This window comes from Levilactobacillus namurensis, assembly GCF_032197885.1.
Lineage (GTDB): Bacteria > Bacillota > Bacilli > Lactobacillales > Lactobacillaceae > Levilactobacillus > Levilactobacillus namurensis_A.
The window spans coordinates 2,015,509-2,476,881 of sequence record NZ_CP134159.1 but is presented as its reverse complement, the minus strand read 5'-3'; the positions used below and the strand labels follow the sequence as shown (position 1 = coordinate 2,476,881).

The window sequence follows — 461,373 nt, the reverse complement described above, 5'->3', positions numbered from 1 at the left end:
TGACACCATTGCAGCGGCGTCCCGGCGCGAATTAAACGAGACGTTTCCCAGCTTCACCCAGCAATACTTACCTAAGTACGGTCAGCCACACGTGGGCGATATCGAACATCTGCCCGTGGCCATCGTGATCGCCCAGCAACGGCTGGGAAAGAACGTCCGGTCTACTTTGGCGACCTATACGGGGATCTATTCGCTGTTGCGTCTTTTGTTCTCCCGTATCGGGAAACCGTTTATTGGTTACTCCGACACCTTTTCCTTCAACCTGCCACAGGGGATGTGCCCGACCTGTCAGGGCTTGGGGTACGTGGACGACATCGATGAGCACCAGCTGATCGACCCCGAAAAGTCGTTGAACCAAGGCGCCATCACCTTCGTCAGTTTTGCGCCGAACACCTGGCGTTGGCGGCGTTACGGGACCAGCGGACTCTTCGACAACGATAAGCCCATCAAGGACTATACGCCCGAAGAGTACGACCTCTTGATGCATGCGCCCCAACAGAAGCTGGCTCATCCAGGGAAGGATTTTCCCCGTACGGCGCTGTACGAAGGCGTCGTTCCGCGGATTCGGCGGTCGATCATCGGGAAAAAGGAAGCGGAACACCACAAGGCCGCCATCGCTGCTATCGTGACCCGCAAGCCTTGCCCGACCTGTCACGGAACTCGATTACGGGCCGAGGTCCTGACCAACCACATTAATGGGAAGAACATCGCAGAAGTCTCCGCCATGGACCTCCGGCACGTGTTGACCTTCTTACAGGGCATCACGGAACCCCTGGCGACCGACGTGGTCCGGGAATTGACCACCAAGATTCAATCCCTGGTGGACATCGGCTTAGGGTACCTGACGTTGGACCGGGGGACTAGTTCCCTGTCCGGCGGGGAAGCCCAACGCATTCGCATCGCCAAGTACCTGACCAGTGCGTTGGTCGACATGGTCTATATCCTGGATGAACCCAGTGTGGGCCTGCACCCGCACGATATTCAGTTGATCAAGGCGGCGTTGACCAAGTTGAAGGATAAGGGCAACACGATTCTGGTGGTGGAACACAACCCGGCGATGATCGCCTTTGCGGATTACGTAGTCGAGATGGGGCCCCATGCCGGGTCCGCCGGGGGTCAAGTAACCTTCACGGGGACCTACCCTGAACTGTTGGCCTCCCAGACGTTGACTGGAAAATGGCTACGCCAGCCGCACACCTGGGGCTTAGAACGCCCCGCAACGGACCACCTCTCACTGCGACAGGTGACCCAAAACAACTTGCACGCGGTAGACGTGGATGTGCCGCTGGGAATCATGACGGTGATTTCCGGGGTCGCCGGGTCCGGGAAAAGTTCGTTGGTGAGTGTGATTAAGCAACACTTGCAGACCGACTACATCGACCTGGCCCAGGCACCGGTCGGCATCAATATCCGCTCGACCCCGGCGACTTACCTGGGCGTCTTGGACGAGATCCGTAAGCTCTTTGGCCGGGAGAACGGGGTGGCCCTGGGGTGGTTCAGCTATAACGGCAAGGGCGCTTGTCCCCGGTGCAAGGGGAAGGGCGTCACCATCACCAATATGGCCTTCATGGACCCCGTGGTGCAGACCTGTGAACTCTGCCAGGGAAAACGCTACAGTGACCAGGCCTTACAGTACCAGTACCATCACCGCAATATTGCGGAGGTACTGAGTCTGTCGGTCACGGCCGCGGCAGAATTCTTCCGCGACACGCCAGCAGTGGCCAAGCAACTGGCAAACTTAGACCGGGTCGGTTTAGGCTACCTCACGTTAGACCAACCCCTGACCACCTTGTCGGGTGGGGAATTGCAACGCTTGAAGCTGGCGGTCGAGTTGGGGAAGCAGGGCACGATTTACCTGCTGGACGAACCCACGGCCGGGCTGCATTTACAGGATACGGACCGGTTATTGAAGCTCTTCAACCAGCTGGTCACGGCGGGAAACTCGTTGATTATTATCGAACACAACCTGGCGGTCATCAGCCAGGCTGATTGGTTGATCGACGTGGGTCCGGACGCCGGCCAGTATGGGGGCCGGATCCAGTACGCGGGCGTGCCGCGCAAGTCCGTTACGGTTCCCACGTCCCGCACCGGCGTGGCCTTGAAAGCTTGGATGCAAGACTAACCTCATCATATTGTTGAATTGGCGCTCGGAGGGATGACCCTGGGGGCCAATTTTTTTACGCCTGTGGTGAGTCCGCCTTACCGGACGGCCAGCCAGGGCTGCGTTTAAATCCAAGTGCTGATTCAGAGGGGAGAGTAAATTTGGAGTGCCCTAGACCTGAACTTAAGATTTAGAAATTCGTGGTGCTCAAAGTTGAGTTTGGGAGCAGACTCTGCGAAAGACCAAGACGTTATGGGGCAGGTCACAGGACGGGAGAATTGGACGAAACCTGGTGTAAGCCGTGAGGGTGGTCAGACAGGGCTCAGCCGTGAAATTTGACTTGGGGAGCGTTCCTCAGCTGCCCTAGTCAAAGGCCAATCTTCGAGACCGTTCTTTGGGCTTGAAGTTGTGCCCACGGCGTTCCAGCCCTGTCTGACCACCCGGTAAGGCGCTGATCTAGACTATCTGTCCAACGCTTAATGAAACGTACGTTCTCTCTGGGGTGGATTTGTGGTAAACTTATTCCTATTCTATTGGTGAAAGGAACGACTGCTTGTGATGGCAACCACGATTTTGACCCCGGCGGAGAACCGCTTCTTACAACTGACCTACCCCGCATTGGCGGACCCCGCGTTGACCCGGTTGATGCCGGTTTTACGCGACCACCCCACGGTTAAGACCACCAGTGATTGGTTGACTGCACGGGCGAAACAAGCGGTGGCGGCAAGTCGCATCGACTGGTTAGTACAGGGGAGTCTGGCCTGGAAACTGTTGGCGGATTCCCCTTACGCCATCAACCCCAGCGACCAGCGTGGTCAGTGGCATCACTGTGCGCTCTGCCATTTGCCAGTGCGGTACGAGTATCACGTGGTCTTACGTTCGGACGGTCGGGAAATCGTGGTGGGGTCCGAGTGCGTGAAGAAGTTCATGAGTGATGAAATGCAGTACCTGATGACCATCACCACCGAGGATAACTTCCACGCGGTGGCCCAGTACGATGTCTTGTCAGCGCAGTATCCGCAGGTGCCGGAAATCTTGTGGACGCCGGACGCCCTCCCGCACCTGCCCAGCAACCAACACGCACAGCACCGGTGGGTTCGCCGGGGAACCAAGTCCACGGTGACGGGTTACCTCAAACACCGCACCACCGCGCTTCCGGGCCGCCAACTTTCGCCGTACCTGCAGGGGTACGCGGACCTGCAAGCTAAAAACGCGGCGGCCCAAGCAGCATTGGACCAGCAACGCCAACGCCGCGTTCTACAGGAACAGCAAGCAGCCGAACGCGCACAACAGCGGGCCTGGCAAGCGGCGGCGGACGCCCAGACCACGGCCGAACAGCGGTTACGGCAATCACGCGAGTACCAGACCTGGTTAACGGCGGTAGCCCGGTTAGTGGTTGAACGGGAACCATTGGGAGTCTTTAAACAGCGGTTGGCAGCGGTCCCGGTGCCGAAGCCCGTGGCCCGGCTAGTCAACAGCTACCAGCTGGGGGTCATGGCAACGGAATTCGCCCATCAAAGCCGAATCCAGGCCGAACGGCTACAGATTGTGCCCCGTTACCTGGTTGCCGATTTGAACCAGCGCAGTCGTCAATTGGCTGCTCAACGGCAACGTGATTGGTACGATGATCTGTTCAACGCTGCGGTGGGCTTTGACCTAACCCCCAGCGACCGGCAACGGCGTTTAGCCGAGTTGCAGGCCAGCTGGGAGGGGCACCAGTTATCCGCCCACGTTTACGCGGACCTGGCGACCTTACGGGATCGGCTGAACCAATCGCAGCCGTTACCTAACGGGTGGCCGGATACCTTGCGTCAAGCCATCCAACGCCGGCTAGACCAACAACCCGCCCAAGGCTGGGTTCCCGCACGCAAGAATCACGTGACGCCGGCTCAGCTACGCGCCCTAGTTCCGGACGCGACGACCTTCGCGACAGTTGAACAGCGGTATCACCGGCTCTACGACTTACCGGCTGACCAGGCGGCCGTCACGTTGTCGGCCCTGGCCCAGTATTATTTAGTGGCCCAGGATCGGCAGGCCCACCGGCAAGCGGCGACCCAGGCCCTGGTCCGGCAGCTTCGGTTGCGGGGCCTTTTTTTAAAATTCAAGGCAAACGCTTGTTCCCCTATAAAAAATTCAGTATAATGAAGGTCCTAGGTGAAATCAGGAAGGGGGACCACCAGATGGCGGCTACGCGAACTTACATTGCCATTGATTTGAAATCGTTTTACGCGTCGGCGGAGTGTGCCGCCTTAGGCCTCGATCCGTTGAACGTCAATCTGGTGGTCGCCGACCAGTCCCGGACCGATAAGACCATCTGTCTGGCGGTCTCACCGGCCTTGAAAAAGTTCGGCTTGCCGGGACGGCCCCGGTTGTTTCAGGTCGAACACGCGGTGGCGGAACTGAACCGTGACCGAACCCTCCAGGCCCATCACCGGCTACGGCGAGAATCGGTCTACCGCGACCAGCTGTTGCGCGACCCGACACTTGCGGTCAGCTACCGGGTGGTGGTGCCTCGGATGGCCTACTACCTGCAGGTCAGCAACCAAATCTATCAGATCTACCTGAAATACGTTGCGGCCGACCAGATTCACGTTTACTCGATCGATGAAGTCTTCATGGACGTGACAGCCTATCTGAAGCTCTACCAGACCACCGCCCATGACCTGGCCAAGCGCATCATCCAAGAGGTTCAGCGCCAGACCGGAATTACCGCAACGGCGGGGATTGGCAGTAACCTGTACCTGGCTAAGGTCGCGATGGATATCGTGGCCAAGAAGATTCCCGCCGACCAGGACGGGGTCCGAATCGCCAAGCTCACGGAACTGAGTTACCGTAAGTACCTCTGGGCCCACACGCCGCTGACCGACTTCTGGCGCATCGGCAAGGGGTACGCCCAGCGACTAGAGAAGATGGGGCTGCACACCATGGGCGACATTGCCCGCCAATCGTTGGGGACCTTGTCGGACGCCCACAACGAAGAACAGCTCTACCAAGAGTTCGGGCGGGTCGCCGAGTTGATCATTGACCATGCCTGGGGCTATGAGCCTACCACGATTCACGACATCAAGGCCTACCGCCCTAGTGACCATAGCTTGGGCTCGGGGCAGGTCCTGGCCACGCCGTACCCGTTTGCCAAGGCAAAAATCGTCACGCGCGAAATGATCGACGCGTTAGCCTTGGACCTAGTCAAGCAGCATCAGGTCTGTGACCAGGTCGTTTTGCACGTGGCTTATGACGTCACCAGCTTGACCACGGCCGACGCTAGTGGCGCGGTCACCACCGACTTTTACGGGCGGCGGGTGCTTAAGGCGGCCCACGGGAGTGCCAGCTTACCGGTGCCCACGGCGTCGACGCAACAGTTGCGCCAGGCGGTCTTGCGGCTCTTTGAGGCTAAGGTCAACCGGCATTACCAGGTGCGCAAGCTCACGGTGACGGTCAACCACGTGGTCACCGAACGGCAGGCTGCTGCCCGGGACCACGGCGAACAGCTGGACTTGTTTCAGAGCCCGCAAGTCGAGCAACGAGTGGCCCAGGAGACGGCGACCCAGCGGCGAGAACGCCAGGCCCAAGAGGCCATCTTGAAGATTCAAGAGAAGTTCGGCAAGAACGCCCTATTTTGGGCGGCGGACCTTCAGCCGGGGGCGACATTATTGAAACGGAACCAGGAGATTGGAGGTCACCGCTCATGACGCACGACCAACAGGAAAAACGGGCCATTGCCGAAACGCTGTTCAACAATACCGATGCCTATCGCGACATCATGCGACTCCCGCACCACCGGTCTACCGCCCACCCGGCGATGACCAACGCCGAACGGGCGGCCCAGTTTGCGCCGTTCGCGGCCCTGACCGGCTACAACGACTTGATTGCGGAGAGTGGCGAACAGCTGGTGCAGCAATCGCGGTTGCCCTTTGAAGAAGCGCACCTGTTGCAGCACCGATTGCGCCAGGTGCGGGCCCAACTGGCCACTCGCCCCCGGGTCAAGCTGACCTACTTTGAGGGGGAGACGGGAGAATCCCATACGGTACTGGGCCGCGTCACGGCGCTCGATACCGCTGCCCATACGGTGACCCTAGACGCCGCGGGTCTTTCCAATCGCGAACCTCCAAGCAGTGACGCTCTTACCCACGACTTAACCGTTATCCGAAGACCGTTGCCCTTATGTCAAAAGTGATTTTGAGATAAGGCTTTTACGTAAGGATCGTTTGGATGTCAAGAATGAAATGGCTGGTAGTACAGCTATTTGTTGTTTTAAATTTAACTCTTCTAAATAAATATCATACTGACATGTAAAAGCAGGATTTTAATTTTAAGCACAAAATGACCCTCCAAGATTGAAGATTCCAATTTTGGAGGGTCATTTTAAAATAGTTTGGTATTTTTATTGATTTTTAGCTGATTTCGTTAATGCGAACTAACCGCGTTGGAAAGGACCTTTAGGTTCGATCAATTCCAAATGGGCGCCGTCAGGATCTTGGAAATAGACAACTCCCGTGCCTAACCCGTTCTTTAACCCATCATCTTCGGTGAAGTACATTGGTTCGCCTTCAGGCTCGACGCCAAGTTTCTTTAACCGTTCAACGGCAGCTTGAATATCGTCGACTTCAAAGCACATGTGCATTGCGCTGACTTGTTCATTGGAATATGAAGCCGTGCTTGATTTAGGCTCAACGTATTCCAGAATATCAATATTAATGTTATCCAAATGAACGTTAGCATACTTAATCAAAGTATCATCTAGACCTTGGACAGCCGCCATACGCTTGCCACCAATTTGATCGACATTAGCAACCTTCACACCAAATAAAGCTTCATAAAATGGGATGGCCTTGTCCAAATTTTTAACGGTGATTCCTACATGGTTAACTACTGAAAATCCATTTGACATATCAAGAACCTCACTTAATATTTTATTTTAAGGTAGATTGTAAAATTAATCCGAACGCTGTTCGGACAAAAAAGATCAGCTTCCTTTAAAATGGTGTTTACCACAAACCCATCTTTTAGGAGCTGATCTTTTGTCTAGTATAACCTATTCCGAACGAATTAAAATCGAAACCTTTTGTGAACTAGGGCTGTCCAATATCCAAATGGGCGTTCGGCTGAACCAATCACCGTCAACAATTTCTTATGAATTATCTCGATGTCAACCTTATCAGGCTGAATTAGCACAAACAGATGCCGAATACAAGCGATCACGATGTGGTCGGAAAACTAAGCTGAGCGATGAGTTAAAGCAAAAAATTCTCAACCATTTACGTCTAAGCTGGTCACCAGGAATGATTGCTCACGAATTTAAACTAGCTACTAAATCTATTTATAATTGGCTAAATCAGGGGAGAATTGATTTCTCCTTGAATGATCTACCTGAACATGGCGTACGCCAACGGCGTAACGTTGACCAACGATCCAAATATAATCAATCTTTGGGGCGATCAATTGAACAGCGTCCCATGATGATTAATCAACGTAATCGCATCGGCGATTTTGAACTAGATACAGTCGTTGGTCCTCGTGGGCATAGTAAGGCAGTTTTATTAACTTTAATCGATCGAAAATCACGGTTCCTTTGGGCATATCGGTTAAAGGACCGAACGACAGCGAGTGTTAATGAAGCACTGACTAAGTTCCTAACCACTTTTAATGGACCGGTGCACAGTTTTACTGTGGACCGTGGTACTGAGTTTAGTGGGCTAGTATCATTTGAATCACAATATGGTATTAAGACCTATTACTGTCATGCTTATACGCCAGCTGAACGTGGTAGTAATGAACGCTTTAATCGGAATTTACGTTATTTTTATCCTAAGGGGACTCGTTTTGAGCACATTAGTGCTCAAGATTTAACGACGACGTTACTCCAAATTAACCAGCGACCGCTTAAAATACTTGACTGGAAAACACCGTATCAGGTTATGCTGACCAATTTGTCCAAAAATTCGGATTAAATTTGCAATCTACCTTAATTACATGTTTACTATACTAATTAACTTTCTTAAAACCAACGATATACACTTGAAAGAATCTGTTTAAATTCCAGAAACTTAAAAATCAAAATCATCAGGTTCGGGACCCACTCGGAAATCCTGGTTCATCGCATTAATCTGCGCCATGTCAGTCTTGTCCAAAGTAAAATCGAACACATCAGCATTGCTTGCCATTCTCTCAGGGCGAACTGATTTAACAGCTAGTAAAACATCGCGTTGAATGTCCCAACGTAAAATAACTTGTGCAACTGACTTTTGATATTTGTCTGCAATCTTTTTCAAGGAGTCATCTTTCAAAATTTGACCTTGCATTAGTGGTGACCAGGCCTGAATTTTAATTCCTTTGGTTGCGGCGTATGCGCGCAATTTATCTTGATTTAGCCGTGGATGTGATTCAACTTGATCAATCACTGGAACGACATCTGCAAACTTTTCTAATTCTTCTAAGTGATGAATTTCAAAGTTGCTAACACCAATTGCCTTGATCTTTCCAGCCTTATAGAGGCTCTCTAGGGCTCGGTACGATTCTTTGAACGCGTTGTCACCAGGCCAATGGATTAAGTAAAGATCCAAATAGTCTAAGCCTAACTTTTGCAAACTGTCGTAAAAAGCATCAATGGTTTGATCATAGGTTAAATGATCGTTCCAAACTTTGGAAGTCACGAATAAATCATCGCGCTCGAGTCCGGTTTCCTTTAAACCTAAACGAATTCCTTCACCAGTGCCAGCTTCATTACCATAAATCTGCGCAGTATCGATTAACCGATACCCCGCTTTGATTCCGTCTGCAACGACTTTAGACGTTGCTTCGTCGGGAATTTGGAAAACACCTAATCCTAAACCCGGAATTTGAGTACCGTTGTTTAAAATTACCCGATCATTTAATGAATTTATCAATTTAATTTCCTCCTACGTTGCATGCTGATTTCCATGCCAGCATTATTTATCTGAATATCTAGTGTGCCAAAGTTTGAAACGGCAACATCAATTGACCTTTGTCTGTCTTCTTAAGCGCCAATGATCGCTGGGGCTGTAATTCTTTGACTACCAGCTTGTTTAATTTAATCAATGGCGGCGTTTGTAGCCACTGCATCAGAGTTGTAATTAACAACAGCGTTCATCCTTTTCTATCCGAAACGCTTGGAGATTGCAGTTCCAATTCCTTTTGCGCCACCAGTGATAACAGCCACTTTGTTGTTTAGATTTCTACACATCATTGAAAATCTCCTTGTTATTTTTAACTTCTTCTTTGGTTCATTGAGCATGCTGTTAATATAAACGCTTCTAGTTAAAAAAAATAGTACCCACTTTTTTGTGCCATAGGAACCTAGAGGTTAGAATTGGGGCGTACCAATGAACTTGATGATTAAATATTTATATTTTTAAAAAAGGTGCCTGATAAAAAACATCATAAAAAGCACTACCAAGTTATCTCCGAGATGACTTGATAGTGCCCGATAGTTGCTAAAATCTAATTTTTACTGCCACAGGTTTTTAGAAGCAATAGTTGTGGTCCGTTTTCGTATTTTTAACCTTTAGTAACCAGCTGTTCTTCTTCCATCAGAACGATGTCTTTGCCCTCGTCTTTAAGAGTGTGGGCGTGCATGGTGCCCCAAGCACATAGCTCGTGCAAGATGGTTCCTAATGATTGCCCATAATCGCTTAAAGAGTAGACAACTTTAGGGGGAACTTGATTGTAAACCGTACGATCGACAATGTTATCGTGAACGAGTTCTTTTAATTCTTGCGTCAGCATTTTTTGGCTGATATTTGGAATTAGATGCTGTAATTCACTCGGGCGCTTATCCCCATGCCGTAAATTGCATAGAATAATCGTTTTCCATTTGCCACCAATCGTGTCCATTGTGACTTCAACGCCAATGTTATAAACTTTTTGAGCCATTTTAATTCTCCTGACTGTTGAATTACTGCAAAGCATACTTTTAGTAACCTACTTACTAAAAGGTGGGTACTAATTATCGTTTTTTATAGTATATATTTTATTTGTATTAATTCAAGTGAACGGTTTTTAATCACTCGATACTTCAGACAAAGCATTTCGTTTCCATTGCGCGAGTAATAATAGATTTTCAGGAGTTAGTTATGGTGAAATTACGGTTAAAAATTGGTGTCGACTCCGAAGGTGAAGCAATGATCTTTACCAATACCCTTATGTCAAAAGTGATTTTGATATAAGGTTTTTTGTATGGTTGTAAAGATTTGATAAGGGACCTGTACAGACTCCGTAAAGGCGTCCAATTGCGCCCCTAAATGGCTTACACTAGTTGCAGGTTAGCGCGATAACCAAACGGAGTAGGGAGGAATTTCGAATGATGCGAATGAAGCAACGGTTAGGGGTCACGTTGGCAACAGCGTTGGTCTTGCTACCACTGATGACGCCAGTAGCACAGGCCAAGACGACTTCGGCAGCGGCGATGATCAAGCCGCACGAAGCCGGCTATGGGTATTACGTGGATACGTATCGGAACAACGTTAAGGGGAATACGACGGTGACCACCAACCCGTCGTTTGGCTTGCTCTATACGTTCGACAAGATCTGGTCACCCACAGCGGGTCAAAAGGATCCGGGGTTGATTCGTCAGTCTTTAGACATCTCGGCTAAGATTACCCAGACGCGGAGTCAAGCGGAAGTTAAGCGGTCGTTCTTAACGGACCGTCGGCGCCTGGAATACAACAACATCTCCGGCTTAGGTCCGTATGCGGCGGCCTTCATTAAGAACGCGGACGCGAAGACGGACTACTATGATGTCCCAGCAGCGCCACAGCCGGCGAATACGCCTTATTCTAAAGTCACTTGGGCGAATCCAGATTCTAAGTTAGGGGCCATGGTCCAATTGATTGCTGCGACCCGGGTCTTCGGGGGAACGGGCGTGCCTAAGCACTTCTTCAAGTTCATCCGGCCTTACCGGCAGGATCCGCAACACGTCCTACCTAACCCGTACTTGGTCAACGTGATGCACGCGGCTAAAGCCGATGATTACGACTTCCCGAGCGGACATACGTCAGCCGGCTTCGAAATTGGTGAAGTCATGGCGTACGCCTTCCCCGAACGGTTCCAAGAATCCGTCACTCGGTCCTCCGAGATTGGCTACGACCGGGTACTGGCTGGGCGGCACTCACCGCTGGCTGTGATGGGCGGTCGGATGTTTGGGACGGCCGTTGCTGCCGCCACGTTGAACGACCCGCAATATCAAGGCTTAATGAAGCGGGCCTATCAAGAAGCCCACTCGGATGCATTATTGCACAGTCCGTTGGTGACGAAGAACGATGACTTCGGCGACTACCGGACCAACCAGAAGAACTACCGCTTTCGGATGACTTACGGTTTACCACAAAATGGTGACCGGACGATTGCGCCACGGGTCCCTAAGGGTGCAGAAGTTCTTTTGGCTACGCGGTTGCCTTACCTCAGCAAGACCCAACGGCGGATGGCGTTAGCCACGACGGAATTGCCATCGGGGTACCCAGTCTTGGACGATACCGAGGGCTGGGGACGGTTAGACCTCTTCTCCGCCGCGAACGGTTACGGGGCCTTACCAACGACCACCAAGGTCAAGATGGATGCGGCCAAGGGCGGTTTCAACGCGCACGACACCTGGCGTAACGACATTACCGGGAACGGTAAACTTATCAAGCAAGGAACCGGGACGTTAACGTTAAAGGGTCACAACCAGTTTAAGGGTGGCCTGCAAGTTGACGGTGGGGACCTCAATCTCGCCACTGCCACGGCGGCGGGTAACGGCCAGTTGACCTTGAACCAGGGGACGTTAACTGCCAATACCGCCATCAAACTGCAACGGGGTTACCAACAGACCAAGCGCGGGACGCTGGCCTTAACGGTAACTAAGGCTACGGCCATGAAGATTCGGGGAAAGGCCAAGTTGGCCGGCACCCTGCGGTTAACTAACCTGAAGGGCTTGAAGTCCCACCAGACGGTGATCACCTTCGACCAACACCAAGGGAAGTTCAGCCACATCGTGGGCTTGCCTAAGGGCTGGCACGCGGTCTACACGGCCCACAAGTTAGCGTTAGTTCGGAATTAAGCATTCAGCAGAATAGGCAGTATCTTAAAACGGACCACCAGGACGGTTACCTGGTGATCCGTTTTGGGGTATTCGTGATAATTTTGAAAACAGTCGCTGGTCGCTCATCTCAACTGAGCGTGCTGGGGGGCTCATAGGCGTCTTGCCATCGTCGCTAATCGTGATTTGCGGGGTGTTTCCGCTAGACATATTAATTCGCTTCCGAATCGCGGCTGGAATGATGATCCATCTCTTTGTCTAGAGCTTAACGCTGAATACCATCTCTTAATCCCCAGTCTCCCAACTAATCGTGTGACCACCAAAAACCGCCGTGATAACTTCGCTGAAAGTTATCACGGCGGTTCATTCAAGGTTCAAGTAGTCGGTTAGTTTTGTTCAGAGTGGTCTAACCGGCGCTGTTGCCGCAGGTTCGTCAGGGCTAAGCCCAGTGAGCACAGGGCCAGGGGCCAGTTGACCGCCCAGGTGTAGAGGAACCAGTGACTGGTCGACGTGGGCTTGAAGAAGCTGAGCAGGGACAGGTTGTTGATTCCGCTGATGGTGACCAGCAAGCCGAAGAAGACCAGCTGACACAGAAGACCGCCAGCTGTCGAGAAGCGGTACTTACTGATGATGGCGGTGTCGTTATCGACCACGTCGGATTCGTACAGCTCTTGGTTGACCGTGGGGTTATCGTCCCCGATATACAGGGCAATCAGGAGTAGCCCCAGCAAGTAGGTCCACTTCCAAGGAATCAGGACCAGTAGGTGACCGGCAATCACGACTTGGTGGCGCAACCGGTCCTGTTGCTGAGGGTCGTGGTGGGCCAGGGCCTTGATGATCCCCGCGCCCCCTTCGAACCCAATCAGGTAGACGGCGAAGACCAGGTACATCCCCAGCTTGCCCCAGTAATAGTATGCCATGAAGCTACTGAAGAGGAGCACGTAACTCAACATGAATCCCCGGTTCAAGAGGCGGGCCTTAAAGTTGTGCAGGGTCCGTCGGTCGGCATAGAGTTCGATCAAGGCAATCACCAAGGCAATTAAGATGATGGCCAGGGTGTCCCAGGCCGGTAGCGGGACGTCGGCCTTACGCAGGGTGGTCAGGACCGCTAAGGCGGCGAAGAAGATCACGGACAGCCACCACCGCCAGAACTGCTTCAGCCCGTGACGCTGGTTGGGCTGACCGCGATAGAAGTCGTGGGTGAACTCGTTAAGCAGGAGCCCTCCGGGTAAGGCAACTAAGTTCATCACGGCCAGTAGGGCGAACGAGAACGAGAAGCTGAGCTTGAGTCCCAGGTCGATACCTAAGAGGATCGCCAGGAGCAGGAAAATCACCCAGTAGACGCTCTTCATCTTGAATGGCGTAGTTTGGGCCAAGTTGAGCTTGACCGTGAGGAAGTACGGCCAAATCGTGGCGGCGCTGTAGCCCCACAGGACACTTCCGACCAGGAGCCACCACAGCGAACCGGTGAGGGCGAAGGGCAGGCTACCCAGGGCCCCGAAGACCAGCGTGATGATCAGGTAAGTGCTGGAGCGCAGGTTGAAGCGCTTAGTGTAGAAGATACTGGCAGCCCGGGCGATGTAGACGGTGACCAGCGCGACCAGGTAAGTGGGACTTTGGGTCTTTTGGTATTGAAATAAAATTAAAATATAGGGCAGCATGATCCCGGTGTTCGCTAAGAAGTTCAGGGTTCCCACCGAAAGATCAATGCCGGCTTGGCGCAGGCGTTTCACGGATGCGGCCTCCTTTTTTTCAGTCTAATAAGCCGTGTCTAGTATAGCAAGTTGGGCCCCCTAACACCTAGTCAGACCCCTTACGAATTTTTTAATGAGTAGACGATTGGGACCCAAAAAGACGCCCAGAAGCTGGGGACTTCTGGGCGTCGGTGAGGTTAAGCTTCCGAAGAGGTCTTCGGCGTTAACCGTTTTTCAATGAAGGACAACACTAAGTCGGTGATGATGGCCATTAACGCGGTCGGTAAGGCCCCGGCCAGGATGATGGCCCCACCGTCCGTGGCGTTGGTGCCCCGGACGATGATGTCTCCCAGGCCACCGGACCCGATGAAGGACCCAATAACGGTGATCCCGATTCCGATGACTAAGGCGTTCCGAATCCCGGCAATGATGACCGACAGCGACAACGGAATCCGAATCGTGGTCATGATTTGGAGCCGCGTCATCCCCATACCTTTCCCGGCATCCAAGACGTCGCGGTCGACGCTCAGCATCCCGGTGTAGGTGTTCTTGATGATGGGGAGCAAAGAGTACAGGAAGACGGTCGCGATGACCGTGGTCTGACCTAGCCCTAAGCCCAGCATCAGGATGGACAGCATGGCTAGTGAGGGCACCGTCTGAATCACGTTAGCCGCCCCCACGATCAGCGGTGAGAGCCGCCGGTGTTGTGAGGTCCAGATCCCGATTGGAATCCCGACGATGGCGCCGAAGAGGACGCCGTAGATGGAGACTAAGAACGTTTGGTTAAATTGGCTCAGCACGTACATTCCATTGTGCGTGAAGTAGTAGATGAGCTGTTGCCACAACCCTAAGTCTTTCATACTTAATGGCCCCCTTCGAAGTAATGGTGTTGTTGCAAGAAGTCTTTAGCGACCGTCTGAGGTTCTTCCAGTTGGTCGTCGACTTGGTAGTTCAGGTGTTGCATGGTCTTTAGATCGATCTTGCCGACTAGCCGGTTGATCACGGGCTTGAGCTCAGGATGTTGCTTCAAGACCTTATCCGTGGCCACCGGACTCCCATCGTATGGTGGGAAGAAGTTCTTGTCGTCCTTTAAGAGCTTCAGGTGGTAGCTGGAGACCCGGCCGTCGGTGGAGTACCCTAAGATGGCGTCCATCTTATCGGCGGCTAAGGCGTCGTAGAGCAGCCCCAGTTGCATGGGCTTAACGGTGCCGAAACTGTAGCCGTAGGTCTTCTGGAAGGCGGGGTACCCGTCACCGGGACGGTTCTGCCAGATCTGGTCGATACCGACCGTCATCTTCGGGGCCAGTTTTTGTAAGTCGCTGACCGTCTTCAGATGGTGCTTCTTCGCGTACGCGGGCTTGACCATCCAAGCGTAGGTGTCGGCGAAGCCGTAAGTGTCGAAGTAGGTCATGTGATACTTGTTTTGGAAATCGTTGGTGACGATGTCCTTGACCTTGCTAGGGTCCCGTTCGAACTTCCGGTTCAAAACGGTGGTCAAGTCAGTCCCGTAGAACCGAATGGAGGAGATGTCGGCGTCGCCGTTCTTCAAGGCGTTGAAGCTGACGTTCCCGGACCCTAAGTTATTGATAATGGATGTGTTTAACTTGGTATAGTGTTGAATCATGCCTTGGATCATGTAAGCCATGATTTGTTGTTCGGTGGTGTTTTGCGCCGCGATACGGACGGTGTCCTTACCCGACCCGCCGCTTAATCCGGGCAACGCACACCCACCTAAGGGTAACAGTAAGATGACGACCAGAAGTCCGGTCAGCCATTGATAGATTCGTTTTCGCATGGTGACCTCCTATCTGAGCTGCCTAGGCGTAACGGCCGTTTCGACCTTGCCCAGCAGGTAATCGACGAATAACGCGAGGATGATAACGGGAATCGAGCCTCCGAGAATCAAGTCGGAACGGTAGAGGTTCAATCCGTTAAAGATGAAGTCCCCTAAGCCACCGGCACCGATGTAGGACGCCAGCGTAGCCCAGGCAATCACGTAAGTCGCGGACAGCCGGATGCCGGCCATGATGACGGGCGCGGCTAGGGGCAGTTCGGCTTGAATCATGGACTGCCACCAGGTCATCCCCATCCCTTTGGCGGCGTCCCGCACAGTTGGCGAGACCCCCTGCATGCCCAGATAGGTGTTCCGGAGAATCGGTAAGAGTGAGTAGATGAACAGGGCCACGATAGCGGGCGTGGAGCCGATCCCAAAGATCGGAATCATGATGGCTAACAACGCCATGGCGGGGATGGTCTGTAAGACCCCGGCGAGTGTAATGACCGCATTGGCCCCGTGCTTCATGCGAGTCAAAAGAATTCCCAGCGGCACGGCGACGATAATCCCTAGGAGCAACGCCGCTGCAGAGATGTAGAGGTGTTGACCAGTCTTAGAGATCATTTGCGTGCCGTAAGTAGCTAGAAAATGTAGCATTAGGCATCGGCACTCCCTTCATGGTTGGCCGCGGCGTGGATGTCCACGTTGATTGGTGAGGCGGGTTGTTCGTTATTGTCGGGTACCCCACGGAGGGCGTCGTAGACGATGTCTACCAGCGACGTCCGGGTGACGATACCGACCAGCCGGTGTTGGTCATCCACGACAGGGACGTTCTTAACCCCCATCTTCAGGATTCGTTGAACGGTGTCCCCAATCAAGGCTTTAGATTGCACATAGAAGACTTCGTGATTCATCAGGGCACTGACCGGCGTTTGCGGGTCGGTATTCCGGCTCACGTCATCCAGATCGATGTAGCCAATCAATTTATCTTGGTCATCGGTGACTAACAGGGTATCAACTCGCTTTTCGTGCATCAAGTCGATGGTGTCGGTCAGGGTCTTGGTTGGCGAAATGGCCACGGGGTGCTTCCGCATGATTTGGCTGACAGTCAAGATATTGGGTTGAGCCCGAATCAGACGTTCTTCCCCAATCAAGTTGGTGACGAATTCGTCGGCTGGGTGCCGCAGGATGTTTTCCGGCGTGTCGACTTGGACCTGCTTCCCGTGGCTCATGATGACGACCCGAGTGGCTAAGTTCAAGGCTTCGTCCATGTCGTGGGTCACGAAGATGAAGGTCTTGCCTAGGTCTTCTTGTAAGTGCTTGACCAGATCTTGTAGGGATTCTCGGGTGATGGGATCCAGGGCCCCAAAGGGTTCGTCCATTAAGATCAGTTCCTAAGGCCCGCACGACCCCAATCCGTTGTTGTTGCCCACCGGAGAGCTCACCCGGGTAGCGTTTGAGCATCTCGTCGGGGAGTTGGGCCAGGTCGATCATCTTGTGGGCTTGTTTGGCGCGCTTTTCTTTGGACCAGCCCAGGAGCTTGGGCACTAATTCGATGTTTTCTTGAATCGTCATGTGCGGCATCAGCCCCGTGTTTTGGATCACGTAACCGATGGACCGCCGGAGCTTAACCGGGTCCATTTTCGAGATGTCTTTACCGTTGATCTTGATGGAACCGGAAGTCTGGTGTAGCATCCAGTTAATCATCCGCATGGTGGTGGTCTTCCCGGAACCAGACGTCCCGATGAAGGCGATAAACTCACCCTTGTCGACTTCTAGGTTGAAGTCGTCGACGGCTACTTTGCCGTTGGGGTATTCCTTACGAAGGTGTTCCATTGAAAGTAACATTAAGCGTTCGTCCTCCTAGTTTCCAGTTGGTGCCCCGAAGTTAGCCGGGACTTGAACAAAAAAATAAACGATCGGTGACTCTGGATCCCTGCAGGTGGGAATGCCTAGAGACCGGTCGTATTCGATTACTGAGGTTGGTTTGTTAAACTAACGCTATTGTACATGAAAACTAGATATTTACCAAGAAAAGACTATTACCAGTGTTGACCAATGCCGGATATAAACGCTTCTGAACGCCGGTAAATCAATGGTTAAATTATTTCTAATTAAATTACAGTTTTGGGCGAATGGATAGAAGTTCATAATTTAAAGTCTTAATTAATAAGTGAATGCTTATATTTGATTTGGGAAGACGGCTAATTATGGTTAAAAAAAGTGCGTCCCCAGCTCAGGTTGCAGTTGTCATTCGCCGTCCTCTCGGCTTACAGTTGTGTAACCATATCGGGACACGATGAGCTAACAGGCCGTGGCGCCTAAGCATATTGGTGACGACGATAATCAGTTGAAAGCCCTCATCTCAAACACGGTGGTCATTTGTGTGAATAAGGTTGTCAAACATCAGAAAATACTGTCTTTGGGGACGCTCAATTTAGCCGTGAGGTTGGGCCTGAAGGGGCTCAGTGGTGTCGTTTGGGTTAGTCAGCGTTTTTCAGCTGGCTTACCCAAAGGCCGAGCTTGAAGACCTGGCACTTTCAGGGCTTCAAGTCGTGCCCACCACGTTCCAGCCCCTTCAGGACCAACCGGTAAGGCGAATACTTCCACAATCTGCCCTTGACTAAACGTAGAAAAAAGCCTGGGCACTAGTCCCAGACTCGATGATGTGGCTTATGAATGGGTGGTGGCGGGAGCTTGCCGTTTGCGAATCTCGGGAACTAACCACCAGACTAGGGTCAGGTTGATGACCATCAGGGCCGCCGTTGAAATGAACACGGCGTTGTAGTTGAACATTCCGGCAATCCAGCCGCCCAGGAGGGAACCTAACATGTTCCCAACGGATTGGAAGGACTGGTTCCAGCTGAAGACGGTCGAGGTCAATTCGACCGGGGTGTTCTTGGTCAGCAGGGTCTGAATCTCGGGGAACAGGGCCCCGTCGGAGATACCGATCATGAACCGTAGAATTCCCAGCATCCAAACGCTAGTGACGAACCCTTGCGGCAGGTACATCAGCGTAGCGAAGATGTAGCCGAAGATCAGGACCCGGCCGGACCCGTGTTGATCCCCGTACCGTCCTAGCCGCGGCGAGGCGATGATGTTGGAGATTCCGGGCAAGGCTGCGATGATTCCGGCGACCACGGTGATGGGTCCCACGTTATGCATCAGTTCCTTGACATAGAGACTGATGATCGGGGAGATGGAGATGTTCCCGAATTGGACGATCAACGTGGAGGACAGGAGCACTAAAATCAGTTTAGGGTTCGGGAAGGCCGCTAGGGGGTTGTGAGAAGTTGCTTGTTCCGACTGGTGAACCACCGGCTTGAACTTCTCTTCGACCAGGCCCCAGCTCATGAAGAACGTGACCAATAAGAGGAACCCCGTGATGAAGAAAGTGATGCGGATCGAGAAGACCTGGGCTAAGATTCCCCCGAAGACGGGTCCCAGCAACATCCCGCTGGTAGGACCCGTCATTAAGGTACTGAGTGAGGCCCCACTGTGTTTCCGGGGCGTCTGGGAGGCGACCAGCGCTTGGGCGTTCGAGATGAACCCCGCGAAGACGCCTTGGAGTGCCCGCAAAGCGACCAACTGCCAGACGCTGGTGGCGAAGCCCATTAAGGCCATGGCCACGCCCATCCCTAGAGATGACCGCAGGAGCATGATCTTCCGGCCCTTTCGGTCGGCCACGATGCCCCACAGAGGTGAGGCGATGGCGCTGACGAAGAAGTCGGCGGCGTAGACCAGGCCACTGTACATGGTGACCTGGGCTTTGGTGTAGTCGCCAAGACTACTAATATATAACGATAAAAATGGCATGATTTCGCTGAAGGCCATGCCGGCGACGAACGTACAGAACCACAGGACGTAGAGGTTACGTTGCCAAGGGCTGCTTTCGCGTTCAGCTTCATCCAAACTGCGTCAACTCCTTCTATAGTAGATTTAATAATTTTCCGTGCGGCGGACCGGGTCGGCCTAAGCGACCTTGCCGCCTACTCAGCGGAAGCTAAGTGACCGGGTGTTACCGCTGTAACGACCCGGAAACGAACCTTTTTCGTTGAAGACAACGCTATTTAAGATACGCGCATAGCGCCGAAAGGTCAACGATTAAGCAATCATTGTATGCGCTCGCAATTGATAATATTATAGCATGGTCATCGGTGGATGGGGGACAAAAAGGCCCAGTGGAACCGGTCTGAACGGTAACCGACCATTCACAGTCACAAAATATTACAATGTGGTTAAGTTTGAACGGGGTGGGGGGACAGGTTCCCCCGTCGGTGCATCCTTAGTGTGGAAGGAATAAGAGTGAATAAAATCACATAAAATATTAGCCAAACTGAAAAACCCGTGTAAACCGGAAACGGCTTACGCGGGTTTTAAGATTTTTGTATATACAAAAATGTCCCAAATATATACATTTTCTGAAATTAAGCGGATTTAGCTGGAAATTTCTGTAGATGCGAAGAAACCTGGTTTTCAAGCGCTGATTAGAAGGTGACTTCGGGGTGGTCGCGGGTGACCAGATGGTCGTCGAGGTCCACGTTCAGGTATTCCTTGAAGCTGTCCTTGAGCATCTGAACGGCTTTTTCGTGGTCTTCCTTGCGTTCTGGTTGGATGTTTTCCATATAGAAGAGAATGTTTTGGGTGTCTTCCGTAGATTCGACCCGTGCGCTGTCCCGCCAAGCCCAGCAACGGGAGATTACCCCTTGGTCGTCGCGGTAGATGACCTCACCAGGGAGCGCTTCTTCGGGTTCTTCGTCGGCTTCACCGATTGGGTAGAAGGGTTCGCCCCCCTTAGCGACGCCCAGGTGGACGTCACCGACGATCTTATCCATGTCTTCGGCCGCTAACGGGAAGGCGTAGGTCAGAGAGACCGTGTTGTAGAGGTCCACGACAGGGTTGATTGCGCCCACGCCGTTGCCCTTGCTGGCCCGCTTGAGCAGGGCCTCGACGGCACACCGCGCGCCCTTCTTGGTCTTGAACTTCCGGAAGGCTTCCCGCCAAGCCGCGATGATTGGGTTCTTACTGATTGGGGAGTATGGGACCCAGTCCTCAGCTTTTTCGTTAGCTTCCATTAACCGGGACTTTTTGAGGTGGCCGTAGCTGTGGTTATCCACACCGTGGGCGGTCAAAAAGGCAATTTGAACGTCGGGGAAGATTTCCCAGAACTCAGGATCGACAATGAATTTCTGTGACATATAAAACGCCTCCATCAACAATTTACCCTAAGTATACCAAATTATTGAGGGGGCCACAACCGTTGACCTGTGGGGAATTCAGGACGACTCGGTTTGGCTGGTCGACAAATTATCATCAAATTTTAATGAACAAATTTTATGCAGTTAAAAGTAAGTGTTTTCATTGGAAATATGCAAATATACAGTTTAGATGCATAAACGACAATTGATATTCATTGGCCAACTTAAAGTGTACAATCCTTCACATTTTGAATGCCAAACACTACTAGAAAGCGGTTACATTCCGGGTTATGATGGTCTCGTAATCAAGTGATGGGAGGAAACAAACATGACCAGTCCAATTCACGTAATGTCCGAAATCGGCAAATTGAAGGTTGTTATGCTCAAGCGGCCAGATGTTGAAGTTGAAAACTTCACGCCTGACATGATGCCTCGGTTGTTATTCGATGACATTCCATACTTACCAATTGCTCAAAAGGAACACGATAACTTCGCTGATGTTCTTCGTCAAAACGGTACTGAAGTGCTCTACTTGGAAAAGCTGTCTGCTGAAGCTTTGGATGACGGTGGTGAAGAAGTTAAGCAAAACTTCTTACAACAAATGTTAGCTGAAAGTGGCTACATTGCCGGCGTTACCCACGATGCTTTAAAGGAATACTTACTGTCAATGTCCACCCAAGACATGGTCAACAAGATCATGGGTGGGGTTCGGAAGAACGAACTCGACTTCGTCCCAGCTGACTTAGTCAGTGCGGCCGAAGAAGACGACTACCCATTCTTCATGGACCCAATGCCTAACTTGTACTTCACGCGGGACCCTGCGGCCTCCATCGGTGATGGGTTAAGCATTAACCACATGACCTTCGCTGCTCGTCAACGCGAATCGCTCTTTATGGAAACCATCATTAAGTACCACCACCGGTTTGCCAACAAGGGCTTGAACGTTTGGCGCGACCGGAACCACGATACTCGGATCGAAGGCGGGGACGAATTAGTTCTCTCCGACCACGTCTTAGCTATCGGGGTTTCCCAACGGACGTCTGCCGATGCCATTGAAGACATCGCCAAGAACCTGTTCGCGAAGAGCCACTTCGACAAAGTCATCGCAATCAAGATTCCACACAACCACGCCATGATGCACTTGGATACGGTGTTCACCATGATCAACAAGGATCAATTCACGGTGCACCCAGGAATCTTAGGCGAAGGCGGCCACATCGATACTTGGACGATCACGCCAGGTAAAGATGGTGAACTGAACTTAGACCACCGGACGGACTTGAAGCAAGTTCTGAAGGACGCTTTAGGTTTGGATGACCTGGACTTGATTCCAACTGGTAACGGTGACCCAATCATCGCCGGCCGTGAACAATGGAACGACGGCTCCAACACCTTAGCAATTGCCCCAGGTGTTGTGGTGACCTACAACCGGAACTACGTTTCTAACGAACTGTTACGTAAGCATGGCTTGAAGGTTATCGACGTCTTATCAAGTGAATTATCTCGGGGCCGTGGCGGTCCTCGTTGCATGAGCATGCCACTGGTTCGGGAAGACCTCTAATAAGCATTAATCCTTAAAATTCGAAACATTTAAAGAGAATAGGAGCGAGAAAGATTATGGCAAAAGATTTTCGTGAAAATGTATTCCAAGGACGGAGTGTTCTTGCAGAAAAGGACTTCAGTGCTGCTGAACTCGAATACTTGATCGACTTTGGACTGCATTTGAAGACGTTGAAGAAGATGGGTATCCAACACCACTACCTGGAAGGTAAGAACATTGCCTTGCTGTTCGAAAAGTCCTCAACGCGGACCCGTTCAGCGTTCACCACGGCGGCGATCGACTTGGGTGCTCACCCAGAATACTTGGGTCAAAACGACATTCAATTAGGTAAGAAGGAAACCACTTCCGATACGGCTAAAGTCTTGGGTAGCATGTTCGATGGAATCGAATTCCGGGGCTTCAAGCAATCCGATGCTGAAATCTTAGCTCGCGACTCAGGTGTTCCCGTTTGGAACGGCTTGACCGACGAATGGCACCCAACGCAAATGCTGGCGGACTTCATGACGGTTAAGGAAAACTTTGGTCACCTTAAGGGCTTGACCTTGACCTTCATGGGGGATGGCCGGAACAACGTTGCCAACTCCTTGCTGGTAACCGGTGCCATCTTAGGGGTCAACATCCACATCGTTGCCCCTAAGGAACTCTTCCCAACTCAAGAAACGCAAGACTTAGCTAAGAAGTTTGCGACTGAATCCGGCGCTAAGCTGTTAATCACGGACGACCTCGACGAAGGGATGAAAGGTTCCAACGTTGTCTACACCGATGTCTGGGTATCCATGGGTGAATCCAACTGGGAACAACGGGTTAACTTGTTGAAGCCATACCAAGTTAACATGGAAGCCTTGAAGAAGACTGGCACGCCAGATGATCAATTGCTCTTCATGCACTGCCTCCCAGCCTTCCACAACACCGACACCAAGTATGGTGAAGATGTGAAGGAAAAGTACGGAATCACTGAAATGGAAGTTACGGATGAAGTCTTCAACAGTAAGTACGCTCGTCAATTTGAAGAAGCTGAAAACCGGATGCACTCCATTAAGGCTATGATGGCTGCAACGTTAGGTAACTTATTCATCCCACGTGTTTAAAGCTTAACGGGATTGAAAAAGGGGAGTTAATCCGTGTTGATTAACTCCCCTTTTTGCTTGAAAACCGCGATGCTGTGCTGGCTTAGGATAATTACTAAAAAGTGAGCTAGTTAAGTCAACTGATGTTAGTTCTTCTAACGTCATTACTACAGCCAAACGGGTCAAAATTGTACGCATTAATCTGATTAAATTGCACACTAGAAGGAGAATTCGACTATGACAAAACGTCGCATTGTAGTGGCCCTTGGGGGTAACGCTATTTTATCAAAGGATGCTTCCGCTGAAGCACAACAACAAGCCCTGCGGGACACGGCAAAGTACCTGGTTCAATTCATCAAGCAAGGAGACGACCTGATTGTCTCCCACGGGAACGGTCCGCAAGTCGGGAACCTGTTGTTGCAACAGGCCGCCGGCAGCACGGCTAAGAACCCGGCGATGCCGCTGGATACGGCCGTGGCCATGACCCAAGGAAGCATTGGGTACTGGATGCAAAACGCGTTGGGTGAAGAGATCACCAAGGCAGGTCTGGACAAGGATGTCACCACGGTGGTCACCCAAGTCGAGGTCGACCCTAACGACCAAGCCTTCACCAACCCAACCAAGCCCATCGGCCCGTTCTACACCAAAGATGAAATTGGCGCGATTAAGGACGCCCACCCGGACCAGACCTTCGTCGAAGATGCGGGTCGGGGTTACCGGCGGGTAGTGCCTTCTCCACGGCCAACCGGGGTCAAGGAATACAAAGCTGTGAATGCCATGGTCGAAGCCGGCATCGTGCCCATTTCCGTTGGGGGCGGTGGGGTACCCGTTGTGCAAGAGGGTAACCGCTTAGTCGGCCGCGAAGCCGTGATTGACAAGGACTTCGCTTCTGAAAAACTGGCAGAACTGGTCAACGCCGACCTGCTGATCATCTTGACGGCGGTGGACAACATCTACATCAACTTTAACCAGCCGGATCAAAAGAAGCTGGAAACGGTCAACGTTGCTGAGTTGAAGCAATACATCGACCAAGACCAATTCGCCAAGGGGAGTATGTTGCCTAAGGTTCAAGCTGCGATCGACTTTGTCGAAAACAGTGCCAATGGTAAGGCGGTCGTCACGTCACTCGAAAACGTCGGGAACTTCCTGAAGAACGGTGACGGGACCATCATTACCAAGTAGTGTCACACAGTTAGAGCCACGGAAGATTCAGTGAACATTGGGTTTGCCGGCATCGGTCGGCAGATCCTAGCTATTATATTTTTCCATATTCAATCATCTTGCTGAATCCCGTCCGTGGTAAAGGAGATGTCACCATGGAGGAATCCAAAGGGAAACTTAATTTACTTGAACTAATCGCGTTGGTCGTGGGATCAATCGTCGGTGGTGGGGTATTCAACTTAATGCACGATATGTCCGCCAACGCCGGTGCCGGGGCCATCATCATTGGGTGGATCATCACCGCTTTTGGGATGATCATGTTAGCCTTGACCTTCCAGAACTTGACCATGAAACGGCCAGACCTGGATGCCGGGGTCTACTCGTACGCTGAAGCCGGCTTCGGGAAGTACATGGGGTTCAACTCCGCTTGGGGTTACTGGGCCTCCGCTTGGTTGGGGAACGTGGGGTACGCGACACTGCTAATGAGTGCCGTGGCCTACTTCTTCCCAATCTTCGGCGATGGTCAGAACATCTGGTCCATCGTTGCGGCCTCCTTCATTCTCTGGGGCTGCCACTTCATGATTTTACGCGGGGTCGAATCCGCGTCCTTCGTTAACACCATTATCACCATTGCCAAGTTGATTCCAATCTTTATCTTCTTGGTTACCATGATTATCGCCTTCAAGCTGGGCGTCTTCACGCACGGCTTCTGGTTCACACCTTCCGGGAGTTTCCAGTTCGCCGATGTCATGAAGCAAGTTCAAAGTACCATGTTAGTGACGGTCTGGGTCTTCATCGGGATCGAAGGTGCGGTGGTCTTCTCTGGCCGGGCCAAGAAGCGTGAAGATGTTGGTCGGGCAACCGTCTTAGGAATCATCACGGTTATCCTGATTTACATGTTGATTACCCTGCTCTCCTTAGGGGTTATGCGTCGGGGTGGCTTAGCCAACTTAGGTCAACCAGCCATGGCTTACCTGTTACAGAGTGTCGTGGGTAAGTGGGGTGCTGTCCTGGTTAACGCCGGACTAATCATCTCCGTTGTCGGGGCTTGGTTGTCCTGGACCATGTTCGCCGGGCAACTGCCTTACGAAGCCGCTAAGGAAGGTTCCTTCCCGAAGTTCTTCGCGAAGGAAAACAAGAACGGGGCGCCCGTCAATTCCCTGCTCTTCACCAACATCTGTGTTGAAATCTTCATGTTCTCTTACCTGATTACGGCCAGTGCTTACAACTTCTTCTACTCCGTTGCGTCGGCTGCGATTCTGATTCCATACATGTTCTCAGCCTTCTATCAACTGAAGTTCTCGAAGAACGAAAGTCTGGACACACCAGGTCGGAGCTGGAACATCACCGTCGGGGTCATCTCCAGTATCTACGCCTTGTGGCTGTTATACGCCGCTAACTTAGGCTTTATCATGCTGATGTCCTTGCTCTTCGCTTTGGGGATTCCGGTCTTCATGCAATTGCAGAAGAAGGACAACCACGCCGAAAAGGTCTTCACGTCAGGTGAACGGATCGTGGCTATCGTGATTGGGGTCTTAGCCATCATCACGATTATCGAACTGTTCCGTCTGGGCATGAACGACTTCTTAGGCTTAACTTGGGGCGACTTCGGGAAGCTGTTCTAGTTAACCTTTAAAATGCAAAATCATTAACATTTAAGGTCCCCTTCATTTAGGCTATACTAATGGTATTAGCCTAAATGAGGGGGACCTTTTCATGATTCGAAAAAGCGAATATCCACGTTATTTGCAATTATTGAAACGGCGACCAGAATTCAGTGCGTTTACGGCAGAGCAGTTCGCCGAGCTAGCACACGTGATGCGGGTCAAGCAGTTACCCAAAGGTCAACTCCTGTTTGACCAAGCCGATCCCCGGGACCGGTTCTTCTTCGTCTTTTCTGGTCTACTACGTACGGAACGCATCGATGAATCGGGGGACTTTACGTTTTATTCGTTTATTCCTAAGGACAAGGGCTTTCCGTACCGGGGCTTGTTCCACGACCAGGAGTACGCCTATTCCGTGAACACGTTGACGCCGGTGGAAATCGTGTCGTTTCCCATGACGGTCTTCGAGGGACTCTTGACGGAGAATTCCGAGGTCATGCGGCGAGTGATCGTTGAGATGGGTCAGATCATTAACGAGAACGAAAATCAGCTGCAGACCATGGTCACGTCCAGCGCCAGTGACCGGGTGCATAACGCCTTGAAGATCCTAAGTCAACAGATGGGGCAGCCGTTGGATGATGGCCGCATTCTGATTCCCTATCCCATCACGTTGATCGAGCTCAGCCGGATGGCGGGAACCACCCGTGAGACGGCGGGGCAGGTGGTCCAGCGGTTGGAAACGGCGGGCCGGGTGGTCTACGAACATAAGCGCTTCACGTTTAATCCTTACATCGAGTAGTCTTAGTGAGCGTCTTAAACAGCCTAAGATTAGCTTTGTAAAACCGAGACTGTTTTACTAGGAGATTATCGATGCTGAAAGTCAGAGCACTGATTGGGCTGATAGGGAAGATGAGAGAAGTGCACTTTTAGAATATGATAAACATGATTATTCTATAGAATTGTGGTACTATATAGGCATATAAAAAGCGATGGGGTGCAACCCATCGCTTCCCAGACTGCTTCAAGAGCAGCGGCTTATTAACAATTGGTAGAACCACCCGTCAACTTGCCAAAGTTATCAGGGGTGGTTTTTATTTACGGTCGTTATTACGGTCGATCAGAACCATCAACGTTGCGAAAGCAATCATCAATGATAGTGCCTGAAAAACAGACATGGCTTGATCCTTTAGTCATATCGTCGTGCATAAGGCATCATCAACTTTCATGAGTGATGCCACCGCCCTTGAAACTCTCTGTACTAAATATTCTAGCATACAATGTGGGCGGATTATCATGTGAACTACTCGGCACTAAAGTAACGAGCTATTAAGTAGTATTTAGGATTTTACGTTGGTATTCGAAGTACCTAACTCACAGAATTCGATTAGTTTACCAAGGTTAGTTGCTAGCCCGGAAGTTTCTATTAGATACTTTTCAGGCCCCTATTGAGAATATTAACTGTCCATAGAGAAATCATAACAGCCCTGGAACTTTTCCTACGGTTAGCCAAAGGGCAGATGGTGTTCATCACCTACCTTACTGGATGATCCGCACAACGGTTTTGTTTAAAGTCTAATCCTAATAAAACTTTACCGAGCCCAAGGACCTATGTTCAATCTACGGTGTCAGATATGCCACTGTCATTCAGAAAGCTCTGTAAAACTGTTTTAGTTTTACAGAGCTTTCTTAGTATGTTTTTTCGTCTAAATCGCAGTTAAGTTTGGTTCTGGCGAGAATTCTCCGTCAATCCTCAGATTTCGTGGGTCAGTCCGTCGAAGAAGTGTTGTAGGGAGACCTTGCCGCCAGATTCGCGCTTGCCTTGGTGGTAGGCCATCTCGGCCCGCACGTTTTTATATTCATAGAGGGCGTTGGCGTATTCGACCAGGATCTCGTCGCCCATGTTATCGATGTACAGACTCGCCAGGTTGGTCAGCCCAGCTTTGACGGCGCGTCGAATCCGCTGGAAGAGGATCTTCTTTTCGTGGTCGTCGATGGCGTATTCCTGGTTGAAATCGATGGCTTTAAAACTCAGGTTCTTGTCGATCATCAACTGGCAGACGGAGAGAATGTCGGACGACCCGGACTCAGAGGTGATTCCCAGGTAGCGGAGGATGGCGAGGATCTTTTCCTTTTGCTCGGCATGCTGGTTGACGGCGGGTTCACTGTTGACAATGCCCCCATCGACTAAGGTTTGGATGTTACTCAGCTTGGCGGTCATCTGGATGTTTTGGACCACCTTTTGAATCACGGTCTTGACCTCGACGATGTTGATGGGCTTGTCGATGAAGAACTCGATGCCGGCCTGGTAGGCTTCCGCCCGTAAGTCGCTGTCGCGGACCTGGGAGATCATGATGAAGCGCAGGTTGGGCTTGGCCGTCTTCAGCTTCTTGACCAGCTCGGTTCCCGAAATCACGGGCATCAACAGGTCAATCAGGACAATATCGACGTTGGTCAGCATCAGGTCGGCCAGCGCCATTTTGGCATCGGTAGCGGTGCCCACCACGTCATTTTGCGGGTCCTGTTCGAGAATCTGTTGCAGAATCATGGGAATGGATGGGTCGTCATCAACGATGTAGAATTTCATGATTATTCCTCCTGAAGAAGATGGGCTTTGTTCAGACGAACTTGAAAGTCGGTGCCGCGACCCAGCTGCGAGTCAACGGTGATGTTGCCATCGAACTGTTCTTGGGCGATGATTTTGACGTGGGATAACCCGATGCCACGGTAAATATTGCCGGTCGTCGCGTTGAATTTAGTCGAGAACCCCGGCTGAAAGATCATGGACTGGGTTCGATCATCCATCCCCTGGCCATTGTCACTCACGGTCAGCAGGATGTCGGCACCGGCACTGGTGACCGTGACCTGAATACAGCCGTTGAGTTTATCCTTGGGCAACGCGTCAACGCTATTGAAGATCAGGTTAGACAGAATCGTGACCACGTAATAGTGCTTGGGAATCAAGAGGTCGACCTGGTTATGGACTTCGATCACCACGTTGGGGTGGTGGTGCTTGATGGCCGCTTGGATGTAGGTGGTGGTGACCTTCAAGATGTCTGAGAGTTGCATGGGTGCGTCCTGGTTGCTCCCGAAGTATTCGCCTAGTTCTAGTGTAACATTGCGGTAGTCTTTTTTGATTTCGTGAACATCGCGGGCCACCGCCAGCGCCATGTCGCGGTATTCCTGGGGGACGTCTAGGTCCTCAAGCTTCTGGTTCAGGAGGTAGGCATTCTTCATGACCCGTTCGATCTCCCCGAGACTCTTCTGCATAAAGTACACGTCGCTCTTCACGGAAGACGCGACCCAGATGAAGTGGTAGTAGCGTTGTTCGTGGCTTTCCTTGCGCATCAACAGGGTGAAGTAATGGTAGGCGAAGGCCAATAGGCAACTGAACAGGCTGCGGACCAATGCGGCCACGAAGAGGAGTTGGAACAGGTGGTAGCTGTAGTTGTGGAAGTCGGTCAGCAAGCTGACTTCTAAAAGATTGGATAAATAATCACAAAGAACGATGGTCAGGAAAAAGGAGCTGTTGTTGCGCTGGGTCCGCCGCCAGTAGAGCAGGTAGTACAGCCCGCCGTAGCAGAGGTAGAAGGCCATATCGGTCACCACGAAATGGAGGATGGTCTCGGTCTGAGAGGCGTGGCCGATGAATAGCAGGATCCCCCGAAAAATGGGGGAGGCGATGGCAATCATGCCGGACAGCAGCAGGGGATTCAGGTCGGCGTTGAAGTAGAGGAAGATGGGCAACAGGAGCGCCGAGAGGGCGATGATGAAGCCGGGGGTGTAGACCTGAAAGCTGACCTGGGAGGCCAGGGCGATACAGACCGCGGCAATCAGGATGCGTTGCCGGCGACTGCGATGGATAATTGAGGCTTGTTTGAACAAAATAACCCACTCCTAGAGAATTTTTTAACAAAGGGTTGAAGCTTCTTGAAGCTTTATGAAACCGCTTACTAAACTAATACTTGTAAATATCAATTAGGAGGAACACAACATGTTTAATTTACGTAACCGGAATTTCTTAACCTTAGCTGATTTTACCACGCGCGAAATGCGTCACATGCTCGATTTAGCCGAAGACTTAAAAAAGGCCAAGTACGCGGGCACGGAACAAAAGAAATTATTAGATAAAAACATTGCGTTGATTTTTGAAAAGGCTTCCACTCGGACGCGTTGTGCGTTTGAAGTTGCCGCTAAAGATGAAGGGGCTCACGTCACTTACTTAGGCCCTTCCGGTTCCCACATGGGTAAGAAGGAAACCGCTAAGGATACCGCTCGGGTCTTAGGCGGCATGTTCGACGGGATCGAATACCGGGGCTTCTCCCAACGGACGGCCGAAACCTTAGCCGACTACTCCGGTGTGCCAGTCTGGAACGGCTTGACCGATGAAGACCACCCAACCCAAGTCTTAGCCGACTTCTTGACGGCCCACGAAGTCCTGAAGAAGGACTACAAGGACATCAAGTTCACCTTCGTGGGCGATGGTCAAGACAACGTGTCGAACGCCTTGATGTTAGGGGCCGCTGTGATGGGCATGACCTACCACGTGGTATGCCCTAAGGAATTAGCGCCTAAGGCCGACCTGTTGAAGCGGGCGAACGACATCGCTGCCAAGACCGGTGCTCAGATCGAAGTCTTCAACGACATCGCTGAAGGGGTCAAGGGCTCTGACGTAATCTACGCCGACGTATGGGTCTCCATGGGTGAACCTGACAGTGTCTGGGCTGACCGGATCAAGTTACTGAAGCCTTACCAAGTGACCCAAGAAGTTATGGACCAGACGCAGAACCCGAACGCCATCTTCGAACACTGCTTACCAGCCTTCCACAACACGGATACTAAGGTCGGGAAAGAAATCGAAGAGAAATTCGGAATCTCCGAAATGGAAGTTACGGAGGACGTCTTCGAAAGTGACGCTTCCGTAGTCTTCCAAGAAGCCGAAAACCGGATGCACACCATCAAGTCCGTGATGGTCGCAACCTTAGGCGAATAACGGGAGGCAGAACATGGCTAAAATTGTTGTGGCCTTGGGCGGGAACGCCTTAGGCAAATCACCAGAAGAACAGTTGCAGTTAGTCAAGCACACGGCGGCTTCCCTAGTGGGATTAGTGGCTGCGGGACACAAGGTCGTCATCAGTCACGGGAATGGTCCCCAAGTCGGGGCCATCAACCTGGGGATGAACTTTGCCGCGGAAAACGGCAAGACGGCAGCCTTCCCGTTCCCTGAATGTGGGGCCATGAGCCAAGGCTACATTGGTTATCACCTGCAACAAAGCTTGCAAAACGAGTTGCACCGGCAAAACATCCAAAAGGATGTGGCGACGGTGGTCACCCAGATTGAAGTGGATCCTAGCGATGCGGCCTTTGAAGACCCTACCAAACCAGTCGGTGACTTCTACTCTAAAGAAGACGCGGCCAAGATTCAAGCCGAAAAGGGCTACACTTTCAAGGAAGACGCTGGTCGGGGCTACCGGCAGGTCGTGCCATCACCGCTTCCCAAGCGGATCATTGAACTCAACAGTATCAACAACTTGATTGAATCCGGCAGTTTAGTGATTGCCGGCGGTGGTGGCGGAGTGCCCGTCGTTCAGACCACCCAGGGCTTAGAGGGTGTCCCAGCCGTGATCGATAAGGACCGTTCCAGTGCGCTGTTAGCGGCCAACCTCGATGCGGACCAACTGATCATCTTGACGGCGGTCGACGACGTGTACGTCAACTACGGTCAACCCGACCAGAAGGCTCTCCGGGAACTGTCCGTTCAAGACGCCCAGAAGTACATTGACCAAGGTCAATTCGCACCAGGCAGCATGTTACCTAAGATTGAAGCTTGCTTGGACTTTGCCAAGTCCGGCGCGCAACGGACGGCTTTGATTACGTCCTTAGACCATCTCGACGACGCACTCGCCGGAAAAGTCGGGACCCTGATCAAGTAATCCGGGTCAATCAACCATAGAACGCGGTCTAAAGGATGTGGTGGGGAATCAGTAACGTCTTAGTCATCCAATTGCTCAGAGAAGTAAAGCGGATAGTGAGACGGACTCCCCAGTACCTCCTGGTGACCGCGTTTTCTGGTGCGTATTGTTAGCGAAACTGCCATCATATTTTAGAGGTAAAAACTTATGAGTGATAATCCAACAGTAAAAAAGCGACATTTTAAATTAAAAATGCCCGGGGCGTTCTTCATTCTGTTCATTCTGACCGTGGTCGCGGTGATTGCGACCTGGACCATTCCGGCCGGAAGTTACTCGAAGCTGTCGTATAATAATGCCAACTCCGAGCTGCGGTTACAGAATCCCCACGGACACGTGACCAGCTTACCTGCGACCCAACAAGAGCTAGATAAGCTGGGGGTTAAGATCAAGATCGGTCAGTTTAAGTCGGGCGGGATCACCCAAGCCGTTTCGGTGCCCCACACCTACGAACGACTGGCGCAACACCCGGCGAAGTTAAGTGACATCACGGGAAGCATGGTCAACGGGACTATCGAATCCGTCGATATCATGATCTTCATCTTCGTCCTAGGGGGCCTGATTGGCGTGGTTAAAGCCAGTGGGGCCTTCGAGACGGGGCTGATGGCGCTGACCAAGAAAACCAAAGGCCACGAGTTCTTACTGATCTTCTTAGTCTCGGTTCTTCTGGTCCTCGGGGGGACCTTGTGTGGGATCGAAGAAGAGGCCGTGGCCTTCTACCCGATTCTGGTGCCCGTCTTCATTGCGATGGGCTACGATTCAATCGTGAGTGTCGGGGCCATCTTCCTGGCCAGTTCGGTCGGGACCTCGTTCTCTACGATTAACCCGTTCTCCGTGGTGATTGCCTCCAACGCGGCCGGCATCAACTTCACGGAAGGGATCATGTGGCGGGCCGGCGGTCTGTTCATTGCCACCATCTTCCTGTTGTTCTACCTGCATTGGTACAGTAAGAAGGTTAAGGCGGACCCTGAGTTCTCCTACACCTGGGATGACCATGAAGAGTTCGATAAGATGTGGTCAGTGGAATCCACCAGCGGCGGTCAAGAGACCGGCTTTACGTTCCGGAAGAAACTGATTCTGATTCTCTTTGTCGTGACGTTCCCGATCATGGTTTGGGGGGTTATGGCCAAGGGTTGGTGGTTCCCAACCATGGCCTCATCCTTCCTGACCTTCGCCATCATCATTATGTTCCTCGCCGGAACCGGGAAATACGGTTTGGGTGAAACGGGCGTGGTGGACGCCTTCGTTGCCGGGTCCTCCGGTCTGGTCGGGGTTTCCCTGATCATCGGGCTGGCACGGGGGATCAACCTGGTCTTGAACAACGGGTTGATTTCGGACACAATCTTACAATTCGCGTCCTCGCTGGTTACCCACATGAGTGGCCCAATCTTCATCATTGTGATGTTGCTGATCTTCTTCGTGTTAGGGTTTATCGTGCCATCCTCATCTGGTTTGGCGGTACTGTCGATGCCAATCCTGGCACCCCTGGCAGATACGGTCAACATTCCCCGGTTCGTGGTCGTTACGGCCTACCAATTCGGGCAATACGCGATGCTCTTCTTAGCCCCAACCGGGTTAGTCATGGCAACGCTGCAGATGTTGCATATGCGCTACTCCCACTGGTTCCGGTTTGTCTGGCCCGTTGTGGTCTTCTTACTGGTCTTCGGTGGTGGGATCCTAGTGACCGAAGTGTTAGTTTACAAGTAATCAGATAGATGTAAAATGCCGTCCTTTCGTTAGAAAGGGCGGTTTTTTGTGTAATGGTTGTCATCCGCCTACCGGGCGTCCAGGCAGGGATGAGCTGGGCGTTCGTTAGGTCAGCGATATTTTAAATTAAAATATGGTTAAAGATAGCGGGGTGTTTTATAATTAAATCTTAATGGAGATTGAGAAGGGATTGATTGGATGGTTTACAAATATTACCCCCATTGGAAGTTCTTTTTAATGAACTTGACGGGATGGATTTCGAGTTGTGAGAATCTGGTGATTGCGACCGTTGTGGCAACGCTGACGACCTTTGCGACCCGCCGAGAGTTTGACCGGTTACCAGAATTCTTAGGAGTGGCGTTCGGGAGCCTGTTAGTGACCTATCTGGCACAGGTCTGCTTTAACTGGTTCACCACTGACGCCGTGCGCCACTTGAACCGGACCTTGCGTGCGCAGGTCTTTCGGGGGATGGTCACTCAGCCGACGGAGACGGACGACGCGGCGTTGGGATTTCTGACCAACGACTTTAAGTTACTGGAGACCAACCGCTTCCAAGCCGAAATCAACATGCTGATTTCCGCGTATACGCTGGTGATGGCGTTCGGCTACGCCCTGTACCTGAACTGGCTGATCACCCTGATCTTTTTCGTGGGCAGTTGTGCGCCCATGTTAGTCTCTAACCTATTTCAAAAGCCGTTAGAGCGAGCCTCGGAGAACTGGTCGCAGCAAAATGACCAGTACGTGAACCAGACCAAGAATTTCTTGGCGGGAGCCGGAACGATTGCCCGGTACCACGCCCAGGACGCCGCCGTGGCGAAGAACCAAGCCATGGTCGATCTCCTGGAAGCCGCACTGGCGAAGATGAATCTGCGGAACCTAGTCGGTAACGCCTGCATCAACGTTACGGCCAATCTGTGTACGTTCCTGTTGCCTTTCTTGGTGGGGGTCTACTTGATCGTTCGCGGTCAGACCACGTTAGGCGTCTTGTTCGCTATCGTTCAGTTGTCGAATTCCTTCGTCAACCCCATCTTGACGATCCTCGCACAACGCAATAACCTGGCCACCACGCGCCAAATCGTTGAACGCCTGAACGGGTACGTTGCCGCTGGTCACCAGGCGTTACCCGCGCCCGCACCGGCCTTAGGGGAGCTGGCCTTTCGCCAGGTAACGCTCCAACGCCAGCAACGCACCTTGTTACATAATTTAGACCTGACGATCCACGCGGGGGAGAAGATTGCCGTGATCGGTCGTTCGGGGAGCGGTAAATCCACGCTTTTAACGTACTTATGGTCTGGTCAATTTGGGCATGCCCAGACAGTTCAGCTGAACCATCAGCCCGTCCAAGCCAGTCAGTTAGCGGGCGTCTTTGCCTACGCCAGCCAAAGCCCGGTCATTTTCGCCGGGACCTTGCGCTTTAACCTGACACTGGGGGCTTCGGTAAGCGACGACCGGTTGACCGCGCTATGCCAGGAGCTGGACTTGGGGGACTTGGTCGCAAAGGAAGGCCTGGATTACTCACTGGGCAGCAACGCCGACCAGCTATCTGGGGGGCAGTTGGCCCGGATCGAGTTAGGTCGGGCCCTGTTGTCCCAGCGGCCGATTTTGTTGCTGGATGAAATGACGGCGGCCCTGGATAAGCAAACGGCGTTGGATATCCACCAACGACTCTGGCACTCGAAACTGACCATCATCGAGGCGATTCACCATTACACGTCCGCGGACCTGGTGCACTATGACCAAGTGGTGAGCGTGGATACGTTAGCCACCGCTTCGGCTGGTCGTTAGGCGCATGAAAAACAGCCCCCGGAAGATCACCGTCTTCCAGGGGCTGTTTGGGAGTCATTAAGCCTGTTTTTCGAATTGGTGGACGCCATCGGCCAGGCGGTTCAGCCCGTCTTGCAGCCGTTCTGCGGGGCAGGCCACGTTGATGCGGATAAAGTCGTGACCGTCACCGCCATAAACGGCCCCGGCAGTGATGAAGAGTCCGGTCTTTGCCCGGATAAAGTCCGCCAGCGCGGTGGTGTCGGAAGTGACGTGGCGGCAGTCGATCCAGACCAGGTAAGTGGCGTGGCCTTCAATGACCTGGAGTTCGGGCAACTGGGTGGCGATGAACTGGGTCAGGGTCTGCTTGTTGGCCGTGACCTGTGCGTTCATGGCGTGGACCCAGTCGGAACCGGTGGTGTACGCGGCAATCACGCCGGGGATGGCGAACGAGTTGGGTTCAGCTAATTCGTCGGTGTTAATGCCCCGGTCGACCACGTGACGCAAGGCCTCGTTAGGGACAATGACCGTCGCCGCGTGCAGGGCGGCCACGTTAAAGGTCTTACTGGTCGAGACACAGGTGATGCTGTTTTGGGCGTTGACGTCGTTGACGGAAGCGAACGGCGTGTAGGGGTGACCGGCGTCGGTGATGTCACCGTGGATCTCGTCGGACAGAACGGTCACGTGGTGCTTAGCGGCTAATGCGCCGATCTGCGCCAGCTCGTCGGCGGTCCAGACCTTACCCACGGGATTGTGGGGGTTGCAGAGAATCATCATGGTGGTCAGGGGTTCCGCCAGCTTGGCGTCTAAGTCGTCCCAGTCGATGGCGTATTGACCGTCATGGTCGACCAGGTCGCTGGAAAGCACGTGCCGGCCGTTATTGACGATGGAGTTGTAGAAGATGTTGTAGACAGGGGCTTGGACTAAGACGTTGTCGCCCACGTTGCTGACGCGCCGAACCGCTGACGAGATGGTCGGGACGACCCCGGTCACGAAGCGCATCCACGCCGTGTTGGGCGCCCAGTTGTGTTCCGTGGCGTACCAGTGTTGAACGGCTTCGAAGTAGGCTTCGGGAACTTCCTCGTAGCCGAAGATGCCGCTAGCGGCTTTGTCCTGGAACGCTTTGATGATTCCGGGAGCCGTGCGGAAGTCCATGTCGGCGACCCACATGGGCAGTTCGTTATCCTTCACGTCCCACTTAACGGAATTGGTGTGCCGACGGTCAATCATTTCTGAAAAGTCATTTGCCATGCGTTTCATCCTCCTGAATCGTAATCGTGGTCTGCTTAGGGTCAATGGCGGGGTCATCAAAGATGATCTGGCCAATCTTAGGGGCGGTGATCTGGCCGTTGACCGGGTTCTTTACACTATCAATGCTGGTTTTAATTGTAGCATCAATGTCGGTGCAGTACTCGAACGACAGGTCGGTGTTGATCAATGAGCAGTTGCGCATGGTCAGGTGATCGACGTAGCACAACCCCTGGTCGCTTTCGAGCCAACAGTCGACAAAGGTGATGTTCTTGGCGTTCCAGGCTAGGTACTCCCCGATAATGGTCGAGTTGTAGATGGTGACGTTCTCGCAGTTCCAGAACGCGTCGTGGGTGATGAACGTGGAGTCGTGGACTTCGATGTTCTTTCCACCGTCGAAGACGTAATTTCCGGTGACCTTGAGGTTGTGGGCCACCACGTTATTGGTGTTCATCCCGAAGTAGTCGCCGTTGACCGTCACGTGGTCGAGTTGAACGTCGTCGCACCACCAGAGGGTCTCCCCGGCATCCGAGAAGTCCACGTTCTTTAGCCGGAGCTGTTGGGCGTGCCGGAAGGTCTTGGTGGCCCGCACCGTGGTGTTGGTCATGGTCATGTCTTGGGTGTACCAGATCCCGGCGTGGGCGTCGGGTTGCCAAGTTGTGTGATTCAATTTGGCGTGGTGGGTGTACCACAGGGGGTACTTCCATTTAAAAATCGTGTGGTCGATGGCGACGTTTTGACTGTGCTTGAGCGGGGATTCCCCGTCGACAAACGTACTATTGGTGATGTGGAGGTCGTGCCCCTGAAAGAGGGCCCGTTCTCCAGTTAGAACTTGTTGATTAATTTCCTTCAAATTTCTCGACTCCCTTTGTCTGGTAAAAACGTCTAAAACGTCAACGGTGGTAAGCATTCGCCTTACCGGGCGCCCAGCTGGTTAAGGCCATCCGGTCCCGCCAGCCGATTGGCAGGGCCGTGACGCCAGTGGGCACGACTTTAAGCCGCGCAAAGCCCGCCCGTCTTAAAGCTCGGCCTTAGCCTAAGGCCAGAAAACCGCTGGCCTAACGCTAATTTCACCGGCTGGGCCCTATCGGCTGGCGGGACCTCACGTGGAGGCGCGACAATGACTAACACAGCAGACCATTCTAGCGCTAACGTAAGCCGTGAGGGTGGTCAGCTAGGGCTCAGCAGTGAAATTTGACTTGGGCGACGTTTCTTAGTCGGCCTAGTCAAAGGCCCAGCTTCGAGACCGCTCTTTGGCTCGAAGTGGTGCCCACTGCGTTCCAGCCCTAGCTGGCCGCCCGGTAAGGCGGATGATTTCTACTATCCTAATTAAGTTCTATTCTAGACCCTTCGAGTGGTCCTAAGGCAATCAATTTGTGACTTTTTTCCACCAGCGGACGTACCAGGCGCCTAGACTGGCGGTTAATAGGACCCAGAGACCGGCGAAGAGGGCGTACCGCTTCGGCGTCAGGAGGGGCGCTAAAGCCGCGTGCCGGGCCACGAAACGCAGGTATTGGTGCGGGTGTTGCTGCAGCGCGTGAGGTAACAACGGATAGTTCGCCGGTGCCGTGACCACAGCTAGCGGTTGGTTGCCCGAATTGGTCACCCGGAGTTGGTAAGTCCCGGCGGGTTGGTCGGGGAGCTTCACGTTGGCCAGGGAGACCCGCTTCGCTGAACGCCAGATGGGCTTGCCTTGGCGGGTCTCGAGGGTCAGTTGTCCCCGGGTCCCCCGGTTAGGGTCCACTACCAAGCGGTTTAACGTGACCGGAGCGGTGAATGGTTGCGTCAGGTGCTGGCCCGCGTGTAGCCGAATCAGGTGGTCTTGGTAGTAACGGCCCTCGTTTTGACTGACCGCATCGACCAATTGCGTGACGGGGCGCGTGTGAACCACACCGCCCCAGGCCAGTGCGCCAACCATTAGGACGCTAAAGCTAGCAACCAGGGTTCGTGACCAGACTCGGGGATGGCGGACTGGGCACCGTTCCGGGAGGCGAAAACTGCTGGCGGCCCCCGCTAATAGGAGGGGCAAGAGCGGCAAGGCGTAGCGTTCCTCGGTCTCCCAGAAGATCACGTGAAAGGCGGTCAGTCCCAGAGCGAAGAGCCCCCCGACCCAGAAACCGGCGGAGAAGTGGCGCCGGCGCCATTGGACCCAGCCCCAGCAAAGGTTAATCAGAAGCAAGCCACAGTAGGCCGCTTGGGTCAGGTTGGCCAATAGCCATTCGCAGACGGGTTGGTGCCGGCGGTAGGCTGTGGGTAAGCGGTCGAAGGCTGAGTTGACCTGAAAGCTATCGAAGGTTCCGGTGGCCAAAAAGAGCTGGGCCTTACGGAAGAGATGGACGGCCACGCCGCTGGGACCTAGCTGGTCGAAGGCTTGAGCGAGGTGTTCCTGGGCCAGCGTGGTCTTGGCTTGTGCCGTCGGGGCCGCAATTACCGTGTCGGCATCTTGCTTATTGTAATCACCGTGGTAGGCGGGATTCCAGCTCATGGCGATCCAGCTGAGGGCTGGCAGGGCCTGGTTAGGGTCGGCTTGGTAGCCGGCGGCCGTTTGGGCCCACCGGTTGACGCCCATCCCACCCGCAAAGCACAGCGCAATCAGGAGGGTCACCCCGAACTTCCCCCAGCCGACCCGGGGTAAGTGATTGGGGAGTAGCCACAGGCCCAGTAATACGGCGATGGTGAGCACGATAAAGTTCGCCTTGAAGAGGTAGCTGACGGCCAGAAGCAGGCCTAAGACCAATCCTCGCCCCAGTCCCTGACGCCAGGTGACGGCCCGGCGGAACCGGAAGAGGGCGACTAGGACCAGATATACGGCGGGCAGGACCACGGTGTCGCTATAGGTGTTGAGCGCGTACGCGTAGAGCGGTACGCTGGTCGTGACCAGGATCAAGAATAGGTTAGCCCGTAGTGGGGCGACTTGGCGGCGAAGGTGGTGGGCCATCACCGCTATACCCGTGTCGAGCCAAGCAAACTGGACCAGGTTGAGCCAGACCCCCGAATCGCCACCGGTAACCCAACGTCCCAGCTTGAGGACCCCCGCTAATAAGAGGGTGAGGGGGACGTTATTGGGGTAGGTGTAAAAGTAGGCGTTCCACTGGTGGTCCCCGTTGAGTAACGCAACGGCTTGCTGGTGCACGAAGTACAGGTCGGCCCGGGGCGCGGCGATCCAGTCATAGGCGATAATCAGTTGTCCCGTTAACAGGACAGCCCATAGCCCCCAGCCGACCCACTGGTGGGTGCGGGGGGGAAGGTGGTGCAGGTACCAGTAGGTGATGCCCAAGAGTCCCAGATAGACTAAACTAGTCAGCCCCACCAGTAATGGGGACCACCAATGGCGGTCAGCGCGATAGGCCACGGGGCACAGCAGGGCTAATAGCCCGGTAATGGCCAGGAGGCCGGTGATCAACAGACCGCCACTGATGCGTAATTTTTGACGAAACGACATAGAACGACTCCTCTATGAGGGTTGGTGCTGGAACCGCGTCCCCTCAATGTTTTTTTGGACGAACTCGTTGGAGTAGGTATCGGTCTCGATGATGAAGGCGGGACGGTGCTTACTCTGGGCGAAGGTTCGGCCAACGTATTCCCCAATGATGCCTAATGCCATCAGTTGGAGACCGCCAAGTAGCCACAAGGAAGCCATGATGGGGCCGACACCAGCGGTCGTGATCCCGCGTAACGCATCGATTCCTAACCAGCCGAACGCCACTAAGGCGGCCAGGCAGACCAGACTGCCTACTCCCATAATCGCGCGAATTGGGACTAATGAGAAGGAAAAGATTCCGTTTAAGGCTAATTTGAGCATTTTACTTAACGGATACTTGGAGACGCCAGCCGTTCGAGGACGCCGCTTATAGTACAGCTTAGTGGACGGGAAGCCCAGTTGCGGCACGATGCCACGGATGAACGGGTCCGTTTCGTGGTAGCGCAGTAGGGCGGTCAACGCACAGCGGGTCATCATCCGGTAATCCGCGTGGTTGGGAATCAGGTGCACGCCAATCTTATTCATCAACCAGTAGAAGCGTTGGGCCGTGGTGCGCTTGAACCAGGTGTCGCTGGAGCGGTCGTTGCGGACACCGTAGACGATGTCGAACCCGTCGGCGGCTTGTTGGACCATGGTTGGAATCAAGTACGGGTTGTCCTGCAGGTCAGCGTCAATCGTAATCGTGAGGTCCGAGTAAGGCGCGGCGGTTCGGAGACCAGCCATCAAAGCGACCTCTTGGCCGTAGTTCCGGCTGAACTTTAAGCCGGTGAACAGTGCGTTTTGGGCCTGGAGGGTTTGAATGGTCTCCCAGGTCTGGTCGTGACTGCCATCGTCGACGAACAGAATCTTACTGTCGGTCGTGACTTGTTGACCGGCAATCAGTTTGGTTAAAATGCCACCCAGGGTTTTCGCGCTGGATGGTAGAACAGCTTCTTCGTTATAGCAAGGTACCACGATAGTTAACCGTGGCAGTTTTTTGGTCATCATAGATACTTCCTCCCCAAAGTAAACCCTGTACGCTGGCTAGTTCCCCCGCTAGCCAAACGTCTTTCCTTAGGATAGTGCCAAACGGGTGGTAGGAGATTAAAAAACACTCGCAAGCGGGGGCATGATACGGGGAACTAACTTTGCGACTGAATCACTGAGGCGGGGCTGGGGTGACTTAGCCTCCAAGCGCGGTCTTCAGGATTGACCTGAGGGTAAGCTAACCCCAAGGGACGCCACTGAGCCGCTTCAGGTCCCACCTCACGGCTAAATTGAGCGTCCCCACCCGACGCTTGAACTTAGAAATAGCAACAAGTAGTTCGCAAAATAGCTTTGTGGCAAAGGGATTGGGGGCGGGGATGATTGGCTAACTTAGTAGTTTAACGAATAACTAATATCATAAAAACTTTTAACTAATGGTAACCGAATTGAAACCTTCCTGTCACCTAAGCGGGGTGTTTTGGACCTACAGTAGGACCTGAGGTGTTATCGCGAGAAACGTGATGCCCTTATCGGCAGGGAGAGGGGAGTTTTAACCATGTTTAAAAATCATCATCGCTTTGGTAACCGGGTGTTCCAAACGGCGGCCATGGTTGGTGCACTAGCGGGTTTGGCTTGGGGAAGTCAGACCGTAGCCCATGCCAGTACATTAGCCGTTCCAGATATTTCCGAATGGCAGGGCCGACTGTCGGCCGGCGAAGTTGCCGGTCTTAAGAATCAAGTTTCCTTTGTGATCAACCGGCGGCAGTATGGTGCCGGCTACCAAGACCTGTATGCCACCAATAACACGAACCTATACGTCCGTTACGGCGTTCCGTTTGGCGAGTACGACTACGCCCGGTTTCACGACGCCGCGAGCGCCCGGCAGGAAGCCCAGGACTTCTATGCGCGATCGAATAAGCACGCCAACTTTTACGTCTTGGACTTCGAGGAAAACGACGTGACGTCCGGGTCCACTAACGCCGCCGTTCGGGCTTGGGCGGATGAGATGCGGTCGTTAACGACCAAGCACCTGGTCTTTTATTCCTATCAATCGTTCGCCACGACCTACGCCAACAGCGCACGCCAAGCGTTCGACGCGCAATGGATCGCCAATTACTCGTCAACGCCGACGATTCCGTTCGCCCTCTGGCAGTACACGGACCATCACTACCTATCCGCGCTGGGGCAGTATACGGATAATAGTCGGGTCGCGACCAGCGTTCACCCGGTTTCGTGGTGGGCGGATAGCGCAGCGCTGGCTTTAACGCACGCACCAGCCACCTCCAGTGCGACCACGTCGTCGGCTAACGCGAACGTGAATCCCACGGTCGCGGCCCCGAGCACCAGTGGTACCGGCTCAACCTTTACTGGCTACCCAGTTGGGGCGTACGCGGAGCTGCATAAGCATGCGACCCGCTACACGGATGGCAAGGCCATTCCTGTGTCGCGGCGCCAACGGCTCTACAAGATTACTAAGGTTTCCGGCCAGAAGCTCTACCTCAAGACTCTGCATCACTGGGTCTGGGCGCGGGACGTGACCGGCTACTGGGGTGGCAGTCACCGGAGCTTCAAGCTGACCCATAAGCTGAACCTGTACCGTAACGCTAGCCTGACCCGCCGGACGGGCGGCTATTACGTGGCCGGTGATACGGTGCACGGAAGCCTGGTTAAATCACCGAACGGGCGTGCTTACCGGATCAAGACTAAGTTGGGTTACTTGACAGCGAACGTCCGGTATTCGAATTTGGCATAACGGTCATGATGTGAATCGAGGGAAAAGATCATGAAGAAGACGAAAAAGATGTTCGTGACCAGTGTCGCCGGTCTGGCGTTGTTGGCCACGTTAGGCTCGGGGACGCTGATGACCATGCACGCCGCTAACGACGTCAGTTCGGTCAGTCAAACGGCTGCGCCCACCACGGCAACGACGGCCGGGACTAGACTGGCGGCGACTAGCGCGAGTGGCACGCGCCAGAATTACACCGTGCAGTATCACGGCAGTGGTCAGCACGCGACCTTCCAGAAGCGGACCTTAGGCAGTGCCGCCACGGCGGCCGACCAGGTCGACTATGTCGGTCGGGGCACCCAGGGTGCAACGGTTGCCCTGAATGACCAGACGCATGCGGTGATGCAAGGCGTCATGGGGCACACCTACGTTCACTGGAACACGGGGAATTGGTCGGTGACCGCAATCACGAGCAATGCGGATCAGAGTGGGACGCCCACGCAGTTCGCCAAGCAGGTCAATGCGCAGTTGAAGCAGGCCAAGTTACCGGATGACGCAACGACGGGGGCGGTGACGGTCTACAGCCAGACCACTGCGGCCGACACGCCGACCAGTACGGTCAAGTGGCAACAGGGCCATCAGCTCTATACCGTGAGTGGTCAGACGGCGAACAGTACCGTCAAGTTGGCCCAAAACAGCGCGAAGTAGCGTGACATTGGCCCACTTGTGACCGTTTTAGATAATTAATGACCGCCTAATCGAATGGACTAAGGACGTCTCTGTATTCGGCAGAGACGCCCTTTTTACTTAAGAAGAAAATAGCGGTAACGGTTGATAGGCCGGTATTTCATTCGAGTAAATTATCCGTCAACTACGCAGTTGAGCGCCTAACTGGTGGTCAATCAAACTGTAACTTGGGGTAACGGAATTGCAAACGGCTTGTTACGGGATGCACACTTAAGTTCGTTACAGTAGAAACCGTGATACCACGGAGGTGAAATGGCATACGGGTCACGAGACGTCGTGAATGGGCGTCTCCAGAATTCTAAATTAACCTTAGTAAGGAAGTGCCAAGATATGTTTATCACGCAACATCCATGGGCGCGACGCCTGGCGCAGACGGTCGCGATGGTCGGGGCCATGGCGGGACTGGCCTGGGGCAGCCAAACACCGGTTCAAGCTAGCACACTAGCGATTCCCGACATTTCAGAGTGGCAGGGGAAGTTAACCGCCAGCCAGGTCGCCAACTTGAAGAATCAAGTGTCGTTCGTGATCAACCGCCGGCAGTACGGGTCCTCGTACGTGGACCTTTATGCGGCCAACAATACGGCGTTGTATGCCAAGTACGGCATCCCGTTTGGCGAATACGACTATGCCCGGTTCACCAGTGCGGCCAGTGCCAAGCAGGAAGCAAAGGACTTTTATAATCGGTCGAATAAAAACGCCCAGTTTTACGCGTTGGACTTTGAAGAAAACGACGTGACGTCCGGGACCACGAACGCGGCGGTCAAGGCTTGGTACGATGAGATGCGGTCGTTGACGGATAAGAAGCTGATCTTCTACTCCTACCAAAGCTTTGCGACCAGCTACGCCAATACGGCCCGGCAATCCTTTGATGCTCAGTGGATCGCCAACTACTCGTACACGCCCACGATTGCCCACGCCTTGTGGCAGTACACGGACCACAATTACCTGTCGGCGTTAGGCGAATATACGGATAACAGTAAGGCCATTACGTCCGTGCATCCCGTCTCATGGTGGACGGATAGTGTCACCACGGCGTTGAGCCATACTACCTCGTACGCTTACAGTAGCTATAAGAAGGGGCAACACATTTATTTACATAAAAATGCCTCGAGCTACCAAGACGGGACCAAAATCCCAACCAGTGCCCGCCAGAAGTTCTATAAGATCAGTAAGGTCAAGTCCGTCGCCCAGTCGAAGTCACTTCAGGCCCTGTACATCTCCTCGCTAGGGAAGTGGGTCCTCGCGCAAGACGCGAGTGGGTACTGGGTTGGCCAACACGGGTCATTTACTTTGAAGCATAAGCTGAACCTCTATTCCGATTCTAGTTTATCGAAGAAGACGGGGAGCTACTACGTCAAGGGAGACCAGGTTGCCGGTAAGGTGGTCTTGGCACCTAGCGGGAAGTCCTACCGCATCAAGACCAAGCTGGGCTATATCTCGGCGAACAATCAGTACTCTAACCACGCGTACTATGAGTCGTTGAATAGTAGCCGGCAGATCAAGACCAAGAAGAAGGTTTACCAGTACACGGGGTCCAGCTTTAAGAAGAGCCAACGTGCTGTTGCGGTACCTAAGGGCAAGACCTTAATGGTGACGGCGGTCAAGAAGCGTTCGACGGGCTCGCGTTACTTCGTCTTGAGTAACGGCCGATACGTCACGGCACTTCACAGTTACGTCAAAGAATAGGAAGGTGGAAAAGAGCATGCGACGAACCAAAAAATTGCTGTTGGGGACTGCCACGGGCCTAGCCGTCCTGGCGACCCTGGGTTCCGGGACACTGTTGACCATGCACGCGGCCAACAACGTTAGTTCGGTCACTCAGACGGCCGCGCCCACCACGGCCACGGCCGATGGGACTAAGGTGACGGCCACTAAGGCCAGTGGGACCAAGCAAAATTACCGCGTCACCTACCACGACCAGACCGGCGATAGCCAGGCTACGTTCAAGCAACAGACCCTAGGCAACGCACAGACGGCCAAGGATGAGGTGGATTACGTGGGGAAGCAGACGACCGGTGCGCCGGTCAAACTGACCAAGCAGACCAAGGCCGTGGCCCAGGGGGTCATGGGCCACACCTACGTCCACTGGAACACGGGCAAGTGGTCGGTCACGGCGGTCACGGATAATGCGGACCAGGCGGGCACCCCTGCGCAGTTTGCCAAACAAGTCAATCGGCAGCTGAAGCGGGCCAGCTTACCTAGCCAGGCCAAGCGTGGAGCGGTCACCGTCTACAGTGGGGATGAAGCTGACCAGGCCAACACGGTTCAGTGGCAGAGCGGCAAGCACCTCTACACAGTCAGTGGCCAGTCCGCGGCCACGACGGTCAAGTTAGCACAGAATAGCCAAAAATAGGGGACATATGTGATTTCGTGACGTTCTTTAAAGGATGAAGCAGCCACTAATCTTCCGATGATTACCTGTCATTGGAGGACTAGCGGCTTTTTCGTATTGTCAAAGTTAGGATGAGAGTTGGCCGCCCTCCGGCGCTCAGGGGCTGGAACGCCTGCGGGCACGATTTTGGACCTCGCAAGACCCGCGAGTTCCAAAACTCGGCCTGATGGTAAGTCAGCACAAAACGCTAACTAACCATCATTTCGCTGGCTGAGCCCCTGCTCGCCTCCGGGCTGAATATTGGTGGGTTAAATTAATCTTGATTTGACGAGTATTCCTAGATTGTGTTTTTAAGCGAGTAAAATTTGGACTTTGGTGATACCCACTAAGCGATAGTTGGAGATCATTGTAGAACGGTTTTGCGTGATGGTAAGCCGTGAGGGGGGCCAGACAGGGCTCAGCCGTGAAATTTTCCTTGGTGAGCGTTCCTCAGCTCGCCTAGGAAAAGGCCCAACTTCGAGACCGCTCTGTGGCTCGAAGTGGTGCCCACGGCGTTCCAGCCCTGTCTGGCCGCCCGGTAAGGCGATGTGCTGTGTCTAGAACTATGGGAAAATCAAAACATTTGTATCGGAAACGCTCGGAAGACTGGTCAGGGCGGGGCGGACGCCGTACACTAGGGGTACTGAAACCTTACAGGGGGAATTGTCGTGAATAAGTTGCACCAGTCCCAATCCGGGTTATCCTGGTTTTACCAACGCTTCTTAAATAATCACATTACGATTTTGCTATTAAACGTGTTCTTATTTCTACTAGTGGTCAACGAGGTGGTCCAAAATGCCGGTCTGCTGGACCCAGTGTGGAAGTTCATCGGAATCGCCGCACCCGCCATCATCGTCGCTGGTATCCTTTACTACGTCTTGGATCCACTGGTCCACTTGCTCGAACGGCGCTTGCACCTGAAAGAGGGGTTCGCCATTGCCATCGCGATGGTGCTAACGGTCGCCATTTTAGTTCTGGTCTTCTTGAACCTGATCCCGTTTCTGACCAAGCAGACGGCGGGGGTAATCGGGTCGCTACCTCAGTTCTCCAACGACGTGATTCAAAAGCTGAACCACGCGAACCAGCAACACCATTGGGTAACCAATGATAACTTGGCCGAGATCAACCGGCGGGTCAGCACCTACTTCTCTAAGCGGGGCTGGAACCTGTTGACCGGGACCCTGAGTTCGATTGGCAACGTGGTCACGACCGTCAGTGACTGGGTTATCACGTTGATCACCGCGCCGCTGGTCCTGTTCTTCATGTTAAAGGATGGCAGCCGGTTTCCGCACTACTTGAGCAAGGTGGTGCCCACGGCCTACCGGGGCCGCTTCGTGACCATGCTGGACCAGATGAACGTTAAGGTCAGTTCCTATATCCGGGGACAACTGACCGTGGCCCTGTGCGTCTTGATCATCTTCACCACCGGGTATTCGATCATCGGCTTGAAGTACGCACTGCTCTTAGGGGTGATTGCCGGGCCGTTGAACTTGATCCCGTATTTCGGGTCCGCCATCGCATTGATTCCTGCCTTGATTATCGGCGCAATCACCAGTCCCTCGATGCTGCTGGGAGTGGTGATCGTGTACCTGATTGAGTGGGTCTTAGAGACGCAGGTCCTGTCGCCGTTGATTATGGGAAACAGTTTGGAAATGCACCCCATCACGATTGTGTTTGTCCTGTTGGCGGCCGGCAAGATGTTCGGTCTGACCGGGGTGATTCTGGGGGTTCCCGGCTTTGCGGTGTTGAAGGTCTTCGTGACCACCATTTTCCACTGGTACCAAGAATATTCGGCACTCTATCCCGACGTTTTGCCGGATGAGGAAGCCCTTACTCAGGTTCCCCACTTGCCTACGCCGAAAACGAAAGACTCATCAGATTAGTATGAAGAGTCTGGGACATGCCCAGGCTCTTTCCTATGTTTAGTCAAGGGCAGATTGTGGAAATATTCGCCTTACCGGTTGGTCCTGAAGGGGCTGGAACGTGGTGGGCACGACTTGGAGCCCTGAAAGCCCCAGGTCTTCAAGCTCGGCCTTTGGGTAAGCCAGCCCAAAACGCTGACTAACCCAAACGACACCACTGAGCCCCTTCAGGCCCAACTTTACGGCTAAATTGAGCGTACCCAAAACAGTACTTTCTGAAGTTTGAACAACATGCGTGACTGATGATCAGACCAGCCTTATTGGGCTTCGAATCAATGGTACACGTCATCATACGCTTGATGTTGCAAACGGTTGACGATCTGATTCACGCAAACGACCACTGTGACCTTATCCTGTTTAGGATGAGGTTTTTTTAGTTGATCATAGTCGTCAATAATATGCTTGAGTACCGTGGCCTAATGGCGAACACTATGGCCGTCCGGTAAGGCGGGTGACAATCACCACGTTTTTGTTTTAAGGCCGGTTCTAATAAAGCTATAGCAATGTCACTCAAGGAAGCGCTGTAAAACCACAATAGTTTTACAGCGCTAATCTTAAGCTGTTTTGACTGGCATCATCCCGTGGTTTGCCGGGAACCTTAACGGGAGGTTAACCGACGCGTCTTCGTTTTAGGTTGCGATAAGCCAGGTTTGCTATAACCGAAACATGGCTTTTGACGAACCTGTCAAGCACACGAAATGGAGGCGACCACCACATGAATTTTATCAAACGTGCCGGACTGAACGTCTGGGCGAAGAAGGGCCGGTCACTGTTGTTGATTCTGGTATCCGCAGCGATCCTGATGTTTGTCCTAGCGGGACTGCTGATTCGCAGCGCTGCCGTGAAGGCGACCAATCAGGCCAAGGCGGATGTCGGCGCGACCCTGACGCTCTCGGCGAACCGGCAAGCGGCGTTTAAGAAGATGAGTCAGAGTAGCAGTTCCACCACCAAGCACAGTCGGCCCAAGCTGACGTTGACGCCGGTCAAACTCAGCGACGCGACCCAGATTGCCAAGCTGAGTCACGTGGGCATTTATAACGTGACCAGTAGTACCTCGGTCAACGCCAAGTCCTACGATACGGTCTCGACCAGTACGGGGATGGGTAGTGGCGGCGGTCCTGGTGGGATGAAGTCGGCCACCAGTTCGGGCGACACGCAGATCAACGGGGTCAGTGCCACTAGCCTAACCAGTGACTTTAGCGATCAGAAAAGCAAAATTGTGAAGGGTCGCGGCATTACCAGTACCGACCGGAATACCAACCACGTGGTGATTGAAAAGGAACTCGCCAGTCAAAACGACTTGAGCGTGGGCGACACCCTGACGGTCAAGGAGACCAGTGGGAGCAAGGACACGGTCAAGCTGAAGGTGGTCGGGATCTACCGGGCCAGCTCCAGTAGCTCGAGTTCGGCTGGGCCCATGAGCACGGACCCGTCGAACACCATGTACACCTCTTACACCTTAGCCAACACCTTTAAGGGCAGTAAGTACGCCAACACGGCGGATTCGGTGACCTTTAACGTCACGGCACCTAGCCAGGTCAGCAGCGTGAAGAAGTCTGGAAAAGCGCTGATCAATACCAGCAAGTACACACTGAGTACCAACGATGCCAGCTACCAGACGGTCAAATCTTCCATGGCGAGCGTTGAGAGCTTCGCCAACAAGATTGTCTGGTTAGTGGCGATTGCGGGGACCATTATCTTAGCGTTGATCGTAATTTTGATGATTCGCGAACGGCGGTTTGAAATCGGGGTACTCCTCTCCCTAGGGGAAGCTCGGTGGAAGATCGTGGCCCAGTTCTTAACGGAAATGATCATGGTCTTGGTCGTGGCCCTAGTGATTGCGGGAGCCGGTGGCAAGTTGGTCGGGAACCAATTGGGCGCCCAACTGACCAAGCAAACGGCGCAGACCACCCAGGTCACGCAAATGCAGTCCGGGGGGCAAAATGGTGGCCAACCGGGCGGTCAATCCGCTGGTGGCCACGGTGGCCCGAACAGTCGCACTCAAAGTACGCAACAAGCTAAATTGGCGATTACGGTCAGTGCCGTTGACTTAGCGGAATTGGGCGGCTTCGGTCTGGCCATCATGTTCCTGTCGATTATGTTGGCCTCGGGCGGAATCTTACGCCTGCAGCCGAAGAAAGTCTTGATTGAGTAAGGAGGCGTCGCGATGTTAAAAACCAAAGATTTAGGATACTGGTACCAGACGGCCAATGAGCCGCTCTTTAAAAACGTGAACCTGGAATTTGAGACCGGCCAATCTTACGCTATCTTGGGGCACAGTGGGACGGGAAAGACCACGTTTTTGTCCCTGATAGCGGGCTTGGACCAGCCCAAAGCGGGGGAAATCACCTTGGATGACCGTTCCCTCAAACAGATTGGGCTGACCGCTTATCGTCGGCACCATGTGGCCATCGTCTTCCAGGCCTATAACCTGTTCACCTACATGTCGCCGCTGAATAACCTGATGACGGCCATGGCCATCACCAACGCCAGTCACGCGGGCGATACCGACTACGCCCGGCAGATTCTCCGGGACCTGGGGATTGGCGATGATCAGATGACGCGCAACGTCCAGCGCCTCTCCGGGGGGCAACAACAGCGGGTGGCCATTGCGCGGACCATGGCTTGTGACGCCCAGCTGGTGGTGGCCGACGAACCCACGGGGAACCTGGATGAGGACAATACCCGAGCAGTGATTGCGCAGTTCCAAAAGATCGCGCATGACCAGAACAAGTGCGTGATTATCGTGACCCACGAACCTGACGTGGCCGCCCAGTGTGACCACCAGTTCCGGCTCGAGAATAAACAGTTTAAGGCGTTAGATCCGGCTTAAACGCGATTTAGACACAAAAGCGTCTGGGACAATATGCCCAGACGCTTTTGTTTTTGACGATAATGATCCGGTGCTGAAACGTGCGACCCAAGGCAGCCAGCTCTGGCTAACCCACTCTCTTCTAAGACTGAGGCTGGTGTTGCTTGGCGGTCAGGTGGGTCACGTCGATGCGAATGGCGCCTAAATGGTCCAGGCTTTTCCCACTGAGGTCCAGGTGAGCCTGGTCGCCGGCTTCGTGTTGGATTAGGCGCTGCAGGGTCAGTTCTTTGGCTGAGCGGTCGGTCAAGAGTGTGGCCACTCCAGTCCCTAAGACACTCTTGAACCAGTAGGTGCAGTTGTTAGCCGAGTGCTCGAAAGCCTGGTCCGCGACGATGCTAAAGGCAACGTGGGGGTCGTGGGCAATCAGGTCGCGCTTCTGGCCCACGGGCGCGCCGTGAACGTAGAGGTGTAAGGTCTGATCCGAATCGAAGATGTAGCCGTAATTCACGGGGACAACGTACGGGTAAGTTCCGTCGTTGAGCGCTAAGTTCAGGACGTGCCCGTCTTGGATGAAGTGGCGAATCTGAGTAAAATCGGTGACTGCTGATTGTGGCTGATGCATAGTACCGCCTCCCTATCCTTTTAGTATAGCCGCTTATTCTGTAAGCGGTTTAGCTAAATGGTTAAAAATCATTGACGATGGGGAAACACTGGTTCTATAATAATTAACAATGTCATTAATGACATGGTTATCAAAGAAGAAGGTCTTAGGAATGACGGTATTTAGTGCATTTTCAGACGAAGAGATTTTGACGTTTCTCAAGCAACAGGTCACGGACGGCACGGTAACGACCGACCCGCAAACCTTGCGGCAACAGTCGTTCAACGGCAACGCGACCGGGGGCGAGGGTGGCTTAGCCCGGGCGTTCGTTGAAGTCGACAGTGTAGCTGATATTCAGGGGGTCTTGAAGACGGCCCGCAAGTTCCATTTAGCGGTGGTCCCGCAAACTACGGCAACCAGTACCGTGGTGGGCTCCGATGGCATCACGGGTGCCATCATCCTGTCCACCCGGAAGATGAATCGCATCTTAGAGATCAGTAAGGACGATTCGTTGGCTGTGGTCCAACCGGGCGTGGTCAACGGTGACTTGGACCAGGCTGCGCGGAAGCAGGGCCTGTTCTACGCACCGGATCCGGGGTCGAAGCCGTTCTCATCCATTGGCGGTAACGTCTCCACGAACGCCGGTGGGATGAGCACGGTCCGTTACGGGGCCACCAAGGATAACGTCTTGGGCCTGAAGGCGGTCTTGGCCGATGGTCGGACCGTTTCCCTAGGCGGTCGGACCCTGAAGCAAGCCTTCGGGTATGACCTGACGCAGCTCTTCGTAGGGTCGGAAGGCACGCTGGGCATCATCTACGAAGTCACGGTCAAGCTCTTACCGATTCCGCTGGGGCAGTCCATCATGGGGATGGCCTTCTTCGAGAATATGGGTAAGTTAGCGAAAGGCGTGGCCGCGATTCGGATGTCCGGGGTGAACCCGACCATGCTGGAAGCCCTCGATGGGAACACGGTGGTCGCGCTAGACCGGTACGAAAAGACCCACTACGCGGAAAATAGTGGCGCCATGCTGATTTTCCGGCTCGATGGTAGCAGTGACCAGAACGTGCAAGTCTTACAAGACTTATTGACTAAGTATGATGGGCAACACGTTCAGGTCACGGCGGATGCCCAACAACAAGCTGACTTAGAGCAGCTCCGGCGTGACATGCTACCAGCCGTCTTCGCGGGGCGGAACCATTTAATGGAAGACATGGCCTTACCGTTGTCCCAGTTGGCCCCGATGATGGACTACTTACAAGACCTAAGTCAGCGTCTGGGCGTCATGATCTATACGGCGGGCCATGCCGGTGACGGGAACGTCCACCCCACGTTCGTCTGGGATAAGGCGGAAGACCAGGTGCCCGCGGCGGTCCTGGAAGCCTTGCGGCAAGCGTTCCGTAAGACGCTGGAACTGGGCGGCACCATCTCCGGGGAGCATGCCGTGGGGATGATGAAGAATCAGTGGAACAATCCCGAGTTGGGCGACAATGTCGATTATCTGCAACACCAGATCAAGACCTTATTCGATCCCATGAACATCTTGAACCCTAAACGCAAAATCGACTAGATGCCACGGAAAAATTGCGGAAACCAGCCGGTCCCGCCAGCCGATTGGTAGGGCCGTGACGCCAGTGGGCACGACTTTGAGCTTCGCCAAGGGCGCGAATCTCAAAGCTCGGCCTTAGCCTAAGGCCAGAAGACCGCTGGCCTAACGCTAATGTCACCGGCTGGGCCCTATCGGCTGACGGGACCTCACGTGGTGGCGCGACAATGATTAATGTAGTAGACCATTCTAGCGCTAACGTGAGCCGTGAGGGTGGTCAGCTAGGGCTCAGCAGTGAAATTTGACTTGGGTGACGTTTCTCAGTCGCCCTAGTCAAAGGTCCAGCTTCGAGACCGTTCTTTGGCTCGAAATGGTGCCCACTGCGTTCCAGCCCTAGCTGACCGCCCGGTAAGGCGGAGGACTATCACCTCAGCAAGTTCACATTAATTTAAGCGGGGGACTCCTGGTGGGGGTGCCCCGTCTTTGTGAATTTTAGACGGCGGCGTGACAGGGAATGGTCTGATGGCTTGTAAGGGGAATGCAGGGGGTTATCGGCGGCTTTACCAGAATTGGTAAGGGTTGCCCCTAGCGTTTTGACAGAACCAACCAGGGAGAAATTTGCTAAATTGGCGGACAAATGCGTAAATGTTCGTTACAATTGGAAGCGAATGCAAACCGGAATTACCGCGAAGACAACCGGTTGTTGACCAGGGCACGAAAGGAAGAGCAGGATGACCGATACGCAATGGTGGCGCCAAGCCGTAGGGTACCAGATTTACCCCCAAAGTTTCTTTGATAGCAACCAAGATGGCATCGGGGACCTCCCCGGCATCCAGGCTAAAGTCGCGTATCTCCAGTCGCTAGGCGTCGATTTTGTCTGGATCTCTTCCTTCTACGCCTCGGGACACGTGGATAGTGGGTACGATGTGACCAATTACCGGGACGTGGACCCGCAATTCGGCACGTTGGCGGACTTTGACGCCCTGATTCAGGCCCTACACGCCGCGGGGTTGAAGGTGGTCTTGGACTTAGCACTGAACCATACGTCAGACCAACACCCTTGGTTCCAGGCGGCTCGGCGCGCAAAAGACGACCCGCACCACGACTACTACATCTGGCAGCCTAGCGATGGGCAGACGCCACCGAACAACTGGGAGTCGGTCTTTGGCGACTCCGCGTGGACCGCTAATCCGGCGACGGGTGAAGCCTACCTCCATTCGTTTGCGGTCGCTCAACCCGACTTGAATTGGGAGAACCCGGCGGTCCAGCGGGAAATGCAGGCCATCATTCAGTGGTGGGCCGATCGGGGCGTCGACGGGTTCCGCTTAGACGGCGTGACCCACCTGAAGAAGAACGCGGACTTCGCCGACGTGGCGGACCCGCGGACGGACTACGCCCGGGACTTTGCCGGGACAGCACCGTACCTGGCAGCGCTAAAGCCCGTTTTGACGCGGAATCACTTATTGGTGATTGGTGAAGCCGGGGGCGTGGACATGGCAACGGCTAAGCAGTGGTTGGATCCAGAACAGGGAATCTTTGACCTCTTATTGGAGTTCGACCACGTGCACTTCTGGGAGGCCAACGAGTCGAAGTTGCCTATGACCGCGTTGCGGGAGAACCTCAGCAATTGGCAATTGGCCTTAGAGAACCACGCGTGGAATGCGCTCTTCATCGAGAACCACGACCTGCCGCGGGCCGTATCCTATTACGGTGACGGGACCGCGTATCCTCGTCGCTCTGCGCAAGCACTGGGTATGTGGTATATGTTGATGAAGGGGACCCCTTTCATCTATCAAGGACAGGAACTGGGCTTGCCGAACGCCCACTTCCACCATATTCAGGATTATCGCGACCTGGACAGTCTGAACTATTACCGGCGTCAGCTGGCAGCTGGGATTCCGGAGACGGCGGTGCTGGGACAACTCGCCACCAAGAGTCGGGATAACGCCCGGACGCCGATGCCGTGGACGCCGGATCAGTATGGGGGCTTCTCGACCCACCAACCCTGGATTGGGTTGACTCCGGGCCTGGCAACCCGTAACGTTCAAGTGGAACGGTCAGACCCGCATTCTGTGCTGACCTTTTATCAACAGTTGATTCAGTTGAAAAAATCAGTGCCAGCATTGCAGTTGGGACGATACGAATTAATTGATACTCACGATAACCAACTTTATGTATATCGGCGAAGTTATAATGGTGACAATTGGCAAGTTGTGGTCAATATGAGTAGTCACCCGGCCACCACTCAGGAGTTCGACCTGACCGCGAGCGAATTGATCTTGACCAATCTACGGGTCGATGCTGATTCGGATGATCAGGAGATTCAACCCTGGGAAGCCCGGCTCTACCACTTGCGAAAGTTGGAACAATAGGGTTATCACGTGATTACCCCAGAAGTTAAAAATTGGTTCATAGGGTAGAATCGTTAAAGTCATTGCTTTTTCTTAAAATTCATTGTTGACCTTGCATTTCAGCTGAATATTTTTTATTATCAATTGTATAGATAATTCTATGGGGTAGTGAATTATTCTAAAGATAATTGGTCGAAACTATGTGCAGTTCGACTAGTTTACGGAGATTGGATCTGATACGATGGTAGAGAGTAAAGCAGTGCATGCAGAAAGCTTCTTCGAATCCTACATGCAACTTAAACGATAATTGGAAAAGTCAGCGACGCGTTTTCAGCGGAAGACGGGGATTTCGGTGGACCAATACGCAATCCTGCATCAAATCCTAGAACAACCCGGGAAACTAACGTCGGCGGCAGTTGCCGACAGCCGGGGGATCTCTCGAGCCGCAGTCTCACGAGGAATCTCGCAACTGATTCGGCGGGGCTACGTTCAACAGAGTTATGAGACCACGGATCGGCGAGTCCGCCCCCTATCGTTGACCGCGAGCGGTGAACAGTTGGAGATTGAGTGCGCCAAGTTAGTGCAAGCTTCCACGAAGCTGATGAATCAGGTTGATTTAGCGGATAGTGGGAGTTCACTGACGATGGGCCAACTGACCCAAATGTTAGCGGCTTTGACCACCCGAGAAGGCGCCAATGCCAGCGAGAACTAACCTTAAACGATGTGAGTAAAACGATTTACAGAAAACTTATTTTAAAATAAGCTACCTATTGTAAACGGGGCCGGAATTTTTCCGGCTCCGTTTTGATTTAACCGCAATCGGGAAAAAATTAAAGCACCGGTGGTCTCTGTTTCACAGCGCCACCTCCTGGATGGAATCGTTTTCGATGACCCTTTTGGCCATGAAACAAATTATGGATTAGTGATTGGCAGGGGACATTTTTATGCTATACTCGTAAACGTTGCTTAAACGACACTACTAGATGTGGTAGTGATTTAGCGAAGCTTTCCGGAAAGCATACTAAATGTGGCAAACTAATAGGTGAGGGAGCATTTTTGGTATGCAAAATTATTTTAAATTTTTAGGTCACCAACTTAAGGGTTGGCCACAACAGAACTATTACTTATTCTTCTTTAGTCTCGGGTGTCAGGTCATGACTTTGGTGGGTCAGACCATTACACCACTGACGATTCTGACCTTCATCGGGACTACGCTGGGTGTGCTGTGTGTCCTGGCTATCAACGCGGCGAAGTCCGTAAACGGGGTCTTAGGGGTTCTGTCTGCCCTCTGCTTCATCATCACGGGTTACGCTGCCAAGAATTACCTGACGATCTTCGAACAGATCGCCTACGTGATTACGCTGGACATTCCAGTCTTGATCAGTTCTAACTGGAACGTGAACATGGCGTCCAAAATTCGGAAGTTTACGGGCCGGAGCTGGGCCGTGGCCTTGCTCTCAACGGTCGTGATTTACTTGCTTTCCGGTTGGGCGATTGGGGCCTTTACCGATGACCCACGGCCCTGGGTCGATGCCGTCAGTTTTGCGATTAGCTTTACGGCGGGCATCATCTGCTTCCTGCGGTTCAACAACCAGTACATCTGGTGGTTGGCTTCCGGGTTGGCACAGATGGTTCTGTGGTTCATCTCCTTCCGGCAGGGTTCCGCGACGCTGGCGATGTTCATCAACAGTTCCGTCTACCTGATCAACGACGTGTTGGCCTTCACGGTCTCCCCGTGGTACAACGAGAAGGAACGGCAACGGGTCGCTGCGGCCGAATCGGCCTACGCTGAACAGATGACCACACAATCGACTGCTCAGTTGGCTCACGAAAATAACTAAAAGTGCTTCGAAGCGGCGGTTACCGGATGGGTGACGCCGCTTTTTTTGCGCATCCCGCCAGAGAAGATAGGGAAAGTGGTACACTAAGATTATCGCCTGGTAGAGGAGGAAACGGACATGATTGTGGAACATGATCTTGGCGGCGATGCGCATGCGTTAACTTGGGTCACAGCGATGGTCGAAGACGATGCGGATCGGCAAAAACTACAGACAGTTTATGGATTAACCGATGAAATCTTGACTTACGTGACCGACGTGAACGAACGCTCCCACTATGACCGTGACGAGTACCTCAACACCCAGTTGTTTGTCCTCCACGTCCCGGTCGTGGTCGATGAGGTCGCACAACGCTACATTACGCGGCCCGTGACGTTCCTCTTGAAGGGTAACCGGGTCATGTCGTTCACCACTAAGCGTACGCAGTGGGTCAACCAGCTCCTGATGGACCGCTTGAAGTTAGACCAGATTACCGATACCAACGAGTTGGTCATGATCAGTTTCTTCATTTTATTTGACCAGTTCATTGCGCCGATTCGCAAGATTAACGCCGAACAGAACCGTCTGGATAAGCAGTTGAACCAGTCGCCCGATAACAAGGATTTGATTGCGTTGTCGAACCTCCAGCAGAGCCTGGCGTACTTCGTCAGTGCGACTCGCAATAACGCGATGATGGTGGTCAACCTGAACAGTACGCCGTTTGGTAAACAGTTGTCCGACAAGAACCGGGAACACTTAGCTGATGCTGTGATTGAAGCCCGGCAGACGTCCGAAATGACGGCAATTGAAGCGGACGTGGTGGACCGTATCTCAAGCACCTTTAATAACGTGTTGAACAATAACCTGAACGATACGATGAAATTCTTGACCATCTGGTCGTTGGTCTTCACGGTCGGCATCATGCTAGGCATCATGGCCTTAGTCGCGTACGTCCTCCGGCACCAACATTTCTGGTAAATTCCCTAAAGAGTGCGACCAAAGGCGGTTAGTCAGCGAGCATTAACGTCGTAAGCCGGCTAATCCCGGGGGTGGATTAGCTGGCTTACGGGGTTAAGCGGAGTTGACTGCCTTTGGTCGCACGTTTCAGCACTGTGTCGTTACCGTTAAGAACAGAAGAATTCTGGGGGCATCGTTCAGTCGCCTTACCGGGCGGCTAGCTAGGGCTGGAACGCAGTGGGCACCACTTCGAGCCAAAGAGCGGTCTCGAAGCTGGGCCTTTGACTAGGCCGACTGAGAAACGTCGCCCAAGTCAAATGTCACTGCTGAGCCCTAGCTAGCCCCCCTCACGGCTTACCGTAGTGGTACCTGGTGGTCATGACGCTTCACATAAACTTTCGTTAGCCGACAGAAGCCCATGACGCTAGATTAGCAAGATTGTCTCCTAGGTGATGCTAGACAATGTGTGGTTACGTTCTATTGATACAACAGTCCCTAAGTACTAGTGGGTAAACTACAACCTCCGCCTATCTCAAGAGTGATAAAAATTCAGTTCTGGTAGTTGCATGTGTCTTACCAGAACGCAGTTACTGAAAATTCAAGTGTGATGGTAAGCCGTGAGGGCGGTCAGACAGGGCTCAGCCGTGAGATTTTCCTTGGCGAGCGGGTTTCAGCTCGCCTAGGAAAAGGCCAAGCTTGAAGACCTGGGCTTGGGGCTTCAAGTTGTGCCCACGGCGTTCCAGCCCTGTCTGGCCGCCCGGTAAGGCGATGACTCCCACCCACTCTTGAATTTCAGCCCAATTGCGTTATAATTGTTAGCTGACTAACAAAAAGGAGTGTGGATGAGATGACACCACGATTAGGTGGACTTTTGCGGGATGCAACCAATCAGATGAACTTAGAATTGAACGCCTTTGCGCGGCCGTATGGGATGACTGGCATGCAGATGTCGGTGATTGACTACCTGCAACGGCAGGGGACGGCGGTGAGCTTTCAAGTCGACATTGAACGTGAGTTTCACATTCGCCGGTCGACGGCGTCACTGTTGATTAGCCGGATGGTCGAACGGGGGCTTTTGACCCGGGAGGTCGCGGCCAGTGACAGCCGGAAGCGCCAGTTGCAGTTGACCGCAAAGGGACGAGAACTAGTCCCCATCATTACACAACACCTGACCGCGCAAGACGCCAAGATGGTTGCGGGACTGTCGCCGGAAGCGGCGGCCGGTTTTCGGCAAGCTCTGCGGCAAATTGCGCGGTGGTAGTCAGAAAGGAAGTTTGACATGGCAACTGAAAAAATTAGTCCCCGGGTGGTCGGGGCCGTCTTGGCGACCGGCCTGATGTCCCTTAGTGGGGTGGTTGTGGAAACGGCGATGAACATTACGTTTCCCACGTTGATGCGGCAGTTTGGCATCACCACCGGCACGGTCCAGTGGATGACCACGTTGTACCTTTTGATTGTGGCTTGCATTGTGCCGATTTCTTCATATCTAAAACGTCGGTTTCGGATGCGGTCGCTCTTTATCACGGCCAACCTCCTGTTCATCGCGGGAATCTTGATCGACGCCTGCGCGACCAGCTTTCCCTGGTTGTTGATGGGTCGAGCGATTCAAGGGTTCGGTACGGGGATTGCCCTTCCCTTGATGTTCAACATCATCTTGGAACAGGTGCCCCTGAGTCGCATCGGGATGATGACCGGAATCGGGACCTTAGTAACGGCAATCGGCCCCGCGATTGGGCCCACGTACGGGGGAATCCTAGTCACGAACCTGAACTGGCGGTATATCTTCTGGATTCTGGTCCCGTTTCTAGTGGTGTCGTTCTTCGTCGGCATCAAGACCATCCAGCAGGTAACGCCCACGGAACCAGTGCACTTCGACATCTTGAGCATGGTGGGCATCGTGGTGATGTTCGGCGGCTTCATCTACGGCTTTAGCGCCGTCAGTACCCACGCGTGGGTGAGCTGGCCAGTCGCCGGAGCATTAGGCTTGGGCGTCGTGGGACTGGTGGGCTTTAGCTACCGTTCCCTTAAGCTTTCGACACCACTGATTCACCTCCAGGCCTTGAAAAATCGGGCCTTTAGCGGGACCTTGGCGGCGTTCTTCTTGATTCAGATCGCCAGCCTGGGCCTGTCGTTTATTCTCCCGAACTTCCTTCAATTGGTGACCCACCAGACCGCATTCATGGCGGGGCTGATCGTCCTACCAGGAGCGGCCATCGGGGCCATGTTTGCGCCGTTGGGTGGTCAGATTTTAGACCGCTGGGGAGCTAAACGTCCGATTTTGCTGGGACTAGGCTTAGCGGTACTTGCCCTGATTGGGATGGCCGCAACGGCGGCCCACCGGCTATCCGCCGGGGGCGTTTTGGGCCTGTACGTGCTTTACATGATTGGGATTGGACTGGGCTTTGGTAACATGATGACCAGTGGTCTTAAGAACCTTTCCGCTGACCTTAAGGCCGACGGTAACGCGCTGATGAACGCTCTGCAACAGTTTGCGGGCGCCATGGGAACTGCGCTGGTCTCGGCAATCATCGCAGCCAGTCAGGCGGTTCCGGGGTCCACGACGGCCATCAAGACGGCCACGGGGTCGCAAACGGCGTTGATCGTTCTAGTCGTGACCAGCGGCGTTGCCTGGGCACTGATGGTCTGGGCATTGCGGCAATCCACTGATACTGATTAAGGCGCGGTGTTCTGGAAAAGGTTACGCGTGCGAGCCGTCCGCTCAGAGGCTGACCAACTCTGAACCAGTCCCGAGTTAGTAGGGCCGGTAGCTTTACTGTTGGTTGCTAATCTTGCGGCATTCTTTGACCAGGGTGCTACACTCACCACAAGCATAGGTGAGGTGAGCAGCATGCAATTTGATTGGCGTTACGCGTTTCATTCGTTTTGGTTCTTAATGACGTATTTGATTCTATCCAGTATGGCTGTGTTCTTAAATGCGGCCCACCCCCTCCGAATGGCTATCGGGACCGTGGTGGCCCTCCTGATTGTGGACCTCCTGTTCACGCACAACTACCCGTACTTTAATCGGGTTGATCGGCAGGGCCCCCAAGTGTTGGTCAGCATCGCGATGTTTGCCTTGATCGTGATTCTGTCTAAGGCGCTCGATCCGTCCTGGGCCAGTATTATCTGGGATTTTTTAGACTTTTGCCTGGCCGCTTTGGGCGGGACCATCGATGGATACCTGGTGCGACCGACGGAGTTAAAGCCGAACCAGACGCTGCGGAGTTTACGTAAACGGAAAGCGTTACTGAAGAAGATCACGCATGATAAATAGGAGAGACGGTCGTTGTGCGAACACGAACCGTCTCTTTTTTTGAAAAAAAACGCGAAAAGTTTGTGAATTTTCGTAACGGTTTTCATGGCTTATCTTGACCCGATGAAAACATTTTCACCCTTGCGGTTAGTAGTGCTATTGGCTTAACCATGCGGGTTTTAGCTGTTTCATTTGCTTGTGAAACATGCTAAACTGCAACTACTAATTTAAACGAGGTGAGGACAATGGTATTCGATTGGCGTTACGCTTTTCATTCTTTCTGGTTTCTCTTAACGTACATGATTTTATTGAGCACATCGGTCTTTTTGGATCTAGGCCAAGGGATGGCGTTAGGAACGATTGGCGCGTTGATGGTCGTGGACGGGTTGTTCACTCACAATTACCCTTACTTTAACCGGGTCGATCGCGAGGGAATTGCCATTGTCGCCAGCATTTGTGCGTTTGCCGTTTTGACGTTAGCCGCGGGTGGGGTCAGCACCGCTTGGAGCAGTCTGGTCTGGGACCTGTTGGCCTTTGCGTTAGCGGCCTTAGGTGGCACCATCGACGGTTGCTTAGCGCGGCCGACCCAGCTTGACCCGGGCGATACACGCCGGGCATTGATTGCTGAAGGTCGTTTGGTGAAGAATTCCTAATTTGAGATCAAAAGAGCCTGTGCGGCTGCTGAATGGCGACCGTACAGGCTTTTTCCTACGTTTAGTCAAAGAGCAGATTGTGACAATCCCCCGCCTTACCGGTTGGCCCTGAAGAGGCTGGAACGCGGTGGGCACAACTTGAAGCCAAAGAGCGGTCTTCAAGTTTGGCCGTTGGGGTAAGCCAGCTCAAAACGCTGACTAACCCCAACGACACCACTGAGCCTCTTCAGGGCCAACCTCACGGCTAAATTGAGCGTATCAAAAACAGTGTTTCCTGACGTCCGAAATTGGAAATATCACCGAGTGGGACTCTTAAACTAGAACGCTAAGGCGTAAATCTTACCAGACCTCGAGTCCGTGGTAGTAGGCATCAGCATACTTGCGTCATGGCTACAAACGGATGGCAGTCTTATTCATGCCAACCACTACGGCCCGTTGGCAACTCATGTTTCGCCATGGTTGCAGAACTGTAAGCCGAGAGGACGGCCAGACAAGGCTCAGCCGTGAAATTTTCCTTGGTGAGCGTTTTTCAGCTCGCCTAGGAAAAGGCCCAGCTTCGAGACCGTTCTGTGGCTCGAAGTGGTGCCCACGGCGTTCCAGCCTTGTCTGGCCGTCCGGTAAGGCGAATGACCGTCACAACAGTAATTGGTTTATATGGCAGACTTGAAGCCCAACAGTCCCTGTTCGATTTTTAGTATCCAATATGCCATGATAATTCGAAAAAGCTCTGTAAAATTGTTTTACAGAGCTAATCTTAGTGTGTTTGTGTTTTTAAGGCTGGCGGCTAACTGGTCACCAACATCCAGTCGTAGGACAGAAGCTGGTGGAACCGTTCGCCGATGGGGACCCATAACTGGGCCTTAGCAATGTTAGTGATGGCTTCCCAGAACAGGGGGTCTTGGCGTTCTTGGTCGCTTAGGTTTAGGTTGACGTACTTCCCGGCCTCCGTTTTCGCAATCACGTAGGGGTAGAAGACCTTAGTGATTTGGGCGGGCGTAATGGTATGGATATTGGGGTTTTGATCAATCAGCATCGCGAACGCTTCCTTTCAAAAGATTATGGGATCAGTATACCCAAGAAAGGTTGCAATCGTCTTGGCAGTTGGTTAAGGATCCTCTGAGATTTTCTTAGGATCGGGCGCGGGGGTCAACCTGACGGTAAAAATCGACCCCTGGGGCTGGTTGTCTTGAACGGTAATCTGGCCCTGATTCAACTGGACCAGTTGGGAGACGATGGCTAATCCTAGCCCACTCCCTTCGACCTTCTGGGAGCGCGAGGCATCGACCCGGTAGAAGCGTTCGAAGATGTGGGTGCGGTCCTCCGCGGGAATTCCGGAGCCCTGGTCGGCCACGCTTAACGTGACGGCTTGGTCGTCCTGCGCTACGCGGACACTAATGGGACTGGTGGCCGGCGAGTACTTGTGGGCGTTGTCCAATAGGGCGGTCAGAATCTGGTGGAGCATGTCGGTGTCCCCGTTGACCATGATCGGCGTGGCGGGCGCCTCGAGGCTAAGGGGTTGTTGGACCAGGGGCTGGTAATGGGCCACGACGTTGCGGGCCAGGGTCGCCAAGTCTAAGGGCTGCAGGGTGACCGCTGCTCGGTCCGCTCGCGACAGGTGGAGGAGGTTCTCAATCAGGTGTTGCATCCGCAGGGACTCCTGGTCGATGAATCCTAGTGATTCGGGGATGACTTCGGGGTGTTGCTCGCCCCGGCGTTCAATTAATTTGAGATTGCCCCGAATCGTGGCGATGGGCGTCCGGAGCTCATGGGAAGCGTCCGAGATGAACTGCCGCTCGCGTTGCAGGCGATTATTCTGTGCCGCGAGCAACTGGTTGAAGTCCTGTGCCAGTTGATTGATTTCGACGGGTTCTAGGGGCTGGGGCAGCTTGGGTTGGGTCACGGACGGTGTGGCTGCGGCTGCTTGGGCAGCCTGGGCCAGCTCGATGGTGGGGCGGCTGATACGGTTCGCCAGTCGCCGGACGAAGAACAGCCCCAACAGCAGACTGAGCCCGATGGCGATGATCAGCATAGCGATTAGGACGTGCAGGTTGCCCAGCAAGACGTGCATCCCGATATAGAGTAGGTAGGTCTGGCCGCCCACCTTAAGCGTTTCGGAGAAGAACAGACCCTGGCCCTTCATATAGATCAGGTGGGTCAGGGGGACCGACCAGGCGTTGTCAGCATCGATCTTGCGGGCCCCCGGGAGGAAGGACGTGGTGGTGCCGTCGCTATTCTTGATCAGGATAAAGGTGTTGTGGGAGTTCAACCCGCTCCCCCGGTTGACGGTCAGCCAGTCCTGAAAATTACTGACTTGGGTGGTCTGTAAAGTGGCGCTGAGACGCGCGGCCTGGTCTTGGGCACGGACCAGTTGGTCGATGGTCAGCGTGATTGAGACGGTCAAAATGATGATCAGGCCAATCATCAGGAGCAGGCTGGTGAAGGAGCGGCGAATGATATCGGCGTAAGAACGGGGTGTTGTGGAAGCTTTCATGGTTCATCACCAACTTTCAGACTGTACCCGACGCCGCGAACCGTGTGAAAGAGTTGCGGCAGGTCGGCTAAGTCGACTTTATTACGCAGGTAACCGATGTAGACGTCGACCACGTTCTGCTGGCCCAGAAAGTCGACGCCCCAGACGTTGTCGAGTAACTCGTCACGGGTGAAGACCTGACCGGGATGGCGCATCAAGAATAGGAGCAGGTCGTATTCTCGCTGGGTCAGTTGGATGTGGGTGGTGCCGCGGGTGACCTGACGGGTCTTGGTGACCAGGGACAGGTCGCCCACGTGGTAGGTCTGATCCAGGCCGCTTTGGTGGGCCGCTCGGCGTTGAATCACCCGGATGCGGGCTAGGAGTTCTTCGATCTCGAAGGGCTTAGTGATGTAGTCGTCAGCCCCGTTGTCGAGGCCGGTGACTTTGTCGCCCAGGTAGTCACGGGCGGTCATCATGATCACGGGCAGGTCGTCGTGCTTGCGAATTCGGCGGAGGACTGCCATTCCGTCGACTTTGGGCAACATCCAGTCCAGGAGGATCAAGAGTAGCTCGTCGCGGTGTTCTTGGTACAGGTTCCAGGCTTTCTCGCCGTCGTCGGCGGTGATCACGGTAAAGTCTTCAAAGGTCAATTCTTTGGCCACGTAGCTTGCGAGGCCTTCTTCATCTTCAACTAAAAGAATGGTATTTTGCATGATTGGAAACTCCTTTATTGGGCATCAGAGAATGGAAACGATTCGGGAGACGCAGGTCCCCTAATAATGAGGAATCTGATTAATTACTGGTATGGTAGCATATTCAGCTAAACGAAAAGTAAGAAATTCATATTTTAAGCTTAAGAACCCCTCAAGATTTCGGCGACACGCACATGGTATAACTAATACATCGAAAGCGAACAGCTAAACGTTATCCATTGAGGAGTGGTTAAAAATGACAAAATTCAGTAAACGTGTTAAAACACTTGTTTTAGGTCTCATGACGGTTTCAACGGTGATGGCGACTTCCGCCGGGGCTTCGGCGGCTACTAAGACTACGGCGCACATCGAACCCGTCCAAGCCACGGTCACGTTGGATCAACGGCCCGTTGCCCAGGTCGAATTCAACCGGATCCACTTGCGGCGCACCAGCACCAAGCAGATCGCCCAGCAGGTTCAGACCACGGTCGATGCCAGTGCCCTGAACTTGGACCAACAACACCGACAACAATTCTCGAAATAGCGACGTTCCTCCAAACGTCTCGGCTGGCCGTTGCAGCGGCCGGCAAACCATGATTAGCAGAATAGAAGCCCACCCCCTGGGTCAATAAAACCCCGTCAACGGTCACACCGTCGGCGGGGTTTTGTGGGTGATGCTTCAGGGATTACTGTAAAGTGGCGACCTGACTTAGGGCTTGGTCGATAGGGGTGTCACCGTTGACCAGGGTGATGATCTGGTGCGGCAAGGGCTGAGCCACGACCGCAGCCACGGTTGCGGCCACGTCGGCACGGGTGATGGACCGGTTGTCGCTCTTAGTTGGGTTCAATGCCAGCTTACCCGTCGGGGCGTCGTTAGTCAGAATACCGGGCCGAACGATGGTGTAGGCCAGGTCCGTCCGGTGTTGGAGCCATTGGTCGGCGTAGTACTTGGCCACGTAGTAGGGGCGAATGCTGGATTTTGCCCAGGATTCGCGGTTGCCGGTCCCCATGGCGCTGACCATGATGAAGCGTTTGATACCGGCTTTTTCGGTCGCAATCATAGACTTGACGGCACCATCTAAGTCGATGTTGAGGGTCATATCGTCGCCGGTGCTGCCACCGGAACCGGCGGAAAAGACCACCGTGTCAATGCCCTGCATGGCGGGGACCATGGCATCGGCCGTGCCCATCAGGTCGAACATCCGGGCTTGGCCGCCCTGTTTATCGATACTAGCGGCTTGTTCGGCGTTCCGAATCCCACCAAAGACCGTTTCTCCGTTGGCTGCGAGGTCGTGGACAATGTGCTGGCCCACTTGACCATGGGCACCAATAACCAGTGTTGTCATGAAAAAGTACCTCCTTGAATTGTTGACTTAACTAATGCTTACCTTAAATGATTTTCCATTAGTTGTCAGCTGAAACGACTTCGGGGCGACGGGAAATCAGGAAGATTCTTTGTGAAGGAGATTGCGAACCCTTTTGAATGGTTTTTCAAGTGATAAGCCGTATAATAAGGTTAACGACCTCAGGTAATAGTGCTATCCAGCGTTCCGATTGGGGGGACGGTGAACATACGCCGGATTGTAACCGGTTTAATCACAGTGGCAAATGGATAAACTATTAATGGGGAGAACTTTAATAGTAAAGGGAGTCGTGATTATGGCAACGATTTTAGTATTAGGCGGCGGTTATGCGGGGATGCGGGCCGTAAAGTTTTTGCAACGGGAAGTTCCCAGTGAGCATGAGATTATCTTAGTGGATAAGTCGGGGACCCATACCGAAAAGACCAACCTCCACGAAGTGGCAGCGGGGACCATCGCACCAGAAAAAATCACCTATGAAATCAACGACATTATTGGCAGCCGGGTCAACTTCATTCGTGATACCGTCACGAATGTGGACGTTGATCAGAAGCAGGTCACCCTGGCGGACCATGAACCCATCACCTACGACTACTTGGTTCTGGCGTTAGGCTTTCAGTCGGAGACGTTTGGACTGAAGGGAGCTGAGGAGAACGCCCTGCCGATGGATGACCTGGCGACCTCCGAAGCTGTATACCAACATATTGAAAAGACCATCAAGGGCTACAGCCAGACGCAGGACCCCAACGACTTGACCATCGCGGTCTGCGGGGCTGGGTTCACCGGAATCGAATTGCTGGGTGAGTTGACCCAATCCCTGCCGAAGTTACAGACCAAGTACAATACGCCAGCGATTAAGCTGGTCTGCTTGGAACGGATGACCAGTATTCTCCCCATGTTTGACAAGTCCTTAGGCGACTACGCGATGCAGTTCTTAGCAAAGCATAACGTTGAGATGAAGCTGGGATCCAGTATCACGGAGATCACGCCGAATTCCGTGATGTACACGGACGGTAACGACCAGGAACACGAAGTGAAGGCCAACACCATTGTCTGGACCGTGGGGGTCAGCGGGTCGCACGTGATTGCGGACTCCGGCTTCGAACAACGGCGGAACCGGGTCGTGGTCAACGATGACCTGACTTTGAAGGACCACCCCGAGGTCTACATTATCGGGGATGTGTCCGCGGTGATGGATCCAGAGAGCAACCGGCCGTATCCAACGACGGCGCAGATTGCGTTGGCAGCGGGGACTCAAGCAGCGAAGAACATTGGGTTACAACTCCGTGGCCGGGCCACGCAGAAGTTCGTCTACAAGTCTAGCGGGACCGTAGCCTCACTGAGTGACCGCGACGGAATCGGTGAGATTGGGAGCGGTAACCGGAAAGTGAAGGGGTACGTGGCTTCAGCCCTGAAGAAGATCATTACGGACCGGTCGCTGTTTGAAAGCGCCCACTTGAGCACTGTCTTTGCCAAGGGGCGGTTCGATCTGTATCATTAAAAAAATTTCATAAAAGTGGGTGGGCTTAGTAGCCTACCCGCTTTTGTCATGCTAGAATGGAAAAAACGAGGAAAATTTATCTCAAGCTTGATTAGTGGTCGTTGAGGAGCGACTATTTGATAAATTTCGAGCAAATGGGTGAATAGACCCGCACGACTCGGGAAGTTTGGATAAATTTCTTCCGAAAAATCCGGACTCAATGGGGAATTGTGCCCAAAAGTGGCGTACAATTAAATGATAGGTATGCTATAATTAGGCCTGTTTAATGGCGGTAGTGGACGCTATTTACAGACATCACCACTTGAATTTTGGTGGATGATTCGACCTAGGAATCATTTAAAAAACTAATAAGCACGAGGGTTTAGATTAGTCAATGTGAGTCGTTTAAGCCGTAAACTGTAAGGACGGGACGTCACATTGCCCTAAATGGGTGTGGATGATTGGAGGTAGCACGATGGCAGCATCAGAGACTAAGGAACGAATTGCGGAATCCTTGGCATCGTTGTTGGACCACAATACGTTTGATAAGGTCACGGTTCGCGAGATTGCGGATGAAGCAGAAGTCCACCGGAAGACGTTCTATTACTATTTTGCGGATAAGTATGAGCTTTTAGCGTTTGTTTATCAGAAGTTCATCGTAGAGGCACCGCGACGGGAGAAACCGGTGACGATTACCCTAGAGAATTGGCGTCCGGAAACCATCCAGTTATTAGAACGGATTGCGGATCATTCGAAAATCTTTTTAAACGCTTATCCTTATGATGATGGCGTTTGGCGACAATCGACCAACGAGTTTGTGGCGGCGCGCTTATCCATTCTTTTACATGCCATGCCCGAGTATCGATACTTAAAGGAAGATGTGATTGATACGTCAGCGGAATTTGTCGCTGCCGGGGCCATGGGCATCATTAATAAATGGGCTAATGATGGCTTTAAAGCCACGCCCCGGACGGTCTTGGACCAGATTACGACGGCTAACCGGTTGTTTAATGGGATTTTGGATCGTTGGAAGTTAAGTTAGAGTTTGAGGAAGACACCTGTTGTTGAGCAGGTGTCTTTTTGCGTCCTGTCAGAAAAATTTTAAGCAGGGAACGCGTAATCGCAACCGGTTGCACGTAATTTGACCTATACCAATCTATCCTTGATATCATTGCCTTTCGCGGAGATAATATGTAAAATCGCTTTCATTTTGGAGATTTCACTAATCCTGTTTGAGAAGTTGGTCACAAGAAAACTGCTGGTATTATGGGGTTTTAAAGTGTATGATTTAAAAATGTAAAGGGATACATTGTGAAATTTAAAAGTGCATGAGGAGGATTTGTGTTATGGCCTATCAAACCATTAATCCATATACCAATGAGGTCGTGAAGACCTATGATGAAGCAACACCGGAATACATCGAAAGCAGCTTAGCCCAAGCGCAAAAACTTTATAAACAGTGGCGTAATGATCCAATAGCCACCCGGATTCCGGTACTCCGGAAACTGGCTCAAATCTTTCGGGACGAAACGGATTCGTTAGCTAAGGTCCTAACGGTCGACATGGGAAAACTGTACAGTGAAGCGCAAGGAGAAGTTCAACTGTGTGCGATGATCGCCGATTACTACGCGGACAACGCTGAGGAGTTCTTGGCACCACGCAAGATCGATTCCATTGCCGGTGATGCCCAGTTGGAGAATCATCCCCTGGGGGTTTTGATGGCGGTAGAACCTTGGAACTTCCCGTACTACCAGATGATGCGGATCTTCGCACCCAACTTCGCGGCAGGGGACCCCATCGTTTACAAGCACGCGGCCAATACGCCAGCGTCCGCGTTGGCCTTTGAAGATGCCGTCAAGCGTGCTGGTGCTCCAGCCGGCTCACTGACGAACCTCTTCTTATCTTACGACCAAGTTGAACAAGTTATCGCCGACCCCCGGGTTCAGGGAGTCGCCCTGACCGGTTCTAAACGTGGGGGAACGGCAGTCGCTGCGGCCGCTGGTAAGTACCTCAAGAAGAGTACCATGGAACTAGGTGGTGTCGATGCCTTTATCGTGGCACATGACGCTGACATGGCCCAAGTCAATGAGATTGCACCCCGGGCGCGGCTCTATAACGTGGGTCAGGTCTGCACGTCATCCAAGCGGTTTATCGTTACGGAGAACCACTACGATGAGTTCTTAGCCAACCTGAAGAAGTCCTTCGCGGCCGCTAAGTTAGGTGATCCGATGGACCCCAACACCACGTTGGCCCCTATGAACTCGAAGAAGGCGAAGGAAAAGCTCCAAGAACAAGTAGATGAGGCCGTGCAGAACGGGGCCACTTTGGCCTTTGTCCACGACCCGGTCGATAGTGACGGCCAGTTCTTCCTGCCAACCATCTTGACCGACATTGCGAAGGACAACCCGGCTTACGGGCAAGAAATGTTTGGTCCGGTCGCCCAGGTCTACAAGGTCAAGGACGACGATGAAGCCATTGCGTTGGCGAATGATACCGACTTAGGATTAGGTGGTATCGTCTTCGCCGGGAGTGCCGAGTACGGTGCGGAATTAGCGTCGCGGATGGAGACGGGGCAGGTTTACGTCAACACCTTCTTCAGCTCCTTGCCAGAACTAGAATTTGGCGGTGTGAAGCAGTCCGGTTATGGCCGTGAACTGGGTCAAAACGGGATCATGAGCTTCGTCAATCAGGAGTTAGTGGTTAAGCGTGATGCCCCGGCTGACAACCTAGCAGGTGGATTGGTCACAGCAGCGCATTTCAATTAGTGTGATTCCCCCGATGGTGCGGTGAGACGGACGATTGGGGTCGGCTCGGAGATTTTCGGTTATCTCCGGGCCTTTTTGGTATCTGAAAAACGGGATGACTAGGGTCCGTCTTAAACTGACTGGTGATGGTCATTCATCTTACCGGACGGCTCACAGACGTACTAACCTGATAGTTGGCCGTTCCGGAGGCTCTTTCGGTTTTGAATCAGGATTAATCGACCAATTAATTTCCAGACAGTCTCTATTTTTTCGATAAAATAATATTCAAAATGGATTTAATGTGATAACCTGAACAAGTAATCATTGAGAAAGGGTGAATCGTATGTCAGATCGTTTAGCAGGAAAAGTTGCGATTATTACGGGAGGCGTCGCCGGGATTGGTTTAGGTATCGCGGAGTGCTATGTGCGCGAAGGGGCCAAGGTGGTCTTGACGGCCAACCATAACGTGGACGGCGGGAAGGCCGCGGTTGCCAAGTTTGGGGACGACGTGAGTCTGTTCGTCCAACAAGATGTCTCGCAAGAGGCCGATTGGCAGAAAGTCATCGACGCGACGATTGCGAAGTTCGGTAAGCTGGACATCTTAGTCAACAACGCCGGCATCGGCCCCATGATGCCCGTGATTGAAGACGTCTCCTTAGCCGACTGGCAAAAGGTCATCGACGTGAACCTGACGGCCAACTTCTTAGGTGAGAAGGCAGCCATCAACGCCATGAAACAGACCAACGATGCGCAGGGGTCAATCATCAACGTCTCCTCAGTAGCCGGGTTAGTGGGCTTACCCACGGCGCCCGCTTACTCCGCCAGCAAGGGGGGCACGCGCCTGTTGACGCACGCCACGGCCCTAAACCTGGCTCAACGGAAGATTAATATTCGGGTCAACTCCGTCCACCCCGGCTGGATCGACACGTCAATCGTGCCAGCCGCTGCTAAGGAACAACTGATCAAGACCATCCCCGTAGGCCACATGGGCCAACCTAAGGACATCGGCGAAGTCTGCGTCTACTTAGGCAGCGATGAATCCAGCTTTGCCAACGGTGCTGAGTTCACGGTCGATGGTGGGCAACGCGCCTAATTTTCCCGTAGTCCGTCCAGCGTAGTCGCTGGTTCCGCTTAGTTGTGCAATAAAACTAATTATAAATTCTATTAAACTCAGCAATTCGTTAATAGTGTGGTTGCAACCGATTGCGCCACATGGTAAGATGGCCCTCGTATTCACATGCTCAGTCCTGCAACGATAAGATCGTTGTACGCGCGAACGGGGTCTAACCAACCCATAAACGATGTTCGCCATCAATTGCCTAACCTTTCGGCTCCCACTAAATTACATCACGACGAGTTTGCAGTCACTGAGTTTCATTGAGATTAGCAAAAGCCCCCACCGGATTTTCGGCGGGGGCTTTTAAATTTAGCGGTTAGGCCAAGCCTAACGTGTTTAGAATCAGATAAACGTTCAAGATAATCAAAATCACCGCAATGATCCAAGACAGGACCTTGATCCAAGTCTTGTTCACGAACTCACCCATCAGCTTAGAATTACTGGTGAAGATGACTAGGGGAATCATCGCGAACGGTAACGCGACACTCAAGAAGACTTGCGAGAACGTCAGGAGCGATTCAATCTTAGCTTCGTTGTCGTGGTAGTACAACGCGAAGATGACCACTGGCGTTACGGAGATCAACCGGGTCAGTAACCGTTGTGCCCACAGAGGCATCTTCAGGTTAATGAACCCTTCCATGATGATCTGACCAGCCAAGGTCCCCGTAATGGTCGAGCTTTGTCCGGAAGCCAACAGGGCTAACGCGAACAACATACTCAAGATGGGACTGGCGATGGCGCCGACAATCTGGCTGTTGCTTAAGGCGTTGTACAGATCGACGAACCGGCCTAAGTCACTGTCTGTACCGAAGAAGAGGGCAGCCCCTAAGATCAAGAGGAGACTGTTGACGATAAAGGCGATGGTCAGCTGAATGTTGGAATCAATCGTGGTGAACTTGATGGCTTGCGCCACACTCTTCCGGTTCTTCCGGTCGAAGTTCCGCGTCTGGGAGATGGAAGACCCCAGGTACAGGTCATGGGGCATCACGGTCGCCCCCACGATTCCTAAGGACAGGTACAGCATCCCTTGGTTCGTGACCACGAGGCTAGATGGTAAGTAACCCTTGACCACTTCGCTCATCTGAGGCTGGGAGAGAATCACTTCGTAGAGGAAGACGAAGAGGATCACGGCGACTAACGTGGCCACGATGGCTTCGATCTTCCGGAAGCCTAATTTCATCAGTACCAGCAGTAACAGCACATCGGCAGCGGTGATTAAGATCCCGACCAGTAGGGGGAATCCGAATAAGAGCTTTAACGCGATCCCGGAACCGATGATTTCGGCGACGTCGGTGGCCACGATGGCTAGTTCGGTGATGATCCAGAGGACGAACCCGGTGAATTTACCCGTTCGCTCTCGAGTTAACTGGGCCAAGTCCTTGCCCGTCACGATTCCTAGTCGGGCGGACATGGCTTGGAGGAGCATCGCAATCAAACTAGACATCAGGACCACCGTCAGTAACGTGTACTTGTATTGGGCCCCACCGGCAATGGAGGTAATCCAGTTCCCGGGGTCCATATACCCGACGGCAATCAGGGCGCCAGGGCCGGTGTAAGCGGCGAGGGTGCGCCAGAATCCCGCGTTTTGGGGGACATCGACACTGCCGTTGACCTCGTCTAGACTCTTCTGGCCCGCGTCTGTCGATTTGAGCATGTGGTGCTTGGTCGTTGCATCGGTTTCATGTTTCTTCATATAAAACCCCTCTTTTCTATCTGTCTAGAAATTCAGGTAGTCGCATGACTTCTGCCTTTCCAAATCCTATCCCACCGCGCACCAGTCGGGGGCAACGCGATAATGGTGCCCCTTAACTGTGCCTGATGGCATAATATTTCAACCGTAAGTATAGGCTAAATCCCTACAAAGTCAACCGTTTACGGGATTAGCGAATCCCCGAATCCCAGGGGACTATCTGGATGGTGGCCACTGGGCAACCCATTGGTGACGATTTCACGCAAGGGCTGGACGGTCCAAGAAAAAATTTTGCCGCTCAATTGTTTTCACTATCATTAGTAAAGGCGAGCATAGTGATTCAATCAACTAGTATCAAAAACTAGATGATTGCGGTATAATGGCAAGTACCAGCGAGAAGTGGAAACTCCTAGAAATGAGGAACCAATATGCAAACTGAAAAAATTGCGATTTTAGTCGATTCTTGTTCGGACGTCCCAGCTTCTGTCCTCCAAGCGGCTGACATGGCACTCTTACCCGTCAACGTGATCTTTCGTGACCGGGTCTATGAAGACCGCGTGACCATTACACCGGCGGAATTCTACCGGCGGCAGGCGACCGAACAGGCCACTACGGCCAGTCCAACCGGGAAAACGGTGCTCGAGGCCTTCGAGCGCATCCAGGAGTCCGGCTACACCCACGTGTTGGGGGTCTGCATCTCGGATAAACTCTCGGGAACCTTTCAAGAAGTTAAGTTATTAAGTGAAGACTCACCCTTAAAAGTTCATATGGTGAATACTAAGAATATCGGGATTGGGAGCGGCTTTTCGGCCATCTACGCGGCCCAGTTGCGGGACCAAGGATTAGCGTTCGATGACCTGGTTGCGGAAGTCGAGCGGGTCGTGCGCCAGACCAAAGTCTTCTTCTATATTCCTAACCTGAAATACCTGGTGGCGGGCGGTCGAGTCGGCCGGGTCGCGGGGATGGCGGGAACGCTACTGAACGTTAAGCCGATCATCTCGTGTGATCCCGATGGCGTCTTTGCGCCAGTCGCTAAGGCGCGGGGTGAGAAACGGGCCTTGGCCAAGCTGATCAGCCTGGTGGGGGAAACGATTGGTGACCACCAGCAGGTCAGCGTCTCCGTAGTCGACGGGGCCAACCCCGAGTTACGCGAGACCATCTTGGCCCAGTTACAGGCGGCTTACCCGCAGGTCAGTGACTGGGGCAGTGGCGACATCTCACCGGCCTTGGGGGTCCACACGGGTCCCGGATTAGTGGGCGTGGGGATTCAGGTGCGCGATTAGGCTTGTGAAATTGCAGGCGGACCCCCATAACTTTCAGACCACACCAAAAGGCCACGATGGCAACGAGGCTATCATGGCTTGAGGGGGGTACGAGCAGAAGTTTAAGACTTTGGGGGAGTGCTAAGTTCTGCTCGCGTGAAGAATCATAAGAATTTGTTTCGGGTCAACAAGCGCTCCTTGTTGACCTGACTGTAGTTTAACCCAGGTGGGGTTGCGGCGCAATCAATTGGTTTAATAAATATATTAATAATAAACCAAAACCATTTGACAGCTGGTTGCTGAAACGTTTATCCTTGAATGGACTAGCCATTAGGCCGGGATGACTCACAAATTGTGGCAATCATCGCGGATTTGGCCCCACTGACTTTGTGAAAAGTCGGTGGCTCACGACCTAAATGCGGGGGGTCACAGAAGGGATTTCTGCGACGCTCCGAGGATAAAACGGCTTCAGGAGGATCGGAAGTTCATGGACTTAAGTTTAGTAGAATTAGCAATGATTTCGGGAGCGACCAGTGTGGTTGGTCGGCTACGGACCCGCCGTAAGCTGGCTAAGTGGCAACGTCAACGGCCACGGGTGACCCCGCAGATTCCTACGCTCTTTGTCCACGGACTACGTGGCAGTTCTAAGACCATGGCGGCCATGCTGAAAGCTGCCGTCCACGTGGGCCATTGTCGGCCGTTGACCATTCATGTGACCCACGCGGGCAAGCTGAAAATCAGCGGCAAGTGGGATGACCAAGCCGAACACCCGTTGATTCAGGTGACGTTTGGCAATAACCAAGCCCGGTTAGCGTTTCAGGTACGGTGGCTCCACGAAGTCATGATCTACTTACGCGGCCAGCACGGGGTTCAAGCCTACAATGCGGTGGGCCACTCGGCGGGAAGCGTGGCCTTAGTGGCCTACGCGGAAGCCTTTGGCCAAGACTCCTGGTTACCCCGTTTGAAAAAGCTGGTGACCATTGCCGGTCCCTTTAACGGGGTGATTGGGATGAACGAGAGCCATAACACCAATTTCCTAACGGAGACCGGTCGGCCGAAGATCGTGTATCCCCAAAGCTTCTGGCTTCCCAGTTACGCGGACCTCTACCAACGCCGGGAGGCTTTCCCGAACGACGCGGCGGTCTTGAACATTTACGGCGATCTCGAAGACGGGTCGCATTCAGACCGCTACATCTCGACGGCTTCCGCGCGTTCTTTGCGTTACTTACTAGGAACGATCCCCGCGAGTTTTCGGGAGGTCGGTTTCCGGGGAGCCGGAGCGGAACACAGCCGCCTGCACGACAACCCGCAGGTCCAAGCGCTGGTCTTCGACTTTCTCTTCCAGGAACCGGCGCCGACGATTAACCTAGCTTCAGTTAAAATGAGTTAACAAAAAGCCCTGAACGACATGCGGATCGTTCGGGGCTTTTCTACAGAATTAGGAATCATTATTGAAACACTTGTTTTGGGGGGAGTGCATCTTTTGACGCTGATTCCTAGATTAATCACAGTGCTTAACATTGGCGCATAACACGAACCAACTATCAGTATCATAGCGGGATTGGGGGACACTCGCAAGCAAATTGTGACGGCTGAGGCAAAGTGGTTAAAGGCCACAATAATTAGTCAGTAAAACCGGTTATTGACAAGGATTCGTGATAAACTAAGACCGCGGACTGCGTTAACGACAGAAACTTATGATGGATTAAGTTATAAATTAATTTGACGATAAACCGCCTAAAAACCGCGTCCTAATAGGAAACGGCTGTGACGGTCTTGAATTTAATTGTAAGTGTGCAACTTGCACATGTTCCCGTCATTTTAACGAAAGTGTGAGAAAATGACCCTGAATCGGCACTTTTCCGATAGTAAGTCGTTTATCTTTCGCTAACTTTCAAGTAGACTAAGCCTAGAATCGTTTTTCGATGTAGGAGGGTAAACATGAAAGTCATCATTGTTGGTAGTACACACGCTGGTACGAATGCGGCGTTACAAATTTTGCGTGATCACCCAGAAACTGAGGTTACCATTTATGAGCGGCACACGAACGTTTCTTTCTTATCTTGTGGGATTTCCTTGTACCTGGACGGACAAGTTAAACACCTAGAAGACATGTTTTACTCTTCACCAGAGCAATTGACCAGTTTGGGGGCCACGATCAAGACGCGCTGCAACGTGTTGAAGATTGATGCTGAGGCGAAGACACTGGAAGCCGTTAATATGGATACTGGGGATCTGATTAATGACACCTATGATAAGTTGATTATGGCGACGGGGTCGACCGTGACTGTCCCACCGATCTTCGGTATCGATGAAGACAAGGTCCTGCTATGCAAGAACTACGACCAAGCTAAGGCCATCTACGAAACGGCGAAGACCAATAAGCGGATCGCCATCATCGGGGCCGGCTACGTGGGGACGGAATTAGCGGAAAGCTATGCCCGGACGGATCACGATGTGCAGTTGTTCCAGTCACGAGACATCATCTTGAACCATTATGTCGATAAGAACTTCTCCGAACGCATCGTGAATACGCTCGAAGACAAGGGCGTTAAAGTCTATCTGGATCGTCGGGTCACCGCCTTTACCGGTAACGATAACGATGAGTTGGTCATCGAGACCACTGACGGCGACTTCACGGCGGACTTGGCCATCGTCTGCACCGGCTTCGTACCGAACACGGAACTGCTCCGGGGCCAAGTTGAAATGGATAAGCACGGGGCCATCATCATTAATCAATACGTGCAATCATCTAACCCAGACATTTATGCCTGTGGTGACGCGTGCGTGGTCAACTTCAACCCAACTGGCAAGCCAGTCTACACGCCATTAGCGACGAACGCGGTCCGGCAAGGAATGCTGGCGGGGATGAACGTCTTCGGTAACATCCAACAGTACATGGGGACCCAGGCGACCTCAGCCATGAACATCTTCGGCTACACCCTGGCCTCTACGGGACTGACGCTACAACACGCCAAGAAGTCCGGCTTTGAAGACGCCGATATGGTCACCTTCGAGGGCACTTGGCGGCCGGAGTACATGCCGACCACGGATAAGTTGTCGATCAACTTGGTCTACGATACCAAGACCCGTCTGATCTTAGGGGCCCAACTCTTCAGTAAGCATGAAGTGGCTCAGTCGGCGAACGCCTTATCCATTGCCATCCAAAACCGGAACACCATCGATGATTTAGCCTTTGTTGATATGCTGTTCCAGCCGAACTTCGACGACCCGTTCAACTACTTGAACTTAGTCGCTCAGATGGCGGTCGAAAAGGAAGTCAAGCGCAACAACAACCATCCGCGGTTAACGGCGGGGATGTACGTGGCGCCTGGTGAGCAGAAATAAATTAACTAAAAATTGAAGGAAAACGCCGTTCAGGAACCCGCTGAGCGGCGTTTTTGAGTTGAAAACAAGTTGTCAGGGTAGCCAAAACATACCCCAAGGGGTATAATGAACGCATTCAGTTTTTACAGGAGGGATTTCGGCATGCAAGCGATTATGACGAAAGATTTTGAACACGTAGGTGACGATGCGGCTTTGACGGTCGTTGATTTTTGGGCAGCGTGGTGTGGGCCTTGCAAGATGCAGACGCCGGTTCTCGAGGACCTCGACCAAGACTATGCTGGCCAGGTCAAGTTTGCGTCCCTAGACGTGGACCAGAACCAGGAATTGGCCCAGTCACTGGGAATCATGAGCATTCCATCGCTGGTGATCTTTAAGAACGGCAAGCCCACGGAAAAGGTCGTGGGTTTTCACCCCAAGGCTGCGTTGAAGAAGTACTTGGATAGTAAGTTGGCGGAGGCGACAGCAGAATGACCACCACGCAGACCCAGTTAAAAAATCGGTTACGGCGCACGGACGGTCAGTTGCACGGCATCATGAAGATGGTGGAAGACGGCCGGGAGTGTCAGGACATCCTGACTCAGCTTTCTGCAGTACGTTCCAGCGTGGAGCGGATCATGGGGGTCGTAGTCGCGGCCAACGTCCAGCAGTGTGTGGACGACGTGCAGCTTTCTAAAGACCAGCAGTCGGAATTACAGTCGGCTTTGGAATTGGTGATTAAGAACCATTAGCATCATCAGCGCTGGCGGGTCTCCTGCTAGGACGCTGGTTAGCAGATCGTGAAATAGCCTAAGACGAGCTCTGTAAAACTATTTTGGTTTTGCAGAGCTTTTTTGGATAACCGTGGCCTATTTGGCGCTGAAAATTGGACAGAGACTGTTGGACTTCAGGTCTGTCATATAAAACAATGATCATTCGCCTTACCGGACAGCCAGACCAGGCTGGAACGCCGTGGGCACCACTTCGAGCCACAAAGCGGTCTCGAAGCTGGGCCTTTTCCTAGGCGAGCTAAGGAACACTCACCAAGGAAAATTTCACGGCTGAGCCTGGTCTGGCCGTCCTCTCGGCTTACAGTTGTGTAACCATGGCGAAACATGATTTGCCAACGGGCCGTAGTGGTTGGTATGAATACGGTCGTCACCTGTTTGTAGCCATGGCGCGGGGATGATGATGCCTACCGCGGACTCGAGGTCCAATCAGGTTTATACCTTATTGTTTGAGTTTAAGAGTCTCACGTGGCTACTTCTAAGTTCAATTACCAGAAGACTTGTTTTGGAGATGTTCAATTTAGCCGTGAGGTTGGGCCTGAAGAGGCTCAGTGGTGTCGTTTGGGTTAGTCAGCGCTTTTTAGCTGGCTTACCCAAAGGCCGAGCTTGAAGACCGCTCTTTGGCTTCAAGTCGTGCCCACCACGTTCCAGCCTTTTCAGGGCCAACCGGTAAGGCGAGTGATTTACCACCATTTGCCCTTAACTAAACGTAAGAGTAAGGTCTGGGACCAAAACTCAGACCTCTTTTTTGCACGCGAATGACTCGTCCATCCCCGGTCATACGCAAAATTGATGGTAATTTGACCTAAAGTTCCTTATCATGGAAGCAAAGTCAGAAAAGTAAGGGGTATGATAAGTGTGGCAGAACACCCAACCTACAGCGCGGCCAACGCGGCGTTGCGTGCACAATTAACAACTGAAAATCAAGCCTACTGGGACCAACTGGTGGCCGCTTTGCGTCAAGACCCGCGGTTCACCGATGAGGAGACGTTCCAGGAATACCTGGGCGTCCTCTTACCGGGATTCTTAGCCGCACAGCGGGCGAATAAGTCCGCGGGCGACTACTGGCACGGGGACCCGTTGGCTGCGGCTCAGCGCCTAATGAAGCGCCAAAAAGGCCACCCCTGGTGGTGGAGTACGGACCTGTTCTTCCCGTTGGGGCTATTCTTCGTGGGCCTAGTTTTACCCACAGTGATCTTACCGGCCGTGCCGCTCCAACTGCTAAAGATCGGCGTTCAGCTGGTCTTACTGGTGGTGGCCGTGATCTTGGGCCTTTGGTTGACCCCCCGGTTCGCCACGCGAGGCCAACTCGTGAGTTGGGGGCTGATTGCCGTTGGGCTATTGGTGATTTGGAACCTAGTGGGCCGAGCATTGCCGGCGGTGGGCTTGGTCTACGTGACCCGTAAAGGCGGGAGTCTGGCCCTGCTGGCGGTAGCGGTTATTCTGACGGCCCTGATTCTCTGGGACCAGCGGCGCCACCCGAATTCGTGGTTACCGGCGCTGGTGGCCGACCTCTGGATCATGACGGTTCTGGCCCTGATTGCCCGGATCAATCCCTGGTCCAGTCTGATGGTGACCTCGACGGGTAACTTGCTGATTGGGCTGGGCACCTTAGTCGGGGACATCAGTATCCTGGTCAGCGGGTGGCACATCTGGCGGCAACGCCAGGCCGCTTCATTAGTGAAGAAGTAACCTGAGGTTAAAATGAGGTTTCCCATTTCCGGGAAACCTCATTTTTATTAGCCTAGGTGTCATTCCCCAGTGGGGTCTAACGCGTCGGTCTGAAACTGGACGTTAACGGGGAGCCCGAGGGCCTTCCGCAGGTCTTTGGAGACCTGGTTAATCGTGGTTTGAGGGGCAACCTGGTAGTCGATACCGTTGATGACTGCCGGCTTTCCCTGCAGGGTTGCGGATTGGACGTGACGACTGGTATGGCCATACTTAGTACGCAGCCATAGGAGGTCTTGGAACGTAAGGTTGGTCTGCATGTTATTTTTCAAAGAGCCTAAGACCCGTTGGTAGTGGGCCACCGAGGACAGTCCCGCTTCCTTTAAGACCAGTTGCTTAATGATCTGGCGTTGGCGAATTTGCCGGCCATAGTCGCCCAAGGGGTCGTCGTCGCGCATCCGCGAGTAGGCCAGCGCGCTGGCCCCGTTAAGGTGGATCTTCTGGTTCTTCTTGACGTTAGCTTGTTCGTAATGGAACGTCAACGGTGGGACTACGTCGACCCCACCCACGGCGTTGATCATCTTTTCCAGGCCACCCATGTTGATTAGAACATAGTAGTGGATGGGGATGTTGACCAGGTGTTCCACGGTCTTAATGGCCGTTTCCGGTCCGTATAGTGGCAGGGCCGCGTTGATCTTTTCGTCGTCTTGTTGGCTCCCGTAGACGTCGACCAGCGTGTCCCGGGGGATACTGGTCAACTTAGCCGTCTGGCGTTTTGGATTGATGGTCGCGATGATCATGGTATCGGTCCGGCCAACGCTATGCCGACCTAGCGCACCGGTGTCCGTCCCCATTAACAGGACGGCAAAGGGCTTGCCGCTGGTTAGCGCGAGGTCGTTGGGCTTGGTCGGTAGGGCGTGATAGGTTTTAGAAAACGTGGTTTTGGCTTGGTGCAAGGCGTACCAGCCGTACAGGCCGCCACCGATTAAAAGGCACGCCAGTAGTGTAAGAATGATGCGCTTAAGCTTCCCCGAATGGCTAAAGTGGCGTTCCCGTGGTGGTAACGGTTCCTGTGGTGCAGTGTTCATGATGGTTCCTCCCCTCTCGTGATACAGACCCAGTATAGCCACTCTCGCAACTAATGAGACAGTGATACGCGGTAATTAGGCTAAACTTTGCCCTTTCTTAGAAGCCTTAAGAAAACTGAAAATAATTAGCGGGGCGGCGGGGTTTGGTGTAGAGTAGAGGGGAACAGGATTAAAAAATGGAAAAGGGAGTTGGCAAAATATGGCAAAAGTTGAAAGCTTTACGTTAGACCATACGGCCGTTAAGGCACCGTACGTTCGGTTGATTACCCGGGAGACGGGTAAGAAGGGTGATGTGATCTCAAACTTTGATTTGCGGTTAGTTCAACCTAACACCAACGCAATTCCAACGGCCGGATTACATACGATTGAACACTTGTTAGCCGGCTACTTGCGGGACGAGATGAGTGGTGTGATTGACTGCTCACCATTCGGTTGCCGGACCGGCTTCCACTTGATCACTTGGGGCGAACAATCCACTGAAGAAGTGGCCAAGGCCCTCAAGGCGTCCTTACACCGGATCGCTTACGATACGGAATGGAAGGACGTTCAAGGCACGGACAAGTACAGTTGTGGGAACTACCGGGACCACAGCCTGTTCTCCGCTAAGGAATGGTGCAAGGACATCTTAGACAAGGGGATCTCCAAGGATCCCTTTACGCGAGAAGTTATCTAGTCTAACGGGATATGTGAAACCTGGCGGGTCACCAGCGATGGTGCCCGCTTTTTTAGTGGTCAGCGACTAACCGGGGGATGGGACTGACGAGCACAAGTATTTCGCGGTATACTGGAATTGCTGGATTAATTGTAAAGAAGGTGCATTTTAAATGCATTGGCGAAAAATTTGGGGAGCTGTGCTGGCGTTAGGGGCGGGGTTGAGCTTGACCCTGGGTGCACAGGCGATGCCCATCGTCCATCAGCGGGCCAGCGCCCTCGCATCAGGGCGGACGCGACTCTTGAACGATTATCGCGTCAAGATGTGGCACCAGCCCCGGCACTACAAGCACGCGCGACACTTGCATGGACGCAATACGATCCGGGGCACCCAGGGCGTCCGGGTGACCTTTAAGACCGCCTACCTCCTCCCATCGCCGGGTTATCACCACCAGGCTTGGGGCAATCCCCAGAGTATGGCGACGGTCGGCCGGTACATCTACGTGGTCTACTGTCCGACTAATTGGCATAACCGGGGCCGAGTGGTTCGGTTCGACCAGAAGTGGCTGAAGGCCCACCACGTGACGGCCCGGCAGTTGCAAAAGGTTTACACCAAAAAGGCCGCGCACAGTGCGCGGGAAAGGGCGATTCGGTCGGCGATTAAGGTGGGCCCGACCTTCATCACGGGCCACGGTCAGTCGTTGGCGTACAATTGGCACGACCATCACCTATACATGTGGTGCGACCGGGAGTCCAAGCCCCGGGTCCCCACGAACCAGTACGGTTATATTAATCGGATCAGCACCCATACGTTGCGGCCGAACCACCAGATTCGGTTTCGGTTACGGAACCGGCGGATGGCGGTCCCGGGAGGCCACGTGTTGACCTTTGACCGCAGTGGTCGGGCGTACTTTTGGACCCGGCCGTCAGCTAAGCGGGTCAACTTGTACCAAGGAACGATTGGGCGGCATCACGTACGATTTCGGTTGACCCATCAGGTCTTACGGCACGCGCCGGGTTCCCGGGTCCAAAGCATCGCGTATAACCCGCATAATCGGCGGTTATACTTGGTGTCGGATGATTCCATCGCCAGTTTACCAATCCACAGCTTACGCGGTCGCGGGCACTTGAGTGCTAAAAGCGTACGGTGGACGGGCTTCAGTCCCCGCCGGGAGTTCGAAGCGCTGAACTTCATCACCAGCGGTCGCGCCACGCTAATGACCAACCACGACCCCGAAATCTTAAAGAGCACCCACACTAGCTGGTAAACCACAGAGTGCGACCAAAGGCAGCCAGCTCCGCTTAACCGCCTTTGGTCGCACGTTTCAGCATCGTATCGTTATCGTCAAGAATAACAGGAGCCTGGGCATTTTGTCCCAGGCTCCTGTTTACTATGTCAGCGCCTTACCGGGCGGCCAGACAGGGCTGGAACGCCGTGGGCACCACTTCGAGCCACAGAGCGGTCTCGAAGCTGGGCCTTTGACTAGGGCGACTGAGAAACGTCACCCAAGTCAAATTTCACGGCTGAGCCCTGTCTGATCACCCTCACGGCTCACGGTAGTGGATGAATTAGCCATGCACGCCATGACGACTTGTCACGCAACAACGTGAGGTCCCGGTAGCCGATAGGGCCCAGCCGGTGAAATTAGCGTTAGGCCAGTGGTCTGCTGGCCTTAGGCTAAGGCCGAGCTTTAAGACGGGCGGGCTTTGCGCGGCTTAAAGTCGTGCCCACTGGCGTCACGGCCCTGCCAATCGGCTACCGGGACCGGATGACCTCATCCCTGGCCACCCGGTAAGGCGCTGACTTTCTTCCGTGACGTTAGGTCAGTACCCTTATTGGGCCGTTGGGGTCGGAGGGGTGGTTGGGAGTGGGTATACTACAAACAGTGATGAATAGAATCATGTGATGGGGGGAGTTTCAATGACAGATAAGCAATGGCGAGAGCTAGGGGAACTGGCACTGACCGTAGGGATGGTCACCGGTATCGGGGCATTACCAGGCTATGCGATGCCGGTCGTTCACCAAGCATCCGGCGCGTTGGTCGCAACGGCGTTGAAGCAGAACCGGGACCTAAACGACGACCAGGTCCACTTTACGACGGTGCCGGCCCAGTATGCGGCCGCGGAGAATCCGCACGGTATCAATACGATTGCCTCGAATCGCGGACAGGCCGTTACTTTTCAGACGCTCTACCAGTTACCGCTGCCGGGGCCTCGGGGCGAAGCTTGGGGTGACCCACAAAGCATGGTCACGGTCGGGCAATACCTCTACATCGTCTACTGTCCCACGACTTGGCAGAACCGTGGACGCATCGTGCGGTTCGACCGCCAGCGCTTGGCCCAGTTAAACGTCACGCCGCGTCAGCTCCAGCGGGTCTACACCGCCAAGGCCGCGCGCAGTGCGCGGGAAAAGGCGATTCGGTCGGCCATTAAGATCGGACCGGCCTTTACCACGGGGCACGGCCAATCCCTGGCTTATAATTGGCAAGATGGTCAGTTCTACATGTGGTGTGACCGGGAATCGGCGCCCCGGGTTCCCATCAACCAGGAGGGCGTGTTACAGCGCATCAGTCCCCAGACCCTGCGGCCGGTCAAGCAGATTCACTTCCGGTTGCGCGCGGGACACTTTGCGGTTCCGGGGGGCCACGTGTTGACCTTTGACCGTCAGGGCCACGCTTACTTCTGGACCCGCCCATCGGCATCGCGGGTCTACATCTACCAAGGCACCATCGGCCAGGACGCGGTTCACTTCCGGTTGACCCGGCAGGTCTTGACGCACGGGCCGGGCACTCGGGTTCAGAGTATGGCTTATAACCCGCAAAACGACCGCTTGTACCTGGTTTCCGATGATTCGATTGCCAGTCTGCCAGTCGCGGGGCTGGCCGGTAACGGGCATCTGACGCCAGCGGATGTCCGGTGGACCGGGTTCGCCTCTAAGCGAGAATTCGAAGCCTTAAACTTCACGGCAGACGGGCGGGCCTACCTGATGAGTAACCACGATCCGGAGATCTTGCAGAGTACCAGTACGACCTGGTAGGGTCAGTGTTTGGGGTGGCTGTGGCGCCAGCGTTGGTTGAGCGTGACGAAGACCAGCGCCACCACCAGGAAGATACCGGCCAGTATTAAAAGCAGGTTACTTTGGGCCGCCCAGATGTTTAGGGCGACCAGCAAGCTGCAGAGGGCAAAGAAAAAGAGGGCGCCCACCGTCAGCCATTTATATAGTTGGTTATCCAAGAAAAGTCACCTCATTTCAGGCTAGGGTTCAACCTCTAGTTTACGCGAATTGACTCGTCAAAAAAACACCGTTGATCAAATGACCAACGGTGTTTTGCGTATCAGGTGAAAATGGGGAACGATTACAGGGTAATCGTCGTCGTGGTGCCGTCCAGAGCAGCCTTAGTCGTTTGGCCGTCTTCGTGAACGTAGATCGTGGCGTTGCCGGTTAAGCCGTCCGTCGTGACCTTCAAGGTGTTCCCGGAACGGTCAACCGTGACGTGGCCCGCATCGACACCCTTTTGGTTAACCACGGCAACCGTCGTGGAACCTTCTTGCATGTCGAACAGGTGGATGTCCAGATCCTTCGTGAAGTCGTAGTCCGCGTGAACGGCCTTAGGATTCCGCAACAGGATCGTGTTTTGACGAGCCAAGACTGGCAGACTTAATTCGTCGTAAGCCTTGGTCAACCACTTACCACCTTCAGGAACGTCGTAGAATTCGTTGTCGTCGATGATGCTGGTCCACTTGCCGGCTGGCAGGTAGAAGTGCACGTTGCCTTCAGCGTTGAAGACAGGGGCGACTAAGAGTTGACTCCCGAACATGTATTGGTTAGCGATGGTGTGGGTGTTGTAGTCGTCCTTAAAGTTGAACCACATTGGCCGCATCAGCGGGTTCCCGTAAGCAGCGTCGTGAGCCGCTTGGGTGTAGAGGTATGGCATCAAGGATAGCTTCAAGTTAACGAACTTCCGCGTGTTTTCGACGGCTTCGTCATCGAAGTTCCATGGAACCCGGTAAACATCGCTCCCGTGGTAACGACTGTGGGAGGATAACAGACCGAATTGCGTCCAACGCTTGTACAGGTCTGGCGTAGGAGTACCTGGGCCATCTTCGAACCCACCAATGTCGTGGCTCCAGAAGCCAAAGCCGGAACTCAAGAAGGACAGACCACCATGTAAGGTGTCGGACATCGACTTGAAGTTAGACAGGCAGTCACCACCCCAGTGAACAGGGAACTTCTGAGAACCAACCGTTGCGGAACGAGCGAAGAGTACCGCTTCATCCTTGCCCTTTTCTTGGGCTAAGATGTCAAAGACGGCTTGGTTGTATTGGAACGTGTAGTAGTTATGTTCACGTTTTGGATCAGAGCCGTCGAAGAAGACAGCGTCGTCAACGGGGATCCGTTCACCGAAGTCGGTCTTGAAGCAATCGACACCCATGTCGAGTAAGGCCTTTAACTTGCTCTGGTACCACTTAACGGCGTCAGGGTTGGTAAAGTCAACGAAGGCGTTACCAGCTTGCCAGAGGTCCCATTGCCAGATGTTGCCATCTTCACGCTTGATGAAGTAGCCGTTCTTCTTGCCTTCCTCGAATATTGGGCCTTGTTGGGCGATGTAAGGGTTCAACCAGACACAGACCTTGATGCCCTTGTCATGGATCTTCTTGATCAGGCCAACTGGGTCTGGGAATTCGTCGCGGTCCCATTGCATGTTGGACCATTCGAAGCCCTTTTGCCAGAAGCAGTCAAAGTGGAAGACGTCTAGCGGAATGTGCCGTTCTTGCATCCCGTTGATGAACTTCATGACCGTTTCTTCACTGTAGTCGGTCGTGAAGGAAGTGGATAACCACAGACCGAAGGACCAAGCTGGTGGTAATTGGATGCCACCGGTCAGTTGGGTGTACTTGTGGAGAATTTCTTGAGGCGTTGGGCCGTAGATCACGTAGTACTGCAGGGATTGACCCGCAACACTGAATTGAACCCGGTCAACGTTTTCGGAAGCGATTTCATAATCAACCGTTTCAGGTTGGTCGACAAAGACCCCGTAACCTTCGTTACTGATGTAGAACGGAATGTTCTTGTAAGATTGTTCGGAACCCGTCCCACCGTCTTGGTTGGTGGTCCGAACTTCTTGGCCGTTCTTGACGAAGTTACCGAAGCGTTCCCCTAAACCATAGATCTTTTCGTCAACGCCGATGGATAATTGTTCACGCATGTAGTGAACGCCGGTGTCGTGGTTTAAGATTTCGCCTTGGGCTTTGAACTTAGAAGAGGTCACTTCGCGGCCGTCTGCCGTGAAGGACATGTCGAATTCGTCGCGGAGTGGGAAGTTAACGGATAACTTGCCACTGGTTAAGGAAGCGTGCTTGTCGGTGATGTCGATGTTGACGTCAGGGTCAAGATTATTCAACTTGTACGATGGACCGTGAGTGTCTTGGTCGAAGTGGGTCAGCTTAACGCCAATCACATCTTCAACGGGGGAGGTCAACTTAATGGTCGTCATCCCTAAGTTTAATTCGTCTCCCCGGGTCTTAATACGCTTGTATGGCGCAAAGACGGTCATTTCTTTGCCGTTTTGTTTTGCAGAGAATGCTTCAGCTGGAGAGTTAACGTCGTATTCGTCGCGAGTCAGCCAATAACCATTCGTAAACTTCAAAATAGCCACTTCCTCTTTCAGATTTAATCGTTTTTAAGTTGAGTTGAGTTTAATGACGCCGTCACAGCAACATTAAATGTAATCACCAAGCAATCGATTAAAGTTGGTTGGTTGTTTACACCAACATATTATCACGGATTGAAAACGCATACAACCATGAAATCGAAATTTAACGAAAAAGATTAGGCCGGTACAGCGGTCCTGAAAGGCCCCATAGCGGCGCAGCTTTTATAATAAAATTTATAAGGCGTTTGCTTTCCGTGAAAACCAGAAGTTCGTATAATGGGAATAACGAAAAGCGTGGAGAAGCCGTGGAGTTGGTTTTTCACAAGCTAAACGGGACTTGAAAACGGGGTAAGGTGCGTGGGCGTTTCAGGCGGTGCGTGCGCTGATTTCGGGGAAAGTTTTCCCCAATGATGAAGGGGCAACGACGATGCAAAGATTATGGCGGTTCAATCAGCGAGTTGGCAAGTGGCGGGCGATGCGGGTGATTCAACAGGCCCTGACGGTCGTCTACCCGTTTATTTTAATCATGACCCTGATTAGTGCCATTGGCCAGAGTTGTTTGGCCCCCAATGGCTTTTTCTTTCATATCTATCATATCGGACAGTGGCTGCCGGGGCTGACACTGTGGCGCCAGGCCTTTCAGGTCATGGGGCTGGTAGTGAATAACGTGGTTGCGGTGATGATGACCTTCGCCATGGGGTACTTCTTAGCTAAAACCTATCGCCGTAACGAACTTGCCGTGGGCCTGTTGAGTGCGCTGGCCTTCTTGACCCTGAACGTGAATTATGAGGTGATCGACCAAGTCAAGCGAGGTGGCAGTCAATTCGTTGAAAACAACTTAGGCCCCCAAGGCATCTTCTTAGGGATCGTGGTGGGGCTAGTGGTCGGCTGGTTCGCCAGTTGGTTCTTACAAAAGCTGGCGCACTGGCGCTGGTTCACGCGCTTGACCCTGACCGGGCGGGTGGCGTGGCTACTGGTGATCATCATGGCGGTCATGGTCCTGGTCGGCTATGGGATGAGTTGGTTGACCACGGGCGGCTTAAACGGTCTAGTCTACCAGGTGACCCGCGCCATGATCACCAATCCGGGGCATCACGGTCTGATGATTCTAGCCGTCACGGCGTTAAACAACTTCCTGTGGTGGTTGGGCTTGATTGGTCCCGTGAACCTGGCGGGCAACGCGACCGTGAATTCGTTACAGAACTTGGCCACGGCCGTCCAGCAGGGGTCAGCCTGGAACGTGCCGCATCCCGTGACGCTGCATACGCTGGGGGACGCCTATGCCAACTTCGGTGGGGCGGGGATGACGTTAGCCCTGCTGATTGCCATCTGGATTGGCTCGACTCGCGCCCATGATCGCCACATCGCGGCTCAGACGGCCTTACCGAACCTGGTCAACCTTAACCAGGCGACCTTGTTGGGGTTACCGGTCTTGTATAATCCCATCCTATTGATTCCCTTTATGGTCGCGCCGGCCGTGAACATTGTCCTGGCTTGGTGCGCAATCACTTGGAAGTTGGTTCCGCCCATGGTGTACCCCATGCCTCGGACCACACCGGGGCCGTTGATGGCCTACCTAGGCACCGCCGGGGATTGGCGCGCGTTACTGTTGAGCCTAGTCTGTCTGACCGTCTCAGTCCTGATTTATCTGCCATTTGTGAAGCTCTTGAATCAGCTTCCTGAGCCCACGGAAGAGGGTGAAGACCATGCGGCGTAAGTTTATCGGGTGGGGGCTGGCCGTCGTTGCGGTGTTGGCAATCTTTTTCCCCAGCACGGCTTGGATGCAGACCCGAATCACCCATTATAAGACCAATTACCGGACGCCGTTGAATCCGACCATCCTGGTCCCGGGATCGAGTGCCAGTCAGGACCGGTTCGATACCCTGATTAAGCAGTTACGCCAAGAGACCAAGACGGCGCACAGCGTGTTGAAGGTCAAGGTCGCGACGAACGGAAAACTCTCCTATACCGGGAGTATTCGGCGCAATGACAACCACCCGTTCATCGTGGTGGCCTTTGCGAATAACCGTGACGGCTATACGAACATCAACCAGCAGGCCCGGTGGCTGAACGTGGCCTTTAAAGACCTGGTCAAGACTTACCATTTCAACCACTTCAACGCCTTAGGCCACTCTAACGGGGGCTTGATCTTGAGCCTGTTTTTGGAAAAGTACTTTGACCAATCGCCAACGGTGACCATTGACCGCCTGATGACCATCGCGACCCCCTACAACATGGAATCGGATAGTACCACGACGCGGACCACGATGTTGAACGAACTGGTGGCGGGCCGGCATAAGCTGCCCAAGAAGCTGACGGTCTATTCGGTTGCCGGCACGGAGAACTACTCGAGTGACGGCACCGTCCCGGCCAACAGTGTGAGCCAAGGAAAGTATATCTTTCAGAATCAAGTCGCCCACTACACCCAGATCACGGTGACGGGTGATGATACCACGCACTCGGATCTGCCCCAGAACAAGCAGATTGTCCTACTGATACGGCAGTACCTGCTTCAGGAGACGTTACCCGCCAAAGACCGGGCCGTCAACCAATCACGCTTCACGCAGAGTCAAGCGGGGGAACCCGAGGAGCCTTAACAGAAATAAACGAGGTGACCTTTCGTGAATTTTCGTCAACTAGAATACTTTTTAGCGGTCGCCGACGCGGGTCAGATCACGGCAGCGGCCCAGCAGTTGCATATGGCCCAACCGCCGCTGAGTTATCAATTGAAGCAACTTGAAGCGGAGCTGGGGGTCACGTTGCTGCACCGGACGTCGAGTGGGACCTCCCTGACGCCGGCGGGGGTCCTCTTACGGGACTACGCCCAACAGTTACTCGACCTGCGGGAGCGGGCGGATAGTCAGGTCCGGTCACTGGGCCAGGGCTTGGCGGGGGTATTGTCGGTCGGGGTCATCTCGTCGTCGATTGGTGCGATGCCTAACGCGAAGTTGCGGACGTTAACGCGCCATTACCCCAAGGTCCAGATTCGCCTGTTCGAAGACAACACTTACGGCTTGATCGACCGGTTGGAAAAACACCTGATTGACGTGGCCATCGTCCGAACCCCGTTTACGGCGCCCCGGTTAGCCAGTAAGGACCTCAAGACGGAATCGATGGTTGCGGTGGTCCCCAAGAAGTACGATCATTTTCGGGGCGCCACGTTGCGGGTGGAGGACCTGGCCGACGTGCCGTTGATTATTTATCGACGGTTTGAACACCTTTTTGCCGCGACGTTCGCGCAGAAGGGGATGGCTCCGTTCGTCGCCTGCACCTGCGACGATGCCCGCACTGCAGTTCAGTGGGCCGAGGCCCGGATGGGCGTGGCGGTGGTGCCTCAGTCGGTGGCGGAACAGATCAGTGGTCCGCAAACGAACCTGCGGCCGATTCGGTACCAGCCTTGGCGAACCACGTTGAAGCTGGTCTGGCCGGAGCAGGTAACCCCCGGGCCACTTCTCCAACGGTTCATTGACAGTTATTAAGATACACGAAATACAATTTAGACGAGATTGCCATATTTTTTAAGTATGACAATCTCGTTTTGTTTTGTGGCCGCTTTCATAGTGAGCACGACGGGGATTTTAGCGGGGTGGGAATGGACTGATTCAGGTGGCAGGCCAAAAATGGAACTTTGTTCATTGATAGATAAATTGTAGATATTTATACTAAGAACGTTGACTTATAGGAACTTTTATTTGTGAATAGATATTCAATAGAGCTTCGCTGCACCAAGCCAGTCACTTGCTCTGGTGGCCGGAAAGATAAATAATCGTAAGCGTTGTTTAAAAAAGAAATTGGGGGAATTAAGGACTCATGGTGCAAACTGCTTTAATCATGTTAGGGGTGGGCCTCTTTGCGGGTATCGCGGGCGCCATCCTGGGAATCGGCGGGGGGATGATCATCACGCCAATCTTGACACTGGGCATGGGGTTGAGTATCAAGTACGCCATTGGTGCCAGCATCATCGCCGTCATCGCCACCAGTTCGGGGTCAACGATTGCGTATTTGCGGGATAACGTCTTGAACCTGCGGGTGGCAATGTTTCTCGAAATCGCCACGACCATCGGGGCCATTATCGGGGCCTTAATGACGGGAATCCTGGACCCCAAGTATTTGTATCTCTTATTCGGCTGCTTATTGGTCTTTTCAGCCTGGAACATGGTGCGCAAGTTGCGGCGGGGGCAGGAAGTCTTGAAACGGGTGACGCCCGATAGGATTGCGGCCAAGTTGAAGCTTAACGGCAGCTACTTTGATAAAGCTGAGCTGCGCGACGTTGACTATCAGGTCGAAAACGTCCCCGCGGGCTTTGCCGTGATGTTCGGTGCCGGGGTGGCCAGCGGTCTGTTGGGCATTGGCTCCGGTGCGTTTAAGGTCATGGCCATGGATACCTTCATGAAGATGCCCCTGAAGCCGTCGAGCTCCACGTCGAACCTAATGATGGGGGTCACAGCGGCCGCCAGTGCGACCGTGTACTTCTTCAATGGGTCGATCCTGCCGGGAATTGCGGTACCGATGGCGTTAGGAATCTTGGTCGGCGCCGTAATTGGGTCACGAATCATGCAGGTCCTACCGGCGCGGTGGATTCGAATCGTGTTTATCCCGGTGTTGCTCTACATCGGACTACAGATGGTCTTTAAGGGATTGGGGGTACAGCTCTTCTCATGACAGAAAAACCAACAACGGCCAAGGAAATGGCCCAAGTCGAAACCATCATTGGACGCATCCTCCAGATTGGGGTCATCGTCTCAGCCATCATCATGGCCGTCGGACTGGTCCTGTTCCTGGTGACCGGGCAATCCGGCTACCCGGGAAGTACGGTGCCGACTAGCATGCAGACCATCCTGACGGGAGTCATCCAGTTCCGGCCTTATGCCATCATGATGCTAGGTGTCTACTGCTTGATTCTGACCCCGGTCTTACGGGTGATCGTGTCCATCTATGCCTTTTATCGTGAAAAGGACCGTCTGTACGTCACCATCACGACGGCGGTACTGCTTATCTTAATCGTGGCCTTAGTGATTGGGGTCTACGGAAAGTAAAATCAGCCTTCAAACTGGTGATGCCAGTTGAGGAGGTTGTCCAAGGCCATCATATCATCGGTCGGACTTTGGACAACTTCCTCAGCTGGCATCATTTTGTATAGGGCTTGAATTTAGGACGTTTGGGCAAGGATCAACCTCACGACCCAATTGAGTATCCATCAAGCAACGGCTCCCCAAAGTCACCGCATGACAGATAAGACGCGACTGCCGGCCAGATATGCTAAACTAAAGACTATACAAAGGTAAGTCGCTAGAAATTTAAGAAAGAGGGGATGGCATCGTGGGAAAACGGAAGCCGGAGCAGTGGCGCCGTAATCTTGCCGTGCTATGGTTAGGAACGTTTATTGCGGGCATGGGCTTTAGTGAAATCATGCCGTTTCTTTCCTTATATGTTGATGATTTAGGTACCTTCACTAAGGGGCAGCTGACTTTGTACAGTGGGGTCACGTACGCGGTCACGTTCTTAGTGATTGCGTTGATCTCACCCGTGTGGGGCCGCTTGGCGGACCGGAAAGGCCGGAAGCTGATGCTATTGCGGTCGTCGTTGGGGATGGCCCTAGTGATTGGGCTGATGGGCTTCGTGACCAACGTCTGGCAGTTGATTGGGTTGCGGTTTCTCCAAGGCCTGTTTGCGGGGTACATCCCCAACGCTAGTGCCCTAGTCGCCGCGGAGACCCCGCGGAACAAGAGCGGCAACGCGCTGGGGATTTTAACCACCGGGTACGTCAGCGGGAACCTGATTGGCCCCGTGTTAGGGGGAATCATGGCCCAGGTCTTCTCGATTCGGTGGACCTTTTTATTGACCGGGATTTTTCTGATCATCGTGTTCTTCTTGAGCGCGACGTTGGTCCACGAACACTTCACTCCCGTTACGCGCGCCCAGCAGGCGCAGGGGGGCAGTTGGCGCCAAGCGTTTAAGAATCCCAAGCTGATTATCGTGTTATTGGTCTCGACCATGATTATTCAGATGGGAAACAATTCGATTACGCCCATCATCAGTCTCTACGTGCGGCAGTTGATGCACGGGGTCGGACCAGTGACCGTGGTCGCCGGGATCATCGCCGCGCTTCCCGGATTTTCCACGTTGATTGCGGCGCCAAAGCTGGGGGAGTACGGGGACCGCAAAGGCACGGCCCGGATCTTAGTCTTCGGGTACGTCTTTGCCATCTTGATGTACTTCCCGCAAGGCTTCGTGACCAGCGTATGGTTACTGGGCGTTTTCCGGTTCATGATTGGGATTTCCGATGGCGCGTTGTTCCCGGTAGTCCAGACCATGCTGACCAAGAACTCTCCGCAGGAGCTGACCGGGACTGTCTTTAGTTGGAACCAATCGTTTCAGGCGCTGGGGAGTATGTTTGGCTCCTTGTTTGGGGGGATTATCGCGAACCTCTTCAACTACAGCGGCGTCTTTACGTTTACGGCTTTGACGTTATTGGTAAACTTTTTGTTGCTCTGGTGGCTAGTCCCTGAGATTCGCCACTGGCGGCAACGTGCATAAGGAGGAATAGGATGGTACGTGTACGGTCACAAGATGACTTGCCAGCGAACTTACCGAATAATCCGGCGACCCTGGAAGCCATTGATCAATTTCGACAAATGATGCTGAATTACCGGAGTGCGATGCGGGTACTTCAGACCAAGATCGAGTACCTAGATCAGGAGTATAAGATTCAAAACGGCCACTCACTGGTCGATAGTCTCCAGACCCGCATCAAATCACCGGAAAGCATCGTCGAAAAGGTGCAACGTAAGCACCTGGACTTCAACTTGAATACGCTGCCCCAAGAAATGCACGACATTGCGGGGATCCGGGTCATTGTGCGGTTCGAAGACGACATCACGGCGGTCGAACACCGCTTAGCCAAGCAACCGGACGTCCGTATCTTGAAGCGTAAGGATTACGTGACCCACCCCAAGCCCAACGGTTACCGCAGCCTGCATTTGATTCTAGCGGTACCGGTCTACTTGGCGGCGGGGAAGAAGGAAGTCATCGTGGAGGTCCAGATTCGAACGATTGCCATGAACTTCTGGGCGTCATTGGAGCATGAACTTAATTACAAGAAACAAATCAGTCACCAAGCGGAACTCCGGCAAGAATTATTACGCAAAGCGGACATGGTCCATCAACTGGATCATGATATGAACGCCATCAAGAATCAGATTCGGGCGGAAAGTAACCGGAACGTGAACGATTCGGAGACGGATTGATTCAAGCAATGTGACATGAATACGGCCCAAAATTGTCAAAATACAATTTTGGACCGTATTTTTACGGTTCTTCGTCAACTGTTGTTGGTGAACAAAATATTGGAGTTCTAATCACTTGGTGATTAGAGCTCTTTTTGTATGAACTCGAAAAGCGAACAGCACTCTTAGCCGGAATCTGAAGAAGTTTCGGTAACCAAATCCAGTGCGTTTAATGACTTTAATCTTGTTGTTTGAACCTTCTAAGGGCCCGTTGGTGTAATGGTGAGTAAAGGTATTGCCAATTTCATCATGATGAGTCGCTAGGGTCTGGAGGGTTGCCAACATCTCTTCCGAGCAGCCCTCTAAGTGATGGAATACTTGATTATAGTTGGGCCAATCACGGTTTTTGATGGTTTCACGTAACCGATTCATCACGTTGTAAGTTTGCTTGAGCTCGGGATCAATGTCCAATAAAGCATCAACCACATCAGTGGCAGTCGCTGGATAAGGGAAGTTTGTCCACTTACGGAAAGCTTCGTAGTTGAGGTGATTTTCCGGCGTTAATAATAGTTTCCAATAGCGTTTTAGGGCGTGATACTCGCGTGAGGAAGTCGCCAGGGTTTTCATGAGGCGCACCCGCGTCTTATTAAAAGCTCGATTTAAAGCGTTAACCAAGTGGAACGGATCGATGACAACGATGGCGTTCGGAAAGATCTGCCCCACCAATTTGGGATAGGTATAGTTCATATCGGTGACGATAATTTTCACATTTTCTCGCGCAGCCTGGTCGTAATGCTGGAAATACTTTTGAAGCTGATAAATGGTCCTAAAGGGTAACAGGTCGATCAATTCGTGGGTTTCCGCATCCATAAATTCAAAGCTCATCGCGTCGGTGGCGCTCTTAGTGCTTTTAACTTCGTCCATGAGGAGAACTTTTGGTAAATAGTGCCAGTTGGTTTGAAAGTCCCGTTCAGCGCGCAAGAGCTGCCGACCAACGAATGAATCCGAAGTGGATAACTCATCGGCAATGTGTTTGAGCGAAACCGGTTCGGTCAGTTTTTCTAAGCATTGTTTGCGGGTCGTATTTGAAATCGTGCAGTGTTTCGGCACCGCATTCGTCTGCGCCAGGAAATTGGTATGACAAGCCTTACAGTGAAAGTTTCGCCGATTGAGACACAGGATAACGGTGCTGCCCAATGTTTTTGCGAATCTAATGGTGGTCTTCCGCCAACCATAGCCAATAATTTGGTGATCATTGATAATCCCACAATTGCGGCATGCCTTGGGGGTGTAGTTTAGGGACCCCACCAATCGAATCACTCCATCATCACCCACTTGTCCTTCCTCAATTATTAAGTGTTCATCATCTATTCCTAACAACATTTTCGTAGTATCATTTGACATAGGGCATTTCCTTTCTTGACTTAATTCTGTGGTGGGAGCAAGTTAACGGACGGGAGATGTCCGCTTTTTTATTCTAATGATAAACAAAAAATCTGTCATCAGTAATAGATAAAAATCTATTACCAACAACAGATATTGTAGAACCATTTTTACTAATTCTGGGGAAGTTAATGGGCGCCGAGGGCTACGACTAGGGGAATCGTCACTAGACTGAGCACCGTGGAGAGACTCATGACCGCGATGGCGGGCGCGGCGTCGGCGTGAATCTGCAAGGTGAAGAGCACCACGATGCCGGCGACTGGGCAGGCAATCATGATCAAGGTGGTGGTGTAGGCGACGCCGCTAACGCCCAGGAGGGTGAGCAGTCCCGCACCGATCAAGGGGAACAGTAGGTTGCGTAAGAGGAGCGTGAGTCCCAACCAGGGATTCAACATTTGTCGGCTCAGGTGAATCTGGGCCAGGCTGTTGCCGATAACGATCATCGAGAGCGGCGTATTGACGGGCCCCACGGCTTGGACGATGCGGTTAAGGGTGGTGGGCAGGTGCCAACTGGTCAAGAAGAGGAGGAGCCCCACCGCGATAGCGATGATGTTGGGATTTAGCAGTACTTGACGCACCTGGTGGCTAGTCTGGCTGTGGAACAGGCGAACGCCCAGGGTCCAGCTGAAGAGGTTGAATCCGGCTAACGCCACGACGGCGTAGAAGACCCCGGTACTGCCGAACAGGGCACTGATTAGGGGAATCCCCATGAATCCAGCGTTAGAGTAGATGCTGCCGTACTGGGTAATTCGGCGGAGGTTGGGGTCTTTGAGGTGGCCGAAGATGGCCCAAGCCAGGCCGGTGACCACTAAGTACCAGAGCAAGGTCGCCAGTGCGGCTAGGAGAAATTGGCGCATCCGGGACCCGGAGAAGGGTTGCTCGAAAGCGTTGACGATGAGGCAGGGGGAGACCACGTAGAGGAGGATGTTGGTCAGGTCGTTGGCGGTCTGGGCGTGCATCAAGTGGCACTTATTGATCAGGACCCCAATCAACATGAGGCCGAACATCAGGATAATTTGGGCGGTAAGTTGCGTAAGTTGCATGGTAAACGATACTTCTCTCTGTATGGGTTTGTGAAACGTTGGCGGTCATGGCCGCCTTACCGGACGCCCGGACAGGGCTGGAACGCCGTCTATCCGCGTCGTGCTAGTTAGGATTAAGCTGGTCGCCCTCCGGCGCTCAGAAGCTGGAACGCTTGCGGGCACGATTTTGAACTTCGCCAAGACCGCGAATTTCAAAACTCGGCCTGATGGTAAGCCAGCAAAAGACGCTGACTAACCATCATTTCGCTAGCTGAGCTTCTGCTCGCCTCCGGGCTGTCAACTAGCGAACGATCTAACGCTAAAGTTACTGGCAACCATCAGCTAACCAAACAGTCCTCGACCGTTACTATTCGTAATTCTAGGTGATTCCAACAACCGATTGGGGACTATTTAAAGACTAATTGGCAGATTGATTATCACTCAAAACTTAAAGAACTTTCAGGATAGCCAACTATCTTTAGGTTTACACGATTGTGAGCCGTGAGGGTGCCCAGACAGGGCTCAGCCGTGAAATTTGACTTGGGGAGCGTTCTTGGCTGCCCTAGTCAAAGGCCCAGCTTCGAGACCGCTCTTTGGCTCGAAGTGGTGCCCACGGCGTTCCAGCCCTGTCTGGGCACCCGGTAAGGCGGATGCTATGGATGAAGTGACATAGGGATACTTTCACCAAAAAAGCACGGTCGGCTCGCGGGGAGTCAATCGTGCTTTTGGTCGGCGCATTAGTTGCCTAATGGCGAAAGCTCGTCGGTTAGTAGGCCTTAGTTTTTCTTCGCGTTACTATCACGCGACAATAAGGTAACCCCATTGACCGCGATAAAGGCGACAATTGCCATGGTGATGCCTAGTTGCATCGGCCGATAGGTCATTTGTTCCAATGACTCACCGATGTAGCCAATGACTTCACCGAAGATAACTGCCCAAAAAATTACTACTAGATTTGATTCTAGCCACTTCATCTGCTGTCACCTCACAATCGTTAATCGTTCTTAGTTTAACACGATTGCCCGGTGGCGGGTAGTGTCGTTTACCTTAGAAGGGTAAATTTCTCGACGAGGGTCGTTGGTTGTGTTGGCCGGGTAAGTTCGGTATAATGAGTTGCAATTGAACAAAATCGGGTTGAAGCGACTGCTTTCAAGAATGTGACTTTCCTTGGGTTGGGGAGGTATAGAGGTGAAGTGGGCGCTTTTTTTGTGCGCCAAAGGGGGAATTTGATGGAATTATTACGAGATTTAACGTTGATTTTACTGGCCACCACGATTGTGGGCCACTATAGTACGCGGATTGGGATTCCGGCCGTGATTGGCCAATTATTGGTCGGTGTCGTGATGGGACCGGCGATGCTGGGCTGGTTGAAGCTGACGGAGAACCTGGACAGCTTTGCCCAAATCGGCGTGATTATTTTAATGTTTATTGCGGGGCTGGAAAGTGATCTGCAATTATTGAAACGGTATTTGAAGCCCAGCGTGTTAGTGGCCATTCTAGGGGTCATCGTTCCGGTGGTGGGGTCCTACCTAGTGGCCATCAGCTACCACTTACCGCAGACGGAGAGCCTGTTTATCAGCGTCATCTTCGCGGCGACCTCGGTGTCGATTTCTGTAGAAGTCTTAAAGGAAATGAACGCGCTGAGTAGCCGGGAAGGGACCACGATTCTGGGCGCGGCGGTGGTCGACGACGTGTTAGCCGTCATCATCTTAAGTGTCCTGGTCTCGACTACGGGGACCGCCGTTGATGGGCACGCGTCCGGCAACCTGTTGGTCACCACCTTACTGCAAGTGGTCTACTTTGTGGCCATCTACTTCGTGGTGCGCTGGTTGGCGCCGTACATGGCTAAGATTGGGGACCGGTTGATGATCCCCATGGGGGCAACGTTGATGGCTATGATCCTGTGTTTCGGGATGGCGTACGTTGCCGAAGTCGTGGGCTTGAGCGACGTGGTGGGGGCCTTCTTCGCCGGTATCGCCATCTCACAGACGTCCGCGCGGTCCGTGGTCGATCGGCATATTGAACCGGTGGGCTACGCGGTCTTCATCCCCGTCTTCTTCGTCAGCATCGGCTTGAATATGGACTTTAGCGGAATCGGCAAGCAGTTAGGGTTCATCCTGATCTTGACGGTCGTCGCTGTGTTGACCAAGCTGATTGGGGCCGGTGGTGGCGCCAAGCTGGCGGGCTTTTCCTGGCACAGTTCCCTGGCTGTCGGCGCCGGGATGGTCTCCCGGGGGGAAATGGCGTTGATCATTGCCCAGATCGGGTTTGCGGCTAAGTTGATGTCAACGGCCCGTTACTCCGCCATTGTGACGGCCATCGTCTTGGCAACACTCTTGGCACCGTTCCTGTTGCGATTGGCGATGAACCGGGTGACCCAAGGCCAGCCGGACCGGTCGAAAGTGCGGCCGGTCGAAGAAGAACCGCACGCATAAAGGTTCTCCTAGCGGGTCACGATTTTGAGCATCGCCTAGTCATTGCGCACAGTCTCCCTGGAGGAACGTGGTAAACTGGTCCTGTAAAGCAGGCGACTAGGTTCGTTGGGAAAGTTTCGTGACGAATAGGGGAGATTGGCGATGCAAATTGGCTTTAACCATCATTTCTATCGACACTGGCCGTTTTGGATTGGCATCGGGTTCTTGCTCGGAGACGCCGGACTGAGATTGTTTGGCCTAGTCTGGCGTGATCCATTAGGGGTGAGCATCGGCCTGATGTGGCTCTTCATTGGGATCTTCATGGGTCCGGGGGGCCGTCCGGCTAAACGATAGGGGTAGACGAATCGATTAAGTTGCGTTAGAATTCAATTTCTAGCGCTTTTTTTGTTTAGTCAATTTGCGTGTCAACTAGGCAGAATGCGCAGGGTTACCGTCCCAGATTAGGTATGGTGAACGTAACACATGGGGAGGTGGCTTAATGTCAAAATTGTACTATGCGGTACCCGTCTTGGGCCTAGTCGCAGCGTTCTTAGCGTTGGTCTTGGTCGGAATGGTACCCAACCAACTGACGGGGATCAGCGCCGTCACGTTCCGGACGATTTCGGTCTTAGGATTCGGTACGGCGACCTGGATGATCGCCCTGACGACCTTTTTCCCCAACCGTTTCGGGCTCTACGCCAACACGTTATTGTTGATCGTGTTAGTCTCGCTAATGGCCATCTTTGGCCAGCATGCGGTGACGCGGCTGGGGTTAGAAGCTTTCGGAAGCTTGATTGCGACCAACATCTTATTGATTCTTTGGTTGCACCAGCGGCTACCAGAAAGTGTGGATGAGAAGGATTACCACTGACCAGGTCCTTGCGTGGTCAGTTGCCAACTAGCGGGCGCCCCCGTTGGTTGGCTTTTTTAGTTGGGTGGCGTTAGGGCCACCCGCTAAGGGCTTAGTGGACAGAAAATGGCCGCCAGAAATTTTCTGGCGGCCATTTGAGGATGTCTTAAATTTTAAGCGTTGTGGCGGCGACTATGCTTGGTTTCGAGTGGTCGGAGCCATTCGCCGGTGAACCAGAGGACCCCGAAGAGGACTAAGCAGGCCAGACTGATGATGGCGCCCGTCCGTAGATCGGGGGTTCGGTAACGCAAGACCACGTGGTTCTGACCGTTCTTGAGGGGCACGCCAATCATCCCCTTGTAGTTTTTGACCACGGGAATCAGTGATTGGGCGTGCATCGCGGAGGTGATGGTCACGGGCTTGCCGTTGACCGTCGCTGACCAACCCGGTGTATCCGGAATGGCTACGTACAGGAGGTTGCGTTCAGGTGTTCCCTGCACGTCTCCAGAGAGCCGTGAGACCTGGTTATCCGCCCGGAAGTGTAGCGATTGCTGACGCAACTGCCGGGTGAACTGGCGGTAGAGCCGTTGGTTGAGTGACACGAACTGGTTGTGGTACCCCTCGGTAGGCTTGTTGGTCACGTAACTGACGGTGAGCACCGTCCCCCGCTGGTGTTGTCCCAGGTTGATCACGTAGCGGAGTCCGTCCGCGTTGGTCAGCGGCTTGGCTTTCTTCCCGTTGACCCGGAGACTGGAATAGATGATGTTGTTGTCAGGAGAATAGCCGTGAAGCAAGCCGGTTGCGTTGACCCGGAGTTTGACCGTCTGTAAGTAGCGGTCGCCGTCGTGTCTTAGGGTCCGGAACTTACCGGGGATGTTGACCATGTCATGCGCGGTCGCCCGTCGCGTGGACACGTCTAAGACGCTAGTGGGCGCCAAGGTGTTTTGGGGTGCGCCAAGGGCCCGTAAGACCTTCTCCTGGTTATAGAGCGCCTGTTGGTCGTTCAACTGGACCTTAGCCAACTTGGCGGGCACGGCGAAGCCTAGCCCGGCGTAGGAGGATAGGGGCGTAATCTGTGGGTCCTTGAAGGCGTTGAGCCGGTACTTGACCCCGAGTAAAGTATCGGTCACGTGGGTGTAGCCTTGGGGACTGATGCGTCGGACGTTAGGACTGAAGTACCCCAGGTCGTGCTGGAAGACCCGCGCCTGTTCTATCAGCGTCGAAGAGTAGGAACTGATTCCCGAGTAGTTGAACAGCAGGGGGTCGTTGTAGTGGTTGTACGGACCATCGTAGGCCTTACTGATGGTGGCGTGCAAGAATTCGACCCGGTGCAGGTCACTGGTGGTCTGGGAAGCGTTGACTTTTGCGAGCAGCGCCTTATCTTGGCGGTAGTATTTCTCGAAGGCGGCCTGGTTGCCGAACTCGATCCCGCGGTTCGCGACCAGGTAGTTGCCACCCAGTTCGGTGGCTAGGAGTAAGCCCAGTAAACCGATTCGAAGCGGGCGCCATTCGCTGATGAACAGTAACATGGTGCTCAAGAGTAAGAGTCCTAGTGACAGCCACATCCAGTGGAAGGAGGGCTGACTCTTGAGGTACAGGGTGTTGTTCAGGGTCGCCGCAGCCTTGAAGTACAGCTTAGGGAAGACGTGGGCGGACAGGTAACCGACGATCAGGAGTCCCGCGCCCCAGACCAGGGCTAGGATCTTTTGGGGATCGTTCATCGACTGTGCCGGGTGGGTCTGCCAAGCACGGTAGGCCGTGATCAGCAACAGGAACGTGAAAAAGTAGGCGTTACGGAACGGGAAACCAGCGGGTTGCTGGAACATGTGCCAGGCCGTATTGAACAGGGTCACGAAGAGGCCGAGTCCCATGACAATCAACAGCCACATAGTCCGGTTCTTCTCGACGGCCCGGATACGGGGCGAGACGAAGTAGACGATGACCAGTAGGAACATCAGCGTCCCCATGAAGAGGGTCGGCGCGTGGTACAGGTGGGTGACGTAAGTGCTGCCACCGGGGCCGAATTGGGCCAGGACTTCCGGGCCAAAGAGGGGCGACGGTAGGTAATTCTGGTAGAACACGTCGCTCTTGCCGGTCAGCAACATGCCCAGCGCCGTGGGTAAGAGGACCACAGCGGTCATGCCGCCGGCGAGCAGGGAGCCGATGAAGAACTGCCGAATCGCCGCGGTGTGCATTTTCAGGACACTAAGGAACTTGGTCTTGGTCGGTTGGTGTTCAACAATCAGGTAGATAAAGTAGAGGACCGAGAAGAGGCAAGTCATGTAGCCCATATAGTAGTTCGAAAGAATCGTGGCGGTCAGGCTGACCGTGTAGAGGCCGAAGTGGTGTTGGTCGACCAGCCGGTGCAGGCCTAGCGCCACTAAGGGTAACCAGATCAAAGCGTCTAGCCACATCATGTCGTAGAAGTACATGGCCACGAAGCCACAGAGGCTGAAGGCCGTGGAGAAGAGCAGGAGTGACCAGCCGCTCTTGAGAAAGGCGTGCCGTAAGAAGACCGCCATGGTGAGGCCAATCGTGCTGACTTTCAACAAAATGATCCAGCTCAGGGCCGTGGTGATGCGGGCCGCGGGAAAGAGGAAGACGATCAGGTTGAACGGACTAATCACGTAGTAGGTCAATAACGGGACGATGCCGCTCCCGGTCCCTAATGATAGGGAGAATAGGTGGAACTGCCCGTGGAGAATGGTGGTCCGTAGGTATTCCAAGATGGGAACGTACTGGGCCCCCATGTCACTGAATAGCAGGTTCTTGGGCCCGAATGGGGCTAACTTGAGGTGCCAGAAAGCCAGGCACAGGATGACCAATGGAATTAAGAATGCTCCCCCATATACCCAGCGACTGACGCGTAGTGCCGCTAAAGTATCGCGATGTTGTTTCATTGTTAACAATCCCTCCGTACGAAAAAATGAAAAATAGGTGTCGCCTAGGGCAGTGGCGCTGATGGTTGCTTAACCGCTGGATGCGGTGGCCAGCCAGTGGGGTGACCACGCCTAACGAGACTCCGTGACCCGTTAAGATTGGTGAACCGCCTTAATCGATATCTCCGCTTAATCATACTCGAAATACCGTGATTGATGGTGACCTTTGGTTTGAATTGCCCCTAATAGGTTTGGTGGCTTTACACTTACTCACCACTATTTTTTACTATACTAGGATACCATATGCCTTGAGAATACCGCTAACCGTGGGTAAGATGGGCCGTAGCGGACCAATCTTTAAAGAAAATTAGCGTTTTCAGATAAATCCGGTTTAAGGTGGCGTTATTCTTCGTCAGGTAAGCTATACTTTTAGGTAGAATTTGCTTAGCGCTATGATTGTGGTGGGTATTCGCCTTACCGGGCGAGAGCGGGTTGGACCTCCTGATGCATATTCGGCATCAGAACATCTCGACCCCCGTCTTGATTCTGACCGCCAAGGATACAATTGCGGATAAACTGCGTGGCTTCAACGACGGGGCCGACGATTACGTGACCAAGCCCTTCCACCGGGAAGAGTTGTTGGCCCGGATGAAGGCTTTGCTGAAACGCTCAGGACACCTGAACAGTAGTGACGTGATTCAACTAGGCGATTTAGTGATTAATACCAGCAAGCATTTAGCCACTTACGCGGGTCACCCGTTGACCTTGAAAGGGCGTGAATTCGACTTGCTGGCCTATCTGGCGGGCAATCCCGGGACCATCATTACCAAGGAACAGATCTTTAATCGGCTCTGGGGGTTCGATTCCGAGACCAGCCTGTCCGTGGTGGAAGTCTATATGAGTAATCTCCGGAAGGAATTGAAGAATGCGGGGAGCGCACTGTCAATCCGCACCATCCGGAATGCGGGCTATATCGTGGAGGCCCCTGATGAGCAATAAAGCGAACCGGTCGCAGTGGTGGCGGCTGTTCTTAAGTAGCTTCGTGGGGTTCGCCCTCATTTTTATCCTATTAGGCGTCATCGTCTTCGTCCTGTTTAGCCGCGCCATGTTGACCAGTGCGGACCAGACTTTGCGCGTTGAGCGGTCGGCTCGGTTGGCGGGGCCGCCCCACCGGATGGCCCAGCGGGATACGCAGCAGAAGCAACAGCCCAATAAGGGGGGTAGTGCCCACCCCTTTATGACCACCACCTTGGTCTTTAACAGCAAAGGTAAGATTATCAACCAGGCCCAGTTGGGCTCGCGGTACGATAGCTTGAAGGATATTCAACTACACCGTTCAGAGGTCGGCCAGCTCAAAAGCATCGTGGTCGGGGGCAAGTATAACTTCCGCACCCTGTTGACCAAGGTGCCGCAGAGTAATAATGACCGGTCGCTCGCGGGACGATACCTCTTGATTATGGAGAACATCGATCCCCAGAAGAGTGCCATGCGCAACTTCCGGCGCATCATGCTGATTACCATGGGCATCTTCTGGCTCCTCTCCATTCTGATCAGCGTCTGGCTGTCCCGGCTGACCATGCGGCCGATCCTGAAGTCCTGGGGGCGGCAGACCGAGTTCGTGGGAAACGCGGCCCACGAGCTGCGGACGCCGTTGACCATTATCCAGAATAAACTGGAGTTATTGTTGACTAAGCCTAACGATAAAATCATTGACCAGGCGGAAAATATAGCGATTGCCAACAGCGAAAGCCAGCGACTTCAGAAGCTGACGCATGATCTGTTAGCGTTAGCCCGTTCAGACTCCAATACCTTACAGACCAACTTTGAGCGGACAGAAGTCGCCGATTTCTTATCCCGCACGGTGGAACCCTACACCGAGATTGCGGCCAGTCAGGGGAAGCAGTTGGTGCTGACGCCCGTCACGCCCTTTAAGGCTACTTTGGACCAGAACCTGATTCACCAGTTGATGAACATTCTGATTGATAATGCGATGAAATACTCGCCGCAAGGCAGTACTATCACTATTTCTGCAAAAGTCGTCGGCCGGAAGTGGCAATTGGTGGTGGCCGACCAGGGCATCGGCATCGCGCCGGACCAACGGCGCCACATCTTCGACCGGTTCTACCGCATCGATTCGTCGCGGAGTCGGCAGACCGGCGGTAACGGGTTGGGCCTGTCCATCGCCCACTGGATCGTTGACCTGCATCACGGTGCCATTGGGGTGCGGGATAATCAGCCGCAAGGAAGTCAGTTCGTGACGACGCTGCCGCTGACCCCGCCGACCAGCCTACCGACGCGGCATAAGCCGGTTAAGGGGTAAGGTACGGCATTGTGCTGTCGGGCGGCCAGACCGGACTGGACGTGGGCGCTACTTCGAGCCACGGCGCGGTTTCGAAACTGGCCCCTTTCCTAATTCCGAATATTAAAGGGGGACTTTCTGGGGTGGCGTCATCACCCAGGGAAGTCCCTTTTTTGATGATAAGCTTCATCTTTTAGGCCAATCACAACAAAGGGGCATTGAACCAGTCAGGCCGCATGCTTAGTCGGGGATGGGCCCTGGTGGTAAATCGCAAACGCGGTGTCATTGGTCTAACTTTCAAGCCAGGCGTCCTTTGTGGGGGTAGGCGGTTTATGGTAGAATTTGGTCAGGAGTCAATAAGGAGAAATTGCCATGTTAACGATTCGCGATATTGCGGCTAAAGCGGGGGTGTCGGTCTCCACCGCCTCCCGGGCCCTCAATAATAATCCCCGGATTAGCCTGGCCACGCGGGAACGCATTCAAGCGCTCGCTGAGGCGGAGGGGTATCTGCCAAACTATAATGCTAAAAATTTAACGGCTGGTGAAGCCAATGCCGTGGGTGTGGTCTTTCCCACCACGGAACGGGTGGTCCCGGAAAATCCGTTTTATATCGACCTGTTGCGGGGCATCAACACCCAGCTGATGCAACGGCACTACGTCTTGTCGGTGGCTATCAGTAAGACCACGGACGAATTGTTGGATAACGTTAAGTCTATGGTGACCCAGGGGAAGATCAAGCGCTTCATCCTGCTTTATGCGCACCCCGATGACGCGATTACGGCGTACTTGCGGCAGTACCACTTGCGCTTCGTCACGATTGGCCAACCGGCCGCCGACCATCCGGAAGATTACTTCGTCGATAACGACAACTTACAAGCCGGGATTGGTGGGGCGACCTATCTGTTGGACCAGCTTCAGGTCAAGCACCCCGTCTTCGTCGAGTCGGCCCATAACTGGGCTTACGAGCAACAGCGTCGGCAGGGGTACGAACGGGTCGCTGCCAACTTTAACGCGGAACCGTTGACTTGCAAGTTAGGTGAGTTGAACCGGGTCCGGCTGTTCATTAAGCAGCACCCGGAGATTGACGGCATCATGGCGACCGATGACTTCAACGCCATCGAGTTCTACCGGTTGATGCGCGAACAGTATCCGATCAGTCATTTCCCAATTGTCAGCTTTAACCAGTCACTACCGGCGGGGATGAGCGACGCCAACCTGCACTCGGTCGACCTGTTCCCCGAGAAGATGGGGTCGGCAACGGTCGCCTTACTCTTCAGTGACCGTGATCCGCTCGAAACACCGACGCCGGGACGCATTCAGATTCCTTACGCAATCAATTAGGGCCTGGTATGAGGCCAACCAATGGTGATTGTCATTCGCCTTACCGGACGGCCAGACCAGGCTGGAACGCCGTGGGCGCAACTTTGAGCCCCAAGTACAGGTCTCCAAGCTTGGCCTTTTCCTAGGCGAGCTGAAAGACGCTCACCAAGGAAAATTTCACGGCTGAGCCTGGTCTGGCCGTCCTCACGGCTGACTGTCGTGTAAACATCAGGTCCAGCGGTCCTTTAAGCTTTTAGCCAGGAGGTCCCCCAACTAGGTTTTAGACATTTCCTAGTGACGGGTGGTGGGGCGTTGCCTACGTGGCAGGTAAACTACTGAATTGATCATATTATGCTCTCAAACGAAAACCTTCTTACGACTACTTGGTCGGGGAAGGTTTTTTAACGGATTGTTGAGAAAAAGGTAGCAGTTGGTCCAGACCTTTGTTGCACGGGTGCGGAGGCCGGTAAAATTTTTTACCGTGCTGGGGGTTAAAGTTGGCCGCCTATTGGGGACCCCCTAAAAGCTGCTAGACAGGCGTTGAACTTGTTCGTTGTCTGAAGCAACTAAGGTGGGATACGTGACAAATACAAAAAAAGTTTGCGCAAACGGTTGCATTAAAATGAAAGCGGTGCCATAATAACCAATGTAATCGGTTGCTCAGTAGATAGGGCAACGCTTTAGCAATTATTTTATGATTAGTTGGTTTAAGGAGGGTTTTCGCATGGCAGATGTCGTGTCAAAAGATACAACCACGGTCGATAGCACCAAGACCGGGTTGCCGAAATTATCAGCCAGCACCATTTGGATGATCAACTTTGGTTACCTGGGGGTACAAACGGCCTTCACGTTGCAAAGTTCTCAAATGAGTCGGATTTTCCAAACCATCGGGGCCGACCCCAACAGTTTAGGGTGGTTCTTCATTTTGCCACCACTGGCCGGATTGATCGTTCAGCCAATCGTCGGGTACTACTCTGACCGGACCTGGGCCCCACGCCTAGGTGGTCGGCGGTTACCATACTTGGCCTTAGGGGCCCTGGTCGCCGTCATCGTGATGTGTCTGTTACCAAATTCCGGGAGTCTGGGCTTCGGGTACGCTTCACTAGCTGCCTTGTTGTTCGGGGCCATTACCGTGGCTTTCCTGGACTTATCATCTAACGTGGCGATGCAACCCTTCAAGATGATGGTCGGGGACATGGTTAACGATGACCAGAAGAGTTACGCTTACGGGATTCAAAGTTTCATGTCTAACGTGGGTGCGGTTTTAGCCGCCATCTTACCATTCCTGTTCGCCTACTTCGGCTTGAAGAACGTGGCCGCTAAAGGGGTCGTTCCGGATACGGTTAAGGTAGCCTTCTACGTGGGTGCGGCTTTGCTGATCGTAACCAGCTTGCTGACCATCTTCCGGGTCCACGAATACGATCCAGAAACCTACGCCAAGTATCACGGTATCTCTAAGGAAGACAACTCCCAAGGTGGGAACTGGTGGACCTTACTGAAGACCGCGCCGAAGGTTTTCTGGACGGTTACCTTAGTTCAATTCTTCTGCTGGATTGCGTTCCAATACCTCTGGACTTACTCCGCTGGGGCGATTGCGTCCAACGTTTGGAACACCACCAACGCCGCTTCCGCCGGCTACCAAGCCGCTGGGAACTGGTACGGGGTCTTAGCCGCCGTACAATCCATTGCTGCGGTGGTTTGGTCCTACGTTTTGGCTAAATTACCGAACAGTGTTCACAAGTTGGGCTATGCTGGTAGTTTAGGCTTAGGGGCCTTGGGCTTCATCTCCGTGTTCTTCATTCACAACCAATACGCCTTGATCGGTTCCTTCGTCTTAGTCGGAATCGCATGGGCGGCGATGAACACTTACCCATTGACCATGGTCACCAACGCCTTGTCAGGGGCCCACATGGGGACTTACTTGGGTCTGTTCAACGGGTCGATCTGCTTGCCACAGATTGTGGCCTCATTGGCTAGTTTCGCCCTGTTCCCAATGTTGGGGAACTCACAAACGGCGATGTTCCTGTTAGCCGGAGTCATTATGGCCATCGGAGCCTTCTCCGTCTTCAGTATCAAGGAAACTTACAAAGCTTAATTCGTAAACTTAAACGCGTCCAAGACGGTGGCGACACCGCCAAGGACCCGTTCAGCTGCGCAGCTGGTGGTCAGCTAGGTAGCTGAACGGGCCCTTGCTTGGGCTAACGCAAAAATCAGGATGTATCTCTAGAGAAGAAAGATAGTAGAAAGGGAGTTTTTCGACGATGAAACGTATTTTTGAAGTTCAACCGTGGAACGTCACGACCCACACCTTCAAGCCAGAAGATAAGCGCCTCCAGGAGTCGATGACCAGCCTGGGAAACGGCTACATGGGGATGCGGGGTGACTTTGAAGAAGGGTACTCCGGCGATTCCTTGCAAGGCATCTACCTGGGCGGCGTCTGGTATCCAGATAAGACCCGTGTAGGTTGGTGGAAGAACGGTTACCCCAAGTACTTCGGGAAAGTGGTCAATGCCGTCAACTTTATCAAGTTGCCCATTCTGATCAATGGTGAGGCCGTTGACCTGGCCAAGGACACCATTCAAGACTTCACGCTGAATCTCGATATGCACACCAGTGTCTTGAACCGTTCGTTCACGGTGGTTCGCGGGGACGTGAAGGTCGCCTTGAACTTCCAACGTTTCTTAAGCGTTGCCACCAAGGAACTCTCCGTGCAAAAGGTCACGGTCAAGAACCTGAGCGACCAAGCCGTCGACGTGAAGCTCCTGCCGGCCATTGACGCAGACGTCAAGAACGAAGAGGCCAACTACGACGAGCGCTTCTGGGAAGTCTTGGACACGGATCAACAAGCCACGAGTGGCAGTATCGTGGCTAAGACCACGCCCAACCCGTTCGGCACCCCGCGGTTCACGTCCGGGATGGAAATGCGGGTGGTCACGGACCTGACCAACGTAGCGGTCGACCAACCCAATGACAAGGAAGTGGCAACGGCTTACCAAGGGCAACTGGCCCCGCAAGCTGAAGCAACTTTGGAAAAGCGGGTCATCGTGGTGACCTCCCGGGACTACGACACCCAAGAGAAATTAACGGCCGCGATGCACCAGTTGAGCGACCAAGTGGCCCAGGAAAGCTATGCCGACCTGTTAGCGGCCCACACCAAGATCTGGGCGGACCGGTGGGCCAAGTCCGACGTGCAAATCGCCGGCGATGACGAGTCCCAACAAGGGATTCGGTTCAACCTGTTCCAATTGTTCTCCACGTACTACGGCGAAGATGCCCGGTTAAACATTGGGCCTAAAGGCTTCACTGGTGAAAAGTACGGGGGTGCGACTTACTGGGATACCGAAGCCTTCGCCGTGCCCGTTTACCTGGGTATCACGGATCCTAAGGTCACCCGGAACCTGTTGATGTACCGGTACAACCAATTGGATGGTGCCTACGTCAACGCCAAGGAACAGGGTCTCAAGGGGGCTTTGTTCCCAATGGTCACCTTCGACGGGATCGAATGCCACAACGAATGGGAAATCACGTTCGAAGAAATTCACCGGAACGGCGACATTGCCTTTGCCATCTACAACTACACCCGTTACACGGGTGACACCAGCTACGTCTTACATGAAGGGGCCAAGGTCTTGACCGAAATCTCACGGTTCTGGGCGGACCGGGTCCACTTCAGCAAGCGCAACAACCAGTACATGATCCACGGGGTCACGGGGGCTGATGAGTACGAAAACAACGTGGATAACAACTGGGACACCAACATGTTGGCTCAGTGGACGTTGAAGTATACCCTGCAGATCCTGGATCAAGTGGATGACGCCACGGCTAAGAAGTTAGGCGTTTCCGCCGACGAAAAGGCTCACTGGCAAGATATCATTGACCGGATGTACCTGCCATACGACAAGGACTTGAACATCTTTGTCCAACACGATGGCTTCTTAGACAAGGACATCGAACCGGTCAGTGCGATTCCAGCCGACCAGCGGCCCATCAACCAGCACTGGTCTTGGGATAAGATCTTGCGGTCACCGTACATCAAGCAAGGGGATGTCTTGCAAGGTATCTGGGACTTCATCGACGACTACACGCCGGAACAGAAGAAGGCCAACTTTGACTTCTACGAACCGTTAACGGTCCACGAATCCAGTCTGTCCCCGGCCATCCACTCCGTCTTGGCTTCCGACCTGCATTACGAAGACAAGGCCGTCGAGCTCTACTCCCGGACGGCCCGGTTGGACCTGGATAACTACAACAACGACACCACGGATGGCCTGCACATCACGGCCATGACTGGTGGTTGGATTGCCGTGGTTCAAGGGTTCGCTGGCATGCGGGTTCGTGATGGGCAACTCCATTACGCGCCATTCTTGCCAAAGACCTGGACCAGCTATTCCTTCCGGCAAGTCTTCCATGATCGCCTGATCAAAGTCACGGTCGACAAGTCCGGTTCCCACTTCAAGTTAATCAGTGGCGAACCACTGGACATCGACGTCGCCGGGAAGACGGTCACGATTCACTAAATTCGGTTTCATGTTAAGTTACACCCAATAACACAAATCAGCCCCGTCCTGTTGGTGAACTGGACGGGGCTGATTTGTATATTGGATGGGGGTGGGGGCATTCGGGACCAACCGTCGATTGGCAGGGCCGTGACGCCAGTGGGCACGATTTCAAGCCTCACCCAACCCGTGAGTCTTGAAACTCGGCCTTGGCCTAAGGTCAGAAAATGCGCTGACCTAACGCCAATTTCACCGGCTGGGCCCTATCGACAGTTGGTCCCTTACATGGTCGTTAAACGGTGGTTCTAGTGGTTTAATACTAGCGGAGCCGTGAGGACGACCAGACAGGGCTCAGCAGTGAAATTTGACTTGGGGAGCGTTCTTAGCTGCCCTAGTCAAAGGCCAATCTTCGAGACCGCTTTTTGGCTCGAAGTTGTGCCCACTGCGTTCCAGCCCTGTCTGGCCGACCGGTAAGGCGGCTGTCAATGCTAGACCTAGACCGGCATGTAACCGTTAGACGTGGTGCCATCATCGGGGTGGTCCGGTGGGGTTGGTTGGGAAGCTGGCGTTTCAGTGGGGGTTGCCGGTTCACTGAAAGGCATGGGTTCGCGTTCGCGGTCTGTTTGCTGGACCAGCGGTGCCGCCTGGTTCCAGAGCAACAGCCACTCACCGCCCAGCGTTAGACTCTCCAGTTCCAGCTGATTCGGGATCAGGATGTCCTGAGCGAGCCGGTGTTGGTAGTCGGTGACGAAGCGGGTGATGATGGCCAGGTTCTGGGCTAGATTGTCAGTCCCCAGGGTGCTGAGGTCGGTCTGGTGCGTTTGCCGCAAGTCCTTTTCCAGGTCGCGTAAGTGGCGTTCGATGGTCCGGTTAAACTTGGGGTGGTTCTGGGCATCATAGGCGATCGCGGGTGCGACGCCCACGAAGACGGCTTCGAGACGCGGGTAAGCGTCGTCGAAGGTGTTGGCTTGGAGAACGTCGAATTCCCAGCCGATAGATTCAACTTGCATAGTTGTGAACTTCCTTCTTAAAGTGTGATTAACCCTCAGTCTACGGAAATCGGCGGGGGGTGTCAAACCACGAAAAAAATCCCCACCACGCGGGTGAGGATTGGTTTGATTGGGGTTAACTGTTCGGTGCACCGATAGAAGTGTCGGGCCGAACAGGCTTGGTAGACGCGTTGAGACCACAACCGCGGATCACAACGCGTTCGGTGCGCAACTGATCTTACCAGCTGGCTTTCTTGACGCCCGGAATCTGACCCTTGTGGGCCAATTCCCGGAAGTTCAGCCGGGAGAGGCCAAACTTACGCATGTAGGCGTGTGGCCGACCATCGAGGTGGTCCCGGTGATGGATCCGGACGGGCGAAGCGTTCCGGGGTAACAGGGCCAAAGCCGCGTAATCCCCAGCTGCCTTAAGTTCGGCCCGCCGGTCAGCGTACTTGGCGACGGTCGCTTCAATCTTCTTTTCCTTTGCAATCTTGGACTTCTTTGCCATTCGAGAAAAACTCCTTTCACTAAAGTAATGATTAATCGTGCCCATCTAAATTACCATAGGGGGTATCGTGGGTCAATCATTTTGCTTACTTTTTGTTAAAAGATGGGAAAGACTAGCCACGTTACCGCCCTTTGGCTAGTGGTATTAAAAATCCGCCATACCGAAGCATGACGGATTAGCAGGAATTAATAAGTTAAGTCGTAACTGATATGGTACTGTTGCGTCTGCCCAGCTGGCAGGGTCACGTCGCCGAACTCGGGGTGGTTCATGGAGTCAGGCAACGTTTGTGGTTCCAGGGCCACACCCATGTAAGGCTGACCAGCACCGGCGGCCAACTTGAGGTCGTTGGTGAAGGAGTTGGCGGTGAAGACCACTAACCCGTTGCGGTCCGACTTGATGGTGACGCTACGCTTAGATTGCGGGTCGCTTAGCTTGGCGATGGTGTGATCCGCTGCGGGGACCACGTGGTAGACATCGTCGAAGCCCTTTTCCGTGGTTTCTTGCATTCCCCGGATAGCGCTACCCAAGTTTTGCCCCGCCTTGAAGTCGAACGGCGTGTTGGCGTTGGCAATCAACTTACCAGTTGGCAACTTCTCACCGTCTAAGTCCAGGTGGTCGTCACTGTTGACCTGTAAGGTCTGTCCGGTAATCAGTTGGTCATCGCTAAGGTTGAAGTAGAGGTGTGCCGTGGGGTTGAAGACCGTGGTGTCGGTCTTGGCCGTGGCCTCGAAGGTTAACGTCACGTGGTCGTCGTTGTCCAGCCCGTAGATCAACTTCGCGTCCAGGTCGCCAGGGTAGGAATCGGCGGTGCTGGTGAAGGTGTGAGTCAAGACAATCTTAGCGGCATCGGGGTCACTAGTGTCCAGGCTCCCGGCCCAGTTGACCGTGTTGAAGCCGTGGGGGCCACCGTGCAGGGTGTTTTGCCCTTCATTCGCGTCAACGTGGTAGGTCTTGCCACCTAACGGGAAGGTCCCGCGTCGGATCCGGCCACCGGTCCGGCCGATGCCCATGCAGACGTAGAACGGATTGTCCAGGTAGTCGGCCATCTTGTGATAAGATAGCACCAAGTTCTTGGACCCGTTGGCGCTAGGCACGTTCAGGTGATGCAACGTGGCGCCCCAGCTGAGGACGGATAATTGGACCCCGTGGTCATTTTCTATCGTATATTCTGTCACAGGTTGATTCTGATAAGTATCCCATTCTTTAGTGGTCGTTTGCATTGTGATTCCTCGATTTCTTTAAAATAAAAGCGGTTTCAATTTAACTTCTATTTTATTTTTTATACGGACAATTGTCAACTCGAATTCGCAGCCCAACGCGACCAGTCTGGTGGGAAAGTGGTAAGCTAAACTAATGGGCACGGGGATTAACCGTTCTAGGGTAGCATGAAAATTTTATGCGGATAAATTTTGATATAATTTAGTTAATAAGCCCGAATATTTGCGTAACAAATTTTCTCTTGTGCACAATTAAAAAAACTGGCATAATATACAGGTTTAGGGGGGACAGCCTTGAGGAGTAAGTGGCAGTGGTTACCGGTTTTACTGGGTGGTGCCTGGTTGGCTTATCACGAGTTGAGCCGGCGGGCCATCCGTCCGCGCAATCGGCGGTATCGTCGTGCGGGGATTCAGGTCACGACCGTGCCGACCTTGTTCATTCCTGGCTGGGGCGGTAATGCCTGGACTTATAATGGCATGTTACGGTGGTTTGCCCAGCAGGGGTATGCCGCCAAAGTCCTGACGATTCGGGTCGATTATCAGGGGCACTTGCGGGTCACGGGTCATTGGCCAGCCGGTGCGGCCAACCCCACCATTCAGGTCTTGTTCGACCGGAACCTGACTAAGGATTACCGGCAACAGATTCGCTGGGTCACCCAGATCCTGCGCGCCCTCAAGCAGCGCTACGGTGTCACGGCCTATAACGCCGTGGCCCATTCATGGGGTGGCAGTGCGATGGTTCACAGTCTGGTCAACGACGGGGCCGACCCGACGTTGCCCCGGTTGCACCGTTTGGTGTTACTGGGCACGCCGGTCAACGAAGCACCGTCGCTGACGGCACCTGATCCCGCCTACCGGCACCTCTTAGCGGGGCGGCAGAACCTCTGGGCCAACGCGGGAGCGGAGATCCATAACGTCTACGGCCTGTTAGCGGGGCGCCAGACGGATGGTGAGGTGCCGGTGGGCCAAGCCACGCCCTTGCGGCAGGTGGTCGCCCAATCGCCTGTAAGGTATCACGAGTATCCCGTTCAGGGAGTGGGTCACGGTCAGCTACATTCAACCTTGCGGATGTGGCGGCTGATTGCCCGCCTTTTGTGGTCACTCAAAAAGGACGATTAACCAAGGGGTTAACCGTCCTGCAGGTTTAGTTAGGGTTAAACTTCATCGGCTAAAATGGCGTCGATGACGTTGAGGACCCCATCGTGGTCGTTGTCCGTGGGTGTGAGGAGGTTGGCAACGCGCTTGACCGAATCGGTCCCGTTGCGCATGGCGACCCCTAGTCCCACGTGGCGCAGCATTTCTTGGTCGTTGTCGTTATCGCCGAAAGCGGCAATCTCGCTGGGGGCAATTCCCCAGGCCTGTGCCAATTGGGTGATTCCGATGGCCTTGTTCATGTGGGGCGCGATGATGTCGATACTGCCGAAGCCGCTGGCGGTCGCGTGAATCTGTTGCGGGAACCGCTGATTCAACTTGGCGGCCATGGTTTGGATCGAGTCGTTGGGCCATTCGCCGTTGATCTTGTAGATGGTGTCGTCCACGATCAACAAGTCGGGGACCGTGACTAAGTTGTCGATGAAGTAGTCCTGGGCATCTGGATCTAAGGGCTGATTCCCCTGAACAACGTAGGTCCCATGAGCACCGGATAGGCGTAAGACTTGGGGCCGGATGGTGTCATCGGCTAGGATGGCGTGGACGACTTCGCGCACGGTCGGCAACGGAATGGCCGTTTCGAACAGTGTTTGACCGTGGTCGACAATCAGACCGCCGTTTTCAGCGACGAAGGTCTGAACGGCCGGCGTCGGTGCAAAGACCTTGTGCAGGTGGCCTAAGTGGTTCCCACTGGCGACCACGAAGCGAATGTTGGCGGCGATGAGGCGTTGCAGCTGTTGTGCGAACCGCGCGTGGTTATAGTCGCGGTCGTGATTCAGGAACGTCCCGTCGACGTCGGTGGCAATCATTTTGATTTTTGGCATACTGAGCTCCTTCTGGTCAATTATTACGTCAATAATACGAAGTTTTTGCGCGAAGTTCAACGGTTCCGCGTGAATCGGTGACCGGACACATTCCGGATAACGGTAGACGGGACGCTGGTTACGGGGATGTTTGGGGGACCAGAATAACGGCAGAAGATTTTTGAAAAAAGTATGAAGAAACGACAGATAACTAGTTTTTTCATTTACAATGCTATAAACTATTAATCAAAAGGTAACATAAAGGCTGAAAATAACGGTTATAATAAACGGTTAGTGGGTCAGAATAGTAACAGCTAGGCAATACAGTGCAGAATTTGAAAGGAAGAGTAGACAATATGACGCAAACAAACGACTTGGGCCAATCCTTAGAATGGTTTTCTCAATTACAAAAGATTATGCGGCCAGTAACGACGATTAAGACGGAGGAAATCACGATTTCTTTGGAACAGTTTAATCTGTTACACGCCATCACGGATCAGCGGGAAGACTTCACGCCGACCAAGTTTGCCAACCAAATCGGCGTTTCCAAGTCCATGATTTCCGGTCAGATCTCCCGGTTATTACGGGCGGGGCTGATCGAAAGTATTGCCTCCACGATTGACCGGCGGCAACACAACCTCAAGCTGACACCGGATGGGGTCAAGGTCTACACCCAAGTGCGGGGCCAAGTGGTTGATCGCTTGAACCAATTGCACGCAGATATCACCAGCTTGATGTAAATTAGACGCAATTATCATCAAATTCACGGCTCTTCTAGGCACGGAATCTTTCATTTCTGTAACAATTCGGTTAAGTTGACCCATCACTTTCTTGGATTAGCTTATACTGTGGGGGTATAGAAAGATTTAGTGAATGGAGGGGCTTTTTTGAATTTGAGGAAGAACTATCTGACAGCTGCAGTGGCTGTGGGAGTCGCCTTATTGGGGGTCGTGGGCCTCACGACCCTACCGACGACCGCTACGGAGACTGTCGCTTACGCGGATACCACGGTGAACGCGAAGCATCAAGGCATGGTTGGGGATGCCAAGACGATCAACAACGACGCGTTCCAGCATATGTTGGATAAGTGGGACCACGGTCACGTCACAGTGCACGTGCCTAAGGGGACGTACGTCTTTGACTCCGGCCACGTGGTTTTACATTCGAATATTACATTTAAGTTCGATAAGGATGCCGTCTTCCGGATCACGGATGGTAATCGGTTGAACTTCGCTTACCCGAGTCCGTCGGCCGGTTATGATGGCGGTATCTCGGACGTGACCTGGAAGGGTGCGACGTTCCAAGGGGATAACACGGAAGACGGCCAAAGTGTCTTCGTCCAGAGTATCCATCACGCGAAGAACGTGACGTTTGATGGCTGTGTCTTCGACAATGCCGAATCACCAACTGGACACTACATAGATATTGACGGTAGTCATAACATTGACGTCTTGAACTCGGTCTTTACCGGTTTCAACGGCTCTAAGGACTACAAGGAAGCCATTCAAGTCGACTATTCGAACAAAAAGGCGATGTCCTACAAGTTGGCGGGCGACAAGTACGATAACTTGCCATCCTACGACGTTAACGTGGACAGTAACCAGTTCTTGCCAGTGACGCGTGAATCCGGCCAAGTCCAATCCTACGCGCCGAACCCGATTGGGGAACACTCGATTTACAAGCACGGTGCAGCGGGCATCATTCACGACGTGCACTTTACCAACAACACGGTGGTTGACCCCAAGCCGTTATTGGACGATGGGTCCGCCACGATTCACTTCAAGGGTATTTCCGACCTGTGGATCTCCGGTAACAAGTTCATCAATCAACGGGTCTTAGGTTCTGGGAACTACATCTACTTGTATAACTCCGAACCGTCTTACGACATGAAGAACTTGAACATCACGGATAACGAATTCATCAACGTCAACCCAACCAAGCAATATATCTACTTGGATGCCGGGAAGACGGATGATAATCCGATGTCAGACATCACCATTAAGGGTAACAAGATTACCACCCAGAAGAACGGGGCGACCTTCGTCTCTAGTAACTTCGCGTTAACGGGTTCGAAGATTAAGATTGGGGATAACAAGACCACCATTGCGCCGTTTACCACCACCACGGTCACGCCGCAAAAGCCAATCTCCGAGACCACGGTCAAGCCAAACAAGAAACCGGCTAAGAAGAAGCCAGCGCAGAAGTTGAAGAAGCGTAAGCAGACCAACAAGGAAGAAAAGTACTATGCTGGGCTGGATACGCAAAACGCACAGTTGAAGAGCAACTACAAGAAGTACTCCCTGTACAACCATGTTCGGGGGCACAAGAACTGGAACATCATGAAGTTCGACTGGAAGAAGCTGAAGAACAAGCGGGTCTACATCGACATGCGGGCCCAAGCCGATACGGGTAAGTGGTACCGGATCCGCTTCTCCAAGAAGTCGACCACGAAGTACTGGATTCGGACGGGTGCTTTGGAATTCAACAAGTTCGACGTGCAAGACTACGAAAATGAGTTGACCTTGATGAAGGTCTACCCCGTCTACACGCGGCCGTTCAACGATCCTTTGTTAGCAAAGCTGAAGGGGACCACGGCGGACTTGCCGAAGCGGACGTACATGATTACCAACCGGGCTTACCGGACGGATGCTAACGGGCACCAGACCGTGTACTACCGGATGAGCAACGGTCTTTGGACCCGAGCCAGCGCTTTTGATTTAGGGAACTAGGCATCAGAATTTAACAAAAGAGTCAACACGATAGTCCCCCTGGGGGTGATAGGTGAAAGATTGTTATTTCAGCTAGCAACTCTAGGGGGACTGTTTGATGTTTCGAGATATCGAAAAGTCTTTAGTTGCTGGTCGAAAGTTCACCTTGCCAGAGTGACCAACTAGATTTTAAAACTTGCCGTTTTGAATCCTATCAATCAAGCAGGTATCCCATAAATTGAAAAGAACGGCCATGGTTCCTTTTTTGACCTTAAAAATGAAACCCTTTCCAATCTTCAAGAAATCTTCAAATTTCGGGCGAAGAAGCGTCGGATTATCCTGCTAAGCTTGATATAACGGTAATCCTAGCGGCTATGGCTAGTTTGTTAAAAGTTGAGAATTACTTAAATGCCGGCTAAGTCGAGTATTATGGGTTTCATCATCTAGGATTGTGGTGTACAATGGTTACCATAATTAGCACTCAACTAATAGAGTGCTAATCTCAAGTACCTCATCGACAGGCAGACTAATTGGAGGGCGATTCTATGATTAAAATGTACTTTCACGCGAAGACCACTGCGGTGACTAAAGCAATGAAATGGCTCGCTAACCACGACGCAATCTTTACCACGCAAGATATTAAAAAACAAGCGCTGACCCGCGAAGAAATTCTCAAGATGTTGTCTCTGACGGAATCAGGAACTGATGACTTGATTTCGACCCGTTCCAAGGCCTACAAGGCTCTGCCAACGTCCGTTCAGGACATGGGCATGAATGAATTGGTCGAACTCTTACAGAATAATCCGGGGATCTTAAAGAACCCGATTGTGGTGGACCAGAACAAGTTAGCGACCGGTTTCGACTTGGAAACCATTCGGGAATTTGTGCCGGCATCGTACCGGAAGAAGGAGTTGGCGGGCTTCTTCAAGATTCTAAACGGCACCAAGAACGCGTTAGGTGTTTCACCCGCTTAGAGCAATGAGTTGATTGTCATTCCGTAAAATGGGGCCTCAGAAATTTATTTTCTGAGGCCCCATTTTTGTGGGCTGAAGCTTCTAAAACTGCGTGAACCCCGCGGTGGCCCAATCAAACGGGTAGACTGGGTGGAGATCATTGCCAACGAATTGCGGAAAAAGCGTGACTTTACGGGGAAGTCGTTCGTTAACTTAGTGAGCAGGGGGGGAGGAAGCGTGAATTTAGCAGATTACGAGACACTGGTGGCCCAGCTGGCCGTTGAGATTCGGCGGTACTTGGTCAGTCGGGGGGCCGACCCGGAGACCGCAGCGGACATCGTGCAGGACATGTTCGTGAAGGTCTTGGAAAGCGACCTGGTCCTACCGCCGGAAAAGCTCCGGCCGTACCTGTACCGGGTGGCTTGGTCGACGTACCTAGATGCGTACCGGCGTCGACAACGGTATCGCCAGTTAGTCGACCGGTATCTAGGACCGGCACTGCAACGGCCGCCGGCGCCGAGTGCCCCGCCCACGGTGGCGGACCAGGCGCTACAACGCGGGCTCGCCCGGTTAAAGCCCCGGGACCGCCAGTTATTGATTCACCGGTACTCGGAAGAGTGGTCCTTTCGTCAGTTAGCGCGGGCCCTAAATATCACTGAAGGGGCGGCCAAGATGCGCGTGTACCGGGTACAACGCAAGTTAGAGAGACTTATGAGGAGGGTTTACCGTGAAGACGGACATCGAATTTAACCGCTTAGCGCGCCGGGTACGCTGGAAGCGCTGGCTCATCACGATTGGGATTGCTGTGGTGGTCAGCTTTGGCCTAGTGGTCAGCGGGTATCAGCTCTTACAACACCTAGCGGCCAAGTCATCGGACCGCGACATGGATTATTTGCAGGTTACGGCGGAGATCCTGGCGCCGAACCTGCAGTCGAGTGACCGCTACCTGGCCAACACCACGATTCAGGGGGGCCAGGTGGTCAGCCACCGGTATAAGGAGATTGCGGGCCAGCGGGTGGCTTGGTCGCCAGCTGTGACCAATTATTCGTGGTTAGGCACGGAGCTGGGCACGGCAATCAACGCCACGGACTGGGGGAATACGCGGCAAGACCGGGTCTATGACCGAATCACGCAACAGCGGGTTCCCCAGTTCTACGACGTGTCGCGGCGGCCAACTAAGACCGACCCCCGGCGGCAACAGGACTTGGCGACCGTGGCCCGGACCTCGCATCAGGTCGCTGAAATGGCGCTAACGTTTAAGCACCCGCTGACTTACACGGCGATTCAACGGAAATTACCGCGGTCCTTGACGGCGGCTTGGTACTGGATTGGAACGAAGGATTCCGCGTCACCCGAGTTGACCAACGATTACTTGGGGATTGCGGGTGGTGACGATGGCGCGCCCGGGACCGGACGGCTGACCACCACCAACTATCGGTATTTCCGGTCTGCATTGAAGCAAGCGAACCAGGAGTTCGGTGGAACGCTGCGGACCGGGGGCCTTGACGTGTTCAAGTTCGGTGCACAGTACGCTAAGCGTTACCCGTCCTTGCAGACCGCCAAGTTTGCGGGGGTTATCGTCACGGGTAACAGTGCGGCCTTTAAGCAATTGGGCCACCCGGACTGGGTCGCCGCCAGTTCGGCTGGTATCGTGATGCCGCAAACGGCGATTCAATAGAACAGACGTAAAATCCCCGCTACCTGGAATTATCCGGGTAACGGGGATTTTTAGTGTAATTTGAGGAGGGGGGGAGCGCTTAGCTCATGCTAACGGGCCGGGAGTAACCCACGGTGTGCCACCAGGAAACGTTAGTGGCTTCGGTCACGACACCGCGGAGTTGGGCGTCAATCATCCGGTGGTTACCCATGTAGATGCCCACGTGGGTGATGTTGGACTTGCTAGTCCCGAAGAAGATCAGATCGCCAGGCTTGGCGTTAGCCGCACTGACGTGTTGGTAAGCGTTGTATTGTTGTTGCGCGGTCCGCGGTAACGTGGTGCCTAAGGCCTTGCTGAAGACGTACTTGGTGAAGCCGGAGCAGTCAAAGGAACTCGGGCCGTTGGCGCCGTAAACGTAGGGCCGCCCCAGGTATTGCTTGGCCTTGGCAATCAGGGTCGCGTAGTCGCCAGATTGTGTGGTGCTGGTGGTGCTAGCCGTGTCAGCGGCGGTCGATGAAGTCGTCGTGGTCGCTGCCGTGTGGTCGAAGGATGCGGTCGACTTCTTTTGCAGGTAACCGTGCCAGATCCACCCGGAGGCCGTCCCCCGACCGTTGGTAACGTAATAGTAGATGGCCTTGTTCCCGTTCTTCTTTAAGATGGTCCGCTTTTGGGTGGCGTGCCAAGTGGTGTGCGGGTAGTTCTTCAAGTAGTGGGTCTTGTGACCGAACTTCAGGTTAGACGCCGTACCACCTAGGTTGTAGGTCCAGCCGGTCGCGCTCTTACGCACGTAAGCTGTGTTGGTCATGTAGCTGGTGCTGAGAATCTGGTTTTTACTATTTGCGGAAGCTGGGGTGCTCATCCCGAAGATGGGAAGCAACGCAGCGGTGGCCGCAACGGCGAAACTGACATGTTTAATGTTCATGGTTTTTATCCATCCCTTATATGTAAGTTTTGATTTTAGTCATTGGTTAAGAACTCACCTCTTAAGATAGCGCATCACGGTTACAGGAAGATGTCGAGTGACTATCATTGCGGTTACGCCCGCGCAACAAAGCCGTCACATTTTAAGGTCCCGGTAACGTTCGGCGGACGGGACCCAGCGCATAGCGAGAATGGTGAAGAAACGCTGAGGAATTGATGAGGTGTTTGGGTCAGAGATGCCTGGAAATAGTTGCGCGGCTGAAGTTTGTGAACCAAAGGTTAGGCGTCTTAGCTATCGGGGGAAAACTTAAAAGTGATTGGAAGCCCGGTCAAAACTGCGTAGGGAACTTAGAAATTTTGGGCGTAATATTACAGAATTTATTTTAAATTGTCTACAACCAAACAATTAGAAAATCCTAATTTAACGGCCATAAACGGAAATGCCGTCAAGCAAGTGCCCGCCAGCGAAAATAAGTTGAGCGGAATGGTGAACCATACTTTTTCTTATACCAGGCCAAATTATTGGTGGACGTAGAATAGCTCACTTAGTAGACTGTTTACATGTTGACCGACCCCGATGAGCGGGCAGGTCGAAAACTAAAACTTACTTTCCCTAACGACTAAGGAGGAACTATTCTATGCAATCCAAGCGTCCCATGATCAAGAAACGTTGGTGGTTAACCAGTGCTACGGCCGTGACCTTAACGGCAATGAGTCTTGCCATGACCACAGCACAAGCCGATGCCGTGAATCCAACCGCACCAGTAGCAGTGACGTCCCAGTCCGCTCAAGCCAGTTCGGCAGAAACGACGGCAATCACGCCAGTTGCGGCTGACGATACCGCAGCGGCGACGGATACGGCGACTACTGTGGCGGATCAGACCGCCACGTCATCAACGGAAATCCCGGCAGAGACGCCTGAACAGTCAGCTAATCCGGCGGAAGCTTCTACGGAACAGGCGACCACTGATTCGACTGCTTCAGTAGACACGACCACGGGTGAGTCCACGACAGAAGAAAGTGCAGCCCAGTCAGAAGCCAACTCAGTAGAAGAAACTCCAACGACTCCTGAGCAGACCGCCCCAAGTACGACGGCTGGTTTAGACGCCGGGACAACTGAATCGGCGCCGACTGCGAATACAGATTCAGTTAGTCAGCAGGAAGCGACGCCTAGCGCTCCTGAAGTAACGGCCCCAACGACGGATGACGCGACGACGAAACCTAGCGACGGCGCCAACGTGGTCGCACCAGCCGACCCATCGACGACCAGCACGCCGGAAGAGACTAACGACGCGGCGACTACCAAGCCTAGCAACGGCGCAAACCTGGTGGAATCGACGGACGATACGGCCATGACCAAGCCTAGCACGGGAGCTAGCGTGGTGGAATCAGCCGCCACGGCCAACGATGTGGCGGCAACCAAGCCGATGACCGGGGCCCAAGCGGTGCAAACTGCCAACGACCCACTATCAGCGACCGTGACGACGCCGATGAGCGCGCCATTGAAGCAGGTGGCCAAGAAGACCCACCGGGCCGATGACGACATCAACGTGTGGATGCCGAACAAGCACTTACAGGCCATCATTTTAGCGGACCTGCAAAATGACAGTCACCATTTACCAACTAATAAGACCTGGAACAGCGTCAGTGACATCACCAAGGAAGACATGGCACTCCTGACGTCCATCCGCGGGTTTACCTACATTGACGGTAAGACGCCGTTCTCCTTGGAAGGCCTACAGTACGCCAAGAACCTGAAGGACATCTTCTTAGAAGCCAACCTGAATGAATACCCCGTCTCTCATGTGCGTGGGGATATTGAAGACATTTCGCAATTGAAGGATCTAGAGTTCCTGGAAGATGTCTGGCTGCAGAACAACCGGATCAAGGACGTGACGCCTTTAGCCGGGAAGAAGCACTTGAAGTCCCTGAAGATCTCCCATAACGCGATTTCTGACTTCTCGCCATTAAAGGGGATGTCGTTCGATGAGATGTCCACCTTCGCGGGTCAAGTGATCGAGTTACCTAAGAAAAAGGTTGATAAGAACAAGAAGACCGGCCACCTGGCGATTACCTGTGTGCAGATGGACGGTACCACGGTTGAATTGAAACCTATGGGCGCTAAGGGCGGTAAGTTGTGGGCCTTTAACGGCGACCAACTGGCTTACCAGGTCTTCTACAACGGTGGAACTGCGACGCCGGACGGCAAGGGGGGACTGTACTACACGGACCTGGTCGCCCAAGCCGCAGGAGATCCGTTAATGCCAGATAACTACCCGACGGACAAGTACTACATGATGGGGAGTACCGGCGGGTCGACGCCGGACTTCATGGTGGTCCAACCTTATGAATACGCGGATCTGGGTGGTATCGTGACGGTCCATTACGTTGACCGGGAAGGTAACACGCTGGCGGAAGACACGGTCTTATCCGGACACGAAGTTGGGGAATCCTACACTACGGAACCCCTGACGATTCCTGGGTACACGCTCCAAGACGCTCACCCGCAATTCTCCGAGGGCCAGTATGGCAAGGATGACGTGGAAGTGACCTACGTCTACGCCCTGGACCAATCCGACCCGGGAACTGGTGACAACGGCGGTGACAAGCCAGGTAACGGGGGCGACAACGGTAGCGGGACTCCCGGCGATGGGGGTACCGGCACTCCGGGCGGTACTGGCGACGGCAACGCGAGCGGCGGTCAAGGTGGCGACGCTGGTGGCTCGGGCAACGGTAGTACGGGCACCGGTAACCAAAACCAAGGCGGCAATGGTGACTCCGGTAACGGTAGTGCAGATACCGGCAGCCAAGACGGTAGTGGTTCCGGTAACGGCGGCGCAGCGGCTGGTGGCGATAACTCCGGTAGTGGTAGCCAAGGCGGCGCCCAAAATGGTGGCAGTGGCGACCAAGGCGGGAGTACGACGACCACGCCTGGGGATGGCACGGTAACCGTAACGCCGGCACCTAGCCAACCGAACAAACCAAGCCAAAGTCATCCGAACAAACCTGGCCAATCCACGCAAGTGACGCACCCCGTAACGGGTGGTCAAGCCGACCAACCAGCAATCAGCACGCCGGTAGCGGCACCAGCGACCGACCATGGGACGGTTGATCTGACGGCAACGACTGCCGGGGATGCGGATGACCAAGTGAGCCCGACCACGGAACTCAACGATCAACCGGGCCATGCTCAGGACCTCAACGCGGTATCGACGGATACTGAAAGCAACTTGCCGCAGACCAACGGCAAGCAGAACTCACTGGGTGTCCTGGCAGGTGGCCTGATGCTGGTCATGAGCATCTTGACCTTCGGCTGGTTCAAGCGGCGCAGTCGCTAAACCGAATTCAAGCAACACACTCCCTGTTACGATTCCTAAGCCGGACGCCCCATCCGGTCCCAAATAAGCGTTAAAAAAACTCGACTTCCCGCTGCGGGGGAGTCGAGTTTTTTGGCTTTAATCTTAAATTCGATTTGAATTAGGGACTAGCCTGGGTAAACATAGTTGGGTTCCGTGAGTTAAGTGCTTGGACTACCAGCGTAAAACACTGCTTGATATTCCTAGAGGCTCGCTATTTTAGTGACGAATAGTTCCCAAAGTCGCTGTCAATGATGATGGGAATTCGTCCGGTAATGCCATTGACGGGTAATTAAATCTGTAATAACGTATGACTGTCGTTGAACTAACACCAATGCGCATTGGCACATAAATAGCATGGGGATGTACTTACGTGAAGAAGATGGATACAGGAACGTCTATTTTTCTTTCAGCGGCTTTATTAGAATCAATTTTTGTTGCGTCTGATGTTACCACTACGCTGGCACATGCGAACACCAGAAACAAATCTACCCTAAATTTGTGGCCGAAGACTAGGCTGATGAAATTATTAATAACTATTAATCCACTGCAAAACAACGAGGGACGATAAAAATCATCTGGCATGGTAAAGCCACAAAGGGAACTGTCGATTATACATAAGTACAAAAAGTTCCGGTTGTTCTGTACGGACTCAAATCTGCTGATTTACCCTTAGGTGCCATTGGTAGTAAAGTATTGGGGCCTCTTCTTAGATGGGGATTAAAAGAGGCATTATCGACAGTTTTTACTAGAACCCAAAAACCATTCAAGCAAGGTTGTATTTTTAACTTTAAAGGAGGAAATTATAAGTCATGGTCATACCGATAAAAGAATCATTAATATTTCTTACTAGTATATTGTTGGCTATCGGGTCAACCATCTTTTTAGATAGTAAGATCTGGATTAAAATTGCGCTTTTTATAATTGAGGTTGTGACCAACTTTATACTATTAAGGTATCTGTCCAAGATAAAAAACTTTAAGAAGCGATTATCTGAAAAAAGTGGTTCTCCCTGGGTGGAGTTCTTTAGTGGAGTCGTTTTAGTGACGTGGAATTTACAGGTATCCACGACGCTTTCGTTCATTGAAAATGTCGTTTGGATAATCGCAAATTCATTTTGCGCCACAAGCGCGTACTACTGTGTTTATAGAATAATTAGTTTTCTTTTGCGGAAAAAAGCTTAGACGGATAGAAGATGTGTATGCTCTTTTATAGTTTTTCGATACACGTTTTGGCATTAACTTTTAGGAGACTATTCATAAAACTAACTGGGTAAGGTGACGGGATGTTATGAGAGCTAATACTACTTTTCGATAATTAACTTTGGTTTGTTTTGTATTTTTTACTTTGTTGGGATACCAAAGATCTTTGTCATTATCTATTTTCTTTTCGGAGTTGTGGGTTTTGTCTACTTGGATAATGATGGAAAAAGAAACGAAAAAGTAGGGAGCTGGAAGACTTCTCCGGGTTAGTTGAAAACAACTTGCCACCGTTAAACCGAATTTAGACAACATATTCCCTATCACGTATTCCTAAGCCGGACGCCCCATCCGGCCCCAAATAAGCGTTAAAAAACTCGACTTCCCGCTGCGGGGGAGTCGAGTTTTTTGGTGTTCTCCTATTTCACGGCGAACCGTAGCATGTTCCAGGATAGGGGCGCTAAGGTGACCTTAGCGTGGTGCGCCGCAGTGGTGACGGCCTCCAGTGGCCGTAAGTGCATGTGGCCGTCGCGGTTGTCATCCTTGACGCCGTAACCCGCAAACTGGGTGGCTTCGAGGAGGTGATCGATGGTGAAATCGGTGAAGTCCAAGTCGAAGTCCAAGGGTTCAGTCTGGTGTTTGTTCTCGGCAAAAACCGTAATCGTCTGGGTGGCCTGGTCGTAGGTCGTCACGGTGTCCAGGTAAGGAATGTCCTTGAACTCCCGGGAGTTGTAGGTCGGCGATTGACTGTGATCGACTAACACTTCACCGCGGCCATTGTTGGCGACTTGCATGAACGGGTAGAAGATGGACTGCTTCCAGACGCCACCATCGTTATCGGTCATGATGGGAGCAATCACGTTGACCAGCTGAGCCAGGCAAGCAATCTTGACCCGGTCGGCATTCCGCAGCAGCGTCATCAGTAGGCTTCCTACTAGTAGTGCGTCTTCGAAGTTGTACACGTCTTCGAGCAAGTGCGGGCCAACCTGCCAAGGGGTGACCTTGGTATCGGCATCGTTGGAGTGGTACCAGACGTTCCATTCATCGAAGGACAGGTTGATGGTCTTATCGGAACGTTTCCGGGCCTTGACCGCGTCGCACATGGCCACGACCCCCTTGATGAAGGCGTCCAGATCGAGGTTCTTGCCTAAAAAATTATCGAGCTCGGTCGGATCATCGTCGTTGTAGTAGCCGTAGTAGCGGTGGAGTGAAAGGTAGTCCACGTTGTCGTAGCATTCGTCGAGGACGGTCTCTTCCCAGTTACCAAAGGTCGGGTTGTCCATGGAAGAACTCCCGCAGGCTACCAGCTCCAGGGAATCGTCGACCCGGCGCATGGCCTTGGCGGTCTCGTTGGCTAGGTGGGCGTAGGACTTCGCGTCCATGGCGCCGATTTCCCACGGCCCGTCCATTTCGTTGCCCAGGCACCAGGTCTTGATGGCAAAGGGCTGTTCCGCACCGTTCTTACGCCGCAGGTCACTCAGGTAGGTGCCCTTCGGGAAGTTGCAGTACTCCACCAGTTCGGCGGCTTCTTGGATTCCCCGGGTCCCCAGGTTCACAGCCATGTTGGGGACGGCGTTGACTTTGTCGGCCCACTTCATGAATTCGTGGATACCGAATTGGTTGGTCTCAATCTCACGCCAAGCTAAGTCTAGCCGAACGGGGCGTTGGTCCTTAGGGCCGATTCCGTCTTCCCATTTATATTGGGAGAGAAAGTTACCGCCGGGGTAACGAATTAGGGGAACGTTCAATTCCTTGACGGCTTGAATGACGTCGGTCCGGAACCCGTCTTCATCCGCACTGGGGTGATCGGGTTGGTAGACCCCCGTGTACACGGCCCGTCCGAGTTGTTCGATGAACGATCCGTAGAGTCGTCGGTCGATTGGGGCAATCACGTCTTGTGGTTTGAGTTGGGTTGATCCTTGCATAGCGAGACCTCCAGTTTTATAGAATATAGCGCTTACATTTTAAAGCGACTGCTTATAACTTACCCTTATTATCTGGGGAACGGTGCGGAAAGGCCATGCGAAATTCCACTGATGATTTATAATTTTTCACGTAAATTGGGCGGGAGAAGAGGCCAGACAACACCTTCACAAGGTCGGGAAACTTAGGGACTGTAAGCGCCATCGCCAACTGTCACGGAATTTTGTGAAAATAAATGACCAGATAAGTAGTTTTGATTAAGAATAATTTCTACAATGATATTGAATCTTGGGCGCGAGAGGACCAAAATGGAAGGGTAAACGTTGTTGAGAAAGGTAGGGATAAATTCGTATGGAAACCAAACAAACCCATTTTAAAATGTATAAGAGCGGACGCAAGTGGGTCTTCGCCTGTGCGCTGGTCTTAGCGCTCGGGGGAACGGCGACGGTGGCGCACGCTGATACGGCAAATTCTAGTGAGACGCCGGAAAGCAGTCAGGTCACCACGAAGACGTCGTCCACTGACACGTCTGAGAAATCGGAGACGAATGATGGCGCTACCACAAATTCGGATAATAAGCAGTCTGAAGAGACGACAGATGATCAGAACCAACCGGATTTAACGACTGATAATCAGGATGGTTCGAATCAGGAAGGGACGAATGAGCAAAACGCTGATTCATCTCAGAGTACGGGTTCCGAGGTTACCAATGAGGACCAGGATAAGAACGCCAATGATTCAGACCAGGTAACTGACAATGAGGATTCAGTCGAGGGTGACAAGACAGATGCCACGGCTGATGGTGAGGTATCCGCACCAAAGATTCAGGCGGAATCCTTAAAGTTGGCGGCTGATCCTGCGACGAACCCGGATAACTCGAATTCGGCTGATACCTTAGCGGCCAATGCCTCCGTGACGACTCAAACACCCGTAACCACGGCAAATGATGCCGTGCAGGATGGGGGGAGTGTGTATGATGATTTTCCGAATGCTGAATATAACATTTTAGGAATTCCATCGTACTTCCACATTTTTGCGAACGAAGCCACGTTGCAAGCACATACTAACGGAAATATTGCTGTAGGTTTATTACATGCAAATGTAAACTTTGGAACTAATATTATTGAAGCCTTGTTGGATAAGGATATTTCGTACATACAGGATTTTGACAAATTAGCAAGCAGTTCATTTGTGACCCAAGATGAGACCCGGGATAACAAAATTGTCTTTGGTGATGGGGTTGAGATTGATATTAGTGATCCAAGCCATCCTAAAGTTAACAACGTAGAAGTGGGCCACTTGACGGCCGGTGAAATCTTCCAGGATAAAAATGGCAATGTCTACATCGACTTTGCTAAGGAATTTGCGAAGCTAAAGCAGACCAACACCGAGGTCGCTGATTGGCCGAGTGTCAAGGACTACACCAGTGCTGATTTCCCCGACGAGAACAATCGGGTCATTGACGTAACGGGAATGACCCCTGATGAGAATGGCCGGATTGTGTTGAACTTATCATCCGAAGTTCTGAATGCGGATAGACCATTAACGATTAAGGGTCTAGATCCTGATGAAAATGGTAATACAGTAATCATTAACGTTGATACTAACGGCCAAGATGATTATCATATGAACTCACAGATTAAAATCGTCTACAGTGATGGTTCGGAACGGGCTCCGCATGAAACGGAATACTTCGGGGACAACCACCTGTTATGGAACTTTATTGATCGGACTGCCAGCGATAAACAATATTCTGGAAATCTAATTTTTGATAACGGCAGATTGCAAGAAATAACTTGAACGAATTTAGTGACGTAGATTAAGCAAGAAGATCTCGATTGGTGTATGCCAATTAAGACATTTAAGTGGCCGTGAATTCAGATACCAATTGATTTGAACCAGTTGGTAATCACTTAGTTCTTCAATGGCTTGTCCCTTGGGAATAAACCGTCGCAAAACTCGGTTACGGTTCTCATTACTACCGCGTTCATGTGGTGAATAAGCATGGGCAAAATAAACCTGAGTACCTGTTAGCTGTTCAATTGTCTGGTAGTTAGCGAACTCTTTATCATGATCCACAGTAAGCGTCTTGAGCTTGTCTTGAAGTTGACTAGCTAGTTCAAGTACGGCTTGAGTCATGGACTGACTGTCGCGACCATGGAGCCGTTTAACAATTGTCAGGCGACTTTTACGCTCCACAAAAGTAGCCACAGCTTGACCTTTACGTTTACCAGAAAGTACGGTATCAGCTTCAAAGTGGCCGAATTCCTGGCGAGTTTCGACTTTATGAGGCCGCTCCTCAATGGAGCGGCCGTGATTGAACGTACCACGCTTTTCTTTAGCACGATGACGACGAATTCCATGATCAGGCAAATCGGGCAACTGTATATCAAGCCATCCTTGATCAATCCAGTTATAGACTGTCTTGTAGGCAATCCCCACCACATGGGCAACTTGTTCAGGGGACCACTTCTGGACTTGAATCTTTTCCTCGATCAAGTGTTTAAGGTTTTTAGTGAGCGAAGACTTCCGCCCACGTTGACTAACCTTTCGTTCAAAGTCAGTTTGCGCTAGCCCAGCCTGGTACTCACTATTTAGCCGGTGAAGTTCGTTAAAGATGGTGGTCTTACTAAAGTCTAAGTAGTTAGCGATGTATCGCAAGGAACGTCCTTCCTTATGAAGCGTTTCAATGACAACACGGTTCTGGAATGATAAAATAGTGGTGCTCATCAAGGTCCTTCTTTCTAATGGATTGTGTGGTAACACCATTAAAGACCTTGATGGGTTTTTCTGTCTACTTAAATGTTCAACTTAAATTTTACAATCTGCCTAACACATTCCAAGGCAGTGTTTTAGCGCCTTCTGCGGACGTTACGATCAATCACAATTTAGATGGGAACATCATTGCAGATAAGGTTACGGTTGCCGGAGGTGAAACCCACCGTTGGGACCTCCAAGACCGGCCTTACCCGGGGAAACCGGAACTGCCAGAAAATCCGGATATTCCCGTGACACTTCCTGGGGAAGCCCCAGAACCAGCACCGGAGCCGGAAGAACCAGAGCCGGAAACACCAGGAACTGAGGAACCGGGTACCGAAGAACCAGAACCAGAAACGCCAGGGACTGAAGAGCCAGAACCTGAAAAACCTGGTACGGAAGAACCCGAAAAGCCAGGAACCGAAACGCCGGGGACGGAAGAACCTAACGTTGAGGAACCGGAAGCCCCAGAGGTTGAAGAGCCTTCCATCGAGGAGACCGACGAAGCGGAAGCCGAAGAGGAAACCTATGAACACCAGTACGCACCGGAAGCTGAGGAATTCGAAGAAGAACTCGGTGAAGCCGATACGCTTGCTGAAGAAGAGGCCCTCTTAGACCGCATCGATACCGCCATTGCGCAGGCTAAAGCCAACCACCAAACGACTTTAGTAGCCCAATTGGAAGCCGTCCGGGCCCAACTCTTAGCCAAGATGGGTTACGGTAACGGAATGGGCTTACCTCAGACCAGTGAGGCACACAGCAGCTGGGCTCAACTCTTGGGCTTAGCCTTAGCGGGGACCACACTGGGCGCTTGGTTATTGCGGAAAAACCGCGAGCACTAGGCCATTAACCCTTGCAGACTGTAGTCTGAATAACACGCTTACCCGAAATGGGTCAGCGTGTTATTTTTTGGACATTTTAAAGGATTGGACTATCCTGAGAATATTCAACAAAAGGTGGTCGATGAGGATGACATTAAGTGAAAAGCGAATTTTAATTGTTGGTGGAACTTCGGGGTTTGGATTTGAGGCCGCGCGTCAGGCAGTTACAGCGGGGGCACAAGTGCACGTGATTGGTCATACGCCAGAACACGTTGCGACGGCAGTGCGGACCTTGGCGCCGGCGGGGCAGCAGGTCACGGGGACGGCGTTGGATGCACAAGATGCCGACGAGTTGACGCAATTCTTGGAAAACCAACCCAATTTTGACCACGTCCTTTCTTTTCTAGGCGGGGCCATGGGTGGCGGTTTCTTAGACAACTCGGTTGCGGCAATCCGTCAGGCCGTAGAAGACAAGTTCTTCGCGAATTTACAGTTAGTCAAGCTAGCGGCTAAGCACCTGAATCCAGGCGGGTCGTTGATCCTGACGTCGGGTGCGGGCGGCCACCCCTACGATGCCTCGGGGGCCATTATTGGTAATCAAGCCATCAATACCCTGGTGGCCGGAGTGGCCGTGGAACTAGCGCCGGACTACCGGATTAACGCGGTGGCGCCCACCTGGACGCCCACGGGACTTTGGCGGCAGATGACGCCCGACCAACGCGCCGCTCAGGCCCAGGCGTTCAGCCAGAACGTTCCGCTCAAGCGGGTGGCCACGGTCGCTGAGGTGGCGTCGGCGTACCTTTACCTGATGCAAAATGGATTTGTGACGGGACAGGTGCTCCCAGTTGATGGCGGTGTAGATCTCTAGGTCGTTCAAAAAAGGCGTTCCGGTCAGCCGGAACGCCTTTAAAATTCGGTTTAGTAGCTGGTCCAACCGCCGTCGACTGGGACGATGACCCCGTTAACGTAGCTGGCCGCGTCGGAACACAGGAACAGCGCCGTTTGCGCGATTTCGTTGCCGGATCCCGGCTTAGGGGAGAGCGGCATGCCGATACTTTGCCGGGTCAGCCCCTCGTGGTTGATGTCGCCCATTGAATCGGCGATATTGGTCTTGATCCCACCGGGAGCGATGGCGTTGGTCCGGATGCCTTGGTTCTCGTACATGTAGGCGGTGTTCTTGGTCAGTCCGACCACGGCGTGCTTAGAGGCCGTGTAAGCCGCACCGGCCCGGCCACCGGCGATGCCCCCAACCGAGGCGATGTTCAAGATGACGCCGCTCTTTTGCTTGGTGAATAAGCGTAGCGCCTCACGGGTGGCCAGCATCACACTGGTGGTGTTGACCGTCATGACCTTGTCCCACAGTTCGGTGGTCAGGCTACCGACGGGTGACATGTTGTCCATGATGCCGGCGTTGTTGACTAAGATATCCAATTGACCGTACTGGTCGACCGCCGTTTGGACCATGGCCTTGACCTGCGCTTCGTTGGTGACGTCGGTCTGGACACCGGTCGCGGTATTGCCCGCATCCGTGATGGCCTTGACCGTTTCGTCTAGCCCGTCTTGATTGACGTCAGCGGCGACCACTTTGGCGCCTTCCTTGGCAAAGAGTTCGGCCATGGACCGACCCATACCGGAACCCGCTCCCGTGACGATGGCGACTTTACCCGTTAATTGCCCCATGTAAATCACTCCCTTAATTAGTTTCACTCTAAGTATACCTGCTTTTGGGGTTGGTAACGCTTAAATTATGGTGAGTATTTGCCTCATAATAGTAAATAGTTGACGTAGGAAAATAAAGGTGTAATGTTATGAGTAACAACTGGACGGCAATTTAGAAAGGACTGGGGTAAATGACAAAATACGTGATTACCGGGGCAACCGGACATTTAGGTCAACGGGTGGTTCAAGAATTGGCACAACGTACACCCGCTACGACCATCACGCTAGGGGTCCACACGCCCGCTAAGGCACAGGCGTTCGCGGATCAGGGAATGACGATTCAAAAGTTGGATTATCAAGATGTGGCCAGTGTGCAGGCGGCTTTGCAGGATGCGGACGTGGTGATTTACATTCCCAGCAAGAGTCACGATAGTTTTAGTCGGGTGACCGAATTGGAACATGTCTTGACGGCCGCTCAGGCGGCGCACGTGGGCCACTTCCTGGCCATGGGGTTCATTGCCGATCAGGCCGATAACCCGTTTGACCTGTCGGCCTTTTACGGCTACCTGCCCCGGCGCTTGGCCGAGACCGGATTGTCCTACACCATCTTGCGCAACGCGCTGTACGCCGACCCGCTGGTGCCCTATTTACCAGAGTTGATTGAACGGCAAAACGTCATCTACCCCATGGGGGATGCGTCGCTAAGCTTCATCAGTCTGGCCGATAGCGCGGCGGCCTTTGCCCAGGTCGCCGTCACGCCGCGGCTATGGCAACGGTCGGTCTATACATTGACCCAGGAACGGTCGTACACCATGCCGGCGTTGGCCGCAGTACTCAGTCAGGTTTCCGGGGCCAAGATTGGTTACGCCCCGGTGACGCTCCAGCAGTTCAGTGACCTCTATAACCAGGGAAACGAGGGCCATATGCTGGCCTCGATGTACGCGGGTGGCGCACAGGGGCTGTTGGCCACGGTCACGGACGACTACCGCCAGATTATGGGCCGACCAGCACAGTCTTTGCCGGACTTTTTGAAGGCGAGTCTGGCAACGGCGTCAACGACCAAGTAAGGGGGAAAATGGGATGCGTTACTCGCACCGATTAAGTGATGCGGTCCATATCCTGGCGTACGTCGAGATTTACCGGGATGGGGACCTCAGTAGTCAGGCCATTGCGGCCAGCGTGGAATCTAACCCGGCGTTGGTGCGGCGGTTGATGGGGGCGTTGCGCCAAGCCGGACTGCTGGCTACGCAACGGGGCAGTGCCCAGCCCCACCTATTGCGAGACCCGGCGACCATGTCGCTATTGGATATTTACCGGGCCGTGGAACCGGACGGCGACTTGTTGCACGTGGATGACCGGACCAACCCGCAGTGCATCGTGGGGGGCAACATTCAAGAGACCCTACGTGGTGCCTACCAGCAGGTCCAGCGCGCGGCGGAGAACCAGATGGCCCAGATCACGTTGGCTGAACTGATCAGCGAGATCCAGGTACGGGAACGGAAACGGGCCAATTTGTAAGGAAACGTGACCGCTTCGAGGGGATCATTAGATGACAAAAACGGCAGGAACCCGCGCTGATGGGCGTTCCTGCCGCTTTTTAGATTTTGGGTAAGTTTAATGGATTTTAGTGAAATTCGCCTTCCGCCATCCGGGCCAGTAAGTCCCGGGATGGAACGAAGAAGGCTTGTCCCGTCAAGACTTTAGAGAAGGTCAGGAGGTAGTCGCTCTTCTCGACCATGTTGGTCAACATGCCTTTCGTAACCTTCCAGTGCCGGGCGTAACCAATGAAGTAGGTCCCGGTCTTGCCGGAAGCTGGCGCGGAAAACGGTACGTTCATCCGAACAATCTTCTGTTCAACGCCGTTTTCTTCGAACTTGGACGCTACGTTATGGGCGTTCTTGAACTTGTCGTCGTCTTCGAGTTCGTAATCACTGAACTTTTCCCGGCCGACGGCTTTTTCCTGGGTCTCGGTCTTGAGGTGGTCCCAGGTGCTCATGTCGTGTTCCCACTTCTGGGCGAACGCGTAGGAGCCGTTCTCAAAGGTCGGATCTTCGTCACCAACTAAGGCGTAGTCCGCGGCATCTTCGATTGCTGGCGCTTCCGTACCGTCGATGAAGCCGATGATGGCCCGGCCTTCGAAGTACCGGAAGCCTTGGGTCTCATCGACCACCGTGGTGATGGGGCCCAGGACCCGCCGGAATTGGGTCTGCGCTTCGTAGACCACGGCGGCGTCGGATGCCCGGATGTGTAGGAAGATGTCGCCTTCCGTGGCGGGCATCTTGTACTTGGGTCCTTGGAGTTCTTGGTAAGTCTCCAATTCCGCGGGCTTAGGGGCGTCTGGGAACAGGTAATCCCAGGCAGCGCTACTGATCCCGATAGCGACCTTGAGTTGCGACCCCGTGGCTGGCTTGGCGTCCCGAATCTTCAGTGACCGGATGATGGCTTGAGAACGGTCGGCGAATTCTTGGAAGACAGCCTGTTCTTGGGCTTGGTCTTGCCGGTTAAGCTTGAGGACCGTGAATTGGACGTGTTCGCCCACATCTTTCCAGACATCTTGAGCGCGACTCGGATTGATTGGCATGAAAAATCCCCTCCTGTTTGATTAGCTGAGTCCGGTTCCCCCAGTGGAAAACCGGTCAAAACAATGACGCTAATTTTAGCCTACAAAAATCCAGAGGGGGAGTCAATCAATTAGAATCGTTCTTAGTTAAAACGTTAATCAACTGATAATTTAGCTAATAAAAAGCGTTGATTTTCCGGAAAATCAACGCTTTTTGACGGTTAAGGTAACGTATTCCCCGCGGCGAAGTAGACGTCGTACCATTCTTGCTTGGTCAACGTGACGTCCGCACCGGCGGCACTGTCCGCGATGTGGGCGGGGGTCATGGTTCCTAAGAGGACTTGAACGTTAGCTGGGTGCCGGAGAATCCAGGCGATGACAATACCGTTCTTGGAAACGCCGTATTTATCAGCTAACTTTTGTAGTTCGTCATTGAGTTTCTGGTACTTAGGATCATCAATGATCATCCCGGCGAACATCCCGTATTGGAATGGGGACCACGCTTGAATCTGGATATGCTTGCGCCGAGCGAATTCTAAGGAGCCGCCATCGCGGTCAACGGCCCACTTGTCTTCCATGTTGACGTGCATCCCGGCGTCAATCATCCCGGTGTGGGCGGGGCCGAATTGGAGCTGGTTGAACATCAGCTTCTGGTCGAGGGCCTCTTGGAGCATCAGGTACTGTTGCGGGTTGAAGTTGGATACCCCAAAATGGCGAACCTTACCCTCACGTTGCAGGGTATCGAACGCGTCAGCGACTTCGGCGGGATCCATCAGAGGATCGGGCCGGTGTAACAAAAAGGCGTCCAGGTAATCGATGCCCATCCGGGATAGGATACCATCTACGGCGTCCAGCAGGTGTTGCTTGGAGAAGTCGTAGCGCTTCCCGAAGACCAAGCCGTCGTGACTCCGTGCGGGGTCCAAGATGATGCCCCCCTTGGATTGGATGTAGAAGTCATCTCGCGACAAATTCGATGCGGCTAAGGCGTCCTTGAACTTGGTCTCGGAAGCCCCGTCGCCGTAAATGTCGGCGGAGTCAATGTAGTTGATGCCGGCATCGTGAGCGACTTCCAAGGCTTTGGCCGCGTCGTCGACGGACAGGCCGGCCATGCGCATGATACCTAAGGCCACGGCGGAAGCTTGCCAGTTGGTTCCCGCTAAGTTGAGTTGTTTCATCCTAAAAATCCTTCTTTCCTAGGTTGAATTGTGACTGATCTGAAAATGCGAATGGTGGAGACATCCGGTCCCGCTAGCCGATTGGCAGGGTCGTGACGCCAGTGGGCACCATTTTAAGCCGCGCAAAGCACGCGCGTCTTAAAACTGGGCCTTGGCCTAAGGTCAGAAGACCACTGACCTAACGCCAATTTCACCGGCTGGGCCCTATCGGCTAGCGGGACCTCACGTTAGGCCGTTGGGGCGGTGATAACGTTGTCCAGGACGAACTAGCATGAGCCGAGAGGGTGGTCAGACAGGGCTCAGCCGTGAAATTTGACTTGGGGAGCGTTCTTGGCTGCCCTAGTTAAAGGCCAAGCTTCGAGACCATTCTTTGGCTCGAAGTTGGGCCCACGGCGTTCCAGCCCTTTCTGACCGCCCGGTAAGGCGGATGATCGCCACCAGCTTGTTTTCGGACAAGTCAGTTACACGTTAAGTTTACCGCGGGGATGGCGTGACGGCTAACAATCTGTCTGGTGGGGGTGGTGACTGACCGAAGTGGGGGAAACCAATGTTTTTTCAATTAAGGATTGACTTTTATCCAAATACCGTTATAGTTAATTACACAAGTAACTAACCAATAAACTAACCAACGGGGGATTTAACCATGACGAATGCGGTTGTTGATGTACACAACTTAGAAAAAACATACGGTAAAGCGGGCGAACGCCCATACACGGCCTTGAAGGGCTTGAACTTCTCGGTCGCTGAAGGGGAATTCGTGGGGATCATGGGGGCTTCCGGTTCGGGGAAGACCACTTTATTGAACATGTTATCAACGTTAGACACGCCGACCAACGGGGACGTCATCGTTAACGGCCACGATGTGACCAAGATGCGGGGTAACCAGTTGGCTGACTTCCGAGCCCAAGAAGTCGGGTTCATCTTCCAGGACTTCAACCTGCTAGAAAGTCTGACGGCGGAGGAAAACATCGGCTTGCCGTTGGCCTTGAAGGGGACGGCGTCACGGGTCATGGACCAAGCCATCCATCAGGTCGCGGAGACTTTGTCGATTACGGACCTCTTAAAGAAGTATCCGGCCCAATTATCGGGGGGCCAGAAGCAACGGGTCGCGGCGGCTCGTGCCATCGTGCATCAGCCGGCCATCCTGATGGGGGACGAACCGACCGGCGCCCTGGATTCGACCAGTGCCCGGGAACTCTTGGACCTGCTGACCACGATCAATCAGGAACAACAGATGTCAGTCCTGCTGGTCACGCATGATCCGTTCTCAGCCAGCTTCTGCCAACGCATCCTGTTCATCAAGGATGGTCAGATTGGCTCCGAACTGCGGCGGGCCGACCAGGACCGGCGGACCTTTTACCAACAGATTCTGACGGAACTCGGGACGTTTAGCGAATAGGGGGGACCAGGATGTTAACGAAATTAGCTTTAGCGGGCGTTAAGAACCGCCGGCGCGACTACCTGGTCTTATTGGCCGGGTTGACCATGTCGGCCGCCATCTTCTACATGTTCGCCAACTTAGCCACGAACCAGGCCTTCATCAAGGCCAACGCGGTCGTTCAATCGGCCAGTATCGTCTTCGGTTTCGGGGCCGTTTTATTGGCTCTGATCACGGTCGTCTACATTATGTACGCCAACTCGTTCCTGCTGAGTATGCGCCAGCACGACTACGGACTGTTCATGATGCTGGGAGCCAAACGTAAGCGGGTCGGAGAACTGGTCTTCTTAGAGACCCTGATTCTGGGGACCGTCGCTACGGTGGTCGGTATCCTGCTGGGCATCTTAGCCAGCAAGTTTCTGGTCGGCTTCCTATTAGACCGACTGGGCTTACACCTCAGTCACTTAGTGTCGTTTTACCTGCCGGCCGTCCTCTTCACGGCCGTGCTATATGTCGGCTTGTTCATTTTAGCGTCACTGTTTAACCTGATGCGCTTGATGCGGACCACGGTCCAGAACCTTCTGCACGCCGACCAGCAGGCGAACCAGCCAAAGGTTCGTCCCGTTCGGCAATTCATCGCTGGTCTCTTGGGCTTGGCGTTGGTAGCTGTGGGCTACTGGGCCATGGCGGCCATCGAACAACTCGAATTGACCGCGATTCCACTGGCACTGGTCACGATTACGCTGGGAACCTACCTGATCTTCCACGCGACCGTATTAGCGGTGATCCGGGGACTGCGGCGGACCAAGTGGGCCCGGAAACACTTAAACGGGTTCTTGTTGGGTCAGTTGAACTTCCGGGTGCACGACTACACGCGGATGCTAACGATTGTTTCCTTATTATTCGCCATGGCGTTAGGGGCCATCACGGTCGGGTCAGGGTATCACCGGCAGATGCCGCTGGTCGCCGATTCCTTAGGGGACTACTCGGTCGCCATTCATAACCCCAACGCGCAACAGAAGCACTGGATGGGGCAACTAGACTTGGCCCACCAAGCCACCTACACCCAAAAGGTTGTGGGACAGACCACCTACTACAACGCTGCCGAACTCAAACGCACGCCGTACCAGCAACAGAAGTACTCGAACAAGATCAACGCCACGCCTAAGTTCTACACGGAATCCCTGGCGAAGTTCAAGAAGTCTGGGAGCCAATCGATGAACTTCATCGTGCTGAATCCCAACAAGTTGGGGGACTTTAAGGCCCCTAAAATCGTGAGTGCTGCGGCGTTTGCCCGGTTGAACGGCAAGACCTATACTGTGACCACATTACGGGTCAAGCACCTCGCCAATGATTTGCAGACCCTGGGTAAGTTATCTAAGAGTGAGCAACGACGATTTCCCGCGCCGCATGATGGGTCGCTCGTGGTCGGGACCTATGAGTCTTACCAGATGATGAACGGCGTCTTTGGGGGCCTTGAATTCATCGGGTACTTCTTGGGAATCGCCTTTCTGGCCATGCTGGCGTCCTGCTTGATGTTCAAGATCCTGTCCGGTGCACCAGGCGACTTGCGCCGGTACGCGATGTTGAACAAGATTGGGGTCCGTCGGTCGTTGATGCGGGGCGGTCTGGCAAAAGAAATTGGGATTTTATTCGCAATTCCTGGTATCATGGGAATCGTAGACGTTCTGTTTGGATTACAGATGTTCAAGCCGTTGATGTCGGCCCCCATGAGCCCTTACCTGGGAATTGGGACCACGTTTGTGATTTTCATTGGGCTGTATGTCATCTACTATCTGATCACGCTGGGGTTATACTTAAATCTTGTGATGCCTAGCGAGACTTTGCAGGACTAAACCGAGTTCAAAAGAATGTGAGAGAGTCTTATGCGATTTAATTTTGATAGTCCAGAACCCATTTATTTACAAGTGGCCGAGCGGGTCGAAGAGGCCATCTTCACGGGGGTCTATCAGGCGGGCGAACAGGTCCCTTCCACCACGGAAGTCTCCAAGGAATTCCACATTAATCCGGCGACCGTCCTCAAGGGGATGAACCGGGTGGTGGCTGCGGGGATGATCGAGAAACGGCGGGGGGTCGGCATGTTCGTCACGGCCGATGCCGCCGAGATTATTCGCAACAAGCGCCGGTCGCAGTTCTACGACCGTTACGTGAGCCGCTTCACCAGTGAAGCTAAGAAATTAAACTTGTCCGAAGCCGACGTGATTGCGTTGATCAAGCGGTCCTATTCGGACTAGCCGTCGGTTGCGGCAGAATCGCGCAGTCCCCCGTAAGTCAGTTGATTGACTTGCGGGGGATTTTTGGCGTGGCTCGCAGAAAACAACCAGTGCGCTGGTCAGCGCCTTACCGGGTGGCCAGACAGGGCTGGAACGCCGTGGGCACCACTTCGAGCCAAAAGGCAGTCTCGAAGCTGGTCCTTTTCCTAGGCGAGCTGGAAAACGCTCACCAAGGAAAATGTCACGGCTGAGCCCTGTCTGGCCGCCCTCACGGCTGCTACCTACGTTTGATTTTCTGTTACGGCGTTCTGGAATGGGAGTGACTCGTGTAAGATTTTTGGGGAACCCTATTTTTAGGGTGACGGCATCATTTTTTAGAATAGGTTTGTTAAAAGTTGTCCATAATTGAAAAATAAGCTAAAGGAACCCCCAAGGTTGGCCGTTAAGTTTAATCTTGGGGGTTCCTTTGTGTTCCGGGTTTTGATTTTGGTGACAAGCGTGGTTCTTAAAACTAGCCCGCAGGTGACGGGCTTATCGGTGGTCGATTTAGAAAAATAGCCGCGAGGGTCAGTTTGGTTAGGTTACAGAACTTAGTAACAGATTTAAAAAGGTGAAACTTTAAGTAAAACCCCAAATTATCAAGGGTTATGGTCGCTAATTGTTTTATAAAACGCATACTATAAACCATCGTTTTTGTTGAATTGCCCAGAATTATACGTTATAGTTAAGCCATGATAACGATTTCACAAAATACTTTATTTTGACCCTTAACTAGGTGCTTAAAAATGAGGAGTATGGTAACGATGACACGACTAAAACAACCTAACATGGTTCATCAAACTTTAGGGAAGACCTGGACGGCAACGGGCATCGTTGCCGGGACCCTCTTATTAGGGAGCTTAGGTACGGTAACAGCACGTGCAGACCAGACATCAGAGGCTGCCGAAAGTTCGGCAGCGACCACGCAAACGACGCCCAAAGCCACAACCGAATCATCCATGGTGACGTTAAAAGCGGGCGACGCCGCTACAGAAGATGAGTCGAGTCAGCCAGCGGACGAATCGTCGCAAGCCGGGAAATCATCCGAATCGTCAACGAACCAGCCGGCAACCACGGGTCAGGAAGATGATGTGGCGCCAGCTAAGACAGAATCGACGACCACGGTTCCTCAATCGAACGACGAGACGACGCCCGCTCCCAAGGAAAATCAGCCGGCTACCGGTGATACAGACCAGCCGGCCGGTAACCTCACTGACCAGTCGAATGCGACCGTGACGCCAACGGCTCTAAAGGCCAAGCAAGCTTTGGCGGACACCGTACCCACCAGTATTGATCAGTGGATGCCGGACAAGAATCTACAACAGTTAGTCCTCAAAACTTTAAATACGAAAAATAAATTAGGGTTAACTTCGGTTTCGGAAATTACGCCGGATATGATGAAACAACTAACTAGTTTGGTTGCGGACAGTAATTTGCAGGAAACGGATGAAGCTTACTATAACGTGGTAACGGGAATTAAGTCGTTGCAAGGTCTCGAATATGCCCCAGACTTGACCAACCTCTCCATTACCCCTAACTATAAGGCCAGTGAAATCTGGAAAAAAGATGATATGTACCGGGGCGCCTTAACGGATATTTCCGCTTTAGCGAATAGTAAGAAATTAAGCTTTTTGACCATCAGTAAGAACCAAGTCTCGGATATTTCCGCCTTGAAGGATGTGGCCCAAGCGGTTAATGACACGGGAAGCTTCGCCATCTGGCAATTGGGATTTAACCAAATTTTTGATGTCCGACCGTTAATGGTAAAGAATAAGAGCGATATGTTTATGGTTAGCGCAGGAAATCAGGAGATGATCTTACCAGAAGTGACGTTGAATCCGGATACCAAGTCGTATGTGACGCAGTCGCCATTCTATTCGGGAATATTTATCAACGACGTCCTTACCACATATAATAAGGATATTACAGCCGTTACAATAGGTCAGCACTCAACTGGGATTCCTTCAGAGGGATTTCGGATGATTTCTTGGGACGTTTCTGCCGGACCTACGACTGGCCAGCTAATTTACGCGATGTCGCAGGATAATGGGATTCATAGTGATGAACCGGTAGAGCCTTTTAACTGGACTGCTCAAGTTACGATTCCCTACAAGTTGGTCGCAGGTATAGGGGCAGAAGCCGTGAACTTCAGGCTAATCGATGGGGTGACCCTGGCGCCGGATGTAACCATCAGTGGCACTACGGGCACGGACTTCGACGCCCTTAAGATGAGTAACGTCCAACAGACTATCGCGGAGTTAGCTAAGAAGGGATTCACGCTGGTTCGGGCTAGCACGCTAAGTTCGCCATCGGATGCGGCCAGTGTAGCGGGGACTCAGGGGACCTTTGGAACGGACGCCGGTCGGGTGTTCTTGGAATTCGGCTTTAAGCAAGTCATCCATTTGGTCGATCAAGCAGGAAACGCCCTGCAACCCGCAGCGGATCAAATCGGTGGTCGGGGGGATACCTGGACCTACCAAGTTCCCACGATTGACGGTTACACTTACGACCGGACTCAGGGAGCGACCGCAACCGGCGATGCCCAGACCGGCTACACGTTAACGGGTACCCTGGCTCAAGAGAACGCGGACATCTACGTTTACTTCAAGGCCGCGACCATCCAACAAGTGGTCAACTTTATTGGCGACGATGGTACGGTTCTCCACCCAGCCGGCACCGTTAGTGGAGCCGTGGGGAGTACGCAGACCTTACAGCTGCCGACCATCGCGGATTACGTGGTGGACCATAGTGATGCGGGAACCGTGACAAACGGACAGCTTGAGGTGACCCTGACGGACGCGAACACGCCCATCAACGTGTACTTCAAACAGGCGGTCTACCAGCACCTGGTACACTTCATTGACGCTGACGGAAACGAATTAGCGCCAGCTCAAACGGTGGCGGGGACCAAGGATAGCCAGCAGACGCTGACTTTACCGACCATTGATGATTACGTGGCCGATTCGGAGAAGACCACCGCAGGCACACTAGCGGACGGGCAACTGACGCTGACCATTACCAACGATGAGTCACCGATTAACGTGTACTTTAAACAGGCGGTCTACCAGCACCTGGTGCACTTCATCGACGCTGACGGAAACGAATTAGCGCCAGCCCAAACGGTAGCGGGGACCAAGGACAGCCAGCAGACGCTGACCTTGCCAACCATTGATGATTACGTGGCCGATTCGGAGAAGACCACCGCCGGCACGTTAGCGGACGGGCAACTGACCCTGACCATTACCAACGATGAGTCGCCGATCAACGTGTACTTCAAACAGGCAGTCTACCAGCACCTGGTGCACTTCATTGACGCTGACGGAAACGAGTTGGCGCCAGCCCAAACGGTAACAGGGACCAAAGATAGTCAACAAGTCCTGGACTTACCAACCATTGATGATTACCAGGTCGATCCGGAGAAGACCACTGCGGGCACACTGACGGACGGACAACTGACCCTGACCATCGCCAATGATGAGTCACCGATTAACGTGTACTTCACCCCCGTCATCTATCAGCAGTTGATTCATTTCGTTGATCCGGATGGCCAGACCTTGGCGCCGGATGTGACGGTGAATGGGACCACGGGAACGTTACGGAACGTTGACCTTCCCACGTTAGCGGGCTTTGAACTCGACCACGCGACCAGCGGAACCGTTACCGGCCAGCAGTTGATTGTGAAGCTGGCAAAGGGCACGGCCCCCATCAACGTCTACTTTAAAGTGGTCAACGGGCAAGTCATCGTGCACTACCAGGACTTGCAGGGCAACGACTTAGCCGCCCCCGTCACACTGACGGGACAGGTCACCACGGACTACACCAGTGAACCACTGGCGACGGTACCGGGGGATTACCAGTTGGTCAGCACGCCGTTCAACGCGCAAGGCACCTACACCAAGGAAGACCAGAACGTGGTTTACCTGTACCGGAAGATTCAGACCGGTGGCGGCGACCACGGGAATCCGGATCAGCCGGACCAGCCCGAGACACCGGACGTTCCCGAAACGCCAGAGGTGCCAGAGCAACCGGGTGTCCCAGAACAACCCGGAACACCGGAGCAACCCGCGCAAGAAGCGGGGGATGGCGCGCAGTTAGCTGAAGCACCAACCTTAACTAACCAGGTCGCGCCTGAGGAGGTCGCGACGTTGGTTCGCCAGGGTGGCGATGCCGCAACGATTGATTCGTCAGCCATGCAGGCGACCGCTGAGCGGCCAGCACAACCACTGGCTAATAAGGGGACTGTGACGGCGAGTCAGCCTGCCCAGGCAACGACCGCCACGCAGTTACCGCAGACCAACGACCAGCAACAGTCTTGGTTACAGGTCATCGGGGCCACCCTGTTAGGCAGCTTAACGGCGGTGACGGGATGGGTCTTCAGCCGGCAACGGCATTGATGATAGGATTAGCGTAAGGGAGGGACAGAGCTTGTCCGTCCCTTTTTTGGTGGTCTTGGTGAGTCGTCTGACTTTACAGGGACGTTTAAAGGGTGTATAAATAATTGCGTACAATTGAGTTGTGGCAGAATAGAAGAGAAGGAGTCGATACCATGCAATTAACGATTAAAGAAGCGGCTAAGGCTTACCTGGACGCCAACATCGATGCAGATAGTGTGTTATTACTGACGACTGATGATGGCTCGAATAAGTATTCGACCATTGGTGGTAGTTGTGCCATTGGGGATAAATTCCAGTTCGTCGCTTTGACGGCTAAGGATCCCGCTTACGAGATTCCCGTCGACAACAACGCGGGTTATCAACTCTGGACCAGTAAGACGGATGCCCTGTACCTGAGCAATGGCCTGACCCTCGACCGGGTGCACAACCAACTCGCCTTACGGGACGACAGTGGGATCATCGACAGCGCCGTGGGTTTGGTGACCTACACCGCTGAAGAGAAGTCCAAGCTGGACTTGAAGAAAGAAATGCAGACGTTAGGCACCCGTATCTGCTAAGCGGAGCCAACCTAAAGTAAACGATGACGAGCTACCCGTGAATTTGCGGGTGGCTTTTTTGTTTTTTTAGGGAATGCGGGACAAAGAAGGTGGTCAGGTTAGGCAATGGCGCGTATACTCGAGAGTGAAAGTTGTTGAAGGAGGGGACCTTTTTGAGTAAAAAATATAAAGTAGTCCAATGGCTTCTGCTATTGGTCGCAACGGTTGTGGTTGTTTTTTGGGGACAAGCGCAGCTGACCGCACAAGCAGCAACCATTGATGGTAGTCAGTACCTAACCACGGCGAAGGTTACCAACGGACCGGATTTCAAGGTATCCGATACGGTAAACATCCAGTACCACTTGGAGTTTGGTGATCTCGCTTTACATAACCAGGACGTGATCAGCGTCCCGCTGCCAGATAACTTAAAGTCATCACGAGACGACACGTTTAACGTGACGGCGCCGGATGGAACCGTTATCGGCGTCGGTAAAGTCACTAAGGGTGGCGATAAGGTCGAAGTGACCCTAAACGAAAAGGTCGAGGGGTTAAAGGATAAGGAAATGACCTTGAACCTGGCGACCAAGTACAACGGGACGGCTACCGGGGAACAACCCGTGAACTTCCCGAATGACCACCACGATGTGATTAACATTGTGCCGGACCTGGCCAACATCTCTAAGAAAGGGACCATCCAAGAAGACACCAACCAAGTAAAGTGGACGGTCCTGGTCAACCGGCAACCGATCGAGATGAAGAATCTCACGGTCAAGGATAAGATTGGGGACAACCAGACCATGATCCCGGGTCTCACGATCACCGAAGCCCACTGGCGCGATGATGTGGTCGGCGGAACCTACGTACGGGAGACCACCCCCTTAGTTGAGGGTCAGGACTACACGGTCACCTACACCAGTGACGGGTTCACCGTGAAGTTCAACGATACGGTCACCGAGATGTACGCGATCGACTACTACACCAGCATCGATGATCCGTCCGTGGTCCAAGATGGTTACGTCTTCCGGAACAAGGCAGACTTGACCTGGGGGGCCGGTACGAACGGTGGGACTAACAAAGAAAGTGCCAACGGCAAGGTGTCAACCAGCAGTAAGAACACCGGCTCCGGTAACGGTAATGCCGGCGGGACCGACGTTGATGAGAACGGCGGTAACGAAGGCGGCGACAACGGGAGTGTCGAACCAGGCGATAACGTAGACGTTGATGGTGACGGCAAGCCCGATACCGGGACCACCGACATTGACGGTGGAAACGAAACCGCGCAAGAAGAAAAGGACCGTGAAGCCGAGGAACAGGAAACGGCCAACAAGGAAGCTGCGTCCAAGCAACCAACGGCAACCACCAAGCCAAGTTCTAAGCCAGCCAATACGCAAAAGGCTGCGAACGCCCACGTGGTCGGCGTCTCCCAAGCTCATCGGCGGGCCGCTCAGGGGAAGCTTCCCCAGACCAGCGATGCCAAGACGCAGACCGCCGTTTACGGTTTGGTTCTGTTAACCGGGACGCTCATCGCCGGCATCTTGCGGCGGCAGCTCTAAACGTTAGCGGGTGATGGTCACCGCTTGACCAGGTGGAAGAACCCGTTAGTGTTTGGTCGGAAACTAAATTTCAGTCAATTTATGAGTAAAATACGAGAAGTCGTTGCCTTTAGGTGACGGCTTTTTGCGTCGGGTCAGTCGATAAGTGAGAATTTGCGGTATCATGAAAGGGTAACCAGAAGCATTTAATCCGAAGAAGGGGAGTCTTTTTAGATGACAAAACCAACTTACACTGATTATTTCTTTGACGAACCAGCCTATAACACGCACGATGGCGGGTACGTTCCGCTGGAGGAACCCCAGACGCCGCAACAGGCCCTGCGGATTCCACCGCTCTTGAAGCCGGATAAGGAGACCGCAACGGATACCTATTACACGGTCGAAGCTCAGGCGGGCGAGACGCAGCTCTTGCCGGGGGCCAAGACCAAGACCTGGGGCTACAACACCACGCTGTTGGGGCAGACGCTGGTCTTTGAGAAGGGCAAGCACATGCACATTGCCTTGAAGAATAGCTTGCCAGAGTTGACCACGTTCCACTGGCACGGCTTAAACGTCCCGGGACCTTACACTGATGGCGGGTGCCACGCCCCCGTCTATCCGGGCGAGACCCAGCACATCGACTTCACGGTCGACCAACCGGCCGCAACGCTGTGGCTGCACGCGCACCCGTGTCCATCGACGGCTGAACAGGTCTGGCACGGTCTAGCGGGGATGGTCCTAGTCACCGACCAGACGGAAGCCAAGTTACCGTTCCCCCGGAATTACGGGGTCGATGACATTCCGTTGGTCTTACAAGACCGGCGCTTCCATGAGAATAATCAGTGGGATTACGATGCCGACTATGATCCGGATGGCGTGCAAGGTCCGACACCCATGATCAACGGGACCATCAACCCGTACTTTGACGTGACCACCCAACGGATTCGCTTGCGGATCCTCGATGGTGCGAACCGGCGGGAATGGCGGCTGCACTTTAGCCACGATTTGCCGTTTACCCAAGTGGCTTCGGATGGGGGCGTGATGCCGGAACCCGTCCAGTTCACGCACCTGATGCTGACCTGTGCCGAACGGGCCGAGATCATCGTGGACTTTGGTAGCGTCAAACCCGGTGAGACCGTGACGCTGTACAGTGACGACGTGCCAATCGTTCGCTTCCGCATTCACGATTACCAACGGGAAGACGTGAAGTTACCAGACCACCTGGTCGATATTCCCGACCCCGATGTGACGCCGAATACGCCAATCCGTAAAGTCGTGATGTCCGGGATGGACGAACAGGTCATGATCGATGGCAAGAAGTTCGCCATGCAACGGATCGATGCCAAGCAACAGGTGGGTAACGTGGAACTCTGGGATGTGACCAACACCAATGAAATGGATGGCGGGATGGTCCACCCGTATCACATGCACGGGACCCAATTCCTGGTAGTCTCCCGTAACGGCCATGCTCCGTACCCTAACGAACACGGTTTCAAGGATACCGTCGGGGTCAACCCAGGGGAAACGGTCCGCTTGAAGGTCTGGTTCGATAAGCCGGGCGTCTTCATGTACCACTGCCACATCATTGAACACGAAGACGGTGGGATGATGGCGCAGATTCAAGCGTACACACCAGAAGAACCGAATAAGACCTATAAATTAATGGATATGGATACCTTGATGAAGGCCGTTGCGAAAGAACGGGGCATCGACGTGAAGGACCTCCATCTCGCGGGAATGAGTTCCTACGAGAAGATGGGGATGCAGATGTGATTTAGCCTATTGAGGTCATAAGCCGCTGCGGTGACTCACCCGGAACTGGGGGGATTACCGCGGCGGCTTTTTGGTTGGTCGGTCGGTCAAAAAAGGGTATCATCGAACTAAGGATTCTAGGTAAAGGGGATGGACAGGATGGAACAACGGGGACAGTACCCCCAGAGTCGTTACCACCTGAGTCGATTGGCGGAGCAACAGGTCTTGATTCGCAATCAGGTGCCGTTGATTGCGATGTTGGCCCATTTAGAGGGGGATTCGACCGACTTTGCGCAGTTAAATCGGCTTGTGACGGGCCGGTTGGTCAACGCTACGCTAACGGAACGGTCGGCCCAGCGGCTGATGAACCTCCGAACGGCGGTCGCGTTCATGACCAGCTCCCCCCAGGGTTTTGACCTCCTAACGTTTGGCCACATCAATGATTTGGTCACGGAAGGGATTGGGCTTAACGGGGGTGAGCTCCGCGTGGGACCCGTGATGGTGGGGGATCAGGACTTCGGCATCCCGGTTCCGCAGGCGGCAGCCGTCCAACACGACTTGGTGACGTTGCGGTTGAAACACCCGGACTACACGGACCGGGCGTTACAAGCACTGGCCTACATCTTGGCGCATCAGTTGTACCGGGATGGCAACAGCGCCACGGCATTCTTGGTGGCCAACCACGTCTTGATGAGTCGGGGCGCCGGCGTGCTCCTATTGTTGCCGGACCAGTTCGCCGAGTACCAGTGGTCAGTCGCCAACTTTTACCGCAAGCACGATACGGAAGGCTTCTGCAAGTGGTTGTACCACAACGCCCTATACGGCCCGGAAGACTTAGCTTAACTTCAAAAGCGTCATCAGCAGTGATCATCACGGACCCTAGTCCCCGATGACCACTGTTTTTGTGAATCCGCCTTACCGGGCGACTAACTATCCGCGAGTCCAGGCGGTCTCAACAGCCGATTGGCAGGGCCGTGACGCCAGTGGGCACGACTTTGAGCTTCGCTAAACCCGCGAATCTCAAAGCTCGGCCTTAGCCTAAGCCGAGAAGACCTCTCGGCTAACGCTAATGTCACCGGCTGGGCCCTATCGGCTGTTGGGACCTTGACTGTGGTGGCCATTTTTAAATAATGTAAGGTCCAATTCAACGGCTAGTGTGAGCCGAGAGGGCGACCAGACAGGGCTCAGCCGTGAAATTATTCTTAGTTGGCGTTCCTCAGCCAGCTTAGAATAAGGCCCAGCTTCGAGACCGCACTTTGGCTCGAAGTGGTGCCCACGGCGTTCCAGCCCTGTCTGGTCGCCCGGTAAGGCGGACATTTAACATCCTCAGACCCCAACCAGGGATTAAGTGAATGATGGGGTGGCGTGGTTCAGTCACTGGGTACGATTGGTTAGCTGATTGATTGTCCACAATCTAAAAGGGTGCTAAACTGCTAACACATCTTAAAATTTAGGGGAGTTTAACTTATGACAGTACAGAGTAGGGTGTTAACGGCCGTAGCCGTTGTGGTTGGGGTCACCGGGTTCACGGTCGGCCAAGCGGACGCTAAGCGCCAACAGGTCGCCAAGGTCCGCCAGCTCAAGGTCGTGGCGCAGACCGTTCAGGGGACGACCACTAAGGGGGCCAAAGTGACCCTTTACCGTTCCGGGCAACGTGCGGTGGGGCACGGCAAGGCCAACGCCCGAGGTCACTTTCGGATAAAATTACGTCGCGCTTTGAAGACGGGAACCTTCCAGTTAAAAGTCACCAAGAAGGGGTACCAAGCGCGGGTCGCCAATCTACGCTACCGGGCGCCTAAGCCGGTAAAGCCGGCGAAACCTAACAGACCGGCACCCGTCAAACCAGTAGTCCCGGCTCCGGTCGCACCGGAACCAGCGCCAACTACGCCACCGGTGATGCCTGCTCCGGCGCAACCCGCCACGCCACCAGTCACAACGGAGCGTGGGTTACGGAAACAGATTGTAGATCTTACGACAGATCTTACTGAAACGGAAAATAGTCTCCAGCGAGCGACCCAGAACCGGACCTTTTTAACGGCGGAACTGGCGGATGCCCAAGAAGACCTTCAACGGGCCCGTACCACGGTGGCCACGGCGACTCCGGGAAGCGAGGCCTATGTGAACGCACAGAGTAGCCTGGAATGGTTAGTGCCGGCCGTGCAAGAACGCCAGGAAAAGGTCACCCAGAACCAGCGGCGGTTGGTTCAGTTACAGCATTACCGAACCGCACTACGCCAGAGCCTCGCCCAACTCAACCAGCGCCTCACGGAGTGGTTGCTCAACCACTAAGCAAGAGAACTTAACTGAGCGGGATCAAGACTGGAAACTTTCCCAAAACAACCTCATGGGGTAAACTAGGTAGGTAGGAATGAGGAAGGAAGTTTGTCAATGGCTACTCAACCAAAATTACCCGCTATCGCTTTGGGTACCTGGTCTTGGGGTATCGGCGATGCCGGCGGCGACCAAATCTTTGGCCACCATTTAGATGAAAGCGACCTCCGTCCGGTCGTGGACGCTGCCATGCAAGGCGGCTTAACGTTGTGGGATACCGCGTATGCCTATGGTGCCGGCGACTCGGAACGTATCCTGGGCGACCTCTTGAACGACTACGCGCGGGAGACGTACACCTTGTCGACCAAGTTCACGCCCCAGCTGGCGACCGATGATCAAGCGGTCACCGAGATGCTAGCGGGTAGCTTGAAGCGCTTAAAGACCGACTACATCGACATCTATTGGATCCATAACTCGGATGACGTGGCGCGGTGGACGCCGAAGCTGATTCCACTCTTGCAGAGCGGCCAGATTCGTCAGGTCGGCGTCTCGAACCACAACCTATCCCAGATCAAGCAAGCGAACCAGATTCTGGGGACGGCCGGCTTTAAGGTCTCGGCGGTCCAGAACCACTTTAGCCTGCTGGACCGGGCGTCCGAACAGGAGGGAATTCTGGACTATTGTCGAGAAAATGGTATCACGTTCTTTGCCTACATGGTCCTGGAACAGGGAGCGCTGACGGGCAAGTATGATATGGTCCACCCGTTGCCGGCGGATAGCTCGCGGGGCAACGTCTACAATCCCATGTTGCCGGAACTGACCAAGTTGATCCAGCGGATGCAAGCGATTGGGACCACGCAGGATGCCACCGTCGCTGAAGTTGCAACGGCCTGGGCGTTGGCTAAGGGGACGTTACCGATTTTAGGCGTTACCAAGCCGAGCTACGTCGAGAGTGCCAAGCGCGCACTAGCGGTTAAGCTATCTGCAAACGAAATCAGAGACCTGGAAGCCTTGGCGGATGCCACGCACCTGGATACCCATGGCGGTTGGGAGCATTCGATTTAAAATTGAACGATTGATGAAATGACCGGCGTTATCGACCAGATAGCGCCGGTTTTTATGGAAAGACATGTCATATATAGTTGACATATTTTCGTTAGGGTGTATCCTTAATGTGTCAACTATAGATGACAACAAATGGAGGAACGGTCGTGAATCGAGTCAAAGAGTATCGATTGAAACAAGGTCTTTCCCAGCTTAAATTGGCAACGGCCGTAGGTGTGGCGCGACAAACGATTAACTTGATTGAAAATGATAAGTACAATCCGTCACTCAAGTTATGCATCGGTTTAGCCCACGCTCTGGGAACGGATTTGAACACGCTGTTTTGGCTGGAGTAATGCAGGCTAACTGGAAAATACGGGAAGGCGATGGCACATGACGAAGTGGAAACGGTTCTGGGTGACGCGGGTTTATCGAATTAACGGCGTCCTTGATGAATACCGGCAAGCTCAATTGAATCGACTAGGTAACCAAGCATTTACGGGTTTAGCCATATACTTATTGCTGATCAGTGGTGGTGCCGTGATTGGGTTACTGGCGAACGGAACACCACGGTGGGTGGCCTTAGGTCTACTGGGTGGTGACGTGTTGGGCGTGCTACTAACGAACACTTGGCTGAAAACGCAGGTCACAAAGCTGCAACTGAATCAATTAGACGTGACGCCGACAAACGTCCACGGGTATCTACGGCTGGTTCGCCAGCGGAGTCTGGAAGAGGGCATCAGCTTTGCGGTGTTCTTCTGGGGGGTGCAGGTTGCCCTGGATTGGCCCCAGACTTGGCAACAGATTTTTTGGAGTGGAGCGGCAGTGAAGCTGTTGGTTCTCAGCTTAGTAGAAGGCTTTATTCTATGGTATGTCGTCTACTTTCAACGCCGAGCGGCTGTAGAAGATGCCTTGGCACGGACTCAACGAGAACCGGAGTAGTCAGTAATTTTGAGGCGGGAAAACTTATGGGGGAGCGACAACGAATGAAGAATCGTATACATAGATGGTTATGGCGGCTGATCTTTGATGTCAACGCTGATCAAATGGACGAATATGCTGACGCGCAGGTGCACCGTTTGGGGACGCAGGTGTTGGTCGGGGGCCTGGTGTACTTCTGGGGGAGCCAGGTCCTCACGATGGTCCTGTTCCTCTACCTGCCGGCGGAACCGCTGTTGGTAAGTCTGGTCGTCTGTAATCTGGTCGCGTTGATCATTGGTCAGCTGGTGATCACGCATCGGGTCCGTCAGCTGCACCTCAACGACTTAGAGATTGCCCCGAGTGAGTACCCGCAAGTGCTCCGGCAACTCCGGTGGCGCGGTGTCCGGTATGGTAGCGGCTTAGGACTATTGGTGTTGGCCATCAACTGCGGACTGAACGGACTAGAACTGATTGGGTACTGGGTAGGATTCAGCCTGGTCCTCGCATTTCTGAGCGGGTATGACCATTATACTACGTTGAAAGGGCGGATTCGCCAGGTCGTGTGAGGCATCCCAGAGCACCAAAAAGCCGTCATCCAGTGTTGGACGACGGCTTTTTGAATTGACGCGGTTAAGGTTAGAAGAACAGCTTGCTGGCCAGCGCCACACCACTCATCAGAATGACGGAAGCGATGGAAGCGGCTAAGAACGGCTTACCACCACGGTGGGCGATGACCCGGAAGTTAACACTCATCCCCAGGGCGGCCATGGCCATCCCCAAGAAGATGTAAGCTAGCTTGACCAGCGCTGCCAGGGCGGCATCACCCAAGGGGATGAAGGTCCCAATCAGGCTGGTCAGGATAAAGCCGGCCATGAACCAAGGAATCGGCAGCTTGGCGTTGGCGTCCGTGTTGGCCGTTGGCGTGGACTTTTGGTACCACAGGCCGATAATCACGGCAGCGGGAGCCAGCAACAGGACCCGGGAGAGCTTAGTGATGATGGCCGTGTCCAGACTCACGGGACCGCCGGCACTCCCGGCAGCCACCGCGTGGGCGATTTCGTGTAGGGACCCACCAGTCAGGACCCCGAATTGAACGGCAGTCAGGTGAAGTAACGGCTTCAAGCCGATTTCAATCAACGTGAAGACCGTCCCTAAGATGGCCACGATGGCCACCGCCAGCACTTCGTTTTCCCGTTGTTGTTCGGCCTTTTCAGCGGGGACTTTGATTTGGGGAGAGACGCCCATCACGGCGGCGGCCCCACAGATACTAGTCCCGGTGGCCGTTAAGATGGCCAGGTCCTTGTCGACGCCCATTTTGCGGCTCAGGTTGTAGGTCAATAAGACCATCCCAGTCACGATGACGGCGGCTAAGCTGATGGTCTTGACCCCGGCGCTGGCCAGTTGGATCAGGTTCAGCTTGAACCCTAAGAGGATGATACCTAACCGGAGGAACTTGTTGGAAATGAAGCCGATGCCGGCCCGGTTCGGTGCGACGATCTGGGGCCGCACTTGGCACGCCATCCCCAATAAGAGGGCGATGACTAAGGCACCGACTAAGTTCAGGTAAGGCAGTTGCGCCAATTCGCTTCCGGCGACGGCGCAGATCAAGGTAATCACGGCAGCGCCCCAGAATGGTCGGGAAGCTAAGGTGGTCCGAATTTCTAGCATAATGGCAATTTCTCCTTCTCAAATGAATAGCCTTAGGTTACCAGAGTGGTATCATAAAAGAAAATTGTTATCTGTGATGTTTACATAAATTCTACTTATGATGGAGGCGTGTTTCATGTTTGATCAGCGGTATCAGACCTTTCTGGTGTTGGTGGCGACCAAGTCGTACACCCGCACCGCCGAGCAATTGTTTATCACCCAGCCCGCCGTCTCGCAACAGATCCATAGTTTGGAGGCCGAGATCGGCGTGCCCTTAGTGGCTTACCGGCGGCCCTACCTCACGATTACCGCGGTGGGCCGACAACTGGCGGACTTCATCCAACGCACCCAGGCCCAATCGACTCGGTTGTTAGACGACCTACGCCGACCCCACCAACCACGCCAAATTAGCTTTAGTACCACCTTATCATTGAGTGAGTTTCTGGCCCCTCAGCTGGTCCGCGTCCTCCAGCAACGGGCGGATTACCAGACCATCAACTGCCGGATCACCAACACCCAGGCGGCGTTGAAGGCTCTGCAGTCGGGGAAGAGTGACTTTGCGTTGATTGAGGGAAATTTCGATAAACACGCCTACGATTACCAGGTGATTCGGCGCGAACCCTTCGTGGGAATCGTGGCCGCCCACCACCCCTTGGCCCAACGAGACCAGGTGACTTGGGCGGACCTGACCCGCTACCCCTTGATTATCCGGGAACAGGGGTCGGGGAGCCGGGACATCCTGTTACACCTGGCCCAGGCCGCAAACGTCACGCTAGCGGACTTCTCCCAGACCGTGACGGTCAATCACCCGGCAGCGATTCGCCAGTTGGTCTTAGCCAATGTGGGCATCAGCTTCGTCTACCGGTCGGTGGTGGCGCAGGAGCTGGCCGCCGGTACCATCCGGGAGCTACCCCTTACGGCGGGTCGCGTGGAACACGATTTAGACCTGGTTTACCTGCGTGAGAGCTTCTTTGCGGCCGATTATCAGGCCTTGGCCCAGCAGCTCCACCAGCAAGCGGGAAATCAGTGAGCCTAATATTAGACAATTAATATCCACCCCGTTAGAATAGGAGTATTGTCGCTAAATTTTCCGAAAAGGGGTGGTGCCACGTGACGAAAAAAACGAAACGGGCCATTTTTATCTTAATCTTCAGTGAATTCCTGGTGTGTCTGGGAATCAGTCTGGTCATTCCGGTGATGCCGTTCATCAAGAACGACCTGCATCTGACCGCAACGGATATGGGGGTCATGAACGCGTTATTCGCCTTCGCCCAGTTCGTGGCGTCGCCCATCATTGGGCGGGTCTCCGACCGCATCGGCCGGAAGCCGGTCTTGACGGCGGGGCTGTTCTTATTCATGGCGTCGGAATTCCTATTCGCCTTGACCAACCAGTTAATGGTCTTTAACATTTCGCGGTTGATCGGCGGTCTTTCCGCCGCGATGGTGGTCCCGACCGCCATGGCCCTGGCCGCCGACATCACCACCCGTCAGCAGCGAGCGCGGGTGATTGGGTGGTTGTCCGCCGCCTTCAGTGGGGACCTGATCTTGGGACCCGGAATTGGGGGTATCCTCGCCGGCTTCAGCTATAAGACGCCGTTTTGGGTCGCCGGGACTTTGGGCTTGATCAGTGCCATCGTGCTGATCACGTTGCTGCCTAGTGACGCGGAACAGGATGAAGTCGCGGATGCACCGGTGGTTGATGAACCGACCAGTCACCCCATGACACGAGCCCTTTGGACGGTGCCCATCATCATCTTATTTACCATGATCCTGGTGTCGTCATTCGGCCTGCAAGGGTTTGAAAGTATCTATAGTATTTACGTCAACGAAGTCTTCAACTTTAGCCTGAGCAACATTGCGTTGGTGCTGACCTTAAACGGGTTGATTTCGCTGTTCCTCCAGGTCGCCCTGTTTGACGGGATGGTCCGGCGGTTCGGGGAACGGGCCGTAATTCGGACGTGCTTTTTCCTAGCCGCCATCTGTACGATTTGGATCACCCAAGCCCACACCAAGGTGGAAGTCATCATCGCCACGTTGGTGATTTTCTCCGCGTTTGACCTCTTACGGCCCGCCATTACCACCTTGCTGACCAAGGCCAGCGAGGCCAATCAGGGGCTGATCAACGGGTTGAACATGTCCCTGACCAGTGTCGGGAACATTGTGGGACCCATCATGTCGGGGATGTTACTGGATATGAATCCCCATTACCCGTACTTAGTCGTGGCCGGTTTCTTAATCGTATCGTTCGTAATGGCCTTCCTGTTACGCCAGCCTCAGGCGACGCAACCAGCAGAATAGAGAGAAAAAACGACCAACCGTTTCTGGCTGGTCGTTTTTGATTGCGCGCATAAGGGGGCAGGGGCGGAACCGCAGCAGACAAAAAAATCCATTAGCCATGCACTAATGGATTCCTAATTCCGATGACCAAGGTCATGCGATTTCCGCGTCAGTTCCTGTCGGCACTCCCCCAAGCGACGATGATAACGGAACTGAGTAGGTTTGTTAGAAAGAATCAAGCGAAGTGTCATTCCCCCAAATGACACCGGTTGTTGGTTGGTTAAGGGTACGGATAGTTTCCCGTACTTGGGCGACGTGATCAGCACTCCCCAGTAGTGATCAGTCACTCAGGATAGGTGTTAGGCAAGTTACCATCACGGGATTGAGTTCGTGATGCGTACTGCCTTAACCTCTATCTGTGACCCATTGTAACGGATCTGTAACATTTATATAATCCCATAATTTAATCATCTGATTACTAAAATTAACTACCTGATGACTAAAGGCGTTATACTATTGACGACTACCAAGATTTCGGTAGGTGGATTGGACGATGGTTATTCCCGGGACACGCACGAGTGCTTCGGGGGTAGCTGGTAAAATTGGGGGTAACCAGGATGCCACGACCTTATCATGAACGGCTAAACTTCGGCAAGGACTTGCCATTGCAGATCATCTCACACGGAACGGGGGGACCCAAAGCGGCGTTGCCCCACTGGCACTAAGCGGTCGAACTCTGCTACGTCTACCGGGGCACACCGGGGACGGCCCACATCGGCAGCTCGACCTTTCAGCTACAGGCCCACCACCTGTACGTGATTAATTCGGAAGTCGTGCACAGCTTTGAGTCTGTTTTGGATGAAGATAACCAGGTCATCACGCTCTTGTTGCCGGGCGGCTGGTTGCGGACCACGGTGGACGCCGAGCAGCTTCCGGTCTGGGGCCCCATCGATCTAAATCTCGACACGCCGCCGTACCGGTTCTTGAACCAGGCCTTACAGGTCCTGGTCACGCACGCCATCAATCCGGCCGAAGATCGGGGCACCTACCTGATCACGCTGGGGGCAGAATACCAGTTGGTGGGAGAACTTCTCCAGCGGCTGACGGTCAAGGGTGAGCTGGATAACGACCAGTTGCCGTTACCTCAGCCGTTACGGAAGGCGGTCAATTTGATTCAAGAGCACTACGCCGAACCCGTTTCGATTGCGGCCCTGGCGGCGGAGTTAAATTACTCCAGTGTCTACTTTTCTCGCTATTTCAAGGCCTATCTGGGGGTTTCCCCTAAGGTCTACTTAGGGCAGATTCGCCTGGAGCGCTCGACAGCTTTACTGCTGAGCACCCAGGACTCGATCCAAGAGATTGCCCGGAAGACCGGCTTTCGGACGGAGAAGAACTTCTTCGTGACCTTTAAGCAACACTACCAGATGACCCCCAAGACTTACCGGGAGACTTACGCGGCCCGGCAATCTTGGGCCTAACCGGTTGCTTGTGAGTAGTTTTTATGGTAAACTAACGCAACATTGCCACAGCGAATTCATGACCAGCGCGGACGCGCAAACGTCCCGTTGGTTTTTTCTAGGAAAAATTGACTGGGGGCAAGCCTGATCGCGGTTCTTTAAATGTGGAAGCGTGGATCTTATCTAGAAATTATCGAAAAAAGTTCACGGAGGGATCGTTATATGCTAACCGTTTCGAATGTCAGTATGCAGTTTTCCGGTCGGAAGCTCTACAGTGATGTTAACTTAAAATTTACGCCCGGTAACTGTTACGGGGTGATTGGCGCGAACGGCGCGGGAAAATCCACGCTGCTCAAGATCATTGAAGGGCGGCTGCAACCCACTACCGGGAACGTCGCTCTGGGGCCTAACGAACGGCTTTCTAGCCTGAACCAAGATCACTTTGCTTTTGAAGACGAAGTGGTCTTAGACACGGTCATCCGGGGACACCAAAAATTGTACGATATTATGACCGAGAAGAACGCCATTTACCTCAAGCCCGACTTCAGTGATGAAGATGGCCTGCGGGCGGCGGAACTCGAAGGTGAGTTCGGCGAAATGGGCGGCTGGGAAGCCGAATCAGAAGCCAGTCAACTCTTGCAGGGGATGGGGATCGGCGAAGCGCTGCATTCCTTGAAGATGAGTGACTTGACGGAACCGCAAAAGGTGAAGGTCTTGCTGGCGCAAGCCCTGTTCGGTCACCCCGACGTCTTGATCTTGGACGAACCGACCAACGGGTTGGACGTTCAGACCATCAGCTGGTTGGAGAACTTCCTGGCGGATTACGAGAACACCGTGATCGTGGTCTCCCATGACCGGCACTTCTTGAACCAGGTCTGCACGCACATCTGTGACGTGGACTTCAACCAGATCACCCTGTTCGTGGGGAACTACGACTTCTGGTTAGAATCCAGTCAGTTAGCGGCGCAATTGAAGGCTAACGCCAACGCCAAGAAGGCCGACCAGATCAAGCAGTTACAAGATTTCGTGGCGCGGTTCAGTGCCAACGCCTCGAAGTCCAAGCAGGCCACTTCCCGGAAGAAGCAATTGGAAAAGATTACTTTAGACGACATCAAGCCGTCTTCACGGAAGTACCCCTACATCCACTTCACGCCAGAACGGGAATTAGGGAATGATTTGGTGCGGGTCGAACACCTGTCTAAGTCGATCGACGGCGTTCCCGTCTTCCAGGACCTGTCCTTTACCTTGCGGCCGGGCGAAAAGACGGCGTTTATTAGCCGCAACGACCTGACCACGACCGTGTTGATGCAGATCCTGGGGGGCAACTTAGAACCCGATGCCGGGACCGTGACTTGGGGCCAGACCACGAGTCGGACCTACCTGCCCAAGAACGTTAACGAGTTCTTCGACGGCAACGACCTGCAACTGGTCGACTGGTTACGCCAATACGCGACTAAGGAAGAAAGTGACAACACGTTCCTGCGCGGCTTCTTAGGGAAGATGCTCTTCTCCGGCGAAGACGTGACGTGGCAGGTCAGTGTGATGTCCGGGGGTGAAAAGGTCCGGGCGATGTTATCCAAGATGATGTTGAGTAAGGCCAACGTCCTGGTCTTGGACGACCCAACCAACCACTTGGACCTGGAATCCATTACGTCCTTGAACGACAGTCTAGTGGCCTTCACCGGCAGTATGCTGTTCACGTCCCACGACCACGAGTTCATTCAGACCATTGCCAACCGCATTATTGAGGTTGGACCGAACGGGCTAGTGGACCGGGCGGACACCACTTACGATGAGTTCCTGGCCCACGTTGAGGCCCAGGCCCAAGTGGCGGCGCTCTACGAAACAGCTAAATAGGTGATGATTAGAAAATAACGCCCCAAGACGGATTGTCTTGGGGCGTTATTTTGGTTTGGTTAAGGCTAATGGGAGCCATCTGATCATCATGACCAGGCCGTCAGGAAACGGAGCTATGGCTAGAATGAGAGGTGTCTAAGTGATGAATCACTTAGATTGTTATCTAATTCACAATTGATTGTAGCCCATTTCGACGAAATATACAACCGTTTTGCATTCAATTTACCATGTAAGTGGTCCATCTAATTAAAGTTTCATTGGCCACTTTTAATGAAAGACTAAATGGTTAGTTTTTCAAGGTGTCCCGGGAAGTCGATACGGACGGCCACAAAGGGAACGATTACTTGAAGATGTTGGTTGGACAGGCCTTGGCAAGCCGTCTGGCGGAGCACTTGTCAAAAGTAATGGGTTGCGGTCAGACAGCTTCGCTTAAAGTGATGAGGTGGTTCCCGGGGAGAAGAATTTGATGGGGGTCGGTCCTTAAACTGATTGTGTTAGGTGGAAACTGAAGCGGCTATGTTCTGAAAAGAAGCATGTAAAGTTTACGTTAAATCGTTACTTATTTCACAATAAAGTTAACTAAATTTAGGAGCGGAGGTTCCGGAGTACCTAGTTAGTGCAAATAGAAGGGGCTGGGATAAAACACCCCCTTCCTACGTTTATCCAAGGGGCAGACTGTGGTAATTCTCCCGCCTTACCGGTTGGTCCTGAAGAGGCTGGAACGTGGTGGGCACGACTTGAAGCCAAAGAGCGGTCTTCAAGCTCGGCCTTTGGGTAAGCCAGCTAAAAAACGCTGACTAACCCAAACGACACCACTGAGCCTCTTCAGGGCCAACCTCACGGCTAAATTGTGTGTACTAAAAATGATGCTTTCTGACATTTGGACAGCATGTGTGATTGCTAATCAGTCAAGTTTTATCGGACCTCGAATCAATGGTATACGTCATCATACACTTGATGTTGCAAACGGTTGACGGGTACATGACCACTGTGACCTTATCCTGTTTAGGATGAGGTTTTTAAATGATCATAGGCGTCACCAATATGCTTGGGGACCACGGTCTGTTGGCAAATCATGTTCCGCTATGGTTACATGACTGTAAGCCGAGAGGACGGCCAGACAAGGCTCAGCCGTGAAATTTTCCTTGGTGAGCGTTTCTTAGCTCGCCTAGGAAAAGGCCCAGCTTCGAGACCGCTTTGTGGCTCGAAGTGGTGCCCACGGCGTTCCAGCCTTGTCTGGCCGTCCGGTAAGGCGGGTGATTGCCACCGTCTGCCTCTTGGCTAATCGCTGCTTGTCCTACGCTCAAATTAAAGAGCCCCGGACGTGGGTCCGGAGCTCTGGGGATAGGGATGACGAGTTTTAATCGGCTAATTGGGCCAATTCATCGATGCGCCGGAAGAAACCGTCGTGATCGACCGTGGTGACTAACGTGATTGGCCGGCCATCGGCGACTTCGAAGGTCCGACCTTGGCCGGGTCCCGTAGTCAAGACGTCGGTGGTCACGGTCTTGGTGGTCACGATACTAGGCGTATCACTGGCGACCGTAGTCAGGACGTCCCACAGGAAGTAGGTCGAGTTGGTCTCGAAGTGTTCCAGCGGTGGAACTAACGCGTAGCCTTGACCAATGAAGTCGAGGGCGGGGTGTTGCCGTAAGGTCGCCCAGTGTTGCCGGACGGCTGGCGTTAAGGGCACTTGGTGGGTACTTTCCAGGCCGACCATCTGAATGGTCAGTGGGCTGTCCCAGACCGTCTTCACGGCTTGTGGGTCCCAGTAGGCGTTCCATTCCACGGTACCGTCTTGTTCGGGTTCAGCGACGTTGCCCCGGTTGTCGAGCGTACCGCCCATCCAGTAGAGCCGGTCGATCTTATCAGCGATGCTGGGGTCGGTCTCTAAGGCCCGAGCCAGGTCCGTTAACGGGCCCGTCATGACCAGGGTGGTCTTGCCGGCGGTTGCTTGGACTTTGTCGATCAAGTCCAGGTGAGCGGGCTTTGAAGCGATGGGGGTGTTGATTGTGCCGCTTTCGTTAAGAATTGGGAGAGCATCTAAGCTGAAAGCATCCATGCGCCATTCCTTAGGAAAGGGATGGACACCGCGAGAATTCGATGCGGCCACGTTCAGCGTGGCGCCGTGACCGAACCGGTCAATTACCTTGCGACTAGCCGAAACGGCGGGTTCAAGGTAGGCGTCCGCGCCAATCACGCCCACCCCGGTCAGGTGAACATCGGGCATTTGCAACAGGAGTAACAGGGAGACTAAGTCATCGACACTACCATCATGGTTAAAATAAACGTTGCGCATAGGAACTCTCCTTTTAAACACGAACATTAAACGCCATATTCGTTTTGATAGTTCTAATAATAACCAATTCCCGAGGAAAAGGCAAGGTAAGTGGCTTATTTTAGTTAGGGTTAAGCCCCGTCTGGTATTCTAGAGGCATCCTCAGGAACCAGAAAGGAATCGATACCATGGAACGACGACCGAATCAAGGCGCTAAGCGGTGGCTAGTTCTGCTAGTTGCCGGTATTCTGCTGTTCGTCGGTGGCGGCGGAACGGGGTACATGTTAGGCCAACAACAGGCTAAGACGACCCAGGCTAAGCAGATGAAGAAAGGACCGCAGGGGATGAACGGCAAGCGGCCAAGTGGCCAACCCAGTGATCTCCCCAGTCAAAGCAGTAGTAGTAAATAACGAACAATGGCCGACTAAGATAGTCGGCCATTTTATGATTTAGATGGTAATTGGTTAGGCGGAGCTCACTCGCCTACCGGGCATTCTAGCTAGTGCATTAGGTTTATAGATGAAAACAGCCCGTCAGGTTAGTCGCCTGACGGGCTGTTTAGTGGTGGAATTTGTGCATTGAAAGCTTAGTGGTTGATTTGTTTAAGCGTTAAGTTTCCGTTACCAGGATACAGGGACATCCGTTGGGCCCGGTAACTCCAATCGCCATGCGCGAAGTGGGTGCGGTCCACGTCGAAGACGATTTGCTTAGTCTTGCGGTTGACCTCGACGAACTCGCTGCGTTTGCCCCAATCGGCGTAACCAAAGCCAATCAGCGTGTTGCCCTTACCCACGGCGTAACTACTGCCGACGATGTTGGTGAAGTTCCGTTTGCCTAAACGCTGACCGAATTCCCAGGTCTTGGTTACGGTCTTCTTCAACTGATTGATCGTCACGATTTCTCCGGCGGACCACTGCTTAGATTGCGCCGTCTTGCCCCGGGTGACGGGAACGTTGTTATCGTAGAACTCGAGTTCGATCTTATCCCCTGGGTGTTGGGACTGGTGAATTAGTTGAACCGCGTGTTGGCCGCCGTTATAACGGAAGTGCTTATTCGTGGGTTGTAGCAGGTACTTTTGGTAGGACTTCGGTAGTTTCTCCGGTGCGGCCAAGATCCACTTGAGCTTGGTGGTCTTGTAGTTGATGGCGAAGATCATGTCCTGATTACGCCCGGAAACGATCAATTCGTCACGCTTCTGGTCGTAAACCATGGAGTTCTGGTGGAACCAGTCGATCTTCCCGTCTGGCCGGTGCGTCCCATCGTATTTGGTATAAGCCGACTTAGGCAAAATACGCTTGAGGTCGATGACCTTGACGATTTTACCAGTCTTGTAGTTTAGCTCAATCATGGTGTCTTCAACGAACTTCTTACTCCCGTCGTCCACGGTCAAGAGTAAGTTGTGGTTCGGCAACTCGATGGCGTCGTGGTGAATCACCGTGTTGGTGGACAGCTTATTGGGATCCTGACGAGTCGGGAAGAGCCCGTTCATGTTGTACTGACGGTAGACCCGGCCGTAAAAGTCGGTCTCGCGTAACGCATTGTACTTGTGTTCGCTATCGCTGATCTTGGTTAAAATCAACAGGTGGTGGTTCTGGAGCTCCTTGAACACGTGGGAGATCTTCTGGGTACTGTACCAGCGCACTTTGCCGCGAGCATCTAAGCCGTAGGTGTAGCCCTGACTGCTGACGGCGAAGGTCAACTTGGTGTGGCCCTGGCCTAAGGCCATCTGCTTCGGGTGACTGGTTTTTAAGGTGTTAGTCCCGATTCCCTTAGGCGCTTTGGTGGTGGTCATCCGGTACGTGTGCCGGGTGACCTGCCCGTCCTTAGTGGTGAAGCGCAGGGTGACCCGGTTGGCCCGGCCAGCGTAGAGGCCTAAGACCCCAACGCTGTGTTGCGTCCGGTAGCCGGGTAAGGTCTGCTTGATGGTGGTGGCAGGCCGGTTGCCGTGAACCACTAAGCGAACGCGGGTGGGTTGGGCCGTCTTGACCAGGATCAACCCGGATAACGGTGACGTCTTGTAAGGGTTCACCACCACTTTAGCTTGAGCTGGCCCCACCTTGACCTGTTGTAAGTCGTGTTGGTAGGTCTTGGTCAGCTGGTTAGTGGCCGTGGTGTTCTTGGTCGACAGCGCCGGCCGGATGTTGAGCTTGATTTGGTTGGTGGAGAGGATGTCCGGCTTGTCGTAGTGTTGGTGGACCAACAGGTACCGGCGAATCAGGTGGCGTTCGTGATAGGCGGTGGCGCCCCCCGCAATCAGTAGGACCACCAGCACGCCGGCGGTAATCCCCCAAAACTTTTTCTTTTTCATTAATGTGCACTCCCTTAGATAGTCTACACTAAAATCTTTTTAAGCACTCGTTGTAGTTTACCAATTTTTGGGGACGGGGACAACCGCTTCCATGGGGAAGCTCATCGGATTGGTGTTTTTCTCACATGATTAAGGGGCAAAATTAGGGTCCAGTTTCCCGGGAAAACACGGTATACTAGGGAGTATTGAGGACGCGGGTAGACCGCGAGAAAAGGGGACGACACATGACAGCGGCAGATCGCATTAATCTTAAGGCGGGGGCCAAGAAACAGGTTCTCGACCAGTTTAAATTTTATTTCTTACTTGCCATCTTATGGCTGGCCTTGAACTGGGTCAGCGAAATGATTTCGGATCGGAATGTTAGTGGCCTCCAACGCATCTTGGAGGGCACCGATAGTTTAGCAACTTCTGCGGGGGCAATGTCCTTTGCGGGACTGTTAGTTATTGTGAGCTTGATGTTGCGGGCCGGGGTGCAGTTGACCATGGTTGATCTAGACCGGGGAACGGCCCAATTCGACAACCCGATGCAACGCGGCTTCAAGCTCTTTGAGGACAGTCATTACTTCTGGGGCTGGGTCGGCATTAGCTTATTGGCTGGGATTTTTGTCTTTTTCTGGAGCTGGTTGCTCTTCATTCCCGGCATCATTAAGACCTATTCATACTCCCAAGCGTTCTACATCTACCGGGACGCTTATGACCAGGGCCATCCCATCACGGTGCTCGAAGCGATTACCCGTTCGCGGCACATGATGGACGGCAATAAAGGCTTCTTGTTCGTCATGGACCTGAGCTTCATTCTGTGGTTCATGTTGAGCGGCCTGTTCTTCGGCATTCCAGCCATCTTCGTGATGCCGTATTACGACCAGACCCGCGCCAAGTTCTACAACCAACTAGTGGTCCGCCAAGCCGCCCAAGCCGGCGCCAATTCATCACTGAACTAGGACTCAAAGTAAACGGTGGTGCTAGCCAGCGCCTTACCGGACGGCCAGACAGGGCTGGAACGCCGTGGGCACCACTTCGAGCCACAGAGCGGTCTCGAAGCTGGGCCTTTTCCTAGGCGAGCTGAAGAACGCTCACCAAGGAAAATTTCACGGCTGAGCCCTGTCTGGCCGTCCTCACGGCTTACATGGGTACTGCTGGCAACGCTAGCTGTGTCATTTATGCACAATGGTAAGGCCCCGGTGGCCGCTAGGGCCGGATGACTCGCAGTTTAGTAAAAAGAAAGCAAATTGAAACATTTACGTGGGACAAAGGACCGGGATTGGGGCCTTTGCCCCACGTTCGACCTAAGAGAGAAATTTTGATTGAGAAGGGATTGAAACAAGGGTATGCAACAACGTGAGCACTTATTGAAGGGGCACTTAGTCGCGCTTCTGACGATTTTTCTGTGGGGAATCACCTATATTTCCACCAAGATTCTGTTAACGGATTTTGCCCCGTTAGAGATTCTGTTGATTCGTTTCGTGATTGGACTAGTCGGATTGTTCCTGGTCTATCCGCGGTTCTTTAAATTTACGTCGTGGAAGGAGGAGGGCGCTCTAGCAGCAGCTGGTCTCCTGGGAATCTGCCTGTATTACTTGTTTGAAAATATCGCGTTGACCTTCACCTACGCGTCCAACATCGGGGTCATCGTCTCGACCTCGCCACTCTTTATCGCCCTGATTGCGGCGGCTTTGGGACGGCAACGACTGACGAAGCACTTTGTCTTGGGCTTCGTGGCGTCTATGGCGGGAATCTCGTTGATTTCGTTGAACGGCAGCGGGGTCCACATCAACGTCGCCGGGGACGTTTTGGCCCTATTGGCTGCGCTGATCTGGGCGCTGTATTCTTACGTGGTCAGCTACCTGAACACCCTGGGTCATAATCCGGTCCAGGTGACCCGGCGGACCTTCATCTACGGAATCATCTTCATCTTGCCGGTCTTCTTCGCGACCCACGGGCAGGTCAAGTTAGGTCTGATTCTGCAGTCGCAGAACCTGGTCAACTTCCTGTTCTTGGGACTGGGAGCCTCGGCACTGTGTTTCTTGAGTTGGGCCTACGCGGTCAAAAAGTTGGGGACGGTCAAGACCAGTATCTACATCTACCTGGTTCCCGTCGTCACGGTGGTCACGGCTTGGCTGATCTTGCATGAACCCATCACGCCACTGGTCATTTTGGGCATCCTGCTGACCATTGGGGGTCTGGTGGTCTCCGCACGACAATAATGGGTTACTAAAAGGGCTCCTGAGTGGTCACGATAACCAATCGTGACGCTTCAGGAGCCCTTTTTAGTAACTTATTGGTCGAGACCGTAGCGGTAGAGGTGGCGGTAAAGTGCTAGTTCTTCCGGGGTGTTGCGGCTACTGTAAAAATCAATCTGCCGGTCAGTATTCGGGGCCGTCCGCAAGAGGTCTTGGTCGGTCAGGTGCCGGACCAGGTTCTTGGCCAGTCCTTCGTAGCCCGTGTAGATCTGGACGGGGTGGTCGAATTCGGCCGCAATTAAGTCAGCGGCGAAAGGATAGTGGGTGCACCCCAGAACCACGGCGTCGATGGGCTGGGTCTTGACGTCCGCCATCAGCTGGTCGATCAGCGCCTGAATCCGTGGCAAGCCCGCGTGTCCCAGCTCGATAGTGTCGGCCAATCCCGGGCAAGGTAACGAGTAGATCTGGGTGGTGGCTTGGAACTTCTCGACCTGGGCCTGGTACTTAGGCAGACTAATGGTTAGCGGCGTAGCCATCACCAGGATGTGGTGGCGCCCCGCATCGACGGCCTGCTTTAAGGCGGGCTCGATCCCTAAGATGGGCAGGTCAGGATTGGCGACCATCAACTGTTGCTTGGCCGCACTGGTTGCGGTGTTGCACGCGATAACCACGGCCTTGACCTGGTGATGCTTGAGTTGGTCTAAGACCTGGCTGGCCAGAACGCAGACCTGCTCGGAGCTCTTCTCACCGTACGGGGCGTTAGCGGAGTCCCCGTAGAAAATAAAATTCTCATTTGGCAACGCCTGAGCCAGCGTCCTGAGAGTACTGATCCCCCCGACGCCAGAATCAAAGACGCCAATGGGTGCAGTTTGCTTTGACATACGAAACGCCTCCTAAGCTTCCATTAAAGGCCTTTTTTGGTTTCGATGCAACACTGTTCACCCGGATTGGCGGGTCAGGTAACGGATTCTTAGCAAATTCAAATTGTTTTTTTGAGTGTACTGTGTATAATAGTACACACAGAACACATGAAAAACCCAGATAGTGAGAGGTGAAGGGCATGCAACTTAGGGATGAATCCAGCCTGCCGTACTACGAGCAACTCGTGTTACGCGTCAAGCAACAGATCGTGCAGGGCATCCTGCAGCCCGGCGACCGGTTGCCGTCCGTGCGTGACATGGCGCGGCAGGAACAATTGAACCCCAACACAGTCAGCAAGGCCTATAAGCAATTAGAGACCCAGCAGGTCATCATGACCATTCGGGGCAAGGGGACCTACGTCCGGGACACCACAACGTCCGGAGACAACACCGCCCAGATCACGGCCTCTAAGCAACGCCTATTGACGCTGTTAACGGAGATTCGTTACTTGGGCGTCCCGGCGAGTGACGTGATATCCTGGATTAAAACGGCCTATGAGGAGGAAGATTGAATGCTACATGTAAACCAGTTAAGTAAAACGATCGATCACCGACCGATTATTGAAGAGATTGATTTTACCTGGCGACCCGGTGAAATCGTGGGGTTGGTCGGCCGTAACGGGGTCGGGAAGACCACCCTTTTTCGGACCATGACCAACCAGTACGTTGCCGATAGTGGCCAGGTCACCATTGATGACCACGACCTCCAAGCGGAACCGCAATTTCAACAGCACTTATTCTTTATTGATACCCAGTACAACTTTATGGGCAATTATCGGTTGCGGGAATTACCCGACTTCTACGCGTTGGTCTACACGAACTTTGACCGTGACCGGTACGTCAAGTTGCTCCAGCGCTTTGACCTAAAATTGAACGACCAGTATCGCCGGCTGTCCAAGGGGATGCGGGCGTTGGTCAACGTGATCTTGGCGCTGACGTCGAATGCGACTTACATCGTCTTGGATGAACCGTTCGATGGCCTGGACGTCATCGTACGGGAGAACATCGCGACTATGGTGATCGACGAGGTCGCCGACCAGACCAAGGGCTTCTTGATCTCGTCGCACGACTTAAACGAACTAGACGGACTAAGCGACCGGGTCCTGCTCCTCAAGGAGAGTCGTTTAGCACACGATTATAACCTCGAAGACGTGCGGGCTACAGCCAAGAAGGTCCAGTTGGTCTTCAAGGATAAAGTGATTCCGGAAGTCTTGAAGCAAAACAGTAAGTTGATCCGGGTCTCCGGTCGTGTCTTGGTCGTGGCCTTCCCCGAATATACGGATGAGTTGGATGCCCAACTGCGGGCGTTACAACCGGTACTCTTCGAGGAATTGCCGCTGACCTTGGAAGACCTGTTCCGAGCGAACCTATCGCAGGACACGGGTTACCAGATGATGAAGTAGGGGGCAGCGCAGATGCAAACATCATTAATGCAACTTCTGTGGCTCCATTACCGACGCCGGATGGGGGTGCTGGGCGTGATTGCGGTGCTCTTGGGATTCTGGTTAGCCTGGTCGGAGACGGGCAGTTGGTCGCACCAGTTAACGGGCGCCATCTTTGATGCCCAGATCCACCAGTGGACCGTCTACACGCAAGCCACCATGGGGAGTCTGTCCCTGTATCCGGGCGGCCTCCTCTTCATGGGCCTGCTAGTCGGATTATTGCTGATGAACGGGGACCTCAAGGACCACTTCAACGGTTTCCTCTTCATGAGCGGCTACCGGCGCACCACCATTTATTGGCACAAAGCCTTGCTGGGCATCGGGACCCTCTTGGCGATGGCCCTAGTCACGACGGTGATCCACTACGCCGTCTACCTGAGCCACTTGGCGCCCGGACAAACGTTTAATCTGGCGCTCCCCGGCCTACTGACTAGTTGGGGGTACGGCTTCTTACAGACCGTTGGTTTCTTTACCATTGGGTGGTTTGCCGCGCTGATTGTGGGTCAGACCGGACCATTGGTCATCACCGTTGCCGGTTTTCTGGTATCCCTGTTTGGGGTGGTGCCGGTGATCGAACGACTCTGGTTTCCGACCCAACCAGTTAGCGCCCAAGCGGATGCGCGCTTGGCGGGCGTCCTGGCTCTGGGGTGGCTCCTGGCCATCGTGATTTTGTTGCCGTGGGGCGCGTGGCTTTACCGGCGGTTGTCGTTAGAAAATGACGGGCACTACCTGCTCTTTGCGGGACTGCGGTGGCCGGTCTTCCTGGTTTACGTGGTGTACCTGGGACTGATTTTCGTGGGCAACCACGTGGCCTGGTCACCCATGACCTTGATCTATGCCGCTTTCGTGGTCTTTGGGTACCTTTGGCTCTGGCGGCCGCACCCCTTGGAGTGGTGGCGCCGGCGGCATACTGGGATTGAGAAATAGGGGGCGAACTGATGACAAAACACTTACTAGCGCTTTTCTGGCAACGGTATCGGCAACGCTTCTGGGCGTTACTGGCGATTTCACTGGTTATGGGCTTGATCCTGGCGTTATTGAACGTAACGACCTGGAATTTGTCGGCGACCGACACCCTATTCGGGAACCAAATTCACCGCTGGGAGCCCTACCTGGGTAGTGCCAACGCAACTTTTTCGCTGTATTCGTACTGGTTGGTCTTCGTGTTCTGGTTGGGCGGCTTGTTTTTAATGCTGCTGGATCGCACGGAGAACTTTAACCAGTTCTTATTCGCCAGCGGCTACCGCCGTTCGGTGATCTATTGGACCAAGCTGGGCATGAGCCTGGTGGGGTTAGTAGCGGTGGCGGTGATTACGACGCTGGAACAGTACCTGATCTACTGGCTGCACGTCCCGCATGGCGTCACCCTCAACTTGGCTTGGCCGGGTGTGCTGACTTCGTGGGCCCTAGGACTAGCGATGTCACTAGGAATGTTTGCCCTAAGCTGGTTTGCCGCGTTGATTGTGGGCCAGACTGGGCCATTGATGGTGACTATTGGCGGGTTTACCATCTCGTTGATTGGGGTTGCCAACATCATCCAGGGGCTGCTACACCATTGGACCAACGCCCAACGAGATTGGTTAGCCGTGGGACTCTGGTTAGCGGCTAGTCTGATTCTGTGGGTCTGGGGCGCCGGTCTGTTCGGCCGCCTCTCCCTGGAGCATAACGGGGAGTACCTGTTATTCCCTAAGTTGCGCTTACCGTTGTACCTGGTCTTCGTAGTCTACATGACGGCGCTGTTCACCATCAATGGGACGGACCTAGCGGCAGGGGTTTGGACCTTCGTCTTAACGGCGCTCTTCGGCTACGGCTGGTTGTGGCGCCCACACTGGTTAGAGGACTGGCGGCAACGCCATGCGTAAGGAACGGTAGTTTAGCCGTTGAACGACTTTACCATTTCTTTAACAGCGTTCGGACCATTTCGTGCTACTATCTTAGATGAGCCATGAGTTGGGGAACCAACTCGATTGCGTGGCCAAGTAACGACCGACAGTTTAGCAATGATGATGGCCAGAGAGAGTAGGCATAAGATAACTTGTTAAATGTGACGCAGGAGTAGGGTCATAACCAATTGCGTCATGGGGAGCCGCTGGGTGTTGGGGAACAACTAGCGGTCGAAAAGGGGCACCGTCCAGTTTGTTGGACGGTGCCCCTTTTCGGTGTGCCCGGAGATTAGGCTTTGTACCACTGATAAAGCCGTTCCGCTTGCTTGGCACTGATGTAGCGTAGCGTGATCTCTTGGTTGTGATTACCATGGCGGATGTTGACGGTCAGGTGGGCGAGTTGGCGCTTTTGCATCCAGACCGACCAGGTGACCCGGAGGGATTGAATCTGAGCCTTGCGGACGAAGAACGTCTCCCGAGTCCAGAAGTGGCCCGTCTGGAGGACCAGCAACTGGTGCGTCAACAGGCTGCCGGCGGTGTTACGGGCGGCGTATTGCCCCTGCAAGATGGCAAGGGGAATCAATAGCGCACTGAGCCAACCCCAGGGTTGCCAGAGCCACCCCACGACCAGAACGGGTAAGATTACGACTAGGACGGCATTGCGGCTGAGCAGCCAGCGCGCCGGACGGGGCACGATGAGCTGGGTCAGGCGTGGGGCCATCGGGGGCGTCCAGTCAATGAACGGGTTGAGGGTGGTGTAGAGGTGACTTTGAACGATGGCTGGTAGGATGACCAAGTCGTCGTTGTCGTCATCGGTTGCTGCCTTGGAGGCCAGCAGGACTTGGACCGTTTGGAGGTGAAGCCATTGGCGCAGGATGGTTTGTTTGCACCGAACGGCTTGCACTCGGGCCAGCGGCGCTGTGATGGTGTTGCGCTGGAAGAGCCCCTTGGCGACCTGTAACTGACTGCTGGTTCGGGTGAGAGTGAAGTGGTAGTAGCGAATCAGGATCCAGGCGAAGGCTCCCAGCCAGGCCACTAGTAGGACCAGAATGACGCCGCCGATGATCAGTGGAACGGCCCAGTGGGCAGCGTCACTGATTAACGAGTCGGTCCACTGATGCGGTAACTTGCCGTAAAGGGTCAGTAGGACCAGGGCCAGCGGGATGATGCCGGTCCCGGTCAAAGCGAACAGGACCATGCTGTGGGAATCGGTGACGTAGCGTTGACGGATGTCCGGTAAGCCCGGGGTGGCTGTTTCCGGCGCAGCTTGCGCGGTCGCGGGAACTGAATCGGTAGTCAGTGGAAGATCGAAACGGTACGCGTTGAGGGTGTCGGCGACGGTGGTGGGAACCGCCGGTAACCGGACTTCCGGTTCGTCGTCTTGGTGGCCAGCGGTCTCAATCTGGAGGGCTTCGAGGTGAAACGGTCGAAGGTAGAACCACTGTTTTCGCTGGACAGTCTGAATTCGAGAATAGGGGATGTGCTGGTGGTGTCGGATAAAGATACCGGAGTTGACCACCACGGCGGTGGGTTCGATCAAGTAGGTCAGGGTCAGCCACTGCAATAGGGGCCAGACCAGTAGCCAGGTCACCAGGGCAAGCACCATGATGAGCCGCCAGAACGCCGAGAGGTTGCCCCACTGCCAGAGGGCCAGTAGGATGAGGAACCAGTATTCTTTGAGTTGTTTAGCAGTTTGTTGGAGATACCCTAAGGGGTGCGTGTGCTTAGGCTGGGTCATGGCGCGCCTCCTGAGCCAGCTGCATGATTTGGTCTCGCAACTGCTGGGCCACGGGGAGCTCGAGGCCTTCGATGGTGTGGCTGGTCGCAGCCGTGGCGACCGTGACCTGCGTCAGGTGTTGCCACTGAAGTAGGGGTCCGGCGTTTAGCGTGACGTTTTGGACCCGGGCAATCGGGATGGCCAGGCGCTTCTTGAAGAGCCAACCAGACTGCATCTCTACGGCGGTCGGGGTGATCTGGTAGCGGCTGAAGCGGTAACGGTAGGGAATTAGAGCGAATTCAATGACGGGTTCGATGACCGTCAGGATGGCTCCGAGAACGGCTAACCAGGGGGTCCAGTGCCAGAACTGGTGGGCTAACCAGAGCAATCCCGTGATGACTAAGAGGGCTAGTAGGCTGCCCAGGGCACTGTAACCCCAGATACGTTTAATGCGCGGTGGTAAGGACTTGGTGGTATGCATGACTGATTTTGCTCCTCTCCTGAATAGTTTAAGTGTAGCAAGCTAGCGGGCCCTTGACAACTAAGGGACTGGTGCGAAAAAGCGGAAAATCCGCCAGTGACCAGAAATGAGGGACGTATAACGTTTAACGGAAAACGCTATCAAAGAAATGAGGATTGACGACCAGCGAGGGAGTCCGTATAATACGTTCTAACAACCAAATAGTCCTTTTAAATTAGTCCCGTGAGACTAACAAAGGTACGGTAGAAGCTGGAAATTTTTCTGGCGGCTAGCGGCCGACATTCTTGCGGAATTCGGCCGCTTTTTTCGTGGCTAGCTGGTTGAAACTCAAAACTTTGGAGGCATTTTTTCATGGCACAAATCTACGTTGCAAGTCCGTTCTTTAGTCCCGAGCAAGTCGACCGGGTGACCCGGTTGGAACAAGCCCTGACCGCCAACCCGACGGTCAAGGACTTCTACTCTCCGCGGTTACATCAGGACGCCCAGGCTGAACAGTTCACCAAGGAATGGGCGACGGAGATCTACCACCGGGACATGACGCAAATCGCTGCGGCTGACGTTATCGTGACGGTCTTGGACTTCGAAGCGCAGAACATTGATTCCGGGACCGCTTACGAATTAGGGGTCGCCACGATGCGCGACATGCCGATCCTGGCTTTGCAGGAAAAGGCGGAGGGCGTCAACTTGATGGTGACCGAAAGCCTCCACTACTACACCAAGCAGGTCGCGGATTTCGCGACGTATGATTTTAACACCTTGCCACAAGGCGATTTTGTTGGGGAAATCTTGTAACAGATTGACAACTTAAGAAAGGTGAATCAGCATGGCACAAGAGGTAAAAGCAACGACAGCGAAACCAACGGCGACAACGTTTGGTCACGTCGAGTCGATTCCGCGCAAGAATCGGCGCATGACGAACTGGGATTTATTTGCGACTTGGATTGGGGCCAACGCCAATAACGGGACCTGGTACATCGGCGGGGGTGTGATTGCGGCTTGCGGGCTGGTCACTGCGTCGACGACCTTGATCATCGTGGGCTTGGTGTCGTACCTCTTATTGGCGTTAGCCAGTGAAATGGGTTACCGGACGGGGTTGCCCGCCATGGCGCTGACCCGGGCATCGTTTGGGTTGCGCGGGAGCTTTATTCCGTCGATCATCAACGTGGTGCAGTTCATCGGCTGGGCGGCCGTGAACACGTTTATCGCCGCAACGTCCATTAGCTACATCTTTGGGGAACTCTTTGGCTGGCCCGTTTACGGGAAAGCGGGCGGTAACTTCGGGTTGATTATCGGAATCGTCATCATGAGTGTCTTGCATTTATTGAGTATTTCACTAGGGGAACGTTCCGTGCGGTTGATCGAACGGATTGGGATCGTCCTGGTGGTCATCTTCGTGGTCTGGGAATCCGTCGTGGTCTTCCGGATGGTCTCGTTCAGGGATATCCTGACTTGGCAGCCGCCCCACAACTTACGGATGTCTTCCGGCGTTGCGGCCGACACCTTAGCCGCCTTCAACCTGGCTTGGGTCACGGCGGCCTCGGACTTCAGTCGCTTCACGGCGAAGAAGTCAGCGGCGACGACCTTCAGTTTCTTGGGCGCGAACTTCGGCCTGTTCTGGTTCGCCTTTATCGGCCTGTTCGCCACGATTGGTACGGCGGTCACGCTGAACCACTTCGACCCGAACAACTCTGACCCTAGTACGGTAGCGGCGAAGTTGGGGCTGGGGGTCTTGGCCCTCTTAGTCATCGTCTTGACCAGTACCACGGCTAATGCGGTCAACCTGATGTCGGCCGGGTCGGCGCTGACGAACATGGTTCACCAGCTGTCGTTAAACGTCAGTCTCTGGATCGTGACCTTAGTTGCGGCGGCGGTCACCTTCATTCCGGTCTACCTGGCCAGCTTCTTGGACGTTTTCGAGGCGTTCTTAGATGGTATTGGGATGTTCCTGGGACCCGAGATTGCGGTCTTCTTGGTCGACTACTTCTTCTTGAAGGGGAAGCAGTACCGGTTGGCCGAGTTCACTAAGGTTCGCGGGGCTTACTGGTACACCCGGGGGATCAACTGGGTCGCCGTGGCCAGCTGGCTCTTGGGGGTCGTGGCGTACTGGGGCCTGAAGCAGGTCACAGTCATCTCGACCACGATTGGCGCGACGTTTATCGCGATGATCATCACGGCGGTCATCTACGGTCTGGGGATGCGCTTGACGCACCCGGCAGCCGCACCGGTAGAAAATAAGGATTAGAGCTTAAACCAGAACGGTTGTGGCAGAGGTCCTTTGAGTTTCTGGTCACCAATTAGTTTTTAAACCGTTTCTAAAACAGATCACGGCCAATTACGACGATATTCACGACTGGGACTACGCATCCTATCGGCGAGTGTCCGGTGGTTACCGGGGTCTGAAGACATGACGTTACCTGTGAGGGTAAACTTAAACCGTTATGATAAACAGCCTGATCCCCGCTTCCTTGCGCGGGGGTCAGGCTGTTTTTAGAAGCTATTGTGCAGGTCAGCGGCTAGGGGGGATGACCTGCACGAGTGCCGGCGGTTAGTTGAGGACCAGATCGGTTCTGGTCAGAAAAAAGACGACCGAATCTACGAGAGGTTCAGGGTTGCTGTGGAGATGAAAAGAACCGTCTGTCACCAGGGAAAGTTCCGGGTGATAGACGGTTCTTTTGGTTTATCTTGATGACCATTAACGCGAGTTCTAGAACTCGCCCCCCGGTGGAAGTGGCCGGTCGGTTACGAATCGGACGACTGGAACCAGTGCGCGATGGACGGCCAACTTTCGTGGTTGACGATGACCCGCGGTGTTTCGTTGAGGTCGGTGTCGTCGGTGACCAGTCCCGTATCGAGGGTGGCCACCCAAGCCAGCTTTTGTTGGGCCAGGAATCGGTTGATCTGGTCCGTTCCGGCGCCGTATGGAAAGGCGAACGAGTTGGCCCGGACGCCCGTGTGCCGCACCAGATCCCGCTTAGACTGGGCGAAGTCCCGTTGGAACTTGCCGTAGAAGTGGGGTTGCATGAACACGGGTTGCATGTGGGCGTTCAAGTGGTGCATGTCGTGGGTGTGCAGGCCCAGTTCCATCCGACCGTGAGTGGTCTTCCGGGCGGCGTTGATCTGTGACCAGGTCGCCAGCTGGGTGCCTTCCCGGTATTCACCGGTATTCCCCGTAATAATGAAGGCGGTGAAGGGGAACTTGTAGCGATTCATCACGGGAACGGCGTGGTCGATCACGGTCCGGTCGATGTCGTCAAAGCTCAGAACGGCGTATTTTCCGCGAATAGGCTGGTGATGGTGGACCATCCGCGCCATCTGGTCTGAAGTGATGACCTTGACGTGGTGGTCGTGTAAGTATTTCATCTGTTGGGCGAACTGGTCAGCTGGGACGTTGAATTCGTGCAGCTGAGAGTTCGGTGATAGGTCGCGAATGACCTTGGTCGGGACGTTGTCGCCCAGAATCCGGTGGTAACACAGGACCATGATACCGTTGCGCATCTGCTGGTAGGTCTTGGGCAGCGCGTAACTCTCGCGCATGGCGGACTCTTGAACGGCCTGTTTGCGGACCGTCCAGCCGACCCCGACGATGACCGCTAAGACTGCGGTCAACAACAAGTTCCGACGTAAGCGGTGGCTCATGAGCGACCTCCCTTGTGGTGACTGAGGCGGTACCAGCGCCAGCCACAATAGACTGGGGTCAGGACGATTAACCACCCGATAAAGACTAACAATTGATTATCGCCGTGGACCTTGAGGTTGAACAAGAGGTAGAGGCTGACCAGTGAATCACTGTACCAGCCCAGACTGAACCCGATGTTGGCTAAGACCACTAAAGCGATGAATCCCCATAATGCCACGAGGACTAGGCCTCGTGTACTCCGACTGCGCCAGCTGGTCTGCCGGCGAATGATTGGTGCAAACTTCTCCCGTTTTTGCACGATTTATAACCCCCGATCTGGACTCCGCCAAGTCCCGGTTCGCTGCGGGTTGACCAGATAAGAGCCAATGGCCAGCAGGCAACTCACCAGGTTGATGAGCCAGTAATACAAAACGTAGATTGGAACGAGCAGTAGTTCCGGCCCCTTAAGCTGGGCGGTATATTGGGACGCGAAGAACCCAATGGTGAACTGGATGCCGTTTAGGATAAACATCAGAACCAACAGGTTACCATCTAACGATAGGCTGTGCAAGAACAGAAGTTGAAATCCGTAGGCCAGCATTCCAAAAGCGGTCAGCGTGGCCCAGATGTTACTGATAACGGACTCCGCGAGCAGCCACCGTTGGCCGATGGGGGCCGTGAACAGCCCGCGCCAGTTGGTGACCAGGACTTCTAAGCCGCCCCGGGCCCAGCGTTGCCGTTGCTTGATCAGCCCCCGCATCCGCTCGGGTACCAGGATCCAGCAGATGGCTTGTGGTTCGTAGGCCACGCGCCAGTGGTGCCGGTACAGGCGCCAGGTGATGTCGATGTCTTCGGTTAAGACGTCCGGATTCCACCCGCCCACGGCGTCTAAGGCTTCGCGGCGAAACGCCACTAGAACCCCGGAGACCGTGGTGATGTTGCCGGTCAGATAGGATTGGGCCTTCTTGATCAGGTCGATCACGGCCACGTATTCCAGTAACTGTAAGCGCCCCAGTAGACTAGTGCGGTTCCGCACTACGGGCTTCCCCGTAACTGCCCCGTAGCGTGGATTTTCGGCGAGCGTCGTCACCAGTTGACTGACGGCATCGGGCGCCAAGAGTGAATCGGCGTCGATGGCCATTAAGTAATCCCCCTGGGCGACCTGATACCCCTGATTTAAGGCGTTGGCCTTCCCTTGGTTGACGGGCAACGCGACGATGGTTAGGGCTAACGTTGCTGCCCAGTGTTTTTTCAGGCGCTGCATCATGGCCAAGGTGGCGTCCGTACTGGCGTCATCGATGAGGATGACTTCGTAGTGCGGGTAGTCCAGTTTGGCCAGTGAATAGACGGCCGACTCCAGTGTTGCGGTCTCGTTGTGTGCCGGGACCAGGATGGAAACGAACGGGGCCGTCTGCGGTGTTAGGCGGGTTCGCCGCTGGCGCTGTTGACGCCGAAAAAGGCCGAAAAATAAACTACCCGTGATCCAGATAACGGATACGAAGATTGGGTAGCCGATGACGAAAAAGGTATTTAAATTGCTAAGCCACATGGTATGTCTCTCTCCCCCTACTTGAATGTTAAATGTCGATAGTCTCAACCAGTCCGGCATAGAGCATAGCATGGAAAACGCTTCGCAAAATGCGGTCCGCAAAAATAATAAGAAAAACGTAAACTTTTGCACACGAACGGTTTTCAGGGTGGGTACGTTGTTGAGTAACTAGACGGTCGGATTTGGAAATGACGTGTTAAAATAGGTATAGAAAAACGCATAGGAAGGTGATTGAATGGTCCAAAAGGTTGAAACGTTACCACTAGTTGGACGGTTAGCAGCAGGCAAACGGGTGACATTGATTTTGAATGACGGCCGAGAAGTCCATGTGGCACCGGAAATCGTCGCAGGACGATTGACCGGCAATTACCTGAGTAGCGTCTTACCGTCTATTCGGTATGATGATCCACGAATCGTTTTGAAGGAGACGTTGACGGCGCTGGATGTCCAGCACGCCACGGTCACGGACGTCGCCTAAACGCGTGGAGACTGTGTCAGCCCTCGGCCCGGTGGCCGGGGGCTGTCTAATTATCACGGGGGAGTGAGTCATGTGAAGATTGATTTTGCGATGTTAACGCCTAAGGCGACGCGCAAGATTCGGTTATTAACATTTATTAATGATCAGGGGGGCCATTTTAACTTGGCCGATTTTGCGACCGATACGTCGGAAAGCTATTCGCAGGCCTACCATGTGCTGTTGAATCTGCGGGCGGACCTGCTAGAACTGGCGCCGGCGACCAAGCTGACCAAGGACCATTTGGAGACGGATGTGACGCCGGATGCGTACCGGCACTGGCTATACGTGAACAGTATTCCGTATCAGGCGATTCTGACCACGTTGGCGTCCCCGGAGAAGCGGGCCCAAGACGTCTGTGCCCAACACCAGATTAGTCTCTCAACGTTCAACCGGCGGATGCGGCCGATGCGTGAGCAGTTGGCCCAGTATCAGCTGGAATTAACCACGAATCCGTTGCAGCTGACGGGGAATGAAGCGCTGATTCAACTACTGTATCTGACCCTGTTTACCACGACGATGACCACGTTGGCGGAGCTGCCAAAGGTGCCGTTGCAGTACCGGCCGTTGGCCACGGCGATTCGGACCACCTACACAGGAAGTCAGCTCTACTGTGATTCGCCGGGGTTAGCGCAGCACCGGGAATTGTTGATCACGATTTCGTTGTTGCGGTTAGCGCAGGGGCACCGGTACGCGCCGTTGCGGTTACCGCTGGCGCACCTCACGGATCTACGGGAGTTGGCCCGTAACTTTCAGCTTCAACTGGGAGACTCGCCCAAGAAGGTGCTGACACAACTGGCGACGCTGGATTACTTGCTGACCAGTTCGCCGTACTTTGTTCGGGCGTTGCGGCCAGATAGCTTGAAACGTCTGTACCGCGGGTTGCAGCAGCGGGTCGGGGACTACCAATTGGCCCCCGGAGTCGTCGAGTTAACGGATTATGCTGAGGGGCGTAACTGGTTTGCCAACTGGTTATTCGCCTTATGTCAGTTTATGATGCTGTTTCGCGTGGACCCGCTATTGCGGCCTGAAATTACGACGCTGTACCGGGCGACCAAGGAATCCACGGCCGCCGCGGCCGCACTGACGACCAGTATGGCACGACTCTATCCACAGTTGATTACCAGTAGTGATTTGCGGTTGGTTCAGGGGTACCTGAGCAAGTACACCAACGGGTTGAACCTGACGGCGGCTAAAGTTGAAATCCTGGTCTCCTACGACATGGTCGGGGTCACCACGGACGTCTTTAACCGGTTGTTGGGGGGCATCGTGCATCTGCAGATTCTGTGTGACCAGCTGGCGATTGACCCGCAGCGCCGGGCGAACTACCTGGTGATTTACGGGGTGGATGACTTAGCGTACCAGTTCGCCCAGGAACACCACCTGGAGACGTTCCATTGGATTAAGGAATTGGAGTACGGTGAGAACCTGGACCGGTTGATCAAGACGCTGCGGCATCACGACTTATCCCTCTTTGCGCTGGATTTTCAACATTCCGACTAAGATTCAGGCTACGTCATCGGGAATGACGTAGTATACTAGATGTAAGCGTATACATTTTAAACGAATTGGAGTGGGTCTGGATGGCAGTACAGGATGATTTGAATAAGGTCATGGCGATTTACGGGTTCGTGACCCAGTGCTACAATCAACCGTTGGCCGACCTGAGCCTGAACCTGCCCCAATGTCAGGTGATCGGATACGTCGCGACGGAGCGGCTATCGGTGGCGCAGGTGGCCCAGAAGTTGGGTTTTTCTGCGACGCGGACGTCGCGGGGCCAGGCCCAGTTACAGGTGATTCGCCAGCAGTTGCCGGCGACCCTGCATCGGGCGTTGACCCAGCTGGCAGCCACTGCGGATACGCCGACCAGCGAGGAATTGTCGGACAGTTAAAAAGTAGACAGACTAAGATGGGCTCTGTAAAAACCAAGCTGGTTTTACAGAGCTCTTTTGAATGGCCGTGGCCTATGTGGCGCTGAAAATTGGACATCCCCCTCTGGACTTCGAGTCTGTGATGATAAATTAATTACCGCTGTGATGGTCATCCGCCTTACCGGACAGCCAGACAAGGCTGGAACGCCGTGGGCACCACTTCGAGCCACAAAGCGGTCTCGAAGTTGGGCCTTTTCCTAGGCAATCTAAGGAACACTCACCAAGGAAAATTTCACGGCTGAGCCTGGTCTGGCCGTCCTCTCGGCTTACAGTCGTGTAATCATAGCAGAACATGGTTTGGCAACGGACTGTAGCGGTGGCTGGTATGAATAAGCTCATTAACTGTTTGTAGCTATGGTGCAAGCCAACTGAATAGATGGTGATTCTTACCACGGACTCAAGGTCTAATAAGATTTACACCTGATCATTTGGTTCTAATCATTCCACACGTTGGTATTTTCAATTTCAAGCGCTAGGAAACACCATTTTTGATACGCTCAATTTAGCCGTGAGGTTGGGCCTGAAGAGGCTCAGTGGTGTCGTTTGGGTTATTCGGGGTTCTTTCCCGGATTACCCAAAGGCCGAGCTTGAAGACCTGGGGTTTTCAGGGCTTACGTTGTGCTCATCACGCTCCAGCCTCTTCAGGCCCAACCGGTAAGGCGGATGATTGCTACAATCTGCCTTGCTGACACGTACGGCCCAAGGCAACCAGTAGACGGGGGCTGTTTCAAAAAGGTGGTGATTTTGCCGTTGATTTTGATTTCCCAGACGCACCCTAGCACGGGACGGTTCGGTCTGGGAAATGCCGAGTTGCCACCAACGTTGCGTATTTGATGGCCAATTAATTTAATAGATGAATCGAAAATAAAGTTAGGGGTGGTGAAAAATTGCTTTACAGCCCCCAGTGGTCCGGTATAATGATGGGACACAAAAGATAGGGGAGTGTGAATCAAAATGACAGACAACGTTTCAACGAAAGAACGACCGGGTCAAGCCGCAGCGGATACCGGTTACGCGAACGGCCCGTCATTAGAAGAAATTAACGGGACGGTAGCCATCCCTAAAGAAAAGGGGTTCTTCAAGAACTTGATTGCCTTTTCGGGGCCGGGGGCCTTGGTAGCCGTGGGGTATATGGACCCGGGGAACTGGGTCACGTCGATCGGCGGGGGTGCGAAGTACGGGTACCTGTTGATGTCGGTGATCTTGATTTCCAGTTTGATTGCGATGTTGCTCCAATACATGGCGGCTAAACTGGGCATTGTGACGCAGATGGATCTGGCCCAGGCAACGCGGGCGCATACCACCAAGAAAGTGGGGTTTGTTCTGTGGGTGATGACGGAGCTCGCCATCATGGCCACGGACATTGCTGAGGTGATTGGGGGCGCGATTGCCCTTCAATTACTTTTTGGGATTCCGCTGATTATCGGGGTCGCGCTGACCGTTTTTGACGTTTTACTTCTATTATTGTTGACAAAATTAGGATTTCGGAAGATCGAAGCCATCGTGGTCTGCTTGATTACGGTGATTCTGGTGGTCTTCGCCTACGAAGTGGTGATTGCCCAACCTAACATGGGTCAGGCTATGGCGAACTTTATCCCCCAGCCGCAGATCGTCCATCCGGGGCAACTGACCATGGCCCTGGGAATCGTGGGGGCGACGGTCATGCCCCACAACCTGTACTTACATTCGTCGATTGCTCAGACCCGGAAGTTCGACCGGAACGATCCGGCGGAAATGCGCCGGGCCGTGAAGTTTACGACTTGGGATTCCAATATCCAGTTAGTAGGGGCTTTCGTGATCAACTGCTTGCTGTTACTCTTGGGTGCGGCGCTGTTCTTCGGAAAGGACGCTGACCAATTGGGAACCTTCAGTCAACTGTATAACGCCTTGCAGGATAACCATTTGGCTGGTGCGGTGGCGTCACCGTTTCTCTCGACGCTCTTTGCGACGGCCCTCCTAGCCTCCGGACAGAACTCCACGATTACGGGAACCTTGACGGGACAGGTGATTATGGAAGGGTTCATCAACCTGAAGATTCCAATGTGGGTCCGACGGTTGGTCACGCGGCTACTCTCGGTAGCGCCAGTGATCATCTGTACCCTGATTTACGGGGGAAGTGAACAGGCCCTGGACCGCTTGTTGGTCAATTCCCAGGTGTTCCTGTCGATCGCGTTGCCGTTCTCGATGATTCCGCTGACGATTTTCACGTCGTCGAAGAAGATCATGGGGGATTATGCGAATAAGCCGTGGGTCACGGTACTCGCGTGGACCAGTTCGATTGTCTTAACGATCCTGAACCTGCAGATTATCTGGGGGACGGTCGCCGACTTATTCTAACCAGGCATTGACTTTTCGCGATTCTGCCGGTAATATCAGAGTCATAAGCGAAGAAGCAGTTGAGTAGTGTGCCCGGCGTCGGTCCAGAGATCTAACGGTGCTGTGAGTTAGAACGTCCGGTAGCATGAATTACGCTGTGGAGCGGCTGGTATCGTCCAGCGGGTCATTCCGTTAACGATGACGAGCGGTTGCCTGATCAGGGCAGCAACTTGGGTGGTAACGCGGATTGTTTAATTCGTCCCTGATGGTCTTTGGACCGTTGGGGACTTTTTTGTTGTGATAAATAGGAGGATTAGCAAATGTCAATTATTGATGAACTAAAGTGGCGCGGGGCGGTTAACCAGCAGACGGATGAAGCCGGATTGGCCGAATTGGTCAACGAAAAAAAGGTGGGACTGTATGCCGGCATCGACCCCACGGGGGACTCGATGCACATCGGACATCTGATTCCCTTCATGATCCTCAAGCGGTTCCAGTTGGCGGGACACCGGCCATACATTGTGATCGGTGGGGCCACGGGGTCGATTGGGGACCCTTCTGGTAAGAAGTCCGAACGGGTCCTGCAGACCATGGACCAAGTCCGGCATAACCAGGAATGCCTGACTAAGCAGATGGAACACCTCTTTGGTCAGGATGGTAGCTTTAAGATTGTGAACAACTACGATTGGTTGTCCAAGCTGTCCTTACTGGATTTCTTACGGGACTACGGGAAGTTGTTCAACGTTAACACTATGTTGAACAAGGAAATCGTGGCGTCACGGCTGGAAGTGGGAATTTCCTACACGGAATTCACCTACCAGATTCTGCAATCCATTGATTTCTTGCACCTCTACCAACATGAAGACGTCCAACTCCAGATTGGTGGGGCCGACCAATGGGGCAACATCACGTCCGGTATCGACCTGATTCACCGGCAAGAAGGCGCCGATGCGAAGGTCTATGGGCTGACGATTCCGTTGCTGTTGAAGGCGGATGGGACCAAGTTCGGTAAGTCCGAAGGCGGCAACGTCTGGTTGAATCCGGAAAAGACCTCGCCTTACGACTTCTACCAATTCTGGATTAACACGGATGACCGGGACGTGGTGAAGTTCTTGAAGTACTTCACTTTCTTGGATCAAGCTGAAATCGACCGGTTAGCCGAAGCCGTGGCGACGCACCCTGAAAAGCGGGAAGCGCAGAAACGGTTGGCTGAAGAAGTTACGGAATTCGTTCACGGAAAGGACGCCGTGGTCGAAGCGCAACACATTACCAAGGCGCTGTTCTCCGGGGATGTCGCGGAACTGACGGCTAGCGAAATTGAACAAGGGTTCAAGAACATGCCATCCGTGACGGTTACCTCTGCTAAGCAGGGCATCGTCGAATGGTTAGTGGACACGACTAAGATTGAATCATCCCGGCGGCAAGCTCGGGAAGACGTCACTAACGGGGCCATCCGGATCAACGGTGAAAAGGTCACGGATACTGACGCCGAGATCGACCCATCAGCAGCGTTCGATGGGAAGTTCGTGATCGTTCGGCGGGGGAAGAAGCGGTACTTCTTAGCCCGGGTCAGCGATTAAGGATTAAGACAGATTAAGATGAGCTCTGTAAAACCAAGACGGCTTTACAGAGCTTTTTTGGTTAGCTAGCAAAAAGGCGGGCAAGCAAAAAGGACGCCGCGACCGGTTGACCGGTGTAGGCGTCCTGATTGGGGTGTTTAAAAGTCGTTAAGCTTGTCGACTGGCGAATCCATCCTCTTGGTCGACCGCGAGTTGGGCGACCAGGTTCAGGTAGTTAAAGGGTTCGTCGAAGTTCGGGGAGAAGAGCATATCCACGAAGGCCATCTGGTCGATGGTGTTGTTGTTTTGAATCAGGACCGAGACCGTGTTGGCCGATTGGGCGACTTCGTGGGCACTCATGAGTTGCGCGCCCAAGATTCGCCGGCTGGTGCGGTCGTAGACCAGTTCGATGGTCACGGGGGCCGTGGTCGGCATGAAGTCGGGACGGTAGTTGCCTTGGTAGAATGCCGTACGTGCGTTGTAGCCCGCGGCCTGAGCCGCCGCTAAGGTCAGACCGGTGCAGGCTACAGTTTGGTTGAACAGCAACATCCCGGTCGTGGCTTGAGTCCCAATGGATTTGAGCCGGTGCTGAGCCACGTTCATGCCGGCTAGGGCGCCTTGGCGAATCGCGTGGGAGGCTAGCGGAATGTAGGTGGTGTGGAGCGTCGGGTTGTACCGGACTTCCGTAACGTCGCCGGCCGCGAGGATGTCGGGGTCGGAAGTTTCCATATAAGCGTTGGTGATGATGGCGCCGTTCTTGCTGAGCCGGACTTGGCCCTTCAAGAGGCCTGACTGGGGGAGAATCCCGGGGCAGACGGCGACCATGTCCACTTCGTAGGTGGCTTGGGTCGTGGTGACGGTCAATCCCGTGGCGGTCTCATCGAAGCGCGTGACGTCGGCGCCGGTGACGACTTGGACACCCTTGGCTTGGAGCAGGCGTTGGACTTTCTGAGCCATGACGGGGTCCATGTAGGTGTTGAGGAGTTGGTCGTTACGCTGAAAGAGGGTGACGTCGTGGCCGGAGCGGATGTAGCCTTCGGCGAGTTCCACGCCGGTGTACCCGCCGCCTAAGATGCCGATTCGGTGGTGGGTCTGAGCGGCGGCGTACAGGTGATGCGCTTGGTCACAGGTCTTGCAGAGCATGACTTTGGGGTTCTCGATGCCCGTGATGACGGGAATCTTGGTGGCGGACCCCGTAGCCATGATCAGCTTGTCGTAGTGGTCGTGACTGAATTGTTTGGTTTGGAGATCTTGAACCAGTAGGGTATGTTGCTGGGCGTCGATTTTGATGACGTCCGTTTGTAGGTTCATGTGCACACCTTGCTGGGTGAAGTCGGCTGGATCGGCGTAGAAGACGGCGTCGAGGTTTTTAACGGTCCCACCTAAGTGCAGATAAGTCCCACAAGAAAGATAGGAAATATCCGCATGGCGTTCATAGACGGTGATCTCCGCATCAGGGGTATATTTTAAGCACTGTTTAATGGCGGCGATCCCCGCATGGGTACAGCCGACAATGATAATCTTCAAATAGTTCACCTAGGCTTTCTTAATAATGGTTAAAACATTTACGATTTAAATTAATCCTTCAATTAGAGTATACTTCTTTTTAATAAGATGTAAAATGGGGTTATAGATAACCCGATAAAAGGTGATGGGGATTTTGGAAAAAATTTATCGTTACTTTGTGCAACCACAGATTGATGTCCGAACGCAGTCCATTTTTGGCTATGAATTGCTCTTGAAGCAGTGGACTGAAGCGGGATGGCGTGTGCCGGCTTCCTTTTTGCAAGTTGATTTAGCGGTGATGTCGCGGTTACTGGTGGCAACCACCAAGATTTTAGGCTTGAAGGTCCAATACGTTTCCGTGAACGTCAATCGTGAACAGTTGATGGATACGCAGATGGTTCAGGCCATCCTGCAGAGTCAAAAGCAACTGTATCCGGCTAAGCTGACTGTGGAGCTGACGGAAGAGACGAGCGCCAAGACCTTTGCGGATACTGCGGTGATCCCGCAGTTGCGACGGTTCGTGGAACACGGGATGCAGGTGTCCTTGGATGACGTGGGAACGGGGAATAATGATTACCAGAGCATTCGAGACTTCCTGCCGTTAGCGTCGGAGATGAAGTTTGCGCTCCAGAACTTTCGGGTGGGTATCCAAGATCCCCAGATTCAAGAGAAGCTGCGGGTCTGGCACGCCATCAGCCGCGAGTACGATCAGCGCTCAATCTTGGAAGGCATCGAAACGGCGGACGGGGCCGCGTTGAGTGACCGGTTTGGGATTCCACTGCGACAAGGCTACTATTATGGTAAGCTGGAGTTGTTGCGGTTAGCGGGAGACCCGTTGGATTTTACGCAGTTAACGTCTTAGGTAGTGTGGATTGAGGGAGTCTTGAAACTTTTTTGAAGTTTTAGTTGACGTCATCAGTCTGGGTTGGTATAGTTATATACGTTGTCATCGCAAATCACCAACTAGACCAATTTGAAAGATTGAAATTAGTTGTTGACAGAGATGATAACGAAATGTTATATTAATTAAGTTGTCGCTTGGCGATGACGACTCAACGAGAAACGTTGTTAAATCAAACTTCTTGTTGACATCATAACTATAAGATGTTATGATGATTAAGCTGTTGACGAGAGTTAACAACTTGGTAGACCTTTGAAAACTGAACATTGTTTCGACAAACCAAATATGTGTAGGGCGGTTTGAATTTTAGATTCAAACCCAAAGCAATATTTGCGAAGTCAATTCGCTTTAAAAATGTAACAACAATCGATGAGCTATTCGAGCTTATCATCTTTAAGATGAGAGTTTGATCCTGGCTCAGGACGAACGCTGGCGGCATGCCTAATACATGCAAGTCGAACGAGTTCCCGTTGATTGACGTGCTTGCACTGATTTCAACATTGGAACGAGTGGCGAACTGGTGAGTAACACGTGGAAAACCTGCCCAGAAGCAGGGGATAACACTTGGAAACAGGTGCTAATACCGTATAACAACAAAAACCGCATGGTTTTTGTTTGAAAGGTGGCTTCGGCTATCACTTCTGGATGGTTCCGCGGCGCATTAGCTTGTTGGTGGGGTAACGGCTCACCAAGGCGATGATGCGTAGCCGACCTGAGAGGGTAATCGGCCACATTGGGACTGAGACACGGCCCAGACTCCTACGGGAGGCAGCAGTAGGGAATCTTCCACAATGGACGCAAGTCTGATGGAGCAATGCCGCGTGAGTGAAGAAGGGTTTCGGCTCGTAAAACTCTGTTGTTGAAGAAGAACGGGTGTCAGAGTAACTGTTGACATCGTGACGGTATTCAACCAGAAAGCCACGGCTAACTACGTGCCAGCAGCCGCGGTAATACGTAGGTGGCAAGCGTTGTCCGGATTTATTGGGCGTAAAGCGAGCGCAGGCGGTTTCTTAAGTCTGATGTGAAAGCCTTCGGCTTAACCGAAGAAGTGCATCGGAAACTGGGGAACTTGAGTGCAGAAGAGGACAGTGGAACTCCATGTGTAGCGGTGGAATGCGTAGATATATGGAAGAACACCAGTGGCGAAGGCGGCTGTCTAGTCTGCAACTGACGCTGAGGCTCGAAAGCATGGGTAGCGAACAGGATTAGATACCCTGGTAGTCCATGCCGTAAACGATGAGTGCTAGGTGTTGGAGGGTTTCCGCCCTTCAGTGCCGCAGCTAACGCATTAAGCACTCCGCCTGGGGAGTACGACCGCAAGGTTGAAACTCAAAGGAATTGACGGGGGCCCGCACAAGCGGTGGAGCATGTGGTTTAATTCGAAGCTACGCGAAGAACCTTACCAGGTCTTGACATCTTCTGCCAATCTTAGAGATAAGACGTTCCCTTCGGGGACAGAATGACAGGTGGTGCATGGTTGTCGTCAGCTCGTGTCGTGAGATGTTGGGTTAAGTCCCGCAACGAGCGCAACCCTTATTATCAGTTGCCAGCATTCAGTTGGGCACTCTGGTGAGACTGCCGGTGACAAACCGGAGGAAGGTGGGGATGACGTCAAATCATCATGCCCCTTATGACCTGGGCTACACACGTGCTACAATGGACGGTACAACGAGTCGCAAAGTCGCGAGGCTAAGCTAATCTCTTAAAGCCGTTCTCAGTTCGGATTGCAGGCTGCAACTCGCCTACATGAAGTTGGAATCGCTAGTAATCGCGGATCAGCATGCCGCGGTGAATACGTTCCCGGGCCTTGTACACACCGCCCGTCACACCATGAGAGTTTGTAACACCCAAAGCCGGTGAGGTAACCTTTTGGAGCCAGCCGTCTAAGGTGGGACAGATGATTAGGGTGAAGTCGTAACAAGGTAGCCGTAGGAGAACCTGCGGCTGGATCACCTCCTTTCTAAGGAATATACGGAGGCTACACATACTTTGTTGAAACAATGGTCAGTTTTGAGGGGTCTACCCTCAAACTTGTTCTTTGAAAACTAGATACTATCAATTATTTTCCTTTAATTATTAAGATAATTAAACCGAGAACACCGCGTTTATTTTGAGTTTTTTAATTAGTTTAAATCGCTAATACTCGATTAATCGTTTATCACGTCGTGATAAATAGGTTAAGTTATGAAGGGCGCATGGTGAATGCCTTGGTACTAGGAGCCGATGAAGGACGGGACTAACACCGATATGCTTCGGGGAGCTGTACGTAAGCTTTGATCCGGAGATTTCCGAATGGGGAAACCCAATCATCTTTACCGATGATTACAACTTGACGAATACATACTCAAGTTGTGGCAGACGTGGGGAACTGAAACATCTAAGTACCCACAGGAAGAGAAAGAAAATTCGATTCCCTAAGTAGCGGCGAGCGAACGGGGAACAGCCCAAACCAATGTGCTTGCACATTGGGGTTGTAGGACTGAACATTTGAGTTACCAAAGTCAATGATAATCGAAGTGTCTGGGAAGGCACGGCAGAGAGGGTGATACCCCCGTAGATGAAATCGTTGACCCTCAGTTCAGGATCCTGAGTACGGCCAGACACGTGAAACCTGGTCGGAATCCGGGAGGACCATCTCCCAAGGCTAAATACTCCCTAGTGACCGATAGTGAACCAGTACCGTGAGGGAAAGGTGAAAAGCACCCCGGAAGGGGAGTGAAATAGTTCCTGAAACCATGTGCCTACAATTAGTTAGAGCCCGTTAATGGGTGATAGCGTGCCTTTTGTAGAATGAACCGGCGAGTTACGTTAATTTGCAAGGTTAAGGTGTAAAGACCGGAGCCACAGCGAAAGCGAGTCTGAAACGGGCGTTTCAGTAAATTGACGTAGACCCGAAACCAGGTGACCTATCCATGTCCAGGCTGAAGGTGCGGTAAAACGCACTGGAGGGCCGAACCCGTGTATGTTGAAAAATGCTGGGATGAGGTGTGGATAGCGGTGAAATTCCAAACGAACTTGGAGATAGCTGGTTCTCTCCGAAATAGCTTTAGGGTTAGCCTCGGAGTCAAGAATCGTGGAGGTAGAGCCACTGTTTGGACTAGGGGCCCGTCATGGGTTACTGAATTCAGATAAACTCCGAATGCCACAGATTTATATCCGGGAGTCAGACGATGAGTGATAAGATCCACCGTCGAAAGGGGAACAGCCCAGACCACCAATTAAGGTCCCTAAATATGTGCTAAGTGGAAAAGGATGTGGAATTGCATAGACAGCTAGGATGTTGGCTCAGAAGCAGCCACCATTTAAAGAGTGCGTAATAGCTCACTAGCCGAGTGACTCTGCGCCGAAAATATACCGGGGCTAAGCACATTACCGAAATTGTGGACGCAACTATGTTGCGTGATAGGAGAGCGTTCTAAGGGCGACGAAGTTAGACCGCAAGGACTAGTGGAGCGCTTAGAAGTGAGAATGCCGGTATGAGTAGCGAAAGATCAGTGAGAATCTGATCCACCGAATGACTAAGGTTTCCTGGGGAAGGCTCGTCCTCCCAGGGTTAGTCGGGACCTAAGCCGAGGCCGAGAGGCGTAGGCGATGGATAACAGGTTGATATTCCTGTACTAGTTAATGTTGTTTGAACGATGGAGGGACGCAGGAGGCTAAAGCATGCGCACGATTGGAAATGTGCGTCCAAGCGTTAAGTCTGGTGATGAGTCAAATGCTTATCACTAAGGACAAGACGTGACGGGGACCGAATTTTAGTAGGGAAGTGCTCCACGTCACACTGCCGAGAAAAGCTTCTAGTTAGACATTAATTACCCGTACCGCAAACCGACACAGGTAGTCGAGGAGAGTATCCTAAGGTGAGTGAGTGAACTCTTGTTAAGGAACTCGGCAAAATGACCCCGTAACTTCGGGAGAAGGGGTGCTACACGCAAGTGTAGCCGCAGTGAAAAGGCCCAGGCGACTGTTTATCAAAAACACAGGTTTCTGCAAAATCGTAAGATGACGTATAGGGGCTGACGCCTGCCCGGTGCTGGAAGGTTAAGTGGATGAGTTAGCTTCGGCGAAGCCCAGAAATGAAGCCCCAGTAAACGGCGGCCGTAACTATAACGGTCCTAAGGTAGCGAAATTCCTTGTCGGGTAAGTTCCGACCCGCACGAAAGGCGTAACGATCTGGGCACTGTCTCAACAAGAGACTCGGTGAAATTATAGTACCTGTGAAGATGCAGGTTACCCGCGACAGGACGGAAAGACCCCATGGAGCTTTACTGTAGCTTGATATTGGGTGTTGACACAGCTTGTACAGGATAGGTCGGAGCCGTAGATATCGGAACGCTAGTTTCGATGGAGGCGCTGGTGGGATACGACCCTCGCTGTGTGAACACTCTAACCCGCACCACTTATCGTGGTGGGAGACAGTGTCAGGTGGGCAGTTTGACTGGGGCGGTCGCCTCCTAAAAAGTAACGGAGGCGCCCAAAGGTTCTCTCAGAATGGTTGGAAATCATTCGTCGAGTGTAAAGGCAGAAGAGAGCTTGACTGCGAGACAGACAGGTCGAGCAGGGACGAAAGTCGGGCTTAGTGATCCGGTGGTACCGTATGGAAGGGCCATCGCTCAACGGATAAAAGCTACCCTGGGGATAACAGGCTTATCTCCCCCAAGAGTCCACATCGACGGGGAGGTTTGGCACCTCGATGTCGGCTCATCGCATCCTGGGGCTGTAGTCGGTCCCAAGGGTTGGGCTGTTCGCCCATTAAAGCGGTACGCGAGCTGGGTTCAGAACGTCGTGAGACAGTTCGGTCCCTATCCGTCGCGGGCGTAGGAAATTTGAGAGGAGCTGTCCTTAGTACGAGAGGACCGGGATGGACATACCGCTGGTGTACCAGTTGTGCCGCCAGGCGCATCGCTGGGTAGCTATGTATGGATGAGATAAACGCTGAAAGCATCTAAGTGTGAAACTCGCCTCGAGATGAGATTTCCCATTCCTATATGGAAGTAAGACCCCTGAGAGATGATCAGGTAGATAGGCTGGAAGTAGCAGCACCGTGAGGTGTGGAGCGGACCAGTACTAATCGGTCGAGGACTTAACCAAGTAATGGTGTTCTCAAGAAGATAATTGGTAGTAGCTAGTTTTGAGAGAATAAGTTCTCTTATAGTGTGGTGGCGATAGCCTGAAGGATACACCTGTTCCCATGCCGAACACAGAAGTTAAGCTTCAGCACGCCAAAAGTAGTTGGGGGATCGCCCCCTGCAAGGATAGGACGTTGCCACGCGACGTGAAGAACCCAGTGATTGGGTTCTTTTTTTTGCCCAAAATTATTATTGACTGCTTGTACACTCAAACGATAGAGGTGGCCCAGCTGGTGAGCTACACAGGGGAGTCATTGCCGGCGATGGTGCTGAGAACGGCGGGGGCGGGTCGGTCTGATCAACCAGTCCACCCGTCGGTAACGGTCCGGGGCCCAGTGAATCGTACAGGCCGGAAAGTGGCGGAGTTCGGCATCCGCCAGTTGCCACAGGTCGCCTAATTCAATGGTTGGTGGCCAGTCGTGGGCGGCCCAGTCCGCTAGACGCTGGTGGGTGAGGACCAATTCCACGGTTTTGATATTGGTGGTCAACGTTAAGGGAAAGTGCGTTAAGCGTAGGCGGCGAAGATGGCGCAGGGCCTTGATTAGGACCACGATTCCCATCGCGGGACCCGTGTAGGCGTAAGGCGTTGCGCCGGTTCGCCGAATCGTCCGGTCAGGGAGGGTCAACCGGTACCCCCACCGTCGCTTTTTAAAGGTGGTGTGACTGGCCATGTAGACCTGAATGCGGGGTGTTGAGGCCAAAGTAAGTTTCCTCCTAACCGACGTTGTGCTAACTAGTTCCGTAAAACCGTTGCTGAAAATCGCACATGGGTCATATTTTTAAGATTCATTGGGAAAAGCGATTGGGTCAACGGACCAGTGTGGCGGCGAACCGTGCTAGTTATGATAATTTCAAAACTTTGCTCATCTCATTAATTGTCAGGTCAGGTGCAGTTGGTGATAATGGAACCAGATGACTCAGTACGACAGAGAAGGCGCTGGGGGTTCAAACCCAATCAGTGGCTTGGTCTCGCGTTGTGCGGGTGAATGGATTGTGATTTGGCGAGTCACGCAGAGAAGGGGAGCCAGCCGAATGTTAAAGAATCGTCGGGTGGGACTGACGGAGGTCATCACGGGATGCACGTTGTGGGGCGCGTCCGGGACGGTGGCCCAAGCCCTCCTGGATCAAGACCAGGTTCCGTCTGGGTGGCTGACCGGGGTCCGCTTGTTCTGGGCGGGACTGTTATTGTTGGTCTGGTACGCTTTAGGCAAAGGGCACACTGTATGGGCGATTTGGCGTCAGCCCAAGCTGGTCGGACAATTGTTTTTGTTTAGCTTTTTTAGGGATGGTCCCATCCCAGCTGACCTACTTTCTAGCCATCTACTACGGGAACGCGCCGACCGCCACGGTCTTACAATTTCTCAGTCCGTTGCTGATTATCCTTTACTTGGCAGCGGCACACCGGCAGTGGCCCCGACGCATCGACGTGTTGTCGATTGGTATCGCGTTATTCGGCACCTACCTGTTAGTGACCAACGGACAGCTGACCAAGTTAGCGTTAGCCCCACTAGCGCTATTTTGGGGACTGATCGCGGGGGCGAGTTCGGCCGCTTACACCTTGTTGCCTCGGCACCTCCTCGCGCAATTTGACGCCCGGCTAGTCGTGGGCTGGGCCATGTTGGTGGGCAGCCTGCCGTTTGGGCCGACAATGGTGACCACCCGCTTGCCGCACCTCAATGGCGTGGTCGTGGGTGGGGTCGCCTTCATCGTGATTGCGGGAACCATGCTGGCGTACCTTCTCTACCTGAAGAGCCTCAAGAGCCTTGATCCGGCAACCACGGGGATGTTCAGCGCCTTCGAACCCCTCACGGCGACCCTCTTGACCGTGACGTTTCTGGGGACGCCGGTGACCCATTTTGAGATTCTGGGAGGCCTGTGCATTCTGGCAACGGCACTTCTGCAGGCGTTACCGCGGCGGACTTCGATGGCCAGTTGAAGGAAAAAATATGGAACCGCCTCACCGACAGATTCGGTGAGGCGGTTCTTTAAGATAGGGCAGGTTTTAAATTATGTTAGACTGTTGTAATCTTTTCACCAAGTGTCACTGCGTAACCGACTAAATTTTCATAAGCTACGTAAGAATATATCGTTCATTTTAATACTATACATGTTAAGTAAAATAAGATAAATTAACTAAAGCATATGGAATAAACGTTACTACTAGCTTATCTTACTTTGAGATACAGAATTGTTAATGTTCCGTGTTATCTCTCCACTTAAAAAGTGGATTTTTTAGCGGATCGTGATGTAGAACATGTTGGTAAAGGGTGGTGATAGTTTCACCAGCCGGCGTATAAATTGTATCAGAATGGTCTGGTGCAACTAATTTTCCGGAACTTAGTAGCCAAAGAAATTCGCGAATACTTTGGCGTTGTAAAGGCATGTTGGTGTTAACGAAATCGCCCTTTATGGTTAAACATTTAATAAACAAAGTTCCATAGTCGATTTTTTGAGGTGTATTGGTGGCTGTACACCAAACAACTGTACCGAACGGTTTAGCTAAAGTGAGACTTTGATTGATATCTTGAGGACTACCAGAAACATCTAGAGCAATATCAACGCCACCACCAATAGCTTTTAAAACGTGATTCAAGGTATCTTCATCGTTAGGATCTAAGGCATAGTCTGCACCTTGATTGAGTGCAGCTTGTCGCTGTTCGGCAGCAATGTCCATGACAATAATAGGATGCGCCCCACTAGCTTGGGCAGCTTGTAAGGCGATTTTACCTACGACACCATAACCAATAATAGCTAAGGATTGGCCAAATTTAAGATTGGCGACATGGAGAGAATAAATGGCGGTCATTCCCAAGTTGTAGAAAACAGCATCGTCTAATTTAACATTTTCGGGAACGTTATAGACGTCTTCTTCGGGAACCATTACTAAATTAGAATGGGCTCCGGTTACGGGAGCGCCAATAACTTTATCTCCCGGCTTAAACTGAGTTACGTTATTACCTACCTGTAGGACGTAACCAGCACTACTATAACCAGGAATAAATGGAAAAGTTGTCCCGAGCACGATATGGGAAGTATCATCTTTAAACCACTCACGTTCTGAACTTTGACTGATAAGGGAATAGTGATTAGAGATTAGAATGTCGTTGGGATTTAACTTAGGCGTTACGTCATTTTCTAAGTATTGGGCAACTTGGGCTTTTGGCCAATAAACTGATTTTTTTCGCATAATAAGGTCCTTTCTAATGGGCATTGGCTAGAACATCATCAATATAATTTTGAAGAGTACGAGGTTTTCTACCCATTAAAGCTTCAAAATCAAACGAGTTACCAGCGTATGGATGGTTAGAATGGTAGGCTACGATTCGACCGATTTGTTCACTGGCATGGGGATTATCTGGGAAATGAGGAGTAGGAACGAGTTCCACCTTTAGAGGGTGACCGGTAGCATGACAAATTTGTTCAAGCTGTTGTTGCATGGTTGTATTTTCTGCTCCGCATAGGTCGAGAGAAGTAAAATAATATTCTTTTTGACTTAATAGCACTTTGGTAGTAGCGGCAGCAATATCTTTAAGCGAAATCATATTACCGATTTGATCGGTAGTAATGGGGGTTACAAAATGCCCAGTAGAAAAAATGCTGTCTGGGCCACTAGGATAGTGCATTTCCATGTAGCCACTAGGTTTAAGAATCGTATAATTCAATTTTGATCCCATTAACATATCTTCGATTTGATACTTTTCCCAGTGCTGAAGAAGGGCTGAAACGGTATTTAGACATGAACTAAATACAAAATGAGTAACATGGGCTTTTTCAGCGGCACAAATGAGACGTTCTGCCATTGAAACCATCCCTGATAAATTATCAGGTAAAATTAATAGGATTTTGTCGATACCCGCAACTTCCTGTTCGATAATGGCATCTTGTCGGAAATCGCCAACTAGCACTTCGTCGGCACCAAGATTCTTTAGTGATTCAACATGCGCTGGGTTAGGATCGACGGTTCGAATAAAAACACCTTCCTGGTGTAATTTAGGAATCAGAACTTGTCCTATATGACCATAAGAGGCAGTAATCAATACTTTCAAAATATGTCCTCCATTCTTTGTGATGATTTTATCAATATGAACGACCTTAATATAAGCGTTTTCAAACTATTCGTAAAATAGAGATTATCTGTGCTATATTATAACCAAAATGCATATTAGGGGATGGTTGTTAGTGACTCAGCAAGAGCTAGTTTGCTTTTTGACAGTTTTTGAAACACAAAATTTTACAGTAGCAGCTCGCCAATTATTTTTAACTCAGCCTGCTGTAAGCCGACAAGTTCAGCATCTAGAGAAAGAATTGGGAATTATATTATTTACACGGTATTATCACCGAACGGTTCCAACTTCTGAAGCGGAAATCTTGGCACCTCAAGCACGGCGACTACTTCAAGATTTTCGACGACTACGATATTCAGCGCAAGGGTTGAATAGAGCTACTACAGATTGTTCAGGAAAACTACGGATTGGACTCTATTTTGCAGGTGAAATTATGCCTATTATGAATTTAATTCGATTGTTTAGTCGCCAATTTCCTAATGTCGAAGTTACAACCCAGGCATATTTAGGCGAAGAACTTTGGCAAGCCCTTGATCAGAATAAAATCGATGTAGCTTTTAGTATTCGAGAATCACGTACAGGAATTCGATGGGTACCGCAGTTAGAAGATGAATTTGTAGTTTGGCAATCAGCAAGTCAGATTCCGCCTCGAAAAAAGGCAATAACCCCTGCAGAACTGAGCCATAAAATCCGAATTGATGTTAATTTGGCACAGAACGGATATTACCAACAGTTATTGCAAAGAGTGCAGGAAAAATTGCCACAAGCGCGAACATTATCGGCTAACAGTGTTGAAGCAGCAATAATGAATTTAACGACTTTGAATGCTTATACGGTTCTACCAAGTAAACTTATTAGGTCATATTCTGAAGTGCAGCCATTAAAGATTAATGGTCTACCTCAATCTATGACGCGCTTTCAGGTGGGGCTTGCTTATGCACAGACGCCTACTGCAGTTGTTCAGCAATTTGTGGATTATAGTCAATTTGTTGAGTAGGCCAAGATTAATTAGATTTTAGCCGCGGTAATGTTAAAAAGAACCAGCTTAGATGTGTCTTTTAGGTTACGGTAATTTTGGAATTTTTCCCGGTACATCTATTGTCAGGTCCAGCATAATCGGTGATAATAGAACCATGCCGCTTTAGCTCAGAAGGTAGAGCGTTTCCATGGTAAGGAAGAGGTCGTTGGTTCAAATCCAATAAGCGGCTTAAGCAACGCGTTGCGTAATGGGACGCGTTTTTGTTTGATTAATTTTGAGTGAGAAGGGGAGCAGGGCGGATGCCAAAAAGTCGTCGCATGGGATTAATGGAAGTTATTACGGGAGGAATCTTATGGGGCACGTCGGGGACGGTGGCCCAAGCCATCTTGGGGCAGTATCACGTCCCCTCCTTATGGTTAACGGGGGTCCGGTTGTTCTTTGCGGGGCTATTATTGTTGATTTGGTACGCGGCCAGCAACGGTAACGCGGTGTGGGCCATCTGGCGACAACCTAAGATGATTGGGACCTTGATCCTATTCAGCTTTTTAGGCATGGTTCCCTCGCAGCTGACCTATTTTTTGGCGATCTATCACGGCAATGCGCCGACCGCGACGGTTTTACAGTTCTTGAGTCCGTTGTTCATTATCGTCTACCTAGCGTTCGTTCACCGGCAATGGCCCCGGCGGATTGATATTTTGTCGATTGGCATTGCCCTGTTTGGGACCTATTTGTTGGTGACAAACGGGCAGCTGACGCGCTTGGCCCTCTCACCCCTTGCGCTTTTCTGGGGATTATTGGCCGGGGCCAGTTCCGCCGCCTACACCCTGTTGCCGCGCCAACTCCTGGCTCAATTTGACGCCCGGTTAGTGGTAGGCTGGGCTATGCTGGTGGGGAGTCTACCGTTTGGGCCCACGTTGGTGATGACCCGGTTGCCCCAAGTTAACGGCACGGTTATTGGTGGGATTGCGTTCATCGTGATTGGCGGAACCATGTTGGCGTACTTGTTATACCTGAAGAGCCTGGAAAGCCTAGAGCCCGAGACCACGGGGATGCTGAGTGCGTTTGAACCGCTGACGGCCACGCTACTGGCCGTGGTGGTCTTAGGGACGCCCATCACCCACTTTGAAGTGATTGGTGGCCTGTGTATTATTGCCACGACGGTGCTGCAAGCCTTGCCGCAACGGGCGTCCGTGACGCATTAATTCAGAAAATACTAGAAAACGCTTCGCCGAATCTTTTCAGCGAAGCGTTTTAGTTTGCGGTATATTTAAGCGCTGACCCACCAGAAGCCCAGAAACGCGCCCCCGATTCCCAGGACCACCGATAAGCCGATGTAGCTAGCGGCGACCTTGGGAAAGGTGTGCAGGAGGTCGGTGAACTCCGTGGTGAACGTCGAGTAGGTCGAAAAGCCGCCCAGAAAGCCGCTGAGGACTTGAAAGGCCAACGAGGTCGCCGGCAGCCACCCCGCCCCCATTCCCAGGAGACTGGCCGCAACCACGTTGATGATCAGTGTGGGAAAGGGAAAGTAGGTGTCGTAGAACAGGCGGTTGCCTAGAAGCGTCAGGCCGAACCGGCAGAGGGCCCCGCCCCCGCCGGCACAGCAGACCAGAAGTGCAGTGATCATCGGAAGCGCGCCCCCTTGACCCACCGGTGCGTCAGGGAGAGACTACCGGCCGCTGCTAGCCACCCCAGAAGCAGGCTACCACCGACGTAGCCCAGAGCAGTCCAGTAGGCGTGGGCCTGTAGAAGGCGTGCCGCGTCTAAGGCGAAGGTCGAAAAGGTGGTGAAGCTGCCGACCAAGCCAACGCTGAGGCCGGTGACCACGTGGGGCGCAACGGGAACCAGTAGGGGGAGGGCTCCCGTGACCAGGGGCAGAAGCAGGCACCCGCCGATATTAATCGCCATGACGGTGAGCAAGTGGTGCGGGGCACCCACGGGGGTCAGGAGATAGCGCAGGGCGCTGCCGACCAGCGCCCCAAGAAAAATCGCCATTAATTTTTTCACTAGCCAACTCCTATTCAGGCAAGGTGTCATCCGGCGTGATGGGTCGAATCACCCGGCAAGGGTTCCCCACCGCCAGCGAATGGGCGGGGATGTCGCGAGTCACGATACTACCGGCACCAATCACGCTGCCCTCACCAATGGTTACCCCGCCGGTCACCGTGACGTTGCTGGCTAACCAGCAGTTGTCTTCGATGGTCAGGGGCTTGCCGTATTCGAGGTCGAACTGGCTGCCGTCAGCGCGGGTTCGCAGATTGCGTTGCTGGTAGCGCAACGCGTGCAGGGGGGGGGCCAGCGTAACATTGGGTCCCAGCATCACGTTATCGCCGATGGTCACGTCACAGGTATCCAGGACGGTCAGGTTGACGTTGCTGTAGAAGTTGGCGCCGATGTGGCTGTTTTGCCCGTAGTCGAAGAAGATGGGACCTTGGAAGAAGACGCCAGCCGCGTGGTCCGGTAGGAGCTGGTCGATCAGGGCTTGGCGTTCGGCCTCCTGTTCCTCAAAGGTTTGGTTGAATTGTTGGCAGAGACGGTGGGCGGCCAGTCGTTGCCCCGCTAATTCGGGATCGGACGGGTCGTAAAGTTCGCCCGCCAGCATTTTAGTTCGTTCAGACATGTTGAAGACTCCTTTCGGGTTAAATCACGATGCCGTTACAGTGGTCGACTTCGTGTTGAATGATCTGGGCAACAAAGCCCGTAAATTCTTGATGGTGGGACTGAAACTGTTGGTCTTGGTAGTCGACCGTAATGGTCTGGTAGCGGGTCGTGGGCCGTTCACCCTCGAGGGACAAGCACCCCTCTTGAGTGGCGAAGGGGCCGCGTTTTTGACGAATCTGGGGATTGACCAGCGCGACGGGTAAGACGCCCATTAAGACCACGATGATGCGGACGTTTTGGCCAATCATGTTGGCGGCCATCCCCACGCAGTTATCTTGGTGGGCACGGAGGGTGTCGATGAGGTCCGTGATGATGGCGGCGTCAGCTGGGGTGGCCGGAGCCGCACGGTGGTTAAGTTGTTGGGAATCGTGAACAATTGGACGAATCATAAGTTTGCCTCCCGGTTTGTGTTTAGGTCAAGTATACCATGCTGGTTTTGCGGGAAAGCGGGGGATTTTCTGGAAAATAAAATAGGTGACTTTTGGGAAGCATATTGGTCAATTTGGCACGTTCCCTTTCTTGGAAAGTTACGGTAGAGTAGGAGGTAAGAGCTTTTTTTGGAGAGAAGTTTCAATGTGAGTAAATACCAACTGCAAGCCGCATCGTTCGTCTTAGTGTCGTTCATGTTAGGCTGTAATGAATTTATCGTGGTCGGCATCATTTCCGATATCGCGGGATCGTTACACGTGACGGTCCCCACGGTGGGGTATCTGGTCACCATCTTTGCGACCGTCTACGCCATCAGTACGCCGTTGATCACGGTGCTGACTAACCGCTTCAACCGGTACCACACCTTTATGGGGCTGATGGTGATTTTTCTGATTGGCAACACCTTGACCGGGTTCGCCACCAGCTTCCCGATTCTAGTGGCGGCCCGGATGATCACCGCAATCGTGGCCGGAACCATCGAGTCGCTGAGTATCGCCATCTGTAGCGTGATTGCGCCGCGGAATAAACGGGCCGTGTTGATCTCCTGGATAGGGGCCGGATTCAGCATCGCCTCGGTCATTGGGGTACCGATTGGGACGGCCATCAGTACCAACTTCGGGTGGCAGAACGCCTTTCACGTGATCTCACTCCTTAGCTTGGTCGTCTGCCTGATTCTGGGCTGGCTCTTGCCCCGGGACCTGCAGCAAGCCGGTGGCGGCATCAAGGACCAATTGGTGCTGTTGACGGATAAACGCATCTTGCTGGGGGCGGCGCTGATCCTCTTTTCGGCAGCCACATCTTACGCTTACTACACCTATATCCGGCCGTTGATCACCACCACGCTGGGCTTCAACACCACCAGTCTGAACTGGTTATTGATGGTCATCGGAATCGTCAGCATTATCAGCAATCGGGTTTCGGGAAGCCTGGCCGAGCACGATGGGTTACGGTTCATGCCGCGACTCTACGTCTTCGACATGGTCCTCTTCCTACTGTTCCCCGTAGCTATGTTGCTGCCCTGGACGGGGTACGCGTTACTCCTAGTCTTGACCCTAGTGGTCCTGCTGGCGGGGGCGCCGCTCCAGATTTTGTTCTTGGATGTGGCTGAGGAACGTTACCCGCAAGCCACGGCGCTCGCCTCGGCGTTGAACGCTATCTTCTTTAACATCGGCATTTCGTTGGGATCAGCTACGGCCTCGGGCGTCTTGAGCTTGGCGGGTCTGGGAAATCTCTGGTGGGGTGCGCTCCTCTTTGCCGGCGTCTCGTTAGGGCTGTCCGTAAGTCTGAACCGCACGATTGCCCGGCACCGGGCCACGACCGCCGCGGAATCTTAATTTCTGAGTAATTTAACTGCCCATTTGGGGTGCGAAAGTGTACGCTAGGAGTATCAAAATTTTCTCTGGAGGAACAGTTCAATGAACAAGTACCGTTGGCAGGCCATCGTCTTCGTGCTGGTCGCCTTTATGTTGGGGTGTAACGAATTTATCGTGGTCGGGGTCCTCTCCGATATCGCCCAAGAGTTTCACGTGTCCGTCTCATTAGTGGGCTATTTGGTCACCATCTTTGCGACCGTCTATGCCGTGAGCACGCCGTTTATCACCATTCTGACTAACCGGTTCAGTCGCTATAAAACGCTGATGGTTTTAATGATTATCTTTTTGGCGGGTAATACGCTCAGCGGTTTGGCGATGAACTTCACGGTGCTGTTACTCTCACGGGTCTTGACGGCCGTGGTGGCCGGCGCCATTATCTCCCTGATCATGACCTTCGCCAGCGCCATCGCGCCGCGGGAGAAGCGGGCGAACCTGGTCTCGTGGATCTTCGCGGGCTTCAGTATCGCCTCGGTCTTCGGGGTACCGATTGGGACGGCCATCAGTACGGCGTACAGCTGGCACGATGCCTTTTACCTGATCACGGTCATCAGTCTGGTGACCTGCCTGTTACTGGGGTGGTTGTTGCCCAAGCAAGTCGAACAGGTTCAGGGCAGCATCAAGAATCAGCTGGTCCTGTTGGCGGACAAGCGTATCTACCTGGGAATTGCCTTGGTCCTGTTCACTGCGGCGACCATGTACGCCTATTACACCTACATTCGGCCAATTCTGACCACCGGCTTAGGCTTTAGTACCACTAGTCTGAACTGGTTGTTATTCCTGATTGGTATCATGAACATCCTGTGCAATCGCTTCTCGGGAATGTTGGCGGAACGAAACGGATTGCGGGTCATGCCGCGGTTCTACGTGGCGGATATTGTGTTGCTGTTGCTGCTCCCTTGGGGGATGAACAGTAAGCTGATTGGGTTGGGAATCCTCTTGATTCTGACCCTGATTGTGACGATTTTGAATTCACCGATCCAGATTCATTTTCTAAACATCGCGGAGCGGGAGTACCCGCAATCGACGGTGCTGGCGTCTTCGCTGAACTCGATTTTCTTTAACTTCGGGATTTCGCTGGGGTCGGCCACGGCTTCGGGGATGCTGGGCGTCGTGGGCCTACGCTATATCAGTTGGAGTGCGGCCATTTTTGCGGCCATTTCCCTGGTCTTGGCGCTGGTGTTGAACCGCGCCATTGCCCAGCACCGCTCCGCCCAACCTTCACAAGCCTAGATTAGGGGTGTAAGCTAATTCGTGAAGGTTCCGTCTACTGGTGGGGCGGACGGCAGTTTTGGAAAGGATGATTAGATGCAAGTACCAGAGTTAACCCTAAACGATGGGATTCAGATGCCAGTGATTGGGTTAGGGACTTACCAGATTCGGGGCGGCGCGGGAGTCAACCAGATTCTCGCGGCGATTCGAGACGGATATCGCAGTCTAGATACCGCCACCAACTACGATAATGAAGGAGCCGTGGGCGAGGCCATTCGTCGGTCGGGCTTACCGCGGTCAGCGTTCTTCGTGACCTCTAAGCTCCCCGGAAAGTACCACCGCTACGCCGACGCGACCATGGCCATCCAGGAGTCGTTGTACCGGATGGGCTTAGACTACTTTGACCTCTACTTGATCCATTGGCCACTCCCTAAACGGGACCACTATGTTGAGGCTTGGCAGGCTATGATTGATGCGCGAACCCGCGGCTTGATTCGGTCGATTGGCGTGTCCAACTTTGAACCGGAGCATCTCGACCGAATTATTCAAGAGACTGGCGTGACGCCGGCCGTTAACCAGATTGAGTGTCATCCGTACTGGGTTCAAGAACGGATGCGGCAGGCCGATTATGACCGGGGTATCGTGACGGAAGCCTGGAGTCCGTTGGGGCGGGGGAGCGCGGCGTTGCAAGAACCCGTGATTCGCGATTTAGCCGGTAAGTATCAAAAGAACGTGGGGCAGATTGTCCTGCGGTGGCACACCCAACGGGGCATCGTGCCGATTCCTAAGGCCCGCAACCTGAAGCACCAACGCGGCAACCTCGACATTTTTGACTTTAGTCTGACGGAAGATGAGTTGGCGGCCGTTAACGCCTTAGACCGTCCCGATGGCCGGATCGATGGGCAGGATCCGAATGAGTATGAAGAATTTGACTAACGGTTGGCTGAGATGAGTGCCAGTCAGGTTAATCAACAGATGGTTTCCACATGTTGTGGGGACCATTTTTTTATGGTCGTTCCGCAGGGGCTGGGTAAGGGGGGGCTAAGTGCCTGGGAGGTGGTCCGAGCAAAATATTCCTAATATTTTATGCCAAAATGAGATGAAAAAAGTGAGATTAGGCGTTATCTGGGAATATTTGGGAGAATTGACGAGAAATTGAGGGGGAATTCGGTGGGGGAACTCCCTGAATTCCTGATGGTTTATATCATTTTGGAATATTTTAGGGCGGTTTTATGCTAAAAATGGTTAGTCTAGATAGTTATTTTAAACGGTACTAGAACGTAAAAATGCCCGGAAACCCCGGAAGGTCGCGCTTGAGATTGTTGCGTGGGGTGACCGATGGTATGCTTCTACTTGTAAAACGTGTGAACAGATGAACAAGCCCACTACACCAAAGTTTCAATAACCAATCCAACTCTCACGTTTATACATGATTAGTCTCTGAAAGATTTATCTAATCTCTTTTAAAGTGAGGAGCATAACTATGACGAACGATTACACGCATGAAAAATCTGGCTATACCATGACCACGGTAGCCGAAGAAGCAGCACGTTGTTTACTTTGCCATGATGCGCCGTGTTCTAAGGCCTGCCCGGCAGACACGGATCCAGCGAAGTTTATTCGTAGCGTGCGGTTCCGGAACGTTAAAGGGGCGGCCGAAACAATTCGCGAAAATAACGCTTTAGGGGCCATTTGTGCCCGGGTCTGCCCGACCGAAAAGTATTGTGAATTAGCTTGCTCGCGGAGCGGAATCGATGTGCCGATTGATATTGGTGGGATTCAGCGCTACGTCACGGATTTTGAACAACAAGCTGACATGAAGATCTTGGAAAAGGCCCCAGCTAATGGCCTGAAGATTGCCATTGTGGGGAGTGGACCTGCGGGCTTACAATCCGCAACCACCTTGTTAGAAAAAGGCTACGCGGTCGATATTTTTGAAAAGAATACCAAGCCAGGCGGTTATCTGACTTACGGGATTCCGGAATACCGGTTACCACAGAATATTGTGGATTACGAAATTAAACGGATTACGGACTTAGGCGCTAACCTGCATTTAAACACCGCAATTGGTCGTGATATCACTATGGATCAATTGAAGGCCGACTACGATTCTGTCATCTTGGCGGTTGGTGCGAGTGAGGCTAAGATGTTACCGATGTTTGATGGTAATGCCTACACGGAAACGGCCGTAGACTTCTTGGCACGGGTCAAGGATGCGCAAGGCCAGATCGACGATGTTCCTGAAAATGCCGTGGTTATTGGTGGTGGGGACGTTGCCATGGATGTGGCGACAACCCTGAAACGCTTAGGTACCAAGAACGTGACCGACATGGCTTACGAAGAATTCGATGAATTCCGGGCATCTAAGAAGGAATTAGCCGGAACGCGCGAAGCAGGTGTCACGTTGGTTGATGGCTATGTCCCAACGGCTATCGACGGGAACCAAGTCACCTTTAAGCACCGGAACATTGATGCTGAAATGACGATTAAAGCCGATAAGATCATCTTGGCCATTGGTCAGGCGGTCAACACGGACCAGTTAGGCATCACAACGGAACACGGTGAAGTTTCCTTTATCGGTTACCGGACGGAAGACCCTAAAGTTTACGTTACTGGGGATATCGCCCATGGTGATAAGACCGTGGTTTGGGCTGTTCGGAAAGGGAAAGAAGTCGCTGAAGAAATTGATAACGCTTTAATGGGAGGTAACCGCAAATGATTAACAAGGACTTAGGAATCGACTTTCTGGGTGTTCATTTCGAAAACCCCTTCTGCCTGTCCTCATCACCCGTAGGCAACTGTTACGAAATGTGTGCGAAAGCCTTTGATGAAGGCTGGGGTGGGGTTGTCTTCAAGACGATTGGCCCGGAACACTTTAAGGTTGATGAAGTTTCGCCCCGGTTTGATGAACTGACCAAGGAAGGGACACCTTTCGTCGGGTTCAAGAACATGGAGCAGATTGCCGAACACAGTCTTCAAGAGAACTTGGATGACTTGACCCATCTGAAGCGTGATTACCCAACTAAGATTGTGATTGCCTCCATTATGGGGACCAACGAACAGGACTGGGTCGATCTTGCTAAGGCGGTAACGGACGCCGGCGCTGACATGATTGAAATGAACTTATCGTGTCCACAAATGACGTCGCACGAAATGGGTTCTGACGTCGGGACCAACCCTGAATTAGTTAAGAAGTACTGTGCGGCCGTTAAGCGGGGGTCAGACCTGCCAATGATGGCGAAGATGACGCCAAATATCACCGATATGGTACCGGCTGCCAAGGCCGCATTGGCTGGTGGTGCCGATGGGATTGCCACGATTAACACGGTCAAGTCCATTTCTAATTTAGATCTGGATAAGAAGGTCGCGTTGCCAATCGTTAACGGAAAGGGCTCTATTTCTGGGTTCTCCGGTAAAGCCGTGAAGCCGATTGCCTTACGATTCATCCAACAATTACGCGTGGCAGCTGGTCTGGAACAGTTACCGATCTCTGGAATCGGGGGGATCGAAACTTGGGAAGATGCGGTTGAGTTTATCCTCTTAGGATCGACGACCTTACAAGTGACGACCGGGGTTATGCAATACGGTTACCGGATCGTTGAAGACATGAAGAACGGTCTCATGCATTACATGGAAGAACAGGGCGTTGACCACTTAGCTGACTTGGTTGGTTTAGCCAACAAGAACGTCTTACCAGCCGAAGATTTGGACCGGGATTATAAGGTTTATCCGAAGATCGATTGGGACAAGTGTATTGGCTGTGGCCGGTGCTTCGTATCATGTTTCGATGGTGCACACCAAGCCATTACTTGGGACGAAAAGACGCGGCGTCCATCCGTGGACTACAGCAAGTGTGTCGGTTGTCAGTTGTGTAATCTAGTCTGCCCAGTTGGGGCCATCTCCACTGGGAAGGTTGAAATGAAGCCCGGACGGCAAGGCAATATCGAAGACGTTGATATTGAATCCGTACGGTTAACCCATTAACTTAAGTGACCCTAACGAGTCGGTCAACTTACTTATTAAAACCCAAAAAGAGCTGGTCAGCGTTAAAGCTGATCAGCTTTTTTTCGCTTCCATCCCTAACTGGAAGTTGTGGAGAGGGTCGTCAACATCTGTGTGTCGTTGTGCCCGCTTCCTTCAGGACTAACCCGGTAAGGCGAAGGGATTAACTACAGTTTGACGAAGCGTAGAAAAAAGTCTGGGACACGCCCAGACTTCGCTTGTTCTTGATGATAATGCAACGTGGGCCCAAAGGCAGTTGCTACCTTTGGGCCCACTTAATTAACGATGATTAGGGGCTTTCTGAAGGGACTGTAAACGGCTGCGGGTGACGCAGTGGGCGTCACATCCCGGACAACCGCGATGCTGGGAGACTTGGAATAACCGCTTAATCTGACAAGCAGCGCCGATAAAGATGGCGATTAGGACTAGGATGCTAACGGTAACGGACATGAACATAGAATAACCTTCTTTCAGACGAAGAGTGAGCCGACTTGGAAGATGATCGTGGCCAAGGCATAAGCGACTAGAAAGCTGGATATGCCTGAGTAAAGCATCCACTTGGTTGACCCGGTCTCGGCTTTGATCGTGGCCAGTGTGGAGAAACACGGAATATACAGGAGAATAAAGACCAGTAGACTGTAGGCTGATAGCGGCGTGAATAGGCCGCTAAAGGTTGCGACCAGTGCCGTTTGACCGCTCAGGTGAAACAGGACGATCATACTGGCGGTAATGGTTTCCTTGGCCATGACCCCGGTGATTAGGGCACTGACGACTTGCCAGGACCGGACACCTAAAGGGATGAATAAGGGGAGGAGTAGTTGTCCTAAGTTAGCGGCCAGACTCTGATCAATATCAGTGGTCATGCCGTGCCAACTTAAGTTGGAGAGTAGCCAGACCAAGACGGTGCCGGCAAAGATGACGGTGCCGGCTTTCTTGACAAAGCCCTTCCCCTTATCCCAGGTTCCCCGCAGGATAAGGTCTACGCGAGGAAGATGGTATTGGGGCAATTCGATGATGAAATCGCTAGTGGCCTTGAGGTGAAAAGCAAGCTGGTAGCCCTTCGCCATGGCCAGGGCGACCACGATTCCTAGAAAATAAAGGGACAAAACGATAACGGCTTGATGCCGACTAAAAAAGGCAGCGACGAAGAGGCTGTAAATGGGTAAACGAGCGGAGCAGCTCATGAAGGGGGATAGCAGAATGGTAATCAGCCGTTCTTTGGGTTGTTCGATCGTACGGGTGGCCATGACCCCGGTGACGTTGCAGCCAAACCCAATGATGAGGGGGATGAAGGACTTACCGTTTAACCCGAATGCCTGCATGAGGCGGTCCGTGACCAGAGCCGCCCGGGCCATGTACCCCGAGTCCTCCAGGATAGAGATACAGGCGAATAGCACGAAGATTTGGGGAACAAAGGTTAGGACGCCCCCCACTCCGTTTAAAATACCATCGACTAGCAGAGCTTGGAGAAACGGGAGGGTGCCTAAGGTGCTTAACAGATGATTGGCCCAGTCAGTGATTGGCCCGCTTAGCCAGGTGTTGAGAAGGTTGGAAGCGGGGGTCCCAATCCAGTCGAAAGAGAGCTTAAACATCAGCCAGAAAATGCCAACGAAGATGGGTAAGCCCAATAGTGGGTGGGTCACCCATTCGTCAATGCGTTGCGTGAGGTGGTTCGCCCGTACGTCTGGGTTTAGACGTTGAGCCGCTTGTAAGGTGGTCGTGATGAAGGCTTGGCGTGTCTGGAATATTTGCCGTTCGAAGCCTTGCCGATCATAGTCAGCGGCGGCAGTGGTCAATGCCTGGAGATGCTGCTGCTGGGCGTAGTCACGGATGGTCTGGTTCTGGGCCATGAATTGAATGGCGAGCCACCGGGAGAACGTTGCGGAGTAGCGGGGAGTGAGGCGAGTGACGGCGGTGGCCAACGCCTGTTCAACGGCGGCTGGATAGGTCAACTGAAACGTAGATGACGCAGGCTGATCCAGTGACGTCAGGAGTCGTTGGTGTAAAGCTGCCACCCCCTGCTTGTTCCGTGCGTTGGTCGTCTTGATTTGACAATTTAAGCGCTGGGCTAGGGTGGGCAGGTCAAGGAGGTAGGGCGTCTGATAAAGGTCATCAATCATATTGAGAACTAAGACCACGGGAGTTCCCGATTCTAATAATTCGATTGTTAATAGGAGATTACGCTTGAGTTGACTCGCGTTGGTTACGTTGAGAATTAAATTGGGGTTGGCCGTCAGAAGGTAGTCCGTCGCGACCGCTTCATCTTTAGTCAGGGGATTCAGCGAATAGATGCCCGGGAGGTCAACCATCTTGGCTGGGGAGCCATGTAGCTGACCTATTTTTTTATCGACCGTGACGCCCGTCCAGTTGCCAACGTAGGCATATGTATCGGTTAGTTCGTTGAAGAGGGTCGTTTTTCCCGTGTTGGGATTACCCAGGAGCGCAATGGTCGGCATGCTAATGGCCTCCTATGAGCGCCTGAAAGATGGCGTAACGCAGGGCAATCCTTTGCTGGTCGACCTGAATAATAATAGGCCCGTGGAAGGGGTATTGCCGAACTACCGTTAAGCGACTACCAGAACGAATACCTAGCCGGTGAAGACGGCGAACCATGAGGTCGTCAAGTCCAGATAAAGAACGGACCTCGAAGTGCGGAGACGCAGTCTGTTGCGAAAGTAGTTGCATAGTCATCAGGACCTTTCTATGGTGGGAGTTCCGCACCATTGTATGTTAATAGATTAACATTCTCCGCTAAAAGACAATATTAGGGGAATGCCTAATATTCGTGGAATATTATTCTGGATTACAATGAATACACGGATTCGTTGAATAACTAATGGTGTATTCTCTTGGGAATAATCCATTGATTTTACATGTGCAAATAAGAACAATCTTTGCTCTGAACGGATTGATTCCGGTCTTTGATTGTGAGGACAACACTATCTATTGGAGGTAATTAGGATGGCAACATTGGAGATTCAAGACTTACACGTCGCGGTAGAGGACGAAGAACAACAAACGTCTAAAGAAATCTTAAAGGGTGTTAACTTAGTCATGACGACTGGCGAAATTCACGCCATTATGGGACCCAACGGAACGGGAAAGTCTACGTTGTCCCAGACGATTATGGGGGCGGCGGCTTACCACGTGACCCAGGGAGATATCTTGCTGGATGGCGAAAGCATTCTCGACATGCCGGTCGATGAACGGGCTCGTCGCGGCCTATTCTTAGCGATGCAGTACCCAGCTGAGATTCAGGGCGTGACTAACGCTGAATTCTTACGGGCGGCAATCAATGCTCGGCGTCCAGCAGACGACCAGATTTCAGTGTTAGCGTTTCTTAAAGAACTCGATCGGAATCTGGACCTCTTAGATATGAGCGAGTCAATGACGGAACGTTACCTGAATGAAGGCTTCTCCGGTGGTGAGAAAAAGCGCAACGAAATCTTACAACTCTTGATGATCAAGCCTAAGTTTGCATTATTGGATGAAATCGATTCGGGGTTGGATATCGACGCCCTCAAGGTGGTCTCTAAAGGGGTTAATTCGATGCGTGGCGCAGACTTTGGATCGTTGATCATCACCCACTATCAACGCCTGTTGAACTATATCGTTCCGGACGTCGTTCACGTGATGATGGATGGCCGAATCGTCAAGACCGGGGATGCCTCGCTGGCTAAGCTATTGGAAAAAGAAGGGTATGCCGGATTACGCGACGATTTACAACTTGATGTTCAGCTGGTGGATGAAAATTAAGGAGGGCAATGAGCATGTTAGTGAAGAATACAGAAGCGGCTGCAGCAACCCTCGCCCAAGCGGCCGAACAACGGCAAGAACCGGCGTGGCTGGTTGACCAGCGGGTCGCCGCCCTCGCGGCCTTCAGTCGGTCAAGGTTCCTGCGCGTGCAGCGCTTCGACTATCGAGACTGGAACCTGTTTGCAACGCCAACACTGGCGTATCCGGTTGCGACCACTCAGACGACTGTGGGGGCGGGAAGTTTCGTCCAGCGCGGGACAACGGTAATCCAGTGTGAGTTACCGCAAGACTTGCAGGATCAGGGTGTGATTTTAACCGATATTCTGACGGCGATTCGGACCTACCCAGAGTTGGTGCAACCGTACCTGATGCAGGTGATTGGGGCTGAGACCAATCAGCTAGCCAGTTATCATCTGGCGTACCTTAATGCGGGCTTCTTCTTGTACGTTCCAGAGAATGTAGTGATCAGCGACCCGTTGACCTTACAGCTTATCCAAGATGCGACGCAGCCGACTGGCCTGCAGACTCACGGGCTCATCGTGGCCGGCGAGAATAGTCAAGTTGCGTTGACCCAACATTTAACCACGCAAGGGGATCTGCCCGGGACCGTGAATCAGGTGGTCGAAATCGTGGCGCAGGAAAACAGTCAGGTGACCTTTGCGGCGGTCGACGAGTTAGGCGCCCAGACGCAAGTTGCCTTTCAACGGCGAGCGAACGTGGCGGCTAACGCACAAGTGAACTGGGCGATTGGGTTAATGAACCAAGGGAATACGGTGGGTCAGTGCGAGACTGATCTGATTGGGGATGGCGCGCAATCCGATGCGAAGGTCGTGGCCATTACCAACCACGACCAACGTGAGGGAATTAATACGAAGATCACGAACCATGGGAAACACACCGTAGGTAATATCTTGCAACGGGGTGTGTTACAAGGCCAATCTGAACTGATTTTTAATGGGATCGGAGACATCATTCACGGCGCTGCCGGTGCACAAGCGGAACAAGAAAACCGGATTTTAATGATGGATCCCGGAACGCACGGCGATGCCAACCCGATTTTGTTGATTGATGAAAATGATGTCTTGGCCGGCCACGCGGCTAGTGTGGGGCAGGTCGATCAGCGTGAATTGTATTATCTCTTAAGTCGGGGATTAGACAAACAAACGGCGGAACGGTTAGTTATTAGAGGGTTCCTTAGCGCCGTTTTGACGGCGATTCCGTCACTAACGGTGCGGCAACAACTGGTACAAACGATTGAAAGGAACTTACGCCATGATTAAGTCACGGGAAATATCAGCAACTGATTTTTCGATTCTGCAACAACGGGTTAACGATGAGCCGTTGGTCTACCTGGATAACGCCGCGACGGCCCAGAAGCCGCAGGCGGTCATCGATGCGTTGACGCACTTCTATCAACATGATAATGCTAACGTCCACCGTGGTGTTCACACGTTGGCTGAACGAGCAACGGCTGCCTATGAGCAGGCCCGAGAAAAGGTGCAGCACTTTATTCATGCCCCGGAAATGGAAACGGTCATTTTCACCAAGGGGACCACGGACGGTCTGAACTTAGTGGCCAGTACATACGGTGAGCAACAGGTCCACGCGGGTGATGAGATCGTTATTTCGATCATGGAACACCACAGCAACCTGATTCCTTGGCAACAGTTGGCCATTCGCAAGCACGCTACGTTGAAGTACATTGGTTTGACCGCTGATGGGGAACTAGACCTAGCCGATGCGGCGCGTCAGATTACACCGCGGACTAAGATCGTCGCGGTGACCCATGCTAGTAACGTCTTAGGTGTGGTGAATCCCCTTAAGCAGTTGGCGCAGTTGGCTCATCAGAACGGGGCGGTGTTAGTCGGGGACGGTGCCCAAGCTGTCCCACATATGAAAGTGGATGTGCAGGACCTCGACGTTGATTTTTATGCCTTTTCCGGGCATAAGATGATGGCCCCGACTGGTATTGGTGTGTTATATGGCAAAAAAGCGTTATTGGCCGCCATGTCGCCGTACCAATTTGGCGGTGAGATGATTGATTTTGTGCACCAGCAGTCGAGTACTTGGACGCAGCTGCCCTGGAAGTTCGAAGCGGGGACGCAAAATATTGCGGGGAGTATCGGATTGGGCGCAGCAGTCGATTATTTGACGGCCTATGGAATGGATCGGGTCCACGAACGGGAAGCCGCCTTGGTTGCGAATCTCTTACCTCGGCTGGTCGCTATGCCGGGAGTAACGGTTTTTGGCCCGCATGACCCGGCTAAGCATACGGGCGTGATCACCTTCAATCTCGACGGTCTCCATCCCCACGACGTCGCCACCGCTTTGGATATGGAGGGAGTCGCCGTCCGTGCGGGTCACCATTGTGCCCAACCTTTAATGGCGGCTCTGCACCAGGTTGCGACGGTCCGTGCGAGCTTTTATCTGTACAACACGCAAGCGGACGTGGAACGTCTATTAACCGCAATCCAAGAAACAAAGGAGTTCTTTAATCATGGGTCTGTCTCAGCTAAATAGTCTCTATCGTGAAGTGATTCTGGACCACTCGGATCATCCCCATAACAAGCATGCGTTGTCGGCGGTCACGAATACCATAACCTTGAAGAATCCCACTTGTGGGGATGTCATCAACCTGGATGTGCAGGTCGATGACGCGGGGATGATTACGGATATCGGCTTTACGGGCGAAGGGTGCACCATCAGTCAGTCGTCGGCCAGCATGATGACGGACGCGGTTAAGGGAAAGTCCCGCGAGCAAGCCCTGGCGATGGCCAAGACTTTTTCGGACATGGTGATGGGAAAATCCCATTCGCAAGCGGATCTGGATCAGCTAGAAGATGCAGCAATTCTCTCGAGTATTATGCAATTTCCGGCGCGTATCAAGTGTGCGACGTTGGCATGGTGGGCGTTACAGCGAGCACTTCTTAGTGACGCCAAGAAGGAGGAATAAACGATGGTCGAAGTACCGGATGTTGTTAAACAAGATCAAGATTACGAATTTGGGTTTCACGACGATGTACAGCCGGCCTATTCCACGGGCCGGGGGCTAACGGAAGAGACCGTGCGGCAGATTTCGATGGCCAAGCACGAACCGCAGTGGATGCTGGATTATCGACTGCAGGCTTATGACGTTTATAAACGGTTACCGATGCCCAAGTATGGTCCTGACCTGTCCCAACTGGACCTTAAGGATATGTTGTACTACCAGAAGATGACGGATAAGAAATACCGTGACTGGGAAGAGGTCCCCGAGGACTTGAAGAAAACCTTCGACCGTTTGGGTGTTCCGGAGGCCGAACGAAAATACTTAGCGGGTTCCTCGGCACAGTATGAATCCGAAGTGGTTTACCACAATATGCGCGATGACTTTGCCAAGTTGGGCATTATTTTTACGGATACGGACACGGCGCTACGGGAGTACCCGGAACTGTTCAAGAAATGGTTCGGTAAGTTGGTCCAACCCACGGATAATAAGTTTGCGGCCCTGAATGCCGCGGTATGGTCTGGCGGCTCCTTCATTTATGTGCCCAAGGGGGTTCAGACCAAGACGCCGATTCAATCCTATTTTCGGTTAAATTCCGAGAACTCCGGACAATTTGAACGTACCCTGATCATCGTCGATGAGGGCGCACGGGTAGACTACGTGGAGGGGTGTACGGCACCGAATTATTCGTCAGATAGTCTCCATGCCGCTGTCGTGGAAGTTAACGTTGAAAAGGACGCTTACTGTCGATACACCACGATTCAAAACTGGTCGGACAACGTCTATAGTTTGGAAACCAAGCGGGCTGCCGCGGCTGAGAACGCCACGATGGAGTGGGTCGATGGTAACTTGGGTTCCAAGGTCACCATGAAGTATCCAAGCGTCTACCTGAACGGTGAAGGAGCGCGCGGGACCATGTTGTCGATTGCGGTGGCCAGCAACGGGATCAAGCAGGATTCCGGTGCCCGGATGATTCACAACGCCCCCAATACATCGAGCTCAATCGTGTCGAAGTCTATCTCGAAGACGGGCGGCTCGACGGATTACCGGGGGACGGTTCGGTTTGGGAAAAAGTCGGATGGGTCGAAAGCTCACGTAGAGTGCGACACGATCATTATGGACGATCAGTCTTCGTCGGATACGATTCCGTACAATGAAATCTATAATGCAAACGTGGCCATGGAACATGAAGCTAAGGTCTCCAAGATTTCTGAGGAACAACTCTACTATCTGATGAGTCGGGGAATTTCGGAGGCTAAGGCAACGGAAATGATTATTATGGGGTTTGTGGAACCCTTTACCAAGCAGTTGCCGATGGAATACGCGGTTGAGTTAAATCGGCTGATTAGCTTTGAAATGGAAGGTTCTATTGGTTAAACGAAAGGAGGCACCGACAATGGCAGCAGGAATTACGACCAAAAATGACTTGGAAGACCAGGTGGTGCAGCAATTAGAACAGGTGATTGATTCAGAACTTCAGGTCGATATCGTCAATTTGGGATTGATCTACCACGTGGCAGTCGATGCTGATGGGGTCTGCAAGCTCTCAATGACGCTGACCACGATGGGCTGTCCGGTCGGTAATTTATTGGCCGATAGCATTCGTGAAGCCGTTTTACGGGTGGCGGGGGTTCATCAATGTGATATTGAGTTGGTTTGGGAACCGGCTTGGGATATTGATCGGATGACCCGGTATGCGAAGGTTGCCTTAGGACTGCACGACTAGTAATGGAGGTGAGATTGTGGATATTGATGTCTTTATTGCGCGGCGTAAGGAGCTGAAGCTTTCGCAGGTTAAGCTGTGTGAGGGTATCTGTACGCAGGCGACACTGAGTAAATTTGAAAATAATAATCGCATCCCGTCACTGACGATTCTGAGTAAGCTTTGCGCGCGATTAGGCATGACCGTCGACAATCTGTATCAGAGTCAAAAAAACCGGTCGGCAGAGCTAGCGGCGACCTTAAATCTGGTCGAGAATCAGTTGATGACGGAAAATTACCGGCGAGTTTTACGGGAATTAGAAAAAATCGATGTGCAGGATATTGATGCGGTTGACCTGAAGATGCAGTTTTACTACCTACGGGGGATTGTGAACACTTTGGTAAACCGAGAACCGACAGCGACCCTCTTTGATTTCTCCCGAATCTTAAACGATCTGGATGAGCGCCACCAGACCATTCTGACGCAACTTGCCTTTATGGGCTCGGGAATCCTGTATGCGCGATTGCAACAGCGCACAGCAGCAGCGTTTTATTTCGAACGGGTGCGCCACTACATTGAAACGTTGGATTTTCAGCGAGCACAGCCGACGATGGCCAACTATCACCTGCGTGTTTTGATGCTGATTTATTTCACTGCGGAATTTTACGCGCACCAGCGGGACTACCGGCTAAGTAATCGGTTGTTGCAGACGGGACTGGTACTGTGTTCTGATCAGCATGTCACCTATTATCTGCCACGGCTAAAGTTTCTGGCAGCGCAGAATGCGTTAGCGGAACACCGGCCTTACGCAGCGGTGAACCAGCAACTAGATGAAGCGTTAGCGTTCGCACATGTTAATCATAATGAAGTGATTGTTTTGAAAATTGCGGCGTTGCGGAGTCAGCTGAAGCAGCGGGAAACGGCGTCATCTTAAACGCCACTAATTTGTAGTCCAAGATAATTGATCGATTAACGTCAAAAGCAGCTCACCAAATGGTCCGCATTTGGTGAGCTGCTTTTTGATGGGAAGGTAGGTCACAGGCGAGTGATCACGCCAGACTAGATGGTAACCAGGTGGTGGTGGACGGCAAAGCGGACCAGTTCAACGTGGCAACTTAGCGCAAGTTTACGCATGATACTGGCTTTATGAGCTTCAACGGTCTTGGTCGAAATGCATAGGCGTTGCGCAATTTCTCGATTAGCGTAGCCCATGGTAATTAGGGGGAAGACTTCTCGTTCGCGGCGAGAAAGTCGCTCGTAGGGACAATGGTCGGTCAGTCCCGTTAGATTACCCATGGCACAGTCGTCGGTGAGCGCCTGCCGTTCCGTCGCACATAGGGGGAGATTCGCGTCGATATAGAGGGCCTGGCGGTTGACATGTTGTAAGGCGTTAATGATTTCGGCATTGCCGGAGCGTTTGAGCACGTAAGCGGCGGCACCATGTTGAAAACACCGTGTCAGGCATTCCCGTTCCTCATGCGTTGATAGGACAATGACGGGAACGTTGGGGAAGTTATCGTGGAGCCGTTGGAGGGTCGTCAGCCCGTTTTCTCCAGGCATATCTAACTCCATGATTACAATGTCAATGTTTCCTTGTTCAACGGCAATAAAGGTGTCGGTCCCATTATGGGTGTGCGCGGTCACGCGCCAGTTAGTATTTTGGTGGTCAATCAAGTAAGTTAGGCCCGTACAGATGATTTCGAGGTCGTCAGCAACAAGTATGTTTTGCATGATTAATGACTCCTTTACGAGTGGTGGCAAACTAGACGTTAGATTAGATGAGTTGAAGGATATGAAGTCCCACATTAAAGGTGAAGAGTTCTTCGGCATCACTGAAATCAGTGTGCAGGAGCTCGCGGAGTTTCCCTAGGCGGTAACTCATGGTTTTAGGGTGAATAAAGAGTGCGGCAGCGCTTTGTTTGATACTAAGGTTGTGGTTTAAATAAGCACTGAGTGTTTGATACAGCTCGGGATGCTGCCGGTAGAGCTGTAGGAGGTTCTCAGGGATTAGAGGCTTAAGTTGTTGGTGATCCGTCAGTGACGGGAGACAGCGATAGAAGCCCAGTTCGGTAAAGGTATGGAGACCGGTCATTTGTGGTAATGCGGTCAAAAGTTTAAAGGTTTGTAGGGCTTGGTTTGCGGAGAGCTTGAGTTGGCGGGGTAACTGTGGCGTGCCAATGCCTCCCTTGTAAGTTTCGGTGGCGCCTAATGGGAGTTGCGTGAATACAGTCTGGAGTTCAGCAACGGTCGGCGCCCCTTCGCGGAAGATGAAGAGTAAGTAGTCCGCGTGAATGCGATAACGCCAATCAGGCCAGTGGGACTTGAGGAGGTGAATCAGACGACGAGCCGTTTGGGGATGATTATGGAAATAGTTCGGGACGGGTTGCCCATTCTGTAAGCCGTGAATCGTGACGACTTGGTAGGTGCATTCAGGTTGCAGATGTAGTTGAGTTAAGGTCTGCTGAAAGTGCTCAGCGCTCATGGGGCGATCGGTCAATAAATCATCGATTAAGTCGTTGGTGTAGGCCTGGCGGTTCTGCTGATTGGCGGATTGTTGGGTAATAATTAATTTTAAGAAATTACCCGCACTTTCAATGGCAGAAAAGTCAATCGGTTGTAGGGGGGCTTGCTTAACCAGGACTCCTAAATATAGTGGGTTGGCGGCTGGTTGAAACAGGGGGGTGGCCACCAACCGACCGTGATGATCGTGGGCGGGAACCCAGAAATACCCCGGTAACGTCACGCTGTCAGGACTGGTCCGTCGGTGTTGCCAGTGAAACTCGGGGAGCACAGTCAGGTCTGGGCTATGTAAGAGGACCTGAACTTGGTCATGGCGAATCTGGAAAAGGACGACGGGATTCTTGACCAGGGCGGCTAGCGTATCAATTAATGATTGGCGTGAGTTGCTTTGCGTCAGACTAGCAAAGTGACGGTCGGCTTGCTGATAGTAGCGTAGCTGGTGCTGCTTGTCAGTGTAGAGCGCTTGCGTAATACTAATGAAAACCTCTCGTTCGTTACTTTGATAGGGCAGTGCTAATAATGGGAGGTGCTGGGCTTCACAAGCCGTGATGAGGTCGGCGGGAAGCTCGGCTAGAGGGTCTGTATTGTGGACCAGTAAGGCACTACACTGCTGGTCCGTTAGCCCTGCTATGAATGTGCGAAAGTCATTGCCGGTGATCTGGTAGAGATCGTTAAGGGTGACGGCTAGAACTTCATGGGTGGCTAAGTGTTGGGTGTTCGGTCGCGAATTCGCTAAGATGAGGTTGTTAACGGGATTCGTCAAAAAATGAGCACCAGCCAGAACCTGAGCGTTCTGAAGTGCTGGTAATTGGCGGAGCGCTGCAACAGCGAATGGCATAATCATCACGTCTCTTTCGAATAAGTCCCTGGAAAGGGTGGTCAGGAAGGGAAAAACGATTTACTTAAGCGCTTACATTAAAAGGTAACCCCTTAATCGCTTTCTCTCAATATAGGATAAATTCATTTTACACGCTTAGGGATAAAAAGGCATTAGGGAAAGTGCTAATTATGGGCTTATTTACTCACTTAAACCATCTTGGCGGACCAAATCAGCTTCGGACTTTATCCCTAAGAGATAATGGCAAGGCTGAACGGAGCGAGTAAAATGAAAGTAATAAGTAAGTTCATGACTTTGCTGGGGTGTCCTTGATTCTGACCCTACAGAGGAGTGGCAAATTATGAAAATTGGTAAAGCGTTATGGTGTTCGTCAGTTGGTGTTGGTATCTTCACGTTATTTTATAGTCTGATTATGACGTCGTTTGGCCTGTGGATGGGAGCTGCGGCGTTCATTACAGCGTCTTATTTCTTTGGGGTTGGGTGCCCGGAAGATAAGGTATGGAATATTGTGGGGAGCTTCGTGATGGGCATTACCTGGGCACTGATTTCGTTTTGGTTATTGCAAAATGACATGATTGCACAGCTCTGGCCCTCGGCAATCATGTTCGGTTTTATGACGTTCTTGGCCATCTTTCTTCAAGGAACGATCATGAAGTTTACCATGGTTCCGGCCTGGCTAATCGCCTGGGGGAGTACCATGGTCATCATTTCCAATGTCACGGTAACGAAGTGGCCCCTGTTCGTGATTCAATTGTTCATCTCTATGTTGATGGGAATCTTCTTCATTGCCTACGGGTCTAATTATGCGACCAAGCTGGTGTACAAGATTTTTCCGGACAAGAAACCTAAGGATGCCGTTAAAAGTGATGATGAGCTTACCGATACCACACCGGTGTCTGATCACGATTAGCCGTGAGCGTCTCAGGTTTTTGATGGCTGACGGTTTGGCTAGAGGAAAGTGGCACTTGGGACGTCTTATGGGTTGATAGAGATAATTAAGTTCGTTTCAGGAAAAAAGCGGTCCGCACGTCATGTGGGGCCGCTTTTGTGCGTGCAGTTGGTCATTAAAACGCTTATAATGTCCCTAAAGTCGATTGGAAAACACTAAATTGTAAGCAATTAAAATGGTCGAAGGAGACGGTCGCATGACAACTATCTATGGGTTTAAAGAAACGGAAATGAGTGGACAACCACTAGACTTAGCGGCGTATCGGGGGCAGGTCGTGGTCATCGTCAACACGGCTAGCAAGTGCGGGTTAGCGCCTCAGTTAACGGCACTCGAAGCGTTGTATCAGCGCTACCATGACCAAGGGCTGATAATCTTGGGCTTACCGTCGAACCAATTCCACCAGGAGCTAGATTCGGATGAAGCGGCTAACGACTTTTGTCAACTACATTACGGGGTAACCTTTCCCATGACACAGCGGGTGCAGGTTAACGGAGACCAGGCGGACCCGTTGTTTAGGTACCTCAAGACCGCCTCAGGGCATGGCCGCATCAAATGGAACTTTACCAAATTCTTGGTGGGGCGCGATGGGCAACTGATTAAACGGTATGCGCCCACGACCAGTCCTAAGAAGATGAAGACGGCCATTTTGGCGGCGCTCCAAGCCCCGGCAAGCGTTGACTAGGTACGACTAGAAGACTTAGGACTACCCTGAAGGCCAGTTCCGTAGTACGATTGAATTTAGAAAATGGATGGATTCGGACGACAGGGGGTAAGCGACGTGCAATGGCAACGGTGGCACCATGAATATCGTGTGACGGTGGTCGTTTTAGCGTTGGTGTCGATTGCCCTAGTGATCTTACAGCTAGCCGGCGTGGTGGACCTCGACCACGGACCTTGGGCCTGGGTGGATGCCGGAATCTTGGCGTTCTTTACGGTCGATTATCTGGTGCGCTTCTGGCGGGCCCCCGCGAAGTGGGCCTTTTTCCGTCACAACATCTTTGACTTGCTGGCGATTATCCCGTTTAGCGCCATTTTTAGCTTCTTCCGTCTGGCCCGATTAACGTGCATCTTTCGGTTGACCCAGTTCTTCCGCTTGATTCGACTGGTGGGTTTCGTGGGGAAACTACGCGGGCAGTTGCGGGGGTTCTTTCATACCAACGGGTTCGGTTACTTGGTGTGGACCAGCCTGATTATTATCTTGTTGTCCGCGTCGCTATACACCTACGCGGAGCAAGTCTCGTGGGGCCAGGCCCTATGGTGGGCCATTACCACGACCACGACGGTGGGGTACGGTGACGTGACGCCACACACTGTGGTGGGAAAATGGGCAGCGGCGATGCTGATGCTGGTAGGAATTGGCTTCATCGGGTCGCTGACCAGTACCATTACCACGTACTTTTCCCAGCGCCACACCACGTCGGACTACCAGAAGCTGGAGCAGCACCTGACCATGATTGAACAGGAAAATGCGGCGCTCAAGCAGGATCTAGCGGAAATCAAGCGGGCTTTGCAACAGAAGAATCAGAGGAATTAGGATGACAAGGGTCACTTTTGACGGGCTAAATGCCGTTCAAAAGTGGCCTTTTTGAGTTGTGGGTACGTTATTAGTGGTCCCAATCCCCCAAGTGTTGATTTGTAAAGTTACAATAATCCTGTTATCAATTCAAAGCGCCACTTCCTGGAAAAATTCCATGGGAAGTGGCGCTTTGATGGGGGTCAACCTTGCTATGTAAATGATTAGGGAGTCAATTTAGCCGTGGCGGACTTATTGTAGACCATCTTTTGAATGTGGGTCGTAATCTTGGCAATGCGCGGGAAGCCGCTGAAGCCGCTTTGCATGTGGCCGTGGGTCATGATTACGAGAATGTAGCGTTGCCCGTTAGGCAGGGTCACCAAGCCGGCGTCGTTGTTGGTGTCGGCGTACCAGCCAACCTTGTCGGCCACGGTGGTCCCTTGCTTAGCGGCTGCTGCCCCGGCGGGAATCCCGGTACGGTAGACCTGTTGGGACATAAGGTGGAGTAGCCACTGCCGGTCCTTAGCTGATTTGAACGGTCCGGTCTGACGCGCGAGGTCCTTCAGGGCCAAGGTCAGGCTGTAAGCCGTGGTTTGGGAGGCTTGGCCGGCCACGAAGACGGGGGCGTACCAGTTTTGATCGCCGATGAAGGCGTTGATGCCGGCCAACCCGTAGGCGTCCAGAATGTTTTCGGCGAAGGTGTTGTCGCTGTGGACGATCATTTCCTCGAAACCGTTGGTACTGGTCGGTGTCCAGGTCAAGTTACCTTGGTGGTGAAGGTGGAGGACGTAGGCCGCCATGAAGAGCTTGTAGGTGCTTGCGGAGACCACAGGAGTGTGCGCGTTGGCGGAAGTCGCGAGGTCACCTTGATGGTAGAACCGCCGGGTAAGGGATGTCTTGGCGGCGGGACTACCAGGCTTAGGGGAGAGGTTGTAGAAGCTGATGCTGGTGGTGCCATCCGCCGTCTCATGGTTCAGGTAGTGCTGTAATCGCTTCCTTAAATGCCGTTGCTGGGTGGTGATGCGGGTCGTATCCACGGGTTGGGTGGTTAGTCGAGCAGACGTCTTGGCTACGGAATCATGGTGGTACCGGAGTCCCCAGACGCCACCCCAGACTAGGACGATGACTAAGACGGTGAGTCGCAAGCCGTGGTGGTGCACCCAGAAATTAAGAATCGGTTTGAAGTGCAAAGGAGTCGCCTCGTTTCAGTTGCAAAATAGTTAAATGCAAATTCAATTATAGGACTCATTATACGCTTGCTTTTAGGTGTTGCGGGGGGCAAATCAATCATGATGGCTAAAAATTTAGGGGCTTCAGTAAAAAAGCCAATCTGCGCCTGGCTTCTAAGCACGGATCGGCAATATTAATTTATCGATAAAATAGTTTACACAACTTCTACAAGGCTTTTGACGTTTCTTTACACAGCCCTGCTATTCTAAGAATACTTCAGAAAGGGGTTTGAAACAGATGCGTCTACAGCGATTATTGATTAGTTTTGGGTGTGCTTTAGCGTTATTCGGGACCACGGCGTCCCCCGTGATGGCCGCCACGACCACGGATGCGGCCTTACAACCGACGGTATCTCAGAAGGTCAACCGACCAATTCACTTAGATGGGGCGGAAAACGCCCGTGATATGGGGGGCTACAAGACCAAGAGCGGCCGTTACGTGAAGCGCGGTCGGTTGTTGCGAGCCGATTCCCTAGATAAGTTGACCACGTTGGATGGCACCCGGTTAACGCAAGACTGGCACCTCAAGCAAATTGTTGATTTGCGAACGGCCGACCAGATTAAGAAGAAGCCGGATGCGCTGATCGAAGGGGTCAACTACTTACAAGCTTCCGTCCTGGGCACACGTTCGAACTACGACAACGACGATGCGGGGATGTACAAGGACATGGCCTTCAAGCCAGCCGCTAAGCGGAGTTACCACCGCCTATTAACGCTGGTTGCGCAACAAAAGAAGGGCGCCCTGCTCTTCCACTGTTCCCACGGGATGGACCGGACGGGGACCGCAGCGGCAATCTTGTACACCATCTTGGGTGTGAGCCGGAAGGATATTCAACGCGACTACCTCTTGTCCAACACCCAACTGGGCGTAACTTGGGCCAAGCCAGCCTTGTTGAACCAGTTCTTTACCGACGTTCAATCCCAATATGGGTCAATGAGCAACTACATTCACAAGGGCCTGAAGATTACCCCGGCACAAGAACGGGCCATTCGGGCGAACTATTTAACCGTTAGAAAGTAATAACCAGCGTAATCGATCCGGAAAAACCAAGGCTAAGTGGCGTTGGTTTTTTTGGCACCGTAAAGATGTTCCCAGGCGCCACGTAACTCCAGTTGGCAGTTGTCAAAGCCAATCTGGTCGAGGTGGTCTAAGGCCGCGGGAAAATCGAAGTAGCGGATGCGTTGAAGTTCGGCGGTCTGAATGGTGAAGTCCCGGGCAGTCCAGTCGGTTTGAAAGGCGAACCAGGCGCTGACCCAGTGGCTGTGAGGCATGATACGGTAGTTGTCGGCAGCCGTTACCGGGTGGTCGAAGCCCAGCTCCTCGGTCATTTCCCGGTGCATGGCTTCTTCGATGGTTTCACCGGCTTTGACGGCACCACCGGATGAGGTGTCCCAGTATCCCGGAAAGTTGAGCTTGTTGACGGCCCGTTGTTGGAGTAAGACCTGTCCGGCAGGGTTAAAGAGAAAGGCGTTGACCACGAGATGGTAATGGCCCGGGGTGACGGGATTTTCGCGTAACTGGTCGCCCACCCGTTGAAGTTGGCGGTTATAGACATCCCAGTGTTCATGGAGTTGGTCGGCAGGCATGGTGCAAGATCTCCTTTCTGGTCAGGGTTAACTGCGGTCGTACCGGGTGACCTTGAATTCATGATTCTCATACTTGGCCATGTAGACATCCCGAATGTTGGTGATGCCGTGTTGGGTCAGCTGATCTTCCAGCCAGGCTTCATCGTGGTTAGTCAGCTCGAGCACGTCAAAGTCGATTTGGCCGTCGACAATCAGGGGGTAGCGAATGGAGCCATCGCCCTGACGGAGGATTGTCAGACTGCCGTTTTGTTCAACGATTGCCCGTTTAACGTCTTCAATCCGGTAGACGCCGGCACTCCGCAGCTTGAAGTCCACTTCTTTGGCGGAGAGGTTGGCCTTGAGACAATTATGGACTAGGAGGCGGCCATCACGCACGATGGTAATGGGCCCACCATCGATGAATTTACCCACGATTCGGACGTGAATCTTGAGGTAGCGCATGATCAGGATTAACAGCGACCAGATAAGGAGCACAATCACGAACTGGATCAGGGTGATTGAGGAGTTGTAGATGACCCCACCGATAATGCCCCCTAAAACGTAGTTCTGGACTTGGTCGATCGCCGAAGTCGGCGCCAGGTTTCCTTTACCCGTAAAATTAATGAGTAACGTCATAAAAATGAAGCCGATGAGCAGCTTCAACACAACATCTGAATAAGTAAACATAGGCGGCTATCGCTCCTTTTGAATGGTGACTTGTGGGTGATATAAGGACAGCTTTTCTAAGACGAAGGCGGAGCCGTCTGAATTATAGGCGGCGCGGTAATAGCCCTTGGGTGTCTTGAACAGAAGACCATCCGTGGTGGTTGTGGCATTGACGCAAACTTGTTGGGGCTTAACCTTTAGCTGTTTCGCAACCGTTTTAACGGTGTCGGTAATCGCCCCGTTCTGGACAACGCTAGCGTGCAAGTTGGCCAGGCCGTTAAGTTGTAGCCCTAAGACCAGCAGAATCACGGTCCCGGTGATGATACTCAAGTCTTTATATTTCACGTTCCACCGGTGGCGCAAGTAGTAGACGAACAGCCAGATGAACAGGGCCAGTAGGACGATGATTAAGATCAAGCGGGCGTACTGCCAGGTTTGGTGGCGTGTGGTCAGGTAACCATAAGTATAGAAGGTCATCTAAACATCCTTTCTAAAGTTAAACAATTGGGAATTAAGGACGTGGGGGCTGCCACTCCGGGTGCTTTTCGCGGAAGTGCCGGGCGTGCTCTTGGTAACTGGCCAGTAACGAGTGGATATTCGCTGCCGCCGGAATCCAGGAGATTGCCATCAAACGGTCGGCCCGCAAGTCACCGGCGTGCTGGTCGCCGAAAAGCCACTCCCATAGGCACAGGCAGATTTGAATCGTCAGGGCCCCGTCCGTTCCGAGGTTAGGCTGGTTTTCGGGCAGGAGTTGCTGGCGAAACGCCCGTGCTTCGGTGTATTGGTGGTTCCAAAAGAGAATCTGAAGGGCCACTAGGTCGAAGGATGCGCGCGTGTCGGTGACGTGGAAGGGGTCAGCTTGCGCCTGCAGGTACCGTTGGGAGCTCGCGTGCATCTTGGTGATTCCAGCCAGTAACGTTGCGTTATCATGCTTTTGATAGGTAATTGACAACCACGCGTTGGCGATATCCAGGTCATAGAGGTGCCAGGTGGGGGCGTCGGTCATGCGTTGCCAGAGTTGTTCCATGGCGGGGGTAATCTGCCAGTTAGCGCTTCCAAAGGACTTCAGGAGGATGTCGGCAACCGTGGCCAACTCCTGCTGCTGGGGGTCGAGGCTGTGGTGGTACCGCTGTTCTAAGTGGTGCAACCAAGGGAAGTTTTCCTGTTCGTAGGCCAGATGCGTTCGGCTCTTAAGCAGGGTAGCCGCAGTTGGTTGGTAATCTTGTTGAACGAAACGAAATTCATCGGCGGTGACGTGTAACCGGTTTAAAATCTGGAAAAACTTCTCAACGGCGATGTCGTGTTCGCCCCGTTCCAAACGTCCCGCGAAGGACCGAGAAACGATGCCGCCGTAGAGCTCGCTCTGAGTTAAGTGGCTATCTAGCCGGAGTTGCTTGAGGGTGGCGCCCAAGGTATGCACAAGTGACCAGTCCTTTCAAGCCCTAGAATGGGGCAAATAAGCCCCAAAATCAAGGATAATGACGCGCGAATCCCCTTTACAATGATAATTAAGTTAAAACATGAGATTATCATGAGAAAGAGGGGCTGGGATTATGGTAACAAATCAGATTTCGAATCGTCAATCACTTGTCCAAATTTATAAGGCGGCCAGTAGCGACATCATCAGTAGCCTAAGCGGTGACACCTTCAGCTTTGCGTTGAGTTTAATGTTACTGCACACGACGCACTCCGCTATCAGTTTTGGACTGGAGGCGGTGATTTATCCCATCGTCGGCATCTTGTTCGTGGTCCCCATCAGTAACTTAGTCGACCGCCACGACCATAAGTCGTTGATTCTCATCAGTAAAGCAATCACATTAGTGGCGCTGGCTGGGTATAGTTGGCTGGTCTTTCGGGTGTCGGACCGCTTGCTGGTCTCGATGATGATCGTGGCCATTTTCGGGATTAACGATAAGGTGGTCGGCACCACGTATACGGCTTCGGTCCACGAATTGGTCAACGATACACACCTGAAACCCTTAGCGACGATTGAACAGGCGGCGAGTTCGGCCGTTCAGTTAGGCTCGCCGCTGTTGGCCGCGCTCCTCTATGCGGGGATTGGGTTCCGGGGCATTCTGGTACTGGAACTGGCCGGTCAGGCAGTGGTTTTGGGTATCGCGATGACTATGCACTTTTACCCGCTACCCAAGAGTTCCGCAATGGGGAACTCGGATTCCCAATTGGCGGCGTTTAAAGTGGGTTTGACCTACATCCACGACCACGCCGTACTTTGGTTTATTGTCCAACTGAGTGTTTGGATCAATTTACTGTTTAGCGCGGTTAACGTGGGGTTATCGTATATGATGGTGCAGGTCTTGAAGCTGGGCAACGTGCGACTGGGGTGGGTCAGCAGTAGCTTCGCTTTAGGGATGCTGGTGGGGAGTCTGATGCTTTTAAAGTTGGCGAACTTTCGTAATCTGATTCAAGCCATTCTCCGGCTGGTCTGTGGATTTGGCCTCAGCTATCTGGGAATTGGAAGTCTCTTGGGCGCTAAACTAGGGCCGAATACGATAACGTTGGGATTAATGGTTTTGGGCATCATCACGGGTGTCTTTTTGGCCTGGATCAACACGCCCATGGGGGTCTACATGCAGAGCACGGTACCGACCCAGGTGATGGGCCGGGTCAGTGGGACGTTGACCACCTTAAGTGCCTTAGCCATGCCCCTGGGGACGTTGCTTTATAGTTGGCTGTTCCAACACGTGGCCGGGAGCCTTCTTTTCTTGATCACGGGTGCCCTCTTGATTGGTCTGGCGGGGTACTTTAGTCACCGACCGTATCCGGTGACTAGCGTTCAGCCGTCGAAACCAATTTCTTAGAAATTTTGCGGTGACGTGCTACACTTAACGTTAGACAGACTTTGAAAGGGTGTTCGGGCATGCAGCAATTTGATACGGTCATTCTCGGGGGCGGCCCCGGTGGTTTAGCAGCAGCGTACGGGTTACACGCTAAGGGTCAACAAGTAGCGGTCGTTGAGAAGGACCTCTGGGGTGGAACTTGTCCTAACCGGGGGTGTGATCCCAAGAAGATCCTGATGGCGCCGGTCGAAACGCAGGGCCGGAGTGAAGCCTTGCAGGGCTTTGGCTTGAACGGCACGCTGGAGATTAATTGGCGGGCCTTGATGGCTAAGAAGCGAGCTTACACGCAGGGCATTCCCGGAGGAACGCTGTCCGGTCTTAAAGCGGCCGGTATCGCGACATTCCACGGGATGGCACACTTCAACGCGGATGGCAGTGTTCAGGTCGGCACGGAACAGTTGAACGCGACCAACGTGATCATTGCGACCGGTCAAGCGCCTCGGGTGCCGCAGATTGCGGGGCAAGAATGGTTACAGACCAGTAATGACTTCTTAGACCTCGACAATCTGCCAGCCGACATTACCTTAATGGGAGCCGGTTTTGTGGGTGTTGAGTTCGCCAACATTGCGCGGGCCGCGGGTAGCCAGGTCCACTTGGTCCACCACAGTGACCGGCCCCTCCGGGCGTTCGATGGTGACCTAGTTACGGATTTATTGGCGCAGCTGACCAAGCAGGGGATCGATGTACGGCTGGGAACCGACATCACCCAAGTCGAGCCGGCAGGTGACCAGTACCGGGTCACCACGGCCGATGGCGACCAGTGGACCACGGACTTGGTCTTCGCGACGGCCGGACGGGTTCCGGTGGTTGCGGACCTAGGTCTGGAGCAAGTGCACGTGGCGACGACCAAGCACGGTATCACGGTTAACGACCATTTGCAGACCACCAATCCGCACATCTTCGCCTTGGGTGATGTGGTCGACCGGCCACAGCCCAAGTTGACCCCCGTGGCCGGGTATGAAGGGCAGTACCTGACCACGGCGTTGACCACGCCGGACGCGCCAGCCATTAGTTATCCCGTGATTCCGTCAGTCGTTTACGGGAAGACGCAGCTGGCACAACTCGGTGTGACGCCCGCCCAAGCCGTCGCTGATCCGGACCAGTACCGGGTCAACGATTTGGATCTCACCCATTGGTACAGCTACCAACGGGTGAACGATCCGCATGCCCGCATCAAAGTTGTGATTGAAAAGGCCAGTGGACGCATCGTGGGTGCGGCTGCGCTGAGCATGGAGGCGGAACAGGTGATTAATTACCTGGACTTCGTAATCCAACAGCGGCTCAGTTCAGTGGACATCAACCATGCGATTATGGCGTATCCAACCTTAGCATCTGATTTGACCTATTTTAATTAACCTGATGAGTGAAAGCGTGGATGGTGGTGTCCACGCTTTTTTTGTGTGCTTAACGTTAAACGATTTAAATCCGAATGATAAGTGGATAAGTTCGGGTTCTGCATAGACAATCACCTTACTTTAATTCCGTAAAACAGTTTATGTCGAAATAGGCGAAAAATAGTCTTTACTCGGAAGTGGATTTTCCGTAAACTAGTAAGAAATCACTGGAGGGTTCGTTTTGAAAAACGTCTATTTTGACCATGATGGAAATGTCGATGATTTGGTATCCCTGTTATTGTTGCTGCAAGTGCCGGACATCAACCTGCTAGGGGTGGGTGTCGTGGATGCCGACGGCTACTTGGACCCCGCGGTCGAAGCGTCGCGGAAAATTATCGACCACTTTAATTCACAGGGGCACACTTTAAGTGTGGCGGCCTCGGATTCTCGTCCGGTGCACCAATTTCCTAAGGAGTGGCGACTGATCTCGTATTCCTACAACGCGATGCCGTTGCTGAACCGGTGGGATGAGATCCAGACGCCCCTAGCTTCCGTTCCAGCCCATCAGGACATGGTCACTAAGATCCGTCAGGCGGATGGACCAACCACGGTGGTCATGACGGGCCCGTTGACGGACTTGGCCCGGGCGTTAACCCTGGCACCGGACATCGCTCCTAAGATTGAGCGGTTATACTGGATGGGCGGGACCATGAATCATCAAGGGAACGTCAACGAACCCGGCGTGGATGGGACGGCCGAATGGAACGCGTATTGGGACCCTCAAGCTGTCCAGACGGTCTGGGATTCCCAGATTCCAATTCAGATGGTGGGCCTGGAGAGCACCGACGAGTTGCCCCTAACCGACGAGCTGCGGTACCACTGGGCCCAGATGGTGGGGTATCCGGCCGTAGACCTGATTGGTCAGGGCTACGCGTTGGTTCTTTCCTACGAAGCCAATTCAACGTATTACCTCTGGGACGTCTTGACGGCGGTCTCCAGTCAGTTCCCCGAACTGGTCGACACGCAGACCGTTACCAGTCGGGTCATCACTAAGGGCAAGGGCGCCGGTCGGACCTATCTGAATCCGGCGGGCCGGCCAGTGCAGTTGGTGACCCGCGCTCATCGGGAGGCCTTCTTCGACCAAGTGGACCGCCTGGCCCAAGCAGCCACCTACCAGACTAAGCCTTAATAGAGATGCACCAGCATGACAGTCGTTGTGCTGGTGTTTTTTGTTGCGAAACGAATCGCCGGTCGTCCCTTTTGCAGGGCGCCAAATTGGCGTATCATGGATATTAAACCTAAAAGGAGGATGACCCTTGGCATTTTTGGGAACGTTATGTTTAATTCTGGTGCTGACCACGCTAGCCGGTAATTTTGCGAACCGGCTAGGTGTCCCGGCAGTGATCGGTGAATTATTGATTGGAATCGTGATTGGGCCAGCGATGTTGAACTGGGTTCAGTTGAATAGTTTAGTAAACCTCTTCGCCGATATCGGGGTCGTGGTCCTGATGTTCCTGGGCGGCTTAGAGAGTAATTTGCAATTATTAATGAAGTATCTACGGCCAGCCATCGTGGTGGCGACTTCTGGGGTGATTTTTCCGGTCCTCCTGATGGGGGCCGTTTCCTGGTGGTGGGGCTTCACGCCCATCGAAGCGCTGTTCATCGGGGTCATCTTCTCGGCCACGTCCGTGTCGATTTCGGTGGCGGTGCTCAAGGAGTTCCATGCGTTACAGACGCGTGAAGGGGCGACGATTTTAGGAGCCGCCGTGGCGGACGATATTATCGGCGTTATCCTGTTGTCCCTGATGATTAGTTTACTGGCGAGTCAGGGAATCGAGACTGCGGGTAGCCATCCGGCACTGGGCTGGGTTCTGGCCGAACAAGTTGCCTTCTTCGGGGGGACCTATTTGCTGGTCAAATGGATTGCGCCATACCTGATGCACCTCAGCGAACGACTGGTCATGGCCTCCAGTGTGACCATCATGTCGATGGTCATCTGCCTGGGAATGGCCTGGTTGGCCGATATCGTGGGCTTGAGCGGGGCCATTGGCGCCTTCTTTGCCGGTATTGCCGTGGCCAATACACCGTACCGCGAAACGCTGGCTGATCACGTCGAGCCGTTGGGCAACGCGGTCTTCATTCCGGTATTCTTCGTTAGCGTGGGGTTGAATATGACCCTGGCACACTTAGGCGAGAATCTCTGGTTGATCGTGGTCTTGACGGTCCTGGCCTGCCTGACCAAGTTGGTCGGGTGTGGTCTGGGGGCCCGAATCTGTGGCTTCAACCTGACCAGTAGTACCGTGATTGGTACGGGGATGATTGCCCGGGGTGAAATGGGCTTGATCACCGCTCAAATCGGTCACCAGGCGGGGTTGATGAGTAATGCCAGCTACTCAGCCATGATTCTGGTGATCATCTTGGCGACGGTCCTGGCGCCGTTATTCTTGAAACCAGCGTTGAAGCAGCTATTGCCGGCGAAAAAAGCAGTGGCTTAAATGAAACCATCAAAAATGTCCCGTGTACCGTGATTGGTACGCGGGACATTTGGTGTCTATAAGGGGGAGACACTAGTTGCGAGGGGCCGTGAGATAATTTTTCTGTAACCGGGTAAGGTCTTGCTTGGAAAGGCCCAAGCCCTTGTGCAGGTAGTTGGTCACGGAGCCGTACTTCTGATCAATAGCCCGGTAAGCGGCGTTCAAGAAGGCGACTTGGACACCGTTTTGGGCTTTAGCGTTGGCTAGCTGGGTGGCGTTGAACCCGGCCTTTTTGTCCGCAGCGAGCTTGGCGGCGTTGTCCTTAGCCAGATACTTGTTGGATAACAAGTAGTCCTTTTGGATGGTCCGTTTATCGAACCCCAGAGCGGAGAGAATCAGCATGGTGCCGATACCGGCCCGGTCTTTACCGGCGCTGCAGTGCCAGAGGACGGCTTGGGTCTTGGGAGTCTTCAGTAGAATCTGAAAGAGGGTCCGGTAGGCTTTACGGCCCTGCTTGCCCAGAACGGCGTTACGGTAGAAGGTCTCCATGTTCTTGACGCCGGCACCTTTGATCCGGTTGCTCAGGTCACCGGAAGCTTTGCCCCACTTCAGAAAGACGGGGTTGGAGACGTACCGGACACCCTTGATGCGTTTATCGGGTGCGGTCTTCTGTTCAGCTAAAGTTCGCAGGTCGACGTCGGTTTTGAGATGGTAGACCTTGACCAGCTTACGTTCGTCAGACTTAGATAGGGTGGCTAACGAGTTAGACCGAATCAAGCGGTGGGGCTTGATGGCTTGGCCCTTGCGGTTCACGTACCCCCCTAGATCCCGGACGTTAGAGGCGTTTTGCAGAGCAATTCGCTGCCCCGCTTTCTGGGACTGAACGAGGGTCAGGTGTGGCCGGGTAGCCGCCTGCACCCCAATCACGGGGGATGATGCGGTTCCCAGTGTTGTCGCGAGTAGCGCGGCTGCTAAGATGGTTCCCAAACGATTAGTCATGAGCTTTATTCCTCCTCTTACTTGGAAACAAGGTCAGTATAGTGGGGAATTGTCGCGAAAGTGTGTTGATCAGGTAAAGAAATGGTTACTGGGGGCGTTGGCGAGGGCTTAGAAACGTCAATGACTTTATCAACAAAAAAATAACCGCCCGCCACTGAAGATGCGCAGGGGCGGGCGGTTCATGGTGCAGCTAACGCGAATTTATTTAGTCTTAGCGTTAGTTAAGTAGTTTGTTTGAAGTTGGTGTAATTGGTGGTTGGAGAGGCCCAGACCCTTGTGTAAGAAGTTGGTCATGGAACCGTACTTGGTGTTGATGGTCTTGTAGAAGGTGTTCAGGTAAGCCATCCGAACCGTGTTTTGCGCGTCGGTGTTGGCTAAGAAGTTCTTGGTCTGGGTTGCGGTGTAGTGCTTGTCCTTGGCAACGGCAACGGCCTTGGCGTGCTTAGCTTGGATGTCCGCCTTCAAGTACTTGTTGGACTTCATGAAGTCTTGTTGGATGGTCTTCTTGTCGAAGTTCAAAGCGGAGAGAACTAAGACAGTTCCCATTCCGGCCCGGTCCTTACCAGCACTGCAGTGCCATAAAACGGCCTTGTTCTTAGGGTTAGTCAGCAGTTGGTGGAAGAGTTGCTTGTAAGCCTTCCGGCCTTGTGCGGTGGTCACCGCGTTGTGGTAGGACTTTTCCATCATCTTTACGCCGGCGTTCTTCTTAGTGAAATCAGGGTAAGCGCCGAAGCCTTTGAAGACGTTGGCTTTGACCAACTTAACACCCTTCATCTTTACATCGGGACCCATCTTTTGTTCGATGATGGTCCGTAAATCAACATCCGTCTTGACGTGGTAGGTCTTGGTTAACTTGTTCACGTCGGCCTTAGTCAGACCGGATAACTTGTTGGAGCGGATCAAACGGTGAGCCTTGATCTTTTGACCGTTCTTGTTTACGTAACCCCCTAAGTCGCGGACGTTCATGGCACCAGAGGCCTTTGACAGAACGATGTGCTTGGAAGCGTTAGCCGGTTGCTTGACCGTCTTGCCCTTAGTGGATTTTTTAGCCGTCTTCTTAGCCTTGGCATGCTTCTTAGCAGCCTTCTTAGTGGTTTGGGAAGCATTATTGTGGGTCGCAGCCTCCACGTTCATTAAAGGTTGTTGCCAGCCCAGAGTAGTGGCTAATAACAGAGCGGAAAGTAAGGTACTAACTCGTTTGTTCATAACATTGACTCCTCCTCTTATTTGGGTACATAGCAAGATTATCAGGTCAATGTAATGGGATGGTGTTGGTTATGTAAAGATAATGGGCACTTCCTTCAATTGGATAAAACAATATTTATAAAGTAACAGATTAATTTTTTGAATGAATTTGGACAAGGATGTCATTATTTTATCCTTTTATGATTTACCATTTTGGAATATTTCCGGTTTTTCTAAAACTTGAAGGGGATATTTTAACCCATCTTTTAAACTGGCGACTAAAATTAGCAACACTTGTGTAACCGAGAGCTTCACTAATATCGTTAATCGAATATTGTGGTTTCACTAGCAATTTTTTTGCTTCGTTAATTTTTAGTTTTGAAAGATACTGACGAGGCGAAATACCGAATGTTTCTTTAAAAATTCTGAAGCCGTATCCAGAGCTAATACCTACTTTCTGAATTGATGCAGAGACTGTAGCAAGTTCAGTGTCTGATAGGTGTCCGTTTTTTATATAAGATAAAACCTGATTTATCATTTTCTCTTTTAGAAAATCTGCCATAATTCTAGCGTATTCGGTGCTAGTGGTGGCATTACTATTTTGCGGAGATTCTGTAGATTGGTAAAAAATTTGAAGGATTTTTGAAAGTTCTATTTGGATGATCATCTTGGTATCAAAATCATATGAAGAAAGAGAGGCTAATGCATCTAATTTTAAAAGATGGGATTTTAAATTAGTCGTGAGGCTACTTTTCTTTGGGTAGTGGAAATTAAGTCCCTTTATTAATTGAACCTTTAAAGTAGGATCATCAATATCAAAATGAAAGCAAAAATATTTTAAATTATAGTCAGCCCATACTTGGTGTAAGAATTCAGGTGGTATGATTAAAAAATCTCCGGTTTTTAACGTATAAATATTATCGTAAATTTTAGCAAATTCTTGTCCGTCTAGGATATAGATACACTCAAAAGCGTAATGTTTTTCAAAAGGCACAATCCAACTATCGGCAACTTGTTGTTCATGAGCTCCAAAAAACGTTAAGTTCCAGTCTAGCGCTGGAATTTTTTTTGCATTTTTCAAAAAGTCCAAGTTTATCACCACGAATGTATTATTTTGTTTTTATCATAAAGTCATATATGGATAAATTCAAGGCGATTTCTCCCATATACTTAAACAACTAGAAAAGCGATACTAAATTACGAATAAAGAAAGCGTTTTCTAAAAAGGAAGGGTGTAAAAAGCAATGAAGTTTAAACATTTTTTATATGGAGCTGCTTATTATTATGAGTATTTGCCATACGATCGCTTAGATGAAGATATAAAAATGATGAAGGCCGCTAACATTAATGTTGTAAGAATTGGCGAAAGTACCTGGAGCACCTACGAACCACAAGAGGGAATATTTGATTTTAGCAAATTGGATAAAGTTGTAGAGGCGATGGGACGAGCTAATATCAGCGTTATTATTGGCACGCCAACGTATGCAATTCCTACTTGGATGGCTAAAAAATATCCCGAAGTGCTAGTTACAGATCAGTCGGGGAAGCGACAGTATGGTGCTCGACAAATTATGGATATTACAAGTCCGGTTTATCGTAGCTTAGCAGAACGAATCATTAGAAAAATGATTAAACGGACAGCGGATAAGCCTAATGTTATCGGATTTCAGGTTGATAACGAAACGAAACACTATAACACCAGTAGTCATAACGTTTATGTAAGTTTCCAAAAATGGTTAAAGAAAAAGTTTAATGGGAATTTAGATGAGTTAAATTCTGCTTATGGGCTGGACTATTGGAGTAACCGAATTAATGCTTGGGAAGATTTTCCACCAGTTAATTCTACGATTAATGGAAGCTTAGGAGCTGCTTTTGAAGAATTCAAACGCCACTTGGTTGTAGATTTTCTAAAATGGCAAACTGATTTAGTATGTGACTACAAACGCGATGATCAATTTGTAACTAATAACTTTGATATGGAGTGGCGAGGTTATTCTTATGGATTGCAACCAGATGTTAATCACTATGATGCTTCGAAGATATTTGATGTTACTTCTGTAGATATTTATCACCCGTCACAAGATAATCTGACGGGAATAGAAACATCTTTTGCTGGGGATGTTGAAAGATCAACTAAGGACAATAATTACATCGTAATGGAGACGGAAGCGCAAGCCTTTAAGAGCTGGGTCCCGTATCCTGGACAATTAACATTACAAGCGTATTCACACATTGCATCAGGGGCAAACATGATTGAGTACTGGCATTGGCACTCAATTCATAATGGTTATGAAACGTATTGGAAGGGCTTACTAAGTCATGATTTTAAACCTAATCCAGTGTATAAAGAGGCAAAAACAATTGGTAAGAATCTTGCTTCATTCGGTAATGAGTTTATTAATACTCATAAGAATAACCGGGTAGCTTTTGTTGTAAGTAATCAATCTTTAAGTGCGGTAGATTGGTTCCCCTATAAGGGCACAGCTTTTGACCGAACTTCGGAACATCAATATAACGACGTGCTACGTTCGTACTATGACCCACTTTATAAATTAAATGTGGAGACAGATATCTTACAAGTTGGAGATAAAAGAATTAGTGTCGCTAATTATGATTTGTTGATCGTTCCAATGCTGTATTCTGCGACTGACGATGAATTGGAGCAACTTAATCGTTTTGCAGAGCAGGGAGGAACAGTTATTTACTCGTTCCGTTCAGGTTTTGCCAATCAAAATGTAAAAGTGCGAACCGCTACTCAGCCAGCGTTAATTTCTAAATCAGTTGGTGCTGAGTATGAGTTGTTTGTTGAACCTGATAGAAACTACGCGACTGATAAACCTTCTAAGCCAATGACGATTACTGGAACTAATGGTCTAGAGGATGTTAAACAAGAACCAGTTAAATATTGGTCTGAGCTATTAACGCCAACAACAGGCAAGGCGCTGGCAATGTATGGTCATCCTTATTGGGGAAAGTATGCTGCCATTACGGAGAATCACTTCGGCAAAGGTTGCACATATTATGTAGGGACATATGTAAATGAAAGCACACTTTCTAAACTATATGGTTATATTCTGAAAAAAATTGGTTTATGGGGTCCGCGTCAATCACAAACTTTCCCCATCATTAACAAGAGGCTAATTGAATCAGATGGTAATGTCTTAGATTTCTACTTTAATTATTCAAATGACCGGCAAACAGTCGCTTATCAATCAGAAAAGGGGATTGAACTTAAGCAACACGTGGAGTTAGGCATAGGAGATAAATTTGAATTAGAACCATGGTCAGTACGTATTTTTAAAACTACAGGTGAAGAGGGTTAAGTAAAATGAAGACTCAAGAAGCTACTGAATCTCCAAAGTGGCAAGCAGATGTAACCAATGAACAGCAGCCTAAGATTCCAATGTCTGTGGGAATTGCGGTATCAATCGGGGTATTACTGTGGTTAGGACCGTTTAATGGTGTTAGTTCGATCTTGAATCCAGCAAAATTGGCTAATATCATGGGAGGTGCTGGGGCAAAAGTTAATAATTTCTTGGCACTCTTAGGAACAATTGGTGCGATTGTATCAACTATTACGACAATTATTATTGGAGCGCTATCAGACCGAACTCGCTCACGGTGGGGACGAAGAACACCATGGATTGTGGTAGGTTCTTTCTTGACGGCTGCCGTAATGGTAGGGTTAGGTATGATAAATACAGTGCAACAGTTACCAGTTTTTATTGCGTTGTGGTGTGGAATTCAGACCTTCATTAATATGATTGTTGCCCCATTATTGGCAGTTATTGCAGATCAGGTTGCACCCCAACATCGTGGAACTATTTCGTCCATTTATGCCATTGGATTTGTTATTGGACAGTACGGTGGTCCAGTAGTAGGGGGTCGATTTTTAAGTAACAGCAACCCCGGGCTAGTTAATACGGGGTACTTTGTATTTGCTCTGCTGATTCTTCTTTCGGGTCCAATTGCGGCCATTTTACTTAAAGAAAAATCAAGTCTTAATATGCCTAAGGAACGTTTAGATTTAAGTGGATTTGTTAAGGCCTTTGTATTTCCTATTCACAAGGTACGTAATTTCTACCTAGCGTTGTTTGGCAAGATGATGATTACGATTGCTACTACGGCTTTCGCCACATACCAAGTTTTCTTCTTGACCAGTGGGATGAGTTTAGGAAGTACTGAGTCGGGAAAGTATATTTCTTTAATGGGAACGGCGACAATGGTCACAGCAATTATCTTTTCTTCAACAGCAGGTCCAGTTTCGGATAAGCTGAAGACCCGTAAATGGGTAGTTGCTTTTGCAGCGTTACTTATTGCTTCTGGAACGGTACTACCATTTTTGTTTAAATCACCAACAACTATGATTTTGTATGGTGTTATCGCGGGTACGGGATCAGGAATCTTCAGTTCGGTTGATCAAGCTTTAAACTTGGAAGTTTTACCTGATCCGGAAACTGCGGCTAAGGATTTAGGGATTTTGAACTTTGCGAATACTGGTGCTCAAATTTTAGCGCCAGTACTGGGCGCATTGCTATTTAGTATGGTAGGAGAACATTATTTACCAATCTTACCGTTCCTTTCGGTCATTGCTCTTGTGGGAGCAGGTTTGGTACTTATGATTAATGAACATAAGACGGTTTAGAACGTGTATAAAATAATGCCTCAGTGACGTTGTTGGAGAGACGACGTTGCTGGGGCATTATTTTATTAGATGCTATTCCAAAAATCCTTTTTAAACTGTGAATCGTTCATTTTATCTTTTGGAAATGTAGGGAAGTTCTCACTAAATAGTCGTTGATCAACGAAATGACTAACCTTGCGAATCCTAAATTGACGTGGAGACATACCTGTCCATATTTTAAACTGTCTGCTAAAATTTGCTGGATTTTTATAACCCAGTAATTGGCTAATTTGGTTAATGTCAAATTGGGGCTTCAACAGTAGTTGTTGGGCGATTTCTTTTTTAATATCTGATAAATAGGACTTAGGCGAGCTTCCGTAGTATTTTTTAAAGATTTTGGATGCATATCCTACACTGAGATTTAATTGTTGACAGATATCAGAGATGAGACTCGAACTGTGCAGTTGAATAGCTTGCTTTGGATCATTGATAGCTTGATCAACCTGTTGACGCAATGATTTTTTTATATGAACACGAATCATTTTAGCGTACTGCATGGTTGAGATGTTTCCGGGATGATAGGGAAGTTCAATCCCTTTATAGAGGCTCAAAATAATATCAGATAAAAGAATTTGAATTTTCATTTTGTCTATAAAGTTATAAGTTTCTAAATTTTTTGGTGAGATTAAGCTAATCATCTGTTGAAATTGAGGAGTGACAATCTTGTTTACTTTTTCGTCTTTATGATAAACAACTTTAGAGTTGGCAATAAGATGTTCTTCGAAAGTTGGTTCATCGAGATCAAAGTGGAAGCAAAAGTAAGTTAAATGTTGAATGCTCCATACTCTATGCTGGGTACCAGGCGAAATAATTGCAAAATCACCTTGTTTAAGCCGATCAGAGTATACGCCGTAGTCGATACCTTCAATTCCTTTTATGACATAGATAAGCTCGAAAGCGGCATGCTTTTCTTTAGGCCACGACCAATTTTCGGCTACATCTTGGAGATGAGCACCAAAAAAAGTGTAATTCCAGTTGATGACCGGGAGACGATGAGCGTTTTCTAAAAGTTTTGGCATATTTTTCCCCCACTTACTATTTAAATACAAGTTAGTCGTAGTACAAGTACAGTATAACTAGCCTAAGAAAGGGCTTACAAGCGGAAGACGTTTAATGATAACTTTGCGATTGATAATGAAAGAAATGTGATGTGATGATATAAATGTGGCATCTTGAGTCATGGTAAAGAATCCTAGGTAGATGGTATGGTTAGTTTGTTAAATAAAGCGCTTACAAATTCAAGCAATAAGTGCTTGCTTCTAACTATGAAAGGACGATATGTATGCCAAAACAAAAAAGTGTCTTATTTGGATCTGCGTATTATGCTGAGTACCAACCAACTCCCCATTTAAGCCAGGATATGCAACTAATGCATGATGCTCACATGAACGTCATTCGAGTAGGTGAAGGTAGTTGGACGCATTGGGAGCCAGAAGATGGTCATTTTTCTCTAGATTGGTTAGAACCAGTATTGGATAAGGCTCAAGAGAATGGAATTAATGTCATTATAGGTGTTCCAACGTTCTCAATTCCACAATGGTTGGTGCGTAAGTATCCTGAGATTGCCTTGCATGATGAGAATGGGAACCCTCATTATTTTGGGTCACGTGAGGAACATAGTTTAAGTCATCCGGTATTCCGCTATTATGCTGAACGAGTTATTCGCAAGATTGTTGAGCGCTATGCTAATCATCCAGCAGTGATTGGATGGCAATTACATAATGAGCCGGGACTTTTCCAAAACTATTCGCATGATGTATTCGAAGGATTTAAAGATTATCTACGTCATAAATACCAAACTGTAGAAAATTTAAATAAAGAATGGGGATTGGTTTATTGGTCTCATGAGCTGTCTACATGGGATGATTTATGGAAGCCAGAAGGGAATGCCCAACCACAGTATGATATTGAGTGGCGCCGTTACCAGGCTTCGTTGACGGATGATTTGTTGAAGTGGCAACGGTCTGTAATTCGGTCTATTGCACCAGCCAATCAATTTATCACTGTGAACGTTGCTTTGGATCGTAGTGCATTTGATGAAGGCGTATCAGGAAAGCAGTTAGATGTGGCTTCAACAGATTTATACTTCCATATGCAAGATGGGATGAAACTACCTAATCCAGATACACCTAAATCTTGGTTTGTTAGTGGGCCAAGTCAATTAGCTCTACAAGCGGATCGTTCTTATGCGATTAAGCAACAACCATACTATGTCGCTGAAACAGATGGTGGTCCTATTGGTGGTGCAGGAGATAATTACCCAGGTTACCATGGTCAGTGGCGACAAGCTGCATGGCAGTTTATCTCTCGTGGAGCTGAGATGATTGAATATTGGCAGTGGCAGCAACTGCACTTTGGAACTGAGACCTATTGGGGAAGTGTTATTCCGCATGATCGGAAACCGGGTCGGGTTTACAGAGAAGTATCGGAATTGGGAAAGGAATTATCTGAAGCTGGTAGTGAAGTATTAGACTTAAAACCTGATTTTGATATTACGATTTTAGATTCAGTTGAGTCTCGTTGGGGATTATCATTTGAACCATATACTTCTGAAGATGCAACAATGGATCCTCATAAAACGCGCAATCCAGAGGCATATAATCATATGATTGCTGCTTTCTATAAAGGTGCCTTTATCTCAGGAAAGCAAGTCAACTTTATTCACGACTCGCAATTATTGAACTTGGAAAGTGGCGAATTCGTCATTGATCCCGCTGACTTTGTAACTGCGCATCCAGTTTTATTAGCTGCTGGTATTTACATTACTTCTGATGGATTGCTTGATTGGCTTCGTAAGTACATCGAAGCAGGTGGTCATCTTATCTTAGGACCTAAGTCGACTTATGCGGATAGTCTTGCTCGGGCACGTCTTGAGACAAAACCAGCTAAGTTAGACGATTACGCAGGAACGTCATACCAGGAATTCTCTAATTTGCGTCGTAAAGTTGCGGTTAATGGAACGGATTCAATGCCAGTACGTGAAGGTTCAGCTGCAACGGAATGGATTGATTGTTTAGAGAAAAAGGATTCAACCGTGTTAGCAACGAGCGATGATCCTCACTTTAAGCAATTTCCACTGATGACAACATCGGAGGCAGGTAAGGGTCGCGTTACGATGATTGGGACAGTTCCTAATAAGGAATTAGCAGCTTCTATTTTCGATTACCTTCTATCAAAGGATACTTGGACTGCAAATTATGAAACAGTTACGCATTCATCTGCTGTTAACGGTAAGGGTGAACATCTTCATTTCTTGTTTAACTGGAATTGGAAGCCAGTTACGGTAAAGCTTCCAGAACCGTGTGTAGCACTTAAAGATGGAGAAAAGCTGACTTCTGTTAACTTACATGCATGGGATGTTGTGGTTCTTAAAACCCAAGAATAGGGAGACGCTGTCTTAGGAATATCAAGAAGTTTAAAAGTTTTCTATGAGCAGCGGATACTTTTGAGAGGTTATAATTATGGATGTAAAAAGTAATATTGATCAAAAATTACTCCCATGGCAAACGCCTAATGACGCTCAACAAAAAAAGTTTCCAGTTAGAACGGCAATTGCATTAGGAGTAGGTGTAGTTTTGTGGTTAGGCCCGTACCTAGCATTGGTCGGTGTCTTAGTACCACAGCAAGTGGCTAAAATAAATCCGGGACAGAAAACGGAAATTATCGCTTTAATGTCGACCTGTGCCATGATTGTTTCCACCATTGCTAACATCGTTGAAGGAGCTTTGTCTGATCGGACACGGTCACGTTGGGGACGAAGAACACCTTGGATTGTTTTAGGGTCTGTTGGGACAGCTATTTGTATTCTATTTTGGGGTAAGAGTGTTACTGCATGGCAAGTCATTCTATCAGATAGTATCTATATGATTTTTCTGAACATGATTGTTGCCCCATTGATTGCGGTAATTGCTGATAGAACATCACCTAAGTATCGTGGAACGATTTCAAGTGTTTATGCTTTGGGATCGGCTGCAGGTCAATATGGTGGTCAGGCTTTTGCTTCTTTATTTCTACCAGTTCCTTACACGGGATTTATTGTGATGGCGGTCTTAACGTTGTTCTCAGGACCACTAGCGGCTATAATTTTACGCGAAAAGTCCACCAAAGATATGCCTGTCGAAAAAGTAACGATTAAAAACTTTTCCCAAAACTTTGCGTTTCCTACTAAAGGAGCCATGGATTTCTATTTGGCACTTTTTGGGAAATTAGCGATTCAAACGGCGTCGTTTGCAATATCTGGATACCAGTTGTATATCTTAACGGATTATATTAAATTGCATGGTGGTAAATTACAGAGTTATGTGACGCTGATTTCTATGATTCTGATGGTAACTGCAATTGTGCTATGTATCTTTGCGGGACCGTTATCAGATAAGATAGGTAAACGTAAAGTTCCAGTTATTTTTGCCGGGGGATTGATTGCGGTTGGCTCCTTAGTCCCGATGTTTTCAACGAAGCCGTGGGTAATGCTGGCATATGCGGCCATTGTTGGTATTGGGATGGGAATGTACAATTCTGTTGATCAGGCGTTGAATATTGAAGTATTACCAGATCCTAAAACAGCAGCAAAAGACTTGGGTCTGTTGAATATGGCCAATAATGGTGGCCAAGTATTTGGCCCCATCTTTTCTGCGGCAATTATTGGTATAGTAGGCTATCGCGGGATTTTTCCTCTCGCATGTGCTATGGCAGTTATTGGTTCGGTGCTGATTATCTTTATCAAAAAAGTTAAGTGAGCTTCAAATAAAGGTTACCTGTTTATCAAAACGGGTAACCTTTATTATTCGATAAATATTATTAAGTCACAAAACCCGCACCACCAATCCAACAACGGGTCAGCAGCGCGGGTTCAGGGTCAGTCATTAACTTAATTCGTGTTCAATCTGCAAGTCATCTTGGGGAATCTTGCTGGACGCAATCAGGGGGGAGACGGGCCCAATACTGAGCAACGTCAGGTGGTGCATCGCCCGCGACGCAATCGTGTAGAGGGTCCCGGTGAACTGCTCGTTGGGGTAGTTCTCCGCGGAGACGTTGTAGGCAATCACACTGTCGAATTCGAGCCCCTTCGCTAGGTAGATGGGCAGGACCACCACGCCCTTAGGTAAGGAGCGGTCCGTGTCAGTCAGCCGTGTAAGGTCGAATTCTGAGTGGAGTTCCTGGTAGACGTACTTGGCCTCCGCGGTGTTCTTGGTGAGAATCGCGACGGTCCCATTGGTGGCGATTTCCGTTCGCAACTCGTGGGCCAGGGCTTTGAACGCTCCTGGGAAGTCATAACGAATCACGACCTTTGGCAGGTCTCCCGGCCGGTTGAAAGCCTCAATCTGGTCACCATCGGGCAATAGCGCCTTGGCGAAGGTGGTGATGGGGAGCGTCGAGCGGTACGACCGGCGCAGAGTGATCAACCGGGACTTCTTGGCGTGTAGCGCCGCGCTCAGTTTCTTCAGAATCGTTTCGGGAGCTTCAACGGCTTTAAACAGAGCCTGTTCGCTGTCGCCTAACAACGTGAGTTTGGCGCGGGGAAAGGCGTGCTGCAAGTAAATTAACTGCGCAATCGAATAGTCCTGCATTTCATCCACGAAGAGGTGTTGCATTTGGTGGTTCTTCCCGCCACCCGTCAGTAGGTCCCGCAGATACATCAACGGCGCCGCGTCGGTCAGGGCCAATTTGTGGAACTCGATGTCGTGTTGGTAACGGTCAATGACCCGTTGCCAGTCGGTCGCGGAGACGTCTTCCGGTAAGGGGCAGTGCGTCAGAAAATCCGTGTACTGGCTGTAAACGTCCAGGAAGTAACCGTTGTAGATGGCGTCATCGACCTGACGTAAGCGCCGGCGAACAATCTCTCGAGCGATAAAGTCGATCTCATCATCGAGTTGTTCGAACTGACCCAAGTGCTTGGCACCCAAGAGGTTGTGGTAATCTTCGTCGCTGAGTTGGTCGATGGTGTCGCGGACCCAGTCAGCCTTAGCTTCCTCGGCGATGCGGTGCTTCAAGCGTTTCTCCAAGACGTTCTTGGTCTTTAAGAACCGCTCGGCAGCCGGAACCGTGGTCGGATATTGCGCGTAGATATCGCGAATCTCGTGCCGGTCGAAGAAGACCCGGCCCTTGAAGCGGATATCGGTAAATTGTAGGGCGTCGGCGGCACACCGTTGACAGTAATCGGCCACAGCGGTCATCATGGCCGCACTTTCCTGAAAATTCCGGAGCGCCGCGGCGACGGGATGTTGCTGGTCGCTTTCGTAACGTTCGAATTGTGTTTGGACCTTCAGTCCTTGGAACCGTTGGGTCAAGAATTCGGCTAGCGTGACTTGACGCATGTTACGTTCCCCTAAGCTGGGCAGGACGTCACTAATGTAATGGCTGAACAGTCGGTTGGGCGAGAAGAGGACAATCTGGTCGGCCTCGAGGTCCCGGCGACTGTGGTAGAGCAGAAAGGCGATGCGTTGGAGAATCGCTGAGGTCTTACCGGAGCCGGCTACGCCTTGGACCACCAGTAGGTCGCTGTGAACGTCCCGAATGATATCGTTTTGTTCCCGCTGAATCGTCGCGACGATGTTTTGCATGGTCGCGTCGTTCTGTTCACCCAAGACGTGTTGGAGCATTTCGTCGCCGACGGTCTCGTTGGTGTCGAACATGCTTTGAATCTGACCGTCTTGGATCAAGAACTGCCGTTTCTTGAGTAGGTCGGTCTGTTGGGGGCCGGCTGGCGTGTGGTAAGCCACCTGACCTAAGACCCCATTATAGTAGATACTGGAAATGGGCGCGCGCCAGTCGTAGACCAGGAAGTTCTCCTGGTCGTCGACGAACGAGGCCGTGCCGATGTAGAGGGATTCCGGTTGGGATTCGTCGGGATCCTGGATGTCGATTCGGCCGAAGTAAGGGGACTTTTGAAGCTCTTGATAAGTCCGGAGTTGGTCTTGGATAATGTTTTGATTTTCCGTTAACCGGGAGACCAGGGCCCGTTGTTGCTGCAGCTCGGCGCTGGTTTCGATTCGGTCATCGACTTCGAACCAGTTGACCGACGTGTTTTCACTATAGTTCTTTAACACGTTGCGCAACTCTTTGTGGGCATCGTTGTATTCGGCCGTGGTCCGGTCGATGCGCTTCCCAATCTGGTGAACGACTTGGTCCACCCGGTGTTGCTCGTTGGCTTGTTCGTTGGTGGTCAAAATGACCGCCTCCTTAATAGAATTGGCTAAATTGCTTAACAATTCTAGTCACATTTAAGTGCTGTGTCAATCAAAGACCGTTGTAAAAGCGCGGGGTTAAGAGCGGTAAGTTAGCGGGCGTAATCTTTGGCTAAGCGTAAGGGAGAAGGCGGTTAGGCTTTTTGCCCCGGATTTTTAAGAAATACCCCTGTAGATTTCGGGGGATGGTGAACAATTTAGTGTTTTGTGAGCCGTGAGGCCGGCCAGACAGGGCTCAGCCGTGAAATTATTCTTAGTCGGCGGGGGTTAGCCGACTTAGAATAAGGCCCAGCTTCGAGACCGCTCTGTGGCTCGAAGTGGTGCCCACGGCGTTCCAGCCCTGTCTGGCCGGCCGGTAAGGCGGATGCGCCAACTAGTTTTAGTCCTGAGTGACTTTCAGTTTACTTTCCCCAGAAAATCCACTAAACTGTAGGCAGGCGTTTCGATGGAAGTAGACCAAGTCCAGAGAGGTCCCGATAAGCTGCAACGGGATCACGGTCGAAGTGGGTCGGAACCGTTACTTATTAACCGATAATTATCGCGGGTGCCCCGTTAACGGCAAAAGTGGTGGTCGTAAATGGCCACAAGTTAGGTGGTACCGCGCATCAGCGTCCTATTGGAGTGATTCCAATGGGGCGCTTTTTTAGAAAGGAAGATTTAAATGACAAAAAAACACGTGATTTTAACGGGTGACCGCCCGACTGGTAAGTTGCACATTGGCCATTACGTGGGTTCTCTCCGTAACCGGGTCGCGCTTCAGAACACTGGGGACTACGATACCTATATCATGATTGCCGATACCCAAGCGTTGACCGACAACGCCCGGGATCCCGAAAAGATTCGCCACAGCCTGTTACAAGTGGCGTTAGACTACCTGGCTGTGGGGATTGACCCCGCCAAGTCAACCATTCTGGTACAGTCCCAGATTCCAGCCCTCAGCGAATTGACCATGACGTACTTGAACCTGGTCACGGTATCACGGTTGAACCGGAACCCGACCGTGAAGACGGAAATCAAGCAAAAGGCGTTCGGTGAAAGTGTGCCGGCCGGTTTCTTCATCTACCCGGTCAGTCAAGCAGCCGACATCACGGCGTTCAAGGCCGACACGGTACCCGTGGGTGATGACCAAGAACCCATGTTGGAACAGACGCGAGAAATCGTCCGCAGCTTCAACAACATTTATGGTCAAGAGATCTTAGTGGAACCCGAAGGCTACTTCCCAGCTAAGGGCTTGGGGCGGATTCCAGGACTCGATGGCAACGCTAAGATGAGTAAATCCCTCAACAACGCCATCTACCTGGGCGATGACGCCGACACGATTCAAAAGAAAGTCATGTCGATGTACACCGACCCCGAACACATCCACGTGGAAGACCCAGGCCATATCGAAGGCAACACGGTCTTCACCTACCTAGACATCTTCGCGCAGGATCAAGATAAAGTGGCTGACTTGAAGGCGCAATACCAGCACGGTGGCCTGGGAGATGTTAAGATTAAACGGTACTTAAACGATGTCTTACAAGCCGAATTGAAGCCGATTCGCGAACGGCGCGAGAAATTCGCCGCTGACCCAGCCGGGGTCTACGACATCTTGAAGCGGGGGAGCGAACAGGCGAACCAAGTCGCTGCTCAAACACTTCACGAAGTCCGGCACGCGGTCGGCATCGACTACTTCGGCTAGACCGAAACGGGGGAAGGACTATGCAAAATTTAGCCATTGTGGATTTGGGTTCCAATTCTGTCCGGTTGGCCGTCAATGAGTTACGCGATGACGGCACATACCGCGAAGTCAATCGGATCAAGGCCGATAGCCGGCTATCCGAGGGCATGGGACCCGAGAAGATCCTCCAACCTAAAGCGATGGGGCGGACGATTGCCGCCTTACGGTCATTTCGGCCGTACTATGAGCACCTTCCCCAACTGATTGTTCGGGGAATCGCCACGGCCGCGGTGCGTCAAGCCCGCAACCGCGCCGACTTTCTGCGCCAAGTCAAGGATGCGACCAACATCGACTTGGAAGTGCTCTCCGGCGACCAGGAGGCTTACTACGACTACCTGGGCGCGGTCAACCGTCTCAAAGTTAAAGACTGCCTGTTACTGGATACCGGGGGCGCGAGTTGTGAACTGGTCCACGTCAAGGATGGCAAGGATGCTAACCTGATCAGCGTGCCGTTCGGGGCGGTCAACCTGTCCGAACAGTTCCACCTAGACGACGTGGTAGACGCCGTTGACCTGTTTTCCGCGCAAGTCTTCTTGCGGGAACGTTTGCGCGATATCTGGTGGCTGAACGACGCAAAGAACCTGCCACTGGTCTTACTGGGGGGCGCCAACCGGACGTTGGCCCGGATGAACCGCCAGCAGCAGAAGATTCTGCACGTGGAGAACATCCACGGGTACCGGTTAACCACCGACCAAGTCTTTCGGACCTTCCAGCGATTGTTAGAGGTACCTCTGCGGGAGCGTAAACGGATCTCGGGACTGGAGCCGGAACGGGCCGACATCATCTTAGGCGGGATGTTACCTTTGGTGACCTTACTGCAGATGCTGGATTCTGATCGGGTCGTTTTTTCCGAAAGCGGTGTCCGTGAAGGCATCATCTCGGAATACTTGCGACAACGTTAAGGGGGACCGTCAACCATGACCACACCGTTTTACCGCTTATCCTATGACCAGCGCCGAGACCAGTTGGCCCAGGCCAGCCATTTATCGCCCCAACAGTTGGGAACGGTGGCCGACCAGCGGCAGGCTGCGGATGAAGAATTGATTGAAAACTACCTGACCACCTACGGGTTACCCGAAGGCGTGGCGGTGAACCTGCGGGTCGACGGCCATGCCGTGGCGGTCCCCATGGTCACCGAAGAGCCCTCCGTCATCGCGGCCGCAAGCAACGGCGGGCGGTTGTTGACCAGTGACGTTGGCATCACCACCGCCGTAGAACGCCGGGAACTCATGGGCCAAATCGTGTGCCAACAGGTCACGGATGGTCCGGCACTACAACAGTGGGTGACCGACCACGCCCAAGACCTCTTGCAGGTTGCGGACGCGGCTCACCCATCGTTACTCACACACGGTGGCGGGGCCCGGTCGGTTCGGGTGCGGCTATTACCGCCGGATTGGGCGTCAATCGATCTTTTCATCGACGTCGGGGAAGCCATGGGGGCCAACTTGGTCAACACGATGACCGAGGCGGTCGCCGACTACCTGCGCGCGCACCAGGCGCCGACGATTCTGATGAGCATTCTAAGCAACTACGCCACGCATAGTCTGGTGACGGCCCGGTGCACGGTCCCCGTCGACCAGTTGCGGACCAAAACCAGTGATGGCTTAACGGTGGCCCGTCGAATCGCTGCGGCCAGTGCGTTTGCACAGGTCGACCCGTACCGGGCCACGACCCATAACAAGGGCATCATGAACGGTATCGACGCGGTGGTCCTGGCCATGGGAAACGATTGGCGCGCCGTGGAAAGCGGCGTGCACGCGTATGCCAGCCGGGATGGTCAGTACCGGGGCTTAAGTCAGTGGCACGTCACGGCGGACCAGCAGTTACAAGGCGAACTCACCCTCCCATTGGCGTTAGGTTTCGTGGGTGGTGCGACCCGGGTCTTCCCGTTGGTCGCGGTGAACCAGCAGCTAGCGCACGTGACCAGTGCCCGCGACTTGATGCGGGTGACCGCGGCAGTGGGCTTGGCCCAAAACGTGGCGGCTTTACGCGCCTTAGTGACCGATGGTATCCAGAAGGGCCACATGCACCTGCAGTTACGGTCGCTGGCCCTGTCAGTGGGCGCAACGCCGGCGGAAGTTCCGGCGGTGGTCGCCCAGCTGACCAGTAAACAACCGACGACTGCCCAGGCCCGCGCGGCCTTAGCGGCAGTTCGCCAAACTCATGTAAATGATTAATAAAGGATGGCAATTAAACATGGAAGCAAAAGATGTAGTGCTGAATGACCAGGTTCAAGACCTGATCAACCAGGTCAACAACTTGTATCCGGGTAAAGTCACGGTTCACTTTATCGGCCAATTACAGGCCGGTTACGTGCGCCATGATCAGGCCCAACAGATGCAGGTCGGCAAGGACATCGATATTCAGGTCGCAGATTTGACGGCACCGAACTACACGGCGTCCCACGAACTGTTGCACCTCTTGATGATCCTGTCAGGATTCCCGCAAGTCTTCTTCTCGTTGACCACGGGGAACAAGGACCTGGACGAACAATTGATGATCATGGGGACCGAACTCTACGATATCGTAAGCCACGTGGTCGTGGTCAGTGAGCAGAAGAAGCACGGCTTGATCACACCCGAAATCCATGACCTGTACTTGAAGGGGGTCCAGGCGACCCTGAAGCCGGAACCCGCTGAACGTGATGATGAGATGACGTTACGGACCCTGACGCTGTTGGACGCACTGGTCTTCTTTGGCCGGGACGATGACGCCATCAACGCCACCTTCACCAAGGACTACCCGTTGAGCTTTGCGGCAGCCCAGAAGTTGTACGACCTGATCATGGAAAAACCCGTTTCCTCGCCCTTTACTTTCCGGCGGAACGTGGTCAAGTTGTTCAAGGCGTTCGATGCGCAACTGGAAGCCTGGGACTTGCCGGCACTGCACAACACGGAGTACACTACGTTGGCCAGTGTTCTGTCGAAGCGCCAGTTGGGGTTGAAGGTCCGGCAGGTGTTCGAACTCTACCACTCCGACATGCACGAAAAGACCACGCAACGACGGGGCTACGTCGGCTTTAACCGGTCGGACCAGCAAAATGCCTTCGTCCTACCAGCGCCTAAGCCTAAGGAAGATACCCCGGACTACTACACCCACATCTACGATTTAACCGTGGACGAGTTGTTCCGGCAATTAAAGATGCCGTATATCTTACGGTAACGCGAAGCGCTGAACCGTCACGAGTCTGTGGCCGTTCGGCGTTTTTGGGTGGTTGAACCAGTGACCGGCCGCCCCTAAGCGAACATGCTATAATGGGTCTAGCAGTCACAACCGACACTAATGAGGGGATGGCAAGACTATGGAAGCACGGTTACAAAGTGAATTTGATCAAGCCCAGCACATTGTCTTTTTGACGGGTGCGGGCGTTTCGACGCCGTCGGGCATTCCCGATTACCGGTCGAAAAATGGCTTGTACACGGGTCACCGCAACGCGGAATATTACCTGAGTCACGCGTGTCTGGTGCAGGAACCGGAGACGTTCTACGACTACGTGAAGCAGAACCTGTATCATCCGGACGCCCAACCTAACGTGATCCACACCAAGCAAGCCGCGTTGACCCAGCAGAATCGCGCGACGGTCATCACGCAGAATATCGATAACCTCTACCGTGTGGCCAAGTGCGCCCATCTGGTGGAGTTTCACGGCAACATGTATAAGGTGTATTGCCAAGTCTGCGGGCAGACCGTGGACTGGCATGAGTATCTTAAAGACCCGCACCACGATGCGGATGGTGGCTGGCTTCGGCCCGACGTGGTCCTCTACGACGAGGGCTTGAACCAACTCAACGTCCAACGCGCGGTCGGGGCCATGGCGGCCGCTGATCTGGTGGTCGTGGTGGGGACCTCGATGCGGGTCTACCCGTTCGCGGGCCTACTGAATTATCGCAACCCGCAGGTCCCCGTGGTGGTGATCAATCAAGAGAAGCTCGACTTGGGCGTTCCCATCGAGATGGTTCAAGAAGACGCCACGAAGTTCTTCACGGAACTAAAGGTCTGAAGGTGAATCCCATGAGTCATCAAGAAATCATTCGTCAGCTCCGTCAATTGGTTCGACGGTTGCGCTGGCTCAACTTTTTACAACTTATTCCTGACACGCTGGTGATTTACGGGATCTTACAGTTGGCTTTTAACCAAGAGGCCGTGATGTTGTTCAACACCACGTTTTCCCGACGACAGGCGGGGTTAGTGACGATTCTCTTCGCCCTGATTGACCTTTGCGTCACGGGTATTCGGTATAATGACCGTTTGTCGGGCCGCCGGCTGATCAGTCAGCTACGGGGCCATCTCTCGGAGCCGGAAGCGGCGTTGATCAAACAGTTTGAACGGTTTAAGTAGGACGACATTTAAGCACGACGTGAAAGGAGGCGGCCAATTGATTACGATTGGGTTGACCACCTGGACGGAGCATCCGGCCCTGATTGGCGGGGAGGATCGTCCGGTGAAATTAACGGAATACGCGGGTCACTTACCCCTCGTGGAACTGGATACGCCGTTTTACGGGCTGCCCAGGGAGACCACGTTGGCCAACTGGCAAGCGTCCGTACCGGCGGGCTTTCAGTTCATCTTGAAAGCTAACCAGGTCATGACCACCCACGGCCAGCGGGAACATCCCGTGGATTTTGAGGAACGGGCGGCGACTTTTGCCCGCTATAAAACGTTGATGCAACCCTTGTGGCGCGCTCACCAGCTGCGGACGGTCCTCTTTCAATTTCCACCGTACTTCAACCGGACCACGGCCAACATCCAGTACCTGCGGGAGATGCGCACCTGGATGGGGGACCTACCGATTGCAGTCGAATTCCGCAGTCCCAGCTGGTTCGCCACCCCGGGTATGACCCAAGACGTGCTGGCTTACCTGCAGTCGTTGCGGATGACCAACGTGACCACCGACGAGCCCCATAACTTAAACGACGGGATTCCGCTGGTGGAGACGGTTACGACCCTGGAACTAGCGGTGATTCGCCTGCACGGGCGAAACGCCCAGGGCTGGTTTAATCAGGGGGCTAACTGGCGCAAGACCCGAACCCTGTACAAGTACAGTGAGGAGGAATTGCAAGCTCTAGCGGCGCTGGTCCGGCGGGTAGCCGCTCACGCCCAAGACGTTTGCGTGATCTTCAACAATAACTCGGGTCGTGACGCCGCCCCTAACGCGTTGCGCCTACAACAGATTCTTGATTTGCACTGGACTAATCTGGCGCCTCAGCAATTGGATTTGTTTTAGTGCGAAACCGTCATAAGATAGGAAAATCCCCGGTCGGGAACTATGGCTTGACCGGGGATTATGCTATACTTAGTGAGAATTTACCTTAAATTTTAATCTTAAAATTGATGAAAAATCTTTTGAGTAAGGAAGGCTTTAGTTTATGGCAGAACCCAAACCAACTTTTTACATTACCACGCCGATTTATTACCCATCCGGTCGGTTACACATCGGAAATTCCTACACCACGATTGCCTGTGATACCGTTGCGCGGTATAAGCGCAGTAACGGGTATGACGTCTTCTTCCTGACGGGGACCGACGAACACGGTCTGAAGATCGAAGACAAGGCCAAGGCGAACCACCAGACGCCTCAGGAATACGTCGATGGCATGGCCACCCAGATCAAGCAACTCTGGAAGACGTTGGAAATCTCCAACGATAAGTTCATCCGGACCACGGACCAAGAACACGTTGCGGCCGTTCAAAAGATCTTCGAACGTCTGTTGAAGCAGGGCGACATCTACTTGGGTGAATACGAAGGCTGGTACTCCGAAGATGACGAAGAGTACTTTACCGAGACCCAATTAGCCGAAGTCTACCATGATGAGAACGGGAAGGTCATCGGGGGGAAGGCCCCATCCGGGCACGAAGTATCCTTAGTCAAGGAACAATCCTACTTCTTCAAGATGAGTAAGTACGCGGATTGGCTGTTAGACTTCTACCACAGTCACCCGCACTTCATCCAACCAGAATCACGGATGACCGAAATGATCAATAACTTCATCAAGCCGGGATTGGAAGACCTGGCTGTTTCCCGGACCACCTTCACTTGGGGCGTTCCGGTGACCAGCGACCCTAAGCACGTGGTCTACGTGTGGATCGATGCGTTGCTTAACTATATCACCGCTCTGGGCTACACCAGCGATGATGAAGGCCTCTTCAAGAAGTACTGGCCAGCCGACGTGCAGATGGTGGGTAAGGAAATCGTGCGGTTCCACTCAATCTACTGGCCAATCGTCTTACACGCCCTGGGCTTAGAGATGCCTAAGGAACTGTTCGCGCACGGTTGGTTATTGATGAAGGACAGCAAGATGTCCAAGTCCACCGGTAACGTGATCTACCCCGAAACCTTAGTGGACCGGTACGGCCTGGACGCCGTGCGGTACTACCTGATGCGGGCAATGCCTTACGGTAACGACGGGAACTTTACACCGGAAGACTTCGTGAACCGGTTGAACTATGACCTGGCGAACGACCTGGGGAACTTATTGAACCGGACCGTTGCCATGATCAACAAGTACCAAGGCGGTCAACTCCCTGCATTCAAGAGTGGGGTCACCGAATTCGACGCCGACCTAGAACAAACGGCGGCTGAAGTGATCACGACCTACCACGACCTGATGAACCAGATGCACTTTGCCGATGCATTGGCGGAGATCTGGAAGTTAGTGGCCCGGACCAACAAGTACATTGACGAGACGGAGCCCTGGAAGTTGGCCAAGGATGACGCGGCCAGTGACCAATTAGCGGCGGTCATGGCGCACTTAGCAGCCAGCCTACGGGTCATTGCCACGTTGATCAGTCCCGTGATGACCCACGCGCCCAAGGAAATCTTTGCCCAATTAGGCTTAGATCCCGCGACGTTGTCCATGGAGAACCTGGCTTTGGCTGACTTACCAGCTGGTAAGCAGGTCGTGGCGAAGGGGACCCCAATCTTCCCTCGGTTGGACACGGACGAAGAAGTCGACTTCATTCAAGGTCAGATGACCAAGTCGGAGAAGACTAAGGGCCGGGCGGCCATGGCGGCCAAGGCGCAGAAGCAGGAAGCGGCCAACAACGCCGAGGACACGGAGCTGGTCTTGAACAAGTCCGAGATTCGATTCGATAAGTTCGAAAAGATCGAATTACGGGTTGCTGAGATCAAGGCCGTCGACCACGTTGAAGGGGCCGACAAGTTACTGCGGTTCCAGTTGGACGCCGGGGACAAGGGCCTGCGGCAGATCCTTTCGGGAATCGCCCAATGGTATCCAGAACCTGCATCCTTAGTGGGTAAGAAGGTTATTATTGTTGCGAACTTGAAGCCACGGAAGATGCGCGGCCAGATCAGTCAGGGGATGCTGTTATCAGCGGAACACGATGGTGACGTGAAGTTAGTCATCGCCCCACAAGACCTGGTCAACGGGTCTTCAGTCGAATAACGTCAAGCATAAGACGCGGGCGGGTAAGTCGAATAGACGCCTGACCCGCGTTTTTTCTAGCTTGACGGGTCCTAGGCGCAGGTGCTTTAATGGACCGTACGCCTAAAAGGACGAGTGGTTGGACTGGTGCTGAAAAAGGAGACAGATTTAATGCAAATTTTTGATTCGCACACGCATTTGAACAGTGAAGAATTCATCACCGACGTGCCTAAGTTCGTGCAGCGGGCCGCCGAATTGGGCGTCACCCGGATGGCTAACGTGGGGTCGAACACCCAACTGAACGCCGATGCAATCCGCCTAGCACACCAGTATCCTCAGATGGTGGCCGTCGTGGGATGGCACCCGGAGGATTCGAAGAACTATACACCGGACGCCGAAAAGGTCTTGGAGATGCAATTAGCCGATGACCAGGTTCGCGCCTTAGGTGAAATCGGCCTGGACTACCATTGGGACACCTCACCACAGGAGACCCAGCGGAAGGTCTTTGCCCGCCAGATTGCCATTGCCAAGGAAGTGGGCAAGCCCATCGTGGTGCATAACCGCGACGCCTTTGAAGACACCTACCGGATCATCAAAGAAGCGGGGATTCAAGATATCGGGGGCGTGATGCACAGCTTTAACGGTGACCCCGAGTGGCTCAAGAAGTTCTTGGACCTGGGGATGCACATTTCGTATTCTGGGGTGGCCAGCTTTAAGAACGCCCACGAAGTCCACGATTCAGTCCGGGCCACGCCACTTGATGTGATGATGGTCGAGACGGATGCCCCTTACTTGACGCCCGAACCACACCGGGGTGAACAGAACGAACCGGGCTTCACCCGGTACACGGTCGAGGCGATTGCCAAGGAACGTGAGGCCACGCCGGAAGAGATCGCCAGTGCGACCTACCACAACGCAGAGGAGTTTTACCACATTGAAGAAGATTAAAGAAGTCTTGGTGGTCGAGGGAAAAGACGACACCAAGGCCATCAATCGAGCCGTGAACGCCGACACCATTGAGACCCGGGGTTCAGCCATTGATGACGACACCCTGGCGCTGATTGAGAAGTTAGCCGACCAACGGGGCATCATCATCTTTACCGACCCGGACTTTTCCGGCGAAAAGATTCGTAAAATCGTGGCCGAGGCGGTCCCGAATGCCAAGCACGCCTTTCTACCTAAAAAGGAGGGGCGGCCGGATAAGGCAGGGGGCTCGTTAGGCGTCGAACACGCCACCCCCGAGGCGATTCGTGCGGCTCTGGCGCACGTTTACACCGAGACGGAGGCGGCCCCAGAGCTGATTTCACACGCCGACTTAGTGACCGCTGGTTTGATTGGCGGCGCCGGGGCCAAGCGGCGCCGGGAACAGCTGGGCGAACTGCTACAGATTGGTTACGTGAATGGCAAGCAACTTGAGAAGCGGTTGCGGATGTTCGGCATTCAACCGGCTGAGTTCGGTGCCGCCCTGGCTAAGTTACCACCGTTAAAGGAGGATGCACATGCAGAATAACGTACCTGAAATTGGATCACCGGCCCGGACTAAGGCCATCTTGAACCGTTACCGGTTAGTGGCCAAGAAGAGCCTGGGTCAGAACTTCTTGTCCGACCTCAACATCTTGCGGAACATTGTCAGTGCCGCGGATGTTAACGACAACGACAACGTGATCGAAATTGGTCCCGGAATCGGGGCCTTGACCGAACAGCTGGCGTTGAAGGCCCGGAAGGTCGTGGCCTTTGAAATCGACGAGAACCTCTTGCCAGTCTTGGATGAGACCCTGATGGATTACGATAACGTCAAGATTATCAATCAGGATATCCTAAAAGCCAACCTGCCGGCCGTGATTGCGGACGAATTTGAGCCGGGACATCCGGTCAAGCTGGTGGCTAACTTGCCGTACTACATCACCACACCGATTCTGATGGGGGTCTTGCAAAGCAACGTGACCTTCGACCAGATTGTGGTGATGATGCAGGCGGAAGTCGCCGATCGTCTGGTTGCTGAGCCCGGCAACAAAGCTTACGGGTCGTTGTCGCTGGTGATGCAGTACCGAGCACACGTGGAAGTCGCCTTCGACGTGCCACGGACCGCCTTTATTCCGCAACCCAACGTGGACTCCGCCATCATCCGGTTGACGCCGCGAGAACCTTTGCCCGTAAAGCCGTATGACGACAAGGCCTTATTCGGGTTCGTGAAGGGGTGCTTCGCGCACCGGCGTAAGTCGTTGTGGAACAACCTGCAGGGAATCTTTGGCAAGCAACCGGAAGTTCGAGAACGTATCGCTGCGGTACTGGAACAGGTCGAGATTTCCCGGCAATTGCGGCCAGAACGGTTAACCTTGATTAATTTTATTGAATTAGTGAATGCTTTTCATGCTGAAGGGTTAATGTAACCCTTACCAACCGCTGATTATTGCGCTTTGAAGTTGGTTGTGGTATAATTTGCATTTCTTGTGAAACTATGGTATCATGTTTCACAGAGGTGAAGTGCATGCCAACTAGTTTAGCAAATATCAAGGACAAGCTTGATAGTCGCATTGGTGAGAAGTTAATGGTAATTGCCCAAGCTGGGCGCAAGAAGACGACCGAACGGCATGGAATTCTTCGGGAAACCTATCCCGCAGTTTTTGTGGTTGATCTCGATCAAAACGAGAACTCGTTTGAACGGGTTTCATACAGTTACACCGATATCTTAACCAAGAACATCGAAGTTGACTTCGATGAATAAATAATAAGGCCGAATAAGGCCTTTTTATTTTGGCTTTTGGCATAGTATAATGGGCTTAATTAGATTCACGAGTACGGTAGGTCAGGGACCTATCTGGGATTAAGGTGAGCTCATGCAACTGATTGAAAAGGCACCAGCCAAGATAAACCTCGGGCTCGACACGCCTTACCATCACCAGGATGGGGCGGAGGAGTGGAACATGGTGATGACCTCGGTCGACCTGGCGGACTACGTTGACATTCAGACGTTGACGACCCATAAGCGCATCCGGGTCGCCTCGGACAGCGGGTTTCTTCCCAACGATCAGCGTAACTTGGCCTTTCAGGCGGCCCACTTGTTACAATCGAGGTTCAAGATTAAACAAGGGGTCAATATCCGCATCAAAAAGAATATTCCCGTCGCTGCGGGACTGGGGGGCGGTTCCTCGGATGCCGCCGCGGTCTTGCGGGGGCTGAACCAGCTCTGGGACCTGGGACTCTCCTGGCAGGAGTTGGCGAAGTTGGGTCTGCAGATCGACTCGGACGTCCCGTATTGCGTCTACGGTCGCACGGCCCACGTCCGGGGGCGGGGGGAGCGGATCACACCGCTCTCGAAGTTACCGACCTCGTGGGTGGTGCTGGCCAAGCCTAAGGTTAGCGTTTCGACGCCCAGCATCCTCCAGCGGATTCGCTACGACGACTTAGCCCATCCAGACATCGACGCACTCTTACGCGGGGTTCGCGACCAAGACATCAACGCGATGTGCGCCGCCATGGGCAACGCTCTAGAGCCGTTGACGGCGAAACGCTACCCGGAGATCACGCAGTTGAAGCAGCAGATGATGAAGTTCGGCGCCGACGCGGCCCAGATGAGTGGGACCGGTCCCACGGTCTTTGGTCTCTGCAGCAAGCAGTCCCGGGCCCAGCGGGTGTTCAACGGCATGAAGGGCTTCTGTCGGGAAGTCTATTTAGTGCGGCCGTTACCTTAAGTTAGGCACTGTCTTAAAGGGACGTGCTGGTCGCACATTTCAGCACCATATCATCTAAACAATCTAAAATTAGCTGATTAGCTTTGTAAAACCCCAACGGTCTTACAGAGCTTTTTTAATTCCCGTGGGATAGGTACACTTAAGATCGCACATCCACTTTGGAATCATGATGAACCAAGTACCGCCATGCTGGTCATCCGCCTTACCGGACGGCCAGACAAGGCTGGAACGCCGTGGGCACAACTTGAAACCCAAAGTTCAGGTTTTCAAGCTTGGCCTTTTCCTAGGCGAGCCAAGAAGCGCTCACCAAGGAAAATTTCACGGCCAAGCCTTGTCTGGCCGTCCTCTCGGCTTACATTTGTGTAACCATAGCGGAACATGATGTGCTATCAGACCGTGGCCCCCAGTCATATTGCCGACTATTATCGATTAAAAAAGGCCCCCATCCCGAACAGGATAAGGTTGTGGTGACGGCTTGCACGAATCGACCGTCAACCATTTTCAGAGTTAAGTATATGATGATGCATATCATTGATTCGAGGCCCAATCAGGCTTACCTAATCATTTGGTTTCAGTAGTCTACTATGTTGATATTTCCCATTTTGAGTGCCAGAAAACACTGGATTGGGTACGCGTAATTTAGCCGTGAGGTTGGGCCTGAAGAGGCTCAGTAGTGTCGTTTGGGTTATTCGGGGTTCTTTCCCGGATTACCCAAAGGCCGAGCTTGGCGACCTGGGATTTTCAGGGCGCCAAGTCGTGCCCACTACGTTCCAGCCTCTTCAGGCCCAACCGGTAAGGCGGAGGATTACGACAGTGGGTAACCGCCGTTTGTCTTCCGCTCTTTTAATGACGGTTGGTTGGAAAGACAAGGGGGGGTGAACCTGCGATAAGAAAATTGAATTTTCTTATCGTTTCTTATCATCTGATAAGACAAACCGCTTCTTGGTTGACGTTAGAAAGCTAGTGATTGCACGGAAATCCCCGTGCGCAACCGGTTCCGCATGATTTTTTTGAAAAATTAGATTGACAACTGAAAACGGTTACAGTATTCTAGTCAATGAAAGTTGAGTTTATTAATACCGTCACGTTTTATGTTTGTCACTATTTTTTTACCTAAGAGGTGTATTGAATATGAGTGAAAATGCTCCGCACGTCGAGGCTGCCACCAAAAATATGGTGCCTTGGAAGGAACGATTCGCCTATAGTTTGAGTGACTTTGCCTGCAACCTCTCTTTCCAGATGGTTGGGACGTACTTAATGATTTTCTACACGGACACGTTCGGAATCAGTGCCGCCGCCGTGGGGACCCTGTTCTTAGTTGCCCGGATTGTCGATGCCTTTGATGGGCCTTTCTGGGGAATTATGATCGACCACACCCACACCAAGTATGGGAAGAGTCGACCGTACTGGTTATGGTTCTCGATTCCATTCGCGGTCTTCTGTGTGTTGGTCTTCACCACGCCGAACCTGAGTTTAACGGGTAAGCTGATTTGGGCCTACGTTACTTACATTGGGGTTGATGTTCTTTATTCAGCCGTTAATATTCCAATTACGTCAATCTTGCCATCATTAACTAGCAACCCACAAGAACGGGTAACGTTATCGACAATTCGTCAATTCATGGGAACTGCCGGTGCGACGTTGATTACCGGGATTACGCTGGGAATGGTTGCCTTCTTCGGGGGCTCAACCACCAGTGCCCACGGCTGGTTTATCTGGTCGTTGATTGTTGGGGTCGTTGTGGTCTTGATTTTCGCGTTCGTCTTCAAGAACACCCACGAACGGGTTCAGACCAAGAGTTCGCGGAAGTCAATTCCAATCAAGGAATCTTTGAAAGCGCTTCGTCGTAACTGGCCTTGGGCCATCATCATCTTCATCAACTTCATTTACTGGTTGGGGATGCAGACGCGGTCTCAAGTTACGGTTTACTTCTTCAAGTACAACATGCACGATGCTGGTTTAGCTTCCTTCGTCTTGAGTTTACAGATTGTGGCCTTGGTTGCCGTGGTCTTAACGCCAATGACGTCTAAGTGGATCGGTAAGCGGAACACCATGTTAGGTGGGATGATCTTAGCCTGCGTGGGTCAATTACTCTTAAGTGTTGGGGCCAACAGTCTCAGCGTACCAATGATCATCTTCGCCACCATCGTGGGTTACTTAGGGACTGGTTACGTTTCTGGTTTGATCGCCGTAATGTTAGCCGATGCCGTTGACTACGGTGAATGGAAGAACGGTGTTCGGGCCGAAGGAATTGTTACTTCCTTCTCTAGCTTCTCCGCGAAGTTAGGGATGGGAATTGGTGGTGTGATCACTGGTTGGTTATTGACCACCACTGGTTACGTTGCTAACCACGCCCAATCCGCAGGTGCCTTACGTGGGATTGAATTGAACTACATTTGGGTTCCACTGATTGGGTTCGCCCTTTCCGGTATCGCTTTGATGTTCTATCATGTTGATGGGATTGAAAAGAAGATGCAAAGCGACTTGGCTATCAAGCACGCCAAGGAAAACGCTGAAGACGATGCCGACTAAAGGGAAAAAGTGAGTTGAAGTTAAGTGATTATTAACAAGGACGTCATGCGCGACCATAACGAGCATTCGGTGCTCCAAGCCATTGTGAACCACGGGCCGATTTCGCGAAATGATATTTCGAAGCGCCTGGGCCTAAATAAGGTCACGGTTTCGGATATCGTCGGCACACTGCTGACCCGCAAACTCGTGGTCAGCGTGGGTGAGGACCGTTTATCGAATGCGAGTGGGCGCCGTCCAGAACTGGTTGCTTACAACGCCAGCTACGGGTACGTGATTAACTTCAGTATCTCGGGGTCGGCGATTGAGATGTTAGCCACTCAGATGGACGGACGCGCCTTGGAATACAGCACCGTGTCCATTGACCAGCGTCCAATCCGGGAGATTGTGGCGGAAATGGACAAGATGATGGGGCAGTTGCCCAAATTCTCCGTGGAGAACGGGTTAGTTGCGATTTCGATTGCCATCTTTGGGGTGGTCTATCAGGACACCATCGTGACCTCTCCGTTCGTGGATTTTGAGAACGTGAATCTTGCGGCGCACTTTCGCGAACGCTACCACGTTCCCGTGATCTTGGAGAACGAGGCCAACCAATCCGCTGTGTTCGAGCAGGACTTCAGTAAGCAGGAATTGCAGAGTATCGTGTCGATCAGTATTCACGAGGGGTTCGGCGCGGGCATCATCTTGAACACCCAGCTGTACCGGGGAAACTACGGGCAGGCCGGGGAGATCGGCCAGATTATGATTCAGGATGTCCGAGACCCGCACCGTCGCCTGGCGACGTTACCTAACTTTGATACCGAGTGGTCGCAAACCGCGCTACTGGCCAAAGCGGGGCGGCTGAAGAAGCAACAAGACTACTCGTTAGAGCAGTTGGTTCGAGACTATGACCGGCAAGATCCAGCGATTGTCCAGTTACTCGAGGATTTCTGTTATCAGTTGGCGATTGTGACCAGCGACTTGATTGCGGCCTACGATCCCCAGATGATCTTCTTCAACTCGCCGTTGATCGATCAGGTACCCGAGATTCTGAAGAACATTCAGATGAAGTTGGGGTTCATGCCGTTAGTGCCACCGCTGGTGATGTCGAAAGACGTCAAGTACGCCACGCTATTGGGCGGGGCGTCACTGGCCATTCACCAGGTACTGCACATGCCCCATACGCGCCTGATTTTTCACCATTAAGATTTTTAACGTTAAGATGCGTTGCCCGTGGCTGACGAAGCTGGTTGGCAACGCATCTTTTGAGTTTAAAAGCCGGATGAGCAGCAAGCAAGGAGGAAATGAGTTTGACGAAAACAGGATTACCAAAAGACTTTTTATGGGGTGGCGCGGTTGCCGCGCACCAGCTTGAAGGGGCCTACAATGTCGGCGGCAAGGGCTTAAGCGTGGCCGACGTGATGACCGCGGCTGGGACCCACGACGAACGGAAGATTACGGCCGGCGTTCAGGCGGGGGAGTTCTACCCTAACCATCAGGGAATCGACTTTTATCATCAGTACCCCCAAGACGTGAAGCTATTTGCTGAGATGGGCTTTAAATGCTTCCGGACCTCGATTGCCTGGTCCCGCATCTTCCCCCAGGGAGATGAATTGGAGCCGAACGAAGCGGGGTTAGCGTTCTACGACCGGTTATTCGATGAATGTCGGAAGTACCACATCGAACCCGTGGTCACGCTCTCCCACTTCGAGATGCCCTACCATCTGGTAACCCAGTACGGGGGCTTCCGGAGTCGCAAAGTGGTGACCTTCTTCACCCGCTTTGCCAAGGCCGTTTTCGAACGGTATCAGGATAAGGTCAAGTATTGGCTGACCTTTAACGAAATCAACAACCAGAGTAATTACGACCGGGCCTTTACCCTGTTTACCAATTCCGGGATTCAAGTGGCACCGGACGAAGATGCCGAAGAAGTTATGTATCAAGCCGGACACTACGAAGTGGTCGCCAGTTCGTTAGCCGTCCAGATTGGTCACCAGATCAACCCCGACTTCCAGATTGGGGCCATGATCGCCATGTCACCGGTCTACCCAGCTACGGATAAGCCTAAGGACGTCTTGAAGGCGCAGCGGGCTATGCAGGCGCGCTTCTGGTTCTCCGACGTTCAGGTCGAAGGGACCTACCCGACCTGGTTGACCCAGTACTTCGATGCCAAGGGTTACCAGTTGGACATCACCAAGGCCGACTTGGCGAACTTAAAGCGTGGCAAGGTGGACTACCTGGGCTTCAGCTATTACATGTCATTTGCGACGGCAGCCCGGGAACACGAAGATCCGCAGTTCTCCTATAACGAATCACGCGACCTGGTCACCAACACCTACGTCCCTCAATCGGATTGGGGATGGCAGGTTGATCCGGAAGGCTTACGCTACTCGTTGAACTGGTTGAACGACCGGTACCACCTGCCATTATTTATCGTGGAAAACGGGATCGGGGCCATTGATCAACTGACCGCGGACCACCAAGTCCACGATGATTACCGGATCAAGTACCTGCACGACCACATCGAACAGATGGAACTGGCCATTAAGGAAGACGGCGTTCCCGTGATGGGGTACACGCCGTGGAGTGCCATCGACATCGTTTCCGCCAGCACGGGGCAGTTGTCGAAACGCTACGGCTTCATCTACGTGGACCGCAACGACGACGGCTCGGGTAGCTTAGCACGGTACAAGAAGGATTCCTTCTACTGGTACCAGCGCGTGATTGCGACCAACGGTGAGGACCTTGATTCGGTAGGGGGTGGCGTCCATGCCGCAAGCAGCAACTGACCCCTTATTGGTCATCGACATTGGCGGCACCACCGTTAAATACGGCGTGTGGGCCGACCAGCGGGTACAACGGAAAGGGCGCTTTGACACGCCGGCGACCTGGGAAGGCCTATTGGCTAACCTGTTGAAGGTACAGCAACGTTACGACCTGAACTTCCGGGGCGTGGCCATCAGCCTGCCCGGTAGTGTTGATCCGGTCGCCGGGAAGATTTCCGGGACCAGCGCGGTCAACTACCTGAACGGCTTCCCCATTAAGGCCACCCTACAAGCGGCCATGGGACTGCCCGTCAGTATTCAAAATGACGCGAACTGCGCCGGCCTCGCGGAAAGTTGGCGGGGCAACGCCCAAGACGTGGACGATGCCATCTTCTTGATTATCGGCACGGGAATCGGCGGCGCGATGATCATGGATCACCGCTTGGTCACCGGGCAGCAGCACTTTACCGGTGAATTTGGCTACATGGTCATGAACGCTGAGGGCGGGACCCTGAGTGAATTGGCCAGTCCGGTACGGATGGCGGAACGCTACAGTCGCCGTCAGAATCTTTTGACGGCAGTCACGGCCCAGGACGTTTATGATGCGGCGGCCTCGGGTGATGCGGTAGCTCAACAGAGCATTACGGAGATGATGCACTGGCTCAGCATCGGCGCGTTCAATAATTACGTCAGCCTGAATCCCCAACGCCTCCTGATCGGTGGTGGCATCTCGGCGCGTCCCGGCTTTGTGGCGGGACTGCGGGCAGAGATTCAGGCACTGATGCGGGCGAACGGCGCGCCACTGACGGTCGACGTTCAGCCTTGCAAGTTCTTGAATGACGCCAACCTGATTGGTGCTGTCCGTCAGTTTTACTTGGAATATGGGGCAGTGACCGCCGCACCGGCAGTTAGCGTCCCGACGCCTTAACGGGTAACAGTGGTACGACGCTCAGAATCGCAGGTCCTTCAGTGAGGGGGCCTGCGATTTTAGTCGTTTAGGTGGCAGTTTTTAGCGGGTAACGGGGCACTTTTTACTTAGTTTGGGAGTGATAGGGTTGGCAACCCGACGCGTTTTCGGGTATGGTAAAGGAAAAGGTCACGTCAGAAAGGGATGCGGTAAATATGGCAAAAACTTGGCAAAAAGTTGCAGGAATCACCACGGCGTTGACGGCTACCAGTCTCGTGGGACTTCTCGCGGGGACGGCCGCGGTCTATCACGTGGGGATGAAGTCCTACGCGAAGGGACGGCAGAAGTCTCGACAATGGTCGATTGCGGAGAACTCGGCGGAAGATAACGCGTGGTATCTGATGCAACAACCGCGTGAGTGGCAAATCACCAGTCAAGACGGGCTGCGGTTACGGGCGTCGTTCTTAAATAACGACCAGCAAGTGCATAACCGGGTCGTAATCGTCGCCCATGGTCTGGGACACTCGCGTGAACAGATGGTGCCGTATGCCCGGATGTTCGCGGCCCTAGGCTATAGTGTTTTGATGCCGGACGCGCGGGCTCACGGGGAAAGTGAAGGCAACACCATCGGTTACGGTTGGTTGGACCGGCACGATTATCAGCAGTGGATTCAAAAGGTGATCGAATTGCGAGGGACCGACGTCCAAATCGTCCTGATGGGCATCTCGATGGGCGCCGCAACGGTCCTGGCGACCGCTGGCGAAGACCTCCCGGCCAACGTTAAAGCGGTAATCGCTGATTCGGGATACGCGTCGATCTACAGTGAAGCGCGGTTCCGGTTGCACCACAAGTACCACGTCCCAGCCCGGCCGACCATGAATCTGGCGAACCAATACTCCCGGTTAGATGCGGGCTATCGCCTGAAGGATGGCAACATTGCCGAACAGGTGCGCCACACCCAACTGCCAATTTTCTTCATTCAAGGTGCCCGAGACCAGACGGTGCCTATTGAGAACTTGGACATCCTCTACCAGGCAGCGGGCGGTCCCAAGCAAAAGTACCGGCACCCGGACGCTCAACACGTGATGACCAGGGCGGCTGACCCGGCCAAGTATGACCAGAAGGTCGCAGCCTTCTTAACGCCTTACGTTCATTAAGGATGGTGACGTAGCCGCCTCATCGGGCGTCCAGACACGGCTGATTCCTGTCTGGACGCCCGCTTGATTTATGGTAGCGGGGGGCGCAACTAGTCTAAGCCCCTTCGCCCAGGCTAAGGTTCGCGGAACGCTGGCGGGTATCCACAAACGTTATGATTGGGTTAAGACCAAGCAGAGATTTAGAAAAAAGATTGACAAGCTTTCAAAAATCGATAAACTGGTAAATGGTAATAATTATCATTTACAGAACTTTAAGACGAAAAGAGATGGATTTTGTGCGGCGCAGAAGATGGCTAACGGTGGTGCTCCTAATGGTGGGAACGCTGGCCTTATTCCTAACGGGATGTAAGGCGACCACCTCACAACGGACCACGACGAAGACCGACGGCATCCACGTGGTGGCCAGCCTAGACTTCTATGGTGAAGCGGCACGAAAAATCTTGGGTTCGGCGGGGACGGTCACCACGGTGATCAACAGTCCCAGCATTGATCCGGAGAGCTTCGAACCCGACATTGCGACCGCCAAGACGGTCGCCAAGGCCAACGTGGTGATTCAAAACGGCTTGGGTTACGACAGTTGGATGGAACGCCTAGTGGCGGCTAACGGGCATTCGCAGATTCATACGTTGACGTTGGGGACTTTGGTCGGACGGAAGATGGGGGATAACCCCCATCTCTGGAGTGATCCGCAACTGATGCGGACCATGACCCGCCAATTGGTCAAGCAGTTTAGCGCGTTAGACCCGGCCCACGCCCGCGATTTCCAACGGCGCGGTGCGGCGTACCAACGCCAGTTAGCCGTTTTGCCCCAGTTGGCACAGCGCATCAAGCAACACGCGAATGGCCAAGCGGTCGCGGTCAGCGAACCCGTGTTTAGCCTAGCGCTGAAGGCCATGGGGTACCACATCAGTGACCAGCACTTTGCGCAGGCCATCGAAGAGGACAGTGACCCCACGCCCGCCGACATCACCCGCCTGCAGTACCAATTGAAACATCACAAAATCGCCTTTTTTGTCGAGAACACCCAGAACTCCAGCAATAACGTGGCGACCATGGTGCGGCTAGCCCGGAAGTATCGGGTGCCGGTGGTCAAAGTTACCGAGACCATGCCGGTGCACACCACGTACCGTGAGTGGATGGCGGGCCAGTATCGACAAGTCTTACGGATTCAACAGGAAGCGAGGACGTCTGAATGACTACGACGCAAGCAATCTTAGAATTAAACCATCTGGGGATGACCTTTCCGGGCCACCCCGTTTTTAACGAGTTGAACCTGACCGTCCGCCCCGGAGAATTCTGGAGTATCGTGGGGGAGAACGGGGTGGGGAAGACCACCCTGATGCGGACGATTCTGCACCAACTCCGCCCCACGACGGGTAAGGTCGTGTACGACCCCAGTCTGCGCATTGGCTACGTACCGCAGTTCCGCAATATCGATGCGGATTATCCGCTCACGATTCGGGACTTTGTGGGGTTGAACCTGACGGGCTGGAAGCTTCCGTGGCTGAGTCGCGCGGAGCGGCAGCGGGTCGCCAAGATTTTGGCGGAAACGGGCTTGGAAAAGATCGCCACCCGGCCCATTGGTCAGGCCTCGGGGGGCGAGAAGCAAAAAGCGTACTTAGCCCAAGCATTGGTTGAAGCGCCCAGCCTGTTGATCCTCGACGAATCGACGGCGAGCCTGGATCCCGTGACCAAGACGGAGTTGCTGGACCTGGTTCAATGGTTGAACCAGCAACAGGGATTGACCGTTCTTTTTGTCACCCACGACATTCCGTTGGCTCGTAAGTACAGCCAACACTTCTTGATGCTGACACCGCAAGGAACTGAGCAGGGACCGATTGCGGCATTGACGGACGAAAAGGTTTGGAGGGGTGAACGTGTTTAGTTACGAATTCATGCGCAATGCGTTCGCGGCCGGAACCATTATTGCGATTATCTGTGGCATCATGGGCGTCTTCGTGATTGCCCGTAACATGTCTTTTCTGACCCACACGCTCTCCGAAATTGGCTTTTCCGGGGCGGCTTTTGGAATCTTTGCGGGCTGGACGCCGTTGAGCGGGATGCTCCTGTTCACGGTGGTCAGCTCGGTCATCGTGGGGCAACTCAGCGTCCGGGCCGAACGGCGAGAAGCGGCGACTAGCGCCATTTCGGCGTTGTTTATCGGGTTAGGGATCCTGTTCTTGTCGTTGGCCAATAAGAATGCCAGCTACGCGACCAACATCTTGTTTGGGAGTGTGATTGGCATCAGTGCCAGTGACGTGACCCAGATGCTGGTCCTGTCGCTCCTGGTCCTCCTGGTTGTCTTGGTGATTTACCGCTTCTTGAAGTTTGACTCCTTCGACCATACGGGGGCCCAGGTCAAAGGCCTGTGGACCAACGCGTTATCGATCACGTTCTTGGTCCTACTGGCGTTGAGTGTCAGTGTGGCGGCCCAGATTGTGGGGTCGTTACTGATCTTCATTCTCCTGACCTTACCTGCCGCGACGGCCAAGTACTTCGTCCACACGGTCGGGGGCATGATGGGCTTAGCCATCGTCTTGGCCTTAGTGGGCGTCTGGAGTGGACTGGCGTTGAGTTACGTGACCAACTATCCCGTCTCGTTCTTCATTGCGGCCATCGAAGCCGCATTCTACTTCATCGCGTTGATCTGGCAACATTTCCAGACCGCGGCGAAATAAAATTAAAATTCAAGTTGACGCGCCTTGCACAGATGTTGGTCTGTGGGGCGCGTTTTTTGTGACTGGTGGGAAAGTTGAGAAAGACATGCGAGGGAGACAATCTTTCTTAAACCGTAAACGACGGTAATGGAGGCCTTTTCAAGTTGTGAAGAAATGTACTTACGAAAAGTAAGAGAAAATACTGGTGCTTCCTAAAAATAAGGACTATAGTATGTCCTGTAAAATCAATTTGGCCCCTAATTGCGGGGGACTTAATCAGTAAAGGAGTGCGATTCACGATGACTAAGATGATTGCAGGACAAGCGTTAGTCAAAGTTTTAGAAGCCTGGGGCGTTGACCATATTTATGGGATTCCCGGCGGGTCGATCAACCATACCGTTGAAGGCCTCTATCTAGAAAAGGATCGAATCCAGTACATTCAGGTTCGCCACGAGGAAGTGGGGGCGTTGGCCGCCACGGCAGATGCCAAGTACACGGGGAAGATCGGGGTATCCTTCGGGTCAGCCGGTCCTGGTGCGACGCACTTATTCAACGGCCTCTATGATGCCAAGATGGATCACGTGCCCGTCTTAGCCTTAGTGGGACAAGTCCCCCAAGCGGCCATGAACACCAACTACTTCCAGGAAATGGACGAGACGCCGATGTTCAGTGACGTGGCCGTCTATAACCGGACCGCCACGACCGCGGAACAGTTGCCTTACGTGGTGAACCAAGCCATCCGTGAAGCTTACCGGCAAAAGGGACCCGCAGTGGTCATCATTCCGGAGAACCTGTCGTCAACGGAGATCGATTACGAACCCGTTAAGACCCCGAACCTGGTGTCCAATAGCTACAAGCAACAGATTGATCCCGTGGCGATCGAGAAGACCTTGGCGTTATTGAAGGCCGCTAAGCACCCGCTGGTCTACGCCGGTCGGGGCCTGCTGGGCGCGCGGGATGAACTGGTCAAGTTCAGCGAGCAGTTCAACTTGCCGGTCATGAACACGGTTCCCGCCACGGGCGTGATTCCCACCAACCACCCCAACGCCATCGGAACGTTTGGCCGGTTAGGGTCTAAGTCCGGGTTCGAAGCCCTCCAGCACACCGACCTGATTCTCTTCTTAGGGTCCGAATTTCCGTTTGCCCAGTTCTGGCCAAAGGGCATCAAGATCATCCAAGTGAACGATAACGCTTTTGACATTGGAAAGATGGTCCCCGTGGACTACGCCGTCCTAGGGGATGCCAAGCAGTACCTGCAGGCCATGATTGCGACCGGAGAAACCTTGCCAGCCACCGATTGGCTGCGGGCGAACCGGCAGAACAAGCAGAACTGGGACGCTTGGTTAGCGCAACTGGCTCAAGACGATAGCCAGGGCTTGGCACCGGAGACCGTGATGCGGAAGGTGGCTGCCTTAGTCGGCCCTGACGATATCTACGGGGTCGATACCGGGAACGTATCCGAGTGGGCCGTTCGTGGGCTCCCCATGGATCAGAACCAGCGCTTCGCGTTATCCGGATTGTTTGCGACCATGGGTTACGGCCTGCCAGCCGGGTTAGCCGGGGCGTTGAACGCCGCTAAGGGCGCCCAAGCTTGGTCCTTCTCCGGTGACGGTGGCTTCGCGATGGTAGCGCCCGACCTGATCACGGAAGTCCGGTACCAGTTGCCAGTGATTAACGTGGTCTTCACCAATAACCGGTTCGGCTTCATCTACAACGAACAGGTCACCACGGGGCAGCACCTCTACGGGGTCGACCTGACGGAGGCCGACTGGGCCAAGGTCGCCGAAGGGTTAGGCGGAATTGGCTTCACGGTCAAGAACAAGGTCGACGTGGAGAACGTCTTCAACCACATCCAAGACCTACAGGCGCAGGGCAACACCAAGCCAATCGTGGTCAACGCCGTGATCAAGGACGATGACCCCATTGGGACGGCCTACATGCCGTTGGACCCTAAGCTGTACGGTCAAGCGGCGGTCGATGAATATGCTAAGCAAAACCACATTGATCCTAAGCAACAGCCTTCCTTAGGGGAACTCTTGCGGGCCAAGGGCGACACCCTGTAATTTGCGAATGCTGTGACGAAACCAATAGTTGATAAAGGTCGTTTGGAAGCGTGAGCTTCCGAACGACCTTTTTGTGGTCCTGGTTAGGGCCGCCGAGTATGCTGAAATTTGGGAAAGGACACGGGGGATGATTCCAGTAGGACGTGAACAAAGTATTCTGGTTCCGCTCCAGGTATAATGGCATTGGTGCCGGTTTCACCAGCCCACAGTCAGTTGAAAAGTTAACGTTCGTGATAATTTGACGTTTATAATTAATTTTGTAAAAGGGGCGGAGTGGTGGCTGACAGCGTTTGATATTTAGGGGGGATTTTGCGGAATAATTCGCGAACTGACGGGAACCTGAGGCGTTCAGTCAGGGGAGCGGTTCCAAATGCATCATTTTTCCCCACGAATTTTGAATTCTAACGGAAATGCCACGAAAAACCCGAACATTTATGATAAAATGAAGCATACAATTAACGCTAAAGAAAACAATTGAGGTGAACAGGTTGAAAGTCAGAAGAAGTGACCGGCTGGTCGATATGACCCGCTATTTAATGGAACGTCCGCATCAACTGGTGTCGCTGACGTTCTTCGCGGCCCGCTATGAGTCTGCCAAGTCGTCCATCAGTGAAGACCTGACGATTCTGAAGCGCACTTTCCAGGCCCGGGGAACCGGACTATTGGAGACGGTCCCCGGTGCAGCCGGTGGCGCGCGGTTTATTCCCTACATTTTACGGGAAGAAGCCCAGCAGTTCGTGGATGAAATGATCGATGATTTGTCCGCAGCTGACCGGTACCTGCCAGGGGGCTACGTGTACATGTCCGATATCTTGGGCCGGCCCGCAGCGTTACGGCAGATTGGTCGGATCTTGGCGACCCAGTACCTGAACCAGACGGTCGACGTGGTGGTCACGATTGCGGCTAAGGGAATTCCGTTGGCGCAAAGCGTGGCCAACTACCTGAACGTGCCGTTCGTGATTGCCCGGCACGATTCCCAGATTACCGAAGGCTCGACCGTGAGTGTCAACTACGTGTCCGGGTCGACCAAGCGAATCGAACGGATGGCGTTGTCGAAGCGCAGCGTCAAGCCGGGTTCGCGGGTCCTGATTGTCGACGACTACATGAAGGGCGGCGGCACCGTTGGGGGGCTGCGCTCATTAGTCGATGAATTTGATTCGCAACTGGCCGGGGTCGCCGTCTTTGCGGAAGGCGACTTCGATGGTCAGCGGACCATCAGTAAGTACACTTCCCTGTTGAAGGTGCAGACGGCTGATGAACAGATTCGGGTGACGCCAGGGAATTACCTGACGCAGATTTTTGGTGACGAAAACAATCAATTAAACTAGGGGATATGTCCGATGAGTACGAGAAATACCATCATTCTGGCTGCCGGTAAGGGAACCCGGATGAAGTCAAAACTGTATAAAGTATTGCACCGCGTCTGTGGGAAAGCGATGGTCGACCACGTGTTGACCCAGGTCGAAAAGACCCACATGGACAAGGTGGTCACGGTCGTAGGTTACGGTGCCGATGAGGTCAAGGCGACCTTGGGCGACCGGACCCAGTACGTGTTACAAGCGAAGCAACTGGGAACTGGCCACGCGGTCTTACAGACGGAACCGGTCTTAAAGGATGAAGCCGGGACCACGCTGATCGTGAGCGGGGATACCCCATTGTTCCGGGCGGAAACCTTCGAAGACCTTTTCGCGTACCACGAAGCGAAGCACGCGGCTGCCACGATTCTGACTTCGATGGCGCCCGACCCGACCGGCTACGGCCGCATCGTTCGGAACAACATTGGCATCGTTGAAAAGATCGTGGAACAAAAGGATGCCAGTTCCGAAGAACAGGAAATCCACGAAATCAACACGGGAGTCTACGTCTTTGACAACCAGAAGTTGTTCAAGGCCCTCCACGAGATCTCCAACGACAACGCTCAGGGGGAATACTACCTGACCGATGTGATTGAAATCTTGAAGCAGCAGGGGGACATCGTGGGTGCGTACCGGATGAAGGACTTTGACGAGTCCATGGGCGTTAACGACCGGGTGGCCTTGTCCGTGGCGACCAAGGTCATGCGGCACCGGATCAACGTACAGCACATGCGTGACGGGGTGACCTTGATTGACCCCGACACCACCTACATCGACGCCGATGTTCAGATTGGGGCCGACACCATCATCGAACCTAACGTTCAGCTGAAGGGCCACACGGTCATCGGTGAAGACTGCTACATCGGGTCGCACTCCGAGATTCGCAACTCGACGCTAGCGGACCACGTGACGGTCACGTCGTCGCTGTTGGAAGATTCTGACATGGCGAGCGGCAGTAATATTGGACCAAACAGTCATTTGCGTCCAGAATCCCACATCGGGCCAAAGGTTCACCTGGGTAACTTTGTGGAAGTTAAGAAGGCCACGATTGGTGAGGGCACCAAAGTGGGCCACTTGACTTACGTGGGCAATGCCAAGCTGGGCAAGCACATTAACGTGGGCTGCGGCGTGGTCTTTGTCAACTACGACGGGAAGAACAAGCACGAGACGGTGGTCGGCGATGACGCCTTCATCGGCTCGAACTCGAACTTAGTGGCGCCGTTGGACGTCGCAGACCACAGCTTCATTGCGGCGGGCTCCACGATTACCGATGCCGTTAAGCAGTACGACATGGCGATTGCGCGGCAACGGCAGACCAACAAGCCGAACTATTATCAAAAGCTCCCGTACCGCGGGGAATAATCCGGCAAGAGAAACGCTTGTGTTTCCTAACGGGATAACATAAAATTATGGTAGTGATTCTGGCAGCTACTTGCTATTGGAGGAAATTATGGCTACGCAATATTTTGACCCTAAATTAAAGATTTTTGCGTTAAACTCAAACAAACCATTGGCGCAAAAGATTGCTGATGAAGTTGGTGTAGAGTTAGGGAAAACGTCGGTGGACCGGTTCAGTGACGGCGAAATCCGGATTAACATTGAACAAAGTGTCCGCGGAAGTCACGTTTACGTGATTCAATCCACCTCAGCTCCCGTCAACGATAATTTGATGGAACTGTTGATTATGATTGATGCCTTACGGCGGGCGAGTGCTGCCACGATCAACGTGGTCATTCCGTACTACGGGTATGCGCGTCAAGACCGGAAGGCCCGTTCACGGGAACCAATTACGGCTAAATTAGTGGCCAATATGCTCCAAACGGCCGGTGTCACGCGCGTCTTAGCGTTAGACTTGCATGCGGCCCAGATTCAAGGCTTCTTCGACGTGCCGGTGGACCACTTGATGGGGGCCCCACTGTTAGCCGACTACTTCTTACGGAGTGGCTTGGCCGAAGACGCCGTGGTGGTTTCACCCGACCATGGTGGGGTGACCCGGGCACGGGCCTTAGCTGAATTCTTGAAGGCCCCAATCGCGATTATCGACAAGCGGCGGCCACGGGCCAACGTTGCCGAAATCATGAACATCATCGGGGACATCAAGGGCAAGCGGTGCATCATGATTGATGACATGATCGACACGGCGGGGACGATTACCTTAGGCTCGCAGGCGTTGATGGACGCTGGGGCTAAGGAAGTCTACGCTAGTTGTACCCATCCGGTCTTGTCTGGTCCCGCTATCGAACGGATCAAGAACTCGCCAATTAAGAAGTTAGTGGTGACGGACTCGATTCAGTTAACGGCGGACAAGCAAATCGATAAGATCGAACAAATTTCAGTCGGTCCCCTGATTGGCCAAGCCATCAAGCGGATCAACGAAAACCGGCCAGTTAGCCCGTTGTTCAACACCCGGTTCCGCGGGAGCGAACAATAAAACACGACAAAGTTAAGACCTGGGGGCGGTTGCGTCACCTAGGTCTTTTTGTTTAACCAGAACTTAGACGAGATTAAAGGAGTGAGCGAGTTTGCAGAAGAATTGGCAACGCTGGGGAACGGGCGTCATCGCCCTAGGCATCTTAGTCGCCCTGGTCATGCGGGTGTTAGGACGGCCCCTGATGGAGAGCGGCAATCTGTTATTCATGGTGGGGTTGGTCCTCTTAGTGGTGGGGGCCATCTTGATCTTGGTCCGCGGGCACCTCTTTACGGGGTGGCGTCATCGCCGGCGTAAGGGGATGGACGCTTTGCCCGGAGAAAAGGTGGACGTGCACGACGTCGCCACGGTCAAGAACTCCCCGATTCGGATAACGGCGGGAGCCCGCTTCAGCCTATTATCCGGCACGGGCCTCATCGTCGTCGGCATCATCCTCACATTGATTTAGGCTCCACGAACACTGATGGAGGCCATCCGCCTTACCGGGTGGCCAGACAGGGCTGGAACGCCGTGGGCACCACTTCGAGCCAAAGGGCGGTCTCGAAGCTGGGCCTTTTCCTAGGCGAGCTAAGGAACGCTCACCAAGGAAAATTTCACGGCTGAGCCCTGTCTGGCCGCCCTCACGGCTCACGGTTGTGGTTGGTTTAACCATCGTCATTGTCCCGTCACCGTGTAAGACCCCGGTGGCCGCTAGGGCTCAGCCGGTGAAATTGGCGTTAGCCGAGTGGGTTTTCTCGGCTTAGGCCAAGGCCGAGTTTCAAGACTCACGGGTTAGGTGAGGCTTGAAATCGTGCCCACGGGCGTCACGGCCCTAGCGGCTACCGGGGTCGGATTCATCCGCCAATCGTTAACAGTGAATGTTTGCGTTATGGGTAGCGACGGGTTTATGCTGGGCGTATTAGACTTAGAGAAATGGACTGATCATTATGACTCAACCCAAGAAACAGTTGACCCCAGAGCAGCTTAAACGGGTCGCTAAAATTTCAGAATGGATGAAGACGCTCAATCACCAGCAAGTGGCGGATGTGATGCGGGCGACGGATAAGCCCGTTACCCACAAGGCACCGCATCAGCCCAAAGCGTGATCCAGAAAAAATGAGCACCGGAAGACCGACAGGGTCTTCCGGTGCTCATTTGTTGTCTTGTTGAGAGGTTACTTTAAAGCGTACTTGCGAATGGCGGCGGCCACGCCATCTTCGGCGTTGGTCAACGTCACGGCGTTAGCCGCTTGCTTGACCTCGTCGATGGCGTTGCCCATGGCGACGCCCATCCCCGCGTATTCAATCATGGTCAGGTCGTTTCCTTGGTCACCCAACGTCATGATCTCGTCCGCAGATAGGCCTAACTTGGCGGCTAAGCCCCGTAAGGCGTTTCCCTTGCTAGCTTCCTTGTTCATGACTTCGATGAACACAGGCGTGCTCTGGACCACGTAGTACTTGTCCTTGAAGCTCTGGGGAATCAGCGGCTTGATCCGGTCGATCTCTTGGGCGTGGTCGACGAACATGGCCTTGGAGATGGTCAGGTCCCGAGGCATCTCGTTGACTTCCCGGTACCGGATCAGCATGGTGACTAGGTTGCTTTCGTAGATGGTGTAGGCACTGATGTTCTTGTTGGCAGTGTAGATGTAGTCGGGCGTTTCGACTTGGAAGTGCACGCCCAGCTTACGGGAGAGGGCCTCCAGGTCGATGTAGTCGTCGTAGCTCAGGGAGTGGTTGATCAGGATCTTACCGGAGACGGTCTGGGCGACGGAGCCGTTGTAAGTGATGGCGTACTGGTCGTCTCCGCTGATGCCTAGTTTCTTGATGTAGGGCGCAACACCGGAGAGGGGCCGGCCACTGCAGAGGACGACCTTGATACCTTGGGCTTCGGCGGCCTGAACGGCGTCGATCGTGGCCGGAGCCAGTTCGTTCTTTTCGTTTAACAGGGTGCCATCGATGTCGATAGCGATTAATTTAATGGACATAGCGTTTAGTGCTCCTTTGGTTGGATAAGTTGGTTATTTTGAATGTAGCGTCCGAAGTCGTTATAGATGGGCTGGAAGAGTTCGGGGGCGTTGTCGCCCGGGTTCAGCATTTCCTTGGGGAAGAAGAACCGTTGGTCGCCGGTGAACTTACCACGCAAAGCGTTGACTAAGTCGGAGACCGTCGAGAGTTCTGCGAGGGAACCGTCGGGCTGCTGGAGTTCAATCTGGGTCAGAGGATGTTCCATCTTGGGATCGTACGAGTCGTCGTAGGGCAAGTCGTAGCTGGTATCCGTGGCGGTGTAGTAGTCGGTGTTGAAGCCGACCGACCGGATCATCTCCCGGAGCGGGGCCAACAGGGACTGGGTCTCTTCGGAGTAGACCGCACTCTTTAACGGCTTACGGTCGAGGAACCGGTGCGCCAGGTCGGCTAGAATCTCGTCGGGGGATTGCCGCCAGTGGGTGAAGTAGGTGGTCAGGACCCCGTCGTCGAGGTTCAAGTAATCCTGCAAGTTGAACTCGTGGTTGAAGAAGGGCAGTAACAGGTGGGGGGTGAAGCTCTCGTTACTCTGCCCCGTCTGGTAGAGTTGGTTGGCCCGAGCAAGCAGGTGGTCTAAGATGACTTCCATGGCCCGGGAGACCGGGTGGAAGTAGACCTGCTGGTACATCTGGAAGCGACTCATGATGTAGTCTTCGACCGCGTGCATCCCGTTCATGGCAAAGGCGATACCGCCTTGGTAGGGACGCATGACCCGCAGAATTCGGGTCAGGTCGTAAGCTCCGTACTGGGTGCCGGTGAAGTAGGCGTCGCGTAACAGGTAATCCATCCGGTCGGCGTCGATCTGACTGGAAATCATCTGGACCACCTGGGGATTCGGGTAGGTTTTCTGGATCACACTAGCGACTTCGGCGGGGAAGGTCGGGCTGACCTTCCGCAACACCTGGTTGACCTCCGTTTCCGGTGACGTCAGGATGGCCACGGTGATGGCCTCATGATTGGTATGGAAGATGTGCTCGAAGGTGTGCGAGTAGGGGCCGTGACCGATATCGTGCAGGAGGGCGGCACACAGCGCGGTCAACCGTTCGCGGTCGTCCCAACCGCCATCCCCCGGCGTCTGAGTCGGGTAGTTTCGCTGGAAGTTATCACAGATACGCCGGGTAATCTCGTAGACGCCCAGGCAGTGGGCAAAGCGGGTGTGTTCGGCGCCATGGAAGACCAACGAGGCGGTTCCCAGTTGCTTGATTCGCCGCAGCCGCTGGAATTCACGGGTGTTGATCAGGTCTAAGATGACCTGGTGTTGGACGTAGATGTAGTTGTGAACGGGGTCGCGTAAGACCTTTTCGCGCGGTAAGTGCGCAGTAGCATATGACAAAAGCAATACCTCCTTATTCGATGGCCAGACGGGGTTGGCGCCGGCGCATTTGGGCGGTGGCGTGGTCCAGTCGTTCGGTGAAATCGGGTTGCGTCAGTCGGGCAGCCAGTTCTTGGTGAGTAACGGTCAAGCCAGCGTCCTGGCATGCGTTCAAGAAGCGTTGCCGGGCATCGGCTAGGCTTAGGTCCTGCCCCAAAAGTTGCGACGTGGTGGTCATGGTAGCCGGGTCAACGTCGGGGAAGCCCCATTGGTTGGGCTGCTGGGCGAGACCGGCCTGGTAGAAGTCGCGAATCAGGCTTCCTCGAGCTGCCTGGTCGCCGTTGACCCCCAGGTACAGCATGGTTACCAGGGCGTGGGGGCTCCGGCGTTGGGAGATGCCAGCAATCTTTTGACCGTTGACACTCAAGTCGTAATCTCCCGGACAGTACGAATGGGTGACCTCAAAGTGGGCGATGGTCAATTCAGGCCAGGCCGCCCGGACCAACGCCATCATCTGTTCGTAGGCGTTGTCGACGCTAATGGGTGGCGTGGTCAGCGGACTGAAGAGCGACACGTTGAGAATTCCGGGGTCGGCAACCACTGCGAGGCCGCCCGAATTGCGCAGGACCCAGTCATAGCCGTGGCCCTGAACTTGCCGCACGGCGGCGGCTAAGTCGGGGAGTCGCTTGTCTTTCAGCCCCAAGATCACGGTCGGTTGCATATCCCAAAAATGAAGAATGGGGTGGGTTTGTTTGGCCATTAAGTCGAGTAACGCGTTGGTGTACCCAAAGGCCAGATTTTTTTGGTCAGCGGGGATGGACGTGGTGAGCGTCTGAATGGTGGTCGTGGGTAAAGCAAAGGGTAACATGACACCAGCCTTCTTTCAGAAGTTTTCCTATTTATTCATTATACTAGAAAACGTTTGCGTCGTCAGGTCACGACCCGTGAATCCCAAGAGAATCCGGTGGGTTTTTGTCCCCAAATGAACTATAATTAAACTTGATATACGCACAAGTAACTGTGCGTGACTTGACCTGAAGGAAGGAAGGACCGAGATGAATCAACTCTCAGCGGGTGTTCCCGTAGCCATTCACTTGGAGACCCACATTAAACAAGACGACGATGTTTCGGATTACCGTCTGGACGTGGACGGCCAACTGGTTCAGATGGGGGATAACCTCTACCTGCGCTACCTGGAGCCCAATCAGGAGCCCCATGAGCAGACACCAGTGACCATGAAGTTCACCCCGGATGGCGCGGTCCACTTGACGCGCAACGCCGAGGCGGAACTGCGGTTACACTTTATCAGTGGTAAGCGGGTGACCGCCCGTTACCAGACGCCGTACGGGATCATGCCCATCGAGACGGTCACCCCGTTTTTGGAGACCAGCTTTCAGGAGCGGCCGTTCAGCGGGAACGTCAAGATTGACTATTTGCTGTATGCCGGGGAAGAATTGGTCGGAAACTACAAGATTCGATTGCAATTTACGGCATAAGCGCGTATTATATTTCGTAGACTGTGGAAAGGACGTGCACCAGTTTGGAATTAAAAGTCTTTGAGGGCCAGAATAAAAAGGAATTATCAATGATTGAGGTTGCCCACGCCATCTTGTCTCAACATGGCGACGTGATGGCCTTTGCCGACCTGGCAAACGCCGTTCAGACGTACCTGGGTGACAGCGATAAAGAAATTCGTGAACGGCTGTCCCAATTTTATACGGATTTAAACGTTGACGGTAGTTTCATTTCTCTGGGTGATAACCTTTGGGGACTGCGAACTTGGTATCCGTTTGAATCCATCGATGAAGCGACGGTCCACGCGGAAGAGGACGAGGACCAACCTAAGCGTAAGAAGCGTAAGAAGGTCAACGCCTTCTTGGCAGACACTACGGATGACGACGACGTGATCGATTACGATGACGACGATTCGGAAGATGACTCCAACACCAGTTACGCCAACGATGACGATGATGACGACGCCACGGGTAATGGCACGCCAGATCTGGGTAAGTTGCAAAACGGGTTGGGCATCAACGATGACGACGAGGAAGACGACACCGAGGATATTCCCGAAGGTATCGAAGACCAGTTGTCACAGATGGACGCGCCAGACGATGACGCCGACGACCTGGACTTCTCCGCCGATGATGACGAAGAAGACGACGATGACGAAAACGACGACGATCAAAAATAATCGCGCCGAATGCTTGACCTGTTCGTCAAAAACAGTTACTATATTTTTTGGGCTCCCTACGATTTATCGTAAGGACAACTGAACGGTGAAGTTAGCTCCCTATTCCAACGAATAGGGAGCTTTTTATTTGTTTCCACCCCTAGCCATCGGGGATTGGACCACGGACCGCGAGCTGGTGTTTTCAGCTGGGGCGGGGCCAGAGACCTGAGAGCGGCGGGGAAAACAACCACGACCGAACGACCCTAAATAATCTTACAAGGAGTTTGCACATGACCAAATATATTTTTGTGACTGGCGGCGTCGTATCATCATTAGGTAAAGGGATTGTGGCAGCATCTCTGGGCCGGCTGTTAAAGAACCGGGGCCTAAACGTAACCATTCAGAAATTCGATCCGTACATTAACGTGGATCCGGGCACGATGAGTCCTTACCAACACGGGGAAGTCTTCGTGACCGACGATGGGACCGAAACGGATTTGGACTTAGGTCATTACGAGCGGTTTATTGACAACAACTTAAACAAGTACTCGAACGTCACGACTGGTAAGATTTATTCGGAAGTTTTGGAAAAGGAACGCCGGGGCGACTATTTGGGCGCCACGGTACAAGTGATTCCGCACATTACCGGCATGATCAAGGAGAAGATCATGCGGGCCGGCAAGACGCTGGGCGCGGACTTCGTGATTACTGAAATCGGTGGGACCGTTGGGGATATTGAATCCCAACCGTTCCTGGAAGCGATTCGGCAGATGAAGAGCGAAGTGGGCGACGAGAACGTCTTCTACATTCACACCACACTGGTGCCATACTTACACGCGGCGCACGAAATGAAGACTAAGCCAACGCAACATTCTGTCCGTGAATTGCGGAGCATCGGGATTCAACCCAACGCCCTGGTAGTCCGGACGGAAAAGCCCATCACGGATGCGATGCGGCAAAAGATTGCGTTGTTCTGTGACGTGAAGCCTGCGGCCGTTGTGGAATCCATGGACGTGCCGTCCATCTACTCGATCCCGTTGAAGTTGCAGGAACAAGGACTAGACAACTTGATTCTGGAACACTTTGGCGTGACTGCACCTAAGGCCGACATGACGGGTTGGGCCAAGATGGTCGACCACATGTTGAACCTGAAGCGGACCATCAAGATTGCGCTGGTCGGTAAGTATGTCGCACTGCACGATGCGTACATCTCCGTGGCCGAAGCCTTACAACACGCGGGCTTACCGGTCGATGCCAAGATTGACCTGCACATGATCGATGCCGAGAAGATTGTGGATGACAACGTGGCTGAAATCCTGAAAGGCATGGACGGGATCATCGTCCCTGGTGGGTTCGGCGATCGGGGGATCGAAGGCATGATCACCGCCATCAAGTACGCCCGCGAACAGGACGTGCCGTTCTTGGGGATCTGCTTGGGGATGCAAGTGGCCAGCATCGAATTCGCTCGGGATATTCTGGGTTACCAGGACGCGAACTCGACGGAAATGGATCCGGACACTACGCACAAGATCATTGACCTGATGGCTGACCAAGCCGACGTTCATGAGATGGGCGGGACCCAACGGTTGGGTCTCTACCCTTGCAAGTTGAAGAAGGGTAGTGTCGCTGCTAAGGCTTACGATAACCAAGACATTATCCAAGAGCGGCACCGTCACCGTTACGAATTCAACAACCAATACCGGGCCGAAATGGCGGCCAAGGGATTGGTCTTCTCCGGGACGTCACCTGATGACCACCTGGTTGAAGTGATTGAATTGCCGAAGAAGAAGTTCTTCGTGGCGGCCCAATACCACCCAGAATTCTTGTCACGGCCAGACCGTCCAGAAGGACTGTTCCGGGACTTCATTGCGGCGGCAAGCCAAGAAGCCCAAGCTTAACGCGAATTTTATTAAAATTAAATGAGAAATTGACCGGGACGGTGGGTGCAAGTCATAACTTGCATTAGCTGGGGAACGCTATGTTCTGCGGTAGGCCGGACCGAGCGAATCGTTCGGGAAAGTCGGGCGGCGCATCGTATGGTTGGAAAGCCAAGTCAACAGAAAAACACCGAGCGGACGCGGTTTAACCGTGATTTTACTTGCGGACCAAGCCCGCAGGCGTGGCGAGATTTGGCAACCGTCTTTTGACCAATCTGGTACCAGAAACGCGGAATCATCCTAGAAATAGGAAGGTTCCGCGTTTCTTCGTCTATATTACAATTTTAGTGAAAACCCTAGAAATGGTTGTCTTTTTGTTCGGGATTATTTATCATTATAGCTGACTGTACTGGAGTCATCTATGAGAGATAAGTTTAAGTGAGGATCGCATCACGATGAAAAAAATGATAATCGATGGCGGCCAACGACTCACCGGTGAGGTGACGATTGGCGGCGCCAAAAATAGCACAGTTGCGCTCATTCCGGCCGCGATTTTAGCGGATACGCCGGTTCGTTTTGATATGGTCCCGGATATTCTGGATGTCCACAATCTGATGCTGATTTTAAAATCAATGAACGTCCATTCGGCGTTCGAAGACGGGGTTCTGACCATTGACCCTACTGAAATCGTAGAGGCCCCACTACCGAGTAAAGCAATCAAAAGTTTACGAGCATCGTACTACTTTATGGGGTCGTTATTGGGACGGTTCCAACGCGCCACACTGAGTTTTCCTGGTGGCGATAACATTGGTCCACGGCCTATCGACCAGCATATCAAGGCTTTCAAGGCCCTCGGCGCTACGGTGACAGAACACGATAACACGGTGCACATTACCACAGGACCCGCTGGCTTGCACGGCGCCCGCATCTTCTTGGACGTGGTCTCAGTCGGGGCAACGATCAACTCGATCCTGGCGGCAGTCAAAGCGACCGGAACCACGGTGATTGAAAACGCCGCGAAAGAACCAGAAATTATTGATATTGCGACGTTCTTAAACAACATGGGCGCGCATGTGCGGGGCGCCGGAACAGACGTGATCCGGATCGAAGGGGTCACCACGTTACGGGCGATGAATACGCACACGATTATCCCGGACCGGATTGAAGCCGGGACGTACTTATCCATGGCTGCTGCAATCGGAGACGGTGTGGTGGTCAAGAACGTGATTCCAGAACACTTGGAATCTTTCACGGCGAAGATGATTGAAATGGGCGTCCAACTGGAGATCGATGAGGACAGCATTTACGTTCCTCGTTCAGAACACTTGAAGCCGATTCAGGTTAAGACCATGCCGTTCCCAGGGTTTGCCACGGATCTCCAACAACCGTTGACGCCGCTACTGTTGCGGGCGAACGGGAGCAGTGTGGTGATTGACACCATCTACCCTAAGCGAATCAAGCACATTGCGGAGTTACGGAAGATGGGCGCCCAGATTCGTTCTGAAAATGGCACCATCATCGTCGACCCCACGGACCACTTAGAGGGGAGTGAAGTTCAAGCCGGTGAGATTCGGGCGGGAGCTTCGCTGGTGATTGCGGGGCTGATGGCCTCGGGCACCACCGTGATCAACGACGCCGACAATATTTTACGGGGTTATGACCGCATCGTCGATAAGTTAACCGCGTTAAATGCGCGGGTGAGCATCGTCAATACTCACAGCTTAGTCGAAGACGGCCAAGATTAACATTGCCGACTGTCAAGTTTCATGCTATAATGTGACGGTTGACGATTAAATCAATCTCTGAAGCAGTCAATGTTTCAGGGCAAAAGGAGCGTATTACATTATGAAACAAGGCATTCACCCAGATTACCGTGAAGTGGTCTTCCAAGACTCTTCTACCGGCTACAAGTTCTTGTCCGGTTCTACGGCAACTTCAGACGAAACCATCGAATGGGAAGATGGCAACACTTACCCATTGATTCGTGTTGAAATCACGTCTGACTCTCACCCATTCTACACGGGTAAGCAAAAGTTTACCCAAGCCGATGGTGCGGTCGACAAATTCAACAAGAAGTACGGTTTGTCCAACAACTAAAGCAAAACTTGAAGAGTCACCGCTTGGCGGTGGCTTTTTTTGTGCCCTCCGTAAACGCAATTTAGGGCCCAACGGAGCGTGGGGTCGTGCGGTCACGGAAGGGTCGGAGTGGACGCCGGTGGCTTGGGTGGGGTAGAATCAAGAAGGACTTGGGGAAGGAGCGAAGCACATGGCAAAAAAGCAAAGTGTTAAGAAGACCAAGCGGCGCTGGTGGGGGACGCTTGGGTTTATCGTGTTGATCTTGATCTCACTGGGCCTGATTTTTAACGAGCAGATCAAAGAGTGGCTGGTCGCGACTTATCAACCCGAAGTCACGCGACAGTCCGTTAAGAAAAATCAGCGCAAGAAAGCATCGTACGACTTTAAAAAGGTCAAGTCGCTGGATTTCCAGACGGTTGCGAAAGCGCGCTTAAACTCTAAGGAGATTCACGTGGTCGGTCAAATCTATATTCCGCAATCGAAGATTCATTTGCCGATTGCCAAGGGGGTCAGCAACCCCGTCTTGGCGTTGACCGCGGGAACCATGCGGCCAGACCAGAAGATGGGGGAGAACAACTATCCGTTGGCGGGGCACCACATGGTCTCGCACTCGATCCTGTTCAGTCCTCTATATTACAAGACTAAGGTGGGACAGAAGATCTATCTGACTAACGCCAGCAAGGTCTACGAATACCAGGTCACCGTGCGGAAGTTCATCGCCGCAACCGATGTCCAGGTGGTGGCCCCGACTAAGCAAAAGCTGGTTACGCTGATTACCTGTGATGCGACGGGGGCCAACCGGTTAATGATTCGGGGCAAGTACGTCCAACAGATGGCTTACCGACAGGCGCCCGAATCCGTGCGAAAAGGGTTTGCCGGTGGTTTTAATAACTAAATGTGGTACAGGATAGCCGCTGGTTCAAGGGAAGGTCCCTTGAACCAGCGGCTTTTTGGGTCCCCTCTTCGTTGGCACGTGATAATGAATTTAATCATTGTAAGTTTCATACTATAATTATAAAAGACTATATGCTGGTTAGAGACTAAGCCTTAAAGGACAGTTGCTAATTAACTAAAGGGGGCAATGGGTCTCTAAGTCAATTATCAAAGGAAATCCATCGTTTTTTGAAAGCAACAGTTAGATGGCTAAACTACTGATACGATAGGGTTTTCAAATCTTGCTCAGAAATATTTTATCTCACACATTGCTAATTGTGGACAAAAACCAATGGGGCGTGCTAAGATGCTCATGAATCATCGATGAGTTCAAAAGGTAACACCCAAAATAACGACGCTTTACCCTGAACGTTCGAGTTTGCGGAACTCGGCAACCACGTTAATTTCGAAAGGTCGGCCGAGTCCCCCACGGAACGTTGCTGAGAAATGAGGAATTGTGATGCGACTAAAATGGTTCGGTTGGTTACTAGTCGGGTTGCTCTGGTGCTGGGGCGGCGTCACGCCGGTTCAAGCCGCGACCGATGCTCAGCAATCCCAATATCAGGTGAAGCTGACGCCATCTGCTTCCAGTGTGACTTCCGGTAGCGATGGAAACTTAGTGAGTGGCGGGTCTGGCGCAACGGGGTCTACGGGGTCCACGGACCACCACCCATCGGCGCCGGGGGATTCTGCGGGCAGTGCCGCATCCCCCTCCGCAACGACCGGCCAGCAAGCGGCCAGTGCCCAACCAACGGGGCGACTCCCGCAATTATCGGAAGGACAGTGGCTGGGTTTGGCCTCCCTGCTGGGCATCATCCTGTGTTTGATGTTGGGGGTCTGGCACTTAAGTCGACGGGGAGCAACATCCGCGTCGCAACCGAAAAATCCTAAAAAGAGATCATAAAATCGAGGAGTGGAAAATATCATGACCAAGAAGACACGACAATTACTTGCATCCGTCGTTTTAATCGCCGGAATCGGCTTGACTAGTGTGACCACGGCTCACGCAGCGGACGAAGGAACCGCGTCAACTACCCAAAGTACGACGGGGAACGTCACGTTAACGGCTGGCGAAGATCCGGAAAACCCAGGTGCCGGGGGCGTCACGTTAAAGGCGGCACCTTACGTGACAGTACCTAGCACTGAAATTGACGGAAAAGACCAAACCATTAGCGGAACCATCGATGCTGGTGCCCATACCGGGACCAATGATGGGAAGCTGACGGTGGTTAACGCAGGGCATAAGACTAGCTGGGACGTGCAAGTCGCCGCTGAAAAGTTCGCCAGTTCCGACGGAGATATCATTGGCGGCAGTACCTTGACCCTGTCCGGCGGGAAAGTGGTAGCTGCCGGTACGTCGCAATTACCATCCGACCTGAGTACGTCTCTGATCTTTAACACGGGAAGTGCTACGGCTAACCAAAAGGTCATTGGGGCGACCTACAACGCTGAAAGTAAGGAAGGGGTCGGCTCGTTCGATACCACTTATGACACAGCGAAGCTGGACTTGAAGGCCGGGAACGTTGCTGGCGACTACCAGTCGACGCTGACTTGGACCTTGACCAACACGCCACAGGCTTAATTGCCTAGCGGTTTAAATAGAAGGAGGAACCACCGTGAACAGACTAATGCTCTTGGTGGTGACCTCGTTGATTCTCGGTGTCGGGGGTGGTGTTCCAGCGCTGGCGGCAACGTCAGCGGGACGGCAGACGACTGGCAACGTCCAGTTGGTCCCGGATGCGACGACGGGTCCGGTAGCGCCGACCGATCCGGACGGTTCCGGGAAGCCGTTTCCTGGTGACCCCGATGACCTGGACAATCCAGGTACCGGCTCTCGAGGTCACTTAACCTTGGATTATTTATCGAACCTAACGTTTCAGCAGCAAGCCATTCAAGATGGAACCATCACCGCGACGGTCACTAACACGCAGCCGTTTATTCAGCTGAGTGACCGGCGGGGAAGTGGGACGGGCTGGAGTTTGATGCTCAAGCCCGAACCCTTGGTGGGTCAGACTAATGGCGCGCAACTAAGGGCCTTAACGGTCAGTCTAGGTGAGACGCGCTTCTTATCGGCCGGAGAAAACGCCAGTCGGCAACCAGATGTCCTGGTGACGGCGACGCAGGCGCTACCGGTGGGCAGTTATTCGCTAGTGGCTCGGGCGCAGGATACGCCGGGCAATCGCCAGGGAGTGGGCACCTGGCTGTGGCGGTTGAATACCAGTCCGACCCAGCCGATGCGTCTCAGTATTTTAGAGTCGGCGGTGACCCGGGAACAGACCTACCAGGGGACGCTGTCTTGGCTATTGACGGATACCCCGCAGTAGGTGGCGGGCAATCGAAGAAAGTGAGTTGGTAGCGCTGGTTGCAGAGCCAGCGCTATCTTTGCGTGTTTGCAGGGTTACTAAAGCAGCTGAGTGGTCGTCCCCGAATTCGGTGCTCAGCCTTGCTATAATGGGGACGATTTAAGGAAGGTGGGAGCGCCATGAAGAAAAGAATTTGGCAGGGATTGATCATTTTAGGAACGTTGTTGTTCACCATTGGTGGGTATCAACAGTTGGCTAAGGCCGAAAGTGTGGGGTATACCGTAAATGCGGTGCTACCGAAAAATCAAGATGACAAGAACGCCACGTACTTCGCCTTGCGGGTCAAGCCGAACCAGGAGCAACGGCTAGGAATCGTCATTGGGAACCAGACCAATCAAGCCCAGAAGTTCCAGGTAAACGTGAACCAGGCGATTACCAACGCGAACGGGGTCATTGATTATAGCCAAGTCAATCCTAAGCGGGACAGCTCGTTAAAGGTGGGCATCAAAGATATCTTCGACAAGACCCAGTTACCAGTGGTGACGGTGCCGGCGAAGAGTACCAAGAAGGTCTACGTGCAGTATCGAATGCCCGCAGAAAAGCTCGATGGGATGATTCTAGGGGGCATCAACGTTAAGAAACTGGACCGGGGTCAGACCACCAAAAGTAAGGGTGTAACCATTAGCAACAACTTCGCTTACGTGATTGGTCTGCGACTGCGGGAATCAGCCTTAGAAGTGGCACCGGACATGAAGTTACTGGATGTGAAGGCGGGTCAGATCAACTCCTTGAATCAAGTGGAGGCCACGCTGCAGAACCCGCGTCCGGGGATGATGCGGAACTTGAAGGTCAAGGCCCGGGTGACTAAGGCGGGCGACAGTAAGGTTTTATTGCAGAATGAAAAGGCCAACATGGCAATGGCCCCCAACAGTCATTTCGCCTACGCCCTACCTTGGGGCTCAACGCAATTGTCCGCGGGGAAGTACACGTTGACGCTGGATGCAACGGCTAAAGGCGGTTACCAGTGGCACTTCACCAAGGACTTTACGGTGACGCAAAAGGAAGTTGGCAAGTTAGCGAATAAGTTCAACCAACCGGCAACTCCGAATTACTTCTGGTGGTTCGTCGCGGGGGGTGTGGTCATTGTGCTTCTGCTGGCCATCATCATTTACTTGCTGCTGAAGAATCGTCGCCGGCAGGATTAAGATTCGGGCACTCCGGTTAGGGGACCGGACATCCCGAAAAACGTAAACGTTCAGGTAAAAGGCGCTGACCGCGTCCAGGAATCACCGCTCAGCCATCATTGGCAAGCTGGTTAACTGGAAGCGCGGTCAGCGCCTTTTTCTTTTGACTTTTAACTTAGAACGCACTAGGGTCGGGCTGGAAACACAAGTGTGTTGATACATCCGGTCCCACCAGCCAGCAACACTAGAGTCAATTATCCGCCTTACCGGGCGGCCAGCTAGGGCTGGAACGCAGTGGGCGCCACTTCGAGCCAAAGAGCGGTCTCGAAGCTGGGCCTTTGACTAGGGCAGCTGAGAAACGCTCCCCAAGTCAAATTTCACTGCTGAGCCCTAGCTGACCACCCTCACGGCTCACGTTAGCGCTAGAATGGCCTACTGCGTTAATCATTGTCGCGCCTCTATGTGAGGTCCCGCCAGCCGATAGGGCCCAGCCGGTGACATTAGCGTTAGGCCAGGGGTTCTCTGGCCTTAGGCTAAGGCCGAGCTTTGAGATTCGCGGGTTTAGCGAAGCTCAAAGTCGTGCCCACTGGCGTCACGGCCCTGCCAATCGGCTGGTGGGACCGGATGTAACTCTACCAATCCTCACAGGTTAGTGGGCTAAGGCTTGGAGCCAAGCGGGGATCGCTGCGGCCAGTTCTTGGTAGGTTAGTTCGAACTTGTGGGTGTACCAGGGGTCGTCGATGGCCTGTCCCTGGCGTCCGGGGAGGATGTCCAGGCAGAGCTTGATCTTGGCGGCATCAGCTGGCGTGGGGGCTAGCCGTTGCAGGTTAGCTACGTTGGCGTGGTCCATGGTGATGATGGTGTCGGCCCAAGCAAAGTCGGCTGGCGTGATGGGCCGTGACCGGTGTGCACTGGCATCCAAGCCATGTTGACGCATGGTTTTTAGCGCGCCGGGATGGGGATGGTTACCCTCCTCTTCGGGGCTAGTCGCGACGGATTGAACGGTAAATTCACGTTGCAGGCCGTTTTGGTCGATCTCTTTTTGTGCGATGGCTTCGGCCATGGGGGAGCGGCAGATGTTACCGAGACAAACGAATAAAATATGGTGCATGGTGGGACCTCCTAATTAATCCTTAAATCGTGATGAACAGGCTGGTTTCGCTAAGGTGCCTTTGTTATGATTAGTCTAACAAATTAACTTGGAGGAGTGGTAACTTTATGGCATGGATTATTGCAATTGTTATCGTGGGCTTACTGGTTATCTGGTACGTTAGCATCTATAACGGCCTGGTCCAGATTCGGACCCACGTTCAAGAATCTTGGAGTCAGATCGACGTGCAATTGAAGCGGCGAAATGACTTGATTCCGAACCTGGTCTCGACTACTAAGGGGTACGCGACTTATGAAAAGTCGACGTTACAAAAAGTGGTGGAACTGCGGAATCAATTAACGGCGGTGCCGGCCGGGGACCGGCAACAGACCATGGAAGTGTCCAACGAATTGTCGGGGACGTTGCGTTCCCTGTTCGCCGTTGCGGAAAACTACCCAGATCTTAAGGCCAACACCCAGTTTACTAACTTGATGGAAGAATTGACCAACACGGAAAATAAGATTGCGTACTCGCGGCAACTTTACAACAGTACCGTGGCGAGTCTGAACATGCGGGTCCAATCCTTCCCCAGCAACTTAGTGGCTAACATTCACCACTTTGCGATGGAGAAGTATCTTGAAGTTCCGGCAGAAGAAAAGGCAACGCCTAAAGTTTCTTTTGACGATCTGAATACGAAGTAGGCGAGACCATGTTATATGAACAAATTGCCATGAACAAGCGCCGAACGGGCTACGTCATGGCGGGCTTCGGTCTTCTCGTCATGGCGGTCGGTGCGGCGTTAGGGGACGTCTTTTGGGCCAGCTGGTCAGCCGGTGTCGTGGGGGCCGCCATCGTCACGGCGGTCTACATGGTCCTGATGATCAGTAACTCAACGAACGTTATCATGAGCATGAACCACGGGCAAGAGATTACCCAAGAAGACCAGGCACCGCAACTCTGGCACCTGATCGAAGACATGGCTATGGTGGGTCAAGTTCCCATGCCGCGGGTCTTCATCATTAACGATGCCAGTCCGAATGCCTTTGCGACCGGCAACGACCCGGCCCATTCGGCGGTCGCAGTCACCACGGGGCTACTCGAGCGGCTGAACCGAGAGGAGTTGGAAGGTGTGATTGGCCATGAGGTGTCGCACATTCGCAACTACGATATTCGGTTACAGACCATTGCCTTAGCGTTGGCGGCGGCCATTGGGTTCTTAGTGAACTTCGCCAGTAACTGGTTCTGGTGGGGCGGTGCGCGCCGCCGCGACGATGACGACGACCAGGGGTCAGCCGGTAACGTGATTGGGTTAGTCATCTCGGTAGTGTTACTGATACTGGCCCCGTTAGCGGCGAGCATTGCGCAGATGGCGCTGTCCCGGAACCGAGAGTACCTCGCGGATGCGGCCAGTGTTGAGCTGACCCGGAATCCACAGGGGTTGATCTCGGCACTGGAGAAGATCGATGATAGCCAGCCGATGCAGGCGGCCGATCCCAACAGTTCGGCATTATATATCGGGGATCCGTTCAAGAAGAAGCGAAAATTGGGTGACTTATTTGCCACTCATCCGCCCATTGCGGACCGGATTGCCCGGCTGGAAAAAATGTAGAAAATAAGCGATATTCTCGCGTTATTTCGGTGTACAATGAAAGAGGAAATTAGCAGAAAGAGTGTAAGAGTATGCGTGGAAATTTTGTCTATCTCAGTTTAGAGCCAGTTACCAACATGGTGTATTCGTTGGGAATCTCGCCCGCCGATTTTTTAAATGGGGTCCCCGAGGTGCCCAATCAATTGTTGTTGCTGAACGCTGAATCCGGAAACGACGTGGAAATCAATCCCCATACCCGTTTTCAGACCGTTTCGGGTCAGGCCCAGGTGCGGCGGTATTTGTTAGGGAAGCACACCCAGCCCGTGAAGTGGTTGGATTACCTGCACGCCGATGATCTTGATTTCCTGTTACCCACGGAGATTGCGGAGTTGCTCTACTTAGGGCACATGGAGACGCATATTCGAACGCCGTTTTACGCCAAATTGCAAAACGAATACGCCTTTCTAAGCTTGCGGGATGGCTTCTACAAGGTCTACTATCAGCACCTGAACCATTTCGGACACGTACTGGACGTGAGCATTAAGCGGCATTTGCGGGCGATGCATAACAACCGTTGGGTCTTCGCCCGACCGTTGTCAATCACGGACATTCCCCACGAAATCCTGTTGCAACTAACTGAAGGCTTAATGGATGGTGCCGTGATCGCCTTCGATCAGTTGGTGGAACGGCGGCGGGTCTACCTGATTCCGGTACGTGCCGTTCAACACCCGGAGCATCAGGCCGCCTGGCACACCCAAGAAGAGGTTTACGCCGATTCGAAGGAAGTCGCCAGTTTACGGTACGACTTGGCAACGCGGGAATGGTCGCTAACGATTCACGATAACCAAGAATTTGGTGAAGTCGCGGATTTGATTTAAGCTGAAATTTATAGAAGTCTCCCTAGTGATGGGGAGGCTTTTTGTTCGGTCTGGGGCGCGGGTTGCCGGCGATGAATGGGAGGACTTTGGGAGAATTCGGTGAGTTATCCGCGTTTCATGGTATAATGGTAACCAGAATTTTACACCGGCCCGGTCGCATAGGGCCTAGCTAAAAGACGGTGGCAATTTGCCACACGAAATGGGAGTCGACATTATGAAGATGCAACTTGCGGAAATTGCCCATGCGGTAGGGGCAATCAACGATTACGAACAATGGGCGGACGTCGACGTGACCAGCGTCGCGTTTGATAGTCGCCACCTACAACCGGGTGGCCTGTTCATTCCGCTAACGGGGGAACAAGACGGCCACCAGTTTATTCAATCAGCGATTGATCATGGCGCAGCAGCCACGCTCTGGGCTCAAGACTTAGCCACGGCACCAGCGGGCTTTCCGGTGATTCAAGTCGCCAACTCATTGACCGCGCTCCAGACCCTAGCCCGGTATTACCTGACCAAGATCAACCCACGGGTGGTCGCCGTCACGGGGAGTAACGGGAAGACCACGACCAAGGATATGGTTGCGGCGATCTTAGGGACCCAGTTCAACGTGACCAAGACTTACGCGAACTTTAACAATGAAATCGGTGTGCCGATGACGGTTCTGTCCATGGAACCCAACACGGAGATGCTGGTGGTCGAGATGGGGATGGACCGTCCCGGTCAGCTGGACTTTCTCAGTAAGTTGGTCACACCGGACGTGGCGATCATTACCATGATTGGAGAGGCCCACATCGAATTCTTCGGGACCCGGGACAAGATTGCGGATGCTAAGTTTGAGATCACCCATGGTCTGAGCGATGACGGGGTCTTCGTCTATGATGGTGATGAGCCGTTATTGCGGGAGCGGGTCGCGGACTTAAAGCAACGTCAGTTGACGTTCGGTCGGCAGACCACCAACGACTTCTACGCGACTAGCGTGCAGGATACGGCGACCAGCACCAGCTTCACCAGTAACGCCTATCCTGACGTGACCTTTACGGTACCCATGATTGGGGAATACAACGTTAATAATGCGTTGGCGGCTTTGGCCGTGGCCCAGATCTATCGGATCCAAGCGGCAAACGCGCAAAAGGCGTTGGCGACGGTTCCGTTGACCAAGAACCGGGCCGAGTGGCTGACCAGTACGCAGGGGGCTGCGGTCCTCAGTGACGTGTACAACTCGAACCCGACGGCGGTCCGGGAGGTCTTGGGCGCGTTTGCTCAGACCCCGGTCAAGGGTCGGCGGTTAGTGGTCCTGGGGGACATGTTGGAGTTGGGCGATCAAGCGGACGCTTTACACGCTGGCTTGGCGGACGCCTTAGACCCGACGAAGTTTGCGGGGGTTTATCTGGTGGGTCCCCACATGGTGGCCTTACAGACGGCTTTGGCGCAACAGGCGCCAGATTTACCCGTAACGCACTTTGACACGGACCAACTGGATCAGTTGACGCGGACCTTACAGGCCACGTTGACGGCTAACGACCAAATTTTGTTAAAAGGGTCGCACGGAATCCACTTGGAGAACGTCCTGGCGCAATTGGTGCCGGATTCTAAAGACTAAAATAAGTGAAATGTAAGCAATTCCTAGAAGTCGTAGGAGTTGCTTATTTTGTTGGGCCGTTGTATGATGGTTTGGTTGTAAAATTTAAGAACTGACTTACTCCGCTCTAGCCAATTGTTTTTCGCAGCATGGGAAACGGATTTTTTCCAAGAATTGCAAGGCACTAGGGTGACGTTACCCATACAGGAGGAAAAATATTTGAAGTTTAAAGAACTGGGTCTCTCCGATGACCTATTAGCAGCTGTTACTGATGCAGGTTACGAGGAAGCGACCCCAATTCAAGCCGAAACCATTCCAATGGTCTTAAAGGGCCAAGACGTGATTGGTCAAGCTCAGACTGGGACCGGTAAGACGGCCGCCTTTGCACTCCCGATTCTGGAAAAGATTGATAAAAGCAATCCGAATGTGCAGGCATTAGTGATCTCCCCAACGCGGGAATTAGCGATCCAAACGCAAGAAGAAATCTACAAGTTAGGTCGGCACGAACGGGCTAACGTGCAGGTCGTCTATGGTGGGGCGGATATTCGCCGTCAAATCAAGTCCTTGAAGAACCACCCTCAAGTGGTGGTCGGTACGCCTGGTCGGTTATTAGACCACATCCGGCGGCACACGCTGAAGTTAGACCACGTTCAGATGCTGGTCTTAGATGAAGCGGACGAAATGTTGAACATGGGCTTCTTGGATGACATTGAAGACATCATCAAGCAATTGCCAGAAGAACGGCAAACCATGCTCTTCTCCGCAACCATGCCACCTGAAATCAAACGGGTCGGTGTGCAGTTCATGCAAGATCCTAAGCACGTGAAGATTAAGGCCAAGGAATTGACCACGGACTTGATCGACCAGTTCTACGTTCGTTCGCGGGACTTCGAGAAGTTCGATATCATGACGCGGTTCTTCGACGTGCAAGACCCTGACTTGACCATCGTCTTCACGCGGACTAAGCGGCGGGTCGATGAAATTTCGAACGGATTACAGGCGCGGGGTTACAACGCGGCTGGGATTCATGGGGACCTGACGCAGAAGCGCCGGACCCAGATCATGAACGAATTCCGTCACGGAAAGTTGGATATCTTAGTCGCGACGGACGTCGCTGCCCGGGGGATCGACATCAACGATGTGACCCACGTGTACAACTACGATATTCCACAAGACCCTGACAGTTACGTTCACCGGGTCGGTCGGACCGGTCGTGCCGGGAAGCACGGGGTTTCCATGACCTTCGTGACGCCGAACGAAATGGGTTACTTGCGAGAAATTGAAAAGTTGACCAAGGTGCGGATGCTCCCTCTGAAGCCGCCTTCGGCTGAAGAAGCCTTTGTCGGCCAATTAGGGGTTGCTAAGGAAGCCGTTACCGAATTGGTCAACAAGACGGATACTGAAAAGTATGCTTCAGCGGCTAAGAGCTTGCTGGAAGAATACGATGCTGAAGACTTGGTTGCAGCGCTCTTGAACGACGTGACCAAGGACGACAGTAGTCAAGTACCGGTTAAGATCACGCCAGAGCGGCCACTGCCTAAGCGCGGTGGTAAGCGCCATGGCGGTGGCGGCTATCACCGTGGTGGTGGTAACCGGCACGGCAACGGTGGTGGCTACCATCACCGGAACAACGATCGTCGCGGCGGCAGCCGCAATGGCGGTCGCGGTTACGAAGGTAACCGGGGACACCGTAGCAACAACGGTGGTCGGCGGTCCGAAGGAAGCGGCAAGCGCGGCTTCACGATTCGGAAGAAAGACTAGTTTCACTTAAAAAGAGAGATTGATTGGAAAGAGCGCACTGACCGGCTGGTCGGTGCGCTCTTTTTTTCGGCGAGGATAGTTGAAATGGGGAAACCCGTGGAACCACGGAACGTGGTGTTAATGACGGAGTGGGTTTAGAGCCGGTCCGTGAACGCCTGGAAGAGCGCACGTTGTTCGGGGTACGCCCGCCACATATTTTCCGGATGCCACTGCACGCCTTGGATGCTGGCATCGGCGTTCTCAATGCCTTCGATGACGCCGTCACTGGCGCGCGCCACGATCAGCACGTCATCGGCGGGAAAACGTACGGCTTGATGGTGGCGCGAGTTCACGAAGGGGTGCTGCCCCACGGCGTCTTGGAGGGCCGAAGGGCGCACGGTGACGGTGTGGGTCGGCAGGTTACCGGGAGCCGCCTGTTGGTGCTTGAGGAGGCCCTTGCCGGGGTACTGGGTCGGCAAATCTTGGTACAGCGTCCCGCCTAAGGCCACGTTGACCACGTGCATCCCGCGGCAGATGGCGAGGATCGGTAAATGTTGGGCGACGGCGGCCCGGACCAGGGCAATCTCGAAAATGTCGCGGCGACGGTTGGTGATGCCTAAGGCCGGGCGCGGGTCTTCGCCCATAAAGGTCGGATCAACGTCGGGTCCGCCGGTGAGGATTAAGCCGTCGAGTGGTGCCAAGAGGTCGGCCACGTCCGTGGTGGGGACGGGGGCCAGACCTAGTGGAATGGCTTGCGTGGCCGTGACCGCGTCGACTAACGGCCGGGGCACGAAGTCGGCGTGTTGTTGATTGATGTAGGGCATCGGAGCCAGTAGCTCGTCCGCCGTGATGCCGATGATTTTTTTCATTGTTCAGACTCCCTTATGCGTAAGCGTTCCTTCGATTCTAGCGCAACTTGCGGGTTTCGCCAACTGGCATGGCCCAGTTGAGTGTCCGGGTCATGCTGATTTGGGAGTAGCTTATTTATTGATTGGGTAAATTAATTATGCTAACATTTAATTATCGAAAGCATACCTTATTTCTAATTGATGAAGGTAAGGCTGGTCTGGCGGAGGTCCCGGTGGGGCACTCAATGACGGGACTGAGACGGGATTACTAGTGTTTTGGTAACGATTTGCGTTAACCGGGGATACGTCACCCCCAACATGACTTGGCTGTGCTAGAATAAGGCTTAGACGTTTAAGGGGGTGACACCGTGATCTACGGAACTGGAATCGATATTACGGATTTAGCACGGGTCCAGCAAGTGGTGAGCGATTATCCGGCGTTTCTAACGCGGGTCCTAACACCAGGGGAACTCAGTGATTATCAACGCTTGAGTGGCCAGCGGGCCGTGGAGTTTCTAGCGGGCCGGTGGTCGGTGAAGGAGTCGTACGGGAAAGCCTTGGGCACCGGGATTGGTAAGGCCTTCGGGTTTCAAGACCTAGAAGTTCGTGACAACGCTGCTGGTCGCCCCGAAGTTAGACGTCAGCCGTTTAGGGGCATCGCGCACGTCTCGATATCACATACCGCGACTGTGGTGATGACGCAAGTTATTTTAGAAAGAGGGCAATAGTCATGGTAGTTGGGGTACATCGGCCCACGCAGCTGGTGATTGATCGTCAGGCGTTGCGGCATAATATTCAAGCAGAAGTTAGACGGTTAAAGGCCGGGTGTGACTTATTCATGGTGGTCAAAGCCAATGGTTACGGTCACGGGGCGGCACAAGTTGCCCGCGTAGCCAAGGAAGCCGGGGCCAGTGGCTTTTGTGTGGCGATTTTAGATGAAGCGCTGGAACTGCGGGCAGCGGGCTTTAATGATCCCATCTTGATCCTGGGGGTCACTCGACCGCAGGATGCACCGTTGATGGCGGCCCAGAAGATCTCCGCGACGGTCGCGGCAACGGATTGGCTAGCCGAAGCGGCAAAGTACCTGGCCTTGGCGCCAACGAAAGCACCGTTACGGGTGCACCTAGGCCTGGATACCGGGATGGGACGGATTGGCTTTAGAACGCCGGACGCCTTGAAGACCGCAACGGATTTCATGACCACCCATTCAACGGAATTCATTTTTGAGGGGATCTTCACCCATTTCTCCACGGCCGATGATCCGGACGACCGTTACTTCAAGGGCCAGGTCGCGAAGTGGCACGCGCTAGTCGACACCTTACCGCACCGTCCCCGCTACGTTCACGTCTCGAACTCGGCCACCAGTCTTTGGCACGATGCCTGCAACGACAACCTGGTGCGGTTCGGCGTTGCGGGTTACGGGCTGAATCCGTCCGGTGAAGCCATTCCGCAGACGCCGTATCCGCTGGAGCCAGCCATGAGTCTGACCAGTGAACTGGTGTACACCAAGCAGTTACACGCTGGAGAATCCGTGAGTTACGGGGCGACCTACACGGCGCAACAAGACGAGTGGGTCGGTACGGTTCCGATTGGGTACGCCGATGGCTACGAACGGCGCCTTCAAGGCTTCCACGTCTTGGTCGCTGGTCAGTTCTGCGAGATTATCGGCCGGGTCTGCATGGACCAGATGATGATTCGCTTACCGCAGGCTTACCAACGGGGTACCAAGGTCACGTTAGTCGGACGCGATGGTGACCAGACCATTGGCCTCCAAGACTTGGCAGATTACTGCGGGACCATTCATTATGAGCTGGCTTGCGGCTTTACCGATCGCCTACCGCGGCACTACATCAATTAATTTACTAGGTTTCCCGTATCATGGGTGAAGCTTTCGTGGTAAACTATATTGGAGAAGTTTAGTGACCAATTAGGAGGGTTACCATGATGCCGACACGACCAACGATGCATGCTCGGATTCGCGTTAAAATTTCACGGGCGATTCAGCGCCAAGCGTTAATCACCGTCCCGACTGAGCAAGCCGACCAATTAGCATTGATTCACGGTTACCAGGCGATGGCACCGATTAATCGGGAGATTGTTCGGGTCTTTACCCCGTGTGAGGAAGAGGCCGAACGCCACTTAACACAATTTCGACGGCAACAAGTAGCACTGATAAAAAAATCCAGAAGATAGGGGATGGCGGCCTATGGCCCGTGTTGAGGTTAAGCGCGGGGACGTTTTCTTTGCCGATCTATCACCGGTCGTTGGTTCGGAACAGGGTGGGATGCGCCCCGTGTTGATTATTCAAAACAACGTGGGGAACCACTATAGTCCGACCGTTATCGTGGCGGCAATCACCGCCCGGATTGAGAAGCCTAAAATGCCGACGCATGTCGGCATTTCGGCCGCTCATACCGGAATTGAGCGGGATTCCGTCATTTTGCTTGAACAGATTCGAACGATTGACAAGCAACGGTTAAAAGACCAGGTGACACATTTAGATGTCAAGACGATGGCCCAGGTGGACGCCGCTTTGGCGACCAGCATTGGCCTGGTGGATCGGTCGCGAAAGAAAAGACCCGCAAGAGTACATAGCACTTCAAGACCAGCGCGCACGTAGTTTCGGGTGCGCTTTTTCTGGTCGATTCCGTCCCGGCACGGACGGGAGCGATGAGATGACTGAAAACTCAAAAGCAGCTTACCCCCACGGTGAAGAATGGGGGTAAGCTGCTTTTTTAAGTAACACGGTTCGTGGTGGCTGAAGACTGTCTGTCAGTCGACTTAGCTTTCGTGACGAAGGTCTTCAATTTCTGGAACGTGGAATTCCTTACGTTCCAGGGCGTGGACGATCCGGTCAAGCTTCTCTTGGTCCACTTCTGCAGGGAGCGTAAACATGGTTCGGTGAACCAGTTCACCTTCTTGGGCGTCCAGGCTGATCACACTGGCAATCGAGGTGTACTTGGTGATGACCTTAGCCATCCCGGCCAAGTCACCCCGTTCACCGGCGGAAACGACGGTCAATACGTAACTGCCGATGTTGACGTTCCAAGATTGGGACAGCATGTCCATCAGCCGGGTATGCGTCAAGATGCCGTAGAAAGCGTTCTTGTCGTCCAAGACGGCGATGTACGGAAGATCCTTGATTGAGAAGAAGACGTTAAAGAAGGCGGCGTTCACGGAAATGAACTTGGTGGCGTTCTTTAAGAGGGAAGTAACCGGGAGCTGCATATCGCCGCCCCGCGATTTATGACGATAGATGTGCATCTTGTAGATGTTTCCCCGGAAGATTTGGCCCGTTTCGTCTAGAATTGGCACACACCGGTAACCAGAGTCTTCAAGCACTTTTAAGGCTTGCTCCAAGGTGACATCCTCGCGAACCGTCACTAACCGTTCTTTCGGTTTCACTAGGGATTTAAGCAGCATAGCAGATGACCTCCTAAAATTAGAAACTTCTCATAATCTCTTCTCATCATACCATACTCCCTGCATATTCGGTAGCATCTTTTCCAGAATTTAATGGTAAAATGAGAATAACATCTAGAGCAGAGGAGGGTGGCAAGGTGAATAAGGACTCGCACGATGATGACCGGATCATTACCAAGAAGTGGCTGTATTGGACCCTAGCGGGATTCATTGCCATTATCGTCCTATTGGCGATTGGCGTGGCCATTAAATAGACGGTTAAGTAAAACCCACCGATTATTCAATCAACTGAATAATCGGTGGGTTATTTTTAAAGAATCATTAGAAAACCAAGACGGGGGTTCCGACCTTCACGTTGGCGTAGACGGACGCAATCTTGGAAGGCGGCGTGTTGACACACCCGTGGGAGCCGTGCTTCACGTACCAGGTGCCCCCGTATTGCGGTTGCCATGGTGAATCGTGAATGCCCACACCGGTGTCGTCAACGGGCATCCAGTACTTGACCTTAGAGGCGTAGCTGGAGCCGTTGTCGTTCTTGCCCCGCAGGGTCGTGTTCCGTTGCTTACTCCAGATGACCCAGACACCAGACGGCGTGTGATGCGCGGTGGTTGGTAACCCCGTGACCACGTCCGTCGAGACCACCAACTTGCCGTTCTTGTAGACCCACATGTGTTGGTTGGTCTTGTCGACTTCCACGTAGGAGTTCCCGATGTCGGTGCCGTCCTTGTGGTATCCGGACCCTTGGATAACGGGAGTCCGCGTCATGCCTTGGCCCTTAGCGACCAGTTGATCGAGTTTAGGGGCTTCGGACTTGACGTTGATACTCCAGCCATAGAGCCCAGCTGGCACTTTGACGGTGTCCCGCTTGGTGGACTTGAAGGACCGGGTCTTATAGACGGTGCCGTACTGGTGACTTAACTTGGTCAGGTAACTTTTGACCTTGCTTTGGTTAGTTGCCACTTGGCCGTCCTTCAAGGTGATCCAGCTGGCTAAGGTTTCGGCCGGAATCGTTAGGGTGTGCTTGCCCAGTTTGTAGACGTATTTTTGTTTGGTGATTTGTTGGGCCTTGGCTAGGGCCGTCTTAAAGGCCGTACTCTTGACGGTCACTTGGGGTTGAACGTAATCCCCCGCGACGTTGACCGTGGACTGACCCTTATCTAAGGCCCGGGTGATGGACGCTGCGACCTTGGTAGCGTCCAGTTGGTTCCCCGTCTTTTCCTTAGTTGCCCGGTACTGGCCGTCCTGGTAAGTGAACGTGGCGTCCGTTGGGGCCGTTCGGGTCCGGTTGGCCTTAGTGGTGATCTGGGTGGCCAGTTGTTGGACGCTCTTTTGGTTCTTACTGCTGGTGTCCAACTTCAGGGTATCTGCCGTGGCAGAAGTCAGGTGAGCGGGCCAGCTCCAGGCATTTTGCTGATTGATCAGTTGCTGTAAGGCCGTGACAGAAGTGATCTTCAGGTTGGCTTCTTGCGGTTTGAAGGTGCTGACCGTTTGCTTGCCATCCTTTAAGGTTAGTTGGTGCATCGCCGACTTGAGCTTAGTGGCCGCCTCCTGAGCGGTATTGCCCCCGACGTTAACGCCCGCGATTTGGGTGTCGTTGAAGAACACTTTAGCGCGGGAATAGTGCATGGCTTGACTGACATATAGAGCGCCAACCGCTACGCAGGCGGTTACGACTCCAATGACGAGTGCTTTGCGTTTTTGCATGGTGTAGCCTCCCTAAGAATAGTACCGGTGGCTCAAAAGTCGCCAGTTTAACGATCCGTGATTATCTTACCCTCAGATTACTTCAAAAAGCCTTAAATCACAATGCAAATGCAACTTAGCCGTCAGTTACCGACTAAGATTGCACCGTGCTAACTGAGCGTTTTTCCCCGGATAACGGGATCGTTTACCCCCGATGGTGCTCGTGGGGGAGGATTAGTCAACTCGTAAAATTAACGGCGAGTTAATAAATTCCACTTATTAATGATAACAGTCAGCTTGGTAAAAACAAGGGGTGTTTGCCGAATTTGTGATGCTAAAAACCGTATAAAAAAGGCCGGGCAACTGGCCCGGTCTTTTGATGAAGTCAAATTAAAATTTAGTTGTCCAAGGCAGCCAAGCCGTCTTGCGTAACCTTCTTTAAGGTTTCCGCAGACTTAGCCATGGCGTCTTGTTCTTTAGCGGACAGTGGCACTTCGATCACACCAGCTAACCCGTTGGCGTTGATGATGGCTGGCGTCCCGATAAAGATGTCGTTCAGGCCATATTCGCCGTCCAGGGCAGCGCCGACTGGTAAGACGGCGTTTTCGTCGCGTAAGATGGCCTTGGTGATGCGCATCAGGCAAGTCGCGATACCGTAGTAGGTTGCGCCCTTACGGTTGATGATCTCGTAAGCTTTCTTCCGCGTCTGGTCTTCGATCGTGGCCAGGTCGTCGTCGGAAACGCCGTGTTCCTTGGCGATGCTCTTCAATGGCTTACCACCAATCGTAGCTTCGTCGAAGGCCGCGAATTCGGAATCACCGTGTTCACCCATGATGTAGGCATCCACGTTCCGTGGGTCGACGTTGAACTTCTTAGCTAACGCAACGCGTAACCGGGAGGTGTCCAGAGAAGTTCCGGAACCAATCACCTTTTCCTTAGGGAAGCCGGAGAACTTCCAGGTTGCGTAAGTCAAGATATCCACTGGGTTGGCTGCGATGACGAAGATGCCATCGAAACCAGAATCAACGATTGGCTTGATGATCATGGAGAAGATCTTCAAGTTCTTGTTGACCAGGTCCAACCGAGTTTCGCCAGGCTTTTGTGCGGCGCCGGCCGTGATAACCACGACATCGGCGTCCTTGCAGTCGGCGTAATCAGCAGAGTAGATGTTCTTAGGTGCCGTGAAGACTTGGGCATCTTCCAGGTCCAGTGCGTCCCCTTCGGTCCGTTCCTTAACAACATCAATAATTCCGAATTCTTCAGCTAACCCTTGGTTGACCATTGAGTAGGCAAATGCGGACCCAACGGCACCGTCACCAACCAGAATAACTTTTTGATGATTCTTAGTAGTCAAATTCTTCATCTCCTAAATTAGTGTATGGACATCTAGGCATACGTTGAATACCTATGCGTTAGTATACCATGTAAGCGTCTTAGTCGTCATAAACAAAACTTATATCTCGGAGAAAAATTGTTTATCAATATCGCCGGCCGGGTAGGGAGGCCAATCATGACGTGTGCGGGGGACTATGCTATACTATTCGCAGTTGACTCAGTCATAGAATGTCGGCTCTGGTAGCCAGCTGAACGGGAAGTTTATCCGTCCAGCTATTTTGTCGCTCTGTCAAAAATAACCTGCTTTAAGGGAGCCTATTAAAAAATTATGAAGATGATTGTTGGTTTAGGAAATATCGGTCCGCAGTATAACGGGACGCGGCACAACACGGGATTCATGGTCGTGGATGCCTTTGCACAAGCCCACCAGTTAACCCTGGATACGCGGAAGTTCGACGCCCGGTTCGGAACGGGAATGGTCAATGGCGAAAAAGTCTTAGTGGTTAAACCCACGACCTTCATGAACGAGTCCGGGCGGGCCGTCCACCCCTTAATGGACTATTTCAAGATTGATTTGGACGACGTGATTGTGGTCCACGACGATATGGACTTGCCACTAGGCCGGATTCGGTTACGGGACCACGGTTCTGCGGGGGGCCATAACGGCATCAAGAGCATCATTGCCCACGTAGGTAGCCAAGACTTCGCCCGAATTCGGGTCGGAATTGCCCACCCGCAACAGCACACGGTGGTCGATTACGTCTTAGGCCGGTTCACGGCCGAGCAACAACCATTGTTCAATCAAGCCAGTGACCACGCGGTAGCGGCGTTGGATGACTGGGTCGCCGGAACAGAATTTCCGCAACTCATGAATCGGTATAATTAAGCCGACAAGTCGGCGAAGGGTGGCCTTAGGCGGTTGCCATGTGCCGTGGAGACCAGCTCAGCATTCTTAAGAATAGGAAGTTATCGTTTGAATTTAGAAGGATTTTTAACCCAAACACCGCAATACACAACGATTCGTCAGTCGACGGCTCCGGGGCAACGGCAATTGGTCACCGGGCTTAACGGTTCGGCCGAAACACTCTTGATTGCGAGCCTCTTGCACGACCGGCAACACTCGTTGATCTACGTGACGGACACCCTCTACCACGCAGGTCAACTGGTCGATGACTTGGCGAACCTTTTAACTGAAGACGAACTCTTTGAATTTCCGGTCGAGGAGCTGCTAGCTGCGGAAGTGGCGACCAGTTCTCCCGAATACCGGGCGGATCGCATCAACGCGCTCCGGGCGCTTCAAAGCGACCGGCCCGTGGTGGTGGTGACCGCACTATCGGGCTTACGGCGGTTCTTACCCGCCCCCGATAATTTTGCCCAAGCCCGCTTTACCGTGAAGGTAGGCGGCGATTACGACCTCGAGGATCTGCAAAAACGCCTGTTTGCGATGGGGTACACCCATCAAAAGCTGGTCGCAGGCCCCGGGGATTTTGCCGTTCGCGGGTCCATCGTGGACATTTACCCGCTCGCAGCGGATTATCCCGTGCGTTTGGACTTCTTCGATACCGAAGTTGATTCCCTGCGGTACTTTGACCCGGCGACCCAGCGGAGTATTGAAAACATTGAGTCGGTCGAAGTCTTGCCCGCCACGGATTTCATCCTGAACGCCGCTGAACGGCAGGCGGGGGCGGATGCGTTGACTGCTGAATTAAAGACGCAGACGGCGACGTTGGCGCCTAAGGATGCCGGGACGTTGACCGGACAGATTCAACCCTTGATTGATGGCTTGCGCAAAGGGTCGGTCGATCCGCAACTGATGGAGTTTGCGGACTACCTTTTCCCGGACCATCACCAGATTCTCGATTACCTGCCTCAAGACGGTATCGCGATGTTTGGCGATTACGCCCGGTTGCAAGACGGCGAACGGCAGCTGTTAGAAGACGAAGCGAACTGGGCCACGGATAAATTGGCCCACCACCAGATCTTCGCCCATCAGACGTTCGGTGGTGAGTTACGCCCCATCGTTAGAGATGACCCCCACGCGCAGATCATGCTCTCTTTGTTCCAGAAGGGGATGGGCAGTTTGCGGTTCGTGGCGGTGACCAACGTCACGACGCGGGCGATGCAGCAGTTCTTCAGCCAGTTGCCGGTGATGAAGACGGAAATCGACCGCTGGCATAAGCAAAAGCAGGCCGTGGTCTTGCTGGTTCAAGACGAAGAGCGGCTGGAGAAGACGGAAAAAACGCTCGACGACTTTGAAATCCAGGCCGTCTTGACTAAGCGGGAGAACCTCCAACCGGGAGTGACCCAGTTAGTTCCTGAACGGTTGCAGACTGGTTTTGAATTACCAGAAGCGAACCTGGTGGTCATCACGGAAGCCGAGATGTTCCAGAAGGTGACCAAGAAGCGCCCACGGCGACAAAGCATGGCCAATGCCGAGCGGTTGAAGAGTTACACGGACCTCAAGCCCGGTGATTACGTGGTCCACGTGAACCACGGGATTGGGAAGTTCATCGGGATGCAGACGCTGACGGTCGATGGGGTCCACCAGGACTACATGACCATCGACTACCAGGATAACGCGCAGTTATTTATCCCGGTCACCCAATTGAATCTGATTCAAAAGTACGTCTCCTCGGAAGATAAGAAGCCGCGGATCAACAAGCTGGGGGGCTCCGAGTGGGCCAAGACCAAGAAGAAAGTCGCGGCCAAGATTGAAGACATCGCCGACGAGCTGGTCGACCTGTATGCGAAGCGGGCGGCGGAGAAGGGGTACGCCTTTCCCGTTGACGATAGTCTCCAGACTGACTTTGACAACAGTTTCCCCTATCCCGAGACGCCGGATCAGCTGCGATCGATCAACGAAGTTAAGCACGATATGGAAAAGCCCCGGCCGATGGACCGCTTGTTAGTCGGTGACGTGGGGTACGGTAAGACCGAAGTGGCGTTGCGGGCGGCGTTTAAGGCCGTTGAAGCGGGTAAGCAGGTTGCCTTTCTGGTGCCCACCACGATCCTAGCGCAACAACACTATGACACCATGGTCAACCGTTTCGAAGGCTATCCGGTCAATATTGAGATGTTCTCCCGCTTCCGAACCACCAAGCAGATCCACCAGTCCATTAAGGACCTGGAGAGTGGTCAGTTGGATATCGTGGTCGGGACGCACCGCCTATTGTCGAAGGACGTGAAGTTCAAAAACTTAGGCCTGGTCCTAGTCGATGAAGAGCAACGGTTCGGTGTTAAGCATAAGGAACGCCTGAAGCAACTGAAGGCCAACGTGGATGTACTGACGTTGACTGCGACGCCGATTCCGCGGACCCTGCATATGTCCATGCTGGGTGTGCGGGACTTGTCGGTCATCGAAACGCCGCCAGCTAACCGTTTCCCGATTCAGACCTACGTGATGGAACAGAATGCCGGGGCGATTCAAGACGGCATCCGGCGCGAGATGCAACGGGGTGGCCAGGTCTTCTACCTGCATAATCGAGTCGACGACATCGAGAAGACCGTGAGTCAGTTGCAGGCGCTGGTCCCCGAAGCGCAGATTGGCTACATCCATGGTCAGATGACGGAAACGCAACTCGAAGGGGTCCTCTTCGACTTCCTGCGGGGCGAGTACGACGTGCTGGTGACCACGACGATTATTGAAACGGGAATCGATATTCCGAATGCCAACACCCTGTTTGTTGAAAATGCCGACCGAATGGGCCTCTCGCAACTCTACCAGTTGCGGGGACGCATCGGGCGGAGCAACCGGGTGGCTTACGCTTACTTTACCTATCAGCCCAATAAGGTGTTGACGGAAGTCAGTGAGAAGCGGTTGGAAGCCATCAAGGACTTTACGGAACTGGGTTCGGGCTTCAAGATTGCCATGCGGGACCTGTCTATTCGGGGTGCGGGGAACCTGTTGGGAAAGCAACAACACGGGTTCATTAATTCCGTGGGGTATGACCTCTACACCCAGATGCTCAGCGATGCAGTGGCCAAGAAGCGGGGCAAGCAGGTCCAACCCAAGACCGATACCACGGTCGAGTTGGGTGTGGAAGCTTACCTTCCTAGCGATTACATTGAAGATGAGCAACAGAAGATCGAGATGTACAAGCGCATTCGCCAGCTGGAAAGCGACGACGAGGTCTCCGAGATTCAAGCGGACCTGATCGACCGGTTCGGGGAATACCCGAAGCCGGTGGGGCAACTCTTGACCATTGGCCAGTTGAAGTTGGCGGCGGACTTGGCCTTAGTCGATAAGATTCGGCGGGTCAACGGGGACGTCTTCGTGACGGTCTCCAAGAAGGGCACCGACATCCTGGGCGGCGAAGACGTCTTCAAAGCCTTGGCGGCCACGAAGCTTAAAGCGACCGTGACGGTCAACGGGGATCGGCTACACATTAAGCTGGTCATTCAACCGAATATGCAGGTGGATGATTGGTTGCCCCAGGTTTACCACTTCATGACGGCCTTGCGGGATATCGTGGTGCAGACCACGGCTCCGCAAGCAGAACAGGCCGCGGATCAGGCGGATTAGTGCCTGGGAGACCAGACAAGAGTTTCTTAAGAATCATAGAAATTAAAAGCTGGGGCCCCGTCCTGTGCTAAGCTAAGGACTTATTGGCTTAATCAGACTTGAAGGAGGGGGAACCCATGGAACACCACAACGCGAAGACCACGTTACGGGGAGCGTTGATCCTATCGCTCGCGGCGTTTATCGCTAAACTACTGAGCGCCGTCTACCGGGTTCCGTTCCAGAACCTGGTGGGCAACACCGGTTTTTACGTGTACCAGCAGGTCTATCCGCTTTACGGGATTGGGATGACCTTCGCGTTAAGCGGGTTACCGGTGTTCATTTCTCAGTTGGTGGCGGATGCGCCTGACCTGCCCACTCAGCAACAAGTTGCGCGGCAAGTCTACCGGTGGACCTGGGGGTTGGCCGGCAGCCTATTTGTGGGTTTGACGGTCGGCGCCCCCTGGATTGCCCGGGGGATGGGGGATGGCCAGTTGACGCCGCTGATCCGAACGGTGGCCTGGATGTTCCTGTTGATGCCTGACCTGTCCGTAACACGCGGTTACCACCAGGGACGCTTTGAGATGTTGCCGACGGCCCGGTCACAGGTGGTCGAACAGATTGTCCGGGTCGCCGTGATTCTACTGGTGGCCAGCTGGGCCACAGTTCAGCAGTGGTCGGTCTACCGGATGGGCACCTGGGCCATGAGTAGCGGGGCCTTAGCGGCGGTCGCAGCGTGGCTGGTCTTGCCGCGGTGGCGCCGACCGCGGGAACCCCGGGTGGCTCGGGTCCCACGCATCGGTCGGCGACTGTTGGTTGAGGGCGGGACGCTGTGCCTCTTAACGGCAATGATGGTCCTGTTACAACTCATCGACTCCTTTACCGTGAAGAACGGGTTGGTCGCTGGGGGGCTGAGTGACCTAGCGGCGAAGGATCTCAAGGGGGTCTACGACCGCGGCCAGCCATTGGTTCAGTTGGGTCTAGTGGTGGCGGTGGCCTTTGCGACCTCGTTGCTGCCGGCATTAACGGCCGCCCAGCAGCGGGGGCGGCAACGGGAGTTCAAACGCCTGACCACCACCATGATGCGGATTGCCCTAGTGATTGCGTCGGCCGCAGCGGCGGGACTCATGACTTTGATGCCCTGGATCAATCACTTATTGTTTGGAAATCAGCAGGGAACAACGATGTTAGCCGTGTACATGTTGAGCATCGTATTGGCGACGTTGATTCAAACTTATAATAGTGTCCTGCAAAGCCAAGACCAGTACCGCTTGACGGTGGTGGCCTTGGGCAGTGGACTGGTCGTCAAGGGGCTAGTTAACCACTGGGCAGTGCTGCACTGGGGTGGTCTGGGTGCGAGCTGGGTCACGGTCGGTAGCCTACTGGTCATGGCTGGCGTGATCTGGTACGGGTCACCGGTGGGCTTGCGTTCAGGTATCTGGACCCTTCCGTTTCTAGGCAAGCTATTGGGCTGTGTCGCCTTGATGGTGGTTGGTTTACAACTCCTGTTGCACGGGCTTGCGGCCTGGTGGCCCGGCTTGATGGTGGGACGAGGCGCCGCCGGTGGGATAGTGATGCTGACGATTCCGGTGGGTGTGATCCTGTTCCTGACAACGGCTTTGGGGAGTCGGTTATTGACGGTTCGTGAATGGCTAACGTTGCCGCACGCGGATCGACTCTTACGTTTTTGGCAAAAATTACGGTTACACGGAGGTAAATAAGATGCGTTTAGATAAATTCTTAAAAGTTTCACGAATCATCAAACGGCGGTCGGTCGCTAAGGAAATCGCGGATAAGGGACGAATCCTGATCAACGATAAGGTGGCTAAGTCGTCCAGCAACGTCGCCACGAACGACGAATTAGTGATTAAGTTTGGGAATAAAACGTTAACCGTCAAAGTTAACGAGTTGTTGGAGACCACCAAGAAGGAAGACGCCGAACGGATGTACACCATCGTAAAAGAGGAATACGCCCAAGACTTTCGGCAATCCGCAAACGAATAATTGTAACGAATGGTTTACATTCTGCTGAACGCGCTAGACGGGCCAACGGGAACTTGCTATACTCAAGTTAATAAATCTGGTCAACTCTAGTGGGGTGGAGAACATGGCAACCAAACAACCGCATACGGCAAAAGTTGAACGCTTAGAAAACGATTACACGCGATTGCTGGACCGGCAACATGCCGCGGCCAAGCACCGGCGTAACTGGATGAGTCGGCGACGGGCCAAACGGGCGTTGCGGATCATCGCGTGCTTTGCCTTCTTCATCTTAATCCTGGGGGTCCAGTTGGTACGAACCAACGCGAGTCGCCATAAGGTCGATCAGCAGGTCGTGACCAGTCAGCGGCAGTTAGCCAAGGCCAAGCACACCAATGCCGATTTGAAGGCCCAGGTGAAGCAGCTGAATGACCAAGACTATTTGGGTCAGTTGATTCGGTCGAAGTACTATTATTCGAAGTCTAATGAAACCATCTATAGTTTACCGGGAGATCACGCAAATGATGTCACGGCGAAGTAGACGTGAGCTCGGGATTCCCTAGGGAGTCGCGGGCTTTTTTTATGGGCGGCAAGGGGTTAGAATTGACCCAGAACGTTCCCGAACGTCCCCAAACTGATTCGGTCGCGATGCAGGGGCGAACTTGGGACAAGTCTTTTCAAGTTTTGGCGTGTGGCATTGGGAGAAATTGTGTTATACTGAAAGCACTTATTTTAAGGAGGAACTTCTTGTTTATGGCAATCGAGGTTGGAGCTAAAGTTTCCGGAAAGGTCTCTGGAATTACGAACTTTGGCGCATTTGTTGATTTAGGTGACCACAAGACCGGGTTGGTCCACATTAGTGAAATCTCTGACGGGTACGTGAAGGACATTCACGACGTGTTATCCGTTGGGGACGAGGTAACGGTCAAGGTATTGACCGTTGGAAATGACGGTAAGATTGGGTTGTCGATTCGAAAGGCGACGGATCATCCGGCTTCTGAGCACAGTCATCGGCCCCACACTGGCGATCGGCGTGAACACGGCGACCACCGGGGCGGCAATGACCACCGGGGAAACTTCCATAATAATGGCGGGGACCACGGGCATGGCGGCCGGCGTTTTGAGAATAACGGTCCGCGGTCACACCATTCTTCAGCGAACGGACGTTTCGCAAGTCATCACTCGAACCACAAGGAGAACTTTGACGACATGATGTCCGGCTTCTTGAAGCAAAGCGAAGAGCGTCTTACGACGATCAAGCGGAATACGGAAGGCAAGCGTGGCGGCCGTGGCGGTCGGCGGAGCTAGTCTCCTGTACGGATACTGAAATCAGAAAGGGACCGCACGAGTTGCGGCCCTTTTTATTTACCTAAAGGGGGGATGGCCGGTGTCTCTAGAAACGGCATTTCGACAGAATTGGCACGCCCAGGGGTGGGACCACCACCCCCAACCGGGATTAGTCGCGGTCTCGACCGGGGTGGATTCAATGGTGCTCCTAGCCCTGTTGCGAACCTTGCCGGCCGCTGAACGGGGGCCGTTGACGGTGGTCCACGTGAACCACGAGTTACGGGACCAGAGTCGAACGGAGGAGGCGTTCCTCCGGCAATGGTGTGCGGATCGGGGCTTGCCGGTGCTAGTCCGCCATTGGCCCGTTGCCCAGCATCCACAAACGGGGATCGAAGCGGCCGCCCGGGCTTTTCGCTACCGGTTCTTTGCGACCGCCCTGACGACGCAAGCGGCCACCTGGGTCGCAACGGCCCACCAAGCTGACGAGCAGGCCGAGACCATTCTCCTCAAACTTCTGCGGGGCGGCAACCTTGCCCAGCTAACCGGGATGGCGGCGAGTCGGCCGTTGGGTACCGGGGAGGTCCGACACCCGTTACTGCCCTTCACCAAGGCGCAGCTCCGCCAATACGCGCAGCAGCACCAGGTGCCGTGGTACGAAGATGCGACCAATCAGGACCTGACAGCGAGCCGGAACCGCATCCGGCATCGGGTACTGCCGGTACTGACGGCAGAGAACCCCCAGGTGGTCGCCCACTTACAGGACTACGGCGCTCAACTAGCCGCGGTCTTGGCCGTGGCGGATCGCTCTTTGGATCAGACGTTGGCGACCATCATCACGAATCGCCACCCGGTCACGGGACAAGTCGCGCCACTCTTAGAGCGACCGTTAGCTGAACAACGGCTGTTGTTGGGCCGCTTGATCAAGCAGACGGCGCCCCAGCTGTCGACGGCCCCTAGTCATTTAGACCAAGCCCTTAAACTCTTGCGGCACGTTCAGCGCCCCACGGGGCAAATCGTTTTTAGTAACGGATGGATTCTAGAAAAGCGTTACCGGATGTTTCTGTTCTGGCAACCGCAAAAATTCGTGAAAAATCCACCGGAACAAATTAGTTTTATGGTAGTATTGAACCAATGGCAGACGGTCGGTAACGGCTATCTGCTTGGCGTCTTTCAGTCAGCCCCCAATCACGATTCGCCCCACCGAACCCTTAGCTTGAGCGCAAGTCAATTGCCCTTGATGGTTCGGCCGTGGCGAACAACGGACCGGTTGCGGTTGGCGGACGGACATCATCAATCGGTACGGCGAGCGCTGATTAACGCGAAGGTGCCGCAGACGCAACGGACGCAAGTTCCAGTCCTGGTAACCGCTCAGGGCGAGGTCCTGGCGGCGCTGGGTGTGAAATGGGCGGTCTGGCCGCACCGGCAACAGACAACAACTTATCATATTGGATACCAACCGGAATCGGTGAAAGGGGAAAAAGATGAACAACGATATTGAAAAGGTCCTATACAGCGAAGAAGACATCGCCGCGGTCTGCAAACGACTGGGGTCACAACTGACGGAGGATTATCGTGATAAGACGCCATTGATCATTTGTGTCCTGAAAGGGGCCATCCTGTTCATGACCGACGTGATCCGGGACATGGATATCTATGCTGAAATCGACTTTATTGATATCTCCAGTTACCATGGGGGGACTTCCTCTTCCGGAACAATTACCTTGCTGAAGGATCTGGATACGGACGTTGCGGGGCGTGATGTTTTGTTAGTTGAAGACATTATCGATACCGGGCGGACGCTGAAGTACCTTGAGGACCTGTTACGCGACCGGAAGGCGAAGTCCATTAAGGTCTGCACGTTGATGGACAAGCCTAGTGGCCGCGTGGTTGAAGCCAAGGCGGATTACGTTGGGTTTAACGTCCCTAGCGAATTCGTGGTGGGCTATGGGCTGGACTACGAAGAGAAATATCGGAACCTGCCTTACGTCGGGGTTTTGAAGCCGGAAGTCTATTCGGATAAATAATTAGTCAACGATAGTCAATTGTGATAACATCTAATTTAGTTAAAGGGCATAAGCTCTAATTTTCGTTCCTATCTGTGTGTCAGGTTGGGAACTGTGAGGTAAGGAGGCACGACATGAATAATCGACGAAACGGACTATTCCGCAATAGCCTGTTTTACATTGTGATCTTCTTGTTGATCATCGGTGTGGTTTACCTGTTCAACGGGAACAACACCAGCTCACAATCCCAAGAAATCCAATCGAGTCAGTTCGTCAAAGATCTGAATGCGAATAAGATTAAGAACTTCTCCATTCAACCTTCGGGGGGCGTTTACAAGATTACCGGTGAGTACCGGAACGCGCAAAAGCGGACCACGAACACCGGGTTCAGTCTAGGTGGCAGTCAAAGCACCGCTGTGACTGGCTTTACGACGCAAGTCTTGACTAATAACTCGACGGTTTCTGAGATTGACAAGACCGCTAAGCAGCACAATGTCAAAATGAACACTAAAGCGGAAGAGTCAAGCGGGTTCTGGATTAACCTCTTGGTTTACGTCGCACCACTCGTGATTTTCTTCTTCTTCTTCTACATGATGATGGGTCAAGCCGGCCAAGGCGGCGGCAATGGCCGAGTCATGAACTTTGGGAAGAGCAAAGCCAAGCCAGCGGACAGCAAAGAGAACAAAATACGGTTCTCAGACGTTGCTGGTGAGGAAGAGGAAAAGCAGGAACTGGTCGAAGTGGTCGAGTTCTTGAAGAATCCACGTAAATTTGTATCATTAGGTGCCCGGATCCCGTCTGGGGTCTTACTAGAGGGTCCTCCTGGTACTGGTAAAACGTTGTTAGCGAAGGCGGTTGCCGGTGAAGCTGGCGTTCCTTTCTTCTCGATCTCTGGTTCAGACTTCGTGGAAATGTTCGTTGGTGTCGGGGCCAGCCGTGTCCGGGATCTGTTTGAGCAGGCCAAGAAGGCCGCACCATCCATCATCTTTATTGATGAAATTGATGCGGTTGGTCGTCAACGGGGTGCCGGCATGGGCGGTGGCCACGATGAACGGGAACAAACCTTGAACCAATTACTGGTTGAAATGGACGGGTTCACGGGAAGTGAAGGGGTCATTGTCATGGCCGCGACGAACCGTTCCGATGTTTTGGACCCAGCGCTGTTACGGCCAGGACGGTTTGACCGGAAGATCTTAGTGGGTCGTCCGGACGTTAAGGGTCGTGAAGCGATTTTGAAGGTTCACGCCAAGAACAAGCCGTTGGCTAACGATGTTGATCTGAAGGAAATTGCCAAGCAGACCCCTGGTTTTGTCGGGGCTGACTTGGAAAACCTGTTGAACGAAGCGGCCTTATTGGCAGCCCGGCGGAATAAGACGCAGGTCGATGCTTCCGACTTAGACGAAGCGGAAGACCGGGTCATTGCGGGGCCAGCCAAGAAGGACCGGGTCGTGAGTCCGGAAGAACGCAAGACGGTGGCGTACCACGAAGCTGGGCACACCATTGTGGGGTTAGTTCTGAACGACGCACGGGTGGTTCACAAGGTAACCATCGTCCCTCGTGGACGTGCCGGCGGATACGCCATCATGTTGCCACGGGAAGACCAGATGCTGATGTCCAAGAAGGATGCCATGGAACAGATTGCCGGGTTAATGGGTGGTCGGACGGCCGAAGAATTGATTTTCCATTCTGAATCCTCCGGAGCCTCCAATGACTTTGAGCAAGCCACGCAGATTGCGCGGGCCATGGTTACCCAGTACGGGATGAGCGACGCGGTCGGAACGGTGGCGTTGGAGAGTTCTGGTGGCCAACCATTCGCTGGTGCCGGTTACTACAACCAACCTGCCTACTCTGAACACACGTCCAACTTAATCGACAGTGAAGTTCGGCGCATCATTAATGAAGCGCATGATACGGCACGGAAGATTTTGGAAGAGCATAAGGCGGAACACAAGATTATTGCGGAAGCCCTGCTGAAGTACGAAACGTTGGATGAAAAGCAGATTCTCAGTTTGTTTAATACGGGGAAGATGCCGGAAACTAACGATAACAATGAATTTCCAAGTGAAAAAGCTGCCACGTTTGAAGAGTCTAAGCGTGAATTGGAACGCCGTGAAGCGGCTCGCCATGCTTCTACGGAAGCTAAGCTGGCCTCGACGTCGGCCGATTCAAGTGCGTCGAACAGCGAGACTGATGAAACCAGTGTATCTGATCAGAGTGCTGATCACGATGCAGAGAATTCACAGTCTACGGCTGAGCCACATGACCATTCTGAAGAATAAGCAGCAATGCCAAGGGACTGGAAGTTATCTTCCGGTCCCTTTGTTGTTTGCAATTTGAAAGGTTTCTGGTAAGGTTAGGCATGGTAGAAGCGGAACGCATAAGGCGCTCACGGAATTTAACGGAATGATATTGAAGGGAAGTTAGATAAGATGGCAGATTATTTAGTCAAGAGTTTGATTGATCATGGGATGTTTCGGGCCTACGTGGTCGATGCCACGGATACGGTGGCGGAAGCCCAACGCCGGCACGATACCTGGAGTACGGCCACAGCAGCTTTAGGGCGGACCTTAATTGGGACCCTCCTGTTGTCGACCTCGTTACTTAAGGGGAAGGAAAAGCTGACGGTTAAGGTCAACGGGCACGGACCGGTTGGCGCCATTATGGCGGATGGTAACGCGGACGGGACCGTTAAGGGGTACCTCCAATACCCGCACACCAGCTTGCCTTTGAACACCAAGCATAAGCTGGATGTGAAGAAGGCTGTCGGGACGGCTGGCATGCTGACGGTGACTAAGGACCAAGGCCTTGGTCAGCCCTACACGGGGCAAGTTCCGTTAGTTTCCGGCGAATTGGGAGAGGACTTTACCTATTATCTGGCAAAGTCCGAACAGATTCCGAGTGCGGTCGGAGTCTCCGTCTTCGTAGAGCCCGATAATACGGTCAAGGTTGCGGGGGGCTTCATGATTCAGGTCATGCCGGGAGCTTCGGACGAAGCCATTTCTCGCTTGGAACAACGGTTGAAGTCGATGCCGATGGTTTCAGAACTCCTGTTGGCTGGGCAGACACCGGAAGACATTCTTAAGCTGTTGTTTACGGATGAAGACGTTCAGATCTTGCAGAAGATGCCAGTGGCGTTCAAGTGTGACTGCTCGAAGGACCGGTTTGCCAAGGCCTTGGCCTCGGTTTCGAAAGATGCCATTAAGGAAATGATTGAACAGGATCACGGGGCCGAAGCCGTGTGTCACTTCTGCGGGGAGAAGTATCAATTCTCAGAAGACGACCTACGGCAGATCATGACCCAGGCCCAGGAGAAGTAGCCCGATGACTCAAGAACACTTGAATACTCCCTGGAAGATTGGTCAAGTCACGATTCCCAACCGAGTCGTGGTCGCGCCTATGGCTGGGGTGACGAACGTTGCCTTTCGTGTCATCTGTAAGGAGTTTGGCGCGGGTCTGGTTGAGTGTGAGATGATCTCTGGCCAGGGGATTCACTACCAGAACCAGCGGACGTTAGCCATGATGGCGGTCAATCCACGAGAACACCCGATGAGTATCCAGATTTTCGGTGGCACCCAAGAAACTTTAGTTCAAGCGGCCCAGTTTGTGGACCAACAGACGCCAGCGGACATTATCGATATCAATATGGGGTGTCCCGTGAACAAGGTCGTCAATACGGAAGCCGGTGCCAAGTGGCTTTTGGATCCGGATAAAGTCCACGATATGGTGGCTGCCGTGGTGGCCGCTGTACATAAGCCGGTAACGGTCAAGATGCGAACTGGCTGGGACGACCGGCATTTGTACGCCGTGGAGAACGCTTTAGCGGCTGAAGCGGGTGGTGCGAGTGCGGTGGCTATGCACGGACGGACCCGGAAGCAGATGTACCAGGGGAAGGCCGACTGGAACCTCTTATCACGGGTGGCCGCGCACCTGACGATTCCCTTTATGGGTAACGGGGATGTGCGGACCCCTGAAGACGCGAAACGGATGTTAACGGAGGTCGGCGCCGATGGGGTGATGATTGGCCGTGCGGTTATGGGAAATCCATGGTTGCTGAAGCGGATCAATCAGTACTTGGCAACGGGGGACCTGTTGCCGGAAGCAACGCCTGAGCAGAAGATCGGCTGGGCGAAGACCCATCTGCACGAATTATGTGTGGCTAAGGGACCGCAGGAAGGGCCGATGGATTTCCGGAATCAGGTTGCTTATTACCTCAAGGGTATCCCTCACGCAGCCCGTACCAAGGTCGCCTTGACGGATGCGACGGATGAGACCACAATGCAGACGCTACTGGATGACTTTTTGGCTAAGTTGTCGGCTCGTGCGCAGCGGGCCCCGGTTCGGCGGTATCGATAGTTTAGAATAGGAATAGGATCAGAAGGACCCAAGCTGCGGCTGACGGTCCTTTTTTGATAAATTGAGGATTTAACTGAAAAAAGGCTTGACCCGTTAGAGAATGATTGATAAGATATTATTTGTTGTCGCGAGGACAGCCAATTGCATAAATAACAAGTTTCTGAATGTTCATACAAATTTGAAATTTGTGCTTGACGCTGCAAACGTCAACTGATACAATGATTTATGTTGTCGAGATAACTTTGGCGGCAAACTTGATAAACAGGATTTTGAATAAACATTCAAAATTAAATTTAAAAAGTTGTTGACAGGTTTTAACCGACATGATATACTTTAAAAGTTGTCACGGAGCAATTGCTTCTGATAACTTGGTAGACCTTTGAAAACTGAACATTGTTTCGACAAACCGAATATGTGTAGGGCGGTTTGAATTTTAGATTCAAACCCGAAGCAATATTTGCGAAGTCAATTCGCTTTAAAAATGTAACAACAATCGATGAGCTATTCGAGCTTATCATCTTTAAGATGAGAGTTTGATCCTGGCTCAGGACGAACGCTGGCGGCATGCCTAATACATGCAAGTCGAACGAGTTCCCGTTGATTGACGTGCTTGCACTGATTTCAACATTGGAACGAGTGGCGAACTGGTGAGTAACACGTGGAAAACCTGCCCAGAAGCAGGGGATAACACTTGGAAACAGGTGCTAATACCGTATAACAACAAAAACCGCATGGTTTTTGTTTGAAAGGTGGCTTCGGCTATCACTTCTGGATGGTTCCGCGGCGCATTAGCTTGTTGGTGGGGTAACGGCTCACCAAGGCGATGATGCGTAGCCGACCTGAGAGGGTAATCGGCCACATTGGGACTGAGACACGGCCCAGACTCCTACGGGAGGCAGCAGTAGGGAATCTTCCACAATGGACGCAAGTCTGATGGAGCAATGCCGCGTGAGTGAAGAAGGGTTTCGGCTCGTAAAACTCTGTTGTTGAAGAAGAACGGGTGTCAGAGTAACTGTTGACATCGTGACGGTATTCAACCAGAAAGCCACGGCTAACTACGTGCCAGCAGCCGCGGTAATACGTAGGTGGCAAGCGTTGTCCGGATTTATTGGGCGTAAAGCGAGCGCAGGCGGTTTCTTAAGTCTGATGTGAAAGCCTTCGGCTTAACCGAAGAAGTGCATCGGAAACTGGGGAACTTGAGTGCAGAAGAGGACAGTGGAACTCCATGTGTAGCGGTGGAATGCGTAGATATATGGAAGAACACCAGTGGCGAAGGCGGCTGTCTAGTCTGCAACTGACGCTGAGGCTCGAAAGCATGGGTAGCGAACAGGATTAGATACCCTGGTAGTCCATGCCGTAAACGATGAGTGCTAGGTGTTGGAGGGTTTCCGCCCTTCAGTGCCGCAGCTAACGCATTAAGCACTCCGCCTGGGGAGTACGACCGCAAGGTTGAAACTCAAAGGAATTGACGGGGGCCCGCACAAGCGGTGGAGCATGTGGTTTAATTCGAAGCTACGCGAAGAACCTTACCAGGTCTTGACATCTTCTGCCAATCTTAGAGATAAGACGTTCCCTTCGGGGACAGAATGACAGGTGGTGCATGGTTGTCGTCAGCTCGTGTCGTGAGATGTTGGGTTAAGTCCCGCAACGAGCGCAACCCTTATTATCAGTTGCCAGCATTCAGTTGGGCACTCTGGTGAGACTGCCGGTGACAAACCGGAGGAAGGTGGGGATGACGTCAAATCATCATGCCCCTTATGACCTGGGCTACACACGTGCTACAATGGACGGTACAACGAGTCGCAAAGTCGCGAGGCTAAGCTAATCTCTTAAAGCCGTTCTCAGTTCGGATTGCAGGCTGCAACTCGCCTACATGAAGTTGGAATCGCTAGTAATCGCGGATCAGCATGCCGCGGTGAATACGTTCCCGGGCCTTGTACACACCGCCCGTCACACCATGAGAGTTTGTAACACCCAAAGCCGGTGAGGTAACCTTTTGGAGCCAGCCGTCTAAGGTGGGACAGATGATTAGGGTGAAGTCGTAACAAGGTAGCCGTAGGAGAACCTGCGGCTGGATCACCTCCTTTCTAAGGAATATACGGAGGCTACACATACTTTGTTGAAACAATGGTCAGTTTTGAGGGGTCTACCCTCAAAGCCTTATGTGCTTTTTTGGGCGTATAGCTCAGCTGGTTTAGAGCGCACGCCTGATAAGCGTGAGGTCGATGGTTCGAGTCCATTTATGCCCATTGACCGTAAGGTCGATATGGGGAATTAGCTCAGATGGGAGAGCACCTGCTTTGCAAGCAGGGGGTCAACGGTTCGATTCCGTTATTCTCCATTGATGCGAAAGCATCATAGAATTTGTTCTTTGAAAACTAGATACTATCAATTATTTTCCTTTAATTATTAAGATAATTAAACCGAGAACACCGCGTTTATTTTGAGTTTTTTAATTAGTTTAAATCGCTAATACTCGATTAATCGTTTATCACGTCGTGATAAATAGGTTAAGTTATGAAGGGCGCATGGTGAATGCCTTGGTACTAGGAGCCGATGAAGGACGGGACTAACACCGATATGCTTCGGGGAGCTGTACGTAAGCTTTGATCCGGAGATTTCCGAATGGGGAAACCCAATCATCTTTACCGATGATTACAACTTGACGAATACATACTCAAGTTGTGGCAGACGTGGGGAACTGAAACATCTAAGTACCCACAGGAAGAGAAAGAAAATTCGATTCCCTAAGTAGCGGCGAGCGAACGGGGAACAGCCCAAACCAATGTGCTTGCACATTGGGGTTGTAGGACTGAACATTTGAGTTACCAAAGTCAATGATAATCGAAGTGTCTGGGAAGGCACGGCAGAGAGGGTGATACCCCCGTAGATGAAATCGTTGACCCTCAGTTCAGAATCCTGAGTACGGCCAGACACGTGAAACCTGGTCGGAATCCGGGAGGACCATCTCCCAAGGCTAAATACTCCCTAGTGACCGATAGTGAACCAGTACCGTGAGGGAAAGGTGAAAAGCACCCCGGAAGGGGAGTGAAATAGTTCCTGAAACCATGTGCCTACAATTAGTTAGAGCCCGTTAATGGGTGATAGCGTGCCTTTTGTAGAATGAACCGGCGAGTTACGTTAATTTGCAAGGTTAAGGTGTAAAGACCGGAGCCGCAGCGAAAGCGAGTCTGAAACGGGCGTTTCAGTAAATTGACGTAGACCCGAAACCAGGTGACCTATCCATGTCCAGGCTGAAGGTGCGGTAAAACGCACTGGAGGGCCGAACCCGTGTATGTTGAAAAATGCTGGGATGAGGTGTGGATAGCGGTGAAATTCCAAACGAACTTGGAGATAGCTGGTTCTCTCCGAAATAGCTTTAGGGTTAGCCTCGGAGTCAAGAATCGTGGAGGTAGAGCCACTGTTTGGACTAGGGGCCCGTCATGGGTTACTGAATTCAGATAAACTCCGAATGCCACAGATTTATATCCGGGAGTCAGACGATGAGTGATAAGATCCACCGTCGAAAGGGGAACAGCCCAGACCACCAATTAAGGTCCCTAAATATGTGCTAAGTGGAAAAGGATGTGGAATTGCATAGACAGCTAGGATGTTGGCTCAGAAGCAGCCACCATTTAAAGAGTGCGTAATAGCTCACTAGCCGAGTGACTCTGCGCCGAAAATATACCGGGGCTAAGCACATTACCGAAATTGTGGACGCAACTATGTTGCGTGATAGGAGAGCGTTCTAAGGGCGACGAAGTTAGACCGCAAGGACTAGTGGAGCGCTTAGAAGTGAGAATGCCGGTATGAGTAGCGAAAGATCAGTGAGAATCTGATCCACCGAATGACTAAGGTTTCCTGGGGAAGGCTCGTCCTCCCAGGGTTAGTCGGGACCTAAGCCGAGGCCGAGAGGCGTAGGCGATGGATAACAGGTTGATATTCCTGTACTAGTTAATGTTGTTTGAACGATGGAGGGACGCAGGAGGCTAAAGCATGCGCACGATTGGAAATGTGCGTCCAAGCGTCAAGTCTGGTGATGAGTCAAATGCTTATCACTAAGGACAAGGCGTGACGGGGACCGAATTTTAGTAGGGAAGTGCTCCACGTCACACTGCCGAGAAAAGCTTCTAGTTAGACATTAATTACCCGTACCGCAAACCGACACAGGTAGTCGAGGAGAGTATCCTAAGGTGAGCGAGTGAACTCTTGTTAAGGAACTCGGCAAAATGACCCCGTAACTTCGGGAGAAGGGGTGCTACACGCAAGTGTAGCCGCAGTGAAAAGGCCCAGGCGACTGTTTATCAAAAACACAGGTTTCTGCAAAATCGTAAGATGACGTATAGGGGCTGACGCCTGCCCGGTGCTGGAAGGTTAAGTGGATGAGTTAGCTTCGGCGAAGCCCAGAAATGAAGCCCCAGTAAACGGCGGCCGTAACTATAACGGTCCTAAGGTAGCGAAATTCCTTGTCGGGTAAGTTCCGACCCGCACGAAAGGCGTAACGATCTGGGCACTGTCTCAACAAGAGACTCGGTGAAATTATAGTACCTGTGAAGATGCAGGTTACCCGCGACAGGACGGAAAGACCCCATGGAGCTTTACTGTAGCTTGATATTGGGTGTTGACACAGCTTGTACAGGATAGGTCGGAGCCGTAGATATCGGAACGCTAGTTTCGATGGAGGCGCTGGTGGGATACGACCCTCGCTGTGTGAACACTCTAACCCGCACCACTTATCGTGGTGGGAGACAGTGTCAGGTGGGCAGTTTGACTGGGGCGGTCGCCTCCTAAAAAGTAACGGAGGCGCCCAAAGGTTCTCTCAGAATGGTTGGAAATCATTCGTCGAGTGTAAAGGCAGAAGAGAGCTTGACTGCGAGACAGACAGGTCGAGCAGGGACGAAAGTCGGGCTTAGTGATCCGGTGGTACCGTATGGAAGGGCCATCGCTCAACGGATAAAAGCTACCCTGGGGATAACAGGCTTATCTCCCCCAAGAGTCCACATCGACGGGGAGGTTTGGCACCTCGATGTCGGCTCATCGCATCCTGGGGCTGTAGTCGGTCCCAAGGGTTGGGCTGTTCGCCCATTAAAGCGGTACGCGAGCTGGGTTCAGAACGTCGTGAGACAGTTCGGTCCCTATCCGTCGCGGGCGTAGGAAATTTGAGAGGAGCTGTCCTTAGTACGAGAGGACCGGGATGGACATACCGCTGGTGTACCAGTTGTGCCGCCAGGCGCATCGCTGGGTAGCTATGTATGGATGAGATAAACGCTGAAAGCATCTAAGTGTGAAACTCGCCTCGAGATGAGATTTCCCATTCCTATATGGAAGTAAGACCCCTGAGAGATGATCAGGTAGATAGGCTGGAAGTAGCAGCACCGTGAGGTGTGGAGCGGACCAGTACTAATCGGTCGAGGACTTAACCAAGTAATGGTGTTCTCAAGAAGATAATTGGTAGTAGCTAGTTTTGAGAGAATAAGTTCTCTTATAGTGTGGTGGCGATAGCCTGAAGGATACACCTGTTCCCATGCCGAACACAGAAGTTAAGCTTCAGCACGCCAAAAGTAGTTGGGGGATCGCCCCCTGCGAGGATAGGACGTTGCCACGCGATTATTCCGGCATAGCTCAGTTGGTAGAGCACCTGACTGTTAATCAGGTTGTCGACGGTTCGAGCCCGCCTGCCGGAGTTATGCTGGATTTACAGCAAGTATGCCGGCTTAGCTCAGCTGGTAGAGCATCGGTATCGTAAACCGAGGGGCGGGGATTCGAATTCCTCAGCCGGCATCTGATGAAGTTCAAACCATTTGGTTTGAACTTTTTTTGTGCAAAAATTTAGGTGTACGCAGATCAACTTCTTTAAAATTGGTATAGACACGGAGTGATAATTGGTCTAGTCTGAAAAACCCTGATATACCGCAAATCATACCACGAATATAAATATTGATTTTTATGAATAGGGGTTGTGGTCTACAATGCTTAGTGATATTCTTAATATATTGAAAGATATCAAAGGGAGATGCCAGATCATGAAGAATGTATTGCTAGTTTCGGGACGGGGGATTACCAGTCGGTTGTTTTTAGGAGAAGCCAAGCGGGTCGCAGAAACCCGGCACGCCAACTTGAAGTTTACGGCGGTGGGCCTGGCTGACTTGACGCCTGAACTGTTAAGTCAACAAGCGCTTGTACTGTACACGCCGCAAGCTGCCTACCAGGCAGCAACGGACCTGGACCAGCAGGGAGCCGTTCAAACGGCGGTTATTCCGAATGATATTTATGGTTGGCTGAACAGCGAAGCCCTGGTTAAGTTTGCAATGCATCAACTTGCCGCAACCCCAGTGGTCGCTTAGAGTCGCCCTCTCTTAATGCTTTATGGACGTCGCTGATTACCGGTGGCCAGGCTACCGACGGGGAAATCAGCGACGTCATCAATCTGCCGAAAGTTTAACCTTAATTTTGGGACCTAGCGCGCAACGCTAGTCCTGAAAAGAAAACTGACGAAACTGTGTGCTGCAAGGGACACGGATTTCGTCAGTTTTTTTATCCACTGGGGGTAATCGTCTTCAAGCCAGGATTATAAGAAGACAGTGGGCGTGGCCTTGCGGAGAAATTTAGCTAACATCATAGGAAGAAAGTGACCAGCGGTGCTGCTGGTATTTCCCAACACCAGGTAGCTAACGGCTAGCCGACACCGCCACAAACAATCGTCAGTGGAACATAACGGGCCTAGTTGCCCGCTAGGGGTCCAGAGAAGGTGTGTTAAGCAGAATGGACCGGTGGCCCCCAAAATCTTTCCAGCTAAGGCGAGAGGGGGCGAAAAGTACACCAATTAATGGCCGGTTGTGTTCGGCAAATGATAAGTTCAAACTTTGTGAATGATAAATGAATAAAAAATAAGAGGATTGCATGAGATACCTAATTTTTTATTCATTGTCACACCGCTGTTGCGGGCTCTTTGATGGCGCTTTTATTAGGAAAACCGTTGCGTAATAACGTTTCATGTCTTATAATTATCACTATGTTTTATTAAAGGCTTATGAGACACCGTGCATAATCGGGTCTAACCGTTATGCCTTACGGAGCATAAAAAAACGTTTTAGGAAATGCAATGGAGGTATTATTAATTTGAATAACAAGTCGGACGTTAGCCAAGACAAGTCGTTCTTTGGCCAACCACGTGGATTGTCCACGCTGTTCTTCACCGAAATGTGGGAACGATTTAGTTACTACGGAATGCGGGCCATCCTGATCTACTACATGTACTATTCAGTAACCAAGGGTGGTTTAGGATTCAATCAAGGAACTGCCGCATCCATCATGTCCATTTACGGATCAATGGTTTACTTATCATCCGTCCTCGGGGGCTACTTAAGTGACCGGGTCTGGGGAAGTCGCCGGACCGTCTTCATTGGTGGGGTGCTGATTATGTTCGGGCACATCGCCTTATCCCTCCCCGCAGGTAAAATGGCCCTGTTCGTCTCGATCCTCTTGATTGTTTTAGGGACTGGATTGTTAAAGCCCAACGTTTCTGAAATGGTTGGGAGCTTGTACGCTGCTGGAGACAGTCGGCGGGACTCCGGGTTCACCATCTTCGTGTTCGGGATTAACTTAGGGTCGTTAGTGGCACCATTACTGGTCGGTTGGCTGGGAATGAACTACAACTTCCACCTGGGCTTCTCTTTAGCCGCAATCGGGATGTTCTTGGGTCTGATCCAATACTGGGTCGGGGGTAAGAAGTACCTTAGCAAGGATAGCCTGTACCCAACTGATCCGTTGGAACCAGGTGACATGAAGAAGCTAAGCGGCCGGGTCATCGTCGGTTTGGTAGCTTTCGCTTTAATCCTAGTTCTGATGTACCTGTTGCACGCCTTGAACCTGAACAACTTCGTGGTCTTGCTGTCAATCATCGCGTTGGCAACGCCAGTGGTCTACTTCGTGATTTTCTTGACCAGTAAGAAAGTTACGGCACAAGAACGGAAGCACGTCTGGGCTTACCTGGGCCTGTTTATCGCCGCAGCCATCTTCTGGGCCATCGAAGAACAAGGCTCGTCAGTGTTAGCCTTGTTCGCTGCGAACCAGACCAACAACAACTTCTTAGGCCTGCACATCTCGCCATCTTGGTATCAATCACTGAACCCATTGTTCATCTTGATCTACACGCCAATCTTTGCGATGCTGTGGAACAAGTGGGGGAAGAAGCAACCAAGTTCACCAGCGAAGTTCGCTACCGGGATGTTGTTTGCCGGGGCTTCCTACTTGATCATGGTGATTCCAGTGGTCTTATTCGGCACCAATTCACTGGTCAGCCCATTATGGTTGGTCGGTAGCTGGGCCGTGGTGGAAATCGCTGAATTGCTGATTTCACCAATTGGGCTCTCCGTGACGACGAAGTTAGCGCCACGGGCCTTCCAGTCGCAAATGATGAGTATGTGGTTCTTGGCCGATTCTGCCGGGCAAGCCGTCAACGCGCAAATCGTTAAGTTGTACACGCCAGAAAATGAAGTTGCGTACTTTATGGGTGTGGCCATCGTGGCGATTGTCGCCGGGTTGATCATGTTCGCGCTGGTTAAACCAATTAAGAATTTAATGGCGGGGATTAAATAATTCCCGATAATCCGTCAAAAGTGCTACGCTAGGTAAAACTAGTGGCGCACTTTTTTTGGTTTTAAGGAGGCGAGAAAATGGCGCGAGTCGCGTTAATCAGTGATCTGCATTTTGATGTTAACCAGGTGGACCCCGCCACGGTACTCCCCCAGCAAGCCGCCTACCTAAAGGCCCAAAACGTGGCGTTGTACCTGATTGCCGGTGACCTGACCAACCACTTTAATCAGTCGTTGGCTATCGTCCAGCAGCTCCAGACGCTCTTAGCGCCGGCTCAGGTGCGGTTTATTGCCGGGAACCATGACATGTTGCACGATGTGAGTTACGCGGCCTTAGAGACGCCGTTATCGCCGTTGTACCTGCATCATCAATTCTACGATCTTCCGGGAACCAATTGGCGAATTATCGGCAACAACGGCTGGTACGATTATCAGTACGCGGATAACTTGTCCGGCCGCAACTTTTTGGCCTGGAAGCGGGCCTTTTGGATCGACAGTACGATCACCCAGCCGATGAGTGATGATGAGCGAATGGACCGGGTGTTGATCCAGATTCAAGCACAACTAGTCCAGGCTCGGCGAGCGAACAAGCAGGTCTTTTTGATGACGCACTTTGTGCCGCGACGGGAGTTTATCCGCTACACCGCAGACGACCGGTTCTGGAACATGGCCAACGCCTTGATGGGCAGCCCGCGACTCGGACAGTTAGCGGCGACCTATCAGGTCCCGTACGTGCTCTTTGGCCACCTCCACCGGCATTTTTGGCCCCAACACTTGGGGGCTGTCACGTACTTGAATCAGGCGCTGGGCTACCATAACCGGCGGCTCAACGAGTGGGACGCCCCCGATTTCATGACGGAATGGCGGCACCGGTTAAAAATTATGACGTTAAGTTAAAAAAGTTTCCGAAAAAGCTTGACGGTTTATGCAGAATTTTGTATGATAGTGAAGTTGATTCGTTACGACGATTCATTTTTTGGAGGGGTAGCGAAGTCTGGCTAAACGCGGCGGACTGTAAATCCGCTCCTTCGGGTTCGGTGGTTCGAATCCACTCCCCTCCATTTTTATTGGGCTATAGCCAAGTGGTAAGGCAACGGGTTTTGATCCCGTGATGCGCTGGTTCGAACCCAGCTAGCCCAATCAGGAGAACCACCTCGGATAGACGATACCGGTTGACGGTATCGTCTTTTTTTTGTCGTTTGGGCCGTCAGCCGGGCACCGGAAAATTGACAAGTCAGCTAATTTTCGCTACAGTCAACTTAACAATTGCTCTGGACCAGTTTGTTGAGTGAGCCAAAAATAGGGGGTTATTTGTCATGACAGTCGTAGAACCGGAAGACCTGTTCGCCATGCGTCCGTTGGCCCAACCAGTCAGTGATGGTCAGCGGGTCTACTACTTGGAAACACGCCTAGACCAGTCGGCCAATGCGCGGCAGACCATGATTGCCAGTGTCCGCTTAAGCGATGGCGAGGACCGGCGACGGTGGAGTCCCGTGGGGGTCGATGTTCACCAGTTAACGTTGAGCCCGAATGGTCAGCAGTTAGCGTTTAGCGGGGTGATTCACGACCACGCCCAGCTCTTTGTGATGGCAACGACCGGTGGGGCAGCCGTCCAGGTGACCCACGGCGATGCTGACGTGCACCACCTGCTGTGGTCTGCGGACGGGCGGAACGTCTACTTTCAAGTTGATCGGATTCCACAGGATAGTCCCGCGACCCCCGCGCGCCCGGCCGTCCAGGTGGTCGATTGCCTGCGGTATCAACAAAATGGTCGGGGAATCTTGCCCCAACACGTGATCCATCAGGCGATTCGGTACCAGTTGGCTACGGGGGATCAGACGGTGGTGCTTGAACGGGCCACGGACTTTACCGTGACGGCGGCGACCACCCAAGGGCTCCTCTACGATGCCGAACGGTTGCCCCATGATGAACACGACTTTAGCGCAGGGGTCTATTGGCACCCGTTCACGGGTGGCCCGGATCACCTCTTGACGGCGGCACTGACTGCCGGTTCGTTTAGCCAGGGACAATTGGCTAGCGATGGGCACCGGGTCCTGCTATGGGGCCAGGATAACCACGTCCCCAACGTGTCGCAGTACCATGCGTGGGTGACGGACGTTCAACAGCCTAAGCTTCGCGACCTGACCGCGCCCCGTGACGTGGAAGTGGGCAACATGGTGGCCATGGACAGTCAGCAACGGTTATCGGGACGCTACGTTGCGTGGCTGAATGACCAGACCGTGGTGACGTTGGAAAACACCCACGGCCGGTTAGAACTAATGGCCCAGGACCTTGAATCGGACCGGGTCACGCCGCTATTGACCGGTGACCGGGCTATTACCGACTTCGCGGTGATTGATCAGTACACCATCGTCTTTACGGAAAGTACCATGACCAGCGTCAGTCGGCTAAAGGTCCTCGATGTACCATCCGGGACCGAACGCGAGTTGATCAATCCCAACGCGACCTACGAGGCCCAACGGACGTTGGTAACGGGACAACGTTTTACCTTTAAGGGCGCTCAGGACTGGCCCATCGAAGGCTGGTACTTCGCGCCAGTCGCGGGTAAGCCACAGCATCCAGCGGTCTTGTACGTCCACGGTGGCCCCCAGGTCGACTTCGGGTACGGGTTCTATCATGAGCTGCAGTACTTGGCCGGTCGGGGATATGGCGTAATCGCCATTAACCCGCGGGGCGGAAATAGTTATGGCCAGGACTTTGAGACGGCGGTTTTGGGTCATTACGGTGACGGCGACTTTACGGATCTGATGCGTGGGACCGATGCGGCCTTAGCCCTGGACCCAACGATTGATCCGCACCAACTCTGTGTGACGGGCGGATCGTACGGCGGCTTCATGACCAATTGGATCGAGACCCACACCGACCGGTTCGCGGCGGCCGTGACTCAGCGGTCGATTGCCAACTGGATTAGCTTTTACGGGACCAGTGACATTGGGTATTACTTTACCCCGTGGGAGCTGAAGCAGGATATGCGCAATATCCAAGCACTCTGGCGTTTTTCCCCGTTAGCGTACGTTAAGCAAGCGCACACGCCCATCCTGGTGATGCATGGCATGGAAGACTTGCGGTGTCCGACGGGGCAGGGAGAGGAATTCTTCGTGGGGTTGAAGGAAGCGGGGGTCGAGACCCAGCTGGTCCTATTCCCCCAGTCGAATCACGAGCTCTCCCGGTCGGGGCTGCCGCATTTGCGTGTTGAACGGTTAAAACGAATTGATCAGTGGTTCCGGGAACATCTACCGGCCACTAAGGAGGACGAATAAGATGACAAAGATTGGATTTATTGGTGTTGGCGGGATGGCTCAGGCCATCATTGGCGGTCTGCTGAAGGCCCGGGCGTTCGCGCCGGCTGATATCGTGGTGCATAGCCACCAAGCGGCCCACTACCAGCCGTACGCGCAACGGCTAGGCTTGACGGCGGTCACCAGTAACGCCGACCTGGTAGCTGCCAGTGACTTGGTGGTCTTGGCAGTGACGCCCAACGTTGCGGCGACCGTCTTAACGGAAATCAAGCCAGTCCTAACGCCCCAGAAGACCTTGATCTCCATCGTGGCGGGCCTAACGTTGACTAAGATGGCCACGTTGGTGGGGGACCAACAACCGATTCTACGGACCCTTCCGAATGTCAACGTCGAGATTGGCGCGGGGATGACGGCCGTGGCCGCTAACGCTGAATTAACGGGCGCCGCGCGGACCACTGCTGAGGACGTCTTCAATGTACTGGGAAGCACTACGACGTTGAACGAAGACCAATTCGGTATCTTCAGTGCCCTGGCCGGGAGTTCCCCCGCGTACATCGACTTCTTCATCGATAGCTTAAGTCGGGCCGGAGTGAAGTATGGGCTATCCAAGCAACAGGCGACCCAGATTGCCGCCCAGGCCACGTTGGGTTCGGCACAGATGGTCCTTAAGAGCGACAAGATTCCGTTCGCTCTGATCGACCAGGTAGCCTCACCCGGTGGCAGTACCGTAGCCGGTTTATTGGCGATGGAAGAGGCGGGCTTGATGACCGCCGTGGTTAAGGGTATCGACGCGACCGTTCAACGGGATCACGAAAACGCTTAGCTGGTTCTTGCAACTCTGGTCTATACCGATTATAATCAGCATGTAGGCTAAGACCAACCTGAGGAGGAAGAGCCATTGAGTATTGTCTTAAAACATGCAAAGATTTACACCGGTGAGACCGTGATTCCAGACGGGTACATTCGTTTCGACCAAAAGATCGAAGCCGTGGGTCCCGTGGCGGATTTTCGCCCGCTACCCGCAGACCAGGTCCACGTGGTGACGGGACGGACGATTGTCCCGGGATTTATTGATGTGCATAGCCATGGTGGTTATGGTTATGATAGTATGGATGGAGACCCCGACCAAATCAACGAGATGGTTAACCATATGGTTTATGAAGGAATTACGTCATTGTTCCCGACGACCATGACCCAGTCGAATCAAGCCATCGATCACGCGATGCGGGGAATCGCGGTGGCTGCTGAACGGAATCCGATTATTCAGGGAGTGCACCTGGAAGGCCCATTTATCGCGGCCGTCTTCAAGGGCGCCCAACCGGAAAAGTACATTAAGGATCCCGACGTCGAGTTGTTAGACCATTGGAACCAGTTGTCGGGTAACCGGGTCAAATTAATTACCTATGCGCCCGAAGACGCGGGTGCGCAGAAGTTCGAAAGTTATTGCTTGGCGCACGGTATCGTCCCGTCCGTGGGGCACTCGAACGCGACGCGGGCACAATTGTTAGCCAGTCGGGCGACCCACGTGACCCACTTGTACAACGCACAACGGGGACTCCACCATCGTGAGCCGGGAGTCACCGGGCACGCGATGTTGGAAGATAACCTGTACTGTGAGTTGATCTGTGATGGGTTCCATATCGTTCCGGACATGGTAAAGTTGGCCTATCAGCAAAAGGGCCCACACCGGTTGGAACTGGTGACGGACGCCATGCGAGCCAAGGGGATGTCGGAAGGGGTCAGCGAGCTCGGTGGGCAGAAGGTCATCGTCAAGGACCGGCAGGCACGGCTCGAAAGCGGTAACCTGGCGGGTTCCGTCTTACGGTACGACGAAGCGTTCCGTAACGTGATCGCCTTTACGGGCTGCGACGTGAACGACGCCGTACAAATGAGTGCCGTGAACCAGGCGGCCGAGTTTGGCTTGGACCAAAAAGGAAAATTAACGGTCGGTCGGGATGCGGATCTCAATCTGCTGACGGCGGACCTGCACCTGATGGCGACCTACAGTTTAGGTCGCAGATTTGCGCATGATAAACACTAAACAATTACACAAGTTTTAGAAGGGATGTTGGTTGCTGTGAGTTCACCGATTTATATTCAAATTCATAATGACATTAAGCGGGCGATTGAGGCCGGTAAGTGGGCAGTGGGGGATCGGATCCCGTCCGAACGGGAGCTCTCACGCGATTTTGATGTGAGTCGGATGACACTGCGGCAGGCGATTCAGACCTTAGTCGACGAAGGGATTCTGGAACGTCAAGTGGGTTCCGGGACCTACGTGGCCAACCAGAAGGTCCAAGAGAAAATGTCCGGGGTCACGAGTTTTACGGACCTGATGCTGGCGCAGGGCAAGCAACCCTCCAGCAAGACGATTTCGTACCACGTGATGAACCCTTCCCTGAGTGAAGCCGAGAAGCTGAAGCTGGGTGAAGACGACGTGGTCCTGCGGATGGAACGGATTCGGTACGGAGATGATGTGCCCATTTGTTTTGAAGTCGCAACGGTCCCGGATCGGCTGGTCAAGGGCTTGAATAAGAAGGAAGTCACCAGCTCCTTGTACCGGGCACTGGAAGATAAGAAAAAGCTGATTCCCGGAAAGGCACAACAGACGGTCTCCGCGATGTCGGCGTCCGAACGGATTGCTGAATATCTGAAGATCAAGCGGGGCGACGCCATCTTGCGTTTGCGGCAAGTGACCTACCTGCAAGACGGGACGCCGTTTGAGTACGTGCGGACCCAGTACGTGGGTGAACGCTTTGAGTTCTACCTAGAAAAATAACCGAATAACTCAGAATACCTCCCACTAGCGGCCCACGGTCGTTAGGGGAGGTATTCTTGTAAGCGAGTCAATATTATGATGTTTATGGAAAAATTAGGAATGTAATCATCTAGTGCTTAGCCTGCTGGCGAACCAGACGCAGGTAGCGGGGAATCACGGCGATCCGTTTAAGCCGTTTAGGTTCCTTAAGCGTCCGGTAGGCCCATTCCAAGTGATGTTTTTGCCAGAATTCAGGAGCTCGAGGGACCGTCCCGGCGAGCGCGTCGAAGCTCCCGCCGACCCCCATCCACAGGCCGTTTACGGCTTGGCGGTGGGTCGCGATGAAGTGTTCTTGCTTGGGGAAGCCCAGGGCCGCGAAGACCATGTCCGGTTGTTTGGCAGCGATGTCGTCGGCAACGGTCTGTTCGTCCGTAAAGTACCCGTCGCGGAGCCCCACGATGTTCAACCCCGGGTAGTGACTGGGGAGAATGTCGCGGAGAAAGTCGATGACTTCCGGTTTGGCTCCCACGAAGTAGGCCGCTTTGTGGTGGTCACTGCCCCAAGTCAACAGAGCGGTCATGGTGTCGAAGCCAGTGATGCGTTCGGGAAGCGGGTCGCCTAGGATCTTGGCGCCGTCTAAGATGCCCACGCCGTCGGGGGTCACGAAGTCTGCGTGTTGCAGCAGCCGGAGGTAGTCCGCGTGTTGGTGGGCGTACATCACAATCTCTGGATTAGCGGTCACCACGAAGGTGTTTTGCTGGTGGTCGATGCGGGCCTGGAGGGTCGACAGGAATTGGGCCCGTGAGGCCTTAATGAACGGAACATTTAACACAGAAACGGTCGGAAATGTCGTTTGCATGGCAAGGACTCCTTTCGATTGTTCGGAGGATAAAGTCACTCTGAGGTTTGATATGAAATATTGGGCTGAATTGCGGGTTTCATGCTAAAATGTAAGAGATTATTGCATGAAAATCTGTCTCACATTCAGCTTGAAAACTAGCTAAGGGAGTAAAGAATTATGACAACTTTGTATCCTGATGACAGTTACACTCTGCACACGGATGCCTACCAGATCAACATGATTCAGACGTACTTTGAAGAAGGCATCGCCGACAAAAAAGCGGTTTTTGAAGTCTTCTTCCGCGACATGCCCTTTCACAACGGGTATGCCGTGTACGCAGGGTTAGAGCACGTTGTTCATTATATCCAAAATCTGCACTTTTCCCAAACCGATATTGCGTATTTGCGGGAAGCGGAGGATTATTCCGACGACTTCTTGGATTACCTGGCAAACTTTAAGTTTACGGGGTCGATTCGTTCAGCGGTCGAAGGGGAACTGGTCTACGCCCATGAACCTATTCTACAGGTTGAAGGGCCATTAGCCGACTGTCAATTAGTCGAAACCGCCATTTTAAATATCCTGAACTATCAAACGCTGGTGGCGACTAAAGCCGCCCGGATTCGTTCCGTGGCCGGTGACGATGCGCTGATGGAATTCGGGACGCGCCGGGCTCAAGAATTCGACGCAGCCATCTGGGGGACCCGGGCGGCCTACATCGGGGGCTTTAACGCGACGTCTAACGTTCGGGCCGGCAAGCTCTTTGGGATTCCCATCAGTGGCACGCACGCCCACGCGTTGGTGCAGACCTACGGCGATGACTACTCCGCCTTCAGGGCTTACGCGGAGACCCATCACGATTGCGTCTTCTTAGTGGACACGTATGACACCTTACGGAGTGGGGTGCCGAATGCCATTAAGGTTGCCCAGGAGATGGGCGATAAGATCAACTTCCAGGGTGTTCGGATCGATTCTGGCGATATGGCCTACCTGTCGAAGCGGGTCCGGCAAAAGTTGGACGAAGCAGGCTTCCCGAACGCGAAGATCTTTGCTTCCAACGACCTAGATGAAAAGACGATTCAAAGTTTGAAGATGCAAGATGCCAAAATCGATGTCTGGGGGATCGGAACTAAACTGATCACCGCCTTTGACCAACCAGCCCTGGGCGCCGTCTATAAGATGGTCGCCATCGAAGACAACCATGGGCAGATGCAACCGACGATCAAGCTGTCGAACAACGCCGAGAAGGTAACGACGCCTGGGAAGAAGCAAGTCTGGCGGATCACCAAGAAGACGGATGGGAAGACGGAAGGAGACTACGTGGCGCTGTCGAGTGAAGACCCCCGGAACTACGAAAGCCTCTTCATGTTCCACCCAAGTTACACCTACATCAACAAGACGGTCACGGACTTCAACGCCCGGCCACTCTTGCAGTCGATTTTCGAGGATGGTCAGTTGGTTTACAAGTTGCCCGCTCTGTCCGCGGTCCGGGATCGTGCCCGGGGCGCCTTGGCCAATCTGTGGCCGGAATACAAGCGGGATTTGAACCCGCAGAAGTATCCGGTCGACCTCTCCCAAGCTTGTTGGGACCAGAAGATGGAGATCATCAAGCAGATTCACAGTTACGTACAGAAGATGCCTGAATAACGCGGGATTATTTGAGGGGGTAAGAACGATGCGCGACATGCAACGAGAAATCATTGAGGCGCTCAAGGTCCAACCGACCATTGATCCGGAGACGGAGATTCGGCGGAGTGTGGACTTCTTAAAGGATTACCTACGCCACTATTCATTCATGAAGACCTTAGTTTTAGGAATCTCCGGTGGTCAGGACTCGACATTAGCGGGGGCTTTAGCCGAACAAGCGGTCACGGAGTTACGGCGGGAGACGGGACAGTCGGACTACCAGTTCATCGCGGTGCGGTTGCCGTACGGTGAACAGGCCGACGAAGCTGACGCAATGGCGGCCATCGACTTCATGAACGCTGACGTGGTGGAACGGGTCAACATTCAACCCGCCACGGACGCCATGGAAGCGGCTGTGACGGCTAACGGCGACACCATCAGTGACTTTAACAAGGGCAACATCAAGGCCCGCCAGCGGATGATCGCCCAGTACGCGATCGCCGGTGCCCGGAACGGGGCCGTCGTGGGGACCGACCATGCGGCCGAAGCGGTGACCGGATTCTACACCAAGTACGGGGATGGCGCTACGGACATCTGCCCGTTATGGCGGCTAGATAAGCGTCAGGGCGCGGCCATGCTGCGGTTCCTGGGTGCGCCGGAACACCTGTACCAAAAAGTCCCAACGGCCGATCTGGAAGACGACCGTCCGGCTTTACCGGATGAGGTAGCCTTAGGGGTCCGCTACCAAGACATTGACGACTACCTGGAAGGGAAGCCGGTCAGTGAACAAGCGGCTACGACGATTGAGAACTGGTATCGTAAGACGGCCCACAAGCGGCACTTACCCGTCAACGTGTACGATACGTTCTGGCGAGACAACTAAAATTTAGGAGCAGTCAAGATGCGAAAAACAAATCCAAACGTGTACTTTGGTGTATTGTCGAAGGTCCTACAAGGAACGGAAGACGAAGCCAACGACATGAACGCTGATTTTGAAAAGATTCGGCAGGCCTTAGACGCGCACACGGTCGACCAATTGACCGTGGCGGATCTGGCGGCGGTGGCGGACCACTTCCAAAAGGGAACCGATGGCTACCAAGCCAAGCTGGCGCAGTTGGAACAGGCCCAAGCCCCGATTAAAATTTTGGGGAAACACAAAAATTTGGTGACGGCTTTCCGGAATTACACTGAGGGATGCCAAGCCATGACAGATAGTATTCATCCTGCGGACCAGACGGTCGATGAAGCCGCCTTTAACGCTGCTGAGCAGCAACAAGAGGAAGCTATGGGCAAAGTCACCGCCATGACCCAACGGATTATGACGAGTCAAATGTAAGGCCGACGGGCGCTTCACGAAGGTGGAGCGCCTGCTTGCCAATCGTGAGGTTGAAAGGGGATGGTTGCATGACCGATGAAGCGCTACAGCGGTTAGTCGAGCAACTCTCACAGCAGTTCTTTGGGCATCCCTTCCGGCATCACGCGTATTTTAACGCCCGTTTGCGGACGACTGGTGGCCGTTATCGGCTGCGGGATCACGACATCGAGATCAACCCGCGGATGTTAACGGAGCACGACCAGGCGACCTTGGAGGGCGTGATTAAGCACGAACTGTGTCACTACCATCTGCATCTAGCCGGACAGTCCGGTCAGCACCGAACCAAGGCTTTTCAACGTCTTCTCCGGCAGGTTGGCGGGTTGCGGTATGCGCCCGCCCCGGCCCCCGCGACGCCGCGATTGCGGCATTGGCAGGTCTACGTCTGTACGACCTGTCAGCAGCGGTACTACCGGTTACGCCGGGTGGACGTGACCAGGATGGTCTGTGGTCGGTGTCGCGGACGGCTGCGCTGGACGGGCGTGGTCACGGCGGCGACGCGGCCTAAAGATTGAAGGAGGCAAAAAATAAATGGGTAAAACAATTATTCGGGTACCGGCAACGGCCGCGAACCTGGGCCCCGGTATCGACTCGATTGGGGCCGCCCTACACCTGTATCTGACGGTCATTATCGAGGAACGGACGGAAGAGTGGCGGGTCAATCACGCGTTGGGGACGGAGATTCCCCGCGATGAGCATAACCTGATGGTCCAAGCGGCCTTAAAGGTGAACCCTAAGCTGCAGGCCCACCAGTTGACGGTGATGTCGGACATCCCGGTTTCCCGGGGGCTGGGGAGTTCCACCAGTGCCATCATTGCCGGCATCAAGATTGCCAATGAGCTGGGGGAGATGGACCTTTCCATCGCCAATCAACTGAACTGGGCGGTCAAAATTGGCGGTAACTTAGATAACGTGGCGCCCGCCTTAATGGGACAGGCTGCCGTGGCCACGGTCAACGACGGGCGGGCGGACGCGCTGTCGTTACCGTTACCGGCTAATCTATCCGCCCTGGTCTTTATTCCGGGACAGAAGTTATTGGCCCGGAAGAGCCGGGCGGCGTTACCCGCCACGGTCGACTTTAAGACGGCCGTGCACGCCAGCAGCGTGGCCAACGTGTTGGTTGCGGCGCTGCTAGCGGGGAATTGGGAACTAGCGGCCCGGATGATCGAGCGTGATGAGTTCCATGAGCAGGCCCGTTCGCAGCTGGTTCCTGAGCTAGACCAGATTCGCGAAGCGGCTCACGAGTTAGATATCGTGGGCACCTACCTCAGTGGGGCGGGACCAACCGTGGTCACGTTAGGCGATTCTGGAAAGTTAACGTTGTTACGCCATAAGCTGGCGGAGAAGAATTTACCGGGGAGTCTGCGGATTATCCCGGTAGATCAGCAGGGCGCCACGGTCCTGACCGATGCCTAGAATGAATTAATTTAAAATAACTTGCAAAAAATATTGTCAGTGTGAAAATCATTTGGTATACTATTTCTTGTGAGTTAATGCGGCCATGGCGGAATTGGCAGACGCGCAAGATTAAGGATCTTGTCGGGGTAATCCCGGTGGAAGTTCGAATCTTCTTGGCCGCATCAGAGGTTTACAGAAAAGTTTCCCAAGCAAAGTGCTTGGGAGACTTTTTTTATCGGTCTTTTTTACCCGCATGGGGTGATTAATTGGCAAGCGAGACCCAACCCTGAATGAATTTGTGACAAACAGGTAACAATTCCAGCACGCAATCGTTTTCAGGCTAATTTGACCTTTCCAAAAGTATTTTCGGCGCGTAGTATAGGGAATTAAATTGTCAGGAAAATCGCGTGAGCATATTTACAGACAAAGCTGGCTGATGGCGGTATAGTGGATGCCTTGTGGTTTTGACCTGATACCTATTATTTGAATAAGGAGGTCGGCATTTTTATGAACGACTTAACCAAGGGCAGTCCCCTCAAACTCATTTTCTTCTTTACCATCCCACTGTTGATTGGGAATTTATTCCAGCAATTATATAACGTTTCGGACACCGTGGTCGTCGGACAGACACTGGGCGTCAAGGCTTTAGCGGCCGTTGGGGCGACTGGCTCGATCAACTTCTTGATCATTGGTTTTGCGCAAGGACTTACCGCCGGCCTCGCCATCATCACGGCTACCCGGTACGGTGCCGGAGATCTGCGCGGCGTGCGGCGGTCGTTTGCCGCGAGCATTGTCATCTCGATTCTGATGACCATCCTGTTAACGATTCTGTCGTTGACCTTCGTGGATCCCATCTTGAAATTAATGCAGACGCCAGCGTCCATTTACGTGAACGCCCGGATCTTCATTCGGACCATCTTTGCCGGAATCTTCGCGTCGATGGCGTTCAACTTGCTGTCGAACATCATCCGGGCCTTAGGCGACTCGCGGACCCCGTTGATCTTCTTGGTCATCGGGACCGTGGTCAACGTGGCCTTGGAACTTCTGTTCATTCTGGTCTTCCATATGGGAGTGGCCGGTGCTGGGTGGGCGACCGTGATTTCACAAGTCGTCGCTTCGCTGCTATGTATCGCCTACATTGTCCGGTCAATTCCGCTCTTACACATCACCTGGGACGATTTCCGGGTCGACGTGAAGGAACTCTGGGACCACTTCTCAACTGGGATGCCAATGGGTTTCCAGCTCTCCATCATCGCGATTGGGACCATGGTGATGCAAGCGGCCTTGAACTCCTTAGGGACGGATTCTGTGGCGGCCTCGACGGCGGCTTCTAAGGTCGACCAACTCTGCTCGTTGCCGATGTCTTCGTTCGGGGTCACTATGGCGACCTTCGCAGCCCAAAACTTCGGGGCGGCCAAGTACGGCCGGATCCTAGAAGGGGTCAAGAAGACCCTGTGGCTGTCTGGGACCTTTGCCGTGGCAGCCGGTGCGTTGGTGATCTTCTTTGGACGGCCTATCGTCACGTTGATCATTGGGACGGCCGACGAACACGTGATTCAACTGTCACAGACCTACTTTAACATCATCGGAAGCACCTACCTGTTATTGAGTGTGCTGTTCATTATCCGAAACACCCTGCAGGGCCTGGGTCGGCGGGTCTTACCGACGTTGGCCGGTGTCGGAGAATTGACCATGCGGGTCTTCGCCGCACTGTTCATGGTGGGGGCCTTCGGGTATGCCGGTGCCGTTTCCGCGGAACCACTGGCTTGGCTGGGCTCCTGTGCAATTCTGGTGCCATCCTGGATTCGGGCGGTTCGGCAGTTGCGGAACCTGCAACGTTCTGAAGAGGTCATTAACGACCAAGACGACCACCAATCGGGAACGCCGGTGCCAGCCGATGGTACGGTTCCCGCACCGAAGTTTGAGTCGTAATCAAAAAAGCATGCTACACTAGGGATGGGACCTCACGGGGTCGCATCCTTTTTTAGTGGGATGACGGAAAAACCGGAAGCGAGGCAAGCAAAATGAAAAATTTTATCTTTGATATTGACGGAACGTTACTCGACACGGAAGCCATGTACATGAAGTCACTACAAGCGATTCTCCACGAACGGGGCATCGAGAAGCCCTACGCGGAACTGGCGACCATGTTCGGGATTCCCAGTAAGGATGCGTTGTTACGATTGAAGGTACCGGATTGGCCAGCGGTCTTGAAGTTGTGGGGGCCGCGAACGCAAGAGTACCGGGACACGGTAGCCGTCTACGCCGGCGTTAAGACAGCGCTCGGACAACTCATGACGTTAGGGTCTCGGTTAGCCGTGATGACCTCGAAGCGACAATTCGAATACGATCGCGACGTGGTGAGCGAAGGGTTGGATGACTACTTTACCGTGAAGGTGGTGGCCGAAGATGTGGCCCACGGCAAGCCGGAACCCGATGGTATCTTACTCGCGATGGAACGGCTAGGCGTGAAGCCGGCCGACACGGTTTACGTGGGGGATACCTTATACGATCAACAAGCGGCTCACGCGGCCCACGTGCAATTCGGCTTTGCCGCGTGGAACGGAACGCGGCCCACGAACCTAACGCCCGACGTCAGTTTCTTGACGCCACAAGCGATGGTGCAACTGGCACAAAATTCTTAGGGGTGGTGGCTGGAAACGCTCTTTTGTGCTATATTGAATTCAGACTAAATAACGGAAAAAGTGAAGGGGTGGCAGGATGCTGGCCATAATCGTAACCAGTCACGGGGAGTTTGCCCGGGGCATTCTACAGAGTGCCGAAATGATTTTCGGTAAGGCTCAGAAAGTCGTTGCCGTACCGTTGGCCGCTAAAGAAGGGGTCGAAGACCTGGTTAGCCACTACCGACTCGCGATTCAAGAAATGCAGCCGAACGATGGCGTGTTGTTTCTGGTTGATCTGTGGGGCGGGTCGCCGTTTAACGCGGCGAGTCGCATCGTAGCGGAACACCCGGATCAGTACGGCCTACTGGCAGGCTTGAACTTACCGATGTTGATCGAAGCCCTAGCGTTGCAACAACAGCCACTAGCCGATGTGATCCCGCACCTTGAGCGCGCGGCACAGGGGGGCATTCGGCACTTAGATTTACAGATGGACACGGGAGATGACGACTTACTATGACAATGGCGATTCAACTGGCACGCGTGGATGACCGGCTTTTGCATGGCCAGGTGGCGACCGTGTGGACCAAGGCGATTCGGCCCAACCGAATCCTGGTCGTCTCCGACAACGTGGCTCAAGACCACTTACGTAAATTATTGATTATGCAGGCCGCGCCACCGGAGGTCAAAGCCAACGTGATTACGGTGGCGAAGATGGTTCAGATCTATCGGGATGCCCGGTTTGACCAATTTCGGCCGCTAGTCTTAACGGAAACGTTGGGAGAAATGGCCGAGTTAGCGGCTCAGGGCATTGACCTGACTGAGACCGGTGTGAACGTGGGGAATCTGGCGTACACGGTTCATAAGACCATGTTGACCCCCAGTGTCGCGGCGGATACGGCGGACGTGACCGCCGCCCAGCAGTTGGTTGCGGCGGGCGTGAACGTCTATACGCAGACGGTGCCGACTGATCGGCAACAGGCATTTTTAACGTTAGCTACGAAGCAAGGGTTAACGGCGAATTAGGGTGCATACCTCACTCGGGTCGTTCCGGGCGGGGTATTTTTGTGAGAACATCATGACAGAAGTTGGGAGGCGTCATCGTGACCGGAGCTATCATTGCTATCTTAATCATTGCCTTTCTCGCGGGAATCGAGGGCGTCGCCGACGAGTGGGAATTCCAGCAACCTATCGTGGCCTGTACCTTGGTGGGCCTGGCGGTAGGCCAACCGTTAAGTGGCGTGACGTTAGGAGCCACGTTACAGCTGGTCACACTGGGCTGGATGAATATCGGTGCGGCCGTTGCCCCAGACCCCGCGTTAGCCGCTGTAGTTGCGGCTTGGTGGGTCAGTGGCCCGGCGCACTTGCCGGTGGCTGCGGGCGTGATCTTAGCGTTACCCCTAGCCTGGGTCGGACAGGTCTTGACCCGGCTCTTACGCCGCTTGATCGTCCCGTTGGTTGCCCAAGCGGATCAGGCCGCGGCGGTGGGGGACCTGCACCGCATCACGCGGTTACACCTGTATAGCGCGGCGTTGCAGGGCCTGCGGGTCATGTTGCCTACGGCGGTGTTGCTGTTGATTCCAGCGTCCGTTCTCCGTCAAGGGTACCAGTGGTTGCCCACCTCCGTTCACGGGGGCCTGCGGGTCGCCGCCAGTATGTTGGCGGTGGTCAGCTTCGCTATCGTGATCAACATGATGGCGACCAAGCAGGTCTGGCCGTTCTTCTTCCTGGGCTTCGCGCTTGCCACGGATCAGCATCTCAGCCTGATTGCGTTAGGCATGATTGGCGTGGCGCTAGCCTTGATTTATGTCTCGATTCAACCCACGGGGCGGGGACCGCAACCGCCGACGGGAGGCCAATCTGGGGACACCACGGAAGATGAACTCGACCGGGAATTAGACGACTTGTAGGGAGGGTCAACGATGCCAACCAAAACACCCCAGACGTTAACGCTGGGAGATCAATTGAAGATTTTTGGCCGCTCTGGTCTGGAACAGGCCGCGTGGAACTACCCGCGCCTCCAGAACTTGGGGTTTTGCTATATCATGATTCCCGCCATCGAGCGGTTATATGCGGATAAAGCAGACCGACAAGCCGCGGCGACCCGGCATCTGGCGTCCTTCAACACCATGCCCTACATGCAGTCGTTGATTACCGGGGTGACCCTGTCCTTAGAGGAGCAACATGCCCGGGGGGACGCCGTCTCAGCGGCGGATATTAACGCCATGAAAGTGGGGATGATGGGCTCGTTGGCTGGCGTGGCGGACCCCGTGTGGTGGGGAACTTGGCGCCCAATTTTGAGTGCCTTTGCGGCCAGCCTGGCGCTAAGTGGCTTTGGCATCGTGGGCCCGCTGGTCTTCTTTATCGCGTGGAACTTAGTCCGGTTAGGCTTTCGCTGGTGGGCCCAGCGCTGGGGGTACCAGCAGGGCCTGCACGTGATCGATTATCTGGGCAGTGGGATTCTCCAGAAGCTGACGTTGGGCGCCTCCATCGTGGGGATGTTTGTCATGGGTGCCTTAGTCCCGCGGTGGGTTCGGGTCCAGTTGCAATTCAGCTGGACCACCAGCACCCATACGGATTACACTTTGCAGAAAGTTCTCAACCAACTGATGCCGGGGCTAATTCCCTTGGTCTTGACGCTAGGCTGCGTCTGGCTACTACGCCACCACGTGAAGCCGTCCTGGTTGTTGGGCGGTGTACTGGTTATTAGTCTGGTGGGCTATGCACTGGGGTTGTTAAACTAGGACTGGTTAAGAATAACAGATGGCATGAAAAAACGGTCTCAGGAAAAATCCTGAGGCCGTTTTAATTATCCTAAACCTAAGCTGGTAAGCTGGGTTTACCGTATAGGTACCCTTGGTGGATGGAGATTCCGAACCGCTTGGCCAGTGCTTGGTCGGCGGCGTTTTCGACTCCCTCCAAGATCATCCGTAACCGGAACGTTCGGGCAATCTGGGACCAGAAGGCCAGTTCGTAAGGAATCCGCTGGTCACGATGGGTGGCCCGCAGGTTCTGCATGGCAAACTTGATTTCGTCCACGAAGGGGAGGAGGTTCCGGATGTTGGCGTACGTGTTGGAACCGGTGCCCACATCGTCGATGATCAGTTGGATACCGTATTGGTGCAGGACCGTGCTAAAGCGCGTTAGTTCGTCCAGCTGGGGGGCTTCGGTCAATTCAATGGTCAAGTCCACGTTAGTGAATTGCTTTTTGAAGAGGACGATGGCCCCCAGAGTCCGGGGGTCGTGAAATTGGGCGTTGTTGAGGTTGAAGGCCAGGGTTTGCTGACTGGCGGCGACGTTTAACATCGTGGCCGTCTCAGCTAACAGCTTGATCTGGTCGGTCACCGAAATCGCCGTAAATGAGGCGGGTAATACCCAGTTTCGGTTGACCTGTTGACGTAAGAGGGCCTCATATCCAATCACCCGTTGCGCGTCCTGATCGATTTGGGGTTGGACGAAAAAACGATAGGTCGGCATGGTGGTTCACTTCCTTTGTACGAAGATGCGTTCACCTCTACTTTAGCACAGTTTTGACGGTTATGAGTAATGGGGCTTCGGTCAACATTAGTGCTGGTCGGCTTGAATCCGGGCTAAGTTCGTGTATTGCTGGGACATCCATTCCACGTAGGTCTGACCCTGGGGCTTGGTCTCGGTCACGTTCAGGACGGGGACTTGCGATTGTTTAGCGAGGCGGACCAGTTGCTTGACCGTGGGAGAACTGGCTTGTTGGTTGTTGACCAAGAAGGCCACTTTACGGTGACGGATCGCCGTTTGCAGGCGCTGTAGGTCCCGGGGAGCGGGGTCCGTACCGTTCTCCACGGCCTTTTCGAACCGGTCGCTGATACGGTGATACCCCAGGGCCTGTAGCGCGGTATCGAAGACGGGTTCGCTAGCAATGACCGGTTGCGTCTGCCGGGAACGTTGTAATTGCTTAATCTGGCGTTGGAGGGGCTTGAGCTGTTGCTGGTAGGCCCGAGCCCGTTTTTGGTAATAGGTCCGGTACTTGGGGGCCTGTTTACCGAATTGCTGGGCCAATGCAGTGGCGAGCTTGGGCATGGTTTCTGGACGGTACCAGACGTGTTCGTTCGCCCCGGTCTTTAAGCCCAGGACATCTTCGCCCACGCGTAGATACTTGGGGGCGTTCTGGTCACTGGCGACCAGCTTGCCCAGCCAAGCGTCGTAGCCCAGTCCGTTACCCAGGACCAGGGTCGCGTGACTCACGGTCGTGGCGTTTTGTGGGGTGGGTTCGAAATCATGGGGGTCCACACTGGCACTCTTGATGATGGTGTCGACGGTCCCGTGTTGGCCTAGGACGGCCTGAGCGACTTCGCCGTAGAAGTCCAAGCTGGTGACTACGTGGATCGGTTTCGTGGTGCTGGTCCGTGAGGCGGCGGATTTCTGGGTGGACTGGCACCCGGCTAGCAACAAGATGGCCAGTAGGGGAAGCAACCGCCAGAGATGGGTAAGACGCGGAAAACGTGCAAACATGTTGAAAACACTCCTTATTTCTAAATGGTAATAATTACTATTTAGATATTACGGGATTCGCCGCGCGCTGGCAACCCCTAATTTTGCGGAAAATTGATCGTCAGTGGGGCTAAGCCGTGAGAAACGGGGAATTTGGCAAATAAAAAAGACTGAGAAAAAATCTCAGTCTTTGTCAATCGTGATTGAATTAGTAACCAGTTCCCGTTCCGGTGGTATCCTGCGAAGCATTTAACGCGTCCGTGGTGAACTTGGTCGTTGGTTCGAGGTCTAGGGTCTTCCGAATGTGGTTAGAAACACGCTTAAGTTCCTTATTCGGCGCGACCTGGAAGGCGATTCCATCGATCATGGCGTCGTCCCCCTGTAAGGTCTCTGACTTGATGTGGTGCGAGGCGTCACCGTACTTAGCCCGAATCTGCATCAGATCGTCAAAGCTCAGGTCCGTCTTCAGGTTCCCCTTGAGGGACGTTAGAATCTGCTGGTACCGGGTGATGGAGGATAACCCCGCCGCCTTGACCACTAGTTTCTGGAGAACTTGGCGTTGCCGCTTTTGCCGGCCGTAATCGCCTTGGGGATCATCGTAGCGCATCCGGGAGTACGATAGAGCCTGCTTCCCGTTCAAGTGGGTCTTGACGCCCTTCTTGACGTCGGCTTGGGCGTACTTGAAGGTCAGTGGCGGTGTCACGTCGACGCCACCCACCGCGTTGACCATCTTTTCCAGCCCGCCCATGTTGACGATGGCGTAGAAGTCGATCGGCACATCTAACAGGTTTTCCACGGTCTGTACCGCACCGCTGGGCCCGCCAATCGTGTAGGCAGCGTTGATCTTCTGGATGGACGCGTTCGCGCCGGAGCCCACCGTTACCCGGGTATCCCGGGGAATACTGGTCAGGTAGGCCGTTTCCGTGGTGGGGTTGATGGTGGCGACCATCATGGTATCGGTCCGACCCACGTCAGACCGTCCCAGAGCCCCCGTGTCGGTTCCCAGGAGGAGAATCGAGAACGGCTTGTTTTCCTTTAACACGGCCGAGATGTTACGGCTCTTGGACACACCAGAAGACTGGTAGGTCTGGTCAAAGGTCTTTTTGGCCGAGGTCCAAGCGTGGTAACCGTAAGCTAGTCCGCCCCCTAGGAAGACCAGCAGGATTGCCACGATGACCCACAGGAGTGGGCGGTGGGGATGAACCTGGGGATGTTTGAAGTGTGAGTTATAGTCGCTACGCCGATCATAGACTTGTTCGAAGTCCTCCGGTGACCGTTGCCGGTTACTTTCATTATTTTTGGGCATTTTAATTTCCTCATCTTTGTCAAAATCTTTTCCCATTATAGAACGGAACCGGGCCGATTGGAAAGGGCGGGGCAGTCCTTAACGGGAATTTAAGCAAACCCCTGAGTCTAACGATTGCCTTAATGCACTTATTAGACCATAGATTTCGCCTTTCGTAAATGGTTTGACCGTTAAGATACCTTAGCCATCCCGCAAGCGCTAAAGGGGATGGGGCCGGACTTTAACGGACTGTCAAGAAAAAAGAAGACGCGTAAAGGCAACACTTGTAAACGGTTACGATAATTCACAAATTGGGTGGCATGCTATAATAATTGGGACGACTTAAGAAAGTTTAATTTTTTTCTTACGATTAGCGAGGGGGGCCAAATATGGCCGTATTCATTCGAAGTGTTTCGGGTGTTTTGATTATTCTCGTGATGATTGGGCTGGGCTACGTGTTATCCCGGCGTGGGTGGTTTGACGATCAAGCACCTAAGTTGATTGCCCGCTTGGTCACCCAGATTGCGTTACCGGCTTATATGATTAGTACGATTACGACCAAGTTTTCGGCGACAACGTTGAAAGAGACCTTGCCTGACCTGCGCTTTCCGGTCCTATCGATGCTGATCATGTTCGGGCTATCGATCATTGCGTTCCATCTGTTTCGGATCAATCCTAAACACCGGGGATTATTTGAGTCCATGTTTTTGAATTCGAACACGGTGTTTGTGGGGCTACCGGTCAACGAAGCGTTGTTCGGGCCCAAAAGTCTGCCATTCGTGCTGGTCTACTACATGGCCAACACCACGTTCTTCTGGACGCTTGGGGTCTATCTGATTCAACGCGATGGCCAGGGAGCGGGTCAATTTAACCTGAAGACCACGTTGCAGAAGATCTTCTCACCGCCCCTGTTAGGCTTCATCGTGGGGGTCATCTTGGTCCTGCTAAACATTCAGTTACCTCACTGGATCATGCAAGACTTCCAGTACGTGGGCGGTTTGACGATTCCGTTGTCGATGATCTTCATTGGAACGGCGATTGCGGGCGCGGGCTTGCAGAATATTCGGGTGAACCGGGATAGCCTAGGCATCTTGCTGGGACGCTTCATCGTCGCTCCCGTGTTGATGGGCTGCTTGGTTCTGCCAACGGGGATGCCGCTATTAATGAAGCAAGTCTTCATCTTACAGGCGGCGATGCCGGTGATGACCAATGCACCCGTAGTCTCTAAGCTGTACCATGCGGACTCGGATTACGCGGCCATCATGGTGACGGAGACCACGTTGTTGAGCTTAGTGGTGATTCCAATCTTGATGGTGATTGTGCAGCACGTGGCTTAAGGCTTAAAAATCGTCTAACCGGCTTTTCCCAGGAATCTTAATGGGAAGGGCCGGTTTTTCGAATCGCCGGCGTTTTGGGAAGCGACCAGCACTTGTCGTGAAAAAACGAACAGGTTGGCTTAGTTTCGACTAGCGGCTATGGTATCATAGGCTCTGTAAGCAGTAAGAGAGGATGAGGATTGATGGCAACGCTAGTGATTTTACGGCACGGCGAAAGTGTCGCCAATCGAGATAACGTCTTTACGGGATGGAGCGACGTTCCGCTGACATCCAAGGGTCGCGAACAGGCCCGCATTGCGGGGCAAGCGATTGCCCGGACCGGACTGCAGTTTGGGGCGTTGCACACGTCGATGCTTCAGCGCGCCATTGTGACGGCCAACCTGGTGTTGGAGCAGATCGACCAGTTATATATTCCGGAGTATAAATCTTGGCGACTGAACGAGCGCCACTACGGTGCGTTACGAGGCCACAATAAGGACCAGGTCCGCGACCAGGTCGGGGACCGACAAGTGAAGATCTGGCGGCGGAGCTTTGACGTGGTCCCGCCCCTCTTGGAGCAGGTGGACCAAGACCGGCGCTACGACCGCTTCGGCCCGCACATCGAGCCTCGAGGAGAAAGTCTGGAGATGGCTTACCACCGGCTGATGCCGTACTGGGTCGACCAGGTCGCTCCTCGGTTGTTGGCGGGGCAGAATCAATTGATCGTTGCCCATGGCAGTACCTTACGGGCCCTGATCAAGTACTTGGATCGGGTCCCCGACGCCGACATTAGTCAGGTCGAGGTTGCGAACGGGGAACCCATTCGCTACGAGTTTGACGACCACTTGAAAATCTTGAAAAAAACGCTTTTATAACGGTTTTTATAATAACCTTAAGTTGGGACAAACAATCAGGACAAATGATTGTTTTTACCCAACTTTTTTGTATAATCTGGAAGTAAGAGTTGGGTTCCAAATGGGGGAGAAAAAATTGAATAAACGAAATCTAGGACATTGGGTGATGTTGATCGTCGTGATTTTGGGAATCGGCGGTCTGGTTTACGGGATGCATCAGCTCGATGCCAATGACCAACAACAAGTAACGGCAACTAACCGGCAACATGCGAAAGCTACCCGGACAGCCTTGGCTAAGGATGCGGCGGAAAGTAAGGCTGCGCGGCGCCACCAAGTCACCGCCTTCGACCGGGCGAATAAGGGGCAACAGACGCCGCTTTTGACCGCGGAAATCACGCGCCAACTGAAGGCTAAAAAGTTTGTGGGGACCGCGTTAGTGGTGAAGAATGACCGGGTCGTGTACCAGAAAGCTTATGGATACGCTGACCGGGCTCGGAACCGGAAAAATACGGTCAAGTCCCAGTACTTGATCAACTCGATTCAGAAATCGTTGACCGGGCAACTGGTGATGCGGGCGGTTCAAGCCGGCCAGTTACGGTTGACGGATAAGCTGAGCCAGTATTATCCCCGGATCAAGCACAGTGACCAGGTAACGATTCGGCAAATGCTGGATATGACGGGGGGCCTCACGGGCAACATGGCGCCCACCACAACCTTAACGGAAAAGCAAGCCTACCAGTACGCCGCTCAAAATGCGCAAGTTGTGCCGGCTAAGCTGGGCCGGTTTGACTATCAACCCATCAGTTACGTGTTATTGGCGGGAATCTTACACCAGGTGACCCATCAATCCTATTATCGGTTGTTCTATCAGCAGATAGTCACGCCGTTGGACTTGAATCATACCAGTTTCGCGCAACTACGGCGGTCCGCTAAGCACCGGATTTTAGGATACGGTGGGACGGCACCGCGGCAGTACACACATCCGCATACGCCGAGTGCGACGGATATGGCGGCGCAGATTGCGACTGGGAATGCGACCATGAGTGCTGGGGACCTCTTTCGAGCAGAACGGGCCATCATTCAGGGCACGCTCTTGCCAACGCCGGCGGGGGCCCAAGTCCTGCACCAGGCCACGACGAATCTGCATTACACGGGTGGCATGTACCATTTCGACCAGTTAGGGTATTACGGTCACGGGATGGGGGACTATTATGAAAGTACGTTCGTGATGAGCCGGAATGGCCGGACGGGCGTGGTTCTCCTCTCAAATAACTTTAAGAAGAAGACCATGTATCCCAAGTGGTCAACGGAACAAGTGGCCATGGACCTCTTTGAACGGGTCAACGCCGCTAAGCACCTTAAATAATTGGATAACTAAGCAAACGCTTTGGTATAAATAGACGGCAAGGTATCGAAAGAATCTTTTTAGAGATTTCGATACTTTGCCGTTTTATGCTTACTTAGGGATATGTAGAGTATTCAATGAGATCCTTTCGATATTTAAAAATACAACTTGTATTTTCATTACGCTAGTCTGGTTATATGTAATTCTCGAATTTTTGAATATTTCGGATTTTATGAACAGATTAAACTAAGTGCTAATTAAAGTTGTTGAGACATCCACTTTTTTGAAAATGTAATTTTGTAATAATCTAATTTTATTAAATGACAAGCTTAATAGTGAAGACTAGAAGAGACTACAAATTACAGACAGGTATATGTATACTAAAACATAGAAAGCGCTTGCTTGATATGGTGCTTTCTATGTAAGAATTTGTTGTTTCTAATTGGGAGGGGATAACTTTGGAATTATTTAATAAGTTAAAACGATATCGTTTGAATGCGGGTATAACCCAGGCGGACGTTGCATCGGTAACATTATTTGATTAACCTAAAAGTAGGTGGTAGAAAAGTGAAATCGTATATTTCTTTTTTTAGAAACATGGTGAATTTTCATGGCCGTGCAACACGTTCCGAGTTCTTTACATTGTTTATTACTATATCAATTGTGCTTTCGGGATTATCGTGGATTCTTCCGAGTTTAAACAGTACATTATACGAGGCCATTGCTTATATTTTACTGTTTATCCCAAGCCTATCTCTTACTATTAGACGGTTTAATGACGCCAGAATTTCACCATACTTTGCAGTAATACTTTTTACATTACCAATAATTGTTTGGGGAATATCTGTAGGTGTAAGCAATGATATTGTTAAAGACGTTATAAATGACGTTGGTCAATTTGGATGCCTCTTGGGAATATTGATTATCGCCCTAATTCCATCAAAGGATATTAAGGCGAATAGTCTCCACTAGCGTTAACGGTATAGAATAGCTACTTTATTATGAGGGGCGTTAGATTTATAACATTGTTGATTTCGGTGGGAATTCTAACATAATGGTAGATTGTAAAATTAATCCGAACGCTGTTCGGACAAAAAAGATCAGCTTCCTTTAAAATGGTGTTTGAGAGCGTAAAATATCTTGTGTAAATGCATAAAAGATTTCTGAATTGTATAGAAATAGGGAATGCCTTCCCTTATGATATTTAGTAACCACAGAAAACATCACAGGAGGCATTCCCCATGAATGAACTTACCACAGAAATTATCGCTGCACTAGCCCAAAAGCAAGATTTGGACGAAGTTTTTCGTCACCACCTCGAAATTGCGATTAACCAGCTGCTTCAAACCGAATTGGCAGAGTTTTTGGGTTACGAACGCTACTCATACGCTGGGATTAACACTGGTAATAACCGCAACGGCAGTTATGAGCGCTCGTTTGATACGAAGTACGGCCAACTTAGCTTAACCATTCCTCGAGATCGCAATGGCCGGTTTGAAAATCATACCTTGCCAGCCTACGGTCGGCACAGTGATAATTTAGAAACAACGGTCATTCAGTTGGATACCAAGGGAATTACCACTGCTGAAATTGCCGAACTCATTGAGAAAATGTACGGTGCTCACTACTCCAAAGCCACGGTTTCCAACATGACTAAAGCCGTCAATGAACAGGTTCAAGCTTTCCAGCAACGGCGACTGGCTTCACAATATGCGGCCATCTTCTTAGATGCCACTTACTTGCCGTTAAAGCGGGATACCGTTCAAAAAGAAGCCGTTCATATTGCGATTGGCATTCGTCCAGATGGTACGAAAGAAGTGCTGAACTACCAAGTGGCGCCAACGGAATCGACTGGAATCTGGACTGAACTGCTGGGAACCCTGATTAAGCAAGGTGTCAAAGATGTGCTGTTGTTTGTGGCCGATGGTTTAGTTGGTTTGGATGAAGGCTTAAATCGGCATTTTCCCAAAGCTAAACGACAACGTTGCCTGGTTCATGTTGGGCGTAATTTGATGAACAAAGTTCGTGTGAAAGACCGCAAGGCCGTGATCAGTGACTTTAAACAAGTTCATCGGGCCGCCAACCGTGAAGCAGCCGAACTGAAACTGAATGAGTTCGCCAACAACTGGCATCAGACCTATCCCAAATTAATCAAAGATCTGCTTAAAATGCCGAATTTACTCACTTTCATGGACTTTCCACCAGCTATCCGGCAATCACTATACTCCACTAACCTGATTGAGAACTTTAATAAGCATCTCAAGCGCACCACCCACCACAAAGAACAATTTCCAACGGAAGATTCACTGGATCGCTTCCTGGTTTCTCAGTTTAATGTTTATAACGAGAAGTCTCTGAAGCGGATCCACCGAGGGTTCAAAGGACTACAGGACACCTTGGAAGCATCATTTATTTAAGTTAGATACATATTATATGTACGAAGGCATTTCATTTACACAAGATTCTTGACGCTACCTGGTGTTTACCACAAACCCATCTTTTAGGAGCTGATCTTTTGTCTAGTATAACCTATTCCGAACGAATTAAAATCGAAACCTTTTGTGAACTAGGGCTGTCCAATATCCAAATGGGCGTTCGGCTGAACCGATCACCGTCAACAATTTCTTATGAATTATCTCGATGTCAACCTTATCAGGCTGAATTAGCACAAACAGATGCCGAATACAAGCGATCACGATGTGGTCGGAAAACTAAGCTGAGCGATGAGTTAAAGCAAAAAATTCTCAACCATTTACGTCTAAGCTGGTCACCAGGAATGATTGCTCACGAATTTAAACTAGCTACTAAATCTATTTATAATTGGCTAAATCAGGGGAGAATTGATTTCTCCTTGAATGATCTACCTGAACATGGCGTACGCCAACGGCGTAACGTTGACCAACGATCCAAATATAATCAATCTTTGGGGCGATCAATTGAACAGCGTCCCATGATGATTAATCAACGTAATCGCATCGGCGATTTTGAACTAGATACAGTCGTTGGTCCTCGTGGGCATAGTAAGGCAGTTTTATTAACTTTAATCGATCGAAAATCACGGTTCCTTTGGGCATATCGGTTAAAGGACCGAACGACAGCGAGTGTTAATGAAGCACTGACTAAGTTCCTAACCACTTTTAATGGACCGGTGCACAGTTTTACTGTGGACCGTGGTACTGAGTTTAGTGGGCTAGTATCATTTGAATCACAATATGGTATTAAGACCTATTACTGTCATGCTTATACGCCAGCTGAACGTGGTAGTAATGAACGCTTTAATCGGAATTTACGTTATTTTTATCCTAAGGGGACTCGTTTTGAGCACATTAGTGCTCAAGATTTAACGACGACGTTACTCCAAATTAACCAGCGACCGCTTAAAATACTTGACTGGAAAACACCGTATCAGGTTATGCTGACCAATTTGTCCAAAAATTCGGATTAAATTTGCAATCTACCTAATAGATAAATTCAAAACAAGCGGCATAGGTACACTCCGTTGGAGCACACCTATGCCGCTTGTTTTGAATCGTTTAACGTTCAACCAGATTAAGCTAACGCACCCATTGGATCCCAAGGGGCTAAGACGGTTGGTTCTTCCGTCTCTTGAATCTTCCGTAAGTCATCAGGCAGGAATTGCTTGTTGACCACGACTTGGTAGCAGTACTTGTCCATCCAAGCGTCACTCATCACGAAGTAACCCTTAGTTCCGACTTTTTCACCCCAAGAGTTTTCAACCTTCCACTTCGTAGGTTGACCATCGACCAGGTCGACACCAGTCAGGACCATGGCGTGCGTCATCATGCTTTCGCCGTAGTCCAACTTGTCAGCCTTAGAAAGGTCGAAGTCCACGTTGAAGAGGTCGTCTTGGTGGTAGTAGTTAGGATCCATGATCCCTTTTTGCCGGTCAGATTCTTGACCCACATCACAACCGAACCAGACGGATTGACCCGCTTGGAGCTGCTTGATGGCCAGTTGTTTGAAGTCAGCCATGGAGACGTTCAAGTGCTTAACGGAACGACCACCCACGACGTTACCTAACATTTCCACCGTGTAGGTGTGGTTGTAAGGCTTGTCAGCAGTAGGGGCGTTGATGATGGAGACGTAGTCGGATAAGTTCCAGCCCACGTACTTGTCGAAGAAGCTCTTCGGCGTCAAGCCCTTGTCGATGTGGTAGTTCTTGTCATCGTCGCGGTATTCAAAGTCGAATTCGGAGACGGGTTCGCCTAAGGCAAAGCTTAAGATGCGGTAGTCTTCCTTTAACATCTTGTCCTTAGCAGCGGCGATATCGTCAGCACTGGCGTTATCAGCCACTAACTTCCGTAAGACCACGGCGTCCTTCCGCAGCTTCAAGTTCAACGTCTTGTTGAGCTCGCTGGACTTAGAACTGTTGTAAGTTTCAGGCATAACGGACTTAGGCACGATCCCATACTTTTCGATGATGGCGCACAGCATGTCCCATTGACCACCGTCTTGTTGGGGGGTCGCCATTAAGAAGGCAACCTTCCGGCTAGACGTTGGTTGGTCGGCAGTTGCCAAGACGTTTTCGTAGAAGTAGTTAGCCTTTTCGAACTTGTCCCAGAAGTTGGTGTAGTTTTGGGATAATTCGAAGTCGCTTAACTTGAAGAGGTCGGCAAGGTGGTGCCGCATGGTGTTTAATGCGGCGAACATCCAGCACCGGCCACTTTGCTTTTGGTTCGCAACTTTACCGGTATCCAAGTCAATGGAGAAGACGGGGGTCATATCCCGGTCTGACGCAAAGTCGGCGGCAGTTGCTAAAATCCCTTGATGGCTAACGGCCCGTTCCAACACTTGAGCGTTGGTATCGTTCGCTAGTTCTTTTTGGTACGCAGCGGTTTGGGCTGCAGTGATTTCTTTACTCACTATCTTCACTCTCCTCACTATTTTATCATTGTACTCCAATCTTCTCATCTTTTGAATGGGTTCTGGAAAACTCATGGCCGGTAAGCAAGGTTGACCATCGATCGGGTGACGGTCGACCAGAACGCGTAAATGGAAAGGCGACACTTCTCATTTTGAAAAATAGTGGAACAGCTTACATTTAGAAAGTCATTTTTGAAACGAGCTTTCATCTATGGTACACTGCTAGGCAGTTTGCAAAAAATCATGAAAGCCTGCGGGCGTTAGGAGGAAGTTATGGGTCATCGATTAGAAGTACGCCATTATGGATTGGGGTTTGCCTTTGTGCTGCTGATGGTGGTGAGTGCCACCATCTTACACGATCAAGAATTGATTCTACCGGAAATCGGGGCATTGACCGCCGGCACTTGGATCTACCAGAATCCAAGTTGGATTCATCAACCCAGTAAGATCTTCCTGGCGCCTTCGGGAACGGCCATCATTGGGTTCTTGATCAACCAGCTTCCCTGGGCGTACCCGGCGAAAATTTGGTTAGGGTTGCTCCTGATGCTGGTCCTGTTGTGGGGCCTGAAATCCAATTTAGCGCCGTCATTTGCGACTGGGTTGTTGCCCATCATTATCAACGCGACTCACTGGTCCTTTATCGCGGCCATTCTGATTTTCACGTTATGCCTGATGCTGGGAGTCTACGCCCAAGGACAATTCCGACAGAGTGCGGCCGGAGAGCCCATTCAAGGTCGGCATATGGGGCTATTCGTGGTACTGGTCAGTCTCTGGGTCGCGGGTGTCTGGTTAGCAGGGGTCCCTCAGATGGCGGGGATTCCACCGGTATTGGTGGTCTTCTTTGAAGTCTTGCAGAAACCACAGTACACCGCTAAGTTAGCGGGACGGCAGTGGCTGGCGTTGACTGGGGCGGCGACCTTGGGCTTTGCGGTCCACGTCCTGATTGGCACCTGGGCACTCGCGACGCTGGTTACGTTGCCGCTAGTGTTTATCTGGCTACAGGTTTTACGCTTGAAGCTCCCGGCCGCCTACGCCTTTCCGTTATTGGCGTTGGTCCTGCCAGCAGATATGTTTAGGGTACTGCCCCTATCGGCGGGACTCGCCGCGGCCTTCTTCTTGGGGTCACTACTGGCCGTTCACCGGGTGCGGGACTGGTGGGACGCCCGCCCGGCCGTCGAAAATTCAGAGGTTCGTTAAGCCAAATAGACTAAGATTGAGAGTGGGACCCAAGGCGGTTAAGCGGAGCTAGCTGCCTTGGGTCGCATGTTTCAGCACCGTAGTGTTATCATCAAAAATAACAGGAGTTTGGGCGTTTTGTCCCAAACTCCTTTCCTATGTTTAGTCAAGGGCAGATTGTGGAAGTATTCGCCTTACCGGTTGGTCCTGAAGGGGCTGGAACGTGGTGGGCACGACTTGAAGCCCTGAAAGTGCCAGGTCTTCAAGCTCGGCCTTTGGGTAATCCGGGAAAGAACCCCGAATAACCCAAACGACACCACTGAGCCCCTTCAGGGCCGCCCTCACGGCTAAATTGAGCGCACACAAAATAGTATCTCTCGGTGATTCTAATTGGAAATAGCAACGTGAGACTGCTAGAATTCACTTTATAAGGTGCAAGCCTTATTGGACCTTGAGTCCGTGGTATGAGTAATCATACAATTGGTTGGCTTTCACCATGGCTAAAAGACATTTGACGGTCTTATTCATGCAAGCCGCCACTGCGACCTTATCCCGTTTGGGGTGAGGTCTTTTTTTGAATTAATGTGACGTTGAAGATTGAACATTCTCTCTGTCATCCGCCTTACCGGACGGCCAGCCTCTTCAGAGCCAACCGGTAAGGCGCACAATCTATACTTTAACTAAACGTATGTGCGACACCGCCAGATAGTCGTGGATGCCCAAAAAGAGCCTAGGCGGTTGGCCCAGGCTCGAGATAGTGACGTTATGATTAACAAATTGATAAACGCGGGTGACCTGATGATAAGAAGTTTAGTCGCGAGCGTTTAAGACTTCGGGACCGTCCTGACGACCCACGATAACGGTGTTGACCAGGTCTAAGAAGAGGCCGTGTTCCACGACGCCCACGATACCGTTCAAGGTGTTGGCCAGTTCGTGGGGGTGGTCAATGCGTCCCAGGTGCAGATCGATAATGTAGTTCTTCGAATCGGTCAGTACGTGGTGACCGTCTTCGGTCATCCGGAATTCAGGGTGTAAGCCCATCCCGTCTAATTTTTCCAAGACGTGCGTGGAGCCGAACGGAATGACTTCCAGGGGTAACGGGAACTTGCCCAAGTGGTGGACCAACTTGCTTTCGTCTACGATCCACATGTTCTTGGTGGAGTTGATGGCCACAATCTTTTCCCAGAGGTGGGCGGCCCCGCCACCCTTGATGCCTTGGAAGTTGTCGTCGATTTCATCGGCGCCATCGATTGTGAGGTCAATGTGGTCCACTTGGTCGAGCTGCTTGATGGTGATGCCCAGCGATTCGGCTTGCTTAGCGGACCGGTCGGAAGTGGCCACCCCAACGATGTGGAGGCCTTCCTTAGCGACCCGTTCCCCCAGGGCGTCGATCATGTACCGAACGGTTGAGCCGGTGCCGATGCCTAAAATCATGCCGTCTTCGACGTACTTAACGGCTTCTTGGCCAACGAGGGCCTTTAATGCGTTTTGATCCATGGATGCGTGACTGCTACTGATAACTAAGTGACGGTGGCCGTTGATGACGGTCGGACCGCGCCCGCCTAGCCGCGGGTCTGATGAGTGATGGTTAAGGAGACATTCTGGACGGGGGCTAGGGAAACTTCAGTAGCAGCCGTGCCTTCTTTCTAGTTTTTTTAGCCTAGAATGTCTGGGGACGATGGCGCTCCCCGTGACGCCTATTCCGTGGGGTGCGCTGTAAGGGCGACTGGCCGGACCGCAGTAGCTCCCTGGACGGGAAGCTGGTGGGCGGCCACCAACGTTGGCGCGGGATGCGCCGCAAAGTAACGTTTGGCGTATGGGTCCAGTAACTTGATGGTGACCTGAGCAGCTGTGACGAGCTGGGTAAAACGTTTAATCAGCTCCACAGCTAGGCTGACGGGCTGGTTGGGACGGACAAAGATCTGTTCGAGGACCCAGCTGTCCGCCGAAAGGGTCAGGTAGTGCAGACTAGCCATTAACCGGTTGTCGTCTAGAATCGTGAGGCGACCAGGTTCTTCCCGTAATGCCATGGTAAGGGCTCCCTTCTTGTCTAAGGACTCCCCTTGATTTTGGTCTATCACCGGCGGCTTGTCAACTGCTTTTCACGGATGGAAAGCTTTTACTGGTAATCTGGTGGCGGGATGCTTATCCTAGTTAAGAGAGTCGATTCTCAATCAGTGGATAGAGAGGAAGAATAAGATGAAGCAACGAGGATTTGAAGTAGTCAGTAAGTACGCTGACCAGGGGCTCCACCTACCTTACCGGACGACCCAACAATCGGCCGGCTATGATTTTGAATGTGCCGAGGATTTTACGTTACCCTCCATTTGGCGGCACGACGTCTTGCACGCCTTTAAGCGGCTACGGCACCGGGACCCCCTGACGACGGCGGAACTCACGGCGGGACAACACGACTTAAAGCCGTACCTGGTACCGACGGGGATCAAGGCGTACATGCAACCGGATGAGGTCTTGCTGCTGGCGAACCGGTCCAGTAATCCGCTGAAGCATAACTTGATCTTGCCGAACGGGGTCGGGGTGATCGATGCCGACTACTATAATAATGATAAAAACGAAGGGGAAATCTTCGTTCAACTGGTCAACGTGGGCCTCAGTGACGTCACGATTCGCAAGGGTCAACGGATTGCCCAGGGCATCTTCATGCCGTTTCGACTGGCCGATGCCGAACAGGTTCCTCAGGCCCAACGGCAGGGAGGCTTTGGGTCGAGCGACGAACGTTAAGACTTTGCAAATGCCGTAACGGACTAGTGGGGGAAGACCCGCTGGGTATGCTAGAATATACAGTAGAAAGAATACGAGATTAGGGGGATGCACGTGGCTAAAGCGAAGACTAAATATGTTTGTCAGAATTGTGATTACAGCTCACCCCGGTATTTGGGGCGTTGTCCCAACTGTGGCGAGTGGAATACCATGGTCGAAGAAGTCGTGACGCCGGTGGCGAAACCCCAGTCGACGCGGGTCACGGTGACTGGCGAACATTCACGGCCACAATTGATGCGCGAAGTTAAACACACGACCGAGACCCGGGTCAAGACTCAGATGGAGGAACTTAACCGGGTACTAGGGGGCGGCATCGTTCCGGGTTCCCTGATCCTTATCGGGGGAGATCCCGGAATTGGAAAGTCAACGCTGTTGCTGCAGGTCTCCGGTCAACTGAGTGCGACCGGGGGAAAAGTCCTCTACGTGTCCGGAGAAGAAAGTGCCAGCCAGATCAAGATGCGGGCGGACCGGTTGGTGGTCAACGCCGACAACCTCTACCTGTATCCCGAGACGGATATGGCCAGTATCCGAGCTAACATTGAAGAGATGCACCCGGACTACGTGGTGATTGATTCGGTTCAGACCATGCAGGCGCCCGGCATCGAGTCGGCAATTGGGTCGGTCTCCCAGATCCGAGCGGTCACCGGTGAATTGATGCAGATTGCCAAGACCAACGGCATCACGATTTTTGTGGTGGGTCACGTGACTAAGGGCGGTGCCATCGCTGGTCCGAAGATTCTGGAACACATGGTGGATACGGTCCTATACTTCGAAGGGGACATGCATCACACCTACCGAATTCTGCGGGCGGTCAAGAACCGGTTCGGCTCGACCAACGAGCTGGGCATCTTTGAGATGCGCGAGGGGGGCCTCTACGAAGTGGCCAATCCTTCGGAGATTTTCTTGGAGGAACGCTTGAAGGACGCGACGGGTTCGGCAATCGTGGTCTCGATGGAAGGGACCCGGCCAATTTTGGTCGAAGTCCAAGCATTGATTACGCCGTCGGTCTTTGGGAATGCCCAACGCACGGCGAGTGGCTTGGACCGCAACCGGGTCTCCCTGTTGATGGCGGTCCTGGAGAAACGGGCTAACCTGATGCTCCAGAACCAAGACGCCTTCTTGAAGGCGGCCGGGGGCGTTAAGCTGGACGAGCCGGCCATCGACTTGGCAATCGCCATTAGTATCGCATCGAGTTACCGGGATACGGCCACCGCCCCAACGGATTGTTTCGTGGGCGAAGTGGGATTGACCGGTGAGATTCGGCGGGTCAGCCGGATCGAACAACGGGTCGCCGAAGCCAAGAAGTTAGGCTTCCAGCGGATCTTTGTGCCGAAGAATAATTTACAGGGATGGACGCCACCAACGGGGATTGACGTGGTCGGTGTGTCGACTTTACGCCAAACGTTGAAGTTGGCCTTAGGAGTCTAGGGGGTGCAAGTCCCCTTTGAAGGGAGGTGAAGAAACATGCATAAACGAACAGTCGTATTAGTGATCTTTGCAATCATTGGCGGTGTGCTAGGCGCAGCTTACCTACCACGGACTTGGCTCCTCTTTGGAGTGAAGAGTCTTCTCGTTGATAACGTTATTGTTAATATTTTGCTTGGTGCTATTATTTTTCTCATTCTCGGGGCCATTTTTGCGAAGAGCTTCCTGCGGCTGATCAGTCGGGTGGAAGGCTACCTGAACAAGCAGGACCCCATGACGATTATCTTTGGGAGTCTGTTGACGATTGTGGGCCTGGCGTTAGCGCTGTTGATCTCGCAATTCCTGTTCCGGGTGCCATCTTTACTGATCAGTACGATTATCCCGTGGATCTTGATGATTCTGCTGGGGTACTTTGGCTTTCGGTTGGGAACGCGTCTGAGCAAGATCCGGGGCGAAGAATGGCGTAAGCTGTTCCAGTCACGGAGCAAGAAGGCGGCCGAAGAAGCCAGTGAGAAGGTCATTGATAAGCAACCTGAACCGAATTTTCACCACTATAAGATTTTAGATACAAACATCTTAATCGATGGTCGTATCTATGATTTAGCGAAGACGGGGTTCTTGGAAGGAACGTTGTTGGTCCCCAATTTTGTCCTGTATGAATTACAGTACATTGCGGACTCTAGTGATTCCGTGAAGCGGGTCCGGGGCCGACGGGGCTTGGATATCTTGAACAAGCTGCAAAATGAACACGTGATGCCCATTGAGATGTACGAAGGCGACTTTGAGGATATTCCCGAAGTAGACAGTAAGTTGATTGCCCTGGCCAAGAAGAACGGTGGGGTGATCGTCACCAACGATTACAACTTGAACAAGGTCATCCAGTTCCAAAACGTCCAGGTCTTAAACATCAACTCGTTAGCGAACGCGTTGAAGCCACGGGTCATTCCCGGGGAGAACTTACACGTGATGGTGGTTAAGAACGGGACGGAACGGCAGCAGGGGGTCGCTTACCTCGACGACGGTACCATGGTGGTGGTCGAAGACGGTAAGTACTTCATTAACAAGCAACTTGACGTGGTGGTCACCAGTGCCATTCAGACCGACGCGGGCCGAATGATCTTTGCCAAACCAGTTCATTCCGACCGGGGCATCGAAGATCAAAAACCTAAGAAGAACCGGAAGAACTAACGGCTCAGAACTGGTGAAGGTCACCCGCCTTACCGGGCGGCCAGCTAGGGCTGGAACGCAGTGGGCACCACTTCGAGCCAAAGAGCGGTCTCGAAGCTGGGCCTTTGACTAGGCCGACTGAAAAACGTCGTCCAAGTCAAATTTCACTGCTGAGCCCTAGCTGGCCGCCCTCACGGCTCACGTTAGCATGATCAATTATGTCACGCAGTATTGTGCACCAACGTGAGGTCCCGTCAGCCGATAGGGCCCAGCCGGTGACATTAGCGTTAGGCCAGTGGTTTGCTGGCCTTAGGCTAAGGCCGAGCTTTGAGATTCGCGCTCTTGGCGAAGCTCAAAGTCGTGCCCACTGGCGTCACGGCCCTGCCAATCGGCTGGCGGGACCGGATTAATACCACTATTTCATTGGGCACGAGTTGCGAGTTCGGAACAATCCCAGTCTACCCCTTTATTTTTAGTGGTAGGCATTGTACACTTAAAACATGTCGTTAGACGCCGGAGAGACCCGGCGCTAACCAAAAAAACGAGAAAGAGGCGCAACCAATTTGGCTAAAAATGCGATTCGGGTTCGTTATGCTCCGAGCCCCACTGGACATCTGCACATCGGTAACGCGCGGACGGCAATTTTCAATTATCTGTTTGCCCGCCACAACAAAGGTAAGTTTATTATTCGGATCGAAGACACGGATACTAAGCGGAACATCGCTGACGGTGAACGGAGCCAGTTGGACAACTTGAAGTGGCTGGGTCTGGATTGGGACGAAGGTCCCGATGTTGGTGGGGATTACGGTCCTTACCGGCAATCCGAACGGCGTGACATTTACACGCCCCTGATCCAACAACTGATGGACGAAGGTAAGGCTTACGAATCTTACCGGACTGAAGAAGAACTGCAAGCTGACCGGGAAGCTCAAAAGGCCCGGAACGAAATGCCACATTACGAATACGAATATGCCGGCATGTCCGATGAAGAACGGCAAGCCGCTATCGACGCCGCTAAGGCTAAGGGCTTGAAGCCGGTTATCCGGTTCCGCGTTCCTAAGAATGAAGTCTTCGAATGGGACGACATGGTTAAGGGTCACGTGGCCTTCAACTCCGATACCATTGGTGGGGACTTCGTCATCGCTAAGCGTGACGGGATGCCAACCTACAACTTTGCCGTGGTGGTTGATGACCACAAGATGGCAATCAGTCACGTCTTCCGGGGCGATGACCACGTAGCCAACACGCCTAAGCAATTGATGATCTACCAAGCCTTTGGTTGGGAAGCACCTAAGTTCGGCCACATGAGCTTGATCATCAGTAAGGACACGGGTAAGAAGTTGTCCAAGCGGGACGAATCTGTCTTACAATTTATCGAACAATATCGGGATCTGGGTTACTTACCAGAAGCCATGTTCAACTTCATTCTGTTGTTGGGCTGGTCACCGGTCGGCGAAGACGAGATCTTCACGCGTAAGCAATTCATCAAGATGTACGACGAGACGCGCTTGAGCAAGTCGCCAGCCACTTTCGATATGGATAAGCTGGAATGGTTGAACAACCGTTACGTCAAGGACGCTGACGAGAGTACGGTCGCGGACTTAGCCATGAAGCAGTTGATCAAGGCCGGTAATTTGCCAGCCAACCCAAGCACGTCCGAAATCGAATGGGCGCGTCAGTTGATCAACCTGTACAAGCGGCAAATGAGCTACATGGCGCAAATCAACGACATGGCTTCGGTCTTCTTTGAAGAACCAGAAAAGGTCGAGGGCGATGCGTTGGCTGAAATCAGCAACGAAACGGCGCCAGTGGTCTTAAAGGCCTTCGCTGAAGAAGTTGCCAAGTTGGACCTGTTTGACTCCGTAGAAATCTTCCACGTGATCAAGAAGGTTCAAGCACAGACGGGTATCAAGGGTCGGCAACTTTGGATGCCGATTCGGATCGCCGTCACCCACGAAATGCACGGGCCAGAATTACCAGAATCCATCGAATTGGTGGGTCGGGAAACGGCTTTGAAGCACATCCAAGAAACCTTGGACCAACTGGGTGCTTAATGAAGTAATCTAAAAATGGGTTCTTCGTCAACTGTTGTTGGTGAACAAAATATTGGAGTTCTAATCACTTGGTGATTAGAGCTCTTTTTGTATGAACTCGAAAAGCGAACAGCACTCTTAGCCGGAATCTGAAGAAGTTTCGGTAACCAAATCCAGTGCGTTTAATGACTTTAATCTTGTTGTTTGAACCTTCTAAGGGCCCGTTGGTGTAATGGTGAGTAAAGGTATTGCCAATTTCATCATGATGAGTCGCTAGGGTCTGGAGGGTTGCCAACATCTCTTCCGAGCAGCCCTCTAAGTGATGGAATACTTGATTATAGTTGGGCCAATCACGGTTTTTGATGGTTTCACGTAACCGATTCATCACGTTGTAAGTTTGCTTGAGCTCGGGATCAATGTCCAATAAAGCATCAACCACATCAGTGGCAGTCGCTGGATAAGGGAAGTTTGTCCACTTACGGAAAGCTTCGTAGTTGAGGTGATTTTCCGGCGTTAATAATAGTTTCCAATAGCGTTTTAGGGCGTGATACTCGCGTGAGGAAGTCGCCAGGGTTTTCATGAGGCGCACCCGCGTCTTATTAAAAGCTCGATTTAAAGCGTTAACCAAGTGGAACGGATCGATGACAACGATGGCGTTCGGAAAGATCTGCCCCACCAATTTGGGATAGGTATAGTTCATATCGGTGACGATAATTTTCACATTTTCTCGCGCAGCCTGGTCGTAATGCTGGAAATACTTTTGAAGCTGATAAATGGTCCTAAAGGGTAACAGGTCGATCAATTCGTGGGTTTCCGCATCCATAAATTCAAAGCTCATCGCGTCGGTGGCGCTCTTAGTGCTTTTAACTTCGTCCATGAGGAGAACTTTTGGTAAATAGTGCCAGTTGGTTTGAAAGTCCCGTTCAGCGCGCAAGAGCTGCCGACCAACGAATGAATCCGAAGTGGATAACTCATCGGCAATGTGTTTGAGCGAAACCGGTTCGGTCAGTTTTTCTAAGCATTGTTTGCGGGTCGTATTTGAAATCGTGCAGTGTTTCGGCACCGCATTCGTCTGCGCCAGGAAATTGGTATGACAAGCCTTACAGTGAAAGTTTCGCCGATTGAGACACAGGATAACGGTGCTGCCCAATGTTTTTGCGAATCTAATGGTGGTCTTCCGCCAACCATAGCCAATAATTTGGTGATCATTGATAATCCCACAATTGCGGCATGCCTTGGGGGTGTAGTTTAGGGACCCCACCAATCGAATCACTCCATCATCACCCACTTGTCCTTCCTCAATTATTAAGTGTTCATCATCTATTCCTAACAACATTTTCGTAGTATCATTTGACATAGGGCATTTCCTTTCTTGACTTAATTCTGTGGTGGGAGCAAGTTAACGGACGGGAGATGTCCGCTTTTTTATTCTAATGATAAACAAAAAATCTGTCATCAGTAATAGATAAAAATCTATTACCAACAACAGATATTGTAGAACCTAAAAATGTTACGGCTAGCCTTCGGGCGAGTCGTAACATTTTTTGTATGATTTTTACCTGTTTGGGAAAATGAATAGCCGCGTTGTCAGTCCGGCCCCGGCAGCCGCTAGGGCCGTGACGCCCGTGGGCACGATTTCAAGCCTCACCCAACCCGTGAGTCTTGAAACTCGGCCTTGGCCTAGGCTGAGAAGCCCCCTCAGCCAACGCCAATGTCACCGGCTGAGCCCTATCGGCTACCGGGGCCTCACGTTAGTATTTCACCTGATTGATAGCTAATGTATGCCACTATTGTGAGCCGTGAGGGCGTCCAGACAGGGCTCAGCCATGAAATTATTCTTAGTTGGCGTTTCTCAGCCAGCTTAGAATAAGGTCAACCTTCGAGACCGCTCTTTGGCTCGAAGTTGCGCCCACGGCGTTCCAGCCCTGTCTGGACGCCCGGTAAGGCGGATGGTACGATCAGTGTATCAGCTAAACAGAGCTTTGAATTTCAGAGGAGGATGGCAGATGGATCAGCAAGCAGCGTTACGGTTTTTACAGCAAAATGGGATGAAGCATACGCCGGCTAGTCTGCAGCGGTTAATTGAGGATGGTCGGGTCACGGCGAGTCACCAGGCGGGGAACCTGGAAGTTGACGCGGCCTCGTTGCGCGCCTACGTGGACCAGTTTCAGCGGGAATTAAAGTCGATTCAGCGCGGTGGTTTTCCGGGACCCTTGGGATTTTAACGGAACGGTGGTCGACCGAAGACCAGTTTCCAGTTGGGCGTAACGGTCAACCTTTTCAATGATTTTGTAAAGAAACCGTCAGCGCGGTGAGTTCCGCCACTTTCAGTTTCTAGGTTTCGGGGTGGTTATGCTACAATGGAACTAATATTGATGAGAAACGTGAAAGGAGCCTCGGGATGCTCAAAGTTTTTAATACCATGACACGTCAGAAAGAAACATTTGAACCCATCACACCAGGGGTGGTCAACATGTACGTGTGTGGCCCGACCGTTTACAATTACATCCACATTGGGAACGCCCGCAGTGCAATCGCCTTTGATACCATTCGGCGGTATTTTGAATACCGGGGATACCAAGTGAAGTACGTCTCCAACTTTACGGACGTCGATGACAAGATGATCAACGAGGCCCACAAGGAAGGCATTACCGTGCCCCAATTGGGGGATAAGTTCATCAAGGCGTACAAGGAAGATACCGCGGCGTTAAACATTCAACCCGCTACGGCCAATCCACGCGCCACGAATTTTATTCCAGAGATTATTAGCTTCATTGAAACCTTGATCACCAAGGGCTACGCTTACCCGGTCGCCGGGGACGTCTATTACCGGGCCCACAAATTTGCGGACTATGGGAAGTTGTCACATCAGAACATTGCGGAACTCGAAGAAGGGGCTTCCCAACACACCAACGATGAAGAGACGGCGCGCAAGGAAGATCCAATCGACTTTGCGCTGTGGAAGGGTGCTAAGCCGGGCGAAATCTCTTGGCCTTCGCCTTGGGGCGCGGGTCGGCCGGGCTGGCACATCGAGTGTTCCGTGATGTCGACCCACTACCTGGGAGACACCTTCGACATCCATGGTGGGGGCGAGGACTTAGCCTTTCCGCATCATGAGAATGAGATCGCGCAGAGTGAGGCGGAAACGGGCAAGCCGTTCGTGCATTACTGGCTGCACAACGGGTTCGTCACGGTTGGCGATGAGAACCAGAAGATGAGTAAGTCCTTGGGGAACTTTGTGACGGTCCACGACCTGATTCAGAAGGTCAACCCACAGACGTTGCGCTTCTTCATGGCGACCACCCAGTACCGGCGGCCGATTCAGTACACGCAGACCAACATGGACACCGCAGCCCGGAACTTGGAACGGCTACAGACGGCGTACGACAACATGGGCTATCGGCTCAAGGACGCCGAAGACGGCAACGACCCCAAGACGGAACAGGAAACACGCCAATTAGTCGCGGATTACATCGACGCCATGGACGACGATTTCAACGTGCAAAATGGGATCTCGAAGGTTTACGATCTGGCCCGTTTAGGCAACGTCTACGCGGAACGGCCGGTCGTCTTCAAGGGGACCGTTGAGTTCATGCGCCAGACACTGGTTGAATTGTTGGACGTCTTCGGTGTAAAATTAACCGCCGCAACGGCGTTGGATGACGACCACATTGAAGCGTTGATCCAGGAACGGGTCCAAGCGCGGCAAGGCCGGAATTTCCAGCGTAGTGATGAGATTCGGGAACAATTGAAGAATCAAGGAATTATTCTAGAAGACACGCCCCAAGGGACGCGTTGGCGAAAGGTAAATTAATGACAAATACAGCAACTGATTATCAGCAACTTAACGGGGTGGCGTTGGCCTACCTGGGGGATGCCACCTACGAAGTGATCATTCGGCGGCACCTGATCAAGGAAGGACTCGCGAAGCCCAACCATTTACAACGCACGGCGACCCACTACGTTTCGGCTAAGGCGCAAGCAGCCTTGATTGCCTTGATGGAACAGGATGGCATCCTAAGCGATGACGAATGGACCATCTTCAAACGGGGCCGGAACGCGAAGAGTTACACCCATGCCAAGAATACTGACGTGGTGACCTACCGGATCTCCACCGGATTTGAAGCCTTGATGGGCTACCTCGACCTCAGTGGTCGGCAGGATCGGGTCGATGAACTCAGCAACTGGTGCATCCAACAAGTGGAAGCGGGGCGAACGGAATAATGACAGAAGAACGCGAACAGATTGATTTCGTGATTGGGCGCCACCCAGCCGTGGCGGCTCTGCGCAGTCAGCAGGCCATCAACAAGGTCTTCTTGCAGAGCGGGTTGAAGTCGGAAGCCATCGATGAGATTCGTCAGCTGGCGCAACGGCGGCACCTGGTCATCTCCGAAGTGCCGAAGCAGAAGCTGGACCAGTTGACGGACCACCAGAACCACCAAGGGGTCGCCTTAGGGGTTGCAGCCTTTGACTACGCCAGTATCGATGACCTCTACGCCAACGCCCAGAAGAAGGGCGAGGAACCCTTCTTCTTGATCCTGGATAACGTCGAGGACCCCCATAATCTGGGGTCCATCTTACGGACGGCGGATGCCAGTGGCGTGCACGGTGTGATTATCCCCAAGCGCCGCGCGGTCGGCTTGACCTCCACGGTTGCTAAGACCTCTACGGGCGCCATCGAAACGGTGCCCGTAGCCCGGGTGACCAACTTGGTCAACACGGTCAATGACTTGAAGAAGCGGGGCATGTGGATCTTTGGGACCGACATGGCCGGGACCGATTACCGAGACTGGAACGCCAAGGGCGCCGTGGGTCTGATCATCGGGAACGAAGGTAAGGGCATTTCGCGCTTGCTGAAGGAAACGGTCGACCAGACGTTGACCATCCCGATGGTCGGCACGGTCCAAAGTCTGAACGCCAGTGTGGCGGCGGGACTCTTGATGTACCAAGGCTTTAACTCGCGGCACCCGGTACAACACTAAGCTTTTAGCAGAAATGGGCGAGGGAAATTAAAAAAGATATTCTAATTGTCGATGCGTACAACATGATCGGCAACTGGCCTGAACTCAACCGGCTAAAGCTAAATGATCGGTTACCGGAGGCGCGCGACCAGTTGCTCAACATGCTGGCTAATTATCATAAGTTACGGGATGCGGAGATTTACGTGGTCTTCGATGCCATGTACGTGCCCGGCATCTCGAAGAGTTATAAGCAGTATGATCTACAGGTCATCTGGACCAACCGGGATGAGACGGCCGACAGCTATATCGAAAAGCTGGCCAAGGAACTTCAGACCCGCTTCACCCAGGTTACGGTCGCGACCAGTGACCAGGCCGAGCAATGGACCATCTTCTCGGAAGGCGCGCTGCGGATTCCGGCGGGGGAACTGTTACGGGACATTGAACGGGCCAAGAACGAGGTCAACCAGACGGCCCGTGAATTTGCGGACCGCGGTCTGGTGCGTAAGTCCCCCTGGAACGATCAGCAACTCTATAAACTGGAAAAATTACGGGATCAATTGATGGACCAACCAGAATCGATTGGGCGATCAAAGTCGAAGAAGAAACGACGGTAAAACGTTCGTTCGCTTCATTTCCCGGAGCCTCCTAGCTAAACTGAGAATATTCAGTTTAGCTAGGAGGCTTTTTTATGACCACGTTTAATGATGACCAGTTAATTGCCACGATTCAACGGGATCCCAACTCACCGGCACTTCGTCTCTTGTTCAACCGTTACCGTCCCGTCCTCACCAAGCTTCAACGGGTTTATTATATTCCGGGGCATGACGGGGATGACTGGGAACAGGAGGGGCTATTGGTCTTACACGGGGCGGCCCAAAAGTTTCAGCAACACCGCTCGTGCAATTTTGGAGCCTTTTACCGGTTAAATCTGACGCACCGGGTCTTTGACCTGATCCGCTATTCGCAGGCCCAGAAGCGGCGAGCAACCACCATCTCCTTAGAAGCCAACCGCACTTACTTTGCGGAGACTCTCCACGACACCCGGGTACAGTTGGGGACCCAGTTGGAGGCGCAAGAGGCTGTGGGTCGCGTATTACCGGGATTGTCGCCTACGGAACAAGTTGTCTTCCGGGGCTTATTGGGCGGTCTAACACCGCAAGCCATCAGACAACAGGAGGGGTTATCGATGACCCGGGTCTCGGCAGCGATGCACCGGGGCCGCCAGAAGCTCCGTCGACTCTTAGGTGAATGATTGACGCACCGCGCAGATGATGGTAAGCTACTACAGTATGAGTTAACTGGATTTAATTAAAGGTGGTGGCAGGATGGCTCAACGTAAAATCGCTCTGGCCTGCTCAGTTTGCGGGTCCCGGAATTACACCATCGCAGCAAGTGCGACACGCACGACACGACTTGAAGTCAAAAAGTTTTGTAAGCATTGCGGTAAATACACGCTGCACCGGGAGACCCGGTAGTAGCGCTTCGAATCGACACACATTTTGAGGGAGGCAACACCATGCGGTTATTCCGATTTTTTAAAGCGGTCATTCAAGAAATGAAACAAGTTTCTTGGCCAGGCGCGAAGCAGACCCGGCACGATACGGGAACGGTTGTGGGCATTTCTGTGCTCTTCGCAATTTTCTTCGCCATCGTGGACTGGATCGTCCAGTTTGGCTTAAAGTTCGTCGCCTAAGGAATTGTCGGTGGTCAAACCCGACTAAATATGCTATATTGTAGCTAACGGGAACTTCGTGTACACGAAGTTTTTTTATTTTGCACAGAAATTAGACAAATCAAAAAGGAGTGGCACCAACGATGGTTGAATCAGCAGAAAAGCAATGGTACGTTCTGCACACCTATGCGGGGTACGAAAACAAGGTTAAGGCGAACTTGGAATCGCGGCAAGAATCCATGGGTATGCAAGACAACATCTTCCGGATCGTGGTTCCTGAAGAAGAGGAACACGAAGTCAAGAACGGTAAGGAAAAGGTCACGATGGAAAAGACCTTCCCCGGCTACGTCTTGGTCGAAATGGTGATGAGTGACCAAGCTTGGTTTATCGTGCGGAACACGCCAGGTGTGACGGGCTTCTTGGGCTCTCACGGGCAAGGGAGTAAGCCAACGCCATTATTGCCAGAGGAAGTTGAATCCATTCTGCGGACCATCGGGATGTCCGCACGGCACGCTGACCTGGACGTAGCGCCAGGCGACTCCGTGACGATTGTCGACGGTGCCTTCAGTGGCTTAGTCGGTAAGATTACCGAAGTGGACAACGAAAAGATGAAGCTCAAGGTCAACATCGATATGTTCGGTCGGGAAACCAGTACCGAATTGAACTTCGACCAAGTCGACCCAGTGGTTTAAAGTTAACGGTTAAACGGAAAGTTCCTTTCATTTTTTGAAAAGGAACTTTCCGTTTTTTGCGTTTCGGGGCGATTTTAGCCGAAATTTTGTGGACGGCCTTGCAGACCAATGTCAAACATGTTTTACTTATTTTGTAAAAGATATTTGACACTAGGAAGTGAGGGACTTGCGGAATCAGATTGCAGTTCGACGTAAGCAGCGTCAGCTATCGCAAGCGGCACTGGCGCAGTTGACAGCAGTTACACGGCAAACGATTAATGCAATCGAAAACGATAAGTATGATCCGTCGTTGTCGTTGGCTTTTAAGTTGGCGGCAGTCTTGGGGACCACGGTTGATGAATTGTTCACACAGGGGGAGGATACGAAATGAGTCGGGCAAAACGTATTTTACGGTTCACGTTTTGGACCAACAACGTTGAATTGTTGGTGTTGATGGGGGCGTTTTGGGTTCCCCAATCGGGCATTGAGACGCCGTTGCTGGCCGCACTAGCGATAGGGTTGTTCGGGGGAATCGGGTGGTTCTTGTGGTATGCGCGCCAGCGGCTGAACATCAAGACGTTTCGGGGAATGTACTGGGTATCCGATGAGCGGGAAAAGGAGATCGCGTTGAAGGTCCATTCGGCCATGCTGACCAGTGGTATTGTCTTTGTCGAGGTTCTGTTGCTATTGGTTTCGGTACTGATGGCGCGACAACTTTCAGTGTATGCGTTCGGCCGAACGATTGAGTTCTTGATATGGTTGGGGTTGGCCGCGGGCAACGGGCAGTACTACTGGTTATGGTGTAAGTACGATCAGGCCTAGCCTTGATAAATTAGAACTTGTCGGAAGGTATGAAGTGTGGTAAACTCTTCAAGTATGCGTATCATAAGATACACATTCTGTTAAACGTGGGAGAAGCAAATTGCATGCTTCACTTACCACACACGGACTTAAGGAGGTATTGTCTCGTGGCTAAAAAAGTAGCTAACGTAGTTAAATTGCAGATTCCTGCAGGCAAAGCAACCCCAGCTCCCCCAGTTGGACCAGCACTGGGTCAAGCAGGGATCAACATCATGGGCTTCACCAAGGAATTCAACGCTCGTACCGCTGACCAAGCTGGTATGATCATTCCTGTTGTGATCAGCGTCTATGAAGATCGTTCCTTTGATTTCATCACCAAGACCCCACCAGCAGCAACGCTGTTGAAGAAGGCCGCTGGTGTTGAACATGGTTCTGGCGAACCTAACACGAACAAGGTTGCAACTGTAACCAAGGATCAAGTTAAGCAAATCGCTGAAACTAAAATGCAAGATCTAAACGCAGCTGACGTTGAAGCAGCTATGCGCATGATTGAAGGTACTGCCCGGAGCATGGGCTTCACGGTCGAAGGTTAAGCTCAGTTTTCGGATAGTCGGACACTTCACGAAAATGAAATGTGTCAAGTGGGAGGTTTATCCGTTACAACCACATTTGCAAGGAGGAATACACAAACATGGCTCACAAACGAGGTAAAAAGTATCAAGACGCTGTTAAACAAGTGGAAGCCGGTAAGGTTTACGCTTTAAACGACGCCGTTGATTTAGTAAAGAAGATTGATTTCGCTAAGTTCGATGCAACGGTTGAAATTGCATTCAAGCTTAACGTTGACACGAAGCAAGCCGATCAACAATTACGTGGCGCTTTAGTGCTCCCTAATGGGACTGGTAAAGAAACCACGGTTATCGTGTTCGCTAAGGGTGACCAAGCTAAGGCCGCAGAAGCTGCCGGTGCTGACGTTGTCGGTGAACAAGACTTAGTTGAACGGATCCAAGACGGCTGGATGGACTTTGACGTTGCCATTGCAACGCCAGACATGATGGCCCAAGTTGGACGCTTAGGTCGGGTCTTAGGTCCTAAGGGCTTAATGCCTAACCCTAAGACGGGGACGGTTACCATGAACGTCACCAAGGCCGTTTCCGACGCTAAGAACGGGCAAGTTACTTACCGGACTGACCGGGATGGTAACGTGGCTGTTCCTGTCGGCAAGGTTTCCTTCGATGCTGATAAGTTAGCCGGCAACTTGAAGGCTATTGCTGAAACGATTGTCCGTGCACGTCCAGCGTCTGTACGTGGGACTTACGTTCAACACGTTTCCATCGCCTCAACGTTCGGCCCTAGCGTCGATGTTGACTTGTCAACGTTGGTTGCTGCTAAGTAATTAGCCAACCACTAAATAAAAAAATCCCTAGCCGTCCATTGACTTTTGTCGGTGAGTACGGTATCCTAATAAAGTTATATTAGTAATCTACCTAAGACTCAGGTGGCCTATTGGTCTTAATTTCCTGCCGAGGAAGAAGTTTATCATGAACTTTTGACTCTCTATGTCTTGGTGGCATAGGGATTTTTTTATCCCACCAATCTAATCAGGGAGGTGAACAATGTGAGTGAAGAAGCTATTGCAATCAAAGCGAAAAAAGTTGATGCCGTCGTTGAACAATTCAACAACGCCACCAGCGCAATCGTAGTCGACTACCGTGGTCTGACGGTTGCTCAAGTTACCGACTTACGTAAGCAATTACGGGATGCTGGCGTTCAAATGAGCGTCATCAAGAACAAGGTGCTGACTCGGGCTGCTGAAAAGGCTGGTTACGCCGACTTAAACGATGTCTTTGCTGGACCTACGGCCGTTGCCTTTTCTAACGAAGATCCAATTGCCCCAGCTAAGATTTTGAAGAAGTTTGCTGATAGTGTCGATGCCTTGGAAATCAAGGGTGGTTACATCGAAGGCAAGATTATGCCAGTCGATGAGATCAACGTTTACGCTACCTTGCCTAGTCGTGAAGACCTGCTCTCCATGCTGGCTAGCGAACTTCAAGCTCCTATCCGTAACGTGGCTTACGCAATTAAGGCCGTTGCTGAAAAGGGCGATGATGGGGAAGCTGCATAAGCGACCTGTCTTATCCATGATATAAAAACTATAAACCCAATTTTGGAGGAAACTAACATGGCTTTTGATAAAGATGCTATCATTGCTTCTCTTAAAGAAGCATCCATTACTGACCTTAACGACCTTGTTAAGGCTATCGAAGACGAATTTGGCGTTTCTGCTGCTGCTCCAGTTGCAGCTGCCGGCGCTGCTGGTGGCGACGCTGCTGCCAAGGACTCATTCGATGTTGAATTGACTGAATCCGGTGACGCTAAGGTTAAGGCTATCAAGGCTGTTCGTGAAATCACTGGCCTTGGTTTGAAGGACGCTAAGGGTCTTGTTGACAACGTACCATCTGTCATCAAGGAAGGCGTTTCTGAAGACGAAGCTAACGACATCAAGGAAAAGCTTGAAGCCGTTGGTGGTGTGGTTACGCTTAAGTAATCATCTTCAACCTATAATCATAAACAGCTCGGCCCTCGTGGTCGGGCTGTTTTTTTTGACCAGTTTTCCGTTGAGAACGCAAGAGTGGGGTGGCTGGACCTTCAAAAACGCGTCGCGCGGCATAGTTCCTTAAAATAACCCTTAATCCCCGCGTTCCCGGCTAAGGTTGCGGGGAGTTTTTGGTATACTTAAACCAACGTCTAGAAAGTGGCGGAACCAACGGTCGATCAATCGAGAAGGACCGTTGTCTTTTCCCCCGCGACTGGACATAATAAAGGGGGAAATTGCTGTGGGGGTGGCAAACGTGTGGCAACGACTAATGGCGTGGGTGCAAAAACGCCTTACCTTGATCAAGGGTGTCTTCTTATTGTCGGTGCTCTTGTTGGTGATTCGGGAACTTGGCCGGATTGGCCATGAGATTAGTGGGGAACAGGTTCGGTCGGCGTTGAGTGCGCTCAACCCAATGATGATCGTGCTCTTGGCGGTGGTCGGCTTTATTGCGGTCCTGCCTATGATGGTCTACGACTTTACGATTGTGGAATTTTTACCGGGACACTTTTCCAAGGGGTACATCTTTCGGAGCGGTTGGGTCACCAACACGTTCACGAATTTAGCCGGCATGGGGGGCTTGCTGGGCGCGAGTCTTCGGGCAAACTTTTATGCCCAGTCGGCGACTAAAAAACAAGTGGTTTATGCGATTTCAAAAATTGCGTTGTTCCTATTGGCCGGGTTATCGATTGCCTGCTGGGTCGCGTTGATTATGATGTTTGGCTTCCAAGTAGGAACGGTCTATCAAGGCTACTGGTTCTGGCTCTTAGGGGGCGGCCTGTACTTTCCGGGGCTCTTTATCTTCACCCGGGTCAACGATAGTGCCTTCTTCAGTGACCTGACCTGGTCGCGGGAATTACGACTGATTCTGGGGTCAACGCTGGAGTGGGGGAGCTGTGCGCTCTTCTTCCTCCTGATTGGGTGGACACTGGAGTTGCCGTTAGACTTTGCGGCGGTCTTTCCCATGTTCGTGGTGGCATCGGTTGCCGGGGTCATCTCGATGATTCCCGGAGGCTTGGGGTCCTTTGACGTGTTCATGATCTTTGGCTTGGGCCTACTGGGTGTTAGCCGTTCGGACGCCGCCGGGTGGCTCTTGTTGTACCGGCTGTTCTATTACATTCTCCCGTTCGGCGTGGGGGTCGGCTTGTTCGTTCACGACGCAGGTCACCGGTTGAACCGGTACCTAGCCGGCCTGCCCGTAGCGATTTTGCGCCGGGGTGCGTTGCTCTTCGTGACCACGTTCATGTACTTCTCGGGCGTCATGATGTTGCTCTATGCGACGATCCCGGACGTGGTGTTATCGAATCAGTTATACATGCGTTTAGTGCCGTACATGTTCTACTTCTTGAGTCAGGTCTCTAACCTAGTCATGGCATTCTTACTGATTGGGTTGGCGCGGGGCATCGGAGCGCGAGTCTCCCGGGCGTTCTGGCCGACTTTCGTGGTGCTGGTCCTCGCCATCGGCTATACCCTATGGCGCGAGAATTTCCCGGTTGGCCTAGCCGTTCTTCTGGGCCTAGTCCTGGTCTGCTTGGTTCTGGCCAAGCCCGAACTGTCCCGGCAGAGTTTTCACTACTCTTGGGGCGGCTTGCTGGTCGATGGCAGTATCTACGTCGGGACCTTTCTGCTGTACACCGTTTTGGGGCTGTACGCGTTTCAGGGGGGCAAGCACCGCTTCTTCCACCTGTTACAGGCTTGGTTACCAGCGTCGACGCAGGTCTGGTTAAACGGCCTAGGAGGCCTCTTGATTGCCTTGGTGATCCTGTTGACCATCAACCGCTTCCTCTCAGCGACCCAGGCGCCGTGGCTCCAACAGCCGTTTGACGCCGAACGAGTACGGCGGTTAATCCAACGCTTTGGGGGTAACGAAGTCAGTCATCTAGCCTTCTTGCGGGATAAGCAGACCTACTTCTACCAGGTCGATGGCGAAGACCGTCTACTCTTCCTGTTCCGCCAAAAGGCTGATAAGCTCCTGGTCATGGGGGAACCCATCGGCCAGCAGGCGGACTTGTTGCCAGCGTTGCAGGAGTTTATGCGGACCGCAGATCAGGCGGGATTACGCCTGGTCTTCTATGAGATTAGCGAAGAGTTGACCTTCCGGTTACATGAGATGGGCTTCGACTTCATCAAGGTCGGTGAGGAAGGACACGTGGACCTCACGCAGTTCACGCTGGCTGGTAAGGCACGGCGTGGTGAACGGGCCCTGGTCAATAAGTTTAACCGGGAGAACTACCATTTCGAGATCCTCCAACCGCCGTTGAGTGACCAGCAGTATCGCGACTTACAAGCAATCTCGGATTCCTGGTTGGGAGATGAGACCGAAAAGAGTTTCTCGATGGGCTTCTTTGACCGGGAGTATCTGGACGAGGCGCCCATTGCGGTGATGACGGATGCGAAGGGGCAGATGGTGGCCTTCGCGAACCTGATGCCGACGGGAAACCACCAGATGACATCGATCGACCTGATGCGAAGTAGTCAGGCGGCACCTTCGGGGATGATGGACGGCCTGTTCGTCTACTTGTTCCAGACTTGCCAGCAACAGGGGTATACCAGCTTTAACCTGGGGATGGCACCCTTAGCGAACGTGGGGGTCTCGGAATTCAGCTTTATCGAAGAACGGCTGGCCCACTTGATCTACCAGTACGGGTCAACCTTCTATAGTTTCCAGGGGCTCCGAGCGTATAAGGAAAAGTACGTCACGGAATGGCAACCGAAGTACCTGGCTTACCGCCGGCGTGAGTCGTTGATCTTCACCATGTTACAACTGATGCAGGTCATCAACCGGCCGGGGGCGGCGGTCAAGGGCAAGCTAGAACCCAAGTGGCTCAGTCGGTTGTTGGTCGACGAGGTTAACTGGCAGAACCGACAATAAAATAGCCTGAAAAGGGGGCACCAACGACGATTCCATCGTTGGTGCCCCCTTAAACTATGACTTTAATTAGTTGGTGTACTTGTAAGGCAACTGGTGCTTGAAGGCCGCGAATCCTGCAAACATGGCCGGAATATTATCGGCGGCTAGGAACAGGTCCATGTTAGCCTGGGGGGCGAAGCCTTCGTCACAGGATTTTTGCATCATGGCCACCAGGTCGTCGAAGTAATGGTTGATGTTGAACAACGCGATGGGTTTCTGGTGGACGTTGAGTTGGCTCCAGGACAGCATGGTCGTGAACTCTTCGAAGGTACCGAAGCCCCCGGGAAGAACGATAAAGGCGTCAGCTTGGCGCAACATTTCGTCCTTACGTTCGTCCATCGTGCTGGTTTGAATTAGGCGTGTCACATCCATCTTGGCAAGGCCCATCTCTTGGAGAAAGGTGGGGATGATGCCGATGACTTCACCGCCGGCGGCCAGGGTTGATTCGGCGATGGTGCCCATTAACCCTTCCTTTCCGCCACCGTAGACCACGGGATGGTGATGGGCCGCTAGGTACTGGCCTAACGCCACGGTTTGTTGCTTAAAGGCCGGGTCTAAGCCGTGATTAGACCCGCAGAAGACACAGACATTTTTGATTGTTGGCATGGTAGAACCCCCTGAAAAGCATAAGATGGTCCCATTATACCGCAAGCAAGAGACCCCTAACACTGAACTTGGCATCCATTCTGGGTCACGCAATCAGCGGGCTGAGGTCCACAGCCAAGCGGACAGACCACTGATGAGTAGAATACTGAGCAGCCAAAAAACGCTGGATTCTAGGGGCCAGCCCAGGCCAAGGTGCACCAATAATGGCGTCCCAACGATGATCCAGGCTTGATTGACCCAGACGTTATTCAGGACGCCAACAATGCGGCGATTTTGGTAAATTCGGGTGATGAGGGGCGCGCAGAGTAACGTGATCATTAATAGCCACAGGGCGGTGTCCCCGGTCCATAGAGGGGCTGGCATGGCATGACCTTCTTTCTGAAAAAATTGGGCACTCTTTTTAGTTAAGTTTAGCGTAACAGGTCCTTAACGGTTATGGGGAATCAATGACTTGGCCGATGCAAAAACAGCGTAAATTGGGAACAAAAAACGACGCCTATTTCTGAATAGGCGTCGTTTTAAAGTCATTTTGAATTTACTTGTCGTGGTTCGGGTCTTCCGGGTCAGCGGGTTCGCCAATCTGGTAATCACTGTCGTTCATGGCTTCCACGTTTCCTAACAGGTAGCCGTTACCGACCTGTGAGAAGAAGTCGTGGTTGGCCGTTGACGTCGAGATCCCGTTCATCACGATGGGGTTAACGTCCTCAGCGGTGTCGGGGAACAGGGGGTCCTGTCCCAAGTTCATCAAAGCCTTGTTGGCGTTGTAGCGGATGAACGTCAGGACTTCATCGGTCCAGCCCACTTGGTCGTACATCAAGTGGGTGTACTTCTCTTCGTTGTCGTAGAGGTTGTACAGGAAGTCGTACATCCAGTCTTTGAGCTCCTGCTGCTCGTTTTCACCGAGTTCCTTCATCCCCAGCTGGAACTTGTAGCCGATGTAGGTGCCGTGGACGGATTCGTCCCGCAGGATCAACTTGATGATTTCGGCCACGTTGGCGAGCTTGTTGTGCCCCAAGTAATACAGTGGGGTGAAGAAGCCGCTGTAGAACAGGAAGGTTTCCAGAAAGACACTGGAGATCTTCTTCTTCAGGGGATGTTCGTCATCGTGGTACAGGGTGTAGATCCGCTTAGTCTTGTTCTGTAAGAACTCTTCGGAGTCACTCCACTTAAAGATCTCGTCGATTTCGTCTGGCGTGTTGAGCGTCGAGAAGATGGTCGAGTAGCTCTTAGCGTGGACGGATTCCATGAATTGAATGTTGTTGAGGACGGCCGTTTCGTGTTGGGTCTTGACGTCCCGCCGTAACGCGGCCATGCCGTCTTGAGACTGGAGGGTGTCCAGGAGGGTCAACCCCCCGAAGACGTGGCCGACCACCCATTTATGGTCGGTATCTAGGGTCCGCCAATCGTCTAAGTCGTTGGAGACGGGGATCCGGGTGTCCAACCAGAATTGCTCGGTCAGCTTTTCCCAGGTCGCCTTATCGATTTCGTCAGAAACTTGATTCCAGTTGATGGCTTGGTAATTGCCATCGCTGTTCATTGTTGCCATATTCAGCACTCCCTTGTCATGCGTTAAAGTGTCCTAGATGACACAGCTTTCACATTGGTTGGCGCCCACTTCACTGTTATCGTCGGTAAAGGTCCGGACGTAGTAGATGGACTTGATGCCCTTACGGTGGGCGTAATTCCGCAGGATACTCAGATCCCGGGTGGTCATCTTATCCGTGCGCCCGTTCTTCCATTCGTAGAGGCCTGCCGGAATCGTCGAACGCATGAATAAAGTCAGACTCATCCCTTGGTCCACGTGCTGTTGGGCCGCGGCGTAGACGTCGATGACCCGACGCATGTCGGTGTCGTAAGCGGACTTGTAGTACGGCATGGTGTCGTTGCTGAGGTAAGGTGCGGGATAGTAGATCTTCCCAATCTTCTTTTCCTGGCGCTCCTCGATCCGGTTGATGGTCGGGTGCAAGCTGGCCGTGGTGTCGTTGATGTAGGAGATTGATCCGTTGGGCGCAACGGCCATCCGGTTCTGGTGGTACAGCCCATCACGCATCACGTCGGCCTTGAGTTGGGCCCAGTCATCTGGGGATGGTAACCAGATGTTACCGAAGAGGGCTTGGACCTTCTGGGAGGTTGGCCGCCAGTCCTTTTGGGTGTACCGGTCGAAGTAGGACCCATCGGCGTACTTGCTGTTCTCGAAGTTGTGGAACGTCTCGTGGCGTTCCTTGGCAATCTGGTTAGAGGCCTTTAACGTCCAGTAGTTTAACAGCATGAAGTAGACGCTGGTGAAGGCGATACTGTCCTTAGACCCGTACATCATGTGGTTCTTAGCAAAGTAGCTGTGTAGCCCCATGGCACCTAGACCAATGGTGTGGGCCAGGTGGTTACCGTGTTGGATCGACGGGACCACGTCGATATCGGAGTGGTCGGTCACGAAGGTCAACGCTCGGACCATGGTCTCCACGGAGTGACCGAAGTCGGGGGAGGCCATTAGGTTAACGATGTTGGTCGAGCCCAGGTTACAAGAAATGTCGGTGCCTAATTTTTCGGCTTCTTGCCGGTTATTGTAGGTCGTCGGCGTCTGAACCTGCATGATTTCGGAACACAGGTTGCTCATCACGATTCGTCCCTGGATGGGGTTCTCGCGGTTGGCCGTGTCGACGTTCACGATGTAAGGGTAGCCGGATTCCTGTTGCAGTTTCCCAATCTCGGTTTCCAGTTCCCGAGCCTTGATCTGCTTTTTGTGAACCTCGGGGTTGGCGACTAACTTGTCGTATTCCGCCGTGATGTCCACGTAGGAGAAAGGCTTGCCGTAGAGGCGTTCCACGTCGTAAGGACTGAACAGGTACATGTCCGCGTCTGCTTCACAGAGCTGGTAGAACTTGTCCGGAACGGTGACGCCCAGGGACAGGGTCTTCAGCCGAATCTTCTCATCGGCATTTTCCTTCTTAGCCCCTAGAAACGCAATGATATCGGGATGGAAGACGCTGAGGTAGACCACCCCGGCCCCTTGACGCTGTCCCAGTTGGTTGGAGTAGGAGAAACTGTCTTCGAGCAGCTTCATGACGGGGACGACGCCGGAAGCGGCCCCCGCGATATGCTTGATGGGTGCGCCGGCCTCCCGCAGGTTCGAGAGGTTGATGCCGACCCCGCCACCGATACGGGACAGCTGCAGAGCGGAATTGATGGTCCGGCCGATCGTGTTCATGTCGTCGGTGGATTGGATCAAGAAGCAGGAGACCAGTTCACCACGCCGGGCCCGGCCAGCACTAAGGAAGCTGGGGGTCGCGGGTTGGTAGCGTTGGTGGATGATCTCATCGGCGAGATCGTGGGCCAGTTGCTGGTCACCTTCCGCAAAGTCCAGGGCGTTCATGGCGACCCGGTCGATAAAGTTCTCTAGGTAATAGGCGTTGTCGTTGGTCTTCATCGCGTATTGCGCGTAGAACTTATAGGCGGCCATGAAGGACTTGAAGTGGAAGTTTTGGGCCTTTAGGTAGGCGTAGAGGTCTTCGATAAAGGAGAACGGGTACTGGGTGATGACCTGAGTTTCGACGTAATCTTCTTGGATCAAGTAGTCGAACCGTTCCCGTAAGGACGCGAAGGTCTTGGTGTTAGGCCGGACGTTTTCTCGTAGGAAGGCTTCGAGGGCTTCTTGGTCTTTATTCAAAGGAATCTGACCATCAACGGGGATGTTGATCTCGTTGTTTAAATCATAATACGTGACGTCTTGTAAATCTTTTAGGCTCATGCGCATACTCGCTTCTTTCTCTTAGAATGGACTGATCGGTCAACTGACCACTAAAAAAACGGCCCCGTGAACAAACACGGCGTCGCCAAGACGGGTTTGTCGAACTTCAGTTAACCCGCGATTTGTTGCAATTGATCTGGACGAAACCCAAAAAAGGCCTTGTGCCCAGCAGCTTCAACGACCGGAAGGGACTGAAATCCCTGTTCTTTTAGATAAGTGACATATTCCGGATTCTGGTTAATATTGCGTTCTTCAAACGCCACATTGTGTTCGGTTAAGAAACGCTTCGTCATCTTGCATTGCATGCAGTTGTTTTTAGAATAAACCGTTACTTTCATGTTACGCACATCCTCTTACATTTGGTTATCAATGTGTTTAGTGTACACCAGATTTAAAAAAACGCAATCGAAAAAAGCACCATATTTGGTGGTTGGGATATACAATAACCACTAAATATAGTGCTTTACGCGACTTAATTATTCTATTTGGCACGGACCAAACTTCTACGGTAAAATAAACCTAAAAGGTGGTCTCGAAAATGACTAATCACTATTATACACAAAATCCAGATGTTGTACACGAAGAACGTCATTGGCCGTTCACCCTCTTAGGTAACGAATTGTTGTTTACCACCGACAACGGGGTCTTTTCAAAGAGCCGGGTCGACTACGGTTCCTGCGCGTTATTGAACGCGTTTGAAGCGGACCAAACGCCGGCGGGCCCGTGGTTGGACCTGGGCTGCGGGTACGGTCCCATCGGTCTGGCCTTGGCTAAGCGGTGGCCGGATCGGCAAGTGACCATGGCGGATGTGAATGAACTTGCGCTGTCGTTAGCGCAACAAAATGCAACGGCTAATCAGATTACTAACGTGACCATTGTCGAATCTGACCGTTACGCAGCGTTGGGCACCCAACGGTACGCGGCCATCCTGACCAATCCTCCCGTTCGGGCAGGCAAGGCCGTGGTGACCAGCATGTTGACCGAGGCGGCGCAACACCTCTTACCTGGCGGGACCCTAACGGTGGTCTTGCAGAAGAAGCAGGGGGCGCCATCGGCTAAGAAGACCATGACGGCCACGTTTGGCAATTGCCAGATCCTGAAGAAGGATAAGGGCTACTATATCCTGGAGAGCCGACAGAACGCATCATCATAGAAAAGGGGCGGTTGAATGCGGCAGTTAACTTATTCGGATACGCAACGCCACTATATGCAAGAGGCGCTCTTTGAAGCTGACCAGGCCGGCCTGATTGGTGAAGTTCCCATTGGGGCGGTCATCGTCCACGACGGACAGATCATCGGCCGGGGGCATAACCTCCGGGAGCACGCTAACGACGCTACGTTACACGCCGAGATTCGGGCCATTGAAGAAGCCTGTGCCACGTTACGGAGTTGGCGTCTGGAAGACTGTGAAATGTACGTTACGATCGAACCCTGCTTGATGTGTAGCGGGGCCATCATTAATTCACGGATTCCGGTGGTGTACTATGGCGCCCGGGACCCCAAGGCGGGGGCCGTCGATAGTCTGTATGAGACGCTGACGGATGACCGACTGAACCACCAGGTCAAGGTCTACGAGGGCTTGCTAGCGAAGGAGTCCGGCGAACGGTTAGTGTCATTCTTCAAGGCGGCTCGGCAACGCGCGAAGGTGGCTAAGAAGGCCCGGCGCGCGGCACAGAAAGCCGCGACTGATAAGACGCTAGACAGTCCAGAAAAATCATGATACACTAGTACTTGCCGTTAAGGCCTTGAAGCAAGGGCGGGCTTACGAATCGTGTCAGGTCCGGAAGGAAGCAGCACTAAGTCTGATTCGCTTTGTGCTTCAAGTTTATGAGATAATGAGCACTCCTGGTCGCTGACCGGGAGTTTTTTTAGTTCTGGTACTGGAATAGTCAGTCAATGGTCGCCTTACCGGGCGGACCAGACAGGGCTGGAACGCCGTGGGCACAACTTGGCGCCCGAAGTACAGGTCTCCAAGCTTGGCCTTTTCCTAGGCGAGCTGAAAGACGCTCACCAAGGAAAATTTCACGGCTGAGCCCTGTCTGGCCCGCCCTCACGGCTTACCGTCATGCCGAAATGATCCTGTAACGACGTCCAAGTAAGGATTTATGCCATTTTAATCTTGGTTAATTTTAAGGCAGTCCCTTCCAGCAGCTGATACTGGCGTTGGACGCAAAAATTGGCCGTTATCATTGGAAACCATCTATGTAAGGTCCCCTCAGCCGATAGGGCCCAGCCGGTGAAATTAGCGTTAGCCGAGTGGTCTTCTCGGCTTAGGCTAAGGCCGAGCTTTAAGACGGGCGGGCTTTGCGCGGCTTAAAGTCGTGCCCACTGGCGTCACGGCCCTGCCAATCGGCTGAGGGGACCGGCCAGTTCGCCACCGACTATTGCCCGGTAGGCGAATTAAGAGGAAAACGGGTCATGAGGTGACAGCGACCCGTAAAAAAGGCTATAATAATGAACAGCGATTTTGATTGAAATAAAATAGTAGAAAGGAACAGATGATATGGCTTATCAAGCACTTTATCGGGTCTGGCGTCCGCAACGGTTCGACGACATGATCGGACAAGAAGTGATCACGCGGACTTTAAAGAACGCCATCACGACTAACCAAATCAGTCACGCCTACCTCTTTGCGGGTCCCCGGGGAACGGGGAAAACGTCGGCCGCTAAGATCTTTGCTAAGGCCATCAATTGTCACCATCAAAAGGACGGCGAGCCCTGCAACGAATGTGACACCTGCAAGGCCATCACGGCCGGGACCTTAAACGACGTAATCGAAATCGATGCGGCTTCCAACAACGGGGTCGAAGAGATTCGCGATATTCGGGACAAGGTCAAGTATGCGCCGACCGTGGCCGACTATAAGGTCTACATCATCGACGAAGTGCATATGCTGTCGGCCGGCGCCTTCAACGCTTTGTTGAAGACCCTGGAAGAGCCGCCAGCTAACGTGATCTTCATTCTGGCGACCACGGAACCGCATAAGATTCCGGCGACCATCATCTCGCGGGTTCAACGGTTCGACTTCAAGCGGATCGCGGCCAGCGATAGCTACGACCGGATGACCTATATCCTGAAGCAGAAGAACGTGACCTACGACGACCAGGCCATCAAGGTGATTGCGAAGGCCGCCGAAGGGGGGATGCGGGATGCGTTGAGCATTCTGGATCAGGCGTTGTCGTTTGGGGACAATGAGATTACCCTGGATAACGCGTTGCTGGTCACCGGGAGTGTCACCCATGAACTCCTGGCGACCTACGTGCAACAGGTCTTGGCCGGTGAGACTAAAGCCGGTTTGGCCACGTTACAGTCGGTTCTGGAAGCCGGGAAGGATGCCGAACGCTTCACCGAAGACCTCATCAGCTACGCCCGCGACCTATTGTTGTACCAACAGGCCCCTCAATTGGTAGAAGAAGCGGAAATGGGGAGCGTGAGTGCGGACTTTCAGGCGCTGGCTAAGCAGACTCCGGCGGCGACCATGTACGCGATGATCAATGAGTTGAACGCGATTCAACAACAGATGCGCTTTACCACCCACCCCGACGTTTATCTGGAAATCCTGACCATCAAGTTGGCGGAAATCGGGCAGACCAAGGGCGCGGCGCCCGTTGCGGCAACAGCTGCACCGGTGGCTGCGGCCACGCCGACACCCGCGGCGGAGTCGCAGGTTCAGGCGTTGCAACACCAAGTCGATCAATTGAAGACCACTTTGGAACGGCTGGAGCAAGCTGGGGGCGTCAAGGCCGCACAACCGGCGGCCCGGCCGAAGCCTCGGGTAACGGCGAACCAGCAGGAAAAGGAAGTCAACCTGGCCAAGATCTATCCGGTCTTGGGGTCAGCGACCCGCGGGAAGCTGAACCAGTTGCAGGAGGTCTGGCCGGATCTGTTGAACAGCCTGTCGGTGACGCAACGGGCGGTGATGAAGGTGTCCCAACCCGTTGCGGCGGCGGATTCGGGGGTTATCGTGGCCTTCGACTACTCGTTCTTGTACCAACGGGCCACGACCGACCAGGAATTAACGGATGCGTTAGAGAACGGGTTGGACCGGATGATTGGGTCGGCGTTGCCGGTAGTCTTTGTGCCTAAGGACCAGTGGCCGACGATTCGGAAGGACTATCTGGCGACCCATAAGGCGGATCTCCAGCAACATGCGGCGAGTCACCAGGCAACGCCAGCTCCGGACGGGCAACCTACGGACGCTGTGGCCCCGATACCGGCGGACCAACCGGCCGCTAATCCGGTCGTGACTAAGGCCGAGGACCTCTTTGGTAAGGATATCGTGGATGTCCAACATGATTAAAAATTTGAAAGGATGATCAACAATGCGTGGAATGGGAAATATGGGAAACATGATGAAGCAGATGCGGCAAATGCAAAAGAAGATGGAGGCGGACCAAGCTGCCTTGAACGCCCAAACGTTTACGGGAGCCTCACCAGATGACTTGGTTAAAGCCACCTTTACTGGGGACCGGAAGATGACGGACCTGACGATTAAGCCCGAAGCCATCGATCCAGACGATCCGGATATGTTGGCTGACTTGGTCCTGGCCGCCGTTAATGCCGCTTTGGCTGAAGTTGACGAGACCACTAAGAAGAGTTTAGGCAAGTACACGCAGGGGATGAACATTCCTGGCTTGTAATGCCGGATTGGAAAGGATGGCACCATGCAATATCCAGAACCCATCGCACAATTGATCGATAGTTACATGAAGTTGCCGGGGATTGGCCAGAAATCGGCGACGCGGCTGGCATTCTTCACCATTGATATGGATAAAGACGATGTGGCGGCCTTCTCGAAGGCCTTGGTCTCCGCTAAGCGTGACCTGCACTTCTGCTCCATCTGTGGCAACATCACGGAGAGTGACCCTTGCAGCATCTGCGCGGATAAGACGCGGGATCAGTCGCACGTCTTGGTGGTTGAACAAGCCAAAGATATCATGGTGATGGAGCGGATGAAAGAATACCATGGCCTGTACCACGTCTTGCACGGGGTCATGTCCCCCATCGAGGGGAAGGGGCCGGACGACTTAAACATCAGTAGTCTGATCAGTCGGCTCCAGCAGAATCCAGCCATCAAGGAAGTCATTATCGCCACGAACGCCACACCGGAAGGGGAAGCCACGGCCATGTATCTGTCGCGGCTGATCAAGCCAGCGGGCATTAAGGTGACCCGGTTGGCGCACGGACTTTCCGTGGGCAGTGATATCGAGTATGCTGACGAAATGACTCTGTTTAAGGCCGTTGAAGGCCGGACGGAGATGTAAGGAGGGTGCGTTATGTTTGGACGAAAGAAACGGCACGTTGCAGAATTGAAGACGTTCTATGATAATCAGCTGTTGGACACCATCGACGCTGCTAAGGGGCGCTGGGACCACGCCAAGCAGACCCAAGAGGCCATTGCGGATGCGGACAATGAGATGACCGCGAACACGGCTTTAGCGCGACAAACGTACCTCTTTTTGTACCGCGAAGCTCGGCGGCGACACGTCCGCAGCACGCACATCGCCCCTACCGTTTATCAAGATTAATGAGTGATTAGACCACGTTTCCGCAATCGCGGAAGCGTGGTTTTTTGGTGAGGTTAATCGGGTGCTTGGTCCGGTAAAGTTCTCGTTTAACTTTTAGATGGACCATGCTACTATAAACATAGTTGGACCTAAAAATGAGGTGAGGGGGGACGAATCGTGAAGCGATGGACGATACTGATAGTCATGCTAGTTGGTTTACTGAGTCTGAGTAGTTGTGGGGCGCAACCAGCGACCATGACGCCTCCGGACCAGTCGCCACGACTATTCCTCACCCGGACTAAGCACCACACGACCGCGGACCAGCACCATCAACGAGCACTGGTCAGCTTTTTAGAACGGAAGATGCTGACCGACCAGGGAATCTACACCAACTACGCAGATACGACGACCCGGCAAGCGGGGAAGGCTACTGGCCACGAACTTTTAAGCGAATCGGCGGGGATGTGGTTACTGTACTTAGCCCAAACCAAACAATTTAAGCGCTTCCGGACCTTTTATCAAGCCACGGTCAAGACCTTTGGCGACCACGGTCAATTCAGCTACCGCTACGATCCCCGGAACCATAAGCGTTTTGCGGTCAACGCGACCTTAGACGACCTGCGGATTATTCGGGCGTTGAACACTTACGATGCCCTGACTGGTAGTCGGCGGTACCGGCAAGCGGCGACCACGAGCAGTTTGGCGTACGCGGACTTCAAGGTCTTGCACTATTACCAGCAGAACAGTCCTAAGGGACGCAAACACTACCGGCAACAGCTCAAGGTGGTCAAGGGCGGGTACCTGGGCGACGTGTTCCCGTTATACGCGGCGAGCTTTAACTGGCACACCCTGGCGTATTCGACCAAGAATCTGAACACCTCGGAAGCGTTGGAGACGCTACTTCACTTGGCGGAGATCGGACAGTTACGCGCGGCCAGCAAGGGCTGGTTAGTCCAACAAGTCCAGCGCCATCAGCTCTATAACGGCTACACCACGGCGGGGAGTGCCAGTGACACGGGCCAATCTGCCGGGAACTATGCGTTGGCGGCCATGATCTTTGCGGTGGAGCATGATCAGGCAAATTATCGCCGGGCGATGCGGGCGGTCTGGGCCAACCAGATTACCCAAGGCACCATGACCGGAGCCCTGGGGGACGCCCAGACCCGGCAGAGTTATTCATTTAACAACCTAACGGCCATCTTAGCGGCTAATTATTAAGATTGAAAAATTCTCGGGAAGGAGGGGAACCGGCATGCTGCAGCGCATCCAAGCAATCAGTCGAAGCGTCTGGCGTGGCAGCACGCGCTGGGTCTCGCCAGCCCTACTAGCCACTGTGTGTGCGGGATTGATCGCGGGGTGGCTGCTGTTCGTGCCGCCCTTTCACGGTCTAGCCGACAACGGGGACTTCTACCGGGCCATCTTCGTAAACGGCCTCTATAAGCTGAAGGGGTACCACATGCTGGGGTACATCAACCCGCAACTGGGAATCATGAAGTACTTCAATGAGACCAACGCGGCCATCTTTTCGTCGCAGCCCCTGTTTGTGCAGGCGGCCGTGTGGCTGAACAAGCTGGTCTATAGTTCCACCGTATTTGACCTGCGCTTCTTAGGCCTAATCTATTACATCCCTTACCTGGGGGCCATCTACTTAGTCACGCAGGCGTTGACCTATCCCTTTCGACGGATTCGGAGCTATCTGATTGCGGCACTGGTGGTGTTGATCTTCGCCGACTCGTCGTTTACGCTTTACTTCAATTCGTTTTTCGCGGAACCGGGGATGCTGGTCTTAGCCCTGTATGCCTTTGGCGCCATCATGCTGTTGGCCCGTCGTCCGACTTATCATCCGCACCTGTTGACGGCGGTGTACTTCGTGAGTGTGATGCTATTGATTGCGAATAAGCAACAAAACGCACCGCTAGCGTTGAGCTACGCGGTGGCGAGCCTGGGCCTGTTCATGATCTGCCGGCACCGGGGCGAGCGACTCTGGATTGTGGCCGGAATCGCGGGCATCCTGGTAACGGGGGTCCTGACCTACACCTTGATCACCAAGCAGTTCAACGATATCAACCAGTACCAGGCCGTGACCCACGGGGTGCTCCTGCACGGCGGTGACCCCAGCAAAAAGTTGAAAAAGCAGGGAGTCAGTCAGCAGTTTGCGCTGATGCGTAATCAGGACTACTATCCCAAGACGTTTGCGGCGATTAGTCCCAGCTCGGACTACGTGCACCGTCACCTGAATCAGAAGACGGGGTTCGGCTGGATCATTCGCTATTACGCCCAACACCCTAAGCAGTTCCGAACTTTACTGGACGTGGCTGCGGGGGACATGATGATCACCCAGGTCAAGGCGGTCGGGGACTACCAGCAGGGTACCGGGCACGCTGCGGGGGAACAGGTCACTTACTTTACGGCCTTTAGTTCGGCCGCCGGTGCGTTCTTTCCCCGAAAGTTTGCGTTTGACCTGCTATTAGCCGTCGCGTTGGCCATCGTTTTTGCCGTCGGGGCGTACAACGATTGGCAACGCCGGCGACCAGCGGGGGTCCTACGGTTCTTCCTGGTCTTGGGCCTATTGACGATTTTTATCTTTGTCCCGATTATTTCGATTATTGGGGATGGGGATGCCGACTTAGCCAAGCACCTGTTCATGGTTCCGGTCAGCCTAGACCTGATTCTCTTACTCTTCGTGGCGGACCTATTGAACCACCGGCTCTGGCACACCCCTAAGCCCGGAGAGGAGGCCGCCGATTGAGAAGACAACTGAAACTTTGGCTTGTGGCCTTAGGTCTCTGCTTGGGCCTCGCCGGGGGATTGGCCTTTCCAACCACTACCACGCATGCTACGGCTTCGCGTCGGGTGTTGATTGTCTATGACGCAATCAACCCGACGGTTAACGGGCAGCAGAAGTTGGCGGCGGTCCAGCGGATTCTGGCCAGCTTGAACCTTCCTACCCAGACAGAGCGGTTGAGTGACTACCAAGCGGGGCAACTCACGGACAAAGCCTATCAGGGGGTGGTGACCCTGAATAATTGGCCCCAGGGACGGTTAACCAACGCCGCTTTCCTGCGGGATCGGCGTCAGTTCACGGGACGTCAGCTCCATATCGGTTCCGGGTTGGACGCCCAAGAGGCGCGCCAGTTCGGAGCACGGCGGGAGACGCTGTACCACCAGCAATTTGTCTTGCGCGACCGGCAGAATTGGCAACTCCTGCCGTTCAGCACGGACCTGACCCTGTTGACCAGTTTGCCGCACGGGACGCAGACCTTTGGCACCTTGGCGACCCAAGCCACCAGCTTACCCGACCACGCTTATGGCGTCGTGCGGGGACGCAGCGGGTACCTGCCTTACTTGATGCCCAACGGGTTCTCCTTGACGGTGGCCAGTCGAACCATCGCAGCGTTATTTGGTCAGACCCGGACTTACCGTCCGCTGCTGACCATCACCCACGTGACACCGTATACCAATCTCCACTTGTTACAGCAACTGGGGCGCCGCTTGGCTAAGGCGGGGATTCCGTTTGCCGTCAGCACCACGTCGGTCGCTGAGAACACGTCATATCACGCCTTCAAGCGCTTTGCGGCGGTCTTGCGGGAGTTGGAGACGGAGAACGGGGTGATCCTCTTACAGGCGCCCGTAGTGGGGGCGGCCGACCGGAAAAGCGGCCAGATCTTAGAGCAGCAACTGGTGGGCCAGTTGAACCAGTTAGGGCAACGCCAGGTCTTGCCGGTCGGGGTCAGTGCGCCGGCCTACTGGAACCAGGATAAGCTCTTTCGGCGGTACGGGTTGCAGCGGGCGTCACTGGTGGTGCTGTTGCCCAATCCGGCGACTACCACGTTTGCTCAACAGGATAACCTGGGAAATCAGTATCCGCAGACCTGGTACGGTGTCTCGTTACGCAGCTTTCAGACGGTCCAGCAATCGGCGCAATTGCGCTGGTCCGTACCGACCGCGCTGACGGTTCCCATGGTCGATTCGGCGAAGGAGTTAACGGCCACGGTCCGGCAGGTCACGGCGCAGACTATTGATTGGTACGACCCGTCCCAGCAGTTGACCACGCGATTAGATAGCGCCTCGGCCACGTTCAAGTACGACCACGGGGCGTACTTCTTGAATGGCCGGCAGATTGCCATCAACGCGTCAAGTGTGGCCTTGCCGCAGTTCAACCCACAACGGAAGAACCACGTGACCCTCAAGGGCTATTTTCGGGTCCAGGGATGGATCTTGTGGATCTTCTTCATTCTGGTGACGGTGGTCTTGGTGGGCTTTATCGTAGTCGGCCGGCGAATCTACCGGCGGATGTTTTTCAACCGTTCAAAGAGGTGATGGCATGAGTGTTCTTGATGTGTTTGTATTTATTTCCATTCTAGTAATTTGGGGAATCATGGCCGTTAACCTGATCTTGACGGTGGCGGGGTACACCCAGTACCTTAAGGATGTACGGACGCCGTTACCGGCCCTACCAGACCAGGCGCCGTTCGTCAGCGTCATGGTACCTGCCCATAACGAAGGCGTGGTCATCGTGCGCACGGTCCTGTCGCTCTTGAACTTCGACTACCCGCACGACCGCTACGAGATTATCGTGATCAACGATAATTCGAGTGACAACTCGGCCCAGTTGCTGGCGAACATCCAGGCCAGTTACCCGGAGCGTAACTTATCCGTGATCAATACGGATAAGACCAACGGGGGGAAGGGCAAATCGAACGCCTTAAATATTGGACTAAAACAGGCCAAGGGGAGCGTCATTTCCATCTACGATGCCGATAACACCCCGGAGCGGCCGGCCCTGCGGCGCTTGGTCGCCGAGCTGATGAGTCACCCCGAATACGGCGCCGTGATTGGGAAGTTCCGGACGCGGAATAAGAACGCGACCTTGCTGACCCGGTTCATTAACGTCGAGACCCTGTCCTTTCAGTGGATGGCCCAAGCCGGACGGTTACGGCTCTTCAAGCTCTGTACGATTCCGGGGACCAACTACGTGATTCGACGGGACCTGCTCGAGCGGATCGGCGGTTGGGACACTAAGGCCTTAGCGGAGGATACCGAGGTTAGCTTTCGGGTCTACCGGGCCGGGTACCGCATCTACTTTCAACCGGCCGCGGTGACCTGGGAGCGGGAACCCCAGACGCTGGACGTGTGGTTCCATCAACGGACACGTTGGGTCAAAGGTAACATCTACGTGATCTTGAAGAATCTGCACCTGGTGTTCACCAAGAGCGGCCGGGCAATTCGCTTCGACCTCTTGTATTTCTTGTCGATTTACTTTCTTTTAATGACGTCGTTGATCTTGTCGGATACGGTCTTTGTCTTGTCCGTCGCCGACATTGCCCATTCGAGCCTGCAGGGCTTCAATAATGCTTTGTGGGCCTTCGCCGTGGTCCTGTTCGTGATTAGTACGTTCGTGACCATCACCACGGAGAAGGGGGAAATGACGCTGAGCAATCTGTTGATCATTATCTTTATGTACGTGGTTTACAGCCAGATGTGGTTGGCTGTAGCCGCCTATGGAATGGTGGGGTATATTCGTGAACAAGTCTTTCATCAGCAAGCGAAATGGTATAAAACAAAGCGGTATCAGTAGGTGGCTGTTAGTCGCCATGGTGGTCTGTTTAGGTCTGCTGGTCAGTCAGCCGGCCCAAGCGGCCAAGCTCAAGACCTACACGCAACCGTTCCAGAACACGACCACCAGTCTGTCGGGACAGTCGGTGGCCATGAACACCTACTTCATCAAGATGGATTACTGGCGGGTGAAGCAGGTCACGTTGAACCTGAACTTCCAGATTTCACAGCTCAGTGACCGCCAATTGTCCGACATCACAGTGTCCGTGAACGACGTGAAGTTTGCCTCGTTTCGGCCCAAGCGGCAGACGGGCTTGCAGACCAAGTCCATCAAGATTCCGCTGCGGTTGATTCAGGGACAAAACAACCTTAGAATCAGTGGCCAGATCTTAAACACGGCGGGCAAACGGGACTATCGTTTGGGCCAGACGCCGGCGAATTGGTTAACGGTCGACAGTCATTCCAGCGTGAACTTTCAGTACCAGTTGATGCCGCCGACTAAGGCCATCAAGTCGTTTTACGACCACTTCTCGGGGCCAGACACGATTGCGAACCGCAATTCGGTGATTCGGACACCGGCGCAAGCGACCAATGCGGAATTGGCCGCCAGCATGGTGGTCTTGACCGGGGAGTCGCGGGTGATCACCACGGAGAACCAGCAGATTCCCGTGACCACGCTAGCGGATAAGACCGTCAATGCGGCGGATTACCAGGTCGTGGTGGGGCGCTACCAGCACCTTCCCCAGCGGTTCCAACGGTTGATCAAGCGACAGGATCTCCAAAATCAAGGCCAGATTCGCTTTATTCACAGTCAGGGGCGGTATTACCTGATTGTCACGGCCTTGACGGATCGCTTGTTGACCAAGACGGCGAAGTTCGTCGCCAACCAAGAATTGATGCAGGAGACCCAGACGGCTAGTGAAGCCGTGACCGACCAGACGCAGACTTTTACGTCAGCGCTTCATTACCAGGGCCGTTACCAGTTGACCGATACTACGGATAAACTGGTGGGGAGCGGTCATCAGGAACGCAGTTACTTTGTCAGTCTCCCGGTCGACCGGAACAACGCTGACGGTTCCCAGATTACGCTGCACCTGCGGTATGCGAAGAACCTGGACTTTAAGAGTGCGTTGGCCACGGTCTACGTCAACGATACCGCCGTCGGGAGTCGCCATCTCACGGCGCGTCGAGCGGACAATGATACCTTTACGGTCACCCTGCCTAAGGGGATGGCGTTGGGACATAGCTTCACGGTCCGGGTGGCGTTAGACCTTCCCGTCCAACAACCGGCGAATAGCACGAATCAGGAGACGCCGTGGGCCAGCATTGAATCCGACTCGGTGGCGGCCATCAAGTCGGCTCCCGGCAACGACCTTTTGTTTAGTAACTATCCGAACTTATTCTTAAAGAATTCAACGTACGATAATCTGGTAGTGGTACGGCCGAAGACCATGACCACCACTGATTACGCGACGTTGACCAACATCTTCAACCTGATTGGCAATTATGCCCAGAGTAATCAGGGGCGGATTCGGCTCTACGACCATCAGCCCAGCGCCGACGTCTTGAAGCACGCTAACGTGATTGCGTTTGGGTCGGCTAAGCAGAATCCGCTGGTCAACCGGCTGAATTCCCACTTATATTTCCAGTACAACCAGGCGCGCACCGGGTTACTTTCGAACGAAAAGCTCAGCATCGAACGGTTATACGGGCAACAGATTGGGACGGCCCAACTATTGCGGTCGCCGTACAATGCCAAGAAAGGCTTGTTGGTGGTCACGGGAGCCAGCGCGGAAGCGACCTACTTGGCCTCCACGCAGATCAACTATCAACGCAACATCGCGCAGTATTCCGGGGACGCCATCGTGGTCGACCCGGACAACAACCACTTTGGGTACCGCTTCAAGAAGAACAAGTTGATCGACCGGCAGCTGAACACCCGGGCGGTCCTGAGCCGGCATTCCCAGCTGTTGCTTTATCTGGGCATCGCGTTAGCCATGGTGGTCTTGATCACCGTGACGCTGATTCTATTGTTGGGGAAGCATGGTCGCTTGCACCGACGCCCTAAGACGGCTAAGTCGACCAGTCATAGTCATAAGAGGAGGCGGCATCATGGAAACTAACGGACATGAGAGCTGGTGGACGGACCTCTACCTGATTGCCTTTCTGTTCTGCCTCTGTGGCCTAGCCTTAGGGATGGGGGCCACCCGGACGGATTACCTCTTGGTCAACACGGTGTTGTTAGGGGTGACCATGTTGTTGATTCTGTTCACCTACTTCTGGGGCTTGGTCACCGGGCTGTTGCTGAACTTGGGCTTTATCTTCTTACAAGTCATTCTGGTGATTTATGAAAACCAGGTTCACCATCAGCTCTTACCCTGGGTCCTGGCGTATTGGTTATTCGTGCCACTGTTACTGTCGTTGTCGTTCCACGGACTGACGGCCCACGCACGGAAGCTCCAAGCGCAAAATGCGAAGTTACAGAGTGACCTGGTGGCGCGGGGAGCGTTCGATGAGGAGACCAATTTACGGACCATGGTGTCCTACATTGAAGACACGGCGGTCTTTACGGAAACCAACCGGCGTTTCGACCTACCCGTCACCACCATGATCATTCGAATCCGGTATTTCCAAGAAATGCGCAGTATGATCAGTGACACGCAGATGCGTGAATTACTGAAGCTGGTGTCCCACACGGTGAAGCAGGCCATGCGGACCAACGACATCACCTATCTGATTGACCGGGAGAATCCGACCTGGTCGGTGCTGCTCTTCACGAACGCGGACGGGGCGACGATTGCGGCGAACCGAATCAAGCAACAGTTCACCAAGGCCCTGGCTGCCGATAACTTACTGGCCACCCTCGACGTCCGGCTAGTCGTGGGCGTCGCCAGTTGGGACGGCGAAAAGATGAAGACGCCGTACGACCTGATGAACGCGGGTATCAAGGAAACGGAATACGATGTGTAGCCTTTTGAGGGAGCTGTTGGAGGATGACGGCTCTCTTTTCTTTTGTGTGGAGAGGAGGTCAGCGCCTTACCGGGCGGCCAGACAGGGCTGGCTGTCGTTTTAGGAGTGATGTTTCGTATAAGGTTCAACTACCGTAAGCCGTGAGGGTGGTCAGCTAGGGCTCAGCAGTGAAATTTGGGTTGGGTAGCGTTCTTAGCTACCCTAGCCAAAGGCCAATCTTCGAGACCGTTCTTTGGCTCGAAGTTGTGCCCACTGCGTTCCAGCCCTAGCTGACCACCCGGTAAGGCGCTGACTGCCACCCTTGTTAAGGCTTAAATCAAACTCTGGTAACTTTATTGGGAATTCTAGGGAAACTTAACCAGTGAAAAAGGGCGTGAGAAGCTAGGAGGGCCAAGGCTTTAGAGCGGGAGTGGCCGGCGACTTGCAAATAGACATCATTTCTGAATTAAAGTACAATGTATCTATTGATATTCGAGTCGTGACGTGGTACGAATGGCCCGGTCAGTAAGCAACGGACCGTTGGCCCATCACGGATTCGGTTATTGGAACGTTTAAATAACGGATTTCGCAGACCAGGCGGAATCGGATTACAGTAGGAAGATGGGGTCGAAGATTTTGGCAGGAACGTTTATCAGTTTTGAAGGACCGGATGGCGCTGGGAAGACTAGTGCCTTGACGGCCATTACAGCACAACTCGCACCACAACTGGGCGACCGGTTGACCGTGACGCGTGAACCGGGGGGCAACCCCATCTCGGAGAGCATTCGGTCGATTATCTTGGACCGAGCGAACACGGCGATGGACTACCGGACCGAGGCCTTGCTCTATGCGGCGGCTCGGCGGCAACACCTTGCCGAGACCATCCTACCCGCGTTACGGGCGGACCAGTTGGTCTTGTGTGACCGGTACGTTGACAGTTCAGTCGCGTATCAGGGCGCTGGGCGGCAGATTGGGGAGACGGAGGTCGCTAAGATGAACGAATTTGCGACGGACGGGCTCCTGCCAGATCTGACCATCTACTTCGACGTCCCCGCTGAAGTGGGCTTACGCCGCATTCAAGCTCACCGGGATCCCCAGAAGGTCGACCGCTTGGACGTTGAGAAGACGGCCTTTCATGACCGGGTCCGATCAGCGTACCTGCGCCTGCAGACGGCCCACCCAGAACGCATCAAGTTGATCGACGCGACGCAGTCCCCAGAACAGGTCGTCGCGGCGGCCCTGGCGTTGATTCACCAGACGGCGCACGCGTACTTTACCACCGGCAAATAAGGGAGGAACCACCATGAAGTTACTTATTGCGATTATTCAAGACAAAGATGCGAACCGGTTGAGCAACCAGTTTATCGACCATGACTTTCGTGCCACGCGGTTATCAACCACTGGCGGGTTCTTAAAGTCTGGGAACACCACGTTTATGCTGGGGGTGGACGATGAGCGGGTCGAAGAGGTCTTGGAATTGATCAAGACCACCAGCCACACCCGGCAACAGTTTATGGCACCACCAGTCAATCTGGATGCCCAGTTGGACAACACCTCATCGTATCCGGTGGAAGTTCAAGTCGGCGGCGCTACTGTCTTCGTCTTACCCGTTGACCAGTTCCACCAGTTCTAGGGGGTAAGGATGACCGAAGAGACACCGATAGCGACCGCTCAGCGACTCCAGCCGCAGTTGGTCGCACACTTCATGCACCTGATTGCTGACCACCGCTTGGCTCACGCCTATTTGTTCAACGGCATGGACGGTACCGGGCGGCAGGCCCTCGCAGAGACCGTCGCGTTGCGGCTATTCTGCCAGAGCGTCGGGGCGGATGGCCGTCCGTGCGGGCAATGTCCCGAGTGTCGGCGAATCATGGCGGGTGACCATCCGGACGTAGTCAAGGTCGTTCCCGATGGTCAACGCATCAAGGTCGACCAGGTCCGGTACCTGAAGTCGGAGTTCACCAAGAGTGCCGTGGAAGGTAACCAGAAGATTTTTATCATTGACCAGATGGAGCGAATGACCACCGGTGCCGCCAACAGTCTCTTGAAGTTCATTGAAGAGCCGGTGGGCAATACCGTGGCGCTCCTTTTGACCGCCAACAAAAACTTGATTCTGCCCACGATTCTGTCCCGGACGCAGATTGTCGACCTCTTACCCGTGCCGGCCAGCAAATTAGCCACGGCCCTCGAGGCCGCCGGGGTCGCGCCCAGTCAGCGGTACCTCTTAGCTACTTTGACTGAGAGTGTGACCGCTGCCAATGACTTGGTAGCCGATGACTGGTTGGGGACGGCGCAGACCAGTATTGAGCACTGGTTTACGGCCTGTTGCCAGGGGGATGAACGGGCCTTTGTACGGGTCCAGACTGAATTGGTCCCCTTGGCGGCTAATCGGGACCGGCAACGCCTAGTGTTAGACATGATCGTTCAGATCTGGCACGATGCGTTGCGCCAACGGTCTCAGGAGGTGGCCGCAGCCGACCTGGCCTATCCCCAAGTCGCGCAAGCCAGTCGCCAGATTGCCCAGCGCTTACCCACGGACCGACTCTTAGCGATTCTGACGTTGACCCTGGATACGCCGGGGCAGTTGGCCGGAAACCTGAATTTTCAAAACATTTTAGAAGCATTGACTTTAGAAATCTTAACTCAAATCGCACGCTAACCGCGTGAACAAGGAGGGGCAGCAGTTTGGATAAACAAGCCGTTTACGACCAATTGAAGGTAATCAAGGAACAACTTGATCAGACCGCCACGCAATTTACTGATTTGCAGGCGGAACTGACGCAGGTGTTCGAACAGAATGCGGAACTTGAGATTGAAAACCAACATCTGCGGGACCTCTTGCGGGAACTCCAAAAGACCTTGCCTGAGGCCCCGGAGACCCAACAGGGCTTATCCAAGTCACGACAGATTCTGGAAAAACTCTACGAGGAGGGCTTTCACGTGTGTCGGGAGTTCTACGGGACGCGCCGCAAGCAGGATGAAGAGTGTGCGTTTTGTTTAGAAGTTATTTATCGCGATCAATAGGAGGTCAGCATGGAACGACAACGGAGTTTTCAGAAGGCGGCAACGGGGCGGTTGTACCTGGTGCCCACGCCCATCGGCAACTTGGACGACATGACGTTTCGGGCCGTCAAGACCTTGCAGGACGCAGACCTGATTGCGGCCGAGGATACGCGGAACACGCAGAAGCTCTTGAACCATTTTGAAATCACCACCAAGCAGATTAGCTTTCACGAGCACAACACCCAAGAACGGATTCCACAATTATTAGCGAAACTGCAAGCGGGGGCGCAAATTGCCCAAGTCAGCGACGCCGGAATGCCATCCATCAGTGACCCCGGCCACGAACTGGTCGTAGCTTGCGCTCAGGCGGGAATCCCCGTGGTTCCCTTACCGGGGGCCAACGCCGGGCTGACCGCCCTGATTGCCTCGGGACTGGCGCCCCAACCCTTCTACTTCTACGGGTTCTTGGACCGTAAGCCCAAGGATCAACGGGCGGAAATCGCGGAGTTGGAAGAGCGGCCGGAAACGCTGATCTTTTATGAGGCACCGCACCGCTTGAAGAAGACGTTGGCTAACCTAGCCAGTGGCTTGGGCGCTGACCGTCCGGCGGTTCTCTGCCGGGAACTGACTAAGCGTTACGAAGAATTCTTGCGGGGAAGCTTGGCAGAGCTTGCCGATTGGGCCGCCACGGATCAGGTCCGCGGGGAGTTCGTGGTCTTGGTTAGCGGGAATCCGCACCCGACCAGCGAGACGCCCACGGTGGACTTGAGTGAGCCCGTTACGGTGCAAGTGGACCGGCTGATTGCCGCCGGTGAGAAGCCTAACGCCGCCATCAAGGAAGTGGCGAACTTGCGCCAGATGAAGAAACAGGAAGTTTATCGCATTTATCACCATTTAGATCAGGAGGATGCGGAAAAATGAGTGCTCAAACCTATACGGAACCGCACCGGGTGGTCTACTACGAAGCGGACGACACGGGACATCTGACGGTCGCCATGCTGATCAACCTCTTGGTGCTGGTCTCGGATGACCAGAGCAGTGCGTTGGGGATGGATACCCAGTTCATCAACAGCTTGGGGGTCGGCTGGGTCGTGACCCAGTACCACCTCCAGATCACACGGTTGCCCAAGTTAGGGGACCAGGTGACGCTAAAGACTAAGGCGACGGCCTATAACCGGTACTTCGCTTACCGAGAATACTGGTTAATGGACGCTCAGGGCGAAACGCTGGCCTACGCGGAAGGTATCTGGGTCACCATGAGTTACGCGACCCGCAAGATTGCCACGATTCCGACCGAGTTGATGGCGCCGTATGAGAGTGACCAGACCAACCGGTTACCCCGGCTGCCCCGGCCGGAACGGTTAGATCCAGCGGCGACCACGGTGGTCAAGCCCTACACGGTCCGGTACTTCGATATCGATAATAACGGCCACGTGAACAACGCCCATTACTTCGACTGGTTGTTGGACACCTTACCGGCCGAGTTCTTACGGACCCACCGGCCAACGGACATTCGCATTCGTTTCGAAAATGAAGTGAAGTACGGTCACCAAGTGGCCAGTGAAGTGGTGCCGACCGCAACCAAAACGCAGCACCAGATCAAGGTCGGCAACACGATTGCGGCCTTAGCCACGGTCGCTTGGACCACCGATTAGGCAACCAACCCCGGCGAAGTGGGTGTTGGCGTTGGCAATTTGTGGTAGTATAGTAAACTGGTATGATTATGTAGAAGACAAGCAATAGCCAAGAAAAGCGGTGCATCGCGATTCAGGAGACGCCGCTTTTAACATTTCTAGCTTGGCTGCCATCCGTTGAAGGGGACCTTATAAGTATGAAGATTTTAGCAATTGATACATCGAATCGGCCGTTAAGTGTCGCCGTCTTGGAGGACGCGACGGTCTTAGCTGCGATTACGGTGACGGTCCATCAAAAACACGCGGAGTACCTCTTGCCCGAGATTGAGCGGCTCCTGGCTATGGCGGACTTAAAGCCAACGGACCTTGACCGGGTCGTGGTCGCCGCGGGTCCTGGATCTTACACGGGAATCCGCATTGCGGTCACCACGGCAAAGACCTTGGCGGCAACGTTAAACCTTGATTTGGTCGCCGTCTCCAGTCTGGCGACCTTAGCGGCGAATATCCCAGTCGAAGGGGCGCTGGTTGCCCCCATGTTTGACGCGCGCAACCAAAACGTCTTTGCGGGCCTGTACCGCATCAAAGCCGGGGTGCCCCATCCCGTGATTGCGGACGCGCACGTTAACGTCACGGCCTTCTTAAAGGCTGTGGGAGAATACGCGGAACCGATTTGGTTCTTAGGGGATGCCGCCCACTTTGACGACCTGATTCACACCACCATTTCGGCGGCCACACCGGCAGTCAGCCCCTGGTTGAACTTGCCGCAGGTCGCCACGATCGGGCTGTTGGGCCAACACCGGACGCCCGTCCAAGATGTCGACCGTTTTGTGCCCAACTATCTGCGCTTGACGCAGGCGGAAGCCGAATGGCGGGCGAAGAACCCTGGGGAGGACAACACATCCTATGTTGAAAAAGTTTAAAACTTGGTATAAAAATGTTTTTGGAAGTCAACGGGAGATTGCCCGAGAAGAAGCCTTGGGGGTCAAGAACCATCAGGTGACCATCAAGGACGTCAGTTATTTCGTGGCCAAGGCCATGTTTACGGATATCCCCGAGATGATCGAAATTGAGCGAGCCGTGTACGCGGGCAAGGCCCCGTGGGATTCCACGGCCTTCGCTAATGAACTGCGACGGGATAAGGACCGGCTGTACCTGGTGATTCGCCGGAACGACCAACTGCTGGCGTTTATCGGCAGTACGTTTGACGAACGCACCCAAGACGCGCACATCACGAACATTGCCGTCTTGCCCGACTATCAAGGACGGGGCTTAGGACGGTTCCTGATGAATATTATGATCAAAAAAGCCCGGCATCTGAACTACCGGACGGTCAGTCTAGAGGTGCGGGTCTCGAACCGTCAAGCCCAAGAACTGTACCGGGACCTGCAATTCGAGCAGACCGGGATCAAGCGCGGATACTACTTCGGCGATCACGAGGACGCGGCGGACATGGTCTTAGACCTGCCAGCGACGGCCCCCGCTGAAGTGGAGGAATAGTTAGCTCGGCAGAGAAGTGAAGAGGAGTGAGTCCAACGAGTAAGCGAAATTTAATTCTGGCATTTGAGTCAAGTTGTGACGAAACCAGTGTGGCCGTCATCGAAGACGGTCATCAGATTCTGTCGAACATCGTGGCGACCCAGATCAAGAGTCACCAACGGTTCGGGGGCGTGGTCCCCGAGGTCGCGAGTCGCCACCATATCGAAGAGATCACCATCTGCATCAAGGATGCCTTGGCTGAGGCCAACGTCACCTATGATGATTTGGACGCCGTTGCGGTGACCTATGGACCGGGGCTGGTCGGTGCCCTGTTGATTGGGGTCACGGCTGCCAAGACGGTGGCTTTTGCCCATCATTTACCGTTGATTCCCGTCAACCATATGGCGGGCCACATCTATGCGGCCCGGTACGTGGAACCCATCGAGTTCCCCGCGATGGCCTTGTTGGTCTCCGGAGGACACACGGAACTGGTCTACATGCCAGCTGAGAATCAATTTGAAATCATCGGGGAGACCCGTGATGACGCTGCCGGTGAGGCCTACGATAAGGTCGGCCGGGTCATGGGCGTCAACTATCCGGCCGGTAAGACGGTCGACGAGTGGGCCCATCAAGGCCACGATACGTTTAATTTCCCTCGGGCGATGGATAAGGATGATAACTTCGACTTTAGCTTTAGCGGGTTGAAGAGTGCCTTCATCAACACCACCCACCACGCGGATCAAGTGGGGGAGACCCTTGACAAGCACGACTTAGCGGCTAGCTTCCAGCAGGCTGTGGTGGATGTCTTGGCGGACAAGACGTTGCGGGCGCTCAAGCAGTATCCGGTTCACCAACTGATCCTTGCCGGGGGGGTTGCGGCCAACCATGGTCTGCGGGAACGGTTAGACGCCGAACTGGCAGCGGTCCCCGGGACCCGGTTGGTTAAGGCGCCGTTAAAGCTCTGTGGCGATAACGCCGCCATGATTGGGGCGTTTGCGGAAGTCGCTTACCGCCACCAGGTCTTTGCGGACGCCACTTTGAATGCTGACCCTAGTCTGGAATTCGACTGGGTCGCTGATCCAGTTAAGTAAGTTTGACGAAACGAAAAGCCTCTTAATTCGTGCATAGCGAATTAAGGGGCTTTTTAAATGGCGTCGTATGTTAATCGTTATCGAAGTCTTCTAACGCCAAACTTTGAGTGGTCCAGTCGTCTTCGACCTGGTCGAGTTGCGTGGTCAGTTGGTCGAGTTGGGCCTGTAAGTCACCCAACTTTTCCGCGTCGTTAAAGTTCTCGGGGAGACTCATGGTCTGCTCGATGGTCGTTTTTTGTTGTTCTAATTTGCCCATCTGTTCTTCCAGCGCGGCAACTTGACGCGACAGTTTCCGTTTAGCCTTGGACCGCTCCTTTTGCTGCTGGTAATCGACCTGGGTCTGCTTCGGCGCAACCACCGTGGGATTAGCGGCCTCAGCTTCGGCGGCTTCCTTAGCAGCGTAAGCGTCCTGCTCGGCCTTCTTGTCGACGTAGTAGTCGTAGTTCCCCAGGTACCGGGTGGTCCCCTCAGGACTGAGCTCAATCACCTGCGTGGCGACCTGGTTAATGAAGTACCGGTCGTGGGAGACGAAGAGGATGGTCCCGTCGAATTCGTTGAGGGCGTTCTCCAGAACCTCCCGACTGTCGATGTCCAAGTGGTTGGTGGGTTCGTCCAGCATCAGGAAGTTATCGTGACGCATGGCTAACTTGGTCAGCAACAGACGCGCCTTTTCACCACCACTGAGGCTGTGGACGGTCTTGTCGACGTCCGGTCCCGTGAAGAGGAAGCTTCCCAGGATAGCCCGGATGTCGCCTTCGGGAGTCGTCGGGTGGTCATCCCAGAGCTCGTGTAAGACGGATTTCTTCGCGTGCAGGAGCGTTTGGTCTTGGTCGTAGTACCCGGTATCGACACCGGTCCCGAAGATGACCTGACCGGCCAGAGCGGGCAATTTACCTAAGATGGTCTTGAGCAGGGTGGACTTGCCCACGCCATTGGGGCCCACGATGGCGACGGCCTGATGCTTCTTGATGTCGAGGTTGATGGGTTGGCAGAGGACTTGATCACGATACCCCACGGCGGCGTTGACCACGTCGAGCACCACGTTACCGCTTTGCCGTCGGGGTGTGAACCGGAAGCGGGCGACTTTTTCGTCCGCGTCGGGCTTATCGATGCGGTCCATCTTCTCCAATTGTTTCCGCCGGGCCTGGGCCCGCTTGGTGGTGGACGCCCGCACGATGTTGCGGTTCACAAAGTCCTCCAACTTGGAAATCTCGGCTTGCTGCTTATCGTATTCTTTCCACTCTTGGCGTAAGCGTTCCGCTTTTTCGTCGATGAAATGAGAGTAGTTTCCTTGATAGTGGACCAACCCGCCGTGAGCCATATCGTAGACTTCCGTGGCCACGTGGTCGAGGAAGTACCGGTCATGGGAGACAATCAGGATGGCCCCCGGATACCCTTGTAGGTAACCTTCTAACCAAGTCAAGGTCTCAACGTCCAAGTGGTTAGTGGGTTCGTCGAGGATCAGCAGGTCGGGTCGTTCCAGGAGTAGCTTGGCCAAGGCCAGCTGGGTCCGTTGTCCCCCGGACATTTCGGTGATGGGCTTGTCGTAGACGCTTTCGTCGAACTCGAACCCGTGAAGGACCCCACGAATCTCGGCCTGGTAGCCGTACCCGTTCTGGTCGCTAAAGTCTTGTTGTAACTGGTCATAAGTACTGCTGACTTGTTGGAATTTTTCGGGGTCCGCGCTGATGGCGGGGTCACTCATTTCCGCTTCGAGTTCGTGAATTATCCGCTCCATGGCTTGTAGCTTGGCGAACACACTGAGCATCTCGTTCCAGACGGTTTTGGTCGAGTTGATTCCCGCGTTTTGTGCCTGGTAGCCGATGGTGAGGCCGCGCTTCTTGGTAATCTGACCCGCATCCGGTTCGGTTTCCCCGGCAATCATTTTTAATAGTGTCGATTTACCAGCCCCGTTTCGACCGACTAGTGCGATGCGACCGTGTTCCGCGACGTCGAGATTGACGTTTTGGAACAAGACTTCGGCGCCGAACCGACGGGAAACTTGCTGGACCTGTAACAGAATCACAAGATCGACCTCCTTTTAGTGCAGATAGCATGAATTGATACTGTCTATTTTAGCATATTCCCCGACCAGACCGAAATTTCGAAGAAATAGTGAAAAATATTTGCAATTTCTTTCACAAGCCCGGTGGGTATGCTATAATTTGAGGGAAAGTGAATTTCACATGCAAAAAGATTGTGTAAAAGAGTTATCGTTGACGGCGACCTTTCAACGGTAGCTGGCAATGTTGATTAGGAGGGTGTACCTTTGACAGAACAAAAAATTCCGCGGGCGACAGCAAAGCGGTTACCGATTTATTACCGGTACCTGAACATCTTGCTGGACGCGGATAAAACACGAGTATCTTCGACGGAGCTTTCCGAAGCCGTCAAGGTTGACTCGGCAACGATTCGGCGTGATTTTTCGTATTTCGGTGCTTTAGGGAAACGGGGCTATGGTTATGACGTGGAAAGTCTAATCAAGTTCTTCCGGAAGATTTTGAACCAAGACCGGTTGACCAATGTGGCCTTGATTGGGGTCGGGAACCTAGGACACGCCTTATTGAACTTTAACTTCCACCAGGACGGTAACGTCCGGATCAGTGCGGCGTTCGACGTCAATGATAAGATCGCCAACACGATTCAAAGTGGCGTGCCGATTTACCCAATGACGGAACTTCGGACCCAACTGGAAGAGCAACAGATTCAGGTGGCCATCTTGACGGTGCCATCAGAAGTTGCCCAACAGGTCACGGACGAAGCCGTAGCCGGTGGTGTGAAGGGAATCTTGAACTTCACGCCGTTGCGGGTCACGGTGCCCAAGGATGTTCGGGTCCAAAACGTTGACTTGACTAACGAGCTCCAGACGTTGATTTACTTCTTGGAACACTACAATAAAGATTAGACCAGAAGTCGTGGTTCGCGGAGAATCGCGGCTTTTTTGGTACAATCAAAGAGGCCTCATGGGGATGGCAAACCTAGACACCGGGTGGACCAATTAGCACTCTCGAATTAAGTTTGCCAAATTCCTTGATTTTTACTGGGAATAATCATATATTAGATATTGTTGATTAGCACTTATGTTAGTCAAGTGCTAACAGTGCTAAAACCTAGTTCATTGGAGGGATTCAAGTGTTAAAACCATTAGGAGACCGTGTCATTTTAGACCAACCACAAGAAGAAGAAGAAACGGTTGGCGGCATTGTGTTAGCAAGTAACGCACAAGAAAAGCCTCAAACGGCCAACGTTGTTGCAGTTGGTGACGGTCGGGTATTGGACAATGGTGAAAAGGTTGCGCCAAGTGTCAAAGTTGGCGACAAAGTATTGTTCGACAAATATGCCGGTACTGAAGTGAAGTACCAAGACAAGACGTACCTTGTTTTACACGAAAAGGACTTAGTCGCTGTCGTTGACTAAGACTTTCCCACTACTCATCCAGCAACACGATTAAAAATTTTAGTATGAGGTGAACGATTAAAATGGCTAAAGAATTAAAATTTTCTGAAGACGCACGTAGCGCAATGTTAGCCGGTGTCGACAAGTTAGCCGACACGGTTAAGACCACCTTGGGCCCTAAAGGCCGGAACGTTGTTTTGGAACAAAGTTACGGTAACCCAACCATCACGAATGATGGGGTAACGATTGCCAAGTCCATCGAATTGGAAAACCACTTCGAGAACATGGGGGCTAAGTTAGTCTCCGAAGTTGCTTCCAAGACCAACGACATCGCTGGTGACGGGACCACGACTGCCACGGTTCTGACGCAAGCCATCGTGAACGAAGGCATGAAGAACGTCACGGCCGGTGCGAACCCAGTTGGCATTCGTCACGGAATCGAATTGGCAACCAACGCGGCGGTCAAGGCCTTACACAAGATGTCTCACGACGTTAAGACCAAGGACGACATCGCCCAAATCGCTTCTATTTCTTCCGCCAGCAAGGAAACCGGTTCTTTGATTGCTGACGCCATGGAAAAGGTTGGTAACGACGGGGTCATCACGATTGAAGAATCCCGTGGGGTTGATACCAGCCTCGACGTGGTTGAAGGGATGCAATTCGACCGTGGGTACATGTCTCAATACATGGTTACCGACAACGACAAGATGGAAGCTAACCTGGACAACCCTTACATCTTGATCACCGACAAGAAGATTTCTAACATTCAAGACATCTTACCATTACTGCAATCAGTTGTTGAACAAAGCCGTTCATTACTGATCATTGCGGATGACATTACCGGTGAAGCTTTGCCAACGCTGGTTCTGAACAAGATGCGGGGAACCTTCAACGTGGTCGCTGTGAAGGCACCTGGCTTTGGTGACCGTCGTAAGGCCATGTTACAAGATATCGCCGTTCTGACGGGTGGTACGGTCATCACCGATGACTTAGGCTTGAACCTGAAGGACACGACCATCGAACAATTAGGTCAAGCTCAAAAGGTTAACGTGACGAAGGACAACACCACGATCGTTGAAGGTGCTGGTTCTAAGGACCAAATCGCTGACCGGGTAGCTGAAATCAAGGGTCAAATCGCTGACACGACCTCTGAATTCGACCGTGACAAGCTGAAGGAACGTTTGGCGAAGTTAGCCGGCGGTGTTGCTGTGGTTCGGGTCGGTGCTGCAACCGAAACTGAATTGAAGGAACGCAAGTACCGGATCGAAGATGCCTTGAACGCGACCCGTGCGGCCGTTGAAGAAGGCTTCGTTCCTGGTGGTGGAACTGCTTTGATCGACGTCATCAAGGACGTGGCTTCTGTGAAGGCTGATGGGGATGCCCAAACTGGGATCAACATTGTCTTACGGGCCTTAGAAGAACCAGTTCGTCAAATCGCCCAAAACGCTGGGGTCGAAGGTTCCGTTGTGGTTGAACACCTGAAGGGTGAAAAGCCTGGTATCGGCTATAACGCTGCTGATGACAAGTACGAAGACATGGTTGCTGCCGGCATCACCGACCCAACCAAGGTTACCCGTTCTGCTCTGCAAAACGCTGCCTCTGTTTCCGCATTGTTGTTGACTACGGAAGCCGTTGTGGCTGACAAGCCAGACAAGAACGCTGCTGCACCAGCTGCTCCAGCCGGCCAACCCGGTATGGGCGGCATGATGTAAGCCGTATCTCATTAAATTTGAATTTTCAAGAGTCCGGGATTAAGTTCCCGGGCTCTTTTTGTAATTAACGACCACGATACTGTGTTGAAGCATGTAACCCAAGGTAGGAGGTGGCAATCAGCCGCCTTACCGGTTGGGCCTGAAGAGGCTGGAGCGTGGTGGGCACGACTTAGAGCCCTGCCCCCCCAGGTCTTCAAACTCGGCCTTGGGGTAAGCCAGCCCAAAATGCTGACTAACCTAAACGACACCACTGAGCCTCTTCAGGCCCAACCTCATGGATAAATCGAGTGGACCCCAAACAGTGTTTTCTGACATTTAGAATGGTTTATTTGTCGTTGCGACTGACTGGTGAATCCATTGAGGGGCTTGGCTTTCTGCGTTGGTTCGGTTGGATGAGGGGCAAATACCATTTGACGAATCCACTAGAAACTAGTAGCTTTGAGGTTGAGCTTTGACCTTACATAGCATGTCACTAAAATGACTGCCCAGAATCCCGGGGTGGTCGCATCCAAGCGGTCAATTTCTCAAGTGTTAATTAACCGTAATGCCAATCCGTTGGGCGCGGTGATATTTTCACCCAACACCTGCAAAGAATTGTGGTAATGTGGGATTATAAGTAGTAGAATGACGTTTGCATTCGCAAAAGCGAGTGGTGTTCATGATGCCGGTGATGAACCGGATTTCGAATTATTATTTCGTGGAGATAAGGAGTAAATAGTCATGTGGCGTTATTTAAAGCGGGTTTTGATTGGAAAACCCCTCAAAACCATGGACGAGGGCGGTCAAGCGCTGACCAAGTTTAAGGCCTTAGCACTGTTATCATCTGATGCGTTGTCCTCCGTGGCTTATGGTACTGAGCAAATCACGACAGTCTTAATTACCTTATCCGCCGCAGCCCTGATGTATCAATTATGGGTTGCTGCTTTGGTTTTAGTCCTGTTATTTGCAATCACGCTTTCTTACCAACAAATCATCCATGCTTACCCCTCTGGTGGTGGCGCCTACGTGGTGGCCAGTACCAACTGGGGTCAGTCGGCAGGATTAGTTGCTGGGGGCTCGCTGTTAGTGGATTACATGCTGACGGTGGCGGTTTCGACGACGTCTGGCACGGAAGCCATTACGTCGGCGATTCCCGCGCTATATCCGTATTCGGTTTTGATTTCCGTCCTGATCGTGGTGGGCATTATGTTGCTTAACCTCCGGGGCATGAAGGAATCGGCGGCCTTTCTGACCGTTCCCGTGTACTTCTTCATCTTGATGATTCTCGGCATGGTTGGTGTGGGACTCTATAACATCGTGACCGGGAACATTACCTATCACGCGTCAGCCAGTGTCGGTGCGCCCGTGCAGGGCATGACCCTGTTGCTATTCTTCCGGGCCTTCTCCTCCGGGTCATCATCACTGACTGGGGTCGAAGCCATCAGTAACGCCGTGCCGAACTTTAAGGAGCCCAAACGGCACAACGCGGCGGCCACCCTGGCCATTATGGCCGGAATTTTGGCCATCTTCTTCGCCGGGATCACCTACCTGAGTTACTACATGGGGATTCGGCCACAGTCGAGCCAAACGGTTCTGTCCCAGATTGCGGGCGGGGTCTTTGGCCACGGCGTGCTGTACTACCTCTTACAACTGTCAACGGCGGCCATTTTAGCGGTCGCTGCCAATACCGGGTTCTCGGCCTTTCCGATTCTGGCCTATAACCTGGCGAAGGATAAGTTCTTACCCCACGTGTACTTGGACCGGGGCGACCGGTTAGGGTATTCTAACGGCATTATCTCGTTAGCCGTTGGGGCGATTGTCCTGATCATTATCTTCCACGGGCAGACCACGCTACTGATTCCACTGTATGCGGTCGGAGTCTTCGTGCCGTTCACGCTGTCTCAGTCCGGGATGATCATTCACTGGTTCCGGACCCGGGAAGGTTGGTGGGTCGGCAAAGCTGGCATCAACCTGCTAGGGGCGCTGATTTCACTAGTCCTAGTGATTTTCCTGCTCTTCTTGCACTTCGCGAACGTCTGGCCATACCTGATCATCATGCCGCTGTTACTCTGGATGTTCTACCGGATTCACCAGCATTACTTGAACGTGGCCCGGCAACTACGGGTCGCGGAGAAGGCCAAGGCGGAAGTGCACCAGTACGACGGGGCCACCGTCATCGTGTTGGTCAGCAACATCACCCGGGTGACCGCGGGGGCCATCAATTACGCACAGTCGATTGGGGACTACGTGATTGCGATGCACGTGTCCTTTGATGAGAACCCTAAAAAGGAACACAAGACGGCATTGGAATTCAAGGAAGAATTCCCCGACATTCGGTTCGTGGACATTCACTCGTCTTACCGGTCAATTGCTACGCCAACGTTGCGGTTCTGTGACGTGATCGCCAAACGGGCGGCTGAGCGGAACTTCACTACCACGGTACTGGTACCGCAATTCGTGCCGCGTCATCCTTGGCAGAACGTCTTGCATAACCAGACGGCGTTGCGCTTACGGGCGGTCCTGAATTCCCGTGAAAATATTATTGTTTCTACCTATAATTATCATTTAAAAGAGTAGTGCCTTAAGAGGTACGGTAGCCGCTTCCCCGTGAATTGGGAGGCGGCTTTTTTGTGATTCCGTGGTAACGGGTCGGGGTGGGGGATTCGGGACGATTTGAAGCCTACAGAGATGGTTCTAAACGGTACCATCAATCAATTACCTAGGGAGTGGTTAACCGTAGGCTACAGGCGATTTTTGGCGTTTAGTCGGGGGCACCGTGGACCGTAACTTGACCAATCAAATCAATTTCGTTTAAATAAATAGTGAGGGTTAATTGATTAGAGAGGAAGCGGCAACGTGTTGGTACTTGTATACGGGTTCTTGATTGGGGGTTTCATCAGTCTGATGGGTGGTGGGGGCGCCGCCATGTACTTGGGGGTGCTGACCAGCCAACTAGGTATCGCAACGGCGGTGGCGGCCCCCACGTCCCTGATTGTGGCCATTCCAGCCTTGATTTTTGGTTGTATCACGCAGATTCGGATCCACAACGTGCAGTTCAGCTTGGGGAATCGGATGATCGTCGCGGCCGTTCCGGGAATTTTGGTGGGGACGGGGGTCTCCCCGTTGATTCCTGATCAGATTTACGATTGGGTCGTGGGCACCATTTTGATTGTCATGGGTCTCATCGTGGTGTACCGTGCATTTCGACCGGACCAGCACCAGGTTACGGGTTCGGCTCGCGCTTGGACAGCCGCAGGATTGGGCCTTTTAAGCGGGCTCATGGTTGGAATTGGTGGGTTGACCGGTGGTGGCCCCACCGTTGCCGGACTGTCGATTTTGGGGCTAAATGCGTTGAGTGCGGCCGGGACCTCGACCTATGTTCTAAGTGTCATGGCCGTGATTGGCGCGGTTAGCCACCTGTTTACCGGGACCATCGACTGGTTGGCCGGTATCAGTCTGATGGTGGGGTCGGTAATTGGTGCGGTCGCAACACCGCTGGTTTTACACCGGTTCGACCTCACTAAGGTCAGTCGCTGGTTGACCCCCATCATGGGACTGGTGATCGTGTACTTTGGGGTCAGCATCTTTTTAAAGTAGCATTAAGCGCCAGCGTCCATCCTAAAAGGGTGGGCGCTTTTACTTTAGCTGTCTAATTGAGCTCAGATAGGTGCTTAACAGGCGATTCGGGTAAGTGGTTGAGGACGCCTCGAGGACGCGTGGCGCTGACTGTAGGCGTGTTTAGTTGGTTGATGAGAGCAAAAAAACGTCCCACCAATTGGTAGGACGTTTCTGAAAGTGAATTTCACAAAATTTTAGGTTTAGTAGAGACCCATCATCTGTGCGAATGGTGGAACCACGATGTCCACAACAATCGACACAACAACCACGGCGATGGAAGCCATGGAACCTTGGATGGACCCTAATTGGATAGCCTTGGCAGTACCAACGGTGTGTCCAGAAGTCCCTAACCCAAGTCCGGCACCAATCGGGTCGGAGTTCAGACGGAAGATCTTAACTAAGAAGTCACCCAAGGCGTAGATCAAGACGGCGTTGATGATGCAGGCCATGGCCGTAATAGCGGAATTCCCACCAACGGAAGTGGCAACTGGCATCGCAATCGCAGTGGTTGCGGCTTGTGGTAACATGGACGCAATCCCAGAGTTGTCCAGGCCGAACAGCTTGGCAACAAAGTAGATGACGAACAGGGAAATAACCAACCCAATGATCAGGGAAAGGACAATTTCCAACCAGAAACGCTTAACGATATCGTTCCGACGGTACAGCGGAATCGCGAACGCAATCGTTGCAGGGTTCAGGAACCAGAAGATAATGTTCCCACCTGGTAAGTAAGCGGACTTGTAGAACGTTGCAGTGTCCGTTCCGAAGGCCTTAGCCAACAAGAACAGAATGAAGATCCCTAAGACCATCCCAACGAACAGTGGTTGGAATAAGAAGAACCCTTTACTGATTTTGAAGAGCCATTGACCAATTAAGTAAACCATTAATGAAAGAAAAATACCAAAGATAGCATTACCGGCAGAAGCACCAGCGGCGTTAGTCCCGAGGGCGTCGCCGAGCCATTTTCCCCAAACTGCCATATGTGGGGTAGCAGCTAAACTAATCATCATTTATTCATCCTTTTCTGTGTGATGTCGTAAACGGTCGAACGTTTATTCTTCGACTTCAGTGTTACGATGGAAGACGTGCCGGCTTAACCACATGAAACCAGCGGTCGTGTAGGCGATGCAGATTAACATCACAATCGTCGCGATAATCGTAACTAACACAATCTGAACCCCTTGAGTTCTCATGATGTCCAAGTTTGCGGCCATTTGGATCCCAGATGGGACGAACAAGAAGGCAATCAAACTAATCATGAAATCCCCAAACTTGGCAACGTTCCGTAGCTTAACAATCTTAGTGCAAAGTAAGACGTACAGAATGACCAGACCCATAACGGGCGTTGGGACAGGGAAGGATGCAGGGAACAATGGGGACAACAGGCTAGATACAAATAAAATAGCCGCGAAAATACCCATTTGAATTAAGATAGGTGAATCTTGTTCTTCCTTAGCTGTTTCGGTCGTCTTTGAAGCTTTATCATTAGCAGCCAATAGAAAAATCTCCTTTCAAAATACAAACCAGAAGTAACGGACAGCTAGAAAGATTTCACAAGGAAAAAAGATAAATAGCTCAGATACGAAATGAAATGTGAAACCTTTCTCAATGACACAAACTTATTATATGGCTTTTTGCTAATTTGCACAAGACAAATCTGCCTACTTTCGCGGGATTGCTTGCGCATTTGTGCACGGAAATCGCGAAAAATGCGGTAGGGAAGCGGTTACATAAAGTTTTGTAAAAACTTATTTATTCACAAGGAAATGGGGGATTCTCTTGTGAAGATTTGCAGTAAAGGTTATTAACCGGCCGAATGCGACTTGAAGAAGAAAACGTGGTTGTGTTTAATTTCGGAGCTTTGTATAATTAGCAGGAGACTCATTTAGAATAGAAAGAGGAGTCCATATGAAATTTGAGATTATCGTTAGCCTATTTGCTACCATGATTATCTCTGCGGTCCTCACACCGTTTGTGCGCCGATTTGCGTTCAAAATCGGGGCCGTGGATAAACCCAACCAGCGACGGGTGAATAAGATCCCTATGCCGACATTGGGCGGGTTAGCGATTTTTATCGCGTTTACCTTTTCCACCATGTTCCTGTTGCGTAATCAAATGCCTACGCAACAACTCTGGGGCCTGTTCGGCGGTGAATGTATCATCGTTGCCGAAGGGATGATTGATGATGTTTATGAATTAAAACCGCACCAAAAGGTGATTGGTCAGCTCTTGGCGGCCGTTGAAGTCTACTTCGTGGCCGAGGTACGAATGCGTTACCTGACCTTACCATTCATCGGGACCTGGCACCTAGGACTCTTGGCGTTGCCGATTACTTTGTTGTGGATTGTCGCCATTATCAACGCCATTAACCTGATCGATGGGTTGGATGGTCTGGCGACCGGGGTTTCGATTATTGCGTTGACCACCACCGGGATTACCGGCTTGTTCTTCTTGAATCTGGCGAACACTTGGGTTGCGATTATGATTTTTGCGTTGGTGGCCGCCATGGTTGGCTTCCTTCCTTATAACTTCTTCCCAGCTCGGATCTATCTAGGCGACACGGGGGCCCAGTTTATTGGGTTCATGATTGCCTGCTTCTCCCTGTACGGGTTGAAGAACGTGACGTTTATTTCGGTGATTATTCCTGTGATTATCTTAGGGGTGCCGATTACCGATACCGTCTACGCTATGATCCGGCGCATCCTGAACCGGCAACCCATCTCCCACGCGGATAAACACCACTTGCATCACCGGTTGATGCAGCTGGGCTTGACCCACCGGCAGACGGTCCTGGTGATTTACGGGATTGCGTTGATTTTCTCGTTCATCGCCTTGCTGTACCCCTTATCCACGATTTGGGGCTCGGTCCTGTTGACCATCGCCATCTTGATTGGTTTGGAACTCTTCGTGGAAGCGATTGGGTTGGTCGGGTCGAACCGCCAGCCGCTATTGCACTGGATTAAGCGGATCGTGAAGCAGTTTACCTCGAAAACATCGGATTAAAAAAGCCTACCAATTAGTGGTAGGTTTTTTTCTTATGGCTAAGATTCAGCCGATTCATGGCTGGTGGCGTGGACGTCGACGGGGACTTCGTGGTAGTCGATGGCGCCTAGCGTCATGGTCAGCCGGTTGCTTAACAGGTCGGTCAACGCTTGTTGGGTCTGGTCCACCACGGGTAGGTCGACGGCGATGGTGACCGTCACGGCCGTGGTGTAGTCGGTCTCTAAGACGCTGATCTGGTTTTCGGTCAGGTAGTGGTTCAACAGGTCGTAATTGGGGTAGTCGACCGTGATCTGGATGGCCCGTTGCCGGACCCGCTTGACCACCCCCACGGCTTCGATACCGGTCGAAGTGGCATTGCTGTAAGCCCGGATCAAGCCGCCAGCGCCAAGCTTGATGCCCCCGAAGTACCGGGTGACCACGGCGATACTATTATGCAGGTGGTTGCGCTGGAGGACGGTCAGAATGGGCACACCGGCGGTCCCGGACGGCTCACCGTTGTCACTTTCCCGCTGAATCTCGTCGTGGTCGCCCAGTAGGTAGGCCCAGCAGTGGTGGGTGGCCTTGGGTTCGCGTTTGATGATCTCGGCGATGAAGGCTTTGGCCTGCTCTTCCGTGGCCACCCGCCCCAGGTCGGCGATGAAGCGGGATTTTTTAATTTCCAGTTCGTGATGACCGGCTGCTTGAATCGTTAAATAATCGGTTTCCATCAAAACACCTTTTTTCGAATTTTTGGAACGCGTTCCCGGAACTAACTGGTAAGCCAAGACTAAAAAGGAGGTCCGACCATGGGTGACGCAACGTTGTGGTTCGGCCGGCGACTCCCCGTACCGGGGCCCGCGACACAACCGGGAAAGCCGGCGTTGGTGGCGCACCATCAGCAGTGGCGCTGTCAACGGTGCCAGCAGGTGGTGCCCCCGGGCGATGAGTTGCCCGAACACGTTCCTTACTGCCGCCAGTGCCTCAATCTGGGACGACTAACGGCTCACACTAAATTATACACTATTACGGAGCCCAATCGCTTCTCACGGGTTGTGGATGGGGGACTGACCTGGCAAGGGCACCTCAGCGACCATCAACAGCGAGCCGCGCAAGAACTCTTACAGCGAGTCCGGCACCAACAATCACAGCTGTTATGGGCCGTGACGGGAGCCGGCAAGACGGAGATTGTGTATCCCGCGCTGGCCTGGGCCCTGGCTCAGGGGTGGCGGGTCGCGTGGGCCTCACCGCGGGTAGACGTGTGTCTAGAACTCGCGCCCCGGCTCGCACGCGACTTTGCGGCCATTCCCCAGGCCGTCCTCTACGGGGGTCAGCCGGTTCCGTACGCGTACCGTCAGTTGACCATCTGCACCACGCATCAGCTATTACGTTTTGAGCACGCCTTTGATCTGGTGATCGTTGATGAAGTCGACGCCTTCCCGTTAGCTATGAACCCACTCTTGTTGGGGGCCATCGACCGGGCGCAAAAGCCGCAGGGATGTCGTTTGCTGTTGACGGCCACTCCGGGACGACAACTGCAACGCCAGGTAGCCCGCCACCAACTCGCGGTGACTTACCTGCCACTGCGGTACCACGGTTACCTGTTGCCGCCGTTGACGGTTCAATTGGCTTGGCGGTGGCGGGAACGCTTGACCCGGGGAAAATTGCCGGCGGCGTTGATGCGGCGGGTTCGCCGCTATCACCACCAACAGCAGCGCTTTTTGCTCTTCGTGCCCCACGTGGCGGATTTAGCACCGGTGGCCCAGGTGTTACGGCGGTTAGGCCTGACTGACGGGACCACCGTCCATGCCCAGGATTCGGACCGCCAGGCCAAGGTACAGCGGATGCGCGATGGCGACCTAACGTATTTGGTGACCACCACGATTCTGGAACGGGGCGTGACGTTTCCCAACGTGATGGTCCTAATCTTGGGTGGGGACGACCCGGTCTTCTCCACCGCGACGCTGGTCCAGATTGCCGGACGAGTGGGGCGTCACCGGGACCATCCCCGGGGCGATGTGGTGAGTTACTGTCAGAGTCAGACCCTGACGGTGCGGCGAGCGCAGCGGATGATCGCCCAGCTGAATCGGCGGGGCCGGCAGTTAGGTGGCCGCCCATGAGGCCCGGCTGTGTCTGGTGCGGGCGCCACTTCCAGCCGCAGGTTTCGTTGGCCGACCTGTTGCGGTGGGCGCCGTTGCCACAGCCCCAGGTCTGCGTGCCCTGTGCCCAGCGCCTGCAGCCCATCACGGGGCCGCGGTGTCCCGCTTGCGGGCGCGCTCAGGCTACGGCGACGATCTGTTACGATTGCGAACGCTGGGGGGATGACTTCACAAATCACGCACTTTTTCCCTACGATGCCAATCTCAAGGCCTACATGCAACAGTACAAGTTTCAGGGGGACTACCGCTTACGCGAGGTGATGCAGCCGATTTTAAGGCGGGCTTTAGCTCGAGAGGTGTACGATGTCTTGGTACCAATTCCCGTGACCGCTGAGACTTGGCGGACTCGGGGGTTCAATCAGGTGACCGCTTGGCTCACGGACCAGCCGTATCAGCAGGCGTTGGTGGTGCGGGAAGCAACGAAATCCCGACTCCAATCCAGTAAGACGCGCCAGGAACGCTTACAGACCCAGCAACCCTTTCAACTAGCCCCTAACGCGGCAACGGTCCTACAGAATCAACGGGTCTTACTCCTAGATGACGTCTACACCACCGGTCGCACGATTCGGCACGCGGCCCAACAAATTTATTTGGGCGGCGCGAAAACGGTTACCGGCTTGACTTTGGCGCGTTGATGGGCCAAAAAGGTTAGGTAGAATAATTGTCTATCGAAGCGCTTTCTATTATAATAATAGTAAGCAAAGCACCGAAGAGTGGTCCTTCTAGTGCTAAGCAAGCCAAGCAATCTCTTGGCTGAAGGGAGAGAAGTTTTATGCTCACATTTAATATTCGTGGTGAAAACATCGAAGTTACTGACGCAATCCGGGATTACGTTCAGAAGCGCATCAGCAAGTTAGAGAAATATTTCGAAAACAACGTTGAGGCAATTGCGCATGTCAACCTGAAGGTCTACCAAAACAAGACGGCTAAGGTTGAAGTAACCATCCCGCTCCCATACTTGACTTTACGGGCTGAAGAAACCTCACCAGACCTGTACGCCAGTGTTGATCTGGTTACGGACAAGCTGGAACGGCAGATTCGGAAGTTCAAGACTAAGGTCAACCGGAAGTCACGTGAGAAGGGCTACAAGAACCTTGACTTTGTGCCAGCTGACACGGACGACAAGGCCAGTGACGACAGTAACGATCTCCAAGTTGTTCGGACGAAGCGGGTTTCGCTGAAGCCAATGGACAATGAAGAAGCCATCTTGCAGATGGACATGTTAGGGCATGACTTCTTTATCTACCAAGATGCTGAGACCGATGGCGTCAGCATCGTCTACCGTCGGAACGACGGTCGTTACGGCTTGATCGAAGCCGGCGACGAAGCTTAATCAGTTTTGAGAATAATCAAGGCGTCCGGGACAGGGTTCCCGGGCGTTTTTTGTTGAGGGAAAACGCCCGCGTAACGGGGATGCCGATTTTCGGAACAAATCGCAAAAGAAAACGGTTTATATTTCGTTAACCGGGTCCGAGAGTTCCATCTTAGCTGGGATAGTGTTAAAATGTAGGTTGATTTATCGCAAAAGTATCGGTAACTTTTAAATATAACGATTAAACAATGTACTGAAGGGAATTCTCACATGGCAAATATTTTGAAACGATGGGTCGAAAGTGATCGCCGGACTTTACGACGCCTAAGTAAGTTAGCGGATAAGGTTGGTGCCTACGCTGATGAATATGCACAGCTTTCAGATGATGATTTGAAGGCCAAAACACCAGAATTTAAGCAGCGCTATCAAAACGGCGAAACCTTGGACGACCTGTTACCTGAGGCCTTTGCTGCATGTCGGGAAGGTGCTCGCCGGGTGCTTGGCCTGTACCCATTCCATGTTCAAATCATGGGGGGAATCGTCCTGCACGAAGGTAACATTGCTGAAATGAAGACCGGTGAAGGGAAGACCTTGACCGCGACCATGCCCGTATACTTAAATGCGATTGCGGGTAAAGGGGTCCACGTGGTGACGGTTAACGAATACCTGTCCGCGCGGGATGCCACGGAAATGGGCGAGTTGTACAACTGGATGGGCTTAACGGTGGGGTTGAACTCCGCTGAAAAGACGCCAGATGAAAAGCGCGAAGCTTACAACGCCGACATCACTTACTCCACCAACGGGGAAATCGGGTTCGATTACCTGCGGGACAACATGGTGGTCTACAAAGAAGATATGGTGCAACGGCCATTGAACTTCGCCATTGTCGACGAAGTGGACTCCATCTTGATTGATGAAGCCCGGACGCCATTGATCATTTCCGGCCAATCTGAAGGGACCAGCCAACTGTACAAGCGGGTGGACCGGTTCGCGAAGACCTTACACGAAAAAGAAGACTTTAAGATCGACTTGGAATCCAAGACGGTGGCGTTGACCGACACTGGGATCGAAAAGGCTGAAAAATACTTCAACTTAAAGAACTTATACGACACGGATAATACGGCCTTGACCCACCATATGGACCAAGCCTTACGGGCCAACTTTATTATGTTACGGGATAAGGACTACGTGGTTCAAGACGGCGAAGTCTTGATCGTTGATTCCTTTACCGGACGGGTCATGGAAGGTCGGCGTTACTCCGATGGGCTGCACCAAGCCATCGAAGCTAAGGAAGGCGTCGAGATTCAAGAAGAGACCAAGACCATGGCCAACATCACGTACCAAAACCTGTTCCGGATGTACGCAAAGTTAGCCGGAATGACCGGGACGGCCAAGACTGAATCCGAAGAATTCCGGGAAATCTATAACATGGAAGTCATCACGGTTCCGACCAACAAGCCGGTCGTCCGGGTGGACCATCCGGATGTTCTGTACCCAACGTTGGAAGCTAAGTTCGACGCGGTGGTCCGGGAAATCAAGGAACTCCACGCGAAGGGCCAACCGATGTTAATCGGGACGGTGGCCGTGGAAACTTCCGAATACCTGTCTCAACGGTTGGATGATGAAAACATCCCGCACGTGGTCTTGAACGCCAAGAATCACGCCAAGGAAGCCGACATTATTCAAAACGCTGGTCAACGGGGCGCTGTGACGATTGCCACCAACATGGCCGGCCGGGGGACTGATATCAAGTTAGGACCTGGTGTGGTTGAACTGGGTGGCCTGGCCGTCATTGGGACGGAACGTCATGAGTCTCGCCGGATCGATAACCAACTTCGGGGACGTTCTGGTCGGCAAGGGGACCCTGGTATGACGCAGTTCTATCTGTCACTAGAAGATGACTTGATGCGGCGGTTCGGTTCCGACCGGGTCAAGGATTTCTTGAAGCGGATGAACGTGGATGGTGAAGATGCCGTGATTCGGAGTCGGATGATCACCAAGCAAGTTGAATCCGCTCAGAAACGGGTTGAAGGGAACAACTACGATTCCCGGAAGAACGTTTTGCAATACGATGATGTGATGCGGCAACAACGGAACGTGATCTACGGCGAACGGAACCAGATCATTCAACAGGACAAGTCCCTGAAGTGGGTCTTGATGCCAATGATCAAGCGGACCGTGACCCGAGTGGTCAACTTGCATACGCAAGGCGACCAAGCCGATTGGGACTTGGATACCCTGTTAGACTTCGGGATTTCCGCGATGGTCTCACCAGATAAGATTAGTTTAGCGGACTTGAAGGACAAGACGGCTGACGAAATTATCGCCTTCTTCATGGGACTGGCGAATGAAGTTTACGATGAAAAGTCCAAGCAGCTTTACGACCCAGCACAGATGCTGGAATTCGAAAAGGTTGTGCTGCTGCGGGTCGTGGATTCGCATTGGACGGACCACATCGACGCCATGGACCAGTTACGGCAATCCATTGGGTTGCGGGGCTACGGTCAATTGAACCCACTGGTTGAATACCAACAAGATGGGTTCCGGATGTTCGAAGAAATGATCTCCGACATCGACTACGATGCAACGCGGTTGTTCATGAAGTCCGAAATTCGGCAGAACATTACGCGGTAATCAAGTGAACGTTTAAACGGAGCGGGAAGAAATTCCGGCTCCGTTTTAGTATCTGACCAGCAACCAGTCGTGGTACACTTAAGACAGTAACGGGTTAGCGACGCCTGGTTTCCAGTCAAATTCAGTCTGGAACTTCTCCAGACTGGTGGGGCATTCGCCTTACCGGGCGCCCAGACAGGGCTGGAACGCCGTGGGCACCACTTCGAGCCAAAGAGCGGTCTCGAAGCTGGGCCTTTGACTAGGGCAGCAAAGGACGCTCCCCAAGTCAAATTTCACGGCTGAGCCCTGTCTGGGCGCCCTCACGGCTTACCGAGGCGAAGATAAGTCGTCAAGTTCATTGAATTTTTGTGGGTTAGTGGTGGTATAGCCTAACGTGAGGGCCTGGTAGCCGCTAGGGCCCAGCCAGTGATATTGGCGTTGGCTGAGAGGTTTTTCTCAGCCTAGGCCAAGGCCGAGTTTCAAGATTCGCGGGTTAGGCGAAGCTTGAAATCGTGCCCACAGGCGTCACGGCCCTAGCGGCTGCCGGGACCGGAATGAACGACCGTTAGATTTGAGATAGTCTGTAAAAATTTAGCAAAAAAAGGAGCCCATATCATGGAATTAAGTGATGCAAAACACGCAATTAGCACGATGCGTGACCAACTTGCCGGCTTTAGGAGGTCGCTTTGACTTTGATGCGCTGAACGAGAGCATCAGTGTCAATGAAGGCCAGATGGCGGAACCTGGGTTCTGGGATGATCCCCAGCAAGCCCAGAAGTTGATCGACGCGACGAACGACATGAAGAAAAAGGTCGAGGAATTCAAGACGTTGTCGGACCAGGTCGATGACTTGGAGGTCGCCGTGGAGCTCTTGAGTGATGAGCCGGATGCGGACATGCAAGCCGAATTCGACCAGAACTTCACCAAGGCCCAAGCGGCTTTGCGGCAGTATCGGTTGAACTTACTGTTGAACCAAAAGTACGACCACAATAACGCGTTGTTGGAAATTCACCCGGGAGCCGGGGGCACGGAATCGCAGGACTGGGGATCCATGTTGATGCGGATGTATCAACGTTGGGCAGACCAGCATGACTTCAAGGTCACGATTCTGGACTACCAACCCGGTGAAGTTGCGGGCCTTAGTAGCGCGACGTTACTGATTGCCGGGCACAACGCTTACGGGTACCTGCGCTCGGAGAAGGGTGTGCACCGGTTAGTTCGAATCTCGCCGTTTGACTCGGCGGGACGCCGGCACACCTCGTTTGCCTCGGTCGATGTCTTGCCCGAACTGGACGATTCCGTGGACGTGGAAATCAATCCTGCCGACTTGAAAGTCGACGTCTACCGGGCATCCGGTGCTGGGGGACAACACGTCAACAAGACGTCTTCCGCGGTGCGAATCACCCACTTGCCAACGGGAATCGTCACCCAGAGTCAGGCTCAGCGGTCTCAACTGCAGAACCGGCAGACGGCGTTAGCCATGTTGCGGGCGAAGTTGTACGAACGCGAAGAAGAGAAGAAGGCCAAGGAAAAGGCGGCGCTGGAAGGCGACCAACTGGATATTGGCTGGGGATCGCAGATTCGCTCGTACGTCTTCCACCCGTACACCATGGTGAAGGATCACCGGACCAACTACGAGACCAGTCAGGGCCAAGCCGTCATGGACGGCGACTTAGATCCGTTCATCGACGCCTTCTTACAGTGGAAGTTGAGTCAGAAGAATCCAGATTAACCACCGAATTTATTATAAATAAATTGGTTGAACGGGTAACGCGAATCACGTGTTGCCCGTTTTTGATTAATGCTATACTGTTGATAACGTTGTTTTAGGAAAGGTGTCGATTTCATGCGGACATTACTGGTCGTGGGCAGTTATTTACTCCAGCCCCTTTTATGGTTGGCTATTTTACGGATGTGGCTGACCAGTCGCGCACGTATCAAGCGCGAACGTCATGATTTTAGCAGTGCGGTCTATAGCGACCACTTCGAATTGCGGCATATGTTGACGCAGGGCCTGGTCCTGGGTGTCGGCTTATCCGTGGTGAACCTGCTGGTGGGCTTGAGCTTGCCATTATTCTGGATTGTCATTTACGAGGCCTTATTGACGGTATCGTTAGTGGTCCTTCCCACCACGGTCTTACCGGTGACCTTGATCGTGGTCAGCACGTTGCTGACCAATTATGGTGGCGCGCTGTGGCCTGACCGTCCCAATCTGGGGGCGACGGGGCTGAATTGGCATGCGGTGCCCGCGGCGAGTTTCTTGTGGCTTCTGGTCATCGTCTTCTTGGCTTTAGGCCACTGGGTCGCCCATTACGGCGGCCGGTTTGCGGCGCCACGAATTTACGCCAAGCAACGGGGCAAGCGGATTGCCGGCTACCCTTGGCGGGAATTGCTGATCATTCCGATGGTCACGCTGGTTCCGGGGGATTGGTTCACCAGCCAATGGTCATTCTGGCCGGTGCTGACCCTGCACGGACAGTCCTTTGCGGTCCTGATTGTACCGTTGCTTCTAGGGGTGCGGTTTACGGTCTTTCGGCAGGCGCCACAGGTCGCCTATCAGAACCTGGCCCGAAAGATGCTTTGGTTAGCCGCTGCGGCAGTGGTTCTGATGGTCTGGACGTTTTGGCGGCCGCAAAATCTGCCAGTGGCGATGGTGGTCCTGCTGGTTTGTTATGGTGGTTGTTTATGGCAAGCCAAACGTTATGATGAGCATCAGCCTTTCTGGTATTCTCAGGTCGACGATGGGGTCCGGGTCTTGGCGATTCGTCCCGGGACGCCGGCCAATAAGCTAGACTTGGCACCGGGCGATATTATTCTCGAGTGCAATCACCAAGCGGTCAATAGTGAGACGACCTTTTATGAAGCGTTATTGATCAATCCAACGTACTGTCATTTACGAGTACGTAATATGGCGGGAGAACTAAAAGTTACCGAAACGGCCATTTATTCCGGGGCACCACACGAAATCGGAATTGTTCTATTCAGAGATCAGGAGGGGTAAGTCATGAGTAGAGTGCTAGTCGTGGATGATGAACCAGCAATTGTGACGTTGTTGCAGTACAACTTGGAGCAAGCAGATTACCAAGTGGTGACGGCAATCGATGGGGAGCAGGCGTTGCAGTTGGCTCAGAACGAACATTTTGATGTGATTCTATTAGATCTGATGTTGCCGAAGCTGGATGGCGTGGAAGTCACCAAGCGTTTGCGGCAAGAAAAAATCAAAACACCCATCATTATGATCACGGCCAAGACCAGTGAATTCGACACGGTCTTCGGACTGGAACTGGGGGCGGACGATTACATTACCAAGCCGTTTAGTCCCCGGGAAGTGCTGGCGCGGATGAAGGCGGTCATGCGGCGGTATCACGAAGATGCCGGGCCAGTGACTACGGCCACTAATGGCCACGTGATTCGGATCGCCGGTCTCCGGATTGACCAGGATAAGTTCCAGGTCAAGCGGGGCGACCAGCCGATTGATTTGACCCCTAAGGAGTTCGAACTCCTACTGTTTTTTGCCAAACGTCCGGGGAAAGTTTGGAGTCGCGAACAGTTGCTAGAAGGCGTGTGGGGCTTCGACTACAGTGGTCAGACGCGGATGGTGGACATTCACGTCTCCCATTTACGGGAAAAGATTGAGGCGGATCCCAAGCACCCGCAGTTATTGAAGACCGTGCGGGGGTTTGGGTACACCTTCGAGGCGTCCCATGAGTAAGCGTTGGCTGTGGCTGAGCGGTCTGGGGTGCTGGGGCGTCAACAGCTTATTGGTGTGGGTGGTCCAGCCGGCTTACCTCCACTGGGCCTTGGTCCTAGCGGGAATCGTGACCCTTGGTGAGTGGGGGCTGATTGCCTTAGGGTTGCGCTGGCTGGCAGAGCGAATCACCATTCTGACCAAGAAGGTTGAAAAGATTCGGCGGGAAGAGGCCCCCGCCCATGTGTTGCTGGCGCATAGCGACCCGTTTTATCAGCTGGCCCTCCAGATCAATTACTTACAGACCCACCAGCGTAAGGTTCAACGCCGAATCGCGGGCCAGAACCAGGAGTTCGCGACCCTGTTAGACTACCTGCCGATTGGGGTCATGGTCATTGACCGGTACCGGAAAGTCGAGCTAGCGAATCCCGCGATGGAGCAGTTCTTGCAACGTAAGATTTCGCCCCGGCGTCACCCGTTTACCCAAGACGTGAATCAGTTTGAACTTGCTAGCCTGATCAATTCGGCGTTGACTGAACGGAAGACGCAACACCAAGTTGTGAAGCTGGCGGGGATTCCGAATGACCGGACCGTCGACGTTCAGGCCATCTATACGGCCACGTCTCAGGACTATTTCCAGGTCTTGGTCCTGCTGTACGATGTGACCGAGGTCTACGCGGTCGAGCAGATGCAACTGGACTTCGTGTCGAACGCGTCCCATGAATTGAAGACGCCGGTCACGGCCATCTCAGGCTTTGCTAAGACCCTCTTGGCGGGGGCCAAGGATGACCCGGATAAGAGTGTTGAGTTCTTGAAAATCATCGACCAGCAGTGTGACCGCTTAGTCGAACTAATCAACGATGTGTTGACCATTTCCCACATCGAATCGGGTAACGTGGTCGAGCTGGAGAAGGTCCCGGTCGGTCAACAAATTGCGAGTCAGATTCACCTGTTGCAACCCCTAGCGGCCGTCAATCAAGTGACACTGATCAATCAGGTGCCGGATGACCTCATCGTGACCACGGACCAGCGTAAGCTTGACCAGATTGTGAAGAACGTGTTGAGTAACGCCATCAAGTATAACCGGCCGGAGGGCACCGTAACGGTCACCACGACCCAAAATGATCAAGCGTGGACGTTAACGGTCGCTGATACGGGAATTGGCATCTCGCCGCAAGACCAATTACGGGTCTTCGAACGGTTCTACCGGGCCGAGACCTCTCATTCGAATCAACGGGTCAATGGTAGTGGGCTGGGTCTGGCCATTGTCCGGGAACTGGTCCGGGCTTTGGATGGAAAGCTGGACCTCCAGAGTCATCTGGATAAGGGGACCACGGTGACTTTGAGCTTCCCGCTAAAACCAGCGACAACTGAATAAGTGTATTGGCGTGAACGGTAATCTGGTTACCGAACCGTCATCAATTCGAAGCGACCGCTGCTTACCTGTGAGGTAAGTAGCGGTCGCTTTGTGTAAGGCCCCAAAATGGTGATATGTCGGCCTTGGCGAGCGCGTTAAGCCTATTAGTATCCCCTTGATGTTTGTGGGTGGTGACGGTTAGTTCGTCAACAATCGCAACATATTTACACAACCTTTACACTACTACTACATGAGATTTACATTCACCCGTTATACTGACAGTTGAAATGATGAGTCTTTTTTGGACTGATCGAATAGGAGGGAACAGTATGACGAAGAAACGGTGGTTTCAAGGAATTGGCCTGATTCTATTGGTCGCCTTGGGGGTGTTTGCCTACCAGACTCGGCAGGTCAGTCACGCCGGACAATCCATCACCGCCGTCGGTTCAACGGCCTTACAGCCCCTGGTTGAAGCAGCGGGCGAGCAGTATACGGGTGAACATTTGGGGACGTTCATCAACGTACAAGGTGGCGGGACCGGGACGGGTCTGAGTCAGATTCAAGAAGGTGCCGTGCAGATTGGGGACTCGGATCTTTTTGCGTCTGAACAAAAGGGGATCACTAGCAAACAATTGGTCGATCACCGGGTCGCGGTGGTCGGCATCACACCCATCGTTAATCGCAAGAACGGCGTACAGAACCTGACGACTAAGCAGTTGACGGCGGTCTTCACCGGACAAGTCACGAATTGGAAGCAGGTGGGTGGCGCCGATCGGCCGATCGTCATCATTAACCGGGCCCAAGGAAGTGGGACCCGGGCGACTTTTGAGAAGTTCGGTATGAACGGGCACCGTTCCCGGACGGCTCAAGAACAAGACTCGTCGGGGATGGTTCGTCAGATTGTGGCGACCACGCCGGGGGCCATTAGTTATGTCGCCTTTTCGTACGTGGACAAGACGGTCGACGCCCTGCACCTGAATGGCGTTGCGCCAACGGAAGCCAACGTGATTGATAATCACTGGAAGATTTGGTCGTACGAACATCTTTACACCAACGGTCAACCTACGGGGCTGACCAAGGACTTTATCGCTTATGTGGAATCGCCTGCCATTCAGAAGACGTTGGTGCGGCAGTTGGGGTATCTATCCCCCGACCAGATGCACATTGAACGGGACGTGACGGGTAAGGTCACTCAGATTGGAGGCGCGCGGTAATGAAAGAACAGTCTACTTCAGTGGCGAGTTTAGAGCGCCAGTTAAAAAAGCATTCTAAGGCCGCTAAGCTCGAAGTCTGGGGACGCGTGGTTAGTTTTTCGGCGTTGGTCTTAATCGTCGCAGTCGTGGTCGCCATCATTGGTTTCGTGGCGTCTAAGGGCATTGCGACCTTTACCACCAATCACGTGAGTCTCTGGGACTTCCTAACGGGCAAGAACTGGAACCCGGGCATTAAGGATGCCCACGGCAAGCCCGAAGTTGGGGCGTTGTCAATGATTGTGGGGTCCTTTCTAATCACGATTCTCTCGGCGTTGATTGCGACCCCGTTTGCGATTGGGACGGCGGTCTTCATGAATGAAATCTCACCTAACCGGGGGGCCAAAATCCTGCGGCCAGTAACCGAGTTACTGGTGGGGATTCCTTCAGTTGTTTATGGGTTTATCGGGTTAAGCGTTGTGGTCCCGTTCACGCGGTCCGTCTTTGGCGGTAGCGGGTTCGGAATCCTTTCCGGGACCTTCGTCCTCTTCGTGATGGTCTTGCCTACGGTCACGTCGATGAGTGCCGATGCACTGCGGGCGGTTCCCCGGTTCTACCGGGAGGCCTCGCTTGCCTTAGGGGCAACGCAGTGGCAGACCATCTACAAGGTAGTCTTGCGCGCCGCAACGCCGGGGCTGATGACGGCCGTGGTCTTCGGGATGGCCCGGGCCTTCGGTGAAGCCTTAGCCGTGCAAATGGTGATTGGGAACGCGGCGTTGATGCCGCACAGCCTAGTTGACCCGGCGGCGACGTTGACGTCCGTTCTGACGACAGGAATCGGGAACACGGTCATGGGGTCCTTACAAAACAATGCCCTATGGTCCCTAGCGCTGGTTCTATTACTGATGTCCTTAGTCTTTAACTTAATTGTCCGGCTGATTGGTCGAAAGGGGCGGTTGCAATAATGCATAAAGCAAAACTCCAAAATAAAATTGCCATCGGGTCCCTGTACGGGATTTCCGGTCTGGTAGTCTTGATCTTGGTCGCCCTGCTGGGGTACATCTTAGTCAGTGGTTTACCACAACTGAGTTGGCACTTCTTAACGGCACCCGCGAAGGCCTTCTTGAAAGGCGGCGGGGTGGGGGTCCAACTCTTCAACTCGTTTTATCTCTTGATTTTAGCCATGCTAATTTCGTTTCCGATTGCGTTGGGGGCGGCGATTTACCTCTACGAATACGCGAAAGATAACTGGGTGACCAGTGCTGTTCGGACAGCGATTGAAATTCTAAGTTCGTTACCCTCAGTGGTGGTTGGACTATTCGGATTCCTGTTCTTTGTGGTCAAGCTGCGCCTAGGGTTCTCGATTCTCTCGGGGGCCTTCGCGTTGACCTTCTTCAACTTGCCGCTGTTAACGCGGAGCATTGAAGACTCTTTGCGGACCGTTAGTGAGAACCAACGGGAAGGTGGTCTGGCATTAGGGTTGTCCCGGTGGGAGACCGTCAACAAGATCATCTTACCGGCCGCAGTTCCAAGTATCCTGACCGGGGTGATCTTAAGTGCCGGACGGGTCTTTGGGGAAGCCGCCGCGTTGATCTACACGGCGGGCCAAAGTGCCCCGGCGTTAAACTTTGCGGATTGGAACCCATTCAACATTTCGAGTCCGTTGAATCCGATGCGGCCAGCTGAAACGTTGGCGGTGCACATCTGGAAGATCAATTCAGAAGGCATTATGCCGGACGCCAAGGCCATTTCATCTGGGTCTTCGGCTGTGCTGGTGATTGCCATCTTACTCTTTAACTTTGCGGCCCGTTACCTGGGCAAACGATTATACAAACGCCTCACGTCGGCGTAAGGAGGGGTTGCCATGTTCGTCAATAACGATGTTCAAACGAATGCGAACGACATGCTGGAACGGCATATCGTTCAACCCAACGATCCGCAGCACCCCATCGTGTTAGCGACGGAGGACCTGCACGTGTTCTACGGGAAGTCTGAAGCCTTATTCGAAGGAGACCTGCAGTTCGCACAGAATCAGATTACTGCGTTGATTGGACCTTCGGGTTCCGGAAAATCGACCTATTTACGGTCGTTGAACCGGATGAACGACCGCATCGCCACGGTCAAGGGGCGCATCATGTATCGGGGCGTTGATGTGAACCAACCAGACATCGACGTGTATGAGATGCGGCGGCGAATCGGGATGGTGTTCCAACGGCCCAATCCGTTTGCCAAGTCCATTTATGATAACGTGGCCTTTGCCTTACGTCTGCGGGGGGTGACTGGGAAAAAGAAGTTAGATGAATTAGTCGAGGTTTCGCTGCGGCAAGCGGCGTTGTGGGACCAGGTCAAGGATGACTTGGGGCGGAGTGCCCTGGGGCTGTCCGGGGGACAAGCCCAACGGTTATGTATTGCCCGGGCCATCGCGTTGAAGCCGGATATCTTACTTCTGGACGAACCGGCCAGCGCCCTGGATCCCGTGTCGACCAGTCAGTTGGAAGACACGTTGTTGAAGCTCAAGGAGCAATACACGATCATTATCGTGACGCACAACATGCAACAAGCGGCGCGGATCAGCGAATATACGGCGTTCTTTAACCAGGGTCGGGTCCTGGAATATGACACGACCAGCCATATTTTTACTAATCCACGGGTGCAAATCACCAGTGATTACGTTTCGGGGAACTTTGGTTAGGAGGAAGAACAGAGCATGAGAGAAGAGATTTTAACGACCCAGGACCTGCACCTGTACTACGGGAACAAAGAGGCCTTAAAGGGCATCAACTTGAACTTTAAAGACAAGGGGATCACGGCTTTGATCGGCCCATCCGGCTGTGGGAAGTCGACGTATCTGCGGACCTTGAACCGGATGAACGACCTGATTCCGGGGGTTACGATTACCGGAACGGTGCAGTTCAAGGGGCAGGACTTGTACGCCCCTAGTGCCGATACGGTTGAGATTCGCAAGGAAATCGGCATGGTGTTCCAACAACCTAACCCGTTTCCGTTCTCCATCTACGATAATGTGATCTACGGGTTACGGATCGCCGGTGAGAAGGATAAGGAAAAGTTGGACGCGGTGGTGGAGAAATCACTCCGGCAAGCTGCGGTGTGGGATGAAGTCAAGGACCACCTGCACGAGAGCGCCTTGGCCTTATCCGGGGGACAACAGCAACGGGTCTGCATCGCGCGGGTCCTGGCGTTTTCCCCGGAGATTATCCTGATGGACGAACCGACCAGTGCCTTGGACCCGGTATCGAGTAGTCAAATTGAAACCACGCTCTTGAATTTACGGCAAGATTATACGATTATTATTGTGACCCACAACTTGCAACAAGCGTCGCGGATTGCCGATCGGACCGCCTTCTTCATGAACGGCGAGTTGATCGAAGTGGATGCGACGAAGAATATTTTTATGAATCCCGCGAAGAAGCAAACGGAAGATTACATTAGCGGTCGATTTGGTTAAGGAGGCAGGACATGCGGAGATTATTTGATGATGAGTTAGCGGATTTGGATGCTGACTTTACGGAAATGGGGATGCTGGTCAGCGAGGTCATTCAGCAAGCGGTCGAGGCGTTTATGAAGCGTGACGCGCAGACGGCGCAACACATTATTGACCACGACCACGACATCAACCAGCGCGAAATCGCGCTGGAGAAGAAGACCTTTGAGATGATCGCCCTGTACCAGCCCGTGACCACGGACTTACGGGAGATCGTGACGATTTTAAAGGCCGTTTCGGATCTAGAACGGGCGGGAGACCACGCGCGGAATATCGCCCATTCAGCCATCAAGATGGGGGCTAAGCAAAAGGTTCCCGAAATCGAACAACTGATCAGTGAGATGAGTCAGATGACCACCCAGATGGTCAAGGACGTCTTGTCGGCCTACGTCAACAAAGACGAGCAGGAAGCCCGAGCTTTGGCGGGGTACGACCGGAAGCTGGATCGCCTGAACCACGCGGTACGGGAAGGCAGTTACCAGCAGATGCGCAAGGATGCCGCCTTTGAAACGGGGGCGTCCATCTACCTGAACGTGGCCCAAGATCTCTGTCGCATTGGGGATTACGTCACCAACGTCTGTGAGTGGATCATTTACCTGAAGTCCGGACACATCATTGAGTTGAATTCAGCCAGTGAGGGGACTGGGTCATAAGTTCCGAAACCTTACGTCAAATTGAAGATTTACCTAAGCGGCCACTGGAAACTTGCTTTCAGTGGCCGCTTTCGTTATTCTTTCGGTAGTGGGCCCCCGCTACGCAACCGGTAGCGCGGTGGTTTCCCAGAGTTTCCCGATTTTTCTGGGGGAACTTAGGAGCAGCACACGGTTCTTCGAATTAGGAAGCGGTGCTTACAAAAGATCAGACTTATACGAAGGAGATTCTAATTATGGCAGGTAAAAAACGTTTAGTGCGTTCCCGGACTAACCGCTTAGTCGGCGGGGTCTTAGGCGGGATCGCCGAATACTTCGACTGGAACGCTAATTTACTGCGGTTGATCTACGTGATCATCTCGCTGGCGATTCCACCCCACGGGGTCTTGGGTCTCTTGATCTACGTGATCTTGATGACGTTCATTCCGCTGGATGATACGCGGACCACCTCGGCGAGCTTCCGGGATTTGTTTGGGCAGTTTGGCGGTGGGGCGACGCAGCCGCACCAGTCCGAACGGAAGGACATTCACGCGACGGAACAGGACGTCCACACCCATAAGGATGGTGAGTAGATGCACTTTTGGTCCCGAATCTTAGTTAACGCCGCCATTTTTCTGGCGTTGGCGGGCTTTTTCCAGAGTCAGCTCGCGGGGAGCTATCAGTACGCCTTCTACGTTTCCGGCGTGGGAATCGCCCTGTTGGCCAGCTTCGTTTTGGCGCTATTAAATGCCGTGGTGAAGCCAATTCTCTTCATTTTGTCGCTACCGATTACGATTCTAACGTTGGGGCTGTTTAGCATCGTTTTGAACGCCGCAATGCTGGAGCTGACGTCCTACTTTGTGGGGGCCAACTTCGCGTTTAAGTCCTTCGGGGTCACCTTATTGGTAGCGGTGGTCATGGCGATTTTTAACGCCATCATTAACGACCATTTCGCGCGAAATTAATCAGCGCAACGGGAGGAATATGATAGGAGTTACCCCGGTAAAGTGCTAAAATTAAACTAGTTTACTATGCAGTAAGGAGGAAGCGTTCATGCCAGAAAGCGTCACAGTCGCCGACCTGGTCAAAGTCAACCGGTTGGATGTCTATTCCGGTCAAGATGATTTGGATCGACAGATTACCACCAGTGATATCTCGCGTCCTGGGCTCGAACTCACGGGATATTTTAATTACTATCCAGCTAAACGGGTCCAACTCTTAGGGATTACGGAAACCTCATTTGCTAAGGGGATGAGTCACAAGAAGCTTCTCGATGTGATGCAGAAGATGTGTCAACCCGAGACGCCCGCCTTCGTCATCTCGACGCAACTTGATCCGCCCGAGGAGCTCCAACAGGCGGCCGAGGCAGCCCACATTCCGATTCTGGGGACCAAGCTGACCACGTCGCGGGTTCTGAGTAACATGACCAACTTCTTGGAAGGCAAGCTGGCCGAGCGCCAATCCGTACACGGGGTCTTAGTCGATATCTACGGGGTCGGCGTCATGATTACCGGTGATTCTGGGGTGGGGAAAAGTGAAACCGCTCTAGAACTGGTCAAGCGGGGCCACCGGCTGATTGCCGACGACCGGGTCGAAGTCTATCAACAAGACGAACAGACCCTGGTCGGTGCCGCACCCGCCATCTTAAGTCACCTGCTAGAGATTCGGGGCATTGGAATCATTGATGTCATGAACCTCTTCGGGGCGGGGGCTGTGCGGAGCGAGACCGACATTGACCTGATCGTGCACTTGGAACTTTGGCATGACGATAACCACTTCGATCGGTTGGGGAACAACACGGAAGAACAACGTTTCTTCGATGTGGTGGTTCCCAAGATTACGATTCCGGTCAAGACAGGGCGGAACCTGGCAATCATCATCGAAGCAGCGGCGATGAACTTCCGGGCCCGTTCTATGGGGTACGATGCCACCAAGGTCTTTGACGAGAACTTGAACCGTTTGATTAAGCAAAATTCTAAAAAAGATACGCACTAACTAAAGGGGGTAGACAATCACGTTAACACCGATTTTAGCAGCCCTCAATCCGATTGCGATTCACTTAGGCCCACTGGCCGTTCACTGGTATGGGGTGATTATCGCGACCGGCGTGATCATCGCGGTGACGTTAGCCGTTCGTGAGGGACAACGGCGCGGAATCAAACCCGATGATATTTACGACATGATCTTGTGGGCGTTACCAGCGGCGCTGATTGCGGCGCGCCTGTACTACGTGGTCTTCCAATGGGGGTATTACAGCCAACATCCCGGCGAGATCATTGCGATTTGGGATGGCGGGATTGCCATCTATGGCTCGTTGATTGGGGCCGGTCTGGTAGTCTTTTTCTTCTGTCGTTCCCGCTTCATTCCAGTCTGGTTAATGTTAGACGTGGCGGCGCCCACCGTCATTTTGGGCCAAGCGATTGGCCGCTGGGGCAACTTCATGAATCAAGAGGCGTTCGGCCGGATCACCAGCCTGTCGTTCTTGCAGGGGTTGCACCTACCCGGGTGGATCATCAATCAGATGTTCATCAACGGGGCATACCGTCAACCCACGTACTTGTACGAGTCGATGTGGGATCTGATGGGCTTCGTGGTGCTGATGAGTCTGCGGCATTACCCGCAACTCTTTAAGCAGGGCGAAGTCTTCTTAAGTTACGTGATGTGGTATTCATTGGGACGGTTCTTCATTGAAGGCATGCGGACGGACAGTCTGATGTTACTGGGGGTCATTCGTGTCTCCCAATTATTGTCGGTGGTTCTGTTCATCGGTGCCTTGATCATCTGGATCTATCGGCGGCGGCAGACGCAAGCCCCGACGGACTACCTAGATGGCAACCCGTTCCGTGAACGTGCTAAACTTTCAAATTAAGGAGAAGACAACTATGTCAGAGAAAATTGCAGTACTCGGTGCCGGTTCTTGGGGTTCAATCCTTGCGAGCGTCTTGGATGAAAATGGCCATGACGTGCGGCTATGGTCGTACAACCCCAAGCAAGTCGAAGAACTGAATACGCAACATACCAATAGCCGGTACATCAAGGACTTTACGTTCTCGTCATCGTTAGTCGCTTACGCGGATCTCGCGACGGCGATCGACGGGGTCGATGCCATCTTGTTCGTGGTGCCAACCAAGGCTGTGCGGTCCGTAGCCCATCAAGTGGGCGCGCTATTGGCAGAAAAGCAATTACAACCGGAAATCATCCATGCCAGCAAGGGAATCGAGCAGAAGACCTATAAGCGGATCTCCCAGATCTTGGAAGAAGAGATTCCGGCGGCCAACCGCAAGGCGGTCACGGTCTTGTCGGGGCCGAGTCACGCGGAAGATGTTGCCCGGCATGACCTGACGCTGATCACGGCGGCCAGTGCGAGCCCCGAAGCAGCTAAGTACACCCAAAAGTTATTCATGACCAACTACTTCCGGGTCTACACCAACTCCGACGTCATCGGGGTGGAAATCGGAGCCGCTTTGAAGAATATCATCGCCTTGGGTGCCGGGGCCTTACATGGCCTGGGCTACGGTGATAACGCGAAGGCAGCGCTGATGACCCGTGGGCTAGCCGAGATTTCCCGGCTGGGCACGTCATTTGGTGCCGACCCAATGACCTTCATCGGATTATCCGGTGTCGGCGACGTCATCGTCACCGCAACCAGTGCCAATTCCCGGAACTGGCGTGCTGGGGATGAACTAGGCCGTGGTGAAGCGTTGGACGACGTGGTCAGCCACATGGGCATGGTCATCGAAGGGGTGGCCACGACCAAGGCCGCGTATGAATTATCGCAGCAACGGGGCGTCTCCATGCCAATTACGGAAGCCATCTACCAGGTTCTGTATGAAGGCAAGGATATTCGCACCGCCATTTCCGACCTAATGCAACGTGAGGGTCGCGCTGAATTTTAGTTAATGTCACTGAGGAGGGAACCATCGTTATGAGAAAAGTCAGAAAAGCAGTCATTCCAGCCGCGGGTTTGGGGACCCGGTTCTTACCGGCTACCAAAGCACTTGCTAAGGAAATGTTACCAATCGTTGACAAGCCAACGATTCAGTTCATCGTCGAAGAAGCCCGGAAGTCCGGAATTGAGGATATCGTGGTCGTCGACGGGAAGTCCAAGCGGTCCATCGAAGATCACTTCGACTCCAACCCTGAATTGGAAGCTAACTTGGAAGCCAAGCACAAGGAAAAGATGTTGAAGCAGGTCCAAGAGACCACCGGCATGAACTTGTACTTCATTCGGCAACCTTACCCGCGGGGCCTGGGCGACGCTGTTCTGACCGCGAAAGCCTTCATCGGCGACGAACCCTTCGTGGTGATGTTGGGCGATGACATGACGGAAAGTAAGGTACCGTTGACCAAGCAATTGATCGACCGGTACAACCAGACGGGCGCGTCAACTTTAGCTGTGATGCGGGTACCGCATGAAGACACGGCTAAGTATGGGGTGATCAACCCCTCTGAAGAGACGGCGCCGGGCCTGTATAACGTGACGAACTTCGTGGAAAAGCCGGAACCAGATAAGGCACCCAGTGACCTGGCCATTATTGGTCGGTACCTGTTCACGCCAGAAATCTTCGAAGCGCTGGAGAACACGCCAATTGGTTTAGGTAACGAATTGCAATTGACGGATGCGATTGATATTTTGAACCGGACCCAACGCGTCTTTGCCCACGAATACACCGGCAAGCGATTTGACGTCGGCAATAAGTTTGGCTGGTTACAGACCAATATCGAATTTGGGTTGAACCATCCTGAGACTAAAACGCAATTGCGCGAATACATTAAGACCTTAGGCCAGAAGCTGGCCGCAGAGGATGAGAAAAAATCCGGAACAAAATAGGTGACAAACTTACTTTTTAATAGTAAAGTGTCAGTCAGGCTAAGATATTTCGGAAGGGAGTCGTCATCTTGAAAAACTATGATGTGATTGTAATTGGTGCTGGACCCGGTGGGATGACCGGTGCGCTTTACGCATCGCGGGCGAACCTGTCCGTTTTGATGCTTGATCGGGGCATTTACGGGGGCCAGATGAACAACACGGCCGCCATCGAAAACTATCCGGGGTTCAAGTCGATCTTAGGACCAGACTTGGCGAAGGACATGTACGAAGGCGCGACCCAGTTTGGCGCTGAATTTGCCTACGGGAGCGTAGAAGCCATTGAAGACCACGGTGACCATAAGGTGGTCAAGACCGACGATGGGGACTACACGGCCAAAGCCGTGATCGTCGCCACGGGTTCTGAGTACAAGAAGTTAGGTGTTCCCGGTGAGGATAGCTACGGTGGCCGCGGGGTCTCCTACTGCGCGGTCTGCGACGGTGCATTCTTTAAGAACCGCGACGTGATTGTCGTCGGTGGTGGTGATTCTGCCGTCGAAGAAGGCATCTATCTGGCCGGCTTGGCCGCTAAGGTCACTATCGTGGTTCGGCGGGACCAGTTGCGGGCCCAAAAGGTCTTGCAAGACCGGGCGTTTGCCAACGATAAGATTGAATTCGTATGGAACACGAACGTCACGGAGATTCAAGGCGACGACATGAAGGTGACCGGTGTGGCCACCCACAACAACCAGACGGGCGAAGATGGCCATCTGGATGCCAGCGGGGTCTTCATCTACGTTGGGACCTTGCCAATGACGGAAGCCTTCAAGGGCTTAGGCATTACCGATGATGCAGGTTGGATCAAGACCGATGACCACATGGCCACGGCGGTTCCTGGCATCTTTGCTATCGGTGACGTGCGCCAGAAGGACCTGCGGCAGATTACCACGGCCGTTGGTGAAGGGGGCACGGCGGGACAAGCGGTCTTCAATTACCTGGAAACCTTGAAGTCCCAAGCAGCGTCTGCTCAATAAGCGCGTCAGTTATCAGTGTGGGTTCCCTTGGTGATTAGGGTTCGCTGGTTGCCTGGGGAGTACGCTGCAACACCAGCTAAATCAAGAGACTAAGAGGAGCCTAGGCGTTTTGCCGGGGCTCCTTTTTTCTACGTTTTGTCAATAAAGATGTTGTTAAATCAATGTTTTATGATGAGAAATTTAGGGTCTAGGTTCCGGAACGATGTTCTTCGTTCCGGAGCCTAGGCCCTATTGCTATTATTTTAGTGATTTATAGCCAGCTAAATAAGCCTTGGAGGTATCAAATTTTTTTCAAGGCTGGTATTATAAACTATAATGAATGTTACTTCGATTGAGGGCTCAGCTCATAGGAGTAAGGTTGATTCGTTTTTATCAGGTATAGGATTGTTTTAATAAGACGATCCATTTGACGGACGATGAGTTTCTTCTTTGAAGAAGAAGCTTCTCGTCTTTTTTCGTATGCATCGCGAATATGATTGTCGCCCATCTTAGGATTAAGCATAAGAACGACCGTCCAATACAAGATTCGGCGTGCATGGGGATTACCGTGTTTGGTGATATGGCGAGCGGATTGATGGTCACCGGAGTCAACTTCCGTTGTGTCCAGGCCAACATAGCTGTTCAATTGCTGACGGGTATTGAACCGTCGGATATCACCTAATTCACTAATTAGCCGAATGGCGGTACTGCCACCAATACCAGGGATTGTTTGAAGAAGCGTAAACTCTGACAAGGATTTACCTAAGGCCATCATGCGCACGACCTGCTGGTCCTGCGCTGCTTCTAGGGTGAGAACTTGTTCCGCCAAAGCTTTCATTTGCCGCGTGTTATCCGAAGTAACGGGTACGGCGTCACCATTCTGAGCGGCCAGTTTCCATAACTTTCGTGCGGCATCGTGAATACGCCTAGCGTTCATCCCTTTGAAATGTGCTGCTGATATTCGTGCTTCTAACGCGTTAAGGTCGCCAATTTCACGAACGATTTGTGCATGCGGGAAGAGTGTTAGGATCTTCCAAGCCAGCTTTGTATCGAAGTTAAAGCCACCCTTGGAGGCCCCAAATGACGCAAATACAAGCTGTAAGACACGATGAGCTCGATTGCGGGCCCGTTTCTTATCCTCATTGAGTTGGTCGTAATAACGGTTCATATCCGTTAATTCACGATAGATGGGATCCTGTTTGTAAGCTAGAAGATAGGGCTCTAACTGTTCGGTAAACTCGGTAATCGCCAATCGGCGCGCATCACGTTGATCGTTTTTTCTCATTCGCGTACCAGTGGCGATGCGATTCTTAGCCGCCAGGGGATTTAAAATATGGTAATTCAAATTTTCTTGTTGAAGGAAATACTCTAAGCGCCGGGAGTAAACACCAGTCGCTTCAAAGACGATTTCCGCTTTTCCGCCGAACTGAAGCACGACGTGTTTCAGTTCATTAAATCCCAGTGCATCTAGAGGGACGGTCAGTTCTTTGGCGACGATTAAATCCGTCGCCACCGCAACGTTAGCTTTGTTTTTACTGACATCGATTCCAATAATTGTTCGCATAATCATATACCTGTCTTTCTGAAGTCTTCACGTCAGTTTTAGTAATCTCGTTTTCAAAACACGGCTTCGAGAGCCCAAATACTTTGATCAAATTGACTAAAACCAGTGAAGCGGCCATTTTTTATTACGGTCTCAAGGACCCAAAGCGCCCACGGCCTGTCTTCACTACCACTATAAAGTAATAGAGGCATAGGAGCACCCCGTCGGGTAACTTCTATGCCTCTAAGCTTAGTATTTTTTTATTCTGAATAGCGAAACATGGGCGCTTGTGGGCGTGGAAATCCGTAATGGTGATGAGTTGTTGATGGGACCAAACCATGATTAACGTGCCCTATCCAGATTGTGGTATTCTAAAGAGAACAACGGTCGTCGGTCGACCGACATCAAGAGTTAGGAAAGGGAGTTGGCAGTATTGGGCATGAATCAGTTTTTGCAGAGTTTAAGTGATCTGGAGACGATTAATCGGGCACCGGGCTATTTCAAGTTTGAGCAGCACTCCGTAGCGGCCCATTCATTCAAGGTGGCCGAAGAGGCACAGTTCTTAGGCGACGTCGAAGAACAGGCCGGCAACGCGGTCAATTGGCGCTTACTGTACGAGAAGGCCTTGAACCACGACTACACGGAACGGTTTATCGGGGATATCAAGACGCCGGTAAAGTACGCGACACCGGAATTGCGGCATATGTTGGCCGACGTAGAGGATTCTCTGACCGCTAACTTTATCCACAATGAAATTCCGAAACAGTTCCAAGCGGCCTATACCCGGCGGCTAGGTGAGGGGAAGGATGCCACACTGGAAGGCCAGATCCTTTCCGTTGCTGACAAGGTGGACCTGTTATACGAATCCTTCGGTGAGATTCAAAAGGGCAATCCGGAACCGGTCTATACGGAGATCTACCGGGAGAGTCTGACTACCATTTTGAAGTTCCAGAACATGGCCTGTGTCCAGTACTTCTTGAAGGAGGTCTTACCGGAACTGTTGTCGGCGGACTTCAGCGACCGCCAGAAGCTCCAATCGATGACCCACGACCTCTTACAACACGCGGAGGAGAAGTAAGCATGTAATTAGCCACAGTATGGAATCAGCACATTCAACACGCCACGGTCCGGCCGTTGACCCACGACGATGACGACCTGATCTATCGGTTTCAAAGCGCCCATCCGGACTACTACGAACACTTCCAGGACCATCCGGTGACCCGGCGGGAAGCTATTCAGGACTTAGACGACGTGCCGGTCAACGCCACGGCGGACCAGAAGGCGTACCTGGGGGCTTTCGAGGATGAGCAGTTGGTTTTGATCGTTGATCTGATCATCGATTACCCGTTGCCCAGTCTGGTCTGGTTAGGGCTTTGGATGCCGGAGAAGACGCTATCGGCGGCGCGGTGTGCCGACCTCTATCAGAGCCTAGTGACCACGCTACGGGCGGCGGATGCCGTCCAGCTACAGCTGAGCGTCTTCATGGGGGACCGCAATGCGCCGGCGTTTTGGGCTGATCAAGGGTTAACCAAAGTGCAGACCACGACGGTCGTCCGGGGAGACCGCACTGCGAACGTGACGATTTATCAAGATAAGTTCGCCCGGTGAATCACCAGACTAGCGAAAGTATGTTCGGTATGGTAAACTATTTGAACGTGATGGGGAGCGCTAAGTTTCCCATTTTTTCGCTGCCATCAAAATTTTAATCAGTAAGGGGGTCGCTGCCATGATCGATCGACAGACGGATCGAAAATTTGACTTAGTTTCGAAGTACCAGCCTACGGGGGACCAACCGCAGGCGATTGAGGAACTGACCAAGGGTATTGAGAATCACGAGAAGGCGCAGATTTTACTGGGGGCTACCGGGACGGGGAAGACGTTCACTATCTCGAACGTCATCAAAAACGTTAATAAGCCCACGCTGGTGTTGTCGCATAACAAGACACTGGCGGGCCAACTCTACGGTGAGTTCAAGCAGTTCTTCCCGCACAACGCGGTCGAATACTTTGTCAGTTACTATGATTATTACCAACCAGAAGCCTATGTGCCGTCGAGTGATACCTATATCGAAAAGGACTCGTCGATCAACGATGAGATCGATAAGTTACGACACTCGGCAACCAGCTCACTGTTGGAACGTAACGATGTGATCGTGGTGGCGTCCGTCTCTTCGATCTTTGGATTAGGGGACCCAACAGAATACAAGAACCACGTGGTTTCGTTGCGGGTCGGTCAGGAAATCGAACGGGACGCACTGCTACGCAAGCTGGTCAACATCCAGTTTGAACGGAACGATTACGACTTCCAGCGGGGCCGCTTCCGGGTCCACGGTGACGTGGTCGAGATTTTCCCCGCTTCCCGGGATGAACGGGCGTTGCGGGTCGAATTCTTCGGTGATGAGATTGACCGGATTCGTGAAGTCGATGCCCTGACCGGGGAAATCGTTGGTGACCGGGAACACGTTGCCATCTTCCCGGCGACCCACTTCATGACCAATGACGATATCATGGCTACGGCCACTAAGGGAATCGAAGGCGAACTCAAGGACCGGCTGGCGGAACTTGAGGGACAGGGTAAATTATTGGAAGCCCAACGGTTGAAGCAACGGACCACCTACGACGTCGAAATGATGCGGGAGATGGGCTACACCAGCGGAATTGAGAACTACTCGCGGTGGATGGACGGCCGGAAAGCCGGCGAACCACCGTACACGTTATTGGACTTCTTCCCCAAGGACTTCCTGTTAGTGGTCGACGAGTCACACGTGACCATGCCGCAGGTTCGGGGGATGTACAACGGTGACCGGGCCCGGAAACAACAGTTGATCGACTATGGTTTCCGGTTACCTAGTGCGTTGGACAACCGGCCACTGAAGCTCAGTGAATTCGAACAACACGTGAACCAGGTGGTCTACATGTCGGCGACGCCGGGGCCTTACGAAGAGGACCAGACCAAGCACGTGGTTCAACAGATCATTCGGCCAACGGGGCTACTGGACCCAACCATTGAGGTCCGGCCAATCATGGGCCAAATGGACGACTTGGTCGGAGAGATCAACCAGCGCGTCGAGGCCAACGAGCGGACGTTTGTCACCACGTTGACCAAGAAGATGGCGGAAGACCTGACCGACTATCTCAAAGACCTAGGCATCAAGGTCGCGTACCTGCACTCGGACATCAAGACCTTGGAACGGACCGCCATCATGCGGGACCTGCGACTAGGTAAGTACGATGTGTTGGTCGGCATCAACCTCTTGCGGGAAGGAATCGATATTCCGGAAGTTTCCTTGATCGCCATCCTAGACGCGGATAAGGAAGGCTTCTTGCGTAACGAACGGTCCTTGATTCAGACCATCGGCCGGGCGGCCCGGAACTCGCACGGGCACGTCATCATGTATGCCGACAGTGTCACGGAGTCGATGCAGGCGGCGATGGATGAAACGGCCCGGCGGCGGAAGATTCAAATCGCCTATAATCAGAAGCACCATATCACGCCAACCACCATTATCAAGCCAATTCGCGACCTGATTGCGGTCACTAAGAAGAGTGACGATACCGGTGAAAGCGATGACTTTGTCGAAAACGACTTCGAGTCCATGGATAAGGAAGACCAAGAGAAATTGATTGCACGACTGGAAGACCAGATGCGAGCGGCTGCTAAGAAGTTGGACTTCGAACAGGCGGCTTCGTTGCGGGATACCATTATGGATATGAAGACGGAGATCGGTGATTAGGTCCGGAGGAGGAACTAGTTTGCAGAATGATAAAATTGTGATTCACGGGGCGCGGGCCCATAACTTGAAGAACATCGACGTCACGATTCCCAAGAATAAGCTGGTGGTCATTAGTGGCCTTTCTGGTTCGGGGAAGAGTTCGTTAGCGTTCGATACCCTGTACGCCGAGGGCCAGCGGCGGTACGTCGAAAGCCTTTCGTCGTATGCCCGGCAATTCTTAGGGCAAATGGATAAACCGGACGTCGATTCCATCGATGGTCTAAGTCCCGCCATCTCGATCGACCAAAAGACCACGTCGAAGAATCCGCGGTCGACGGTCGGGACCGTGACCGAAATCAACGACTACTTGCGCCTGCTCTGGGCCCGGGTCGGAACGCCTATCTGTCCCAACGACGGCACCAAGATTACCAGCCAAAGCGTGGAACAGATGGTTGACCAAGTCTTAGCGTTACCCGAACGGACCAAGTTACAGATCCTGTCGCCCATCGTCCGGGACAAGAAGGGCCAGCACAAGCAGGTCTTTGAGAAGATTCGGCGGGAAGGCTTTGTCCGGGTCCGGGTCGATGGGGAGATCCAGGATATCGACAACGTTCCCGAACTCAATAAGAACCAACGGCACAGTATTGCCATCGTGATCGACCGAATCGTGGTCAAGAAGGGGATTCGCTCCCGGCTATTCGATTCCTTCGAAGCAGCGTTGCGGTTGAGCGGCGGCTACGCCATCGGTGACGTAATCGACGGCGAACCATTGATCTTTTCCGAACACTACGCGTGCCCTATCTGTGGGTTTACTGTGGGTGAATTGGAACCACGTCTGTTCTCGTTTAACGCCCCATTCGGCGCTTGCCCCGACTGTGACGGTCTCGGGGTCAAGCTTGAAGTCGACTTGGACCTGGTCGTGCCGGATAAGGACAAGACTTTGCGTGAAGGGGCCTTGGCTCCCTGGAACCCCATCAGCTCACAGTACTACCCGGCCTTATTGGAACAAGCTTGTCAGGCCTTCGGTGTGGATATGGATACGCCGTTTAAGGACCTGGATCAGGCAGCCCAAAAGTTGGTCCTGTACGGGTCAGAGGGAAAGACCTTCCACTTCCACTATGAAAACGACTTCGGTGGCGTTCGCGACGTGGATGCCGCCTTCGAAGGGGTGGTGCCGAACATCAACCGGCGCTACCACGAGACCAATAGTGATTTCACCCGCGACGTGATGCGCAAGTACATGACCGAACTGACCTGCAGCACCTGTCACGGTTACCGGTTGAACCGGCAAGCTTTAAGTGTCAAGATCGACGGTCAACACATCGGAGAAGTCTCTGATTTACCGGTTGACCAAGAGTTGGGCTTCTTTAAGGCGCTGTCCTTCGGAGAACAGGACCAGGTGATCGCCCAACCGATCTTAAAGGAAATTCGGGACCGCTTGACCTTCTTGCGGAACGTGGGGTTAGACTACCTGACGCTGAGTCGGTCGGCCCGGACCCTGTCCGGTGGGGAAGCCCAACGAATCCGGTTGGCTACCCAGATTGGCTCTAACTTGTCGGGGGTCCTGTATATCTTGGACGAACCCTCGATTGGGTTGCACCAGCGGGATAACGACCGGCTGATTGCTTCGTTGAAGCAGATGCGTGACCTGGGGAACACCCTGATCGTGGTGGAACACGACGAGGACACCATGCGGGCCGCTGACTACATTGTTGACATTGGCCCGGGCGCCGGTGAGAACGGGGGTCAGGTCATGGCTGCCGGGACACCGAAGCAGGTCATGCGTTCCCGGAAGTCGTTGACCGGCCAGTACCTAGCCGGTAAGAAGTACATTCCGGTGCCATTGACTCGGCGACCGGGGAACGGCAAGCTGATTCGGGTCACCGGGGCGGCTGAGAACAACCTGAAGAACATCACGGTTGATTTTCCGTTAGGGGAGTTCGTAGTGGTCACGGGGGTTTCCGGTTCCGGAAAGTCGACGCTGGTCAATACGATTCTCAAGCGGGCGTTGGCCCAGAAGCTCAACCATAATTCGGAAAAGCCTGGGAAGTACACCTCAATTGCCGGGGTCGAAAACATTGAACGGCTGGTCGATATCGACCAGAGTCCGATTGGACGGACCCCGCGGAGTAACCCGGCGACCTATACCGGGGTCTTCGACGATATTCGCGGCCTGTTCGCGCAGACCAACGACGCGAAGCTCCGGGGGTACCAGAAGGGTCGCTTCAGCTTCAACACCAAGGGCGGCCGTTGTGAGGCCTGTCACGGGGACGGTATCTTGAAGATCGAAATGAACTTCTTGCCCGACGTCTACGTCCCGTGTGAAGTCTGCCACGGGACGCGGTATAACTCCGAGACCCTGGAAGTCGAATACAAGGGGAAGAACATCGCGGACGTCTTGAACATGACGGTCAGCGAGGCACTGAAGTTCTTCGATGCCATTCCTAAGATCACGCGTAAGCTCCAGACGATTCAGGACGTGGGCCTAGGCTACGTCAAGTTGGGGCAACCCGCGACCACATTGTCTGGTGGGGAAGCACAACGGATGAAGTTGGCGTCGGAGTTGCATAAGCAACAGAACGGCAAGAACTTCTATATCTTAGACGAACCCACGACGGGGCTGCACACCGATGACATCAAACGGTTGTTGGAGGTCCTGCACCGATTGGTCGACAAGGGCAACACGGTCTTGGTGATCGAGCACAACTTGGACGTCATCAAGACGGCCGACCACTTGATTGACTTGGGACCCGAAGGCGGAGAAGCCGGCGGACACGTGGTGGCCACCGGGACGCCAGAAGAATTAGCGACTGTTCAGAACAGTTACACGGGAAAGTACTTAAAACCCGTGTTGGAACGCGATCGTCAGCGGACGGAAGCCGACCAGACCAGTAAGTAACGGCTCACTGTTACCTAATTGTTAGAAAGGGGGCGTTAACCCGTGAATCATTGCGGGTTAACGCCTTTTTGTGAGTGGAGGTCCTTGTGAGAACCCCTGAAAACCAGTACAATGGTTAGAAACCAGTCAGCAGATGACTGAAGTTGTGAGGAGATGCACGCAAATGTTTCAAATGAACCGGACCCGTTGGGGCTTCGATTGGGGCGAATTTATTCTGGGCATCCTATTCTTGGTTGCCGCGTACGGTCTATTTCGGTCACCCAAGATTGGACTCACGGGCTTAGCTATTATTTTTGCCGTTATGGCCCTTCTAAGTGGTCTGACCACGATTGCGGGGTATTCAAAATTACGTGAAGTTACGGGCGTGCGCGCCAATTTTGCGCTCGCGTTAGGCATCTTAGATATCTTGATTGCCGTGGTGTTCTTCTTCGATATGAACAGCGCCATTGTCACGTTGGGGTACCTGTTCGCCCTGTGGTTTATCATTGACTCGCTTGAGCGATTGATTGTGGCCAACCACCTGCGTCGGTTTGGCGGGGGCTACTTCTGGATTTCGATGGTTCTGGATATTCTAACGTTGATCGTCGGAATTCTCTTGTTCGTCCACCCTGTTTTGGCGGCGTTGTCGTTAAACGGGTTGGTCGCCATTTTCTTTATGATCTTTGGCCTCAACGCTATCTGGATTGCGTTCGCTCGCAGTCGCGGCTAGTCAGGACCCAGCCAGGTATGGCTGAATATTAGAGTAACAGCCAAGTTCGCGGTAGATGACCGCGAACTTTTTTATTGGCGTGTTGGGGCGAATTAGGTCGGTAACCCGTTATTTTTAGGTGGGAACAAGAGAATGATTAGGAAAGACACGCCCGGTGTGCTATACTCGTAAAAGACATTTTTAGACGGAAAGGGTGGCGTAAACGATGACTGAACAAGTCCATTTAGTAATTATTACGGGGATGAGTGGGGCCGGCAAGACGGTTGCGATGCAGAGTTTTGAGGATCTCGGCTATTTCTGTATTGATAACTTGCCCCCAACCCTCCTACCGAAATTTTGGGACCTGGTCCGCGAATCCGGTAAGTTGAACAAAATTGCGCTGGTGATTGATTTGCGGTCACGAGCGTTTTACGACGAAATCGTCAAAATGCTGAACGATGTAGCTGTGCACGGGACCATGCAGGCTCAGGTGCTCTTTTTGGATGCTTCCGACGAGGAACTGGTCTCGCGGTATAAGGAGACCCGGCGCTCCCATCCATTGGCGCGAAACGGTCGCGTCATGGAAGGGATTCAACGCGAACGAGAGCTGTTGGCGCCCATCCGTCAGGCGGCCCAGCTGGTGATCGACACCACGAGCATTTCGCCCCGTAAGTTACGCGAAGAGATCTTCCATAACTATGAGACGGAAAGTACGCAGACGTTCCATATCGAGCTGATGTCCTTTGGCTTTAAGTACGGCCTGCCAATCGATGCCGACATCGTGATGGACGTGCGGTTCTTGCCGAACCCGTACTACTTACCGGAGTTGCGGGACCAGACGGGCTTGGATCAACCAGTCTACGATTATGTGATGCAACAACCCCAGACGGAAGCCTTTTACCAGCAGTTCTTGAGCTTGCTAGAGGCCATCATGCCGGGGTATAAAAAAGAGGGTAAGGCCAACTTGACGATTGCCATTGGCTGTACCGGGGGTCAACACCGTTCGGTTGCGCTAACGCAGCGGTTGGCTCAGGCTTTGGGGAACCAGTATCCGGTTCACGTGACCCATCGCGATATTAATAAACGAAAGGAGTCCGCGAACCGATCATGAAAGATTTAATGAAAACTCATCGGCCCAGAATCGTCGTGATTGGCGGGGGGACCGGGTTACCCGTGATTTTGAGTAACCTACGGGACCAGGACGTCGACATCACGGCGGTGGTGACGGTGGCTGATGATGGCGGCTCGTCCGGCATCATTCGCCATTACGTTAACGTGGTGCCACCTGGTGATATTCGTAACGTGATGGTCGCTTTGGCGGAGGTCCCCGGGATTTACAAGGACCTGTTCCAGTACCGCTTCGAGACCACCGACGATTTCTTTGCCGGCCACGCGATTGGTAATCTGATCATTGCGGCGTTGTCCGAGATGAAGGGCGGTATCTTTGACGCCGTTCAGGAGCTCTCGCAGTTGATGCGGGTCAACGGGCACATCTATCCGGCGGCGAACGAGCCCTTGGAACTGCACGCGCAATTCGACGATGGCAGCACCCTCAGCGGGGAATCAGAGATTACGGCGGCCCATAAGCTGATCAAGCGGGTCTGGGTCGAAACTAGCGATCACCATCAACAGCCGCACGCGGTTCAACCGGTGATCGATGCCATCATGAACGCTGACCAGATTGTCTTGGGTCCCGGTAGCCTGTTTACCAGCATCCTGCCGAACCTGATGATCGACAGTGTCGGCCGGGCGGTCTGCGAGTCGCAGGCCGAGGTGGTCTACATCTGCAACATCATGACGCAGAAGGGCGAGACCGAGAACTTTACGGACGCCGACCATGTGCGCGTCTTGAACCAACACTTACACCGCAACTTTATTGATACGGTCCTGGTCAACACCCGTAAGGTGCCCGACCAGTACATCGATTACCAACGGTGGAATGAAATGTCACAACCAGTCCGTCATGATTTTCAAGGCCTACGCAGCCAAGGGTGCCGGGTCATCTCGACGGACTTCTTACAATTGCGCGATAACGGGGCGTTCCATAATGGGCAAGAAGTGGTCTCAGAACTCTTGAACCTGATTGGTCAGCCGCGTTACCGAGCGAACGGGGGGGCTTAACGTGTCTTTTGCAAGTGAAGTAAAAAAAGAACTGACCACCCTAGAGGTGCATCGGGCCAACGCGAAGGCCGAACTGGTTGCCTTGATTCGAATGAACGGGGCACTGGGGCTGGCGAACCACCGTTTCGTCCTGAACGTTCAGACGGAAAACCCAGCGATTGCGCGACGGATGTACCAGTTACTGAAGCAGTTTTATGATTTGGAAAGTGAATTGTTGGTTCGGCGGAAGATGAAGTTGAAGAAGAATAACCTGTACATCGTGCGGGTCAAGAACGGGGCCACGGAGGTTCTCTCCGACTTGGGGATTTTTGACGGGATGCAACTCTTAGAGTCGGTCCCCGATGAGATCTTGCACTCGGATCTGCAGGTCCGTTCGTACTTGCGGGGGGCGTTTCTCGCGGGAGGCTCGGTCAACAATCCCGAAACCAGCCGGTATCACCTGGAAATCTACTCCCTATATGAGGAGCACAACCAGATGATTGCTGAGATGATGAACCGCTATGACTTAAACGCCCGGACCATCGTCCGACGCAGCGGGTACATCACCTACCTGAAGGGGGCTGAAAAGATTGCCACCTTCCTGTCCTTGATTGGGGCGACCACGTCGATGCTGAAGTTCGAAGATGTCCGAATCATGCGGGACATGCGTAATTCGGTCAACCGGCTGGTCAACTGTGAGAGCGCGAACCTGGACAAGGTGGCTAACGCTTCGACCCGCCAGATCGATAATATTCAATATATCGAAGCCACGGTGGGGTTAGGTCAGTTGCCGACCAAGTTGCGGGAAGTTGCCGAGACCCGGTTGGCGCACCGTGAGGTCAGTCTCAAGGAACTGGGCGACCTGGTTCCGGGTGGTCCCATCTCCAAATCGGGGATCAACCACCGGCTACGTAAAATCAACGATTATGCCAAGCAACTGCGGGAGGGCGAAGCCACGGCTTAAGTGGTGATGTCAGCCAAGTTGTTTGTAGAATAGCTAAAAATTAGCTCTGTAAAACCTTTTGGCTTTACAGAGCTTTTTTGGAATGTATGATGCTGAGAGTCAGACATGACCCTTGGGCTTCAAGCCTTCCGTATAAAACAATTACCGATGTGATCGTCATCCGCCTTATCTGGCCGTCCTTTCGGCTCACAATCGTGTAACCATATCCGAATATGATGCAGTATCAAGCCGCGACTTTCAAGGATATTGTTGACGACTATTATTGGGTAAAAAAGGCCTCATCTCAAGCAGGATAAGGTCACAGTGGTTGTTTGTGTGAATTAGACCGGCAACCGTTTGTAGCGTCAAGTGTATGACGATGCATATCATTGATTCCAGGCCCAACCGGTAAGGCGGGGGATTGTCACTATCTGCCCCTTGGGTCGATTCGGTTCATCATAAAACGCCCGTCACGGTTGTGACGAGCGTTTTAAGGTGATGATTACTGATTACTTCTTTTGTTCGCTGCTGTTGGTCATAATGTGGTCGATTAAACCGTAATCGACGGCGTCTTGGGCACTCAGGTAGTTATCCCGTTCCGTGTCCTTGTTGATCCGTTCGATTGGTTGGCCGGAGTTGTCAGCTAAGATTTGGTTGATTAACTTCCGCGTCTTCAAGATTTCACGAGCAGCAATTTCGATTTCAGTTTGTTGCCCTTGTGCACCACCGGATGGTTGGTGAATCATGACTTGGGCGTGTGGTAAGGCGAACCGCTTACCCTTAGTCCCGGAAGAAGCCAGCACGCTGGCCATGGAAGCCGCCATCCCTAACGTGATCGTTTGAACGTCAGATTGGATGAAGTTCATGGTATCGTAGATAGCTAACCCGGAAGAAACGACGCCACCAGGTGAGTTGATGTATAAGGAAATATCCTTAGTGTTGTCTTGAGCATCCAAGAAGAGTAGTTGCGCAATAATTGCGTTGGCCATGTCATCTTCGATGGGACCGGAAAGCATGATGATGCGGTCCTTTAAGAGTCGTGAATAGATGTCGTATGCCCGTTCACCACGGGATGATTGTTCAATAACAGTTGGTACTAAATTCATGACGTGATAGCCTCCTTAGATTACGTTGTGTGGCTAGCGATTGCTAACATGTTGTTAGTGTACCGCTTTGGTCAAAACAGGTCAAACGATATGTCTTCCCCTGGATTGATTTGCCGATTAACTGACCCTATCATAACAGAGTTCGGCCAAATGACACGTATTCTGTCACAAAAATGACCGGTTAGGGGGCTTGACTGGCCCCTTGGGCTGGCGGTGTTTACAGCTAGTCGGGGATGTGGTCTACTATTAATAAGCACCGGCGCGATGGAGCGGCGGCACAGAGCGGTCACCACGGGAGGGATGAGATGGAAGTTAAAGTCGAGATTGATTCGGACCTGACCGCCCCCAGCGTTGTGGTCCGGGTCCCAGCCCAAACGGCGACGACGGCCCAGCTGGTAGCGGCCATCCAAGCGGCCGTAGCACCACCGCAGCAGTTGGTGGTCACCCAGCGGGGCCGTCGCGAACGAATCGCCGTTGCGACCATCCTGTTCTGCGAGGCAACCGGCCACCAGGTGGCGATTCATACCGCGAATCGGGTGGTTACCACCCACGTGCCGCTATATCAATTGGCCGCCGAATTGCCGGCGACGTTTGTCCGGGCCTCCAAGTCCGCCGTGGTCAACGTCCAGCAGATTGCCACGTTGAGCAAGTCACTGACCGGTAACCTGATTCAGTTTCAGCAGTCGCATAAGCAACTCTACGTGTCACGGCGCTATTACGGTGCCGTCAAGCACGCCTTGGAACGAAAGGAATGAGTCATGATGAAAAAAAGTCATCGTTGGTTTTGGGGGAGCTTCTTTCTCATTGGCGCTGTCCTGGTGGTCATGGGCCAGTTGGGCGGATTACCCGCCGAGTTTGGGTTTTGGCGCATCCTATTTGCAATCTTCATGGTCGCCATCGTCATCTATAGTTTGGCGCATAAAGGCATCACGGGCACCGTCTTTGGGTTGGCGGCCTTGGCGATTCTATTTCGCCGGCCGTTGGGCATCACGGCCCTGGGGCCCTGGACTATCGTGGGCGTCGCCTTGTTGGTGACCATTGGTTTGACGCTCTTGTTGAAGCCCACGCACGCGATTAGTTACCACTACCACTTTGATTCCGGCACGGAAGATGACTGGGAGGATTCGGACGAACGCTTGGGTAGTCCCGATCGGATGACCACGGATGAGGACCACGTGCAGGTTGACGTCAACATGGGAGATAGTATTCGGTACCTCCAATCGCAGGACTTTCAACAAGCCGACGTCCGGGTCCGGATGGGGAACGCGAAAGTGTACTTTGACGACGTTCAGGTGGCAGCCGATGGGGCAGTGGTTAACCTAGACGTCTCGTTGGGGGGCGTGACCCTGTACTTCCCGAGTGACTGGAACGTCAAGTTAGCGGTAGACTCCAGTCTGGGCGGGGTGGACGTCAAGGGCAAGCAACCAGCCACGGATGGGCCGCGGGTCATCGTCCAGGGGCGGGTCTCCTTGGCGGGACTGACTGTGGTCTACCTGTGATGAGATTTGATTAAAGAAAAATGCGTTTGCCCCTTGAAATTCAGATGGGGGTCAGGTATAGTAGTTAGTGTTCTGTTAAAGGAACACGGCTATATGCGCCCGTAGTGTAATGGATCGCACGTAAGATTCCGGTTCTTGAAATGGGGGTTCGATTCCCTCCGGGCGCACTCAGTAAGCTTACCGTTGTTGGCGGTGAGCTTTTTTTTCGACCTAAAAATGGGACCCGGCGAATAGCCGAGCCCCATTGACGGGTGATTAAGCTTTTAAACGGTCCCATTTATGCCGGAGGGGCCGGGCAATCAGCGGGGCGACCAGGCTGTCCAGAAGTAACTCGGGGATGGCGTTGGTCAGGACCGAGAGCATCAGGACGTACCCTAGGGTCTTCCCGCCGGTGGCACCCATGGCGTGGGCCACTTGGGGCGTCTGGTAGAAGATGTAGATCATGCCCAGAACTAGGCAGCTGTTGATGAGAGCACCGACTCCGGCGGCCAACCGCATTGCGTTGGTACTGGACCAACGTTGGCGGACCCACCGGTAGAGGTACCCGGCAATCAGCCCCATTAAGAGGCGGGGCAAGATGGCGACCAATGGATTCGTGAAGACGTAAGGCGCCACGGGGCTGGTAGGCGAGGTGAAGGCCCGGACGAAAGTGATCAGGCCCCAGAAGCCCCCGATGAGGGCACCGTCGCGAGGTTCGAGTGCGATACCAGCGACGATTACGGTGAGCCCAATCAGGGTCATGCTGAAGGGCCCCAGGGGGATGTACCCTAGAAAGGGCACGATGTTTTGTAGGAGGACGATGGCCATTAGCAGGGCATCGACCACCAGACGAAAGGTCTTATGACGCGTCATAATGAAACCTCCAATAATCAAATGGTTCCGTCATTATAGCATGTTTTAGAGGGTAATGGACTGCGACGGGAATGAGTATTTCCCACAAATCGCTCTTGCGGGTGGATAATCATTCGGTAGGGGACCGACGCGTATTAAGTGCCAGGGCCCACCGGTGTTCGTCTGACGGAAGCGCGACCATTCAAGTGAATGGCTGGTGACCGAACTAAGTCAGGGCCACTCAGATGGGGAACGGTAAAAATAATCAGGATAAATTTTCAGATACGCCTTGTATTTTTATGCAAAATCAGTTATAGTAATTAAGTGTTATCAAGTCATTGATATGCGCCCGTAGTGTAATGGATCGCACGTAAGATTCCGGTTCTTGAAATGGGGGTTCGATTCCCTCCGGGCGCACTTAGTAAGCTCACCGTTGTTGGCGGTGAGCTTTTTCTACGTTTTGTCAATAAAGATGTTGTTAAATCAATGTTTTATGATGAGAAATTTAGGGTCTAGGTTCCGGAACGATGTTCTTCGTTCCGGAGCCTAGGCCCTATTGCTATTATTTTAGTGATTTATAGCCAGCTAAATAAGCCTTGGAGGTATCAAATTTTTTTCAAGGCTGGTATTATAAACTATAATGAATGTTACTTCGATTGAGGGCTCAGCTCATAGGAGTAAGGTTGATTCGTTTTTATCAGGTATAGGATTGTTTTAATAAGACGATCCATTTGACGGACGATGAGTTTCTTCTTTGAAGAAGAAGCTTCTCGTCTTTTTTCGTATGCATCGCGAATATGATTGTCGCCCATCTTAGGATTAAGCATAAGAACGACCGTCCAATACAAGATTCGGCGTGCATGGGGATTACCGTGTTTGGTGATATGGCGAGCGGATTGATGGTCACCGGAGTCAACTTCCGTTGTGTCCAGGCCAACATAGCTGTTCAATTGCTGACGGGTATTGAACCGTCGGATATCACCTAATTCACTAATTAGCCGAATGGCGGTACTGCCACCAATACCAGGGATTGTTTGAAGAAGCGTAAACTCTGACAAGGATTTACCTAAGGCCATCATGCGCACGACCTGCTGGTCCTGCGCTGCTTCTAGGGTGAGAACTTGTTCCGCCAAAGCTTTCATTTGCCGCGTGTTATCCGAAGTAACGGGTACGGCGTCACCATTCTGAGCGGCCAGTTTCCATAACTTTCGTGCGGCATCGTGAATACGCCTAGCGTTCATCCCTTTGAAATGTGCTGCTGATATTCGTGCTTCTAACGCGTTAAGGTCGCCAATTTCACGAACGATTTGTGCATGCGGGAAGAGTGTTAGGATCTTCCAAGCCAGCTTTGTATCGAAGTTAAAGCCACCCTTGGAGGCCCCAAATGACGCAAATACAAGCTGTAAGACACGATGAGCTCGATTGCGGGCCCGTTTCTTATCCTCATTGAGTTGGTCGTAATAACGGTTCATATCCGTTAATTCACGATAGATGGGATCCTGTTTGTAAGCTAGAAGATAGGGCTCTAACTGTTCGGTAAACTCGGTAATCGCCAATCGGCGCGCATCACGTTGATCGTTTTTTCTCATTCGCGTACCAGTGGCGATGCGATTCTTAGCCGCCAGGGGATTTAAAATATGGTAATTCAAATTTTCTTGTTGAAGGAAATACTCTAAGCGCCGGGAGTAAACACCAGTCGCTTCAAAGACGATTTCCGCTTTTCCGCCGAACTGAAGCACGACGTGTTTCAGTTCATTAAATCCCAGTGCATCTAGAGGGACGGTCAGTTCTTTGGCGACGATTAAATCCGTCGCCACCGCAACGTTAGCTTTGTTTTTACTGACATCGATTCCAATAATTGTTCGCATAATCATATACCTGTCTTTCTGAAGTCTTCACGTCAGTTTTAGTAATCTCGTTTTCAAAACACGGCTTCGAGAGCCCAAATACTTTGATCAAATTGACTAAAACCAGTGAAGCGGCCATTTTTTATTACGGTCTCAAGGACCCAAAGCGCCCACGGCCTGTCTTCACTACCACTATAAAGTAATAGAGGCATAGGAGCACCCCGTCGGGTAACTTCTATGCCTCTAAGCTTAGTATTTTTTTAATGCTCTCAGAATTGGGCGGATGCCTGCTAGAATAGACTTGCTTCTGGGAGGAGACGGTCAGCGGTCTAGGTCGGTTCGAAATTAAGAAATCGTTAGGTGGATTCACTTGCCAAAGGACTTAAATGGGCTTATACTGACACAGTAAGTTAGGTTAGCGATGAGTTGGCCTATATTTTTTGAGCAGGGTGGGCGTTATTTGGCCACCCTGGTCGCTCAACGTCCCACCGGGAGGTAAGTAGGATGCAGGATGATTGGCAATGGGTAGAAGCGATTATGCCCCAGATGGTGACGAAATTAACCAGTCGCTTTCGGGTATTAAAGGGTATCGCTGCTCTTCAGCCGGTTGGCCGGCGAACTTTGGCCAACCACTTAGCCTGTACTGAACGCACGGTTCGGACTACGACGGATGCCTTGGCTAATCTGGGATTCATCCAGATGAGCGTCAAGGGGATGCAGATCACCGCGGCGGGTAACCGGGTCTTGCACGGGTTAACGCCGGTGATGGATACGTTGGCCGGTCGGCAGGAACGTGAGCGCAAGTTAGCTCAAAAGTTAGGAATTGCCAATTGCACCATTGTGCCGGGGGACAGTACCGCGGCGAACGGGTCACTGGGCGGAATGGCCGAAGCGGCCAAGCAGGTCTTGATGGATCAGCTGCCCAGTGGTGCCAGTACGGTGGCCGTGATGGGCGGGCATACCTTAGCGACCGTGGCGTCGGTCCTGACCCCGTCACTTGCGACCAACCGGGAGCTGTTGTTTGTCCCGGCACGCGGGGGCATTGGTGAGTCACCGGACATTCAGGCCAACGCCGTGAGTGCCCAAATGGCTCAGCGGACGAATAGTAAGTTCCGGTCGTTATTCGTGCCGGAACAACTAAACACCGCTACTTACAAGTCGTTATTTGCAGAACCAGCGATTCACGAAGTCTTACAGCTGATCAATGAAAGTAACGTGGTTCTCCACGGCATTGGTCAGGCCCGGACCATGGCGGAGCGGCGAAACATGTCGCCCCAGGTGATTGGGGATTTGACCGCCGCCCACGCGGTAGGTGAAGCGTTTGGGTTCTTCTTCGATGCCACGGGTCACGTGGTCAGCAAGTTCCCCCGAATCGGGATCGGTATTGCTGACCTGGCCAATAAGCCACTGGTGATTGCGGTCGCCGGTGGGGCGGAGAAGGGAACGGCCATTGCGGCCTACATGCATTTAGCGCCAGCCCAGACTTGGTTGATAACCGATGATGGTGCTGCTGACATTGTTTTAAAAAAGTGATACACTTAACATGTACTGCTTTTTAAAAAAATTATCTTTGTTTGCTTCCTGAAGGAGGAAATCACAGTATGACTGTAAAGATTGGTATTAATGGTTTCGGCCGTATCGGTCGTTTGGCTTTCAAGCGGATTCACGAACTGCACTCTGATGACATCGAAGTTGTCGCAATCAACGATTTAACGACGCCTTCAATGTTGGCATACTTATTGAAGTATGACTCAACTCATGGCCGTTTCCCTGGTGAAGTTTCATCAACGGACAAGGGTATCGTGGTTGACGGTAAGGAATACCCAGTTTACGCTGAACCAAAGGCTCAAGATATTCCTTGGGTTAAGAACGATGGCGTTGACTTCGTTCTTGAATGTACCGGTTTCTACACTTCTGAAGAAAAGGCTCACGCCCACATCGATGCTGGTGTTAAGCGGGTCTTAGTTTCTGCCCCAGCCGGTGCCGTTACGACGGTTGTTCCTGGCGTTAACTTGGACAAGTTGACCAAGGACGATGTGATCGTTTCTGCTGGTTCTTGCACGACTAACTGCCTTGCTCCAATGGCATACTTCTTGAACGAAGACTTCGGTATCAAGGCCGGTACGATGACCACGATCCACGCCTTCACGTCCACTCAAATGATCTTGGATGGCCCTCGTGGTAAGAAGATGCGGAACAACCGGACTGCTTCTGTCAACACCATTCCTCACTCAACTGGTGCTGCTAAGGCGATCGGTTTGGTTATCCCTGAATTACAAGGTAAGTTACAAGGCCATGCACAACGGGTTTCCGTTCCAGATGGTTCTCTGACTGAATTAGTTGCTGTTCTTGACAAGAAGGTTACGGCCGACGAAATCAACGACGCAATGAAGAAGCACACCGATGGTAACGAAGCCTTCGGTTACAATGCTGACGAAATCGTATCTACCGACATCATTGACGACCCTCATGGTTCTGTCTTTGATCCAACTCAAACGGAAGTTACGACTGCCGGTGACACCCAATTGGTTAAGACCGTTGCTTGGTACGATAACGAATGGGGCTTCACTTGCAACATGGTCCGGACTTTACTTCGTTTCGCAACGCTCTAATTCGTTAGACATTGCCTAACGTTTATAACGTTTAGGATGCGCAAGACGCGGCGGGGGAGGAATTTCCTCGGCGCGTTTTTGCTTGCGCCGTGAATTTAAGAGAAGTCCTTTGAAATTCACGGGTAAGTGCTGTATATTGTGAAAGTAATCATTTTTAAGCATGTCATTGAAGGAGGATTTCTAAATTGGCGAAATTAACAGTTTCTGATTTAGATTTGAAGGGCAAAAAAGTCCTGATGCGGGTCGACTTTAACGTCCCGATCAAAGACGGCGTCATCGGTAACGACAACCGGATCGTAGCGGCATTGCCAACGATCAAGTACGTGATTGAACATGGTGGTAAGGCCATCTTGCTTTCTCACTTAGGTCGGGTCAAGAAGGAAGACGACAAGCCAGGTCTGTCCATGCGGCCAGTGGCAGAACGTCTGTCCAACTTGTTGAACAAGCCAGTGACTTTCGTGCCAACCACGGAAGGTAAGCAGCTGGAAGACGCCATCAACGGTCTGAGCGACGGCGATGTTCTGGTTATGGAAAACACTCGTTACGAAGACGTTAAGGACGGCGAATACGTTAAGCGTGAATCCGGCAACGACCCTGAATTGGGCAAGTACTGGGCTTCATTGGGTGACGTCTTCGTCAACGATGCCTTCGGGACGGCGCACCGTTCTCACGCTTCTAACGTGGGAATCGCGTCGAACATGGCCCAAACCGCTGCTGGTTTCTTGATGGAAAAGGAAATCAAGTTCATCGGTGGTGCTGTGGACAACCCAGAACACCCATTCGTTGCCATCTTAGGTGGTGCCAAGGTTTCCGACAAGATTGGCGTTATCGACAACTTACTGTCCAAGGCTGACAAGGTCTTGATCGGTGGTGGGATGACTTACACCTTCTACGCTGCTAAGGGCATGAAGATTGGGAACTCCTTAGTTGAAAAGGACAAGATCGACTTAGCCAAGGAAATCTTGGACAAGGCCGGCGACAAGCTGGTTCTGCCAAGTGACTCCGTAGTCGCAACTGAATTCAAGAATGATGCAGACCACAAGACGGTCGACGGTGACATTCCTGACGGCTACATGGCCTTGGATATCGGTCCTAAGTCCATCAAAGAATTCGAAGATGTTCTGAAGAGCGCCAAGACGGTGGTTTGGAACGGCCCAATGGGTGTGTTCGAAATGCCAAACTACGCTGAAGGAACGTTGGAAGTTGGGAAGTTCCTGGGTACCTTAAGCGATGCCAAGACCATCGTTGGTGGTGGGGACTCCACGGCTGCCGTTCAACAATTAGGGGTTGCGGACAAGCTGTCCCACATCTCTACTGGTGGTGGTGCTTCTCTCGAATACCTTGAAGGGAAGACCTTACCAGGAATTGCTGCGATTTCTGACAAGTAAACTCTTTAAATAAGACTGCAGTTTGTAGTCATAAAAATCGGTTTTCACTTCATCGAATGATGATGGTGGAAGCCGATTTTTTGTTAGGCTTTTTCTGAGGATTTCCGGTAGCACTTGGCAAAGTGACGGTAGGCGTGCAGAACATCGTGGATGTAGAGCGAATCTTTGTTGGTGGGAAGATGTCGGAGAATCTGGGCTTGATGGTCTGCTTGGTTAAAATCACCAAAGTACCACTCCCAGAAGCAATCAGTGACGAGTTGCGTGATGCGGGCCTCGACATTAAGCCGTTCGGGATCGACGGGACGCCAGTTAGACCAAAAATATTGTGCATCTTCGTAGCGGTGATTCTGAACCAAGGTCTGGAAGGCTAGATTGTCAAAATCCAACAGTGATTGTTGCACATGAAAGATGTCTGTTTGCTGGGACAAATACCGGGCACAGCTGTGGTGCATCTTGTCGATTCCCTGGAGAATCTGGGCCTGAGCGTTCTTAGCATCCGCAATCAGTAACCACATATTGGCTTGTCGAATTTCGGTCAAAGTCCACAATTGGGCCTGGTTAAAGCGTCGCCAGATTCGATCAGTCCGGGGGGTATCGACAAGGCGCCCATCGACTACACTGATGGAGAGATCGGCAAACGTTGCTAAGGCCTGAAGGTCGGGGTGGTCGCTGTCTTGATAGCGCTGGTCGAGGTGGCGTAACCAGGGGAAGTTTTGCTGACTGTTAGCTGTTGCGAGTTGGGCAGCTATTTGCTGCGCGGTAGAAGGGCGATTGCCACGCTGAATAAATTGGAATTCGGTGGGCTCAATCATTAACCGGTCAAGAATGGCGAACAGGGTGTCCGCGGTGACCCGGTGCAAACCGCGTTCAAGACGACTGGCAAAGGATGGTGAGATCAGTCCGCCGTAAAGATCATTTTGCGTCAGTCCCTGATTTTTACGGAGTTGTTTTAATGTTTCACCAATACTGAGCATTTGAGTTCCTCCTTAATGAGTTCTGAAACTAGGCAAATTTGCCTTAAATTATATGATTCTTTATGAGTAACGACAAGTAGAATCGGGGTAATTCGAACGAGGGGGGACTCAAATTATGACAGTTTTCGTTCATAATTTTCAATATCGTCTGTTTATGATTGCCAATATTATCAGTGCACTGGGCTCCACGCTATTCAGTATTGTGTTTGTGATTTATGCAAGGCATATGCCGAATCCTACTCTAGCAATTGGTCTGGCTTCATTTGTGGGTGTACTTCCATTATTTTTAGATATTCTTATTGGGTATTTATCCGATCAATCCAGAAATCATTTTCAACAGCAGTTGATAAATAGATTGGTTCAGGGGATGCTTTTTCTAATTATTAGTGCGTTATTATTGGATCGTGTTAGTTGGACCATCTTTATTGTTCTCCTTATTATGAATGCCACTTGCAGCTTAATTGGTATCTATAATTCATATGGCGCTATTGCAATTATAAAGGACATTGTGCAATCAGCTGACATAGCTGAGGCGGAGGGCTTTGAGACGGGATTCAGTTCAACGCTTGAGATTACTGGTGGATTAATTGGTGCAACCTTGTTAGCATTTTTTAATTATAATTACAGTTTTTTCGCCCTACTAAACTCAGTTTCGTTTTTTCTTGCATTCATTTTGCTTTTTTATGTTCGGAAAAATTTCTCAAATATCTCAAGCAGTCATATCGTAATAGAAAAGCATTCCGGTATAGTATTTAACGTAAAAGAATTTATTCACCAAATACATTCAAATTTTGGCTTGCTTAAAACATTTCCCGACATTACAAAGTTTATAGGTGTTTTTGCAGCATTCAATTTGTTTGATGCAGGTCAAGAGGTACTACTGAACCTCTCGTTAGTGGAACAACGACAGTTGATTTTTGTAAACTATGGCTATACCGTTGCCTTAGTAAGGAATGTTTGAATCAATTGGCGCAATACTTGGTTCCTTTTTACCTAGCAAAATAACTAGATATTTAAGCATCACGGTGGAAATATTTTTGATATATGGTGCCTACGGTTTGTTGATACCTAATATATTGTTTTTCAAGAATAAGGTTATTTTATTGATCCTAATATTAACTTGTGGATTTTTGACTGGTGTTCTTAATCCTCAGGTACAGTCTATGATGATCACAAAGTTACCGGAAAATATGATTGGGTCCATTATGGGGACCTTCTATACAGTAGTTCAGGTTACAATTCCGCTGGGGTCAGCATTATTTTCAACGACTGCAAATGCAATATCGTTACGAGTCTCTTGGTTATCTTTACTATTTTTTGAAGTCGTGACATTGCTGCTTTGGAGTACACAGGTACACTTATCCCGAAAGAACGGCAAAGAAGTATGATTAAAAACTGTTTGTTATTCAAAAATTATTGAGGTTTAAACAGGATGTAAGTTGTCTTGCTATACTTGTAGATACTGAGATTGAATTGAAGGAGTATGGTAGCCCCAAGCTTTAATGAAAAGTTTTGAAACCGTCTCAGAAAAGATTGTTGTGGCGTTGGGAAACTAAAGAAAGGGTTATTACTGGTAGATTACTGGTAAATTAGGTAAGATGTAGCTTGTGTACTGAATTTATCGAAAAAGGGGCGGATTAGGTTGCGGATACCATTGATTGCGGGTAACTGGAAGATGAACAAAACGGTCACCGAAGCCCGCGACTTCGTAACGGGCGTGCAAGGCAAGTTGCCAGCGGCCGACCAAGTAGAGACGGCGATTGCCGCACCAGCACTGTTCTTGCAGACCATGCTGGAGGCCAACCAGGACCAGGTCTTGCGAATTGGTGCCGAGACTTGTTACTACGAAGATGAAGGGGCCTACACGGGCGAAATCAGCCCGTTAGCGTTGCATCAGATGGGCATTCCTTACGTGATTGTGGGGCACTCCGAACGGCGGCGCTACTTCAATGAGACCGACGACGTGATCAACCGAAAGGCGCAGGCTGTCTTTCGTAACGGTATGACGCCGATCATCTGTTGTGACGAAACCATGGGGCGTCGTGAATCGGGCGACAAGATCCACTGGGTCGTCAACCAGGTCAGCGCAGCGCTCAAGGGCATCAGTGAAGAGAATGCGGCGAAGGTCGTCATCGCGTACGAACCTAGCTGGGCCATCGGCAGTGGCACCTCGGCTTCCAGCGACCAAGCGGAAGAAGGGTGCTACCTGATTCGGCAGACCATCGCCGATATTTATTCGGATGATTTAGCCAACGGCGTACGGGTCCTGTACGGTGGGAGCGTGAAGCCGGATAACATTGCCGGTCTGATGGCGCGGAACAACGTAGATGGGGTCTTAGCCGGGGGTTCCAGTCTGTCCGAGGACTCATTTATTCAGCTTGCAAACTATCAAAATTTGTAAAACGTCCAAAATGTGATTGAAAGTTCAATGCTAAACTTATAGAATAAAGCATGGGATGAGTTTCTAGTTCCCGTGAAGTCAAACTCATAAGGAGAGAATTCAAAAATGTCAATTATTTCTGATATTTACGCACGCGAAGTCTTAGATTCTCGTGGTAACCCAACTGTTGAAGTTGAACTCTACACCGAAGCCGGTGCAATGGGCCGGGGGATCGTTCCTTCTGGTGCCTCTACTGGTGAACACGAAGCCGTTGAACTTCGTGATGGCGACAAGAGTCGTTTCATGGGCAAGGGTGTTACCAAGGCTGTGGACAACGTTAACAACATCATCGCCAAGGAAATCGTGGGCTACGATGTAACTGACCAACGGGCAATCGACCAAGCCATGATCGACTTGGACGGTACGCCTAACAAGGGTAAGTTAGGTGCCAACGCAATCTTAGGTGTCTCCTTAGCTGCTGCACGGGCTGCTGCTGACGAATTAGGCCAACCTCTGTACAACTACTTAGGCGGCTTCAACGGTCACGTACTGCCAACGCCAATGATGAACGTTATCAACGGTGGTAAGCACGCCAACAACAAGGTTGATTTCCAAGAATTCATGATCATGCCTGTTGGTGCTAAGAGCGT

Annotated in this window: 397 protein-coding genes, 10 tRNA genes, 6 rRNA genes, 1 other RNA gene, 4 pseudogenes and 2 other annotated features (2 of these 420 cut by a window edge); of the genes and pseudogenes, 315 read left to right on the top strand and 103 right to left on the bottom strand. The window is 52.8% G+C overall.

The features are described from left to right. From RIN67_RS11775 to RIN67_RS11760, 4 genes are all read left to right on the top strand, one after another. Positions 1-2,122 carry the 3' portion of an excinuclease ABC subunit UvrA gene (locus RIN67_RS11775; protein ID WP_264999787.1) on the top strand. The gene continues 146 nt to the left of window position 1, outside the view, so the window shows 2,122 of its 2,268 coding nt (coding positions 147-2,268); its start codon lies beyond the left edge, outside the window; the stop codon is at positions 2,120-2,122. Positions 2,123-2,659: 537 nt separating this feature from the next. Next, complete coding sequence (locus RIN67_RS11770; RefSeq protein ID WP_264999788.1) at positions 2,660-4,243, top strand: hypothetical protein; 1,584 nt, start codon at positions 2,660-2,662, stop codon at positions 4,241-4,243. A gap of 38 nt (positions 4,244-4,281) precedes the next feature. Beyond that, the gene (locus RIN67_RS11765) at positions 4,282-5,790 is read left to right on the top strand and encodes a Y-family DNA polymerase (RefSeq protein ID WP_264999789.1); all 1,509 of its coding nucleotides are present in this window, start codon (positions 4,282-4,284) and stop codon (positions 5,788-5,790) included. Beyond that, positions 5,787-6,275: a hypothetical protein gene (locus tag RIN67_RS11760; protein ID WP_264999790.1), complete on the top strand. Its 489-nt coding sequence runs from the start codon at positions 5,787-5,789 to the stop codon at positions 6,273-6,275. The genes RIN67_RS11765 and RIN67_RS11760 overlap by 4 nt, the downstream gene beginning before the upstream one ends. Before the next feature lie 240 nt (positions 6,276-6,515). Here RIN67_RS11760 and RIN67_RS11755 read toward each other — a convergent pair whose 3' ends face one another. Next, the gene (locus RIN67_RS11755; protein ID WP_313825847.1) at positions 6,516-6,989 is read right to left on the bottom strand and encodes a VOC family protein; all 474 of its coding nucleotides are present in this window, start codon (positions 6,987-6,989) and stop codon (positions 6,516-6,518) included. Between the two features lie 130 nt (positions 6,990-7,119). Between RIN67_RS11755 and RIN67_RS11750 the strand changes: the two genes are divergently transcribed. Further along, on the top strand, positions 7,120-8,049 hold the full coding sequence (locus tag RIN67_RS11750) for an IS30-like element ISLpl1 family transposase (RefSeq protein WP_313825848.1): 930 nt from the start codon (positions 7,120-7,122) through the stop codon (positions 8,047-8,049). A 96-nt stretch (positions 8,050-8,145) separates the two neighbouring features. Here RIN67_RS11750 and RIN67_RS11745 read toward each other — a convergent pair whose 3' ends face one another. The 4 genes and pseudogenes from RIN67_RS11745 to RIN67_RS11735 all read right to left on the bottom strand — a co-directional run bounded on the left by RIN67_RS11745 (position 8,146) and on the right by RIN67_RS11735 (position 9,991). After that, positions 8,146-8,985: an aldo/keto reductase gene (locus RIN67_RS11745; RefSeq protein WP_265000216.1), complete on the bottom strand. Its 840-nt coding sequence runs from the start codon at positions 8,983-8,985 to the stop codon at positions 8,146-8,148. Between the two features lie 58 nt (positions 8,986-9,043). Continuing rightward, on the bottom strand, positions 9,044-9,199 hold the full coding sequence (locus tag RIN67_RS11740; RefSeq protein WP_265000215.1) for a hypothetical protein: 156 nt from the start codon (positions 9,197-9,199) through the stop codon (positions 9,044-9,046). Between the two features lie 19 nt (positions 9,200-9,218). Then, positions 9,219-9,302: pseudogene (locus RIN67_RS13400) on the bottom strand (glucose-1-dehydrogenase); the annotation flags it as partial. Positions 9,303-9,616: 314 nt separating this feature from the next. Continuing rightward, positions 9,617-9,991, bottom strand: a complete 375-nt coding sequence (locus RIN67_RS11735) for a winged helix-turn-helix transcriptional regulator (RefSeq protein WP_265000214.1) — start codon at positions 9,989-9,991, stop codon at positions 9,617-9,619. Positions 9,992-10,418: 427 nt separating this feature from the next. On the opposite strand from RIN67_RS11735, the gene RIN67_RS11730 reads away from it, so the two are divergent. After that, positions 10,419-12,152 carry a phosphatase PAP2 family protein gene (locus RIN67_RS11730; RefSeq protein WP_148294647.1) on the top strand — a complete coding sequence of 578 codons (1,734 nt, stop codon included), beginning with the start codon at positions 10,419-10,421 and terminating at the stop codon, positions 12,150-12,152. A gap of 365 nt (positions 12,153-12,517) precedes the next feature. On the opposite strand, the gene RIN67_RS11725 is transcribed toward RIN67_RS11730, so the two are convergent. From RIN67_RS11725 to RIN67_RS11695, 7 genes and pseudogenes are all read right to left on the bottom strand, one after another. Beyond that, positions 12,518-13,864, bottom strand: a complete 1,347-nt coding sequence (locus RIN67_RS11725; RefSeq protein WP_265000213.1) for a hypothetical protein — start codon at positions 13,862-13,864, stop codon at positions 12,518-12,520. 158 nt (positions 13,865-14,022) lie between these two features. Then, entirely contained in the window at positions 14,023-14,685 is a 663-nt protein-coding gene (locus RIN67_RS11720; RefSeq protein ID WP_024747419.1) for an ABC transporter permease, read from the bottom strand. A gap of 2 nt (positions 14,686-14,687) precedes the next feature. Then, on the bottom strand, positions 14,688-15,620 hold the full coding sequence (locus RIN67_RS11715; RefSeq protein WP_024747420.1) for an osmoprotectant ABC transporter substrate-binding protein: 933 nt from the start codon (positions 15,618-15,620) through the stop codon (positions 14,688-14,690). A gap of 9 nt (positions 15,621-15,629) precedes the next feature. Further along, on the bottom strand, positions 15,630-16,256 hold the full coding sequence (locus tag RIN67_RS11710) for an ABC transporter permease (protein WP_265000211.1): 627 nt from the start codon (positions 16,254-16,256) through the stop codon (positions 15,630-15,632). Beyond that, positions 16,256-17,447: pseudogene (locus tag RIN67_RS11705) on the bottom strand (betaine/proline/choline family ABC transporter ATP-binding protein). Before RIN67_RS11705 ends, RIN67_RS11710 begins: the two are co-directional and overlap by 1 nt. Before the next feature lie 825 nt (positions 17,448-18,272). Further along, complete coding sequence (locus tag RIN67_RS11700) at positions 18,273-19,511, bottom strand: MFS transporter (RefSeq protein WP_265000210.1); 1,239 nt, start codon at positions 19,509-19,511, stop codon at positions 18,273-18,275. 575 nt (positions 19,512-20,086) lie between these two features. Next, positions 20,087-20,797 (bottom strand): B3/B4 domain-containing protein, encoded by a 711-nt coding sequence (locus tag RIN67_RS11695; RefSeq protein WP_265000209.1) that lies wholly within the window; start codon positions 20,795-20,797, stop codon positions 20,087-20,089. A gap of 328 nt (positions 20,798-21,125) precedes the next feature. Here RIN67_RS11695 and arcA point away from each other — a divergent pair, with 328 nt between their 5' ends. The 5 genes from arcA to RIN67_RS11670 all read left to right on the top strand — a co-directional run bounded on the left by arcA (position 21,126) and on the right by RIN67_RS11670 (position 26,989). Continuing rightward, entirely contained in the window at positions 21,126-22,358 is a 1,233-nt protein-coding gene (gene arcA, locus RIN67_RS11690; RefSeq protein ID WP_024747426.1) for an arginine deiminase, read from the top strand. A 56-nt stretch (positions 22,359-22,414) separates the two neighbouring features. Then, positions 22,415-23,446, top strand: coding sequence for an ornithine carbamoyltransferase (gene argF, locus RIN67_RS11685; protein ID WP_313825849.1), 1,032 nt, complete (start codon positions 22,415-22,417; stop codon positions 23,444-23,446). 216 nt (positions 23,447-23,662) lie between these two features. Further along, positions 23,663-24,607, top strand: a complete 945-nt coding sequence (gene arcC, locus RIN67_RS11680; RefSeq protein WP_024747428.1) for a carbamate kinase — start codon at positions 23,663-23,665, stop codon at positions 24,605-24,607. A 134-nt stretch (positions 24,608-24,741) separates the two neighbouring features. Continuing rightward, the gene (gene arcD, locus RIN67_RS11675; RefSeq protein ID WP_056944250.1) at positions 24,742-26,211 is read left to right on the top strand and encodes an arginine-ornithine antiporter; all 1,470 of its coding nucleotides are present in this window, start codon (positions 24,742-24,744) and stop codon (positions 26,209-26,211) included. Positions 26,212-26,302: 91 nt separating this feature from the next. Then, complete coding sequence (locus RIN67_RS11670) at positions 26,303-26,989, top strand: Crp/Fnr family transcriptional regulator (protein WP_024747430.1); 687 nt, start codon at positions 26,303-26,305, stop codon at positions 26,987-26,989. Between the two features lie 292 nt (positions 26,990-27,281). Here the strand turns inward: RIN67_RS11670 and RIN67_RS11665 are convergent, their stop codons facing one another. From RIN67_RS11665 to RIN67_RS11655, 3 genes are all read right to left on the bottom strand, one after another. Continuing rightward, positions 27,282-27,365 carry a putative holin-like toxin gene (locus tag RIN67_RS11665; protein ID WP_265000217.1) on the bottom strand — a complete coding sequence of 28 codons (84 nt, stop codon included), beginning with the start codon at positions 27,363-27,365 and terminating at the stop codon, positions 27,282-27,284. A 575-nt stretch (positions 27,366-27,940) separates the two neighbouring features. Further along, entirely contained in the window at positions 27,941-28,774 is an 834-nt protein-coding gene (locus tag RIN67_RS11660; protein WP_056944252.1) for a DNA-binding domain-containing protein, read from the bottom strand. 2 nt (positions 28,775-28,776) lie between these two features. Next, a complete protein-coding gene (locus RIN67_RS11655; protein WP_265000208.1) occupies positions 28,777-30,072 on the bottom strand; it encodes an ATP-binding protein in 1,296 nt (431 codons plus the stop codon). Positions 30,073-30,181: 109 nt separating this feature from the next. Between RIN67_RS11655 and argF (RIN67_RS11650) the strand changes: the two genes are divergently transcribed. The 4 genes from argF (RIN67_RS11650) to RIN67_RS11635 all read left to right on the top strand — a co-directional run bounded on the left by argF (RIN67_RS11650) (position 30,182) and on the right by RIN67_RS11635 (position 35,648). Continuing rightward, positions 30,182-31,180, top strand: coding sequence for an ornithine carbamoyltransferase (gene argF, locus RIN67_RS11650; RefSeq protein WP_313825850.1), 999 nt, complete (start codon positions 30,182-30,184; stop codon positions 31,178-31,180). Positions 31,181-31,193: 13 nt separating this feature from the next. Further along, a complete protein-coding gene (gene arcC / locus RIN67_RS11645) occupies positions 31,194-32,120 on the top strand; it encodes a carbamate kinase (RefSeq protein WP_265000206.1) in 927 nt (308 codons plus the stop codon). 186 nt (positions 32,121-32,306) lie between these two features. After that, positions 32,307-33,863, top strand: a complete 1,557-nt coding sequence (locus RIN67_RS11640; protein ID WP_265000205.1) for a YfcC family protein — start codon at positions 32,307-32,309, stop codon at positions 33,861-33,863. 198 nt (positions 33,864-34,061) lie between these two features. After that, positions 34,062-35,648 carry an ATP-binding cassette domain-containing protein gene (locus tag RIN67_RS11635; protein WP_265000204.1) on the top strand — a complete coding sequence of 529 codons (1,587 nt, stop codon included), beginning with the start codon at positions 34,062-34,064 and terminating at the stop codon, positions 35,646-35,648. A 57-nt stretch (positions 35,649-35,705) separates the two neighbouring features. Here the strand turns inward: RIN67_RS11635 and RIN67_RS11630 are convergent, their stop codons facing one another. The 4 genes from RIN67_RS11630 to RIN67_RS11615 all read right to left on the bottom strand — a co-directional run bounded on the left by RIN67_RS11630 (position 35,706) and on the right by RIN67_RS11615 (position 41,340). Then, positions 35,706-36,875, bottom strand: a complete 1,170-nt coding sequence (locus RIN67_RS11630) for a MalY/PatB family protein (RefSeq protein ID WP_265000203.1) — start codon at positions 36,873-36,875, stop codon at positions 35,706-35,708. Beyond that, on the bottom strand, positions 36,865-37,725 hold the full coding sequence (locus RIN67_RS11625) for a DUF3737 family protein (RefSeq protein WP_024747438.1): 861 nt from the start codon (positions 37,723-37,725) through the stop codon (positions 36,865-36,867). Before RIN67_RS11625 ends, RIN67_RS11630 begins: the two co-directional genes overlap by 11 nt. Before the next feature lie 516 nt (positions 37,726-38,241). Further along, the gene (locus tag RIN67_RS11620; protein ID WP_313825851.1) at positions 38,242-40,314 is read right to left on the bottom strand and encodes a hypothetical protein; all 2,073 of its coding nucleotides are present in this window, start codon (positions 40,312-40,314) and stop codon (positions 38,242-38,244) included. A gap of 12 nt (positions 40,315-40,326) precedes the next feature. After that, positions 40,327-41,340 (bottom strand): glycosyltransferase family 2 protein, encoded by a 1,014-nt coding sequence (locus RIN67_RS11615; protein ID WP_265000324.1) that lies wholly within the window; start codon positions 41,338-41,340, stop codon positions 40,327-40,329. Between the two features lie 535 nt (positions 41,341-41,875). Between RIN67_RS11615 and RIN67_RS11610 the strand changes: the two genes are divergently transcribed. The 7 genes from RIN67_RS11610 to RIN67_RS11580 all read left to right on the top strand — a co-directional run bounded on the left by RIN67_RS11610 (position 41,876) and on the right by RIN67_RS11580 (position 50,918). After that, positions 41,876-43,072 (top strand): GH25 family lysozyme, encoded by a 1,197-nt coding sequence (locus tag RIN67_RS11610; RefSeq protein WP_313825852.1) that lies wholly within the window; start codon positions 41,876-41,878, stop codon positions 43,070-43,072. A gap of 30 nt (positions 43,073-43,102) precedes the next feature. Further along, complete coding sequence (locus RIN67_RS11605) at positions 43,103-43,753, top strand: hypothetical protein (protein ID WP_265000322.1); 651 nt, start codon at positions 43,103-43,105, stop codon at positions 43,751-43,753. 420 nt (positions 43,754-44,173) lie between these two features. Next, positions 44,174-45,478, top strand: coding sequence for a GH25 family lysozyme (locus RIN67_RS11600; RefSeq protein WP_390894541.1), 1,305 nt, complete (start codon positions 44,174-44,176; stop codon positions 45,476-45,478). 16 nt (positions 45,479-45,494) lie between these two features. Further along, positions 45,495-46,145 carry a hypothetical protein gene (locus RIN67_RS11595; RefSeq protein ID WP_265000320.1) on the top strand — a complete coding sequence of 217 codons (651 nt, stop codon included), beginning with the start codon at positions 45,495-45,497 and terminating at the stop codon, positions 46,143-46,145. Between the two features lie 686 nt (positions 46,146-46,831). Then, positions 46,832-48,046 carry an AI-2E family transporter gene (locus tag RIN67_RS11590; protein WP_265000319.1) on the top strand — a complete coding sequence of 405 codons (1,215 nt, stop codon included), beginning with the start codon at positions 46,832-46,834 and terminating at the stop codon, positions 48,044-48,046. 754 nt (positions 48,047-48,800) lie between these two features. Next, positions 48,801-50,240: an ABC transporter permease gene (locus tag RIN67_RS11585; RefSeq protein WP_265000318.1), complete on the top strand. Its 1,440-nt coding sequence runs from the start codon at positions 48,801-48,803 to the stop codon at positions 50,238-50,240. A 12-nt stretch (positions 50,241-50,252) separates the two neighbouring features. Then, positions 50,253-50,918, top strand: coding sequence for an ABC transporter ATP-binding protein (locus RIN67_RS11580; RefSeq protein ID WP_024747447.1), 666 nt, complete (start codon positions 50,253-50,255; stop codon positions 50,916-50,918). A 121-nt stretch (positions 50,919-51,039) separates the two neighbouring features. On the opposite strand, the gene RIN67_RS11575 is transcribed toward RIN67_RS11580, so the two are convergent. Beyond that, positions 51,040-51,519, bottom strand: a complete 480-nt coding sequence (locus RIN67_RS11575; protein WP_265000317.1) for a pyridoxamine 5'-phosphate oxidase family protein — start codon at positions 51,517-51,519, stop codon at positions 51,040-51,042. A gap of 151 nt (positions 51,520-51,670) precedes the next feature. On the opposite strand from RIN67_RS11575, the gene RIN67_RS11570 reads away from it, so the two are divergent. The 9 genes from RIN67_RS11570 to RIN67_RS11530 all read left to right on the top strand — a co-directional run bounded on the left by RIN67_RS11570 (position 51,671) and on the right by RIN67_RS11530 (position 62,072). Next, the gene (locus tag RIN67_RS11570) at positions 51,671-53,065 is read left to right on the top strand and encodes an FAD-binding oxidoreductase (protein WP_265000316.1); all 1,395 of its coding nucleotides are present in this window, start codon (positions 51,671-51,673) and stop codon (positions 53,063-53,065) included. 707 nt (positions 53,066-53,772) lie between these two features. Continuing rightward, complete coding sequence (locus tag RIN67_RS11565) at positions 53,773-55,413, top strand: glycoside hydrolase family 13 protein (protein WP_265000315.1); 1,641 nt, start codon at positions 53,773-53,775, stop codon at positions 55,411-55,413. Between the two features lie 331 nt (positions 55,414-55,744). Next, positions 55,745-56,104, top strand: coding sequence for a MarR family winged helix-turn-helix transcriptional regulator (locus RIN67_RS11560; RefSeq protein WP_313872925.1), 360 nt, complete (start codon positions 55,745-55,747; stop codon positions 56,102-56,104). Positions 56,105-56,453: 349 nt separating this feature from the next. Next, positions 56,454-57,233, top strand: coding sequence for a nicotinamide riboside transporter PnuC (pnuC, locus tag RIN67_RS11555; RefSeq protein ID WP_265000313.1), 780 nt, complete (start codon positions 56,454-56,456; stop codon positions 57,231-57,233). Positions 57,234-57,350: 117 nt separating this feature from the next. Continuing rightward, positions 57,351-58,187, top strand: a complete 837-nt coding sequence (locus tag RIN67_RS11550) for a magnesium transporter CorA family protein (RefSeq protein ID WP_265000312.1) — start codon at positions 57,351-57,353, stop codon at positions 58,185-58,187. Between the two features lie 826 nt (positions 58,188-59,013). After that, positions 59,014-59,427 carry a MarR family winged helix-turn-helix transcriptional regulator gene (locus RIN67_RS11545; RefSeq protein WP_265000275.1) on the top strand — a complete coding sequence of 138 codons (414 nt, stop codon included), beginning with the start codon at positions 59,014-59,016 and terminating at the stop codon, positions 59,425-59,427. Between the two features lie 18 nt (positions 59,428-59,445). Beyond that, entirely contained in the window at positions 59,446-60,843 is a 1,398-nt protein-coding gene (locus tag RIN67_RS11540) for an MFS transporter (protein ID WP_265000274.1), read from the top strand. Between the two features lie 171 nt (positions 60,844-61,014). Beyond that, positions 61,015-61,440, top strand: coding sequence for a hypothetical protein (locus RIN67_RS11535; RefSeq protein ID WP_313825854.1), 426 nt, complete (start codon positions 61,015-61,017; stop codon positions 61,438-61,440). 224 nt (positions 61,441-61,664) lie between these two features. Beyond that, positions 61,665-62,072, top strand: a complete 408-nt coding sequence (locus tag RIN67_RS11530) for a hypothetical protein (protein WP_056944274.1) — start codon at positions 61,665-61,667, stop codon at positions 62,070-62,072. 784 nt (positions 62,073-62,856) lie between these two features. Here the strand turns inward: RIN67_RS11530 and RIN67_RS11525 are convergent. The 3 genes from RIN67_RS11525 to RIN67_RS11515 form a co-directional block, all read right to left on the bottom strand. After that, on the bottom strand, positions 62,857-63,105 hold the full coding sequence (locus tag RIN67_RS11525) for a hypothetical protein (RefSeq protein WP_024747457.1): 249 nt from the start codon (positions 63,103-63,105) through the stop codon (positions 62,857-62,859). Between the two features lie 72 nt (positions 63,106-63,177). Further along, positions 63,178-64,563 (bottom strand): sensor histidine kinase, encoded by a 1,386-nt coding sequence (locus RIN67_RS11520; protein ID WP_265000273.1) that lies wholly within the window; start codon positions 64,561-64,563, stop codon positions 63,178-63,180. Next, a complete protein-coding gene (locus RIN67_RS11515; protein ID WP_056944276.1) occupies positions 64,560-65,255 on the bottom strand; it encodes a response regulator transcription factor in 696 nt (231 codons plus the stop codon). The genes RIN67_RS11520 and RIN67_RS11515 overlap by 4 nt, the downstream gene beginning before the upstream one ends. Before the next feature lie 235 nt (positions 65,256-65,490). Here RIN67_RS11515 and RIN67_RS11510 point away from each other — a divergent pair, with 235 nt between their 5' ends. Continuing rightward, positions 65,491-65,778 carry a hypothetical protein gene (locus RIN67_RS11510; RefSeq protein ID WP_265000272.1) on the top strand — a complete coding sequence of 96 codons (288 nt, stop codon included), beginning with the start codon at positions 65,491-65,493 and terminating at the stop codon, positions 65,776-65,778. Between the two features lie 142 nt (positions 65,779-65,920). Here RIN67_RS11510 and RIN67_RS11505 read toward each other — a convergent pair whose 3' ends face one another. Continuing rightward, the gene (locus RIN67_RS11505; RefSeq protein ID WP_265000271.1) at positions 65,921-66,580 is read right to left on the bottom strand and encodes an SDR family oxidoreductase; all 660 of its coding nucleotides are present in this window, start codon (positions 66,578-66,580) and stop codon (positions 65,921-65,923) included. Positions 66,581-66,893: 313 nt separating this feature from the next. Between RIN67_RS11505 and RIN67_RS11500 the strand changes: the two genes are divergently transcribed. The 4 genes from RIN67_RS11500 to RIN67_RS11485 all read left to right on the top strand — a co-directional run bounded on the left by RIN67_RS11500 (position 66,894) and on the right by RIN67_RS11485 (position 71,912). After that, entirely contained in the window at positions 66,894-68,096 is a 1,203-nt protein-coding gene (locus RIN67_RS11500) for an NAD(P)/FAD-dependent oxidoreductase (RefSeq protein WP_107739656.1), read from the top strand. A gap of 454 nt (positions 68,097-68,550) precedes the next feature. Then, positions 68,551-69,117 (top strand): TetR/AcrR family transcriptional regulator, encoded by a 567-nt coding sequence (locus RIN67_RS11495; RefSeq protein WP_265000270.1) that lies wholly within the window; start codon positions 68,551-68,553, stop codon positions 69,115-69,117. Between the two features lie 304 nt (positions 69,118-69,421). After that, positions 69,422-70,840, top strand: coding sequence for an NAD-dependent succinate-semialdehyde dehydrogenase (locus RIN67_RS11490; protein WP_265000269.1), 1,419 nt, complete (start codon positions 69,422-69,424; stop codon positions 70,838-70,840). 322 nt (positions 70,841-71,162) lie between these two features. Beyond that, positions 71,163-71,912, top strand: a complete 750-nt coding sequence (locus RIN67_RS11485) for a glucose 1-dehydrogenase (protein ID WP_024747465.1) — start codon at positions 71,163-71,165, stop codon at positions 71,910-71,912. Positions 71,913-72,252: 340 nt separating this feature from the next. On the opposite strand, the gene RIN67_RS11480 is transcribed toward RIN67_RS11485, so the two are convergent. Beyond that, entirely contained in the window at positions 72,253-73,629 is a 1,377-nt protein-coding gene (locus RIN67_RS11480) for an Nramp family divalent metal transporter (RefSeq protein WP_265000268.1), read from the bottom strand. A gap of 425 nt (positions 73,630-74,054) precedes the next feature. Between RIN67_RS11480 and RIN67_RS11475 the strand changes: the two genes are divergently transcribed. From RIN67_RS11475 to RIN67_RS11450, 6 genes are all read left to right on the top strand, one after another. Beyond that, entirely contained in the window at positions 74,055-74,909 is an 855-nt protein-coding gene (locus tag RIN67_RS11475) for a DegV family protein (RefSeq protein WP_265000267.1), read from the top strand. Positions 74,910-75,375: 466 nt separating this feature from the next. Beyond that, positions 75,376-76,278 (top strand): alpha/beta hydrolase, encoded by a 903-nt coding sequence (locus RIN67_RS11470; protein ID WP_265000266.1) that lies wholly within the window; start codon positions 75,376-75,378, stop codon positions 76,276-76,278. 551 nt (positions 76,279-76,829) lie between these two features. Beyond that, a complete protein-coding gene (locus RIN67_RS11465; RefSeq protein ID WP_265000265.1) occupies positions 76,830-78,236 on the top strand; it encodes an FAD-dependent oxidoreductase in 1,407 nt (468 codons plus the stop codon). A 141-nt stretch (positions 78,237-78,377) separates the two neighbouring features. After that, entirely contained in the window at positions 78,378-78,707 is a 330-nt protein-coding gene (trxA, locus tag RIN67_RS11460; RefSeq protein ID WP_024747470.1) for a thioredoxin, read from the top strand. After that, the gene (locus RIN67_RS11455) at positions 78,704-78,964 is read left to right on the top strand and encodes a metal-sensitive transcriptional regulator (protein WP_265000264.1); all 261 of its coding nucleotides are present in this window, start codon (positions 78,704-78,706) and stop codon (positions 78,962-78,964) included. The genes trxA and RIN67_RS11455 overlap by 4 nt, the downstream gene beginning before the upstream one ends. Positions 78,965-79,858: 894 nt before the next feature. After that, the gene (locus RIN67_RS11450; protein ID WP_265000263.1) at positions 79,859-80,692 is read left to right on the top strand and encodes a hypothetical protein; all 834 of its coding nucleotides are present in this window, start codon (positions 79,859-79,861) and stop codon (positions 80,690-80,692) included. A 59-nt stretch (positions 80,693-80,751) separates the two neighbouring features. Here RIN67_RS11450 and RIN67_RS11445 read toward each other — a convergent pair whose 3' ends face one another. Further along, on the bottom strand, positions 80,752-81,756 hold the full coding sequence (locus tag RIN67_RS11445; RefSeq protein ID WP_313825855.1) for an LCP family glycopolymer transferase: 1,005 nt from the start codon (positions 81,754-81,756) through the stop codon (positions 80,752-80,754). A gap of 199 nt (positions 81,757-81,955) precedes the next feature. Here RIN67_RS11445 and RIN67_RS11440 point away from each other — a divergent pair, with 199 nt between their 5' ends. The 3 genes from RIN67_RS11440 (at position 81,956) to RIN67_RS11430 (ending at position 85,444) form a co-directional block, all read left to right on the top strand. Then, complete coding sequence (locus RIN67_RS11440) at positions 81,956-82,429, top strand: S-ribosylhomocysteine lyase (protein WP_024747475.1); 474 nt, start codon at positions 81,956-81,958, stop codon at positions 82,427-82,429. 151 nt (positions 82,430-82,580) lie between these two features. After that, entirely contained in the window at positions 82,581-83,675 is a 1,095-nt protein-coding gene (locus RIN67_RS11435) for a hypothetical protein (protein ID WP_265000064.1), read from the top strand. A gap of 653 nt (positions 83,676-84,328) precedes the next feature. Beyond that, positions 84,329-85,444: a hypothetical protein gene (locus RIN67_RS11430; RefSeq protein ID WP_313825856.1), complete on the top strand. Its 1,116-nt coding sequence runs from the start codon at positions 84,329-84,331 to the stop codon at positions 85,442-85,444. A gap of 2 nt (positions 85,445-85,446) precedes the next feature. Here RIN67_RS11430 and RIN67_RS11425 read toward each other — a convergent pair whose 3' ends face one another. Beyond that, entirely contained in the window at positions 85,447-85,641 is a 195-nt protein-coding gene (locus tag RIN67_RS11425) for a hypothetical protein (RefSeq protein WP_024747478.1), read from the bottom strand. 122 nt (positions 85,642-85,763) lie between these two features. Next, positions 85,764-88,055 (bottom strand): alpha-xylosidase, encoded by a 2,292-nt coding sequence (yicI, locus tag RIN67_RS11420; RefSeq protein WP_265000062.1) that lies wholly within the window; start codon positions 88,053-88,055, stop codon positions 85,764-85,766. A 433-nt stretch (positions 88,056-88,488) separates the two neighbouring features. Here yicI and RIN67_RS11415 point away from each other — a divergent pair, with 433 nt between their 5' ends. The 7 genes from RIN67_RS11415 to RIN67_RS11385 all read left to right on the top strand — a co-directional run bounded on the left by RIN67_RS11415 (position 88,489) and on the right by RIN67_RS11385 (position 95,308). Next, on the top strand, positions 88,489-89,778 hold the full coding sequence (locus RIN67_RS11415; RefSeq protein WP_265000061.1) for a PTS transporter subunit EIIC: 1,290 nt from the start codon (positions 88,489-88,491) through the stop codon (positions 89,776-89,778). Further along, positions 89,768-90,658, top strand: a complete 891-nt coding sequence (locus RIN67_RS11410; protein ID WP_265000060.1) for an alpha/beta hydrolase — start codon at positions 89,768-89,770, stop codon at positions 90,656-90,658. Before RIN67_RS11415 ends, RIN67_RS11410 begins: the two co-directional genes overlap by 11 nt. Positions 90,659-90,682: 24 nt before the next feature. After that, positions 90,683-91,540 carry a LysR family transcriptional regulator gene (locus tag RIN67_RS11405; RefSeq protein ID WP_107739634.1) on the top strand — a complete coding sequence of 286 codons (858 nt, stop codon included), beginning with the start codon at positions 90,683-90,685 and terminating at the stop codon, positions 91,538-91,540. A 331-nt stretch (positions 91,541-91,871) separates the two neighbouring features. Further along, complete coding sequence (locus RIN67_RS11400; protein WP_265000059.1) at positions 91,872-92,723, top strand: sulfite exporter TauE/SafE family protein; 852 nt, start codon at positions 91,872-91,874, stop codon at positions 92,721-92,723. Next, on the top strand, positions 92,720-93,097 hold the full coding sequence (locus RIN67_RS11395; protein WP_265000058.1) for a DUF1634 domain-containing protein: 378 nt from the start codon (positions 92,720-92,722) through the stop codon (positions 93,095-93,097). The genes RIN67_RS11400 and RIN67_RS11395 overlap by 4 nt, the downstream gene beginning before the upstream one ends. 283 nt (positions 93,098-93,380) lie before the next feature. Further along, a complete protein-coding gene (locus tag RIN67_RS11390; protein ID WP_265000057.1) occupies positions 93,381-94,598 on the top strand; it encodes an MFS transporter in 1,218 nt (405 codons plus the stop codon). An 11-nt stretch (positions 94,599-94,609) separates the two neighbouring features. Beyond that, the gene (locus RIN67_RS11385) at positions 94,610-95,308 is read left to right on the top strand and encodes a GTP pyrophosphokinase (protein WP_265000056.1); all 699 of its coding nucleotides are present in this window, start codon (positions 94,610-94,612) and stop codon (positions 95,306-95,308) included. A gap of 111 nt (positions 95,309-95,419) precedes the next feature. Here the strand turns inward: RIN67_RS11385 and RIN67_RS11380 are convergent, their stop codons facing one another. From RIN67_RS11380 to RIN67_RS11370, 3 genes are all read right to left on the bottom strand, one after another. Then, positions 95,420-96,691: an ISL3 family transposase gene (locus RIN67_RS11380; RefSeq protein ID WP_035181568.1), complete on the bottom strand. Its 1,272-nt coding sequence runs from the start codon at positions 96,689-96,691 to the stop codon at positions 95,420-95,422. A gap of 167 nt (positions 96,692-96,858) precedes the next feature. Continuing rightward, entirely contained in the window at positions 96,859-97,773 is a 915-nt protein-coding gene (locus tag RIN67_RS11375) for an AEC family transporter (protein WP_265000055.1), read from the bottom strand. 755 nt (positions 97,774-98,528) lie between these two features. Then, a complete protein-coding gene (locus RIN67_RS11370; RefSeq protein ID WP_024747488.1) occupies positions 98,529-98,726 on the bottom strand; it encodes a YjzD family protein in 198 nt (65 codons plus the stop codon). Positions 98,727-98,981: 255 nt separating this feature from the next. Between RIN67_RS11370 and RIN67_RS11365 the strand changes: the two genes are divergently transcribed. From RIN67_RS11365 to RIN67_RS11355, 3 genes are all read left to right on the top strand, one after another. After that, on the top strand, positions 98,982-100,187 hold the full coding sequence (locus RIN67_RS11365; RefSeq protein WP_265000054.1) for a cation:proton antiporter: 1,206 nt from the start codon (positions 98,982-98,984) through the stop codon (positions 100,185-100,187). 141 nt (positions 100,188-100,328) lie between these two features. Next, positions 100,329-100,520, top strand: coding sequence for a hypothetical protein (locus RIN67_RS11360; protein ID WP_024747490.1), 192 nt, complete (start codon positions 100,329-100,331; stop codon positions 100,518-100,520). A 145-nt stretch (positions 100,521-100,665) separates the two neighbouring features. Beyond that, entirely contained in the window at positions 100,666-101,037 is a 372-nt protein-coding gene (locus RIN67_RS11355; RefSeq protein ID WP_024747491.1) for a hypothetical protein, read from the top strand. Positions 101,038-101,189: 152 nt separating this feature from the next. Here RIN67_RS11355 and RIN67_RS11350 read toward each other — a convergent pair whose 3' ends face one another. Further along, positions 101,190-103,916, bottom strand: coding sequence for a YfhO family protein (locus RIN67_RS11350; protein ID WP_265000053.1), 2,727 nt, complete (start codon positions 103,914-103,916; stop codon positions 101,190-101,192). 483 nt (positions 103,917-104,399) lie between these two features. Here RIN67_RS11350 and RIN67_RS11345 point away from each other — a divergent pair, with 483 nt between their 5' ends. From RIN67_RS11345 to RIN67_RS11325, 5 genes are all read left to right on the top strand, one after another. Continuing rightward, the gene (locus RIN67_RS11345) at positions 104,400-104,894 is read left to right on the top strand and encodes a response regulator transcription factor (protein ID WP_390894543.1); all 495 of its coding nucleotides are present in this window, start codon (positions 104,400-104,402) and stop codon (positions 104,892-104,894) included. Continuing rightward, positions 104,884-106,215 (top strand): sensor histidine kinase, encoded by a 1,332-nt coding sequence (locus RIN67_RS11340; RefSeq protein WP_265000052.1) that lies wholly within the window; start codon positions 104,884-104,886, stop codon positions 106,213-106,215. The genes RIN67_RS11345 and RIN67_RS11340 overlap by 11 nt, the downstream gene beginning before the upstream one ends. 351 nt (positions 106,216-106,566) lie before the next feature. Continuing rightward, positions 106,567-107,535, top strand: coding sequence for a LacI family DNA-binding transcriptional regulator (locus RIN67_RS11335; protein ID WP_265000051.1), 969 nt, complete (start codon positions 106,567-106,569; stop codon positions 107,533-107,535). A 703-nt stretch (positions 107,536-108,238) separates the two neighbouring features. After that, entirely contained in the window at positions 108,239-109,609 is a 1,371-nt protein-coding gene (locus RIN67_RS11330) for an SLC45 family MFS transporter (RefSeq protein WP_265000050.1), read from the top strand. A gap of 166 nt (positions 109,610-109,775) precedes the next feature. Next, a complete protein-coding gene (locus RIN67_RS11325) occupies positions 109,776-112,031 on the top strand; it encodes a glycoside hydrolase family 65 protein (protein WP_265000049.1) in 2,256 nt (751 codons plus the stop codon). A gap of 473 nt (positions 112,032-112,504) precedes the next feature. Here the strand turns inward: RIN67_RS11325 and RIN67_RS11320 are convergent, their stop codons facing one another. The 3 genes from RIN67_RS11320 to RIN67_RS11310 all read right to left on the bottom strand — a co-directional run bounded on the left by RIN67_RS11320 (position 112,505) and on the right by RIN67_RS11310 (position 114,727). After that, complete coding sequence (locus RIN67_RS11320) at positions 112,505-113,020, bottom strand: hypothetical protein (protein WP_265000048.1); 516 nt, start codon at positions 113,018-113,020, stop codon at positions 112,505-112,507. Positions 113,021-113,237: 217 nt separating this feature from the next. Beyond that, a complete protein-coding gene (rpsN, locus tag RIN67_RS11315; protein WP_024747499.1) occupies positions 113,238-113,507 on the bottom strand; it encodes a 30S ribosomal protein S14 in 270 nt (89 codons plus the stop codon). A gap of 185 nt (positions 113,508-113,692) precedes the next feature. Continuing rightward, positions 113,693-114,727 carry an aldose epimerase family protein gene (locus tag RIN67_RS11310; RefSeq protein WP_265000047.1) on the bottom strand — a complete coding sequence of 345 codons (1,035 nt, stop codon included), beginning with the start codon at positions 114,725-114,727 and terminating at the stop codon, positions 113,693-113,695. Positions 114,728-115,018: 291 nt separating this feature from the next. On the opposite strand from RIN67_RS11310, the gene RIN67_RS11305 reads away from it, so the two are divergent. After that, positions 115,019-115,843, top strand: a complete 825-nt coding sequence (locus tag RIN67_RS11305; protein ID WP_265000046.1) for an alpha/beta hydrolase — start codon at positions 115,019-115,021, stop codon at positions 115,841-115,843. A 35-nt stretch (positions 115,844-115,878) separates the two neighbouring features. Here the strand turns inward: RIN67_RS11305 and RIN67_RS11300 are convergent, their stop codons facing one another. Next, entirely contained in the window at positions 115,879-116,697 is an 819-nt protein-coding gene (locus RIN67_RS11300) for a Cof-type HAD-IIB family hydrolase (protein WP_265000045.1), read from the bottom strand. A 335-nt stretch (positions 116,698-117,032) separates the two neighbouring features. On the opposite strand from RIN67_RS11300, the gene RIN67_RS11295 reads away from it, so the two are divergent. The 5 genes from RIN67_RS11295 (at position 117,033) to RIN67_RS11275 (ending at position 122,015) form a co-directional block, all read left to right on the top strand. After that, complete coding sequence (locus tag RIN67_RS11295; RefSeq protein WP_024747503.1) at positions 117,033-117,416, top strand: MarR family winged helix-turn-helix transcriptional regulator; 384 nt, start codon at positions 117,033-117,035, stop codon at positions 117,414-117,416. A 147-nt stretch (positions 117,417-117,563) separates the two neighbouring features. Further along, complete coding sequence (locus tag RIN67_RS11290; RefSeq protein WP_265000044.1) at positions 117,564-119,405, top strand: glycoside hydrolase family protein; 1,842 nt, start codon at positions 117,564-117,566, stop codon at positions 119,403-119,405. Positions 119,406-119,929: 524 nt separating this feature from the next. Continuing rightward, positions 119,930-120,358 (top strand): Spx/MgsR family RNA polymerase-binding regulatory protein, encoded by a 429-nt coding sequence (locus RIN67_RS11285; RefSeq protein WP_024747505.1) that lies wholly within the window; start codon positions 119,930-119,932, stop codon positions 120,356-120,358. Positions 120,359-120,574: 216 nt separating this feature from the next. Further along, positions 120,575-121,087, top strand: a complete 513-nt coding sequence (locus tag RIN67_RS11280) for an RNA polymerase sigma factor (protein ID WP_056944377.1) — start codon at positions 120,575-120,577, stop codon at positions 121,085-121,087. Beyond that, on the top strand, positions 121,065-122,015 hold the full coding sequence (locus RIN67_RS11275) for an anti-sigma factor (protein WP_265000043.1): 951 nt from the start codon (positions 121,065-121,067) through the stop codon (positions 122,013-122,015). Before RIN67_RS11280 ends, RIN67_RS11275 begins: the two co-directional genes overlap by 23 nt. Before the next feature lie 79 nt (positions 122,016-122,094). On the opposite strand, the gene RIN67_RS11270 is transcribed toward RIN67_RS11275, so the two are convergent. Next, positions 122,095-122,916 carry a C40 family peptidase gene (locus RIN67_RS11270; protein WP_265000042.1) on the bottom strand — a complete coding sequence of 274 codons (822 nt, stop codon included), beginning with the start codon at positions 122,914-122,916 and terminating at the stop codon, positions 122,095-122,097. A 637-nt stretch (positions 122,917-123,553) separates the two neighbouring features. Here RIN67_RS11270 and RIN67_RS11265 point away from each other — a divergent pair. After that, positions 123,554-126,253, top strand: a complete 2,700-nt coding sequence (locus RIN67_RS11265) for a MucBP domain-containing protein (RefSeq protein ID WP_265000041.1) — start codon at positions 123,554-123,556, stop codon at positions 126,251-126,253. A gap of 1,636 nt (positions 126,254-127,889) precedes the next feature. Here RIN67_RS11265 and arfA read toward each other — a convergent pair. Further along, entirely contained in the window at positions 127,890-129,395 is a 1,506-nt protein-coding gene (gene arfA / locus RIN67_RS11260) for an arabinosylfuranosidase ArfA (RefSeq protein ID WP_265000040.1), read from the bottom strand. A gap of 349 nt (positions 129,396-129,744) precedes the next feature. Between arfA and RIN67_RS11255 the strand changes: the two genes are divergently transcribed. Then, positions 129,745-131,193, top strand: a complete 1,449-nt coding sequence (locus RIN67_RS11255; RefSeq protein ID WP_265000039.1) for a collagen-binding domain-containing protein — start codon at positions 129,745-129,747, stop codon at positions 131,191-131,193. 6 nt (positions 131,194-131,199) lie between these two features. Here the strand turns inward: RIN67_RS11255 and RIN67_RS11250 are convergent, their stop codons facing one another. Further along, on the bottom strand, positions 131,200-132,123 hold the full coding sequence (locus RIN67_RS11250) for an IS30 family transposase (protein ID WP_313825859.1): 924 nt from the start codon (positions 132,121-132,123) through the stop codon (positions 131,200-131,202). Positions 132,124-132,140: 17 nt separating this feature from the next. Here RIN67_RS11250 and RIN67_RS11245 point away from each other — a divergent pair, with 17 nt between their 5' ends. Further along, positions 132,141-132,992 (top strand): collagen-binding domain-containing protein, encoded by an 852-nt coding sequence (locus RIN67_RS11245; RefSeq protein ID WP_313872924.1) that lies wholly within the window; start codon positions 132,141-132,143, stop codon positions 132,990-132,992. Between the two features lie 121 nt (positions 132,993-133,113). Continuing rightward, positions 133,114-133,839 carry an SDR family oxidoreductase gene (locus tag RIN67_RS11240; protein ID WP_265000378.1) on the top strand — a complete coding sequence of 242 codons (726 nt, stop codon included), beginning with the start codon at positions 133,114-133,116 and terminating at the stop codon, positions 133,837-133,839. Between the two features lie 50 nt (positions 133,840-133,889). Here the strand turns inward: RIN67_RS11240 and RIN67_RS11235 are convergent, their stop codons facing one another. After that, positions 133,890-134,651, bottom strand: coding sequence for a glucose 1-dehydrogenase (locus RIN67_RS11235; RefSeq protein WP_024747518.1), 762 nt, complete (start codon positions 134,649-134,651; stop codon positions 133,890-133,892). A 170-nt stretch (positions 134,652-134,821) separates the two neighbouring features. Between RIN67_RS11235 and RIN67_RS11230 the strand changes: the two genes are divergently transcribed. Continuing rightward, positions 134,822-135,697, top strand: coding sequence for an SDR family oxidoreductase (locus RIN67_RS11230; RefSeq protein ID WP_265000379.1), 876 nt, complete (start codon positions 134,822-134,824; stop codon positions 135,695-135,697). Between the two features lie 13 nt (positions 135,698-135,710). Further along, the gene (locus RIN67_RS11225; protein WP_056944386.1) at positions 135,711-136,148 is read left to right on the top strand and encodes an Rrf2 family transcriptional regulator; all 438 of its coding nucleotides are present in this window, start codon (positions 135,711-135,713) and stop codon (positions 136,146-136,148) included. A 106-nt stretch (positions 136,149-136,254) separates the two neighbouring features. On the opposite strand, the gene RIN67_RS11220 is transcribed toward RIN67_RS11225, so the two are convergent. Both RIN67_RS11220 and RIN67_RS11215 read right to left on the bottom strand, forming a co-directional pair. Further along, positions 136,255-137,211, bottom strand: coding sequence for a Dyp-type peroxidase (locus tag RIN67_RS11220; RefSeq protein ID WP_024747521.1), 957 nt, complete (start codon positions 137,209-137,211; stop codon positions 136,255-136,257). Positions 137,212-137,411: 200 nt separating this feature from the next. Continuing rightward, on the bottom strand, positions 137,412-138,365 hold the full coding sequence (locus RIN67_RS11215) for an aldo/keto reductase (protein WP_265000380.1): 954 nt from the start codon (positions 138,363-138,365) through the stop codon (positions 137,412-137,414). A gap of 643 nt (positions 138,366-139,008) precedes the next feature. On the opposite strand from RIN67_RS11215, the gene RIN67_RS11210 reads away from it, so the two are divergent. The 13 genes from RIN67_RS11210 to RIN67_RS11150 all read left to right on the top strand — a co-directional run bounded on the left by RIN67_RS11210 (position 139,009) and on the right by RIN67_RS11150 (position 155,032). Then, complete coding sequence (locus tag RIN67_RS11210; protein ID WP_265000381.1) at positions 139,009-139,764, top strand: ABC transporter ATP-binding protein; 756 nt, start codon at positions 139,009-139,011, stop codon at positions 139,762-139,764. 11 nt (positions 139,765-139,775) lie between these two features. Continuing rightward, entirely contained in the window at positions 139,776-141,599 is a 1,824-nt protein-coding gene (locus tag RIN67_RS11205; protein WP_265000382.1) for an FtsX-like permease family protein, read from the top strand. 30 nt (positions 141,600-141,629) lie between these two features. Further along, positions 141,630-141,998: a GntR family transcriptional regulator gene (locus tag RIN67_RS11200; RefSeq protein WP_313825861.1), complete on the top strand. Its 369-nt coding sequence runs from the start codon at positions 141,630-141,632 to the stop codon at positions 141,996-141,998. Positions 141,999-142,780: 782 nt separating this feature from the next. Beyond that, positions 142,781-146,410: a MucBP domain-containing protein gene (locus RIN67_RS11195; protein ID WP_265000218.1), complete on the top strand. Its 3,630-nt coding sequence runs from the start codon at positions 142,781-142,783 to the stop codon at positions 146,408-146,410. Between the two features lie 152 nt (positions 146,411-146,562). Next, on the top strand, positions 146,563-146,967 hold the full coding sequence (locus RIN67_RS11190; protein WP_024747527.1) for an iron-sulfur cluster biosynthesis family protein: 405 nt from the start codon (positions 146,563-146,565) through the stop codon (positions 146,965-146,967). A gap of 152 nt (positions 146,968-147,119) precedes the next feature. Continuing rightward, the gene (locus tag RIN67_RS11185) at positions 147,120-148,499 is read left to right on the top strand and encodes a collagen binding domain-containing protein (RefSeq protein ID WP_265000219.1); all 1,380 of its coding nucleotides are present in this window, start codon (positions 147,120-147,122) and stop codon (positions 148,497-148,499) included. Positions 148,500-148,712: 213 nt separating this feature from the next. After that, a complete protein-coding gene (locus RIN67_RS11180) occupies positions 148,713-150,251 on the top strand; it encodes a multicopper oxidase family protein (RefSeq protein ID WP_265000220.1) in 1,539 nt (512 codons plus the stop codon). 138 nt (positions 150,252-150,389) lie between these two features. Then, positions 150,390-151,073, top strand: coding sequence for a Fic family protein (locus RIN67_RS11175; RefSeq protein ID WP_107740122.1), 684 nt, complete (start codon positions 150,390-150,392; stop codon positions 151,071-151,073). A 624-nt stretch (positions 151,074-151,697) separates the two neighbouring features. Beyond that, positions 151,698-152,519 (top strand): Ig-like domain-containing protein, encoded by an 822-nt coding sequence (locus RIN67_RS11170; RefSeq protein WP_313825862.1) that lies wholly within the window; start codon positions 151,698-151,700, stop codon positions 152,517-152,519. A 99-nt stretch (positions 152,520-152,618) separates the two neighbouring features. After that, complete coding sequence (locus RIN67_RS11165; protein WP_265000222.1) at positions 152,619-153,566, top strand: aldo/keto reductase; 948 nt, start codon at positions 152,619-152,621, stop codon at positions 153,564-153,566. Between the two features lie 146 nt (positions 153,567-153,712). After that, on the top strand, positions 153,713-153,901 hold the full coding sequence (locus RIN67_RS11160) for a helix-turn-helix transcriptional regulator (RefSeq protein ID WP_024747533.1): 189 nt from the start codon (positions 153,713-153,715) through the stop codon (positions 153,899-153,901). 37 nt (positions 153,902-153,938) lie between these two features. Beyond that, positions 153,939-154,487: a DUF3278 domain-containing protein gene (locus RIN67_RS11155; RefSeq protein WP_265000223.1), complete on the top strand. Its 549-nt coding sequence runs from the start codon at positions 153,939-153,941 to the stop codon at positions 154,485-154,487. Between the two features lie 44 nt (positions 154,488-154,531). Further along, positions 154,532-155,032, top strand: coding sequence for a DUF3278 domain-containing protein (locus tag RIN67_RS11150; protein WP_265000224.1), 501 nt, complete (start codon positions 154,532-154,534; stop codon positions 155,030-155,032). A gap of 70 nt (positions 155,033-155,102) precedes the next feature. Here the strand turns inward: RIN67_RS11150 and RIN67_RS11145 are convergent, their stop codons facing one another. Next, the gene (locus RIN67_RS11145; RefSeq protein WP_107740130.1) at positions 155,103-156,134 is read right to left on the bottom strand and encodes a YeiH family protein; all 1,032 of its coding nucleotides are present in this window, start codon (positions 156,132-156,134) and stop codon (positions 155,103-155,105) included. 115 nt (positions 156,135-156,249) lie between these two features. Here RIN67_RS11145 and RIN67_RS11140 point away from each other — a divergent pair, with 115 nt between their 5' ends. The 5 genes and pseudogenes from RIN67_RS11140 to RIN67_RS11120 all read left to right on the top strand — a co-directional run bounded on the left by RIN67_RS11140 (position 156,250) and on the right by RIN67_RS11120 (position 161,704). Then, entirely contained in the window at positions 156,250-157,143 is an 894-nt protein-coding gene (locus RIN67_RS11140; RefSeq protein ID WP_313825863.1) for a LysR family transcriptional regulator, read from the top strand. 80 nt (positions 157,144-157,223) lie between these two features. Further along, positions 157,224-158,411: an MFS transporter gene (locus RIN67_RS11135; RefSeq protein ID WP_265000227.1), complete on the top strand. Its 1,188-nt coding sequence runs from the start codon at positions 157,224-157,226 to the stop codon at positions 158,409-158,411. 722 nt (positions 158,412-159,133) lie between these two features. Further along, positions 159,134-159,385: pseudogene (locus RIN67_RS11130) on the top strand (AraC family ligand binding domain-containing protein); the annotation flags it as partial. 84 nt (positions 159,386-159,469) lie between these two features. Continuing rightward, a complete protein-coding gene (locus tag RIN67_RS11125) occupies positions 159,470-159,868 on the top strand; it encodes a helix-turn-helix domain-containing protein (RefSeq protein WP_265000234.1) in 399 nt (132 codons plus the stop codon). 201 nt (positions 159,869-160,069) lie between these two features. Then, on the top strand, positions 160,070-161,704 hold the full coding sequence (locus RIN67_RS11120; RefSeq protein ID WP_265000228.1) for an ABC-F family ATP-binding cassette domain-containing protein: 1,635 nt from the start codon (positions 160,070-160,072) through the stop codon (positions 161,702-161,704). Positions 161,705-163,064: 1,360 nt separating this feature from the next. Here RIN67_RS11120 and RIN67_RS11115 read toward each other — a convergent pair. Then, the gene (locus tag RIN67_RS11115) at positions 163,065-164,003 is read right to left on the bottom strand and encodes a nucleoside hydrolase (RefSeq protein WP_107740140.1); all 939 of its coding nucleotides are present in this window, start codon (positions 164,001-164,003) and stop codon (positions 163,065-163,067) included. 167 nt (positions 164,004-164,170) lie between these two features. Between RIN67_RS11115 and RIN67_RS11110 the strand changes: the two genes are divergently transcribed. Next, a complete protein-coding gene (locus RIN67_RS11110) occupies positions 164,171-164,392 on the top strand; it encodes a hypothetical protein (protein ID WP_265000229.1) in 222 nt (73 codons plus the stop codon). A 176-nt stretch (positions 164,393-164,568) separates the two neighbouring features. Here the strand turns inward: RIN67_RS11110 and RIN67_RS11105 are convergent, their stop codons facing one another. Next, positions 164,569-166,290, bottom strand: coding sequence for an aryl-sulfate sulfotransferase (locus RIN67_RS11105; RefSeq protein ID WP_265000230.1), 1,722 nt, complete (start codon positions 166,288-166,290; stop codon positions 164,569-164,571). 224 nt (positions 166,291-166,514) lie between these two features. Here RIN67_RS11105 and RIN67_RS11100 point away from each other — a divergent pair, with 224 nt between their 5' ends. Together RIN67_RS11100 and RIN67_RS11095 are read left to right on the top strand one after the other, a co-directional pair. Beyond that, positions 166,515-167,231: a DUF975 family protein gene (locus tag RIN67_RS11100; protein WP_024747547.1), complete on the top strand. Its 717-nt coding sequence runs from the start codon at positions 166,515-166,517 to the stop codon at positions 167,229-167,231. A 387-nt stretch (positions 167,232-167,618) separates the two neighbouring features. Further along, on the top strand, positions 167,619-168,494 hold the full coding sequence (locus RIN67_RS11095) for a DMT family transporter (RefSeq protein WP_265000231.1): 876 nt from the start codon (positions 167,619-167,621) through the stop codon (positions 168,492-168,494). A 71-nt stretch (positions 168,495-168,565) separates the two neighbouring features. On the opposite strand, the gene murI is transcribed toward RIN67_RS11095, so the two are convergent. Beyond that, positions 168,566-169,351, bottom strand: a complete 786-nt coding sequence (gene murI, locus RIN67_RS11090) for a glutamate racemase (protein ID WP_107740147.1) — start codon at positions 169,349-169,351, stop codon at positions 168,566-168,568. A 179-nt stretch (positions 169,352-169,530) separates the two neighbouring features. Here murI and RIN67_RS11085 point away from each other — a divergent pair, with 179 nt between their 5' ends. Genes RIN67_RS11085 through RIN67_RS11070 form a run of 4 tightly spaced genes read left to right on the top strand, consistent with a single transcriptional unit; the run spans position 169,531 to position 172,694 of the window. Further along, the gene (locus tag RIN67_RS11085; protein WP_265000232.1) at positions 169,531-169,902 is read left to right on the top strand and encodes a GntR family transcriptional regulator; all 372 of its coding nucleotides are present in this window, start codon (positions 169,531-169,533) and stop codon (positions 169,900-169,902) included. Further along, on the top strand, positions 169,903-170,793 hold the full coding sequence (locus tag RIN67_RS11080) for an ATP-binding cassette domain-containing protein (protein ID WP_265000233.1): 891 nt from the start codon (positions 169,903-169,905) through the stop codon (positions 170,791-170,793). 12 nt (positions 170,794-170,805) lie between these two features. Then, positions 170,806-171,759, top strand: a complete 954-nt coding sequence (locus RIN67_RS11075; RefSeq protein ID WP_313825865.1) for an ABC transporter permease — start codon at positions 170,806-170,808, stop codon at positions 171,757-171,759. A gap of 11 nt (positions 171,760-171,770) precedes the next feature. Continuing rightward, positions 171,771-172,694 carry an ABC transporter permease gene (locus RIN67_RS11070; RefSeq protein ID WP_313825866.1) on the top strand — a complete coding sequence of 308 codons (924 nt, stop codon included), beginning with the start codon at positions 171,771-171,773 and terminating at the stop codon, positions 172,692-172,694. Between the two features lie 310 nt (positions 172,695-173,004). Here the strand turns inward: RIN67_RS11070 and RIN67_RS11065 are convergent, their stop codons facing one another. Further along, positions 173,005-174,453 carry a PH domain-containing protein gene (locus RIN67_RS11065; RefSeq protein WP_313825867.1) on the bottom strand — a complete coding sequence of 483 codons (1,449 nt, stop codon included), beginning with the start codon at positions 174,451-174,453 and terminating at the stop codon, positions 173,005-173,007. Beyond that, complete coding sequence (locus RIN67_RS11060; protein WP_265000328.1) at positions 174,440-174,913, bottom strand: PH domain-containing protein; 474 nt, start codon at positions 174,911-174,913, stop codon at positions 174,440-174,442. The genes RIN67_RS11065 and RIN67_RS11060 overlap by 14 nt, the downstream gene beginning before the upstream one ends. Positions 174,914-175,264: 351 nt before the next feature. Here RIN67_RS11060 and RIN67_RS11055 point away from each other — a divergent pair, with 351 nt between their 5' ends. Continuing rightward, the gene (locus tag RIN67_RS11055; RefSeq protein WP_024747556.1) at positions 175,265-175,705 is read left to right on the top strand and encodes a nucleoside 2-deoxyribosyltransferase; all 441 of its coding nucleotides are present in this window, start codon (positions 175,265-175,267) and stop codon (positions 175,703-175,705) included. Positions 175,706-175,736: 31 nt separating this feature from the next. Next, on the top strand, positions 175,737-177,155 hold the full coding sequence (locus RIN67_RS11050; protein ID WP_313825868.1) for a cytosine permease: 1,419 nt from the start codon (positions 175,737-175,739) through the stop codon (positions 177,153-177,155). A 497-nt stretch (positions 177,156-177,652) separates the two neighbouring features. On the opposite strand, the gene RIN67_RS11045 is transcribed toward RIN67_RS11050, so the two are convergent. From RIN67_RS11045 to RIN67_RS11035, 3 genes are read right to left on the bottom strand one after another with little or no spacing between them, the layout of a single operon-like run. Next, the gene (locus tag RIN67_RS11045) at positions 177,653-178,549 is read right to left on the bottom strand and encodes a polysaccharide deacetylase family protein (RefSeq protein WP_265000330.1); all 897 of its coding nucleotides are present in this window, start codon (positions 178,547-178,549) and stop codon (positions 177,653-177,655) included. Beyond that, positions 178,546-178,848 (bottom strand): hypothetical protein, encoded by a 303-nt coding sequence (locus tag RIN67_RS11040; protein ID WP_024747559.1) that lies wholly within the window; start codon positions 178,846-178,848, stop codon positions 178,546-178,548. Before RIN67_RS11040 ends, RIN67_RS11045 begins: the two co-directional genes overlap by 4 nt. A gap of 3 nt (positions 178,849-178,851) precedes the next feature. Next, on the bottom strand, positions 178,852-180,078 hold the full coding sequence (locus tag RIN67_RS11035; RefSeq protein ID WP_265000331.1) for a glycosyltransferase: 1,227 nt from the start codon (positions 180,076-180,078) through the stop codon (positions 178,852-178,854). Between the two features lie 235 nt (positions 180,079-180,313). Between RIN67_RS11035 and RIN67_RS11030 the strand changes: the two genes are divergently transcribed. The 5 genes from RIN67_RS11030 to tyrS all read left to right on the top strand — a co-directional run bounded on the left by RIN67_RS11030 (position 180,314) and on the right by tyrS (position 186,419). Continuing rightward, on the top strand, positions 180,314-180,556 hold the full coding sequence (locus tag RIN67_RS11030; RefSeq protein ID WP_056944416.1) for a hypothetical protein: 243 nt from the start codon (positions 180,314-180,316) through the stop codon (positions 180,554-180,556). Between the two features lie 72 nt (positions 180,557-180,628). Beyond that, positions 180,629-182,095 (top strand): helix-turn-helix domain-containing protein, encoded by a 1,467-nt coding sequence (locus tag RIN67_RS11025; RefSeq protein WP_265000332.1) that lies wholly within the window; start codon positions 180,629-180,631, stop codon positions 182,093-182,095. A gap of 80 nt (positions 182,096-182,175) precedes the next feature. Further along, the gene (locus RIN67_RS11020; RefSeq protein WP_313872923.1) at positions 182,176-182,484 is read left to right on the top strand and encodes a MarR family transcriptional regulator; all 309 of its coding nucleotides are present in this window, start codon (positions 182,176-182,178) and stop codon (positions 182,482-182,484) included. A 993-nt stretch (positions 182,485-183,477) separates the two neighbouring features. Further along, positions 183,478-184,860 (top strand): Nramp family divalent metal transporter, encoded by a 1,383-nt coding sequence (locus RIN67_RS11015; RefSeq protein WP_265000334.1) that lies wholly within the window; start codon positions 183,478-183,480, stop codon positions 184,858-184,860. 41 nt (positions 184,861-184,901) lie between these two features. Next, positions 184,902-185,106: a binding site (T-box leader), on the top strand. 53 nt (positions 185,107-185,159) lie between these two features. Further along, positions 185,160-186,419, top strand: a complete 1,260-nt coding sequence (gene tyrS, locus RIN67_RS11010; RefSeq protein WP_265000335.1) for a tyrosine--tRNA ligase — start codon at positions 185,160-185,162, stop codon at positions 186,417-186,419. Positions 186,420-186,566: 147 nt separating this feature from the next. On the opposite strand, the gene RIN67_RS11005 is transcribed toward tyrS, so the two are convergent. Next, complete coding sequence (locus RIN67_RS11005; RefSeq protein ID WP_265000336.1) at positions 186,567-187,925, bottom strand: FAD-dependent oxidoreductase; 1,359 nt, start codon at positions 187,923-187,925, stop codon at positions 186,567-186,569. 133 nt (positions 187,926-188,058) lie between these two features. On the opposite strand from RIN67_RS11005, the gene RIN67_RS11000 reads away from it, so the two are divergent. The 4 genes from RIN67_RS11000 to rrf (RIN67_RS10985) all read left to right on the top strand — a co-directional run bounded on the left by RIN67_RS11000 (position 188,059) and on the right by rrf (RIN67_RS10985) (position 194,077). Next, a complete protein-coding gene (locus RIN67_RS11000) occupies positions 188,059-188,766 on the top strand; it encodes an EAL domain-containing protein (RefSeq protein WP_313825870.1) in 708 nt (235 codons plus the stop codon). A 433-nt stretch (positions 188,767-189,199) separates the two neighbouring features. After that, positions 189,200-190,765: ribosomal RNA gene (locus tag RIN67_RS10995) — 16S ribosomal RNA — on the top strand. A 215-nt stretch (positions 190,766-190,980) separates the two neighbouring features. Beyond that, positions 190,981-193,896, top strand: a 23S ribosomal RNA gene (locus RIN67_RS10990). Between the two features lie 64 nt (positions 193,897-193,960). Further along, a 5S ribosomal RNA gene (gene rrf, locus RIN67_RS10985) occupies positions 193,961-194,077 on the top strand. Together the 16S, 23S and 5S rRNA genes form the textbook arrangement of a ribosomal RNA operon. 108 nt (positions 194,078-194,185) lie before the next feature. Here rrf (RIN67_RS10985) and RIN67_RS10980 read toward each other — a convergent pair. Beyond that, entirely contained in the window at positions 194,186-194,635 is a 450-nt protein-coding gene (locus tag RIN67_RS10980) for a hypothetical protein (protein WP_313825871.1), read from the bottom strand. Positions 194,636-195,219: 584 nt separating this feature from the next. Here RIN67_RS10980 and RIN67_RS10975 point away from each other — a divergent pair. Next, the gene (locus RIN67_RS10975; RefSeq protein ID WP_313825872.1) at positions 195,220-195,870 is read left to right on the top strand and encodes a DMT family transporter; all 651 of its coding nucleotides are present in this window, start codon (positions 195,220-195,222) and stop codon (positions 195,868-195,870) included. Positions 195,871-196,125: 255 nt separating this feature from the next. On the opposite strand, the gene RIN67_RS10970 is transcribed toward RIN67_RS10975, so the two are convergent. After that, positions 196,126-197,121, bottom strand: coding sequence for a zinc-binding alcohol dehydrogenase (locus RIN67_RS10970; protein WP_264999890.1), 996 nt, complete (start codon positions 197,119-197,121; stop codon positions 196,126-196,128). A gap of 13 nt (positions 197,122-197,134) precedes the next feature. After that, a complete protein-coding gene (locus RIN67_RS10965) occupies positions 197,135-197,980 on the bottom strand; it encodes an SDR family oxidoreductase (protein ID WP_264999889.1) in 846 nt (281 codons plus the stop codon). Positions 197,981-198,113: 133 nt separating this feature from the next. Here RIN67_RS10965 and RIN67_RS10960 point away from each other — a divergent pair, with 133 nt between their 5' ends. The 3 genes from RIN67_RS10960 to RIN67_RS10950 all read left to right on the top strand — a co-directional run bounded on the left by RIN67_RS10960 (position 198,114) and on the right by RIN67_RS10950 (position 200,179). After that, positions 198,114-198,995: a LysR family transcriptional regulator gene (locus tag RIN67_RS10960; protein WP_264999888.1), complete on the top strand. Its 882-nt coding sequence runs from the start codon at positions 198,114-198,116 to the stop codon at positions 198,993-198,995. Positions 198,996-199,133: 138 nt separating this feature from the next. Then, a tRNA-Thr gene (locus RIN67_RS10955) sits at positions 199,134-199,206 on the top strand. A 70-nt stretch (positions 199,207-199,276) separates the two neighbouring features. Further along, positions 199,277-200,179, top strand: a complete 903-nt coding sequence (locus RIN67_RS10950; protein WP_264999887.1) for a DMT family transporter — start codon at positions 199,277-199,279, stop codon at positions 200,177-200,179. A 65-nt stretch (positions 200,180-200,244) separates the two neighbouring features. Here RIN67_RS10950 and RIN67_RS10945 read toward each other — a convergent pair whose 3' ends face one another. The 4 genes from RIN67_RS10945 to RIN67_RS10930 are packed head-to-tail and all read right to left on the bottom strand — an operon-like array spanning position 200,245 to position 202,024. After that, a complete protein-coding gene (locus RIN67_RS10945) occupies positions 200,245-200,601 on the bottom strand; it encodes a fluoride efflux transporter FluC (protein WP_264999886.1) in 357 nt (118 codons plus the stop codon). Next, entirely contained in the window at positions 200,598-200,981 is a 384-nt protein-coding gene (locus RIN67_RS10940; RefSeq protein ID WP_264999885.1) for a fluoride efflux transporter FluC, read from the bottom strand. Before RIN67_RS10940 ends, RIN67_RS10945 begins: the two co-directional genes overlap by 4 nt. A gap of 10 nt (positions 200,982-200,991) precedes the next feature. Then, on the bottom strand, positions 200,992-201,594 hold the full coding sequence (locus tag RIN67_RS10935; RefSeq protein ID WP_313825873.1) for a sugar O-acetyltransferase: 603 nt from the start codon (positions 201,592-201,594) through the stop codon (positions 200,992-200,994). Between the two features lie 19 nt (positions 201,595-201,613). Next, on the bottom strand, positions 201,614-202,024 hold the full coding sequence (locus RIN67_RS10930) for a peptide deformylase (RefSeq protein WP_024747989.1): 411 nt from the start codon (positions 202,022-202,024) through the stop codon (positions 201,614-201,616). A gap of 186 nt (positions 202,025-202,210) precedes the next feature. Here RIN67_RS10930 and RIN67_RS10925 point away from each other — a divergent pair, with 186 nt between their 5' ends. From RIN67_RS10925 to preA, 5 genes are all read left to right on the top strand, one after another. Continuing rightward, the gene (locus RIN67_RS10925) at positions 202,211-203,398 is read left to right on the top strand and encodes an MFS transporter (RefSeq protein WP_264999883.1); all 1,188 of its coding nucleotides are present in this window, start codon (positions 202,211-202,213) and stop codon (positions 203,396-203,398) included. A gap of 81 nt (positions 203,399-203,479) precedes the next feature. After that, the gene (locus RIN67_RS10920) at positions 203,480-204,667 is read left to right on the top strand and encodes an MFS transporter (RefSeq protein WP_264999882.1); all 1,188 of its coding nucleotides are present in this window, start codon (positions 203,480-203,482) and stop codon (positions 204,665-204,667) included. A 75-nt stretch (positions 204,668-204,742) separates the two neighbouring features. After that, the gene (locus tag RIN67_RS10915) at positions 204,743-205,582 is read left to right on the top strand and encodes an aldo/keto reductase (RefSeq protein ID WP_264999881.1); all 840 of its coding nucleotides are present in this window, start codon (positions 204,743-204,745) and stop codon (positions 205,580-205,582) included. Between the two features lie 547 nt (positions 205,583-206,129). After that, positions 206,130-207,365, top strand: coding sequence for an FAD-dependent oxidoreductase (locus RIN67_RS10910; RefSeq protein ID WP_024747985.1), 1,236 nt, complete (start codon positions 206,130-206,132; stop codon positions 207,363-207,365). Then, positions 207,362-208,630 (top strand): NAD-dependent dihydropyrimidine dehydrogenase subunit PreA, encoded by a 1,269-nt coding sequence (preA, locus tag RIN67_RS10905; RefSeq protein WP_024747984.1) that lies wholly within the window; start codon positions 207,362-207,364, stop codon positions 208,628-208,630. The genes RIN67_RS10910 and preA overlap by 4 nt, the downstream gene beginning before the upstream one ends. A gap of 488 nt (positions 208,631-209,118) precedes the next feature. Here preA and feoB read toward each other — a convergent pair whose 3' ends face one another. Beyond that, positions 209,119-211,104 (bottom strand): ferrous iron transport protein B, encoded by a 1,986-nt coding sequence (gene feoB / locus RIN67_RS10900; RefSeq protein ID WP_264999880.1) that lies wholly within the window; start codon positions 211,102-211,104, stop codon positions 209,119-209,121. A gap of 1 nt (position 211,105) precedes the next feature. After that, positions 211,106-211,333, bottom strand: coding sequence for a FeoA family protein (locus tag RIN67_RS10895; RefSeq protein ID WP_264999892.1), 228 nt, complete (start codon positions 211,331-211,333; stop codon positions 211,106-211,108). A 276-nt stretch (positions 211,334-211,609) separates the two neighbouring features. Here RIN67_RS10895 and sufC point away from each other — a divergent pair, with 276 nt between their 5' ends. The 7 genes from sufC to RIN67_RS10860 are packed head-to-tail and all read left to right on the top strand — an operon-like array spanning position 211,610 to position 218,026. Beyond that, positions 211,610-212,404 (top strand): Fe-S cluster assembly ATPase SufC, encoded by a 795-nt coding sequence (sufC, locus tag RIN67_RS10890; protein WP_264999879.1) that lies wholly within the window; start codon positions 211,610-211,612, stop codon positions 212,402-212,404. Positions 212,405-212,418: 14 nt separating this feature from the next. Then, a complete protein-coding gene (gene sufD / locus RIN67_RS10885) occupies positions 212,419-213,684 on the top strand; it encodes a Fe-S cluster assembly protein SufD (RefSeq protein WP_264999878.1) in 1,266 nt (421 codons plus the stop codon). Beyond that, the gene (locus tag RIN67_RS10880) at positions 213,677-214,924 is read left to right on the top strand and encodes an aminotransferase class V-fold PLP-dependent enzyme (RefSeq protein WP_264999877.1); all 1,248 of its coding nucleotides are present in this window, start codon (positions 213,677-213,679) and stop codon (positions 214,922-214,924) included. Before sufD ends, RIN67_RS10880 begins: the two co-directional genes overlap by 8 nt. Then, positions 214,902-215,357, top strand: coding sequence for a Fe-S cluster assembly sulfur transfer protein SufU (gene sufU, locus RIN67_RS10875; RefSeq protein ID WP_264999876.1), 456 nt, complete (start codon positions 214,902-214,904; stop codon positions 215,355-215,357). The genes RIN67_RS10880 and sufU overlap by 23 nt, the downstream gene beginning before the upstream one ends. 3 nt (positions 215,358-215,360) lie before the next feature. Further along, positions 215,361-216,767, top strand: a complete 1,407-nt coding sequence (gene sufB / locus RIN67_RS10870; RefSeq protein ID WP_264999875.1) for a Fe-S cluster assembly protein SufB — start codon at positions 215,361-215,363, stop codon at positions 216,765-216,767. 19 nt (positions 216,768-216,786) lie between these two features. Beyond that, positions 216,787-217,116 carry a metal-sulfur cluster assembly factor gene (locus RIN67_RS10865; protein WP_264999874.1) on the top strand — a complete coding sequence of 110 codons (330 nt, stop codon included), beginning with the start codon at positions 216,787-216,789 and terminating at the stop codon, positions 217,114-217,116. 16 nt (positions 217,117-217,132) lie between these two features. Next, entirely contained in the window at positions 217,133-218,026 is an 894-nt protein-coding gene (locus RIN67_RS10860; protein WP_024747976.1) for a helix-turn-helix domain-containing protein, read from the top strand. Between the two features lie 125 nt (positions 218,027-218,151). Here RIN67_RS10860 and RIN67_RS10855 read toward each other — a convergent pair whose 3' ends face one another. Further along, entirely contained in the window at positions 218,152-218,823 is a 672-nt protein-coding gene (locus RIN67_RS10855; RefSeq protein ID WP_024747975.1) for a response regulator, read from the bottom strand. A 43-nt stretch (positions 218,824-218,866) separates the two neighbouring features. Continuing rightward, positions 218,867-220,450, bottom strand: a complete 1,584-nt coding sequence (locus tag RIN67_RS10850; RefSeq protein WP_264999873.1) for a helix-turn-helix domain-containing protein — start codon at positions 220,448-220,450, stop codon at positions 218,867-218,869. Positions 220,451-220,790: 340 nt separating this feature from the next. Here RIN67_RS10850 and RIN67_RS10845 point away from each other — a divergent pair, with 340 nt between their 5' ends. The 3 genes from RIN67_RS10845 (at position 220,791) to RIN67_RS10835 (ending at position 222,933) form a co-directional block, all read left to right on the top strand. Beyond that, on the top strand, positions 220,791-221,360 hold the full coding sequence (locus RIN67_RS10845; RefSeq protein WP_264999872.1) for a DUF1097 domain-containing protein: 570 nt from the start codon (positions 220,791-220,793) through the stop codon (positions 221,358-221,360). A gap of 235 nt (positions 221,361-221,595) precedes the next feature. Beyond that, a complete protein-coding gene (locus tag RIN67_RS10840) occupies positions 221,596-222,081 on the top strand; it encodes a glutathione peroxidase (RefSeq protein WP_264999871.1) in 486 nt (161 codons plus the stop codon). Between the two features lie 96 nt (positions 222,082-222,177). Then, positions 222,178-222,933, top strand: coding sequence for an ion transporter (locus tag RIN67_RS10835; protein ID WP_264999870.1), 756 nt, complete (start codon positions 222,178-222,180; stop codon positions 222,931-222,933). Positions 222,934-223,136: 203 nt separating this feature from the next. Here RIN67_RS10835 and RIN67_RS10830 read toward each other — a convergent pair whose 3' ends face one another. Next, entirely contained in the window at positions 223,137-224,102 is a 966-nt protein-coding gene (locus RIN67_RS10830; protein ID WP_264999869.1) for a class A beta-lactamase-related serine hydrolase, read from the bottom strand. A gap of 277 nt (positions 224,103-224,379) precedes the next feature. Between RIN67_RS10830 and RIN67_RS10825 the strand changes: the two genes are divergently transcribed. Then, positions 224,380-225,162, top strand: a complete 783-nt coding sequence (locus RIN67_RS10825) for a tyrosine-protein phosphatase (RefSeq protein ID WP_024747969.1) — start codon at positions 224,380-224,382, stop codon at positions 225,160-225,162. Positions 225,163-225,194: 32 nt separating this feature from the next. On the opposite strand, the gene RIN67_RS10820 is transcribed toward RIN67_RS10825, so the two are convergent. The 4 genes from RIN67_RS10820 to RIN67_RS10805 are packed head-to-tail and all read right to left on the bottom strand — an operon-like array spanning position 225,195 to position 227,793. Next, positions 225,195-225,728, bottom strand: coding sequence for an NUDIX hydrolase (locus RIN67_RS10820; protein WP_264999868.1), 534 nt, complete (start codon positions 225,726-225,728; stop codon positions 225,195-225,197). 27 nt (positions 225,729-225,755) lie between these two features. After that, positions 225,756-226,394 (bottom strand): DUF421 domain-containing protein, encoded by a 639-nt coding sequence (locus RIN67_RS10815; RefSeq protein WP_264999867.1) that lies wholly within the window; start codon positions 226,392-226,394, stop codon positions 225,756-225,758. Positions 226,395-226,400: 6 nt separating this feature from the next. Further along, entirely contained in the window at positions 226,401-226,850 is a 450-nt protein-coding gene (locus RIN67_RS10810) for a DUF3290 domain-containing protein (RefSeq protein ID WP_024747966.1), read from the bottom strand. A 34-nt stretch (positions 226,851-226,884) separates the two neighbouring features. Further along, complete coding sequence (locus RIN67_RS10805) at positions 226,885-227,793, bottom strand: helix-turn-helix domain-containing protein (protein WP_264999866.1); 909 nt, start codon at positions 227,791-227,793, stop codon at positions 226,885-226,887. Positions 227,794-227,926: 133 nt separating this feature from the next. Between RIN67_RS10805 and RIN67_RS10800 the strand changes: the two genes are divergently transcribed. The 4 genes from RIN67_RS10800 (at position 227,927) to RIN67_RS10785 (ending at position 233,060) form a co-directional block, all read left to right on the top strand. Further along, entirely contained in the window at positions 227,927-229,192 is a 1,266-nt protein-coding gene (locus tag RIN67_RS10800; RefSeq protein WP_264999865.1) for an MFS transporter, read from the top strand. Between the two features lie 59 nt (positions 229,193-229,251). Continuing rightward, positions 229,252-230,586, top strand: coding sequence for a dihydrolipoyl dehydrogenase family protein (locus RIN67_RS10795; RefSeq protein WP_107740576.1), 1,335 nt, complete (start codon positions 229,252-229,254; stop codon positions 230,584-230,586). 220 nt (positions 230,587-230,806) lie between these two features. After that, complete coding sequence (locus RIN67_RS10790) at positions 230,807-231,754, top strand: nucleoside hydrolase (RefSeq protein WP_264999864.1); 948 nt, start codon at positions 230,807-230,809, stop codon at positions 231,752-231,754. Between the two features lie 127 nt (positions 231,755-231,881). Continuing rightward, the gene (locus tag RIN67_RS10785; RefSeq protein ID WP_056944224.1) at positions 231,882-233,060 is read left to right on the top strand and encodes a cation:proton antiporter; all 1,179 of its coding nucleotides are present in this window, start codon (positions 231,882-231,884) and stop codon (positions 233,058-233,060) included. 72 nt (positions 233,061-233,132) lie between these two features. Here the strand turns inward: RIN67_RS10785 and RIN67_RS10780 are convergent, their stop codons facing one another. The 3 genes from RIN67_RS10780 to RIN67_RS10770 form a co-directional block, all read right to left on the bottom strand. Continuing rightward, positions 233,133-234,038 (bottom strand): tyrosine-protein phosphatase, encoded by a 906-nt coding sequence (locus RIN67_RS10780; protein WP_264999863.1) that lies wholly within the window; start codon positions 234,036-234,038, stop codon positions 233,133-233,135. A 201-nt stretch (positions 234,039-234,239) separates the two neighbouring features. Then, positions 234,240-235,244, bottom strand: coding sequence for a tyrosine-protein phosphatase (locus RIN67_RS10775; RefSeq protein ID WP_264999862.1), 1,005 nt, complete (start codon positions 235,242-235,244; stop codon positions 234,240-234,242). Positions 235,245-235,428: 184 nt separating this feature from the next. After that, positions 235,429-236,313, bottom strand: coding sequence for an AraC family transcriptional regulator (locus tag RIN67_RS10770; protein WP_264999861.1), 885 nt, complete (start codon positions 236,311-236,313; stop codon positions 235,429-235,431). 154 nt (positions 236,314-236,467) lie between these two features. Here RIN67_RS10770 and RIN67_RS10765 point away from each other — a divergent pair, with 154 nt between their 5' ends. After that, entirely contained in the window at positions 236,468-238,546 is a 2,079-nt protein-coding gene (locus tag RIN67_RS10765) for a beta-galactosidase (protein WP_264999860.1), read from the top strand. 5 nt (positions 238,547-238,551) lie between these two features. After that, complete coding sequence (locus tag RIN67_RS10760) at positions 238,552-239,868, top strand: MFS transporter (RefSeq protein ID WP_264999859.1); 1,317 nt, start codon at positions 238,552-238,554, stop codon at positions 239,866-239,868. Positions 239,869-239,933: 65 nt separating this feature from the next. Here the strand turns inward: RIN67_RS10760 and RIN67_RS10755 are convergent, their stop codons facing one another. Next, positions 239,934-240,926, bottom strand: coding sequence for an AraC family transcriptional regulator (locus RIN67_RS10755; RefSeq protein ID WP_264999858.1), 993 nt, complete (start codon positions 240,924-240,926; stop codon positions 239,934-239,936). Positions 240,927-241,189: 263 nt separating this feature from the next. On the opposite strand from RIN67_RS10755, the gene RIN67_RS10750 reads away from it, so the two are divergent. After that, complete coding sequence (locus tag RIN67_RS10750) at positions 241,190-243,292, top strand: beta-galactosidase (protein ID WP_264999857.1); 2,103 nt, start codon at positions 241,190-241,192, stop codon at positions 243,290-243,292. A 76-nt stretch (positions 243,293-243,368) separates the two neighbouring features. After that, positions 243,369-244,643 (top strand): MFS transporter, encoded by a 1,275-nt coding sequence (locus RIN67_RS10745; RefSeq protein ID WP_264999856.1) that lies wholly within the window; start codon positions 243,369-243,371, stop codon positions 244,641-244,643. Between the two features lie 126 nt (positions 244,644-244,769). Here the strand turns inward: RIN67_RS10745 and helD are convergent, their stop codons facing one another. Then, a complete protein-coding gene (gene helD, locus RIN67_RS10740; RefSeq protein ID WP_313825875.1) occupies positions 244,770-247,073 on the bottom strand; it encodes an RNA polymerase recycling motor HelD in 2,304 nt (767 codons plus the stop codon). Between the two features lie 679 nt (positions 247,074-247,752). On the opposite strand from helD, the gene trpS reads away from it, so the two are divergent. The 27 genes from trpS (at position 247,753) to RIN67_RS10605 (ending at position 276,810) form a co-directional block, all read left to right on the top strand. Beyond that, positions 247,753-248,772, top strand: a complete 1,020-nt coding sequence (gene trpS, locus RIN67_RS10735) for a tryptophan--tRNA ligase (RefSeq protein ID WP_024747957.1) — start codon at positions 247,753-247,755, stop codon at positions 248,770-248,772. A gap of 20 nt (positions 248,773-248,792) precedes the next feature. Continuing rightward, a complete protein-coding gene (locus tag RIN67_RS10730) occupies positions 248,793-249,713 on the top strand; it encodes a Ppx/GppA family phosphatase (protein WP_056944219.1) in 921 nt (306 codons plus the stop codon). A 15-nt stretch (positions 249,714-249,728) separates the two neighbouring features. Beyond that, positions 249,729-250,988, top strand: a complete 1,260-nt coding sequence (locus RIN67_RS10725; RefSeq protein ID WP_264999854.1) for a hydroxymethylglutaryl-CoA reductase, degradative — start codon at positions 249,729-249,731, stop codon at positions 250,986-250,988. A 19-nt stretch (positions 250,989-251,007) separates the two neighbouring features. After that, positions 251,008-251,973, top strand: a complete 966-nt coding sequence (locus tag RIN67_RS10720; RefSeq protein ID WP_264999853.1) for an IpaB/EvcA family protein — start codon at positions 251,008-251,010, stop codon at positions 251,971-251,973. A gap of 139 nt (positions 251,974-252,112) precedes the next feature. Beyond that, positions 252,113-252,811, top strand: a complete 699-nt coding sequence (locus tag RIN67_RS10715; protein ID WP_264999852.1) for an NAD-dependent protein deacylase — start codon at positions 252,113-252,115, stop codon at positions 252,809-252,811. A gap of 11 nt (positions 252,812-252,822) precedes the next feature. Further along, a complete protein-coding gene (locus RIN67_RS10710) occupies positions 252,823-253,149 on the top strand; it encodes a hypothetical protein (protein WP_024747952.1) in 327 nt (108 codons plus the stop codon). Between the two features lie 37 nt (positions 253,150-253,186). Next, on the top strand, positions 253,187-254,035 hold the full coding sequence (locus RIN67_RS10705) for a DUF72 domain-containing protein (RefSeq protein WP_264999851.1): 849 nt from the start codon (positions 253,187-253,189) through the stop codon (positions 254,033-254,035). Between the two features lie 142 nt (positions 254,036-254,177). Then, on the top strand, positions 254,178-256,214 hold the full coding sequence (metG, locus tag RIN67_RS10700) for a methionine--tRNA ligase (RefSeq protein ID WP_056944215.1): 2,037 nt from the start codon (positions 254,178-254,180) through the stop codon (positions 256,212-256,214). Positions 256,215-256,364: 150 nt separating this feature from the next. Further along, a complete protein-coding gene (locus RIN67_RS10695) occupies positions 256,365-257,141 on the top strand; it encodes a TatD family hydrolase (RefSeq protein ID WP_264999850.1) in 777 nt (258 codons plus the stop codon). Next, positions 257,128-257,703 (top strand): ribonuclease M5, encoded by a 576-nt coding sequence (rnmV, locus tag RIN67_RS10690; protein ID WP_264999849.1) that lies wholly within the window; start codon positions 257,128-257,130, stop codon positions 257,701-257,703. Before RIN67_RS10695 ends, rnmV begins: the two co-directional genes overlap by 14 nt. Further along, positions 257,693-258,583 carry a 16S rRNA (adenine(1518)-N(6)/adenine(1519)-N(6))-dimethyltransferase RsmA gene (gene rsmA / locus RIN67_RS10685; protein ID WP_264999848.1) on the top strand — a complete coding sequence of 297 codons (891 nt, stop codon included), beginning with the start codon at positions 257,693-257,695 and terminating at the stop codon, positions 258,581-258,583. The genes rnmV and rsmA overlap by 11 nt, the downstream gene beginning before the upstream one ends. 98 nt (positions 258,584-258,681) lie before the next feature. Continuing rightward, entirely contained in the window at positions 258,682-258,918 is a 237-nt protein-coding gene (locus RIN67_RS10680; RefSeq protein WP_024747946.1) for a Veg family protein, read from the top strand. Between the two features lie 112 nt (positions 258,919-259,030). Further along, complete coding sequence (gene ispE, locus RIN67_RS10675; protein ID WP_024747945.1) at positions 259,031-259,885, top strand: 4-(cytidine 5'-diphospho)-2-C-methyl-D-erythritol kinase; 855 nt, start codon at positions 259,031-259,033, stop codon at positions 259,883-259,885. A gap of 1,131 nt (positions 259,886-261,016) precedes the next feature. Next, positions 261,017-262,417, top strand: coding sequence for an MFS transporter (locus RIN67_RS10670; protein ID WP_024747944.1), 1,401 nt, complete (start codon positions 261,017-261,019; stop codon positions 262,415-262,417). A gap of 24 nt (positions 262,418-262,441) precedes the next feature. Then, positions 262,442-263,599, top strand: a complete 1,158-nt coding sequence (locus RIN67_RS10665; RefSeq protein WP_313825876.1) for an ROK family transcriptional regulator — start codon at positions 262,442-262,444, stop codon at positions 263,597-263,599. Positions 263,600-263,697: 98 nt separating this feature from the next. Next, positions 263,698-265,182, top strand: a complete 1,485-nt coding sequence (locus RIN67_RS10660; RefSeq protein ID WP_264999974.1) for a 6-phospho-beta-glucosidase — start codon at positions 263,698-263,700, stop codon at positions 265,180-265,182. Further along, the gene (locus tag RIN67_RS10655) at positions 265,163-266,086 is read left to right on the top strand and encodes an ROK family protein (protein ID WP_264999973.1); all 924 of its coding nucleotides are present in this window, start codon (positions 265,163-265,165) and stop codon (positions 266,084-266,086) included. The genes RIN67_RS10660 and RIN67_RS10655 overlap by 20 nt, the downstream gene beginning before the upstream one ends. Positions 266,087-266,280: 194 nt before the next feature. Next, positions 266,281-267,222 (top strand): alpha/beta hydrolase, encoded by a 942-nt coding sequence (locus RIN67_RS10650; RefSeq protein ID WP_264999972.1) that lies wholly within the window; start codon positions 266,281-266,283, stop codon positions 267,220-267,222. A gap of 266 nt (positions 267,223-267,488) precedes the next feature. After that, positions 267,489-268,418: a metal ABC transporter solute-binding protein, Zn/Mn family gene (locus RIN67_RS10645; RefSeq protein WP_264999971.1), complete on the top strand. Its 930-nt coding sequence runs from the start codon at positions 267,489-267,491 to the stop codon at positions 268,416-268,418. Beyond that, positions 268,415-269,107: a metal ABC transporter ATP-binding protein gene (locus RIN67_RS10640; RefSeq protein ID WP_264999970.1), complete on the top strand. Its 693-nt coding sequence runs from the start codon at positions 268,415-268,417 to the stop codon at positions 269,105-269,107. Before RIN67_RS10645 ends, RIN67_RS10640 begins: the two co-directional genes overlap by 4 nt. After that, positions 269,100-269,900: a metal ABC transporter permease gene (locus RIN67_RS10635; protein WP_264999969.1), complete on the top strand. Its 801-nt coding sequence runs from the start codon at positions 269,100-269,102 to the stop codon at positions 269,898-269,900. Before RIN67_RS10640 ends, RIN67_RS10635 begins: the two co-directional genes overlap by 8 nt. A gap of 278 nt (positions 269,901-270,178) precedes the next feature. Further along, a complete protein-coding gene (locus RIN67_RS10630) occupies positions 270,179-271,942 on the top strand; it encodes a thiamine pyrophosphate-binding protein (protein ID WP_264999968.1) in 1,764 nt (587 codons plus the stop codon). Positions 271,943-272,430: 488 nt separating this feature from the next. Continuing rightward, a complete protein-coding gene (gene purR, locus RIN67_RS10625) occupies positions 272,431-273,270 on the top strand; it encodes a pur operon repressor (RefSeq protein ID WP_024747935.1) in 840 nt (279 codons plus the stop codon). Positions 273,271-273,282: 12 nt separating this feature from the next. Continuing rightward, positions 273,283-274,659, top strand: coding sequence for a bifunctional UDP-N-acetylglucosamine diphosphorylase/glucosamine-1-phosphate N-acetyltransferase GlmU (gene glmU / locus RIN67_RS10620; protein ID WP_056944203.1), 1,377 nt, complete (start codon positions 273,283-273,285; stop codon positions 274,657-274,659). An 88-nt stretch (positions 274,660-274,747) separates the two neighbouring features. Continuing rightward, complete coding sequence (locus RIN67_RS10615; RefSeq protein ID WP_024747933.1) at positions 274,748-275,728, top strand: ribose-phosphate diphosphokinase; 981 nt, start codon at positions 274,748-274,750, stop codon at positions 275,726-275,728. A gap of 91 nt (positions 275,729-275,819) precedes the next feature. Then, complete coding sequence (locus RIN67_RS10610) at positions 275,820-276,173, top strand: DUF3899 domain-containing protein (RefSeq protein ID WP_264999967.1); 354 nt, start codon at positions 275,820-275,822, stop codon at positions 276,171-276,173. 478 nt (positions 276,174-276,651) lie between these two features. After that, complete coding sequence (locus tag RIN67_RS10605) at positions 276,652-276,810, top strand: hypothetical protein (RefSeq protein WP_264999966.1); 159 nt, start codon at positions 276,652-276,654, stop codon at positions 276,808-276,810. Positions 276,811-276,878: 68 nt separating this feature from the next. On the opposite strand, the gene yidA is transcribed toward RIN67_RS10605, so the two are convergent. From yidA to RIN67_RS10590, 3 genes are read right to left on the bottom strand one after another with little or no spacing between them, the layout of a single operon-like run. Next, entirely contained in the window at positions 276,879-277,688 is an 810-nt protein-coding gene (gene yidA, locus RIN67_RS10600) for a sugar-phosphatase (protein ID WP_264999965.1), read from the bottom strand. A 5-nt stretch (positions 277,689-277,693) separates the two neighbouring features. Beyond that, positions 277,694-279,058: an HD domain-containing protein gene (locus RIN67_RS10595; protein WP_024747930.1), complete on the bottom strand. Its 1,365-nt coding sequence runs from the start codon at positions 279,056-279,058 to the stop codon at positions 277,694-277,696. A gap of 13 nt (positions 279,059-279,071) precedes the next feature. After that, entirely contained in the window at positions 279,072-279,905 is an 834-nt protein-coding gene (locus RIN67_RS10590; protein ID WP_264999964.1) for a lipoate--protein ligase family protein, read from the bottom strand. 187 nt (positions 279,906-280,092) lie between these two features. Here RIN67_RS10590 and RIN67_RS10585 point away from each other — a divergent pair, with 187 nt between their 5' ends. From RIN67_RS10585 to RIN67_RS10540, 10 genes are all read left to right on the top strand, one after another. Further along, positions 280,093-280,533 carry a YwiB family protein gene (locus tag RIN67_RS10585; protein ID WP_264999963.1) on the top strand — a complete coding sequence of 147 codons (441 nt, stop codon included), beginning with the start codon at positions 280,093-280,095 and terminating at the stop codon, positions 280,531-280,533. A 44-nt stretch (positions 280,534-280,577) separates the two neighbouring features. Further along, positions 280,578-281,231, top strand: a complete 654-nt coding sequence (gene rpoE, locus RIN67_RS10580; protein WP_313872922.1) for a DNA-directed RNA polymerase subunit delta — start codon at positions 280,578-280,580, stop codon at positions 281,229-281,231. A 269-nt stretch (positions 281,232-281,500) separates the two neighbouring features. Beyond that, positions 281,501-283,108: a CTP synthase gene (locus RIN67_RS10575; protein ID WP_056944197.1), complete on the top strand. Its 1,608-nt coding sequence runs from the start codon at positions 281,501-281,503 to the stop codon at positions 283,106-283,108. 434 nt (positions 283,109-283,542) lie between these two features. After that, entirely contained in the window at positions 283,543-284,832 is a 1,290-nt protein-coding gene (locus RIN67_RS10570) for a UDP-N-acetylglucosamine 1-carboxyvinyltransferase (protein ID WP_056944196.1), read from the top strand. A gap of 100 nt (positions 284,833-284,932) precedes the next feature. Further along, positions 284,933-285,184, top strand: coding sequence for a type B 50S ribosomal protein L31 (locus RIN67_RS10565; RefSeq protein ID WP_024747924.1), 252 nt, complete (start codon positions 284,933-284,935; stop codon positions 285,182-285,184). A 169-nt stretch (positions 285,185-285,353) separates the two neighbouring features. Next, complete coding sequence (locus RIN67_RS10560) at positions 285,354-286,058, top strand: class A sortase (RefSeq protein WP_264999960.1); 705 nt, start codon at positions 285,354-285,356, stop codon at positions 286,056-286,058. Between the two features lie 498 nt (positions 286,059-286,556). Continuing rightward, positions 286,557-287,000 (top strand): tumor necrosis factor receptor family protein, encoded by a 444-nt coding sequence (locus RIN67_RS10555; protein ID WP_264999959.1) that lies wholly within the window; start codon positions 286,557-286,559, stop codon positions 286,998-287,000. A 21-nt stretch (positions 287,001-287,021) separates the two neighbouring features. Next, the gene (locus tag RIN67_RS10550; RefSeq protein ID WP_264999958.1) at positions 287,022-287,678 is read left to right on the top strand and encodes a WxL domain-containing protein; all 657 of its coding nucleotides are present in this window, start codon (positions 287,022-287,024) and stop codon (positions 287,676-287,678) included. A gap of 34 nt (positions 287,679-287,712) precedes the next feature. Next, entirely contained in the window at positions 287,713-288,420 is a 708-nt protein-coding gene (locus RIN67_RS10545; protein ID WP_264999957.1) for a WxL domain-containing protein, read from the top strand. A 158-nt stretch (positions 288,421-288,578) separates the two neighbouring features. Beyond that, positions 288,579-289,604, top strand: a complete 1,026-nt coding sequence (locus tag RIN67_RS10540; RefSeq protein WP_264999956.1) for a DUF916 and DUF3324 domain-containing protein — start codon at positions 288,579-288,581, stop codon at positions 289,602-289,604. Between the two features lie 628 nt (positions 289,605-290,232). On the opposite strand, the gene RIN67_RS10535 is transcribed toward RIN67_RS10540, so the two are convergent. Then, the gene (locus tag RIN67_RS10535) at positions 290,233-290,694 is read right to left on the bottom strand and encodes a low molecular weight protein-tyrosine-phosphatase (protein ID WP_107740708.1); all 462 of its coding nucleotides are present in this window, start codon (positions 290,692-290,694) and stop codon (positions 290,233-290,235) included. Between the two features lie 107 nt (positions 290,695-290,801). Here RIN67_RS10535 and RIN67_RS10530 point away from each other — a divergent pair, with 107 nt between their 5' ends. The 5 genes from RIN67_RS10530 (at position 290,802) to RIN67_RS10510 (ending at position 296,479) form a co-directional block, all read left to right on the top strand. Beyond that, on the top strand, positions 290,802-291,374 hold the full coding sequence (locus tag RIN67_RS10530) for a LemA family protein (RefSeq protein ID WP_264999955.1): 573 nt from the start codon (positions 290,802-290,804) through the stop codon (positions 291,372-291,374). Between the two features lie 8 nt (positions 291,375-291,382). Continuing rightward, positions 291,383-292,282, top strand: a complete 900-nt coding sequence (gene htpX, locus RIN67_RS10525) for a zinc metalloprotease HtpX (RefSeq protein WP_264999954.1) — start codon at positions 291,383-291,385, stop codon at positions 292,280-292,282. 71 nt (positions 292,283-292,353) lie between these two features. Next, positions 292,354-293,139 carry a hypothetical protein gene (locus RIN67_RS10520; RefSeq protein WP_024747916.1) on the top strand — a complete coding sequence of 262 codons (786 nt, stop codon included), beginning with the start codon at positions 292,354-292,356 and terminating at the stop codon, positions 293,137-293,139. Between the two features lie 214 nt (positions 293,140-293,353). Continuing rightward, positions 293,354-294,739, top strand: coding sequence for a UDP-N-acetylmuramoyl-tripeptide--D-alanyl-D-alanine ligase (locus RIN67_RS10515; RefSeq protein WP_024747915.1), 1,386 nt, complete (start codon positions 293,354-293,356; stop codon positions 294,737-294,739). A gap of 198 nt (positions 294,740-294,937) precedes the next feature. Continuing rightward, positions 294,938-296,479, top strand: a complete 1,542-nt coding sequence (locus RIN67_RS10510) for a DEAD/DEAH box helicase (RefSeq protein ID WP_107740712.1) — start codon at positions 294,938-294,940, stop codon at positions 296,477-296,479. A 134-nt stretch (positions 296,480-296,613) separates the two neighbouring features. Here the strand turns inward: RIN67_RS10510 and RIN67_RS10505 are convergent, their stop codons facing one another. After that, positions 296,614-297,327, bottom strand: coding sequence for a gamma-glutamyl-gamma-aminobutyrate hydrolase family protein (locus RIN67_RS10505; RefSeq protein ID WP_264999952.1), 714 nt, complete (start codon positions 297,325-297,327; stop codon positions 296,614-296,616). 347 nt (positions 297,328-297,674) lie between these two features. Between RIN67_RS10505 and acpS the strand changes: the two genes are divergently transcribed. The 4 genes from acpS to RIN67_RS10485 all read left to right on the top strand — a co-directional run bounded on the left by acpS (position 297,675) and on the right by RIN67_RS10485 (position 299,926). Next, entirely contained in the window at positions 297,675-298,034 is a 360-nt protein-coding gene (gene acpS / locus RIN67_RS10500; RefSeq protein ID WP_107740714.1) for a holo-ACP synthase, read from the top strand. 2 nt (positions 298,035-298,036) lie between these two features. Continuing rightward, positions 298,037-299,164 (top strand): alanine racemase, encoded by a 1,128-nt coding sequence (gene alr / locus RIN67_RS10495; RefSeq protein WP_264999951.1) that lies wholly within the window; start codon positions 298,037-298,039, stop codon positions 299,162-299,164. Positions 299,165-299,247: 83 nt separating this feature from the next. Beyond that, on the top strand, positions 299,248-299,499 hold the full coding sequence (locus RIN67_RS10490; RefSeq protein WP_024747911.1) for a hypothetical protein: 252 nt from the start codon (positions 299,248-299,250) through the stop codon (positions 299,497-299,499). A gap of 13 nt (positions 299,500-299,512) precedes the next feature. Continuing rightward, entirely contained in the window at positions 299,513-299,926 is a 414-nt protein-coding gene (locus RIN67_RS10485; protein WP_024747910.1) for a type II toxin-antitoxin system PemK/MazF family toxin, read from the top strand. A gap of 161 nt (positions 299,927-300,087) precedes the next feature. Here the strand turns inward: RIN67_RS10485 and cbpA are convergent, their stop codons facing one another. The 3 genes from cbpA to RIN67_RS10470 all read right to left on the bottom strand — a co-directional run bounded on the left by cbpA (position 300,088) and on the right by RIN67_RS10470 (position 303,775). Beyond that, the gene (gene cbpA, locus RIN67_RS10480; RefSeq protein ID WP_024747909.1) at positions 300,088-300,729 is read right to left on the bottom strand and encodes a cyclic di-AMP binding protein CbpA; all 642 of its coding nucleotides are present in this window, start codon (positions 300,727-300,729) and stop codon (positions 300,088-300,090) included. A gap of 321 nt (positions 300,730-301,050) precedes the next feature. After that, the gene (locus tag RIN67_RS10475; protein ID WP_264999950.1) at positions 301,051-302,433 is read right to left on the bottom strand and encodes a L,D-transpeptidase family protein; all 1,383 of its coding nucleotides are present in this window, start codon (positions 302,431-302,433) and stop codon (positions 301,051-301,053) included. A gap of 376 nt (positions 302,434-302,809) precedes the next feature. Next, positions 302,810-303,775 carry an L-lactate dehydrogenase gene (locus RIN67_RS10470; RefSeq protein WP_264999949.1) on the bottom strand — a complete coding sequence of 322 codons (966 nt, stop codon included), beginning with the start codon at positions 303,773-303,775 and terminating at the stop codon, positions 302,810-302,812. Positions 303,776-304,075: 300 nt separating this feature from the next. Between RIN67_RS10470 and pth the strand changes: the two genes are divergently transcribed. From pth to RIN67_RS10335, 27 genes and pseudogenes are all read left to right on the top strand, one after another. Next, positions 304,076-304,633 carry an aminoacyl-tRNA hydrolase gene (gene pth, locus RIN67_RS10465; RefSeq protein WP_024747906.1) on the top strand — a complete coding sequence of 186 codons (558 nt, stop codon included), beginning with the start codon at positions 304,076-304,078 and terminating at the stop codon, positions 304,631-304,633. A gap of 87 nt (positions 304,634-304,720) precedes the next feature. Beyond that, on the top strand, positions 304,721-308,269 hold the full coding sequence (gene mfd / locus RIN67_RS10460) for a transcription-repair coupling factor (RefSeq protein WP_313825881.1): 3,549 nt from the start codon (positions 304,721-304,723) through the stop codon (positions 308,267-308,269). 116 nt (positions 308,270-308,385) lie between these two features. Further along, entirely contained in the window at positions 308,386-309,966 is a 1,581-nt protein-coding gene (locus tag RIN67_RS10455; RefSeq protein ID WP_264999947.1) for a polysaccharide biosynthesis protein, read from the top strand. 1 nt (position 309,967) lies between these two features. Next, positions 309,968-310,249, top strand: a complete 282-nt coding sequence (locus tag RIN67_RS10450; protein ID WP_024747903.1) for an RNA-binding S4 domain-containing protein — start codon at positions 309,968-309,970, stop codon at positions 310,247-310,249. 103 nt (positions 310,250-310,352) lie between these two features. Next, positions 310,353-310,766, top strand: a complete 414-nt coding sequence (locus RIN67_RS10445) for an FtsB family cell division protein (RefSeq protein ID WP_024747902.1) — start codon at positions 310,353-310,355, stop codon at positions 310,764-310,766. Between the two features lie 212 nt (positions 310,767-310,978). Next, complete coding sequence (locus tag RIN67_RS10440; protein ID WP_024747901.1) at positions 310,979-311,533, top strand: S1 domain-containing RNA-binding protein; 555 nt, start codon at positions 310,979-310,981, stop codon at positions 311,531-311,533. 79 nt (positions 311,534-311,612) lie between these two features. Beyond that, positions 311,613-313,010 carry a tRNA lysidine(34) synthetase TilS gene (gene tilS, locus RIN67_RS10435; protein WP_264999946.1) on the top strand — a complete coding sequence of 466 codons (1,398 nt, stop codon included), beginning with the start codon at positions 311,613-311,615 and terminating at the stop codon, positions 313,008-313,010. Further along, positions 312,994-313,536 (top strand): hypoxanthine phosphoribosyltransferase, encoded by a 543-nt coding sequence (gene hpt, locus RIN67_RS10430; RefSeq protein ID WP_024747899.1) that lies wholly within the window; start codon positions 312,994-312,996, stop codon positions 313,534-313,536. Before tilS ends, hpt begins: the two co-directional genes overlap by 17 nt. Before the next feature lie 113 nt (positions 313,537-313,649). Beyond that, positions 313,650-315,645 (top strand): annotated as a pseudogene (gene ftsH / locus RIN67_RS10425) (ATP-dependent zinc metalloprotease FtsH); the annotation flags it as partial. Positions 315,646-315,944: 299 nt separating this feature from the next. Next, entirely contained in the window at positions 315,945-316,832 is an 888-nt protein-coding gene (hslO, locus tag RIN67_RS10420; RefSeq protein ID WP_264999944.1) for an Hsp33 family molecular chaperone HslO, read from the top strand. Between the two features lie 4 nt (positions 316,833-316,836). Then, the gene (dusB, locus tag RIN67_RS10415; protein WP_264999943.1) at positions 316,837-317,868 is read left to right on the top strand and encodes a tRNA dihydrouridine synthase DusB; all 1,032 of its coding nucleotides are present in this window, start codon (positions 316,837-316,839) and stop codon (positions 317,866-317,868) included. 521 nt (positions 317,869-318,389) lie between these two features. Further along, positions 318,390-319,955, top strand: a 16S ribosomal RNA gene (locus RIN67_RS10410). An 87-nt stretch (positions 319,956-320,042) separates the two neighbouring features. Next, positions 320,043-320,117, top strand: a tRNA-Ile gene (locus tag RIN67_RS10405). Between the two features lie 19 nt (positions 320,118-320,136). Then, a tRNA-Ala gene (locus RIN67_RS10400) sits at positions 320,137-320,209 on the top strand. 167 nt (positions 320,210-320,376) lie between these two features. Continuing rightward, positions 320,377-323,292 (top strand): 23S ribosomal RNA (locus RIN67_RS10395). Positions 323,293-323,356: 64 nt separating this feature from the next. Next, positions 323,357-323,473, top strand: a 5S ribosomal RNA gene (gene rrf, locus RIN67_RS10390). Positions 323,474-323,479: 6 nt separating this feature from the next. Beyond that, a tRNA-Asn gene (locus RIN67_RS10385) sits at positions 323,480-323,552 on the top strand. Positions 323,553-323,576: 24 nt separating this feature from the next. Further along, positions 323,577-323,649 (top strand) — tRNA-Thr (locus tag RIN67_RS10380). A 242-nt stretch (positions 323,650-323,891) separates the two neighbouring features. Next, complete coding sequence (locus tag RIN67_RS10375; RefSeq protein ID WP_024747567.1) at positions 323,892-324,212, top strand: PTS sugar transporter subunit IIB; 321 nt, start codon at positions 323,892-323,894, stop codon at positions 324,210-324,212. 775 nt (positions 324,213-324,987) lie between these two features. Further along, the gene (locus RIN67_RS10370; RefSeq protein WP_390894171.1) at positions 324,988-326,466 is read left to right on the top strand and encodes a peptide MFS transporter; all 1,479 of its coding nucleotides are present in this window, start codon (positions 324,988-324,990) and stop codon (positions 326,464-326,466) included. A 77-nt stretch (positions 326,467-326,543) separates the two neighbouring features. Next, entirely contained in the window at positions 326,544-327,359 is an 816-nt protein-coding gene (locus RIN67_RS10365) for a metallophosphoesterase (RefSeq protein ID WP_265000310.1), read from the top strand. A gap of 81 nt (positions 327,360-327,440) precedes the next feature. Further along, positions 327,441-327,523: transfer RNA gene (locus RIN67_RS10360), tRNA-Tyr, on the top strand. Positions 327,524-327,530: 7 nt separating this feature from the next. Next, positions 327,531-327,602 (top strand) — tRNA-Gln (locus RIN67_RS10355). Between the two features lie 176 nt (positions 327,603-327,778). Beyond that, positions 327,779-329,743 (top strand): S9 family peptidase, encoded by a 1,965-nt coding sequence (locus RIN67_RS10350; RefSeq protein WP_265000309.1) that lies wholly within the window; start codon positions 327,779-327,781, stop codon positions 329,741-329,743. A 1-nt stretch (position 329,744) separates the two neighbouring features. Continuing rightward, entirely contained in the window at positions 329,745-330,545 is an 801-nt protein-coding gene (gene proC, locus RIN67_RS10345) for a pyrroline-5-carboxylate reductase (RefSeq protein ID WP_265000308.1), read from the top strand. Between the two features lie 75 nt (positions 330,546-330,620). Beyond that, positions 330,621-331,763, top strand: a complete 1,143-nt coding sequence (nagA, locus tag RIN67_RS10340) for an N-acetylglucosamine-6-phosphate deacetylase (protein WP_265000307.1) — start codon at positions 330,621-330,623, stop codon at positions 331,761-331,763. A 36-nt stretch (positions 331,764-331,799) separates the two neighbouring features. After that, positions 331,800-332,501, top strand: a complete 702-nt coding sequence (locus RIN67_RS10335; protein WP_024747573.1) for a GntR family transcriptional regulator — start codon at positions 331,800-331,802, stop codon at positions 332,499-332,501. Between the two features lie 109 nt (positions 332,502-332,610). On the opposite strand, the gene RIN67_RS10330 is transcribed toward RIN67_RS10335, so the two are convergent. After that, entirely contained in the window at positions 332,611-333,339 is a 729-nt protein-coding gene (locus RIN67_RS10330; protein WP_265000306.1) for a WecB/TagA/CpsF family glycosyltransferase, read from the bottom strand. Positions 333,340-333,498: 159 nt separating this feature from the next. On the opposite strand from RIN67_RS10330, the gene RIN67_RS10325 reads away from it, so the two are divergent. The 12 genes from RIN67_RS10325 to RIN67_RS10270 all read left to right on the top strand — a co-directional run bounded on the left by RIN67_RS10325 (position 333,499) and on the right by RIN67_RS10270 (position 343,079). Beyond that, entirely contained in the window at positions 333,499-334,965 is a 1,467-nt protein-coding gene (locus RIN67_RS10325) for a nicotinate phosphoribosyltransferase (RefSeq protein WP_265000305.1), read from the top strand. A 28-nt stretch (positions 334,966-334,993) separates the two neighbouring features. Then, positions 334,994-335,827 (top strand): ammonia-dependent NAD(+) synthetase, encoded by an 834-nt coding sequence (nadE, locus tag RIN67_RS10320; RefSeq protein WP_056944166.1) that lies wholly within the window; start codon positions 334,994-334,996, stop codon positions 335,825-335,827. Between the two features lie 18 nt (positions 335,828-335,845). After that, complete coding sequence (locus RIN67_RS10315) at positions 335,846-336,280, top strand: hypothetical protein (RefSeq protein WP_265000303.1); 435 nt, start codon at positions 335,846-335,848, stop codon at positions 336,278-336,280. A 68-nt stretch (positions 336,281-336,348) separates the two neighbouring features. Further along, positions 336,349-336,831: a SprT family protein gene (locus RIN67_RS10310; RefSeq protein ID WP_024747578.1), complete on the top strand. Its 483-nt coding sequence runs from the start codon at positions 336,349-336,351 to the stop codon at positions 336,829-336,831. 16 nt (positions 336,832-336,847) lie between these two features. Further along, positions 336,848-337,732: a homoserine kinase gene (gene thrB, locus RIN67_RS10305; RefSeq protein ID WP_265000302.1), complete on the top strand. Its 885-nt coding sequence runs from the start codon at positions 336,848-336,850 to the stop codon at positions 337,730-337,732. Between the two features lie 79 nt (positions 337,733-337,811). Continuing rightward, a tRNA-Leu gene (locus RIN67_RS10300) sits at positions 337,812-337,896 on the top strand. Positions 337,897-338,221: 325 nt separating this feature from the next. After that, positions 338,222-339,646, top strand: coding sequence for an MATE family efflux transporter (locus tag RIN67_RS10295; protein WP_056944164.1), 1,425 nt, complete (start codon positions 338,222-338,224; stop codon positions 339,644-339,646). A 92-nt stretch (positions 339,647-339,738) separates the two neighbouring features. Further along, positions 339,739-340,359 carry an HAD family hydrolase gene (locus tag RIN67_RS10290; protein ID WP_265000301.1) on the top strand — a complete coding sequence of 207 codons (621 nt, stop codon included), beginning with the start codon at positions 339,739-339,741 and terminating at the stop codon, positions 340,357-340,359. A gap of 76 nt (positions 340,360-340,435) precedes the next feature. Next, a complete protein-coding gene (locus RIN67_RS10285; protein WP_107740642.1) occupies positions 340,436-340,855 on the top strand; it encodes a PTS sugar transporter subunit IIA in 420 nt (139 codons plus the stop codon). Beyond that, positions 340,852-341,361: a PTS sugar transporter subunit IIB gene (locus RIN67_RS10280; protein ID WP_265000300.1), complete on the top strand. Its 510-nt coding sequence runs from the start codon at positions 340,852-340,854 to the stop codon at positions 341,359-341,361. The genes RIN67_RS10285 and RIN67_RS10280 overlap by 4 nt, the downstream gene beginning before the upstream one ends. A 77-nt stretch (positions 341,362-341,438) precedes the next feature. Further along, positions 341,439-342,245 (top strand): mannose/fructose/sorbose family PTS transporter subunit IIC, encoded by an 807-nt coding sequence (locus RIN67_RS10275; RefSeq protein ID WP_265000299.1) that lies wholly within the window; start codon positions 341,439-341,441, stop codon positions 342,243-342,245. A gap of 12 nt (positions 342,246-342,257) precedes the next feature. After that, complete coding sequence (locus RIN67_RS10270) at positions 342,258-343,079, top strand: PTS system mannose/fructose/sorbose family transporter subunit IID (RefSeq protein WP_056944161.1); 822 nt, start codon at positions 342,258-342,260, stop codon at positions 343,077-343,079. A 76-nt stretch (positions 343,080-343,155) separates the two neighbouring features. On the opposite strand, the gene RIN67_RS10265 is transcribed toward RIN67_RS10270, so the two are convergent. The 3 genes from RIN67_RS10265 to RIN67_RS10255 all read right to left on the bottom strand — a co-directional run bounded on the left by RIN67_RS10265 (position 343,156) and on the right by RIN67_RS10255 (position 346,108). Next, on the bottom strand, positions 343,156-343,812 hold the full coding sequence (locus tag RIN67_RS10265) for an EAL domain-containing protein (protein WP_265000395.1): 657 nt from the start codon (positions 343,810-343,812) through the stop codon (positions 343,156-343,158). An 87-nt stretch (positions 343,813-343,899) separates the two neighbouring features. Then, positions 343,900-344,823 (bottom strand): metal ABC transporter solute-binding protein, Zn/Mn family, encoded by a 924-nt coding sequence (locus RIN67_RS10260; protein ID WP_313825883.1) that lies wholly within the window; start codon positions 344,821-344,823, stop codon positions 343,900-343,902. A gap of 187 nt (positions 344,824-345,010) precedes the next feature. Further along, positions 345,011-346,108, bottom strand: coding sequence for an LCP family glycopolymer transferase (locus RIN67_RS10255; protein WP_107740650.1), 1,098 nt, complete (start codon positions 346,106-346,108; stop codon positions 345,011-345,013). Between the two features lie 368 nt (positions 346,109-346,476). Between RIN67_RS10255 and RIN67_RS10250 the strand changes: the two genes are divergently transcribed. From RIN67_RS10250 to RIN67_RS10225, 6 genes are all read left to right on the top strand, one after another. Next, positions 346,477-347,424 carry an AEC family transporter gene (locus RIN67_RS10250; RefSeq protein WP_265000394.1) on the top strand — a complete coding sequence of 316 codons (948 nt, stop codon included), beginning with the start codon at positions 346,477-346,479 and terminating at the stop codon, positions 347,422-347,424. Positions 347,425-347,606: 182 nt separating this feature from the next. Next, positions 347,607-348,278 carry a 2,3-bisphosphoglycerate-dependent phosphoglycerate mutase gene (locus tag RIN67_RS10245; RefSeq protein ID WP_107740652.1) on the top strand — a complete coding sequence of 224 codons (672 nt, stop codon included), beginning with the start codon at positions 347,607-347,609 and terminating at the stop codon, positions 348,276-348,278. 115 nt (positions 348,279-348,393) lie between these two features. Then, positions 348,394-349,623, top strand: coding sequence for a serine hydrolase domain-containing protein (locus RIN67_RS10240; protein ID WP_265000393.1), 1,230 nt, complete (start codon positions 348,394-348,396; stop codon positions 349,621-349,623). Between the two features lie 546 nt (positions 349,624-350,169). Continuing rightward, a complete protein-coding gene (locus RIN67_RS10235; protein ID WP_265000392.1) occupies positions 350,170-350,574 on the top strand; it encodes a DUF805 domain-containing protein in 405 nt (134 codons plus the stop codon). Positions 350,575-350,843: 269 nt separating this feature from the next. Further along, positions 350,844-352,019 carry an IS256 family transposase gene (locus tag RIN67_RS10230; protein WP_313825884.1) on the top strand — a complete coding sequence of 392 codons (1,176 nt, stop codon included), beginning with the start codon at positions 350,844-350,846 and terminating at the stop codon, positions 352,017-352,019. A 98-nt stretch (positions 352,020-352,117) separates the two neighbouring features. After that, entirely contained in the window at positions 352,118-353,047 is a 930-nt protein-coding gene (locus tag RIN67_RS10225; RefSeq protein ID WP_313825885.1) for an IS30-like element ISLpl1 family transposase, read from the top strand. A 104-nt stretch (positions 353,048-353,151) separates the two neighbouring features. On the opposite strand, the gene RIN67_RS10220 is transcribed toward RIN67_RS10225, so the two are convergent. Further along, positions 353,152-354,486, bottom strand: coding sequence for a C1 family peptidase (locus RIN67_RS10220; protein ID WP_056944155.1), 1,335 nt, complete (start codon positions 354,484-354,486; stop codon positions 353,152-353,154). 273 nt (positions 354,487-354,759) lie between these two features. Here RIN67_RS10220 and RIN67_RS10215 point away from each other — a divergent pair, with 273 nt between their 5' ends. Further along, positions 354,760-355,683, top strand: a complete 924-nt coding sequence (locus RIN67_RS10215) for a hypothetical protein (RefSeq protein ID WP_265000454.1) — start codon at positions 354,760-354,762, stop codon at positions 355,681-355,683. 789 nt (positions 355,684-356,472) lie between these two features. On the opposite strand, the gene rpiA is transcribed toward RIN67_RS10215, so the two are convergent. Then, the gene (gene rpiA, locus RIN67_RS10210; RefSeq protein ID WP_024747595.1) at positions 356,473-357,159 is read right to left on the bottom strand and encodes a ribose-5-phosphate isomerase RpiA; all 687 of its coding nucleotides are present in this window, start codon (positions 357,157-357,159) and stop codon (positions 356,473-356,475) included. A gap of 200 nt (positions 357,160-357,359) precedes the next feature. Beyond that, positions 357,360-357,692, bottom strand: coding sequence for an acetyltransferase (locus RIN67_RS10205; RefSeq protein WP_264999668.1), 333 nt, complete (start codon positions 357,690-357,692; stop codon positions 357,360-357,362). A gap of 169 nt (positions 357,693-357,861) precedes the next feature. Here RIN67_RS10205 and RIN67_RS10200 point away from each other — a divergent pair, with 169 nt between their 5' ends. From RIN67_RS10200 to gltX, 4 genes are all read left to right on the top strand, one after another. Continuing rightward, positions 357,862-358,404, top strand: a complete 543-nt coding sequence (locus RIN67_RS10200) for a dCTP deaminase/dUTPase family protein (RefSeq protein WP_024747597.1) — start codon at positions 357,862-357,864, stop codon at positions 358,402-358,404. A 93-nt stretch (positions 358,405-358,497) separates the two neighbouring features. Next, complete coding sequence (gene radA, locus RIN67_RS10195; protein ID WP_024747598.1) at positions 358,498-359,871, top strand: DNA repair protein RadA; 1,374 nt, start codon at positions 358,498-358,500, stop codon at positions 359,869-359,871. Between the two features lie 36 nt (positions 359,872-359,907). Next, on the top strand, positions 359,908-361,056 hold the full coding sequence (locus RIN67_RS10190) for a PIN/TRAM domain-containing protein (RefSeq protein WP_024747599.1): 1,149 nt from the start codon (positions 359,908-359,910) through the stop codon (positions 361,054-361,056). A 542-nt stretch (positions 361,057-361,598) separates the two neighbouring features. Beyond that, positions 361,599-363,089 carry a glutamate--tRNA ligase gene (gene gltX / locus RIN67_RS10185; protein ID WP_056944152.1) on the top strand — a complete coding sequence of 497 codons (1,491 nt, stop codon included), beginning with the start codon at positions 361,599-361,601 and terminating at the stop codon, positions 363,087-363,089. Positions 363,090-363,153: 64 nt separating this feature from the next. Here the strand turns inward: gltX and RIN67_RS10180 are convergent, their stop codons facing one another. Then, positions 363,154-364,425, bottom strand: coding sequence for an ISL3 family transposase (locus RIN67_RS10180; RefSeq protein ID WP_035181568.1), 1,272 nt, complete (start codon positions 364,423-364,425; stop codon positions 363,154-363,156). Between the two features lie 649 nt (positions 364,426-365,074). Between RIN67_RS10180 and RIN67_RS10175 the strand changes: the two genes are divergently transcribed. From RIN67_RS10175 to mprF, 16 genes are all read left to right on the top strand, one after another. Continuing rightward, positions 365,075-365,293 (top strand): hypothetical protein, encoded by a 219-nt coding sequence (locus RIN67_RS10175; RefSeq protein ID WP_107739982.1) that lies wholly within the window; start codon positions 365,075-365,077, stop codon positions 365,291-365,293. A gap of 176 nt (positions 365,294-365,469) precedes the next feature. Next, a complete protein-coding gene (cysS, locus tag RIN67_RS10170; protein ID WP_313825887.1) occupies positions 365,470-366,882 on the top strand; it encodes a cysteine--tRNA ligase in 1,413 nt (470 codons plus the stop codon). Continuing rightward, positions 366,882-367,292 carry a Mini-ribonuclease 3 gene (locus tag RIN67_RS10165; RefSeq protein WP_024747603.1) on the top strand — a complete coding sequence of 137 codons (411 nt, stop codon included), beginning with the start codon at positions 366,882-366,884 and terminating at the stop codon, positions 367,290-367,292. The genes cysS and RIN67_RS10165 overlap by 1 nt, the downstream gene beginning before the upstream one ends. Continuing rightward, positions 367,292-368,050 carry a 23S rRNA (guanosine(2251)-2'-O)-methyltransferase RlmB gene (gene rlmB / locus RIN67_RS10160; protein ID WP_024747604.1) on the top strand — a complete coding sequence of 253 codons (759 nt, stop codon included), beginning with the start codon at positions 367,292-367,294 and terminating at the stop codon, positions 368,048-368,050. The genes RIN67_RS10165 and rlmB overlap by 1 nt, the downstream gene beginning before the upstream one ends. A gap of 26 nt (positions 368,051-368,076) precedes the next feature. Then, a complete protein-coding gene (locus RIN67_RS10155; RefSeq protein ID WP_024747605.1) occupies positions 368,077-368,643 on the top strand; it encodes an NYN domain-containing protein in 567 nt (188 codons plus the stop codon). A 74-nt stretch (positions 368,644-368,717) separates the two neighbouring features. After that, positions 368,718-369,281: a sigma-70 family RNA polymerase sigma factor gene (locus RIN67_RS10150; protein ID WP_264999670.1), complete on the top strand. Its 564-nt coding sequence runs from the start codon at positions 368,718-368,720 to the stop codon at positions 369,279-369,281. A 73-nt stretch (positions 369,282-369,354) separates the two neighbouring features. Continuing rightward, entirely contained in the window at positions 369,355-369,504 is a 150-nt protein-coding gene (gene rpmG / locus RIN67_RS10145) for a 50S ribosomal protein L33 (protein WP_081721520.1), read from the top strand. Positions 369,505-369,545: 41 nt separating this feature from the next. Then, positions 369,546-369,722: a preprotein translocase subunit SecE gene (secE, locus tag RIN67_RS10140; protein ID WP_024747607.1), complete on the top strand. Its 177-nt coding sequence runs from the start codon at positions 369,546-369,548 to the stop codon at positions 369,720-369,722. Positions 369,723-369,844: 122 nt separating this feature from the next. Then, entirely contained in the window at positions 369,845-370,393 is a 549-nt protein-coding gene (nusG, locus tag RIN67_RS10135; RefSeq protein ID WP_024747608.1) for a transcription termination/antitermination protein NusG, read from the top strand. A 166-nt stretch (positions 370,394-370,559) separates the two neighbouring features. Then, the gene (locus tag RIN67_RS10130) at positions 370,560-370,763 is read left to right on the top strand and encodes a helix-turn-helix transcriptional regulator (protein WP_024747609.1); all 204 of its coding nucleotides are present in this window, start codon (positions 370,560-370,562) and stop codon (positions 370,761-370,763) included. Next, entirely contained in the window at positions 370,760-371,194 is a 435-nt protein-coding gene (locus RIN67_RS10125; RefSeq protein ID WP_264999671.1) for a hypothetical protein, read from the top strand. Before RIN67_RS10130 ends, RIN67_RS10125 begins: the two co-directional genes overlap by 4 nt. A gap of 146 nt (positions 371,195-371,340) precedes the next feature. Further along, entirely contained in the window at positions 371,341-371,766 is a 426-nt protein-coding gene (rplK, locus tag RIN67_RS10120) for a 50S ribosomal protein L11 (RefSeq protein ID WP_011667358.1), read from the top strand. Positions 371,767-371,864: 98 nt separating this feature from the next. Then, entirely contained in the window at positions 371,865-372,569 is a 705-nt protein-coding gene (gene rplA / locus RIN67_RS10115; RefSeq protein WP_024747611.1) for a 50S ribosomal protein L1, read from the top strand. 72 nt (positions 372,570-372,641) lie between these two features. Then, positions 372,642-372,767 (top strand) — a sequence feature (ribosomal protein L10 leader region). A 24-nt stretch (positions 372,768-372,791) separates the two neighbouring features. Further along, on the top strand, positions 372,792-373,298 hold the full coding sequence (rplJ, locus tag RIN67_RS10110) for a 50S ribosomal protein L10 (RefSeq protein ID WP_024747612.1): 507 nt from the start codon (positions 372,792-372,794) through the stop codon (positions 373,296-373,298). 57 nt (positions 373,299-373,355) lie between these two features. Further along, positions 373,356-373,721, top strand: coding sequence for a 50S ribosomal protein L7/L12 (gene rplL / locus RIN67_RS10105; RefSeq protein WP_024747613.1), 366 nt, complete (start codon positions 373,356-373,358; stop codon positions 373,719-373,721). A 295-nt stretch (positions 373,722-374,016) separates the two neighbouring features. Further along, the gene (mprF, locus tag RIN67_RS10100; RefSeq protein ID WP_440341165.1) at positions 374,017-376,641 is read left to right on the top strand and encodes a bifunctional lysylphosphatidylglycerol flippase/synthetase MprF; all 2,625 of its coding nucleotides are present in this window, start codon (positions 374,017-374,019) and stop codon (positions 376,639-376,641) included. A gap of 66 nt (positions 376,642-376,707) precedes the next feature. Here the strand turns inward: mprF and RIN67_RS10095 are convergent, their stop codons facing one another. The 5 genes from RIN67_RS10095 to nrdH form a co-directional block, all read right to left on the bottom strand. Further along, entirely contained in the window at positions 376,708-377,286 is a 579-nt protein-coding gene (locus RIN67_RS10095) for an LOG family protein (RefSeq protein WP_264999672.1), read from the bottom strand. Positions 377,287-377,379: 93 nt separating this feature from the next. Further along, positions 377,380-377,649 (bottom strand): hypothetical protein, encoded by a 270-nt coding sequence (locus tag RIN67_RS10090; protein ID WP_264999673.1) that lies wholly within the window; start codon positions 377,647-377,649, stop codon positions 377,380-377,382. 172 nt (positions 377,650-377,821) lie between these two features. Then, positions 377,822-378,832 carry a class 1b ribonucleoside-diphosphate reductase subunit beta gene (gene nrdF, locus RIN67_RS10085; protein WP_371862374.1) on the bottom strand — a complete coding sequence of 337 codons (1,011 nt, stop codon included), beginning with the start codon at positions 378,830-378,832 and terminating at the stop codon, positions 377,822-377,824. A 33-nt stretch (positions 378,833-378,865) separates the two neighbouring features. Then, positions 378,866-381,031, bottom strand: coding sequence for a class 1b ribonucleoside-diphosphate reductase subunit alpha (gene nrdE / locus RIN67_RS10080; RefSeq protein WP_264999674.1), 2,166 nt, complete (start codon positions 381,029-381,031; stop codon positions 378,866-378,868). Between the two features lie 110 nt (positions 381,032-381,141). Further along, positions 381,142-381,369 (bottom strand): glutaredoxin-like protein NrdH, encoded by a 228-nt coding sequence (nrdH, locus tag RIN67_RS10075; protein ID WP_024747618.1) that lies wholly within the window; start codon positions 381,367-381,369, stop codon positions 381,142-381,144. Positions 381,370-381,569: 200 nt separating this feature from the next. On the opposite strand from nrdH, the gene RIN67_RS10070 reads away from it, so the two are divergent. The 22 genes from RIN67_RS10070 (at position 381,570) to tsaD (ending at position 402,247) form a co-directional block, all read left to right on the top strand. Further along, on the top strand, positions 381,570-382,184 hold the full coding sequence (locus RIN67_RS10070; protein WP_056944142.1) for a class I SAM-dependent methyltransferase: 615 nt from the start codon (positions 381,570-381,572) through the stop codon (positions 382,182-382,184). Between the two features lie 15 nt (positions 382,185-382,199). After that, the gene (gene tadA / locus RIN67_RS10065; RefSeq protein WP_264999675.1) at positions 382,200-382,751 is read left to right on the top strand and encodes a tRNA adenosine(34) deaminase TadA; all 552 of its coding nucleotides are present in this window, start codon (positions 382,200-382,202) and stop codon (positions 382,749-382,751) included. Positions 382,752-382,773: 22 nt separating this feature from the next. After that, an RNA gene (gene ffs, locus RIN67_RS10060) (signal recognition particle sRNA small type) lies at positions 382,774-382,860 on the top strand. A 674-nt stretch (positions 382,861-383,534) separates the two neighbouring features. Beyond that, positions 383,535-385,331, top strand: a complete 1,797-nt coding sequence (dnaX, locus tag RIN67_RS10055; RefSeq protein ID WP_264999676.1) for a DNA polymerase III subunit gamma/tau — start codon at positions 383,535-383,537, stop codon at positions 385,329-385,331. 22 nt (positions 385,332-385,353) lie between these two features. Continuing rightward, positions 385,354-385,671: a YbaB/EbfC family nucleoid-associated protein gene (locus RIN67_RS10050; protein ID WP_056944312.1), complete on the top strand. Its 318-nt coding sequence runs from the start codon at positions 385,354-385,356 to the stop codon at positions 385,669-385,671. Positions 385,672-385,695: 24 nt separating this feature from the next. Further along, positions 385,696-386,295 (top strand): recombination mediator RecR, encoded by a 600-nt coding sequence (recR, locus tag RIN67_RS10045; RefSeq protein ID WP_024747623.1) that lies wholly within the window; start codon positions 385,696-385,698, stop codon positions 386,293-386,295. A 12-nt stretch (positions 386,296-386,307) separates the two neighbouring features. Beyond that, the gene (locus tag RIN67_RS10040) at positions 386,308-386,559 is read left to right on the top strand and encodes a YaaL family protein (protein WP_024747624.1); all 252 of its coding nucleotides are present in this window, start codon (positions 386,308-386,310) and stop codon (positions 386,557-386,559) included. 156 nt (positions 386,560-386,715) lie between these two features. Then, positions 386,716-387,756 carry a glycosyl hydrolase family 8 gene (locus tag RIN67_RS10035; protein ID WP_313872921.1) on the top strand — a complete coding sequence of 347 codons (1,041 nt, stop codon included), beginning with the start codon at positions 386,716-386,718 and terminating at the stop codon, positions 387,754-387,756. A gap of 34 nt (positions 387,757-387,790) precedes the next feature. Further along, positions 387,791-389,287, top strand: coding sequence for a glycan biosynthesis hexose transferase WsfD (wsfD, locus tag RIN67_RS10030; protein ID WP_264999678.1), 1,497 nt, complete (start codon positions 387,791-387,793; stop codon positions 389,285-389,287). After that, positions 389,284-390,858, top strand: a complete 1,575-nt coding sequence (locus tag RIN67_RS10025) for a hypothetical protein (RefSeq protein WP_264999679.1) — start codon at positions 389,284-389,286, stop codon at positions 390,856-390,858. Before wsfD ends, RIN67_RS10025 begins: the two co-directional genes overlap by 4 nt. Before the next feature lie 4 nt (positions 390,859-390,862). Continuing rightward, positions 390,863-392,116, top strand: coding sequence for a glycosyltransferase family 2 protein (locus RIN67_RS10020; RefSeq protein ID WP_264999680.1), 1,254 nt, complete (start codon positions 390,863-390,865; stop codon positions 392,114-392,116). Positions 392,117-392,132: 16 nt separating this feature from the next. Then, entirely contained in the window at positions 392,133-394,217 is a 2,085-nt protein-coding gene (locus RIN67_RS10015; protein ID WP_264999681.1) for a cellulose biosynthesis cyclic di-GMP-binding regulatory protein BcsB, read from the top strand. Further along, complete coding sequence (locus RIN67_RS10010) at positions 394,207-395,064, top strand: GGDEF domain-containing protein (protein WP_264999682.1); 858 nt, start codon at positions 394,207-394,209, stop codon at positions 395,062-395,064. The genes RIN67_RS10015 and RIN67_RS10010 overlap by 11 nt, the downstream gene beginning before the upstream one ends. A 615-nt stretch (positions 395,065-395,679) precedes the next feature. Then, the gene (gene tmk / locus RIN67_RS10005) at positions 395,680-396,333 is read left to right on the top strand and encodes a dTMP kinase (protein ID WP_313825891.1); all 654 of its coding nucleotides are present in this window, start codon (positions 395,680-395,682) and stop codon (positions 396,331-396,333) included. A gap of 13 nt (positions 396,334-396,346) precedes the next feature. After that, on the top strand, positions 396,347-396,676 hold the full coding sequence (locus RIN67_RS10000) for a cyclic-di-AMP receptor (RefSeq protein WP_024747632.1): 330 nt from the start codon (positions 396,347-396,349) through the stop codon (positions 396,674-396,676). Between the two features lie 9 nt (positions 396,677-396,685). Then, positions 396,686-397,702 carry a DNA polymerase III subunit delta' gene (holB, locus tag RIN67_RS09995; RefSeq protein WP_264999684.1) on the top strand — a complete coding sequence of 339 codons (1,017 nt, stop codon included), beginning with the start codon at positions 396,686-396,688 and terminating at the stop codon, positions 397,700-397,702. A 26-nt stretch (positions 397,703-397,728) separates the two neighbouring features. Then, positions 397,729-398,067, top strand: coding sequence for a DNA replication initiation control protein YabA (locus RIN67_RS09990; RefSeq protein WP_024747634.1), 339 nt, complete (start codon positions 397,729-397,731; stop codon positions 398,065-398,067). A 9-nt stretch (positions 398,068-398,076) separates the two neighbouring features. Continuing rightward, positions 398,077-398,967: a 16S rRNA (cytidine(1402)-2'-O)-methyltransferase gene (rsmI, locus tag RIN67_RS09985; protein ID WP_264999685.1), complete on the top strand. Its 891-nt coding sequence runs from the start codon at positions 398,077-398,079 to the stop codon at positions 398,965-398,967. Next, positions 398,964-399,701, top strand: coding sequence for an acyl-[acyl-carrier-protein] thioesterase (locus RIN67_RS09980; RefSeq protein WP_107740018.1), 738 nt, complete (start codon positions 398,964-398,966; stop codon positions 399,699-399,701). Before rsmI ends, RIN67_RS09980 begins: the two co-directional genes overlap by 4 nt. Positions 399,702-399,877: 176 nt before the next feature. Further along, entirely contained in the window at positions 399,878-400,600 is a 723-nt protein-coding gene (tsaB, locus tag RIN67_RS09975; RefSeq protein ID WP_024747637.1) for a tRNA (adenosine(37)-N6)-threonylcarbamoyltransferase complex dimerization subunit type 1 TsaB, read from the top strand. Continuing rightward, positions 400,584-401,177, top strand: a complete 594-nt coding sequence (rimI, locus tag RIN67_RS09970; protein ID WP_107740020.1) for a ribosomal protein S18-alanine N-acetyltransferase — start codon at positions 400,584-400,586, stop codon at positions 401,175-401,177. Before tsaB ends, rimI begins: the two co-directional genes overlap by 17 nt. Before the next feature lie 26 nt (positions 401,178-401,203). Next, positions 401,204-402,247, top strand: coding sequence for a tRNA (adenosine(37)-N6)-threonylcarbamoyltransferase complex transferase subunit TsaD (gene tsaD / locus RIN67_RS09965; protein ID WP_107740022.1), 1,044 nt, complete (start codon positions 401,204-401,206; stop codon positions 402,245-402,247). Positions 402,248-402,317: 70 nt separating this feature from the next. On the opposite strand, the gene RIN67_RS09960 is transcribed toward tsaD, so the two are convergent. Beyond that, complete coding sequence (locus RIN67_RS09960) at positions 402,318-404,273, bottom strand: ABC-F family ATP-binding cassette domain-containing protein (protein WP_264999686.1); 1,956 nt, start codon at positions 404,271-404,273, stop codon at positions 402,318-402,320. A 243-nt stretch (positions 404,274-404,516) separates the two neighbouring features. On the opposite strand from RIN67_RS09960, the gene RIN67_RS09955 reads away from it, so the two are divergent. The 5 genes from RIN67_RS09955 to RIN67_RS09935 all read left to right on the top strand — a co-directional run bounded on the left by RIN67_RS09955 (position 404,517) and on the right by RIN67_RS09935 (position 410,931). Continuing rightward, entirely contained in the window at positions 404,517-405,152 is a 636-nt protein-coding gene (locus tag RIN67_RS09955) for a redox-sensing transcriptional repressor Rex (protein WP_024747640.1), read from the top strand. Positions 405,153-405,379: 227 nt separating this feature from the next. Then, positions 405,380-405,664, top strand: a complete 285-nt coding sequence (gene groES, locus RIN67_RS09950; RefSeq protein WP_024747641.1) for a co-chaperone GroES — start codon at positions 405,380-405,382, stop codon at positions 405,662-405,664. Between the two features lie 62 nt (positions 405,665-405,726). Next, positions 405,727-407,355 carry a chaperonin GroEL gene (gene groL, locus RIN67_RS09945; protein WP_056944298.1) on the top strand — a complete coding sequence of 543 codons (1,629 nt, stop codon included), beginning with the start codon at positions 405,727-405,729 and terminating at the stop codon, positions 407,353-407,355. A 720-nt stretch (positions 407,356-408,075) separates the two neighbouring features. Continuing rightward, a complete protein-coding gene (locus RIN67_RS09940; protein ID WP_264999687.1) occupies positions 408,076-409,911 on the top strand; it encodes an APC family permease in 1,836 nt (611 codons plus the stop codon). Positions 409,912-410,190: 279 nt separating this feature from the next. Further along, a complete protein-coding gene (locus RIN67_RS09935) occupies positions 410,191-410,931 on the top strand; it encodes a sulfite exporter TauE/SafE family protein (RefSeq protein ID WP_264999688.1) in 741 nt (246 codons plus the stop codon). Positions 410,932-411,152: 221 nt separating this feature from the next. On the opposite strand, the gene lrgB is transcribed toward RIN67_RS09935, so the two are convergent. After that, positions 411,153-411,959 carry an antiholin-like protein LrgB gene (gene lrgB, locus RIN67_RS09930; protein WP_024747645.1) on the bottom strand — a complete coding sequence of 269 codons (807 nt, stop codon included), beginning with the start codon at positions 411,957-411,959 and terminating at the stop codon, positions 411,153-411,155. Between the two features lie 45 nt (positions 411,960-412,004). After that, complete coding sequence (locus RIN67_RS09925; protein WP_225426490.1) at positions 412,005-412,448, bottom strand: CidA/LrgA family protein; 444 nt, start codon at positions 412,446-412,448, stop codon at positions 412,005-412,007. A 412-nt stretch (positions 412,449-412,860) separates the two neighbouring features. Here RIN67_RS09925 and RIN67_RS09920 point away from each other — a divergent pair, with 412 nt between their 5' ends. After that, positions 412,861-413,955 (top strand): glycosyltransferase family 4 protein, encoded by a 1,095-nt coding sequence (locus RIN67_RS09920; RefSeq protein WP_056944092.1) that lies wholly within the window; start codon positions 412,861-412,863, stop codon positions 413,953-413,955. A gap of 38 nt (positions 413,956-413,993) precedes the next feature. Here the strand turns inward: RIN67_RS09920 and RIN67_RS09915 are convergent, their stop codons facing one another. Further along, positions 413,994-414,662 (bottom strand): YigZ family protein, encoded by a 669-nt coding sequence (locus RIN67_RS09915; protein WP_024747648.1) that lies wholly within the window; start codon positions 414,660-414,662, stop codon positions 413,994-413,996. A gap of 78 nt (positions 414,663-414,740) precedes the next feature. On the opposite strand from RIN67_RS09915, the gene RIN67_RS09910 reads away from it, so the two are divergent. The 21 genes from RIN67_RS09910 (at position 414,741) to trxB (ending at position 436,222) form a co-directional block, all read left to right on the top strand. Next, positions 414,741-416,051 (top strand): helicase-related protein, encoded by a 1,311-nt coding sequence (locus tag RIN67_RS09910; RefSeq protein WP_264999689.1) that lies wholly within the window; start codon positions 414,741-414,743, stop codon positions 416,049-416,051. Next, positions 416,048-416,725, top strand: a complete 678-nt coding sequence (locus tag RIN67_RS09905) for a ComF family protein (protein ID WP_264999690.1) — start codon at positions 416,048-416,050, stop codon at positions 416,723-416,725. Before RIN67_RS09910 ends, RIN67_RS09905 begins: the two co-directional genes overlap by 4 nt. A 137-nt stretch (positions 416,726-416,862) precedes the next feature. Beyond that, positions 416,863-417,423, top strand: coding sequence for a ribosome hibernation-promoting factor, HPF/YfiA family (gene hpf / locus RIN67_RS09900; RefSeq protein ID WP_024747650.1), 561 nt, complete (start codon positions 416,863-416,865; stop codon positions 417,421-417,423). 249 nt (positions 417,424-417,672) lie between these two features. Further along, on the top strand, positions 417,673-420,036 hold the full coding sequence (gene secA / locus RIN67_RS09895; RefSeq protein WP_024747651.1) for a preprotein translocase subunit SecA: 2,364 nt from the start codon (positions 417,673-417,675) through the stop codon (positions 420,034-420,036). 594 nt (positions 420,037-420,630) lie between these two features. Further along, positions 420,631-421,747 (top strand): peptide chain release factor 2 gene (gene prfB / locus RIN67_RS09890; RefSeq protein WP_235714911.1). Its coding sequence is split into 2 segments (ribosomal slippage): positions 420,631-420,702 and positions 420,704-421,747, totalling 1,116 coding nucleotides; the frame shifts between segments, so codons are not numbered across the junction. A 114-nt stretch (positions 421,748-421,861) separates the two neighbouring features. Continuing rightward, positions 421,862-423,016, top strand: coding sequence for a PDZ domain-containing protein (locus RIN67_RS09885; protein WP_264999691.1), 1,155 nt, complete (start codon positions 421,862-421,864; stop codon positions 423,014-423,016). Between the two features lie 3 nt (positions 423,017-423,019). After that, positions 423,020-423,727 (top strand): response regulator transcription factor, encoded by a 708-nt coding sequence (locus tag RIN67_RS09880; protein WP_264999692.1) that lies wholly within the window; start codon positions 423,020-423,022, stop codon positions 423,725-423,727. Next, entirely contained in the window at positions 423,720-425,081 is a 1,362-nt protein-coding gene (locus tag RIN67_RS09875; protein WP_264999693.1) for a sensor histidine kinase, read from the top strand. The genes RIN67_RS09880 and RIN67_RS09875 overlap by 8 nt, the downstream gene beginning before the upstream one ends. Before the next feature lie 308 nt (positions 425,082-425,389). Beyond that, on the top strand, positions 425,390-426,274 hold the full coding sequence (locus RIN67_RS09870; protein WP_024747656.1) for a phosphate ABC transporter substrate-binding protein PstS family protein: 885 nt from the start codon (positions 425,390-425,392) through the stop codon (positions 426,272-426,274). Continuing rightward, complete coding sequence (pstC, locus tag RIN67_RS09865) at positions 426,274-427,215, top strand: phosphate ABC transporter permease subunit PstC (RefSeq protein WP_024747657.1); 942 nt, start codon at positions 426,274-426,276, stop codon at positions 427,213-427,215. Before RIN67_RS09870 ends, pstC begins: the two co-directional genes overlap by 1 nt. Next, the gene (gene pstA / locus RIN67_RS09860; RefSeq protein ID WP_056944101.1) at positions 427,215-428,102 is read left to right on the top strand and encodes a phosphate ABC transporter permease PstA; all 888 of its coding nucleotides are present in this window, start codon (positions 427,215-427,217) and stop codon (positions 428,100-428,102) included. The genes pstC and pstA overlap by 1 nt, the downstream gene beginning before the upstream one ends. 51 nt (positions 428,103-428,153) lie before the next feature. After that, positions 428,154-428,942 (top strand): phosphate ABC transporter ATP-binding protein PstB, encoded by a 789-nt coding sequence (gene pstB, locus RIN67_RS09855; protein WP_225426491.1) that lies wholly within the window; start codon positions 428,154-428,156, stop codon positions 428,940-428,942. Positions 428,943-428,957: 15 nt separating this feature from the next. Beyond that, the gene (gene pstB / locus RIN67_RS09850) at positions 428,958-429,716 is read left to right on the top strand and encodes a phosphate ABC transporter ATP-binding protein PstB (RefSeq protein ID WP_264999694.1); all 759 of its coding nucleotides are present in this window, start codon (positions 428,958-428,960) and stop codon (positions 429,714-429,716) included. An 11-nt stretch (positions 429,717-429,727) separates the two neighbouring features. Next, positions 429,728-430,405: a phosphate signaling complex protein PhoU gene (phoU, locus tag RIN67_RS09845; RefSeq protein ID WP_024747661.1), complete on the top strand. Its 678-nt coding sequence runs from the start codon at positions 429,728-429,730 to the stop codon at positions 430,403-430,405. A gap of 233 nt (positions 430,406-430,638) precedes the next feature. After that, positions 430,639-430,974, top strand: a complete 336-nt coding sequence (locus RIN67_RS09840; protein ID WP_024747662.1) for a PspC domain-containing protein — start codon at positions 430,639-430,641, stop codon at positions 430,972-430,974. Continuing rightward, a complete protein-coding gene (locus RIN67_RS09835; protein ID WP_056944105.1) occupies positions 430,975-431,346 on the top strand; it encodes a phage holin family protein in 372 nt (123 codons plus the stop codon). 88 nt (positions 431,347-431,434) lie between these two features. Continuing rightward, entirely contained in the window at positions 431,435-432,376 is a 942-nt protein-coding gene (gene hprK / locus RIN67_RS09830; protein ID WP_024747664.1) for an HPr(Ser) kinase/phosphatase, read from the top strand. A 16-nt stretch (positions 432,377-432,392) separates the two neighbouring features. After that, on the top strand, positions 432,393-433,250 hold the full coding sequence (gene lgt / locus RIN67_RS09825) for a prolipoprotein diacylglyceryl transferase (protein ID WP_034545714.1): 858 nt from the start codon (positions 432,393-432,395) through the stop codon (positions 433,248-433,250). A gap of 13 nt (positions 433,251-433,263) precedes the next feature. Next, entirely contained in the window at positions 433,264-434,277 is a 1,014-nt protein-coding gene (locus RIN67_RS09820; RefSeq protein WP_264999695.1) for an NAD(P)H-dependent glycerol-3-phosphate dehydrogenase, read from the top strand. Between the two features lie 29 nt (positions 434,278-434,306). Next, a complete protein-coding gene (gene galU / locus RIN67_RS09815) occupies positions 434,307-435,212 on the top strand; it encodes a UTP--glucose-1-phosphate uridylyltransferase GalU (protein WP_056944107.1) in 906 nt (301 codons plus the stop codon). A gap of 65 nt (positions 435,213-435,277) precedes the next feature. Then, on the top strand, positions 435,278-436,222 hold the full coding sequence (trxB, locus tag RIN67_RS09810; RefSeq protein WP_024747668.1) for a thioredoxin-disulfide reductase: 945 nt from the start codon (positions 435,278-435,280) through the stop codon (positions 436,220-436,222). A gap of 322 nt (positions 436,223-436,544) precedes the next feature. Here trxB and RIN67_RS09805 read toward each other — a convergent pair whose 3' ends face one another. After that, on the bottom strand, positions 436,545-437,771 hold the full coding sequence (locus RIN67_RS09805) for an IS110 family RNA-guided transposase (RefSeq protein WP_313872918.1): 1,227 nt from the start codon (positions 437,769-437,771) through the stop codon (positions 436,545-436,547). Positions 437,772-438,177: 406 nt separating this feature from the next. Here RIN67_RS09805 and RIN67_RS09800 point away from each other — a divergent pair, with 406 nt between their 5' ends. The 8 genes from RIN67_RS09800 to whiA all read left to right on the top strand — a co-directional run bounded on the left by RIN67_RS09800 (position 438,178) and on the right by whiA (position 448,107). Beyond that, positions 438,178-438,822, top strand: coding sequence for a YfbR-like 5'-deoxynucleotidase (locus RIN67_RS09800; RefSeq protein WP_024747669.1), 645 nt, complete (start codon positions 438,178-438,180; stop codon positions 438,820-438,822). A gap of 56 nt (positions 438,823-438,878) precedes the next feature. After that, entirely contained in the window at positions 438,879-439,352 is a 474-nt protein-coding gene (locus tag RIN67_RS09795; protein ID WP_265000354.1) for an acetyltransferase, read from the top strand. 118 nt (positions 439,353-439,470) lie between these two features. Further along, entirely contained in the window at positions 439,471-441,477 is a 2,007-nt protein-coding gene (gene uvrB, locus RIN67_RS09790; RefSeq protein WP_024747671.1) for an excinuclease ABC subunit UvrB, read from the top strand. A gap of 19 nt (positions 441,478-441,496) precedes the next feature. Further along, positions 441,497-444,355: an excinuclease ABC subunit UvrA gene (gene uvrA, locus RIN67_RS09785; protein ID WP_265000353.1), complete on the top strand. Its 2,859-nt coding sequence runs from the start codon at positions 441,497-441,499 to the stop codon at positions 444,353-444,355. Positions 444,356-444,518: 163 nt separating this feature from the next. Further along, complete coding sequence (locus RIN67_RS09780; protein ID WP_265000352.1) at positions 444,519-445,064, top strand: HdeD family acid-resistance protein; 546 nt, start codon at positions 444,519-444,521, stop codon at positions 445,062-445,064. 205 nt (positions 445,065-445,269) lie between these two features. Further along, positions 445,270-446,154 (top strand): RNase adapter RapZ, encoded by an 885-nt coding sequence (rapZ, locus tag RIN67_RS09775; RefSeq protein WP_024747674.1) that lies wholly within the window; start codon positions 445,270-445,272, stop codon positions 446,152-446,154. Then, positions 446,151-447,164, top strand: a complete 1,014-nt coding sequence (locus RIN67_RS09770; RefSeq protein ID WP_024747675.1) for a gluconeogenesis factor YvcK family protein — start codon at positions 446,151-446,153, stop codon at positions 447,162-447,164. The genes rapZ and RIN67_RS09770 overlap by 4 nt, the downstream gene beginning before the upstream one ends. 1 nt (position 447,165) lies before the next feature. Then, on the top strand, positions 447,166-448,107 hold the full coding sequence (gene whiA / locus RIN67_RS09765) for a DNA-binding protein WhiA (RefSeq protein ID WP_024747676.1): 942 nt from the start codon (positions 447,166-447,168) through the stop codon (positions 448,105-448,107). A gap of 488 nt (positions 448,108-448,595) precedes the next feature. Here whiA and clpP read toward each other — a convergent pair whose 3' ends face one another. Continuing rightward, complete coding sequence (gene clpP / locus RIN67_RS09760; RefSeq protein ID WP_024747677.1) at positions 448,596-449,192, bottom strand: ATP-dependent Clp endopeptidase proteolytic subunit ClpP; 597 nt, start codon at positions 449,190-449,192, stop codon at positions 448,596-448,598. A 305-nt stretch (positions 449,193-449,497) separates the two neighbouring features. Between clpP and RIN67_RS09755 the strand changes: the two genes are divergently transcribed. The 3 genes from RIN67_RS09755 (at position 449,498) to RIN67_RS09745 (ending at position 450,858) form a co-directional block, all read left to right on the top strand. Then, complete coding sequence (locus RIN67_RS09755) at positions 449,498-449,947, top strand: LytTR family DNA-binding domain-containing protein (RefSeq protein WP_265000351.1); 450 nt, start codon at positions 449,498-449,500, stop codon at positions 449,945-449,947. Positions 449,948-449,953: 6 nt separating this feature from the next. Continuing rightward, a complete protein-coding gene (locus RIN67_RS09750; protein ID WP_265000350.1) occupies positions 449,954-450,691 on the top strand; it encodes a LiaF transmembrane domain-containing protein in 738 nt (245 codons plus the stop codon). 95 nt (positions 450,692-450,786) lie between these two features. After that, positions 450,787-450,858: transfer RNA gene (locus RIN67_RS09745), tRNA-Arg, on the top strand. 88 nt (positions 450,859-450,946) lie between these two features. Here the strand turns inward: RIN67_RS09745 and RIN67_RS09740 are convergent. Continuing rightward, positions 450,947-451,543, bottom strand: coding sequence for an ECF transporter S component (locus RIN67_RS09740; protein WP_034545719.1), 597 nt, complete (start codon positions 451,541-451,543; stop codon positions 450,947-450,949). Positions 451,544-451,867: 324 nt separating this feature from the next. Here RIN67_RS09740 and RIN67_RS09735 point away from each other — a divergent pair. Next, a tRNA-Arg gene (locus RIN67_RS09735) sits at positions 451,868-451,939 on the top strand. 230 nt (positions 451,940-452,169) lie between these two features. Here RIN67_RS09735 and RIN67_RS09730 read toward each other — a convergent pair. After that, positions 452,170-453,396: an IS110 family RNA-guided transposase gene (locus RIN67_RS09730; protein WP_313872918.1), complete on the bottom strand. Its 1,227-nt coding sequence runs from the start codon at positions 453,394-453,396 to the stop codon at positions 452,170-452,172. 477 nt (positions 453,397-453,873) lie between these two features. Here RIN67_RS09730 and RIN67_RS09725 point away from each other — a divergent pair, with 477 nt between their 5' ends. From RIN67_RS09725 to RIN67_RS09715, 3 genes are all read left to right on the top strand, one after another. Further along, entirely contained in the window at positions 453,874-454,902 is a 1,029-nt protein-coding gene (locus RIN67_RS09725; RefSeq protein ID WP_024747681.1) for a sugar-binding transcriptional regulator, read from the top strand. A 68-nt stretch (positions 454,903-454,970) separates the two neighbouring features. Beyond that, positions 454,971-455,981 (top strand): type I glyceraldehyde-3-phosphate dehydrogenase, encoded by a 1,011-nt coding sequence (gap, locus tag RIN67_RS09720; RefSeq protein WP_024747682.1) that lies wholly within the window; start codon positions 454,971-454,973, stop codon positions 455,979-455,981. Positions 455,982-456,166: 185 nt separating this feature from the next. Then, entirely contained in the window at positions 456,167-457,369 is a 1,203-nt protein-coding gene (locus RIN67_RS09715; protein ID WP_024747683.1) for a phosphoglycerate kinase, read from the top strand. Positions 457,370-457,452: 83 nt separating this feature from the next. Here the strand turns inward: RIN67_RS09715 and RIN67_RS09710 are convergent, their stop codons facing one another. Next, on the bottom strand, positions 457,453-458,343 hold the full coding sequence (locus RIN67_RS09710) for a helix-turn-helix domain-containing protein (protein ID WP_264999401.1): 891 nt from the start codon (positions 458,341-458,343) through the stop codon (positions 457,453-457,455). A 115-nt stretch (positions 458,344-458,458) separates the two neighbouring features. Here RIN67_RS09710 and RIN67_RS09705 point away from each other — a divergent pair, with 115 nt between their 5' ends. The 3 genes from RIN67_RS09705 to eno all read left to right on the top strand — a co-directional run. After that, the gene (locus RIN67_RS09705; RefSeq protein ID WP_264999400.1) at positions 458,459-459,304 is read left to right on the top strand and encodes an MFS transporter; all 846 of its coding nucleotides are present in this window, start codon (positions 458,459-458,461) and stop codon (positions 459,302-459,304) included. Positions 459,305-459,985: 681 nt separating this feature from the next. Further along, positions 459,986-460,744 (top strand): triose-phosphate isomerase, encoded by a 759-nt coding sequence (gene tpiA / locus RIN67_RS09700; RefSeq protein WP_024747684.1) that lies wholly within the window; start codon positions 459,986-459,988, stop codon positions 460,742-460,744. 105 nt (positions 460,745-460,849) lie between these two features. Further along, positions 460,850-461,373, top strand: partial view of a phosphopyruvate hydratase gene (eno, locus tag RIN67_RS09695; RefSeq protein ID WP_264999399.1) — the start only. The gene runs 796 nt beyond the window's last position; only the first 524 of its 1,320 coding nucleotides appear in the window; the start codon lies at positions 460,850-460,852; its stop codon lies beyond the right edge, outside the window.

What these genes read in the sequence shown, in the direction of transcription:
- RIN67_RS09940 (WP_264999687.1), top strand. Translation starts at nt 408,076, where the DNA reads ATGTGGCGTTATTTAAAGCGGGTTTTGATTGGAAAACCCCTCAAAACC.
- nrdH (WP_024747618.1), bottom strand. Translation starts at nt 381,369, where the DNA reads ATGAAAGTAACGGTTTATTCTAAAAACAACTGCATGCAATGCAAGATG.
- RIN67_RS11575 (WP_265000317.1), bottom strand. Translation starts at nt 51,519, where the DNA reads ATGCATCAGCCACAATCAGCAGTCACCGATTTTACTCAGATTCGCCAC.
- RIN67_RS11380 (WP_035181568.1), bottom strand. Translation starts at nt 96,691, where the DNA reads ATGTCAAATGATACTACGAAAATGTTGTTAGGAATAGATGATGAACAC.
- clpP (WP_024747677.1), bottom strand. Translation starts at nt 449,192, where the DNA reads ATGAATTTAGTACCAACTGTTATTGAACAATCATCCCGTGGTGAACGG.
- RIN67_RS10265 (WP_265000395.1), bottom strand. Translation starts at nt 343,812, where the DNA reads ATGCCGACCTATCGTTTTTTCGTCCAACCCCAAATCGATCAGGACGCG.
- RIN67_RS09820 (WP_264999695.1), top strand. Translation starts at nt 433,264, where the DNA reads ATGTCAGAGAAAATTGCAGTACTCGGTGCCGGTTCTTGGGGTTCAATC.
- RIN67_RS11220 (WP_024747521.1), bottom strand. Translation starts at nt 137,211, where the DNA reads ATGCCAATCAATCCGAGTCGCGCTCAAGATGTCTGGAAAGATGTGGGC.
- RIN67_RS10315 (WP_265000303.1), top strand. Translation starts at nt 335,846, where the DNA reads ATGCGAAAAACAAATCCAAACGTGTACTTTGGTGTATTGTCGAAGGTC.
- RIN67_RS11395 (WP_265000058.1), top strand. Translation starts at nt 92,720, where the DNA reads ATGACAGAAAAACCAACAACGGCCAAGGAAATGGCCCAAGTCGAAACC.
- RIN67_RS11520 (WP_265000273.1), bottom strand. Translation starts at nt 64,563, where the DNA reads ATGAAAGCTTCCACAACACCCCGTTCTTACGCCGATATCATTCGCCGC.
- RIN67_RS09770 (WP_024747675.1), top strand. Translation starts at nt 446,151, where the DNA reads ATGAAAGATTTAATGAAAACTCATCGGCCCAGAATCGTCGTGATTGGC.
- RIN67_RS10190 (WP_024747599.1), top strand. Translation starts at nt 359,908, where the DNA reads ATGCATAAACGAACAGTCGTATTAGTGATCTTTGCAATCATTGGCGGT.
- RIN67_RS11255 (WP_265000039.1), top strand. Translation starts at nt 129,745, where the DNA reads ATGGAAACCAAACAAACCCATTTTAAAATGTATAAGAGCGGACGCAAG.
- RIN67_RS11050 (WP_313825868.1), top strand. Translation starts at nt 175,737, where the DNA reads ATGGCACAAGAGGTAAAAGCAACGACAGCGAAACCAACGGCGACAACG.
- RIN67_RS10470 (WP_264999949.1), bottom strand. Translation starts at nt 303,775, where the DNA reads ATGAAGAATTTGACTACTAAGAATCATCAAAAAGTTATTCTGGTTGGT.
- argF (WP_313825850.1), top strand. Translation starts at nt 30,182, where the DNA reads ATGTTTAATTTACGTAACCGGAATTTCTTAACCTTAGCTGATTTTACC.
- RIN67_RS11365 (WP_265000054.1), top strand. Translation starts at nt 98,982, where the DNA reads ATGGAATTATTACGAGATTTAACGTTGATTTTACTGGCCACCACGATT.
- RIN67_RS09740 (WP_034545719.1), bottom strand. Translation starts at nt 451,543, where the DNA reads ATGACGCGTCATAAGACCTTTCGTCTGGTGGTCGATGCCCTGCTAATG.
- rplA (WP_024747611.1), top strand. Translation starts at nt 371,865, where the DNA reads ATGGCTCACAAACGAGGTAAAAAGTATCAAGACGCTGTTAAACAAGTG.
- hpt (WP_024747899.1), top strand. Translation starts at nt 312,994, where the DNA reads ATGAACAACGATATTGAAAAGGTCCTATACAGCGAAGAAGACATCGCC.
- RIN67_RS11720 (WP_024747419.1), bottom strand. Translation starts at nt 14,685, where the DNA reads ATGAAAGACTTAGGGTTGTGGCAACAGCTCATCTACTACTTCACGCAC.
- alr (WP_264999951.1), top strand. Translation starts at nt 298,037, where the DNA reads ATGGTAGTTGGGGTACATCGGCCCACGCAGCTGGTGATTGATCGTCAG.
- RIN67_RS11540 (WP_265000274.1), top strand. Translation starts at nt 59,446, where the DNA reads ATGGCAACTGAAAAAATTAGTCCCCGGGTGGTCGGGGCCGTCTTGGCG.
- RIN67_RS11415 (WP_265000061.1), top strand. Translation starts at nt 88,489, where the DNA reads ATGCAAAGATTATGGCGGTTCAATCAGCGAGTTGGCAAGTGGCGGGCG.
- RIN67_RS10585 (WP_264999963.1), top strand. Translation starts at nt 280,093, where the DNA reads ATGAATCAACTCTCAGCGGGTGTTCCCGTAGCCATTCACTTGGAGACC.
- uvrB (WP_024747671.1), top strand. Translation starts at nt 439,471, where the DNA reads ATGATCGATCGACAGACGGATCGAAAATTTGACTTAGTTTCGAAGTAC.
- RIN67_RS11020 (WP_313872923.1), top strand. Translation starts at nt 182,176, where the DNA reads ATGGCAGTACAGGATGATTTGAATAAGGTCATGGCGATTTACGGGTTC.
- RIN67_RS10200 (WP_024747597.1), top strand. Translation starts at nt 357,862, where the DNA reads ATGAAGCAACGAGGATTTGAAGTAGTCAGTAAGTACGCTGACCAGGGG.
- RIN67_RS10795 (WP_107740576.1), top strand. Translation starts at nt 229,252, where the DNA reads ATGCAGCAATTTGATACGGTCATTCTCGGGGGCGGCCCCGGTGGTTTA.
- RIN67_RS11210 (WP_265000381.1), top strand. Translation starts at nt 139,009, where the DNA reads ATGACGAATGCGGTTGTTGATGTACACAACTTAGAAAAAACATACGGT.
- RIN67_RS10560 (WP_264999960.1), top strand. Translation starts at nt 285,354, where the DNA reads ATGGCAAAAAAGCAAAGTGTTAAGAAGACCAAGCGGCGCTGGTGGGGG.
- tyrS (WP_265000335.1), top strand. Translation starts at nt 185,160, where the DNA reads ATGTCAATTATTGATGAACTAAAGTGGCGCGGGGCGGTTAACCAGCAG.
- RIN67_RS10815 (WP_264999867.1), bottom strand. Translation starts at nt 226,394, where the DNA reads ATGTTTACTTATTCAGATGTTGTGTTGAAGCTGCTCATCGGCTTCATT.
- RIN67_RS10775 (WP_264999862.1), bottom strand. Translation starts at nt 235,244, where the DNA reads ATGAACAAACGAGTTAGTACCTTACTTTCCGCTCTGTTATTAGCCACT.
- RIN67_RS11485 (WP_024747465.1), top strand. Translation starts at nt 71,163, where the DNA reads ATGTCAGATCGTTTAGCAGGAAAAGTTGCGATTATTACGGGAGGCGTC.
- RIN67_RS11510 (WP_265000272.1), top strand. Translation starts at nt 65,491, where the DNA reads ATGACAAAATTCAGTAAACGTGTTAAAACACTTGTTTTAGGTCTCATG.
- RIN67_RS10850 (WP_264999873.1), bottom strand. Translation starts at nt 220,450, where the DNA reads ATGCCATTCGCTGTTGCAGCGCTCCGCCAATTACCAGCACTTCAGAAC.
- RIN67_RS09980 (WP_107740018.1), top strand. Translation starts at nt 398,964, where the DNA reads ATGAGTGCTCAAACCTATACGGAACCGCACCGGGTGGTCTACTACGAA.
- RIN67_RS10455 (WP_264999947.1), top strand. Translation starts at nt 308,386, where the DNA reads ATGGAACACCACAACGCGAAGACCACGTTACGGGGAGCGTTGATCCTA.
- RIN67_RS10730 (WP_056944219.1), top strand. Translation starts at nt 248,793, where the DNA reads ATGCAAAATTTAGCCATTGTGGATTTGGGTTCCAATTCTGTCCGGTTG.
- RIN67_RS10520 (WP_024747916.1), top strand. Translation starts at nt 292,354, where the DNA reads ATGCGTGGAAATTTTGTCTATCTCAGTTTAGAGCCAGTTACCAACATG.
- RIN67_RS11340 (WP_265000052.1), top strand. Translation starts at nt 104,884, where the DNA reads ATGAGCAATAAAGCGAACCGGTCGCAGTGGTGGCGGCTGTTCTTAAGT.
- RIN67_RS11640 (WP_265000205.1), top strand. Translation starts at nt 32,307, where the DNA reads ATGAGTGATAATCCAACAGTAAAAAAGCGACATTTTAAATTAAAAATG.
- RIN67_RS10175 (WP_107739982.1), top strand. Translation starts at nt 365,075, where the DNA reads ATGGATCAGCAAGCAGCGTTACGGTTTTTACAGCAAAATGGGATGAAG.
- RIN67_RS10280 (WP_265000300.1), top strand. Translation starts at nt 340,852, where the DNA reads ATGACAATGGCGATTCAACTGGCACGCGTGGATGACCGGCTTTTGCAT.
- RIN67_RS10695 (WP_264999850.1), top strand. Translation starts at nt 256,365, where the DNA reads ATGCAAATTTTTGATTCGCACACGCATTTGAACAGTGAAGAATTCATC.
- RIN67_RS11285 (WP_024747505.1), top strand. Translation starts at nt 119,930, where the DNA reads ATGATTAAAATGTACTTTCACGCGAAGACCACTGCGGTGACTAAAGCA.
- rpiA (WP_024747595.1), bottom strand. Translation starts at nt 357,159, where the DNA reads ATGGATCAAAACGCATTAAAGGCCCTCGTTGGCCAAGAAGCCGTTAAG.
- RIN67_RS11375 (WP_265000055.1), bottom strand. Translation starts at nt 97,773, where the DNA reads ATGCAACTTACGCAACTTACCGCCCAAATTATCCTGATGTTCGGCCTC.
- RIN67_RS10640 (WP_264999970.1), top strand. Translation starts at nt 268,415, where the DNA reads ATGACTACGACGCAAGCAATCTTAGAATTAAACCATCTGGGGATGACC.
- RIN67_RS11085 (WP_265000232.1), top strand. Translation starts at nt 169,531, where the DNA reads ATGCAACTTAGGGATGAATCCAGCCTGCCGTACTACGAGCAACTCGTG.
- RIN67_RS11150 (WP_265000224.1), top strand. Translation starts at nt 154,532, where the DNA reads ATGAAGAATCGTATACATAGATGGTTATGGCGGCTGATCTTTGATGTC.
- RIN67_RS11580 (WP_024747447.1), top strand. Translation starts at nt 50,253, where the DNA reads ATGTTAAAAACCAAAGATTTAGGATACTGGTACCAGACGGCCAATGAG.
- lrgB (WP_024747645.1), bottom strand. Translation starts at nt 411,959, where the DNA reads ATGATTAGTTTAGCTGCTACCCCACATATGGCAGTTTGGGGAAAATGG.
- RIN67_RS11695 (WP_265000209.1), bottom strand. Translation starts at nt 20,797, where the DNA reads ATGTCACAGAAATTCATTGTCGATCCTGAGTTCTGGGAAATCTTCCCC.
- RIN67_RS11480 (WP_265000268.1), bottom strand. Translation starts at nt 73,629, where the DNA reads ATGAAGAAACATGAAACCGATGCAACGACCAAGCACCACATGCTCAAA.
- RIN67_RS11060 (WP_265000328.1), bottom strand. Translation starts at nt 174,913, where the DNA reads ATGCATACCACCAAGTCCTTACCACCGCGCATTAAACGTATCTGGGGT.
- RIN67_RS11155 (WP_265000223.1), top strand. Translation starts at nt 153,939, where the DNA reads ATGACGAAGTGGAAACGGTTCTGGGTGACGCGGGTTTATCGAATTAAC.
- RIN67_RS11055 (WP_024747556.1), top strand. Translation starts at nt 175,265, where the DNA reads ATGGCACAAATCTACGTTGCAAGTCCGTTCTTTAGTCCCGAGCAAGTC.
- RIN67_RS10660 (WP_264999974.1), top strand. Translation starts at nt 263,698, where the DNA reads ATGAGTTTGACGAAAACAGGATTACCAAAAGACTTTTTATGGGGTGGC.
- RIN67_RS10655 (WP_264999973.1), top strand. Translation starts at nt 265,163, where the DNA reads ATGCCGCAAGCAGCAACTGACCCCTTATTGGTCATCGACATTGGCGGC.
- RIN67_RS11065 (WP_313825867.1), bottom strand. Translation starts at nt 174,453, where the DNA reads ATGACCCAGCCTAAGCACACGCACCCCTTAGGGTATCTCCAACAAACT.
- RIN67_RS11495 (WP_265000270.1), top strand. Translation starts at nt 68,551, where the DNA reads ATGGCAGCATCAGAGACTAAGGAACGAATTGCGGAATCCTTGGCATCG.
- galU (WP_056944107.1), top strand. Translation starts at nt 434,307, where the DNA reads ATGAGAAAAGTCAGAAAAGCAGTCATTCCAGCCGCGGGTTTGGGGACC.
- RIN67_RS10255 (WP_107740650.1), bottom strand. Translation starts at nt 346,108, where the DNA reads ATGCCCAAAAATAATGAAAGTAACCGGCAACGGTCACCGGAGGACTTC.
- RIN67_RS10910 (WP_024747985.1), top strand. Translation starts at nt 206,130, where the DNA reads ATGACGAACGATTACACGCATGAAAAATCTGGCTATACCATGACCACG.
- RIN67_RS11605 (WP_265000322.1), top strand. Translation starts at nt 43,103, where the DNA reads ATGAAGAAGACGAAAAAGATGTTCGTGACCAGTGTCGCCGGTCTGGCG.
- RIN67_RS09870 (WP_024747656.1), top strand. Translation starts at nt 425,390, where the DNA reads ATGACGAAGAAACGGTGGTTTCAAGGAATTGGCCTGATTCTATTGGTC.
- RIN67_RS09885 (WP_264999691.1), top strand. Translation starts at nt 421,862, where the DNA reads ATGCGGACATTACTGGTCGTGGGCAGTTATTTACTCCAGCCCCTTTTA.
- RIN67_RS10445 (WP_024747902.1), top strand. Translation starts at nt 310,353, where the DNA reads ATGGCAACCAAACAACCGCATACGGCAAAAGTTGAACGCTTAGAAAAC.
- RIN67_RS11105 (WP_265000230.1), bottom strand. Translation starts at nt 166,290, where the DNA reads ATGAAAAAGAAAAAGTTTTGGGGGATTACCGCCGGCGTGCTGGTGGTC.
- RIN67_RS10800 (WP_264999865.1), top strand. Translation starts at nt 227,927, where the DNA reads ATGGTAACAAATCAGATTTCGAATCGTCAATCACTTGTCCAAATTTAT.
- RIN67_RS11120 (WP_265000228.1), top strand. Translation starts at nt 160,070, where the DNA reads ATGCTAACCGTTTCGAATGTCAGTATGCAGTTTTCCGGTCGGAAGCTC.
- RIN67_RS10745 (WP_264999856.1), top strand. Translation starts at nt 243,369, where the DNA reads ATGGATGTAAAAAGTAATATTGATCAAAAATTACTCCCATGGCAAACG.
- RIN67_RS09915 (WP_024747648.1), bottom strand. Translation starts at nt 414,662, where the DNA reads ATGGAAACCGATTATTTAACGATTCAAGCAGCCGGTCATCACGAACTG.
- yidA (WP_264999965.1), bottom strand. Translation starts at nt 277,688, where the DNA reads ATGTCCATTAAATTAATCGCTATCGACATCGATGGCACCCTGTTAAAC.
- RIN67_RS09710 (WP_264999401.1), bottom strand. Translation starts at nt 458,343, where the DNA reads ATGCTCAGTATTGGTGAAACATTAAAACAACTCCGTAAAAATCAGGGA.
- pstB (WP_264999694.1), top strand. Translation starts at nt 428,958, where the DNA reads ATGAGAGAAGAGATTTTAACGACCCAGGACCTGCACCTGTACTACGGG.
- sufD (WP_264999878.1), top strand. Translation starts at nt 212,419, where the DNA reads ATGTTAGTGAAGAATACAGAAGCGGCTGCAGCAACCCTCGCCCAAGCG.
- RIN67_RS11170 (WP_313825862.1), top strand. Translation starts at nt 151,698, where the DNA reads ATGACAGTACAGAGTAGGGTGTTAACGGCCGTAGCCGTTGTGGTTGGG.
- RIN67_RS11345 (WP_390894543.1), top strand. Translation starts at nt 104,400, where the DNA reads ATGCATATTCGGCATCAGAACATCTCGACCCCCGTCTTGATTCTGACC.
- RIN67_RS10765 (WP_264999860.1), top strand. Translation starts at nt 236,468, where the DNA reads ATGAAGTTTAAACATTTTTTATATGGAGCTGCTTATTATTATGAGTAT.
- RIN67_RS11755 (WP_313825847.1), bottom strand. Translation starts at nt 6,989, where the DNA reads ATGTCAAATGGATTTTCAGTAGTTAACCATGTAGGAATCACCGTTAAA.
- RIN67_RS09725 (WP_024747681.1), top strand. Translation starts at nt 453,874, where the DNA reads ATGCAGGATGATTGGCAATGGGTAGAAGCGATTATGCCCCAGATGGTG.
- RIN67_RS10945 (WP_264999886.1), bottom strand. Translation starts at nt 200,601, where the DNA reads ATGATCACTGCACTTCTGGTCTGCTGTGCCGGCGGGGGCGGGGCCCTC.
- RIN67_RS09705 (WP_264999400.1), top strand. Translation starts at nt 458,459, where the DNA reads ATGACAGTTTTCGTTCATAATTTTCAATATCGTCTGTTTATGATTGCC.
- RIN67_RS11465 (WP_265000265.1), top strand. Translation starts at nt 76,830, where the DNA reads ATGAAAGTCATCATTGTTGGTAGTACACACGCTGGTACGAATGCGGCG.
- RIN67_RS11585 (WP_265000318.1), top strand. Translation starts at nt 48,801, where the DNA reads ATGAATTTTATCAAACGTGCCGGACTGAACGTCTGGGCGAAGAAGGGC.
- RIN67_RS10710 (WP_024747952.1), top strand. Translation starts at nt 252,823, where the DNA reads ATGAGTCATCAAGAAATCATTCGTCAGCTCCGTCAATTGGTTCGACGG.
- RIN67_RS10820 (WP_264999868.1), bottom strand. Translation starts at nt 225,728, where the DNA reads ATGCCTGCCGACCAACTCCATGAACACTGGGATGTCTATAACCGCCAA.
- RIN67_RS11240 (WP_265000378.1), top strand. Translation starts at nt 133,114, where the DNA reads ATGAGGATGACATTAAGTGAAAAGCGAATTTTAATTGTTGGTGGAACT.
- RIN67_RS10000 (WP_024747632.1), top strand. Translation starts at nt 396,347, where the DNA reads ATGAAGTTACTTATTGCGATTATTCAAGACAAAGATGCGAACCGGTTG.
- RIN67_RS11230 (WP_265000379.1), top strand. Translation starts at nt 134,822, where the DNA reads ATGACAAAATACGTGATTACCGGGGCAACCGGACATTTAGGTCAACGG.
- RIN67_RS11630 (WP_265000203.1), bottom strand. Translation starts at nt 36,875, where the DNA reads ATGGCAAATGACTTTTCAGAAATGATTGACCGTCGGCACACCAATTCC.
- preA (WP_024747984.1), top strand. Translation starts at nt 207,362, where the DNA reads ATGATTAACAAGGACTTAGGAATCGACTTTCTGGGTGTTCATTTCGAA.
- wsfD (WP_264999678.1), top strand. Translation starts at nt 387,791, where the DNA reads ATGCTGCAGCGCATCCAAGCAATCAGTCGAAGCGTCTGGCGTGGCAGC.
- RIN67_RS11115 (WP_107740140.1), bottom strand. Translation starts at nt 164,003, where the DNA reads ATGCGCAACGTTTATTTTAACCATGATGGTAGTGTCGATGACTTAGTC.
- RIN67_RS11530 (WP_056944274.1), top strand. Translation starts at nt 61,665, where the DNA reads ATGGTATTCGATTGGCGTTACGCTTTTCATTCTTTCTGGTTTCTCTTA.
- RIN67_RS11475 (WP_265000267.1), top strand. Translation starts at nt 74,055, where the DNA reads ATGCAAACTGAAAAAATTGCGATTTTAGTCGATTCTTGTTCGGACGTC.
- RIN67_RS11470 (WP_265000266.1), top strand. Translation starts at nt 75,376, where the DNA reads ATGGACTTAAGTTTAGTAGAATTAGCAATGATTTCGGGAGCGACCAGT.
- rsmI (WP_264999685.1), top strand. Translation starts at nt 398,077, where the DNA reads ATGGAACGACAACGGAGTTTTCAGAAGGCGGCAACGGGGCGGTTGTAC.
- RIN67_RS10565 (WP_024747924.1), top strand. Translation starts at nt 284,933, where the DNA reads ATGAAACAAGGCATTCACCCAGATTACCGTGAAGTGGTCTTCCAAGAC.
- RIN67_RS10475 (WP_264999950.1), bottom strand. Translation starts at nt 302,433, where the DNA reads ATGCAAAAACGCAAAGCACTCGTCATTGGAGTCGTAACCGCCTGCGTA.
- RIN67_RS09780 (WP_265000352.1), top strand. Translation starts at nt 444,519, where the DNA reads ATGTTTCAAATGAACCGGACCCGTTGGGGCTTCGATTGGGGCGAATTT.
- RIN67_RS10070 (WP_056944142.1), top strand. Translation starts at nt 381,570, where the DNA reads ATGACTAATCACTATTATACACAAAATCCAGATGTTGTACACGAAGAA.
- hprK (WP_024747664.1), top strand. Translation starts at nt 431,435, where the DNA reads ATGCCAGAAAGCGTCACAGTCGCCGACCTGGTCAAAGTCAACCGGTTG.
- RIN67_RS09875 (WP_264999693.1), top strand. Translation starts at nt 423,720, where the DNA reads ATGAGTAAGCGTTGGCTGTGGCTGAGCGGTCTGGGGTGCTGGGGCGTC.
- RIN67_RS11715 (WP_024747420.1), bottom strand. Translation starts at nt 15,620, where the DNA reads ATGCGAAAACGAATCTATCAATGGCTGACCGGACTTCTGGTCGTCATC.
- RIN67_RS10855 (WP_024747975.1), bottom strand. Translation starts at nt 218,823, where the DNA reads ATGCAAAACATACTTGTTGCTGACGACCTCGAAATCATCTGTACGGGC.
- nrdE (WP_264999674.1), bottom strand. Translation starts at nt 381,031, where the DNA reads ATGAGCCTAAAAGATTTACAAGACGTCACGTATTATGATTTAAACAAC.
- RIN67_RS11385 (WP_265000056.1), top strand. Translation starts at nt 94,610, where the DNA reads ATGGTACGTGTACGGTCACAAGATGACTTGCCAGCGAACTTACCGAAT.
- RIN67_RS11180 (WP_265000220.1), top strand. Translation starts at nt 148,713, where the DNA reads ATGACAAAACCAACTTACACTGATTATTTCTTTGACGAACCAGCCTAT.
- RIN67_RS10375 (WP_024747567.1), top strand. Translation starts at nt 323,892, where the DNA reads ATGAAGAATGTATTGCTAGTTTCGGGACGGGGGATTACCAGTCGGTTG.
- RIN67_RS11140 (WP_313825863.1), top strand. Translation starts at nt 156,250, where the DNA reads ATGTTTGATCAGCGGTATCAGACCTTTCTGGTGTTGGTGGCGACCAAG.
- RIN67_RS11515 (WP_056944276.1), bottom strand. Translation starts at nt 65,255, where the DNA reads ATGCAAAATACCATTCTTTTAGTTGAAGATGAAGAAGGCCTCGCAAGC.
- RIN67_RS10505 (WP_264999952.1), bottom strand. Translation starts at nt 297,327, where the DNA reads ATGAAAAAAATCATCGGCATCACGGCGGACGAGCTACTGGCTCCGATG.
- nrdF (WP_371862374.1), bottom strand. Translation starts at nt 378,832, where the DNA reads ATGGCAACAATGAACAGCGATGGCAATTACCAAGCCATCAACTGGAAT.
- RIN67_RS10975 (WP_313825872.1), top strand. Translation starts at nt 195,220, where the DNA reads ATGGTCCCATCCCAGCTGACCTACTTTCTAGCCATCTACTACGGGAAC.
- arfA (WP_265000040.1), bottom strand. Translation starts at nt 129,395, where the DNA reads ATGCAAGGATCAACCCAACTCAAACCACAAGACGTGATTGCCCCAATC.
- RIN67_RS10050 (WP_056944312.1), top strand. Translation starts at nt 385,354, where the DNA reads ATGCGTGGAATGGGAAATATGGGAAACATGATGAAGCAGATGCGGCAA.
- tadA (WP_264999675.1), top strand. Translation starts at nt 382,200, where the DNA reads ATGCGGCAGTTAACTTATTCGGATACGCAACGCCACTATATGCAAGAG.
- rsmA (WP_264999848.1), top strand. Translation starts at nt 257,693, where the DNA reads ATGCAGAATAACGTACCTGAAATTGGATCACCGGCCCGGACTAAGGCC.
- RIN67_RS11545 (WP_265000275.1), top strand. Translation starts at nt 59,014, where the DNA reads ATGACACCACGATTAGGTGGACTTTTGCGGGATGCAACCAATCAGATG.
- RIN67_RS11635 (WP_265000204.1), top strand. Translation starts at nt 34,062, where the DNA reads ATGGTTTACAAATATTACCCCCATTGGAAGTTCTTTTTAATGAACTTG.
- RIN67_RS10575 (WP_056944197.1), top strand. Translation starts at nt 281,501, where the DNA reads ATGACCAAATATATTTTTGTGACTGGCGGCGTCGTATCATCATTAGGT.
- RIN67_RS10650 (WP_264999972.1), top strand. Translation starts at nt 266,281, where the DNA reads ATGGCAAAAACTTGGCAAAAAGTTGCAGGAATCACCACGGCGTTGACG.
- dnaX (WP_264999676.1), top strand. Translation starts at nt 383,535, where the DNA reads ATGGCTTATCAAGCACTTTATCGGGTCTGGCGTCCGCAACGGTTCGAC.
- RIN67_RS10310 (WP_024747578.1), top strand. Translation starts at nt 336,349, where the DNA reads ATGACCGATGAAGCGCTACAGCGGTTAGTCGAGCAACTCTCACAGCAG.
- cbpA (WP_024747909.1), bottom strand. Translation starts at nt 300,729, where the DNA reads ATGCTGCTTAAATCCCTAGTGAAACCGAAAGAACGGTTAGTGACGGTT.
- RIN67_RS09730 (WP_313872918.1), bottom strand. Translation starts at nt 453,396, where the DNA reads ATGATTATGCGAACAATTATTGGAATCGATGTCAGTAAAAACAAAGCT.
- pstA (WP_056944101.1), top strand. Translation starts at nt 427,215, where the DNA reads ATGCATAAAGCAAAACTCCAAAATAAAATTGCCATCGGGTCCCTGTAC.
- RIN67_RS10205 (WP_264999668.1), bottom strand. Translation starts at nt 357,692, where the DNA reads ATGGCATTACGGGAAGAACCTGGTCGCCTCACGATTCTAGACGACAAC.
- RIN67_RS10930 (WP_024747989.1), bottom strand. Translation starts at nt 202,024, where the DNA reads ATGATTCGTCCAATTGTTCACGATTCCCAACAACTTAACCACCGTGCG.
- arcD (WP_056944250.1), top strand. Translation starts at nt 24,742, where the DNA reads ATGGAGGAATCCAAAGGGAAACTTAATTTACTTGAACTAATCGCGTTG.
- trxA (WP_024747470.1), top strand. Translation starts at nt 78,378, where the DNA reads ATGCAAGCGATTATGACGAAAGATTTTGAACACGTAGGTGACGATGCG.
- RIN67_RS11015 (WP_265000334.1), top strand. Translation starts at nt 183,478, where the DNA reads ATGACAGACAACGTTTCAACGAAAGAACGACCGGGTCAAGCCGCAGCG.
- RIN67_RS11535 (WP_313825854.1), top strand. Translation starts at nt 61,015, where the DNA reads ATGCAATTTGATTGGCGTTACGCGTTTCATTCGTTTTGGTTCTTAATG.
- RIN67_RS10810 (WP_024747966.1), bottom strand. Translation starts at nt 226,850, where the DNA reads ATGACCTTCTATACTTATGGTTACCTGACCACACGCCACCAAACCTGG.
- RIN67_RS11400 (WP_265000059.1), top strand. Translation starts at nt 91,872, where the DNA reads ATGGTGCAAACTGCTTTAATCATGTTAGGGGTGGGCCTCTTTGCGGGT.
- RIN67_RS10780 (WP_264999863.1), bottom strand. Translation starts at nt 234,038, where the DNA reads ATGACTAATCGTTTGGGAACCATCTTAGCAGCCGCGCTACTCGCGACA.
- rplL (WP_024747613.1), top strand. Translation starts at nt 373,356, where the DNA reads ATGGCTTTTGATAAAGATGCTATCATTGCTTCTCTTAAAGAAGCATCC.
- RIN67_RS11410 (WP_265000060.1), top strand. Translation starts at nt 89,768, where the DNA reads ATGCGGCGTAAGTTTATCGGGTGGGGGCTGGCCGTCGTTGCGGTGTTG.
- RIN67_RS09805 (WP_313872918.1), bottom strand. Translation starts at nt 437,771, where the DNA reads ATGATTATGCGAACAATTATTGGAATCGATGTCAGTAAAAACAAAGCT.
- RIN67_RS10935 (WP_313825873.1), bottom strand. Translation starts at nt 201,594, where the DNA reads ATGTCTGAACGAACTAAAATGCTGGCGGGCGAACTTTACGACCCGTCC.
- RIN67_RS11035 (WP_265000331.1), bottom strand. Translation starts at nt 180,078, where the DNA reads ATGTGGCTTAGCAATTTAAATACCTTTTTCGTCATCGGCTACCCAATC.
- secA (WP_024747651.1), top strand. Translation starts at nt 417,673, where the DNA reads ATGGCAAATATTTTGAAACGATGGGTCGAAAGTGATCGCCGGACTTTA.
- pstC (WP_024747657.1), top strand. Translation starts at nt 426,274, where the DNA reads ATGAAAGAACAGTCTACTTCAGTGGCGAGTTTAGAGCGCCAGTTAAAA.
- RIN67_RS10590 (WP_264999964.1), bottom strand. Translation starts at nt 279,905, where the DNA reads ATGTTACCCTTTGCTTTACCCACGACCACCATTCAGACGCTCACCACG.
- htpX (WP_264999954.1), top strand. Translation starts at nt 291,383, where the DNA reads ATGTTATATGAACAAATTGCCATGAACAAGCGCCGAACGGGCTACGTC.
- RIN67_RS11565 (WP_265000315.1), top strand. Translation starts at nt 53,773, where the DNA reads ATGACCGATACGCAATGGTGGCGCCAAGCCGTAGGGTACCAGATTTAC.
- rpmG (WP_081721520.1), top strand. Translation starts at nt 369,355, where the DNA reads ATGGCTCAACGTAAAATCGCTCTGGCCTGCTCAGTTTGCGGGTCCCGG.
- RIN67_RS10330 (WP_265000306.1), bottom strand. Translation starts at nt 333,339, where the DNA reads ATGCAAACGACATTTCCGACCGTTTCTGTGTTAAATGTTCCGTTCATT.
- RIN67_RS10540 (WP_264999956.1), top strand. Translation starts at nt 288,579, where the DNA reads ATGAAGAAAAGAATTTGGCAGGGATTGATCATTTTAGGAACGTTGTTG.
- RIN67_RS11195 (WP_265000218.1), top strand. Translation starts at nt 142,781, where the DNA reads ATGACACGACTAAAACAACCTAACATGGTTCATCAAACTTTAGGGAAG.
- RIN67_RS11095 (WP_265000231.1), top strand. Translation starts at nt 167,619, where the DNA reads ATGCAACAACGTGAGCACTTATTGAAGGGGCACTTAGTCGCGCTTCTG.
- RIN67_RS11190 (WP_024747527.1), top strand. Translation starts at nt 146,563, where the DNA reads ATGCAATTAACGATTAAAGAAGCGGCTAAGGCTTACCTGGACGCCAAC.
- RIN67_RS11505 (WP_265000271.1), bottom strand. Translation starts at nt 66,580, where the DNA reads ATGACAACACTGGTTATTGGTGCCCATGGTCAAGTGGGCCAGCACATT.
- RIN67_RS11330 (WP_265000050.1), top strand. Translation starts at nt 108,239, where the DNA reads ATGGCAGATGTCGTGTCAAAAGATACAACCACGGTCGATAGCACCAAG.
- RIN67_RS10490 (WP_024747911.1), top strand. Translation starts at nt 299,248, where the DNA reads ATGATGCCGACACGACCAACGATGCATGCTCGGATTCGCGTTAAAATT.
- RIN67_RS09910 (WP_264999689.1), top strand. Translation starts at nt 414,741, where the DNA reads ATGGGTGACGCAACGTTGTGGTTCGGCCGGCGACTCCCCGTACCGGGG.
- glmU (WP_056944203.1), top strand. Translation starts at nt 273,283, where the DNA reads ATGAGTACGAGAAATACCATCATTCTGGCTGCCGGTAAGGGAACCCGG.
- RIN67_RS11435 (WP_265000064.1), top strand. Translation starts at nt 82,581, where the DNA reads ATGCATTGGCGAAAAATTTGGGGAGCTGTGCTGGCGTTAGGGGCGGGG.
- RIN67_RS09835 (WP_056944105.1), top strand. Translation starts at nt 430,975, where the DNA reads ATGCACTTTTGGTCCCGAATCTTAGTTAACGCCGCCATTTTTCTGGCG.
- RIN67_RS10755 (WP_264999858.1), bottom strand. Translation starts at nt 240,926, where the DNA reads ATGCCAAAACTTTTAGAAAACGCTCATCGTCTCCCGGTCATCAACTGG.
- gap (WP_024747682.1), top strand. Translation starts at nt 454,971, where the DNA reads ATGACTGTAAAGATTGGTATTAATGGTTTCGGCCGTATCGGTCGTTTG.
- RIN67_RS09880 (WP_264999692.1), top strand. Translation starts at nt 423,020, where the DNA reads ATGAGTAGAGTGCTAGTCGTGGATGATGAACCAGCAATTGTGACGTTG.
- pstB (WP_225426491.1), top strand. Translation starts at nt 428,154, where the DNA reads ATGCTGGAACGGCATATCGTTCAACCCAACGATCCGCAGCACCCCATC.
- pth (WP_024747906.1), top strand. Translation starts at nt 304,076, where the DNA reads ATGAAGATGATTGTTGGTTTAGGAAATATCGGTCCGCAGTATAACGGG.
- RIN67_RS10555 (WP_264999959.1), top strand. Translation starts at nt 286,557, where the DNA reads ATGCGACTAAAATGGTTCGGTTGGTTACTAGTCGGGTTGCTCTGGTGC.
- RIN67_RS11665 (WP_265000217.1), bottom strand. Translation starts at nt 27,365, where the DNA reads ATGTCTGTTTTTCAGGCACTATCATTGATGATTGCTTTCGCAACGTTG.
- RIN67_RS10550 (WP_264999958.1), top strand. Translation starts at nt 287,022, where the DNA reads ATGACCAAGAAGACACGACAATTACTTGCATCCGTCGTTTTAATCGCC.
- RIN67_RS11145 (WP_107740130.1), bottom strand. Translation starts at nt 156,134, where the DNA reads ATGCTAGAAATTCGGACCACCTTAGCTTCCCGACCATTCTGGGGCGCT.
- RIN67_RS10165 (WP_024747603.1), top strand. Translation starts at nt 366,882, where the DNA reads ATGACAAATACAGCAACTGATTATCAGCAACTTAACGGGGTGGCGTTG.
- RIN67_RS11525 (WP_024747457.1), bottom strand. Translation starts at nt 63,105, where the DNA reads ATGCTGATTGATCAAAACCCCAATATCCATACCATTACGCCCGCCCAA.
- sufC (WP_264999879.1), top strand. Translation starts at nt 211,610, where the DNA reads ATGGCAACATTGGAGATTCAAGACTTACACGTCGCGGTAGAGGACGAA.
- pnuC (WP_265000313.1), top strand. Translation starts at nt 56,454, where the DNA reads ATGCAAAATTATTTTAAATTTTTAGGTCACCAACTTAAGGGTTGGCCA.
- arcC (WP_265000206.1), top strand. Translation starts at nt 31,194, where the DNA reads ATGGCTAAAATTGTTGTGGCCTTGGGCGGGAACGCCTTAGGCAAATCA.
- RIN67_RS10840 (WP_264999871.1), top strand. Translation starts at nt 221,596, where the DNA reads ATGACAACTATCTATGGGTTTAAAGAAACGGAAATGAGTGGACAACCA.
- RIN67_RS10680 (WP_024747946.1), top strand. Translation starts at nt 258,682, where the DNA reads ATGCCAACTAGTTTAGCAAATATCAAGGACAAGCTTGATAGTCGCATT.
- RIN67_RS11670 (WP_024747430.1), top strand. Translation starts at nt 26,303, where the DNA reads ATGATTCGAAAAAGCGAATATCCACGTTATTTGCAATTATTGAAACGG.
- RIN67_RS11360 (WP_024747490.1), top strand. Translation starts at nt 100,329, where the DNA reads ATGCAAATTGGCTTTAACCATCATTTCTATCGACACTGGCCGTTTTGG.
- RIN67_RS11600 (WP_390894541.1), top strand. Translation starts at nt 44,174, where the DNA reads ATGGTCGGGGCCATGGCGGGACTGGCCTGGGGCAGCCAAACACCGGTT.
- RIN67_RS11550 (WP_265000312.1), top strand. Translation starts at nt 57,351, where the DNA reads ATGATTGTGGAACATGATCTTGGCGGCGATGCGCATGCGTTAACTTGG.
- rimI (WP_107740020.1), top strand. Translation starts at nt 400,584, where the DNA reads ATGTTGAAAAAGTTTAAAACTTGGTATAAAAATGTTTTTGGAAGTCAA.
- RIN67_RS10865 (WP_264999874.1), top strand. Translation starts at nt 216,787, where the DNA reads ATGGCAGCAGGAATTACGACCAAAAATGACTTGGAAGACCAGGTGGTG.
- RIN67_RS11760 (WP_264999790.1), top strand. Translation starts at nt 5,787, where the DNA reads ATGACGCACGACCAACAGGAAAAACGGGCCATTGCCGAAACGCTGTTC.
- RIN67_RS10180 (WP_035181568.1), bottom strand. Translation starts at nt 364,425, where the DNA reads ATGTCAAATGATACTACGAAAATGTTGTTAGGAATAGATGATGAACAC.
- RIN67_RS10440 (WP_024747901.1), top strand. Translation starts at nt 310,979, where the DNA reads ATGGCAATCGAGGTTGGAGCTAAAGTTTCCGGAAAGGTCTCTGGAATT.
- RIN67_RS11225 (WP_056944386.1), top strand. Translation starts at nt 135,711, where the DNA reads ATGCGTTACTCGCACCGATTAAGTGATGCGGTCCATATCCTGGCGTAC.
- RIN67_RS11245 (WP_313872924.1), top strand. Translation starts at nt 132,141, where the DNA reads ATGGATTGTGTGGTAACACCATTAAAGACCTTGATGGGTTTTTCTGTC.
- RIN67_RS10760 (WP_264999859.1), top strand. Translation starts at nt 238,552, where the DNA reads ATGAAGACTCAAGAAGCTACTGAATCTCCAAAGTGGCAAGCAGATGTA.
- RIN67_RS11070 (WP_313825866.1), top strand. Translation starts at nt 171,771, where the DNA reads ATGACAAAACACTTACTAGCGCTTTTCTGGCAACGGTATCGGCAACGC.
- RIN67_RS11270 (WP_265000042.1), bottom strand. Translation starts at nt 122,916, where the DNA reads ATGAACATTAAACATGTCAGTTTCGCCGTTGCGGCCACCGCTGCGTTG.
- RIN67_RS10325 (WP_265000305.1), top strand. Translation starts at nt 333,499, where the DNA reads ATGACAACTTTGTATCCTGATGACAGTTACACTCTGCACACGGATGCC.
- RIN67_RS10880 (WP_264999877.1), top strand. Translation starts at nt 213,677, where the DNA reads ATGATTAAGTCACGGGAAATATCAGCAACTGATTTTTCGATTCTGCAA.
- trpS (WP_024747957.1), top strand. Translation starts at nt 247,753, where the DNA reads ATGACAAAAAAACACGTGATTTTAACGGGTGACCGCCCGACTGGTAAG.
- RIN67_RS10090 (WP_264999673.1), bottom strand. Translation starts at nt 377,649, where the DNA reads ATGCCAGCCCCTCTATGGACCGGGGACACCGCCCTGTGGCTATTAATG.
- RIN67_RS10260 (WP_313825883.1), bottom strand. Translation starts at nt 344,823, where the DNA reads ATGTTTGCACGTTTTCCGCGTCTTACCCATCTCTGGCGGTTGCTTCCC.
- RIN67_RS10725 (WP_264999854.1), top strand. Translation starts at nt 249,729, where the DNA reads ATGACCACACCGTTTTACCGCTTATCCTATGACCAGCGCCGAGACCAG.
- RIN67_RS11300 (WP_265000045.1), bottom strand. Translation starts at nt 116,697, where the DNA reads ATGCCAAAAATCAAAATGATTGCCACCGACGTCGACGGGACGTTCCTG.
- RIN67_RS11735 (WP_265000214.1), bottom strand. Translation starts at nt 9,991, where the DNA reads ATGGCTCAAAAAGTTTATAACATTGGCGTTGAAGTCACAATGGACACG.
- arcC (WP_024747428.1), top strand. Translation starts at nt 23,663, where the DNA reads ATGACAAAACGTCGCATTGTAGTGGCCCTTGGGGGTAACGCTATTTTA.
- RIN67_RS10825 (WP_024747969.1), top strand. Translation starts at nt 224,380, where the DNA reads ATGCGTCTACAGCGATTATTGATTAGTTTTGGGTGTGCTTTAGCGTTA.
- RIN67_RS11440 (WP_024747475.1), top strand. Translation starts at nt 81,956, where the DNA reads ATGGCAAAAGTTGAAAGCTTTACGTTAGACCATACGGCCGTTAAGGCA.
- rapZ (WP_024747674.1), top strand. Translation starts at nt 445,270, where the DNA reads ATGACTGAACAAGTCCATTTAGTAATTATTACGGGGATGAGTGGGGCC.
- RIN67_RS11215 (WP_265000380.1), bottom strand. Translation starts at nt 138,365, where the DNA reads ATGAAACAACTCAACTTAGCGGGAACCAACTGGCAAGCTTCCGCCGTG.
- RIN67_RS11200 (WP_313825861.1), top strand. Translation starts at nt 141,630, where the DNA reads ATGCGATTTAATTTTGATAGTCCAGAACCCATTTATTTACAAGTGGCC.
- RIN67_RS10095 (WP_264999672.1), bottom strand. Translation starts at nt 377,286, where the DNA reads ATGCCAACAATCAAAAATGTCTGTGTCTTCTGCGGGTCTAATCACGGC.
- RIN67_RS11075 (WP_313825865.1), top strand. Translation starts at nt 170,806, where the DNA reads ATGCAAACATCATTAATGCAACTTCTGTGGCTCCATTACCGACGCCGG.
- thrB (WP_265000302.1), top strand. Translation starts at nt 336,848, where the DNA reads ATGGGTAAAACAATTATTCGGGTACCGGCAACGGCCGCGAACCTGGGC.
- recR (WP_024747623.1), top strand. Translation starts at nt 385,696, where the DNA reads ATGCAATATCCAGAACCCATCGCACAATTGATCGATAGTTACATGAAG.
- RIN67_RS11710 (WP_265000211.1), bottom strand. Translation starts at nt 16,256, where the DNA reads ATGCTACATTTTCTAGCTACTTACGGCACGCAAATGATCTCTAAGACT.
- holB (WP_264999684.1), top strand. Translation starts at nt 396,686, where the DNA reads ATGACCGAAGAGACACCGATAGCGACCGCTCAGCGACTCCAGCCGCAG.
- RIN67_RS10215 (WP_265000454.1), top strand. Translation starts at nt 354,760, where the DNA reads ATGGGTCATCGATTAGAAGTACGCCATTATGGATTGGGGTTTGCCTTT.
- RIN67_RS10845 (WP_264999872.1), top strand. Translation starts at nt 220,791, where the DNA reads ATGAAAATTGGTAAAGCGTTATGGTGTTCGTCAGTTGGTGTTGGTATC.
- RIN67_RS10615 (WP_024747933.1), top strand. Translation starts at nt 274,748, where the DNA reads ATGGCTACGCAATATTTTGACCCTAAATTAAAGATTTTTGCGTTAAAC.
- RIN67_RS11045 (WP_265000330.1), bottom strand. Translation starts at nt 178,549, where the DNA reads ATGAGCCACCGCTTACGTCGGAACTTGTTGTTGACCGCAGTCTTAGCG.
- RIN67_RS10150 (WP_264999670.1), top strand. Translation starts at nt 368,718, where the DNA reads ATGACCACGTTTAATGATGACCAGTTAATTGCCACGATTCAACGGGAT.
- RIN67_RS10270 (WP_056944161.1), top strand. Translation starts at nt 342,258, where the DNA reads ATGCCAACCAAAACACCCCAGACGTTAACGCTGGGAGATCAATTGAAG.
- RIN67_RS09755 (WP_265000351.1), top strand. Translation starts at nt 449,498, where the DNA reads ATGGAAGTTAAAGTCGAGATTGATTCGGACCTGACCGCCCCCAGCGTT.
- RIN67_RS11455 (WP_265000264.1), top strand. Translation starts at nt 78,704, where the DNA reads ATGACCACCACGCAGACCCAGTTAAAAAATCGGTTACGGCGCACGGAC.
- RIN67_RS10125 (WP_264999671.1), top strand. Translation starts at nt 370,760, where the DNA reads ATGAGTCGGGCAAAACGTATTTTACGGTTCACGTTTTGGACCAACAAC.
- RIN67_RS11310 (WP_265000047.1), bottom strand. Translation starts at nt 114,727, where the DNA reads ATGCAAACGACCACTAAAGAATGGGATACTTATCAGAATCAACCTGTG.
- RIN67_RS11620 (WP_313825851.1), bottom strand. Translation starts at nt 40,314, where the DNA reads ATGTCGTTTCGTCAAAAATTACGCATCAGTGGCGGTCTGTTGATCACC.
- RIN67_RS11490 (WP_265000269.1), top strand. Translation starts at nt 69,422, where the DNA reads ATGGCCTATCAAACCATTAATCCATATACCAATGAGGTCGTGAAGACC.
- hslO (WP_264999944.1), top strand. Translation starts at nt 315,945, where the DNA reads ATGGCAGATTATTTAGTCAAGAGTTTGATTGATCATGGGATGTTTCGG.
- feoB (WP_264999880.1), bottom strand. Translation starts at nt 211,104, where the DNA reads ATGCCGACCATTGCGCTCCTGGGTAATCCCAACACGGGAAAAACGACC.
- RIN67_RS10250 (WP_265000394.1), top strand. Translation starts at nt 346,477, where the DNA reads ATGGCCGTATTCATTCGAAGTGTTTCGGGTGTTTTGATTATTCTCGTG.
- RIN67_RS09750 (WP_265000350.1), top strand. Translation starts at nt 449,954, where the DNA reads ATGAAAAAAAGTCATCGTTGGTTTTGGGGGAGCTTCTTTCTCATTGGC.
- RIN67_RS11595 (WP_265000320.1), top strand. Translation starts at nt 45,495, where the DNA reads ATGCGACGAACCAAAAAATTGCTGTTGGGGACTGCCACGGGCCTAGCC.
- RIN67_RS11765 (WP_264999789.1), top strand. Translation starts at nt 4,282, where the DNA reads ATGGCGGCTACGCGAACTTACATTGCCATTGATTTGAAATCGTTTTAC.
- RIN67_RS10450 (WP_024747903.1), top strand. Translation starts at nt 309,968, where the DNA reads ATGCGTTTAGATAAATTCTTAAAAGTTTCACGAATCATCAAACGGCGG.
- RIN67_RS09905 (WP_264999690.1), top strand. Translation starts at nt 416,048, where the DNA reads ATGAGGCCCGGCTGTGTCTGGTGCGGGCGCCACTTCCAGCCGCAGGTT.
- RIN67_RS11615 (WP_265000324.1), bottom strand. Translation starts at nt 41,340, where the DNA reads ATGATGACCAAAAAACTGCCACGGTTAACTATCGTGGTACCTTGCTAT.
- RIN67_RS10515 (WP_024747915.1), top strand. Translation starts at nt 293,354, where the DNA reads ATGAAGATGCAACTTGCGGAAATTGCCCATGCGGTAGGGGCAATCAAC.
- RIN67_RS11770 (WP_264999788.1), top strand. Translation starts at nt 2,660, where the DNA reads ATGGCAACCACGATTTTGACCCCGGCGGAGAACCGCTTCTTACAACTG.
- RIN67_RS10285 (WP_107740642.1), top strand. Translation starts at nt 340,436, where the DNA reads ATGCTGGCCATAATCGTAACCAGTCACGGGGAGTTTGCCCGGGGCATT.
- RIN67_RS10970 (WP_264999890.1), bottom strand. Translation starts at nt 197,121, where the DNA reads ATGCGAAAAAAATCAGTTTATTGGCCAAAAGCCCAAGTTGCCCAATAC.
- RIN67_RS11570 (WP_265000316.1), top strand. Translation starts at nt 51,671, where the DNA reads ATGACGGTATTTAGTGCATTTTCAGACGAAGAGATTTTGACGTTTCTC.
- RIN67_RS10715 (WP_264999852.1), top strand. Translation starts at nt 252,113, where the DNA reads ATGGAAGCACGGTTACAAAGTGAATTTGATCAAGCCCAGCACATTGTC.
- RIN67_RS10630 (WP_264999968.1), top strand. Translation starts at nt 270,179, where the DNA reads ATGACTAAGATGATTGCAGGACAAGCGTTAGTCAAAGTTTTAGAAGCC.
- argF (WP_313825849.1), top strand. Translation starts at nt 22,415, where the DNA reads ATGGCAAAAGATTTTCGTGAAAATGTATTCCAAGGACGGAGTGTTCTT.
- RIN67_RS10010 (WP_264999682.1), top strand. Translation starts at nt 394,207, where the DNA reads ATGGAAACTAACGGACATGAGAGCTGGTGGACGGACCTCTACCTGATT.
- RIN67_RS11445 (WP_313825855.1), bottom strand. Translation starts at nt 81,756, where the DNA reads ATGAACACTGCACCACAGGAACCGTTACCACCACGGGAACGCCACTTT.
- RIN67_RS10535 (WP_107740708.1), bottom strand. Translation starts at nt 290,694, where the DNA reads ATGCACCATATTTTATTCGTTTGTCTCGGTAACATCTGCCGCTCCCCC.
- dusB (WP_264999943.1), top strand. Translation starts at nt 316,837, where the DNA reads ATGACTCAAGAACACTTGAATACTCCCTGGAAGATTGGTCAAGTCACG.
- metG (WP_056944215.1), top strand. Translation starts at nt 254,178, where the DNA reads ATGGCAGAACCCAAACCAACTTTTTACATTACCACGCCGATTTATTAC.
- RIN67_RS11500 (WP_107739656.1), top strand. Translation starts at nt 66,894, where the DNA reads ATGGCAACGATTTTAGTATTAGGCGGCGGTTATGCGGGGATGCGGGCC.
- RIN67_RS11430 (WP_313825856.1), top strand. Translation starts at nt 84,329, where the DNA reads ATGACAGATAAGCAATGGCGAGAGCTAGGGGAACTGGCACTGACCGTA.
- RIN67_RS11370 (WP_024747488.1), bottom strand. Translation starts at nt 98,726, where the DNA reads ATGAAGTGGCTAGAATCAAATCTAGTAGTAATTTTTTGGGCAGTTATC.
- RIN67_RS11175 (WP_107740122.1), top strand. Translation starts at nt 150,390, where the DNA reads ATGGAACAACGGGGACAGTACCCCCAGAGTCGTTACCACCTGAGTCGA.
- ispE (WP_024747945.1), top strand. Translation starts at nt 259,031, where the DNA reads ATGCAACTGATTGAAAAGGCACCAGCCAAGATAAACCTCGGGCTCGAC.
- RIN67_RS11265 (WP_265000041.1), top strand. Translation starts at nt 123,554, where the DNA reads ATGCAATCCAAGCGTCCCATGATCAAGAAACGTTGGTGGTTAACCAGT.
- RIN67_RS09920 (WP_056944092.1), top strand. Translation starts at nt 412,861, where the DNA reads ATGAAATTTGAGATTATCGTTAGCCTATTTGCTACCATGATTATCTCT.
- groL (WP_056944298.1), top strand. Translation starts at nt 405,727, where the DNA reads ATGGCTAAAGAATTAAAATTTTCTGAAGACGCACGTAGCGCAATGTTA.
- RIN67_RS10290 (WP_265000301.1), top strand. Translation starts at nt 339,739, where the DNA reads ATGAAAAATTTTATCTTTGATATTGACGGAACGTTACTCGACACGGAA.
- RIN67_RS11610 (WP_313825852.1), top strand. Translation starts at nt 41,876, where the DNA reads ATGTTTAAAAATCATCATCGCTTTGGTAACCGGGTGTTCCAAACGGCG.
- RIN67_RS11100 (WP_024747547.1), top strand. Translation starts at nt 166,515, where the DNA reads ATGACAGCGGCAGATCGCATTAATCTTAAGGCGGGGGCCAAGAAACAG.
- RIN67_RS11350 (WP_265000053.1), bottom strand. Translation starts at nt 103,916, where the DNA reads ATGAAACAACATCGCGATACTTTAGCGGCACTACGCGTCAGTCGCTGG.
- RIN67_RS11205 (WP_265000382.1), top strand. Translation starts at nt 139,776, where the DNA reads ATGTTAACGAAATTAGCTTTAGCGGGCGTTAAGAACCGCCGGCGCGAC.
- RIN67_RS10915 (WP_264999881.1), top strand. Translation starts at nt 204,743, where the DNA reads ATGCAAGTACCAGAGTTAACCCTAAACGATGGGATTCAGATGCCAGTG.
- RIN67_RS11110 (WP_265000229.1), top strand. Translation starts at nt 164,171, where the DNA reads ATGGAACGACGACCGAATCAAGGCGCTAAGCGGTGGCTAGTTCTGCTA.
- RIN67_RS10605 (WP_264999966.1), top strand. Translation starts at nt 276,652, where the DNA reads ATGACTCAACCCAAGAAACAGTTGACCCCAGAGCAGCTTAAACGGGTC.
- RIN67_RS10750 (WP_264999857.1), top strand. Translation starts at nt 241,190, where the DNA reads ATGCCAAAACAAAAAAGTGTCTTATTTGGATCTGCGTATTATGCTGAG.
- RIN67_RS10720 (WP_264999853.1), top strand. Translation starts at nt 251,008, where the DNA reads ATGGAAGCAAAAGATGTAGTGCTGAATGACCAGGTTCAAGACCTGATC.
- RIN67_RS10020 (WP_264999680.1), top strand. Translation starts at nt 390,863, where the DNA reads ATGAGTGTTCTTGATGTGTTTGTATTTATTTCCATTCTAGTAATTTGG.
- cysS (WP_313825887.1), top strand. Translation starts at nt 365,470, where the DNA reads ATGCTCAAAGTTTTTAATACCATGACACGTCAGAAAGAAACATTTGAA.
- sufB (WP_264999875.1), top strand. Translation starts at nt 215,361, where the DNA reads ATGGTCGAAGTACCGGATGTTGTTAAACAAGATCAAGATTACGAATTT.
- RIN67_RS10230 (WP_313825884.1), top strand. Translation starts at nt 350,844, where the DNA reads ATGAATGAACTTACCACAGAAATTATCGCTGCACTAGCCCAAAAGCAA.
- rpsN (WP_024747499.1), bottom strand. Translation starts at nt 113,507, where the DNA reads ATGGCAAAGAAGTCCAAGATTGCAAAGGAAAAGAAGATTGAAGCGACC.
- RIN67_RS11660 (WP_056944252.1), bottom strand. Translation starts at nt 28,774, where the DNA reads ATGAAATTCTACATCGTTGATGACGACCCATCCATTCCCATGATTCTG.
- RIN67_RS10485 (WP_024747910.1), top strand. Translation starts at nt 299,513, where the DNA reads ATGGCCCGTGTTGAGGTTAAGCGCGGGGACGTTTTCTTTGCCGATCTA.
- RIN67_RS10015 (WP_264999681.1), top strand. Translation starts at nt 392,133, where the DNA reads ATGGTGGTCTGTTTAGGTCTGCTGGTCAGTCAGCCGGCCCAAGCGGCC.
- RIN67_RS10245 (WP_107740652.1), top strand. Translation starts at nt 347,607, where the DNA reads ATGGCAACGCTAGTGATTTTACGGCACGGCGAAAGTGTCGCCAATCGA.
- RIN67_RS10530 (WP_264999955.1), top strand. Translation starts at nt 290,802, where the DNA reads ATGGCATGGATTATTGCAATTGTTATCGTGGGCTTACTGGTTATCTGG.
- RIN67_RS10670 (WP_024747944.1), top strand. Translation starts at nt 261,017, where the DNA reads ATGAGTGAAAATGCTCCGCACGTCGAGGCTGCCACCAAAAATATGGTG.
- sufU (WP_264999876.1), top strand. Translation starts at nt 214,902, where the DNA reads ATGGGTCTGTCTCAGCTAAATAGTCTCTATCGTGAAGTGATTCTGGAC.
- RIN67_RS10295 (WP_056944164.1), top strand. Translation starts at nt 338,222, where the DNA reads ATGAACGACTTAACCAAGGGCAGTCCCCTCAAACTCATTTTCTTCTTT.
- RIN67_RS10895 (WP_264999892.1), bottom strand. Translation starts at nt 211,333, where the DNA reads ATGCAACTACTTTCGCAACAGACTGCGTCTCCGCACTTCGAGGTCCGT.
- RIN67_RS10040 (WP_024747624.1), top strand. Translation starts at nt 386,308, where the DNA reads ATGTTTGGACGAAAGAAACGGCACGTTGCAGAATTGAAGACGTTCTAT.
- RIN67_RS11165 (WP_265000222.1), top strand. Translation starts at nt 152,619, where the DNA reads ATGGCTACTCAACCAAAATTACCCGCTATCGCTTTGGGTACCTGGTCT.
- RIN67_RS11335 (WP_265000051.1), top strand. Translation starts at nt 106,567, where the DNA reads ATGTTAACGATTCGCGATATTGCGGCTAAAGCGGGGGTGTCGGTCTCC.
- RIN67_RS11355 (WP_024747491.1), top strand. Translation starts at nt 100,666, where the DNA reads ATGTCAAAATTGTACTATGCGGTACCCGTCTTGGGCCTAGTCGCAGCG.
- tsaB (WP_024747637.1), top strand. Translation starts at nt 399,878, where the DNA reads ATGAAGATTTTAGCAATTGATACATCGAATCGGCCGTTAAGTGTCGCC.
- hpf (WP_024747650.1), top strand. Translation starts at nt 416,863, where the DNA reads ATGCTCACATTTAATATTCGTGGTGAAAACATCGAAGTTACTGACGCA.
- arcA (WP_024747426.1), top strand. Translation starts at nt 21,126, where the DNA reads ATGACCAGTCCAATTCACGTAATGTCCGAAATCGGCAAATTGAAGGTT.
- RIN67_RS11730 (WP_148294647.1), top strand. Translation starts at nt 10,419, where the DNA reads ATGATGCGAATGAAGCAACGGTTAGGGGTCACGTTGGCAACAGCGTTG.
- RIN67_RS10350 (WP_265000309.1), top strand. Translation starts at nt 327,779, where the DNA reads ATGACAGTCGTAGAACCGGAAGACCTGTTCGCCATGCGTCCGTTGGCC.
- secE (WP_024747607.1), top strand. Translation starts at nt 369,546, where the DNA reads ATGCGGTTATTCCGATTTTTTAAAGCGGTCATTCAAGAAATGAAACAA.
- RIN67_RS09840 (WP_024747662.1), top strand. Translation starts at nt 430,639, where the DNA reads ATGGCAGGTAAAAAACGTTTAGTGCGTTCCCGGACTAACCGCTTAGTC.
- phoU (WP_024747661.1), top strand. Translation starts at nt 429,728, where the DNA reads ATGCGGAGATTATTTGATGATGAGTTAGCGGATTTGGATGCTGACTTT.
- RIN67_RS11235 (WP_024747518.1), bottom strand. Translation starts at nt 134,651, where the DNA reads ATGGGGCAATTAACGGGTAAAGTCGCCATCGTCACGGGAGCGGGTTCC.
- nadE (WP_056944166.1), top strand. Translation starts at nt 334,994, where the DNA reads ATGCGCGACATGCAACGAGAAATCATTGAGGCGCTCAAGGTCCAACCG.
- RIN67_RS11030 (WP_056944416.1), top strand. Translation starts at nt 180,314, where the DNA reads ATGGTCCAAAAGGTTGAAACGTTACCACTAGTTGGACGGTTAGCAGCA.
- RIN67_RS10645 (WP_264999971.1), top strand. Translation starts at nt 267,489, where the DNA reads ATGGATTTTGTGCGGCGCAGAAGATGGCTAACGGTGGTGCTCCTAATG.
- murI (WP_107740147.1), bottom strand. Translation starts at nt 169,351, where the DNA reads ATGTCAAAGCAAACTGCACCCATTGGCGTCTTTGATTCTGGCGTCGGG.
- RIN67_RS10950 (WP_264999887.1), top strand. Translation starts at nt 199,277, where the DNA reads ATGCCAAAAAGTCGTCGCATGGGATTAATGGAAGTTATTACGGGAGGA.
- nusG (WP_024747608.1), top strand. Translation starts at nt 369,845, where the DNA reads ATGGTTGAATCAGCAGAAAAGCAATGGTACGTTCTGCACACCTATGCG.
- RIN67_RS11320 (WP_265000048.1), bottom strand. Translation starts at nt 113,020, where the DNA reads ATGCAAGTTGAATCTATCGGCTGGGAATTCGACGTTCTCCAAGCCAAC.
- RIN67_RS11080 (WP_265000233.1), top strand. Translation starts at nt 169,903, where the DNA reads ATGCTACATGTAAACCAGTTAAGTAAAACGATCGATCACCGACCGATT.
- RIN67_RS11250 (WP_313825859.1), bottom strand. Translation starts at nt 132,123, where the DNA reads ATGAGCACCACTATTTTATCATTCCAGAACCGTGTTGTCATTGAAACG.
- RIN67_RS11325 (WP_265000049.1), top strand. Translation starts at nt 109,776, where the DNA reads ATGAAACGTATTTTTGAAGTTCAACCGTGGAACGTCACGACCCACACC.
- rlmB (WP_024747604.1), top strand. Translation starts at nt 367,292, where the DNA reads ATGACAGAAGAACGCGAACAGATTGATTTCGTGATTGGGCGCCACCCA.
- RIN67_RS11295 (WP_024747503.1), top strand. Translation starts at nt 117,033, where the DNA reads ATGACGCAAACAAACGACTTGGGCCAATCCTTAGAATGGTTTTCTCAA.
- RIN67_RS10365 (WP_265000310.1), top strand. Translation starts at nt 326,544, where the DNA reads ATGGCGCGAGTCGCGTTAATCAGTGATCTGCATTTTGATGTTAACCAG.
- RIN67_RS10570 (WP_056944196.1), top strand. Translation starts at nt 283,543, where the DNA reads ATGAAAAAAATGATAATCGATGGCGGCCAACGACTCACCGGTGAGGTG.
- proC (WP_265000308.1), top strand. Translation starts at nt 329,745, where the DNA reads ATGACAAAGATTGGATTTATTGGTGTTGGCGGGATGGCTCAGGCCATC.
- RIN67_RS10920 (WP_264999882.1), top strand. Translation starts at nt 203,480, where the DNA reads ATGAACAAGTACCGTTGGCAGGCCATCGTCTTCGTGCTGGTCGCCTTT.